The organism is Nonomuraea jabiensis (genome assembly GCF_014204795.1).
Classification (GTDB): domain Bacteria; phylum Actinomycetota; class Actinomycetes; order Streptosporangiales; family Streptosporangiaceae; genus Nonomuraea; species Nonomuraea jabiensis.
On the sequence record NZ_JACHMB010000001.1, the window covers coordinates 11622501 to 12083873 of the forward strand.

The window sequence follows — 461373 nt, forward strand, 5'->3', positions numbered from 1 at the left end:
CATCGAGCGCCAGGTCCTGACCCTCCCGGCGGCATGGCGGGACGGTCTCTTGGCGTCACAGCTCCAGGGTGGCGCGGGCGATCGCCTCGGCGCACCGGGCCAGCAGGCCGCGCAGTTGCTCGCGTTCCTCTGCGCTGAACTCACCCGCGATCGTTCGTTCGATGACCACAGCGCGCTCGTCCGCCGCATTCAGCGCCGAACGTCCGGCCTCGGTCAGCCGGGTCTCCAGGACGTTTCGATGCCATGGGTGCGGGGAGCGTTCGATGAGGCCGCGTTCCTCCAGGTTCTTGAGCACGACGGTCATGGCCTGGGGCGTCACCAGGCATGCTCGGGCCAGCGCCGCGCCCGAGATTCCGGGGTTGTCGGCCAGCGCGAACAGCGTCGCGTACTGGGGCACGGTCAGCCCCGCCGGCCGGACGGCGGCCTGCTTGGCCGCGATCAGCGCCTGCTCCGCACGCTTGATGTCCAGACCGAGGCGTTCGTCCGCAGGCATCCCCATACCAGAAATAGTACAACATTGATGGTTATCAAAGCTTTGATAACCTGGCGCGTGCATCTACGCTTCGGAGGAGAGACATGATCATTCCCGACAGCCACTTGGACCTGCTGAAGCGGCCGCTGTTCGCCCACCTGGCGACGATCGGGCCCGACGGTACGCCCAACGTGAACCCGGTCTGGACGATCTGGGACGGGGAGCACTTGCGCTTCACGACCACGATGGATCGATTCAAGTACCGGAATGTCCAGCAGCATCCGCAGGTAGCGGTCTCCATCAACGACCCTGAGCAGCCGTACCGCTATCTGGAGATCCGGGGCGTGGTCGAGCGGCTGGAGCCCGACCCTTCGGGCGACTTCTTCGACGTGCTGGCCAACCGCTACGGCCTGGAGTACGAGCGGCCGGTCGGGGATGCCGAGCGGCGGGTGGTGATTGTCATGAAGCCGACGCGCGTCACCCGGCAATGACCGCGCGCCGGCCCTGGCGAAGGCCCGGTCCCGGCACCGGCCCGGGTCGTCTGACCGGCCCCGTTGTGCCGCGGGGTGGGCTCGGTTCGGCGCGGCCCATGCGATCAGCGCCGGCGTCGAACGGCTCGTTCCACACCGAGCGGGCGCCGCTGTCCGACGGAGGCGGACCCTGAACGGGTCGGGGCGCTCTGGTCCCCGGCCGGATGGCGCGAGTCGCCGACCTGGTCAGAGTGCGTGGGCAAGCGCCACTGTCCGCGTTGCGCCGAGGGCGAGCTGCATCACGACGAGCGGCTGCGCGGAGATGGATCCGATGGCGAGCCGGTACGGCTGCAAGGCGCCGCGGACGCGGTCGGTCTGAAGGCGCGCGTCCCGGTCGCAGTGCTGCATAAGGGGCGAACGCGAATACTCCCGACCTTCCCCCGCGTATTCTGCCCCGGTGACCACTGCCGCCACGCTAGCTCCCCCCGCCCGTCCCGCCGAACGCCTCCGCACGTTCACCCCATGGTGGATGTCCTTGCTCGCCGGCATCGCGGCATTCACCGGTACGGGATCCGCCACCCTGAACGGCGACGAGCTGGCCACCATCAGCGCCGCTTCCCGTTCGCTGTCCGGGATGTGGGAGCTGGCCCGGCACATCGACGGTCATTTCCTCCCGTACTACCTGTTCATGCACCTCTGGGTAAAGGCAGGTACGGCGGAGTTGTGGCTGCGGCTGCCGTCGGCGGTGGGGATCGGGGTGGCTGCCTGGTTCCTGGTCGATCTGGGGCGGCGGCTGGACAGCACGCGAGCCGGGGTGATCGCGGCCGCCGTCTTCGCGATCCTGCCCTCGGTGTCCTACTTCGGGGCTTTTGCCAGGTCGTACGCGTTCGCGGCGGCGGCGGTGGCGTTCTCGTTCTGGGCGCTGCACCGGGCCATGGAGCGCTCCGAGGTCAGGCGGTGGGTGGTGTACGGGGTCGCGGTGGCCCTGGTGTGCTCCACCCACCTGTTCGCGGTGCTCGTGCTGCCCGCCCAGTTGCTGCTGGTACGGCGGGGCCGGGTGGTGCCGATGCTGTCGGCGATGGCCGTCGGGTGCGTGCCCGCCGCGGTGCTGGGGCTGGTGGGGTTCGGGGAGCGGCACGCGATCAGCTGGATCCCGCAGCGGGGGCCGGAGGTGTGGCTGAAGTTCCCGAAGATGGCGGCGGGGGCGACAGGGCTGGGCGTGATGTTGTTCGCCCTGGCGTTGGTCGGCGCGGTGGTGCTCTGGAGGGCCGCGGCCGACGAGGGCAGGGTGTGGGCGTTCGTGCTGGTCGGGTGGCTGGTGTTGCCGCCGGTGCTGCTGCTCGCCGTGTCGCAGCTCGTGACGCCTGTCTACGTGGACCGGTACCTGTTCGTGACCGCCCCCGCGCTGGCGCTGCTGGCGGGGCTCGCCGTGGCGGCCCTGCCCCGGTTCCAGGTGGTGGCGGCGGTCGTGGTGGTGCTGCTCGGGTGCGCGCTGTCCGTCCAGGAGCACGTCACGGTACGCGAGGAGAACGGCCGTTTCGAGAACATCCCGTGGGCGTTGCGCGTGATCAAGGCCGAGCCCGACGACGCGATCGTGTACGGCCAGAGCCAGCTCCGCACGGGCTTCGAGTACTACGCGGACTCCTTGATGCCGGTGGACGTGCTCAAGACCGGGGAAGAGCCCTCGCCCGACGGGTTCGGGTATCCGGAGCGGCCGGACGCGGCGGCCGCGCTGGACGGGCGTGACCGGGTTTGGGTGGTGTGGCGCGGGAGCAAGCAGTCGGGCCTCGACGGCGACGCGGTCCCGCGGGTGGCCGAGGTGGTGAAGGCGGGGTTCAAGCTGAGCCTGGCCAAGCACTCCGCCGAGCTGCCGGGGCTGACGGTGGCACTGTTCGTCCGCCGCTGACGCCCACCGGCGCCTGCTGACGCACCACGCGCCTTCCGCCGCTGACGCACCACACGGAAGCGGGCCCTCCCCCGGATGGGGCAAGGGCCCGCGGAGGTCAGCCGACCTCGACGCCGCCGATCGACTTCTTGCCGCGCCGGAGCACCATGAAGCGTCCGTGCAGCAGGTCCTCGGAGCCGGGTACGTACGCCTCGTCGGTGATCTTGACGTTGTTGAGGTACGCCCCGCCCTCCTTCACCGCCCGCCTGGCCGCCGACTTCGACTCCACCAGGCCGCTGTCGGCCAGGAGGTCGACGAACGTCGTCCCGAGCGCGGGGACCGTGGCCTTCGGCACCTCGGCCAGCGCCGCCCCCAGCGTGGAGGCGGGCAGCTCCTCCAGCGCGCCCTGCCCGAACAGCGCCTTCGAGGCCGCCACGACCGCGTCGAGCTCCTGCTTGCCGTGGAGCAGCTCGGTGAGGTCCTCGGCGAGCGTCCGCTGCGCCTCGCGGGCGAAGGGGCGCTCGGCGACGGCCTTCTCCAGGGCCTCGATCTCCTCGCGGGTCCTGAAGGTGAAGACCTTGAGGTAGTGGATCACGTCACGGTCGTCGGAGTTGAGGAAGTACTGGTAGAACGCGTACGGCGAGGTCATCTCCGGGTCGAGCCAGAGGGCGCCGCCCGCCGTCTTGCCGAACTTGGTGCCGTCGGCCTTCGTGATCAACGGCAGGGTGAGCGCGTGGACGTGCCCGCCCTCGATGCGGCGGATGAGGTCGGCGCCCGCCGTGATGTTGCCCCACTGGTCGCTGCCGCCGATCTGCAGCGTGCAGTTGTGGCGGCGGAACAGCTCCAGGTAGTCGTTGGCCTGCAGGATCTGGTAGCTGAACTCGGTGTAGCTCAGCCCCTCCCCCTGCAGGCGCGCCGAGACGGCCTCCCTGGCGAGCATGCGGTTGACCGGGAAGTGCTTGCCGATGTCGCGCAGGAAGTCGATGGCGCTCAGCTCGCCGGTCCAGTCGAGGTTGCTGACCAGCTGGGCGGCGTTCGGCTGGACGTCGAAGTCGAGGAAGCGGCCGACCTGGCCGCGCAGGCGCTCCACCCACTCCGCGACGACCTCCGTGGCGTTGAGGGAGCGCTCGGTGTTGCGTCCGCTCGGGTCGCCGATCAGGCCGGTGGCGCCGCCGACCAGGCCGATCGGGCGGTGCCCGGCGAGCTGGAGGCGGCGCAGCGTGAGCAGCGGCACGAAGTGGCCGACGTGCAAGGAGGCGGCGGTGGGGTCAAAACCGGAATAGACCGTGATCGGGCCCTTGGCCATGGACGCGCGCAGGGCGTCGAGGTCGGTGGACTGAGCGATAAGCCCTCGCCACGCGAGGTCATCGAGAATGTCGGTCACGGTGCCGGCTTTCCGTAGAGACGTTGGACGTTGAGTAAGACAAGCGTGCCCGATCGTCCGGGACAACCGCCACTTGGATACGCTCTGTCTCCATGTGGAGGGTCCGTCGCGAGCTGGCCGTTTTCAAGATTTTAGGGGCTCTGGCGTGTGCTGGGCTCGCCGTCTACTGGTGGGTCGCCGGCGATGTCCGTGGGGTGATCCTGGCCGTGCCGGCGGCCGTGCTGGTAGGCGGGATGGGGGTGCGCGATCTGATCGCCCCCGTACGGCTGGCGGCCGATCAGAGTGGGATCACCGTGGTGCACGGGTTCGCGGGCAAGCGGCACGTGCCGTGGGAGGCGATCCGGGACATCAAGGTCGACGTGAGCAGGCGGTGGGGGCGGCGGAGCGAGATCCTGGAGATCGACACGGGCGACAACCTGCACATTTTCAGCCGTCACGACCTGGATGCCCCTCCCACCGAGGTGGCCGCGGCGTTGCGGCGGCGGGGCACGTGAGCGCGGTACGGCGACACGGTCGGGTCGCCGTCGATCCAGAACCGCCACGGCGTGTCCTTGGCGGTCGAGATGCCGGTACGCGGGCCTGACCTGATCGACGCCGCCTCCGCCGGGCGGCCCTCCAGCATGACCGCGGCTCCATGCGGAACGCCGGTCAGCCGCCGATCGGCCGCGTCGGCAACATCGGCTATGTCGGCCATCTCAGCTATGAAAGAGGCCCCCGCGATCGCGTCGAGGCCGTTGTGCTCGCGGAGCAGGCCGAGGGCGACGGCGAGCCTGGCCGGGCCGCGGGCGAGGTCCCGGTCGGGGATCACCCGGCCGCGCGGTGGTCCCGCTGCGGACGAGCCGTTGCCCGAGGCGCGTGAGGACGCAGAACCGGCCCCCGTGGTCGCGGGACCGGTGCCCGTGGTCGCGGGACCGGTGCCCGTGGTCGCGGGACCGGTGCCCGTGGAGGTGCGGCCGGTGCCCGTGGACATGCGCCGGGCGCGGGCCTCGTCGATGCCCGCCACCACCTCCCCCGCCCGCAGCAGCACGGCCGAGCCGAAGCCCTCGGGCAGGCACACCAGGTTCGCGCAGAAGTGCATGCCGTACGTGAAGTACACGTACAGGTGCCCCGGCGGGCCGAACATGACCGCGTTCCGCGGCGTCTTGCCCCGGTAGGTGTGCGCCGCCGGATCCTCACCGGGCCCGCCGTACGCCTCGACCTCGGTCAGGCGCACGGCGACGGGGCCGTGCACGAGCACGCGCCCGAGCAGGTCGGGCGCGACCTCGTGCGACGGCCGGTCGAAGAAACCCCGCGGCAGCGCGGCGGAGCTCAGCTCCCCGCTGCCCATGCCGCCTGCGCGTCGACCGCCTCCCGCAGGGCGGCGAGCTGGTCGCGGACGCGGTCGGGCGCGGTGCCGCCGTGGGCCTTGCGGGCGGCCAGGGCGCCGGGCACGTTGAGCACGTCGCGGACGTCGGGCGTCAGGTGCGTCGACACCTTGATCAGCTCCTCGTCCGTGAGGTCGCCGAGGTCCTTGTCGTTGACCTGGCACCACACCACCAGGTGGCCGACGGCCTCGTGGGCCTCGCGGAACGGGACCCCGCGGCGGACGAGCAGCTCGGCCAGGTCGGTGGCCAGCGCGAACCCGTCGGGCGCCGAGGCCTCCATGCGGGCGGTGTTGACCCGCATGGTCGCGACCAGCCCGGCCATCGCCGGCAGGACCAGGAGCAGCGTGTCGACCGCGTCGAAGACGGGCTCCTTGTCCTCCTGCAGGTCGCGGTTGTAGGTCAGCGGCAGGCCCTTGAGGGTGGTCAGCAGCGACATCAGGTTGCCGATGAGGCGCCCGGACTTGCCGCGGGCCAGCTCGGCGACGTCGGGGTTCTTCTTCTGGGGCATGATCGACGAGCCGGTGGAGTAGGCGTCGTCCATCTCGATCCAGCGGAACTCCTGCGAGGCCCACAGGACGATCTCCTCGCCCAGCCGCGACAGGTGCACGCCGATCATGGCCGCGTCGAACAGGAACTCCGCCGCGAAGTCGCGGTCGGCGACGGCGTCCATCGAGTTGGGCGCGGCGGCCGCGAAGCCGAGCTCCTCGGCCACGGCCTGCGGGTCGAGCGGCAGCGACGAGCCCGCCAGCGCGCCGGCGCCGAGCGGGGAGATCGCGGCGCGCTTGTCCCAGTCGATGAGCCGGTCGATGTCGCGGGCGAAGGCGTGCACGTGGGCCAGGAGCTGGTGGCCGAACGATACCGGCTGCGCGTGCTGCAGGTGCGTCATGCCGGGCGCGGCCGTCTCGGCGTGCGTGGCGGCCTGGGCCATGAGCGCCGTCTCCAGCTCGACCAGGCGGGACACGACCGTGCGGGCGTGATCGCGCAGGTAGAGGCGCAGGTCGGTGGCGATCTGGTCGTTGCGCGAACGGCCCGCGCGGAGCTTGCCGCCCAGCGAGCCGAGCCGCTCCAGCAGGCCGCGCTCCAGCGCCGTGTGCACGTCCTCGTCGGCGACCGTCGGCCGGAACTCGCCCTCCTTGCAGGCGCGCTCCAGGTCGTCGAGCGCGCCGATCATGCGCTCGAGCTCCTCGTCGCTCAGCAGCTCCGCCCTGTGCAGCACGCGGGCGTGCGCCCTGGACGCGGCCAGGTCGTACGGCACGAGCCGCCAGTCGAAGTGCACGCTCACCGACAGCCGGGCCAGCGCGTCGGACGGACCGCTCTCGAAGCGTCCGCCCCACAGCCGCATCGGCTTGCCATCACTCACCGTTATCTCCTTCGTGACCATTTCAATGGTCGCACCCGCTTCGGGACCCGTCTGCATCGTTCCTCGTTCTCTCGCCCCGAGCTGCTGTGCTCCGGCGCGACCATAGTGCACGTCAGCCGTTCTTGGCGTCCCGTGCGGCGGCGATCTTAGTGGGGAGGGAGAACAGCTGGACGAATCCTTTGGCCAGCGACTGGTCGAACGTGTCGCCGGTGTCGTAGGTGGCCAGCGAGAAATCGTACAGAGAATCCTCCGAGCGGCGGCCGGTGACAGTGGCCCGGCCGCCGTGCAACGTCATGCGGATGTCGCCGGAGACGTGCTGCTGCGCCTCGGCGATGAACGCGTCGAGGGCGCTCCTGAGTGGCGAGAACCACAGGCCGTCGTAGACGAGCTCGCCCCACCGCTGGTCCACGCCGCGCTTGAAGCGGGCCAGGTCGCGTTCGACGGTGACGTTCTCCAGCTCCATGTGCGCGGTGATGAGGGCGACGGCGCCGGGCGCCTCGTACACCTCGCGCGACTTGATGCCGACCAGGCGGTCCTCGACCAGGTCGATCCGGCCGACGCCCTGCGCGCCCGCGCGCCGGTTCAGCTCGTCGATGACCTGGTACGGCGTCAGCGCCCGCCCGTCGATCGCGACCGGGACGCCCTGCTCGAACGTGATGACGACCTCGTCGGCCTCGCGCGGCCCGGCCGGGTCACTGGTGTAGGAGTAGACGTCCTCGGTGGGGCCGTTCCAGATGTCCTCGAGGAAGCCGGTCTCGACGGCGCGGCCCCAGAGGTTCTGGTCGATGGAGAACGGGTTCTTCTTCGACGTCTCGATGGGCAGGCCCCTGGCCTCGGCGTACTCGATGGCCTTGTCGCGCGTCCAGGCGAAGTCGCGGGCGGGCGCGACAACCTTGAGGCCGGGGGCGAGGGCGGCCAGGCCGGCCTCGAAGCGGACCTGGTCGTTGCCCTTGCCGGTGCAGCCGTGCGAGACGACCGTGCCGCCGTACCGCCTGGCCGCCGCGACCAGGTGCTTGACGATCAGGGGCCGCGACAGCGAGGAGACCAGCGGGTAGCGGTCCATGTAGAGGGCGTTGGCCCGCAGCGCGGGCACGCAGAAGTCGGCGGCGAACTCCTCCTTGGCGTCCACCACGATCGACTCGACCGCGCCGCAGTCGACGGCCCGCCTCCGGATCGCCTCCATGTCCTCGCCGCCCTGGCCGAGGTCCACGGCGACGCAGACGACCTCGGCGTCCATCTTCTCGGCGAGGTACGGGATGGCGACCGAGGTGTCCAGGCCGCCGGAATATGCGAGAACTATCCGCTCGGGCATTACATCTCTCCGAATATCGAATTCAGCCGCGCCGGTCGGCCACTCTCAGCAGCGCGTCCGCGACGGCCTGGCCGCCTGTCGGGTCGCGGCTGATCACGAGGATCGTGTCGTCGCCCGCGACCGTGCCGAGGATCGACTCCCAGTCGGCGTGGTCGATGGCGGAGGCCAGGAACTGGGCCGCGCCCGGCGGGGTCCGTACGATGACCAGGTTGGCCGACGCCTCGGCGCCGACCAGCAGCTCCTCGGCGATGCGGTGCAGCCGCGCGGCCGGGCTCTCGCCGGTGCCCAGGCGGGTGAGCGGGATCCGGGCCCCGCCCTCGCCGGGCAGGGCGTAGACCAGGGAGCCGTCGTCGGCGCGCAGCTTGAGCGCGCCGAGCTCGTCGAGGTCACGCGAGAGCGTGGCCTGGGTGACCTCGACGCCGCTCTCGGCCAGCAGCTTGGCCAGCTCCGGCTGGGAGCGCACGGCCTGCCGCTGCAGCAGGTCGGTGATCTTCGCCTGCCGCGCCGCCTTGGTCATGGGGATCGTCATCGATGGGACACCAGCCAGTGGAGGAGTGCCTTCTGGGCGTGCAACCGGTTCTCCGCCTGGTCCCACACGACGCTCTGCGGACCCTCGAGGACCTCGGCGGTGATCTCGTAGTCGCGGTAGGCGGGCAGGCAGTGCAGCACGATCGCGTCGGGCGCGGCGTGCTGGAGCAGCTCGGAGTTGACCTGGTACGGCATGAGCGCGGCGACCCGCTCCTCCTTGCCGTCCTGGCCCATCGACACCCACGTGTCGGTCGCGATGACGTGCGCGCCCTGGGCGGCGGCCACCGGGTCGGACAGCGCGATCACCGAGCCGCCCGTCTTGGCGGCGATGGCGGCCGCCTGGTCGAGGATGACCGCGTCGGGCTGGTAGCCGGCCGGGGCCGCGATCCGCACGTGCATGCCGGCGGTGGCCCCGCCGAGCAGGTAGGAGTGGGCCATGTTGTTGGCGCCGTCGCCCAGGTAGGTGAGCGTGACGCCGGCGGTCCGGCCGAGCCTCTCCTGGACGGTCTGCAGGTCGGCCAGGATCTGGCAGGGGTGGAACTCGTCGGTGAGCGCGTTGACGACCGGCACCCGGGAGTGCGCGGCCATCTCGTCGATGAGCTCCTGCCCGGTGGTCCGCCACACGATGGCGGCGACCTGCCGGTCGAGCACCCGGGCGATGTCGGCGGTGGGCTCGCCGCGGCCCATGAGGACCGAGACGTTGTCCACGACCAGCGGCAGGCCGCCGAGCTCGCCGATGCCGGTGTGGAAGGAGACGCGCGTGCGGGCCGACGGCTTGTCGAACAGGACCGCGACCGTCTGCGGGCCCTCGAACGGGCGGTAGCCGAACCGGTCCTTCTTCATGGCCGCGGCGAGGTCGAGCACCTCCGCCTGCTCGGCGGGCGTGAGGTCGTCATCCCTCAGGAAGTGTCTGATTTGCGCCGAGTCCGCGCTGTGCCTGGTCACTTGGCCGCCTCCGAGAGGATCGCCGGGTAGGTGGCCAGGAACTTGTCGATCTCCTCCGCCGTGACCACCAGCGGCGGCGCGATGCGTACGGCGTCCGGCTGCAGGGCGTTGACCAGGAAGCCGGCGCTCTGGGCGGCGCTCTGGACCTCGGCCGAGCGGGGCTCGCTCAGCACGGTGGCCAGCCAGAGGCCGCGCCCGCGCACGCCCTTCAGCAGCGGGTGCCGGATCGACTCCAGGCCGGAGCGCAGCCGCGCGGAGGCCGACCTGACGTGGTCGAGGTCGACGTTGTCGAGCACGGCCAGGGCCGCGGCGCAGGCGACCGGGTTGCCGCCGAACGTGGAGCCGTGGTCGCCCTTGGCGAACAGCTTGCCCGCGTCGCCGAACCCGATGCACGCGCCGATCGGCAGCCCGCCGCCCAGTCCCTTGGCCAGGGTCAGGATGTCGGGCGTGACGCCGTCGGCCTGGTGCGCGAACCAGTGGCCGGTGCGGCCGATCGCCGACTGGATCTCGTCGGCGACCAGGAGGGCGCCCGTGGAGTCGCAGATCTCGCGGGCCGCCTCGAAGTAGCCCTCGGGCGGCGGCACGACGCCGGCCTCGCCCTGGGTGGGCTCCAGGAAGACCGCGATGCAGTCGCCGGTCACGGCCTCCTTGAGCGCGGTGGCGTCGCCGTACGGGACGAAGCGGACGTCGATCGGGAAGGGCCCGAACTGGTCGCGGATCGACGGCTTGCCGGTCAGCGACAGCGCGCCGATCGTGCGGCCGTGGAAGCCGTTCTCGGCGGCGACGAAGTAGGAGCGGCCCTCGCGCTTGCCGTACTTGACGGCGAGCTTGTAGGCGGCCTCGTTGGCCTCGGTGCCGGAGTTGGCGAAGAAGACCTTGCCCGGGGCGTTGAGCAGGGTGAGGAGCTTCTCGGCGAGCAGCACCTCGGGCTCGTGCAGGAACAGGTTGCTGGTGTGCGCGATCGTGGCGACCTGCTTGGAGACGGCTTCGACCAGGGCGGGGTGGGCGTGACCGAGCGAGCTGGTCGCGATGCCGCCGATGAAGTCGAGGTATTCGTTGCCGTCCACGTCCCAGACGCGAGTGCCCTCGCCTCGCGCCAGCGCCACCGGCGGGACGCCGTAGTTGGGCATGAAGGCAGTCTCGAACCTCTTATACAGGCTCATCAGGGCACCACCATCGTTCCGATTCCCTCATTGGTGAATATCTCCAGCAGCAGTGAGTGCGGCACGCGGCCGTCGAGCACGTGGGCCTGCGGGACGCCGCCCTGGACCGCGGCCAGGCAGGCCTCCATCTTGGGGACCATGCCGCTGGACAGCGTCGGTAGCAGCGTCTCGAGCTCGTCGGCGCCGAGCTGGTCGATCACGTCGGTGTCGTCGGGCCAGTTGGCGTACAGGCCCTCGACGTCGGTGAGGACGATCAGCTTCTGCGCCTCGAGCGCCACGGCCAGCGCGGCCGCGGCGGTGTCGGCGTTCACGTTGTAGACCTGCCCGTCGTCCCCGCGCGCCACGCTGGAGACGACCGGGATGCGGCCGTTGTCGATCAGGGCCCGCACCGCGCCCGGCTCGACCTTGATGATCTCGCCGACCTGGCCGATGTCGACGGGCTCGCCGTCCACGATCGCGTGCTTGCGCACGGCCGTGAACAGGTGGGCGTCCTCGCCGGACATGCCGACGGCGAACGGGCCGTGCCGGTTGACCAGGCCCACGATGTCGCGGTTGACCTGGCCGACCAGGACCATCCTGACGACCTCCATGGCCTCCGGCGTGGTGACCCGCAGCCCGGCGGTGAACGTCGACTCGATGCCCAGCTTGGCGAGGGCGCTGCTGATCTGCGGGCCGCCGCCGTGCACGACGACCGGGCGCAGGCCCGCGTGCTGCAGGAAGACGACGTCCTCGGCGAAGCCCGCTTTGAGCGACTCGTCGGTCATGGCGTTGCCGCCGTACTTGATGACGACGGTCGCGCCGTGGAAGCGGGTCAGCCAGGGCAGCGCCTCGATCAGCGACTCCGCCTTGGTCTGCGCGCTGACGGCCCTCACGAGGAGTACGCCGAGTTCTCGTGGACGTACTCGGCCGTCAGGTCCGTGGTGTGCACCGTCGCGGTGTGCGGTCCTGCCGACAGGTCGATCGTGATCGTCACGTCCCTCGGGCGCATGTCCACCTTGGAGCGGTCGTCGCCGACCGCGCCGCCGCGGCAGATCCAGATGCCGTTGATGGCCACGTTCAGGCGGTCGGCCTCGAACACCGCGTCGGTGGTGCCGACGGCGGCCAGGACGCGGCCCCAGTTGGGGTCCTCGCCGTGGATGGCGCACTTGAGCAGGTTGGAACGCGAGACCGCGCGGCCGACCTTGACGGCGTCGTCCTCGGAGTCGGCGCCGACGACCTCGATGGCGATGGCCTTGGAGGCGCCCTCGGCGTCGACCAGGAGCTGCCTGGCCAGGTCGGCGCAGACCTCGTGGACCTTCTGCTCGAACTCGGCCAGGTCCGGCTTGACGCCGGCGGCGCCGCTGGACAGCAGGAGCACGGTGTCGTTGGTGGACATGCAGCCGTCGGTGTCGAGGCGGTCGAACGTCCTGGCCGTGGCCCTGCGCAGCGCGGCGTCGAGCTCCTCACTGGTGAGGTCGGCGTCGGTGGTGATCACGCACAGCATCGTGGCCAGGGAGGGGGCGAGCATGCCCGCGCCCTTGGCCATGCCGCCGACCATGTATCCGCTGCCCCGCCGGAACGAGATCTTGGAGACGGTGTCCGTGGTACGGATGGCGTCGGCGGCGGCCAGGCCGCCGTCGCGGGAGAGCTGGGTGGCGGCGGTCTCGACGCCGGCCAGCAGCGCGTCCATCGGCAGCCGCTCGCCGATCAGGCCGGTGGAGCAGACGGCGACCTCGCCCGCGGAGTCCTGGAGCACCTCGGCCACCTTCTCGGCGGTGGCGTGGGTGTCCTGGAAGCCCTCGGGGCCGGTGCAGGCGTTGGCTCCGCCGGAGTTGAGCACGACCGCTCGCAGCCGCCCGCCGGCCAGGACCTGCTGCGACCACAGCACGGGGGCGGCCTTCACGCGGTTGGCGGTGAAGACACCGGCGGCGGCCCTGCTGGGCCCGTCGTTGACGACGAGGGCCAGGTCACGGGCGCCGCCGGACTTGATCCCGGCGGCGATGCCCGCGGCCCGAAAACCGAGTGGTGCAGTTACGCTCAAGGTGCGACTCCTGTCAGGGGAAGGCCGAGCTCTTCGGGGAGGCCAAGTGCGAGGTTCACGCTCTGGACGGCGCCTCCGGCCGTGCCCTTGGTGAGGTTGTCGATGGCGATGACGGCGACCACGCGGCCCGCGCGCTCGTCGAGCGTCACCTGCAGGGCGGCGGTGTTGGCGCCGTAGGTCATGGAGGTGGCCGGCCACGTGCCCTCGGGCAGGAGCTTGACGAACGGCTCGTCCTTCAGCGCGACCTCGTACGCCGTCCGCAGCGCCTCCTTGGTGAGGCCGGGCGCGGCCGGGGCGGTGCAGGTGGCGAGGATGCCGCGGCTCATGGGGGCCAGCGTCGGGGTGAACGAGACGCGGACCGGGGCGCCGGCGACGGCCGACAGGCCCTGCTCCATCTCGGGGGTGTGCCGGTGGACGCCACCCACGCCGTACGCGCTGACCGAGCCCATGACCTCGCTGCCGAGCAGGTTGGGCTTGAGCGACTTGCCGGCGCCGCTGGTGCCGCTGGCGGCCACCACGACCACGTCCGGCTCGGCCAGGCCCGCGGCGAACGCGGGCGACAGGGCCAGCAGGACGGAGGTCGGGTAGCAGCCGGGGACCGCGATGCGGGTGGCCGTCCGCAGGACCTCCCGCTGGCCGGGCAGCTCGGGCAGGCCGTAGGGCCAGGACCCGGCGTGCTCGCCGCCGTAGAACTCCTGCCAGGCGGCCGGGTCGGTGAGCCGGTGGTCGGCACCGCAGTCGACGACGATCGTCTCCGTGCCGAGCTGGGCGGCGACGGCGGCCGAGTGGCCGTGCGGCAGGGCGAGGAAGACGACGTCGTGCCCGGCCAGCGTGTCGGCGACGGTGTCCTCAATGATCCGGTCGGCCAGCTGCGGCAGGTGAGGCTGGTGAGCGCCGAGGCGGCTGCCCGCACTGGACGCCGCGGTGAGCGCGCCGATCTCGAACTCGGGGTGCCCTAGGAGGAGGCGGAGCAGCTCTCCTCCCGCGTAGCCGCTGGCACCCGCGACCGCTGCCCTCATTCAGCCCTCTCTCCTGCATATTCATGCATCCTTGCTCATGACCTTACCGTGAAAATAATGCACTCCACGGGATGGACATGCAAGCTGGAACCGTCCATATGTCCACATCGTGAGACGGTGAGTGTTCCCAGTGCGCTGCAGGTGAATGCCAAGCCGGGGCGGCGACGATGGGGCGCATGAGCGACTTCTTGCCCGATATGCAGTTCGTCACCCCTGGCGGGAGGGATCCGGGGCGGCTCGGCCGGATCGTCCTCGTGCTGCTCTGGCTGACGGTGTGCCTGGCGCCGGCGGCGTTCGCGATCGGCGATCTGGAGCTGGCCACAGGGCGGGCCGGCACGCCGGGGACGCTGCGGGTGGCCTCGTGCGAGGCGCTGGGCGAGGGCCGCTACGACTGCCAGGGGATCTTCACTCCGGACTCCGGCGGGAGCGCCGTGGCGGTGGACGCCTCGCCGGACTCCGAGGCGGGCGACGTGACGCAGGCCCAGCTCACGCCGGAAGGCGACCGCGCGGTACCGGCCGGGACGAAGGGGGTCTTGGCGGCCTTGACGCTGCCGGCGGTCGGGTTCGGGGGGCTGGGGTTCCTGCCGTACGTGATCATGTACTGGGCGGGCGCGCGCAGGGGGCGGCGGGCCGCCGTGGCCGGGGGGTTCCTGGTCACGGCGGCCGGAGCCGCGCTCATGGTGGTCGGGATGGTGGCTGCCTACTCCTGAGCGGTCAGCGCAGGAAGGCGGCGGCCACGCCCGCATCCACCGGGATGTGCAGGCCCGTGGTGTGGGTGAGGTCGTTGCCGGTGAGGGCGAAGACGGCGGCGGCCACGTGCTCGGGCAGGACCTCGCGCTTGAGCAGGGTCCGCTGGGCGTAGAACTCGCCGAGCTTCTCCTCCTCCACGCCGTAGACGGCCGCGCGGTTGGCGCCCCAGCCGGAGGCGAAGATGCCGGAGCCGCGTACCACGCCGTCGGGGTTGATCCCGTTGACGCGGATGCCGTGCGTGCCCAGCTCGGCCGCCAGCAGCCGGACCTGGTGCGCCTGGTCGGCCTTGGCCGCGCCGTAGGCGACGTTGTTCGGGCCGGCGAAGACGGCGTTCTTGGAGGAGATGTAGACGATGTCGCCGCCCAGCCCCTGGTCGATCAGGACCCGGGCCGTCTCGCGCGCCACCAGGAACGAGCCCCTGGCCATCACGTCGTGCTGCAGGTCCCAGTCGTCCAGGGTGGTCTCCAGCAGCCCGCGGGACAGTGACAGGCCGGCGTTGTTGACGACCAGGTCCACGCCGCCGAAGGCCAGCACGCCCGCGCGTACCGCCGCGGCGACCTGCTCCTCCGAGGTGACGTCCACGGCGACCGCCACCGCGACGTCGGACACCCGGTACGCGGCCGCGCCGATCTCGGCGGCGACCTTCTCCGCGGCGGCCACGTCGCGGTCGGCGACCACCACGCAGGCGCCCTCGGCGGCCAGGCGGCGGGCGGTGGCCGCGCCGATGCCCGAGCCGCCGCCGGTCACCAGCGCGACGCGGGTGGCCAGGGGCTTCGGCTTGGGCATGCGGCGGAGCTTGGCCTCCTCCAGCTCCCAGTACTCGATGCGGAACTTCTCCGACTCGGGGATGGGCGCGTACGTGGAGACGGACTCGGCCCCGCGCATGACGTTGATGGCGTTGACGTAGAACTCGCCGGCCACGCGGGCGGTCTGCTTGTCCTTGCCGAACGAGAACATGCCGACGCCCGGCACCAGCACGATCGCCGGGTCAGCGCCGCGCATGGGCGGCGAGTCCGGGGTGGCGTTGCGGTCGTAGTAGGCGGTGTAGTCGGCGCGGTAGGCGATGTGCAGCTCGCGCAGCCGCTCGACGGCCTGCTCCAGGGGCGCGTCCGGCGGCAGGTCGAGCACCAGCGGCGCGACCTTGGTCCGCAGGAAGTGGTCGGGGCAGGAGGTGCCCAGGGCCGCCAGGCGCGGGTGCTCGGCGCGGGAGACGAAGTCCAGCACCTCGGGCGTGTCGGTGTAGTGGCCGACGACGCGCAGGTCGGTGGAGGCCAGGCCGCGGATGTGCGGGAACAGCGCGGCGGCCCGCGCGTGCCGCTCGGCCTCCGGCAGCGTCTGGTAGATCTCCGAGCCGAACGGGTCGGGGCGGCCGTGCTCGGCCAGGTACGCCTCCGCGGTGCGGATGATCTCCAGCGAGCGGGACTCGCACTCCTGCGCCGTGGCGCCCCAGGCGGTGATGCCGTGGCCGCCGAGGATGCAGCCGATGGCCTGCGGGTTGGCCTCCTTGATGGCGGCGATGTCCAGGCCGAGCTGGAAGCCGGGCCGCCGCCACGGCACCCACACCACGCGGTCGCCGAAGACGCGCCTGGTCAGCTCCTCGCCGTCGGCCGCGGTCGCGATCGCGATCCCGGCGTCGGGGTGCAGGTGGTCGACGTGCGCGGCCTCGACCAGGCCGTGCATGGCGGTGTCGATCGACGGCGCGGCGCCGCCCTTGCCGTGCAGGCAGTAGTCGAACGCGGCGACCATCTCGTCCTCGCGCTCCACGCCCGGGTAGACGTTCACGAGCGCGCGCAGGCGGTCCAGGCGGAGCACGGCGAGCCCGGACTCCTTCAGCGTGCCCAGGTCGCCGCCCGAGCCCTTGACCCAGAGGAGTTCGACGTCCTCGCCGGTGACCGGGTCGGGCGCCGCGCCCTTGGCCGAGGTGTTGCCGCCCGCGTAGTTGGTGTTGCGCGGGTCGGCGCCCAGCCGGTGCGAGCGTTCCAGCAGTTCCTTAACGACTTCCATGGTTGGTCAGGCCCCCCAGCCGGCCTGGTTGCCGCCGACACGCTCGGCGGCGATCTTCTCGAAATATCCGGACTTGGCGTACGCGGTCATCGGGTCGGGCGCCAGCCCCGACTCCTCCCGCAACTCGGCGAGCAGCGGCCGCACGTCGGTGTTGTAGGCGTCCATGAACACGGCGTTCGCGCCCAGCACGTCGCCCTCGGACTGGGCGGCGGCCAGCGCCTCCCGGTCCACCAGCAGCGCCTTGGCGGTGGCCTCCTGGACGTTCATGACCGAGCGGATCTGGCCCGGGATCTTGGGCTCGATGTTGTGGCACTGGTCGAGCATGAACGCCACGCCGGCCTCGGCGTCGAGCCCGCCGCCGCGCACGACCTCGAACATGATGCGGAACAGCTGGAACGGGTCCGCCGCCCCCACCATCAGGTCGTCGTCGGCGTAGAAGCGCGAGTTGAAGTCGAACCCGCCGAGCTTTCCTTCACGCAGGAGGAAGGCGACGATGAACTCGATGTTGGTGCCCGGCGCGTGGTGGCCGGTGTCCACCACGACCTGCGCCTTGGGGCCGAGCTTGACGCAGTGGGCGTACGCGGTGCCCCAGTCGGGCACGTCGGTGGCGTAGAAGGCGGGCTCGAAGAGCTTGTACTCCAGCAGGAAGCGCTGGCCCTCGCCGAGCCGGTCGTAGACCTCGGCCAGGGACTCGGCCAGGCGGTCCTGGCGGGCCCTGATGTCGTCCTGGCCCGGGTAGTTGATGCCGTCCGAGAACCAGAGCTTGAGCGTGTCGGAGCCGGTGGCGTCCATGATGTCCACGCACTCGAGCAGGTGGTCGGTGGCCTTGCGGCGCACCCGCGCGGACGGGTTGGTGACGCTGCCGAGCATGTAGTCGTCGTCCTGGAAGACGTTGGAGTTGATGGCTCCGATGCCCACGCCCAGCTCGCGGGCGTGCCTGGCCAGGTCGGCGTAGTCGTCCACCTTGTCCCACGGGATGTGCAGGGCGACCGTGGGGGCGATCCCGGTGTAGGCGTGCACCTGGGCGGCGTCGGCGAGCTTCTCGTACGGGTCGCGCGGCACCCCCTTCTGCGCGAACACCTTGAACCGCGTACCGCTGTTGCCGTAGGCCCAGGACGGCGTCTCGATGTGCTGCGCCCGCAGCGCGGCCTTGATGTCAGTCATTACTCCCCGATCAATCCAGGTGGAACACTTCGTCCAGCGGGTGCATGCCCTCGTCGGGCCGCCCGTCGAGGCTCTCGAAGAACGGCGCCATCTCGGCCTGCCAGCGGGCGTTGACCTCGGTCTCGGCCATGGCCTTCCGGGCTGCCTCGAAGTCCTCGGTCTCCAGGTAGCCCACGAGGAGGCCGTCGTCCTTGAGGAAGAGCGAGTAGTTGTGCCAGCCGGTACGCGCGAGCGCCTCTCGCATCTCCGGCCAGACGTCTCGGTGGCGTTCGCGGTACTCCGCCAGCCGCTCTGGGCGGACTTTCAGCAGGAAGCAGACGCGTTGCACTGACACTCCCTTCAAAACGTTTTAATCCTTCGTGCAGGAAACTATGATTCCTGATGCTCGCTGTCAATGCGCTCCCACCCACCAGTCCCGAGGGGTGATCGCGCAGCTACACTGACACGTTTTAATCCGCCGGTGACGGCGGGGCGGGGGTGGTCAGGTGGGGAGCTTGTCGCCGACGAGGGCCAGGTTCTGGATGGCCGCCAGCCCGTACAGGGCCGTGGTGTTGGTGGAGACCCAGGCCGCCTCGTCCGTCGGGTTGAGAGTCGTCGTGACCTTCTCCGACTTCCACGGCAGGTCCGGCGCGTAGCCGTCCCCCGTGGCGAACTCCGTCCACGCCCGGGCGGCGAGGTCGTCGCGCCGGAGCCGGACCGCCGCGTACGCCGTGAGCCGGGAGTGCCCCTGCTTGAGGATGAGGTTGCCGAAGTTCGCGCCCGTCTCGGCGGCCTGCTCGGCCTTGGTGGCGTTGAACAGGCGGCAGTACTGGAGCCAGGCCCGCTCGAAGTCCGGCATGTCCACCAGGTCGATGAGCTCGGCGCAGATCTCGACCTGGCCGAACATGGCCGACAGGTGGGACACCGCGACCTTCTTGGGGGCCGGGGCGAACTCGCCGGTGCTGAGGTTGTAGAGGCCCTCCCCGGTGACGAAGCCGTTGGGCATGGCGGCGATGGTCCGCATGGTGGCCTTGAGCTTCTTCTCGGCCACCGGGTCCCCGCCGCGTTCCCACTCGGTCAGCCAGGCGGCGGCCAGGCCGCTCCAGTCGGTGCCCAGCCCGATCGCCAGGGCCGAGGGGTCCGGCGTGTACGGCTCCGTGCGGATCTTGCGCAGCGGGTCGATGGCCAGGAACGTCTTGTCGGAGTCCACCAGGGCCCGCATGAGGTCGCCGGTGCGCTCGTCGGCGGTCAGGAAGTAGAAGATGCGCCGGTAGACCGCGGTCGAGATGCGCTGCTGCTTGGCGCTGCACCCCCAGTGCTGCACGTTGTGCCGGCTGCCGAGCCCGGCCCAGGGCCCGAGGTGGTAGACGTCCACCTCGCCGGTGTGCCGGGTCATCGCCTCGGCGAAGCGGAAGACGTCGGCGCGCCCCGAGCGCAGGTAGGCGTACCAGAGCCACAGGTCGGGCGAGAGCTCCGAGTTGTCCCAGGCGTAACCGCCGACGTCGTAGCGCCAGACGTGCCGGTCCTCGTCGAAGGTGTGCATGATGTCGCCGTAGTCCCAGAAGCCGTACCAGTGCCGCTGCTCGACCTGCTTGCGGTAGTAGTCGAAGAGGAAGTCGAGGCGGTCCTCGATGGTCTTCCTGCCGGGCGTCGAGCGGTCGACGGGGCTGAACAGGCCGCCGAACACCTTGGCGGCGGCCAGGTGCGCGGGCGGCGCGACGATCAGGGGCGGCGTCCGGACGGCGTCGGCCATCGCCCCGAGCCGGGCGGCGTCCGGGGTGGCGGCCAGCGCCCAGAAGGTCAGCTCGCTCGTACGCGCGATCCCGAGCGGCGTGCCGAAGCCGGGCTCGTAGTCCTCGTACGTGATGTTGAGGCCCTCGATCTGCTCCGGGTAGGTGTCCTGGCCCATGCCGTCGTGGTAGAAGCGGGTGTCCATCGGCCCGGCCTCCGGCGACCAGAGCCAGACGGTGACCTCGGCCTCCTCCGAGGCGGCCCCGCGGATGTCGAGCTGGGTGGGGTGCCGCTGCCAGAAGTCCCGCAGGCCGAACGCGAACCCGCCGCTCGCCCCGCCCACGTACCCGAACCCGGAGGCCCGCCGGCCCTGGTCGACGGCGACCCAGCCGTACCCCTTCTTGGTGCGCTTCTTGAGCGTGAAGCCCTCGGAGGACAGCTGAGCGAGGCTGTAGTCGCCCCAGTCGGGGATGAGGTGGACGCGGCTGCTGACCCGCGTGTCCCAGGTGGCGATGTCCGGCAGCCGCTGCCCGGCCACCTGCGCCTTGCGCACGGCCGCGCCGGGGTCGCGGCGCAGGCCCGTGATGCCCTTGACGGCCTCGGTGAGCAGGCCGTGCCCGTCGCCCACGAACCGGATGTGCCGGTTGTACGGCTCGTCCCGCATCGGGACGCGGAAGCGCACGCCGAGCCCGGCGACGAAGTCGTGCTGCCCGTCGCGGTCGAACACGAACGTGTGCGTCATCCGCACGCTCTCCGCGCCCGCGTAGAAGTAGAGCCTGATCGTGAACGGCAGCCACGAGCGGCCCTTCTTGGAGGTGTGGCGGCCCTCGATCCGGACGACCGCCCGAACCGGGCCGGACTGCTCGACCTCCACCTTCGAGATGTCGCTCAGGTAGGAGTCGACCTCGACCGTGCGGTCGTCATCGTCGTCGATCTTGCCCTGGCGGAGGTTGACGAGCTGCCCCTTGCGGGCGATCTCGGTCTCACCGCGCCAGATCTGGCTGATCAGCTCGCTGCCGCTCTTGCGCACGCGGGCGCGGATCACGCCGGTGTCCACGTCCACGTACTGCTTCTCGTCCTTGACGGTGACCGGCTTGGCGGGCGCGGCGACTGTGGCCGCGACTGGGCCGGGCCGCAGCGTGTACGACTCGGCCACGGGCGTCCCTGGGCCGATCGCGTGGGCCGTCCACTTCAGCGACCCGTCCGGCCAGTACGCCAGCGGCCACGTCTGCACCGGCACGGCCGCGCCGTCGGCCGCGGTGAGCGCGAACGCCTGCTCCTTGGCCGAGCTCACCGGCACGGCGCCCTTCGGCCACGGGACGCCCCAGGTGGTGCCGGGCGCCTCGGCGGGCCTGCCCTCCAGCCAGCGCAGGGGGACGTCGGGGATCGCCGGCGCGGCGAGTGCGGGTGACTCCAGCGCCGAGGCCAGCGGGACGGCGGCTCCGGCGACGGCTAACCCCTTCAGGACGTCGCGGCGTGAGATCTGCTCGGACACAGGTACACCTCCAGGCGGGGAGGGGCGCGCTCGCACGCGCCCCTCAGGGGGGTTGGTCGGTGGTACTGAGGGAAGCGCTTTCCAGAGCCAAATGGCGGAACGCCCGAAGGCGCCCCGCCGTCAGGCGTAGATCACGTGGACGTCGCCCGCCGCCACGGTGACCGGGTCGCCGCCGGGCGGGATCACGACCGCGTCCTCGCCCGTGTGGTTGACGGCGAACAGGTAGGAGCGGCCGTCGGCGTGTGAGCGCCGTACGACCTCCACCCCGGCGGGGGCGGCGGCGACGGGCTCGACGCCCGCCTCCGCCACGACGGCGGCTATGACCTCGGCCAGGCCGTCGTCGTCGAGTCTGGTGGTGAGGTAGTGCGCGAACCCGTCGCCCCACTCGTTGCGGGTCCAGGCGGGCTCTCCGGTGGCGTAGGTGTCGAGGACCTTCGCGCCTGCGGCGTGCGCCACCTCGCTCCAGGCGGTCCCCGACGCGCCCGAGGCCAGCGCGATCGGCCCGTCGAGGGGGAAGAACTCCTCCACGCTCACGCCGAGCAGGTCGCGCCACGCCCCGGGGTAGCCGCCGAGCCGCACCCGGTCGTACTCGTCCACGATCCCGCTGTACGGGCCCACGAGCGCGACGCCGCCCCGCTCCACGAACCGCGCCAGGTTGGCCGCCCCCGCGTCGCTCACCAGGTAGAGCGCGGGCACCAGCACCAGGCGGTAGCCGGTCAGGTCGCCCTCGGGGTGGGCCAGGTCGCAGGTGACGCCGGCCCGCCAGAGCGCGGCGTGCCAGCGCTTGGCCTCCTCCACCGGGTCCATGTCCACGGACGGCTGGGCCGGGTGGTCCTGGGCCCACACGCTGGAGTGGTCGATGAGGATCGCGACGTCGGCGCTGACCGTGCTGCCCGCCACGTCGGCGAGCCGAGCCAGCTCGGCGCCGAGCGCGGTCACCTCCCGCCAGATCTTGGTGTTGGTGCCCGCGTGCGGCAGCATCGCCGAGTGCCACTTCTCGGCGCCGGCGCGGGAGGCTCGCCACTGGAAGTACATGATCCCGTCCGCGCCCCTGGCCAGGTGGGTCAGGGAGTTGCGGCGCAGCTCGCCGGGGGCCTTGGCGCGGTTGCGCGGCTGCCAGTTGACGGCGCTGGTCGAGTGCTCCATCAGCAGCCAGGGCCGGCCGCCGTTGAGCGAGCGGGCGTAGTCGGCGGCGAAGGCCAGGTCGATGTGCGGCTCCGCGCGGGCGCCGATCAGGTAGTGGTCGGTGGAGACCACGTCCATCTCGGCGGCGAAGGCCCAGCAGTCCATGTCCCAGTGCGCGCCGGCCATCAGGTTGGTGGTCGCGGGCACGCCCGGGGCGATCTTCCTGAGCAGGTCGCGCTCGGCGGTGTAGAGCTCGATGAGCGCGTCGGAGCTGAAGCGGCGGAAGTCGAGCTGCTGGCCGGGGTTGGGGAAGGTGGGGGTGGCGCGCGGCGGCAGGATCTGGGCCCAGTCGCTGTAGCGCTGGGACCAGAACGCGGTGCCCCACGCGTCGTTGAGCGCGTCGAGCGAGGCGTAGTGCGAGCGCAGCCAGGCGCGGAAGGCCGCCGCCGAGGTGTCGCAGAAGCAGCGCGCGTTGTGGCAGCCGTACTCGTTGTGTACGTGCCACAGGGCCAGCGCCTCGTGGTCCCGGTAGCGCGTGGCCAGCTGCTCGGCGATGCGCAGCGCCTTCTCGCGGTAGATCGGCGAGCTGGGGCAGAAGCCCTGCCTGCTGCCGTGGGTCAGCCGCCGCCCGTCGGCGTCCACCGGCAGCGCCTCCGGGTAGGCGTCCCCGAACCAGGGCGGCGGGGCGGCGGTCGGGGTGGCCAGGTTGGCCTTGATCCCGTTCGTGGCCAGCAGGTCCATCACGCGGTCGAACCAGCCGAAGTCGAACACTCCCTCGGCCGGCTCCAGCAGCGACCAGGAGAAGATGCCGACGCTGACCCGGTTGACGCCGGCCTCGCGCATCAGCGCGACGTCCTGCTCCCACGTCTCCTCGGGCCACTGCTCTGGATTCCAGTCCCCGCCGTAGGCGATGACGTCCGGCATGAAACCTGCCTTTCGCAAGTCTGTTAGCGCTCACAGCGTGTTACGTCAGCGTTTACGGGGGATTAAAACGTTCCTCAAGTGCGTCGCACAAGGCCCGGCCCGCCGTCCCGGGCGGGTTCCCGCTGATCAACAGGGGTGATTACGCAGGCAGGCACGCCGAATCCAGGCGTGACCCGTGATGCTGGTGTTACCTTAACGTTATGAGCAGCGAGGAATGCGGTCTCCGTGCGCGCGCCGATACAAACGTTTTACTCGACAGCCCGCACAACTCCGCCCACGCCAGAGCCGGAAACGCGGCTCTACCGGTGCCGCGACTGGCGCCCTAGTCGTTAGTACGTTTTAATTGGTCCCCATGGCCATGGTCAGCATCAAGGACGTCGCCGCACACGCCGGCGTCTCCCCGGGCACGGTCTCCAACGTACTGAACCGGCCCGGAAAAGTCGCGCCCGCCACCCGGGAGCGGGTGGAGGCGGCGATCAGTGAGCTGGGGTTCGTCCGGCACGGCTCGGCCTCGTCGCTGCGCGCCGGGCACAGCAGGACGATCGGCCTGAGCGTGATCGACATCGGCAACCCGTTCTTCACCGAGGTCGCGGCCGGGGTCGAGGACGTGGCCAGCGAGCTCGGCTACGCGGTGATCCTGGGCAACTCGGCGGGCTCGCAGGACAAGGAGGATCGCAACCTGCGGGTGCTGGCCGAGCACCGGGTGCGCGGCGTGCTGATCACCCCCTCCGGCGAGGACCCCGGCCGGCTCGACCGGCTGCGCGAGCGCGGCATCAGCGTCGTCCTGGTCGACCACCCGGCGCACCGGCCCGACCAGTGCGCGGTGGCCGTGGACGACGTCGCGGGCGGCCGGGCCGCGGTCACCCATCTGCTGGCCAAGGGCGCGCGCAGCGTCGCCTACGTGACGGGCCCGATGACGATCAGGCAGTGCGTGGAGCGCTGGGAGGGCGCCAAGGCCGCGATGCGGGCCGCCGGGCTCGACCCCGGCGACCTGAAGGTGACCGAGACCGCGACGATGACGGCCCGCGCGGGCGAGAAGGCCGCCGCCGACCTGATCGAGAGCGGCCTGCCCGAGGCCGTGTTCTGCGCCAACGACCTGCTCGCGCTCGGCGTGCTGCGCGCGCTGCTGCGGGCGGGCGTGCGGGTGCCGGAGGACGTGGCGCTGATGGGCTACGACGACATCGACTTCGCCGCCGCCTCCACCGTGTCGCTCAGCTCGATGCGGCAGCCGACCTACCAGCTCGGCCGGATCGCCACCGAGCTGCTGCTGGACGAGTGCGACAACCCGGAGACGCACGCGCACCAGCACATCATGTTCCAGCCCGAGCTCATCGCCAGGGAGTCCACACAATGAGCCGCCGTTTCGCCGCCGTCGACCTCGGGGCCTCCAGCGGCCGGGTGATGCTGGCCGACCTGTCCGACGGTCTGGAGCTGACCGAGGTCCGCCGCTTCCCCAACGAGCCGGTGACCGAGGCGGGTCGCCTCCAGTGGAACATCACCCGCCTCTACTCGGAGATCCTCGACGGCCTGCGTGACGCGGGCCCGGTGTCGTCCATCGGCGTGGACTCGTGGGCGGTCGACTACGGGCTGCTCGACGAGTCGTCCTCGCTGATGGGCAACCCGGTGCACTACCGCGACGACCGCACGCGCGGGGTGGCCGAGCGGGTGGCCGAGTCGGTCGGGGCGGAGACCCTGTACGAGGTGTCCGGGCTGCAGGTGCTGCCGTTCAACACGATCTACCAGCTGCTGGCCGACCGGCTCGACGGTGCCGTGACGATGCTGCTGATCCCCGACCTGATCGGCTACTGGCTCACCGGCGAGGTGGGCGCCGAGGTGACCAACGCCTCGACGACGGGGCTGCTCGACGTGCGCACCCGGTCGTGGGCGTTCCCCCTGATCGAGCGGCTCGGGCTGCCGGCCGGGCTCTTCCCGCCGCTGCGGCAGCCCGGCGAGGCGGTCGGAACGCTGCGCCGGCAGGTGGCCGACGTGGTCGGCTGGTCGGCGCCCGTCACGGCGGTCGGCTCGCACGACACGGCCTCGGCCGTGGCCGCCGTGCCCGCCGCCGGTCCCGCTTTCGCCTACATCTCGTGCGGCACGTGGTCGCTGGCCGGGGTGGAGCTGCCCGAGCCGGTCCTGACGCCCGAGAGCCGGGCCGCGAACTTCACCAACGAGGCCGGCATCGACGGCACCGTGCGCTACCTGCGCAACGTCATGGGGCTGTGGCTGCTGCAGGAGTGCCTGCGCGCCTGGCCGGGCTCCGACCTGCGCGAGCTGCTGAAGGCGGCGGCGGGCGAGCGGCCGTTCGCGGCCGTGGTCAACCCGGACGAGCCGGTGTTCCTGCCGCCGGGCGACATGCCGGCCAGGATCGCCGCCGAGTGCCGCCGCACGGGGCAGGAGCCTCCGTCGTCCCCGGCCGCGTACGTGCGGTGCGTGCTGGAGAGCCTGGCGCTCGGGCACCGGCTGGCCGTGCGGCAGGCGATGGAGCTGTCCGGGCGCGACGTCGAGGTCGTCCACCTGGTGGGCGGCGGGTCGCGCAACGAGCTGCTGTGCCAGCTCACCGCCGACGCCTGCGGGCTGCCGGTGGTGGCCGGGCCCGCGGAGGCGACCGCGCTCGGCAACGTGCTCGTGCAGGCGCGGTCGGCGGGGCTCGTCTCGGACCTGGCGGAGATGCGCTCGCTGGTCGCCGCCTCCCAGCCGCTGCGCCGCTACGAGCCCTCCGGCGATCCCCAGGTGTGGGACAAGGCCGCCGCGCGCCTCGCCTGACCCCCCTCCGACCTGCGGGTTTTCGCCTCCCGGGAGCAGGGCAGGAACCCGGCCAGGGGTTTCGGGGGGCGTCATGGACATGCGTTGGCCGCTGCTGCGGCAGCTGACCGGCGAGGACCGCAGCGGGCGGGGAGCGGCGGTGAAGTCGGCCAGGACGGCGGCGCTGCGCGCCCGCACGGCCACGGCCGACCGGGTGGTCAAGTCGATCTGCCCGTACTGCGCGGTGGGCTGCGCCCAGAACGTGTACGTACGGGATGACCGGGTCGTCCAGATCGAGGGCGACCCCGACTCCCCCATCAGCCGCGGCCGGCTGTGCCCCAAGGGCGCGGCCAGCCTCCAGCTCACCACGGCGTCCAACCGCCGGCACAAGGTCCTCTACCGCCCGCCGGGCGGGACCGACTGGCAGGAGCTCGACCTCGGCACGGCCATGGACATGGTGGCCGACCGGGTCATCGCCACCAGGCGCGAGACCTGGGAGTGGGAGCGGGACGGCAAGCGCACCGCGAGGACCCTGGGCATCGCCAGCCTGGGCGGCGCGACGCTGGACAACGAGGAGAACTACCTCATCAAGAAGCTGCTGACGGCGCTCGGCGTGGTGCAGATCGAGAACCAGGCCCGCGTCTGCCACAGCTCCAGCGTGGTCGGGCTCGGCACGTCGTTCGGCCGGGGCGGGGCCACCACGTTCATGCAGGACCTGCAGCACTCCGACTGCGTGATCATCCAGGGCTCCAACTTCGCCGAGGCGCACCCGGTCGGCTTCCAGTGGGTGATGGAGGCCAAGGCGCGCGGCGCGGTGATCATCCACGTCGATCCGCGCTTCACGCGCACGAGCGCGCTGGCCGACCTGCACGTGCCCATCCGCGCGGGCTCCGACGTGGCCTTCCTCGGCGGGATCATCAACCACGTGCTGGACAACGACCTGTACTTCCACGAGTACGTGGTCAACTACACCAACGCGGCCACCATCCTGCGGGAGGACTACCGCGACGCCGAGGACCTCGACGGCGTGTTCTCCGGCTTCGACCCCGAGACCCGCGTCTACGACGACGAGACCTGGCAGTACGAGGGGATCGAGGTCGCCCCGGCCTCCGGCCAGCGCGACAAGGACTACGAGCGGCGGGTGGGCAAGCTGCCGCCGGGCCGATCGGAGGTGTTCGGCGCCACCGGCATGCCGATGGCCGGGACGCCGCGGCGCGACGAGACGCTGCGCCACCCGCGCTGCGTCATGCAGGTGCTGCGCCGCCACTTCGCCCGCTACACCCCGGAGATGGTCGAGCGGGTGTGCGGGGTGCCGCGCGAGCTGTTCCTGCGGGTGTGCCGGCATCTGACGGACAACTCCGGCCCCGACAAGACGGCCGAGTTCGTCTACGCGGTGGGCTGGACGCAGCACAGCGACGGCTCGCAGTTCATCAGGGCGGCGAGCATCCTGCAGCTCCTGCTGGGCAACCTGGGCCGGCCCGGCGGCGGCATCCAGGCGCTGCGCGGGCACGCCAGCATCCAGGGCTCCAGCGACGTGCCGACGCTGTACAACCTGCTGCCGGGCTACATCCCGATGCCGCACGCGCACGAGGGCGAGGGCCTGCGCGAGTTCCTGCGGGCCGACGCGCCGCACCGGGGCTGCTGGGCGAACATGCCCGCCTACCTGATCAGCCTGCTCAAGGCGTGGTGGGGCGAGTCGGCCCGGCCGGACAACGACTTCAGGTTCGGCTACCTGCCCAGGCTGACCGGGTCGCACAGCACGTACGACACCGTGCTGGCGCAGCTCGACGGCGTCTGCAAGGGCTACTTCCTCCTCGGCGAGAACCCCGCGGTCGGCTCGGCCAACACCCGCATGCAGCGCCTGGGCATGGCGAAGCTCGACTGGCTGGTGGTCCGCGACTTCAACCTGATCGAGAGCGCCACCTGGTGGAAGGACGGCCCCGAGATCGAGACGGGCGAGCTGATCACCGAGGACATCGGCACCGAGGTGTTCTTCTTCCCCGCGGCCTCGCACACCGAGAAGAGCGGCAGCTTCACCAACACCAACCGGCTGCTCCAGTGGCACCACCAGGCGGTCGAGCCGGCCGGTGACGCGCGCAGCGATCTGTGGTTCATGTACCACCTGGGGCGGATCATCAGGGAGAAGCTGGCGGGCTCGGCCGACCCGATGGACGCGCCGGTGCTCGAGCTCACCTGGGACTACCCGCTCGAGGGCGAGCTGTCAGAGCCGTCCGCGGAGGCCGTACTGGCGGAGATCAACGGCTGGGGCCCCGATCGGCGGCCCTTGTCCGGGGCCGGCGAGCTCAAGGACGACGGCTCCACGGTGTGCGGCTGCTGGATCTACTGCGGCGTCTACGCCGGCGGCGTCAACCAGGCCGCCCGCCGCAAGCCGCACACCGAGCAGGACTGGATCGCCGCCGAGTGGGCGTGGGCCTGGCCGGCGAACCGGCGGATCCTCTACAACCGGGCCTCGGCCCGGCCGGACGGCAGCCCGTGGAGCGAGCGCAAGAAGCTCGTCTGGTGGGACGCGGACGCGGGCCGGTGGACCGGGTTCGACGTGCCGGACATCGACGAGGACAAGGACCCCGCGTTCCGGCCGCCGGAGGACGCCCAGGGCGTGGCGGCGCTGTCGGGGATCGACGCGTTCGTCATGCAGGCCGACGGGAAGGGCTGGCTGTTCGCCCCGTCCGGCGTGGTGGACGGGCCGCTGCCGACGCACTACGAGCCGCAGGACTCGCCCGTGGCCAACCCGCTCTACGGCCACCAGCGCAACCCGGCCCGCAAGCTCTACGCGCACGGGGACAACCGCTACCAGCCGAGCGGCGACGAGCCGGGGGCGTCGGTCTACCCGTACGTGGTGACGACGTACCGGCTGACGGAGCACTTCACGGCGGGCGGGATGAGCCGGCACACGCCGTACCTGGCGGAGCTGCAGCCGGAGATGTTCTGCGAGGTGTCGCCCGAGCTGGCCGCCGAGCGCGGGCTCGTGCACGGCGACTGGGCCACGATCGTCACGGCGCGCAACGCCATCGAGGCCAGGGTCATGGTCACCGACCGGATGCCGTCACTGCGCCTGGACGGGAAGGTGCTGCACCAGATCGGGCTGCCGTTCCACTACGGGCCCAACGGCCTGGCCAGGGGCGACGCGGCCAACGAGCTGTCGGCGATCTCGCTGGACCCCAACTCCCACATCCAGGAGGTCAAGGCCCTGGCGGCCGACATCCGGCCCGGGCGGCGGCCGCGCGGGCCGGAGCTGCCGGAGCTGGTCAGGTCCTACCAGCGGCGCGCGGGCGTCGGCGCCGGCACGGGGACGGAGGCGTGATGGGCCGCGTGGGGTTCTTCACCGACACCAGCATCTGCATCGGCTGCAAGGCGTGCGAGGTGGCCTGCAAGGAGTGGAACGCCGTCCCCGAGGACGGCCTGGCCTTCACCGGCATGTCCTACGACAACACCGTGAGCCTGGGCTCCGACACCTGGCGGCACGTCGCGTTCGTCGAGCAGCGCCGGCCGCTCGGCCACCAGGAGCCCGGGGTCGGCGACATGGACTTCCGCTGGCTGATGGCCTCCGACGTGTGCAAGCACTGCACGGAGGCGGCCTGCCTGGACGTGTGCCCGACGGGCTCGCTGTTCCGCACCGAGTTCGGCACGGTCGTGGTGCAGCAGGACGTCTGCAACGGGTGCGGCTACTGCGTGCCCGCCTGCCCGTTCGGGGTGATCGGCAAGAGCGAGAGCAGCGGCCTGGCCGCCAAGTGCACCATGTGCTACGACCGGCTGGGCGACGGGCAGGAGCCCGCGTGCGCCAAGACGTGCCCGACGGACTCGATCCAGTTCGGCGACCTCGACGAGCTGCGCGAGCGGGCCGAGCGCCGGCTCGACCAGGTGCGCGAGGCGGGGACGGCCTCCGCCCGCCTGTACGGGCACGACCCGGGCGACGGGGTGGGCGGCATGGGGGCGTTCTTCCTGCTGCTGGACGAGCCCGAGGTGTACGGCCTGCCGCCCGATCCCGTGGTGACCACGAGGGACCTGCCGTCGATGTGGCGGCACGCGGGGGTCGCGGCGCTCGCCCTGCTGGCGGGCGTGGCGGCGACGGCGCTGCCCATCTGGAGGAGGCGGGGATGACCAGTCAGACCGACGTGCGCCTGGACGGCTCTGCGGAGCTGCGCACCGAACGCGAGGCCACGCCGGGCTCGGCGGGCGACCGGCGCGAGCGGCGCAGGCCGCCGGAGGCGGGTTTCGACTCCTACTACGGCCGGCCGGTGCTCAACGAGCCGACGTGGCAGGAGCACGACATCGCCGGTTACCTCTTCCTGGGCGGCCTGGCGGGCGCGTCGTCCACGCTGGCGGCCGTCGCCGAGCTCACCGGCAGGCCGAGCCTGGCCAGGGTCGGCAGGGTGGCCGCGCTGTGCGCGCTGGGCGGCTCGTTCTACTCGCTGATCCACGACCTGGGGCGGCCCGAGCGGTTCATCAACATGCTGCGGGTGTTCAAGGTGACCTCGCCGATGAGCGTCGGCACGTGGATCCTCACGGCGTACGGCCCGCAGGCCGTGTGCGCCGGGGCCGCCGACCTGTCCGGGCGCCTGCCCGGGCTGGGCCGGGTCGCCACGGTCGGGGCGGGCCTGGCGGGTCCCGCGGTGGCCACCTACACCGCCGCGCTGATCTGCGACACCGCCGTGCCCGCCTGGCACGAGGGGTTCCGCGAGATGCCGTTCCTGTTCGCCGGCTCGGCCGCGTCGGCGGCGGGCGGGCTCGGGATGCTGGCCGCGCCGCTGTCGGAGGCGGGCCCGGCCCGGCGGGTGGCGATGCTGGGCGCGGCCGTCGAATGCGTGGCCGCCACCCGCATGGAGCGGCGGCTGGGGCCGCTGGCCGAGCCGCTCAAGCGCAGCCGGCTGCTGCGCGCGGGCGAGGCGCTGTCGCTGGCGGGCGCGCTGGCCGGGATCACCGTGGGCCGGCGCAGCAGGATCGCGGCCGTGGCGGCGGGCGCGGCCCTGCTCGCGGGCTCCGCCTGCACCCGGTTCGGGATCTTCCGCGCCGGGATGGAGTCCGCGAACGACCCCAAGTACACCGTCCAGTGGCAGCGGAGGAAGCTCTCATGAGCCGCAGAGTCAGCCGCGAAGTCATCGCCTACCTGCCGTTCTTCGGCATCGTCCTGGTCACCTGCGCGGCTTCCTGGCTGGCGGGCAGGACCGTTCCCGGCGGCCGGATCCGGGGACGTACGATCAGCAGATGACCGAAAAGACCGAAACCACGCCTGGATGGCTCGCACCCGACGAACTCGAGTCGGTGCGGGGCCAGTTGCCCATCCTCTACGTCGACGCCGTGCCGGTGCGGGTCGACGACACCGGCGTGGTCACCCGCGTCGGCCTGCTGCTGCGCATCGCGTCAGACGGCACGGTCAGCCGGGCGCTGGTCTCGGGACGGGTGCTGCACCACGAGCGGATCCGCGACGCCCTCCTGCGTCACCTGGAGAAGGACCTCGGCCCCGTGGCGCTCCCCCACATCCCCGCCTCCCCCCAGCCGTTCACCGTCGCCGAGTACTTCCCCACGCCCGGCGTCACCCCCTACCACGACCCCCGCCAGCACGCCGTGTCCCTGGCCTACATCGTCCCCGTGGCGGGCGACTGCCGGCCCCGCCAGGACGCCCTGGACCTGGAGTGGTTCACCCCGCAGGACGCCGCGTCGCCGGCGGTGCAGCAGGAGATGACCGGAGGGCAGGGCGTGCTGCTCAAGCAGGCCCTCGCCCACGTCGGCTGCCTGCCCTGATCAGACTGCTCTCCGGAAGGAGAGGGACCGGCCGCCCGCGTCGAACTCGGCGCGGGCGGTGATCGGCTTCCCGCTCCCGCCGGGGAGCGCGAAGCCGACCGAGATCGCCGTTCCCGGGTCCACGCGCGGCATCGTGCGGGCCCGCGCACGGTTCAGGCCCAGCGCGACGTCGCGCCAGGGCACCGACGAGCCGTTGTAGAGCGTCACCACGACCTGGCCCCCGGTGATCTCGGTCTTCAGCCCGTACGGGATCCGCGGGTCCGGGCCGATCGAGTCGTCCAGCTCGATCATCAGCTCGTCCACCAGCTTCACCCGCTCCGCCGCCAGGTCGCGGCGCTCCCCCGGGTCGGTGGCCAGGTCGTACAGCTCGACCCGGCCCTCCGGACCGGCGCCGGCGATGTGCGGCGCGAAGCGGACCAGCTTCCACCGGCCCCGGCGGATGGCCTGGGCCTTGCGGGGCCGGTTCCACACCAGGTGGTCGTGCTTGGGGGCGCCCGCGCCAGTCAGCAGGCCGCGGAAGGACAGGCCGTCCAGGTGCGCGGGCACCGGCACGCCGGCCAGGTCCGCGAGGGTCGGCAGCACGTCCCACGAGGCCACCGGCTGCTTCACCACGCGCGGGCGTAACGCGGGCGACCAGGCGATCAGCGGCACGCGGATGCCGCCCTCGTACACGTCGCGCTTGTCGCCGCGCCAGGGCCCGTTGGAGTCGAACAGCTCCGGCGTCACGCCCTTCTCGCTGTGCGGCCCGTTGTCGCTGGTGAACAGCACGAGCGTGCGTTCCGCGACCCCGGCCGCGCGTAACTCGCGCACCAGCGTGGCCACGTCGGCGTCGAGCCGGGCCACCTGCGCGGCGTGCCGCCGGTTGGGGCCGCTCCACGGCCGGTTCTCGTAGCGCCCGGCGTCGCCGGGGATGACGCTCGGCGAGTGCGGCAGGTTGGTGGGGTAGTAGAGCAGGAACGGGTCGTCGCCGCCGCGCCGGATGAACTCGATCGCCCGCTCGCGGAACAGGTCCGGCGCGTACTGCCTGCCGTCGAGGCGCACCTTGGCGCCGTTGTGCCACAGGTACTTGGGGAAGTACTGGTGGGCGTGGGCGTGGCCGATGTAGCCGAAGAACTCCTCGAAGCCGCGCTCGTTCGGGTGCGAGGGCTGGCCCGGCAGCTCGGGGCCGAAGCCCCACTTGCCGAAGCAGGCCGTGCGGTAGCCGGACAGGCGCAGCAGCTCGGCGAAGGTGAGGTCAGCGTCGGTCAGCGAGCGCTGGGGCCCGCCCTCCGGGTTCTCGCGTACGGTGCCGTGGCCCGCGTGCAGCCCGGTGAGCAGCGCGCAGCGCGACGGCGCGCAGAGCGGCGCCCCGGAGTAGGCGGTCTCGAAGCGCACGCCCTCGTCCGCCAGCCGGTCCAGGTTGGGGGTGCTGATCAGGCGCTGCCCCTGGCTGCCGATCTCGCCCCAGCCCAGGTCGTCGGCCAGGATGACGACGATGTTGGGCCGCGATGGAAGAGCCGAGGCCGCGAGAGCAGGTTCGGGCCCAAGAGTGGGCACAGCGAAGCCGGCGAGACTTCCGGCGAGCAGGGTACGGCGCGAGGGCCCGTCGATCACGATCGGCAACCTATCGGAGCCCAGGGCGAAGAGGAGACAAATCGCAGCTGAACTTCCGTCACCGGGTATAGCCCCACAGGCGGCAGATCTCGCGCAGCTCGTCGGGCACCTCGTCCGCCGACGGCAGCGGGCGGCCCGCGACGACGGTCCCGGTGCGGATCTTGTCGCGCCAGTCGCCGATGCCCTTGACGAAGCCGCCGTGGTCCTTCTGCCCGTAGGTGAGCATGACCGGCTCGAACTCCACGCCCAGGAACAGGCAGAGCCGCCGCAGCTCGCGCTCGGGGTCGGCGACCAGGTCCTCGTAGCGCAGGGTCAGCCCGTCGAGGTGGGTGCGGGCCTCCTCCAGGTACGTCATGTAGCTCAGCGTGCGCGGCACGGCCTCCTCCATGGGCCGCTTGTCCGGGTCGGCCTCGTGCCAGGACTGCACGATGGACATGGGGTGGCGCAGCAGGAAGACGAAGCGCGCGTCGGGCCAGCAGGTGGCGATGCGCCGCCAGACGAACACGTTGCTCGGCGTCTTCTCCGCCAGCACCGGCTTGCCGCTGCGGGTCAGCTCGCGGTGGAGCAGCCGGTCCCACACGAGGTGCTCGATGTCGCTGTGGGTGTGGCCGAGCGCCTCCATGGCCTGCCGCACGGGCTCGGTGCCGAGCCCGACCGTGAGCCGCCTGAAGTGCGTCTCGATGGGCGAATGCACCTGGGAGTGGCTGTTCAGCATGACCCGCAGGAGCGTGGAGCCCGACCGTACGGACGACAGCAGGAAGACCGGCTCGCGCAGCAGCCGGTCGTGCGCGGGATCGGCGGGCGGCCGCACCTCGTCGCCGGGCAGCCGCTGGAGCACCAGCGGCGGCGGTGGCGGGGGTTTCGGCGGCTGCTTCCGCGGCCGCCGCGTCAACGTGTATCCCGTCAGGCCCTCCAGCGTGGTGTTGGCCCGGTACCTCCAGCTCATGGCCCACCAAGGTAGAGACAGCCCGTGAACCCCAGGTGAATCCGGGCTGTGAACCTCACGCGCGCTTGTGGACGACCCGGTCGTGCACGACCGCGTACGTGTTGCGCAGCGCCGCCATCGACTCGTCGTAGGAGGCCTGCGCGACCCCGGTGAACAGGCAGTCCACCACCATGAGCTGGGCGATGCGGCTGCCCAGCGCGCCCGAGCGGAACTTCGTCTCCCGCGCGGCCGTCGTGAGCGTCACGTCGGCGGCCCTGGCCAGCGGCGAGTCGCGGAAGTTCGTGATGGCCACGGTGGAGGCGCCCGACTTGCGGGCGATCGACAGGAACTCGACCGTGTCCACGGTGGCGCCCGTGTGGGACACGGCGACCGCCACGCAGCCGGAGTCGAGCGTGGCCGCCGACGTCCAGGCCGAGTGGGAGTCGTGCCAGTTGATCGCCGTACGGCCGATGCGCGACAGCTTCTGCTGCAGGTCGAGCCCCACGAGGGAGCTCGCGCCCACGCCGAAGCTGTCGATACGCCGGGCCGCCAGCAGCAGCGACACGGCGGTGGCCAGCGCCTCCATGTCCAGCGAACGGGCCGTGTCGGCGATGGACAGCGTCTCGTTCATGGCCACCTTGGAGACGATGCCCTCCAGGCTGTCGTACCGGTCGATGTCGCCGGAGACCTCCGGCAGGCTCGACGTGGTCAGCTCCTCGCGCGCCACCGCCCTGGCCAGGTCGATCCTGAGGTCCTTGTAGTGGGCGTAGCCCATGCGCTGGTAGAAGCGCACCACCGAGGTCGTCGAGGTCGCGCAGCGGGCGGCCAGCTCGGCGATGGACAGGTTGGCCGCCCGGGCGGGATCGCCGACGAACTCCTCCGCGATCCGCCGCTCCGACGGCCGCAGCGCGGGCATGGCGGCCCGGATGCGGATCAGCACGGTCCCGTCGTCCTCGGCCATCCCCATCCATCCCCGCAACGGAAAGAAAAGTACCCCAGTGGTAGGGTCTGCGTAATTTTATGACCGACTCCCCCCAGGAGACCACATGCCCCGTGGCGCCATCCCCGCGGTAGGCATCGCCGCTGCGCTGTCCATCGCCCTCACCAGCTGCTCGTCGTCCTCGTCCCCATCCTCCGGGTCCGCCCCGGGCACCGGCGGCGCGGCCTCCGGCAAGACCCTCGTGGTCGGCGTGACCTCCGACCCGGACACGCTCTTCCCCTGGAAGGCCACCCAGTTCCAGGCCGTCAACGTGCTGCAGAACCTGTACGGGACGCTCACGGAGTTCGACAAGGACCTGAACGTGGTGCCCGGCCTGGCCGAGTCGTGGCAGACCTCGGACGACGGCAAGAAGCTCACGCTCAAGCTGAGACAGGGCGTGACGTTCGCCGACGGCAGCGCGTTCGACTCCCAGGACGCGAAGTCGTCGCTGGAGAAGATCATGGACGAGAAGACGGCGGCCGTGGCCAGGGCGTCGCTGTCGTCGGTGAAGTCGGTCGAGGCGCCCGACGCGGGCACCGTGGTGCTGGAGCTGACCGGGCCCGACGCCGCGCTGCCGGCCAACCTGGCCACGGTCAACATGGCGATGCTCTCCTCCGACGACACCGAGGAGAAGCTCAACACCACGCCGAACGGCACCGGGCCGTTCAAGCTGGGCAAGCGCGTGGCGAGCCAGTCGATCACGCTGGCCAGGAACGACGCGTACTGGGGCGGCGAGAAGCCGAAGGTGGCCGCGGTCGAGTTCCGGGTGATCCCCGACGAGTCGTCCATCGTCTCGGCCATGCAGTCGGGCAACGTGCAGCTCGCGGTCTTCAACGACCCGCTCGTCGCGCAGACGGCGCAGGGCGGCGGCACGCTCACGGTGACCAAGACGCCGCAGCTCAACTACCACGTGCTCCAGCTCAACGCGCAGCACGGCGACCTCAAGGACGTCAACGTGCGCCTGGCGATCCAGTGCGCCATCGACCGCAAGCAGGTGCTCGACACCGCCGCGCTCGGCGAGGGCGAGGTGACCGGGCCGATCACCGCGCCCGCGTTCAAATCGGACCCGAACAAGCGCCCCTGCCCGGCCCGCGACCTGGCCAAGGCCGCCGAGTATCTCGGCAAGGCAGGCAAGTCCGGCGGGGTGACCGTCAAGACCATCGTCTCCCAGGGCGAGTACGCGACCTCGGTCAACGAGGCCCAGAACCTCAAGGCCCAGCTCGCCGAGGCCAAGATCAACCTGGAGCTGGAGGTGCTGGAGTCGGGCGCGTTCGTGGACCGCTGGGTGGCCGCCGACTTCGACGCGGCCGTGGCGCTCAACGGCGGCCGCCCCGACCCGGACGGCTCCTACGGCCGCTACTTCACCAGCAAGGGCAACCTGAACAAGGTCGCCGGCTACAGCTCGCCCGAGCTGGACAAGCTGTTCGCCGAGGGCAAGGCGACGACCGACCAGGCCGCCCGCAAGGCGATCTACGAGCAGGTCTCGGCGAAGCTGGAGGAGAACGCCCCCTGGATCTGGCTGTTCTCCGGCTACACCTACACCGCCACGACCTCCGGCGTGCAGGGCTTCGTGCCGATGGCCAGCGGCTCGCTGCAGTACCTGCGGACCACCTCCGTCAGCTGATGAGACGCATGCGCAACCGCGTCATCAGCACGGTGGGGACCCTGTTCGGGGTGGCCGTGCTGGTGTTCGTCATGCTGCGGGCGATCCCCGGCGACCGGATCACGGCGGGGCTCGGCACCGAGGCCGCCGCGCTCACGCCCGCCCAGCGGCAGGCACTGGAGCAGTACTACGGGCTCGACCAGCCGCTGATCACGCAGTTCTTCTCATGGCTGGGCAACATGTTCACGGGGAACTTCGGCTACTCGGCCCGCCAGCAGCAGAGCGTGCTCGACCTGACCCTGCACTCGCTGCCGGTGACGTTCGAGCTGGCGGTGCTCTCGATCCTGCTGGCGCTGCTGATCGGGGTGCCGCTGGGCATGCTGGCGGCCTCCAGGGCCAACTCCCCCAGGGACACCCTCGGCCAGCTGGTGAGCCTGGCCGGGCTGTCGGTCCCGGCGTTCCTGCTGGCCACGACGCTGCTGTCGATCTTCGCGGCGTCGTTCGGGTTCAACCCCAACGGGCAGGGCTTCGCCATGCTCTTCGACGACCCGCTGCTCAACCTGCAGCAGATGCTGCTGCCGGCGCTGGTGCTCGGCTTCGGCATCGCGGCGCCGATCCTGCGCACCACCCGCACGGCGGTGCTGGAGGTGCGCTCGGACGACTTCGTCCGCACCGCCCGCGCCAAGGGCGTGCCGGAGCGGCGGCTGCAAGTGAAGCACGTGCTCGGCAACGCGCTCGTGCCGATCGTGACCATGACCGGGCTGCAGTTCGGCTACCTGCTCGGCGGCGCGGTCGTGGTGGAGCAGATCTTCTCGGTGCCGGGCGTCGGCCGGCAGGTGCTGCTGGGCATCCAGCAGAAGGAGTACGCGGTCGTGCAGAGCACGGTGCTGGTGATCGCGCTGGCGTTCGTGCTGGTCAACCTGCTGACGGACGTGCTCTACCGGGTCATCGACCCGAGGGTGAGGGCCTCGTGAGGAGGAGTCCCGCCCTGGTGGCGGGGTCGGTGATCCTGGTGCTGCTGGCGGTCGTGGCGGCGCTGTCGTTCGCCGGGCTGCTGCCGTACGACCCGGTCGCGCAGCACCCGCCCTCCCGGTTCGGGGCGCCGTCGGGCGCGCACCTGTTCGGCACCGACCAGTTCGGCCGGGACGTGTTCTCCCGGGTGGCGGCCGGGGTCGGCAACTCGGCGCTCATCGCGGTCGTCGCCGTGGCGTTCGCGACCGTGGCGGGCACGCTGGGCGGGCTCGTGTCCGGCTTCTACCGCGGCGTCGCCGACGGCGCGATCGGCGGGGTCACGAACGTGCTGTTCGCCTTCCCGCCGCTGCTGCTGGCGCTGTCGCTGGCGTCGGTGCTGGACCGCAACTGGTTCACGATCGCCGTGGCCATCGCCATCGTGTACGTGCCCATCTTCGTCCGCGTCACCCGGGGCCCGGTGCTGTCGCTCAGGGAGATCGAGTACGTCAAGGCGGCCGTCTCGACCGGCATGAGCCGCTGGCAGATCATGCTCCGGCACGTCCTGCCGAACATCACCTCGATCGTCATCGTCCAGGTGGCCCTGTCGCTGTCGTGGGCGGTGCTGACCGAGGCGTCGCTGAGCTTCCTGGGCCTGGGCACGCCGCCGCCCGCGCCGTCACTGGGCTCGATGATCTTCGAGGCGCGCAGCCTGGTCTTCGTGGCGCCGTGGACGCTGATCGCGCCGGGCGCGCTCGTCGTGCTGCTGGTCGTGGGACTCAACCTGCTCGGCGACGGCCTGCGTGACACTCTCGACCCGCGAGGAAGACGATGAGAATTCTTGGCATGATCTCCGGCACGTCGCACGACGGCATCGACGTGGCCGTGGTGGACTTCGAGCTCGTCGGCGGCCTGCTGGAAGGCCGGGTGGGTCACACGGCGAGCACGCCGTACCCGGCGGAGCTGCGGGCCCGGCTGGTCGCGGCGCTGCCGCCGGCCGGGACGACGCTGGCCGAGGTGTGCGTGCTCGACACGCTCATCGGGCAGAGCTTCGCCGAGGCCGCGGTGTCGGCGATCGCGCTGGGCGGGCCCGTGGACCTGATCGTCTCGCACGGGCAGACGGTGTTCCACTGGGTGGAGGGCACGCACGCGCTCGGCACGCTGCAGATCGGCCAGCCCGCGTGGATCGCCGAGCGGACCGGCGTCCCGGTGCTGTCGGACGTGCGCATCCGGGACATCACGGCGGGCGGGCACGGGGCGCCGCTGGTGTCGGTGCTGGACGGGCTGCTGCTGCGGGCCCACGAGGGCGGGGCGGCGGCGCTCAACCTGGGCGGCATCGCGAACATGACCGTGGTGCGCGGCGGCGAGCTGTACGCCTACGACATCGGACCCGCGAACGCGCTGATCGACGCGGTGGTCACGAGCCGGGGGCTGGACGAGCGGGGCTTCGACGCGGACGGGCGGATCGCGGCCTCGGGCCGGGTGGACGAGCGGCTGCTGGAGGCGCTGCTGGACGAGCCGTACTACGCGCTGGCGGCTCCCAAGAGCACCGGCAAGGAGCTGTTCCACCTCGGGTACGTGGAGGCCGCCCTGGCCCGGGCGGGACGCGCGCCCGGGAACGCCGACCTGGTGGCGACGCTCACCGAGCTGACCGTCCGGACGGTGGCCCGGGACGTGCGGGCCGCCGGGGTGGGCGCGCTGGTCGTCTCGGGCGGCGGCTGCCGCAACCCCGTGATCATGGACGGGCTGCGGGCCGCGCTGCCCGGCGTGGGCGTGGCGCCGTCCGACGACTACGGGGCCCCGTCCGACGACAAGGAGGCCATCGCGTTCGCGCTGATCGGCTGGCTGACCGCGCACGGCCTGCCCGGCACGGCGCCGGGAGGGACGGGCGCCCGGGAGGCCCGCATCCTCGGCACGCTGACGCCCGGCGCGGGGCCGCTCGCGCTGCCGGCGCCGGTCGCCGAGCCGCCGCGCTCGCTGGTGCTGACGCGATGAGCCGGCCGGAGGGTGACGAGCTGGCGAGCGCCCCCGTGGGGCTGATCATGGCCGCCCGGACGCCGTGGTTCGACCTCACCGAATGCGCCGGTCACCGGACCGTGCGCCGGCAGGACGGCGAACTCGTCGGCGACGCGCCGATGACCCTGGACACCTGCCACGACCTCGCCTCGGTCACGAAGGTCGTGGCCACCACGACGGCGCTCATCCGGCTGGTGTCCGACCGGCTGGTGGACCTGGACGCGCCGCTGAGCGCGTACCTTTCGCGCTCGTACGAGGCGATCACCGTGCGGGACCTGCTCCTGCACCGCGGCGGGCTGTGGGAGTGGTGGCCGCTCTACATCAAGCCGGAGGCCCCGCCCCCGCGTTACCGTCCGGGCCGCGCCCGCCACTACTCCGACCTCGGCTTCGTCCTGCTCGGCCAGATCGTCGAGACCGTCACCGGTCTGAGCCTGGACCGGGCCGTGACCGAGCTGGTCACCGAGCCGCTCGGCCTCGGCTCGACCGGGTACGGCCGCCCGGCGGGCCCCGAGGTGGCCATGAGCGCCCTGGACGACCGGATCGAGATGGCCATGCTCGACACCGGCCGGCCCTACCCCGTGCCGTACCGCAGCTCGGACTTCGCGCGCTGGCGGCGCGGGCCGGTACTCGGCGAGGTCGCCGACGGCAACGCCCACCACGTCTTCGGCGGGGTCGCCGGGCACGCCGGGCTCTTCTCGACGGTGCCGGACCTGCTCGCCTACGGCCTGGCGATGTCCCGGTACGAGGAGCACGACCGGCTGTGGCGGCCCGAGGTGGTCAGGGAGTTCTTCACCCCCGGTCCCGACGCGGGGCAGGCCCTGGGCTTCCGCACGTACGAGCTGCCCCTGTGGGACGAGACCGTCACCGTGCTCGGCCACCCCGGCTACGTCGGCTGCGCGGTCGGCTTCGTGCCCGGCCGCGACATCGCCCTGGCCCTGGCGAGCAACCGCCTGCTCGTCGAGGGCGACCCCACCCCCACCGACACGCTCTGGGCCGGGCTGCTCCAGGCCACCACGCAACGATCGAGGACCGCATGACCCCCCTCCTGGAGATCCGTGACCTCTCGGTCGCCTTCCGCACCCGCCGGCAGGACGTCACCGTCGTCAAGGGCGTCTCGATGGAGATCCTGCCGGGCCAGACCGTCGCGGTGGTCGGCGAGTCGGGCTCCGGCAAGTCCACCACGGCCGCCGCCGTCAACCGGCTGCTGCCGGACAACGGCCGCATCACCGGCGGCCGGATCCTGTTCGACGGCCGCGACCTGACCGGGCTGTCCGGACGCGAGATGACCGCGATCCGCGGCGCGGGCATCGGCCTGGTCCCCCAGGACCCCATGTCGAACCTCAACCCGCTCATGCGCGTCGGCGACCAGGTCGCCGAGGCGCTCGAGGTCCACGGCGTGGCCACCGGCAAGGCGGCCCGGGCCCGCGTGCTCGAACTGCTGGACCTCGTCGGCATCCCCGACCCGGCCCGCAGGATCGGGCAGTACCCGCACGAGTTCTCCGGCGGCATGCGCCAGCGCGCGCTGATCGCCATGGGGCTGGCCTGCCGGCCGAAGCTGCTCATCGCCGACGAGCCCACCTCCGCGCTGGACGTGACCGTGCAGCGGCGCATCCTCGACCAGCTCGAACAGCTCACCGCCGAGATGGGCACGGCCGTCCTGCTCATCACGCACGACCTGGCGCTGGCGGCGGAGCGGGCCGACGTGGTGGCCGTCATGCACGACGGCCGGATCGTCGAGACCGGGCGGGCGGCGGAGATCCTCGCCGAGCCCGCGCACGAGTACACCAGGCGGCTGCTGAACGCCGTGCCGAGCCTGTCGTCGGTGCGCGTAGCCGAACCTCCCCAGGAGAGCGAGGACCTGGTGGTGGTCGAGGGCCTGCGCAAGGTGTTCCCCATCAGGGGCACGGGCGAGGAGCTGACCGCGGTGGACGGCGTCTCCTTCCGCATCCCGAAGGGCCGTACCGTGTCGATCGTGGGCGAGTCGGGCTCGGGCAAGTCGACCACCGCGAACCTGCTGCTCGGCCTCGACGACCTCACCTCCGGCAGCATCCGCTTCGACGGCACGGACCTGGCGGCGCTCGGCAGGCGGGAGCTGTTCGCCTTCCGGCGGCGGGTCCAGCCAGTGTTCCAGAACCCGTACGCCTCGCTCGACCCCCGCTACCCGGTCGGCAAGTCGATCGCCGAGCCGCTGCGGGTGCACCGCGTCGGCACCGCGGCCGAGCGCCGCAAAGCCGCCGCCGAGCTGCTGGAGAAGGTGTCGCTGCCCGCGTCCATGGCCGACCGGCTGCCTCACGAGCTGTCCGGCGGGCAGCGCCAGCGCGTGGCCATCGCCCGGGCGCTGGCGCTCTCGCCCGAGCTGGTCGTGCTGGACGAGGCCGTCTCGGCGCTCGACGTGCTGGTGCAGGCGCAGATCCTGGAGCTGCTCGCCGGGCTGCAGCGCGAGCTCGGGCTGAGCTACCTGTTCATCAGCCACGACCTGGCCGTCGTACGGATGATCTCGCACGAGGTGCACGTCATGCGGGACGGGCGGATCGTGGAGAGCGGCACCGCCGAGGACGTCTTCGACCGCCCGGCCGCGGACTACACCCGCGAGCTGCTCGCGGCGATCCCCGGCAACAGGTAGGTTGGAAATCCGGACTCTCTCGGAGGTGGGCATGCCAAGGGAATGCTCGATCGCCAACGCGCTGGCGGTGGTCGGCGAGCGGTGGAGCCTGCTGGCCATGCGGGAGGTCCTCCTGGGCGTGCGCCGCTTCGACCAGATCGCCCGCAACACCGGCGCCAGCCGCGACATCCTCACCGCCAGGCTGCGCAAGCTGGAGGAGGCCGGGCTGCTGGAGCGCGAGCTGTACGAGTCGCACCCGCCGCGCTACGAGTACGTGCTGACCGAGACGGGGCAGGCGCTGCACGCGGTGCTGCTGTCGCTCATGGACTGGGGCGACCGGCACGTCACGAAGGGCGAGCCGCCCACGGTGTGGCGGCACAGCTGCGGCAAGCCGCTGGAGCCGCTCATGGTGTGCGCGCACTGCCGCGAGCCCGTGCACCCAGAGGACATGTCCGTTATCCGCGTACACCAGCCGCAGTAGGCCCTTCACCCGGCACAGTGGAGGGGTGAAGATCCTCCTGGTTCAGCCCCCTCACTGGTCTCCCGACGGCCACGCCAACTTCGACGCGATCGAAGAGCTCGTCACCGCGCGTTCGGGAGACGTGCTGCTCCTGCCCGAGCTGGCGGGCGCCGGCCTGCCCCGCGCCGAGTACCTGGCCAGGGTGCGCGACCTGGCCAAGGGGACGGGCATGGCGGTCGTCGGCGGGTCGCACTACGACGGCCCGGTCAACCGGGGCGCCGTGTTCGACGCCGCGGGCGAGCTGCTGATGGAGTACGACAAGGTCCACCCTTACGACGTCGAACTGCGTTCGGGAGTGGTCCCCGGCCGCCCGAGCGCGGGCTTCGAGTTACACGGCCGCCGCCTGCACGTCCTGCTCTGCGCCGACCTGTGGTACTCGGCCAGCCTGGCCGGGCGCGACGGCCTGGACGCGGTGCTGGTGCCGGCCTTCTCGATCACCCGCTGGGAGGGGCCCGCCCCGGCGCGCGAGCTGTGGCAGCACATGACCGTGGCGCGGGCGTACGAGTTCATGACGTACGTGGCGGTCAGCGACTGGCACCACGAGACCACCTACCACGGGCATCCCTGCGCGGGGGTCGCCGGGTTCGCCAACCCCTGCCCGCGGACCCGCGCGGGCTTCTTCACCGGCACGGGCGACGACCCGGTCTCGGCCCACGACCTGGACTTCGACCGCCTGGACGCCTTCCGGCGCGACCGCGCGGACCGTGGCTTCCGCTAGGGGTTTCCGATAGGGGCTTCCGGTAGGGCTGTCCCTACCACGGAATGGGCCGCGCGCAGGTTCGATCCGGCCCGGCCGCCGCTCGTAGCGTCGTGTCCATGACTACCCTCCAGCGCAGACTCGCCATCGACACCCGCTACACGCTGCTCGGGCTCCCCCTCTCGCTGGCCTCCTTCGGCGTCACGGTCGTCGGGGTCTCGGCCGGTCTGGGCGGCGCCGTCGCCTTCGTCGGCCTGCCCGTGCTCGCCGCGACCGCCGCCGCCTCCAGGCACCTGGCCGACCTCGAACGCGTCGCGCTCCCCGGCGTGCTCGGCCACCCCGTCGCCCGCCCGCCGTACGCGTCGGTGCCCGAGGGCGCCGGCTGGTTCCGCCGCATGATGAACCCGCTGGCCGGCGGGCAGGCGGTGATGGATCTGCTGCACGGGATCATCGCGTTCCCGTTCGCGCTGGCCTCCTTCGTGCTCACCGCCACGTGGTGGCTCGGGGCCGTCGCCGGCCTCACCTTCCCCATCTACGGCTGGGCCCTGGCCAGGAGCCCGGTGGTCGGCTACGGGCTGCCGGAGTGGCTCGCGTTCTACGGCGACCCCACGGCGTTCGTGATCGTCAACACCGTGGCCGGTGCCCTGTTCGCCCTGACCCTGGTGCCGGTGGCCCGGATGGCCGCCCTGCTCAAGGCGGGCATCGCGCAGACCATGCTCACCCGGGCCGCCTACCCGGAGCCCGCCGTCGCCCAGGAGCGGGCCTGGACCGCCGGCCGGTGACCGGCCTCAGCCAGGTCCGGGTGAGGGCGTGAGGGCGTCGGCGACCTGGCGGGTGACGCGCCGGCCAATGAGGGCCAGGAGCTTGCGCGGGCGGCGGGGCATCAGGTGGGCCATGCCCAGGTTGCCGCGGCCGGGCACCACGTACCCGCGGTCGCGGTCGAACGCCCGCAGGGCCGTGGCGACGACCAGCTCGGGGGTGGCGAGCCTGGCGCCGATGGCCGCCTGCCTGCTGCCGATCCTGTCGAAGAACGGGGTCTCGACCGGCCCCGGCGCGACCGCCAGCACCTTCACGCCGGTGCCGCGCAGCTCGCTCCAGAGCGCGAGGCTGAAGTTGAGCACGAACGTCTTGGACGAGGCGTAGGTCGCGAAGTACGGGGCGACGTTGAAGCCGGCCGTGGAGCCCACGTTCACCACGCCGCCGGAGCCCCGGGCGAGCATGCCCGGCAGGAACGCGTGCGTCAGCCCCACCAGCGCGACGACGTTGACCATGAGCTCCTCGTGCTCGCGCTCGGGCGCGATGCGCGCGAAGTGCCCGGCCGTGCCGAAGCCGGCGTTGTTGACGAGCAGCTCGACGGCGATCCCGCGGGCGGCCACCTCGTCGGCGACCCGCGTGGCCGCGTCAGGGGCGGACAGGTCCTGGACCAGCACCTCGGCCCGCACCCCGTGGGCCTGGCGGAGCGTGGCGGCGAGGGTTTCGAGCGCGGGGCCGGACCTGGCGACCAGCACCAGGTCGTGCCCTCGTGCGGCCAGTTGGCGCGCGAACTCGGCGCCGATCCCGGAGGAGGCTCCGGTGACAAGTGCGTAAGTCATGAGTTGGAAAGTAGCAGGTTCTAATAGAACTGCGCCATTTAGTCGCAGTTTTTGCCTGTAGCGTCTCCTCCATGGGAAGACTGCGGGCCGACGCCGAGCGCAGCATGCGCGCGATCATGGCGGCGGCGGAAGACGTGCTCAGCGCCAATCCGGTGGCCACGATGGAGCAGGTCGCCGAGGCTGCGGGGGTGGCCAGGGCCACCGTCCACCGCAGGTTCGCCAGCCGGGAGGCGCTGATCGAAGCCATGGAGGTGGCCGCGTGGCGGGAGATCCAGGACGCCGTGCACGCCGCCCGCCCGCACACCGCGCCCGCCCAGGTGGCGCTCCATCAGGCCACGGCCAACATCCTGCAGATCAAGCCCGGCTGGCGGTTCACGCTGGCCCGGCCCGTGCCGCTCAGCATTGAGGCGCAGGGGTTGCAGGCCGAGGTGATGGAGCTGTGCGAGGCGGTGTTCGGGAAGCTGCTGGGCCCCGGCGCCGACATCGTCTGGGCCCGGCAGGTCTATCTCGCGCTGCTGGGGGAGGCCGCGCACGGCTCTCCCCCAGGCTCCGATCCCGACGCGCTGGCCACGAGGGTGATCGACACCCTCCTGCACGGCGTTCAGCGCACCGCGTAGGCGCGGATCACCTCCTGCGACAGGGTGTTGCCGTTGACGTCGGAGGCCTTCAGCCGCAGCGAGACGAAGCCGGACGGCGAGCGGCCGAGCGTCGTCTCGTAACTCCGCTCGCCCCTGTCCCGCAGGCGGGCCGGCTTCCAGGTGGCGCCGTCGTCGTAGGACACCTCCAGCGAGACGTCCTTGACCGCGCTCTGCCGCGCGCCCTCCTGGTGGTAGAGCGACAGGCCGAGCCGGTGCGAGCCGGCCTGGTTCTTCAGGTCCACGGGCGCGTCGAACGAGGCCAGCAGCAGCGGGACCACCGTCGTCTCCGTGGTGTGCTCCGAGCCGAACGTCCACACCGCCCTCGTGCGGGTGGACAGCTTCGCCCACTCGGCCTCGTTGGCGAGGTCGTACTCGATCCGGTACGTGGCCTGCTCGGGCGGCAGCACGCCCGACCCCGCGGGCAGGTAGTTCGTCTGCAGCAGCAGCCTGTCGCCCTGGTAGAGCCGGAAGTCGCTCTTCAGGCCGTGCTCGAACATGCTGGTGTACCCGTCGCCGTAGTTGCGGTCGGCGTCCACGAAGCCCTGCATCGAGATGCGCAGCCGGTCGCCGTCCCGGCGCAGCGGGTTGCGCGGGTTGATGCCGGGCATCAGCGGCTGCTTGAACAGCGTCCGGCTGACCCGCTCCCCCACCTCATAGGGGCGGAACTCCAGCGACGACATCAGGATGCGCGGCGTGTCCGGGTGCGGCCACATGTTGTTGTAGGCGCGCTCCGGGCTGCCCGCCGACGAGCTCCACTTCAGCTCGGGGTCGGGGGTGACGTAGTCGGTGCGCGTGCGCGGCGTCTTGGCCAGCGGCAGGTTCGTGGAGATGGAGGAGGTGTCCCACGGCTCGAAGACGAACCTGGCCTCGTTCATCGTCACGTCGTCGGCCAGCTGGCTGTGGTAGCCGGTCTCGATCCTGGCCAGCGACCTCGACCTGACCACGTACGTGAGCGAGTCGCGCACCCGGCCCTTCTCGCGCAGGTAGAGGTCGTAGACGTACGGGCTGGCGACGATGCCCTTGGCCAGGATCGGCACGGGCAGGCGGCGCAGCCGCGCGACCAGCTTCAGCCCCTCCTCGTGCGTCAGCCGCACGGTCGGCACGGCGAGCTTGACCCTGTTGCCGCCGGTGGTGACGTCGGCGCCCGGCTGGTCACTGTAGACGGCGACCATCTTCGCCCCGGCCGCCGCGGCGGCGTTGGACTGGGTGGAGACGGGCACGCCGTCCGTGCGGCGGATGACGGCGAGCTTGCCGCGCAGGTCGCGGGCCTTGATCTCCTCGGCGCTGCCCCGCCCCGCGTCCACGGCCATGAGCAGCCGGGTGCCGTCCAGGCGCGGGTACTCGGTGGAGAAGTCGCTGAACTGGACCGGGTCGACGTACTGCGGCTCGAGGTCCAGGCCCGGCGTGGACAGCTCGATCTCGGGGGCCGCCAGCCGCCAGCGGGTGGCGACGGTGAAGGTGCCCTTGGTGACCTTCCTGGTGGGCTGGACGAACAGCCGCTCCTCGATCTGCCCGCCGGGCGAGATCGTGGTGCCGCCGCGCAGCGCGGTGCCCTGCTCGCCGGCGCGGTACCACATGAGGGCCCCGGCGGCGCCGGTGTTCCGCTTGGTCCGGTGGTCGGGCGTCTCGATCTTCACCTCGACCGCCTTGCGGGCGTCCAGCACGACCTCGGTGTTCTCCGTGATCTTCATTTCCGGGTCGCCGAGCAGGCTCTCGTTGAGCGGCTTGCCGCCGGCGGTGCTGTCCTGCGTGGCGGGCATGGTGAAGATGTGGCCGAGCACGGAGTAGGTGCCGGGCTTGACCAGCAGGCAGGTGCCGGTGCCGTACTTCTGGTCGGTGCAGGGCTGGGCGGGGTCGCCGGGGAGCAGGCGGCCGACCAGGGTGCCCTCGTCCAGGTTGAGGACGGTGAAACCGCCGCGGCCGGGGCGGCCGTCGCGGGCGATGCCGCGTACGCGCAGCTCGACGCGCTTGTCGTCGACGCTCGCGGTCAGCAGCGTGCGGACCGGGGCGCCGCCCGCGACGGCGGCCGTCAGCTCCTGGCGCACCAGCCCGCTCTTGGCCGCCCTGGCGGTGACCGTCACCTCGGCCTTGCCGCCGGCGGGCACGGTGAGCTCGGGCGGCTCTACGGTGAACGCGTCGCCGGCCGACAGGTCCAGCTCGGCGGGCGCCGGGCCGAGGTTGTGGTATCCCACGGTGAGGCTCTTCCGCTCGCCGGTGGTGAGCTTGCCGAAGCTCGCCGAGCCCGTCGAGGCCACGACCGAGCCCTTGAGCGCGGCGGCCACGTCGATGCGGCCCGCGCCCTGCTCGTCCACGGTGAGGTCCTGGCCGGGCCTGGCGGTGGCCATGAGCAGCGACTTCAGCTCGTTGCCGGCGATCCCCGGGCGGGCCTGGCGCAGCAGCGCCGCCGCGCCCGCGACGTGCGGGGTCGCCATCGAGGTGCCGGACAGCGTGAGGCTGCCGCCGCCCGCCTTGGCGGCGGTGATGTCCACGCCGGGGGCGGTGACGTCGGGCTTGACCGACAGGTCGGCCGTGATCGGGCCCCTGCTGGAGAACGGCGCCAGCGCGTCCCGCTTGTCCACCGCGCCGACGGTCAGCGCCTCGGGGGCGTCGCCCGGGGTGCCCACGCACCCGTCGCAGCCGTCGTTGCCGGCGGCCACCACGAACAGCGTGCCGTACTGCTTGCTGAGCCGCGTCACCGCGGCGGTGAGCGGGCCGCCCGGCTCGCGGTCGCCCAGGCTCATGTTGACGACCTCGGCGTGCTTCTCGCCGGCCGCCCACTCCATGCCGTCGATGATCCACGACAGCTGGCCGTAGCCGTCGGCGTCGAGCACGCGGCCGTTGAGCAGCCGCGCGCCGGGCGCCACGCCCTTGCCGACGCCGCCCGCGCCCGTGCCCGCGATGGTGCTGGCGACGTGGGTGCCGTGCCCGTGGGGGTCGCCGGTGACGCTCTGGCCGGTGAAGTCGCGCTGGTCCGCGACCTTGCCCGCGAGGTCGGCGTGCGCGGCGTCGACGCCGGTGTCGAGGACGGCCACGGTCGTGCCGGTGCCGTCGTACCCGGCCGCCCACGCCTCGGGGGCGCCGATCTGCGGCACGCTCTGCTCCAGGTCCGGCTTCACCTTGCGGTCGAGCCAGATCTTCCGCACGCTCGCCAGCGGGCCCGCCGCCCTGAGGCCCGGGGTGGCCAGCCTGGCCAGCTCGGCCCCGAACGCCGCGGCGTCCCGGGTGGCCACCGACACGCCCGCGCCGCCGATGCTCTCCAGCGTGCGGGCCTGCTTGACGGCGGGGATGGCGGCCTTGCGCGGCACCGTGGCGTTGCCCTCGTAGGTGAGGATGAGCGGGATGTCGCCTCCCGCGTAGCCCTGCTCGGCCAGCTCGGTCACGTTGAACAGCGCGCTGTCGAGCCGGTCGGGGACCAGGGCGGCGACGTCGTCGGGGACGACCGTCATGCCGGTGTCCGTCTCCAGCACCTGGAACGTCGGCACGGAACCGTCCGCCCGCGGCGCGGGGGTGACCGTGACCGCGCGGTGCTCGCCGTCCACGGCTCGCACCCGCACCTGGTCACCGGTGATCAGCGTGATCTCGCCGGGTGGGGCGCTCGTGAACGCCATCGGCGTGCCGGCCGCTTCGGTGCCGGCGTGCGCGCCGGGTGCCGAGAATAACGATGCGACCATGACCATGGAGACGGCCGCAACCCGCCCTCGCCCCATGGACGACCTCCAGAGAATCGGTAAGCACGAATACCGAATTACTAGTCATCCGGATGGGCGTTGTCTATGAGGCTGGTGTGGCCAGATCCCGACTTGTCAGGAATCCGCCACCTGGCTGGAGTGCGCCACCCGCCCGCCTTCATTGCCGGGCGCGATCACGTTGTTTAACGTTCTAAAGGCCGATCTGTCGCCTTTCCGTGGGGAGCCGCCTGACATGCATGATGACCGCAACCTGGTCGAGGCCCGCCTGCAGCGGGTGCTGGACGAGCGCATCCGCCCGGCCGTGTACCCCGAGTCCGTCCCGCTGGAGGTGGCGGTCTGGCACGCCCCGGGCGAGCCCGTACCGGTCGCGGAGGGGCTGGCGGCGACGCCCGAGCCCATCGCGCCCGGCGCCGCGTGGGGCGCTCCGTGGGGCACGAGCTGGTTCACGGTCACCGGCACGGTGCCCGCCGCGTGGGCGGGCAGGACCGTGGAGGCCATCCTGGACCTGGGCTTCAACGAGAACATGCCGGGCTTCCAGTGCGAGGGCCTGGTCTACCGCCCCGACGGCTCCCCGGTGAAGGGCCTCAACCCCCGCAACCAGTGGGTACGCATCGGCTCCCCCGTCGAGGGCGGCGAGCGGGTACGCCTGCACGTCGAGGCCGCCTCCAACCCCGTCATCCTCGGCAACCCGCCCTTCCAGCCGACGCACCTGGGCGACAAGGAGACCGCCGGCGGCGACCCGCTCTACCGGCTGGCCCGCATGGACCTGGCCGTCTTCGACGAGAGCGTGTGGCAGCTCGTGATGGACCTGGAGGTGCTGGGCGAGCTGATGCTGGAGCTGCCCGCCGACGGCACCCGCCGCTGGGAGCTGCTGCGGGCCCTGGAGCGGGCGCTGGACGCCGTCGATCTCCAGGACGTCAACGGCACGGCGGCCGCCGCCCGGGCCGAGCTGACCGGCGTGCTGTCGTCCCCGGCGGTGCCCTCGGCGCACCGGATCAGCGCCGTCGGCCACGCGCACATCGACTCGGCCTGGCTGTGGCCGCTGCGCGAGACCGTGCGCAAGGTGGCCCGCACCGCCTCGAACATGACCGCCCTGCTGGAGGACGAGCCGGACTTCGTGTTCGCGATGTCGCAGGCGCAGCAGTGGGCGTGGATCAAGGAGCACCGCCCCGAGGTGTGGGCGAAGGTGACCAAGGCGGTGGCCGCGGGCCGGTTCGTCCCGGCGGGCGGCATGTGGGTGGAGTCCGACACGAACATGCCCGGCTCCGAGGCGATGGCCCGGCAGTTCGTCCACGGCAAGCGGTTCTTCATCGACGAGTTCGGCATCGACAACGAGGAGGTGTGGCTGCCGGACACGTTCGGGTTCGCGGCGGGGCTGCCGCAGATCATCAAGGCGGCCGGGTCGAAGCGACTGCTCACGCAGAAGATCTCGTGGAGCCGGACGAACACGTTCCCGCACCACACGTTCCTGTGGGAGGGCATCGACGGGACGCGGATCTTCACGCACTTCCCGCCGGTGGACACCTACAACTGCTCGATGAGCGGCCACCAGCTGGCGCACGCGGCCCGCAACTTCAAGGACAAGGGCGTCGCGCGGCACTCGCTCGCGCCCACGGGCTGGGGCGACGGGGGCGGCGGCACGACGCGCGAGATGGTCGCCAAGGCGGCCAGGCTGCGCGACCTGGAGGGCTCGCCCGCCGTCACGTGGGAGCCGCCCGCCGACTTCTTCGCCAAGGCCGAGGCCGAATATCCCAACCCGCCGGTCTGGGTGGGCGAGCTCTACCTGGAGCTGCACCGCGCCACGCTCACCAGCCAGGCCAAGACCAAGCAGGGCAACCGGCGCAGCGAGTCCCTGCTGCGGGAGGCCGAGCTGTGGGCGGCCACCGCGGCCGTGCGCGCCGGGGCCCCGTACCCGTACGAGCGGCTCGACCGGATCTGGAAGACGGTGCTGCTGCACCAGTTCCACGACATCCTGCCGGGCTCGTCGATCGCGTGGGTGCACCGGGAGGCGCGCAGGACGTACGAGGCGGTGGCCGCGGAGCTGACCGAGATCATCGACACCGCGCAGCGCGCCCTGGCCGGCGACGGCGACCGCAGGGTGGTCTTCAACGGCGCCCCGCACACCCGCCACGGCGTGCCCGCGGGCGGCGCCCGGGCCGTCTCCGGCGCGCGGTGGACGGAGACGCGCGAGCGCGACGGCGGCGGTTTCGTCCTGCAGAACGACCTGCTCAGGGTGGAGATCGACCCCCGCGGCCTGGTCGTGTCCGCCTACGATCTGACGGCGGGCCGCGAGAGCGTCCCGCCCGGCCAGGCGGCGAACCTCCTCCAGCTCCACCCCGACTTCCCCAACATGTGGGACGCCTGGGACGTGGACGAGTTCTACCGCAACACGGTCACCGACCTCGTGGACGCCGACGAGGTGAGCCTCGACGGCGACGGGGTGCGCGTCCGGCGCTCGTTCGGGTCCTCCACGGTGACGCAGGTGCTCACGCTGGCCGGCGGCCGGCTCGACATCCTCACCGAGGTCGACTGGCACGAGACGGAGAAGTTCCTCAAGCTGGCGTTCCCGCTGGACGTGCGCGCCGACCGGTACGCCTCCGAGAGCCAGTACGGCCACACCTACCGCGCCACGCACACCAACACGAGCTGGGAGGCGGCCAAGTTCGAGGCGTGCAACCACCGCTTCGTGCACGTGGAGGAGCCGGGCTGGGGCGTCGCGCTGGTCAACGACTCGACGTACGGCCACGACGTCACCCGGGCCGTCCGGCCGGACTCGGGCACGACCACCACCGTGCGCGTCTCGCTGCTGCGGGCCCCGCGCTTCCCCGACCCGGAGACCGACCAGGGCGTGCACCGCTTCCGGCACGCGCTCGTGCCGGGCGCGACGATCGGCGACGCGGTGCGCGAGGGCCATTTCATCAACCTGCCCGAGCGCCTGGTGACCGGCGCGGCGGCGGAGGTGGAGCCGCTGGTCACGGTGGACGACGACGCCGTCGTGGTGACCGCCGTCAAGCTGGCCGACGACGGGAGCGGCGACGTGATCGTACGCTTCCACGAGTCGCGGGGCGGCCGCGCCCGCGCCACGCTGACGCCGGGCTTCCCCGTCGCCGAGGTCGTCGCGACCGACCTGCTGGAGCGCCCCACGGGCGCGCCGGGGCAGGGGCTGTCGGTGTCGCTGCGCCCGTTCGAGCTGGTCACGCTCCGGCTGAAGCGGGCCTAGTCGCTGAGGAGGGTGCCCAGGCGGGGCGCGTACGTGGCGTGGAAGACCAGTGAGGCCGCGCCGATCGCGGCGGCGTCGGCCGCGATCGGCGAGGTCTCCACGCGGACGGCGTGCAGCCGCCTGGCCAGCGGCCTGGTCGACACGGCCCGCGCGATGGCCGCGCGGTAGAGCTCCCCCACCTCCCCGAGCGCGGGCCCGCCGAGCACCAGCAGGTCGATGTCCAGCATGTTCACGACGCTCACGGCGGCGTCGGCCAGCCGCGCCGCCACGCGTTCGATCACCTGCCGCGCCCGGGGCTCCCCCTCGGCGGCGGCCGCGCAGACCGCCTTGTGGGAGGCGCGCCCGCCCATGGCGGCCTCGATGGCGCTCGGGCAGCAGACCGCCTCCACGCAGCCCCGGTTGCCGCAGTAGCACTCGGGCCCGTCGGGCTCGACCGTCATGTGCCCGAACTCGGCCGCGTTCAGCGACCGCCCCCGATACACCTGGTTATCCAGAAATATCCCGCCACCGATGCCTGTGCCCAGGTACAGGTAGGCGAAGCTCGGCGTGGTCCGCGCGATCCCGGCCCACCGCTCCCCGATCGCCGCGGCGGTGGCGTCGTTGTCCACGGTCACCGGGAACCGCGTGTGCTCGTGCAGCAGCGCCTTGATCGGCACCCGGTCCCATTCGGGCAGCCTGGGCGGCGAGACCATCACCCCGTCCCCGTCCAGCGGCCCCGGGCAGGCCAGCCCCACCCCGAGCACCTTGCCGTCCGCCACCCCCGCCTCCCGCAGGATCCGCCGCGCGGCCCTGGCCATCTGCCGGATCACCGCCTCGGGCTCCAGGCCGGGCCGTACGGGCAGGCGCAGCCGCTCGACCGGCCGCCCGGCCAGATCGGCCAGCACGCACGAGATCTCCCCCGGGTCGAAGTGCACCCCGATCGCGTAGCCGGCGGCCGGGTCCACGCGCAGGATCGTGCGCGGCTTGCCCCCGCTCGACGGCACGGACCCGTCCTCGACGACGAGCCCCTCCTCCAGCAGCCTGCGCACGATCACGGACACGGTCTGCGCCGTCAGCCGGGTGCGGTCGGCGATCTGCACCCGGCTGATGCCGTCGGACGCCTGGATCGCCTCCAGGACCACGGCCCGGTTGTAGCTCCCCACCTTGGGCAGGTTCGTGCCCAGTCGCATGTGAGCCATGTCACCACAGAGTGTTGACTTAGTAAATCAAAAAGATTTACGTTCTCCGCAAACCCAAGGAAACACGGGGAGCGCGTGATGAAACGTACGCTGGCCGGTTCTCTTCTCCTCCTCCTGACAGCCGTCGCCGGATGCGGCGGCGGCACCCCGCAGAACGCCTCAGGCGCCAAGGAACTCGAGGTCCTCTACAAGGTCGAGACGACGTGGCCGTACCTGGAGAAGATGCTGGGCGCCGCCAAGAAGCAGTACGAGTCCACCCACCCGGGCGTCACGATCAAGCTCACGGCCGTCCAGGGCAACAACGAGGCGTACTACACGAAGCTGGCGCTGCTCAACCGCTCCCCCGACTCGGCCCCGGACCTCTACTACCACGACACGTTCCAGGTCAACGCGGATGTCGCGGCCGGCAAGCTGGCCCCGCTCGACGACTACCTGGCCAAGTGGCCCGACTGGAGCGCCCAGTTCCCCGACTCGGTCAAGCAGGCCGCCAAGGGCGGCGACGGCAAGATCTACGGCGTGCCGATCAGCACGGACACGCGCGGCCTCTGGTACCACAAGGACGTCTTCGCCAAGGCCGGCCTGCCGGTCCCGTGGGAGCCGAAGACCTGGAACGACGTGCTGACGGCGGCCCGCACGATCAAGCAGAAGCTGCCCGGCGTCGTCCCGTTCAGCATGTACGCCACCAAGATCCACGGCGAGGCGTCGACCATGCAGGGCTTCGAGATGCTCCTGTACGGCACGCCGGGCGGCACCCTCTACGACGACGCCCAGAAGAAGTGGGTGGCCGGCGGCAAGAACTTCACCGACGCCCTGACCTTCGTCAACACCATCTTCCGGGAGGAACTGGGCCCGAAGCAGGCCGACGCCCACAACGCCAAGCTCGGCGACAAGGTGACCATGGAGTGGTTCCCCGCCGCCAAGCTCGGCATCTCCCTCGACGGGGCCTGGGCGAGCTCGGCCTGGCGGCCCACCGGCACCAAGCCGTGGCCCGAGTGGACGCAGAAGATCGGGTGGACGCCCATGCCGACGCAGAACGGCGAGGCGCCAGGCGCGGTCAGCATGTCGGGCGGCTGGGTCATGGCGATGAGCGCGTACACCAAGCACAAGCAGGAGGCGTTCGACTTCATCACGACGGCCACGAACAAGGAGAACTCGATGGCGTACTCGGTCGGCACGGGTGACCTGGCCGCCCGCAAGGACGTGGCCGCCGACCCGAAGTACAGCGCCGACAACCCGAGCGTCAAGTTCTGGACCGACCTGGCCTCCGTCACCCACTACCGGCCCGCGTACGAGGTGTACCCGAAGGTGTCCACCCAGGTCCAGGAGGCCATGGAGGCGGTCGTGACCGGCTCGCGGACCCCCGAGGAGGCCACCGCGGACTACGCCAAGGCCCTCCCGGCCGCGGTCGGCGGGCCCGACAAGGTCATGTCGCGATGACGATCGTCACCGCCCCGCCCCCGCCCGTGACGAGCCGCCCGGTACACGGCTCGTCACGGCGGGGCGCCATGCGCTGGCTCCTGCCGCTGGGCCCCGCTCTGGTCCTGCTCGCGCTCTTCCTGGCGGGGCCGATCCTGTGGAGCGTCTACATAGCCTTCACCAACGAGACGCTGACGGGCGCGGCCTCGGTTCACTCGCGGTTCGTCGGCCTGGCCAACTTCGTCAAGCTCTTCGGCGACCCGAACTTCCTGAACTCGTTCCTCCTGACGTTCGTCTTCGTCATCGGCTCGGCGGTCATCGGCCAGAACACCCTCGGCCTGATCATCGCCCTCCTCCAGCGCGGCCGCGGCCGGGTGACCCGCAGCGTCGTCAACGGCGTGGTGATCGCCGCCTGGGTGGTGCCGGAGGTCGTGGCCGCGGCCTGCTGGTTCTCGTTCCTGGCCGAGGAGGGCACGCTCAACAGGGTGCTGGGGATCTCCCAGGAGTGGCTCTACACGGCTCCCATGCTGGCGGTGATCCTGGCGAACATCTGGCGCGGCACGGCCTTCTCCATGCTCGTCTACTCGGCCGCGCTCTCGGAGGTGCCCGCCGACCTGGTGGAGGCCGCCGCCGTGGACGGCGCGGGACCCGGCCGCCGGCTCCTGCACATCACGCTGCCGCTGATCCGCCGCTCCATCATGGCCAACCTCATGCTGATCACGCTGCAGACCCTGGCCAGCTTCGGCCTCATCTACGCCCTGACGGGCGGCGGCCCGGGCACGGCCAGCCAGACGACGCCGCTGTACATGTACGAGCAGGCGTTCCGCTATTTCGAGATCGGCTACGGCTCGGCGATCGCGCTGGTCATGCTGGTGATGGGCGCGCTGTTCTCGCTGGTCTACCTGCGCCTGATCAAGGTGGAGGACGCATGACGAGGCTCGCCGCCCGCGCCGCCGCCCTGCTCTCCCTGGCGCTGATCACCCTGGCCTTCCTGGGCCCGTTCCTCTGGGTCCTGCTCGCCTCCGTCCAGCCCGAGGCGAGCCTGGCCGCCAAGCCGACGCCCTCCTTCTCCCTGGACAACTTCAAGGCCGTCCTGACCTGGGACACGATCATCCTGCCGCTGATCAACTCGATCGTCATCTCCGGCTCCACGGCGGTGCTGACGGTGCTGGTGGCGGGGCTGGCCGCCTACCCGCTGTCGCGCTACCAGCTCCGCTACCGCCGCCACTTCATGCTGAGCCTGCTGTTCACCACGGGCCTGCCGGTGACGGCGATCCTCGTGCCGGTCTACGCGATGTTCTTCCGCTTCAACCTGTACGGCTCCGTGCCGGCCATGGTGCTGTTCCTGACGGCGAGCTCGCTGCCGTTCTCGATCTGGATGATGAAGAACTTCATGGACGGCGTGCCGGTGAACCTGGAGGAGGCCGCCTGGGTGGACGGGGCCGGCTGGCTGCGCTCGCTGACGGCGGTGGTGGGCCCGCTGATGGCCCCCGGCATAGCCGTGGTGGCCATCTTCGTCTTCGTCGGCCAGTGGGGGAACTTCTTCGCCCCCTTCGTCCTGCTGGACACGCCGGAGAAGCAGCCGGCGGCGGTCACCATCTACACGTTCTTCTCCCAGTACGGGCAGGTGGCCTACGGCCAGCTGGCCGCCTTCTCGATCCTCTACACGGCGCCGGCGGTGGTCCTCTACGTGGCCGTCAACAAATATCTGGCCAGTTCCTTCAGCTTCGCCGGCTCGGTGAAGGGCTGACGGCGGCGGGCCGCGAGGCTTCACCAAGGCATCGCGTGGGGAAGGTCGACGCTTGACCTGCCCCACGTTAGCCTTACCTCTGTTCGCATGTACTCCACTACATGCGGCGGCCGTTTAGTCGATCATGGCTGTGGTAGCGCCGATCGCTATGACAACGGCGGCAAGTATCACGAGAAACCGTACGGTCCGGGGTGTTGACTTGATCGCATCCCGGACTATGCGTCCGAGCTCTTGCACGATCGTGGTCCCAAAGCCCGATGGATCGCACATCGCCGGTTTCACCTCCTCCCAAATCGGGCCCCTGACCTGCACCGTCCCTCCTTTCTCAATCTTGGTTCCACGGTGCATGAGGGTCTCCCAATCTGCAAGTAGGCTTCACGTGGGTCTCCGGTTGCGAAAGTAAATTTCAGTCCACACGCGCGCCACGACCTGCCGATCAGAGCACCGGCAGGTCGTGAAGGCCCAGGAGATCCGGGCTTATGCGCAGGTGTAGCCGGAGGGCGTCTGGGTGTTGCCGCTCGGCCGGCTGACCTGGTAACCGAAGGTGGTGCTGGCGTTCGGGGCCAGGTTGCCGTTGTAGGCGAGGTTCTTGGCGGTGACGGTCTGCCCGCTGACGGTGAGGGTGGCGTTCCACGAGCCGGTCAGCGTGTGCCCGGCGGGCAGGGTGAAGGTGACGGTCCAGCCGGTGATGGCGGAGGTCCCGGTGTTGGTGACGGTCACGGGCTGGACGACGTACCCGGTGGCCCACTGGGTCTGCACGGTCCCGGCGGCCGTGCAGCCACCGCCGCCGGGGCCGGCCGTGGTGGTGAAGGTGCCCAGGGCGGAGTTCGCCGAGACGTTCCCGGCTCCGTCACGGGCCCGGACGTACACCTGGTACTGGGTCGAGGGGCTGAGCCCGGTGAGCGAGATCGAGTTGGCGGTGGACTGGCCGAGGAGCTGGTCGGTCGCGCCCTGCTCGCGGTAGACGTCGTACCCGGCGAGCCCGCTCCCGCCGCTGTCGGTCGAGGCGGTCCAGGTGAGGGAGGCCGAGTTCGAGGTGACGTTGCCCGCCGAGGGCGTGCCGGGCGTGGTCGGCGGGGTCGGGTCGGTGGTCGTGCCGCCGGCCAGCGCGTCGTGCACGGCGGTGTACGACGGCTTCTGCTGGTAGTTCTCGTCGTAGATCAGGGCCGCGCCCTGGCCGGAGAACGTGTCGGGCACCCAGGAGTACTTGTCGGTGAAGCCCCAGATCGTCACGCCGGCGCAGGCGGTCACGGCCAGGCAGGCGTTGACGACGTTGCGGTAGTAGGTGGCCTGCGTGGCGTCCTTGGTGGCGTCCCTGGGCATCACCATGCGCACGTCCAGCTCGGTGATGCGGACCTGGACGCCGAGGGCGGCGAAGCGCTGGAGGTTCTGCTGGAAGTCGTTCGGGAAGCCGTACTGGATCGCGAGGTGCGTCTGGAAGCCGACGCAGTCGACGGGCACGCCCTGCTGGCGCAGCGAGGAGACCAGGTTGTAGATCGCGGTGCTCTTGGCGTTGATGCCCTCGGTGTTGTAGTCGTTGATGCACAGCCGGGCGTCGGGGTCGGCGGCGCGGGCCGCCCGGAAGGCGTCGGCGATGTAGCTCTGGCCCAGCGTGTTGTACCAGAACGACGTGCGCAGGTTGCCGCTGTCGTCGAAGACCTCGTTGACCACGTCCCAGGAGACCACGGTCGGGTTGCTGGCGTAGTGGCCGACGACCTGGCTGATGTGGTTCTGCATGGCGCTGCGCATGGCGGTGGCGCTCAGGCCCTGCACCCAGCCCGGGGTCTGGTTGTGCCAGACGAGCGTGTGGCCGTGGACCTGCTGGTTGTTCTGGGTGGCGAAGTTGACGATGGCGTCGGCGCCGGAGAAGTTGAACTGGCCCTGGCTGGGCTCGGTCGAGTCCCACTTCATCGCGTTCTCGGCGGTGACCTGGCTGAACTCGGTGGCGGCGAGGTTGCGGTAGGCGGTCTCGTTGGCGAGCGGGCTGGTCGCGAGCGCCGCCCCGATGAACTTGCCCTTCGCCGCCGCATGGGTGCGTAACGGCGCGGAGGCGTGGGCCGGGCCGGTCGGCAGGAGGAAGGCTGCGAGCATCCCCGCGAGGGCGAGGAGGACTCTGACGGGCGAGGACGAATGCACGGACATCTACCTCCGAAAGCTTTCGATCCCGGTGGATCGCATCGGAGACGGTATTGACATGGGAGATCAGGGTCAATGCCGACCTCGCGCGGTCACTAAACGAGCAGCTTGACGCTAGAAACTATCGGAGATTTTATGAAACTTTCACAAGCCTGGCCCCGAGCTGGGCGAGCTAGCGCAACGTACCTACCGGTCGGTACTGTGATTTATCCAGAATAATCGTCCACCAGCCGGGAGTTCTGCGTATGTCCCCTTCGCATGCCCAGGTCGTGGCCCAGCTCACCGGACCCGGTCAACTGTTCGAGATCGAGGAGATCGGCGACACCGGGATACGCACCTGGAAGCACGCGCCCACCCACTTCCGCGCGCTGCTGGAGATGAGCCGCTTCCACGGCGAGAAGGTCTTCCTCGTGTACGAGGACGAGCACATCACGTTCGAGGACCATTTCCGCCGCGCCGCCACCCTCGCCAACCGCCTGGTCGAGGAGTACGGGGTGCGCAAGGGCGACCGGGTGGGCGTGGCCATGCGCAACTACCCCGAATGGGTCGTCTCGCTGTCGGCGGCGCTGGCGGCGGGGGCCATCGCCGTACCGCTCAACGCCTGGTGGACCGAGGCCGAGCTGGCCTACGGCGTGCGGGACTCCGGGGCCAAGGTGCTGATCGCGGACGGCGAGCGCGCCGTCCGGCTCGCCGCGACCGGCGTCCCCCTGATCGTCGCCCGGGGGGAGGTCCCGGAGGGCGCGCGCGGCTTCGACGACGTGCTGGGCGAGGTCGCCGCCGACGTCACGCTCCCGGCCGTCGAGCTGGCCCCCGAGGACCCCGCCACGATCTTCTACACCTCCGGCACGACCGGCAGCCCCAAGGGGGCGCTGGGCAGCCACCGCAACCTGGGCCAGTCCCCCATGACCGTCGCCTTCGGCCTCATGCGGGCGGTGGCCATGGCGGGCAAGGACGTCGCGGCCGCGGCCGGCACCCGCCGGGTCACGCTGCTGACCGTCCCGCTGTTCCACGTCACGGGCTGCTTCTCCGCCCTGACCACCACGATGTTCGCCGGCGGCGGCCTCGTGCTCATGTACAAGTGGGACCCCGAGCAGGCCTTGCGCCTGATCGAGCGGGAACGCGTGACCGCCATGATCGGCGTGCCCACGAACGCCTGGCAGCTCATGTCCCACCCCGACTTCGGCAAGTACGACCTGTCGTCCCTGACCACCCTCGGGTACGGCGGCGCCCCCGCCCCGCCCAAGCTCCTGGAGCGCATCACCAGGAACCTCCCCAACCGCGCCCCCTCCAACGGCTACGGCATGACCGAGACGACCGCCCTGGCCATCGGCAACGGCGGCGCCGACTACCACGCCAAACCCGACAGCATCGGCCTGCCCTCGCCCGTCGTGGACGTGCGCGTGGTCGACCCCATGGGCACCGAACTGCCGCCCGGCGAGGTGGGCGAGCTGTGCGTCCGCGGCCCGAACGTCATCCTGGGCTACTGGAACAAGCCGGAGGCGACGGCGGAGACGTTCGTGCAGGGCTGGCTGCACACCGGCGACCTGGCCAAGATCGACGAAGAGGGCTTCGTCTACATCGTGGACCGGGCCAAGGACATGGTGATCAGGGGCGGCGAGAACGTCTACTGCGCCGAGGTGGAGGCGGCCCTGTTCGAGCACCCGGCGGTGGACGACGCGGCCGTGATCGGGGTGCCGCACGACGAGCTCGGGGAGGAGGTCGGCGCCGTCATCCGCCTGGCGCCCGGCACCACGGTCGCCACCGAGGACCTCCAGTCGTTCCTCAAGGACCGGATCGCCAAGTTCAAGATCCCGGCGCACATCTGGTTCCGGGAGGGCGAGCTGCCCCGCAACCCCGGCGGCAAGATCCTCAAGACCCACCTGCGCAGGGAGATCCTGGGCGCGTAACCCCCTTCCGGCCTCCCGGCGCGGCGCGCCCGGGAGGCCTTCGCATGCCGGGTGACCACCGTCACAATCGGCTCATCACCGCAGGTCGGACCGCCTACCGGCCGATCCCTTTACGTGGCGGGTAATCGCGCCCCCTACGTGGCGGCTGACATCTTTCAGGTGTCGCGAAAAACCGCCACCAAGGGAGCCGAGACATGAGCACCGCCCTGACCGTCACCGCCGACCGGATGAAGTTCCTGCGCCTCGCGCTGGCCGCCGACGCCGTCGTCACCGGCGGCAACGGGCTCGTCTACCTCGCCTTCGCCGGCCCCGTGAGCGACCTGCTCGGCCCCGGCGCGGGCCTGCTGCGCGGCATCGGCGCCTTCCTCCTGGTGTACGGCGCCGCCGTCGGCCTCCTCGCCACCCGCCGCGCCATCAGCCCGGCCGCCACCAGGGCCGTGATCGCCCTGAACATCGTCTGGACCCTCGGCAGCGTCGCCGCCGTCGTCACCGGCGCCGCCGACCTCACCACGATCGGCGCCATCTGGACCATCGCCCAGGCCCTGGTGGTCGGCGTGTTCGCCGAACTGCAGATCGTCGGCCTCCGCAAGACCCGCAACAACTGACCAACAGAAGGAATGACCATCATGAACCTCATCGAGCGCTACATCGCCGCCTGGAACGAGACCGACGCCGACGCCCGCGCCAAGGCCGTGGCCGAGCTGTGGACCGAGGACGGCACGTACACCGACCCGCTGGCCGACGTGAAGGGCCACGACGCGATCGCCGCGGTGATCGCGGGCGCCCAGGGCATGTTCCCCGGCCTGGTGTTCACGCCGGGCGAGGTGTACGACGCCCACCACCACATCGCCCGCTTCACCTGGCACCTCGGGCCGGAGGGCGGGGAGGCGGTGGCGGTCGGGTTCGACGTGGTGGAGCTGGCCGAAGACGGGCGGATCCGCACGGTGCTCGGCTTCCTCGACAAGGTCCCCACCGCCTGACCCACCACCCCTCCCCTGCAAGGCCCCCGCCTTTCCCGCGGGGGCCTTCCGCACCCCCGCCCACCCCACCCACCACCCCAGCCCGCCCAACCACCTAGCAACCCGTCAGTTCTCAACCCGACATCCCCGCCCCAGCCCTTCCCAGCCCGCCACCCACCAGCCCAGCTCCCTCCAGCCCAGCGCCCTCCGGCCCAGCGCCCTCCGGTTCGGGGCCCCTCCCCATTGGGCCCTCCCTCTTGCGGAGGCCTCCTACGGGGCCGTCCCGCTGGCCCCTTCCCCTCGTAGGGACCTCAGGCACGGCCGGCGGCAAACGGCCCCGAAAACGATTTGCCCCGCTCATCCCCCGACACGGAAAATTGACGCTCGTGCTGCCCACCGGACTGAAGCGCCTCCTGCGTCACTTCACCATCGACCTGAGCCCCCTGCGCGACTCCCGCGACTACCGCCTCCTGTTCGCCTCGGGCGTCATCACGATGTTCGGCACGTTCATCACCATGGTCGCGGTGCCGTACCAGATGAAGGAGCTGACCGACTCCTACGTGGCGGTCGGCCTGGTGAGCCTGGCGGAGTTCGTCCCGATGGTGGTGTGCGGCCTGTGGGGCGGCGCGATCGCCGACGCGCTCGACCGCCGCAAGATCATCGTCCTGAGCGAGCTGGGCCTCCTGGTCACCACGGGCGCGCTCACGATCAACGCGATGCTCCCCAACCCCCAGATCTGGGTCCTGTACGTGATGGGCGCCGTCTCCACCGGCATCTCCTGCCTGCAGCGTCCCAGCCTGGAAGCCGTGTTCCAGCAGGTGGTCAAGCACGAGCAGCAGGCCGCGGCGGCGGTCCTGTCGAGCATGCGCTGGAACTTCGGCGCCATCGTCGCCCCGGCGCTGGGCGGCCTGCTGGTGACCACCTTCGGCCCGGCGGCGGCGTACGGCGTCGACACCCTGAGCTTCGTGGTCTCGCTGGCACTGCTGTGGCGGATCAGATCACTGCCGCCGGCCGAGGACGCCGCCCCCGCGTCGCTGAAGTCGCTGGTCGAGGGCATGCGGTACGCGGTGGGCCGTCCCGACCTCGTGGGCACGTACCTGGTGGACATCGCGGCCATGGTGTTCGCGATGGCGACGTCGCTCTACCCGTTCCTGGCCGACGAGCTGCACTCCCCGCAGGCGCTCGGGCTGCTGTACTCGGCGGGGGCGGTGGGCGCGCTGGTCGCCTCGATCACCGGCAGCTGGGCGGCCCGCGTACAGCGCCAGGGCCTGGGCGTGATCGTCGCGGCCACTCTCTGGGGCGCGGCCGTGGCCGCGTCGGCGCTGGCCCCCAACGCGTGGGTGCTGTTCGTCTGCCTCGCCTTCGCGGGCGCCGCCGACATGGTCAGCGGCATCTTCCGCATGACGATGTGGAACCAGACGATCCCGCCGGAGCTGCGCGGGCGGCTGGCCGGGATCGAGCTGCTGTCGTACGCGTCCGGCCCGATGCTGGGCAACGCCCGCGCCAGCCTGATGGCCAACTTCGGCGGCACCCGCTTCTCCCTCGGCGCGGGCGGCCTGCTGTGCGTGGCCGCCGTGCTCGGCCTGGCCGCCGCACTGCCTTCGTTCCGTACGTACGACGCCAGGACCGACGATCACGCCCTGGCTGAGAAGGCCCGCAGGGAGGCCGCCGTCTAGGTCACCGGTTCTCCGCCTTGGCGAACACCCGCAGCGCCTCGGCGTCGGAGTGGACGTTCGTCACGTAGTCGGCCACCCACTCCTCGATCCCGCCGAACCCGCTCTCCCGCACCAGCCGCTCCCCCACCAGGGCGGCGTCGAGCGGGGACCGGCGCAGGGTCACGGCCCCGGTGTCGCCGTCCAGCAGCGCCCAGTGCGCCCCGCTCCGCCCGTACGGCATGCCGACCGACCCGGGGTTCACGACCAGCACCCGATCGGCCAGCCGTACGAAGGGCATGTGCGTGTTGCCCAGCACCACGGTGCCGGCGCTCTCCCCGGCCAGCACCTCGGCCCACCGCTCCAGCGAGCTGTCCACGAGGATCATCTCCTCGTCGCTGCGCGGCGTCGCGTGCACGAACAACGTGGTCCCCAGCCGCCCCAGCTCGACCACCTGCCGATCCGGCAACCCGGCCAGCAGCTCGACCTGATCGTCCCGCAGTTGCTCGGCCGCCCACTGCGACACGGGATAGGGGCTGGCCTTCCCCCGCACCGCCTCCACCAGCTCCCTGTCGGCGTTCCCGCTGACCCACAACGCCCGCTCCCCCAGCGAGACGAGCACGTCCAGCGTCTGCACCGGCATCGGCCCGGCGGCCACGTCCCCGGTCAGCACGATCACGTCGGCCCCGGCCACCTCCGGCTCGCCCAAGACGGCCTCGAGCGCGGGCAACACCCCATGGATATCGGACAACACAGCAATACGCATACGGCCACTCTCCCCCACCACGCCTGCCACCGTGGAGAGAGTTCGCGCCCGACGAACGCTCATGCTGAGTATGTGCGCATTCACAGGGCGTGAGCGCATTAGATTGGTAGCGTTGGACCATGACGGCCGAAGCGGTGATCCAAGAGATGACGCATCCCTCGCTGCCCGACTGGGTGTTTCCTCCGCCTGGAGGCTTCGTCGCCGAGGACCTCGATCACATTCCGGATTTGCCTGCGCACACAGAGTTGATTGATGGAAGCTTGGTCTTCGTGAGCCCCCAAGCCTCCTTCCACATGCGCGTCGTTTCGTTCCTTGAGAACGAAATTCGCCGTGCGGCTCCGCAAGGCCTTCTTGTACGTCGCGAGATGAGCGTCATCCTCAGCAAGCACCAGCGGCCCGAGCCGGATCTCTTCGTCATCCCTGCCAGTGCCGACCGTCCCAGACAGACGTTTTACCGCGGACAAGATCTCATACTCGCCATCGAGGTGGTCTCCCCAGAGTCCACGGTGCGCGACCGCAGCCGCAAGCCGACGCTCTATGCCGAGGCCGGAATTCCCCATTTCTGGCGCGTCGAAGACCACTCAGACAAAGCAGTCGTCTATGTCTACGAACTCGACCCCGCCACCGGCTCCTACACCGCCACCGGCATCCACCATGACCGACTGAAGCTCACTACTCCCTTCGACCTCGACATCGACCTCACCGGGATCGACAGGATCTGAGCCGCCTCAGCCCGCCTCGCGCCACCCCTCATAGCGCTCCACCAGTTCGTCCACCTTGGCCAGCGCCCCCTCGTCCAACCCCTCGACGACGACCAGCCACTGCGCGTCCTCGGCGTCGTCCTCCCCGGCCAGCGTCTCCCGCACCACCCGCGGCACCCCGAGCGCCGGGAACCACTCCCCGAGCGTCTCCGCCACCTCCTCGGCGTCATCCCGCTCGGCGAACACCAGCAACTGCCTCATGCGACGCATTCTGCCACGCATGTCCTCCCATACCACACGCACGCAAAGTCGTGGGGTGATAACTTTGCGTCATGACAGCGGAAGATGACGTCGAGGAGCTACCGTCCTGGGTCAGACCACCACCGGAAGGGTTCGTCTCCGAGGACCTCGACCGCCTGCCGGGCCTGCCCAACCACTCCGAGCTGATCGACGGCAGCCTGGTCTTCTTCGCCCCCCAGACCGCCATTCACTCGCTCGCCGTACACCTCTTCTGGGCCGGTCTTCACCGTTGGGTGCCGAAGGGCCTACAGGTAAGCAGCCGGATGACCATCATTCTCGACGAAGATCAGCGCCCGGAGCCCGACGCCGCGGTCATCCGCCTTGCCGGTGAAGATGACCCGGACCGGACCTTCTACTGGGGGAAGGACGTCGTGCTCGCCGTCGAGGTCGTCTCCCGCGACACCAGGTCCCGTGACAGGAAGCGCAAGCCGCTCCTCTACGCCGAGGCCGGGATCCCGCACTTCTGGCGTGCCGAGACCGAAACCGGCCGACTGGTCGTCCACGTCCACGAACTGGACCCCGCCACCGGTGCCTACATCCTCACCGGTGTCCATCAGGACAGGCTGAAGCTGACCGTCCCGTTCGATCTCGACATCGACCTCACCGACCTCCGATAAAGGCTGGCACGGCGTCCGCCGTACCAGCCCTCCGAAAGCGGCTCAGGAGCTACGGAGCTGAGCCCCCACGCGGTCGGTCGCCATGGCCACCGCCGCGTCGCGAGCCGCCGTGGTCTCCTCCACCGTCAGCGTCCGGTCCGCCGCGCGGAAGCGCATCGTGTACGCGAGCGACTTGTTCCCCTCGCCCACCTGCTCCCCCGCGTAGACGTCGAACAGCCGGATCGACTCCAGCAGCTCCCCGGCCCCGTCGCGCAGGGCGGCCTCCACGTCGGCCACCGGCGTGAAGTCGGGCACGATCAGCGCGACGTCCTGCGTGGCAACCGGGTAGGCCGACACCGGCGGCGTCTGGACCGGGCCCGGCATGGCGGGCTCCAGGCGCGACAGCTCCAGCTCCATGGCCGCCGTGCGCGGCGGCAGCCCGTACGCCTCGATGACGCGCGGGTGCAGCTCGCCGGCATGCCCCACCAGCGTGTCGCCCACGTAGAGGGCGGCGCACCGGCCGGGGTGCCAGGGCTCGTGCTGGTCGGCGCTGATGGACAGCTCCAGCCGCGCCTCGCCCGCGACCAGCCGCGCGGCCTGCACCGCGTCGGCCCACGAGGCGGCGCGACCGCTGCCCCACCAGCCGGACCGCTCGAACTCCCCGGCCAGCACCACCGCGACCCGCAGCGGCTGGTCGGGCAGCGCCGACTCGATCGAGGCCAGCTCCTCGGCGGTCGGCCGGCGCTCGACCCCGAGCACCGGCGCCAACTCGGGCGCGCCCTCGCGCGGCCGGTAGACCGGCCCCATCTCGAACAGCGCCACGTCCGAGAACCCGCGCCCGGCGTTGCGTACCAGGGTCTTGAGCAGACCCGGCAGCAGCGTCGTGCGCATCAGCGGCTCGTCCTCCGACAGCGGGTTGGCCAGCCGCATGGCGCGGCGGCGCGCGTCGTCGGCGGGCAGGAGCAGCCGGTCGAAGTCGTCGGGGCTGATGAACGGGTAGCTGAGCACCTCGACGTAGCCGCCCTCGGCCAGCGCCCGGCCGACCCGGCGGCGCAGCCGCTGGCCCTCGGTGAGCCCGGCCCCGGCGGGGGCGGAGGGCAGCAACGACGGCAGGCTCTCGTAGCCCTCCAGCCGGATGACCTCTTCGGCCAGGTCGTTGGGGTCGGTGAGGTCGGGCCGCCACGACGGCGGCGTCACCGTGATCATGTCGTCGCCGGTGACGGCCAGCTTGGCCGCCAGGGCGCCGCCGGTCACGACCCCGGTCGGGTCGACGCCGCCCCGCCGCACGGCCGGGTCGTCGCCGTCGACCACGACGCAGCCGACCTGCTGCAGCCGGGAGACGACGGTCTCCTTGGAGTAGGGGACGCCGGCCACGGTGCCCGGGTAGCTCGACGGGATCGCGATGCGCGCGGGCGACACCTCGACCTCGGCGTGCGTGACCCCGGGCTGGATGCTCGCGCCGCCCAGCTCGGCCAGCAGTTGCACGGCCCGCCACGAGGCGACGAGCGGCAGCTCCCGGTCGACGCCGCGTTCGAACCGCTTGGACGACTCCGACACCAGCCCGTGCCTGCGCGACTCGCGCGAGATGCCGGTCGCGGAGAAGTGGGCGGCCTCGATGACGATGTCGGTCGAGTCGTCGGAGATCTCGGTCTCCAGCCCGCCCATGGTGCCGGCCATGGAGATCGGCCCCGACTGGTCGGTGATCAGGATGTCGTCGGGGTCGAGCTCGCGTACGACGTGGTCGAGCGTCTCGAGCCGCTCGCCCGCGACGGCGCGGCGCACGACGATCTCGCCGCGCAGCTTGCCGCGGTCGAACGCGTGCAGCGGCTGCCCGAGCTCCAGCATCAGGTAGTTGGTGATGTCGACGGCCAGCGACACGGACCGCATGCCGGCGCGCGTGAGGCGTACCCGCATCCAGAGCGGGCTCTGGGCGGCGGGGTCGAAGCCGGTGACCTCGCGCAGCACGAACCTGTCGCACGCGGTCGGGTCGGCGATCGACGCCGGCCACGCCGTGCCGGTCTCGGCGGGCAGCTCGACGTCGGCGGGGTCGCGGAACGCCACCCCGAACGCGGTCGCCACCTCGCGGGCCACGCCTCTGATCGACAGGGCGTAGCCGATGTCGGGCGTGATCTCCAGCTCGATCACGTCGTCGCGCAGGCCGAGCAGCTCGACCACGTCGGTGCCGATCGGGGTGTCGGCCGGCAGCACCATGATGCCGCCGTGATCCTCGCTCAGCCCGAGCTCGCGCTCGGAGCAGATCATGCCCTCCGACATGCGCCCGTACGTCTTGCGTGCCCCGACCTCGAACCCGCCGGGCAGCACGCCGCCGGGCAGCACGACGGGCACGCGGTCGCCGGCGACGAAGTTGGTGGCGCCGCAGATGATCTCGCGCGGCGCCGCCTCACCGGTCTCGACCTTGCAGTGCCGGATGGGCTTCTTGAAGCCGGTCAGCTCCTCGAATTCGAGCACCTCGCCGACGACGACGTTCTTGACGTCGTGGCCGTGGGAGGTGATCGACTCGAGCTTGAGCCCGGCGGCCGTGAGCTTGTCGGCCACCTCGTGGGCGGTGACCGCCGGGAGATCGACATACTCCCGCAGCCAGGAAAGCGGGACCTTCATCAGATCTCCATTCCGAACGGGAGCGTGAAGCGCACGTCTCCCTCGACCATGTCACGCATGTCCTCGGCGTTGTGGCGGAACATCAGCGTCCGCTCGATGCCCATGCCGAACGCGAACCCGGAGTACCGCGCCGGATCGACCCCGCAGGCGATGAGCACGCGCGGGTTGACCATGCCGCAGCCGCCCCACTCGATCCAGCCCTCCGACTTGCAGGTGCGGCAGGGCGGGTTGCCGGGGATGGCCGAGCTGCCGCGGCAGACGAAGCACTTGAGGTCCATCTCGGCGGACGGCTCGGTGAACGGGAAGTAGTTGGGCCGGAAGCGGGTCGTGATGCCCTTGCCGAACATCACCTCCGCGAACCGGTCGAGCGTGCCCTTGAGGTGGGCCATCGTCAGGCCCTCGTCCACGGCCAGCCCCTCGGTCTGGTGGAAGACCGGGGTGTGGGTGGCGTCGAGCTCGTCGGTGCGGAACGTCTTGCCCGGCGAGATCACGTAGACCGGCAGCTCGCGCTGGAGCAGCGCGCGGATCTGCACCGGCGAGGTCTGCGTGCGCAGCACCATGCCGGAGTCGGTGGACCCGACGAAGAACGTGTCGTGGTCCGAGCGGGCCGGGTGGTCCTTGGCGATGTTGAGCGCGTCGAAGTTGAACCATTCGCCTTCGAGCTCGGGGCCCTCGGCCACTTCGTAGCCCATGGCGACGAACGCGTCGGCGATGCGCTCCTGCAGCGTGGTCAGCGGGTGGCGGGCGCCGCGCGGCCGCCGGTCCCACGGCAGGGAGACGTCGACGGTCTCCTCGACGAGCACCCGCGCGTCGCGCTCGGCCTCGAGCTCGGCCTGGCGGGCGGCGAGCGCTTCGTTGATCGCCTTACGGGCGGTGCCGACGCGCTTGCCGGCCTCGGCGCGGGCGGCGGGCGGCAGGGCGCCGATCTCGCGGTTGGCCAGGGCGATGGGCGAGCGGTCGCCCGCGTGCGCCAGCCTGGCCTGCTTGAGTGCGTCGAGGCTGTCGGCCGCCTTGATCGCCGCGATGGCGTCGGCCTCCATGCGGGACACCTCGTCGGCATGCAACGGTGTCACCTCGACGGGGTCGTAGTCAGACAAGAGTGAGCTCCGTATCCAGGGCTTGAGCGGAAAAGAGTCTAGTGGGGCCCGCCCACCGGGGCCGACTCGATCGCTAAGGGGTGGCGAAGTCGGGCGTGCCGGTGGGCACGGTAAATCGGAACTCCGCCCCGCCCTCGGGCGCCCGCTGCACGGTGATCGTGCCACCGTGCGCCTCGACCAGGCCCTTGACGATGAAGAGGCCGAGCCCGGTGCCACCGCGCCGGCGGCTGTTGCCGCCTCGCCAGAACTGCCTGAAGACGCGCGGAGCCAGCTCGGGCTCGATGCCCTCGCCCTCGTCGCGCACCGACACGGCAACTCCCCATCCGACGGACTCGATCTCGATTGTCACAGTGCCGCGCCCGTGGCGCAGCGCGTTTTCCACCAGGTTACCCAGGATCTGGTCGATCTTGTCCTGGTCGAGCCACATTTCCGGCAGGTCGTCGCCGACGATCAGGCGAAAACGCCCCTCGCTCTCGCCCGCCGCGACCCGGCCCGCGATGAGCCTGCGCACCCTGGCGGAGATGTCGACGACCTGGCGGCGCACCTCCAGCCGCCCCGACTCGATGCGCGAGACGTCGAGCAGCTCGGTGATGAGCCTGGTGACGCGGTCGGCGTCGTTGTTGACGGTCTCGAGCATGACGCGCTTCTGCTCGTCGGTGAAGCGCTCCCACTTGGCCAGCATGGTGGCGGTGAAGCCCTTGACGCTGGTCAGCGGCGAGCGCAGCTCGTGGGCCACGGTGGAGACCAGGTCGGCGCGGCTGCGCTCCAGCCGGGCGCGGGCGCCGCCGTCGCGCAGGGTGATCGTGACGCGCTCGACCTCGCCGCCGCGCTCCGGCTCGCGTACGAGCCTGGCCGCGACGTACAGCTCCTGGCCGCCGGGCAGGTGCAGCGGCCGCTCGGGCACCCTGCTCCTGATGCGCAGCCCGCCCTCGGGGTCGAGCGCCTTCCACCAGTCGCGCCCGTCGTGGTCGCGGAAGGGGAACACGTCGCTCATGTGCCTGCCGACCGCGCGCTCCATGGAGACGCCGGTGAGCCGGGCGGCGGCCCGGTTGACGGCCAGCACGCAGCCGTCACGGTCGGCCACGATGAGGCCGTCGGGAAGGTCGTCGATGGCTATCGTGCACGCGGCGGCCACTACTCGCCCGTCGGTGTCTGCGCCGTGCACGACCTCGCCCCCTCCGCCTACAACGCCGACAATAGCGGGTTTCCCGCCGCCTAGGGCACTCGCTGAGCCCTAGCCGAGGAGTAAAGGCATACCGCCGCGGCGGTGGCCAGGTTCAGGCTTTCCGCCCGTCCGTAGATGGGCACCCTGACCACGTCGTCGGCCTCAGCCAGTACGTCCTCCGGCAGTCCCCAGGCTTCGTTGCCGAAGATCCACGCGGTGGGTCCGCTGAGATCAACATCGTCGAGCGTGTGCTTGCCCGCGCCGTCGGCCGCCAGCACGCGCAGGCCCCGCTCCTTGAGTTGACGCACGGCGGCGCTCACCGGTGCACCGATGACGACGGGCAGATGGAACAGACTGCCGACGCTGGCGCGTACGCACTTGCCGTTGTACGGGTCGACGGAGGCGTCGGTGAAGACCACCGCGTCGGCTCCGGCGGCGTCGGCCGCCCGCATGACGGTGCCGGCGTTGCCCGGGTCGCGCACGTGGGCGAGCACGGCGACCAGGCGCGGCTGCTCCGCCAGCGCCTCGTCCAGGGGCACGTGCACGAGCGTGCAGACGGCCACCAGCCCCTGCGGGGTCACGGTCTGGGACAGCTCCGACATGACCTCGCCGCTGGCCCGGTGGACGGGCACGCCCTTCAGGCGGGCCTCGGTGATCAGCTCGGGGTGGCGCAGCTCGGCGTCGGCGGTGCTGAACAGCTCCAGCGTCACGCCGTCGAGCTTGAGCGCCTCGCGCACCGCCTGCGGCCCCTCGGCCAGGAACCTGCGGTCCTGTTCCCTGAAGGCCCGCTTGGTGAGCCGCCTGGCCGCCTTCACCCGCGGCGACTTCACGTTGGTCAGCTCGGACCCGGCCATGCTCTCTCCCTGTCCCACACGGCGACACCAGTCACGGCGACGTCTCACACAGCGGCGTTCCTCACGGGAACGTCCCACCTGGCAACGCCGCTCGGCGGCGACGCCTCACACCTAGCTACGCCAACACAGCAACAAAGGGCCCACCGTCATCGGTGGGCCCTCGATGAAGACGATCGCCTCAGCTCGCGGCTTTTCAGCTCGCGGCCGGAGCGTTCACGTTCGCCGGAAGCGCCTTCTTGGCGGCCTCGACGAGCGTGGCGAAGGTCTGGCTGTCGTTGACCGCGAGGTCGGCCAGGATCTTGCGGTCGACCTCGACGCCGGCCAGGCGCAGCCCCTGGATCAGGCGGTTGTAGGTCATGCCGTTCTGGCGGGCGGCGGCGTTGATCCGCTGGATCCACAGACGGCGGAAGGTGCCCTTGCGGTCCTTGCGGTCCCGGTAGGCGTACGTCATCGAGTGGAGCATCTGCTCCTTGGCCTTGCGGTACAGACGCGACCGCTGGCCACGGTAACCGCTCGCCCTCTCGAGGACGACCCTGCGCTTCTTCTTGGCGTTGAGCGCCCGCTTCACGCGTGCCATGTTTCTTCTCCCCGGGGAATCGCGCTACTTAGCGAGCAGCTTCTTGATCTTCTTGGAATCGGCGTCGGAAAGGACGACCTCGTTCTTGAGACGGCGCGTCAGCGTGGACGACTTCCACTCGTTGTAGTGCGCGCGGTTGGCACGGCGACGCTTGATCTTGCCGGTGCCGGTCAGCCGGAACCGCTTCTTCGCACCGCTGTGCGTCTTCATCTTCGGCATGTCGCCGTCTCTCCTCGTTTCGGTCGTGCCACGGGCCGGGCCGGTGCTGGGCCGACCCGGTCGCGGCGTCTTCGTCTGCTGATGGCTGAATCGGGGCGCTCTGTAAGGCTAACCCCAACCGCGGGTCATCCTTCCTGTGGGGAAGTGTCCTCGCTGCCACGCTGTGCCTTGGCTGCGGCCTTTTCGGCCTTGGCTTCGGCCTTCTTCTTGTGCGGACCGATCACCATGATCATGTTACGGCCGTCCTGCTTGGCGTGGGACTCCACGAAACCGAGCTCCTGGACGTCGTCCGCGAGCCGCTGCAGGAGCCGGAAACCCAACTCCGGCCGGGACTGCTCGCGACCACGGAACATGATCGTGACTTTGACCTTGTCTCCCGCCTTGAGGAACCGCACCACGTGACCCTTCTTGGTCTCGTAGTCGTGCGGGTCGATCTTCGGCCGGAGCTTGATCTCCTTGATGATCGTGTGCGCCTGATTCTTGCGCGCCTCGCGCGCCTTCATCGCGGACTCGTACTTGAACTTGCCGTAGTCCATGAGCTTGCACACGGGCGGTCGAGCCGTGGCCGCGACCTCGACGAGGTCGAGGTCGGCCTCCTGGGCGAGCTTCAGGGCGTCGTGAATCGAGACGATGCCTACCTGCTCGCCGTTCGGGCCCACGAGGCGAACCTCGGGAACTCGGATACGCTCGTTGATGCGGGGCTCAGTGCTGATGGGGCCTCCTAGGTTTGCGATCCCTACGTGCTCGTCGTACCGGGGCTCCTCGCCAACGCGAAAAGCCCCGCACGTCGCGCATGCGGGGCCACTGAGCTCTTGGCTTTCGTGGCCTGTGAGCTCCCCGGAGTAGTCCGGCGTGATCCTGGACCCGGCCACCTTTCCGGCGACTCAGGTGGGAGGGAGACCTCCGCTTGCGCGTCCAGCAATGGCATGCCGGACCGATCAGAGAGCTACATTACCACAACGTCCAGACTCCCTCGAATCATCCCTGCTGGCCCGCCCCCCGACACTAGACTTCTGTCTAGTCTAGACAGAAAGGGGTCGAATGACCGCGATCCAGACAGAAGTGACCAGATGGCAGCTGCAGGAGGCCAAGCAGCACTTCAGTGAAGTCGTCAGGAAGGCTCACGACGAGGGGCCGCAGATCGTCACGAAGCACGGCAAGGACGTGGTGGTGATCCTCGACATGGAGGAATACCGCCGGCTCAAGGGCAAGCAGCCGGACTTCAAGGAGTTCCTGCTCAGCGAGCCGGACTGGCCCGACGATCTGGAGTTCGAACGCGACAAGAGTCTTCCGCGAGAAGTGGACCTCGGCTGATGAGCGTCGGTTACATCCTCGACACCAACGTCATCTCGGAGGTGCGCAAGCCACATGGCAACTCCCAGGTGAAGGAATGGGTTGACGCATCTCTGGGGCCCACTCTCTACCTCAGCGTCCTGTCCATCGGCGAGATCCGCTGGGGGATTGAGCAGCGTCGAAAGACCGATCCCCAGCAGGCGCTGGTGCTCGAAAAGTGGCTCGCCCGGCTCTTCCAGTCCTTCGGGGATCGGATCATCCCGATCACCACCGATGTCACCGAGGAATGGGGGCGCATGCGCTGCGTGCGCCCGCTCCCCTTCTCCGATGCATTGATCGCGGCCACGGCCAAGGTTCACGGCTGGAGCGTGGTCACGCGGAACGTGAAGGACTTCACGGACACCGGCGTGACTGTGATCAACCCGTTCGAGATGACCGCCTAGCGAGCTCCGCCTCGCCGGCCGCGCGCATGGCCTCCACCGGCACATCCGTCCGGCCCGTCATCAGCTCCACCTGCCGCACCGCCTGGTGCAGCAGCATCGCGAACCCCCCGACCACGGTGCCGCCCGCAGCCCGGACGGCCGCCGCCGCGCTGGTCGGCCAGGGCGAGTAGACCACGTCGAAGAGCGCGGGCACCCGCGCCAGCCGGTCGGCGAACGCGTCCGCCGCCCCGCCCGGCAGCGTCGAGACCACCAGATCCACCCGCGTGCAGGCGTCGAGCTTGTCGAACGTCTCCACCGCCAGCGCCACGCCCAGCCGCTCGGCCACCTCCACTGTCTCCCCCGCCCGCGCGGGGTCGCGCACCAGCAGCGTCGCCGAGAACAGCCCGAGGTTACGCAGCGCCGCCAGCGCCGAGGCCGCCGTGGCCCCACCGCCCAGCACGGTCGCCGAGCCCGGCGCGGGCACGCCCGCCTCGGCCAGCGCCTGCTCGATGCCGTAGACGTCGGTGTTGTGGCCGTGCCGGCGCCCGTCGCGGAAGACCACGGTGTTCGCCCCGCCGACCTCGACGGCCAGGTCGGACACGGTGTCGAGCAGGGGGAGCACGGCCCGCTTGAGCGGCATGGTCAGCGACAGCCCCGCCCACGGGTCTTCACCACCCGGGGTCTGGCCGCGCACGGGCGTCAGCTCGCCCAGCAGCGCGGGCAGCCGCGCCTCATCGCACTCGAACGCCTCGTAGCTCCACCCGTCGAGCCCCATCGCCTGGTACGCGGCCCGGTGCAGGTAAGGCGAGAGCGAATGACCGATGGGCGACCCCATCACCGCAGCCCGCATCCACACTCCTTCCGAACATGACGACCCTATCGCCCCGCCGCCCACGCTTCGCCGCTCGGACGGCCCAGGGGGCGCGCGTCACGGCGGGTCGTCCCATCACCGGAGAAGCGTCCCCTGGACGGGGGGCGACGCACGTCGGCGGGAGGTGCCCACCGTGCGCAGCCGTAAAGGATGGGTTTCTCCGGCACAGACCCGCCACCCACCGCACGGCGACCCGCCAGGAACGGGCATCCCCGCACAGAACCGCCACCCACCGCACGGCCGCCCACCGCGAACGGGCGTCCCCACACAGGCTCCGCCAGCCGCCGCGCAGCAGCCCGCCCAAAGTAGCGGGCACAGCCTCCGCCACCCGCCGTGCGGCGGCGCGCCCGGCGGGTGGCGCCACCGGCCATACGGCGCGCGCTCATCACGTCCGGCAGAATCAGCCCAAAAGGACGCCCGCCCACCATCGGGGTGGGCGGGCGGGTGGTGCGCCGGGTCGCCGGTCAGCCGCCGTTCCTGCGGTATTCGGCCAGCAGCGCCTGGCGTTCGGCCTCCGTGGTGGCGAACTTGGTGACGTTGCTCTTGGGGTCGGTGGCGACGAAGTAGAGCCAGGGCCCCTTGGCGGGGTTCAGGGCGGCCTCGATCGCGTGGTCCCCGGGGTTCGTGATGGGCCCGGGGGGCAGGCCGAGGTGCAGGTACGTGTTGTACGGGCTCTTGGTCTTCGTCTCCGCGAACGAGGCGGCCGTGCCGTACTTGTTCAGCGCGTACATGACCGTGCTGTCCATCGCCAGCTTCATCTGCGGCTCGCGGTCCAGCCGGTTGTAGATGACCCGGGCGATCTTCGGCATGTCCTCCTGACGACCGGCCTCCGCCTGCACGATGCTGGCAATGATCATGATCTCGTGCGGCGTGTGGCCGAGCGCCTTGGCGTTGCCCTCGAGGTCCAGCTGCTCGGCCGTCTGGTTGTACCGCTTGACCATCGCCGCCAGGATCTGCGTCGGCGTGCTCTTGGGCTGGATCTCGTACGTGGCCGGGAAGGCATATCCCTCAAGCTTGCCCTTGGCGTATCTCGGCAGGTCGAGCTGGTCCACGTCCTTGGCCGCCGCAGCGAACTCCTTGATGGGCTTGCCGGTCTCCTCGGCCAGCGTCTTCAAGGTGTCGGACAGGCGCAGGCCCTCCTTGAGGGTCACCTTGGCGAGCAACCGGTTGTCCGGGATGAGCAGCGCCACCGCGCTCGCGGCCGACATCTTCTTGCGCAGCTTGTACGAGCCCGGCTGCAGCGAGCCGCTCCTGTTGGCGTTGCCGATCGCGTTGGTGAACGCCTTGGCGCTGGCCACGACCCCCTGCCGCTCCAGCTCCTGCGCCACGTCCGAGGCGCTCTGGCCGTCCTTGATCTCCACGATGACCTCGCCGGTGCCCTGACCGGTGTAGTCGTCGGGCACGAGCACGTCGTTGAGCCACATGTAGCCGTAGTAACCGCCGCCGCCGATGATGCCCGCCAGCACGACGAAGGCGAGCAGCGGCGCGATGAAGCCGCCGCGGTTGCGGCGCCGGCGCCGCCTGCGGTTGCGGCCACGACCGCGCCGGGTACGACCGCCGTCGTCCTCGGCGCCGAGGAGGGTGTTCAGATCGAGATCGTTCATAGGTGCGCTGGCCAATCTCCCGGTATGACCGGCCGGACGTCAAGCGAAACCGCCAAACCGGCTTGGGTCACCGAGCGGAACTGGGGGGTCCGCCGGACATGCTCCCACGACCAGCGGAGATCACTCTGGGTAGCCATGCTAAGGGATGGAAAGAGGGCGCATGTCCCACTTCGGGGCATTTGCGCCGGGACAGAGGGGGTCCCGTCGAACATCAACTCGTCCCGAGGTTCTTATTCAGCTCTTCCCGGTATCTCACGAACTCGCTCTCTTTGTTGGTGAATTTGGTGATTCTATGCGCCGGATCCGTCGTCACAAACCAGTGCCAATCGCCTTGGGCTGGGTTCAGGGCCGCTATCAGCGCCTTCTCCCCTGGATTCGCGATGGGCCCGGGCGGCAGCCCTTTGTGCAGGTAGGTGTTGTAAGGAGAGTCGACCTTGGTGTCACGTTCCGTAATCTTGAGACTCCGCCGGTTCTGCGCGTACAGGACGGTGCTGTCGATCTCCAGCGGGGTGTTCTTCTGGAGGCGGTTGTAGATCACTCTGGAGATCTTCGGGTAGTCCGCGTCGACGCCGCCCTCGGCCTGGATCATGCTGGCCACCGTGACGGCCTCCAGCGGCGTCAGGTGTTTGCGGGCCGCCTCCCGCTCCAGGCCGATCTGGCGGGCGGCCTGGTGGAAGCGCTCGACCATCGCCGCGAGCACGTCCACCGCCGTGTCTCCGGGCTCGATCTCGTACGTGGCGGGGAAGAGGAACCCCTCCAGCCCCTCCGCGTACGAGGGCAGGCCGACGAGAGCCTTGTCGACGCCCTGCAGCTCCTTGAGCGGCAGCCCGGCCAGTTTGGCGACGCGGGCCAGCACCTCGGACGTCCGCAGGCCCTCGGGGACGGTGACGCGCCGCACGACCCTGGACGAGGGCGCGAGCAGCAGGTCGAGCGCCGCCTTGGCGGCCATGCCCTTGCGCAGCCGGTAGTGCCCGGGGCGCAGCCGGTTGGTGACCGCGCGCTCCTCCGTCACCCGTACGAACGACTGCGCGCTCGCCACCACCCCTGCCTCGGCCAGCACGGAGCCGATGGCCTGCGCACTCGAGCCCGGCGCGATCCGCACCGTCACGGCGCCGCTGCCGGGGCCGTCGAAGTCGTCGGGGCTCAGGTACGGCTTGAGCACCGCGATCCCACCAGCCCCCAAGGCCACCAGGGCCACGATCAGCCCCGCGGAGACCATCCCGGCCTTACGTATGGCCCGCTGGCGAGACCCGCCCGCCCCTACGACCTCCGCCGCACCGAACGGACCGTGGGGATCCACCCCCACCGCACCGACCTCCGCCGTGCCAGCCCCAGCCGCACCAGCCTCAGCCGCACCGACCTCCGTGGCACCGGCCCCAGCCGTACCAGCCCCGGCCGCACCAGCCTCCGCCGCACCGGCTCCAGCCGCGCCAGCCCCGGCCGCACCGGTCCCCGCCGTGCCAGTCCCAGCCGCGCCAGCCTCCGCCGCACCGGCCTCCCCTGCTGCGTCAGGCTCAGGCCGTCGCTCCTGGTTCGGTTCGCGCTGCGTCGAGTCCTCCGGCCGGTTCTGCTCGGAGTCGTCGGAGAACGGGATCACGTCGTCGAGGTCGTCCTCGTCCTCAGGCCTGCCGTTCACGCGGCCACCCCGCCGTCAGCCGAGCGGACGGCCAGAACCCTCCCAGCCGCCCCGCCGTCAGCCACGCAGACGACCGGACCCCTCGCATCCGCACCCCGCTCGGACGTGCGCGCCGCCTGGGCGTGGGCGGCCCAGCGGTGGACCTGGGGCCACGCCGCGTCGACGCCCTGGGCATCGAGCTGCGCGCCGCCCATGCGTCCTGCCGCATACACCGCCCGCGCGGGCGCGACCCCCGTGTCGCGCGCGCTCATGAGGCAGGTCCGTCGGCCGCTGGGGGCGGTGCGACGGGCCTGCCTGGGGGTCTTTCGGTGGCGCGTTCGGAGTCGAGCGCGTCCTGCAGCAGCACGACGGCCGCGGCCTGGTCCACGACGCCGCGCTGCTTCTTCGCCTTCATGCCGCTGGCCCGCAGCCCGTGCGTCGCGGCGACCGTGGTCAGCCGCTCGTCGAACAGCCGCACGGGCGTCGGCGCGAGCCGGACCGCGAGAGCGGCGGCGAACTGGCGGGCCAGCCCCGCCGCCTGCCCCTCGCGTCCGGACAGCGAGGTGGGCAGCCCCACGATCACCTCGATCGCCTCGTGCTCCGCGACGATCGCGGCGATGCGGTCGAGGTCGCCCTTGCCTCGCCTGACGGTCTCGACCGGCGTGGCCAGCAGCCCGGAAGGGTCACTGCGGGCCACGCCGACGCGTACGGATCCGACGTCCACGCCGATCCGCGTGCCGAACCTCATATCAGCCGAGCTGATCCGCGACAGCCTGCTCGACCAGCCGCAGCGCGTCGCCGATCGCCTCCGGCCGTGTGCCGCCGCCCTGCGCGACGTCGTCCTTGCCGCCACCGCCACCCCCAAGAGCCTTGGCGGCGACGCCGACCAGCTGCCCGGCCTTGAGCCCGCGCTCGCGTCCCGCCTCGTTGACCGCGGCAACCACCACAGGTCGGTCGGAGGGGACGCCAGCGATCATGATGACCGCCGGCCGGTCCGCCGGGAACCTGCCACGCACATCCAGCGCGAGCTTACGCAGATCATCCGCACCGGTGCCATCAGGCGCGCGGTGTGTCACAACGGAGACTCCACGCAGGTCGCCCGCCTTGGCGGCAAGATCACCGGCCACCTGGAGCACCTGGGCGGAGCGGATCTTCTCCAGCTCCTTCTCCGCCGTGCGCAGCCGGGTGACGATGCCGTCGATGCGCTCGGGCAGCTCCTCGCGGCGCGCCTTGAGCTGCTCGGTGAGCTGTGCGACCAGCACGCTCTCGCGGGCCAGGAAGCGGAAGGCGTCGATGCCGACGAGCGCCTCGACGCGGCGCACGCCCGCGCCGACCGACTGCTCGCCCAGCACCTTGACCAGGCCGAGCTGGCCCGAGCTGTGCACGTGGGTGCCACCGCACAGCTCGCGCGAGTAGTCGCCGATCTCGACGACGCGGACCTCGTCACCGTACTTCTCGCCGAACATCGCCAGCGCGCCCATCGCCCTGGCCTCCGCCTGCGAGGTGTAGAAGGCGTTGACCTTGAGGTCGTTGATGAGCACGGCGTTGACCTCGTCCTCGACGTCACGCAGCACGCTGGCCGGGACCGCGCCCGCCGCGGTGAAGTCGAAGCGGAAGCGGCCGGGCGAGTTTTCCGAGCCGGCCTGGGCCGCCGTCTCGCCGAGCGCGTTCTTGAAGCCGCGGTGGACGAGGTGGGTGGCGCTGTGGCTGCGCGAGATCGCGCGGCGGCGCTCGAGGTCGATCTCCGCCTGCGCGTCGTCGCCGACCTTGAGCTCGCCGCTGCGGATCTTGCCCCGGTGCACGACCAGGCCCGCGAGCGGCGACTGCACGTCGACGATCTCGACCTCGCCGCCGCTGGTGCGGATCACGCCCTGGTCGGCGAGCTGGCCGCCGCCCTCGGCGTAGAACGGGGTGCGCCCGAGCACGACCTCCACGGTCGCGCCCGCACCGGCCGCCGGAACGGGCACGCCGTCGACGAGGATGCCGACCACGCTCGTGTCGGCCTCGGTCTGGTCGTAGCCGAGGAACTCGACCTTGCCCGCCTTCTCCAGCAGCTGCCCGAAGACGGAGATGTCGGCGTTGCCGGTCTTCTTCGCCGCGGCATCGGCCTTGGCCCGCTCCCGCTGCTCCTTCATGAGCCGGCGGAAGCCCTCCTCGTCGACCTTGAGCCCGTGCTCGGACGCCATCTCCAGCGTCAGGTCGATGGGGAAGCCGTAGGTGTCGTGGAGCTGGAACGCCTGGTCGCCGGAGAGCGTGGTGCCGGACTTGCGCTTGGTCTCCTCGACGGCCACGTCGAAGATCGCGGTGCCGGTGCGCAGCGTGCCCAGGAACGACGCCTCCTCGGCGTCGATGACCGCGTGGATCTGCGGCGCGTCGGCCTTGAGCTGGTCGTACTGCTCGCCCATGACGTTGATCGCGACGTCGGTCAGCTCGTGCATGTAGCGGTCGTCGCCGGAGCCGAGCAGGCGCAGGTTGCGTACGCTCCTGCGCAGGATGCGGCGCAGCACGTAGCCCCGGCCCTCGTTGCTGGGCAGCACGCCGTCGGCCACCAGCATGGTGCCGGTGCGGACGTGGTCGGCGATCACGCGCAGGCTCACGTCGGCCCGCGGGTCGCGCCCGTAGCGGGTCTTGGTGAGCTCGGCCGCCTTGTCGAGGATCTTGTACGTGGTGTCGATCTCGTAGATGTTGTCGACGCCCTGCAGGATCGCCGCCATGCGCTCGAGGCCCATGCCGGTGTCGATGTTCTTCGCCGGCAGCTCGCCCGCCACGTCGAAGTCGACCTTGGTGCGGACCTGGCTGAGCTGGTACTGCATGAAGACGAGGTTCCACACCTCGAGGTAGCGGTCCTCGTCGGCGACGGGGCCGCCCTCCTTGCCGTATTCGGCGCCGCGGTCGTAGTAGATCTCCGAGCAGGGGCCGCCGGGGCCGGGCACGCCCATGTGCCAGTAGTTGTCCTCCAGGCCGCGCCGCTGGATGCGGTGCTCGGGCAGGCCGACGCGGTTGCGCCAGATGTCGAAGGCCTCGTCGTCGTCCTGGTAGACCGTCGCCCAGAGCTTGTCCTCGGGGAAGCCGAAGCCGCCGTCGGACTCGGAGCGGGTGAGCAGCTCCCACGCGAACGGGATCACTTCGGCCTTGAAGTAGTCACCGATGGAGAAGTTGCCCAGCATCTGGAAGAACGTGGCGTGCCGCGTGGTCTTGCCGACCTCGTCGATGTCGGGGGTGCGCACGCACTTCTGCGCGGTGGCCAGCCGGGACGCCGGAGGCTTGCGCTGCCCCAGGAAGTACGGCTTGAACGGCACCATACCGGCATTGACCAGGAGAAGCGTGGGGTCCTCAGCGATCAGGCTGGCCGAGGGCACTACCTTGTGCCCACGCTCCTCGAAGAAGCGCAGGAAGCGGCGGGCGATCTCTGCCGACTCCATGTTGGCCATCCTTTGCGTTAGTTGTTGTCTTCAGCGTTGCCGAGCCCGAAGCGAGCCCGCAACTCGGTTTCGCGCTCCGCGGCCTCGCCGAGCGCGTCGGAAGTAAAGTCTCTCACCTGCCGGAGCATCCCCGCGGCGCTGTTGGCCGTCCTGCGGGCGACGTGGTCGGGGTGGAGCGCCTGCAGCCTGCGCATCACCCAGAAGGTGAGGAACGCGCCCAGCGACAGGTAGAACAGCCGCCTGATCATCGCGCCTGCCTCTGCTGCGTCCTCGCGACGGCCTTGCGGGGCCGGCGGGCCTCGATGGCTCGGCGGACGCCGTACGCGAGCGAGGACACCTTGATCAGCGGGCCGGTGAAGATGGTCTGCGTCACCGCGCTGAGCTTGGCCGCGTGGTCGCTGACCTGCTTGACGTCCTTGGTGATGGCCTCGACGGCGATCAGCTGCCTGTTGGTCTCGTTGACCGTGACGCTCATGTCGTCGAGCAGCGGCGTCAGGCGGTCGTTCAGGTCGGAGACCGCCTTGGTGGCCTCGGTGAGCAGCCTGGCCAGCTTGACGAGCACCATGGCGAGCACGCAGACCAGGACTATCCAGCCCGTGGCCGCGATCAGGCCGGCGACCTCTCCAGCGGTAAGCATGCGCTCATCTCCCTCGTACGCTGGGCTGGAACGGCAAGACCTTATCGCGTTCGAGTGACAACCTTGGTGAGGACGCCGACCTTGATCGTGCTGCCGCGTCGGCGTCCGGCGCTTCCATGACCGCCCGCGTGCCGCCCCGATCCCGTGCGCCACCAGCCGTCCCCGGCCCGGGCCGTCTCCCAACGCCCGCGCCCCCCAAACCTACGCCATCCCCCGCCCTGCCCTAACGCCCCTCCCCACCCCAGCACGTCCAGAGCCACCCCGGCCACGGGCCCCGACCCACCGACCGCACGAGTTGCCCCTGCCACCGCACCGCACGAGTTACGCCGCCCGCCACCACACCACGACCCGCCGACCCGGCGCCGGGAAGGCGACGTGCCGACCTCAGCGGCCCATGCCCCTCCCCACCGACGCCGCCTCCCCGCCGCGCACGTTGCGCCGAGCACCGCCGCACCACCGCCCGCCGACCCGGCGCCCGGAAGGGCTCAAGCCGGGTCTCGCAGACGCCAACCCGCCACACGCGCCATCACCCCACCGACCGCATTGCGCCGAGCACCGCCGCACCTCGACCCGCCGACCCGGCGCCGGAAGGCGAGCGCGCCGACGTCAGCGATCCCCGCCCCTCCCACCGGCGCCACCACCCGCCGCGCACGTTGCGCCGAACACCACCGCACCACGACCCGCCGACCCGGCGCCGGGAAGGCGACGTGCCGACCTCAGCGGCCCACGCCCCTCCCCACCGACGCCACCACCCCGCCGCGCGCATCGCGGCGAGCATCACCGCACCACGACCCGCCGAGCCACGACCCGCCGGCCCGGCGCCGGAAGACCTCAAGCCGCGCCCCTACGTCACCACCCGCCGCGCGCGTTGCGCCGGGACGCCACCGTAACCACAACCTGCCGGCCCCGGTGCGGCGGCGGGTGCGGGGGTGGGGTCAGGAGCCGCGGAGGAAGGCGCGGATCTTGGCCCAGCGGTCCGCGATCGGGGCCTCGGCGCCGTGGCGGGTCGGCTCGTAGTAGCGGCGCTCCCGCACCTGCTCAGGCGCGTACTCCTGCCGCACCAGCCCATGGTCGAAGTCGTGCGGGTACTTGTAGCCGTCCCCGTGCCCCAGCTTGGCCGCCCCGGCGTAGTGGGCGTCGCGGAGGTGGCCGGGGACCTGGCCGATGAGGCCGCGGCGGACGTCGCCGATGGCGGCCCCGATGGCCTTGACCACGGCGTTGGACTTGGGGGCCGTCGCGCAGTGGATGACCGCGTGCGCCAGGTTGATCTGCCCCTCCGGCAGCCCGATGAGCTGCACCGCCTGGGCCGCGGCCACCGCGGTCTGCAGGCAGGTCGGGTCGGCCATGCCGACGTCCTCGGAGGCGAAGATGACGATGCGGCGGGCGATGAAGCGGGGGTCCTCGCCGGCCTCGATCATGCGGGCCAGGTAGTGGAGGGCCGCGTCGGCGTCGGAGCCGCGCATCGACTTGATGAACGCGCTGATCACGTCGTAGTGCTGGTCGCCCTGCCGGTCATAGCGTACGGCCGCCTTGTCGACGGCCTTCTCCACCACCTCGATGGTGATGTCGTCGGCCAGCAGCGCGGCCGCCTCCAGGTACGTCAGCGACCTGCGCGCGTCGCCGCCCGCCAGGCGTACGAGATGCTCCAGCGCCTGGGGCGCGAGCGTGGCGCGCCCGCCGAGGCCGCGCGGGTCGGAGACGGCCCGCTCCAGCACGGCGCGGATGTCGTCCTCGGACAGGGACTCCAGGGTGAGCAGCAGCGAGCGCGACAGCAGCGGTGAGATGACCGAGAAGAACGGGTTTTCGGTGGTCGCGCCGATGAAGGTGACCCAGCGGTTCTCCACGGCGGGCAGCAGCGCGTCCTGCTGGGCCTTGTTGAAGCGGTGGACCTCGTCCACGAACAGCACCGTCTGCCGTCCGCTCATGCCGAGCTCGCGCCGCGCGTTGTCGATGGCGGCGCGTACGTCCTTGACGCCCGCCGACACGGCGGAGACCTCGACGAAGCGGCGTTTGGTGACGTTGGAGACGACGTAGGCGAGCGTGGTCTTGCCGGTGCCGGGCGGCCCCCACAGGAACAGCGACATGGGAGCCTCGCTCTCGACCAGGCGCCGCAGCGGGGTGCCCGGGCCGAGCAGGTGCCGCTGACCGATCACCTCGTCGAGCGTGCGCGGTCGCATCCGCACCGCGAGGGGCTGCGGGGTGGCCTCTTCGGCCGCGGAATCGAACAGGCTATCCACATCATGAGATTACACGCGCGGACTACGCTCCCCAGACCGCTCGCGCGCCCGAGTCCCCTGCGCGGAAGACGTAGTAGCCCGCCACCGCGGCCAGCACCAGCGTCAGCGCCGACAGGGTCAGCGACACGGCCCGGCCGAACCGGTCGCGGCCGACGGAGTCGCGCGCCGGGCTGGTGGCGTACGCGAGCAGCAGCGCGGCCACGGCCAGCCCCAGCACCGACAGCAGCAGCGGGTTGGCGAAGCTCTGGTGCGCGGTGATGCGGGACCCGAGCTCGCCGTCCGCCGTGGCGAAGCGGGCCGCCTTGAGGCTCTCACCGCTCTCCTTGGCCGCGAAGACCGCCACGGGAGAGGCCAGGGAGAGCAGCACCAGCGCCCACGCCACGTACGTACGCCAGCGCGGGACGATCGCATAGACGGCCGCCGTGGCCACCAGCAGCGGGGTCAGCACGACGGCGAAGTGAATGATCAGTGGATGCGCCGGCAGGCCGAGGATCTGGTCGAACATGAGGTGCTCCTTAGTTCTCATTTCAACTACGAATCTCAGCACCATATGGTTCGCGACCTCACATGTCGCCCTCTGCTGCTTTCGCCACTTACGTCCGGCACATATCGAAGGCCGGTAGCATGCGCGGAGTTGTTTGGTCATGCACGGGCAAAGATGAGAGGACATAGCGGTGAGCGGCGACGACCGCCAGAACGAGGAAGACCGCCAGAGCGAGCTGGCGCGGGAGCACAAGGAACGGCAGGCGAAGCGTGCCGCCGCCCAGAACGTCAAGTCACGGCGGAACACCTTCATCGGCGCGGGCGTGGCCGTCGTCGTAGTCGCGGGCGGCATCTTCGCCGCGACCACCCTGGTCAACAGGGAACCCAGCAAGGTCTCGGCGGAGAGCACCCCTTCGGCCTCCGCCTCCACCTCCGCCTCCACGGCGCCGTCGGCCACGCCGACGGCCAGGACCGGCCCGGTCACCTGCACTTACAAGCGGGAGACGGGGGTGCCGAACAAGTTCGTCGGCCTGCCGGGCAAGAAGCCCAACATGAAGCTGAAGAAGATGACGATCGTCACCAACCGCGGCAACGTCGTCATCGATCTGATGACCGACGCCGCGCCGTGCTCGGTCAACTCGCTCAGCTTCCTGGCGAAGAAGAAGTTCTACAACAACATGAAGTGCCACCGCCTGGTCACGCCCGACGTGTCCGGCGTGCACCTGCTGCAGTGCGGCGACCCGCTGGCCAAGGCCGACGGCAAGAACCCGACCGACGGCCAGGGCACCGCGGGGTACGTCTACGGCGACGAGAACACCGACATCGCCCTGTCGAAGGGCGTGGTGTTCATGACCCAGCCGGGTGAGGCGATGGGCCAGAACAACAGCCAGTTCGCCATCTCGCTGTCGGACGAGAACAGCCAGATCGGCTCGGGCTACAACGTGATCGGCGTGGTCAGCGAGGGCATGGACATGCTGCTGGGGCTGGCCACCAGCGGCAAGGACCTGATCGTCAACGAGGCCGACATCACCGGCGACGGCGGCACCACGGCGCCGAAGAACCCGGTGATCATCAAGACCATCTCCTTCAAGTAGGGGGACAGCGAGAAAACGGCGGGCACCGGCTCCGGTGCCCGCCGTTCTCACATGCCCGGCTAGACCTCGGCCTTGGGCTTGGCGTCGACGCCCGCCTCCTTGCGCTGCTCGGCCGTGATCGGCGTGGGCGCGCCCGTGAGCGGGTCGAAGCCGGAGGCCGTCTTCGGGAACGCGATCACGTCACGGATCGAGTCGCCCCCGGACAGCAGCATGCAGATGCGGTCCCAGCCGTAGGCGATGCCGCCGTGCGGCGGGGGCCCGTACTTGAACGCCTCCAGCAGGAAGCCGAACTTGCTCTCCGCCTCCTCCTTGGAGATGCCCAGCACGTCGAAGACGCGCTGCTGCATCTCGGCCCGGTGGATACGGATCGAGCCGCCGCCGATCTCCATGCCGTTGCAGACCATGTCGTACGCGTAGGCCAGCGCCTCGCCCGGGTGGTCCTGGAAGTTGTCGGCCCACTCCGGCTTCGGCCCGGTGAACGGGTGGTGCACGGCGGTCCAGCCGGTCTCGCGGCCCACCTCGTCGTACACGGGCTCGAACATGGGGGCGTCGACGACCCACAGGAACGCCCACGCCGACTCGTCGATCAGGCCGCAGCGGCGGCCGATCTCCAGGCGGGCCGCGCCGAGCAGGTCGCGCGAGGCGTGCTTCGGGCCGGCCGCGAAGAAGATCGCGTCGCCCGGCTCGGCGCCGACCTTGGCCGCGAGCCCGGAGAGCTCCTCCTCGGTGAGGTTCTTGGCGACCGGGCCGCCCAGCGTGCCGTCCTCCTGGACGAGCACGTAGGCCAGGCCCTTGGCGCCGCGGCTGCGCGCCCACTCCTGCCAGCCGTCGAGCTCCTTGCGCGTCTGCGAGGCGCCGCCCGGCATGACCACGGCGCCGACGTACTCGGCCTGGAAGACGCGGAAGGGCGTGCCGGCGAAGTAGCCGGTCATCTCGACCAGCTCCTGGCCGAAGCGCAGGTCCGGCTTGTCGGAGCCGTAACGGGCCATCGCGTCGGCGTACGTCATGCGCGGCAGCGGCGTCGGCAGCTCGTAGCCGGCGATCTCCTTCCACAGCCGGCCGATCAGCTTCTCGCCGACCTCGATGACGTCCTCCTGGTCCACGAAGGACATCTCGACGTCGATCTGCGTGAACTCCGGCTGCCGGTCGGCCCGCAGGTCCTCGTCGCGGTAGCACTTGGCGAGCTGGTAGTAGCGCTCGAGGCCGGCGACCTGGAGGAGCTGCTTGAACAGCTGGGGCGACTGGGGCAGGGCGTACCAGTTGCCGGGCTGCAGGCGCACCGGGACCAGGAAGTCGCGCGCGCCCTCGGGCGTGGAGCGGGTCAGGGTCGGCGTCTCGACGTAGACGAAGCCCAGCTCGTGCATCACCTCGTTGGCCAGGTAGGTGGCCTTGGAGCGGGTGCGCATGGCGTTGGCGACCTGCTGGCGGCGGATGTCGAGGTAGCGGTACTTGAGCCGGGCCTCCTCCGAGACCCCCACGTTGCCCTCGATCGGGAAGGGCAGCGGCGCGGACTCGCTCAGCACCTCGACCTGCTCGGCCACGACCTCGATCGCGCCGGTGGGCAGGTCGGGGTTCTCGTTGCCCTCGGGGCGGACCCTGACCTGGCCGACGACCTTCACGCAGTATTCGGCGCGCAGGTCGTGGGCGTGGTCCTCCTCGCGGAAGACCACCTGCGCCGAGCCGGAGGCGTCGCGCAGGTCGATGAAGACCACGCCGCCGTGGTCACGGCGGCGGGCCACCCATCCTGCGAGCGTCACCTGCTGCCCGGCGTGCTCCTCGCGGAGCGACCCGGCCTTGTGCGTGCGGATCACTGCAGTTTCCCTTTCAAAACGTCGACGACCTCGGCCAAGGGCACCTCGGTCTGCTCAGCGGTGGTCAGGTCCTTCACTTGCACGGCCTCGGCCGCCAGGTCACGCTCGCCCAGGATCAGCGCGAACCGGGCGCCGGAACGGTCGGCCCCCTTCATCGCGCCCTTGAGCCCCTTGCCGCCGAAGGACATGTCGGCGGCGACACCGGCCGCGCGCAGCCCGCTCACGAGCTTGAACATGGCCCGCGCCGCCTCGTCGCCCAGCGCCACACCGTACACCTCGCAGCGGGCCGGGGTGTCGAGCACGACGCCCTCCCGCTCCAAGGCGATGACGGTGCGGTCGAGCCCGAGACCGAAGCCGATGCCGGGCAGCGCCGGCCCGCCGATGGCCTCGGAGAGGCCGTCGTAGCGGCCGCCGCCGCCGATGCCGGACTGCGCGCCCAGCAGCGGGTGGTCGAACTCGAAGGTGGTGCGGGTGTAGTAGTCGAGCCCGCGCACCAGCCTGGGCGCGTCCTCCCACGGGATGTCCAGGTCGGCCAGGAGCTGCTTGACCCGGTCGTGGTAGGCCTTGCAGTCGGCGCAGAGGTGGTCGCCGATGAGCGGCGCGCCCTCCAGCTGGGCGCGCACCTCCGGGCGCTTGTCGTCGAGCACGCGCAACGGATTGATCTCGATGCGGGCCCTGGTGGCCTCGTCGAGGTCGAGCGCGCGCAGGAACTCCTGCAGCCGGGCCCGGTAGATCGGCCGGCACTCCTTGCAGCCGAGCGAGTTGAGCAGCAGCCGCACCTGGGTGAGGCCGAGCGCGGTGTACCACTGCCAGGCCAGCGCGATCGTCTCGGCGTCGACGGCCGGGTCCTCGCTGCCGATGGCCTCCAGGTCGAGCTGGTAGAACTGGCGGTAGCGGCCCTCCTGGGGCGCCTCCGCGCGGAACACCGGGCCGTCGGTCCAGACCTTCACCGGGAGCTGGCCGCGGTGCAGCCCGTACTCCAGGACCGCGCGCAGCACGCCGGCGGTGAACTCCGGGCGCAGCGTCAGCGACCGGCCGCCGCGGTCGGTGAAGGTGTACATCTCCTTGCTCACGACGTCGGTGGACTCGCCGACGCCACGCGCGAACAGCTGGGTGTCCTCGAAGACCGCGGTCTCCAGGTACGAGTATCCGGCCCGCCTGGCCGTCTCGGCGAAAACTCCGCGAATCGCGTAAAACGTCGAGGCCTGCGGTGGAACGTACTCTTTGACACCTTTAGGTGCTTGGAAGCTCATTAGATCCCTCGTGTGGGACCGGACTGCGGCGCCGCTTCCTTCACGTACGGGTTGGTAGCGCGCTCGCGGCCGATCGTCGTCTGTGGTCCGTGGCCCGGCAGAACGACCGTATCGTCAGGCAGCGTCAGGCACTTGGCAGCCAGGCTGCGCAAAATGGTCGCGTAGTCACCGCCGGGCAGGTCGGTGCGGCCGATGGAGCCGGCGAACAGCAGGTCGCCCGAGAACATGACCTGGTCATCGGGCAGCCGGAAGCTCACCGACCCCCTGGTATGGCCGGGCGTGTGGTCGACCACGAGCTCGAGGCCCGCCAGCTCCAGCACGGCCCCGTCGGACAGCTCGCGCACGTCGTCGGGCTCGCTCAGCGTCAGCCCGCCGAACAGCGAGGCGCTCGTGCCCGACCAGCCGGCGGCCGGGTCGCTCAGCAGGTGGCGGTCGTCGGGGTGGATCCACGCGGGGACGTCACGCGCGCCGCAGACCGGGGCGACCGACCAGACGTGGTCGAGGTGGCCGTGGGTGAGCAGGACGGCGACCGGCTTGAGCCGGTGCTCGCGCAGCAGCTCGTCGACGCCCTCGGTCGCGTCCTGACCTGGATCGACGATCACGCATTCCTCGCCGGCCGCGGGCGCGACAACGTAACAATTGGTCTGGAAGGCCCCTGCGGGGAAGCCGGCGATGAGCATCTGCCTCAGGTGATCTCGTCGAAAAGCCAATGGGAATGTAACCGAAGGGTACCGGTGCGGGTCGCCGGGCTGCGAATCATTACCCGTTGGCCGATACGATTCGCCCACCTCAGTTGATTGACTATGGGAGGCAAAGCGGTGGCCACGGGGAAGGACCGGCAGAGGCAGCTCGCTCGTGAGCACTACGAGCGGCAGATGCAGCGCCGGGTCGAACGCGAGCAGAAGGCCAAGCGCACGGCGATCATCGGCTCCTCGGTGGGCGTCGTGATCGTGATCGGCGGCATCGTCGCCGCCGTCGCGCTGCTCGGCGGCAACGGCGCAGGGACCGACGCGGCCTCCTCGCCCTCGGCGTCCGCGGCCGACACCGCCGCGCCCTCGGCCTCGGCCGCGGCGGGGCCCAAGCCGTACGACGCGGCGACGGGCACGTGCGACTACGTCAAGGACGCGGGCGGCGGGCAGGTCAAGGACGTCGGCATGCCGCCGGCCAAGGTGAAGACCACGCCGGCGACCAAGACGATGACGATCAAGACCAACCAGGGTGACATCGTCGTCGAGCTGAACAACGCCAAGGCGCCCTGCACGACCAACTCGCTGGAGTTCCTGGCGAAGAAGAAGTACTACGACGGCAGCAAGTGCCACCGGCTCGGCAGCGACAAGTTCCCGATGCTGCAGTGCGGCGACCCGACGGCCAAGGCCGACGGCAAGAGCCAGGACGGCACCGGCGGCCCCGGCTACGTCATGGCCGAGGAGAACCTCCAGGGCGCCCAGTACAAGCGCGGCGTGATGGCCATGGCCAAAACGCAGGCGCCGGGCAGCACCGGAAGCCAGTTCTTCCTCGTTTTCGGAGACATCGGGCTCACCCCGGATTACACGCCGGTGGGTACGATCACCAAGGGGCTCGACATCCTGGACAAGGTGAACAAAGCAGGCGTCATCGGGGACGCGGGCGACGGGACGGGGGCGCCGAAGGAAACCGTCGAAATCAAAGACGTGACAATCGCCAGCAAGGGCTGACGTAATACAAACTAGGGACGAAGTAGTCCCGAAGGGTCTGATGGAAAGTGCGGGAGGACACGGTGAGCACCGACCCGTGGGGCCGGGTAGACGACGACGGCACCGTCTACGTGCGTACGGCTGAGGGAGAGCGGGCCGTCGGCTCCTGGCAGGCCGGTGAACCCGAAGAGGCACTGGCCTACTTCCATCGCAAGTACGACGAGCTGGCCGGTCAGGTGCAGCTGCTGGAACAGCGCGTCAAGGGCACCGACCTGGCTCCTGCCCAGGCCGAGGCGAGCATCGTCAAGCTGCGTGAGGCCGTCGCCGACGCCCACGCCATCGGCGACCTCGACGCGCTGACGGCCCGGCTCGACGGCCTGACGGAGCTGGTCGCCCAGCGCCGCGAGGAGGTCAAGGCGGCCCGCGAGCACGCGCGCGCCGAGGCCAGGTCGGTCAAGGAGCGCATCGTCGCCGAGGCCGAGCGCATCGCGGACGAGACCACCCACTGGAAGTCGGGCGGCGAGCGGCTGCGCCAGCTCGTCGAGGAGTGGAAGGCCGCCGACCGCATCGACCGGGTCACCGAGGCCGCGCTGTGGAAGCGGCTCTCGGCGGCCCGTACGGCGTTCGCCAAGCGGCGCAAGGCGTACTTCGCGGGGCTCGACGAGCAGCGCGAGGGCGTTCGGGCGGCCAAGGAGCGCATCGTCGCCGAGGCCGAGGCGCTGGCCGACTCGACCGACTGGGGCCAGACCGCGGCGATCTACCGCGAGCTGATGCAGCAGTGGAAGAGCGCGGGCCGGGCCTCGCGCGAGGCCGAGGACGAGCTGTGGGCCCGCTTCAAGGGCGCGCAGGACCAGTTCTTCCAGGCCCGTTCCGCCGTCTTCGCCGAGCGCGACGCCTCGCTGGCCGCCAACGCCGAGGTCAAGGAGGAGCTGCTGGCCGAGGCCGAGAAGATCCTCCCGGTCACGGACGTACGCACGGCCCGCTCGGCGCTGCGGAGCATCCTGGAGCGCTGGGAGGCCGCCGGCCCGGTGCCGCGCGAGCAGCGCGACCGGCTCGAGGGCGGGCTGCGCAAGGTGGACGAGGCCGTACGCAGAGCCGAGGACGCCGAGTGGAAGCGGTCCAACCCGGAGGCCCGGGCCCGCGCGCAGAGCACGGTCGACCAGCTGCGCACTTCGATCGAGCAGCTGGAGAAGCGGCTGTCCAAGGCGCAGGCCGCCGGTCGCGCCAAGGACATCAAGGAGACCGAGGAGGCGCTGATCGCCCGGCGCTCGTGGCTGGAGGAGGCCGAGCGCACGCTCGCCGAGTTCAGCTGACCCCAGGGCAAAGGCCGGTGGAGGCTCCGTCGGGCCTCCACCGGGCCGCGCGACCGTGCGCGAGCGAGTGGCGGCGGTGCGTGAAATGGGGCGGCGGCGGAAGGGGCTGAGACCTAGGCTGGCGGGCATGGATCCCGTCAGCGCCGCACGTGCCCTCGTCGAGGAGATGTTCCCGGGGGCCCTGTACGCCTTCGTCGGCGGCAGCGCCCTCACCGAGCGCCGCACCAGCACCTCCGATCTCGACGTCGTCGTGGTGCTCGACGGCCTGCCCACCCCCTACCGCGAGTCGCTGCGGTGGCGTGAGTGGCCGGTGGAGCTGTTCGTGCACAGCGAGACGAGCCTGCGCGCCTACCTCGACAAGGACTTCGACCGGCGCCAGCCGAGCCTGGCCCGCATGTGCGCCGAGGGCGCGGTGCTCACCGACCGGACGAGCGGCCGGGCCAGTGACCTCCAGACGGCGCTGAGCGAGCGCCTGGCGGCCGGACCGGGCGGTCTGACCAGCTCACAGGCCGAACGGGCCAGATACGCCCTGTCGGACCTCCTGGACGACCTGTCGGGGGCCACGGACCCGGGCGAGCGGACGTTCATCCGGTGGCAGGTGGCGCAGGAGACCGCCAGGATGGCGCTCGGGCTGGGACGGAGGTGGCAGGGGAGCGGCAAGTGGCTGCTGCGCGAGCTGCGCGCCCACGACCCGGCGCTGGCGGAGGCGCTGCTCGGCGCCGTCGACGACTCGGCACGCCTGGCCGCCGTCGCCTCGGACGTCCTGGAACGCGCTGGAGGGCGCCTCTGGGAGGGTTACCGGGCCGAGGGTGACCCGTTCCACCAGCCGCTGCGTCACGTGCCCTCTGGGGAGCTCTCGGGCGAGACGGCTCAGAGCTCCGGCATGCGCCGGCTCGCGGCGATCAGCGGGGCCACCGCCGGGTCCGCCCGCCTCTGGATGGGCCAGACCCACGTCTCGCCCGCCACACGCTCCTCCGACCACCACCACGGGGCCTCGGAGACGGCCATCTACGTGGTCAGCGGCACGCCGTCGTTCGTGTTCCTGGAGGGCGGGCAGGAGGTGCGGCTGGACACCAAGCCCGGCGACTACGTCTTCGTGCCGCCGTACGTGCCGCACCGCGAGGAGAATCCGGACCCGTCGCAGGAGGCCGTGGTCGTCATCGCCCGCAGCACCCAGGAGGCCATCGTCGTCAACCTCCCCGACCTGCGCCCCCGCTGACCCACCGCCGGGGCCCGGCGCCCCGGAAGCGGTCAGTTGCCGGCGCCGCTGACGCGGTAGACGTCGAACACGCCCTGGATGCTGCGCACCGCCTTGAGCACGTGGCCCAGGTGCTTGGGATCGCCCATCTCGAAGGTGAACTTGCTGATCGCCACCCGGTCCCGGGACGTCGTGACCGACGCGCTCAGGATGTTGACGTGCTGGTCGGAGAGCGTACGCGTGACGTCGGACAGCAGGCGCGGCCGGTCCAGCGCCTCCACCTGGATCGCCACCAGGAACACGCTGTCGTCGCTGGGCGACCAGCTGACCTCGACCAGCCGGTCGGGCTGCTCCTTGAGCTGCTGCACGTTGGTGCAGTCGGCGCGGTGCACCGACACCCCGTGCCCCCGCGTGACGAACCCGACGATCTCGTCGCCGGGCACCGGGGTGCAGCACTTCGACAGGCGTACCCACACGTCGGCGTCGCCCGCCACGACCACCCCGGCGCCGCCGCCGCGCGGGCGGCCGCGCAGCCGGGTGGGCAGCGAGGTCTCGGCGATGTCCTCCTCGGCGCTGTCGACGCCGCCGATCGAGGCCACCAGCTTCTGCACGACGGCCTGCGCCGCGATGTGCCCCTCCCCCACGGCCGCGTAGAGCGCGGAGACGTCGGGGTAGCGCAGGTCGCGGGCGAGCGCCAGCAGCGCCTCGCCGGACATCAGCCGCTGTAGCGGCAGGCCCTGCTTGCGCATGGCCCGCCCGATGGCCTCCTTGCCCGCCTCGATCGCGGTCTCGCGGCGCTCCTTGGAGAACCACTGCCGGATCTTGTTGCGGGCGCGGCCCGACTTGACGAACTTGAGCCAGTCGCGCGACGGCCCGGCGTCCGGCGACTTGGAGGTGAAGATCTCGACCGTGTCGCCGTTGCCGAGCCGCGACTCCAGCGGCACCAGCCGCCCGTTGACCCGGGCGCCGATGCAGCGGTGGCCCACCTCGGTGTGCACCGCGTACGCGAAGTCGACCGGCGTGGCCCCCTCGGGCAGCGCGATGACCTGCCCCTTCGGGGTGAACACGTAGACCTCGGACACCGACAGGTCGAACCGCAGCGACTCCAGGAACTCGCCCGGGTCGGAGGTCTCCTTCTGCCAGTCGAGGAGCTGGCGCAGCCAGGCCATGTCGCTGCCCGGCTTGACCTTGCCGGTGGGGCCGGGGCTGCCGACCTCCTCCTTGTACTTCCAGTGCGCGGCCACGCCGTACTCGGCCCTGTGGTGCATCGCGTGGGTGCGGATCTGCAGCTCCACCGGCTTGCCCTCGGGACCGATCACCGTCGTGTGCAGCGACTGGTACATGTTGAACTTGGGCATCGCGATGTAGTCCTTGAACCGCCCCGGCACCGGGTTCCACCGGGCGTGGATGGTGCCCAGCGCGGCGTAGCAGTCGCGCACGCTGTCGACGAGGACGCGGATGCCCACCAGGTCGTAGATGTCGTCGAAGGCCACGTCGCGGGCGATCATCTTCTGGTAGACCGAGTAGTAGTGCTTCGGCCGGCCCTTGACGACGGCGCGGATCTTGGCCTCACGCAGGTCGCCGGAGACCTTCTCGATGACCTCCTGCAGGAACAGGTCGCGGCGCGGCGCCCGCTCCGACACCATGCGCGCGATCTCGTCGTAGCGCTTGGGGTAGAGCATGGCGAAGGCCAGGTCTTCCAGCTCCCACTTGATCGTGTTCATGCCCAGGCGGTGGGCCAGCGGGGCGAAGATCTCCAGCGTCTCGCGCGACTTCTGGTGGCGCTTGTGCTCGGGCAGGTAGCGCATGGTGCGCATGTTGTGGAGCCGGTCGGCGAGCTTGATGATCAGCACGCGGATGTCGCGCGACATCGCGACGACCATCTTGCGCACGGTCTCGGCCTGCGCGGCGTCGCCGAACTTCACCTTGTCCAGCTTGGTCACGCCGTCGACCAGGGACCCGATGGTGTCGCCGAAGTCGCCGCGCAGCTCGTCGAGGCTGTAGGCGGTGTCCTCCACCGTGTCGTGGAGCAGCGCGGCGCACAGGGTCTCGTCGTCGGTGCCGAGCTCGGCCAGGATCGTGGCCACGGCCAGCGGGTGGGTGATGTACGGGTCGCCGGACTTCCGCTTCTGGTCGCGGTGGTGGTAGGCGGCGACGTCGTACGCACGCTCGATCAGGCGCAGGTCGGCCTTGGGGTGGGTGGCGCGGACCGTGCGGAACAACGGCTCCAGCACCGGATTCATGGCCCCACCCCCAAACCGCCTTCGACGCACCGCTGGAACGCCGGACGCCTCGGCGTTGCCGGAGTCGGTTACGTCGGGCACGACCACATCACGGGGCACACAGACTCCTCACGCAATGGCTCCTCACGTTCGAGTCCAGATCCCCCAGTGTATCCAGGCGGCGAACCTGGGCCGTCGCGGGCCGGGCTCAGACGATCACGAGGGAGTGCAGGTCCACTCCCGTCAGCCGCTCACGTCCCTTGAGAAAGGCCAGTTCCATGAGCACGGCGATGCCGACGACCTCGGCGCCGGCCCTCTTCACCAGATCCACGGCCGCCCTCGCGGTGCCACCCGTGGCCAGCACGTCGTCGACCACGAGAACGCGGTCGCCGGGCGTGAAGGCGTCACGGTGGACCTCGATGGTCGCGGAGCCGTACTCCAGATCGTAGGACTCTTCGAGGGTTTCGGCGGGCAGTTTCCCCTTCTTCCGTACCGGTACGAAACCCGCCCCCGCCCGGTACGCCACCGGAGCCGCGAGGATGAACCCGCGCGCCTCGATGCCCACGATCTTGTCCACCTGGTGGAGCCCGGCCAGTTCGTCCACCACGGCCGCCATCGCGACGTGGTCGCCCAGCAGCGGGGTGATGTCCTTGAACATCACGCCCGGCTTGGGGTAGTCGGGCACGTCCCTGATCCTGTCCAGGATCAGGGTGCTCAGCTCGGTCATGACGTCTCCTCGCAAATCGTGCACCGGCGGTGTGCCGGGCTTCATGATGGTGCATCCGGCGCGCACGCAACGACGCCCCCGACCCCGTGAAGGGCGAGGGCGTCGTGGCGTGCGCGCGCTTGCTATCCCTTGGCTACGGCCGCGCTTTTGGAACCCTTCGGGCCCTTGCCGCTGCCCGTCGAGGCCAGCCTCCTGGCGATGGCCTGGTACTTCGGCTCCCGCTCCTTCAACGTCACCAGCAGCGGCGTGGCGACGCACAGGGAGGAGTACGTACCGACGATCATGCCGACGAACAGCGCCAGCGACAGGTCCTTCAGCGTGCCCGCGCCGAGCAGCGTGGTGCCGATGAACAGGATCGCCGCCACCGGCAGGATCGCGACCAGCGAGGTGTTCAGCGACCGGATCAGCGTGTGGTTGAGCGCGTTGTTGGCCGCCATCGAGTACGTCATCTTCGACGTGTGCCCCAGCTTGGCCGTGACCTCCTTGATCATGTCGAACACCACGACCGCGTCGTAGAGCGAGTAACCGAGGATGGTCAGGAAGCCCAGCAGCGTGGCCGGCGTGACCTCGAAGCCCGACCAGGCGTAGATGCCGGCCGTGATGACGAGGTCGTGGACGAGCGCGACGATCGCCGACAGGGCCATCTTCGGCTCGAACGCCATCGACAGGTACAGGATGATCGCCAGCATGAAGACGCCCAGGCCGATCCAGGCCTTCTGGGAGACCTCACCGCCCCAGGACGGGCCGATGGCCTGGACGCTGACCTGGCCGACCGGGGTGTTGAAGTCCTTGGCGATCTGGGACTGCACCTGCTCCCGGGTGTTCTCCGGCAGGCTCTCGGTGGTCACCCGCCAGCCGCCGGTGCCGGCCGACTGGACGATCGCCTGGTGCGCGCCCTCGTTGAGGACGGCCTCGCGGACCTGCTGGACGGTGGCCTGCTCGGACTTGAACGAGAAGACCGTGCCGCCTCTGAACTCCACGCCCAGGTTGAGCCCGTTGATCAGCAGACCCGCGATCGAGATGAACAGCAGAATGCCCGACAGGCTGTACCAGAGTCTCCACTTGCCGACGAAGTCGACATTGATCTCGCCGCGGTAGAGGCGACGCGCCAGTCCCATCTCAGGCCTCCTGCGGAGTGGTCGGGCGGCCGGACGAGCCGACCTCGCTCATGCGCTCGGCGTCGAGGCCGGACAGCGGGTGCCCCTTGGCGAAGAACTTCAGCCTCGCCAGCAGGGCGATGAACGGCTTCGTGAACAGGAACACCACCACGACGTCGATCAGCGTGGTCAGGCCCATCGCGAAGGCGAAACCGGCCACACCGCCCACCGCCAGGAAGTAGAGCACGATCGCGGCGATGAACATGACGGCGTCGGCGATCAGGATCGTGCGCCGGGCGCGGACCCAGGCCACCTCGACGGCCGCCCGGAGCGTCCGGTGGCCCTCCTTCATCTCGTCACGTATGCGTTCGAAGTAGACGATGAAGGAGTCGGCGGTGATGCCGATGGAGACCACGAGGCCGATGATGTGCGGCAGCGAGAGCCGGAAGTTGGCGTTGTGGCCGAGCACGACCACCGCCGTGTACGTCAGGATCGTGGCGACCACGAGGCTCAGCACCGCCACGATGCCGAGGCCGCGGTAGTAGAGCATCGAGTAGACCACGACGAGCACGAGGCCGATGAGGCCCGCGATCAGACCGCCCTGCAGCTGGTCCTGGCCCAGCGTCGAGGAGACCGTGTCGACCGAGCTGCGGTTGAACTTCAGCGGCAGCGCGCCGTACTTGAGCTGGTCGGCCAGCTGGGTGGCGCTGAGCTGGTCGAAGCCGCCGGTGATCTCGGCGCGGCCGCCGGGGATCGGGCTGATGATGTTGGGGGCGGTGATGACGACGCCGTCGAGCACCACCGCGACCTTGTTGCGCGGCTCCTGGGAGTTGTAGGCGGCCGTGGTGAGCTTGCTCCACTCGGCCGCGCCCTTGCTCTTGAAGTCGAGCTGGACGACCCACTCGACGGTGCCCTGGCGGACGCCCGCCGAGGCCGTGTCGATGTCGGTGCCGACGACCTTGGCGACGTCGAGGACGTACTTGTAGCTGCCGTCGGTCTCGCAGGCGGCGTACTGCTTCTTCGGGTCGTCCTGGACGCCCTGGCCGCGGTTGGCCGGGTCGGCGCAGTTGAGCTTGTTGAACTGGGCCAGCACCGCCGGGTCGATGCCCTGGGTGTTGACGCCCGCGTTGGGGTCCTGCGCGGGCGGCGTGCTGGGCTGGCCGGACGGGGCCGCCGTCGGGGTGGCCTTGGCGTTCTGGCCCTTGTTCTGCTGCTTCTGGGGGTTCTCCGTGGCGGCCGGCTGCCCCGTCCCCGACGCGGCGGGCGTCGGCGCGGTCAGCGCGGACGACAGCGCCTTGCCCGTCGGGGAGGTGCTGGGCGTGGAGACCGCGGGCGAGCCGGACTTGTCCGACCTGGGGGTGGTGGACTTGTCAGACTTGGGGGTGGCGGACTGGCTCGCCGAAGCCGACGGACTCGGCGTCGGCGCGTTGGTGGCCAGGTTCTGCGGAACCTGCGTGGCCTCCATGGCCAGCACCTGGCGGAAGCGCAGCTCCGCGGTGGTGGCGACCAGCTTGATGGCCTCGCTCTGTCCGACGCCCGGGATCGAGATGATGATGTTGCTGCCGGACTTGGCCACCTCCGCGTCGGAGATGCCGGTGCCGTTGACTCGATCGCGGATGATGTTGACCGCGCGGTCGAGAATCTCATCCGGCGGTGCCGCGTTGTTCTGCGTCACCGGGGACAGAGTCACCGTCGTGCCGCCGGCGAGGTCGAGACCCAGCTTGGGCGTGAACGCCTTCTGCAGGAACATCGTCCCGCCCAGGGCGAGGATGAGCGCCAGCAGCACCAGGAGCGTTCGCCCCGGTCGGCTGTGGCGGCTGGTCGGTCGGGCCACTGGTCGTCAGTTCTTTCAGATAGAGGTTTGTCGCAGAGCTTAGTCAGGACTGCTTGGTGCTGGAGTCCTGGTCATCGTTGCGATCCACGGTGGCCTCGGACTCCTTCTTGCCCTCCTCACCCGGTGCGGCCTCGTCATCGGAGGACTCGTCCGCCGCCGGAGCGTCCCCTGGCGTGACCACGCGGCCGATCGCGGCCTTCACCCAGCGGGTCTCGATCCCGGGCGCGATCTCGAGGATCACGTCCTCATTGTCCACCGCCACCACGGTGCCGAACAGTCCGGTCGTGGTCATGACCCGGGCGCCGGGAGCCAGGGAGTTCTGCATCTGGATCGCCTCTTGCTGCCGCTTGCGCTGAGGGCGGATCAGCAGGAAGTAGAACACCACTACCAGCAGAATCAGCGGCAGGATACTACCGAGTTGTCCCATGTCCATAAGGGGCGACCTTCCATTGTCGTACAAGAAGTTGACACCGGCCTCGCGCCGGAAATTCCGTGCGTTGCGTCGGGGCCGCGCCGCTCAGCCCGTCAGCCTACACAGCCAGCCAAGCCACGGAGTGTAGGCCGTTGTTGCGAAACGCGGCAACGAGGCAGCGTTTCGGCGCGCGGGGAAGTTCCCATTTTGAAACGGTTGCAACCGTTCTGTGATCAGCCGTCTGAGTCGAATACCGCCGCTCCGAACGCGTCGGGGGGCGGGGTCATCCCGAGATGGCTCCAGGCGGCCGCCGTCGCCACCCGGCCGCGCGGGGTCCTGGCCAGCAGGCCCTGGCGTACGAGGAACGGCTCGGCCACCACTTCGACGGTCTCCGGCTCCTCCCCCACGGCCACGGCCAGCGTGGACAGGCCGACCGGCCCGCCGCCGAACTTCTTCAGCAGCACGCCGAGCACCGCCCTGTCGAGCCGGTCGAGCCCTTCGGCGTCGACTTCGTACAGGTTGAGGGCCGCCGCCGCGATTTCCCTATTTATCACCCCGTCGGCCCTTACGTCCGCAAAATCGCGCACTCGCCGGAGCAGCCGGTTCGCGATGCGGGGCGTCCCCCGGGACCGCCTGGCGATCTCGTGCGCCCCGTCGGTGGGCAGGACCACGCCGAGCAGCTTGGCCGACCGATAGAGCACCTGCTCCAGCTCGGCGACCTCGTAGAAGTCCATGTGCGCGGTGAACCCGAACCGGTCGCGCAGCGGCGCGGGCAGCAGCCCGGCGCGGGTGGTGGCGCCGACGAGCGTGAAAGGCGCGATGTCGAGCGGGATGGCCGTGGCTCCCGGACCCTTGCCGACGACGATGTCGACCCTGAAGTCCTCCATGGCGAGATAGAGCATCTCTTCGGCGGGCCTGGCCATCCGGTGGATCTCGTCGATGAACAGCACCTCGCCCTCGGCGAGCGTGGACAGGATGGCGGCCAGATCGCCGGCCCGCTCCAGCGCGGGGCCGGAGGTGATCCTCAGGGGCGCGTTGAGCTCAGCGGCGATGATCATGGCCAGCGTCGTCTTGCCGAGCCCGGGCGAACCGCTCATGAGCACGTGGTCGGGCGGCCGCTGCCTGCGCAGGGCGCTCTCGAGCACCAGGGAGAGCTGCTCGCGCACCCGGCCCTGGCCGATGAACTCGCCGAGCCGCTTGGGCCGCAGCGCCGCCTCGATCTGCAGCTCGTCGCCCCCGGCATCGGACGACACCAGCTCCCGCTCAAACCCCACCGCCACACCCCCTCACACCAGCCGCGCCATCAACGTCACAACACACCTTCACACCGTCACCCACCGACCGCGACATCACCACGACGGCCACTCCGGGCGCCCAGGAGGAGCCCGCCGCGCCGCGACGGCGGGACGTGGTGCGGCGGAGACCGGCGCAACGCGGTCGGCGGTCGGCCGGGCCACGGTGCCGGGGCCACGACTCGCTCGTCACGGCGATCAGCCCGTGAGCCTTCACGACCGGCCATGACAGGCGGAAACCGGCGTCGGCGCGTGCGGTTACCTTGGCCCCGCCGTAAAAACCGGGTTTGAGAGCGGCGCGTACGGTCGCCTTCGCTTTGCCGTAAAAGCGGGGTTTGAGAGTGGCACCTACGGTCACCTTGGCACCGCCGTAGAAAGCAGAGGGGCGCGTGCGGTCACCTTGGTGCGAAAGAGGCGCGAAAGGGCAGGTCGGCGGGTCATCGGATGCTCAGGGATTGCAGGGCGGCCTTCAGGAGCGCGGCGACCTGGGGCCGGCGTCCGGCGGCGAGGTCGGCGTCGGCGACCGGCTCCACGGCGGCGACGGCCTCGTCGGCGTCCTTGCTGGAGTAGCCCAGCCCCACCAGCCCCGAGTGGACCTGATCGCGCCACGCCGCCACACGCCGCTCCCCGTTGAGCGCGGCGTTGACCGCCTCCTCCGGCGTGCCGAGCCGGTCCTTCAGCTCCAGCACGATCCGCTGCGCCCCCTTCTGCCCGATCCCCGGGACCTGCGTGAGCGCCTTGAGGTCGGCGCCGGCCACGGCGACGCGCAGCGCGTTGGGCGTGTGAACGGCGAGCATCGCCAGCGCCAGCTTGGGCCCGACCCCGCTGGCCGTCTGCAGCAGCTCGAACACGGCCCGCTCGTCGTCCGTGGCGAACCCGTAGAGGGTGAGCGACTCCTCCCGCACCACCAGCGACGTGGCCAGGCGCGTGTCCTCCCCGATCCGCAGCGTGGCAAGCGTGCCAGGGGTGCAGTGGGTGAGGATGCCGACGCCACCGACCTCGATCACGGCTCCGTCGGGAGCGATCGCGGTCACCTTGCCCGACACCGACGCGATCACAGCCCACCATCCTTCCACGCCGCCGGGGCCCGCACGCCACCGGCGAGGGCCACAGCCCGACATCCTCCCGCATGATCACGGACGACACGCCGCGGGCACGCGGGCCGGTGACGCGGCGTGCCGCCCCCAAAGCCGCGGAAGCCCTCGAAGCTCCGGAAGGAGATGGTCACGGCCTGTCCTTTCGGGTGGCCTTGGCCAGGGCGGCGGCGAGGCGGTGCTGGGCGCCGCCGCGCCACACGTGGCAGATCGCCAGGGCCAGCGCGTCGGCGGCGTCGGCGGGCTTGGGCATCTCGCTCAGGCGCAGCAGCCGGGTGACCATGGCGCCGATCTGCTTCTTGTCGGCGGTGCCGCTGCCGGTGATGGCGGCCTTGACCTCGGACGGCGTGTGCAGCGCCACGGGAAGCCCGCGCCGGGCCGCGCACAGCACGGCGATCCCGGCCGCCTGCGCGGTGCCCATGACGGTGCGTACGTTGTGCTGGCTGAAGACCCGCTCGACCGCCACCGCGTCGGGCCGTACGTCGTCGAGCCACTGCTCGATGCCGGCCTCGATGCCGATGAGCCGCGCGCCGAGCTCCTCGTCGGCTCCGGTGCGCACCACCCCGACGGCCACGAGTGTCAGCGGCGCGCCCGGACGCCCCTCGACAGCGCCCAGGCCGCACCGGGTCAGCCCCGGATCGACGCCCATCACCCGCACCGGCCCGCCCTCCCGTCGCCGAACACCTGTTCGGCACGAGACTTTACCCCGGCCGGGGCGCTCACGCACCGGTAATCGCCCCGCACTCCGGGGAAGGGCCTCGGATCAGAAGTAGTCCAGCATGTACGGCCGGGCGGCGAAGGCCGCGTCGAGCGCCTCGTCGTAGCGGTCGTCACCGGACATCAGCCCGCTCAACCGCAGCGTCGCCGTCGGCACCCCCGCATACAACGCCGAGAACCCGTTCACCGAGAGCTTGACCCCGGACTCCGCCACGGGCGTCACCGCACCGGACCCACCCGCGACCTCCAGCCGCCACGACCCACTACCGCCCAGCGGATCGTCCACCGTGACCACGGCCTCACAGCTCACGAATGCCGGATAGCCCCGCCGCTCGACCGCCGCGGCCACGTCCAGCACCCTGAACATCCACCGCGCCTGCCGCACCTCCTCACTCGACCGCTCCCGCAGCATCCACAACACCGGGTCGTCCGGAGCCACCGCGGCCACGACCTTGCGCGCGATCGACGACGCGCTGCCCACCAGCGACCACAACGCCCGGGCGGTCTCCCCCGAGCCGGCGACCAGGTTCTCCACCTGCATGTCGTCGCCCCGCCACCGGTAGACGACGAAACCGTCCTCGGCCAGGTAGAGGAAGTCGTCCTTGTTCTCCAGCCACAGGGACCAGGTGTCCTCGTCCCAGGAGATGGGGCCGCTGGCGCGGGTGGCCGAGTGGACGCGGTGCAGCAGGGAGACGACCTCTCCCGCGTCTTCCGGGCCCATCCTGCGCAGCTTGACCTGCCCGGACGGCCTGATCTGGCGCAGCGCCTCGGCCGGGAGCCGCACCTTGTACTGGCCTCCGGCGTGCTCGTAGCCGATCGACCGGTAGATCGGCGTGGTGGCCGGATAAAGCGCGGAGACCGCGTCGCCCAGCGAGGCGGCCCGCTCGACGACGGCCCGCATGATCAGGCTGCCGACGCCCCGGCCCCGGTCCTCGGGATTGACGGTGACGCCCGCGACGCCCGCCATCGGCTGCGGCCTGCCGTGCCACCACTGCGTGAACCGGCGCAGCCGTGCGGCCCCGGCGAGCCTGGAGCCGTCGAACGCCCCCAGGTAGCGGCCCTCACCGAGTGCCGGGAGCACCGCCCGGCGCCACTTCTCGTTGTCGCCGGGGGGCAGCGGCCCGAAAGAGCGCCTGCGCAGGTCAAGTACGTCGTCGAGGTCTTCAGCGATCAGGTTGCGAATCTCCACGAGGATCCAACCTATGGCGGGCCGGGCCGCCGGTCCACTTTGGGCGGCGGGGTGCCGCGCCTACGCGGTGGCGGTGCGCGCCCGCGAGCCGTTCGTCGTGATGGCGAGCCTGTCGAGGTAGAGCAGCTGGGCGGCCACGACGGCGATCAGCGCGACGGCGACGACGAGCAGCGGCGTGGCGGCGCCGACGTCGGGTTTCGCCGCGGAGAAGGAGCCGAGCTGGGCCATCTGCGCCACCGGGGCCGTGTACAACGTCGGCTTCTGGGCGACCAGCAGCGGCCAGAGCAGGTCCTGGGCGTTCACCAGGGCGACGGCCCCGGCGAGGATGCCCGCCATGGGGAGCGACGGGAGGAACACGCCGCCGAAGAAGTCCTTGTCGGTGCGCTCGGCCAGCCCCTTGCACAGGAGCGTGAGCACGAGCAGGGCCGGGACGCTGACGAGCAGGGGCGGGAAGAGGGCCAGGAAGGAGTCGATGAGGCCCATGTTGCGCATGTTCTGCCAGTTCGCGACGCCGAGAGGGCCCGTACCGACGAACAACCACGGCGCGAACACCAGCAGCAGCCACTCGCTCCCGCGCCCCAGCGGTCGCAGGCCGCCGATCCCGAGCGCGGCCAGGTAGGCGACGCCCACCGAGACGACCGCTCCGCCGATCGCCGGCACCCAGGTGTTCACCTGGGAACGGAGGGAGCCCGCCTCGGAGGCGGGCGAGGCGAGCACGCCGTCGATCCACGGCCAGGCGCACACGAGCGCGACGGCGAGGAAGACCACCAGCGCCACGATCCCGACGGCCATGCCGACGGCCCCGCCACCACGTCCGGCGGCCACAACCGGTCCCACCGGAGGAGCAGCCGCAGGGGCCGCCCCCGGCACACCCGGCCCCGCCCCCGGCGCGGTCGGTCCCGCCCCCGGCGCGGTCGGTCCCGCCGCAGGGGTCGTCGGCACTCCAGCGGGGGCCGTGGGTGGGGTCGGTACGGCGGCGCCCGGCTCCGGCGCGGTACGCGGCGTCAGCGTGACGCTCAGCCGCGAGGCCGCCACGACGACCGTCGCGACGATGCCCAGCACGCCGAGGATCACCCCCGTGAGGGTCGCAACGGACGCGCCAGGGCCGAACTCGGCCATCCGGAAGGCGGAGTCGTACTCCAGCCCCGCGAGCGTCTCTGTGGAGCGCTCAGGGCCTCCCCGGGTGAGCACGAGACCGAACGAGAATGTCTGGAGCCCCACCGCGACGGTGGCGATCGCCACGACCACCCCCACCACGAGCATCGCCGGCGCCACACCGCCGCGAGACGTCCCGGAAAAGTCCTCCGGTACGGAGCCGGCGCGCAGGGCGGGCAGGAACGCCATGACCGCCAGCGCGCACACCACCCCGAACGTGCCGGCCGCGACGATCAGCCGGAGCGTTCCAGGCGCGGTCGCGGGATCGCGCAGCCCTTCGGCCAGCCCCGCCAGGCCGGGCGCGTCCGGTGCCAGCCCGCGCATCCAGGCCGCCGCCACCCCGACCGGCGAGAACGTGACGATCGCCAGCGACAGCGCGATCCGCCCGGCCCGACGCGGCCACGTGCCCGCCCGGTCGAGCGCCACCGCCAGCAGCGGCGCCACCACCACGGCCACCAGCAACGGCATCGCGACCAGCGACAGCGTGAACCACACCGCCCGCCAGAACTCGCCGTCGCCCAGCAGCTTGCCGTAGTTGGCGAACCCCACGTACGTGCTCTCGCGCAGGACGCCGCCCCTCTGCAGGCTGAGCCAGATCGTCTGGGCCGTGGGCAGCACCAGCGAGATCAACGTGCCGAACAGCGCGGGCACGGCCAGCAGCCAGCCGAGCGCCGGAGAGGGAGCCTGTGGAGGGGTGGGGGAAGTCACGTCGCCCGACCCTACGCTGCCCCGCCCCTTCTCGCACCCGAAGAAAGCCCCGGAACCATCCCCGCACCCGAAGAAGGCCCGGTAAGGGCCGGGCGCGCATGAGTAAGGGCCCGGCGTAGCCGAGCCCTCTCATCGTCCGAGCTGCTAGTCCAGCGCCGCCAGCACGTCGTCCGGCACGTCGAAGTTGGCGAAGACGTTCTGGACGTCGTCGCTGTCCTCCAGCGCGTCGATGAGGCGGAACACCTTCTTGGCGCCCTCCTCGTCCAGCGGCACGCTCATCGTCGGCAGGAAGCTCGACTCGGCCGAGTCGTAGTCGATCCCGGAGTCCTGCAGCGCCTTGCGGACCGGCACCAGGTCACCCGCCTCGGAGACGACCTCGAACGACTCGCCCAGGTCGTTGACCTCCTCGGCGCCCGCGTCGAGGACGGCCATGAGCACGGTGTCCTCGTCGAGCCCGTTCTGCTTGGGCACGATCACGACGCCCTTGCGGTTGAACATGTAGGAGACGGACCCGGGGTCGGCCAGCGAGCCGCCGTTGCGGGTGAGCGCGACGCGGACCTCGGAGGCGGCGCGGTTGCGGTTGTCGGTGAGGCACTCGATGAGCACCGCGACGCCGCCGGGCGCGTAGCCCTCGTACATGATGGTCTGCCAGTCGGCGCCACCGGCTTCGAGGCCGCCGCCGCGCTTGCGGGCGCGCTCGATGTTGTCGTTGGGCACGGAGTTCTTCTTCGCCTTGAAGATGGCGTCGAAGAGGGTGGGGTTGGCGTCCGGGTCAGGGCCACCGGTCCGTGCCGCCACCTCGATGTTCTTGATGAGCTTCGCGAACAGCTTGCCGCGCTTGGCGTCGAGCGCGGCCTTCTTGTGCTTCGTCGTCGCCCATTTGGAGTGGCCGGACATTACCTAGAGCTCCCTCACCATGTCTACGAAGTAACGGTGCACGCGCGTGTCCCCGGTCAGCTCGGGGTGGAACGACGTCGCGAGCAGCGGTCCTTGACGGACCGCGACGATCCTATCCCCAGGCTCGCACCTGCCCAGCACTTCGACGTCACCGCCGATGGATTCGACCCAGGGCGCGCGGATGAACACCGCGTGCACCCGCTCCCCCGCGAAGTCCAGGTCGGACTCGAAGGAGTCGACCTGGCGGCCGAACGCGTTGCGCCTGACCACCATGTCGATGCCGCCGATCGTCTGCTGTCCGGCGACGCCGTCCTCGATCCTGTCGGCCAGCATGATCATGCCGGCGCAGGAGCCGTAGGCGGGCATGCCTTCCTTGATCCGCAGCCGCAGCGGCTCCAGCATGTCGAAGGTCTCGGCGAGCTTCCACATGGTGGTCGACTCCCCACCGGGGATGACCAGGCCGTCGACCGCGTCCAGCTCGGCCGGCCGGCGCACGGCGGTGGCCGACGCTCCTGCCTCCTGAAGCATGCGCGCATGCTCGCGCACGTCTCCTTGGAGAGCGAGTACACCGATCGTGGGCACAGTCGATCCTTCCGTCTGGGTGCGGGTTCCGATAATTCAACACCAGGATGGCCTGGGATCTTCCTAAAGGGCCAGTTTGACGTGGACGGGCTTGTGGTCGGACAGCGTCACGTCCCGCGCGACGCGGCAGCTCCGCACCGTGCCCTTGGGCGCGAACAGGTAATCGAGCTTTTTACCCTCCCTGGTCCACCGGCCGGTGCGCCGCGCGCCGCGCTGGTCGCATTCCTGGTACGCGCGGTAGAGCGGCGCGACGGCCCGGCGACCGGCGGCGCTGCCGTATCCGCTGTCCGGGGGCGCCACGTTGAGGTCTCCGCCGAGGACCGTCCGGTGTCCCGGCTCGGCCGCGATCTCGAGCAGCCGCCTGATCTGCCTGGTCCGGTAGGGGGCGCCGGGCCCGCGGTCGTCGTCGGCCCGGCCGGAGGACAGGTGGGTGCCGCAGGCGCGCACCTTCCTGGCGGGGACGGTGGCGCAGAGGACGGCGCGCGTGACGTACCAGGGCGGGGCGGGCAGCGGGTGGGCCTCGAAGGTGGCCCCGTCCTCGGCCGGGTCGCCCGCCACGGCGACCGCGATGCTCTGCGCGCCCCGCGGGCGGCCGAGGCGGTCGGGGTGGCAGGCGTACGGGGTGCCGTCGTTGGAGGTCAGGCCCCATGAGCCGACGGTCCAGTTCCGGCCGGTGCGCTGCTCGAGCCAGAGTTCGAGCGTGCCGGCCGCGCCCGTGCAGAACTCCTGCAGGAAGATCACGTCAGGAGGGCCGCTCTTGATCGCGTACCCGCCGATGCTCTGCGCCAGTTCGAGCGCCCCCGCGCGGTAGAGGGGGCACGCCGCGTTGGTGCCCGCGCAGACGTTCCAGGTCATCACGGACAGCTCGGCCCGTGAGGGCGCCGCGAGCAGGCCGGCCACGAGTAACAGGACAGGTCCCACCATGTCGGGAAATTATCAACCAGCGGGGGCCGCGGCATCCTGGAGCGTGTGGTCGGCGTCCACCCGGCTCAGGACGCGCAGGTGGTGGCGCCGGACGTAGAGGATGGCCATGCCGACGAGGCAACAGGCGGCGCCCAGCGCGTACGGCACGGCGACGCCGAGCTCCTCGCCCAGCTTGGTGGCGATGAACGGGGCCAGCGCGCCGCCCATCCAGCGCACGAAGTTGTAGCCCGCCGAGGCGACGGGCCTCGGCGCGTCGGAGACCTCCATGGCCGACTCGGTGAAGACGGTGTTGTTCAGGCCGATGGGGATGCCGGACAGCACGGTGAACAGGATGATCCCGGCGTGTCCGGACAGCGCGATGCCGATCTGGAACACCGCCAGCAGCGCCAGCGCCAGGTGCAGCACGTTCACCGAGCCGATCTTGCGCTGCAGCGGCGGCGCGCCGAACACCGAGGCCAGCGCCACGCAGACGCCCCACCCGAAGAAGACGGCGCCGATGCCGTAGGCGGACATGTGCAGGATGAACGGGGTGAAGGCCAGCACGGTGAAGAACGCGAAGTTGTAGAAGAGCGCGGTGAAGGCCGTGGTGGACAGGCCGCCGTGGGCGAGCGCCCTGATGGGGGCGGCGAGGCTGGTCCTGGCCGCGGGCTTGGGGGTGGCCCTGAGCAGGGTGGCGATCAGTACGAAGCCGGCGGCCATGAGGGTGGCGGTGCCGAAGAAGGGGGCCCGCCAGTTCCAGTCGCCGAGCAGGGCGCCCACCAGCGGGCCGGCGGAGATGCCCAGGCCGAGCGCGGCCTCGTACAGGATGATCGCCGCCTCCGCGCCGCCGCTGGCCGCGCCCACGATGACGGCCAGCGCGGTGGCCACGAACAGCGCGTTGCCCAGGCCCCAGCCCGCGCGGAAGCCGACGAGCTCGCCGACGCTGGTGGAGGTGCCGGCGAGCGCGGCGAAGACGATGACGAGCGCGAGGCCGGCCAGCAGCGTCCGCTTGCCGCCGATGCGGCTGGAGACCCAGCCGGTGAGCAGCATCGCCACCGCCGTCACCAGGAAGTAGCTGGTGAACAGCAGCGACACCTGGCTGGGCGTGGCCTTCAGACCTTGGGCGATGGAGGGGAGGATGGGGTCGACGAGACCGATGCCCATGAAGGCCACGACCGCGGCGAACGCGGTGGCCCAGACGGACACGGGCTGGCGAAGGATTCCGCCACCGGACTGCATGATGCTCCTTTACCTGGGGTTACGTCCGAGCTTGGCCAGGACGGGCAGCGCGGCCGCCAGCGTGGCGCGCTCGTCGTCGGTGAGGGCGGCCAGCTCCTGGCTGAGGTGGGCGATCCTGGCCCGCCGGACGGCGAGCAGCCGGTCGCGGCCCTCGCCGGTCAGCTCGACCGTCCTGACGCGGGCGTCGGCCGGATCGGAGCCGCGCGCCACCAGGCCGGCGTCCTCCAGGCGGTTGATCTGCACGGTCATCGTGGGCAGCTGCACGGCGTGCTCCTCGGCCAGCTCGGTCATGCGGCGCGGGCCGGGTTCGAGCGAGCCGAGCACGGCGTACTGCTGGCTGGTGACGGGTTGGCCGGCGACGGTGCGCCTGAGCAGGAGGACCAGGTGGCGCAGCACCGTGGAGACCTGCTCGGCCAGGCGGGTGGGGTCGTCCCTCATGCTTAGCCCAACTAACTTAGTGTGGCTAATATTCCGGTCAAGAAAAAGCGGCACCCCGGAACCGGGGTGCCGCTCGCCGGAGCGATCGTCAGGGACGCTCGGTCTCCAGGCGGACCGTCTCCTCCACGGTCAGCTGCTGCTGGGCGCGCAGCGTCGGGTCCAGCGGCCGCAGGTACGTCTGCTGCACCCCCGGCACCCGGTCCTCCACGACGAACGTGGCCCGCGTGTAGACCTCGGCCCCCGGGGTCTGCACCTTCGGCACCACCCGGAAGTCCGCGGTCAGCTGGTCCCGCTCGATCTTCGTCAGCACGTAACCGCGCTGGTTGTTGTAGAACTTCAGGTGCGGGTTGATCGCCAGGAACGGGTGCGTGGACGGGTCGGAGTCCGCGCCGTCGCCGCCCGTCGAGATCGAGGTGGCCACCAGCTCGGAGCCCACCGACGGCCCGGTCGGGTCGTCGTAGTCCAGCTTGAGGTCGCTGGCCCAGTGGGCGTGCACGTCACCGGTCAGCACGACGGCGTTGCGCACCTTGGCGTCCACCCAGCCCTGGGTGATGCGCTGCCGGGAGGCGACGTAGCCGTCCCAGGCGTCCTGGCTGGTGATCTTGGCGGGGCCGGCGTTGTTGTCGCGCTGGGCGAAGAAGACCTGCTGGCCGATGATGTCCCACTGCGCGCGGGAGTGGTGGAAGCCGTCCAGCAGCCAGGACTCCTGCTCGTTCCCCGTGATCGAGCGCGCCGGGTCCACGGCGGCCGGGCAGTCGCGGTAGCCGTCGCCGCAGCCCTGGTCGTCGCGGTACTGGCGGGTGTCGAGCATGTGGAACATGGCCATCCGGCCCCACCGGATCCGCCGGTAGAGCTGCATGTCGATGCCGCGCGGGATGGAGGTGCGGCGCAGCGGCATGTTCTCGTAGTAGGCGCGGAAGGCGGCCTCGCGCCTGGCCAGGAAGTTCGGCTGGGGGACCTCGGGCTTCTCGGGGATCTCGTCGGCCCAGTTGTTGTCGACCTCGTGGTCGTCCCACACCACCAGCCACGGCGCGGCCGCGTGCGCGGCCTGCAGGTCGGGGTCGGCCTTGTACTGGGCGTGGCGCTGGCGGTAGTTGGCCAGCGTCTCGGTCTCGGGGCCCTCGTGGTCGCGGACGTTGCCGCCGGGGATGGTGTAGGTGTCCTTGGTGTACTCGTACTGGTAGTCGCCCAGGTGCAGGACGAGGTCCGGGTTGTCCTCGGCCAGCCGGCGGTACGAGGTGAAGTAGCCGTGCTCGTACTGGGCGCACGAGACGAACGCCATGGCCAGCGAGCTGCCGTACGAGAGCGGGTGCGGCGCGGTGCGGGCACGCCCGACCGGCGAGACGTACTTGCCGACGCGGAAGCGGTACCAGTACTCGCGGTCGGAGCTCAGCCGGTCCACCTCGACGTGCACGCTGTGGCCCCACTCGGGCGTGGCCACGCTCACACCGGAGCGGACGACGCGGCGGCAGCGCTCGTCGGCGTACACCTGCCACTGCACCGGGAACGGCCGCTGCGGCATGCCGCCGAACCCGTCCTCGGCCAGCGGCTCCTGGGCGAGCCTGGTCCACAGGACGAAGCCCTCGTGGTCGGGGTCGCCGGAGGCGACGCCGAGCGTGAAGGGGTCGGTACGCAGCTCGCGCGAGGCCGCCTCGACAGCGGGATCGGTGCCCGGATCAGCGCCAGGATCGGCGAGGGCGGCGGTCGCGGGGATGGTCACGGCGGCGCCCGCCGCTAACCCTGTGACCAGAAAGTGCCGGCGGTTCAGCTTGGACACGAGACGCTCCTGTGACGATCAAGGGTGAGGGGGACGCCAGGTAGCTTTACTGAAGATCATGACTACATGGTGAACGCCACACAACACCGAAAAGGCGACATCCTTCGCGGATGCCGCCTTTTCTGGCGATTTTCATCGTCACGCTGTGGTGTGCCCCCGCCTGCCGTACGTGATCATGTCACACGGGCGGGCCGGACGACCTGCAGCGACGCGCCGCCTACCAGCCGCGCTCGGCCAGGCGGTGCGGCTGCGGGATCTCGTCGACGTTGATGCCGACCATGGCCTCGCCCAGGCCGCGCGAGACCTTGGCGATGACGTCGGGGTCGTCGTAGAAGGTCGTGGCCTTGACGATGGCCGCGGCGCGCTTGGCCGGGTCGCCCGACTTGAAGATGCCCGAGCCCACGAACACGCCCTCGGCCCCGAGCTGCATCATCATCGCGGCGTCGGCCGGGGTGGCGATGCCGCCCGCGGTGAACAGCACGACCGGCAGCTTGCCGGTCTTGGCGACCTCGACGACCAGCTCGTACGGGGCCTGCAGCTCCTTGGCCGCGACGTAGAGCTCGTCCTCGGGCAGCGAGGTGAGGCGCTTGATCTCGGCGCGGATCGTGCGCATGTGGGTGACGGCGTTGGACACGTCGCCGGTGCCGGCCTCGCCCTTGGAGCGGATCATGGCCGCGCCCTCGGTGATGCGGCGCATGGCCTCGCCCAGGTTGGTGGCCCCGCACACGAACGGCACGGTGAACTGCCACTTGTCGATGTGGTTGGCGTAGTCGGCCGGGGTCAGCACCTCCGACTCGTCCACGTAGTCGACGCCGAGCGCCTGCAGGACCCTGGCCTCGACGAAGTGGCCGATGCGGGCCTTGGCCATCACGGGGATCGACACGGCGCTGATGATGCCGTCGATCATGTCGGGGTCGCTCATCCTGGACACCCCGCCCTGGGCGCGGATGTCGGCGGGCACGCGCTCGAGGGCCATGACGGCCACCGCGCCGGCGTCTTCGGCGATCTTGGCCTGCTCGGGGGTGACGACGTCCATGATGACGCCGCCCTTGAGCATCTCGGCCATGCCGCGCTTGACACGGGCGGTTCCGGTGACGGGGGTGCTTTCAGGCGTGCTGGTCGACACGGTCATCCTCACGGCTCTCACGGCTATCAGTAAGTTATCAACCCCATGGTAGGTCCTGATGGACCCCTCCCCCGACATGCCAAGATGTCAGGATTTATCGCCATACTTGGACATAAAGGCGCTAGGGGATGACGGGTTTGCGGCTGGCGAGCGCCACCCAGACCTGGCCGGGCGCGAAGTTCATCGGCTCGCCGCTCTCCGTGGTGAACGTCGTACCGGTGTCCTCGGATTCCCGCTCCCAGTTCGCCTTGTACGCCTTGCCGTCGCGCAGCACGATCGCCTTGCCCTTGCCCGTGGTGTGCACGAGCGGCGTGTAGCTCTGGTTCTTGTCGTGGAACTCCGAGCGCTCGGTCTTGGTGTACTGGATGACGATCGTGGGCGCGCCGAGCTGGCCGCCCTCGGCCGCCATGTCCTTCTTGCCGTCCTGCCAGATCAGCCACTGCTCCTTCTCCGCCGACCAGGCGAAGGTGAAGCGCGCCGCGGGCCACTTGACGGTGTACGACTTCTTGTCCACGCCGCCCTCCGCCGGGGCCTCGCCGAAGGTGAAGCCGATGTCCTTGGCCTTGCTCGCCTTGGGGGCCTTGGCCAGGAGGTCCTTGGTGTTGGCGAAGAGGTTGTACGGGGCGAAGCGGCCCGGCTGGCGGAAGTATGCGCCGGGGTTGCGCGTGTCGCCGACGTCGAACAGCGACGCCTTGGCCACGAACGGCAGCATCTTGGTCTGCACGCCCGAGTAGGCGAAGGCCGGCTTGCCGAACTGCGGCGTGATGTGCAGGTCGGAGATGCGGGCGCTGCGGACGGGGCCAACCTTCGCCGGCAGCTTGGAGGAGAAGATCGCCATGAGCCGGGTCAGGCCCGCCTCGACCTGCTCGATGTAGACGATGTCCGCGCTCTTGAGCCCGAGCTGCGGCTTGCCCGCCGCGGTGTTCTCGATCTTCACCGCGAGCACCGGCTTCAGGCCGTCATACGGCTTGCCGGTGAACGGGTGACCCTCGGGCGCCTCGGTGGGCTCCTCGCTGGGCGCCGCCGTGGCGGCCTGGGGCGCCTTACCCGGGGCGGGCTCCTCCGAGGAGGAGCAGGCCGCGACGGGCAGCAGCACCGCCGCGCCGGCCAGTGTGACCGTGATCATCCGGGGTAGCCGCACGTGAACACTCCTCGCTTCAGCCCGAAAACCGGATGAAGCTTACTGGCTTCCCCAAATTAGGTCATTCGGTTGCCATAGCCGCAGGCGGATTGTCATCAATTTCGAAGAATTCTGGATATTCGGTATGCCCCGCCAGGCGGAGGGTTCTGGCCAGCCAGCGCCGCTGCGCCGTCCGCGTGACCGCAACCGCATTGTTGTAGAAGCGGCGCGAGTAGACGACCTTGGCCACCGCCGTGTCGAGCTCGTCCAGCAGGTCGCCGCCCCCGGGCGACTCCGCCAGCTTCTCCCTGAAGCGCTCCTGGTCCACGACCGCGCGCAGGGTGCGCGACAGGTCGCTCTCGGCGTGCTCGCGCTCCTCCGGCCCCGCCGTCCTGGCCTCGTGCGCCGCGGCGGCCAGCACCAGGGAGGTCGCGGGGTCGAGCAGGCGCGAGCCGGCCAGCTCCAGCACCACCGCCCTGCGCCGCATCAGCGCGGCGTCCAGCGACTCCTGGGCCAGCTCCAGCCGGATGTGCAGGCGGTCGAGCCGGCCCGCGCGCCAGGAGATGTAGACGGCCGTGAGCACGACGACGATGCCCACGACCAGCACGATGATGGTGGATGTCACAGATCTTCCTCCACGCGCCCCGCCCCGCTCGTGGCGACCGTCTCGTAGACGCGTACGACGTCCCGCGCGACCGTCGACCAGTCGTACTTCCGCACCGCCACCAGCGCCTCGGCGGCCAGCTTGGCCCGCCGCTCGGGGGCGTCGAGCAGCGCGGCGGCCTCGCGCGCCAGCGAGCCGGCGTCGCCGTTGGCGAACAGCGCGCCCGCCTGCCCCTCGCCCAGCACCCTGCGGAAGGCCGGGATGTCGCTGGCCAGCACCGTCGCGCCGGAGGCCATGGCCTCGGCCAGCACGATGCCGAAGCTCTCCCCGCGCGTGTTGGGCGCGCAGAACACGTCGACCGAGTGGTAGGCGCGGATCTTGTCGGCCTCGCTCACCATGCCCAGCACGGTCACCCGGTCGTGGAACTCCTTCGGCACCCGCTCGTAGACGTCCTTGGCGTCGCCGGGGCCGGCCAGGAGCAGCTTCAGGCCGGGCCGCTCGGCCGCGAGGGTCCTGAACGCGTCGAGCAGGATCGGCAGGCCCTTGCGCTCCTCGTCCATCCGGCCGAGGAAGCCGATCGTGGCGCCGTCGGGCCCCCAGCCGTCGAGCGGCTCGGCCTCGGTGTAGCGGGAGACGGTGACGCCGTTGGGGATCAGCACGGCGTCGCCGCCGAACTGCTCGACCAGGCTCTTCCGGGCCGCGTCGGAGACCGCGATGCGGCCCATCAGCTTCTCCAGCGCGCTGCGCAGCAACGGCTCGGCCACCGCGATGGCCCGCGAGCGCGTGAACGACGCGTGGAACGTGGCCACGATCGGCCCCCTGGCCGCCCAGCAGGCCAGCACGCCCAGGCTCGGGATCAGCGGCTCGTGGATGTGCAGGACGTCGAACCCGCCCGTACGCACCCAGCGCCGCACCCGCGCGGCCGACAGGAAGCCGAACGACATCCTGGCCACCGACCCGTTGTAGGGCACCGGCACCGCCCGGCCCGCGCCCGTCACGTACGGGGGCAGCTCGTCGTCGTCGGCCGCCGGCGCGATCACCGACACGTCGTGCCCCTGCGCGATCAGCGCCTGGGCCAGGTCGTCGATGTGCTGCTTGACCCCGCCCGGCATGTCCCAGGAGTAGGGGCAGACGATGCCGATCCTCATCGCGCGAGGTCTTCCAGCCAGAGCCGCTGCAACATGTGCCAGTCCTCCGGGTGCTCGGAGATGCCCTTCTCGAACACGTCGGTCAGCCCCTGCGCCACCGCCGCGACCTTCTCCTGCCGGGTGCCCTCGGCCGGGACCGGGACCTCCTCGTGGATGTGGATGCCCCAGTCGTCGCCCACGTTGTAGACGATGGCCGGCAGCAGCGCGGCCCCCGTCTGCACGGCCAGCAGCGGCGGCCCGGCGGGGACCTTGGTGGTCGCGCCGAAGAAGCGCACCTCGACGCCGCCCTTGGTCAGGTCGCGCTCGGCGGGCAGGCACACGACGCCGCCCTTGCGCACGCGGGTGGCCAGCGTGCCGAAGTTGTGCCCGTCGCCGCCGGTCAGCGGCAGCACCTCCATGCCGAGCCCCTCGCGGAAGGCCACGTACCGGCGGAACAGCGACTCCGGCTTGAGCCGCTCGGCCACGGTCGTGAACGGGTGGCCCACGCCGACCAGCCACGCCCCCGCCTGGTCCCAGTTGCCCATGTGGGGCAGCGCCAGCACCACGCCCCGCCCGGCCGCCACGTTGGAGTGGACGTGCTCGGCCCCGATGACGTGGCTGCGCCGCACGATCTCCTCGACGCTCATCGACGGCAGCCGGAAGATCTCGTGGAAGTAGCGGAAGTACGAGCGCATGCCGGCCCTGCTGAGCTCGCGCAGCTCGCGGCTGCCCGCGTCGAGCCCGGTCACCCTGGCCAGGTTGGACTCCAGGCGGCGCACGGACTTGCCCCGCCTGCTCCAGACCCGGTCGGCCAGGAAGCGGAAGACCGCGGCCGTCGGGCGCTCGGGCAGCAGCGGCACGAGCTTCCAGCCCGCCGCGAACCCCGCGGCCACGACCCGATCGCCGAAGGACGTCTTGTCGCTCATCTCTCCCTCGTCTGCCGGTGGACGGCCACCACGCGTTGCCCCACGGTGACCACGCTGGCCGCGGCGAGCAGCCACATGCCCGCAGGAAGAATGTACGGAACGCCGAGCCCGGCGAAACAGGTCGCGACGAGCGCGACGACCAGCCGCTCGGGCCGCTCGGCCAGCCCCACGTCGGCCGTGAGCCCGAGCCCCTCCGCCCTGGCCTTGGCGTACGACACCAGGGAGCCCGCGATCAGGCACACCAGCGTCACGGCCGCCATGAGCGTGTCGTGCCTGGAGATGAAGTAGAGGATCAGGCCGGCGAAGATGGCCGCGTCGGCCACCCGGTCGAACGTCGAGTCGAGGAACGCGCCCCAGGTGGAGCCGCCCTTTCCGCCGAGCCGCGCCACCACGCCGTCGAGCAGGTCGAACAGCACGAAGACGGTGATCACGAGAGCGCCCCAGGTCAGCTGACCCAGGGGGAAGAAGAGCAGGGCGGACACGACCGTGCCGAGGGTGCCGATCGCCGTGACGGCGTTCGGGCCGATCCCGCGGCCGACGAGGGCCCTGCCCAGCGGGGTGAGTATCCGGGTCATGGCCGGGCGCAGGAGTTTGAGCATCGCGGTCCGATCGTAGGCCATGGAACGCCTGACAACTTTCTTTGCCCCACCCCCCTTGTGATATCCGCCACAGGGGTATTTGGTGAACACACCGCGTCCATGCGGTTTCCAGACACCCTCCGCTGGGGCGCGGTCGTTGGAACATCCGGCGACGTGGGAGGCTGTTGTGGCAGAGAAGAACACCGGTGGCACTGCGGGAGCCGCGGGCAGGGCACCCACGGCCGACAGGGCGGATGCGATACGCAATGTCGTGCTGGTCGGCCACTCAGGAGCGGGTAAGACGACCCTCGTCGAGCAGCTGCTGGCCGCGACCGGCACCGTCCAGCGCGCCGGCCGCGTGGAGGACGGCAACACGGTCAGCGACTTCGACGAGGTGGAGGTCCGTCAGCAGCGCTCGGTCAACCTCGCCGTGGCACCGCTGGTGCACAACGGTATCAAGATCAACCTTCTGGACACCCCCGGTTACGCCGATTTCGTGGGCGACCTGCGCGCGGGGCTGCGCGCGGCGGACGCCGCGCTGTTCGTGGTCTCCGCCTCCGAGGGGATCGACGGGCTCACCCAGATGTTGTGGGAGGAGTGCGCCCAGGTCGGCATGCCGCGGGCGGTGGTGATCACCAAGATCGACCACCAGCGGGCCGACTTCGACGAGGTCCTCACGACGTGCCAGGACGTCTTCGGCGACGGCGTCGCGCCCCTTTACCTGCCCGTCATCACCAACGGCCACGTCAACGGCCTGATCGGGCTGCTGTCACAGAAGTTCTACAACTACGCCACGGGCACCCGCACGGAGAAGGAGCCCGGTGCGGACTACGCGGCGCAGATCGAGGAGCGCCGCGGCGAGCTGATCGAGGGCATCATCCAGGAGAGCGAAGACGAATCGCTCATGGAGCGCTATCTCGAAGGCGAGCCCATCGACACCAAGATCCTGGTGGAGGACCTGGAGAAGGCCGTCGCCCGCGGCAGCTTCTACCCGGTGCTGTGCAGCGGGCTCGGCGTCGGCGCGCAGGAGATCCTCGAGATCATGACCCAGGGCTTCCCGTCGCCCCTCGAACACCCGCTGCCCGAGATCACCGACCTGTCCGGCAAGCCGGTCAAGGGCATCGCCTGCGACCCCGACGGCCCGCTCGTGGCCGAGGTCGTCAAGACCACCAGCGACCCGTACGTGGGCCGCATCAGCCTCGTACGCGTCTTCTCGGGCACCCTGCGCCCCGACATGACCGTGCACGTGTCCGGGCACGGCCTGGCCGACCGCGGGCACGAGGACCACGACGTGGACGAGCGCATCGGCACCCTGACCTGCCCGCTGGGCAAGCAGCAGCGCCCGGCGGCCAAGGGCGTCGCGGGCGACATCGTCGCGGTGGCCAAGCTGTCGCGGGCCGAGACCGGCGACACGCTGTCGGAGGTCGACCAGCCGCTCCTGATGACCGCCTGGGCCATGCCCGACCCGCTCCTGCCGGTGGCGATCAGGGCCAAGTCGAAGGCCGACGAGGACAAGCTGTCGCAGGCCCTGGCCCGGCTGGTGGCCGAGGACCCGACGCTGCGGCTGGAGAACAACGCCGAGACCCGGCAGCTCGTCCTGTGGTGCATGGGCGAGGCGCACACCGACGTGCTGCTCGACCGCCTGTCCAAGCGCCACGGCGTCGAGGTGGAGCGGGTCGAGCTGCGGGTGCCGCTGCGCGAGACGTTCGGCGGCAAGTGCCAGGCGATGGGCCGCAACGTCAAGCAGACCGGCGGCCACGGCCAGTACGCGATCTGCCACCTCGAGGTCGAGCCGCTGCCGTCCGGCGGCGGGTTCGAGTTCGTGGACAAGATCGTGGGCGGCGTGGTGCCGCGGCAGTTCATCCCGTCGGTGGAGAAGGGCGTGCGGGCCCAGATGGAGCGGGGCGTCGTGGCCGGCTACCCGATGGTGGACGTGCGCGTCACCCTGTACGACGGCAAGGCGCACTCGGTCGACTCCTCCGACATGGCCTTCCAGATCGCCGGCCAGCTCGCGCTGAAGGAGGCCGCGGCGAAGGTGCCGACGCTGCTGCTGGAGCCGGTGGACGAGCTGTCGGTGCTGGTCGCCGACGACTACGTGGGGTCGGTGATGTCCGACCTGTCGTCGCGGCGCGGGCGGGTGCTCGGCACGGAGCCCGTCGGCACGGGACGTACGCTGGTCAAGGCCGAGGTACCGGAGCTGGAGATCACCCGGTACGCCATCGACCTGAGGTCCATGTCACACGGCACCGGGACGTTCCAGCGGTCCTTCCTGCGCTACGAGCCCCTTCCGCCGAACCTCGCGAGCAAGGTGGCCGCCACCACGGACTGAGCTCTGGACGAGCCGGGAGGGCCTTGCTCCCTCCCGGCCCAGCGGTTTACTTTTGTCACAGAAGTATCACGAGTCGATTTCTTTTTTTCGTACCGAGCATGCCGGAGCAACTGCCACACTGGGTGGCATTATGCGAACTGGACGCCCACTCCTAGCCGCTGCCGCTCTCGCGGTCGTCACCACCTCCGCCGCCTACGTCTTCGGCCCCGGAGCCGGAGAGAGCCCAGCAGCGACCAAGAAGAAGGCGGCCGTCGCCGCCGCGCCCGACGCACCCGCCGCGGCCTGCAAGGCCGACGCCCGCTATCCCAAGCGTGAGCTGCGCGGGGTGTGGATCGCCACCACCCAGAACATCGACTGGCCCTCCAAGGCCGGGCTCTCGCCCGACCGGCAGCGGGCCGAGTACGTGAAGATCCTCGACGGCGCCGCCAAGCGCAACCTCAACGCCGTCTTCGTCCAGGTCCGCCCGGCCTCCGACGCGCTGTACAAGTCGTCGCTGGAGCCCTGGACCCAGTATCTGACGGGCACGGCCGGCAAGGACCCCGGCTGGGATCCGCTGCCGTTCCTCATCGACGAGGCCCACAAGCGCGGCATGGAGTTCCACGCCTGGTTCAACCCGTACCGCGCCTCCTACGGCGACAGCGCCGCCAAGCTGCCGGCCGGCCATCCGGCTCGCAAACACCCCGACTGGACGATCAAGTACGGCGGCCGCCTCTACTACAACCCCGGCCTGCCCGCCGTCCGCGACCACGTGACCAAGGTCATCACGGACGTGGTGTCCCGTTACGACATCGACGGGGTGCACTTCGACGACTACTTCTACCCGTATCCGGCGGCGGGGCAGAAGTTCGACGACGGGGCGGCGTTCGCGAAGTACGGCGACGGCAAGAAGCTCGCCGCCTGGCGGCGCGACAACGTCAACACGCTCGTCGCCCAGGTGGACAAGGCCGTCCACGACACCAAGGGGTACGTCAAGTTCGGGATCAGCCCCTTCGGCATCTGGCGCAACAAGTCGAACGACCCGACCGGCTCGGACACTTCGGGCATGTCCGCGTACGACTCGATTTATGCGGATGCGCGCGCCTGGATCAAGGCGGGCACCGTCGACTACGTGCTCCCGCAGCTCTACTGGCCGCGCGGCCACAAGCTGGCCGACTACAACACGCTGGCGGCCTGGTGGTCCGACGAGGTCAAGGGCACGGACGTGCAGCTGTACATCGGCCAGGGGCTCTACCGGGTGGGCGCCAAGGACGACCGGGCCTGGACCAAGCCGGGCGAGCTGGCCGCCGAGGTGGGCGTCAACCGGGACCACAAGCAGGTGAAGGGCGAGGTCTACTTCAGCGCCAAGAACCTGCTGGCCAACCCGCTCGGGTCCGTGGACCGCGTCGCCAAGAACCACTACGCCCGCCCCGCGCTGCTGCCCTTGATCAAGGAACTCGGCGGCTCCGCCCCTCCCGCCCCCGCCGGCCTCAAGGCCACCGGCACCCAGCTGTCCTGGAAGCCGTCCGAGGGGGCGCGGGCGTACGCGGTGTACCAGGTGCCGAAGTCCGGCAAGGACTGCCACGGGACTGACGCCCGCAACCTGCTCGCCGTCGTGACGAGCCCGTCGTTCGCGGCCGCGCCGGACGGGACCTACGCGATCACGGCCGTGGACCGCCTCGGCCACGAAAGCAAGCCCACCAGGATCAAGACCCCCGCCCCCTAAGGCCCCCCGCTCCACCGGGCCCGCCTCACGCGGCGCGGCCCGGCACCACACCGGGCCCGGCATCACGCGGTCCACATCACACCGCGCCCGGCGCCACATCGGGCCCGGCACCACGCGGCGCCCGCACCACACCCAGGCCCCCATCACATCGCGCGGGCATCAAATCGAAAGCGCCGCCCCACGGCCCACAGCACACCAGGCCACACACCCGGGCCCGCGCCACGTTGGGAGCGCGCCACACCGGATGCTCGCCAGGCCCAAGGAGGTGCCACGCCGAATGTGCGCCATGCCGGGGAGGTGTCACGCCGGGGGTGCCACGCCGATGCGCGACGTGCCGCTGGGGACGCCCACAAACACCGCCCCTCCGGCACCACCCCAACTGCGCCGCAACGGCGAAACGCCCTACGGCGGAGTCCGGCGCAACGCGTACGGCGCCCAGCCGCCCCACCACAACCGCCCAGAACACCGAACAAAACCAACGCACGTGATACACGCAGCCCATGAGAGGGTAGTCGGGTCCGGTGGCGCCGGAACATGACCTTGCTCTACCGTGCCACGGAACCATTCGATCACGGAAGGTCATCGGGATGAGGCGCGCGCTAGTCGTGCTGGCCGTGCTGGTCGGGCAGGCCCTGCTCGGCCAGGGACTGTTCACCGGCCCGGCCCAGGCCACGAAAGACGCGAGCGCGGGCCGAGTCGCGCTCATCGGCGTGTCCGGCCTGCACTGGAACGACATCACCCAGGCGGACTCCCCCAACCTGTGGGAGCTGGCCAGGTCCAGCGCGATCGGCTCGCTGTCCGTACGTACCGTCGGCGGCGTGACCTGCCCCTACGACGGCTGGCTGACCGTGTCGGCGGGCACCAGGTCGGCGGCCGGGTACAGCTGCGGCGCGCCCCCCATGCCCGAGCAGCAGGGCGCGGGCGCCGTCATCCCCGACTACCGCTACCTCACCGACGTGGCCGGGCAGCGCAACGCGGGCACGCTGGGCGAGTCGCTCAAGGCCGCCGGGCAGTGCTCGATCGCCATCGGCCCCGGCGCCGCGCTGGGCCTGGCCGACCGGCAGGGCGCGGTCCAGCAGTACCGCTCCTCCCCGCTCCAGGTCCGCACGCCCGACCTCGAACGGTGCCGGATGATCGCCATGGACGTGGACGACCTCGTCCGCCCCTACTTGACCAGCGGCAAGCTGCCCAAGGTGCCCGACCAGCTCAGCGCCGCCGAGCGGCGTGACGCGCTGCGACTGGCCGACGCCAAGGCGGGCGCGCTGCTGTCGATCCTGCCCGCCGACACGACGGTGCTGCTCGCGGGCCTGTCCGACCACGGCTCCGTACCCCACCTGCGGGTGGCCGCGCTGCGCGAGCCCGGCGCGCAGGGCCACCTGCTCGGCGCGGCCTCCACCCGCCGCGAGGACATCTCGATCCTGCCCGACCTGACCTCCACCATCCTGACCAAGCTCGGGGTGCCGGTCCCGAGCACCGTGGTGGGTGTCCCGCTGCAGGTCGGCGGGCTGGGCGCGACGTTCGAACGGCTCCAGCGGGCCGACGCGACCGCGCAGGCCGTCCGCTCGATCAAGGGCATCTACTTCACGGTCGTGGCCGTGCTGCAGGTGCTGTTCTACGCAGTCGCGTTCCTGCTGCTGCGCCGCCGCAAGGGCCTGGCACCGGTACGTTTCGCGGCCGTCGCGCTCGCCGCCCTGCCCGTCTCCAGCTACCTGGTCAACCTGCTGCCCTGGTCGAGCCTGCCGCAGCTGGTGGCCGGGGTGCTCGGGTGGGCGGCGGTCGTCACGGCGGTGGCGTTCGCGGGGCCGTGGCGGCGCCGGCCGCTGGGCCCGCTGGCGGTGGTGGCCGGCATCACCGCGCTCACGCTGGCGGGCGACCTGCTGACCGGTACGACGTTGCAGCTCAACAGCATCATGGGTTACAGCGCGGACGTCGGGGCCCGCTACTACGGCCTGGGGAACATCCCGTTCGCGCTCCTGGCCACCGGCACCCTGCTGGCCACCACGGTGATCGCGCACCGGTGGCCGGGCAAGGTGGGGCTGGCCGCGATCGTGGTGCTGGGGACGTTCGCGATGGTGCTCGGCGGTTCCGGGATGGGCAGCGACTTCGGCGGCGTGATCGCGTTCGTGCCGGGCATCGCGGTGACCGCGCTGCTGCTGGCGGGCAAGCGGGTCTCGCTGGTGAAGCTGGGCGCGTTCCTGGTGGCCGGCGGGTTGATCGTGATGACGTTCGCCTGGCTCAACTACCTGAAGCCGCCGGACGAGCAGACGCACCTGGGCCGGTTCGTGGGGCAGGTGCTGAGCGGGGAGGCGTTCGACGTCATCCTGCGCAAGCTGCAGGCCATGCTGGCCACCCTCCTCAGCCCCAACCTCATGCCGATCGTGATCGCGGCCGCCGCGTTCCTCATCTACGCCATCCTGCGGCCCGAGCAGGCGTCGGCCGGGGTGGTGCCGGCCGCGTTCGAGCACTCCCCCGCGCTGCGCGCCGGGCTGATCGGCACGCTCGTGAGCGGCGTGGTCGGGATGCTCGTCAACGACTCGGGCGCGGCCGTGCTGTCCATGGCCCTGGCGCTGGCCGTACCCCTGCTGCTGGCCACCGGCATCGGCGCGCTGCGACGCGACCGCGAGCCGGTCGGCGGGCCTGCGTCGTCGGACTTAGCGATCGCGACGAAGTAGCGCCCTCCCGGTCGCGGCCCCGCCGGAGTAACACCCTCGGACGCGGCCCTGGCGAAGTGACGCCCTCGGACACGGCCCCACCCGAGTAACCCCCTCGGACGCGGCGCCGCCGGTGAGACGCCGCCCCGCAAGCCGGCACGCGGCTGAACGGCGCCGCCTCCCGGGGGCGTCCTGCGGGCGTGGGGGCCCTGCCTGGGGCGGCTTGGCCCCGGCGGGTCGGTCGGTGGGTCAGTCCCAGGCGTCGGCGAGCAGCTGGCGGGTGTCGCGGAGCAGTTGCGGCAGGACCTTGGTCTGGGCCACGACCGGCATGAAGTTCGTGTCGCCACCCCACCTGGGCACCACGTGCTGGTGCAGGTGGGCGGCGATGCCGGCGCCGGCCACGTGGCCGAGGTTCATGCCGACGTTGAACCCCTGCGCCCCGCTGGCCTTGCGCAGCGCGCGCAGCGACTTCTGCGTGAACTCCCCCAGCTCGACCAGCTCGGCAGGCACCAGCTCGTCGTAGTCGGACACGTGCCGGTAGGGGACCACCATCAGGTGGCCGGAGTTGTACGGGTACAGGTTGAGCACGGCGTAGACCGTCTCGCCCCGGGCGACGATCAGGCCGTCCTCGTCGCTCATCTTGGGGATCGCGTCGAACGGGCACCCGTCATCGGGGCCGGTGCCCGTCGGTTTGTTCTCGCCCTTGATGTAGGCCATGCGATGCGGGGTCCACAGACGCTGGAAGTTGTCGGGGGACCCTGCCCCTGCCTGATCGTGCATACCTAGCAGCATAGGACCACGGACAAACGGCCCGCTCGTCCGGCACAATGCCAAGCATCGCCTACAGGAGGCCGCGATGAGTGACGCTTTAGCCGAGCACGACTTAGCCGAGCACGACTCCCTGCCGACCGTCCACTCCACCCCTTCCGCCGACACCTCCGACCCGGCCACGGGCCCCGCTCCCGACCCGGTCGAAGACGTGAGCTCAGCGCCCACCGGCCTGCCGCCCTCGGAGGCGCCTTCCTTCGGCGCCGTCGTCAAGGGCCGGATCAAGGTCGCCGACGAGGTGGTCGAGAAGGTCGCCGCCCTGGCGGCCCTCGAGGTGACCGGGGTCGCCGACCTGGGCGGCGATCTGGCGCGGGCCTTCGAGTCCGTACGCGACCGCATCGGCATCGGCTCCCGGCGCGCCAACCAGGGGGTCAGCGCGCAGATCCAGGACCGTACGGTGGCCGTGAGCGTGACCATCGTGGTGGAGTACGGGCACGTGGTGATGGAGGTCGCCTCCGAGGTCAAGACGAACGTGGCCAGGAACGTCAGCCACATGCTCGGGATGCGGGTCGCGGAGGTCAACGTGACGGTCGACGACGTCCGCCTGCCAGGCGAGCCCCGCCGTCCCCACCACGACACCTCCGACGACGACGGCGACGGCCTCGGGGCCCGGGTTTGACGTAGCGCAGGGCTCGTGGAGGCGTAGAACTCCACAGGCCGGCAGCGAACGCACGCCCGCCACGGGGCCGGCTCATGGACGGGAGCGCGGCGTGCGGGGATCGGCCCGTTCCTCCAGGCGGCCGCCACCTGGCGGGCTGATGGTCATGACGGTGCTGAGGGTGTCCAGGTGGAGGCGGTGTCGTCGGACGCCCGGTCCGCCCCTACAGCTCCAGCCGGACGCCGTAGTCGGTCAGCCAGACGTTCAGGTCCAGGGCCAGCTCCAGGCCGTACCGGGTCATCGTGGTGGTCACCTTCTCGGGCGGGGCCGTGACGGCCTCACGGACGACGTCCGGGTCGAGCAGCGGCAGCACCGGGGCCTCCTTGTCGCTGGCGACCTCCCGCAGCGCCGCGCGGAGCGCCTGCTCGTAGCCCACGTCCTGGGTCACCGGGTACGGGGCCTTGACGCGGCGCAGGATCGGCTCGGGCAGCAGGTCGGCCCCGGCCGCACGCAGCAAGCTCTTCTCCCTGCCGTCGAACGTCTTCATGGACCAGGGGGTGTTGAAGACGTACTCGACCAGGCGGTGGTCGCAGAACGGCACCCGCACCTCCAGCCCGACGGCCATGCTCATCCGGTCCTTGCGGTCGAGCAGGAAGGGCAGGAAGCGGGTGAGGTGCAGGTAGCAGATCTCGCGCATGCGCCGCTCGCGCTCGTCCTGCCCGTCCAGGTGGGGCACCTCGCCCAGCGCCGTACGGTAGCCGTCGGCCGTGTAGGCGTCCATGTCGAGCCGCCGTCTCAGCGACTTGTCCAGGATGTCGGTCGGCTGCTGCTCGCGCATCACCATGGCCAGCCACGGGAAGGTGTCGGCCTGGACCGCCTGTGGCAGGTGGAACCAGGCGTACCCGCCGAACACCTCGTCGGCGGACTCACCCGACAGCGCCACCGTGGAGTGCTCGCGGATCGCGCGGAACAGCATGTAGAGCGATGAGTTCATGTCGCCGACGAAGTGGGGCACGTCCCAGGCACGCACGACGGCGGCGCGCAGCCCCGGATCGGCCAGCTCGTCCGGCCCGAGGACGATGTCGGTGTGGTCGGAGCCGACGTACGCGGCCAGCATCCGCACGAACGGCGCGTCCGGGTCGCCGCGCAGCTCGTCGGCCTGGAAGTTCTCCGCGTAACCCGCGTAGTCCACGGCGAACGAGCGGATCCGCCCGTGCTTGCTGGCCAGCGCGGTGACGATGCTGGAGTCGAGGCCGCCGGACAGCAGGCTGCAGAGCGGGACATCGGAGACGAGCTGCCTGCTGACGATGTCTTCGAGCAGCTCGCGCACCGTGCGTACGGTGGTGTCGAGGTCGTCGGTGTGCTCGCGGGCGTCCAGCGCCCAGTAGCGGCGCAGCAGGGTGCCCTGTCTGCTGACGCGCAGCAGGTGGCCCGGAGGCAGCTCGTACATGCCCTTGTAGACCGGCCGTTGCCGGAGGCTCGCCAGGCTGAGGAGCTGGCGCAGGCCCTCGAGGTCCACCACGGGCGGGGCCAGCGGATTGGCCAGGATCGCCTTGGGCTCGGAGCCGAACAGCACGCCGTTGGGGAGGGGGTAGTAGTAGAGGGGCTTGATGCCCATGCGGTCGCGGATCAGGAGGAGTTCCTGGGTGCGCTCGTCCCAGAGAGCGAAGGCGTACATGCCGTTGAGCCGGTCGGCGACGGCCTCACCCCACTCCAGGTAGCCGCGCAGCACGACCTCGGTGTCGCTCCTGGTACGGAAACGGTGGCCCTTGGCGGCCAGCTCGGCGCGCAGCTCACCGAAGTTGTAGACCTCGCCGCTGTAGGTGATGACGGCCGACCCCTCGGCCGTCATGGGCATGTGGCCGCCTTCGATGTCGATGACGGCGAGCCTGCGGTTGCCGAGCGCGGCGTGCCGGCCGAGGTGGAGGCCCTGATCGTCGGGGCCCCGGCAGCTCATGGTCTCGGTCATGGCGACGGCGGTGGCGCGCTCGCCGGTCAGGTCACGGTCGAAGTCCACCCATCCGGCAATGCCGCACATGCGCGGGTCCTCTCAGACGATGTCCTGGTGTTCCCTGGCGTCGTTCTGACAGCTTGCCTAACGCTCTCGCAACATAACCGCGCAGAGCTGATCGGTCCATAGGCGTCTTTCCCCAGCGCGCTCTCGGCTTTGCCGACTGGGCGGCTCGGCCGGGCGGCGCGTCCGGGCAACGATCCGCGAGCGATCGGATGCCCGCCCTGGGCCGTTTCGAGCGGGACGGTGCGCGGAGCCCCCAGCCACGTAGGGCGCTTAGGGTGTGGGCCATGACCGATCAGCTTGAGCCCATGCCCGACGACTGGCAGCGCGCCCTCGCCATCGTGGCCCACCCCGACGACCTCGAGTACGGCTGTGCCGCCGCCATCGCCACCTGGACCGACCAGGGCCGCGAGGTCGCGTACCTGATCGTCTCCAGGGGCGAGGCGGGCATCGACACGCTTGCCCCGGCCGAGGCGGGGGCGGTGCGGGAGCGGGAGGAGCGGGCCAGCGCGGCCGTCGTGGGGGTGACGAGCGTGGAGTTCCTCGACCACGCCGACGGGGTGATCGAGTACGGCACCGCGCTCAGGAAGGACATCGCCGCCGCCATCCGCAGGCACCGCCCCGAGCTGGTGATCACGCTGAACCCGGACGACACCTGGGGCGGAACGTACTGGAACACTCCCGACCACCGGGCCGTGGGCCGCGCCGTCCTGGACGCCGCCGGGGACGCGGGAAATAGGTGGATATTTCCGGATACGGAGGCAGAGCCCTGGAACGGCGTCCGCTGGGTCGCCGTCGCGGGCAGCGACTCCCCCACCCACGCCGTGGACGTCACCGACGGCCTGGAGCGCGGCGTGCGCTCGCTCGTCGAGCACCGCGCCTACATCGAGGCGCTCACCGACCAGGACCCCGAGTCGTACGCCCGCGACCTCATCGAAGGCTTCGCCCACCAGGTGGCCGAGCGCTTCGGCGGCCGCCCCGCCGTCACCTTCCGCCTGTTCCGCCGTTGATCCCCAGGCCGGAAGCCGGACGACTGATCCCCGGGCCGGAAGCCGGACGACGAAGAACGGCGGAGCCGTAGAGCTCCGCCGTTCTCGTCATCGCATCAGACCTGGACGCGCCGCTCCACGGCGTTGACGATCTCCGCCACGGCCTCCTCGATCGGGACGCCGTTCTTCTGCTCGCCGTTGCGGTAGCGGAACGACACCGCGCCGTTGGCGATGTCGTCGTCACCGGCCAGCAGCATGAAGGGCACCTTGGCCTTCTGCGCGTTGCGGATCTTCTTCTGCATCCGGTCGTCGGAGGCGTCGACCTCGATCCGGATGCCGCGCTCGCGCAGCTTCTTGGCGACGTCCTGCAGGTAGGGCACGTGCGCGTCGGCGATCGGGATGCCCGTCACCTGCACCGGCGAGAGCCAGGGCGGGAAGGCGCCCGCGTAGTGCTCGGTGAGCACGCCGAGGAAGCGCTCGACGGAGCCGAACAGCGCCCGGTGGATCATGACCGGCGTCTGCCGGCTGCCGTCGGCCGCCTGGTATTCGAGGCCGAAGCGCTTGGGCTGGTTGAGGTCGAGCTGGATGGTGGACAGCTGCCAGGTGCGCCCGATCGCGTCCTTGGCCTGCACGGAGATCTTCGGGCCGTAGAAGGCCGCGCCGCCCGGGTCGTCGGCCAGCTCCAGCCCCGACTCGGTGGCCACCTGCCGCAGCGCCTCGGTCGCCTCGTCCCACTCGGCGAGCTCGCCGATGAACTTGTCGGACTCGTCGCGGGTCGACAGCTCCAGGTAGAAGTCGGACAGGCCGAAGTCGCGCAGCACGCTGAGCACGAACCTCAGCAGCGACTTGATCTCATCGGCCATCTGCTCCCGGGTGGTGTAGATGTGCGCGTCGTCCTGCGTCATGCCGCGCACCCGGGTCAGGCCGTGGACCACGCCCGACTTCTCGTAGCGGTAGACCGAGCCGAACTCGCACAGCCGCAGCGGCAGCTCGCGGTAGGACCGCCCGCGCGCCCTGAAGATCAGGTTGTGCATCGGGCAGTTCATCGGCTTGACCCGGTATTCGATGCCCTCCAGCTCGAACGCCGGGAACATGTCGTCGGCATACCACGGCAGGTGCCCCGAGGTCTCGAACAGCGACGACTTGGTGATGTGCGGCGTGTTGACGAACTCGTAGCCCGCCTCCGCCTGCCGCCGGCGCATGTAGTCTTCCATCTCCTTGCGGATGATCCCGCCCTTGGGATGGAAGATCGGCAGGCCGCTGCCCAGCTCCGGCGGGAAGCTGAACAGGTCGAGCTCGACCCCCAGCTTGCGGTGGTCGCGCTTCTCGGCCTCCTCCAGCAGCTTGAGGTAGTCGTCCTGCTTCTCGCGGGACTCCCAGGCGGTGCCGTAGATGCGCTGGAGCTGCGGGTTCTTCTCGCTGCCGCGCCAGTAGGCGCCGCCCGAGCGCATGAGCTTGAACGCCGGGATCGACCGGGTGGACGGCACGTGCGGGCCGCGGCACAGGTCCTTCCACTGCAGCTCGCCGGTCTTGGGGTCGAGGTTGTCGTAGATGGTGAGCTGCCCGGCCCCGACCTCCACGGACTCCTCGTCGGCGGCGCCGCCCTTGAGCCCGATCAACTCCAGCTTGTACGGCTCCGCCGCCAGCTCCTCGCGCGCCTCGTCGTCGGAGACGGGCCGGCGGGAGAACAGCTGCCCCTGCTTGACGATCTCCCGCATGCGCTTCTCGATGCGCTTGAGATCGTCGGGGTGGAACGCCTGGGCGACGTCGAAGTCGTAGTAGAACCCGTTGTCCACGGGCGGCCCGATGCCCAGCTTGGCCTCGGGGAACAGCTCCTGCACCGCCTGCGCCATGACGTGGGCGGTGGAGTGGCGGACGATGGCCCGGCCGTCCTCGCTGGAGATCTCGACCGGCTCGACCGCGTCACCCTCGGACAGCGGGTGCGCCAGGTCACGGAGCTCGCCGTTGACCCGGGCCGCGATGACCGAGCGGCCGTCGGCCTCGAGGGCCTGCCCGGCCGTCGTGCCGGCCGCGACCACACGCTCGGCTCCGGCGAGGGTGATGCGTAGCTCGGCTGACACGGTGACTCCCTTGGATCGCGCCCCGGCGCTCGACACCGGAGCTGCTTCGATGGTGAACACCGATGCTATCGCGGTCGAAACCCCAGGTTTGTCAGCTCCTGCCGGGTCCCGTGGAACACGTTGCTGTCGAGCGGGCTGTGGACGTACTGATGGACGGCCCAGTCCCGCCAGGGCGGCGGCACCACGGGCTCGCCGCGCGGCTTGTCGGGGGCGGCGATCCATAACGGGTACTCGCCCAGGCCGGCGCAGTGTCCGCCCCGCGCGAACGCCTGGAAGGTGTGGACGAACGGCCGTACTCCGCCGTACCGCTCGACGTGGTGGCACCAGCGGCGCGCGTGGCGGGCGACCTGTTCGGGGCGCAGGCCGTCATCGGTCTCCAGGTCGAGGGCCACCAGGTCGCCGGCGCGTAACCCGCCCGCCGCGTCGATCGCGGCCAGGAAGTGGCGCGCCTGCCCGATCGGGTCGCCCCCGGGCCTGGCGCAGTGGTACGCGCCGCGGACGATCCGGCTCTCGCGCATGCCGGTCCAGTTGCGTTCGAACAGCTTGTCGGTGACGTCGCCGCCCTCGGTGGCCCTGGCGAACGCGAAGATCACCCCTGCCTCCGCATGGCCGGGCCAGTCGACGGGCCCCTGCCAGTCGGACACATCAACGCCGTGCAGCAAGCGATCTTCACCCCGCCGGAGAAATATGGAGATGTCTTGGGTCAGCCCTTCGCCGCGCCGATCAGCAGCGCCCGCGTGCGTTCCCTGCTCGCGAACACCGAGCCCACGAAGTCGGTCACGCCGGCTTCCCGCAGTACGTCGAGCTTGGCCAGCACCGCGTCCTCGTCGCCCACGATGGCGACGTCTCCCGGGGTGGCCGCGCCTTCCCTGTCGAGCATCGCACGATATGAGGGGAGCTGTCCGTAGACAGCGAAGATCTCGTTCGCGCGGGCGACGGCGCCGGCGGGGTCGTCGGTGACGCAGATCGGCAGCGCGCAGACGATCCTCGGCGCCTCGCGGCCCGCCTCGGCGGCGGCCGCGGTGATGGTGGGCGCCACGTGCTGGGCGACCGTCTTGGGGCCCGTCATCCACAGGACGGTGCCGTCGGCCACGGTGCCGGCCAGCTTGAGCATGCGCGGGCCGAGCGCGGCCATGAGCACCGGGAAGCCGCCGCCGGGCGTGGTGAGCCGGAGGTCGGCCTTGAGCGTCTCACCCTCGTACTTGACGTGCTCGCCCCGGCTGAGCGGGAGCAGGATGTCCAGGTATTCGGTCATGTGCCGGTACGGGCGCTCGAAGCTGTAGCCGTACATGCCCTCGATGACCATCTGGTGCGACAGGCCGATGCCGAGCGCCAGGCGCCCGCCGAGAGCGGCGTTGGCGGTCATGGCCTGCTGGGCCAGCACGGCCGGGTGGCGCGGGTAGGTCGGGACGACGGCGGTGCCGAGCTCGATGCCGGGCACCTGGCCCCCGGCGGCGGCCAGGGCGGTGAGGGCGTCGAGGCCGAAGATGTTGGAGAGCCAGGCCGAGGTGAAGCCGTCCTGCGCCGCCTGGGCGATCTGGGTGCGCAACCCTCCGATCGGGTCGTCTCCCTTGGGCTCTGTCAGGTAGTAGCCGAATCGCATAGGAACAGAACTCCGTTCTGGTAATCGACGGAACTGTACCTTCCCACACCCGGCCGGGCCCATCCGCCGGCCGGAGGCGGATTTGTAAAGTGGCCTACATGACGCACGAACGCGCAGGACAGCCAGCCCAGCCCGCCGACCTCGTGGCCGTCGAAAGGCTGGTGACCTCCTATTACGCGCTGCATCCCGATCCCGGGGACCCGGGGCAGCGGGTGGCGTTCGGCACGTCGGGGCACCGGGGGTCGTCGCTGAAGACCGCGTTCAACGAGGACCACATCCTGGCCACCACGCAGGCCATCTGCGAATACCGGCGGATGCAGGGCACCGACGGGCCGCTGTTCCTCGGCGTCGACACGCACGCGCTGTCGGAGCCCGCGCGGGTGTCCGCGCTGGAGGTCCTGGTCGCCAACGGGGTCCAGGTGCTGATCGACTCCCGCGACGGCTACACGCCGACCCCGTCCGTCTCGCACGCCATCCTGCGGCACAACCGCGGCCGCACCGCCGGGTTCGCCGACGGCATCGTGATCACGCCGTCGCACAACCCGCCGAGCGACGGCGGGTTCAAGTACAACCCGCCGCACGGGGGGCCGGCCGACACCGACGCGACCACGTGGATCCAGGACCGTGCCAACCGGCTGCTGGCCGGGGGGCTGGAGGGCGTGCTGCGGGTGTCGTACACGAAGGCTCTGGAGGCGGCGGGACGTTACGACTTCCTCGGGATGTACGTGGACGACCTGCCGTCCGTGGTGGACCTGGACGCGATCCGGGCGGCCGGGGTGCGCATCGGGGCCGATCCGCTGGGCGGGGCGAGCGTGGCGTACTGGGGGGAGATCGCCGAGCGGCACCGGCTCGACCTGACCGTGGTCAATCCGCTGGTGGATCCGACGTGGCGGTTCATGACGCTGGACTGGGACGGGAAGATCCGGATGGACTGCTCGTCGCCGTACGCGATGGCCTCTCTCATCGCCAATCGCGATAAGTACGATATTTCCACCGGAAACGACGCGGACGCCGACCGGCACGGCGTCGTCACCCCCGACGGCGGCCTGCTGAACCCCAACCACTACCTCGCGGTCGCCATCTCCTACCTCTACACGCACCGCGACGGCTGGCCCGCGGCCGCCGGCGTGGGCAAGACGATGGTCAGCAGCGGGATCATCGACCGGGTCGTGGAGTCCATGGGGCGGCGGCTGTACGAGGTCCCTGTCGGGTTCAAGTGGTTCGTCCCGGGCCTGCTGGACGGCTCGCTGGGGTTCGGGGGCGAGGAGAGCGCGGGGGCGTCGTTCCTGCGGCGCGACGGGTCCGTCTGGTCCACGGACAAGGACGGGATCATCCTGGCGCTGCTGGCCTCCGAGATCCAGGCCGTCACCGGCAGGTCGCCGAGCGCGCACTACCGGGAGCTGGTCGAGCGGTTCGGGGAGCCCGCGTACGCCCGGGTCGACGCCCCCGCCACGCGCGAGGAGAAGGCGGTGCTCGGGAAGCTGTCGGCCGCGCAGGTGAAGGCGTCGTCGCTGGCGGGCGAGCCGATCACCACCGTCCAGACCGCGGCGCCCGGCAACGGGGCCGAGCTCGGCGGGGTGAAGGTCGCGACGGAGAACGCCTGGTTCGCGGCCCGGCCGTCGGGGACGGAGGACGTCTACAAGATCTACGCCGAGTCCTTCCGTGGCCCCGACCACCTGGCCAAGGTCCAGGAGGAGGCCCGCTCCCTGGTCTCCGACGCCCTCGGCTGACCACGCGGGCGGCGTCCGGGCCGAAGCAGGGGCCGCGCGGGTCAGCGGCCGGGGGCCAGCTCGGGCGCCGTGTCGGTGGTCATTCCGGTACGGCCGAGGTCGGCGCGGCGGCCGGCGGCCACCCCGTCCCGGTAGCCCGTGCCGCTCGTCCTGGGCACGCTCACCCGGATGTCCGGATAGTGAGCGGCCACCGCCCGTTCCACCTCGGCCCGGCGGTCGGCCAGGACGAGCGCGGCGCCCGTACTGGCCTGCTCGGCCTCTGACTCGGCCACGCACAGCAGCCGGTACACCTCATCCGTGAACCCCAGCAGCCACGACCGCCGGTAGGCCCGCACGGCGGTCACGCCGTCGGGCACCCGCACCCGCGCCAGCCCGCTCGCCATCTGCAGCAGCAACGACGTGGCCAGCAGATCGGCCCGTTCCAGATCCGCCGCGAACCCGAACACGTGCACCCGCTGCCCGCCCTCGCCGCGCCCGATGAGCAGGGGGCGGCAGCGCACGGCCTGCGCGACCAGGCTGACCAGCCGGGCCTTCTCCCTGGCCCAGGGGTTGGGCAGGGTGACGACCCGGTCGCCGGGCGTCTGCCGGGTGCCCGCCGGGGGGAGCGAGTCGATGCCGTGCTTGGCCATCAGCGCCGACGCGGCCGCCATGAACGTCGCCCGCTCGTGCTCGTTGTCGGTGCGTTCGGCCTTGGCCAGGAGTTTCCTGACGCGCTCGAGCGTGCGCTCCCGCAAGCGTGCTCCTCTAGGACTTGGTCAGCACCCGCCCGTCGTCCGCGATGGCGGGGAAGGCGCCCGTGTCGACGATGCCGTGCTGCTGGAACAGCGCCTCGATGAGGGCGTGCGCCTGCGGCTCGAGCTTCCACAGGGCACGATACTCGCGCGCCGTGGCCAGCGAGATGCCGATCTCCTGGGCGATGTCCACCGTACGCGGCACGATGCCCTTGGCGATCTGCCGGTCCCAGAACGCGCGGGCCTGGCGCATCAGCGCCGCCCGCTGGGCGGTGTCGACGACCTGCGGGGTGGTGTCGAGTACCTCGATGTCCTCGTCCTCCTCCTCGACGAGCTCGGCCAGCGCGGGCGGCAGCGCCGGACGGGCGGGCACCGGGCGCTGTTCGGGCTCGGGCTCCCACGGCACCCGGGGGTCGGCGTCGATGAGGGCGGTGGTGTTGTAGAGGGCGGCGATCTGGGCCAGCAGCGCCTCCTGGCGGGCCTGGTCGACGGCCAGCCCGGTGTGCTCGACGGCCTGGTCCATGGCCTTGTCGAGCTTGGCCAGCGCGGCGCGCATCTTGCGCTCGGAGGCCCCGCCGTCGCGCAGCGCCTTGGCCCGCTTGGCGGCCAGCGCGACCCTGGTCAGCCGGCGGTGGGCGTCGACCTCGCTCGCCGTACGGTCGCTGACCTCGGCCAGCCCGACCCGGACCAGCAGCCGCTCGGGCGTCAGCCGCCAGTTGATGCGGCCGGTGCCGCGGATGCGGTGCCGCTCGATGGCCATGCCGCGCTCCCAGAGCCAGGCGGCGACCAGCGGCGCGGCGAGCCTGAACACCGCCTCGGGGAGGCTGCGCGCGTCCATGCTGGACAGTACGGCGGTCAGGCAGGTCAGCGCCCACACGGCGATGCCGTCGATGCCGGCGGAGAAGTTCTCGCGCATGTTGCGGCGGGCCCGTACCGCGCTCGTGATGATCGCGACCTCGATGAACGCGAACAGCAGCAGCCGCAGCGGCCCGTCCAGGCCGAGCACGTCGCCGGAGAAGCGCCACATGCCCTGCGCGGACACGCCGGTGGCGATGGAGGCGGCGACGATGGTCAGCACGTCCTCGATGGGACGGGGGGCGACGTAGCGGGAGAACAACCAGGCGGTGGCCCGCCAGACGATCCTGAGCACCAGGAACGCCAGCGCCAGCCCCGCCAGGCTCAGCAACGCGATGACGGCGGTGGCGAGCGGCTTCTCGGTGACGAAGGCGGCTATTTCCTCAAATGTCGGCATCTGTCACTATCCGTGGGGGCTCAAACTCCGGCTCTATGCGACGAGATCATCGCAGAATGTCGCCATCTTGTACGCCAAACGCCATCTGCCGCCCCATTTTGCCCCTGTTTCACTGCAGTTCCGACGTCTCCCCCCAAGCCGCCTCCCCCGGGCCCGGCGTGTCGCCCCCCGCGGGTCACCCTCCGTATGGCGCGCTCCAACGACGAAACAGCACGCGGAACGTAACTACCCCCGCTTGGAACACCCCACGAACCGGCACCCGACCCGGGGCCGAAGGGACGGCGCGGCACGGGACGACGCGGCACGGGACGACGCGGCACGGGACGACGCGGCACGGGACGACGCGGCACGGGACGACGCGGCACGGGACGACGCGGCACGGGACGACGCGGCACGGGACGACGCGGCACGCGCGGCGCGACGCGGAGCGGCACGGGGCCGGGCGAGGCCGAGCCGGGCGGGCGGCACGGGACGACGCAAGGCCGGACGAGGCGGCGCGCGGCGGCCCGGGGCCGGGCGGGACGACGCAACGCGGGACGACGCGACCTGGGTCGGCGTGGGGTGGCGCGGGGCGGGACGCGGGCGGGGCGGCGCGGGGAGCCCCCTGATGGAGGCGTGGCCCCGTGGAGGCGGGAATCCCCCGTGAAGGCGAGGAGCCCCCGCGTAGGGGGAGAGCCCCGGCGGAGGCAGGGAGCCGGCGGTGGAGGTGGGGTGACGTTGGGGATAGAGGCGTGGAGTGGGGGTGGTCGTGGGGCGGGGGGCGGCGCACAATGGGCCGCGAGGAGGGGATTGTGAGCAAGCGATCACGCAGACGCCGCGCTCTTCCCAGCGGCGCACCCGCCTGGATGCCCGGATACGGCCCCGGCGAGCCGCACTGGCCCGGCGAGAGGGACTTCCCGTTCGACGACCCGTTGGAGGGTGGCGAAGGCGGGGTGCGCGAGCCGCGCAAACCCAAGCCCGCCCCGCCGGTGCTGTCGGCGGAGGCCCCGCTGCCCGAGCCGCTCCTGTACGCCCACGACCGGACCGAGCCGCCGCCCGGTGAGGTGACCGGGGTTCTGGCTGGTCAGGAAGTGTAGGACGGTCCCGTGAGGGAGGCGGTGGGGCCGCGAGGGGGAGGGGAAATTCGTCCTTTCGGAGGGCAACATCCGCCGCTCCGGATGGGACCATCTATGGAGGGATTTATCCCAAGATGGCGTGATGTATCCCAGCAGGACGGATATCGATGTCAGACAATGAGTTCCCCCTCGTCCAGTTCATGCGCGAAGGCTTCGACCCCGTGGGCGAGCTCGGACGGATCCGGGCCGAGCATCCGGTCTTCCCCATGGAGATCCCCGGCAGCCAGACCGTCTACCTCGTCTCCCGCTGGGAGGACGTACGCAGCGTCCTGAGCGACCACGAACGCTTCAGCAACGACTTCGCCGGGGTGATCGGCCTGGGCTCCAACCAGGAGGACCCGGGCGGCCTGGGGTTCCGCGACCCGCCCGAGCACACGCGGCTGCGCAAGTACCTGACGCCCGAGTTCACCATGCACCGCCTGCGCAGGCTGGAGCCGCGCATCGAGGCGATGGTCGAGGAGCACCTGGACCGCATCGAGGCCAAGGGCTCCCCCGTGGACCTGGTGGAGGAGTTCGCGCTGCCGATCCCGTCGCTGGTGGTGTGCGAGCTGCTGGGCGTCCCGTACGAGGAACGCGCCGACTTCGTGAAGATCAGCAAGGACCGGTTCGACTTCACGGCCGGGCCGGAGGCGTCGCTGCAGGCGATCAACGACGCCATGGCCTACCTGACCGACCTGGTCGCCCGGGAGCGGCAGAACCCCGGCGAGGGGCTGCTCGGCCAGCTGCTGCGCGAGCACGGTGACGAGCTCGACGACCGTACGCTCGCCAGCATGGCCGACGGGCTGCTGACCGGCGGGCACGACACCAGCACCAGCATGCTCGCCCTGGGCACCCTGTGGCTGCTGCAGAACCCCGAGCAGGCCGCCAAGGTCCGCGAGGTCGACGGCTACATCAACGACGTCGTCGAGGAGCTGCTGCGCTACATGACGGTCGTGCAGGTGGCCTTCCCCCGCTTCGCCCGCGACGACCTGGAGCTGCACGGCGTACAGATCAAGAAGGGCGAGATGGTGCTCTGCTCGCTCACTGGCGCCAACCGCGACCCCGCCCTGGGCGAGGACATGGACCAGGTACGGCCCGGCAGGCAGACGGCGGGCTCGCACATGGCGTTCGGCCACGGCATCCACCGCTGCATCGGCGCGCCGCTGGCGCAGATGGAGATGCGCATCGCCTTCCCGGCGCTGCTGCGCCGCTTCCCCGGGCTGCACGTGGCGGGCGAGGTGCCGTTCAGGGAACTCGCCATCGTGTACGGCGTCAAAGAGCTACCCGTCGCCTGGTAGAGCGGTTACGTTCGCAGTGTGAACGAGCCTGTCATCGATCTGACCACGATCAGCGCCGTCCTGTTCGACACCGACGGCGTGGTCACCGACACCGCTCGGGGGCACGCGGCCGCCTGGAAGCACGTCTTCGACGCGTTTCTGCGCGGCCGCTCGACACCGTTCGACATCCGGGACGACTATCTGCGCTACGTGGACGGCCGCCCGCGCCTCGACGGCATCCGTACCTTCCTGGAGGCGCGCGGCATCACGCTGCCCGAGGGTTCGCCCGACGACGAGCCCGGCGCGGCCACCGTGCACGGGCTCGGCCTGGCCAAGGACCAGATCTTCATGGCCCAGGTGGAGAAGTACGGGGTGGCCGCGTTCCCGTCCACGGTCTCGCTCCTGCACGAGCTGCGGCAGCGAGGTGCGCGTACGGCGGCCGTCTCGGCCAGCCTGCACGGTCGCAAGCTGGTCACGTCGGCCGGTGTGCTGCACCTGTTCGACCTGGTGGTGGACGGCAACGACGCGGCCCTGATGAACCTGCCCGGCAAGCCCGACCCCGCCCTCTTCCTGGAGGCGGCGCGCCGGCTGGCGCTGCCCGCCGTCAGGGCCGCGGTGGTGGACGCGGCGCTGCCCGGGGTGGAGGCGGGCGGGAAGGGCGGGTTCGGGCTGGTCGTCGCGGTGACCAGGGACGGGGCCGAGGCGGCGGAGCTGGGCGCGGCGGGGGCCGGGGTCGTGGTACCCGACCTGAGCGAGCTGGAGGTCCACGGCAGGGTCCCGCCCCCGACGGCGTGACCCGGGTCGGAGGAATCCCGCCCCGAGCGTGGGGCGGTGGGAGCGGCTCTACCCTTGACGGCGTGACCGTTCTCATCGACCCGCCCAACTGGCCCGGGCCTCGCGGCCTGATGTGGTCGCACCTGGTCAGCGACCGCTCGCTGGAGGAGCTGCACGACTTCGCCGCGCGGCTGGGGGTGCCGGAGCGGGCCTTCGACCGGGATCACTACGACGTCCCGGAGACCGTGCACGCCCGGGCGGTGGAGCTGGGGGCCGAGGCGGTCACCTCGCGCGAGCTGCTCCTGCGGCTGATCGCCTCCGGCCTGCGCCGCCGAAAGCGCCGCTGACCGGGCTCCCAAGGCCCGTGCTGACCCGGCGCCCGCGACCCGGCGCGGACGCCGCCGGACGGGCGGCCCCTGCTACGACGCGCCGTGGCCCGACGTGAGCGACTTCAGCTCGCGCGTCATGTTCGACCGGGCCCGCTCTTCCCACAGCTCGCGGGCGCGTCCGGTCCGGTAGAGGCGCGGTACGGCCAGCAGGCGGCGCAGCACCTCGGCCCGTCCCGCCCTGAACAGGTCGTCGGGCACGTGGGCGTACTCCTGCCGGATCCGCCCCGCGTAGTCGTCGTAGCCGGGCAGCCCGAGCACGGCCAGGTCGGCGTCGCACAGGACGGCGCCGTCGCGGTCCCCGTCGGCCAGCGTGTCGTGGGCGGCGGTGAGGCGTACCAGCCGGGCCACCTCGGCGACCCGTGCGGCGGGCACCCCGCACCTGGGCAGCCGCGACTGCGCGAGCTGGGCACTGCGCTCCTCGTCCAGGCCCGGCCGCCCGTCGTAGACGGCGTCGTGGAACCAGGCGGCCAGGCGCACGGCGGTCAGGTCGTCCGCCGCGGCCGCGAGCTGCGCGACCCCGGCGAGCACGGCGGCCAGGTGGTCGCGGGTGTGGTAGCGGCGGTGCGGCTCGGACCAGCGGGCGATCAGCTCCGCCCCCGTGGCCAGGGACGCGGCCGAGTCGCCCATGAGCACCACCCACTCCCGCCCCAGCACCGCCGGGTCCCCAGCCGGGGTCGTCGAGTCGTCGATCACGGCCTCACCGTACCTTTTGGTAACGTCCAAGACATCGACGGGAACGCGAAGGACCCTCGGCGCCTGCCCCGTTGGCGGGAGCTGCGTGCCGTCCTGCCCGGGCGCCCGCGGCTGTCCAGGGCCCAGCGGGTGGCCGACGCCGCCGACATCGAAGATCTCCGGCTGCTGGCCAGGAGACGCGCCCCGCACATGGTGTTCGACTACGTGGACGGCGCCGCCGAGGGCGAGCTGTCGATGGCCAGGGCGGTGGAGGCGTTCCGGCGGGTGGAGTTCAGCCCGCGGATCCTGCGCGACGTGTCACAGGCCCCGACCGCGGTCGAGATCCTGGGCAGGCGGATCGCGATGCCGGTCGTGCTCGGCCCCACCGGGTTCACCCGGATGATGCACCGCGAGGGCGAGCGGGCCGTGGCCCGGGCGGCCGAGCGCGCGGGCGTCCCGTACACGCTGTCCACCATGGGCACCACGACGGCCGCCGGCGTGGCCGCCGCCGCGCCCGGCGGGTGGAACTGGTTCCAGCTGTACGTGGTCCGCGACCGCGCGCGCAACCTGGACACGCTCGCCCTGGCCCGCGAGGCGGGCATGGACGTGCTGGTCGTGACCGTAGACGTGCCGGTGGCGGGGGCGCGGCTGCGCGACGTGCGGCACGGCCTGACGGTCCCGCCGTCCCTGCGCTGGCGCAGCGCGCTGCAGACGCTGCGGCACCCGGCGTGGTGGTTCGACTTCCTCACCAGCGAGCCGCTGCGGTTCGCCACCGTCGACGGCGCCCCCGACGATCTGCCCGGGCTCACGAACCTGATGTTCGACCCCTCCGTGACCATGGCCGACCTGGAGTGGATCCGCTCGGCGTGGCAGGGGCGGCTGCTGGTCAAGGGCGTGCAGCGGGTGGACGACGCCAAGGACCTGGCCGCCGTCGGGGTGGACGGCCTGGTGGTGTCCAACCACGGCGGGCGGCAGCTCGACCGCGCCGCCACGCCGCTGGAGCTGCTGCCGCAGGTGGTGGCCGCCGTGGGGGATCGCACGGAGGTGTTCCTGGACGGAGGCGTCCGCAACGGGGCCGACGTCGCCGCCGCGGTCGCGCTCGGCGCGCGGGCCTGCTTCATCGGCCGGGCCTACCTGTACGGGCTGATGGCGGGCGGCGAGGCCGGGGTGCGGCGGGCGCTGGACCTGCTGCGCGCGGAGCTCGTTCGCACGCTCCAGCTGCTCGGCGCCGGCGGGATCGACGGGCTCACCCCCGACATGGTGCGTCTCAGGGCCGGCACCGGCATCTAACCAATGCCCGGCATTTATTGACAGAACGGACACGTATTTCGCCGCCGCGGTCGCCTCTCTGGTCCTGCACACGGGGACGACGTTCCCACCGGAAAGGAGATCGGAATGGCAACCGGAGAATTCCAGGTGATGAAAGTACCGGCCGAGCAACTCGCCGGCGTTCTCCATGGCCAGGTTGTCGATCCCGGCGCGCAACCCACGAACGTCGTGCACCGTAACGAGGGCTGGACCGTGGACGTGAGCTGGGAGGTCGCCGGCGAGCTCGTCGACTGGCTGGCGGGCCGCTGGAACTTGGAGATCATCGCCGACCTGCTGGGCGGCGGTGAGACCAGGCACCCCTCACCCCCTGTCGAGCTGACCTTCACGCCTGGCTCGGGCAGATACACCGCCTCGGTCCCGATGCGGGGTCAGCTCTCCCCCGGCACCTATGACCTGGTGGTCAACCTCACCACCACGACCGCCGCCGGCACCGCGGGGGCGCTCGGCGGGTTCGTGGTGATCAGCAAGATCGTGGTCAAGGAATGAGGCCGCCGCCCCGGGCGGCCCGCCCGGGGCGGCCGTGGACGGAGCCGTCATGTCGCTGGTGCTCAACCCCGTGTGGTGGGATCAAGGCCGGCCGGGTCCCGTGGCGATGGGCGCGCTGATCGCCACCGACCGCCTGCTGTCCTACGTGACGAACGAGGAGACGGTCTTCACCCTGGCCCGCGCCGACATCCGGGCGAGCTGGCGGCCCCTGCGCGTCGACCTCACGGGCGCCGGGCGCCGCTTCCGGCTGCGCTTCCTGCCGCCGGGGGCCCTGATGCGGCCGACCGGCGTCCTGCAAGCCCGCCGTAAGTCACGCGCCCTACGCTCCTGGCTGGCGGCCACGGGGGAAAGACCGGCCGCCTGACGTATCTGACGCCGCTGGAGACGCTCTTATCTCCTCGAGGCGAACTAACGGGAGACCCCATGTCCGACACTCCGATGACCGCGGACGACGTGCTGCGCATCGCCGCTTACAAGGACCGGAGCCCGGCACTCGAAGCGATGGTCATCGCCTACAGCTACCACCGCGTCGCCGGGGACCTCGCCCAGCACCTGGGCAAGGACGCGAACAACTGGTACTGCTACGCCACCTGGACCTCCAAGGCCATCGGAGAGAGCCTCGACCTCAGCCCCGACTCTCCGTTCATCCTGGACTTCGGCCAGAAGATGCGGGTGCCCCACCGGTTCAGGAGGGTGTTCAGGGCGGTCCTGCTCACCCTGCTCGGGCCCAGCTACCAGCTGGGGCTCGCGCTCGCCAACCGGGCCATCTTCCTGGAGACCGCCAGCCTCGCGGTCAACCTGTGGAACGACTCGCCCGACCGGTTCCTCAAGGTCAGCCCGGAGTCGGATCTGACGCCGAACCCGCCGGCGTTCCTGACGGACCTGCTGGCCGAGGCCGACCCCCGCTACCTGAAGGACGCCGCGCAGCTCCTGGTCGAGGCCAGGCAGACCGCCGACCCCGAGGCCCGCGCCGAGCTGATGTTCGGCGCCTGCGTGGCGCTGTCCGCCTACGAGCAGGCGCGCGCCCAGAAGGCCCTCGAACTGGTGCTCTACCGGCCGGTCCGGTGGCTGACGCGGGTGTCGTGGCGCTCGCTGCGCTCGCTGGTGACCCGGCGGCGCTTCCCCAGGTTCCGCCTGTACGCCGCGCGGCACGAGGACCAGCCGTGGCTGACGCGCTGGCTGGAGGGGAAGTGGTCCTCCCTCTACACCCGCCACCTGTTCGCCGTGCGGACGCCGCTCAGCGACATCAAGGTGGGCCGGCCGCTCACCGCGCCGGAGGGCGTGGACATGGAGCGGGTCTGGGCGCCGATCCAGAACGAGAAGGTCCGCAAGCTGGCCGAGGAGTTCATCACGGCCGACCGGGAGGCGTCCACGGCCGGCGTGGCCGACTGGGTGTCCTACCGCGACCGCATGCGCTTCATCGTCAGCTATTTCCGTGTCTACCAGCGCGTGAGCGCCCTCTACGACGTGCCCTTCGCCAAGGACGTCGCTGACGGCCTCGCCCTGGAGATGGAGCGCGGGCTGGTGCCGCAGGCCGTCAACATGATGCTCACCCGGGGCGGCCGCAAGGTCTACGAGTATCCGGCGGAGAGCGACCCGGACGCGTTCGAGATGGCGCACTTCGACTTCGAGCCGTTCCTGGAGGCGATCCAGCTCGACCCGTCGGCGACGTGAGTCAGTCGAGGAAGTCCCTGGTGATCTCGCGGGCCTGCAGGAGCCCGCGGAGCTTCGCGAACGTGCGGGCTCGGGTGGGCCCGATGCTCCCGACCGGCCTGCCCAGCCTGCGCGCCACGTCCACGTAGTGCGGCTCGGAGGTTTCCGTGAGCGCTCTGAACAGGACCCGCTGCGCTGCCGGCAGCTCCTCGACCAGCGCGTCGAGCGTGCCGGCCAGCCAGATCCTGGCCAGCTCCCTGTCCACGTCGTCCGTGCTGCCCAGCGTGTCGAGGTCGGGGGTGCAGATCTCCTTTGTCCGCTTGGTGAGCTTCAGGCACTCGCGGAAGGCGATGGTGGCCAGCCAGCCCGCCATGCGCTGGCCGTCCGCCACGCTCCTGAGGTTCTGCCAGGCCAGCAGCCAGGTCGTCTGGAGCACGTCCTGGGCGTCCTCGTGGCTGAGCCTGAACCGGCGGATGCGGGCCTTGAGCATGGGGCTGAACTCCTCGATCAGCCGCTCCCACGCCATGGCGTCGCCGTCCTGGGCCGCCGATACGAGGGTGGCGGTATCGGGTCGTTCGATGGTGTCCACGTACATGTCGATCTCCCTGCCGGACCGGGCACTCGGGGGGTCGCCATCACCGCCCGGCATCCCAACGGTGCGCCGAGTGATCGTCGGGGGCTGTCTCGCGCGTGACAGTCACGATGTGTTCCTCATCACAATCGGGACATCCAGGACGGTCGGCTGTTCGTGCCCGCGATGCGGCCTAAAGTTCTTGCATGAGCGGGTTCCCGAGCGATGTCCAGCCGGTGGCGTCCGTGCTGGCGGAGATCCCGCTGTTCCGCGTACTCGGAGAGAGCGGCATCGAGAACACGGCGCGGGCCGGGATCGCGAGGCGTTACCGGGCCGGGCAGATCATCATCCACCAGGGGGATCCGGGAGAGTCCCTCTACGTGGTGCTGGACGGCCTGGTGAAGGTGGTGTTCACGACCGAGCACGGCGACGAGATCGTGCTCAACATGCTGGGCCGCGGCGACACCTTCGGCGAGCTGGCGCTGCTGGACAACTCACCGCGCTCGGCCTCGATCGTGACGGTGCGCCCCGCCTGGGTGTTCGCGCTGCCCAGGGCACGGCTCCTGGAGCTGATGCGGGAGCATCCGGGGCTGGCCGACGAGTTCCTGCGCATGCTCGGCCACATGGTGCGCAGGCTCACCGACCAGGCCGCCGACCTGGCCTTCCTCGACCTGGGCGGGCGGCTGGCCAAGCTGCTGCTGCAACTGGCCGACAAGCACGGCCAGGACCACGGGGTGGTGGATCTGCCCGGGTTGACCCAGTCCGACCTCGCCGCGCTCATCGGCGCGTCGCGGCCGGCGGTCAACCGGGCGCTGCAGTCCCTCGTGGCGAGAAACCTCATCGCCGTCAAAGGCCGGGCGATCACGCTGCTGGACGTCGCCGCCCTGCGGAAACGGGGCGGCCTCTGACCGAAATCTGGAGTACGGGGTAGATGAACGTTCACGAACGCTGGCCGGAGGAGAGATTCCGCCAGCTGCGACAGCAGGCCGACCCGGACATCGACAAGGTCGTGGCCGGATACCTGGACGACCAGCCCGCCGGAAGCGGGCCCCTGGAGCTGCTGAAGGCGGTGATCCAGGAGCTGGCGGCGGCCAAGCGGGAGGCCAGGGCGCCGTCCGGCGAACCGCCCGCCTCCGCGATCTTCGAGGCCATCGACTTCGCCGCGGACCTGCCCGAGTGGGGCGACGACCGCGAGCTGCTGGCCAAGGGGCAGGCCGTCTTCGCCGACTACGGGCTCTACCAGTCGGCCGCGCTCTTCTGCAAGTGCCTGCCCATGGCGTACGTGGAGGTGTCCAGCGCCAAGGTGCTGGCCGGCGTGTCCCGGCTGGCCACGCACAGCCTCACCCGCCGGGTGGCCGAGACCGGGCAGATGCTGGTCGACGTGATGGGCCTGAAGGCCACCAACAGCCTGGAGCCCGGCCGCCCCGGGCACACCACGGCGCTCGGCCTGCGGATCCTGCACTCCTTCGTCCGCGCCCTGGTCAACGAGCGTTTCGCTGATCACTGGGACACCGAGCGGTTCGGCCCTCCGGTCAACCAGGAGCTCCTGCTTGCCACCATCTTCGACTTCTCTGTGGTGACATGGGAGGCTCTGGAGAGTATGGGCGTGACGCTCTCCACGGAGCAGCGTGCGGCCCACCTCTACACGTGGAGCGTGTTCGGCCATCTCATGGGCGTGGAGGCCTGCCGTGACCGGCCTCTCACGCTCGAGGACGTCGAGCCGGTCAGCGAGCGCCTGGGCCGCCTGTACGAGTCCAGCGACGAGGGCCGCCGGCTGATGGCCAGGCTGCTGGAGGAGATGGAGGAGTTCATGCACCTGGGGTGGCGCAAGCTGCCGCGCAGCCTGGTGCACTGGGTCTTCCGCGACGCCAGGTACGGCGCCGACCGGGTGCCCGAGCTGCTGGGCGTGCCCAAGCCCGCCTGGTGGTTCACCGCGCTGTTCGCGGCCGGCCGGGCGGCGAACCGGCACGCGGCGCTGGCCGGGCCGGTGGACGGCGTCGTCCGCTGGCTGGTGCGCAGGCTCGGGCGGCAGATCGTGGTCGCCCTGATCGACCGCCACTCCGACGGGCAGGCGGCCTTCCGGATCCCCGAGGACCTGGCCGGCGCCTGGCGGATCAGGCAGTCGCGCCCCGCCGTGAAGACGCGCGAGCTGCGCCGCACGGTCCGCCAGAAGGTACGCGCGCCCGCGCGGCGGCTGAAGGAGCGGCCCACATGACCGCTCCGCACCCGCCCGGCACGCTGACCACGGCGACCATCCTGTTCACCGACGTGGTCAGCTCCACCGCCATGCGCATCAGGCTGGGCGAGGAACGCGCCAACGTGGTCTTCCGCCGCCTCTACCAGCTGCTGCGCTCCGTGGTGACGGCCAGCGGCTCGACGTTCACCAAGAGCCTGGGCGACGGGCTGATGGCCGTCTTCGACTCGGCCACGGCGGGGCTCGACGCGGTCATCGCGGTGCAGCAGGCGGTGGCCGACGAGAACGAGCGCGCCCCCGACAAGATCTCCATCAGGGCCGCGCTCGCCGCCGGCGACGTGTGCTGGGGCCACGACGACGTCAGCGGGCTGCCGACCGTCGAGGCGGCCCGGCTGGTCGCCATCGCGGAGGGCGGCCAGGTGCTCTGCACCGACCTGGTGCGGCGGCTGGCGCAGGGGCGCAGCCGGCACGAGTTCAAGGACCTGGGGCGGCTGCCGGGCAAGGGGCTGCGCGAGCCGCTGCACACGTACGAGCTGCACTGGCAGAGCGCCGACCACCACCAGGTCGCCGGGCTGGCCCCCTGGCTGGAGGACGGGCACGTGCTGCCGTTCGTCGGCCGGGAGGAGCAGCTGCGGGTGCTGGACGGGGAGCTGGCGGCGGCCGAGTTCGGCAGCGGGCTGGTGATCCTGCAGGGCGACTCGGGCGTCGGCAAGACCCGGCTGGCCTCGGAGGTGGCCAGGCGGGCGCTCAAGCGGCAGTTCACGGTGCTGGCCGGGCGGTGCACGGATCCGGCGCGGCGGGCGTACGAGCCGATCGCCGGGGCGGTGGAGCGGCTGGCCCGCACCTCGCCCGCGCTGCTGCTGCGCGCCGGGGTCGACCAGCAGTGCGGCCAGCTCGTCCGCCTGGCGCCCTCGCTGGCCGCTCCCCCGCTGTCGCTGGAGGTGCCGCCGGCCACCGAGCCCGTGTCCGAGCGCTACCACCTGATGGCGGCGGCCCGCACGCTGATCGAGCGCCTGACCACCGTACGGCCGGTGCTGCTGGTGATCGACGACCTGCAGTGGGCGACGCTGGAGTCGCTGCAGATGCTCAACGCCCTCATGTGGGACGCCGAGGCCCTGCCGCTGCTGGTCCTGGCCACCTCGCGGCCCCTGCTCGTCGACTCGACGGCCGAGTCGGCCCTGCCGGAGCTGCACAAGCTGACGGCCGACAGCCGCACGATCGAGGTGCCCTCCTTCGGGCTGGACGAGGTCTCCCACGCGCTGGCGGAGGTGCGCGGCGGCGGCGACTCCGAGCTGCTGCACCGGATCACCGGCGGCAACGCGTTCCTGGTCAGCGAGGTGGTCAGGGAGCTGGCCGCGGGCAAGGAGCTCGACGGCCTGACCGTGCCCGACTCGGTGACGAGGATGGTCATGGCCCGGGTCTCGCAGCTCCACCCGGACGCCAGGGACCTGGTCAACCTGCTGGCCGTCGGCGAGCGCATGGAGTCGGCCGAGCTGCGGGCGGGGCTGGGGCTCGACGAGGCCCGGTTCGTGGCCGCGGTGGAGGAGGCCATGGGCGCCGGCCTGGTGACCATGTCGGACGGCGGGTCCTGCCGGTTCTCCCACGAGCTGACCAGGACCGCCCTCTACGCCAAGCTGTCGGCGCCGCGGGCGGGGCTGCTGCACGGCAAGGTCGCCGACGCGCTGTGCCAGACGGACCCGCGCGCCATGGAGACCCGGCCGTACGTCGTGGCCACCCACCTGCTGGCCGCCGCCGGGCACGGCCGCGACCCGGCGCGGGTCAGCGCGGCGGCGGACGCGGCCGTGCACGCGGCGCAGTACGCGCTGGCCGGGCTGGCGCACCGCGAGGCGGTCACCTGGTACCAGCGGGTGCTCGACCTGCTGGCGGACTTCCCCGGCGCCACGCTGGAGCGGCGCGCGGAGCTGCTGGTGGAGTGCGGCCGGGCCATGTGGCTGGCCGGCGACCCCGACGCCAGGCAGACCCTCGTGCGGGCGGCCGACCTGGCCAGGCAGTGCGAGCGCTCCGACCTGATCGTGATCGCGGCGCTGGGCGGCGACCGCGGCTTCTCCACCATCTCGGCGGCGCCCGACCAGCAGCGCATCGCCCTGCTGACCGAGGCGCGCAAGCTGGTCGACTCCACCGACCTGAGCACCCGGGCGCTGCTGGCGGCCCAGCTCGCCTCCGAGCTCATCTGGGCGCCCGACGGCGAGCGGCGCTTCGCGCTGAGCGACGAGGCCGTGGCGCTGGCCCGCAAGTCGGGCGATCCGCGCACGCTCGCCAGCGTGCTGGGGCAGCGCAGCCTGACGATCATCCCCGCCGACCCGCTGCACCAGCGCCACCGCGACGGCGACGAGATGTTGGAGGCGGCCCGCCGCACGGGGGACGACCTGGCGCTGTTCCACGCGTACGTGCAGCGCACTCCCCCGGTGCTCGACGGCGGCGACGTGACCAGGGCCGCGATGCTGCTCGGCGAGGCCGACGAGCTGGCGCACCGGCTGGCCCAGCCGCACCTCAACTGGCTGATCGGCTACTCCAGGGCCGGCCTGACGCTGATGCAGGGCGACCTGGCGCAGGCCGAGTCGGAGGCGCAGGCGGCCCTGCGGCTCGGCTCGGAGATCGGCCGCCGCCTGGAGGCCGTGGCCATCTACTCGTCGCAGATCGCCGAGATCCGGCGGCTGCAGGGGCGGCTGTGGGAGCTGCGCGACCGGTACCGCCGGGCCGCCCAGGCGCCGCGTGTGGATCCGGTGCACGCGATCCTGCGGTATCTGTGCGAGATGGCCGACGAGGAGGCCGCGCCGCTGCTCGATCGCATCCTCGCCGACGGCGGCGCCACGCCGCCGCGCAACATGGCCCACCGGCCCGCCCTGGACAACCTCGCCGTGGCCGCCTCCCGCCTGGGGCGGGCGGAGCTGGCCGAGCAGCTGTACGGCGCGCTGGCCTCCGACGGGCAGACGTTCGGCCACGGCGCGGTGGCCCACCACTGCGGACACCACTACCTGGCGCACCTGTCCGTCGCGGTGGGTTTGCCGCATCGGGCGGCCGAGCACTTCGAGGCCGCGGCCGAGATGCACGAGCGGCGGGGGGTGCCGCTCATGCTGGCGGAGTCGCTGCTCGACTGGGCCGACCTGCTGGACGGGGGCGAGGTGAGCGGCCCGAAGCCGGCCGACCTGCGCAAGTGGGCCGCCTCGCTGCTGCCCGGCCGCGGCGCCGTCCTGCTGGAGCGGCGCCTGCGCTGACCGCGCCCGCCGGGATCAGCGCAGGTAGGAGGCGCCGTTGAGGTCGAGCACGGCGCCGCTGGCCCATTCGGCGGCCGGGGAGGCCAGGTAGACGACGGCTGCCGCGATCTCCTCCGGCCGCGCCACCCGCCCGAACGGGCTCTGCGCCCGGATCGCGTCCCCTCCGGGCCCCGTCAGGTACTCGGTCGTCATGTCCGTCTCGACGAACCCGGGCGCCACCGCCGCCACCGCGATCCCGCGCGGGGCGAGCGCGACGGCCAGCGACTGGCCCAGCGCGTTCAGCCCGGCCTTGCTCGCCCCGTAGGCGGGGCTGTCCGGCTCGCCGCGGAACGCGCCGCGCGAGGAGACGTTGATCACGCGGCCGCCGGCGGTCATGTGCTGGACGGCGCACCAGATGACGTTGGCCGTACCCACCAGGTTGATGTCGAGCGTGCGCCGCCAGGCGCTCTGCCACTCCTCGTACGACAGCTCCGCGAGGGGATGGTGGAAGTAGGTGGCGGCGTTGTTGACCAGCACCTCGATCCCGCCCAGCGCGCCAGCCGCCGCGTCCACCAGGTGGCGCACCGCCTCGGGGTCGGCCAGGTCGCCCCGCACGATCGTGTGCCCCTGGCCGGGCAGCTCCGCCAGCAGGTCCTGGGCCTCCTTCGCGGAGTCCCGGTGATGGATCGCGACCCGGTCGCCCTGCGCGGCGAAGGCCGCCGCGACCGCCCGTCCGATACCTCTCGACGCACCTGTGACAAGAACTCCACGCCCGCTCATGTGGCCGCACGCTAGCAGGTGGCCGCTCAGAGGCGGCGTTCGGGTTCGCGGGCCGGTGGCGTCCACGCGGGCGGCGTGACGGCCGGGCCTGCGGGCAGGCTGACGGTGAAGGTGGCGCCGGCGCCCGGGCGGCCGTCCGCGGTGATGGTGCCGTGGTGGCCCTCCACCACCTCCCGTACGAGCGCCAGCCCCAGCCCGAAGCCTCCCCCCACGAACCGGGTGAAGAGGCGTTCGGTCTCCGTCGGGTCGAAGCCCACCCCGTCGTCACGCACGGTCAGCCGGACCAGGTCGCGGTCCCGGGACAGCGTCACCCGGATGTGGCCGCCCGCCCGCGTGTGGCCCAGGGCGTTGTCCAGGAGGGCCGAGAGCACGCGGCGCAGCGCGGACTCCACGCCGCGCACCACGTGATCGCCCGGCCCCTCGCACCGGACCTCGATCGTGACCCCCTTGGCGTCCGCGCGGGCGCCCTCGGCCACGGCCAGCTCGGAGGCCAGCACGGCGAGGTCGACGGGCCCGAACGGGCGGCGCAACTGCTGGAGCTGGGCCGACTGGAGCAGGTCCTCGACCACCTCGCCCAGCTGCCTGGAGCCGGTCACGAGCTGGTCCACCTCGTCGATGAGCAGGATCGGGTCCGTGCCGCCCCGCAGCCGGCGGGACAGGAGCTGGGCGCGGGTGTGCAGGCGGGTCAGCGGGCTGCGCAGTTCGTGGCTGACGTCGGCGGCGAAGCGGCGCTGGCGCGCCAGGGCCTCGCCGAGCGGGGCGATGGCGCGGCGGGAGATGACCTGGCCCACGAGCAGCGCGGCCAGCAGGCCGCCGAGCTCCGCGCCGCCGAGCGTGCGCAGCAGCCGCTGCCGTTCGGCGTCCTGGTAGCGCAGGTCCAGTGCCGCCTGGAAGGTGTCGTCGCCGCGCCGCTGGGTGCGGATGAGGTACGCGTGCCCGTCCACCCGGACCTCCTCGACCCTGGGCGGCTGCCCGGTGGCGACCCGGTCCATGGGCGCGCGGAACGGGAGCGCCCGCGGCGCGCCCGGGGAGCTCTCCACGGTGCCGTCGGGCCGCAGCGCGTAGAGCCAGACGCAGGGAGGAGGGTGGGCGATGGGGGCGCGCTGCACGGCCGCTGTCAGGTCGCGCCGGGCGGCGTCGGCCTGCTGGTGCACCATGACGCAGTAGACCAGCACCCCGGTCAGGGCCAGCAGCAGCGAGATCACACCGGCCACCTGCGCGGTGAGGCGCCGGCGGGCCCGCTTCAGCAGCCGCCGCTCCAGCTCCGGTCCCGGCTCCGCCGGGCTCATAACTCACCCAGGCGGTAGCCCACGCCCCGCACGGTGTACACGACCCCCGAGCCCAGCTTGTTGCGCAGGTAGTAGACGTACGTGTCCACGATCGATTCCTTCTTGGCGCCGTCGAAGACCCGCTGCCGGAGCGACGTGCGGGTGTGCACCTGCCGCGGGCGCGCCGCCAGGGCGCTGAGCAGCCGGCACTCCTGCCCCGACAGCTCGACCTGCTCGCCGCTCGGCAGCCGGACGACGTGCGACTCGGAGTCCAGCCAGCCCGCGCCGAGCGGCAGCAGCGTGGCCTGGTCCAGGTTCCTGCGGTGCAGCGCCCGCACCCTGGCCAGCAGCTCGTCGATCTCGAACGGTTTGACCAGGTAGTCCTCCGCGCCCGCGTCCAGCCCGGTGACCCGGTCGGCGACCGAGCCGAAGGCGGTCAGCACCAGCACAGGGGTGGTGACCGCCTGCCGTCGCAGCCGCCGTATGAGGTCGATGCCGTCGATCGCCGGCAGGCCGCGATCGATGATCAGCACGTCGTACGAGCGGCTCAGCCCAAGATGCAGCCCGCGCTGCCCCTCCAGAGCCAGTTCGACCGTGTACCCCTCTTCGGTGAACAGGTCGACGAGCATGCGCCCCAGTTCGCGGTCATCCTCGATGACCAGCAGCCGACGGGCTGTACCCGGTGTTCCAGCCACCAGACCACGGTTACACCACGCCCAGGAGGATTTCCAGATCCACTCGGGCATTTGTTGATCGAGAACCGGGCGTACCCCGGCCGACCTGCGCGATCACGATGGATTGGACCTGACCAGCTCCGAAACTTCCGCAACCTTGGCCCGGGTCTCGAGGCGCTCGGGCAGCGCCAGCTTGTAGAGGGGCAGCGCGCCGGCCGTGGTGAGTATGGCCACGAGCACCAGCATCGCGAAGAGCTCCTGGTTGATCATGCCCTGGGCCAGGCCGATGTTGATGAAGATGAGGATCATCAGGCCGCGGGCGTTCATGAGCGCCCCCACCGCGTACGACTCCCGCAGACCGAACCCCATCCCCCGCATCGCCAGCGCGCACCCGAAGTACTTGCCGGCGAACCCGGCGAGCAGGATCAGCCCGAACGCCAGCAGCATGGCGCCGCCCGCGATGCCCCCGAGGTGGGTGTTCAGCCCCGAGAAGGTGAAGAACGTGGGCAGCAGCAGCGTCGAGACGATCTCCATCATCCGGCCGTGCAGCGCCTCGCGGAACTTGGGGTCGCGGGGCATGGCCAGGCCGGCGAGGAATCCGCCGAAGACCGAGTAGACGCCGATCCAGTCCGTCAGCCAGCCGGCCGTCAGCGGCACGAGGACGACGACGTACATGCCGGTGGCGCCGAGGCGGCCGGTGCGGGCGACGTTCGCGCCCATGGGGCGCAGCAGGGGCGCCACCACCTTGAGCATCACGACGGCGAACACCGCGGTCAGGCCGATGGTGGGCAGCGCCCCGGCGGGGCCGGTGCCGAGGTGCATGGCCGACAGGACGGCCAGGATGCACCAGGCCAGGGCGTCGTCGATGGAGGCGGCGATGAGGGTGAGCCGGCCGACCGGGGTGTTCTCCAGGCCCCGCTCGTACAGGATCCTGGCCAGCATGGGGAAGGCGGTCAGCGAGAGCGCCCCGCCGACGAACAGGGCGAACTGGAAGGGGCTGACGTCCGGCACCGAGAGCAGGTCGTACAGCAGGAGGCCCGCGCCGAAGCCGAGCAGCAGCGAGGGGACGATCCCCGAGACGGCCAGCGCGGAGGCCTTGCGGACCTCGCCGGGCGTGCGCCCGTTGTGGTCGAGCCCCGCCCCGACCAGGAACATGTAGAGCGTCAGGCCGATGGTGCTCAGCACGTACAGGACGGGCCTGACGTCCTTGGGGAACAGGGCCGCCTGCGCGTCGGGGAAGAGCCAGCCGAAGAACGTCGGCCCGAGGAGCACGCCGGCGACCATCTCGCCGAGCACGCGCGGCTGCATCACCATTTGCGCCAGCCGGCCGCAGATCGCCGCGACGATCAGGATCACGACGAGGGCGGGCAGGACCTTGAGTATGAGGGCGAGGTTCGGATCGGGAGGCGTGACGTGGGCCAGTACGGTCATGTTCGGTTCTCCGCTGGGTGATCGAAGTGGGTCTCGCAGAGCCGTTGCCGGCGGGCGTCCCAGACCATGTACGTGCCGAGGACGAGTTGCACGAGGCTGCGCCAGACGTCCTCCCAGCGGTCGCGGACCCGCATGAGGACGAGCGCGGCGCGGGGCGGGGACGCGTGCGGCGGGGTGAGCAGGCACGGCCCCCGGTTGGGCAGGGACCGGGTGTGGGCGGCCGAGGAGTGCAGGGAGTGGCGGTGCAGGATCTCCCGCGCCGCGACCCGCATCGCGATCGGCGCCAGCCGCCAGGCCGGGCAGGGCCGGTTGGCGGCGACGCCGAACGGGATGTGGTTGAGCTCCCTGGCGGGCCGGTCGAAGCGGCCCGGGTCGAAACGGTCCGGGTCGGCGAACCCGGCGCGGTGGAACTCGGGATAGTTGAAGCAGAGCACCGACCCGGCCGGGATCGCGGTGCTCCCGCCGAGCGGGATCTCGCCCGTGGTGATGCGGTGGGCGATGCCGAAGAGCGGGTAGAGCCGCAGCGTCTCGGAGATCACCTGGTCGAGGTAGCGGTCGTCCCCCGTACGGGCCCGCTCCTGCACCTCCGGGTGCTGCGCCAGGACCATCAGCAGGTGGGCCGTGGCCTCCGACAGCTGGACGACGGCGGTGTTGAAGAAGGCGCCCTGGAGGTAGAACGCCTGCTCCTGGGGTGACAGGCCGGCGGGGAGCGGGATGCGCACGCGTGACAGGCGGCCGAGCAGGTAGCGGGTCAGGCGGTGGCGGCGTTCCATGTGCCGCAGGCCGGTGCACTTGAGCGAGGTGACCACGTCGTTCGCGTTGCCCACGATCAGGTCGCGGGCCTCCCGCGGGCACGGCTCGGCGAACACCAGCTCGTAGGAGAACTCCGCCCACAGCGGCATCATCAGGTCGCGCAGCCGTACCAGCCCCCGCGCGCCCGCCAGCGTGCGGGCGGCGCAGCGGCGCGTGAGCTCCTCGGCCTCGCCGCGCGGCACGGCGAGCAGCCCGCGCGTCGCCTTGGCCACCGCGTCGTACCGCTCGCCCGCCTCCAGGTGCTCCTGGTGCATCTCGGGGCCTGGTGACAGCCAGTACCAGAACAGGTCCGACAGCGCCGCGCCCCTGCTGCGCCCGTTGGCGGCCGGGTGCGAGTAGACCTCCCTGAAGCGGTCGACGCCCACGAGGTCGCCGGGGACGGGGATGCCCTCGTCCCCGTTGATCCGGTTGAAGACGCGTACGCGCAGCGCCACGACCCTCGCGGGCAGCCACCACGGCAGGCTCGCCACGACCAGGGCCAGGGCCAGCGCCAGGATGATCAGCATGTCCGCCGCACCATGCCCGGGTCGAGGTCGCCGATCGACGCGCAGCCGCACAGCGTGAGCGCGTGCTCGACCTCCGCGCGCAGCCGGCCGAGCACGCGGGACGCCCCGCGCTCGCCGTCCGCGGCCAGCCCCCAGATCACCGGGCGGCCGACGGCGACCGCCGCGGCGCCGAGCGCCAGCGCCTTCAGCACGTCCGTGCCGCGCCGGATCCCGCCGTCCAGCAGCACGGGCACGGCCCCTCCGACGGCCGCGGCGATGTCCGGCAGCAGGTCGATCGAGGCGGGAACGGTGTCGAGCTGCCGCCCGCCGTGGTTCGAGACCATGATCGCCGAGACGTCGTGGTCGAGCGCGATCCGGGCGTCGCCGGGATGCGTGACGCCCTTGACCACGATCGGCAGCGCGGTCATCTCCCGGAGCCGGTCGAGGTGCTCCCACGACAGCTCGGGCGACATGAGGATGGGGCGCACCCGGTCGCCGTCGCGCAGGTTCTCGCAGCACAGGCCCTCGGGCAGGTCGTGGAAGCCGTTGCGCAGGTCCCGCTCGCGCCGGCCGAGCACGGGCGAGTCCACGGTGACGACCAGCGCCCTGCAGCCGGCCGCCTCGGCGCGGCGCACGACGGTCTCGGTGAAGGCCAGGTCCGGCTGCACGTACAGCTGGAACCAGAGCTCGGCGCCGGGCGCGGCGGCCGCCACCTCCTCGATCGCGACGGTGGCGGCCATGCTCACGATCATGATCGTCTCGGCGGCGGCGGCCGCGCGGGCGGTGGCCCGCTCGCCCTCCGGGTCGGCGAGGCGGTGGAACGCGGTCGGCGCCACCAGCACGGGCATGGCGGCGCGGCTGCCGAGCAGGGTCAGGCCGGTCTCCAGCTTGGCCGCGCCGCGCAGCACCCTGGGCAGCAGGCCGATCCGGGCGAACGCGGCCTCGTTCGCGCGCACGGTGACCTCGTCACCGGCCCCGCCGGCGAAGTAGTCGTAGTGCGCGGGGTCGAGGCGGGCGCGGGCCTCGGCCTCGAACTCGCGCAGGCTCCACCGCTCCATCAGACCGGTACGGACGTCAGCCGCGCGGCGAAGAAGGCCCGGAGGGGCTCGACGTGGATCTCCTTGGAGGTCCACTCGTTCTCGAGGTTCTCGGTGATGTGGTGGGCGACCGGGGGCCGGCCGGGCACGTGGTGGCGGACGACGGGGTGGAGGTAGTGGCCCTCGTGCGCCCGGGCCGAGTCGCTCTGGCGGATCCGGCCCACCTCGATGTCGAAGGGGTCGACCTGGTCATGATCGGGCCCGTAGTCCAGGGTGATCGCGAAGTGGCCGCGGTCGCCGATCGGCGGGCCCTGCAGGTCGTACGGCACCTCCTCCAGGTAGCGGGCGGTGTCCCCGTCGGGCACGATGACGTCGGCCAGCAGCCCGAACTGCTGCCACAGCGCCGAGGTGCGGTTGACCCGTTCGATGACCGCCGCCGCGAGCGCCCCCGGCTCGGCGGGCAGCACCCTGGCGGGCCAGGGGACGCCGTGGTGGCGGGACTCCAGGACGCGGTGCAGCGCGCGCACGCCGTACCGGAAGCCGTGGATGAAGCCGCTGGTGCCGCGCTTGAAGTCGCGCGACTGGGTGATCGTGCCGGCGAAGTAGAGGTCCGGTACGTTGACGGACTCGTAAGCCGGGGTGAGCGACGGGAACCTGTCGTCGATCACCAGCTCGGGGCGGCAGTCGTCGCCGAAGATCGAGGCGTCGAAGCGGAAGCCGGTGCAGAGGATCACGCTGTCGTACGGGATGTCCTTGGTGACCTCGTCGACCCGAGCGAAGGAGACCGTCACCAGGTACGTGCCGTCCGCGTTCCGTTCGATCCGCTTGACGTCGCCGTCGAGGATCGCGTTCTGGGACTTGAGCTGGTACGTGTCCAGCAGGCCGTTGTTGACCGCCCGCAGGTGGCCGACGTAGTGGGTGCGCCAGGCCATGCGGACCGAGTGCGGGCCCGCCACGTGGATGGCCGCGGCGGTCTCCATCAGGTTGTCGGCCGTCTCGAAGGCCGAGTTGCCCTTGCCGATGACGAGCACGCGCTGGTTGACGTAGTCGGCCGGGTCGGTGGAGTGGGTGCCGTACAGGTCGGCCGTCTCGATGCCCGGGATGGGCGGGATGTTGGGCTTGGTGACGCCGGTCGCGACGATGACCGTCTTCGCCTCGTACGTGCGCCCTGTCTCGTCCGTCACCCGGAACGCGGGGCCCGGCCGGTCGACGCGGACCACCCGGGAGTCGTAGGCGACGCGCAGGCCGCGCTTGCCGGCGAAGTCGGCCAGGTAGCGGACCATGTCGTCGGCGTGCGGGAAGTACCGGTCGCTGTAGCGGGTGAACAGCAGGTCGGGGTCGTCGGACAGCAGCGAGTTCCAGTCCATCCGGAGGTTGAGCTCGGGGTCGTCCCATCCGGTGTACTTCTTGTTGATCGAGATCAGCTTGCGATGGCGCGGGTGGGTGCGGAAGAACTGGCCCGGCGCGGGGCCCGCCTCGAGGATCAGGTAGTCCCGCCCGTGCTCGTGCAGGAAAGACCCCAGTTGCAAACCCGCGGGGCCCGCGCCGATCACCAGGTGGTCCAGGGTCTTGTCCGGCACTGAAAGCCTCCGTCACAACGATGTGATTGAACGGACAACCTCAGTGTTGGCGGGCAATTCTCAGAATTTGCTCAGAGAGGGCGTGTTTGTCGGGGTTGTCGCTGGTGGCGAGGGGGACGGCGGGCACGAACGTGATCGTCCGGGGACGACGAACGCGTGCGCGGCCTCGCCCGCGCCTGGCCAGGGCGACCGTCATGGACGGCGTCTTCGGCGGCCGCATCGACGACCGCGACCACGTCCTCGACGGCCGCTCTCCGCGCTGACCGGGCCGCGCGCCCGGGGCCTGCTCAGCGGCTGAGCTCGGATGCGGCTCGGGCCGGCGTGGCGATGAGCTCGTCGGCGACCCACCGCGCGACCCCGGCGGGGTAGGGAGCCGACAGCCCGAGGACGATGTGCCGGAAGCCGGCGTCGATCGCCTCGCCGATGGCGTCCCGGGTGATGTCGGGCTGGTCGTAGGAGACCGGCAGGTGGATCGAGCGGATGATCGAGGCGGGGTCGCGGCCGAGCTCGGTGCAGTAGCGGTCCAGCAGCCGGCTGCGGCGGACGACGTCGTCGATGTCGCCGCCGGGGATGTTCCACAGGTCGGCGTGCTCGGCGGCCACGCGCAGCGTCGGGCCCGAGCGCCCGCCGATGAGGATGGGCGGGTGGGGGCGCTGGACGGGCTTGGGGTTGCAGAACGCCCCGGTGAGCTGGAGGTAGGTGCCGTCGAAGTCGAACGGTTCGGGCTCGGTCCACAGCCGCCGGATCACCGTGCACGCCTCGGCGAGGCTCCCCACGGCGTGCGCGGTGTCGTGGAAGGGCAGGCCGTGCGCTTCGTACTCGCGCCGGGCCGAGGGCCAGCTGGGCCGCGAGCCGACGCCGATGCCGAAGTCGAGCCGTCCGCCGGAGACGATGTCGACGGTCGCGGCGATCTTGGCCAGCAGCGCGGGCGGCCGGAAGCGGTTGCTGGTCACGAGCAGGCCGAGGCGCAGTCGATGGGTCTGCGCGGCGAGGGCCGAGAGCAGGGTCCAGCCTTCGTACGTCGTGCCGTTGGGGTCGCCGAAGATGGGCAGCAGGTGATCGAACAGCCACGCGTGCTCGATCTCCGGGATCGTGTCCGCCTCGCGCCAGACCCGCAGGAGGTCCTGGTAGTCGACCTGCGACGGGGCGGTCATGATCCCGAAGCGGGGCCGGGAAGTGTGCAACACGGGAAGCCTTTCTGAGATTAACCGGAACGCCGTTCCGAGATCAGCGGCGCCGCAGTGACGAGTCGAGCAAGGAGGGCGGGGTGTCGTACTTCTCGTCCGGGGCCAGGTCGAGACCGGGCGCGACGATCGCGTCGATGGCGTCGAGCACGTCGGCGGAGAGCACCGTGTCGGCGGCGGCGAGGTGCGAGCGCAGGTGGTCCAGCGTGCGCGGCCCGATGATGGCGCTGGTCACGCCGGGGTGCGCGGTCACGAAACCGAGCGCGAGCTGGATCATCGTGAGCCCGGCCGCGTCGGCGACCTTCGCCAGCCGCTCGACCGCGTCGAGCCTGGCGCGGTTGGACGGGATGGAGGTGTCGAAGCGCTGCGGCATGAACGCCGAGCGGTTGGTGGCGATCTCCCGGCCTTCCCGGATCGCGCCCGACAGCCAGCCCGAGGCCAGCGGGCTCCACACCAGCACGCCGAGTCCGTACTGCTCGGTCACGGGCAGTACATGGCTCTCGATCCCGCGCTGCAGGATCGAGTAGCTGGGCTGCTCGGTGACGTAACGGCTCAGGTGGTGCTCGCGGGCGGCCCACTGGGCCTGAACGATGCGGTAGGCGGGGAAGGTCGAGGAGCCGAAGTAGCGAATCTTCCCCGCGCGCTGCAGGTCGGTCAGGGCCGACAGCGTCTCCTCGTCGCCGGTCGTCGGGTCCCACCGGTGGATCTGGTAGAGATCGACGTGGTCGACGCCGAGGCGGCGCAGGCTATTGTCCAGCTCGGTGACCAGCCAGCGGCGCGAGCTGCCCCGATGGTTGCGCTCCTCCCCCATCGGCATGCCCGCCTTCGTGGCCAGCACGATGTCGTCGCGGCGGCCGGCGATGGCCTTGCCGACCAGCTCTTCCGACTCGCCGTCGCCGTACATGTCGGCGGTGTCGATGAGGTTGATCCCGGCTTCGAGGGCGGCGTCGACGATGGCGGTGGCCTCGTCCTGGGTGGTGCGCCCGATCCTGCCGAAGTTCATCGCGCCGAGCACGAGAGAGCTGACCTGCACACCGGTACGGCCCAAGGTGCGGTACTGCATGAGCGTATTTCCTCCACTGCGGGTGATGCGTGACTTGGTTGCCAGGCTCCGGCTCTGACATCATGAGCAAGAGGAACCTTGTTCCACTTACGATAGGGAACACGGTTCCGTTTTGGCAAGCTCTGGAGTGGAGGGAACGGCAGGGTGGACGACAGCGGCGAGGGCGCGAGGCGCGCGGCCCCGCGCAAGCGGGCCGACGCCCGGCGCAACGAGAGGACGCTGCTCGACGCCGCCGCGGCGGTCTTCGTGACCTCGGGCGTCGAAGCGCCGGTACGCGACATCGCGGCCAGGGCGGGAGTCGGGGTGGCCACGATCTACCGCCACTTCCCGACGCGGTCGGAGCTCATCATCGCCGTCTACCGGCACCAGGTCGAAGCCTGCGCCGAGGCCGCTCCGACCCTGCTGGCGAGCGGCGTCACCCCGCACGCCGCGCTGGGGCGATGGATCAACCTGTTCGTCGACTTCCTGGTCACCAAGCACGGGCTGGCCGCCGTGCTGCGGTCCGACGACACCGGCTTCGACACGCTGCACGCGTACTTCCTCGACCGGCTCGTACCCGCCTGCGCCCAGCTGCTCGAAGCCGCGGCCGCCGCCGGCGAGATCCGTTCCGACGTGGATGCCTATGAGCTCATGCGCGGCGTCGGGAACCTCTGCATCGGCGCGGACAACGATCCCCGCTACGACGCCCGCCGGCTGGTCGAATTCCTCATCGCAGGACTGCGCCTGCCACGCCACTAGGTTCCTCTACGTCGACCTTCCCGCCTCGCATGCGGCAGTTGCTCCCCGCACTCGTTGCCCATCGGCCGAGCCGGGTCGACCGCGGCCTGAACCAGGCTCTACTGGAGCGTCACGCAGAGCTACTTGCGGCTGGGGACTCGCACCCGAGGCACTATTGAACGGCCGGCAGCAGCCGGACCGCCGGCGGAAGCGGCTCGCGGACGGGGTCGGCACGGAACGACTGGATCATCAGCGCTGCGAACCGGCGCGACGCCGCCGCTCGCCGCGCGGGTGACTCGGCGCGGATCCCCTCGTTCGCCATCATCGCCAGGATGAAGTCCTCCAGGACGAAGTCCGCCCGCAGGCCGCCCGCCGCCTTCGCACGCCGGACGAGCTGGACCAGCAGCCGGATCGTACGGTCGCGGTCAGCGGTGAAGTACGGCAGCCGCGAGGTGAACGCGCCAGACAGACCCCGGTCGAGCGCGTGCACCTCCATCAGCTTCTCGATCACCAGGCAGAACCCGCGCCACGGGTCGGCCTGCGCCAGACCTTCCTCGACGACCGCCGAGCACATGGCCATCGGCTCGGCGAAGACCTCGCTGAGCAACGCTTCCTTGGTGGGGAAGTGCCGGTAGACGGTGGCCGGGCCCACTTGCGCGCGCCGGGCGATCTCCCGGATCGGCACATCGAGGCCCTCGGCGGCGAAGGTCGCGCGGGCGACCGCGAGGATGCGCGCGCGGTTGTCACGGGCGTCCGAGCGCAGTTTCTGACTCACTTCAGCCGTCACCGCTCTCACTTTAGTCAAACGGACGGGGTGTTCCGTTACGGTGCGGCACATGAGAGCTGTTCAGTTTTCGGAGTATGGCCCGGCCGGCGTGGTGCATGTCGCCGAGGTCGAGGAGCCGCATGCCGGGCCGGGGACGATCCGCATCGCGGTGCGGGCGTCCGGATTGTCGACGGGAGAGACGTCCATCCGTTCAGGGAAGATGCGTGACGTGGTGCCTGTGACGTTCCCGTACCGGACCGGGTTCGACGCCGCCGGCGTGGTGGACGAGGTCGGCGACGGCGTCACGGGCGTCAGGGTCGGCGAGGAGGTGTTCGGCATGACCGCGACGACCGCGCGCGGCGCCAACGCCGATCACGCGGTCCTGGTCGCCTGGGCGCCGAAACCGGCCGTGTGGAGCTGGGAGGAGGCCGGCGGCGCCGCAGGCAGCGTCGAGACGGCCACCCGTGTGCTCGACCGGCTCGCGGTCGGCGCCGGGCACACCGTGCTGGTGCAGGGCGCGGCCGGCGGGGTGGGCACGGTCGCCGTGCAGTTCGCGGTCGCCCGTGGCGCCACCGTCATCGGCACGGCCGGGGAGCACAACCACGACTTCTTGCGCTCGCTGGGCTGCGAGCCGACGACGTACGGGGCGGGCCTGGTCGAACGGGTCCGCGCGCTGGCATCGGGCGGGGTGGACGCGGTGTTCGACTGCGCAGGTGGGGCGCTGCCCGACCTGATCGCCATCACCGGGAACCCGGCGCGCGTGGTGACGATCGCCCCCGACCTCACCGCGGCGGCCCTCGGCGTGCACCTGTCGCACGGCGCGCCGACCGGCGACACAGCGGCGGCCGTTGGAGCCGCCGACCCGCTGGCGGTGCACGGCCTCGGCATCGCGGTCGAGCTCGCCGGGCAGGGCCGGCTGCGGGTGCCGGTCGCGGCGGCGTTCCCGCTCACTGAGGTGGCTGCAGCGCACGAGCTGAGCGAGACCCGCCACTCTCGCGGGAAGATCGTGCTGGTGAACTGACCGGCCTTGCACGCCGTTGGAGTACGGAACGCGTCCAGCCGCAGGTTCGATCCGATGCCAATGAGGTCTTCGTTCTCATCAACGGCACAGCGCGCAATCTAGGCTCCTGGCCACACCCCCTGTCCCGTTGGAGGCCTCCATGTCCGGGCCTGATCAACTGATCGCCACGTCGCGGGCCAGGCTGGCGCGGGCCCGCTTCTGGACGCAGATGCTGATCCTGCTCGTACGCCCCGAATCCTCCGACCGCGGGCATGAAAGCGATGCACCCCCTCACGAACTGAACGACCGTCACACGCACGCCCGGAACAAGATACGGCGGCGCGGCGTGGTCTGGCTCGCCTACGGGTTCTCGGCGCGGAACCTGCTCAGGCTGCTGGCGCCCGCCTTGCTGGTGCTCCTGCCGATCGGCCTGCTCGCGGTGCCGGTGCTGTTCGTGCTCGTGGACGGGTCGGCGGCGGTGGTCAACGGCGACTTCGAGCTGGTCGGCAGGCCTGAGCCGCCGCTGCTGGAGTGGGCGGCGGCCGTGCTGGTCGTCTCGGTGGCCGGGCAGGCGGTGGCGCTGCCCGCGACGGTGGTGCTCGCCGCCGGGCTGCTGGTCGGCAAGAACGTCTCCATCTCCGGCGCGCTGCGGGCCGCGGCCCGGCGCTGGCCCGCGATGGCGGTGCTCGTCCTGGTCGGCGTGGTGGCGTGCACGGCGGCCCTGGCGGCCGGGCTCGGCGTTCTCGGGTGGACCGGGGCGCAGGGCCTGGCTTACGCGGTGATGGCGGTCCTGGCCCTGTTCGCGATGCCGTGCCTGCTGGCCGTGGCGTCCGTGGCTCTGGAGGGCCGGCCCGCGAAGGATGCTCTCGCGCGCGCCTACCGGCTGACGGCCGGCGCCTCGGGGGCGACCGCGTTCACGCTGGCCTTCGGCGTCGTGCTCCTCCCCGTACTGGCCGAGCAGGCGGCGAACTGGGCCGTGTCCGGGCTGCCCATCGCGCCGGCCGTGGCGGGCTACGTCATGGCACTGGTCGCCGTGCCGTTCCAGGCGGCGGTGATCGCCCGGCTGTTCCTGCACCGCCTGGTCATCAAGGGGACGATCGCCGAGTTCAAGGAGATCGTCGCCGGCCTGCCCGAGAGCGCGCCGCGCCCGGCCAGGCTCATGCCGGTGCTCGCGGGGCTCCTGCTGCCCGGCCTGCTGTACGGGGGCGCGGTGCTGGTCAACCCGCTCGGCTGGCCGGAGGTCTCGGAGGCGGCCGTCACGCGGACCTGGCCGCGCGACCCGGACGCCGAGGTGTTCGAGGAGGACGGGCGTTCCAAGCCGGAGCTCGGCGCGTCGCACCTGCAAGCCCTGTACGCGGGCCGGGGCGGACGCATGGTCATGCTCGTGGACGACTTCGACCCGGCGAAGCTGCTGACCTGCATGGACAGCACCTGCGCTCAAACCCGGCTCACCTGGCCCGAGCCAGTCGGCGCCGTCCCCGGGTACACAGCGGCCGGCGCCCGGCTGGCGGACGGCCGTCTCGTCGTCTCGACCTGGGCGGAGGAGGGCGCGGACGAAGACGGGACGGTAGTGGACGACGACAAATGGCGCGCCCGGCTCGGGCTCCTGCTCTGCGACGCGACAGCCTGCGTACCGGCCCCCGGCGGCCAGCCCATCACGGAGGTGACCTCGTCCAGGCAGGACAGGACGATCGCTCTCGCGGCACGGCCCGGCGGCGGCCTGCTGGTCGCCCAGTTCTACGAGCTCCCGTGGGGTGAGAGCGACCTCCCCGAGGAAGGGCTCTCGATCACCACCTGCGACGATCCGGCCTGCACCCGTCCGCACACGAAGGAGGTCGCCAAGCTTCCCGCCGACAAATACCGGGACGACAGCCGCGGCCTCATCGCGGGCGTGGGCCCCGACGACCGGCCCGTCGTGCTGCGGTTCGACCGCGAAACCGGCGCGGTCTTCGTGATCTCCTGCGACGACCCCGCCTGCGCCCGGACACGCACAGGGCGGCCCGCCCGAGGTTCGGCCTATTACTCCGACGGCCAAGCCGGCGCCGCCATGCTGGTCCGGGCCGACGGCCGGCCTCTGATCGCCTACCTGGACGTGAACGACGGCGCGATCAAGCTGCTCGACTGCCGCACCCGCGAGTGCTCGCAGGCCGGCACCACCACGCTCTCCGAACCCGGTCACAACACGGCGCCGGCGATGGTGCTGGACCGAGGCGGGCGAGTGCTGGTGGCCTACCAGGACCTCGACCGCGACCGGATCATCATCGCGACCTGCACGGGCACGGCCTGCGTACGAACCCCGGTCACGACGATCGCGCGCGGCGGCGGCCGCGGCCTGGCCATGGCGCTGGACGGCCGCGGCCGGCCGGTGATCGCCTGGACGGACTTCGGGGACTGGCACGACTGGGACCTGGTCGTCACCACCGCACTCAATCTCCCCCCGGATCAGGGAAGGCGGAATCCTCCGTGACCTTGCCACACCCCCCTGAACTGTTCGCCGCGCCGAGACCGGTCAGGCTGGCGCGGGCCTGCCTCTGGGTGCAGGCGCTGATCCTCCTCGTGCCGCTGATGACGCTGGTCCAGTACGTGCGGTGGGGGTCCGGGGAGCTCACCGGCCCCGTCCTCGTCGTGCTGGTCGTACAGTCGGCGGCGATCCTCGGGCTGTCCACCCTGTCCGTCATGATCACGAGTCGGCGCGACTGGGTGCGGCTGTCCGCGATCTGGCTCCAGGCACTGGTCGCGCTCCGCAACGTGAGCGCCATGTTCGACGACGGCGCGTTCTTCTGGGGCGCCCTGGGGCTTCTGGTGGCGAGCGTGGGAGCGACACAACTGCTCACCGAGCCCGCCCAAGCATGGTTCCACCTGCGAGGGCGGGAGAGACCATGAGCCGGCTGAGCGCTGAGGGGCCCGCCGTCCAGGACGACCGCCGTACCGACGCCTGGGGCGAGCTGCGGCGCGACGGTGTGATCTGGCTGGCCTACGCGTTCGCGGCCCGGCACCTGATCGGGCTGGTCGTGCCCGGCCTGCTGGTGTTCCTGCCGCTCGGCTTGATCGCCGTATCGGCGCTGGTCGTGGTCGTGAACGTGGACGGGCCGGCGGCGGTGGTCAACGGCGGGTTCGAGCTCATCGGTACGCCCGGCACGCCGTTGCTGGTGTGGTCGGCGGCGGTGCTGGTCGCCTCGGTGGCCGGACAGATGGTGGTGCTGCCCGCGACGGTGGTGCTCGCCGCCGGACGGCTGGCGGGCGAGAACGTCTCCCTCTCCGGCGCGATGCGGGCCGCGGCCCGGCGCTGGCCCGCCATGCTGGCGCTGGTCCTGGTCGGCGCGGTCGTGATCGGGGCGGACACGGCCGCCGGTTTCGGCCTCCTCGCGTGGAACGGGGCGCAGGTCCCGGCTTTCGCCGTGATGGCATTACTGCTCCTGTTCTCGCTACCGTGCCTGCTGGCCGTGCCGGGCGTGGTCCTGAAGAGGCGGTCCGCGAGGAGCGCGCTCGCCCTCGCCTACCGGCTGACGTCCGGCGCCCCCTGGGCGACCGCGTTCACGCTGGCCTTCGGCGTCGTGATCTTTCCCGTGCTGGCCCAGCAGGCGGTGAACGTGGCGACGTCCGGGACACCCATCGTGCGGATCGGGGCGAGCTGGGTTCTGGCACTGGTCGTAGTGCCGTTGCAGGCGACCGTGATCGCGCGCCTGTTCCTGCACCGCCTGGCCGCCAGAGGGATGACCACCGAGTTCAAGGAGATCGTCGAGAGCCTGCCGGCGGGCACGCCGCGCCCCGCCAGGCCCGTGCCGGTGCTCGCGGCGCTCCTCCTGCCGACCCTGCTGTACGTCGCCGCCGTGCTGGTCAACCCGCTGGGCTGGCTGGAGGTCTCCGAGACGGTCGTCACGGACGGCGTGTCACGCGCTCCGAGCCCGGACGCGGACGAGCGCTCGGAGCCCACGCTCGACTGGTCGGACCTGCGAGCCCTGTACGCCGGGCAGGACGGGCACCTGGTCATGGTCCTGGACGACTCACGCGAGGCGAAGCTGCTGACCTGCGCGGACAGCACCTGCACCCGCAGCCGGCTCGCCTGGGCCGAACCGCCCGCCGTCGACGGCGAGCAGAGAGCGGCCAGCGCCCGGCTGGCGGACGGCCGCGTCGCCATGACGACATGGGCGGTGGCCGAGCACTACCGATGGGTGTACGACGAGAACTGGCGCGCCCGGCTCGGGCTCCTGCTCTGCGACGCGACGGCCTGCGTACCGGCCCCCGGCGGCAGGACCCTCGCGGAGGTGACGTGGAGCGGCCGGAACAAGGTGGTCGCCCTGGCGGCGCGGCCGGGCGGCGGCCTCCTGATGGCCCAGCTCCACGGGCTGTCGAAGAAGGAGAACGACGCCGACAAGGAGGTGCTGTCGCTCACCGCCTGCGACGATCCGGCCTGCGCCCGTCCACGCACGAGGGAGGTCGCCAAGGTGCCCGTCAACACGTACACGGGCGGCGGGCGCGACCTCATCGCCGGCGTGGACCCGCAGGACCGCCCCGTCGTGCTCCGCCTGGATCACGACAGCGGCGCCATCCACGTGGTCTCCTGCGACGACCCCGCGTGCGCGCGGGCGCACGTGGAGCAGCCCGTCGGGGATGATTCGTCCGGTTACCCGCTCGACCGCCGCAGCCGGCCCCGCGCCGCCATGGCCATCCGCGCCGACGGCCGCCCGCTGATCGCCTACCGGGACATGGCCGACGGCGCGATCAAGCTGCTCGACTGCCGCACCCGCGCATGCGCGCAGGCCGACACGGCCACGCCGGCCGCGGCCGGTGAGCGCCACGCGGGACTGGCGATGGTGCTGGACCGGGCCGGGCGAGCCCTGGTCGCCTTCCAGAACCTCGACCGCCAACAGATCGTCATCGCCACCTGCACGGGGACGCGCTGCACCCGGACCCCCGTCACGACGATCCAGCGTAAAGGCGGCTACGGTCTGGCCATGGCGCTGGACGGCCGCGGCCGGCCGGTGCTCGCCTGGGTGGACTTCGGGGGCGGGGACGACTGGGACCTGGTCGTCACCACGCCACTCACCCTCCGATGACGCAAGGAGCCGGCGACCTCTGAGATAGATCCAGGCTTCCCGGGGTAGCGGACGACTGCCGCACCATCAGACGGGAGTCGCACATGAGCACCATGGTAGGGAACTGGAAAATGGCGATCACCGACGGATGCATGCCCGGCGACCAGCTCAGCCTGCTCAACGTCAGCTCCGCCAGCGCCCACGTCGAGCTCACGTTCTGCACGGAGGGCGGGCAGCCGTTGGGACCGTTCCGCTTGACCATTCCCCCGCAGCGCACGCAGTCTCCGATCCTGGAGGACCTGGTCGGTTCCGACCTCCCGTCCCCGAGCCTGCCGTATTCCGTCGTGGTGGTGTCGGACGCCCCAGTGCTCGTACAACCTCACCCTGCCGGCCAGAACGCGCCGAAGGTGCGGCCGTCGGCGGCCTGACCGTCATCGTCCATCATGATCGCGGGCGGCCTGGCGACGACGTTCGAGCTCCTCGTCCGGGACCGCGGCCACCGTTGCCTGCAGTTCGTCCCACAGATCCGAGGCCCCCAAGACGACCGCGCTCGGCTCCAGGAACCCCTCGGCCGACGGCGAGCGGGTGGTCAGCGCATCGAGCATCGAGACCGTGGCCCGGGAGCCCGCCACCCGCGCGCCCAGCTCGTCAGCCCGGTATTCGGCACGCTGCGACGAGCGGCGCAGCAGCAGCTCCAACGCGAAGATGAGTGCCCGTACGGGAAGAGCCGCCAGCGCCAGCAGGGCCTGCGCGAAGAGATCGGCCAGACCGTCGTCCTCATGCCAGTCGAACCTCGCCACTCCACGAAGCTCCCTGAGGGCGGGCCTGTTCACCGCCGTCCGACTATGAGGGCCGACAGTATTTCGCTTTGCCGTCCTCGATCCCTCTTCCCCATCCCAGCATGTAGCCATCGCTGTAGCCGACTCCGTAAGCACCCGATGGCCATTGCGGCCAGCCCACGGTGTCCTCACAGTGCTTCAAAGCCTGCGCCTGTCCTTCCCGGTACCCCTCGGAGATCCCCTTGCTGTAGCCCTCCTGGTACGGCGAGGGAGAAGGAGGGGCTGCTGCGGTCGCTGGAGCGACGTGCATCTCCATGGGAGGGCCGGCTGCGGCCTGTGTCGCAGTGGACGTGGCGAGAGTCGCGAAGAACGCTACTCCGAGGATGATCGAGCGCCGTTTGTTCTGCATGGATGTCTCCTCTTCTCGGGATCAGAGACATGTGCGTTCCACCCCATCGTTACCGGGGCCCCCGTCGCCGCGCCGTGACACTGGCGTGATGTCGATGACCACGCATCGTGCAGCAGATCAATCCGCCCTTCGCAGTCCCGCCACTTCCCCAGCCCTGTGATGCGTAGAGGCTTGCGTGGGGCAAGGCCGAGCTTGGACGCGCGGTCTGGCCGAGACCCAACGCTTGGAACTCTGAGATCTTCAAGGTGTGCTTGCACGCCGCGCACTTCGTGACGTGATCTCGGGTGGAGGGCTCGTCGAGGTCAAGGAGGTTCACGTCTCCACCGTGGTGTCGTCGCGCTCCGCCTTGATCCGCTTCTCGGCGACCTCGTTGACTGGTGTTCCTGGCCCTGTTGTGATGCCGCGAGCATGGCAGCAGCCGGCGCAGCGGGGCGTGAAGAAGCGGGAGAACATGCCTGCGTAGGTGAGGGCCAAGTTGGCGTCCAGTCGGGATGGTCCAACGAAGACTTGATATGACGCACGGTGTGCCGCAGTGTCCAGAGCCAGCATTCCCCGAAAATCGTCTTCGTCTTGACGATCCGTGATAACACCCGCCGCTCGTCGTCACTACGCACGTAAGAGCGCGCTGACTCGACCTCCCCGCCTGGAACGCCACGTGCGTAGTGACGGTCGCATCACCCACGAGCCTCATGTTTCTTGCCGCACCCTGGAACTTCGCAGACATCCCGGAAACCGCGGATCTCCACAGGTCCGGGGCCTCGTGTCAGGCGCCAACGCGTGTAGTCGCGCCACCTACTCGGCGACTGGCGGCGGTTTTGGGTGACGCGTGGAACCTCCGGGCCGGAGCTGACCATGATGACGGGCAGCTCGGGTAAGCCGATGAGTTGAGGTCACCTTGAACGTGCCGATGTCGGAGACGGCGTCGTGCGTCTGCCAGTGCGGGCCCTGCCGGTGCCAGGCGTTGAGGACGCCATCGACGTCCAGCCGGATCAGCGGGCGGAGGTCTTCAGGCATCGGTCTTCTCTTCAGGTAGGGGCGGCAGGGGGAAACCAGGACCGCCAGTGGGATTACCTTCATCCGCAGCCGAGAACGCCGTCCTCATGACTGCGGTTGCCGCTCTCCAGCGTGAGGTGGCGCCACGAGAAGAGGAGCTCGACCATGCCCAAGTACCTGCTGCAATCCACCTACACCACAGAAGGCTTGCGCGGGCTGCTGCGAGACGGCGGCACCGCACGTCGGCAAGCGGTCGAGCGCCTGGCGGAAAGCGTTGGCGGGCGAGTCGAGCAGATGTATTTCGCGTTCGGAGAGACGGACACGTTCGTGATCATGGATCTGCCGAGCAATGCGGCCGAAGCTGCTTTGGGCCTCGCAGTGTCGGCGTCCGGGGCTGTGCGGACAAACACGATCGTCCTGCTGACACCGGAGGAGATCGATGAGGCCACGCGGATGGAGGTGGCATACCGGGCTCCCGGCGCGTGACAGCAGAGCGATCGCTGGCGCGGTCCGCTCATCGCTCCAAGAGCGGGAGCCGGTCACGAGGACCCGGAACGGGCGGGCTTCTGCCGGGATAGGGTTCGGCTCTCGGTCTGCGCAAATCGCGGCGCATGCTGGAACTGCCCAGGCTGGCGGCGCAAGCCCTCCGGCAACACCACGCCCGCCAAGCCGCCCACAAGCTCAAGGCCGGCGAGGCATGACAAGATCACAACCTGGTGTTCTGCACGAGCGTCGGCACCCAGCTCGACGCGTCAAACGTGCGACGGGCATTCCGCAAGATCACCAAGGAAGCGGGGATCGGATCCGCCTGGACGCCCCGCGAGCTGCGTCACTCGTTCGTCTCCATCATGAGCGACCAGGGCGTACCCATCGAGACCATCGCCGATCCCGTCGGGAACGCGGGCACCAGCGTCACGAAAGCGGTCTACCGGCTGCAGCTCAGGCCGGTGATCACCAAAGGTGCCCACACGATGAACATCATCTTGGGCGACAGCCGACACGGGTAGAGAGTCCGAGTGAGATGGCTCCCCGATTGGCTCCCATCGACTTCCAGACACGAAAAATGGGGCTCCGGATCTCTCCGAAACCCCGTCTCACCTGCATCTTCGTGGTGGGCGATACTGGGATCGAACCAGTGACCTCTTCGGTGTGAACGAAGCGCTCTCCCGCTGAGCTAATCGCCCGCCCTGCCGGTCCCTCGCGGTGCCGACGGGGAAAACCATACCGCACTCTGGCACCTGCTGGCGAAGCGAAGCGATCGGGCGGTGGATGCAGGGTGGAGGCGAGGTGGTTCGCAGGTGGCTGTGCGGTTGCTCTGGGGTTGCTGAGGGGAGGATCGGGGGAGGTTCCGGGGTGAGGACGACGGGGCGGTGGGAGGGATTCAGGTGAAACGCGGCGGTTGCCCACCGGCGGGGTGGGTCGGTGGCATACCATCGTCCTGTTCCGTTAGGCACCGATCGCGATCTTTTGGTGAGAAACGTTCATGGTCGGGGTGGCGGGACAGGCTCCACAACGCGCAAAACCCTCGTAAATACGACCCGATTTGATCACGTTTAGCCTGGTAGATGCCTAAATGTCCAGCTGTGATGTGCGTTACAGAAGGCCCCTGGAGCGGAATCTTTCCTACAGGTTTCTTCGTTCCGCGTCATAGCTCAGGACGAAGTCCGTCAGAGCAGTGAAAGCCCCGAAGAGGGGACCTACGACAAAAAGGTTTGGCTGACGATGCACAGCACCACCGTCTCCGCCGAGCTTGGCCTTCGGCTTGTGGTCCCCGACCGTACTACCGTCCCCCTGCTCGCCGGACTGAGTTACACAGCCGACGATCCTTACGCCATACGCATGGCCTTCCACGTGGGGAATGACGAGCCGGTCGAGTGGATCTTTGCTCGCGAACTGCTCACTGTGGGCATCGTGAGGCGTGTCGGCGACGGCGACGTGCAGGTGTGGCCCGCGCGTGCCGATGGCGAGCGCACGCTGCACATCAGCCTCACGTCCCCGTTCGGGCAGGCGCTCTTCGAGGTGCCGCTGGCCCCGCTCACGGAGTTTCTCCACCGTACGTACGAGAAGGTCCCCGCGGGCCGTGAGACGGACTACATGGACCTCGACGCCGAGCTGACCAATATGCTCTGGCCCTCCTGACCCGCTAGCCCCGTTTTCCGCATGTGAGCGATCTTCAGCGGAGGTCTCGTGGATCGATGTCGAGGAGGTCCAGGAGATGGAGTTGAAGATCGGTGGGTTGCGGGATGGTCGGGGGTGACTGCCCGATGCCCGGGATCAGCCGGATGCCGGCCAGCGCGTCCAGGACGAGCTTGCCGGTGGGAACGGCGGGCCTGCCGGCGTACAACCCGTCGACCTTGGTCGCTCCGCGGGCGGCCAGTGCGAGGCGGACTTGGCGTTCGATCAGGCAGAAGATGAGCAGGGCCAGGCAGATGACGGTGATCAGCGCGTTGATGCGGCGGTTGTTCTTGAGGTACAGGTTGGTGACGGCCAGCGGGCCTTTGAACGCCTGGTAGCGGCGCTCGACGGCTTCCTGGCCTTTGTAGTGGCGCAGCACTTGTTCGGTATCGGCCTGACGTGGGTCGAGGTTGGTCAGCAAGGCGTACCAGCCGTCGGTGGCGGCTTCAGCGTCCAGGGCGTGGGCGTCGAAGTGCCAGGCGAGGGTGGGCTTGCCGGTGAGCCGGTCGGTGCCGGTCTCAGCGGTCAGGTAGGCGCTCACCCGGCGGGCGCGGCCGATCGCGGTGATCCGGTCGGTGACCGCCTGCTCGTCGGGATAGTGGCGGCTGCCCAGGCCGCGTTCCAGCCGGACCAGATCTTCGCGAGCCCGATCCAGCTTCTTGGCCCGGGCGCTGGCGGCCGCCTGGGCGCGGGCCGAGGAATGCACGAAGATGCGCCGCAGCCTCAGCACCGGGTCGTTCTTGCGCGGCCCGGCCAGCGTCATGGTGTCTTCGTGCACGTGCCAGACGCCGCGCCGGTCGGCGCTCTTGCCGGCGTCGCGGGCGGCGATGTAATCCACCGGCCGGGCCGTGGCCAGATCGAGGCCGGCCAGCGTCTGGGCGCTGATGAACATCTTGGAGGCGGGGGCGATGAAACCCACCTCATCGGCGATCATCGCGGCCAGGTTGGCGTAAGAGATCAGCTTGGAATCGCCGACCATGAGGACCTGCTGCGGGCCGGCCAGCCGTTGCAGGGCCTGCATAGCGCCGATGACCTGGGCCACTTCCCCTGCGGCGCCGTCGTAGGCACGGTGAAAGACCGGGATCGCGCCGTCGGAGCTGACGGCGATCCCGCTTTGGATCTGCTTCAGATCCGGCCGCCGGTCCTTGGGATGACCGAACCTGGGTCGTGCGAAGCCGGACTCGGCATCGTCGTAGTCGCCGTGCAGCGAGATCGAGGTCATGTCCCAGTGCAAGCGGGTCACGTCGATACCGAACGCCTCGATCGCGGCCAGCCCGACCGATCCGACGAGCTGATCCAGATGCGGGGCGATGGCATCCAGAGCACGCCCGATCCGGTCATCGTTCAGCAACTCGGGCTCGACGCCGAACGCCTCACCCACCGCCCACTGCCTGGCCCATGCCTGGACGTGCACCAGCGGAGCGGGCGAGGTCAGCCGGTTGGCCACCAGCACCTCGATCACCTGGCCATGAGTCAGCTCTGCGGTATCGCGTACGGGGCAGGCCGCATCCACCAGCTCCCGGATCCGCAGCCGGGAGCAGAACCCTGCCACCACCGGTAACGCTCCCAGTATCTTCTCGACACTGGCCCGACCCCACTCCGCGCGCTGTCTCACCAGCCAGGTCATACCGCGACAACGATCACCACAGCAACCCAGCGATCTTCAAACAACCTCACATGCGGAAAACGGGGCTAGCCAGGCAGCGTTTCCAGGACTTTGCGCATGCGGGCGATCTCGATGCTCTGACCCGAGTACACGTCCTTCGCCATCAGCCGCATGCGCTGGTCCCGGCCGGTGGCCAGCTCCTCCCCCGCCATCTTGACCGCTCCCTCGTGGTGCCTGGTCATCAGCTGCAGGAACATGCGGTCGAAGGCCGCCCCCTTGCTCGCGCGCAGCGCGTTCAGCTCCTCGGGCGTCGCCATGCCGTACCCTGCCGCCTGGGTGTGCGTGTGACCGTCCGGGGCGGAGCGGCCGAGCTCGGCCAGCCAGCTCGTCATGGCCTTGATCTCCGGGGTCTGGGCGGCGGTGATCTGGCGGGCGAACGCGCGGATGGTCTCCGTGGTCGTACGGTCGTTCACCAGTGAGGTCATCTCCAGGGCCTGGCGGTGGTGGGGGATCATGGCCTCGGCGAAGCGCACGTCCGAGGCCACCGTCGGCCTGGGCGTCTGCCCGACCCGCTCCCCCGGCGTCGCGGTACGGCCCGGCGCCCCGGGACTCCCCGGCACGAGCACCGGCGCCCCCGTGCCCACGGGGGAAGGACCGGCGGGCTCCTGAGAGCAGGCGGCAAGGACGATTGTGGTCACAACTGTGATGAAGACCGCACGCGGGCGCGTACCCACTGACATAGCTTCCATAGTGAACTACGAGACAAAGGGGAATGCGCGTTGATCTCTGCCAAGTTGCGCGGAGCGTTGTTGTGTACGGTGCTGCTGTTAACCTCGGCCTGCGCCGCGGGACAGACGGCGTCCGGGGCCTCGACGCCCGACACCTCCACGCAGAAGACCAGCGCTCCAGCCGGCAAACCGTCCTCCACCAGTGACGTGATGACGAGCGACAACGTCAAACTCGTCGCCCAGATGCCCCGGCCCGCCCCGCTGAACGGCCGGGACGACATCAACACCGACCTGGCGTTCCAGGGTGACTACGCGTTCGTGGGAAACTTCGGCGGGTTCGCGATCTACGACATCAGCAACCCGACCAAACCTCAGCTGGTGAGCACGGTGTCCTGCCCGGCCCAGCAGAATGACGTCTCCGTCTACGGCGACCTGCTCATCCTGTCGATCGACGAGCCGCGCGACGGCGAGGGGTGCGACTCGAGCGAGGGCAGCCGGGACTGGGAGGGGCTGCGCATCTTCGACATCAGCGACAAGAAGAGCCCCAAGTATCTGAGCGCGGTCAGGACCGACTGCGGCTCGCACACGCACACGATGGTCCCCGCCGGGGAAACGCTCTACGTGTACGTCTCCTCGCCCGGCCCCGAGCCCGAGTCGAAGACCTGCCCCCCGCCCCACGAGCTCATCCAGATCGTAGAGATCCCGACCAAGTCGCCTCAGTCCGCAAAAATCGTGGCGAAGCCGGATATCTTCCCTGAGCGGCAGCACTCCGAGCTCGCCTCCGGCTGCCACGACATCACCGCGTACCCCGAGAAGAAGCTGGCCGCGGCCGCCTGCTTCGGCGACGGCGTGCTCCTCGACATCTCCGACCCGGTCCATCCGAAGGTGCTCCAGCAGATCACCGACACGGAGAACTTCCAGATCTGGCACTCGGCGACGTTCAACAACGATGCCACGAAGGTCGTGTTCAGCGACGAGCTGGGCGGCGGCGGCCAGGCCACGTGCGACAAGAACACGCCGCGCACGAAGGGCGCGGACGCCGTGTACGACATCGTGGGCGGCAAGCTGGAGCGGCGCGGATACTTCAAGATCCCCCGGGATCAGCAGGAGAACGAGAACTGCGTGGCCCACAACGGCTCCCTGATCCCGGTGCCGGGCAAGGACATCATGGTGCAGTCGTGGTACCAGGGCGGGGTGTCGATCTGGGACTTCACCGACTCGGTCAACCCGAAGGAGATCGGCTACTTCGAACGTGGGCCGTTCCCGGGTGGCGGCATCGCCGGGTCGTGGTCGGCGTACTACTACAACGGGTACATCTACTCCAGCGACATCATGGCGGGGCTGGACGTCCTGGAGATCAACGACCCTCTCACTGATCCGGCCAAGAAGGTCAAGATGGACGACTTCAACGTCCAGACCCAGAAGTCGTACTGAGTCGGGGGGCTGCGTAGTCGGCCGCTCCCCCGGGCGCCGTCCCTCGCGGGCTGTCCCTCTTGTCCGCGCTGAGGCCCCGTCTGGGGCACCGTCTGGGGCACCGTCATCCCGTGACGATGCCCGCCGGGTGAGGGCAATGGCCTGGTCGGTGGGCGTCGAGTGAGGGTGGCGGGCCGGTCGGTCGCCGCCGGGTCAGGGTGGCGGGCCGGTCGGTCGCCGCCGGGTCAGGGTGGCGGGCCGGTCGGTCGCCGCCGGGTCAGGGTGGCGGGCCGGTCGGTCGCCGCCGCATGAGGGCGGTTGGGCGATCGGCGCCAGGTGAGGGGAGCGGGTCGGTCGGTCCGTCGCCGCGTGCGGGTGGCCAGCCGGTCCGTCGCCGCCAGGGTGGGGCAGCGGGGCAGTCGGGGCGCGCCCGGGTGTGGGTGGTGGGGCGCGGGTGGGAGTTGTGTGATCAAGGCGGAACAGCAAAAGCCCCAGTCCCGGCAGGTGCCGTGGGCTGGGGCTTTGGAGCATGGTGGACGATACTGGGATTGAACCAGTGACCTCTTCCGTGTCAGGGAAGCGCTCTCCCGCTGAGCTAATCGTCCTTGTGAGGTGGCGACGGGATTTGAACCCGTGTGGACGGCTTTGCAGGCCGCTGCCTCGCCTCTCGGCCACGCCACCGAGCCGGAAGCTCCGAGCGGAAGACGGGATTCGAACCCGCGACCCTCACCTTGGCAAGGTGATGCTCTACCACTGAGCCACTTCCGCATCCGCCCCCGTCTAACCGGGGCGACGAGAGAACTCTAGCGAATCCTGGCCGAGTACCCAAACTGGATTACGCTCGCCCAGGTCACGTGTGACCCCCGTTAACGGTGATGCGCTGGCCGGTGACGAACGCGCCACCCTCCGAGGCGAGGAACGAGACGGCCGCCGCGATGTCGTCCGGCGTGCCCATACGCCCCAGGGGCACCTCCGCGAGGTAGCCGCTCTCGTCGAGGCCCGCGTGCCGCTCCACCGGGATCCAGCCGGGGGCGACGACATTGACCGTGATGCCGTGCGGGCCCAGTTCGCGGGCCCAGACCTCGGTCATGGCGTGCTGGGCGCTCTTTGCCGCGGTATAGGCGGACATGCTGGGCAGTTTGCGGTCCACCACGTCCGAACCGATCTGGATGACGCGTCCACCGCCGTGTTCCTTCATGCCCGGCAGTGCCGCCTGCACCAGCAGTGTCGGGCTCTTGACGAAGAACTCGAGCTGGTCGAGCTGCGCCTGCCAGGTGAGGTCCTCCAGGGCGATCAACGGCTGCGGGCCGGTCGCGTTGACCACCAGGACGTGGACCGGGCCGAGGCGTTCGGTGACGCCCGTGACCAGCGCCGACACGTCGGGCTCGTGCGTGACGTCGGCGGGGAACGCCTCCGCGGTGCCGCCCGCGGCCCGGATCTCGTCCACCACCCTCGTGGCGCCGGCGGCGTTCCGGTTGTAGTTGACGGCGACGGCCAGGCCGTCGGCGGCCAGCCTGCGCGCGATCACGGCACCCAGGCCGCGCGACGCGCCGGTCACGAGAGCAACTGCTGTCATGAGATCCGACTCTAGCGACGGGCTGGGCTCTGGCGACCAGCTCGTCGAGCACCCCGGGCAAGGGCCTCGCGACGCGAAGTCGAGCGCCCCGGGCAAAGACCCCGCGACGCGAACGCCACCGGCCCAGACTGGGAGGCCCTGAGCACGGGCCCGGACTGGGAGGCCCTGAGCGCGGTGAGCGCCGTAGGCCGGTTAGCGGCCTTGCGGGCCGCCGGACACGCCCGCCGGGTACGGCGTCTCCGTCTCCAGGCGGTAGTCCCGGCCGGAAACGGCGCGGTTGTCCTCGATGACGCGCTCGGACGGCGGCCGCTCCCCGCCCGCCAGCGCCTGCCGCATCCTCCGGAACCGTTCGTGCTCCTCCAGCACGTACCCGGTGCCCAGCGTCGTGCGGTCGGCCTGGGTGGCGAGCAGGTCGCGGAGGTAGCCCTTGTTCGGCTCGAACGTCATCGGCGGCGGGCACGCCTGCGCCAGCACCTGGTCGGGATCGCGCCCGTCAAACCGCCTGAACAGCTCGGCCGCCAGCCGCAGATGCTCCAGCTCCATGTTGAGATGCAGCTCCCAGAGGCCCTTCACCCGGGCCTCCGACTCGGTCTCCAGGAACGAGTAGTACAGGTAGCACTCGTTGTACTCGTGGTTGAGCAGCCGCTCCCACCAGCTCTCGCCCGCGTCCGCCAGGGACTCGTAGTGGGTGAGGTGCCCCTCCTCGACCAGCCCGATCTCCTGGTAGAGCCGGCGGGCCGCGGGCTCCAGGCACATGGGGCCGGCGGTCATGGAGAAGTTCATGATCTGCTGCTCGACCGCCATGACGGTGAGCGCGTGCAGCCGCGACAGCGGCTCCGTCTTTCGCCGGTCGTACGGTTCGCGCACGTTGTCCACCGGGTCCCGGTGCTGCAGGTGCGTCGGCCGCCCCGGCATCACCTCGGTCACCCGGCCCACGATCTTCTCGGTCGCGCGGTGCTCGATCAGCTCGTACAGGTTCGCGTACCGGTAGAGGTGGTCGAGGTGCTCCAGGAGGCCGAACTGGTAGGCCTGCTTCAGGTACTCGTCCGGCTCCATCCGCGCCGCCCACGCCGTCAGGTCCACCGCCGCCTGCTCGTAGGCGATCGTGGTCTCCAGCACCGACGACAGCCCCGGCAGCAGCCAGTTGACCGCTTTCTGCTGCTGGGCCTCGATGTAGCGCACCCGCGCCAGTTGCTGCCTGATCCCGGTGTCGGGGCAGTGGCGGGCGAGCTGGTGGCTGAAGAAGATCGCCTCCGTCTCAATCCCGTTCATGGTGATGATGCGGGACCGCGTGTAGGGGTCGGTGTGGTCGGGGTCGATCGGCGTGACGTTCAGCTCGTTCCAGTGGCGGAGCTGGTCGTCCAGCGGGATACCCCGCTCCTGCAGTGGGTCGAAGGCCATGTCGCTGCGCTTACCCGGGGCTAAATGCGGCAACCTCCGCTTTCGGTCCTCTGACGGCCCGCGTTCGGTAAGGGGGCGCGTGCCTGCCGGAGGCCCGGGTAGGGCGCGGGCGTGGGTGAACAAGATGTCATCGATTTGCTGGTGATCCAGCACAGCCAGATCAGGGACCTGTTCGACGAGGTGGAGCAGGCGCCGCCGGACAAGGTGGAGGAGGCCTTCGACCGCCTCACCCGGATGCTGTCCGTGCACGAGACCGCCGAGGAGGAGATCGTCCATCCGTACGCGCGCAGGAAGCTCGACAACGGGCAGGGCGTCGTGGGCGATCGCCTGACCGAGGAGAACCGGGCCAAACAGCTCCTCCTCGCCCTCCACAAGGGCGGGGTGGACCATCCGCAGTTCTGGGAGCGGCTCGGCGAGCTGCGCCTGGCCGTGACCGCGCACGCCCGCAGCGAGGAACGGTACGAGTTCGTCAAGCTGCGCGCGAACACCTCCGTGGTCGAGCGGCGGGCCATGGCCGCGGCGGTGCGGGCGGCCGAGAGCCTCGCCCCGCTGCGCCCGCACCCCGGCACGGAGAGCGCCACCAAGAACGTGCTGATGGGCACCCCGATCGCGCTGATGGAGCGGGCGCGGGAGCTGATCCGCAAGGCGCTCGGCAGGCGCGGCTGACCCTTCGGCGTGTGTCGAAATGTCGCCGTACTAGCGTCGTACGCATGGAGTACATCGCTCGTGACGCCGACATAGCGCCCGTCGCCGCGCTCATCGCGGACCCGACCAGGGCGGCCATGCTGACCGCCCTCCTCGACGGGCGGGCCCTGGCGGCGGGAGAGCTGGCCAGGGTGGCCGGGGTCAGCGCCGCCACCGCGAGCGCCCACCTGTCCAGGCTGCTCGACGGGCGGCTGGTCGACGTCGTACGCCAGGGCCGCCACCGCTACTACCGCCTGGCCGGGCACGACGTGGCCGAGGTGCTGGAGGTGCTGGCCAGGGTCAGCGCCCGCCCGCCCGTACGGTCCCTGCGCCAGTCCAGGCAGGCCAGGATGCTGGAGGAGGCCCGCACCTGCTACGACCACCTCGCGGGACGGGCCGGGGTGGGGCTGCTCGACCGGCTCACCGAGGGCGGCTACTACGCGGCGCAGGACCTGACCGAGGCGGGCGAGCGGCTGCTGGCCGGCATCGGCGTGGACGTGGACGGCGCGCGCAGGTCGCGCAGGCGGTTCGCGCCCGAGTGCCTGGACTGGACCGAGCGCAGGTCGCATCTGGGCGGGGCGCTGGGGGCCGCGATCACCGAGGTGCTGTTCGAACGGGACTGGTACCGGCGCGGCAAGGTACCCAGGGCGGTGCTCCTCACCGACGAGGGCAGGGAGGGGCTGGCCGCATTGTTCCCGAGTAAGGAGCTAACATCGGTTACGCCGGTTACCTAGCGAGCAGCGAGAGAGACGCCCCATGCGCGACAACGAGGTCGTGAACGTCGGACCCGAGCCCCTGACCTTCGACGACGTCATCCGGGTGGCCCGCCACGGCGCCCCCGTACAGCTCACCGAGGACGCCCTGGCCGCCATCTCGGCGGCCCGACAGCGGGTGGACGAGCTGGCCGAGAGCCCGACGCCCGCGTACGGCATCTCGACGGGCTTCGGAGCCCTGGCCACCCGCCACATCGACCCGGCCCTGCGGGCCCAGCTCCAGCGCTCGCTGGTGCGCTCCCACGCGGCGGGCAGCGGCCCCGAGGTCGAGACCGAGGTCGTACGCGCGCTCATGCTGCTGCGCCTGCACACGCTCGCCACCGGCCACACCGGCATCAGGCCCACCACGGCCAAGACCCTGGCCGCGCTGATCAGCGCGGGCATCACGCCGGTCGTGCACGAGTTCGGCAGCCTCGGCTGCTCGGGCGACCTCGCGCCGCTGGCGCACGTCGCGCTCACGCTGATGGGCGAGGGCGTCGTACGCGACGGCTCCGGGAACCTCCAGCCGGCCGGCGAGGCGCTCAAGCAGGCCCAGATCGACCCCGTCGAGCTGGCCGCCAAGGAGGGCCTGGCGCTCATCAACGGCACGGACGGCATGCTCGGCATGCTCATCCTGGCCATCCACGACCTCACGGCGCTCGTCAGGACCGCCGACGTCAGCGCCGCAATGAGCGTGGAGGCGCTGCTGGGCACCGACCGGGTGTTCATGCCGGAGCTGCAGGCGCTCAGGCCGCACCCCGGCCAGGCCCTGTCCGCCGCCAACATGACCAAGGTCCTGCGCGACTCCGGCATCATGGCCAGCCACCGCGACCCGGAGTCCTGCACCCGCGTCCAGGACGCCTACTCGCTGCGCTGCGCCCCCCAGGTCGCCGGGGCCGCCCGCGACACGATCGCGCACGCCGCCACCGTGGCCGGGTGGGAGCTGGCCAGCGCCGTCGACAACCCCGCCGTGCTGGCCGACGGCCGCGTCGAGTCCAACGGCAACTTCCACGGCGCGCCGATCGCGTACGTCCTGGACTTCCTGGCCGTGGTGGCCGCCGACCTGGCCTCGATGTCGGAACGGCGTACCGACCGGTTCCTGGACGTGGCCCGCAACCACGGCCTGCCGGCGTTCCTGGCCCACGACCCCGGCGTGGACTCGGGCCACATGATCGCCCAGTACACCCAGGCGGCCATCGTCTCCGAGCTCAAGCGCCTGGCCGTGCCCGCCAGCGTGGACTCCATCCCCAGCTCGGCCATGCAGGAGGACCACGTGTCCATGGGCTGGTCGGCGGCGCGCAAGCTGCGCAGGTCGGTGGACGGGCTCTCCCGCGTGCTGGCGATCGAGGTGCTCACCGCCGCCCGCGCGCTCGACCTGCGCGCCCCCCTGGAGCCCGCGCCCGCGACCGCGGCCGTGGTCAGGGCACTGCGCGAGACCGTGCCCGCCCCCGGCCCGGACCGGTTCCTGGCGCCGGAGATCGAGTCCGCCGTACGCCTGGTCGCCGAGGGCGGCGTGGTGGCGGCGGCCGAGTCGGTCACCGGTCCCCTTTCATGAGCAGGGCCTAGCCGGGGAGCGCGACGATCAGGTCCACCTCCAGCAGCAGCCCCGGCCGGAACAGCCTGGACACCTCCACGGTGGTGCTGGCCGGGGGCGTGCCGGTGATGTACTTCGCGCGGACCCGTCCGTATTCGAGGAGCTGGTCCATGTCCGTCACGTACGTCCGGATGAACGCGATGTCCTCGAACGTCGCCCCCTGGTCGGCGAGGATGCGTGAGATGACCTGGAAGATGTGCTCGGACTGGGCGGCCATGGATCCTTCGCCGACGATGTTCCCCTGCTCGTCGAAGGCGGCCTGGCCGGAGACGTAGAGCATGTCGCCGACGCGTACGGCGTGCGAGTAACGGCCGTTCGTGGCGGGGATCGTCGACAGGTTCAGCGGCACCGCGCGGTGGGCGGCGCCCCCGTCAGCGTGCCCGGCGACGTGCTCGGCGATCGCCGTCAGGTCGCGCTCCCCCAGCCCGGCCGCCCGCGCCTCCTGCAGCCTGGCCCGGGCGGCGCCGGCCATGGTGGCGCCCTCCCAGGCGCCCAGCTCCAGGTCCTTGGCCGCGTGCCCCAGCGAGTAGCGGGTCTCGGCGGACGGCACGCGCAGCCGCTCCGCGAGCGTGCCCAGCGGGGTGCCCGACAGCACGTCGGCCAGCGCGCCACGGTCCACGCCGTGCGCCTCGCCGTACGCGAACGTCTCCGCCAGCAGCACCTGGGCGGGCACGATCGCGCTCATGACGGCGATCTTCATGGCCGCGCCCGCGCCCAGCGGCCCCAGCTCCCGCACCGACCCGAACACCGACAGCACCTCGCGGCAGCCCGACACGTCACCGCCGGCCAGCACGGTCAGCGTGCCGTCGGCGGCGGGGCCCACGCTGCCCAGCACCGGCGCGTCCACCAGGCCCACCTCGGCCGGCAGCAGCGCGCGCAGCTCGCGCACCGCCTCCGGGCCGATCGTGGACATCTCCACCACCGTGGCGCCGGGCCGCAGCCCCGGCAGCGCCGCCGTCAGCACCTCCCGCACCGCGGCCGGGTCGCTGAGCATGGTGATGACCAGCTCGGCCCCGTCCACGGCCGCCGCCGCGGTCACGCCGCTGCCGCGCCGCCACGTCGTCACCTTGTGACCGGCCTGGATCAGCCGCCGGGCCATGGGGACGCCCATGCGTCCCTGTCCGAGAAAAGCAATCATGTGCCACAGTCAACCGGCGCGCGAGGTATTCCACCACCGACTAGATTGCATACCAGCCATGCGAGATCTGAATGCCTTGGACCCGGGAGCGCTGCGGCTGTTCCACGAGGTCGCCGCGAGCGGTTCGTTCACGGCCGCCGCCGAGCTGCTCGGCTACACCCAGTCGGCGGTCTCCCGCCGCGTCGCCGCGCTGGAGCGCGCCACCGGCGGGCCGCTCTTCGAGCGCCTGCCGCGCGGCGTGCGCCTGACCCCGGCGGGACAGGTGCTGCACCGGCACGCCGTGGCCGTGCTCGACCGGCTCGAACGCGCGGGCGAGGAGCTGGCCGCCATCCACACCGGCCGGGGCGGGACGCTCCGGGTGGGCGCGTTCGCCACGGCCAACGTGGACCTGGTGCCTGGCACGCTCAAACGGTTCGCCGAGCGGCGGCCCGACGTCGAGCTGCGGCTGATCGAGGGGCTGACCTCGCGGCTGATGGACCGGCTGCGCGGGGGCGCCCTGGACGTGGCCGTGATCAGCGACTATCCGGCGGGCCTGTCCGCGGAGGGCGTCCGTACGGTGCCGCTGCGCGAGGACCGGCTGCTGGTCGCGCTGCCCGGCGGCCACCGGCTGGCCGCCGAGGCCGACGTGGACCTGCGGGACCTGGCCGGGGAGACGTGGATCGAGGCCGCCCCGCGGGGCCAGCCGACCCTGCTGGTGACCGCGTGCGCGGCGGCCGGGTTCACGCCGCGCAGCGGGCTGCGGGTGGCCGAGTGGACGGGCAAGTTCGGGTTCGTGGCCGCGGGGCTCGGGGTGACGCTGGTGCCGGAGCTGGCGGCGCGGGCCGTACCGCGGGATCTGGTGCTGCGGCCGCTGCGGGGGCTGGCGCCGGCGCGGAAGGTGTACGCGGCCCTGCCGGAGGCGCCGCTGCCGGCCGCGCTGGAGCTCGTCGAAATGCTGGGAGAATGGACAATGTGTACGACGGTTTCGCCCACTTAGGCCACATGTACGCGACCGGGTTGCGTGACGTGACCTCCGACCTGGCCGCGCTCGACGGCGAGGGCTGGTGGGCTGTCGTCGTCGACTACGAGGGCAAGGTGACGTGCGCCCGGTTCGACCGGGTGCGCGAGTCCCCCCTGCCCGCCCCCGCCCGCCCCTGGCACGGGCCCCGGCCCGACCAGTGGCGCAGCTCGCTCGACCAGGCCGCCTACGAGCGGGGCGTACGCGCCATCCGCGGCTACATCGAGCAGGGCGAGGTCTACCAGGCGAACCTCTGCCGGATCCTGACGGCCCCCGTCCCGGCCGACGCCGACCCGCTCGCCCTGGCCGCCCGGCTGGCCGCGGGCAACCCCGCGCCGTACGCGGCCGTCATCCGGGTGCCCGGTCTGAGCGTGGTGTCCGCATCGCCCGAGCTCTACCTGTCGCGTGACGGCGACGTGGTGGAGTCCAGGCCCATCAAGGGCACCGGCGCGACCGCGGACGACCTCCTCGAGAAGGACTACGCCGAGAACGTCATGATCGTCGACCTCGTCCGCAACGACCTCGGCCGGGTCGCGGCCGTCGGCTCGGTCGAGGTGCCGTCGCTCTGCGCCGTCGAGGAGCACCCCGGGCTCGTCCATCTCGTCTCCACCGTCCGGGCCAGACTGGCGCCGGGGGCGGGCTGGCCCGAGCTCTTCGCCGCGACTTTCCCGCCCGGATCTGTCACGGGCGCTCCCAAGTCGTCGGCTCTGCGCATCATCAACGAGCTCGAACCCACACCCCGGGGGCCGTACTGTGGGGCTGTGGGCTGGGTCGACGCCGACCGCCGCCGGGCGGCGCTGGCCGTGGGCATCAGAACATTCTGGATCTCGCCGCTGGCGCACGGCAGAGGCGAGCTCCGATTCGGCACGGGAGCGGGCATCACCTGGGGCAGCGACCCCGGGCGCGAATGGCTCGAGACCGAGCTCAAAGCAGCCAGGCTCATCGCACTGGCATCCACAGGAGGAACTACATGAACATCCCTGTCTGGGTCAACGGCGAGCTGATCGACCCCGCGCAGGCCACCGTCTCGGTGTTCGACCACGGACTCATGGTCGGCGACGGCGTCTTCGAGACCATCAAGATCGTGAACGGCCGGTCGTTCGCGCTCACCCGCCACCTCGACCGGCTCACGCTCTCCGCCCAGCGCATGGACCTGCCCGAGCCCGACGTCGACGCCATCGCCGACGGCATCGGCAAGCTCCTGGCCGTCGCGCCCGCGTGGCAGCTCGGCCGCATCCGCGTCACCTACACCAGCGGTCCCGGCCCCCTCGGCTCCGACCGCGGCGACCAGGGCACCACCTCCGTCGTCATCGTGGACGAGCAGAAGCCGTTCCCGGCCACCGCCAACGTCACCGTCGTCCCCTGGCCCCGCAACGAGCGCGGCGCCCTGTCCGGGGTCAAGAGCACCTCGTACGGCGACAACGCCAAGGCCCTGCTGTACGCCAAGAAGCGCGGGGGCGGCGAGGCCATCTTCGGCAACCTGGCGGGCAACCTCTGCGAGGGCACCGGCTCCAACATCTTCATCGTCCGCGACGGCCGCCTGCTCACCCCCACCCTCGAGGCCGGCTGCCTGGCCGGGGTGACCAGGGCGCTGGTGCTCGAATGGTGCGGCGGGGAGGAGACCGACGTGCCGCTGTCGGCGCTGTACGAGGCCGAGGAGGCGTTCCTCACCTCGACGACCCGCGACCTCCAGCCGATCAGGCTCGTCGACGACACCGAGCTGCCGGTCGCTCCCGGCCCGATCACCACCAAGGCCATGCGGATCTTCGCCGAGCGTTCCGCCGCCGACCTCAACCCGTAGGCCGCGCGGGGCGGGGGCGCCGGTGGACGACCGGCTCCTTCTGCTCGCCCGGGAACACCATGACCAGCAGCTCCACGGCGCCGTCCGGCGGGTCCAGGACCTGGTAGACCTGCTCGCGCCCGCGCAGGTGCACCCGGACCCGGTAATGCCCGGGGCCGGCCGCCGTGAGTCCCTGGACGTCGCGGCCGCCGCCGTCGGAGAGGGTCAGCGAGCCCTTCGGGCTCTCGTAGCCCACCTCGACCACCTCCGTCCAGCCTCTGGTCTCCAGCGGCGGCCGCCTGGTGTAGGACTCGACGGTCACGCAGGCGTACCCGATCTCGTCGGCCGCCCAGATGGCCAGCGCGCCCGGCTCGCTCCCGACCAGGTCCTCGACCAGGTCGGGAGTGCGGCCCTCGTAGCCGTCTTCCCAGCCCTGGACGATCCAGAACGTGGTGGACATCGTGGCGCGCCGCTGGCGTACCGGCTTGATCTTGGGGCGGTGGGTCGGGTGGCGGGCGCAGGCCCGCTCCTTCCCGGCGACGTACGCGGCCCTCTCCCCCTGCCCCTGCTTCTCCTCCACCGCCTGCCGGCTCGCCACGGAGGGGCAGAGCGAGGCCAGCGCCGGCAGCAGGGACGCATGGGGCGCGTCCCGTACGGCGGGCGCGCCGATGTCGCCGCCGTGCCGATCGGCCAGGCCGCACAGGTGGTGCCCCTGGGCCAGGACGATCCGGTCGGACGTCTCGTTCCACTCCTCGATGCCCTCGCCGGGGAAGAAGCCGTAGCCGCGGACCCGGCACAGGAACTCCTTCTCGTCCTTGCGCAGCCCCTCGACCGTGCCGCCGCCGAATCCGGCGCAGTCGAGCTCGCTGTCGGCGCTCACCTTGCCCGGGGGGACGGACCCGACCGCGACCAGGAGGGTCGCCGTCACCGTCAGGACCACGGCCGCCGTACGGGCGAGGCGGCCCCGCCGGACGAACGCGCGCCGGTGCGGGCGTACCGCGAGCAGGACCAGGATGGGGGGCGCCAGTACGTAGAGGTCCATGAATCCAGCGGAGCTCCACGGGTCCGTGCATCGCGGGTCGAGGGCGTACATGAGGAGCTGCAGGAGGCTCGGGAGGAGCAGAGCGGTGGCCGCGGAGCGGGCGACGATCCGGCCGAGCCGGTCACGGCCCTTGCGGAGGCTCGCGTACCAGCCCGCGAAGGCGAGGACGATCATCGGGGCGCCGCCGTACGAGTAGGGCGGCAGGCCCCGCAGTGCGCTGTCCCAGAAGCGGACGTACAGGTCGATCCGGCACCCGTACACGGTCACGAGCCCGTACAGACCGGGGGCGTCCTCGGGTTCGGACAGGAGCGCGTCGATCCGGAACAGGACGCTGGGCAGCACCGCGAGCAGCAACGCCGACACCCAGAGGGCCGATGATCGTCGGGACACGACAGCGAACACTAAGTCATGAAATAGCCCCCATGCGAGGCGGTCCGCTCAATTGTCGGTGAGGGTGGACATACTGCCCGAGTGATTGACGAGACGCAGCGCCGGTATGCCGATTTCCTGCAGCGCAACCCGTATCTCACGCAGGCCACCTGCTGGACCGTCGTGCAGCCGATCGCCTCCCCCTTAACCATCGAGGCCGTCGTCGAACGACTCGGTGGACGGGCTGAAGACCTGGAGCCCGAGCCCGATGACGATGTGGACGAAGCCGACTACGAAGGGGTTTTCTATATCAGCCAGGACGACGCGTCGTTCATCCTTTACGAAAGCAACGGCTACCAGGGCATCCGTCCGGAGGTGTTGCGGCGGCTGAGTGACGGAGCCCGCGTGCTGAGCCTTTTCTGGAACGTCAACGGGACCACCAGGCTGATGTACGCCGCTTACGGCACGATTGTCACCGCGCTGGACCCGATGTTTCCCGGTGAGCGATGGGGTGAGACGCCGCACGCGCTCGACGCGGAGCTCGCGGTCCTGGAGGCGGCGGCCGGAGGTGGCCGCTGGCAGGCGGCCGCGATGGCCGTCGTCGAAGCCGTCACCGGGGTGAGACTCGATCTGCCTGACGCGAGCGCGCCTCGGCTGCTGCTGGAGGAGACCATCCCGGATGACCCGCCAACGCCTACGTCGCGGTAACCGGGCGAACCGCTGGCCCGGGAGGCGCTCGACCGGCGGCGGTGATGCGAGGCGAGCGGCGGCCGGCCGGGCTGCTGCGCCCGCCGAGTGATCTGGTCAACGAGCGCGTACAGCGCGACGATCACCCCATGGACACGCAGGAGATCGCCGATCGACTCGAAATCACCGGACTGCTGGCCCGCTACACCCGCGCCATCGACTCCGGCCAGTGGGACCTGCTCGACCAGGTGTTCAGCCCGGACGCGGTGATCGACTACCGCGCCACCGGCGGCATCAGGGGCACGCGGGACGAGGTCAAGGCCTGGCTCGCCGAGGTGCTGCCGCACTGGCCGGGGCGGCTGCACCTCATCGGGGCCCCGACCATCGACTTCCGGGACGGCGAGGCGGTCGTGAGCGCCCCCTTCACCGACACCCTCGCCCCCACCAGGGACATGGTCACCGCGGACACCGAGGGCTTCCTGCACGGCGGCGGCTGGTACCACCATCGGCTGCGGCGCACCTCCGGCGGGTGGCGCAGCGTGGAGCTGGTGGAGGAGCAGGCCTGGCGCACCGCCCGGTAAGGCAGCCACTCCCGTCAGCTAAAGGCCATGGAGGCGTAGCAGGTTCTCCCCCAGGATCTTGCGTTTGGCCTGGTCGGTGAGCTGCGGGTAGCCGTAGCCGTCGCACAGGTCCTGGGGGATCCGGAAGTCCCTGAACGCCCTCAGCGCCCACTGCGGGTGGAAGATGGGCGCCTCCGAGCCGTAGACGATCTTGTCTTCGCCGCACCAGAAGAGCAGCTTGCCGATGATCTCGGCGAACATCCTGGGCGCCCGGACGATGAAGTTGATTGTGGCGGCCAGGCTGGCGTACAGGTTGGGGTAGCGGATGAGCTGCCAGCAGGTCTCGTCCAGGAACGGCAGGCCGACGTGGAAGATGACGAAGTTGATGTCGGGGAAGTTCGCGGCGGCGCCGTCCATGTCCCATGTCTGCGTGTGCTCGATCGGCTGCGGGCCCAGCGGCACGCCCTTGTGCACGCCGATCAGGTTGACGCCCAGGTCGCGGGCCTTCTCGAAGATCGGGTAGGCCACCCGGGGGTCGTCCATGCGCCACGGGTACGGCGTGCCGTAGTCGTAGCGGACGTTGTACAGCTTGAACGCCTTGGCGTTGAACTCCCCCACCTGGCGCTCCATCAGGTCGAGCGCCCTGCGGCCCTCCAGCGGATTGACCGTGCCCCAGAAGATCGTGCGCTCCGGGTCGCGGGCGGCCAGCTCGGCGCACTCCTGCCAGGGCGACAGGCCGTCGTGGTAGAGGTCGGTGAGCGGGAGCGGCATCGCCACCAGCATGTCCGTGTCGGACTCCGCATAGACCATGCGGTGGATGTCGTCGATCGTCCACCGGCGCAGGAACTCCTCGGGCGGCAGCTTGGTCTCGCCGTCTGGGGTGAGCGTGGCGTGGAAGGCGTACAGGTGGTTGGAGAACATCCGGCCCGCGTCGCCGTAGGCGTTCCCGGCCTCGAAGTTGAAGACGTGGGCCACGCTGTCGAACACGAAGAAGTCGTCGATCATCGAAGCTCCCTGCGGATGTAGTCCTCCTTGTCGGGCACCTGCGCGGGGGCGGGCAGGAAGCGCAGCAGGCGGGCCGCCCTCGGGGAGAGCCGGTCCACCGTCCACGCCTCGTCCCAGACGACCTCCACCTCGGCCTCGCGCACGCCGGGCTGCTCCTGGATGCGGTCGCGGACCTCCGTGATCACCCGGGCGGCGAACGGGCACCAGCCCGAGGTCAGCAGCAGCTCCACCCTGGCCCGGCCGCCGGCCGTCTCGACCGACCTCACCAGGCCCATCTCCACGACCGAGATGCCTTTCTCCCGGCAGCACGGGTCATAGACCTCAGACAGCGCCTGCCTAGCCCAATGCGGTATTTCCGACATTTCCTCATCATCGGACCGGTGTCCGGACCTGAACAGATGGCATGACAGGTCGAGACCCGTACCCGTCACGGCGGCCGACGGCTGCAAGCTCGGTCCTTCACGTAAGGGCGGAGAAGCCGGCGCGGCGGCATGCTGTATGGATGACCGGGGAAGAACCCAGCGATCTGATCCGCAGCGTCTCACGCGCGCTCCGCGTGCTGGAAGAGGTCTCGCGTGCCGACCGGCCGCTGTCGGTCAAGGTCATCGCCCGCCGATGCGGCCTGAACCTGTCCACCTCGTACCACCTCGTCCGGACCCTGTGCTACGAGGGCTACCTGCACCGGCTGCCCGACGGCGACTACCTGCCGGGCTCGCAGGTGGCCGAGCGGTTCCACGAGATGCTGGAGTCGTTCGAGCGGCCGCCGCGCGCCTCGGAGGTGCTGCGGCACCTGGCCGACGCCTCCGGCCACACCGCCTACCTGGCCCAGCTCGCCGACGGGCGGCTGATGGTGGTGGAGGTGGCGGAGGGGCCGCGCTCGCCGTGGCTGGAGGACCTGCAGGCGGGCCTGGAGACGGCGCCGCACGCCACCGCGCTCGGCAAGGCGCTGCTGCTGTCCCTCCCGCCCCATGTCCGGCGCGGCGTGCTCACCGGGCACGGCATGCGCCGCTTCACCTCCGTGACCCCTTCCAGCGTGGAGGAGCTGGAGGAGGAGCTGGCGGGGTTACGGCCCGGGCAGGTGGTGGAGGAGCACGGGCAGTTCAGGGAGGACGTGGCGTGTGCGGGCGCGGTCGTGCCCGGGACGCAGTGGGCGATCGGCATCTCGGCCCGCGGCCTGACCGTCCCGACGCCCGCCGCCGCCCACCTGGCCCTCGCGGTCCGGGACCTGGCGGGCCCATAATCCGTTGCCCTCGGGTGCGGCTCTTCGCCAGTCTGGGCGGCATGAACGTGCCCTACCGGCAGATCCGTGCCGCCTACACCGGGGAGTCGATCACCGTCTACCAGGCTTACGACGCCGCCATCGCCGGGCCCGCCGTGGCGGCGCAGCGGTTCGTGGCGCCGTTCAAGCGCGAGCGGATGACGTGGATCAAGCCGTCGTTCCTGTGGATGATGTACCGGTGCGGGTGGGCGACCAAGCCCGGCCAGGAGCGGGTGCTGGCCGTCTCGCTGTCACGGGAGGGGTTCGAGTGGGCGCTGGCGCACTCGTGCCTGAGCCATGACGACCGCCGTCCCGGCTGGGCGGACCGCGTGCGGCGCAGCCCGGTGCGGATCCAGTGGGATCCCGAGCGCGGGCTGCGGCACCAGGCGCTGCCGTACCGGTCGATCCAGATCGGGCTGTCCGGCGAGGCCGTGCGGCGCTACGTCGACGAGTGGACGCTGGCGATCACCGACATCACCGACCGCGTGCGGGAGGTGCGTGCGGCGGTCACGGCGCGGGCGGACGCGAGCGGGCTGCTGCCCGTGGAGCGGCCCTATCCCCTGACTGAGGAGATCCGGGAGACAATCGGGGCATGAGGGTGATCCTGTTCGGGGCGACCGGGATGGTCGGGCGCGGGGTGCTGAGGGAATGCCTGCTCGACGACCGGGTGGACGCCGTGCTCACCGTCGGGCGCGCCCCGACGGGGGTCGTCCACGGCAAGCTGCGCGAGATCACCCACCGCGACCTGCTCGACCTCGCCCCGATCGAGGCCGAGCTGGCCGGCTACGACGCCTGCTTCTTCTGCCTCGGGGTCTCCTCGGCGGGCATGAGCGAGCAGGACTACCGGCGGATCACCTACGACGTCACCCTGTCCGCCGGCCGGACGCTCGCCCGGCTCAACCCCGGCTCGACGTTCGTGTACGTGTCCGGCGCCGGCACCGACGCCCAAGGGCGCTCGATGTGGGCCAGGGTGAAGGGCGCGACCGAGAACGCGCTGCTGGAGCTGCCGTTCGAGGCCTACATGTTCCGGCCCGGCTACATCCAGCCGATGCACGGCATCACGTCGCGGACCCGGGTCTACCGGCTGGCGTACGTGGTGACGCGGCCCCTCTATCCGATCCTGCGGCGGCTGTTCGCGTCGGCGGTCACCACGACGGAGCGCATCGGCCGGGCCATGATCGCGGTCGCCGAGCGCGGCGCGCCCAAGCGCGTCCTCGGCCCGTCCGACATCAACGCGCTGGCCGCCTAGCCGGTCAGCACACCATGGTGGAATAACTGAGCGGGGCTGTGCGCTACCGTATCCGTCAAAGATTCAACAGTCATGGATGGTGACTAAAGTGCAGTTCGGAATCTTCAGTGTGGGCGACGTCACCACTGACCCCACCACGGGCAGGACGCCGACGGAGCACGAGCGGATCAAGGCGATGGTGGCGATCGCGCTCAAGGCCGAGGAGGTCGGGCTCGACGTGTTCGCGACCGGCGAGCACCACAACCCGCCCTTCGTGCCGTCCTCGCCGACCACCATGCTGGGCTACATCGCGGCCAAGACGGAGCGCCTGATCCTGTCCACCGCCACCACGTTGATCACGACCAACGACCCCGTGAAGATCGCCGAGGACTTCGCCATGCTGCAGCACCTGGCGGACGGCCGGGTGGACCTCATGCTGGGCCGGGGCAACACCGGGCCCGTCTACCCGTGGTTCGGGCAGGACATCAGGCAGGGCATCCCGCTCGCCGTCGAGAACTACTCCCTGCTGCACAAGCTCTGGCACGAGGACGTCGTGGACTGGGAGGGGCGCTTCCGCACCCCGCTGCAGGGCTTCACCTCGACGCCGCGCCCGCTGGACGGGGTGCCGCCGTTCGTGTGGCACGGCTCGATCCGCAGCCCCGAGATCGCCGAGCAGGCCGCCTACTACGGCGACGGCTTCTTCGCCAACAACATCTTCTGGCCGAAGGAGCACTTCATGCGCCTGATCCACCTCTACCGGCAGCGCTACGCGCACTACGGCCACGGCACGGCGGAGCAGGCCGTCGTGGGCCTGGGCGGCCAGGTGTTCATGCGCAAGAACTCGCAGGACGCGGTGCGCGAGTTCCGCCCGTACTTCGACGTCGCCCCCGTGTACGGCCACGGGCCGTCGCTGGAGGAGTTCATGGCGGAGACGCCGCTCACCGTGGGCAGCCCGCAGCAGGTCATCGACAGGACCCTCGAGTTCAGGGACTACTTCGGCGACTACCAGCGCCAGTTGTTCCTGATGGACCACGCGGGCCTGCCGCTGAAGACCGTGCTGGAGCAGCTCGACATTCTCGGCGAGGAGGTCGTGCCGGTGCTGCGCAAGGAGTTCGCCAAGGACCGTCCCGCCGAGGTGCCGGACGGCCCCACCCACGCGGCCCGCGTCCCGGCCGTCACCGCCTGACCACCGGAAAGGAGATCGACCAGATGAAGCTCGCCGTCGTCACCGCGGGGCTGACCCAGCCCTCCTCCAGCCGCCTGCTCGCCGACCGCCTGGCGGAGGCCGTCACGCGGCAGGCGCAGGCCGAGGTACGCGTGATCGAGCTGCGCGACCTCGCCGTGGACATCGCGAACAACTTCGTGACCGGCTTCCCCAACGCCCGGCTGCGCGAGGCGATCGAGGCGGTGACGGAGGCCGACGGGCTCATCGCGGTCACGCCGATCTTCAGCGGCTCGTACAGCGGCCTGTTCAAGTCGTTCTTCGACGTGATCGACAACGGGGCGCTGGCGGGCAAGCCCGTGCTGATCGCCGCCACCGGCGGCACGGCCCGGCACTCGCTGGCGCTGGAGCACGCGCTGCGCCCGCTCTTCGCCTACCTGCGCGCCGTCGTCGTCCCCACCGCCGTGTACGCGGCCTCGGAGGACTGGGGCGGCGCGGCCGACGCCTTCACCGACGGTCTCGGTCCGCGCATCGCCCGCGCCGCCGAGGAACTGGCCGACCTGCTGCTGCACCGCAGGCCCAGGGCCCAGGCCAAGGAGGAGGCCGAGGAGGAGGTCGTCCCGTTCGAGCAGCAGCTGGCCGCGCTGCGGCCGTTGGGTTAGTTTTCACAACATGAGCCCCGTGGGTTGACTTATCGGAGTATGGTTCGTTAGGAAGCTTTCCTAACCTCCATCTCCTCCAGGGGCTCATGTGCTGACCGCCACACTCCTGACCCTCTCCCTCGCCGTCACCGGCACCGGCCCGGCCGACCTCGACGATCCGCACAAGAAGGACATCGCCATGCAGCTGGTGTCCAGCGCGGAGAACTCCTCGCTCGACTGGAAGGCCCAGTACGGCTACATCGAGGACATCGACGACGACCGCGGCTACACGGCGGGGATCATCGGCTTCTGCTCGGGCACCGGCGACATGCTGGAGTTAGTCGAGCTCTACACCGAGCGCAAGCCCGGCAACGTCCTCGCCAAATACCTCCCGGCCCTGCGCAAGGTGAACGGCACCGCCTCCCACAAGGGCCTCGACCCGAACTTCACCAAGGACTGGAAGACCGCCGCCAAGGACACCGCCTTCCAGCAGGCCCAGAACGACGAGCGCGACCGCGTGTACTTCAACCCGGCGGTCAACCAGGCCAAGCAGGACGGGCTGCGCGCGCTCGGCCAGTTCGTCTACTACGACGCCATGGTCATGCACGGGCCGGGCAGCGACAAGCTGAGCTTCGGCGGCATCAGGAAGTCGGCCCTGGTCAAGGCCAAGCCGCCCGCGCAGGGCGGGAACGAGGTGACGTACCTGAACGCGTTCCTGGACGCCAGGAAGGCGGCGATGAAGGCGGAGGAGGCGCACGAGGACACCTCGCGCGTGGACACGATGCAGCGCGTCTTCCTCAAGAACGGCAACCTCGACCTGAACCCGCCGCTGACCTGGAAGGTCTACGGCGACAGCTACACGATCAAGAAGTAGGGCCCCGGACGGGCAGGCCGGCCCCTGCCCGTCCAGGGATGGTCAGCGCTTGACGGCGACCACCGAGTACGGCGTGTCGGGGGCCGGGGTCGTCGTGAAGCGGGCGTTGGGCAGGTAGAGGCGCTTGCCGGAGGCGGCGACCGTCGTCGGGACGTCGAAGCGCGGATCGGTCAGCCGTTTCACGACTTTTCCGGATGCGCCGTCGCGCGTCAGGCTGACGACGGCGATCGCGTTCAGGCGGTTCTGCACCGCGTACAGGGTCCGCCCCTCCAGCAGCAGGCCGTCGCCGTTGACGAGCGACTCGCCGCCCAGGTCCACCTCCGTGGTGACGCCGGAGGACGGGTCGACCTCGAACAGCTTGCCGGTGTTCGACTGGACGATCAGCAGCGACTCCCGGTCGGGGCTGGGGGCGATGCCGTTGGCGTTGTTGCCGGTCGTGTACTGGATGGCGCCGGACAGCGGGATCTTGACGGCCTCGCCGGGCAGCGCGCCGCCGCGCCCGAGCTCCAGCTTGTACAGGACGGGGTTGCGGGAGTCGGTGAAGTACGCGGCATGCCCGGTGAGGATGACGTCGTTGACGAACGCGGGGTCGGTGGTCAGCTTGTACGACTTGACGACCTCGCCGGTCCGCAGGTCGATCACGCGGGCGTCGCCGCCGGTGCCTCCGGCCACGAACAGCCGCCCGCGCCCGTCGGTCTTGAGCCCGAGCGAGGGCGTTCCCGGGCCCTTGCTGATGACGGACCCCTCGCCGGTCCGCAGGTCGGCCCGGTAGATGTCGCCGCTCGCCCGGGAGCCGAAGTAGGCGTACGGGCCCGGCCCGGTCGCGATGCCCTCCGGCTGGAACCCGTCCGGCAGCGCGAACGTGTCGGGCTTCCCGGTGGCCTGCGCGGGCACGCCGCTGAGCAGGACCACGACGAGGGTGCTGAGTGCGGTCTTCAGGATCGCGGATCTCATGCGGCCCACGATGCCCGTGCCCGCCGCCCGGGCAAAGCCCTGAGGGCGGCCTTCACAGGGATCTTTCAGCAACCGGGCACGGTTCGGGAAGGCGACCTGCACGCCGTGGGATCGCGCGGTAGGTTGGGACACAAGCGAACAAACGGGGTTTAGACATGTCAAACGGTGCCCGTCATGTTCTGGGAGTGGTCGCGGGGCTGCTCCTCCCTCCGATCATCGCCGCGAGCCTCTGGTACGGCATCGGCGACCACCTGCTCAGGTTCCAGTCGGCGTTCGAGCCGTCCTGGGTCGGCCTGTCCGCGATCGTGGCGTCGGGGATCGCGTTCGCGTTCCTGGCCGGCTCGCGGCTGTCGCCGATCGCCTCGCTGCTGGGCGGCCTGGCGTTCACCGCGCTCGGCGTCCTTCCCATCGTGGAGCTGCGGGGCGTGCGCGTGCTGCCCGATCACTGGCTGCCGAATGTCATGGAGCAGGGGTTCCTGACGGTGGCGGACTCGGGGGTGCTGCTGTTCCTGGGGGTGGCGCTGGTGGTCGTCTCGCTGTTCCCGTCGCGGTGGCGGTCCTCGGGGAAGCAGGCCGTCTATCCGTCCGCGTACGACCCGGCGCCCTCGTACCTGCCGCCGTACAGCGGACCGGAGGACGCCACGCGGCCGATGCATCGGGAATGAGGCAGGCACGGCCTGGCAGAATGCCGCCATGCGCGACTCAAAGATCGTCGACTTCCTGACCGAGCTGGCCGACAGGGTGCCCGCGCCCGGCGGCGGCGCCACGGCCGCCCTGCACGCGGCCCAGGGCGCCGCGCTGCTCGGCATGGTCGCCCGCTACACGACCGGGGAGAAGTACGCCGGCCAGGCCGAGACCGTCGTCGGCGTGATCGGGGAGACCGACACCCTGCGGGTCCGCGCGCTGCGGCTGGCCGAGGCGGACGCGGCGGCGTTCACCGCGGTCACGAACGCGTACCGGCTGCCCAAGGGCGAGGAGCGCAGCGCCGCCATCGCCCGGGCGCTGGCCGGCGCCGCCGAGCCGCCCGCCAGGGTGGTCGAGACCGCCACGCGGGTGATCGAGCTGTGCGAGGTGCTGCTGCCGATCTGCAACCGCAACGTCGTCACCGACGTCGCGGCCGCCGCGGAGGCCGCCCGCGCCGCGCTCACCACCGCCCGGATCAACGTCGAGGTCAACCTGTCGGGCATCAAGGACGAGCGGGTACGCGAGGAGCTGAACGCCCGTGTCCACGGTGTGGACGCGGCCGTGGCCAGGGCAGACTGGGTGACCGCCGAGGTACGCGAGGAGATCAACCCGTGAGAACCCTGACCGGGAAAGAGCTGGCCGCCGCCATCAGGGCCCAGACCGGGGCCGAGGCCGCGGCGGGCCCGCAGCCGCGGCTGGCCGTGGTGGTGGCGACGGACGACGAGGCGAGCCTGTGGTACGTCAGGTCGATCGCCAAGGCGGCGGCCGGCGTGGGCATCGCCTGCGACATCGTCGATCTCGGGCCCGAGGCCGCGCCCGAGCGGATCGGCGAGACGCTGGCCAAGCTCAGCGCCGACGCCAACGTCCACGGCCTCATGCTGCAGACCCCGCTGCCCGCAGGCGCCTCCGCGCAGCGGCTGGCCGCGGCCATCGACCCGCGCAAGGACGTCGACGGCGCCAACCCGCTCTCGCTGGGCCGGCTCGCCGCCGGGCTGCCCGCGTTCCCGCCCGCCACGGCGGCGGCCGTGATGGCGCTGCTCGACCACTACGAGGTGGAGCTGGAGGGGCGGCGGGCGGTGGTCGTCGGGCGTTCGACCGTGGTGGGCAAGCCGCTGGCCCACCTGCTGCTCGACCGGCACGCCACGGTGACCGTCTGCCACTCGCGCACCCGGGACCTGGCCTCCGTCACCTCCGCCGCCGAGGTGCTGGTCGCGGCCGTGGGCCGCGCCGGGCTGATCGGCGCCGGGCACGTGGCGCCCGGCGCGGTGGTGATCGACGTCGGCACCAACCCCACCGACGACGGCGGGCTGGTCGGCGACGTGGACTTTGACGCGGTGTCGCAGGTCGCGGGCGCGCTCACGCCGGTGCCGGGCGGGGTCGGCCCGGTGACGACCGCGCTGCTACTGCGCCACACGGCCAGGGCGGCGAACCTCCCGTGAACGAGCAGATCCTGATCGTCCAGAACAGCAGGAGCGGCGGCCCCAGCCGGGTGGGCGGCTGGCTGGAGAAGGCCGGGCTGAAGCTCGACGTCGTGCTCGCCCACGAGGGAGCCCCGCTGCCCGCGCGCCTCGACCACGCGGCCATGATCATGCTCGGCGGCGGCTACCTGCCCGGCGAGGACGACCGCGCGCCGTGGCTGGCCGGCGCCCGGCGGCTGGCGGGGCAGGCGCTGGAGGAGGGCGTGCCCTTCTTCGGCATCTGCCTGGGCGGGCAGCTGCTCGCGGAGGTCGCGGGCGGCGAGGTGACCGGCGACACCGGTGCGCCGGAGAACGGCAGCCTCCCGCTCACGATCCGTCCCGAGGCCGCGGACGACCCGCTGTTCCACGGGCTGCCGGAGGTGGTGCCCGCTATCGAGCACCACAAGGACGCGATCACCCGGCTGCCGGGCGACGCCGTCTGGCTCGCGGAGACGGGCGCCTGCCCCTACCAGGCGTTCCGGGTGGGCGAGCGGGCCTGGGGCGTGCAGTTCCATCCCGAGGTGCTGCCGGCGCGCATCCGCGAGTGGTCGCCGGACGGGTTCGACCCCGAGGAGGTGTACGCGCGGGCGCTGGCGGACGAGCCGATCTCCACCCCGGTCTGGCACCGGGTCACCACCCGCTTCGCCGCGCTCGCCACCGCGTTCACCACCGGGGCGGGCGGCTCGGTCAGCGCGCGTACGAGTCCCAGCCGAGCTTGACCGCCACCGCCAGCCCGCAGGCGGCGGCCAGGTAGCGCAGGCTGTTGCCCGGCAGCCGGCGCGCGATCCGGGGCCCGATCCACCCCCCGAGCAGAAACCCGGCCGCCAGCGGCGCCGCCGCGGCCCAGTCCACCGGCCCGAACAGCGCGAACCCGAGCGCCGCCACCGCGTTCGCCAGCCCCGACATCACGTTCTTCATGGCGTTCAGCTTGGCGGCCGGGTGGTCGAACATGAGGGCCAGCACGGCGAACACCATCAGCCCTCCGGCCGCGCCGAAGTACCCCGTGTAGATCGTCACGGCGAACAGCGCCACCCGCCCCAGCACGCCGTGCTCGCCGTGCGCCCGCACCGACGGCGGCCTGACCAGCAGCAGCGAGGCCATCGCGATCAGCCAGGGCGCGATCAGCTCGAACGTCCTGGCCGGGGTGACCAGCAGCAGCAGCGCGCCGGTCGCGCCGCCGACCGCGGCCACGGGGCCGAGTCTGAGCACCCGGGCGCCCTCCCCGGCCAGCTCCGGCCGCGATCCGGCGGCGGCGCCGATGCCGGTGAAGACGAGGGCGACGGTGTTGGTGACGTTCGCGGTGAGCGGGGGCAGGCCGAACGCCAGGAGCGCCGGGTAGGAGACGATCGAGGCGAGGCTGACGACCGTGCTCACCACTCCGGCCGCCACCCCGACTCCCAGCAGGCCGAGCGTTTCTCCGACGATCACCCGGTTATGTTAGTTGTTGTCCGTTTTATCCCCTGGAGGCGGGGTCTTCCACGAGTGCTCGGGCGGTGGCCTGCCAGATCGGGGTGGCGGGATTGATGACGTCGAAGTGGTCGCCGGGCATCTCGAGGTAGGTCACCTCGTCGCCGGCCTGCTCGGCCGCGCGTGCGTAGCGGCGGCTGAAGTCGACCAGGTCCAGGTCGTCGGCGGCGCCCTGGACGACGAGCTGGCGTACCCGGAGCGGGAGGCGGAGCAGCGGCGAGGCGTCCGCGTACGGCGGCTCCACCCGGCCTTCGGGCGCGCGCCCGCCGAGGGCGGCGCCGACGGCGCCGGTCCCGACCCACCGGCGGTCGCCTTCCACGAGATCGAGCACTCCAGCGAGCGACACCGCCATCACCACCCGCACCCCACCCCCCGCACCGTCCTCACCCGCCGCCGCTCGGGCGCCGCTGGCCGGGTACGCCCCACCGGCCGCCACTCGGGCACCGCCGGCCGGCCACACCTCACCGGCCGCCGCTTGGGCGCCGCCGGCTGCGGACGCCCCACCGGCCGCCGCTCGGGCACCGCCGGCTGGGAACGCCCCACCGGCCGCCGCGTCCGCGACCGCGCGGAGGGCGAGTTGGGCGCCTGCCGAGTGGCCGACGACGGCCACCCGAGTGAGATCCAGAGCCGCCGTCCCGTCGGCGCCCGGCGAGAGCGCGCCCGGGGGCAGCGCGTCCGGGGGCAGCGCATCCGGGCGCAGCGCATCCGGGGGCAGCGCGTCCGAAGGGAGCGCGTCCGAAGGGAGCGCGTCCGAAGGGAGCGCCGTCGCGAGGGCGGCCAGTCCCGCCGCCACGTCGGCCGTCGTCGCGTCCCAGCCGTGCAGGTCCGGCCGCCGGTACTCGAGGTTCCACACCGCGAGCCCGCGCCCGGCCAGGTCCGCGCAGAGCGGCCCCATGATGTCGGCCGCCCAGATCGACCGCCAGTACCCGCCATGGACCAGCATCACCACGGGCGGCTGCTCGGCGTCCGGAAGGTACAGCTCGCCCCACTGCTCCGGCAGCGGCCCGTACGCGATCCGCCGCGACGGATGCCGTACCCGGTGCACGGCATGGCGGATCCCCCAGCCCAGCCCGCCGATGCCGCGCCCGTGCAGGTGGGCGGCGCCCTTCCCGGCCGTCACCCCGTCGGCGCGCTCGATGTCCACCCAGACCACCGCTCCGAGGTCCCGCCCGATCAGCGAGCGCACCTCGGCCGAGGGCCCCGGCAGCACGACCGCGCAGCCCGCGCCCTCCCGTGCGGACAGCAGCGAGAGGACGTCAGAGGCGTCGCGGGCGTGGACGAGCGTCCCGGAGACCGCTGCAGCGGCGAACTCGCGGGCCGCGATCTCCTCCAGCAACCCCGCGTCGGCCACCAGGCCGGGGCCGACGACCACCAGCACCTCGATCATGAGCCCGACCCTACGCGTAATAGCTTAGGCCGGGTGCAGGTACAGCAGCTTCACCCATGGCCCACCACCACCGCCGAGGCCGAGGCCGTCCAGGACCGGCTCCGCGGACGCGTCGAGCTCACCGGTCCCGTCGACTTCGCCCTGGTCGCGGGCCTGGACGTGCACTATCACGGCGAGGACGCCCTCACGGCCGCCGTGGTCGTCCTCGACGCCGGCACGATGGCGACGGTGGAGGAGGTGACGGTGCGCGGCCGGGTGGCGTTCCCGTACGTGCCGGGGCTGTTCGCCTTCCGGGAGCTGCCCGCCCTGGTGGAGGCGCTCGAACGGCTCACGGTGACGCCCGACCTGCTGGTCTGCGACGGGTACGGGCTGGCGCACCCGCGCGGCTTCGGCCTGGCCTGCCACCTGGGCGTGCTGACCGGCCTGCCCGCGCTCGGCGTGGGCAAGACGCCCTTCGTCGGCACGCACGAGCCGCCGGGGCCGGAGCGGGGCGACTGGGCGCCGATCGTCCACGAGGGCGCCGTCGTCGGCCGCGCGCTGCGCACACAGCGCGAGATCAAGCCGGTGTACGTCTCCCAGGGCCACCGCATCTCCCTGGACACGGTCACCGACCAGGTCCTGCGCCTGGCCCCGCGCTACCGCCTCCCCGACCCGATCCGCCGCGCCGACCACCTGGCCCGCCACCCCGACTGACGCCCGCCCCGACCACCCGGCCAGCCAACCCGGCTGACGCCCGCGCCGACCACCCGGCCAGCCACCCCCACAGACGCCCGCGCCGACCACCCGGCCCGCTACCCCGGCTGATGCCCTCGCCGACCACCAGGGCCGCCACCCCGGCTGACCTCGGCCCTCACTGCGGGCGCCAGGCCCAGACGAGGAGCCAGACGCTGAGCCCGAAGAGGGTCATCCCGAGCGGCACGTGCACCGCCAGCACCCCCGAACCGCCCAGGGCGGACTGGAGGAAGCCGAGCAGCAGCACCGCCAGTCCGACCAGCGCGGGCCAGCCCGGGCCCCGGCCGGGCCGCCACAGCAGGACTGCCGCGACGAGCTGCAGCAGCCCCAGCACGTGCACGGCCAGCGCCCCCATGCCGTGCGAGCCCGCCCCTCCCCCGCTCATCAGCTGCCCGGCCGTCACGGCCTGCGCCAGGACGGACAGCGTGTTGAGGACGACCACGGCCTTGAACGCGGTCACGTACCCGTTCCCCTTGGCGACCTGGGTTACCACTGGATCTCTCCTTCGACCTCGGCTGCGGTCTCCAGGATCGTGGCGGGCCCACCGGCGGGCATCCGCCGCTCGTCGTCATCCCCGATACGCCGCCGGGCGTACGGCTCAGGCGCCCGAATAGGCCACCGGGGGGAGCACGGCCTGGGCGTCGGCACCGCCGAACCAGAGCCCGATCATGAACGCGGCCGTCGCCTCCAGCAGCACAGCCCGGTCGAGCCCGCCGCCGTCCACCGGGGTGCAGCCGAGGTCGGCGACCAGCGTACGCACCGCGGCCAGGGCGGCCGGGTCGTCACCGCACAGCGGCACCGCCAGCGGCCTGCCGTCGAACACCGGCGGCGTCAGCCGCCACACGTCCACGTGGCACAGGTTGAACGCCTTCACCACGTGCCCTCCCGTGAGGTCGCGGATCAGCGGGGCGATGGGGTGGGCGGGGTCGTACGGGCCCTCGGCGTTGGCCACGTCGATGAGCGGCTTGTCGCGCAGCGCCGCGCCGGCGGACTCCAGCACGCCGGTCAGCCCCGCCTGCCTGACGGCCACCATCACAACCTCCCCGAACGCCGCCGCCTCCGCCCAACTCCCGGCCCGCACACCCACCACCTCAGTCCGCGCACCCGCCACCTGACCGTCCGCACCGACCACGCCGACCGGCGCGCCCACCACCTCGGCCGCCGCCGCGCCGGCCGCGACGCCCCGGGCGCCCGCCACCTCCGCCGCCGTGCCCGCCACGCCGGCCCGCGCGTCCGCCACGCCGGCCCGCGCGTCCGCCACGCCGGCCCGCGTGTCCGTCACGCCGGTCTGCGTGCCCGCCGGCTCGGTCCGTGTGCGGGCCGCCTCGGCCGTCATGGCTGCGGCCCGGGTCGCGGTCGCGGCGGCGTCCCTGCCGCTGATCATCACCTCGTGCCCCGCCCTGGCCCACTGCGTGCCCAGGGCGTCCGCCATGCCGCCCGCCCCCAGGATCCCGATACGCATGTTCGTCCTCCGTCGCATGAACTGGTAAGTAGGAAGACTGTAAAAAGCCCGTCACACACCATTTGGTGCCTAACGGAGGCCTCGTTGGGGTTCATCGCCGACTGCCAGGCCCGGCTGGCCTTCGACCTGCTGGCCAACACCTGGAACGCGGTCGTCCTGTGGGCGCTGCGCCACGGCCCGCGGCGGCCGGGGCGGCTGCGCGCGGAGATCGGCGGCATCAGCACCAAGGTCCTCACCGAGACGCTGCGCCGCCTGGAGTTCAACGGCCTGGTCGCGCGCCGCACGTACGCGGAGGCCCCGCCCCGCGTCGAGTACGAGCTGACCGACCTCGGCCGCACGCTCCTCGGCCCGATCGAGGCGTTCGGGGCGTGGGCGCACGACCATGCCGACGAGGTCATGGCCGCGCAGGACCGCTGGGATTCGTGAGAGCATTCTAATATACGGAGCGTTACTGGATCACTACCTAGGGTAGCTAGACGACGGTTGTTCGTTACCGTCTCCCAGGAGGTTCCATGCGTTTCTCCCCCCGCAGGATCGCCGCCGTCGCGGCCGTCGCCGGTGGCCTGGCCCTGCTCTCCGCCCCGGCGTCCTACGCCGTGGTGGATCCCCTCACCCTGGTCCCCTGCCTGGCCGAGGCCGGCGCCGGCGCCACGACACTGATCGACCCGACCGCCCCGGCCGTGCCGGCCGAGGTGCCGGCCGTGAGCTGCTTCCAACCCTGACCGGCTCAGCCTGGGCACGTCCCCGGCCGATCCGGTGATCCGGGCGGGCGGCGCGGCAGAGCCGGCCGCGCCGCCCGCCGCGGTGGCCGATCAGTTCCCCCCACAGCGCAAGCCCAGTCCATCCGATAGCGCAGAGCAGCTAGGAGATCCTTTGAAGGTCCGCGTCCTGACCGCCGTCGCCGCACTCGCGCTGGCGGGCGCCCTACCCTCCATCGCTTTCGACAAGCTCACCACCGACCCGCCCATCGTGCGCGTCGAGACCTGGGTCCAGCACGTCAACGTCTTCACGTCCTAGTGCGGCTCGCGCAGGTGCCCGTGGCCGACACCCCACCGGAGTCCCGGACCATGTCCGGATATGTCGGCTACTTCATGTTCCTCAGCCGGTGGATCCAGGCGCCGCTCTACCTGGGGCTGATCCTCGCCCAGATCGTCTACACGTGGCGGTTCATGCTGGAGCTGCTCCATCTGATCGAGCTCGGGTTCGGCGGCTCGCCACCGGAGACCACCGTCATGCTGATCGTCCTCGGCCTCGTGGACGTGGTCATGGTCTCCAACCTGCTCATCATGGTCATCATCGGCGGCTACGAGACGTTCGTCTCCCGGATTCGCATCGATGGGCACCCCGACCAGCCCCAATGGCTTTCCCACGTCAACGCCAACGTGCTGAAGGTCAAGCTGGCCATGGCGATCATCGGCATCTCGTCCGTCCACCTCCTGCAGATCTTCATCAACGCGTCCAGACCCACCATCACCGACAGGGAGCTGCTGTGGAAAACGCTGATCCACCTGACCTTCGTGGTCTCGGCCCTGGCGCTGGCGCTGATCGACCGCATCATGGCGGGCGCGCGGCGCGAGGCCGAGACGAACGGCGGCGAGCGGCAGTCGACCCGGCAGCAGGAACGGGTCGCCGCCTAGCCCGGAGCGCTCCGATGCGGCGGCCGGCCGTCATCGTGACGATCGCGGTGTTCGCCTGCTCGCTCGCGGGCGCCGCGCACGCCGAGGGCGAGGCCGCCGGGCCGAGCGGTCCACCGCCCCTGATCGGCAACGTGACCGTCTTCAACGACGAGATCATCGAGCCGGTGTCGCTGCCCGTGAGCACCTGCGGGTCGCTGCTCCCGCTGCTCGGCAAGTCGCCCACCACCTGCCAGGGCGCCTCCCGGGTGTCGGACGACGACGCCTGACGCGGTACGTGCCCGCCTGCGGGGGCGGGCGGGCACGTACCGCGGGGCGAGAGCGGGCACGTCGGCCGCAGCGGGCGGGCACGCACCACGGGGCGGGCGGGCACGTCGGCGGGCCGGCAGCGGTCCTCAGCCGTACAGCTCCTCCAGCACCGCGGCCACGCCGTCCTCGTCGTTGGACAGCGTGCGCCGCTCGATCGCCGCCAGCACCAGGTGGTGCGCGTTGGCCATGGCGTATCCGGCGCCCGCGTAGGCGAGCACGGGCAGGTCGTTCGGCATGTCGCCGAAGGCCACCACCTCGCCGGGCGCGATCCCCCGCTCCCGGCACAGCATGTCGAGCGTGCTCGCCTTCGTCACCCCGGGAGCGCTGATCTCCAGGAGCCCGGTCACGCCGGAGTGCGTGACCTCGGCCAGCCCCTCGATCCCCGCCATGACGGCCGCGACCATCTCGTCCGCCGTGCTGGTGTGCGACTGGGCGAGCAGCTTGACGATGGGGTCGTCGCCGTCGAAGACGGAGCTCACCTCGCGGTAGTAGGCCAGGTCCTCCACGATGCGCCTGGTGTAGGCGGCCTCGGCGAGCAGGCCCCGGCCCGTTTCGACGGCCAGGCCGACTCCGGGCAGGGCCGCGGCCAGGGCCTTCGCGACCCTGTCGGCCGCCGTCCGGTCCAGGAGCCGGCTGGTGAGGATCTCGTCGGTGGCCAGGTCGTACACGATCGCGCCGTTGCTGCAGATCGCGACGCCCGTGACGCCCGCCTGATCGGCGATCGCGCGGACGCCGCGCGGCGCCCTGGCCGTGACGAAGACGATCTCGGCTCCGGCCGCGCGGGCGGTCCGAAGGGCCTCGATGGTGCGGGGGGTGATGGCGCGTGAGGAGTTGAGAAGGGTTCCGTCGAGGTCGGTGGCCACGAGGCGGGGGAGGAAGCCGGGGTTCACGGTGCCGATTATGCCGATCTTTCAGCTCCGCATCTCGGGCGGGAGCCGCCCGGCCGCGTTCGACAGCTCCAGGCCGAGGAGTTGCCCGGCGTCGCCGAAATCGAGAACGACATCCGCCACTTCAACCTGACTTACCACCTCTTCTGGCGCTATTTCGTGCTTCATCGCGATATAGGCGATATCTCGGATCTTGTCCACGCTCACGTACACCGTCTGCGGCCGCTGCCCGGACGGCGCCTCCTCCCAGCTCAGCAGCCCCTCCTTGGCCTCGTGCGAGCCCGCCAGCGCGGCCCGGACCATGGCCAGGGCCAGCTCGACCGCCTCCAGCGAGTCGACCCCGGTGACCTTCCGCTCGTGCTCCCACCCGTCGAGCCCGTCGATCCGGTACGGGCACGACCAGTCCCCCGTCGGCTCCTCGTAAGGCACGCCGACCGTCACGGTGACATCACGCGGCGGATCGGTACGCAGCACCAGCACCCGATGGGCGATCTCGTACATGTAGCCTGATCTACCCCATGAAAGACACTTGAAGGCCCGATCCCATACCGTCGCCGAAGTAAGCGTTTCTGGCTACGGCCGCCGCAAGCTAGGCTGCCTACGGTCGTAAGGGGGCCCAAGAGATGAACGAGTCATTCGGGACGCGCCTTCGAGCCAGGCTCGACGAGTGCGGGCCGCTCTGTGTGGGCATCGATCCGAGCCCGGCGCTGCTGCACGCCTGGGGGCTCGACGACTCGCCCGCCGGTCTGGAACGCTTCAGCCGCACGGTCGTCGAGACCGTCGGCGACGTGGCGGCCCTGGTCAAGCCGCAGTCCGCCTTCTACGAGCGCTGGGGCAGCCGCGGCATCGCGGTGCTGGAACGCACCATCGCCGACCTGCGCGAGGCCGGGACGCTGGTGATCCTCGACGTCAAGCGGGGTGACATCGACAGCACGATGGCCGCCTACGCCGAGGCCTACCTCGACCGGGGCAGCCCGCTGGCCGCCGACGCCGTGACGCTGAGCCCGTATCTCGGGTTCGGGTCGCTGGAGGGCGCGATCCAATCGGCCATGGCCAACGACGCCGGCGTCTTCGTGCTGGCCCGCACCTCCAACCCGGAGGCGGCCCCGCTGCAGCGGCTCGTGGCCGACCAGGTGCTCGCCGGGGTCGCCGCGGCGAACGCCGGGCACGAGCCGCTGGGGCCCATCGGGGTCGTGATGGGGGCCACGCTGCCCGAGCTGGAGCACTCGCTGGACGACCTCAACGGCCCCATCCTCGCGCCGGGGCTGGGCGCCCAGGGAGCCTCTCCCGCCGACGTGGCGCGGCTGTTCGCCTCCGTACGGCACGCCGTCGTGCCCTCGGTCTCGCGGGCGGTCCTGGCCGACCCCAAGCGGCTGCGCTCGCATACCCTCTACTTCCGCGACGAGTGCGCGGCCCACCTGGACGCGAAGATCGCCACCCAGGCGTGAGCCGCGCCCGCCGGTGATCAGGCCGGCGCGGCGGCCAGCACCCGGTTGACGGCGGCCAGCACGGCGTGCGCCGAGGCGGTCAGGACCGAGGTGTCCTGGGCCGCCCCCCAGCTGGTGACGCCGCCGACGCGGGCCTCCACGTAGGCGATGGCGCGGCTGCCCCGGCCCGGGTCCAGGGCGTGCTCGGCGAAGTGGAGGATGTCCACGTCGATCCCGTCGTCGCCGAGCGCGGCGGTCAGCGCGGACAGTGGCCCGTTGCCGGTGCCGCGCAGCCGGCGTCCCGACCGCAGCGTGCCCGCGAACTCGTGCACGCCCGGCGCCGTCTCCCTCGTGCTCCACTCGGCCAGCGCGCCGCTCTCCCCCGGCGCCAGGTAGGTGGCGTGGAAGAGCTCCCACAGCTGCTCGGCCGTGATCTCCTCGCCGCTGCCGTCGGTGGCGCGCTGCACGACCGAGGAGAAGTCGATCTGCAGGCGGCGGGGCAGCTCCAGGCCGTAGCGGGTGCGCAGGAGGTAGGCGATGCCGCCCTTGCCCGACTGGCTGTTGACCCGGATGACCGCCTGGTAGCCGCGGCCCACGTCGGCGGGGTCGATGGGCAGGTACGGCACCTCCCACGGCGCCTGCTCCGGCGGCACGCCCAGCTCGGCGGCCCGCTTGGCGTGGTGGGCCAGGCCCTTGCCGATGGCGTCCTGGTGGGTGCCGGAGAAGGCGGTGTAGACCAGGTCGCCCGCGTACGGGTGGCGGTCGGGCACGGGGAGCCGGTTGCAGTGCTCCACGACCCGGCGGATCTCGTCGATGTCGGACAGGTCGAGCATGGGGTCCACACCCTGGGAGTGCAGGTTGAGCGCGAGGGTGACCAGGTCCACGTTGCCGGTCCGCTCGCCGTTGCCGAACAGGCAGCCCTCCACCCGCTGGGCGCCGGCCAGCACGGCCAGCTCGGCGCAGGCCACGCCGGTGCCGCGGTCGTTGTGCGGGTGCACCGAGAGGATCACCGCGTCCCTGCGGTCGAGGTGGCGGTGCATGTACTCGATCTGGTCGGCGTACACGTTGGGGGTGGCCACCTCGACCGTCGCGGGCAGGTTGTGGATCACCGGGCGGTCCGGCGCGGCGTCCCACAGGGCCGTCAGGTCGTTGCAGACCTCCAGCACGTAGTCGGGCTCGGTGAGGTTGAACACCTCCGGCGAGAACTGGAAGCGCACGTCGAGGCCGTCCGCGAGCCGGGCGATGTGCCCGGCGGCGTCCATGATCAGGGCGCGCAGCTCGCGCCTGTCGTGGCCGAGCACCACGTCCCGCCAGGTGGGGGCGGTGGCGGTGTAGAGGTGCACGACCGCGCGGGGCAGCCCCTCGATGGCGGCGAACGTGCGCTCGATCAGGTCCCGCCTGGCGGCCGTGAACACGACCACGGTCACGTCCTCCGGCACGACGCCGGGCTCGGCCAGGTGACGGACGAAGTCGAAGTCGAGCCGGCTGGAGGAGGGGTAACCGACCTCGATCTCCTTGAACCCCATGCCCGCCAGCAGGTCGAACATCCGGCGCTTGCGTGCCGGGTCCATCGGCTCGGCCAGCGCCTGGTTGCCGTCGCGCAGGTCCACGGGCACCCAGAGCGGGGCCCGCGTGATGCGCGCGGACGGCCAGTCGCGCTCGGCGAGCGGCACCTCGACGCGCTCGTGGGCGGGCTTGTAGCGGTGGTAGGGCATGGTGCTGGGACGTTGACGGTTCCAGGCGTACACGGAGGGCGTCATGACGGCTACACTAAACACAACACAGGTCCTCAGACAACCTGAGAGGTGCGTTCGATGCCGCTCGGCTCCCTCCGCCCCAGCCCGCTCGTCGAGCAGGCCACCCAGCACCTGCGCGAGCAGATCACGCAGGGCGAGTGGCCCGTGGGCACCCGCCTGCCCGGCGAGAACGCCCTGGCCAAGACGCTGGGAGTGGGGCGTTCGACGGTCCGGGAGGCGCTGCGCGCGCTGGCGGGGGCGGGGCTGGTGCAGGCCCGGCAGGGCTCGGGCGTGTTCGTGATCGCCACGGAGATCGCCACTGTGATTTCCGAGGACTGGCCCGCCCGGCTGCGCCGGGCCGCCATCACCGACGTCTACGAGGTGCGCATGATGGTCGAGACGCAGGCCGCCCGGATGGCCGCGCAGCGGCGCACCGAGGAGGACGTCGCGGCGCTGGAGGAGGCGCTGGCGGCGCGGGAGCGGGCGGCGGCGCAGGACGACGCCGCGTTCGTGGACGCCGACATCGCCCTGCACGCGGCGGTCGTCGCGGCGGCCGGCAACCCGGTGCTGACCGACCTGTTCGCCGAGTTCGCGCCGGCATTGCGCGAAGGGCTGATCGGCCTGGTGGAGGTGCTCGGGCTGCGCTCGCACGACCGCAACCCCGGGCACGACACGCACGCGGACCTGGTGGCCGCCGTCCGGGACGGCGACGGGGACGCGGCGGCCGCGATCCTGCAGGCGGAGCTGGAGCGGACGCTCGCCCACCTGCACGGCGCATAGCCCCGCGCTGCTGCCGGGCCTCCTGGCCGGAGTACGGCCCGAGGCACCCGTCAGGCTGTTCTGGACACCGGAGAAAAAATCTTCGGAAGGGATGTGAAGAACGCGCGAACGGCTCCGACCCAGTCATGAGCACAACGCGAAGGAGCACGCCATGAGCAAGCTCATCTACTGGGTCCACACCTCCGTCGACGGCCACATCGAGGGCCCGAACGGGGAGTTCGACTGGCCGGCGATGGGGCCGGAGCTGTCGGCGTACGGGGACGAGGTCCACGCCCGCGTCGGCACCTTCCTGTACGGGCGCGTCGTCTGGGAGATGATGTCCAGCTACTGGCCCCACGCGGAGTCGATCTCGGACGACCCGCACGACCTCAAGTTCGCCCCCGTCTGGCGCAGCACCCCGAAGGTCGTCTTCTCCACCACGCTGAAGGAGGCGGGCTGGGACGCCCGGATCGTCTCCGGCGACCTCGCCAAGGAGGTCGCCGAGCTGAAGAGCCAGCCCGGCGAGGACCTCCTGCTGAACGGTGGCTCACGGCTGGCCGGGGCGCTCACCGAGCTGGGGCTGATCGACGAGTACCACATCATCGTGCACCCGGTCGTCCTCGGCGGCGGCCTGCCGCTGTTCCCGCCGCTGGCACAGCGGACCGGCCTGCGCCTGGTGGAGACGCGGACGTTCGACGCCGGGGTGGCGCTGCTGCGCTACGAGCGGGCCGATAGCTAAGGCAGGGCGGCCTCGATCTCGTGGCGGGTCGGCATGGACGTGCTGGCCCCCTCCCGCTGCACCGACAGCGCCGCCGCCGTGGACGCGAAGCCCAGCGCGTCGGCCACGCTCATCCCCTCCGATCTGGCCACGGCGAACGCGCCCACGAAGGTGTCGCCGGCCGCGGTCGTGTCCACGGCCTCCACCTTCACCGCGGGCACCCGCAGCCGCTCCCCCGAGCGCGACCCGTACAGCGCGCCCTCGGAGCCCAGCGTGATCAGCGCCTCCTCGACCCGCTCCAGCAGCGCGTCGAGCGCGGCCTCCGCGCCGGCGGCGCCGGTGATGGCGGCGGCCTCGTGCTCGTTCGGGACGATCGTGGTGACCGCGTCGAGGAGCTCGTCGGGCAGCGGCCGGGCGGGGGCCGGGGTGAGGTAGACGGGCACGCCGGAGACCTGGGCGGCCTGGGCGGCGGCCACGACGGCCTCCATGGGCAGTTCGAGCTGGAGCAGCAGCGCGTCCGAGCGGGCGATGGCGGCCAGGTCCTCGCCCGAGGGGCCGGCGATGGTGCCGTTCGCGCCGGGGACGACGATGATCGAGTTGCCGCCCTCGTCGTCCACCACGATGTGCGCGATGCCGCTGGGCCCGGGCACCTCGCGCAGGCCGCGTACGTCGATCCCGGCCTGCGCCAGCGTGGCGCGCATCTCCGCGCCGAACCCGTCGTCGCCCACCGCCCCGAGGAAGGCCACGTGCGCGCCCGCGCGGGCGGCGGCGATGGCCTGGTTGGCCCCCTTGCCGCCGGGCACGGTGCGGAACCGGTGCCCGGTGACCGTCTCGCCGCGCTTGGGGGCTTCGGCGACGTAGGCGACGAGGTCCATGTTGGCGCTGCCGAAAACCGAGATCATGGCTTCATCATCTCCTGTGTGCGGGCGGCCAGCGCGGCCAGCCCCACCCCGTCGTACCCGGTCAGGCTGCTGGCCAGGCTGTCACGCATCCGCCAGCGGTCCGGCACGCCGCCGTTCAGCGCGCCCGCGACGGACCCGGCCGTGGCCCCGGCGGAGTCGGTGTCCCAGCCGCCGGCCACCGCTCCGGCGATCGTGGCGGTGAAGTCGCCCCGGCCGTGGATCAGCGTGGCCGCGACGAGGGCGGCGTTGTTGGTGGTGTGCACCCAGTGCAGGTCGTCGTGGCGTTCGTGCAGGAGGTCGACGACCCGCTCGAAGTCGTCCTCGCGGGCGGCGTCCGCGGCGGCCAGGCGTACCGCCTCGTGCAGGCGCGAGCGCTCCGGCACCACCGACAGGCCCGCCCGTACGACCTCCTCGGGCGAGGTGGCGACCAGGGCGGCCGCGCACATGGCGGCCACGAACATCGCCCCGTAGATCCCGTTCGCGGTGTGGGTCAGGCGGGCGTCGCGCCAGGCGTGCTCCGCCGCCGTGGCGGGGTCGCCCGGGTTGCTCCAGCCGTACACGTCGGCCCTGATCAGGGCGCCGATCCACTCCCTGAACGGGTTGCGGCGGGTGGCCGTGGCGGGCGGCTCGACGCCGTCCAGGAGGTTGCGGTACGCGACCCGTTCGGCGGTGAACGTGCGGCCGGCGGGGAGCTCGTCCAGCCACAGCTTGGCCACGTCGTCGGTGGTGAAGCCGCGCCCGTGGCGCTCCAGGACGGACAGGGCCAGCAGCGGGTAGTTGAGGTCGTCGTCCTCGGGGATGCCGTCGATGTTCTCGGCCAGGGAGTTGACGGCGCTGCGCCGGTTCCACGGCCAGCGGCGGGCGACGTCGTCCGGGAGTCCCTCGGCGGTGAACCAGCCGCGGATGGGCCAGTTGCCGGTGGCCTCGGCGATCTGCCTGATGCCTTCGCGCGGGATCTTCTCCACGGGCTTGCCGAGCACGCACCCGGCCGCCCGCCCCTGCCACGCGCCCAGCACCCGCGCCGGATCCACGGCCGCTCTCTCTGCCGATCTCGCGGCTGGGCCCGGCCAGGACGGGCAGGCGGCGATGATGCCGTCCAGGTCCGAGGGCTCCGGCAGCGGGGAGGGGACGGCGGCCAGCTCGTCCAGCAGTTCCCCGGCCAGGTCCCGCAGCCGGGCCGCGCCCGGCTCGGAGGCCCCGGCGCGCGGGGGCGCGTCGTGGCCGCCCGCCCCGTGCCAGCGGGCCGCGATCTTCCGCACGCGCTCCGCGTCGGGGCCGGAGGCCCGGCCGTCCTCGGCGGCCTGGCGGAGTTCGTGCCCGATCAGGTCCTCCGGCTGGACCCAGGTGAGGCGGATCACCGGCGGTCGAGGTCGGCGAAGGCGGCCTCGTGGGCGCGGCGCCGTACCAGGTCGTCGGCGTGTACCCGGCGCGCGACCTCCGCGATGGCGAGCCCGGGGGCCACCAGGTCCGTGCGGCTGGCCGCCCCCACCTGCGAGACCCACTCCGGCGGCACCGCGGACAGCCCCCCGAGGGCGCCCGCGATGGCCCCGCCCATGGACGCGATCGAGTCGGCGTCGCGCCCGTAGTTGACGCCGCCCAGCACGGTCTCGCGGTAGTCGCCCTTGGCGATCACCAGGAACCCGAGCGCCAGCGGCAGCTCCTCGATGCTGTGCACCCGGCTCGGCCGCCGGGCTCCCAGCCCCTGGTCGCGGTAGGTGTCGGCGACCGTGTCGTAGGGCCGCATGGCGGCGCGCAGCGTCTCGAACGACCCGTCCCAGTGCCCCAGCCCGGCGGCGGCCTCGCAGACGGACTCGATGGCGGCCCTCGTGCCGTCCTTGGCCAGGCGCAGGCAGGCCGCGATCACGGAGTCCGCGGTGGCGCCCGGTCGCATGGCCTCGGCCACGGCGGCGGCCATCACCCCGGCGGCCTCCCGGCCGTAGCTGGACTGGTGGGCGCCGGCCAGGTCGACGGCCTCGGCGTAGGCGGCGTCGGGGTCGGCGGCGTTCACGATGCCGACGGGGGCGACGTACATGGCGGCGCCGCAGTTGACGATGTTGCCGACGCCGGCCTCGCGCGGGTCCACGTGCCCGTAGTGGAGCCTGGCCACGATCCACTTCTCGGCCAGGAAGATCCGCTGCAGCGGCAGCGCCTCGGCCTCCAGCTCGGGGATCCAGCGCCGCTCGCCCATCAGCTCGGGCACCAGGTGCTCGGCCATCGAGTACGCGGTCAGGTGCCCGCCGGCCTTCTCGTACACGCGGATCAGGGCGTGCGTCATCAACGTGTCGTCGGTGATGTGGCCGTCGCCCTTGTGGTACGGGGCGATGGGGCGGGCGTTGCGCCAGTCGTCGTTGAACGGCGGCACGATGCCCTCGACGCGGCCCCCGTACCTCTCGACGATCTGCTCGGGGGTCCAGCCCTCGGTCGCGCCGCCCAGCGCGTCACCGACCGCCGCCCCCGCCACGCAGCCAGTGGCCCTGTCCTCAAGCGGCGTCATGCGATTCCCTCCGATAGTTCGATCAAATCCCTGCCCGCCATATCGGGCAGGCAACAACCGGCCAGCGTGCGGGCCGAGGCGATCCACCCCTCCGGGATCGCCTCCAGCCCGCGGCACGCTCCCGCGAGCGCGCCGGTCAGCGCGGGCGCCGAGTCGGCCAGCGCGGCCAGGCAGGCGGCCGCGGGCACCGCCCGTACGAGGTCGCCGGCCGCCGCCTCGGCCAGCGCCAGCGCCACTGGCACGGTCTGCGCGGCGCCGACGCCGTAGCTGTAGACGTGGTCGAGCAGCGCGGCGTCCAGGGCGGGCACGGCCGCGAACGGGTCGCCCGCCTTGCGCGTGACGGCCAGTGCCGCGCGGGCGTTGTGGCCGATGGCGGTGTCCTCGGGCAGGACGGCCAGCGCCGCCTCCACCGCCCCGGCCACCGAGCCCGACCGCACGGCCTCGGCCACGGCGGCGGCCATGGCCAGGGCGCCCAGGACGCCGTCATAGGCGTTCGTCACCTGGGCGTCCTGCGTGGGGTCCCGCCCCAGCACGCCGAACGCCACGGCCCTGACGGCGGCGGCGTCGTCGAAGTGGTGCGGGTTGTCGTGCCCGGACGCGGGCGGCTCGACGCCCTTGGCGAGGTTGTCGAGCGCGGTGGCCACCGAGATCCGTGCCCTGACGCCCTCCCGGGGCAGCTCCCTGAACGCCTCGGCTCTCGGCCGGTCGATGGTGAGCACCGTCCAGGCCAGCCATTCGGCGTCGTCGGACGGGCCTACGGCCAGCGGGGCCGTGGGCTGGTTGAGCGCGAACGGGACCGGCAGCGTGGTGACCTCGTGCTCCTCCGCGAAGGTGTCCAGCTCTCTGTGCAGGCGTCTGCTCCAGGGGGCGTGCAGGGCCGCCCGGTGCCTGGCCGCCGGCCATCCGGCGGCGTCACCGACGGCGAGCCCGGCGAAGGCCCCCCTGATTCTGTCCCCCGACATCGTGATCTACAGTCCTCCCGCCAGTTCGTCGGCGACGTCCAGTACGTGTCTTCCGGCCACGACGGGCAGGCATTTGCCCGTCACGGGTCCGATCCTGGCCGCCCACCGCTCGGGCACGCCGCCCTCGCCGCGCATGGCTCCGGCGATCGCGCCGGCTATGGCGCCGATCGTGTCGGCGTCCCGGCCCAGGCTCACCCCGAACGTCACGGACGCCTCGACGTCGCCGTCTCCGGCCAGCACGGCCGCCAGCGCCAGCGCCACGGCCTCGGGGGCGATGTCGGTCCAGGGGTAGTGCCTGACGACCACGGCCTCGTGCAACGCCTCAACGAGCGCGATCTCGTCGGCCGGGTCCATGATCGGGCTCGTGGCCGGCAGGGTCGCGCAGGCCCGGACGACGTTGCGGGCGGTCCACGAGTCGGCGGGGATCACCGACAGCGCCGCCCGTACGACGTCCTGTGGCGAGGCCCCGCCCATCGCGGCGGCCACGGCACCGGCGACCGCGCGGCCGCCCAGGATGCCCTCGCCGGACCCGCTGACCAGCCCGTCCTGCTCCACCAGCCGGGCCGCCTCCGCGGGATCGCCAGGGCAGAACACCCCGTACGGCGCCGCCCGCATCGCGAGCCCGTCCGACCAGCCGTGCGAGTGCGCCAGCCCGGTCAGCGGCGGCTCCAGCCCGCGGCGAAGCGCTTCGACGGTGCCCAGCTCGGAGAACCCGGCTCCGCGCATGGGCCCGGTGACCCGTGGGATGATCTCCTGCCGGTACGCCCGCGCCACGTCGGCGGAGGTCAGCGCGTGCCCGTGCCGCACCAGGAGGGAGGCGGCGAAGATGGCGTACTCCGTGTCGTCGGTGCCGCCGCCCTCGATCTCCGTGAGCCGGCCCCACCGCCGCCGGATCTCCGACGGCGGCAGGTTCTCGGCCGGGGCCCCGAGGGCGTCGCCGGCCGCGAGGCCGAGGAGACACCCACGGGCTTTATCCCGATAAGTCACCGCTGGTACCGCTCCAACACCTTGTTGCCGTCCTCGACCAGCTTCGAGGCCGCCTGGTCGATGGTGATCTTATTGGCGAAGTACTCCTGCAGGGTCGGCGTGGCGACCTTGCTCTTCCACTCGTCGAACCCGTTCACCTTGAGGAACGGCGCCACGACGAGGTTCTTGGCGGAGGCGGTGGCCACGTCCCAGCCGTTCTCCTTGGTGGTCATCGCCGGGTCGGCGGCGGCCGTCTGCGAGGTCGGCAGGAGCCAGTCGCCCTTGGCGAGCTTGGCCTGGTTCGCGCCGTTCAGGAAGAAGGCGATGAACTTCATGGCCTCGTCCGGGTGCTTGCTGTCCTGCGCGATCGACAGCGTCTGCGAGACCGCGCCCTGCTGGGCGCTCGTGCCCTTCGGCGCGGGGAGCGTGACCCACTCGAAGCCCTCCGGCGCCTGCTCGGCGACCTGCTGGCGCAGGTAGACGCCGGCGGGCAGCAGCGCGAACTTGCCCTTGTAGAAGGCCGGCAGCGGGTCCGCGGTGCCCTGGCCGAGCGCGGCCGGGTCGGCGGACTTGTCCTTGTAGAGCTGGTCGTGGATGCGCTGGAGCACCTCGCGCTCCTCGGGGCCGACCTTGACCGTGGTCTTGCCGTCGGCCGTCTGGAAGAACGTGCCGCCGAAGTTGAGCGCCAGGTTGAGCGTCTTGTTGACCGGCGACTTCATCGGCCAGGCCACGCCGAAGTTGCCGTCCTTGGTCATCTTCTTCGCCGCGGCCGAGAACTCGTCCCACGTCCAGGGGTTGTCGGGCGTCGGGACGCGCGCGCCGGAGGCGTCGAGCAGCTTCTTGTTGGCGATGATGACCTGCGACTCCTGCAGGAACGGCACGCCGTACACGCCCTGCTGGCCCTTGCCGTCGTCGAAGGTGACGGTGTCCCAGGCGGGCTGCGGGATGTCGCTCTTGAGCTCGGCGGGCAGCTTGTCCTTCAGGTCGAGCAGGTAGCCGTCGGAGGCGAAGCCGGCCAGGGCGGGCGAGTCGTTGTGGATGACGTCCGGCGCCGTGCCGCCGGCGAACTGGGTGACGAGCTGGTCGTTGACGTTGTCCCAGCTGCCCTGGACGTAGGTGACCTGGATGTTGGGGTTGGCCTTGTTCCACTCGTCCACGAGCTGCTTGTTCGCGGCGACGGATTCCTTCTGCCACGCCAGGCTGAGAAAATTGATCTTGACCGGCTCGTTGGGGGCGGACGACGACTGACCGCCGCCGCCTCCACTGCCGCACGCGGCGGCGAGCGCGAGGACCGCCGCAGCCGCCAGAGCGGACTTGATTCGCATGTGAGCCTCCTAGCCCTTCACGGCGCCGGCCATCAGGCCGGACTTCAGTCGCCGCTGAATGATTGCGAAGAAGATCAGGCTCGGGATCGTCGCCATGAGCGACGCCGCGGCCAGCGGGCCGAGCCTGGCCACTCCCTCAGGACCGGTGAACCGCACCAGAGTGAGCGGGAGCGTCATGACATCGGGGTTCTGCAGGATCACGAGCGCGAACATGAACTCGTTCCACGACGAGATGAACGAGAACAGCAGCGTGGCCACCACGCCGGGCGCCAGCAGCGGCGCGACCACGCTCACGATCGAGCGCAGCCGGGTCGCGCCGTCCACGGCCGCGGCCTCCTCCAGCTCGCGCGGCACCGCGCGCACGTACCCCTGCAGCATCCACAGCGCGAACGGCAGCGTGAACGTCACGTGCACGACCACCAGGCCCGGCAGCGTGTTCACCAGGTCCAGATCGCGCAGGATCATGAAGAGCGGGATGATGATCAGGATGAACGGGAACACCTGGCTGACCAGCACCCACCCGATGGCGATCCGGTTGAGCAGGCTGCGGTAGCGGGCCATCGCGTAGGAGGCGGGCAGCGAGATCAGCACCGTGATCACGCTGCTGAACAGCGCCACGACCAGGCTGCGCAGCCCCGCGCCCACCAGGTCCTGCTCGCCGAACGCGTCGGCGAAGTTGGCCAGCGTCGGGTCGCGCGGGATCCACGTGGGGTCGGCCAGGGCCATCTCCCGCGGCGTCTTCAGCGCCGTCGACAGCAGCCAGGCCAGCGGGAACGCCAGGAAGACGATGTACGCGACCAGCGCCACGTACTGCGACAGGCGCCTCATCACTTGGCCTCCCTCATCTGGCGTCCCAGGTAGAGCGCGAGCACGGCCAGCACGACGATCGCCATCGCCAGGCCCAGCATCGAGGCGTAACCGGCCATCCGGTACCTGAACGCCTCCTCGTACGCGAACAGCATCGGCAGCCGCGTCTGCCCGCCCGGCCCGCCCTGCGTGAGCACGTAGACCAGGCCGAACTGGTTGATGTTCCACACGAAGTCGAGCGAGGTGATCGCCACGATCACCGGCCTGAGCTGCGGCAGCGTGATGTTCCAGAACCGCCGCCAGCGGGTGGCGCCGTCCACCTCGCCCGCCTCGTAGAGCTCCTTGGGGATGCCCTGCAGGCCCGCCAGCAGGACCACCGTGGTCTGCGGCATGCCGGTCCAGATGCCGACCACGATGATCGCCGGCAGCGCGAGCGAGAAGTCGGCCAGCCAGTTGATGTCCGTGCCCAGCAGGTCGTTCAGGATGCCCGCGTCGGGGTGGTAGACGAGCTTCCACATCAGGCCGATGACCACCGGCGGCATCGCCCACGGCACCACCGCCAGCACCCGGGCCACGCCCCGGAACCGCAGGTTCTCGTTGAGCAGCAGCGCCAGGCCGAGCGCGGCCAGGAACTGCAGCACGGTCACGGAGACGCCCCAGATCGCGCCGATCTTGAACGAGGACCAGAACTCGTCGTCGGTCAGCAGCCGGCCGAAGTTCTCCAGGCCGACGAAGCTCGTCTCGTGGTTGCGGGTGTTGCGGGCGTCGGTGAACGCCAGGCCGATGCCGTACAGCAGCGGGCCCACGCTGAACAGCGCCACCGGCACCAGGGCGGGCAGCATGAGCAGCCACATCTCGCGCGTCTGGCGCGAGACCCTGCGGCGCTTGGCCCGCCGCGGCCCGCGCGGCGGCGCCGGTCTCGTCACGGTCGCCGTCATGCCTTCCCTCCTTCGTCCGTACGCTGCCCGTAGCCGGCACCCGGCCCACCGGGCCCGACCGGCTCCCCGGCGGTGGAGGCGCGGATCACGAGCTCGGGCGGCACGGTGACCCGCCTCGGCTCGCGATCGCCTCCCTGCAGCCGTTCCAGCAGCAGCTCGGCGGCGGCCTTGCCGCGCTCGGCCGACCCCAGCGAGACGCTGGTCAGCGACGGCCAGGAGGCGGCCGCCAGATCGGTGTCGTCCATGCCGACCACCGCCACGTCCTGCGGCACCCGCCGCCCCGCCGCGCGCAGCACGTCGAGCGCGCCGAGCGCGATCAGGTCGTTCGCGCACATCAGCGCGTCCACGTCGGGAACCCTGGCGAGCAGCTCCGCCACCGCACGGCCCCCTTCCGCGCGGTAGAAGTCGCCGATCTGCACGAGGTTCTCGTCGTAGGGCAGGCCGAGGTCCTGGAGCGCCTCCCGGTACGCGGCCCCGCGGGCGGCGCCGGGGACGGTGTCCAGCGGGCCGTTGACCATGGCGATCCGGCGGCGGCCGAGCGCGTACAGGTGATCGATCGCCAGCCTGACGCCGGTCCGCGAGTCGGCCCGTACGTTGTCCACGCGGGTGCCGTCGGGCACCTGGCCGATGATCACGACGGGGGTGCGGGCGGCGGCCAGCATCTGCAGGTGCGCCTCGGTGACCCGCAGCGGGCTCATGATCAGCCCGTCCACGTACCGCTCACCCAGGCTGTGCAGCACGTCGATCTCGTCGGCCACGACGGCGTCGGTGGAGTGCAGCACGAGCCGGTATCCGGCGGCCTTCAGCACGGGCTGGATCTGGCGGAGCATGGCCAGGTAGGCGGGGTTGCCGACGTCGGCCATGGCGAAGGCGACCTGGTGGGTGCGGCGCGACTTGAGCGACCTGGCCACGGCGTTGCGCACGTAGCCGAGCTCGTCGGCGGCGGCCATCACCTTGCGCACGGTCTCCTGCCTGGTCGGCAGGCCGTTCAGCACCCGCGAGACGGAGGCGATCGAGACACCGGCACGCTCGGCGATCGTGTTGATCGTGGGTCCGTCGGCCAAGGCTGTCCTTCCATGTCCTGTAAACGTTTACGATCTAGGTGCTGTAAACGTTTACGGTGTGTGGGACATGAAATATGCGCGTAACTTGCAGGTCAAGTCACGATCGCATAACGCCAGCTCAGAGCCACTTTCAGCAGTCTCCCACGCTCCCACCCCGCCGCGGTCCGTGCGCGGCGGGGGTGGGGGTTCAGTCGCGGGCCGGGGTGAGGTCAGGGTCGGGGGTCGAGGTGGGCAGGCGGGTCAGGGTGCGGATGGCGGGGGTGCCGCTGAGGGCGACGACGGCGGCCATGACCGCGGGGATGATCAGGGCGACCGGCAGCGACGAGGCCTCGGCCACGTAGCCCAGGACGGCGGGCCCGAGGAGGAGGCCGCTGTAGCCGAAGGCGGTCACCATGGCGAGGGCGCGGCCGACACGGCCCCCGGCGGCCCCGACCGCGCTGAAGAGGACCGGGACCACCGTGGCCAGCCCGACGCCCGCCAGCGCCCAGCCGGTCCAGGCGCAGACGATCTGGAGCGCGCCTCCCACCGCGGGCGAGACCAGGACCAGGAGGTAGCCGGCCGTGGCGAACCCGCCCGCGAGCTGGATGGTGCGCACCGAGCCGAGCCGGGCCCGGATGGGGTCGCCGAGCAGGCGGACGGTGGTCATGGCCACCGAGAAGATCGTGTACGCGAGCGGCGCCATGGCCGGATCCGTCTCCAGCACCCACCGGGCGTGCAGGGCGGCCCAGTCGATGGCGGCGCCCTCGCTCAGGTGCCCGGCGAAGGCGGCCAGGCCGAGCAGGGCGATAAGGCCCCAGCCCAGCGACGAGCCGGAGGAGGCGCCGGTCTCCGACGCGGTGGTGTGGGCGGGCGGGTCGGGGAGCAGGAGGCGGGCCGCCGGCACGTACAGGAGGGGTACGACCAGCGCCGCCACGATGAGCAGCCACTGCGCGTCCACGCCGGTCTGCAGCGCGAGCGAGGTGAGCCCGCCGCCGGCCGCCCCGCCCAGGCTCCACGTGCCGTGGAAGGCCGAGATGATAGGGCGGCCGTAGCGGCGTTCGACCTCGACGGAGTGGGCGTTCATGGCGACCTCGGTCACCCCGAGCCCGATCCCGAACAGCACCGCGAGCACCACCAGGGCCCAGTACGAGGACGCGAGGGCGGGGCCGAGCAGGACCAGCCCCGAAAAGGGCCCGGCGAACCAGCACACCCGGCGGCTGGACCACCGGTCCACCAGCGGCCCCGCCACCAGCATCGACACCAGGGCGCCACCCGAGATCAGCAGCAGGACGCTGCCCAGCCTGGCGGGGCCGAGATCGAGCCGGTCGTTCAGGGACGGGAGCCCGGCGGCCCACAGGCCCATCACGAACCCGGCGAGGAAGAAGAATCCGAACACTCCGGCACGAGCACGTCTGGCGTCAACGAGCATTTTGTTCACGGCTAGAGCATAAACTGTGGTCCGTGATCGGTGCTACGACGAGTGGCGAGCTTCGCGCGCACAACCGGGTCCGGCTGCTGCGCGCCGTACACGACTGCGGGGCCACCCGCACCAGGTCGCAGCTGACCCGCGACCTGCGCCTGGCGCGAGGGACGGCGTCGGTGCTGGTGGCCGGGCTCGCCGAGGACGAACTGCTGCACGAGGAGCCCGCCCGGGAGCACGCCCGGGGACGCCCGACGCAGGTGCCGGGGCCGCATCCGCGCGGCCCGCTCGCCCTGGCCGTCGACGTACGGGAGGACGCCTGGGAGCTGGCGGCCTGCGAGCTCGGCGGCCGGACCGAGACGCTTGACCTGCGCCCGCACGACGGCACTCCCGAGGGTGTCCTGAGGCCCCTGGGCGAGGCCGTCGCCGCTCACCGGCGCCGCCTCGGGCACCGGGTGGTGGGCCTCGGGGTCGCCTTCGCGGGTCCGGTCCGGCACGGCGGCCTGGTGGACATCGCCCACCTGGGCTGGCGGTCGGTCGACGTCCCCCGCCTGCTCGGCCCGGACGTCCCGGCCCTCGTCGTGGGCAACGACACCGCGTTCGCGGCGCTGGCCGAGGCGCGCAGGGGGCGGCTGCAGGGCGTCCGGGTGGGCGTGCACCTGCACGTGGACTTCGACCTCGGCGGCGTGCTCGTCGTGGACGGCCGGCCGCTGGGCGGGGCGAGCGGCACGGGGGCCGAGTTCGGCCACATGCCGCTGACCGGCGGCGACCGCCCCTGCCCGTGCGGCGCGATCGGCTGCTGGAGCATGGACGTCGGCGCGAACGCCCTGCTCCGCCACGTCGGCCTCGCCTACGGCGGCGGTAGGGGGCGCGCGCAGGCCGAGCGGGTGCTGGCCGCCAGCGAGGAGGCGGTCGCGGCCAACGCCAGAGCCCTCGGACGCGGCATCGCGGCACTCGTCAACGCCCACGACCCCGAGGTCGTGACCCTCTCGGGGCACGGCGTGGAGCTGCGCGAGCGCGCCGGGAAGGCGCTCCTCGCGGCCTGCGAGCCCCGCCTCATGGCCATCCGCCGCGACCACCCGCCCAGGATCGAGGGCTCGGCGCTGGGCTGGCGCGGGGCGCTGGTGGGGGGGATGGAGTCGGTCTTCGACGCCTTCCTGACGCCGGAGTGTGTTGAAATGTGGCGGGAAAACCGGCCTGACCAGGGTCGCGACACGCCCGAGCGGCAGAATGTGATGAATTCCACGCTGAAGGGGTGAAGCCGCTCCGGCCCGCTCCCCCTTCCCGAGCCATGCTAGCGATCTTGCCGTGCCCGGCCAAGGGCGGTACGCATGGGAGGAAGACCAATCATGACCCGAGCGATCCGAGGGAAGCACGCGTGAATCTCGAGCTCGCGCTCCGCATGACCGAGGCCGCCGTCAGGCGGGCGATCCGCGAGGGCGCGGTGATCTCCGTGGCGGTCGTCGACGAGGGCGGACATCTGGTGTCTTTCCAGCGTATGGAGGGTGCGGAGATCGCGGGGCCGGGTCTGGCGCAGGGCAAGGCGTACACCTCGGTGGCCCTGCGCAGACCCACCGCGGAGCTGGCCGTGCGGACGGCTCCGGGAGGTGACCTGTACGGCCTGCCCAGGGAGGATTACGTCTGCGTCGGAGGCGGCATCCCGCTCTGGGCGGACTACGGTGGGGGAGCACGCGTGGTCGGCGGCATAGGCGTCAGCGGAGGCGCGATCACGCAGGACGTGGTGTGCGCGGAAGCGGCCGCGGAGGTCTGGCGGACACGTTGAGCGGCGCTTTTCGCAACACGAACCGCTGGTATCCGCCATGATTAGCCACTGCACCACGGGTAACAGAATCCCGAACGTAAACTCCCCGAGGAGAGAACTGAGATGGCACTTCCCACTCTCACCCCCGAGCAGCGTCAGGCGGCTCTGGCCAAGGCCGCCGAGGCGCGTGCGGCCCGCACCGCCCTGCTCGCCAAGGTCAAGGCCGGCGAGCTGACGTTCGCCCAGCTGCTCGAGCGCGACGACGACATCGCGAAGAAGATCAAGGTGTCGCAGGCCCTGCGCGCCGTCAAGGGCGTCGGCCCGGCCAAGGCCACCGCGCTGATGGAGGAGGCGGGCGTCGACGAGAAGCGTCGCCTCGGCGGCCTGGGCGCCCAGCAGCGCAAGAAGCTGGTCGACGCGCTCGGCTGATCCCCCGAGCGGCCAGGTCCGCGCGCGACGCCGCGCGGACCGGCCATCACCCCTCGACCACCCCTCACCCCCCTCGCGGGGAGGATCAGGAACGCAGGTAGGTCAGGACGGCGAGCACCCGGCGATGCTGGTCGCTGTCCTCCGCGTAGAGGCCGAGCTTGTTGAAGATGCTCCTGATGTGCTTCTCCACGGCCCCGTCACTGATCACGAGCTGCCGTCCGATGGCCGGATTGGACTTCCCCTCGGCCATCAGCCCGAGCACCTCACGTTCCCGCGGCGTCAGCTGCGCCAGCGGGTCGTCCTTACGTCTGCGCACCATCAACTGGGACACCACCTGCGGATCGAACACCGTCCCGCCCGCGGCTACCCGCCGCAGGCCCTCCAGGAACTCGTCCACGTCGACGACCCGGTCCTTGAGCAGGTAACCCACCGCGCCCCTGGCGTCGGCGAGCAGGTCGTCGGCGTAGGAGACCTCGACGTACTGCGAGAGGATCAGCACGGGCGCCCCGGGCACCCTGCGCCGCGCCTCCACGGCCGCCCTGAGCCCTTCGTCGGTGAACGACGGCGGCATGCGCACGTCGACCACCGACACGTCCGGCCTGTGCTCGGCGACCGCCCGCACGAGGGCGTCGCCGTCACCGACGGTCGCGACCACCTCGCAGCCGAACTCCTCCAGCAACCTGACCAGGCCCTCCCTGATCAGAACCGCGTCATCGGCCACGACTACCCGCACGGCACCTCCGCCACGATCACTGTCGGCCCGCCGTCCGGCGACTGCACGCTCAGCTCCCCGTCGACGGCGCGGAGCCGGTCGGCCAGCCCGGCGAGACCGTGTCCCTTGGCGACGTGTGCGCCGCCGACCCCATCATCCCCGATCGTGAGCATGAGGATGTCGCCGATGCGGACCAGCTGGATCGCGCAGCTGGTGGCGCGGCTGTGTTTGGCCACGTTGGTGAGGGTCTCGGCGCAGACGAAGTAGAGGGCGTTCTCCACCGCGGCCTGGTAGCGCTCGGCGGTCTGCACGTCGAGGTCGACGGGGACCGTGCAGCGCCCGGCCAGGGCGGCCAGCGCGGGCGCGAGCCCGCGGTCGGACAGGATCGGCGGCGCGATGCCGCGCGAGAGCGCGCGCAGCTCGTCGAGCGTCTCGCGGGTGGCGGAGATGGCGGACTTGATCGTGGCCTGCGCGGCTTCGGGGTCCTTGGCCAGCTGCCGCTGTGCCCTGGACAACTCCATGGCCAGCGAGACCAGCCGCTGCTGCGGCCCGTCGTGGATGTCGCGCTCCAGCTTGCGCAGCGCGTTGGCCTCGGCGGAGACGGCGGCGGCGCGGCCCTGGGCCAGGTCGTCGATGCGCTCCTGCAGCTCGGCCACGCCGGTCAGCAGGGCCCGGCCGAGCCCGGCGCGCACCAGCGCGGAGCCGCGCACGACGAACGGCATGATCAGCGCGAAGACCAGGCCGAGGGAGACGTAGAAGATCGAGTTGACGCCGTAGCCGTCGCCCAGGCCGAGCAGCTCGGGCAGCTCCACGTTGCCGGGGATGCGCGAGGTGATGATGCCGTACACCGGATAGGTCAGGCCCACCAGCGGGAGCGCCCAGAACACCACGGTGAGCACGAACGACAGGATGGCGAACGGCAGGTTGATGATGCCGTGCAGCAGGTCGAGCCAGGACTGCCCGCTGGTCAGCGGGTTGACGATGCGGCGGAAGCGGCCCGCCCCGGGCGGCGCGGGCTTGTAGCGGGGCCGTACGGGCGGGCGGTCCAGCACGTCGGCCAGCCAGCCCCGCTCCGCGTCGGCGAAGCCCCGGGCGGCCATCAGCGTTCCGGCCAGCAGCGGCACGCCCAGCCACACGATCGCCGTGCCCAGGCCGGCCGCGAAGCCGGCGAGCATGATCACGAAGCCGATGACGGCCGTGGGGAAGCCGACGAGCGTGTAGCGGGTGTCGAGAAGGACACGCCTCATCCGGGAGCGCATGGAATCACCGTATGGCGTGGCGGCTCCGGGCACGAGCGGGTGTACGGGTGTCCGGGGGTAGGGCCAGCCCTACCCGGGAGGGTCACGTGATCTGGACCGCAAGACGGTGGCGAGCGGCAATGTGCGCGAACGCCCCCGACGGGAGCCTTGATCCCATCTCCTCCGTGCGAATCGAGGCAACCCATGACCGTCCTGCTGGACCGCCCCACCGCCGCGCCCGCGGCGCCATCCCGCGCGGGCACCCGCACGGCGGCGCGGGACCCGTTCATCGACCTGCTGCGCGTCTTCGGCATGGCGCTCATCGTGTTCCAGCACTGGACGATCCCGGTGCTGACCTATGACGGCGGCCGGCTGACCACGGGGAACGCGCTGTCGACGCCCGGCGTGTGGGTGGTGACGTGGATCAGCCAGGTCATGCCGCTGGTGTTCTTCGCGGGCGGCGCGGCGAACGCGATCAGCTACGCCCGGGCGGACAAGGGCGCGCAGCGGTGGCTGGCCACGCGGCTGCGCCGGCTGGCCTGGCCGCTGCTGCCGCTGGCGGCGGTGTGGATCCCGCTCCCCCACGTGCTGCTCATGCTGGGGGTGCCGCAGCAGCCGCTGGAGACGGGCGCGCGGCTGACCGGCCAGCTCCTGTGGTTCCTGGCCGTCTACCTGATCGCCGTCACGGTCACCCCGTACGTGCTGCGCCTGCACGAGCGGTACGGCCTGCGCGTCCCCGCGGCGCTGGCGGCCGGGGCGGTGCTGACGGACGTGGTGCGCTTCTCGACCGGGTTCGAGGCGCTGGGCTACCTGAACGTCGTGTTCGTCTGGCTGGCGGTGCACCAGGTCGGCTTCTTCTACGCCGAGGGCCGGCTGCGGCGCCCGTGGGCGCTGGCGATCGGCGGGTACGGGGCCGCGGCCCTGCTGGTGGCCTTCGGCCCCTACCCGGGCAGCATGATCGGCCTGCCGGGCGCCGAGGTGTCGAACATGGCCCCGCCCACCCTCGCCATGCTGGCCGTCGGGATCGGCCAGATCGGCCTGGTCACCCTGCTGCGGCCGTGGCTGCTCCGGCTGCGCACCGGCCGCCTGCTGGCCTGGGCCGGCCCCCGGATCATGACCGTGTACCTCTGGCACATGCCGGCCCTGTTCGCGGTGACCGGCGTGGTGGTGGTCCTGCTGGGGATCGACACGCCGCGGCCCGGGAGCGCGTTCTGGCTGGCCGGGTGGCCGCTCTGGTTCGGGCTGCTGTGCCTGGTCATGTGGCCGCTGCTGAAGGGGTTCCACCGGTTCGAGACGCCGCCCGCGCTGCCGTACGGGAAGGGCGGATGGGCCGGCACGCTCGCCTCGGTCGCGCTGATCGGCGGCGGGGTGCTGGCCCTGACGGTGGGCGGGTTCGCCCCCGGCGGCGGGCCGTTCCTGGCGGTGCTCGCCCTGCTCGGCGGGCTGCTGCTGACGGCGCCGCGGGCACGGGCGTGAGGGCACGGGTGAGGGTCGCGAAACACCGCCGTCACACGCCGTTGCGCAGAATGTGAGCCATGACGAGTATCCGCGCCCTTGCCGAAGCCGACCTGCCCGCCGTCGCCGACATCTACGCCCATTACGTGACCGGCGGCGTGGCCACCTTCGACGAGACGCCGCTCGGCGTCGACCAGTGGCGGGCCAAGGCGGACGGCATCGCGGGCGCGGGGCTGCCGTTCCTGGTGGCCGAGGTGGACGGCGCGGTCGCCGGGTACGCCTACGTCTCCCAGTACCGCCCCAAGCCGGCCTACCGGCACACGGTCGAGGACACGATCTACCTGGCGCCCGGCCACACCGGACGGGGGCTCGGGAAGCTGCTCCTCGCCGAGCTGATCAAGGCGACCGGCCAGACCGCCGCCCGCCAGATGATCGCAGTGATCGCCGACTCGGGCGACCCGGCGTCGGCCCGGCTGCACAAGGCGTTCGGGTTCGAGGAGGTGGGACGGCTGCGGGCGGTCGGATTCAAGCACGGACGCTGGATCGACACCGTGCTGCTTCAGCTCGAATTGCGATAAGAGGCCCCGGCCGGTTCGACCACCCGGCAAACTTCGGCAGGATAGAGAGCGTGAGCCTACTCGTTGACCGCCTGCCCGAAGACATCGACGCCACCCCGGACGCGATCTTCGACGCGTTCGTCCAGTGGAACTCCGAGCGGGGGCTCACTCTCTATCCCGCTCAGGAGGAGGCGCTCATCGAGGTCGTCTCCGGCAGCAACCTGATCCTGGCCACCCCGACCGGCTCGGGCAAGTCGCTGGTGGCCGCGGGTGCCCACTTCACGGCGCTGACGCGCGACCAGCGCACCTTCTACACCGCGCCGATCAAGGCGCTGGTGTCGGAGAAGTTCTTCGACCTGTGCGCGATCTTCGGCACCGAGAACGTCGGCATGATGACCGGCGACGCCAGCGTCAACCCGGGCGCGCCGATCATCTGCTGCACGGCCGAGATCCTGGCCAACGTGGCCCTGCGCGACGGCGCCGGGGCCGACATCGGCCAGGTCGTCATGGACGAGTTCCACTTCTACGCCGAGCCCGACCGCGGGTGGGCGTGGCAGGTGCCGATCCTGGAGCTGCCCAACGTGCAGTTCATCCTCATGTCGGCCACGCTCGGCGACGTGTCGATGTTCGAGCGCGACCTGACCAGGCGCACCGGCCGGCCGACGTCCGTGGTCAAGCACGCCGAGCGCCCGGTGCCGCTGGTCTACTCCTACCGGATGACGCCCCTGCACGAGACGCTGGAGGAGATGCTCAAGACCGGGCAGGCGCCGGTCTACGTGGTGCACTTCACGCAGGCGGCGGCGATGGAGCGGGCGCAGGCCCTGATGTCCATCAACATGGCGACGAAGGCCGAGAAGGAGGCCATCGCCGCGATGATCGGGGGCTTCCGGTTCACCACGCGCTTCGGGCGGGCGCTGTCCCGGCTGGTGCGTCACGGCATCGGCGTGCACCACGCGGGGATGCTGCCGAAATACCGGCGCCTGGTGGAGCGGCTGGCCCAGGCGGGGCTGCTGAAGGTCATCTGCGGCACCGACACCCTCGGCGTCGGCGTCAACGTGCCGATCAGGACGGTGCTGTTCACGGCGCTGTCCAAGTACGACGGCAACAAGGTGCGGCGGCTGCGCGCCCGCGAGTTCCACCAGATCGCGGGCCGGGCGGGCCGGGCCGGGTTCGACACCATCGGCTACGTCGCCTGCCAGGCCCCCGAGCACGACATCGAGAACGCCAAGGCGCTCGCCAAGATCGGCGACGACCCCAAGCGGCGGCGCGGCTACGCGCGCAAGAAGCCGCCGGAGGGGTTCGTGGGCTGGAGCGAGGAGACGTTCCAGAAGCTCCAGGAGGCCGAGCCGGAGCCGCTCAACTCCCGATTCAAGGTCAGCAACGCGATGCTGCTGGCGGTCATCAACCGGCCGGGCGACTGCTTCCAGGCGATGAAGCACCTGCTGACCGACAACCACGAGGACCGCAAGTGGCAGCGGCGGCACATCAGCCAGGCCATCGCGATCTACCGGTCGCTGCTGGCCGGGGGCATCGTGGAGCAGTTCGCCGAACCCGACGAGCAGGGCCGGCGGGCCAGGCTGACGATCGACCTGCAGGAGGACTTCGCGCTCAACCAGGCGCTGTCCACGTTCGCGCTGGCCGCGTTCGACCTGCTCGACCGCGAGTCTCCGTCGTACGCGCTGGACATCGTCTCGATCGTGGAGTCGATCCTCGACGACCCGCGGCAGATCCTGTCGGCGCAGCTGAAGAAGGCGCGCGGCGAGGCGGTCGCGCAGATGAAGGCCGACGGCATCGAGTACGAAGAGCGCATGGAGCAGCTGGCCGAGGTCATGTACCCGATGCCGCTGGAGGACCTGCTGCTCGGGGCCTACGAGACCTACCGGCGCGGGCATCCGTGGGTGGGCGACTACACGGTCAGCCCCAAGTCCGTCATCCGCGACATGTTCGAGCGGGCGATGACGTTCGGCGAGTACATCCAGTTCTACGAGCTGGCCAGGTCCGAGGGCACGGTGCTGCGCTACCTGGCCGACGCCTACCGGACGCTGTCGCGTACGGTGCCCGAGCACCTCAAGACCGATGATCTGGTCGATCTGATCGAGTGGCTCGGCGAGCTGGTCCGCCAGGTCGACTCCTCGCTGATCGACGAGTGGGAGAAGCTCACCAACCCGGCCGAGGCGCTGGAGCAGAAGGACCAGCTGGAGGCCAAGGTGCGCCCGGTCACGGCCAACCCGCGGGCCTTCCGCGTGCTGGTGCGCAACGCGATGTTCCGGCTGGTCGAGCTGTGCGCCATCGAGAAGGAGGAGGAGCTGGAGGAGCTGGCTCCCGACGTCGACTGGGGCGCGGCGCTGGACGCGTACTACGCAGACCACGAGGAGATCTTCACCGACGCCGACGCGCGCGGGCCCGCGCTGCTGCGGATCGAGGAGGAGAGCGGGCTCTGGAAGGTCCGGCAGACGATCAAGGATCCGGCCGGCGACGGTGACTGGGGCATCGACGCCCAGGTGGATCTGGCGGCCTCCGACGAGGAGGGCCGCGCGGTCCTGCACGTTACGGGCCTCACCAGGCTCTGAAGCTGCGCTGGGGCTGCCCCCGAAGCCCAATGCAGCCCCAGAAAATGACAAGCCGTGTGCCGGAACGGACTGGCAAGGGCGCCCCGGCACACGCCTGTCGATTAAGTGTCCTCGGTGGAACGTCGGGGTCGTGTCATGACAATGTCCCAAGATCGAGACATTTCCCGCAATCAGCAATCGGCTATGGTGCAGACCTTGGCGAGCATGCGCTTGGTGTCCCTGGTCTGCTGCTTGAAGTCGGCCTTGGCGGGCTTGCCCCACTCGCCGGCCACGGTGTAGACGATCAGGGCGTTCCCGCGGCGGGTCACGATGGCCCGCTCGCCGCCGACGGCGGCCTTCTTGCCCTGGTAGGCCTGGCCGGTGACCTTCAGCGCCTCGTCGCCGAGGTCGACCGCGACGGCGGAGTAGCGGTAGCCGGGCCTGGAGCAGGCGCGTACGGCGGCGCCCAGGTCGCGCAGGGCCTTGCCCGCGGCCTCGGCCGCGACGTAGAGGATCACCTGCTCGGACTTGGAGTAGTCGGGCACCGCGGTGTAGGTGAGCGTCCTGGCCTGGGCGCGGCCCGACTGGGCGAGGCTGCCGTTCTGGCACGGGTTGACGACCAGGGCGGCGGACCTCTTGCCGCTGGCCGTCCAGCTCGTCTCGGGGTTGTCGTCCTTGGTGGCGGCGGCCTTCTCGTACAGCAGGAAGTTGTTCGGGATGGCGAGCGAGACCGCGACTAACAGCGCTGGGATCATGCGACAAAATGGTAGGGGTGAACGACGAAGACCTCAGGCGCGTGCTCGGGCTGCTCTCCCAGGACGACACGTTACGGACCTTCGCCTCCCTGGTGCTGGGCGAGAGCGACGGCCTGTCCCCCAAGGCGCTGCGCAAGCTGGCCGGCGGCGGCCTGGCGGCGTGTGACGAGAGCGGCAAGTGGCGGGCCGTGCCCGAGCGGTTCAGGGAGCTGCTGCGGGCGCGGGCCGAGCCGGCGCAGGCGCTGAGCGCCGATGAGCGGGTGTTGCGCACGTTCCTGGTGGACGGGCGGCTGACGACCATGGGGATGCGCCGCGACAAGCGGCTCGTGGTGCTGCGCTACATCGCCACGCTGTTCGAGCCGGGCGTGCGCTACCCGGAGAAGGACGTCAACGTGACGCTGCGGGCCTTCCACGACGACTACGCGGCGCTGCGCCGCTACCTGGTGGACGAGGGGCTGCTGTCCAGGGAGGGCAACGTCTACTGGCGCAGCGGCGGACACGTGGAGGTCTAGCGGCGCAGGTTGCTGGTCCAGGCGTCCAGCTTGGCCTGCCAGCGCTCCGGGTCCTCGGGCCGCCCCGGCACGCCGGGCCGGGTCTGCCAGGGCAGCGGCCCCTCCTCGTGCCGGTACTCCACGCCGAGAGCCGCCAGCCGGGGCAGGTGCGCCGCCAGCCGCGTGCGGAAGTCGGCCAGGTCGCGCTCGGCAGAGCTCCACACCGTCTCGGAGAAGGCCGCGAGCCGGGGGAAGGCCATGTAGTCCGCGTGCCGGGTGGAGTCGATCAGCTCCGTCCACAGGCAGCACTGCGCGCCCAGCACGCGGGCGGCCGCCGGCTCGCCGCGCAGGTCGGCGGGCACGGGCTCGAAGGCGTAGACGTCCTCCAGCGCCAGCACCGTCCCGAACGGGACCGGCTCCTCCTCCCCCGGCGCCTGCCGGTAGTCCAGGTAGAGGCTCGTGTTCGAGCAGTTGATCACGTCGTGGCCCCTCCTGGCGGCGGTCACCGCGCCCAGCTCGCCGCGCCAGGACGCGACCACCGCGCCGGGCGCGAGACCGCCCTCCAGGATCTCGTCCCAGCCGACGAGCCTGCGGCCGCGCGCCGTCAGGTAGGCGTCGAACTGGTGGATGAACCAGCTCTGCAGCTCCTCCTCGTCCCGCAGCCCCAGCTCGGCGATGCGCCGCTGCGCCGCCGGGCTGGCCCGCCACTGGTCCTTGCGGCACTCGTCGCCGCCCAGCACGATGTACGGGCTGGGGAACAGCTCCAGCACCTCGTCCAGCACGTCCTGGAAGAACTTGATCGTGCTGTCCTCGACGTTGACCACGTTGTGGCCGACGCCCCAGGTCGTGCGCACCTCCAGGGGAGCGTCCAGGTTGCCCAGCTCCGGGTAGGCGGCGATGGCGGCCTGGGTGTGGCCGGGCAGGTCGATCTCGGGGACCACCGTCACGTGCCGCGCGGCCGCGTAGGCGACGATCTCCCGCAGGTCGTCCTGGGTGTAGTAGCCGCCGTGCGGGCGGCCGTCCATGGGGCCGTTCCAGCCGGTCTGGCTCTCCTTGCGCCAGGAGCCGGCCTCGGTCAGCCTCGGGTAGCGGCGGATCTCGACCCGCCAGCCCTGGTCGTCGGTGAGGTGCAGGTGCAGGACGTTCAGCTTGTGCAGGGCCAGCAGGTCGATGAAGCGGAGCACGTCCCGCTTGACCATGAAGTGCCGGGCGACGTCGAGGAGGGCCCCGCGCCAGCCGAACCTGGGCGCGTCCTCGACGTACGCGCCGGGCACCTCGAAGGGGCCGCCCCCGGCCTTCCTGAGAGCGGCGGGCGGCAGCAGCTGCCTGAACGTCTGCGCCCCGTAGAACGCCCCGGCGGGGCCGCCCGCGACGATCTCCACCGTGGCGCCGACGGTCAGCCGGTACGCCTCCGGCGGCAGGTCGCCGAGCGCCAGGGTGATCGTTCCCGAGCCCCCCGGCAGCAGCTCGCCACCGGTGACGGGGGCGAGTTCGCCGCGCAGCCAGGCGGCCACCCCGCCGAGCGCCGGATCGGCGGCGAGCGAGGTCTCGCGGTCGAGAACGAACGCCCCTGGCCTGGGCTCGTGCTTGACGGGCTTGGGAACGATCAACAACGGTATGTCCTTCCTAATAGGAAACCTGCACATCTCATGGCCGCCCCGCCGTCCTGCCCGGTTGCGGCCGTAGCGGCCGTTCGTGGCAGATTTCCTATTAGTTACAGGTGACGGTGGCTTCGGCGAAGTCGGCGTGGTCGGAGGTCGCGTTGTCGCCTCCGTTGGTCGCGACCAGCCGGACATATCTGGCGCCCTCGACGGACGCGGTGACCTTGCGGGCGGGCATCGAGCCGGTGAGCACGCCCGAGTGGGCGACCCGGCCGCCGTCGGCCCAGACCTCGAAGTCGGCCGAGCCCGCCGCGCCGACCTCGTCGTCGATCCCGGCCTGGAACTCGACGGTCGAGCAGCGCCCGGCGAGGTAGTACTCGATCTCGGCGGGCGCGTGGGCGCCGAGGCCCTTGGCGTAGGTGACGCCCTCGATGGTGATCGGCTTGCCGTCTCCGGCCGCCTTGTCACCGTTGCTGGTGTCCTTCTCGACCGGGCCGAAGTAGTTCTTGGCGCTGGTCCAGGCCACGTCGCTGAGGAAGGTCCGCCCCCGGCCCGGCGCCGTGGCGACCGTCACGACGGCCACGGCGCTCCGCGCGCCCTGGGTGAAGGTGAGCTCGTAGTTGCCCGGCGTCGCGCCGGCGGGCGGGGTGACCGCCCACTTCACGGTGAGCGTCTGGCCGCCGTCGAGCCGGCTCGCCCTGGTGGTCGTGCGCGCGGCGACCTGCCACCCGTCCGGTACGCGGGCCGCGACCTCGACGTCGCGCAGCCGCGCGGTGGCCCCGGTGTTCGTGACCCGGGTGACGATCTCGCCGGCCTTGCCCGGCTCCAGCACCGAGGGCCGGTCGTCGCCGAGGAAGGCGGGCGGGTCGGCCTCGAACGTCACCAGCGGCGGCGCCTGCTCGCGGCTCTCGCTCACCCGGTAGAGCAGGGCGCCGTGCGCGGGGACCTGGGCCGAGAGCGCGCCCGTGGAGGAGGCGACCGCGCCGCTCCACAGCTCCTCGACGCGGTAGCGCGAGCCGCCGAGCCGGGTCGCGATGGTGGCCGCCCGGTCGCTCTCGTTGAACAGCGCCACGGCCCGGTCGCCGTTGGCCAGCGGCTTGGACAGCACGTGGTACCAGCCGTCGGTCTTGACGAACGTGCCGTGGACGCCCAGCGAGTCCTGGTTCACGGCGACGACCTTGGGGTTGGCCACGACCGAGGGCGGCGCGGCGGCCGGGTCGGCCTGCAGGATCAGCGGCGCGGCGCCGACGGCCCAGAGGGTGAACTGGGTGCGGTACTCGGCCTCGGTCATCCCGCCGCGCCCGGCCTGGATCAGGTCGGGGTCTGCCCAGCTGCCCGGGCCCGCGTACTCGGCCCTGAGCTGGTTGGTCTCCCAGACGTCCACCATCGAGGCGTAGGTGTCGGGGATGGGGCGGTTGTAGACGTTCGTCCGCCAGGTGGTGGCGCCCGCGCCCTTGCCCCAGAGCCACGGCACGGTGCTGCCGTCCTCGTTGTTCATGGCGAACACGACGCCCGCGCCGAGGGCCTGGCGCATGCGCGGGTAGAGGACCTGGGCGATCTGCTGCACGTTCTGGCCGGGGAAGTCGGCGGCGGGGATGTTGCACCAGTCGTACTTGACGTAGTCGACGCCCCAGCCCTTGAGCTGCTCGGCGTCGGCGGCCTCGCTCCTGTACGAGCCGGGGCCGCCGCCGGAGCACGCCTTGGTGCCCGCCGACAGGCTGAGCCCCAGCTTCATGCCCTTGCCGTGGACGTAGTCGGCCAGGGCCGCGACGCCGCCGGGGAAGCGGGTGGCGTCCGGGGCGAGGGCGCCGCCCGCGCGGTGCGTGGCCAGCCAGCAGTCGTCGATGATGACGTACCGGTAGCCGAGCGGGACGAGGGGCACGAGGGCGTCGGCGGCCTTGCGGACCGACGACTCCGAGACCGAGCAGCCGAGGGAGCGGCTGCTCCAGCCCATCGGCGGGCCGGCCGCCGCGTCGGCGGCGCCGGCTAAGGGGACGAAGGGCATGGCGAGGAGGGCCGCCGCCGCGGCGGCCGTGAGGATGCGCATGGGAGTCCTGTCAGGCGGGGTTGAGTCTGGCGGCGCCCGGCTCGATGACGAAGGAGCCGGAGGTGTAGGCGGGGGCGTACGGCTCGGTGACGCGTGACAGCGACCGGAAGTCGACCTTCATCTCCTGCTGCGTGAGCTTGGTGCGCACGTAGCCCCGGCGGCCGTTGAAGAACTTCACGTGCGGGTTCTCGTCGAGCAGCACCTGCGTGTTGGGGTATTCGTCCAGGCCGTTGCCCGCGCTCGTCACCGAGGTGGTCACCAGCTCGACGGCCACGGACTTCGACTCCGGGTCCTGGTAGTCGCGCTTGACCTCGCCGGCCCAGTGGCTGTGCACGTCGCCGGTGAGCACGACGGCGTTGCGCTTGTAGGTGTCGATGGCGGCCGTCAGGCGGTTGCGGGAGGCGACGTAGCCGTCCCAGCCCTCGTTCGAGTAGCCCTTGCCCTCGCCGTTCGTCCAGTCCATCTCCATGAGGAAGACCTGCTGGCCGAGCAGGTCCCAGGTGGCGCGCGAGCCCTTCAGCTCGCCGTCCAGCCAGCTCTCCTGGTCGCGGCCCAGGATCGTGCGGTTCGGCTCCAGGCGGTCGAGGCAGTCGGGGCCGACGGTGCCGCTCTTGCCGGTGCACGCGTACAGGTCGCGGTACTGGCGGGTGTCGAGCAGGTGCAGGTTGGCCACCGCGCCCCAGCGGATGCTGCGGTAGAGCTTGAGCGCCGAGCCGTTGGGCTTCTGGGCGCGGCGCAGCGGCATGTTCTCGTAGTACGCCTGGAAGGCGGCGGCCCGGCGGGCGAGGAACGGCGGGTCGGGCTGCTCGGGCACGTCGCCGGCCCAGGCGTTCTCGATGTCGTGGTCGTCCCAGACCACGACCCAGGGGGCGATGGCGTGGGCCAGCTGCGACTCGGGGTCGGCCTTGTGCTGGGCGTGGCGTAACCGGTATCCGGCCAGGTCGAAGCACTCGCCGCCGGCCTGGTCGCGGACCGGGTACTTGTAGTCGCCGTACTCGTAGATGTAGTCGCCGAGGAAGGCGATCAGGTCGGGCTGGTCCTCGGCCATCCTGCGGTACGGCGTGAACCAGCCCACCTGGTAGTCGGCGCAGGAGGTGAACGACAGGTTCAGCGCCCGGCTGCGGGTGCCGGGGGCGGGAGCGGTGAGGGTGCGGCCGACGGGGCTGAGCTCGCCCTCGGCCTTGAAGCGGTAGAAGTACTCGGCGCCCGGTTGGAGGCCGTCGAGCTCGACGTGCACGCTGTGGGCCGCGTCGGTCCGGGCGACCTCGACGCCGCGCCGTACGACGTGCCGGAAGTTCTCGTCCTTGGCGAGCTGCCACTGGACCGGCACGGGGCGGTCCGGCATGCCGCCGAGGCCGTCGAGGGCGACCGGGTTCATGGCGAGCCGTGTCCACAGGACCACGCCGCCGGGCGTGGGCTCGCCGGAGGCGACGCCGAGCTGGAAGGGGTCGGAGAGAGGGGCGCGCCGGACGGCCGCGCGCACGGGTTCGGCACCCAGTGCGGCGGAAATGCCCAGGCTCGCGCCCCCGGCGAACAGAGAACGCCGGGTGATCATGGGGATCCTTACTTGACGGTGGCGTTGCCTTCGGCCACGGCCTGGTCGGCGGCGGCCTTGGGGGTGAGCTTGCCGAGGTACATCTCGTTGAAGATCTGGTTGAGCTTGGTCTCGAAGCCGGTGAAGCCGGTGGTGATCGGCAGCGGGAAGGTCGAGCCCTGGGCCTCCTGCTCGAAGGGCGTGACGTCGATCTTCTTGGCCTTCCAGTAGTCGACGTAGCCCTGGCTGAGGCCGTTGAGCGCGGGGAAGACGTAGCCGCCGTCGGCCATCATCTTCTGCGGCTCCTGGGTGCCGAGGTATTCGGCCAGCTTCATGGCCTCCTTGGGGTGCTTGCTCTTGGCGTAGACGGCCTCGGCCAGGCCGTTCAGGTTGACCGAGCGGCCCTGCGGCCCCTCGGGCATGGCCGCGACGCCCATCTCGAACGTGGCCTCCGGCGCCACGAACGGCAGCAGCGCGTTGTTGGCGGGGAACATCGCGACCTTGCCCGCCTTGAACATGTCGGTGACCTTGCCGGTGGGCGGGTTCGTCTGGGTGGCGGGCGGGGCGACGTGGTGCTTGTTGATCAGGTCCACGCCGAACTGCAGCGCCTCGACCGACGCCGGGTCGTTGAAGGCGTACTTGCCGAAGGGCTTGTCGACGAGCTTGCCGCCGTTGGAACTGACCCAGTTCATCCACTGCGTCTGGTAGTGGTTCCAGGAGGCGAAGCCGTACGTCTTGACCTTGGCGGGGTCGAAGCCCGCCTCGCCGGGGTGCTTGCCGGCCTCGTCCACGGTGAGCTTGCGCGCGGTGTCGAGCAGGGTGCCGGTGCCGTCCTTGGCCCAGGTCAGCTTGTCGGGCATCTCGACGCCGGCCTGCTTGAACAGGTCCTTGTTGTAGAGCAGGCCGACGATGCCCCAGTCCTTCGGGACGCCGTAGAGCTTGTTCTCGTAGGTGAAGGAGCCGACGACGGTCTGGTGGTACTTCGAGGCGTCCACCTGGACCGGCGACAGGACGCCCTTGGTGACGTACTCGGGGAACTGGGTGGGGGTCATCCAGAACACGTCCGGCGCGGTGCCCGCGACGGCGTCGGCTGTGAGCTTCGTCCAGTACTGGTCGTACGGCAGCAGCTCGATGTTGACGTGGATGCCGGGGTTGGCCTTCTCGAAGGCGGCCATGACCTTCTCGTAGCCGACCTTCTGCTGGTCGTCCCAGAGCCGGTACGTCAACGTGACCTGATCGGACTCGCCGCCGCCGCCCGAGCCCGAGCCGCAGGCGGTGAGGGCGAGCAGGGCGGCGCCGAGCAGCGCCCAGCGAATCGGGGGGTTGTGCGACATTCGCTGACCTCTTCTTACTTGAGACCTGTGAGGACCACGGATCTGACGATGTGCTTCTGGAAGAAGATGAAGATGGCCACCATCGGCACCAGCGCGATCAGGCTGCCGGCCATCATGAGGTTGTAGTCGACGCCGATGCCCTGCTTGAGCGTGGCGATGGCCACCGTGATGACCTTGGTGTCGTCGCCGCTCGTGATGATCAGCGGCCAGAGGAAGCTGTTCCAGGACGAGATCACGGTGATGATCGCCAGCGTGCCGAGCGCCGGGCGGCAGAGCGGGAGCATGACGCGCACCAGGATCGTCAGCGGGCCCGCCCCGTCGATCCGCGCCGCCTCCTCCAGGCCGGCGGGCAGCGTCTTGAAGAACTGCCGCATCAGGAAGATCCCGTACGGGGTGCCGAGCACGTACGGGGCGAGCAGGCCGTACCAGGTGTTGACCAGGTCCAGCTGCCGCATGATCAGGAACAGCGGGATCATGGTGACGGCGCTGGGCACCATCATCGTGGCCACGAACAGCCAGAACAGCGCGTCCCTGCCCCGGAACCGGAGCCGGGCGAACGCGTACGCCGCGAACGTGGTGAACACCAGCTGCCCGGCCGTCAGCAGCGCCGTCATCACGGCCGTGTTGAGCAGGTAGCGGGGGAAGTCGCCGGCCAGCATCTTCGCCAGGTTGTCCGTGGTCGGCGGCAGCCCCGGTAGCCACGGGGCCGTCCCGCTGAGCTGCCCCTGCGTCTTGAACGCGGTCAGGACCACGAGCAGGTACGGGAAGACGGAGACGAACGCACCGATGGCGAGCACGGCGTACAGGAGAATTCGCTTGGCCATGGTCTCTCAGCTCAGGTCGTAGGTGGTGCGCTTGCCGAAGAACCTGACCTGCACCATCGTCACCAGGAAGATGATCAGGAAGAGCAGCGTCGACAGCGTGGCCGCGTAGCCGAAGTCGAACTCCTTGAACGCGGTCTGGTAGATGCGGAAGTTCAGCACCTCGGTGGTGTGGCTGGGGCCGCCGTCCGTCATCGCGAACACCGTGTCGAACACCTGGAAGGCGCCGATCAGGTTGGTCACGCTGACGAAGAACATCGTGGGGTTGAGCAGCGGCAGCGTGACCCGCCAGAACCGCTGGGCCGGGGTCGCGCCGTCGGTCTCGGCCGCGTCGTGCAGCTCCTTCGGGATGCCCTGCAGGCCGGCCAGGAAGAACAGCATGTTGTAGCCGGTGTACTGCCAGATGCTGACCAGCGCGACGGCGGGCAGCGCCCACGCGGGGTCGGACAGCCAGTCGGGGCCGGTGACGCCGACCAGCGCGAGCGCGCTGTTGATGGCGCCGTCGCGGGGGTCGAAGATCCAGTTCCAGATCAGGGCGAGGACGATGGGCGTGGCCATCCAGGGGACCACGAAGAGCGAGCGGTAGAACCTGACGCCCTTGATGCGCTGGTTGAGCAGCATGGCGAGGGTCAGGGCGAGCACGGTCTGGAGCGGGATGCACAGCAGGACGTACGCGACCGTCACCCCGAGCGAGTGCCACGCCTGCCCGTCCCCCGCCAGGCGGCGGTAGTTGTCCAGCCCGACGAACTCGGGGGAGGAGAGCAGCTCCCAGTCGAAGAGGCTGAGGACGAGCACGATGAGCATCGGCAGCAGGAGGAACGCGATCACCCCGAAGAGGCTGGGGCCGACGAAGAGGTAGGCGTGCCAGCCGCTCCCCCGCCTCTTGACCACCTTGACGTCCGCCATCAGGCTTGCCCGCGCGGTGTGGCTGGTCACGACGGGTCCGTGGCCGTCGGGACCATGAGGCGCCGGGTCGTCTCCAGGCCCCAGTCGTCCAGCGCCGCGATCGGGTCGCTCGACCCGCGCAGGCCGCCCGTGCCGGCGATGTGCGCGGCCCACTCCTCCCGCGCCTCCACCTCGGGGCGCAGGATGATGCAGTCGGGGTCGTTCACCCACCAGCGGGCGTGCAGGAACTCGCGGGCCGCGCCCGTGAGCCGGGCGCCGAGCTGGGACGGCTGGCTGATGTCGCCGGACTTGGGGTGCAGGGTCGGCGCGATGTCCGGGCTGACCCGCATGACGTCGACCAGGCCGATGCTGGGCAGCATGGGCGCGCCGCACCCGTGCAGGGTGGCGTCCGCGCCCGCGCCCCGGCGGATCAGCTCCAGGCCCCGCCGGTAGGCGGCGATCGGGTCGAGGTCCTCGTGCCGCCCGCCCGCGAGGGCTCCCGCGTAGACGAAGTCGAGCTTGAAGTGGCTGATGCCCATGGCGCTGAACGTGCGGAAGACGTCGACGAGATGCTCGGCCGCCTCCGGGTGGGTGACGTCGAGCACGGCCAGGTCCTGGTCCCACATGCGGCCGGCGTACGCGTCCCGGACCAGCCAGTCGGGGTGCTCGCGGAAGATCCGGCTGCGGTGGCCGACGAGGAACGGCGCGGTCCAGATCCCGGCCCGCCGCCCGGCGCCCGTGACGGCGTCCACGGCCCGCGCGAGCGAGCCGAACTCCGGCCGCCCCTCCAGCCAGTCGCCGATCTCGGCCTCGTAGCCGTCGTCGATGAGGAACATGTCGGCGCCCAGGCCGAGGCGTTCGGAGCGCTGGAGGTTGTCGATGACGTCGGCGTCGGTGACCTTGTCCCAGTAGCCGTACCAGGTGCACCACATGGGCGGGACGGCGGGGAACGTCCGCTTGTCCGTCATGGTGTCCGCCCAGTCGCGCAGGGCCTGGTCCAGGCCGCCTTCGGCGCGGTGGTGGCGTACCGGGCCGTCGGCGGAGATCACCAGGCGGCCGCCCTCTTCACGCGCCCTGATCGAGGGCACCTGGAGGGGGCTCGGCGCGGACCAGAGCTCGACGGAGCCGTCGCCCGGCTCGACGGCCAGCAGCCCCTCGCCCTGGAACACCCCCGGGGGGATGGGGGTCTCTGGGCGGTAGGCGAGGATCTGGATGGTCTCGTCGGCGGGCCGGGGCGGGGCGTCCGTCAGGCGGTACGCGCCGGTGGGGCTCCACGACTGCCAGCCGTGCTCGAACACCCGCGCCTCGCCAGGGCCGCACCTGATCTCGCCGATGTCTTCGAACGACATCCTCAATCCTCTCGACTTACGAAGGAGCGCTTCATTAGTAGCACCGGCACTCCGGCGGGGTCAATGACGGATTTCTGTCGCCCACGGCAGATGGAGGGGGCGCATACAGCCGTCGATCGCTGGCATAATCTCTGGTTACAGAGGAGACCTACTTAAGGACGGCGATGGCGGACGTTCGCGGCGGCGACCTGTCCCGGCTGCGGCAGCTCAACTCGCTGACGGCCATCCGGGAGCTGCGCAGGGCGGGGCCGCTCACCCTGTCGGCGCTCGCCGGGCGCACCGGCCTGTCCCGGCCGTCCATGAAGGAGGTCACCGACGAGCTCATGGGCCTGGGCTGGGTGGAGGAGGTGCCGCCGAGCCCCGGCACGATGGGCCGGCCGGCCCGCCGCTACCGCTTCCGGGCCGACAGCGGCTACCTGGTCGGGGTGGACATAGGGGGTCACAACATCCGCGCAGCCCTGTCCGACCTGGACGGCGAGATCCTCGCCGAGACCCGGCAGCCGGTGCTGCCCGACGACCCGATCGAGGAGCGCCTGGCGGCGATCGACCGCGCCGTCTCCGGCTGCCTGGCGCTCAGCCGCACGTCGGTCTCCGACCTGTGGATGATCTCGGTCGGCACTGTCGGCGTGATCGACGTGGAGGGGCGCGTCATCTACTCGGCCGCCGTGCCCGCCTGGCGCGACCTCGACCTCGCGGGCAAGCTGCGCGAGATGTTCCCCTGCCAGATCCTCATCGAGAACGACAGCCGCCTGGCCGCCATGGCCGAGACCCGGCGCGGGGTGGCCAAGGGCGCCAGGGACGTGGTGTTCCTGCACGTCGGGCGGCGCATGGGAGCCGGGTTGATCATCGGCGGGAAGGTGCACAGAGGTTTCGGGGCGGCGGCCGGGGAGATCTCCATGCTGCCCGAGGCCCGCTGGTTCGACCCCGCCGAGCACCTCAACACCTGCCCGTCCCTGCCCGAGGGCACGCCGCCCGAGGACGCGGCCGGGTGGACGCTGGCCGCCGCCCGCAACGGTGACCCGGTGGCGCTCGCCGCCGTCGAGCGGTACGTGGACGACCTCGCGGTGGGCACGGCCGCGATGGTGCTCATCCTGGACCCGCAGATGGTGGTGCTGGGCGGCGGCTTCTCCCGCTCCTCCGACGTGCTGCTGGGGCGGCTGCGGGAGCGGCTGGAGCGTACGTGCATGCGGATGCCGGAGGTGCGGGCGTCCGCGCTGGGGGACGAGTGCGTGGTGGTGGGGGCCATCGACTACGCGGTCGACCACCTCGACGACCAGCTCTTCACCCCCGACAAGGGCCCCCTCCCGGTCACCCGCTGACCCGGGTCAGGAAGGCGGGCGGAAGGAGGCCGCCTCGGCCTCCTGCCCGCTTGTCGCCGGACGTCGCGCGGTGTTTGGATGGGGTTCATGGCCCTCGACGAGCTGCGCGACCTCCTCCTCCGCCATGCTCGCCCCGACCTCGGGACCTCCATCGACGATGTCCTGATCTTCAAGGCCGAGCGCCCCCAGCCCCCGACCCCGACGACCTACGGCAAGGTGCTGGCGGTCGTCGCTCAGGGCACGAAACGGTTCGCGCTGGGCGAGCAGCTCTACGAGTACCGGGAGGGGCAGTATCTCGTCGCCTCGGTCGACCTGCCGGTGACCGCCCATTTCGCGAAGGCCAGCCCGGGACGACCCGGGCTCGGGGTCGGGCTGACCCTGCATCCGGCGGCCATCGCGGAGGTGTTGCTGCAGGCGGCGCCGGGCGACCTGCCGGAGCTCGACGACGACGCGCCGCCCGCCCTGACGATCAGCACCGCCTCCGCCGAGCTCCTCGACGCCGTCGTCCGCCTGCTGCGCCTGCTCGACCGGCCCAGCGACATCGCCGTCCTCGCGCCGCTCGTCAAACGGGAGATCCTCTGGCGGCTGATCACCAGCGATCAGGGCGCGATCGTGCGCCAGTTCGGGCTTCCCGACAGCAGCCTGAGCCATGTCGCCCGCGCGGTCCAGTGGATCCGCGACCACTACGCGCAGCCTTTCAGCGTCGAGGACGTGGCCAGGCTCGCGGGGATGAGCGCCTCCGCCTTCTACCGCAATTTCCGTGCCGCCACCGCGATGAGCCCGATCCAGTTCCAGAAGCAGATCCGCCTCCAGCAGGCGCGGCTCCAGCTCGCCGCGGCCCCGGGTGACATCGCCGCCGTCAGCCGTCGCGTCGGTTACGACAGCCCGTCGCAGTTCAGCCGCGAATACCGCCGCCAGTTCGGTGCGCCGCCGAGCCAGGACGCCAAGCTCCTCACTCCAGCACGCGGTCGAGGCGGATCGGCAGGGATCTCTGTCTGACCCCGGTGGCGTGCCAGACGGCGTTCGCGATCGCGGCGGCCGTACCGACGTTGCCGATCTCGCCGACGCCCTTGACACCCATGGGGATGCCGGGCTCGTAGTCGGGGACGAAATCGGCTTCGATGTCGGGCACGTCGGCATGCGCGGCGATGTGGTAGCCGGCGAAGTCCGCGTTGACGTGCCGGCCGGAAACCGGATCGCGAAGGCCCTCTTCGTGCAACGCCATGGAGAGCCCGCCGATCATGCCGCCGATGACCTGGCTGCGGGCCATGAGCGGGCTGACCACCCGGCCGGCGGCGAACATCCCGAGCAACCGGCGCACGCGCACCTCGCCGGTCACCGGGTCGACGGTCACTTCGGCGAAGACGGCGCTGTAGGCATGCCGTTCACGGGACGGGAGGTCGCCGAGCGACCGGGTGGTGTCGGCCGTGACCGTCCCGCCGTACCCCTGGCCGCGCAGCTTCTCCGCGGCCTCGGTGATCGCCCAGGCCCAGGACGTGGTCCCCCGGGATCCGCCCGCGCTCCAGACGGGACCGAGGCGGCTGTCGGAGATCCTGAGCCGGATCCGCTCCGTGCCGACCTTCAGCGCGTCGGCGGCGATCGCGGTCAGCGCGGTGCGCGCGCCGGTGCCGAGGTCGGTGGCGCCGATGGCCACCGTGAAGGTCCCGTCCGTCTCGGCGGTGATCGTGGCCGACGAGGGGAAGGCCCCGGCGCTGAAGGACGAGGCGGCCAGCCCGGTGCCGACCAGCAGAGCTCCCTCCCGCCGCAGGCGCGGCCGGTGATCACGCGTGTCCCAGCCGAACCTGCGGGCGCCTTCGCGCAGGCACGCGACCAGGTTGCGGCTGCTGAACGGCAGGCCGGACACAGGACCGGCCACCGGCTCGTTGCGTAGCCGCAGCTCGAGCGGATCCATGCCCAGCCGCTCCGCCAGCTCGTCCATGGCCGATTCGAGAGCGAACGACCCGGGCGCGGCGCCCGGTCCCCTCATCGAGTACGGCGGCAGGATGTCGAGCGGGACCGCCGTGAGCCGGGTACGGATGGCGCGCGCCGCGTAGAGCGTCTTGGTGAGCTCTGTGCAGCCCTCGATGTACTCCGCCAACGTCGAGATCTCGAAGGCCGGCTCGTGCCAGATCGCCCGCAGGCGGCCGTCGGCATCGGCGCCGATCCGGATCAGCTGATCGGTCGCCGGCCGCATCGCGGTCGCCAGGAACACCTGGGCGCGGGTGAGCGTGACCCGCACGGGCCGGCCGAACAGCCGCCCGGCCATCGCGGCCAGGATCAGCTGCGGACCGCAGAGTCCCTTGGACCCGAAGCCGCCGCCGACGTGCTCGGTGCGGATGCGCACCTGATCCGGGCTCAACGAGAACAGTGTGGCAAGGGTGACGGCCACGGTGAACGGCCCCTGGTTGGAGTCGATCGCCTCCAGCCGCTCTCCCTCCCACCACGCGGTCGCCGAGTGCGGCTCCATGGCGCTGCAGTGCTCCTCGGGCGTACGGTAGCGCTCCTCGATCACCACCGGGGACGCGGCGAGCTCCGCCTCCACGTCGCCGACGTTCACGGGCTCGTCGAAGAGCGTCACCGCCGGACGGCCCGCCGGGTGATCGGCGGTGAAGCCGGTGTCGTGCGGCTCCTCGTCGTAGGTCACCGGCAGCGCCTCGGCTGCCGCCCGGGCCAGCTCGGGCGTCTCGGCGACGACGAGCGCGACGGGCCGTCCGGCGAAGGGGATCACCTCGTCCTGCAGCAGCTGCAGCTGGCCGTCCGGGCCGAAGAAGCCGCCCGCCTTCGGGTTGAGGCGAGGCGCGTTCCTGTGGTCGATCACGCCCAGCACGCCGGGCATGTCCTGAACGGCGGAGACGTCGATGTCGCGGACGCGGCCGCGGGACACGGTGGCCAGGACGACCGCGCCGAAGGCCAGCCCTGGTACGGGCACGTCGGCGGCGTAGCGGGCGGCGCCGGTGACCTTGTCCCGGCCCTCGATCCGGGGCTGCGCGACCCCTACTGCGTTCATGGCCGGAGCTCCTTCAGCACGGTCTCGATGAGATTGCCGGCCAGCCTCACCTTGTAGGCGTTGCCGGGCAGCGGTTCGGCGGCGGCCAGTTCGGCATCGGCGGCGGCCCGGAACGCCTCAGGCGTGAGGGGGGCCTCCAGCAGGAAAGCCTCGGCGGTCCGGGCGCGCCAGGGCCGCGAGGCGACCCCGCCGAGAGCGATCCGTACCGAACCTGCGTCCAGGTCGAGCCCCGCCGCGACGGAAACGGTGGCGAAGGCGTAGGACGCGCGCTCGCGGACCTTCCGGTAGCGCGATCTCGGGGACACCGCGCTGCCCGGCAGGGCCACCGCGGTGATCAACGCGCCCGGCGGCAGCGCCGTCTCGCGGTGCGGGGTGTCCCCGACGGGCGGGTAGAAGTCCGCCAGCGGGATCTCGCCGGGGCCGTCGAGCGTCTCGTAGCGCACGACGGCGTCGAACGCCAGCATCGCCACCGCCATGTCGGAGGGATGGGTGGCCACGCAGCTGGGGGTCCAGCCGAGGATGGCGTGGTTGTGGTGCTCCCCGGCGATCGCGGGACACCCGGTGCCGGGGACCCGCTTGTTGCACATCTGCGTGGCGAAGTAGGCGCACCGGGTCCGCTGCAGCAGGTTGCCGCCCACCGTGGCCATGTTGCGCAGCTGGCCGGACGCGCCCGCCAGCACCGCCTGGCTCAGCGCCGGGTAGCGCCGCCGTACCTCGGGGTGGGCGGCGAGGTCGCTGTTGGTCGTCGTGGCGCCGATGACGAGCCCGCCGTCCGGCGCCTCGCTGACGCCGGCGAGCGGCAGCCGCCGTACGTCGACCAGCCTCGTGGGAGCCTCCACCCCCTCCTTCATCAGATCGACGAGGTTGGTGCCGCCGCCCAGGTACCGGCCGCCGCCGTCGGCTGCGATCAGCGCGTCACGGACGTCCGTCGGGCGCTCGTAGGCGAACTCCTTCATCCCGCGATCTCCTCCTGGGCCGCCGTCTCGAGCACGGCGCGCACGATCGACGGGTAAGCGCCGCAGCGGCACAGGTTGCCGCTCATCCGCTCGCGCACCTCCGCCGCGTCCAGCACCGGCGCCGGGCCGTCCGGGGACACGTCGGCACTGGCCGCGCTGGGCCAGCCCGCGGCGTGCTCGGCCAGCATCCCGACGGCCGAGCAGAGCTGCCCGGACGTGCAATATCCGCACTGGAAGCCGTCGAGCCTGATGAACGCCCGCTGAAGCGGCAGCAGTTCGCCGTCACCGGCCAGCCCCTCGACGGTCGTGATCTCCTCGCCCTCGGCGGCCACCGCCAACGTCAGGCAGGACACCACCCGCCTGCCGTCGAGGAGCACGGTGCACGCGCCGCACTGGCCGTGGTCGCAGCCCTTCTTGGGTCCGGTGTGGCCGACGTCCTCGCGCAACGCGTCCAGCAGCGTCGTGCGATTGTCGACGCTCAACCGGTGCGGCGCGCCGTTGACCTGCAGCGATATCACGCTGCGGTGGTGGTTTGTCATCGTCCTTCCTTTCTCTCGGCTACGTAATCAGTCCTGCGGCCGGCGGACGATCCCCAAAGCTCGCGCGTCCTTGCCCATTCCTGCTCGGGTGGCGGATTCTCTCGACGGCGACGTGTCCGTGGAACATCGCCATGACATCGCCATGACCATCCCGCCCCGCAGCAGACGGTCGTCGGCCGGCATGATCGACCTCTAATCGAAGGCCAGGGACCGCGTGTGCGTGTACGCGAACGTGGTGAACGCGCCGTGCGGGGCGAGCGCGCCGGTGAGGGCGTCGAGCAGGTCGTACTGCCGGCTCGGGGTGAACGCCGCCTAGGGCAGCCCGCTCACGATCACGTCCGCGCGGTGGTGGCCGCGCTCCGCCAGCACTTCGCGAAGATCCCGGGCGTCGGCCACGGCGACGTCGACGGCAGTTCCGTCAATGCCAGCGGATTGCCCTGTGCCAGGTCGAGCAGCCGTCTCCGGACCCGCACCGGATCGCGACCATCGAGCAAGCCGTCCCGCCGTGGGTCAGGAGGGCGGGCGGCGGCGGGCGCGGTAGTCGCGGGGTGGCATGCCGTACTCGCGGCTGAAGGCCCGGCTGAAGTGGAACGGGCTGACGAAGCCGGACGCCGCCGCCACCTGCCCCACGTCCAGGTCGGTCACCTCCAGCAGGCTCGCGGCGTGCCGTACCCTCGCCTCGCGGACGGCCCGCATCGGGCTGCGCCCGGTCTCGGCGGCGAACAGGTGGGCGAAGCGGGACGGCGAGAGCGCGACGGCCCGCGCGAGCGAGGCGACCGAGTGCGCCGCGCCGGGCTCGGCGGCGATGAGCGCGAGCGCCCGGCGTACCCGCTCGTCGCCCTCGTCCGGCCGCCGCACCCCCTCCGGCCGGGCGGAGGCCGTGGCCAGGACGATCGCCTCCTCGACGGCCCCCAGCACCAGCTCACGCACCGGCCCCGCCAGGACGACGGCGGGCACCCGCGCCGCGGCCGGAGCCGCCACGGGACGGTACGCGTCGGGCAGGGGCGCGCCCGGCACCCACCGGGCGTCCTGGAGCGCGCGCTCGAACGCCAGCCCCATCCGCCCGCGCACGCCCACCGGCACGTCCCCGACCAGATGGCACCCGTCGCCCCGGGCGAACGGCCCCAGCCAGGCCGTCCACGAGGGCCGGGGCTGGAAGTGCACCCACCAGAACCGCCACCGCTCCGCCCCCGGCAGCACCCGGTAGTACTGCGGCACCCCGGACCCGAGCACCGCCAGGTCCCCCGCCCGGACCTCGAACGACGCCCCGCCCTGCGCCACGAACCCCGCCCCCGCCTCCGTCCACAGCAGCAGCCAGCTCGGCGACCCGGCGGGACGGCGCGTGGCGTACCCGGGCGCATTGTCGTAGTGGCCGACGATCGTCAGCTCGGCAGCAGGAACAGACAGGTCCTCAGCGGTCACAGGCATACCGTTCCACGATCCCGGTCTCTAGCGTGGGAACCATGAGGCTCAATGACTTCCACGATCAGGGGTTCTTGCTGGTGCCCGGTCTCCTCGCCCCCGAAGAGGTGGCCGAGCTGCGCGACGAGTTCATGGCGCTGCACGCCAAGGGGCCCATCCCGGGTCACTTCGCCCCGCAGCCGCAGGAGCCCGGCCGGCCGTACGACATCCTGCGTGACTACCCGCGGATCATGCACCCTCATCAGGTGAACGACCTGGCCCTGCGGTACCTGCTCGACACGCGCATCGCCGCGATTCTCCGCGACCTCCTGGGCGAGGAGCCGATAGCAGCCCAGAGCATGTTCTACTTCAAGCCGCCGGGCGCCAGGGGCCAGGCGCTGCACCAGGACAACTTCTACCTCCGGGTCGAGCCGGGCACGTGCGTGGCCGCATGGGTGGCGCTCGACAAGGTCGACCGGGCCAACGGCGGCCTGGAGGTCGTGCCGGGGACGCACCTCATGGACCTGTTCTGCCCGGAGGAGGCGGACCAGGACAGCTCCTTCACCAGGGAGTACGTGCCGCCGCCGCCCGGCCTGGCGAAGGTGCCGGTGGACATGGAGCCCGGGGACGTGCTGTTCTTCAACGGCAGCCTGGTGCACGGCTCGGAGCCGAACAGCACGGCCGACCGCTTCAGGCGCAGCTTCATCTGCCATTACGTGGGGCGCTCGGCCGAGCGGATCGCCGAGTACTACCCGACCCTCACGATGTCGGGCGAACCCGTCCGGCTGGAGGCGTCCGTGGGCGGCGGCCCCTGCGGCACCGAGATCACCGGCCCGCACTGACCGCTGGAGACGTTCGTGGGCGGCCCCCGCGGCACCGGGATCATCAGCCCGCACTGACCGGTGCACCCGTGGAAGAGGTCAACCGCCGGAGATGTCGGACTCGGCGTCACCGTCGGGGATCACGCAGTCCCAGGGGTCGTCCAGCCACCCGTCCGGCAGCAGCACCTTGGCCCGCTCCCCCGACTTCCCCCGAGGCGTGTCCGTGTTCGGCGGCCACGGCTGGTCGTGCTCCAGCTTCGCCAGCCCCTCGCGCAGCCCGTCGAGCGACTCGGCCGTGGCCAGCTCCCGCCGCAGCTCGCTCCCGACCGTGAACCCCTTCAAATACCACCCGACGTGCTTGCGGAAGTCGGCGACCGCGTAGCGCTCGATGTCGAAGCACTCGGTCAGCCCCTCGGCGTGCCTGGCCATCACCTCGGCGACCTCGCCGAGCGTCGGCCGGGCCCGCTCGGGGCTGCCGTTGAACGCGTTCTCCAGATCCCTGAACAGCCACGGCCGTCCCAGGCAGCCCCGCCCGACCACCACGCCGTCGCACCCGGTGCGCGCCACCATGCGCAGGGCGTCGTCGGCGCACCAGATGTCGCCGTTGCCCAGCACGGGGATCTCCGGCACGGCCTCCTTCAGGCGGGCGATGGCCTCCCAGTCGGCCACGCCCCCGTAATGCTGCTTGGCCGTACGGGCGTGCAGCGCGATCGCCGCGACGCCCTCCTCGGCCGCGATCCGCCCCGCGTCGAGATACGTCAGGTGATCGTCGTCGATGCCCTTGCGCATCTTCATCGTGACGGGCAACGACCCCGCGTTGGCCACCGCCTGCCGCAGGATCCGCCGCAGCAGATTCCTCTTGTACGGCAGCGCGGACCCGCCCCCGCGCCGGGTCACCTTGGGCACGGGGCAGCCGAAGTTGAGGTCGATGTGGTCGGCCAGGTCCTCCTCGGCGATCATCTTGACCGCCCGCCCCACGACGTCGGGATCCACGCCGTACAGCTGGATGCTCCTGGGCCGCTCCGACTCCGCGAACCTGATCATCCGCAGCGTCTTCGGATTGCGCTCGACCAGCCCGCGCGTCGTGATCATCTCGCAGACGAACAGGCCCGCGCCCTGCTCCCTGCACAGCACCCGGAACGGCGCGTTCGTGATGCCCGCCATCGGCGCCAGCACCACGGGCGGCCAAACCCCAATCGGCCCAATCTTCACTCCCACAGTTGTAGCGCAGGTCAGGCCGTAACCGGTATTCGCGAAACGGGACCATCGGCTGGGTTGCCGCCCGCGCATCGTTCACACGTTCTACCCGGGCAGGCCAAAATCTGGTAATCTCATGGTCACTCAGGGTGAGATTGGCATGGGACATGCCGGTGTGGCAGTGCGATCAGACTCTTGTTCGCCGCCTGTGATGCGCGGCTGCGGTGCGCCGCATCCCTGACAGGCCTGCGCCGGCCGGACCGGCACCTCGACGCCTTCATCGCCTTTGACAGGGTCGAAGGGGCTGCGCGCAGCGCGTCGGCGCGTGCTGAGGCCCGGTGTCGCGTGCCGATGGGTGCTGCCGATGTCATGAGAGCGGGGGAGCCGGTGAAGCGGATGCCACCACTGGCCGCGGGCCAGACGTGCCGCACGGCGGGTGCTCACGTGGTGCTGCGCGGAGGCGTGGAAGACAAGACCGGCGAGGCGGTGTCCCCAGGTGCGCTGGCAATGCGTGTGGGCTGGTGTGCGGAGTTGGTGTCCGGTATGGCTGCGAGGCTGCTTGCTGAACATTGGAATGGCGCCGATGTCGCATTGCTGGCGGGCGGGGTTGATGCGAGTGGGCGACGCCTACCGTCGAAAGCCTGGATGGCGCTGCGCCGTCTGGGCTGGACGACCAGCGCCCCCGCGGAGGTAACGGTCAACGACCGGATCGTGCGCATGGCCCAGGAGCAGGCCGGGCGCCTGCTGCGCGGTGCGCAGTGGAGGGCCGAGCTTACAGCCGCTGTGGTGACGACGTGGCCCACCGATGCGCGCAGACGTACGACTGAGGAGTGGGAGCGGGTACGCGCCCCACTCCCCGGCGGCCGGCACCTGCCTTCCAGCGTCGTCAAGGCCCGCACCCGGCAGATCGCCAAGTTCGTCCGGGCCAACGGACGTCTGCCAATGGATGTGTTCGAGCTCGAAGACGTGCCCCGGGCGGCGCGGATGTTGCTGCTGAGCGCCTGCGACCGTCAGCAGGCCCGCATTGAACGCAGCGAAAGCACCCCACAACGGGCGGTGCTCCGACTGCAGTTGCCCACCCGGCCCGACCCGTGCTCGTATGCAGATTGGACGTGGGTGACCTGCCCTATCACCTTGCCTCCCACGGTCCCTGCCTCGGCGGTCCTGCACCTGCCCACCCTCCGCCTCGTGGGCGGCCGACTGCAGGCCGATATGGCCTACACCCACGCCGTTCCCGCGACCAGACCCACGGGTCACACGATCGCGCTCGGCGTGGACTGGGGGCTGAACACGCTGCTCAGCGCGGGCTCAATCCGGCTACACCACGACGGCCGGATCACGGCACTCGGAGCGGGCGCCCAGTTCCGGGCCGCTGGCGTCCTGGCGAAACAACACCGGCTGCGCCGCCTGTCCGAGCACCTGCAGGCCAAGGCCGACCACTACCAGCGGCTCATCGCCGGAGACGCCCAGCACGAGCTGACCGGTAAGCATGCCGTGCTGCGCGGCGAGGTCCGGCACCTGTCCGAGCGCCGGTCGAATCTCAACGATGCCCTGGCTTGGGCGGCCGCCCGCTGGGCCGTCGATCAGGCCATCGCCGCCTGCGCAAGCGTGATCTATCTGGAAGACCTGCGCTCGCTGGAAGCCAGGGGGATGGGCCGAACCCTCAACACGCGCCTGTCGCAGCAGGTGCGCGGCCGGATCGCCGGCCACATCCAGCACCTGGCCGCCGAGATCGGCATCGCGGTGGTCACCGTCCCGGCGCGCAACACCTCCAAGCACTGCCCACACTGCCTGACTGTGCTGCGGCACCGCAAAGCACCCGACAAGCCCACGATCACGGGCTGGAAATGGGCGGTCTGCCCCAACCCTCCATGCGGCTGGCAGGGCGACCGCGACCAGGGCGCCTGGCGGCGGATCGCCGCTCGCGGTCTGGCCCACCAGGCCAAGACCACCACAGAGCGGGCAAGCGGCACCATGGTCATCCGCTCCGTGACAGACGCTCTCGAAGCGCAGGCGGTCATCACCCCACCCCCTGCGAAGACTCTCCGAAGTGATCGGTCGAAGACCGGCCCCACCCAGCACCGCAGTTCACGCCCCGCGCCCAGGCGACGCAGGGCACCCTCCCCAGCACGACCCCCAGGTCCTGCTGGCCAGCGTCCGGAGGGACCCGCACCAACGGACCGGCACCGGCTGCCCCGCGCAGCCCACCGGCACCAGGACGGGACAACGATCAGCACTCCCACCCGTCGGCACCAGCCCCGCGGGGCAGCCTTAGGCGCAGGCTTCCACCTGCACGCCCACGCCTCCCCGCCCAGGTGGGAAACGATCCCAGCCGAGTATGCCTGACGCAGGATCGCTAAGCTGATCAGAGACGCTGTTATTCGCATCTTGAGCGGAGAGAGGACGGATGCTTCTTCGCGTACGGGTGGCGCTGCCCGACAAGCCGGGTTCGCTCGCGCAGGTGACCAAGGTCCTGGGGGCGTCGGGGGCCGACATCACGCAGGTCACCGTGCTCGACCGGGGCGCCGGCCAGGCCGTCGACGACATCACGGTCTTCTGCGCGGAGAGCACGCCCAGGCAGTCGCTGGTCAAGAGCCTGGAGACGGTGGAGGGCGTGGCGGTCGAGGGCATCTGGACCACGCGGGAGGCCCCGGGCACGTACCCTGAGCTGGAGATCCTCAAGTACATCACCACGGCGGGCGACCGCGCCCTCACCACGCTCGTCGACTCCCTCCCGGTCCTCTTCAGCGCCGACTGGGCTGCCACGACGGCCGACCGGCGCGTCGTCTACGCCAGCTGGCGCGCCCCGAAAGACCTGATCGTCCCGGAGGAGACGCCGTCCCGTCCCACGGCCCTCACCCTGGAGGAAGGGCTGCACGTCATCCACGCCCCGCTGCCGCCCCTGGCCCTCTCCCTCCTCCTGGCCCGCTCGGAGGGCCCCGCCTTCCACCGCATCGAGGTCCACCGGCTCACCCGCATCCTGGAGATCTTCCTCAGCCTGCCCGCGACGGAGCGGAGCGTGGCACGACAGCTCCGCAAATAGGCGCACTCCGCCGCTACGCGTAACCATCCGGTCGGCGAAGGCGCTAGAGTTGTGCAGGCAGCAACGCGGAAGTGGCTCAGTGGTAGAGCATCACCTTGCCAAGGTGAGGGTCGCGGGTTCGAATCCCGTCTTCCGCTCGGAGTGATTTGACTCGGTGGCGTGGCCGAGAGGCGAGGCAGCGGCCTGCAAAGCCGTCCACACGGGTTCAAATCCCGTCGCCACCTCACGAGGACGATTAGCTCAGCGGGAGAGCGCTTCCCTGACACGGAAGAGGTCACTGGTTCAATCCCAGTATCGTCCACCACCAGGAGAGCCCCAGGTCGCCACAGGCGCCTGGGGCTCTTTCGTCGTCAGGAGTCACGAAGCCGGATGTGACGGCCCTGCCAGCGCGCCCGCAACCACCGGTCGTGGCTGGCGATCACCATCGCGCCGGGTCCCGGGGCGCCCATCGCCTCCTCCAGCTCGTCGGAGAGGCGGGGCGAGAGGTGATTGGTGGGCTCGTCGAGCAGGAGCAGCTCCGGCGGGTCCGCCACCAGCAGCGCCAGGGCGAGCCGCCGGCGCTGGCCCACGGACAGCTCGCCCACCCGCAGGTCCACGTCCCGGCGGCCGAGCAGGCCGAGGGAGCGCAGGGGCACGGACTCGGCGCGCTCCGCTCCCAGCGCCAGCTCGTACGTCTCCCGCACCGTGCGGTCCGGCCGCTCGAACACGGTGTCCTGGGCCAGCAGCCCGACGGTCAGGCCGGGCCGCCGCCGCACCACGCCCTCCGCGTCGAGCCGGCCGGCCAGCACCGCCAGGAGGGTCGATTTGCCCGCCCCGTTCGGGCCGGTGACCAGCAGGCGCTCCCCGGGCGACACGTCGAGCCGGTCGATCGCGAGCCGTCCCGGCACCCGCACGCCCCGCAACGACAGCAGGGGCACGTCGGGTGCGGCGTCATCCGCCGCGCGGGTGGCCAGGGCCTCGGTCTCGATCCCGCCCGCCACAGGGGTGGCCGGGGCGGGGGCGGCGTCCTCGGGCGCGCGGGTGGTCAGGGCGGGGGCGGCGGCGTCCGGCGCGCCGGTGGTCAGGGCGGGGGCGTGGAAGCGCAGGGGTGGCGGTGGGGCGGGTACCTGGTCGCGTTCCAGCTCGGCCAGCCGCCGGGCGGCGTTGCGGACCCTGCGCGAGATCTGGCTCTGCACGCGCCCACCGCGGTGCCCGTACCCCATCTTCTCGTTGTCGCGCCGCAGCCCGTCCAGCGCCACCCGCCGCGCCGTCACCGCGACGGCCCGGCGCAGCTCGCCCAGCTCGGCCTGCTCCGCCGCGTGCCGCTGCTCCCAGCGCTCCCGTTCGGCCCGCTTCTCGGCCAGGTACGCGCCGTACCCGCCCCCGTACCGCACGGGCCCGTCCACCGCGGGGTCGAGGTCGATCAGGTCCGTACAGACCGCGTCCAGGAACGCCCGGTCGTGGCTGGCCACGACCACGACCCCGGCCATGCCGCACAGCTGCTCCTCCACGAACACCGCGGCGGAGTCGTCCAGGTGGTTGGTGGGCTCGTCGAGCAGCAGCGCGGCGGGCCGCCTGATGAGCAGCGCCGCCAGGGCCAGCCGCCCGCGCTGCCCGCCCGACAGCGACGCGAGCGTGCGGGAACGCGGCACGCCGCCCAGGCCGAGCCGGTCGAGGACGATCTCCGCGCGCCGGTCGGCGTCCCAGGACTCGCGCTGTTGCGCCTGGTCGAGCCGGGCCCCGTACGCTTCGAGCAGAGCGGCGTCGTCCGGGGCGCCGGCGAGCGCCCGGGTGAGCCGGTCGAGCTCGGCCAGGTCCGCGCGTGACTCGCGCAGGGCGTCGTCGAGCACGTCGGCGACCGTGGCCTCGCCGTCGAACGGCAGCTCCTGGTGCAGGAAGCCGAGGTCGGCGGGGCGGACGACGGTGCCGGAGTCGGGCTGGTCCACCCCCGCCAGCAGCCGCAGCAGGGTGGACTTGCCCGCGCCGTTCTCGCCGATCAGCCCGATGCGGCGGCCGGGGGCGGCGGTGAGGGTGACGCCGTCGAGCACGCGCCGCGTGCCCAGCGTCCGTACGAGGTCGCGGGCGAGCAGCGCGTCACTCACCGGCGGGCCCTCCGGTCTCCAGCAGCCGGCCGCCGGACAGCTCCAGCCAGCGCTCCACCCCGATCTCCGCCAGGAACCGCTCGTCGTGGCTGACCACCACGAACGCCCCCTCGTACGAGCCGAGCGCGCTTTCCAGCTGCCCCACGCTGACCAGGTCGAGGTTGTTGGTGGGCTCGTCGAGCAGTACGAGCTGGGGAGCGGGTTCGGCGCAGAGCACGCAGGCCAGCGTGGCGCGCAGCCGTTCGCCGCCCGACAGCACGCCCACGGGCAGGTGCGCGCGGGCGCCCCGGAACAGGAAGCGGGCGAGCAGGTTCATCCGCTCCGCCTCCGGCATGCGGGGGGCGAACGCGGCCAAACTCTCGGCCACGGTGCGCTCGTCGTCGAGCAGGTCGAGCCGCTGCGACAGGTAGGCGACCCGCCCGTCGGCCCGCCTGGTCGTGCCGCCGTCGGGCTCCAGATCGCCGCTGATCAGGCGTAGCAGGGTCGACTTGCCCGCGCCGTTGGGGCCGGTCAGCGCGATGCGTTCGGGTCCGCGGACCGTCAGGTCGATGCCCGGCTCGGCGAACAGGCCGCGGGCCCGCAGCTGCTCGCCGTGGAACACCGTGCGCCCGGCGGGCACGTTCGTACCCGGCAGCTCCAGCGTGATCTTCTGGTCGTCGCGCAGCGCCCGCCCGGCCTCGTCGAGCCTGGCCTTGGCGTCGCTGACGCGGGCGGCGTGCATCTGGCCCGCCCGCCCGGCCGACTCCTGGGCGCCGCGCTTCATGTTCCCGGCGAAGATGCGCGGCAGCCCGGCGCTCTTGAGGTTGCGGGCGGCGTTGCTCGCCCGGCGGTCGGCGCGCTCGCGGGCCTGCTGCATCTCCCGCTTCTCGCGCTTGAGCTCCTGCTCGGCGCTGCGCACGTTCCGCTCGGCGGCCTCCCGCTCGGCGCGTACGGCCTCCTCGTACGCGGTGAAGTCGCCGCCGTAAAAGCGGACCTCGCCCCGGTCGAGCTCGGCGATGCGGTCCATGCGGTCGAGCAGGGCGCGGTCGTGGCTGACCACGAGCAGGCAGCCGTTCCAATCGCCGAGCACGTCGTAGAGCCTGCGGCGGGCGGCGAGGTCGAGGTTGTTCGTCGGCTCGTCGAGCAGCAAGACGTCGGGCCGCTTGAGCAGCTGCGCGGCCAGGCCGAGCGAGACGACCTGGCCGCCGCTCAACGTCCGCAGCGTGCGGTCGAACGCCAGGTCGCCGAGCCCGAGCCGGTCGAGCTGGGCGCGGGTGCGCTCCTCGATGTCCCAGTCGTTGCCGATCGTGGTGAAGTGCTCCTCACTGGCGTCGCCCGACTCGATGGCGTCCAGCGCGGCGATCACCGGAGCGATGCCGAGGACCTCGGCCACGGTCAGGTCGCCGGTGAGGGGCAGGCTCTGCGGCAGGTATCCGAGCAGCCCGCTGACGGACACGCTCCCGCCGGCGGGCCGGTACTCGCCGGCGATCAGCTTGAGCAGCGTGCTCTTGCCCGCGCCGTTGGGGGCGACGAGGCCCGTACGGCCGCCGCCCACGGTGAAGGACAGGTCGCTGAAGACGGGCGTGTCGTCAGGCCAGGAGAAGGACAGGCTGGAGCAGATGATGAACGCGTCGGACATTGCGAGAAGACCTCGTGAGAGAACGCGGGCGCGCCGAAGCCGCCCGGCTAAGGGGACAGGGGTTCGGGAACGACGACGAGGGCCACGCCGGCGGCGGTCATGTGCGCCTGCCGGGGCCGGTCAACCTCCGGTATCACCCGGAGATGTCGTCGTCACCTGCCACGTCTGGTCTCCTAGCCTCTGATCACGAGCGTTTCACACCATAGCACCCGCCGCGCACCGGCTGTCCCATGCCCCTCTTCGCCCGGGTCCGGGCCACGGCTTCCGCGACCGCGCCGCGGTTGCCGTCCGCCCAGCCGACGTGCTGGACGAGGCGCTCGATGCGCCAGGCGTCCGGGGTGCGGAGCATGTGGTTGGTGTACGACCCGCGCAGCAGGTAGAAGTCCGAGCGAGGAGATCGCCGAGCTGGACGCCCAGCTCGCTCCGCTCGTGGCTGCGGTGGCTTCCGGCCTGATCGCCCAGCGGGGCATCGGCGTCGAAACCGCCACCCAGCTGCTCAGCACCACCGGGGACAACCCCGACCGGCTGCACCACGAGGCCGCCTTTCGCCCACCTGTGCGCAGTCGCCCCCATCCCAGCCTCCAGCGGCCAGACCCGCCGCTTCCGGCTCAACCGGGCCGGCGACCGCGACGCCAACCGCGCCCGCACATGATCGCCATCAACCGCCTGGCCCACGACGAACACACCCGCTCCTGCGCCACCCGCCGCACCGGCGAAGGCCTGTCGAAGAAAGACATCCTGCGCTGCCTCAAGCGCTACATCGCCCGCGACGTCTACCGCATCCTCATCCGCGGCAACGAACCCGCCACCAAACCCACTACCAACTGTTTACAAGGGACTTCGAGGCTGTCCACGAGTGTCCACCGCCGTCACGGACGCCTGCTCATGCCCCCTTCTGGAGCGTTCCCACTCCAGAAGCATCCAGGGTCGTCCAGACCCGTTGGTAGCATCCGCGTTAGCAAGATCAATAGTCTCGGCGCTGCACCGTCAGAGAACGCCTCAAAGCAAGGTCTCTGGCCGAAGTACCTCGCTGCGCAAGATGCGATGGATCTCGCCAACATCGGCATTATGGTTTGTCTGACGTCGCAGTTCCTTGCGTACGGCGTCGGTCACCACGTCGGACAGGAGTACCTGGGCCAGGGACTTCGGCGACGTCGCGGCGCGAGCCCTCCACAGGTCATCGATCAGGCGGCGCTTGAACGCCTCCTTGGTCAAGTAGAAGAGCGCGTCCGTCTTGACGCTCAAGCCGGCGTCACTGAGCAGGTCAACTTCAAGGGCCAGGTCGATGACCACGGGGAGGCCAGCGGTCATGTGATATGCCTGCCACACTTGGCCGTTGGACAGGACCATCCACTCAACGCCCTCGTTCACGGCGTACATCTGCACCTGCCGCAGGTGTTTGACGTTGAGCTTCTGACTGCATCGTTTCACCTCGATGAAGGCGATCAGCTGCTTGTCGATGCGGATGCCGTAGTCAGCGAACTCCCCCTTGACCTGGTACTCCGTAGTGAGATCGTCATATTTGTCGTAGCCGAGTCCTGCACACAGGAAGTCGGTAATGAGCAGACGCGTGTCCCCTTCATTAGCATCACGCGCTATAAGATCGGTTAGCGGCTTAGAGTAGCGCCGTATCGCTGCTCGAACGCGGTCCCGCGCATCAGCCTCCCACTTCGGAACTGCCCGCGCTCCCGCCGGCTTCCTCGTTGGGGAGCTTACGACTTCCTTGGAGACCTCAGCCTGCTCGTTACCGATGATCGCCTGTGCGGCCTGCTCGCTCATAGGATCCACCTGCGCATCTAGTAGGGACAAGGCAGGTTAGACCCATTTGAAAGATCAACACATTATGTCATTGGGATCGATACGAAAACGACTCCGCAGTACCACTCTGAGTACATGAGCCAAACCACATATATGGCACAAACTTCCTCGAAGACCAATCCACTGACTAGCAGGGCGCGGATTTCAAACGATCGGACGTCGAACCCAAATAGGGGAATGTGACCGTCCGCTTTTCAGGCGGACCGATCACCCTGCTCGACTGATCGCCACCCTGGTCATAGGCGCGTGGAAGGTGGCTGGGATGCGTCGGTGTGTGGGGACGTTGCTGTCAGCCCTGCTGTCACCTCGGCCAGAGATATCCGATGGCAAGGCCCGACGAAGGAGGGCCGCGGCAGCCGATCGCCCCAGCGCTCTACGGAGAGGTCCGAAGTCGGCGATCGTCATGGCCTCCACTGCGAACACTTCATTACAGTGAAGCGGAGGGCCACGGTCGAGGGCCAGCGCTGCTGCTCAACCGTGCGACGCCATACGCGACAATCCGGCTGCATGAAGCGGCGTTGCTGTGCTTCCCTGCTGTACAGCTGACCACAGCAACCCGCGTATCCGGTGGCAAGCCGACCCGGAGCGCAGGGCCGCCAGGCCCGAGCACCGGAAGCGGCGCGGCAGCATAGGCGTCCGACCCTTCAGGGAACCTACTGTCCCGACACCGGCATCCCTTTATTCTAATTCATGAGACCAATGGCCTTGCCGTAGTTATTAAGCTTGCCGAGTACATAGTTCGCGATTGTTGCTCGGCCCGTCCTCGTTCTCCACATAAATTCGAGACGAATAGGAGCCCCCTCTTTGATGCAGTATATATCACTAAAGAAGGAGAGGTCCGCCCCCAAAGGATGTTCGATCTTGAATTGCTCCACCAATCCGGCAGCAACAAGAGCGCGCCCAACAGCCTCATTTAGGAGGCCGTCGCTTGTGCGTGAGATCTCCGCTAGCTTTACGAAAGCGTCCTTAGTGTTTTGACCCGGCTTAGGGCCACGCTTTCGAGTTCGAAGGGGCATACCCTGCAGCAGGGTACCCAAATCACTTTCTTGAATTCTACGGACCGCCGAGGAATCTGCGCTTATCTGCATCCCTTGGCCTTGCATTGCGGCATGGAGACTGGAAGTGCCGAAGGTGCGAGCTATTGCGTTTATACAGACCATGTCGAGATGAACAATACGAGCATCAAGCACAGTGCCAAGGATGCCCAGCATTTCCGGATGCTGCTTAAGCTCGTTGACTATGTTCGCTCCAGTGGAATTAACCAGCCTATCGATATCGGCGTAGGCTTGCCCCCCTCGCGTCAGTGCGGCAACGTCACCTTCGGGCTCATTTCCGGCCACAACTACCGTCCAAAGCCGGTATCGCTCTTTCACGAGTAGCCGCCGAACCCGATCCCCTGCTTGCACCGACGCTTTGCGGATACGAGCAAGGTAGCTGCCAATGGTTTCACTCTCGCCGACCAGTTTTTCCGCATGCTCAAGCGATACACCGAGCGCATCAAGAGACGCGCCATCATTTAAAGTCGCGACGGTTTGCTGAGCGATTCTCACATAATCAGCTTTGGCTGGACCTTCGAACATTGTTATAGGACCAGTCAGGCCAAAGAGAGCTTCTCCTCCGAGATTGTTGCCCAGCTCTTTCAGAAGGCTAGTAAGGTCATCCGTATTCGTAGGCCATACAACAAGAGACGTACAACCGGCCTCAGATCGAATGAACTGATTCACGGCATGCATCGTCGCTTCGATCTCTTGTCGCGAAACTTGCCCCAGCGCCTCACGACCTTCTAGAACTACGATTCGAGGATGAGACACCGGTCCCAATGGAATGCCGGAAGCAAGACCCTGGCTTTGGGAGATCCTTTGTGTCTCTACATCAACTCGGAAGAATGACACCGTATCCAAGAAGGTCGACTTACCTGCGCCCGTTTGACCGCGCAAGATCATGAAGGATCCTCGGTCAGCCGCATGCATGTCCATAAATCGTTCGTCGATTACGGCGAGCATCGATTCCACCGGAACCACGATCGCCCCCAGAGTGCCTGCGTCTAGATCGCGCAGCCGCTCAAAGCGATCTGGAATCCTGAGTTCACCAACTTCCATGCACGCATTCTGCCACCGCTGCATACCAGACTAGGCCCGAACGTGAGGTCACTCACTGTCGACTAGGGCCTCGCGCCACCGATGCGCATAGGTCACGTGAGTACGTGCTGAACAGAGAACCGGGTGTGTGTAGCGCGCTTGATGTTGCGGCGGGGTGGCCGGGCGGGACCGGCCCGGAGAGGCCGCACGCCCGCCCGGACCGCCCGGCCGCCCGCCGCCCAGCGGGTGGCGGCTTGAACCCGTAGAGAAAGTTCTCATCCGCAAACGCATGGCTCCAAATGATCTTGATGTATCCAGGCGGAAGTCCTTGCGGTAGACGTCCGTTCCCATCTCCAGCCGGAGGGATAAGTTCGCTCACGCGCGTGGCTACCGTACGCACCCTTCAAGTAGAGCCTGCCACGTGGCATACCCCTCTCGCGTGCTCATGCGGTGGGTCTCGAAGGCCTTTCTGGAGTTCGACTTGGTACGCCTAAGGAACGCTTGGCCGCCGCTGGCGCACAGCTCGTAAATGACGCCATCGCAGTGGCAGGTCCAGAGGAGTGTCCTGCGCCGTGACTCTTTGCGGGCAGTGAGCCATACGAGCCGTGTGCAGTTCGGTTGCGGCTCGGGTAGGTGGGGAGACAGGCAGTCGTTCATGCGGCTTGGCCGGCGGGGGCGAGCGAGATGAGGGCCCAGACGGTGCGGCCGACTTCGTCTCCATGGACGCCCCAACGCATGGTCAGGGTCTCCACCAGGTGGAGGCCGCGTCCGCTCTGGTCGTCGTTTTCGGCTTGGCGCAGATGTGGGGCGGTGGGGCCGCCTTCGTCGAGGACGGCGAGGATCAGCAGAGTGCTGCCCGCGTGGAGGGTGACGCCGAATCGGCCACCGGGAAGTCCACTTCGGGTGTGGCGGATGGCGTTGGTGGCCAGCTCGGACACGACCAGTTGGGCGATGTCGGTCTCGGGGCGGTCGCCCAGGTAGCTCATGACGAACTGGCGTGCCTCGCGGACCTGGGGTCTGGTGCCGGGAAAGTTGCGACACCACCGGTGGATCTCTTTGAGGCTGTTCAGCGTTGGGGACATCGCGGTTTCCTCGCGTTCGTGCAGGTCAAAGCACTGCCAATCGCTATCAGTACTTAAAGTACTAGTGCTATACTCCAAGTACAAGCGACTTGATGTACTTGCGCCGCACAATAAGTACTGGTCGAGTAAAGACATCGAGATCCCAGACCGTGACGGCGAGCCAGGAGGGCGTACATGTTCGGACTAATGGTTCGATTCACCTGCAAGGACGAGGACAGCGCTGCGGCGTTCGACATCCTCGTCGGTGAGACAATCGAGGCGATCCGCCAGCACGAGCCGGGAACGATCGTGTACGCCTCGCACCAGGTGGATGGCGAGCCGCTCCAGCGGATCTTCTATGAGCTGTACCGGGACCGGGACGCCTTCGACGCCCACGAGCAGACCGAGCACACCAGGCGTTTCCTGGCGGCCCGGGAGGAGCTGTTGGCCTCGGTTGAGGTCGACTGGCTGAGACTGCAGAGCGGGAAGGGCACGACGTCGTGAGCATGGAGTATCAGCGGGCGCTCGGACGGCGTATCGCCCAGGAGCGCAAGCGGCGTGGCCTGTCGCAGGCCGAGCTGGCACGGCTGGTGGATCGGTCGGTGGCGTGGATCTCGCAGGTGGAGCGGGGCGTGCGCAAGGTCGATCGCATGTCCGTGCTGGAGAAGGTTGCCGAGACGCTGGATGTGCCGCTGTCGGAGCTGGCCGCCGAAGCGCCTGTGGTCGCCGCCACCAATGAGGAAATGCCAGGCACGGCCGGGTTGCGGCTGGTGTTGTCCGGCGCCCATTCGCTGCAGGCCATGTTGCACGCCACGCCGGTGCCTGCCACCGATCAGCTCAAGCCGCGGGTGGATCACGCGTGGGAGCTGGCGCACGAGAGCCGCTACGTCGAACTGACGGAGCTGTTGCGCGGGCTCGTGCCGACCCTGGAGAGCGCGGTGCGGTCCGCACCCGCAGAGCGACAGGCCGAGTTGTTCGAGCTGCTGGCGGTGACGTATCAGGCGTGTTCGGCGTCGCTGGCCAAGCTGGGCGAACCGGAGGCGGCGTGGATCGCGGCCGATCGGGCGATCAGTGCGGCCGAGCGGGCAGGCAATCCGTTGATGATGGCGGCCGGGGCGTTCCGGCTGGGCTTCGTCTTCTTGGGGGCGCGGCACTTCGATCAGGTGGAGGAGACGGCGCGCACGGCCGCTGAGGCGCTGTGGTTCCTGACCGATCAGGGCAACGTGGAGGCGATGTCGCTGTGGGGTGGGCTCACCTTGCAGCGAGCGGTGGCGGCCTCGCGGCTGAATCAGGCCGACGTGGCGTACGGGCACCTGTCGCGGGCCCGTGAGATGGCGGCACGGGTTGGCGAGGGGCGCAACGACTACAACACCGAGTTCGGGCCGGCCAACGTAGCGCTGCATGAGGTGGCCGTGGCGGTGGAGGTGGGCGACGCCGGACATGCGCTGCGGGTTGGTGCCGCGGTGGACGCCTCGACGCTGTCGTCGGAACGGCGGGCGCGGCTGGCGGTGGATCTCGCGCGAGCACATGCGCAGCGTCGTCAGGTGGATGAGGCGATGGCTCAGTTGTTGGAGGCCGAGAGCATCACGCCTGAGCAGGTCCGTAACCATCGGGTCGTGCGGCAGCTCGTGTCCGACCTGCTGTCGATGCAGGATCCGACGTCGTCTGAGCTGCGGGAACTGGCCGATCGAGTGGGTGCGTAGAAAAAGCGTCCTGGGCGCGGGCACGAAGTGGTGCACGGTCGTGCCCCAAGGCGTGGGGATCTCGGGACGAGCTTCGAGCAGGTCGGCCAGGGCGCGGAGTCCAGCGATGAACGCGGGCCGTGAGTGGGTGGTGGACATCGAGGGCGTTCCTTTCACTGGCTATGGGCGGGCTGCAGGATGTGAAGGAGGTCGGCAGCGAGTTGGTCGGACACGCCCAGGCGGGTGCGGATGAGGTCTGAGGTGATCGGGCTGCCGTGCTTGGCGTGGCGCTCGTCGGCGACGCGGCGGGCGTAGGCCACGAGGGCCGGATCGGGCGTGTCCCTCGACCCCGGCACGGTCAAGGTCCTCAAGGCTCACCGCGCCCGCCAGGACGAGGAACGCCTCCGGCTCGGCGAGTCCTGGAAGGGCTGCGGCGCGTACGTCTTCACCACCGGCTGGGGAGATCCCCTCGTCCCAGACACGCCCAGCTCGCTGATGCCCAAGCTCATCGAGACCCACAACAAGCAGAACCCGAGAGCCCAACTCCCCCACGCCCGCCTGCACGATCTCCGCCACATCCACGCCACGGCCCTGCTCCTGGCCGGCGTCCCCGTCCACGTCGTCGCGGCCCGTCTCGGCCACGCCGACCCGGCGATCACCCTGCGCGTCTACGCCCACGTCATCCACGAACAGGCCGCAACGGCGGCCGACGTCTTCGCCAAGGCCGTGAACGGCTGACGGAGGCGGTCACCGTGTTAGCAAGGCCGTTAGCAAGATCGCAACATTGTCCTGACAAACATGAAGCCCCTGAACGGGAAATACCAGTTCAGGGGCTTCATCTTGCAGAGCCGACGAGGGGGATCGAACCCATGACCTTCTGTTGACAAAATAGGAGCATCCCGGTAACCACGCAACGGGTGGACGCCCGGCGAGCGGAGCGAGCGGGGTTTTCGGGTGGGCTCCAGCAGGCCCACCGCGTAACCAGGCAACGGGTGGGCGCCCGGCGAGCGGAGCGAGCGGGGGGTTTCGGGGGATCGAAAGGGGGCGGAGCCCCCTTGGGAGGCGCTGTCTGGAATTCGGAGCGCGAAGCGCCCCCTCGTGGAAGGCCGTGCTTTTCGGGAGGCGGGCCGGGCGGTGATAATGGTCCGCGCGTTCGGGGTCGGCGGCTGTTAGCGTTATCGGCGAGGGGGTGAGCCTCCGTGAGATCCAGGGACGGCAGGCCTGCGGTGCTCATGGACGTCGCCATGCTCGCCGGAGTTTCGGCCATGACCGTGTCGCGCGTGCTCAACGCGCCGGATCGGGTGCGGGCCGAGACCAGGGCGCGCGTGCTCGCCGCCGTGCAGGAGCTCGACTACCGGCCCAACCAGGCCGCGCGCCAGCTCGTCACCGGGCGGTCCGGCGTGCTCGGGGTGGTGAGCATCGACACCACCCTGTACGGGCCCGCCTCCACGCTCTACTGCATCGAGCAGGCCGCCAGGAACGCCGGGTTCAACGTGAGCATCGCCAGCCTGCCCTCGCTCACCCGCAGGTCGATGGAGGAGGGCGTCGAGCGGCTGCGCGACCAGGCCGTGGACGGGGTGATCATCGTCGCGCCGCACGAGTCGGCCGCCGACGGGCTGCGGCACCTGCCGGCCGAGATGCCCGTGGTCGCGGTCGACGCCGGCGACGACATCCCCGTGCCCGTGGCCAAGGTGGACCAGCGTACGGGCGCCGCCAGAGCCACCCGGCACCTGCTCAGCCTCGGCCATCACACGGTGTGGCACGTGGCGGGGCCGGCCGACTGGCTCGACGCGAACGGGCGCATCGAGGGGTGGCGGGGCGTGCTGGAGTCCGCCGACCGGCCGGTGCCCGAGGTGCTGCGTGGCGACTGGAGCTCACGCTCCGGCTACCAGCTCGGGCAGGAGCTGGCCCGGGATCCCGAGGTCACCGCCGTGTTCGCGGCCAACGACCAGATGGCGCTCGGCGTGCTGCGCGCCCTGCGTGAGGCGGGGCGGCGGGTGCCGGAGGACGTGAGCGTGACCGGGTTCGACGACATCCCCGAGTCGGCCTACTTCTGGCCGCCGCTGACGACCGTACGCCAGGACTTCGGCGAGGTGGGCAGGCACGCCTTCCACCTGCTGCTGGACCGGATGGCGGGGGCGTCGGTCGACGCGCGGCGGCTGGTCGAGCCGGAGCTGGTCGTGCGGGAGAGCACCGCCCCGGCCCCGGAGGAGTAGAGCCGGTGAGGGGCCGAGCGTGGGCGGTCTGTCCTGGGTGGGGTTATGGGCGGGCCAGGCGGATCACGTTCCAGGAGACCGGCGGCAGGAGCACGCGGGCCGGGTCCTGCTCCACGTCCGGTTTGGCCCGGGGCGCGATCCGGTCCGGGTCGTCGGCCGTGTTGCGGGCGTAGACGTCCGCGTCCGTCAGGGTCGTGGCCTCGACGATGCGGGCGCCGCCGAGCGCCCGGGTGTCGATCTCCAGGGAGAGCGGCCCGTCGGTCGAGCGGTTGACGGCGAACAGCGTCGTGCCCTCCTCCGAGTGCGTGGCCACCGCGTGCAGCAGCGGCACCTCGCCGAACTGCGCCGTCTCGTACGAGGGCGACACCGGCTCCACCCGCAGCACGTCACCGGCCGCGAGCCGGGACGCCTGCGCGAACGGGTGGAAGGTGGTCTGGCGCCACGCCCGCCCGCCGGGCTCGGTCACGATGGGCGCGATGACGTTGACGAGCTGGGCCAGCGACGCGGCCGTGACCCGGTCGCTGTTGCGCAGCAGGGTGATCAGCAGGCCGCCGAAGGCGACGGCGTCGGCCAGGTGGTAGTGGTCCTCCAGCAGGCGCGGCGCGACCGGCCAGTCGGCGGGCGGCGCGGCGTTCTGGAAGCGCGACAGGTACCAGACGTTCCACTCGTCGAAGGAGATGTCGATCCGCTTGCGCGACTTCAGCCGGGCGCCGACGGAGTCGGCGGTGGCCACGACGGAGCGGATGAAGTACTCCATGTCGGTCGAGCAGGCCAGGAAGCTGCCCAGGTCGCCGTCCTTCTCCTCGTAGTACGCGTGGCAGGAGATGTAGTCGACCACATCGTACGCCTCCTCCAGCACCGTGGCCTCCCACGCGCCGAAGGTGGGCATGCTGGAGCTGGAGCTGCCGCAGGCGACCAGCTCCAGGGACGGGTCCACCATGCGCATGGCGCGGGCGGTCTCGGCGGCCAGCCGGCCGTACTCGTGGGCGGTCTTGTGCCCGGTCTGCCAGGGGCCGTCCATCTCGTTGCCCAGGCACCACATCCTGATCCCGTGCGGCTCCTTGGAGCCGTTGGCGATGCGCTGGTCGGACAGCGCGGTGCCGGACGGGTGGTTGCAGTACTCCAGCAGGTCGAGGGCCGCCTCGATGCCGCGGGTGCCGAGGTTGAGGGCCATCATGGGCTCGGCGCCGGCCTTACGGCACCAGCGGACGAACTCGTCCACGCCGACCTCGTTCGTCTCGGTGCTGTGCCAGGCCAGGTCCAGCCGGCGCGGGCGCTGGTCGACGGGGCCGACGCCGTCCTCCCAGCGGTAGCCGGAGACGAAGTTGCCGCCCGGGTAGCGGACCGTGGACACCCCCAGCTCCCTGGTCAGGTCCAGCACGTCGCCGCGGAAGCCGTCCTCGTCGGCCGACGGGTGGCCCGGCTCGTAGATGCCGGTGTAGACGCAGCGCCCGAGGTGTTCGACGAACGTGCCGAAGGTGCGCCGCCGGACCGGGGCGACCTTGAACGCGGGATCGAGCGTGAGTTTGGCCTGGTGCACGGAGAGATCTCCTGGTTTCGCGGGCGTTACGTGATCCGCATTGTTAGCGATAACAAGGAGGCCGGTCAAGAGGTGCGCGCCCAGGTGGGACTGGTGGAGGAGGGGGGTTGACACGCACCTTGTTACCGCTAACACTCGGGTAACCCCAACGAAACAAACGGCCCCCGACCTCAGCGGAAAGCGACAGCTCGCAGGAAGAGGCCACCGTGCAAGATCCCCCTCCCATCTCCCGCCGCCTGCTCCTCGGAGGCAGCCTCGCGCTCGCCGGCGCCGCCGCCACCGGATGCGCCATCCCCGTCGGGCTCGGCTCGTCCCAGACCCGCGTCAAGTACTGGCACTTCCTCGGCGCCAGTGACGGGATCATCATGAACAAGATGGTCCAGGCGTTCGCCAAGGACAACCCGGACATCTTCGTCGAGGAGAACGTGCTCTCCTGGGGAGAGCCGTACTACACGAAGATCGCGATGGCCGGCTCCGGCGGCCGCTCCCCCGACCTGGCCACCTTCCACCTGGCCCGGCTGGCCGGGATCGGCGCGGGGCAGATCCTCGACCCCATCAACGTGAAGCTGCTGGAGGAGGCCGGCCTGCGGGCCGCCGACTTCAGCCCGCCCATCTGGGAGCGTGCCCACCTCGACGGGGTGCTGTATGCAATCCCGTTCGACGCCCACCCGATGGTGCAGTACTACAACACCGACATCTGCGGGAAGGCCGGGCTGCTCGGCCCCGACGGAAAGCTCAAGCCCACGACGGGCGTGGACGAGCTGGTCGCGGCGCTCAACAAGGCCAAGGAGGTGATGGGCGGCAAGCCCCCGCTGGCCTACGACGCGCTCGGCATCGGCACCGTGGGCCCCTGGCGCGTGTGGTACTCGCTCTACCCGCAGAGCGGCGGCACGCTGCTGTCGGACGACGGCACCAAGATCGCCATCGACGACGCCAAGGCGCTCGAGGTGCTGCGGTTCATGCGCCGGCTCGGGGAGGAGGGGCTGTGCGACCGCCGCACCGACTACGGGGCTTCGGTGGCCAACTTCACCAACGGCCAGGCCGCGTTCCTGTGGAACGGCGACTGGGAGACCACCGGGCTCAAGGAGCGCAAGACGCCGTTCAGCATGACCCGGTTCCCCAACGTGTTCGGCTCGGGGGCGGCGCAGGCCGACTGCCACTCGTTCGTGCTGCCGCACCAGCGCAACCGCGATCCCGAGGTGGAGCGGGCCACGTACCGGTTCATCGCCTACCTGGTCAAGAACAGCGCGGACTGGGCGGTCGCCGGGCACGTGCCCGCCTACCTGCCGGCGCTGGAGGAGCCCGAGTACCTGGCCCTCCAGCCGCAGTCGGAGTACCGCTCCGTCATCACGGACGTCGCGCTCGACCCGCAGGTGTGGTTCACCGGGTCGGCGTCGCGGCTGTGGCTCGAGTTCGGGCAGGCGTTCTCACCGGTGATCACCGGGGACCGCACGCCGGAGGAGGGCCTGGCCACGGCCAAGGCGGCGCTCGACCGGCTGCTGTCCGCCCCGAACCCCTTCCCCGCCGAGGAGCGCCAATGACCGGGCTCGTCGAGGTCATCAACGAGGAGGGCGCATGACCACCACCGTCGCGGCCCCCGCCACCGCCGCCCCCGTCGCCCCCGTCGCGAAGGTCCGGCGCGGCTGGACGCAGCACGGGCTGCTGTTCGTGGCGCCGTTCCTGCTGATCTACCTCGCCTTCCTGGTCTGGCCGACAGTGCTCGGCTTCCGGATGAGCCTGTCGAGCGTGAACATCGCGGGCGGCAACAACCACCTGGTCGGGTTCGCCAACTACGCCGAGGCGTTCGCCGACCCGCGCATGTGGCGCTCGCTGTGGAACACGCTGGTGTTCACCGTGCTGAGCACGGTCCCGCTGGTGCTGCTCGGCCTCGGGTTCGCGCTGCTGGTGCACCATCTGCGGTTCGTGCAGTGGCTGTGGCGGCTGTCGTTCTTCGGGCCGTTCCTGCTGCCGTCCGCCGTCGTGTCGCTGCTGTGGCTGCAGATGATCTACCCGCCCGACTACGGCCTGATCAACGGCACGCTCGGCACCAAGACCCTGTGGCTGGCCGACCCGTCGGTCGCCATGTGGTCGATGGTGCTGACCACGGTCTGGTGGACGGTCGGCTTCAACTTCCTGCTCTACCTGGCCGCGCTGCAGTCGATCCCGCAGCACCTGTACGAGGCCGCCGCCATCGACGGCGCCTCCTCCTGGGACAAGCTGCGTTCGATCACCCTGCCGCTGCTCGGCCGCACGACCGCGCTCATCGTGGTGCTGCAGCTGCTGGCGTCGCTGAAGGTGTTCGACCAGATCTACCTGATGACCGCCGGCGGGCCGCAGGACTCCACCAGGCCGATCATCGAGTACGCCTACGACGTCGGCTTCACCGGCTACCGCACCGGCTACGCCTCGGCCGTCTCGTACATCCTGTTCGTCCTGATCGTCATCGTCTCCCTGGCGCAGCTGCGGCTGTTCCGCAAGCGGGCGGAGGTCTCGTCATGACCAAGCGGTTCAGCTTCAGCCAGCTCGTCCTGCTGGTGGTCGCCCTGGCTCTGGCGGCCGTCTGGCTCGCGCCCATCGCCTGGGCGATCGCCACCTCGCTCAAGCCGGAGACCGAGACCACGAAGGTCCCGCTGCAGTGGTTCGGCAGCGAGATCACGCTGGACTCCTACCGGCTGGTCCTGGGCACCGGCGGCATCGTCAAGTGGGCGATCAACTCGACCGTCACCACGGTGATCGTCACGTTCCTGACCGTGCTGTTCTCGGCGATGGCGGCCTACGGGTTCGCGCGCACGCAGTTCAGGGGGCAGCGGGCGCTGCTGGCGCTGGTCCTGGCCGGGATCATGGTGCCGCCGCACGTGCTGATCGCGCCGCTGTTCGCGGAGATGGTGGCGCTCGGGCTGGTCGACACCTGGTGGGCGATCATCCTGCCGCAGGTGGCGGCGCCGCTGATCGTGTACGTGCTGTTCAAGTTCTTCCAGGACGTGCCGCCGGAACTGGAGCAGGCGGCCTTCGTGGACGGGGCCGGGCGGTGGCGGGTGTTCTTCACGATCGTGCTGCCGCTGTCGCGTCCGGTGCTGGCCGCCGTGTCGATCTTCACGTTCATCACGACCTGGAACAACTTCCTCTGGCCGTTCCTGGTCTCCACCGACCCGAACACGATGACGCTGCCCGTCGGGCTGGCCAACGTGGTGCAGGGGACGTTCGGGCTGCGGTACGCGCAGATCATGGCCTCGGTCGTGCTGGCCGGGCTGCCGCTGCTGGTGGTGTTCGTGCTCTTCCAGCGGCAGATCGTCCGCGGCGTCGCCCATACGGGCCTGGCCGGTCAGTGATCCCGCAGGTGCTCCCGCAGGGCGTCCCGGTCGTCCGGGACACCGTGGGCGCGCAGGACCTCCTGGAGGTTGATCCAGCTCCACGCGTCGTCGCTCAGCTCGGCGATGGCCGTGAGGGCGGCCCGCCGTAGCTCCGGCGCGTCCTCGACGGTCTCCAGGAGGTCGCCCGCGATCGGGAAGGCGTCCATGGGCTTGGCGGCCGCCAGGCGGGCGATGAGTGCCCGGGCTCTGGCGGGCGCCTCCCCGGGCAGGCGTCGCTTGCTGACGCGGGCGGCCAGCGTGGCCAGGTCGCCCTCGGCGTACGGGAGCGGGGTGTCGCCGGTGGCGGTGAGCAGCCTGACGACGGCGTCGCGGGCCCGCGGGGGCGCGTCCTCGCCGTGCAGGTTGACCAGCGCCAGCGCGGCGGCGTCGCGTACGAGGCCGTCGGCGTGGCCGAGTCCGGTCTCGATCGCCCCAGTCGGCCAGGGCAGCAGGGAGAGCGCGAACATCGCCGTCGCGACCGTGACCGGGTCGGCGTCGGCCTCGGCGAGGCCGGCGAGCGCGGGCCCGGCGGTCTCCGCCTCCTCCGGGAACCAGCTCACGAGGTACGCCGCGGCCGTCCTGACGTGCGGATCCGCGTCGGCCAGGAGGGCGATCGGCAGGTGCTCCCTGACGGCGTCGTAGGAGGCCAGCATGGCGGCGTCGAACATGCGCTCCAGCTTGTGGTCGTACGTCCGGCGGACGTAGGCCCGGTCCCTGCGGACGGCGTCGTTCGGCGCCTCGTCGACCCACTGCTCGAGGTGGGCGTCGGCCTCCTCCTTGCTCCTGGACTGCACGCCCGCGCTCTCCTCGCGCCAGCGCGCGATGCCGACGCCTTCCGGCAGGTGGCTCTCCTCGTAGCCGAGGGCCAGGGAGGCGAGCAGATAGAGGATCAGCTCGCGGTCGGGCGTGGCCGGGTCGGCGGCCAGGCGGGCCAGGAACGGCACCGCGTGCGGGGTGGCCGGGAAGCGGGTGCCCTGGTGGAAGATGTTGGCGTAGAGCGCCGACATGGCTTTCTGGCGCTCGTCCTCGTCGGCGGACGCGAGCGCCCGGATCTGGCCGGGCACGTCCGTGGCCCGTCCGTAGGCGTGTTTCAGCTTGCCCCAGGAAACGCGATCGAGATCGTCCACCCGCGCGAGCGTATCGGCAGATATGGGATTTTGTCCGCCGTTTACCGTTGCCAGGGAATTGCCAGGAACGATGGGTAGTCTGCCTCGGCATGAACTGGCAGCGCAAAATGAACAAAGCGCTGGTCAGGTTCACCGGATTCCAGATCGAACGTGTAGGAAAAGCGGCTCCTCCCCAGCCCGTTCCCGAGATCAGACCGCCCGCGGATCCGGCGACCGACCGGCTGCTCGACTCCCCCGTGTTCCTCCTGTCCCCCGTGCGATCCGGTTCGACGCTCCTGCGCGCGATTCTGAACGCCCACTCCGCCCTGCACGCCCCTCATGAGCTGCACGTACGCCGCCTGCGCGTGCAGTTCGACACGAACCTGGCGGCCAAGGCGATGGCGGCCCTCGGCCACAACCAGGCCGATCTGGAGCATCTGCTGTGGGACCGCGTCCTGCACCGGGAGCTGGTACGCAGCGGCAAACGGTTCATCGTGGACAAGACCCCCGCGAACGCCTTCGCCTACCAGCGCATCGCCGCCTGCTGGCCCGACGCGCGCTTCGTCTTCCTGCTCCGCCACCCCGCCTCGATCGCCGCGTCCTGGCACGAGGCCAGCCCCGACAAGCGCACGCCCGAGGAGGCCGCGCTGGACGCGCTGCGGTACATGAAGGCCGTGCAGCGGGCCAGGTCAGCCCTGCCGGGCCTGACCGTCAGGTACGAGGAGCTGAGCGCCGATCCGGAGAAGGCGACCCGCGAGATCTGCGAGTTCCTGGACCTGGAGTGGGAGCCGGAAATGCTCTCCTACGGGCAGCAGACCGTCCTGGAGAAGGGCCTCGGCGACTGGCGCGACAAGATCCGCTCCGGCGCCGTGCAGCCCGCGCGGGAGCTCCCCTCCGCGGACCAGGTCCCGGACGTGCTGAAACCCATGTGCCGGACCTGGGGGTACCTCACGTGAAGATCCGCTATCTCATGCTGCACGCGTACGGCATGGGCGGCACCATCCGCACCGTCGTCAACCAGGCCAACGCGATGGCCGCCGCGGGCCACGACGTCGAGCTGGTCAGCCTGGTGCGGCGGCGCGACACCCCCCAGTTCGCGCTCGACCCGCGGATCGGGATCACCACGCTGGTGGACCAGCGCGGCGGCAGGGTGCCGGACTCGTTCGGGCGCAGGGCCTGGCGCAGGGTACGCGGCAAGATCGTGCCGAGGGGCGAGTTCGCGGCCGACTACTTCACCGAGCGGGTGGAGTGGGCGGCGATGGAGTATGTCGCCAACCTGCGCGGCGGCATCCTCGTGACCACCAGGCCCGCCCTGAACCTGATCGCCGCCCGCCGCGCCGCCAAGGACGTCGTCAAGGTCGCCCAGGAGCACATGAACCTGTCGGCGTACCCCGACACCATCCGCAGGGAGATCGCCCGCCACTACGGCCGGTTCGACGCGGTCACCGTGCTGACGCGCACCAATCGTCTCGAGTACCAGCGCCTGCTGCCCTCGACCCCCATCGTGCAGATCCCGAACGCGGTCCATCAGACCGACCCGGAACGTTCCCGGCAGGTCAATCCCGTCGTGGTCGCGGCCGGTCGGCTGGTGCCGCAGAAGGGGTTCGACCTGCTCATCCCGGCCTTCGCGCAGGTGGTGCGGGAGCATCCGGAATGGCGGTTGCGCATCTTCGGCACGGGGCCGCGCAAGACCCAGCTGCAGGGGCTCATCGACGGGTTCGGGCTGGGCGAGCACGTGTCGCTGGCCGGGCGCACCGACCGGCTGGACAAGGAGCTGGCGGAGTCCTCCGTGTACGCGCTGAGCTCCCGGTTCGAGGGCCTGCCGATGGTGATGATCGAGGCCATGACACACGCGCTGCCCGTGGTCGCCTTCGACTGCCCGACCGGGCCCCGGGACGTGCTGACGGACGGGGTGGACGGCGTGCTCGTGCCGCCCCGGGACGTGGACGCCCTCGCCGCCGCGCTGAGCCGGGTCATGGGTGACCGGGAGCTGCGGGTGCGGATGGGAAAGGCGGCGTACCAAGCGTCGCGTGCTTACGCGCCTGAATTGGTGATGCCAATGTGGGAGGATTTGTTCTCGGAGTTGCTGGCGGGTGAGCGCGTGGCCGACAACTTCTGGACTTCCGGAAAAAGATTTACCTGACCGATTCCTTCGGCGTAGCCGAGCTTTCCGCGCCCTTTGTCACGAAATGTCGCCCATTTCGGCAAAAGCAGCTCAAAGGGCGCGGCAATCTGGAGCGATGCGTATCCGGAAAGCCCACCTGACCGCTGCGGCAGGTGCCCTTGCCCTGGTCACGGGGCTCACCGCACCCGCGCACGCCACCACTCCCACCGCTGTCCCCGCCGCTGTACCCGTCCACGCCGTCCAGCAGGACGCGCCCGCGGTGTACGGCAGCGCCGCCTACCTGATGGACGCCTCCTCCGGCAAGGAGCTGTTCAGCAAGAACGCCGACGACCGCCTCCCGATCGCCAGCGTCACCAAGCTGATGACCGCGTACGTCGTCCTGAAGACCGCCAAGCCCACCGACGTGGTGCAGATCAAGCGGGAGGACGTCCAGTACGCGGAGGACGGCGGCGGCACCACCGCCGACCTGCGGCCCGGCGACCGCCTCACCGTCGGCGAGCTCCTGTACGGCCTCATGCTCCCCTCCGGCGCGGACGCCGCCCACGCGCTCGCCCGCACCTACGGCCCCGGCGTCGGCGGCTTCGTCACCAAGATGAACGCGACGGCGCGCGAGCTGGGCATGAACGACACCGAGTACGTCAACGCCGACGGCCTGCCCAAGCGCGGCGGCGACGGCTACTCCACCGCCCGCGACCAGAGCGTGCTGGCGGCCAAGGCCGTGCAGGTGCCGCTGATCAAGCAGGTGGCCGGGACCCGGTACCACTCGCTGGACGCCACCTCCGAGCACCGCTCCTACAGCTGGCGCAACACCAACAAGCTGCTCGGGACGCCCGGCGCGATCGGGCTGAAGACCGGGTTCACGCGGGCGGCCGGGTTCACGCTGGCGTTCGCGGGCGAGAAGCGCGGCCACACGATCGTGGGCGTGCTGCTCGGCGAGTCGGTCTCCAGCCGCCGCTTCGACACGGCGGAGGCGCTGCTGTCCTGGGGTGCGGCCCGCGAGTCCGCCTGACCCCAGAGCCGGGCGGACACCATGGACGGTGTTGATCCTTTGGACTAGTTTGCCCGACATGAAGCTTCGAATCGCGTTGAGTGCGCTGTCAGCGGCCGCCGCCGTACTCGCCGCCCCGGTCCCCGCCCACGCCGGCACGCCCAAGCTCGGCTGGGAGCTCAAGGAGACCGGGGTGACCGCGCGCCTGCGCGGCCTGTCGCCCGTCAGCCGGGACGTGGTGTGGGCCTCGGGCTCGGGCGGCACCGTGCTGAGGACCGTCGACGGCGGGCGAAGCTGGCAGAACGTCTCCCCGCCCGACACCTCCGCGCTCCAGTTCCGCGACATCGAGGCGTTCGACGAGCGCAGGGCCGTGGCGCTGTCGATCGGCGAGGGCACGGACTCGCGCGTCTACCGTACGGAGGACGGCGGGCGCACGTGGACGGAGGCGTTCAGGAACGACGAGCCCCGGGCGTTCTACGACTGCCTGGCCTTCTTCGACCAGCGGCACGGGCTGGCCATGAGCGACCCGGTGGACGGCAGGTTCCGGATCCTGGCCACGGACGACGGCGGGCGGAGCTGGCGGGTGCTGCCGGCCGACGGGATGCCGCAGGCGCTGCCGGGCGAGGCGGGGTTCGCGGCGAGCGGCCAGTGCCTGGTCACCGCGGGCGGCCGGGACGCCTGGCTGGCCACCGGCGGGGCGGAGCGGTCACGGGTGTTCCACTCGGGCGACCGCGGGCGTACCTGGACGGTCTCCGACACCCCGATCCCCGCGGGCGACCCGGCGCGCGGCGTCTTCGGCCTGGCCTTCCGCGACCGCCACCACGGCCTCGCGGTCGGCGGCGACTACCGACCCGAGCAGCCCTCCCCCAGCGCCGCCGCCCTCACCCGGGACGGCGCCACCACCTGGCAACCCGCCACCACCCCGCCGCCCGCCTACCGCTCCGGCGTGGCGTGGCTCCCGCACCTGCCGTTCGCCGCGGTCGCGGTGGGTCCTTCGGGCAGCGACGTGACCTGGTCGGGCGGGCGCACCTGGGAGACCTTCGACAACGGATCCTTCGACACGGTGTCCTGCACCCGCGACCTGTCCTGCTGGGCCTCCGGTGAACAGGGCCGCCTCGCCCGGCTGACCCTCCGATGACCGCGTAGCGGGCCCGGGCCTCCGGCGAACAGGGCAGCCGGGCTGACTCTCCGATGACCGCGTGGCGGGCGTCAGCGGACGCCGCGGGGGCGGAACTGGATGCTGATGCGTGGCCCCGCCGGGCGGGAGGTCTTCGGGATGGCGTGCTCCCACGTGCGCTGGCAACTCCCGCCCATCACGATCAGATCCCCGTGCCCCAGATCCCGCCGGATGGACGGCCCGCCGCCACGGGGCCGGAGCAGGAGCGGGCGGGGGTCGCCGACCGAGACGATCGCCACCATGGTGTCCTCGGTGCTCCCCCGCCCGATCGTGTCACCGTGCCAGGCCACGCTGTCGCGGCCGTCGCGGTAGAAGCAGAGCCCCGCCGTACGGAACGGCTCCCCCAGTTCCTCCGCGTAATGATCGTTGAGGGCCCGGCGGCAGTCCTCGAGCACCGGATCCGGCAGGGTCTCGTCCTCGTCGTAGAACTTCAGCAGCCGCGGCACGTCCACCACCCGGTCGTACATGCGCCGCCGCTCCGCCCGCCACGGCACCGTCCCGGCCAGCCGCTCGAACAGCGTGTCGGCGCCCGTGACCCAGCCCGGCCGCAGGTCGATCCAGGCGCCGTGGTCGAGGGGTGTCCTGCGGACCGTGGCGCCGAGCGGCCCGACCCCGAGCTCCTCGTCGAGGCCGAGCAGAGAGGCTTGGAACGAGGCTGTCATACGGCCAAGTGTATGCCTTTGTTCAAACACGCATTCGACTGGGGTGTCGGCTCGCCTTTGCCGGTGGGTCGTGCGAGGCTGGCAGAGGCTGGCAATCGCCGGATACGAGTGGCATCGCCCTCAGCCCGCACCGCGAGGTGAAGAGGCCACCCATCGCTTCGTCACACGAAGGAGCAGGCCATGCTCACCACCGACTACCTACCGGGCGCCCCCTGCTGGATCGAGGTCAACATTCCGGACGCGGAGGCGGCGAACACCTTCTACACGGGGCTGTTCGGCTGGGAGTCCGTCACGCTGGGCCCCGAGTACATGCAGTATCGCTTCTGCCAGGTCGACGGCAGGACGGTCGCCGGGATCAGCGAGGTGACGCAGGACGGCTGGACCCCGGCGTGGCTGACGTACTTCCAGGCGCCCGACGTCGACGTGATCGCCAAGACGATCGAGCAGGCGGGCGGCACGGCGCTCTTCCCGCCGAGCGACGTCGAGGGCCAGGGTCGCATGGCGGTCTTCGCCGACCCCACGGGGGCCGCGTTCGCGGTGTGGCAGCCGGGCCGGACGAAGGGGCTCGGCATGGTCACCGAACCCGGCTCGCTCGGCTGGATCGAGCTCCACACCCCCGACCCCGCCGCCATCCGGCCCTTCTACCAGTCGGTCTTCGGCTGGCGCGTCGAGGACCTGCCGATGGGCGACCGGTCCTACCCCGTCATCTCGCCCGCCGACGGCGACGAGTCCTCGGCGATGGCCGGGATCGTCCAGCTCCAGCCCGGTGACAGCCCGCACTGGCTGCCGTACTTCGAGGTGCCCGACTGCGACGCCACGGCGGCCCTGGCGCAGCAGCTCGGCGGCACGCTGCGGGCTCCGGCGACGGACGTGGAGGGAGTCGGCCGCATGGCCTTCCTCGCCGACCCCTTCGGCGCCCGCTTCGCGGTCATCACCAGCTCGGCCTGACCTCCGGCGAGCGACGCCACAGGCCCGGGCCCCACGGAACGCGGGCCGGGCCGGCCCCGCTCGATCGTCCTGTAACGTCTCCATCGTGTTATACCGTTACATGGCGGGCGCGGTGGCCGCGCGCACCGGAGACGAGATGTCCGGGCCCGCGCTCCTGGTCGCCGGGCTGGCCGTCACCGGCTCTCCCCTGACGGCGTCCTGGCTGCTGGCCGGGCTGACCGTCTCGGCCGCGGCCGGAGGGCCGCTGCTCGGGGTGCTGCTCGACCGGGCGCGGCGGCCGGGGCGGCTGCTCGCGTGCTGCCTCCTCAGCTACGCGAGCGGGCTCCTGCTGGTCCTGTACGGGCTGGGCCGGGTGCCGGACGCGGCCCTGATCGGCGTGGCGGTCGTGGCTGGGCTGCTGGGGCCCGCGCTGACCGGCGGCTGGACGGCGCAGCTGCCCCGGGTGGCCGGTCCCGAACGCCTGAGCAGGGCCAACACGCTCGACTCCATGAGCTACAACGTGGCCGGGCTGGCCGGTCCCGCCGTGGTGGGGGTGGTGGCGAGCGCGGGCGGCGGGACCATGACGGTGCTGGTGTGCGCCGGGCTGCTCGCCGCCGCGCTGCCGGCCACCTGGAGCCTGCCTCCCGTACGGTTTCACCCGGCCGCACCCGCTCACCCCACCGCGCCCGGCTCGCCCGCCGAGGGCGGCGCGGCCGGGCGCGGGCGGGCGGTTCGGGCGGAGCTGGTCGAGGGGTTCGCCGTCATCTGGCGGAACGCGCCGCTGCGGCGGGCGACGGCCGGGTCCGCGCTCTCGTGCTGCGGCCTGGCCATGCTGGTCGTGTCCGCGCCCGTCCTCGGCGCCGAGCTCACCGGCGAGAGCGGCCACGGTGCGCTGCTGCTGGCCGTCACCGCGGCGTCCGGGCTGGCCGCGAACGCGGTGCTCGCCGCGTGGGGCCGGGTGCGGCGGTGGGACCGCGTCCTGATCTGGGGGACGGCGGTGCTCGGCGCGGGGATGGCGCTGGCGGCCGGGGCCGGGGCGTTCTGGGCGGCGGTGCTCGCCGCGGCGGTGGCGGGAGCGGGCGAGGGGCCGCAGCTCACCGCGTTGTTCTCGGTACGGCACCGCGAGGCGCCGGCCCGCCTGCGCAGCCAGGTGTTCACCACGGGGGCCAGCCTCAAGATCACCTCGTTCGCGATCGGGTTGGCGCTGGCCGGACCGCTGGCGGCGTACTCGGCGAGTTCGGCCCTGGTGGCGGGGGCCGTGCTGCAGGCCGCCGCCGTGGCCGTGCTCACGGCCGGGCGCCGCGCCCCGGCGCGGGCGCCGCGCTCAGCCCGGGGTGGGCGGTGAGGTGCGGGTACGGTGGGCGGCGACGCGTTCGCGGGTGGCGCAGCGGGTGCTGCAGTAGCGTCGCGGGCTGCCGCCCCCGAGGTCCAGGTACGGCCGCCCGCACCCCCGCGCGGCGCACAGCCCGCCGGGAACGCGCTGGTGGTCGGCCAGCAGCACCGCCAGCGCCATCGCCGACGACGCCAGGAACCACTCCGCCCACGGCACGTCGTCCCCGCTGTCGACGTGTACGTGCCAGCTCGTCGTGCCCCCGTGGCTGGTGAGTCTGGGCGCCCGGGCCGATCCGGCGAGCATCCGGTTGAGCAGGTCGGCCGCCTCGCCGACGGTGGCCGCGCCCAGGACCTCGCGCAGCCGCGCCGCCGCCGCCCGCATCGCCGTCACGTCGGCCTCGCCGAGGTCGAGGTCCCCGGTCTCCCCGTGGTCGCGCAGGACCCGCGACACCGACTCGGCGGACGGCGGTTCGTGCAGCAGCGCCACGCACAGGTCGACGGCCCTGGCGGCCATCGCCTTGGTCGAGTGAACCTCCACCTCGAGAAGGTTATGCCAGTGCGGGCCCGGCGAGTCCCCGTCGCCTCCCCGGGCCCCGCGCCGCCTCAGCCGCCGCACGCCGCGAAGACGAACATGCCCTTCAGCATCCGGTACCGGTCCCGGACCTTGACCGCGCCCGTCTCGGTGTCGATCTGGACGATGGTCATCTTGTTGCCGCTCTCCAGGTACTGGACCAGGTGGACGGTCACCTGGGTGTCCCCGGTCCAGTCGACCATGTCGATGTCCCCGGCCGGCAGCGTGAGCTTCTTACGGCCGACGACCTGGTCGCTCTGCATGTCGTACAGGACGAGCTGCGGCTTGCTGCCCGCCACCACGGACGCGACCGTGCGGCCGTCGGCGGACAGCGCCTGCGGCGAGTTGGACGAGATGACCTGCGGCGGCGTGCCGCGCACGAGCTGCTCGCCCGCGTCGCTGTAGACGGCCAGGTCGGTGACGCCCTCGTCGCCGTCGGCGCTGGTGAGGACCTCGTCCCCGTCGCCGCTGAAGCCCAGCACGATCATGTTGCCCGGCACGGAGCCGAGCCGGGCGCCGGTGGCGGTGTCGAACACGCGCGTGCTCTGGACCTTCTCGCCGGAGATGACGGCGGCCAGCCGGGCGCCGTCGTCGGACAGGCGCAGGGTGATGTTGCTCTGGTCCACCCGGGGCAGCGCGTCCTTGGCGAACAGCTTGACGCCGCCCCCGAGCGTGCGCACGGCCAGCTTGCCGGTCTTGGTGAGGTACGCGACCCGCTGGCCGTTGCCGCTGACCGCGATGGGCGCCGAGGCGTACACGAGCTTCTTGCCCTTCACGTCGAGGGCGACCGTCTGGGCGTCGTGCAGCACGCTCTGGCTGCCGTCGTGCATGACCAGCCGCCAGTCGCCGCACGGCTTGGCGTCCCCGTCCTTGCCGCAGCTCTTGATGGCGGCGTACCGGACGCTGTCGTGCCCGTGATGTGCCTGCGCGTGTGCCCGGGCGTGTGCCTGCGGCTCCGCGTACGCGACGCCCCCCGGCACCGCGACCACGGCGGCCGCGAGGACCGCGAAGATCTTGGCCTTCATGTCGTTCACTCCCCCGCCTTCACATGGGCGTACCTGGTCTTGCTGATCGTGTATCGGCCGGTCTGCTTGACCGCCCCGGAGCCGGGATCGACGGTGAGCTCCCGTATCACCGCCGTCTCCCCGACGTCACCGCTCTCCACCGTGGCGTGGAGCAGGCCGTCCGGGCCCCACCAGGCGAGGTCCGGCGGCACGCCGGGCGTGAGCGGCAGGTCCGCGCCGCCGGACAGCTGTCCGGTCGCCACGTCGTAGGTGCGCACCCTCGGCCGCTTCTTCGTGTCGGCGTTGCCCGCGGTGAACACGGCCACCGTCCGGCCGTCGGGGGCCAGGGCGAGCGTGGGGGCGTTCGCGACGAGCTGGGGCGGTGTCGCCTTGATCGAGCCGCCGCCGAGCCGGTGCGCGATCAGGCGGAGCGTGTTGTCGCTGAGGTAGCGCTTGGTCAGCACCTCGTCGCCGTCGCCGCTGAACCCGGCCATGCTCTCCCCGAGGGGCAGCGTCGTGATCTTGCCGGTCCCGACCGTGATCACCTTGGCGGGCAGGCGGGCGGGCTCGTCACCGTAGTCGACCACGACCGTGTCGCCCTTGGGCGACAGGTAGACGCCGACGTCGGAGGTGCCGACGCCCTTGGGCACCGCCGCCTTGGGCAGCGTCCGGGCCGGGCCGCCCGCGACCGGCTGGACGACCAGGCGGTGGTCGCTCTTGCGCTCGTACGCCATCACGCGGCCGTCGGCGCTGATGGCGAACGTGTTGGTGTCGTGGACCTCGTTGCCCTTGGCGTCGATCTGGGACGTGGCCGCGCGGGGCACGGCGACCTTCCGGCCGTCCCGCATGATCAGCTGCCAGTGACCGCAGGGGTAGTCGAGGTCGTCCTTCTTGTGGGTGCAGGTCTTGACCCAGGCGGCGCGGGCCTCCGGGGTCCCTGACTGGGCGTGGGCGGCGCCGGGCGCGAGCCCCAGTCCGCCGATGACCGCCGACGCCAGCAGGGCCGCGGTCGCTGAGGGGTGCCTCATCGGTGTGATCCTTTCGTTCACACCGTTAGACACGCACTTGACGTGCGCGGTTGGTCACAGATCGGCCACGGCCGGCCCTCACGCCCTCCCCGGGTCCAGGGGGCGGCGGCCCGCGAAGCCGAGCTCCGTACGGTGGTACCAGGCGAGCTCCCGCTCGCCCTCGATCCAGCACAGCCGCACCGACACCCCGTCGATCACGGCGGGGAAGTCGACGAGCACCGGCGCGATGCCCTTGACCTCGATCCCCTGCTCGTTCCACCCGCTGAGGATCTCCTCGATGCGGGCCTGCAGCCCCTTGATCTCGGGCAGGCCGCCGAGCGGGGAGCTCCCCGAGCTCCGCCGGTCGAAGTCGATCTCGGTCAGGTCCGCCCGGGCGGCGATCACCTCGCGGGCGTCGCGCATGACGGCGGGGAGCAGCTCTCGGGCCTGGTCAACGGTGAAGATCCGGTCCATGCCACAGACGTTACGGCGTGTACGCCTCGATGAGCAGCCGTTCGGCGTGGTCGAGATAGTCGTCGAGGTACGCGGCGGCCTTCTCGGCCCGCCCCGACTCCAGGAGCCCGAGCAGGGTCCGGTTGCGGTCGACGAACGGCTCGTGGAAGGCCCGCGGGTTCTCCATCACGTGGAAGACCAGCCGCAGCTCGGCCAGGAGCTGGCGCATGGTCTCGTCGATCCTGGGGCTCTCGTTCAGCGAGACGAGCGCCTGGTGGAAGCGGATGTTGGCGGTGCCGACGCCCTGCCAGTCGTCCTGCTCGGCGGCGCGCTCGGCGTCGAGCACGGCCTCCTTGATCACGGCCAGCGCCTCGGGAGCCGGGCCGCGCCGCACGGCCGCCCCTTCGAGCACGCGGCGCACCCGGTAGAGGTCGGCGACGTCCTCGGCGGACGGGAGGCGGACGAACACGCCCCTGTTGAGCCGGTGGTCGAGCAGCCGCTCGTGGCCGAGGAGCCGGAACGCCTCGCGCAGCGTGTTGCGCGACACGCCGAGTCCCTCCGAGATCGACTCCTCCGACAGCCGCTGCCCCGGACGGAAGAAGCCCTCGCTGATGCGGTCGCGCAGGATGTCGGCCACCCGCTCCGCGGTGCTGCTGCGGCCCAGCCGGGGGCGGTCCTGGGACAGATCGGCAACCACGTTATCCACAATTGACAGCGAATCATGGAGCAAACCTCTTGTCGAATTGTTCAACGATTCTTATGTTGAAGAGGACCCCCTAGACGAACAAGGAGCGATCGAATGACAGGCTCCGCGCAACAGACCCGGCGGGTGATCCTCGCCAGCCTGATCGGAACGTCGCTGGAGTGGTACGACTTCTTCCTCTACACCACGGCCGCGACCCTGGTCTTCCCCAAGCTGTTCTTCCCCGCTCTCGACCCGTTCAACGCGACGCTGGCCTCGCTGACCACGAACGCCGTGGCGTTCGTCGCCCGGCCGCTCGGCGGCATCGTGTTCGGCCACTTCGGCGACCGGGCGGGGCGCAAGACCGTGCTGGTGGTGACGCTCCTGGTGATGGGCGTCTCGACGTTCCTCATCGGCGTGCTGCCCGGCTACGCGAGCGTCGGTGTGCTGGCGCCGATCCTGCTGGCGCTGCTCCGGTTCGTGCAGGGCCTGGGGCTCGGCGGCGAGTGGGGCGGCGCGGTGATCATGTCGCTGGAGCACGGCGACGGGCGGCGACGGGGCTTCAACGCGAGCTGGCCGCAGGTCGGCGTGCCCGCCGGATACGTGCTGGCCACGGGGCTGCTCACGCTCCTGTCGTTCACGCTGTCGGACGCGGCGTTCCTGTCGTGGGGCTGGCGGGTGCCGTTCCTGCTGTCGGGCGTGCTGGTGTTCGTGGGCCTGTGGGTGCGGCTGCGAGTCAGCGAGTCGCCGCTGTTCGCGCAGGTCGAGGAGCAGGGCGCCAAGGCGGAGATGCCGCTGCTGGAGGTGCTGCGTACGCACCCGCGGGCCCTGCTGTCCGCCTTCACCGCGCGGATCGGGGTGGACGTGGCCTTCTACACGTTCACCGCGTACATCATCGTCTACCTCACCACGGTGCTGAAGCTGCCGCGTTCGTACGCGCTCAACGCGGTGCTGATCGGGTCGGCGCTGCAGCTCGCGCTGATCCCGCTGGCCGGCGCGCTGTCGGACCGGTTCGGGCGGCGGCCGGTCTACTTCGCGGGCGTGGTGGGCGCGGCGGTGTGGGTGTTCGCGTTCTTCCCGCTGCTCGACAGCAGGTCGTTCCCGCTGATCGCGCTGGCCGCCGTGGTCGCGCTGGTCACCCACGCCGCCATGTACGGGCCGCAGGCGGCCTTCATCGCCGAGCTGTTCAGCACGCGGCTGCGCTACAGCGGCGCCTCCATGGGCTACCAGGTGGCCGGCATCGTCGGCGGCGCCCTGGCCCCGATCATCGCCCTCAGCCTGTTCGACGCGTACAAGACCACGGTCGCGGTGTCGATCTACGTGGTGGCCGCGCTGGCGGTCACCGCCCTGGGCCTGGCCATCGCCCCGGAGACCCGCGATCTCGACCTGGCCGCGCAGCCCGACCCCAAGGCCAAGGCTTCCCTCCCCGGCCAGGTGGGACCGTTCGCCTGAGCCGTGAACGCCGCGAGAAGCCGCGGGCGGCGGCTGCCAACGCCGCCCGCGCGGAAGGGGTACTGATGAGAATCGCCCTGATCATCGTCGCCGCGCTCATCGCCGTCCCCCTGCTCATCGGGGGCGTGGGGGGCCTGGAGAGCACCGGCGGCGGCGAGGTGGCCGTCGTCCGCGACGGCGGCCCGCTCGACGACAACCGGGTACGCCAGGTGATCAACCCCGGCTCCGGCCTGACCTGGACCGGCCTGTGGTCGTCCACGCACCTCTACCCGGCGCAGCAGCGCTTCTACACGATCACCGCCGACCCCAAGCGGGCCACGACGCTCGGCGTGGACGTGGTGACGGTGCCCAGCAGCGACGGGGTGAACCTCGGCATCGAAGGCACCCTCTACTTCACGCTCAACCTGGACCATCAGGCGCTGAAGACGTTCGACGACAAGTACGGCACCCGCACCTTCCGCGCCCAGGACGACCGCTCGCTCTATGCGTGGGACGGCGACGAGGGCTGGTCGGCGTTCTTCGGCCAGGCGGTCCGCCCCGTGATCGACAACGCGCTGCGCGGCCAGATCGGCGCCATGCGCTGCGCCGAGCTCGTGCCGTCCTGCTCGCTGCTGGAGAGCTCCACGCTCAAGCCGCAGGACAGCAACGCCAACATCGTCAAGGTGCAGAACGCGGTCGACGCCTCGCTGGCCCGCGACCTGCCGGCCACGCTCGGCGGCGACTTCCTCACCGGGCTGCGCTTCACGCTGGCCAAGGTGACGCTGCCGGGCGAGGTGCAGCAGGCCGTGGACCGCTCGCTGGCCGCCTCGGCGGCCGTCTCCGAGGCGCAGGCGAAGGTCGCCCAGGCCAGGGCGGAGGCGGACGCGAACCGGGCCAGGCAGGACGGTTACGACAAGTGCCCGGCGTGCGCGGAGATCGAGAAGCTCAAGTCGCTGCCGCAGGGCATCACGGTGTACGCCCCCGGAAATCCCCAGTCGGTCGTGGTTCCGTCGCGGTAGTCAAGGCATGGTTGACTGGTTTTGCGGCGCAGCGTCTTGGTTGTGACGGAATCGCCACCTATTCACAGAACAACCTCCACTTAATAGGCATAAACTGCGCGGCTGTGAGCCTGCCTGTACGTGAACGTTCCCCCCGGCCGGGCGGCGGTCGCCACCGCCGTCCCGTGCCCACGTCCCTGCCGCCGGACGCCCCCATGCTCGTGCTCGCCACCCCCGGTGCGGCGGCCGGCGTGGCCGAAGAGATCGCGGCCGTGGTACGCGTCGACCACCCGCAGATCGAGGTGCGGCTGACGAGCGTCACCGACCTGGCGGACTCCCTGCCCTCCGGCCGCGACGCCGTCATCGTTCCCCTGCTCACCTGGGACGATCCGGTCGTCCTGGCTGAGATCGGCAAGGCGGTCGCGGCCAGCGGCAGCAGCGCCGCCGTCACCGAGGCGCTCGGCCCGCACCCACTGCTGGCCGAGGCCCTGCACATCAGGCTCGCCGAGCGCGGCCTGGCCAGGGCCGACCGCGTACGGCTGCTGAACGTCTCCAGCCCCGTGGACGCCGTCATCATGGCCACGGTCGGCGGGGAGCGCGCGGTGCACGCCGTGCAGGCCACGGCGGTGCTCCTGGCCTCCAGGCTCACGCTGCCGGTCGTCTCGGCCTCGCTCGACAGCGAGCCGGGCATCGCGATGGCGGCCCAGCGCCTGCACGCGGCGGGCGCCGAGCGCCTGGCCATCGCGCCCTGCATGATCGGCCACGAAGCCCCCGCCGGGATCGTCGAGCAGGCCGCCGCCTCGATCAATGCCGGGCACGCGGAACCACTCGGCGCGCACAGCGCCGTCGCCGAGCTTGTCGCACGGGCTTACGGGAGTCAACTCGCCACTTGACAAGGGCTTGTAGAGATCACGGGACTCGCGTTACCGTCGGCAAATGCGGCGGGTGGCGTACGACGGCGAACGGCTCGGCCTCCGTGACATCACGGAGGCCGACGTGCCCGCGCTGCACGCCGTCTACGGCGACGCCGCGGCCACCCAGCACATGCCGTTCGCGCCCCGCAGCCTGGCCGAGGTGGCCGGGCTCGTCGCCCAGGCCGTGGAGGCGGCCGCGGCCGAGCCACGCCTGCTCTACGTGCTGGCCGTGATCGACACGGCCCGCCGCGACGTGATCGGGGTGGCCCGCCTGCGCATCGAGGCCGACCACCCGCACAGCGCCGAGATCGGCTTCGGCCTCCACCCCGACCAGTGGGGACGCGGGGTCGGCACGGACCTCGTGCGCCTGCTGCTGTCGTTCGGGTTCAAGCAGCTCGGGCTGCACCGCCTCTGGGGCGCCCGCTCCCCGGCGAACTTACCCGCCCAGCTCGCGATGCTGACCGCCGGGATGGTCGAGGAAGGCCGCATCCGGCACCACGTGCACACGCCGAACGGGTGGCGCGACTCGATCGTCCACTCGGCGTTACAGGACGAGTGGACCGAACGCTAGACCACCACGGGGAGTGGCGTGACCCGGGATTGTCGGTCGCGGGTCCTACGATGAGCCTCCTCACGGAGGGATAGTCCAATGCTCGACGCGCTGATCGTGCCCCTGTTCGTCACCACGGACCTGCCGCCCGAGTCGGAGCTGGCCGAGTTCGGGGAGCTGCTCGCCGAGACGGCACGCGAGCTCCGCCACGAGGGCGACCACTACGAGGCGTTCCTCGCGGGCAAGGTGTTCTGGCTGGACCGTCCCGTGCTGCCCGAGCAGCGGCCGGCGGCCGAGGCGGAGCTGCGCTTCGCGGGCATGCTGGGCTACCTCGCCGCCTCCGGCCCCGGCCACACCACGCGTGACGTGGTCTGCGACGTACGCCGGGCAATCGGCGAGGCCGTCACCGGCCGCTACGGCGACGTGGGGGTCGTCCCGGCCGTGTTCGCGATCCGCGACCAGGACGTCCGCGAGCGCACCCCCGATTCCGCCCTCTACTTCGACACCCGCGACGCCATCCCCGACCTGGTGACCGCGACCCGGACCTACCTCTAGCCAGGCGGACGGGCCGCCGCCGCTGGGCGAGCCGACGACGGAGAGGTCCTCCCATGGCCGTGCTCGGCGACTGAGCCGGCTTTACGCGACCAGCAGGCAGTCGAGCAGGAGAGCGGCGATACGCCCCGGCCGTTCGGGGTCGGCGCGCTGCCGCTCGGCGGTGATCGCCGCGAGGACGACGGGCGGCACGTCCTCGGCGTCCACGTCCGCCCGGACGGTGCCGGCCCGCCTCCTGGGCCCGCGCCGGCAGCTCGGCGAACGCGCGGCGCAGGTCCAGCGCGAGTCGCTGGGTGAGCTCCGGCAGATCGACGTCCGCCCTGGCGAGCGCGTCGGCGAGGTCCTGCTTGGCGCGGGCGTCGCCGATCAGTCCGAGCAGGAACGGGAAGAACGCCGACCCGCCCTGATCCGCCTGGCGGGCCTGCTCGGCGAGCCCGCGGAGGCGGTCGGCTGTCATCTTTCCCCCTCGCGTTCTGCTACGACCCCCACCGTACGGGCCGGCTCGCCGTCCGCGTCAGGAGGGCAGGCCCACCAGGACATACGAGGCCCACAGGTCGGGCTCGGCGGGGCCGTAGAGGTCGCGCAGCTCCAGTACGGCCTCCCGCACCGCCTGTGCCGGATCCATGCCGGAGCGCAGCCTGGTGTGGACGTCGCGCATCAGGGCCCTGGTGACCTCGCCGGAGACCGGCCAGAGCGGGAGGAGCACGGACCTGGCGCCCGCGTGCAGGAACGCGTAGGCGAGGGCGGCCGCGTCGTGACCATCGCCCGGCGTGGGGCCGCGTTCGTGGGAGCCGAGGACGACGAGCCGGGCGTTCACGGCCATGCTCATCAGCCGGCGGCCGGTCAGGAGGCCGTCGGCGAGCCCGATGCCCGAGCCGAACGGGTCGTCCGGGTCGAACACGCCCGGACACGACAGCTGCACCACGTCCCAGGTGCCGGGGAGCCGGGCCGCGGTGGCGGCCGGGCCGGTATGGGGCGGGACACCCAGCAGGGCGCCGGCGTCCCGCGCCGCCGCTTCCAGCACACCCCGAACCTCGGGCCCCGCCTCGCCTTCGGGCACGGCCCGCGCCTGTGACTCGCTCCCGGGCACGACCCGGGGCTCTGGCTCGCTCCCGGGCACGACCCGGGACTCTGGCACGCTTCCGGGCGCGGCCCGAGGCTCTGGCACGACGGTGCTTCCCCATGCGGGGCCGGTCCCGGGTTCGGGTGTGGCCTGGCGTTCGGGGTTCGGGGTATACCCGAGCACCAGTGACCGGGTGCCCGTCGCGGGGCCCCGCCGGGTGAGGCGGGTCAGGGTGGCGACGGAGGGGGCGTAGGTCACGGGGGCGCGGTCGAGGAGGGAGCGGCCGTTCGGGGCCAGCGCGTGGAGCGGGACCCGGTGCAGCTCGGCGTGCGGGACCAGGTAGAGATGGTCCAGGTCGTCGCCGAGCGCGTCGAGGGCGTCCGACAGCAGGAGATCGGCCAGGCGCCGCCAGACGGCCGCGCGGTGGCGGCGCGCCTCGATGTCCAGCAGCCCGGGGCGGCGGCCGACCGTGGTGGCGGTGAAGTCGGCCAGCAGGTCGTGGCCGACGGTGGTGGGGATGGCGCGCGGCTCCGACCAGCCGGTGCGGTGGGCGAGCACCGTCACGCTCTCCTCACCGACGTGGAAGCCGACCACGGCGATCCTGCTGCCGGGCCGGCCTTCGGGGGTGACGAGGGCGTCAAGGTGGAGCTGGTCGAGCGGCGGGTGCCGGTGCAGGGCGACGTAGTCGGGGGCGAGGGGTTCCATGCGGCGCCACAGCTCCTCCACCTCGGCCTCGGCGGTGCGGGCGCGTCGGAGGAGCGTCGCCGCCTCGGCCGGGTCCCGGGTGTTCCGGGCGGCTGACCTGAGCGTCTGCATGGTGTCGAGTCCGCGCCGCTCCGCCGCCACGAGCTCGGCGGGCACGCCGTCGGGCAGGGGCCAGCGCCGATGGCTGAGGTCAGCGGCGGTGGGCCGGTCCTCGATCGTCCAGGGCCAGGGCTCGTCGCCCGGACGCGCCGGCTCGGCCCAGCGCTCGCCGCCCCTCCCTTCCGACCTGAACCCGCGGTCACCTCCATCCCCAACGGTCCCGGACCAGCGGTCATCCCTATCCCCCGCCGTCCCGGACCAGCGGTCACCCCCATCCCCCACCGTCCCGGACCAGCGGGCATCGCCACCCCTCTCTGGGCCCGGCCAGTGGTGGTGGCCGAGGTGGGTGGTCAGGGTGTGGGACTTGGCGTGCTCCACGTGCCGCCAGGCGGCCAGGCCGCGGCCCAGGCGTACCGCGAGGCGGATCGCGCGGTCGCGGCCGGAAGTGTGGCCCAGGGCGCAGGCCCGTTCGGCGTCGGCGAGCGCGCTCGGCAGGTCGCCCAGTTCCTCGGCGGCGACGGAGCGGTTGTGCAGGGCGATCCCCAGCTCCAGCTCGTGCCCAAGTTCCTCCAGCAGCCCGATCGCCTCCGACAGGTGCCGGTGGGCCCGAGCGTACGAGGTGGTGGTCACGTACAGCGTGCCGAGCCGGCCGAGGGCGAGCGCCTCCCCCGGCCGATATCCGATCTCCTGGGCCAGGGCCGCGGCCTCCGCCAGGTCGACCTCGGCGCGGGAGGAGTCCTCGAGGCGGGCGAGCAGGATGAGCGCCAGGACCACGCCGCGGGTCCGGCCGCGGGCGTGTTCGATGTCCAGGGCCCTTTCGGCGAAGATCCTGGCCTGATCCGTCGAGTTCCGCAGCGCGCACACCAGGCTCAGGTCGGCGTAGCTGTCGGCGAGGTGCGTCCGGGAGCCCGCCTCCTCCACGATCGCGATGGACTGCCGGTAAAGGGCCTCGGCCTCCGCCAGCTCGCCCAGCTTGAGGTGGAGTGCGCCCCGCCCGGCCAGCAGCGGGGCCCGCAGCGCGCGCCAGACCTGCGAGGACAGCACTTCGAGCCCCTCGTCGAAGGCGTGTGCGGCCTCTGCCCAGCGGGCCTGGTCGGCGCGGACGCGACCGAGCAGGTCGAGCGCCTGGACGAGGTCCGCGGGGAGCGCGGCGTCGGAGTCGCGGGCCAGGGCGACCGCCTCGGTGAGGTGGTCGGCTGCCTCGTCCAGGCGGCCCAGGTCACGGGCCGCCGCGCCGAGGTTGCGCAGGTGGTCGATCACGAGGGCATCGCGCAGCTCGTGGCCTCGGGCGGCGTACGCGTGGGCGGCCTCCGGGTCCCCCAGTGCCCGGCAGAACGAGGAGAGCTTGACCAGCAGGAACGAGTGGTAGTCGGAGGTGGGCGGGCGGCCGTTGACGGGGTTCGCGGCGAGCGTCTGCTCGGCGAGGGCGCGGGCGGTCTCCAGGTCGCCGGCGGCCTCCGCCTCCTCGATGCGGAGCCAGGTCTCCAGCCGCTCTGCGCGGTCGCCGTCCGCCGCTCTGATCGCCTGGTTCAGGGTCGCGTGGCCGCGGGTCGCCTCGCCGAGCGTGAGCTGGATGCGGGCCAGCCGCGACAGCAACTCCGCGTCCAGGCCCCCGCCCATGACCGCGATGAGCTCAAACGCTCCGGCAGCCTGCGCCGAGTCGCCGAGCCCCGCCGCCGAGCCGGCGCGCCCGCCGCGGTCATCCGGCTGTCCCGAGCCCGTGGGGTTCGCCGACTCGCCGGGCGACGCCGAGCCGCCGGGCGACGCCGAGCCGCCGGGCGACGCTGGGTCGGGGGACGTCGCCGGGTGGAGGGGCGCAGGCCGGTCGAAGGGCGCGCGCGGGTCGAGGGATGCCGGCGGGCCCAGGGTTGCAGGCCGGTCCAAAGACGCCCGCCGGTCAAGAGGCGCGGGGCGGTCAGGAGGCGTGGGTGGTGGGGTGAGGGTGGAGAGGCCGGCTTCGAGGGCGGCTCGGGCACGGCGGAACTCGCCGCGTTCCTCCAGCGCGAAGCCGAGCTTGATCGAGGTGAGCGCCGCCAGCCGGGGCTGCCCACCGGCGCGGAACCCCGCCACCGCCAGCTCCAGCGCCTCCACCTGCGCGTCCAGGTCCCCGGTACGGGCCGCCAGCGCGGCCAGCCGGTCGCGGACGACGGCCTCCTTGAGCGGGTCCCCGGCGGACAGCCCCAGGGCAGAGCTCAGCCGTTCCGCCGCCTCGTCCCACGAGCCGAGCCGCAGGTCCACCGCCACCCGCCCCAGCACGGCCACGAGGACGGCCCCCACGTCACCCTCGGCGGCGGCCAGCTCCAGCGCCCGCTCCAGGTCGGCCAGCGCGTCGTCGTAGCGGTCGAGGGCGGTCAGGCAGGAGGCCCGCATGGTCAGCGCGGACGCCTCCTTGACCGGGACACGCAGCCTGGCGAACGCCTCCGCCGCCGCCCCGAACTCCTCCAGCGCCCGCCCCGGCTCCCCCTCCGCGTACGAGAGCGCGCCCAGGTTGTAGCGCGCCGAGGCGGCCCCGTCGTAGTGGCCGAGCGACTCGTACTCGCGCTCGGCCAGCCCGAAGGCCGTCCTGGCGCCGTCGGCGTCGCCACGGGCCCGGCGGCGGCCCGCGATGCGGTACCACTCGTCGGCGGGCTCGCGCCGTTCCCCCCGGCGCCGCACGATCTCCACCAGCCGGGTCTCGCAGGCGGCGGCCTGCCCGGGATGGCCGCGCTCCACCAGCAGGACGGCGTGCGCGTCGAGCGCCCGGCACGCGTCCTCCCACGCCCCGGCCGCCTCCAGCTCGATGGCGCAGGCGGCCATGCGTTCCGCGGCCGCGGTGAGGTCGTCCTGGTCGACGGCCGCCCGGGCGGCGTGGACGAGCGCCATGGCGGCCGGCACCGTCTCGCCCAGCTCCCGATAGAGCTCACGGGCCTGTACCGCGCAGGCCACGGCGCCGTCCGGGTCGCCGGCCGCCAGGAACGCCTCCGCCGCGTGCCCCTGCTGGGCCGCCTCCTCCGCCGCCAGCCCGGCGCTCTCGCACAGGGCGATGGCGCGGTGGTGGTGTTCGAGGGCGCGGACCGGGTCGCCGGCCGCGAGCAGGACGACGCCCATGCTGCCGAGCTGGAGCGCCTCGGCCCGGACCTCGCCCAGCGAGCCGTAGCCGGCCGCCGACCGCGCGAACGACTCCAGCGCCGCCCCCAGCTCGCCCAGCTCCTGGTACGCGCGCCCCTGCTCGGCCAGCGCGTACGCCATCCGAGCCGGCGCCCCGGAGCCGAACGCCTCCGCCGCGCGCCCCAGCACGGCGCAGGCCACCCGCCGCCGCCCGAGCGAGGCCAGCCGCAGCCCGGTCTCCAGCAGGAATTCGCCGGGCGATTCGGCCTGCCGCTCGGCGTAACGCAGCAGCTCGACCGTGACCTCGTCGTCCCGCGCGGCCAGCGCCAGCTCGGTCGCGGCCCCGGCGAGCCGCTCGTCCGGCGGCGGCGTCCCGTCGAGGGCCGCGCCGAGCTGCGACAGCAGCTCGGGGTCCCCTTCCCGGGCGAGTTCGAGCACCTCCCCCAGGTCCCCGGGGTCGCCCTGCGTCGAGAAGCGCGCCAGCAGCGCCCCGCACAGCACCCGCTGCGCGGGCGCCGGGTCCTGGGCGGACTTCACGGCCAGCTCCAGACCCTGGCGCGCGGACGCCACCGCCTCGTTCAGGTCCTCCACCCGTCCCGAGTGCGCGGCCCGCCAGCGCAGCACCTCCGAGACGAGCCCGTACGCCTCCGCCCGCGGCGACAGCCGCTCACCGGCCGCCAGGGCCTCCCGTAACGCGGCGATCGCCTCGTCGGCGCGCCCGTCGTCGAGGTCCAGCTTGAGCGCCTGGCCGAGCAGCATCAGGACCCTGGCCCTGGCCGGGTCCCGCTCCCCGTGGGCCGCGAGCGCGGCACGCGCGGCCGCGATCGGCTCGGCGGGGTCGCCGCCGGTCACGACGGCCCGCCTGAGCAGCGCGTTCGCCAGGTTGGCGAGCAGCCTGGCGCGGTCGGGGTGCCCGCGCGGCGCCTGGCCGGCCGCCTCGCGCATGACCTCGACGGCGGTCTCCAGGTCGCCGGAGTCGCCGGTGACGCCGTACCGATTCCAGCGGCGGTCTCCCAGCAGCCCGAGCCGCACGACGGGGTCGGTGCCGAGCCCGCGCGCCGTCTCGCCGGGCGTCATGTGCAGGGCCTCCAGCATCTCCGTCCCGGCCTCGAGCGAGCGCTCGTCCCCCGTGACGACGAACCACTCGACCAGCCCGGCCGCGTACGGCGCCAGCACGCCGGGATGGGCCCACTTCTCGTGCCAGAAGTCCAGCGCGCACTGCCCGACCCTGATGAACGCCAGCAGGTCGCGGTCGGCGTACGACCCGGCCGCACGCGTCCAGGTGAGCTCGACCAGCGCCAGCAGCGCTTGCGACCGTTCCTGGCCGGCCGGCGGCGCCTGCGCGGCCGTCACGTACGCCGTGGCCAGCTCCTCGTCGCCGAACGCCGCCAGCCCGAGCGCCGTGCCCAGCTCGTCCACGTGCGCCGGCTCGGCCAGCGCCGCCCTGAACAGCACGTGTACGGCGTCGTCGACGACCTCCAGCTCCCCCGTCGCCCCGAACAGCCGCAGCAGCCCCTCCCCCAGCAGCGCCAGCGCGCCGGGCGCCCAGGCGGGCCCGGGCGAGCGCGCCGACTGCCGCAGCAGCAGCTCGCCGAGCCGGTCGGCCACCTCCGGCGTGGGCCGCGCCATGGCCCGCCGCACGAGGGCGTGGATCAGCAGCCCCACGTGCGGGTACGCCTCCGGGTCCACGTGCTGGAACACCTCTTCGACGAGCCCCGCCCACGTGCCGGCCGAGTCGCCGGGGGGCACGTTCGAGCCGCGCAGCCGCTCCGGGAGCCGCGCCGGATCGACCACGGCCACGGCGGCGAAGTACGTGCCCGCCACCGCCGCGTCCTGCGCGAACCGCTGGTCCAGCCGGTAGCGGGCCAGGTGGAGCATGCCGATCAGGCGCCAGGTGACCGCGTCGGTCCGGTCGCCGGCGCACGCCCGCATCGCCTGCTCGGCCTCGACCAGCGCCGCGGGATCCCAGATCAGGTCGGGATCCGCGGCCTGCTCGAACCGCTCGATGCGGGCGGCCAGCGCCCGAGCCGGTTCGGTCATGGGCACAGGCTCTCACCGGCGTGCGCGCCCGTACAGAACCGTGCCGTTGACCTCCACATCGCCCCGTACGGTATCGCTCTTTACGGTGTCAGCTCGACAAAGGACACGCCCGGCATGGGCAGCTCGAATTCGAGGGTGACCGTGCTCCCGGCGGCCGTGGCCGCGGGGGTCAGCTCGTCCAGCGTGTTGGCGGCGCGGAGCTTGTCCCACTGCTCGTCCGCCGGCCAGTCGCCGCCGCCCATCGCCTCCCAGGCCGCCTGCACGTTGGAGTGGTCGCGGTCGATGCGGTGGTGGGTGACCGTGTACTCCCCGTCGGCGAGCCCGTCGACGGTCAGGGACACCGTACGGGTGAGCTCGGGGGCGCCGTCGGCCTGGGCGTGGTTGAGGGTGCCGTTCCAGACCAGCACGCCGACCCTGCCGTCCGCGTGCCGGGCCGCCCACGCCTCGACGCCCGCCACGTCGCCGTCGAGGGTGGCGGCCAGCTCCGCGTCGCCCAGCCGGGAGGCCAGCGTGAGCGCGTGGAAGCGGGGCTTGCGCAGGTTGCCGACCGTCAGCAGGCCGAACCCGCCGTGGAACAGCCGCGGCGGCCGGCCCAGCTCCTCGAAGTGGTCGGAGGCCACCCAGTGCGACAGCGCGGCGATCCGGCCGGCCGCCGACTTCATGCCGTGCAGCAGGAACGCCGCCCCGAACGGCCCGTCGCCGATGCCGTGGAAGTGGGTGGGCGTGGGCCCCCATTCGGTCCACCAGACGGGGACGTCCACGCCGTACCTGGCCAGGACGGGACGCCAGTCGAGCGGCGCGTTGCCGTAGGTGTGGGTGGACAGGAAGTCGAGCGCCGCGCCCGACTCCTCGACGTGGGCGAGCAGCTCCTCCACCCAGCCGTCGGCCGCCGAGGCGGGACCGCCGACGCGCAGGTCCGGGTGGACGTTCTTCACGGCGGCGGCGCTGACGTCGTAGAGCAGGAAGTACTCCTCGGGCGTGCCGGTCCAGAAGACGGCCAGGTTCGGCTCGTTCCAGACCTCGAAGGCCCAGTGGTCGATCAGCTCGTGGATCCCGTACCGCTCGGCCAGGTGCTCGACGAGCGCCCTGACCAGATCGCTCCACGCCTCGAAGTCCTTCGGCGGCGAGACGATCGCGTCGTAGCCGAAGACGGTCCTGGAGGGGTCGGAGGCCAGGTCGCGCGGCATGTAGCCGAGCTCCACGATCGGCCGCAGCCCCAGCGCCACGACCTTGTCGTAGACCTCGTCCACGCGGCTGAAGTCGTAGACCGCCCGGCCGTCGACCTCGCGGTACACGCCCAGGTCGTCGCAGAGGATGGCGTGCGCCCTGACCGTCTGGACGCCGAGCTCGTCGCGCATGACGCGCAGCGCCTCGGCCAGCTCCTCGCCGATGGGCCGGCCGCCGCTCTCGTCGGTGCTCAGCAGGTGCGACAGGTGCTCCGACCCCACCATGTACGCCCACGGGCGCGGCAGCTCGCGGGTCACCTGTCCCGCGTCCACGCGGATCGACAGCCCGGCCGGCCCTTCGAGCGGGGCTGCCTGCACGGGCTCGGAGAACGGCCCGGCGTGGTCCGCGGCGGCGACGGCGGCCACCTGGTAGGACGCCGCCCCGTGACCGGTGTCCACGAACCGGCAGGACGGGACGGCCGGCACGTCCACGTCCGGCGGCGTGGCCGGCGCCCCGTCCCGGTGCACCACGTAGCCGATGGCCCCGGGCACGGCGTCCCAGGTCAGCGTCACCTGGCCCGCTCCCGGGACCGCCGACAGGCCCGTCGGAGCAGCCGGCTCGGGCCGGGAGGCCGGGGTGATCGCGCCGGACTCCTGGCCGATGCGCTCCTGCCAGTCGCGGTGGGCAGCCATGTTCATGAAGTGACGTTCCATTCCTCGATTTCCATGACCGGGCGTAGCTTGGCCTCCACGCCCGAGCCCGCGAAGTAGCGGTGCAGGTCGCCGCCGGTGAGCACGTTGCCCAGGGCGGCCATCACCATGCCCTGGTCGAGTGCCAGGTACCACTTGGACACGGCCCCCGAGCGGACCGCGACGGCGTCGTAGAAGCCGCCGGGGCCGTAGGCGTCGAAGTTCCGGCGGAGCTTGTCCAGGTTGTCGATGGCCGCGTCCTTCGCGTACGGCAGCGCCAGGAAGCTGGCGTGCGGCGTCACGACGCCGTCGCCGTAGGACGCGGGCTCCGGCTTGGCCGGGCGGCAGCCCTCGTAGCCGGGATCCGTGCTGGTGCGCTCGCGGTCTGAGGTGTAGCCGGGCTCGTCCATGCCGAGCGCGTCCACGCCGTACTCGCGGTAGCCGCCGTGCGGGTCGTTGGACGGCGAGAAGCCCCAGTAGCCGTACTTGGCCTCGTTCAGGCCGTGCTCGATCTGGGCGCGGACGAACACCGGGTGGTTGCGGCCCCAGCTCTTGGGCGCCCATTTCGCCTCGGGGACCACGAGGTCCGGCATGAGGGCCTCGAACATGGAGCCGCCCCAGTTGGGAACGTAGCGCATGCCGCGGTAGGCGTACGTGCCCTCCCAGACGTTCACGCCCAGGTACTTCTTCCACGAGCCGACCGGCTTCTGCTCCTGCCAGCCGAAGTCGCAGCCGTTGTCGGGGAAGGTGCGGTACGGGCCGAAGTAGCTCTCGCGCGGGAGCTGGCCGAGCGCGATGCCCACGTACTGGCCGATGCGGGTCTCGGCGGGCGCGCCGTAGTGGTGGCAGGTCGAGTAGACGGTCGTGCCGGTGCCGGCGTAGTCGCTCTCGACGTAGCAGCCGTCGGGCGGCTCGGGCCAGAAGCCCCCACGGATCAGCCCGGTGCCCGCGTCGGGGCGGGCGGCGGGGTCGTAGTAGGAGGCGAAGTTCATGGAGGTCAGCAGACGGTTGGCGCGGGCGGCGTACTGCGGGGTCGCGTTGCGGACCATCATGAGGGCCGCGGCCAGCCAGCCGTTGTCCACGCTGGAGGCGAACAGGCGCACGGGATCGCCGGTCTCCGGCCAGGTGCGGATCAGCTGGAGGGTGCCGGGATCGTACCAGTTGTAGAACTGGCCAGTGGGCGTGTTCCGCTCCAGTCTCTCCAGCGCCCGCATCACCCTGCCGATCCTGGCGGCCGCGTCCCCGCCGCTGATCAGGCGCAGGTCGCGGGCGGCGAGGGTGCTCCACAGGTACGTGCCGATGTTGGTGGGCGAGGTGACCTTCGCCCTGGTCGCGAGGTCGCCGGTCACCTTGTCGGCGGGCAGGCCGGTGGCCGGCTCCACCATGGCGGCCATCGACCGCCAGGTGTCCTTGGCGTAGCGGAGCAGGGTGGCGTTCGCGGAGGCGTCGGCGGGGGCGGCCGGCGCGATCAGGGCCAGCGTCAACACGCCGGACAGAACTGTCTTGCGCATGGGGGGCTCCTCTACTTGAGGCCGGTGGTGGCGATGCCCTGGATGAAGAAGCGCTGCAGGAAGACGAACAGGAACAGGATCGGCGCGATCACCACGACCGACCCGGCGACCAGCAGGTTGTAGTGGGTGGCCTCGTGCCCGTTCAGGATGTTGAGCGCGACCGGGAGGGTGTACATGTCCTCGCTCTGCGCGACCACGGCCGGCCACAGGAAGTTGTTCCACGAGCCGAGGAACGTGATCAGCCCCAGCGTGGCCAGCGGCGGCCCGCACAGCGGCAGGATGATCGTGAAGAAGATCCGGAACTCTCCCGCGCCGTCCACCCTGGCCGCGTGGATCAGCTCGTCCGGCAGGTCGGCGATGAACTGCCGCATCATGAAGACGCCGAGCGGCGTCACCACGGTGGGCAGGATGATCCCGAGGAACGTGTTGACCATGCCGAGCTTCGCGATCAGCACGAACTGCGGCACCATGAGCACGATGGCCGGGATGGCGAGCTGCACCAGCACCAGGCCGAAGGCGAGGTTCTTGCCGCGGAAGGACAGCTTGGCGAAGGCGTACCCGACCATGGAGCAGAACAGCAGGTTGGTGGCGACCAGCACGAGCGCGATGAGCATGCTGTTGGCGAAGGCGTTGCCGATGTTCACCCGCTGGAACAGCTCGGCGAAGTTGTCCAGCGTGAACGTCTCCGGCCAGAACGTCGGCGGGTCGCGCCTGATCTCCCGCTCCGGCTTGACCGAGCTGAGCGCCGTCCACAGGAACGGCCCGGCGACCAGCGCCAGCCCCAGGCTCAGCCCCAGGTAGACGACCGCGCGCTGGCGGCGGGTCCGGCTCATCTGCGCCTCCCGAGCCTCAGCTGCAGTACGGCCAGCGCCACGATCACCACGAACAGCACGGAGGAGGCGGCCCCCGCGTAGCCGTAGTTGCCCACCCCGAACTGGTTGAAGATGGCCAGCGAGGCCGACAGCGTGGAGTCGAGCGGGCCTCCCCTGGTCATGACCAGCGGCTCCTCCAGGAACTGCATGAAGCCGACCGAGCTGTAGACGGTGCAGAACAGCAGCACGGGCCGGAGCGAGGGCACGGTGACCGCGCGGAAGCGGGCCCAGCGCCCGGCGCCGTCCACCTCGGCGGCCTCGTACAGCTCCTTCGGGATGCTCTGCAGCGCGGCCAGCAGCACGACCATGTTGAAGCCGAAGCTGCGCCAGGCCGTCATCACGATGATCGACGGCAGGGCCGTGGACGTGCTCTGCAGCCAGTTGGGGCCCTGGACGCCCACCAGCTCCAGCAGCCGGTTGACCAGCCCGGCCTCCGGCTCCAGCAGGAACTTCCAGGCCACGGCGATGCCGATGATGCTGGTGATGTTCGGCAGGTAGTAGCCGAGCCGGAAGAACGCGGCCGGCAGCCGGGCGATCCCCGAGTTGAGCAGCACGGCCGCGGCCAGCCCGAGCCCGATGGTCAGCGGCAGCGCGGTGAGCACGAAGACCACGGTGTTGAGCGCCGCCTTGCGCATGGCGCCGTCGTTCATGAGCCGCAGGTAGTTGTCGACCCCGACCACGTTCACGGCGAGGGGGTCGCTCACGTCGGTGCTGCGCATGTCGGTGAAGCTCATGCCGATGCCGACCAGCAGCGGGCCCAGGTAGAAGACGCCGAACAGCACCACGAACGGCAGGATGAAGATCCACCCGATGCCGGCCTGGCGTAACGTGCCCCTGAGCCTGATCGGCGCCACCCGGCCGGCGGGGACGGCCACGCTCATGGGCCCTCCCGCGTCGGCCCGCCCCACCCGCTCACAGGCCGGTGCCGATCGTGTCGGCCTGCGACTGGATCGCCTTGAGCGTCTGCTCGGGCGTCTGGGCGCCCCGGGCCAGCTTCTCCAGCTCGGTCTCCAGCACCCTGGCCACCTGCTCCCACGTCGGGAACGGCGGCGGCGTCTTGGCGTCCTTGAGCTGCTCGCCGAAGACCGCGAGCTGCTTGTCGGCGGTCAGCTCCGGCTCCTGCCAGGCCTTGATGACCGCCGGCAGCGCCTTCACCGTCGTGTACCACTTGGCCTGGACCTTCGGCTCGCTCAGCCACTGGATGAACTTCCAGGCCGCGTCGCGGTTCTTGGCCTTCTTGAACACCACCATGTCGGAGCCGCCGAGGAAGCTGGTCGCCGAGACCGGCCCCTTGGGGTAGGGCGCGACGTCGAACTTGTCCTTGAAGCCGGGGCCGCCGTCGTTGTTCAGCACGCCGACCATCCACGGGCCGGAGAAGAAGCCGCCGACCTCGCCCTTGATGAAGCTCTGCGGGAAGGCGCCCTCCGGGGTGTTGTTGGGGGCGAGCTTCTGGGTGAACAGCGACGCGTACTGCTTGAGCGCCGTGAGCGCCTCGGGGGTGTCGAACGTGTATTTCCCGTCCTTGACGATCTCGCCGCCGGCCTGCCAGATGAGCGGCAGCACCTCCTGCCAGGAGGCGCCCTGCGTGTAGCTCTGGTTGAAGCCGTTCTTCGCCTCGCCCTTCTCCTTGAGCGCCCTGGCGAACGCGGTGAACTCCTCCCACGTCCTCGGCGGCTCGACGCCGGCCTTCTTCGCCTGGTCGGTGCGGTAGTAGAGGACGCGGGTCTCGACGTACCAGGGCACCCCGTACGCCGTGCCGTTGACGTCGACCGTCTGCCAGGCGCCGGGGAAGAACACGGACTTGTCGACCAGGTTGCCGGGGGTCGGCTCCAGCGCGCCGGTCTTGGCCAGCTCGCCGGACCAGGTGGAGCCGACCATGCTCACGTCGGGCGTGGCGCTGCCCGCGATGGCCGCGGTGATCTTGTCGTGCGCCACGTCCCAGCCGATCGCCGTGACGTTGACCTTCACGCCCGGGTTGGCGGCCTCGAAGTCCTTGACGAACCCGCCGAGCGCCTTGCCCTCCTCGCCCATCGCCCAGACCGTGACCTCCCCCGTGATCTTGCCGGTCGTGACGTTCTGTGCCTGCTCAGGAGTTCTGTCTGCGGTGCGGCCGCAGCCGGTGGCCAGGATCGCGAGGGCCAGCACGCCTCCCGCGGCGCGCCGGGTGGTGGTGTTCACGGACTACCTCCTGGGGGTTGGTCACCGCGGCCGGAACGGATCTCCGGCTCTGCGGTCAGGATTCGGTGACGTCTCGGGGTGGTGGCCGCAGCTGGAGCGGATCACCAGCTCGGTGGGCAGGCTCTGGTGGCGGGGCAGGTGGCGGGCGCCGGTGATCAGCTCGTCGAGCGCGCGGGCGGCGCGGGCGCCGAGCTCGCGCATGGGCTGGCGTACGGTGGTCAGCGCCGGGCGGGCGTGGCGGGCGGCCATGATGTCGTCCCAGCCGGTCACGGCCAGGTCGCCGGGCACGCTCAGGCCCAGCTCCTCGGCGGCCAGCAGCGCGCCCAGCGCCACCTCGTCGTCGGAGCAGATGATCGCCTCGGGCCTGCGCCTGCCTTTGAGCAGGCCTCTGGCGGCCTCGAAGCCGCACTCGACCGTGTAGTGGCGGGTGTCCACGGCCTCGATCGCGCCGCCGAGCACCGCCCGCACGCCCTGCCAGCGCTCGTCCACGTCGTCCTGGCTGGCCATGGGGGCGCCGAGGAAGGCGAAGCGCTCGTAGCCGTGCCCGGCCAGGTGCTCGGCCAGCGCTCCGGCCGAGGCCCGGTTCTCGCTGCGCAGCGTGTCGGCGCCGGTCAGCGGGTCGCGCGAGATGAACACCAGCCGCATGCGGAGCAGCACCAGCTCGGCCACCAGCGGCTCGGGGACGGTGTGACCGAAGATCAGCATGCCGTCCACCCGCCCGGCGAGGTCCTTGACCAGGTCGTTGACCCGGCTGCGCCCCTTGGTGGACAGGATGACGACCGAGCGCCCCAGCTCGGAGGCGACCTCCTCGTAGCCGAGCAGGACCTCCGTGTAGTAGGGGCCCGCGAGGTCGGGGAAGACGATGCCGTTGGCGGCGTGGCGGCCCTCGGCCAGGCTCACCCCGAGGTGGCTGGGCGTGAAGTTGAGCTCCTCGACCGCCTTGAGCACCTTCTCGCGCGTCCTGGCCGCGACCGGGCCGGTGCCGCGCAGCGCCCGGGACACGGTCGCGATCGACACGCCGGCCCGCTGGGCCACCTCGTAGATGGTCACGTCCATCGAGCGTCTCCCTGTCATGTAAGCGCTTTCACTTCTTGGACTGTAAGCGCTTACACACATGCATCCTGCCAGGGTTGTTAACTTCTCGTACAGACCCCGGCGAGTAACGGTGAGGTCACGCCGTTGGGGGGTAGTCGGGGATCATGCTCTACGGCAAGGAACACGTACAGCGTTATCAGGAGACCGACGGCGAGGAGGGACACGACTGGAACAACACGACAGTCCTCCTCCTCACCACGAAGGGCCGCAAGTCCGGACGGTCCTACACGACACCACTCATCTACCAGAAGCACGGCGACGACCACGTGGTCGTCGCGTCCAAGGGCGGGGATCCCGACCACCCCGAGTGGTACAAGAACATCCTGGCCAACCCCGAGGTGGAGGCGCAGGTCAAGGGCGACAAGTTCACGGCCCGGGCCCGTACGGCCTCGAAGGAGGAGAAGCCGGAGCTCTGGGCGCTGATGGCCCGCACCTGGCCGGACTACGACGAATACCAGAAGAAGACCGACCGCGAGATCCCGGTCGTCGTGCTCGAACGCGTCAAATGACGGGCGCCCCGCCGCACCCGGCCGGGGCGCGACGGGGCTTCCATCACGTCATCTGAGCTGGTAGGCCCTGATGACGGTCTCGGTGAAGCCGTTGCCGCCGGTGTCGGCGGCGTTGACGCGCAGCGAGGCGAACCCGCCGCGCGCGCCGACCGGGTGCCACGTCTGCGCGGCCCACGTGCCCTTGCCCGCCGGGTGCACCAGCGTGGGCAGCCAGGTGCGGCCGTCGTCGTAGGAGATCTCCACCGTGAGCTTGCGCAGCGGCAGGTCGGGCGAGCCGTCCTGGCGCTGGACGCTCAGCGGGATGCTCATGTGGCCCACCGCCGCCCGGTTGCGGTCGTCCAGCTCGGGGGCGATCTTGACGGTCAGCAGCGGCAGCACCTGGCGCCTGCCCGGCTCGGCCGACTTCGACCTGAACCGCCACTCGGCGCTGACCCTGGTGGAGACCCTGGTCTGTTTGGCCTCGCGGTCGGCGGTCATGGCCAGCCGGTATTCGCTCGCCTTCGCCTCGGCGGGCACGTCGACCGAGCCCGGCAGGTAGTCGGCGGCGTAGATCTGCTTGCCGTCGCGGTAGAGCCTGGCCTGCGGGGCGGTGTAGTCACCGTAGGAGACCCGGTCCGGCGTGCTGTCCTCGAACAGCCCGGCCGAGAACTGCATCGCGTTCTCCTGGCGCCAGTTGTAGTCGCCGTCGGGGTTGAGCGCGGCCGCGAAGACGCCGGCGTTCCAGCGGTCGGTGGTCTTCTGGCCAGCCCGGTAGGAGGTGGTGTCGCCGAAGAAGAACTGGTCGACGTCGTCCCAGCCGTCCGGCGGCGTCTGGTACTGGATGAAGGACGGGTACCAGCCGGTGTCGGCGGGCGTGTAGTACTCGGTCCTGCGGAACGGCAGCGAGAAGCGCGACACCTGGCCGTAGGGCATCCAGGCCAGCTCCTTCCCGTACAGCACCGGCAGGGCGAAGCGCTCGCCGAACTTGGCGTCCTGCTGCGTGGCGTACGTGGAGGTGACCTCGGCGAGGTCGCGGCGGCGCGGCTGGTAGCCGGGGTCGGCGGGGATGCGCGGCTCGGCCTTCATCAGGTGGTAGAAGTACGGGCTGTCGTCGTAGCTGCCGTCGGCCTTCGGCCTGGCCCACTGCGTCCACCGGTAGAAGGCGAAGTTCTTGCTCACGGTGCGGGCCGTCGGGATGGCCTTGATGCCCTCGACGCGCTCCGCGCCCCACATGCCGGCCAGGTCGACGTCCACGCCCATGGCCTGCACGCCCTCGGCGAGCTGGAGCATGCCGAGCATGCCGACGGCCAGCCGCGCGGTGGGCTCCTCCGTACGGACGGTCACCGGGCGCGCCTTGCGGGCCTCGGCGGCGACGGTGCGGTCGGCGTCGAGCGTGAACTCCGGGTCGGCGGCCATCACCATGGTGCCGTCGCTGTCCATCATGAGGCTGACGACGGTGTAGCGGTGGCCCTTCTGCAGCCTGAGGTCCAGCGTGCCGCCGGCGATGTCGTAGTTGCGCTGCTCCTTGGCCTCGAGGTCGATCACTCCGGCGAACGCGGCCTGCGCGGGCCGCCCGTCGGTGCCGGTGAAGGTCAGCTTGAGCGTGCGCTTCTCCGGCTCGACCCGCATGCCGATGCCGGTGCGGACGGTGACGCCGGCGTTCCTGGCGATGACCGTGCCGCTGAACGTGCCGGTCGGACCGGGCTGGGCGGTCACCTTGACCTGGGCGGTGCCGTGCGCGGGCACCTCCACGGCCGGGGCGCCGAGCTTGAACGGCGTCACCGTCGCGCCCTCGCCGTCCTTGGCGATCACGCTGAGGTCCAGCCGGACGGCGGCGTCGCCGTCGTTGCGGTAGGTGAGCGTCTGCTCCCTGGGCGCGGGGCCGGGCAGCTCGATCTCGCCCAGGTCCAGGGTGGCGGGCTCGGCCGTGACCTGCTGGGTGACGGCGCGGGCGACGTCCACCCGGCCGGAGCCCTGGACGTAGGCGCCCAGCTCGTCGCCGGGCGCGGTGGAGGCCATGAGCGCCGCCTTGATCCGCTCGGCCTTCCAGTCGGGGTGCTGCCCGGCGATGATCGCGGCGGCCCCGGCCACGTGCGGGGTGGCCATGGAGGTGCCGCTCAGCGAGGTGTACGAGTCGTCGACCGGGGAGCCCAGGCCCGTGCCCGCGGCCCGCGCGGCGACGATCTCCACGCCCGGCGCGATCAGGTCGGGCTTGACCGCGGCGTCGCCCACGCGCGGGCCCGTGCTGCTGAACTGGGCGACCGTGTCGTCGTCGCGGTAGGAGGCGCCGACGGAGAGCGCGCGGTCCGCGGTGCTCGGGGAGCTCACCGTCTGGGGGCCGGCGTTGCCGGAGGCGATGACGAACAGCGTGCCGTACTTCTCCGACAGGCTGTTGACGGCCTGCTCCACCGGGTCCACGCCGACGGAGTCGGGCTCGCCGAGGCTGAGGTTGGCGACGCGGGCGCCGTTCTCGGCCGCCCAGGTCATGGCCTCGATGATGGCCGAGTCGGGACAGTCGCCGCTCTGCACGCAGACCTTGCCGATCAGCAGCTTGGCGCCGGGGGCGACGCCCTTGTACCTGCCGCCCGAGGCGGCGCCGGAGCCGGCGACGGTGGCGGCGACGTGGGTGCCGTGGCCGTTGAGGTCGCGGACGTCGGGCTCGTCGGTGAAGTTCTGGGCCTTGGTGACCAGGCCCTGGAGGTCGGGGTGAGCGGCGTCGTACCCGGTGTCGAGGACCGCGACGGGCACGTCCTTGCCGGTGTGGCCGGCCGCCCAGGCCTGGGGCGCGCCGATGTGCGGGACGCTGACGTCGAGGGAGAGCCTGGCCTTGCCGTCCAGCCAGATCTTCTCGGGCGCGGCCGCGGCCGTCCTGGCCTGCCCGGTCAGGGCCTTCCACAGCGTGCCCGCGCCGGTGCGGGGCTCTCGCTGCGCGACGCCGTTGATCGCGGGCAGCGTCCGCCCGCCCGCGGCGCGCAGCGTGGCGGCGGCGGTCTGGTCCGGGTACGTCGTGATCAGCGGGAGCGCCGGGCTGGCGGCGTCGTCGTAGCCGAGCGCGGCGAGCCGGGTGACGTTGAACAGCCGGGGGTCGAGCCGGCCGGCGGCCAGCAGGGGCATCGCGTCCGTGGGGACGATGCTGAGCCCGTCCTTGCCCCGGCGGTGCACGAACGTGACCTTCTCCCTGCCGGGGCCGGGCTTGACGTCGAGCTGGGTCTGCCGGTCGGGCAGCTCGCGGAGGGTGACCTTGTCGCCGGTGATGAGGGTGATCGTCTTGGGCGGTCCGGACGGCTTTTCCGGCTGGGCCGAGCCCGGGGTCGCCTTGGCGGAGGGGGCGGGAGTGGGGGCCGCCTGGGCCGGCGCGGCGGCGGCGATCAGGGCCGTTACCACGACGCCCAGAAGGGCGGTTCTCTGAAGCACATCCCGATTTCTAATTGTCAGTGAAATTTGGTGACAAGGTGGTTGATGTGGCCTATTGCGGCAACTGCCGGAATTGGCCAAGATCGTGGGCATGCTTGAGGAGGGCCGGGCGCTGGAGGTCGTGGGCATCAGCGCCTTCGACGAGCGGGTCTACCGCGGGGTGCTGACCAGCCCCGGCATCACCGTGCAGGAGCTCGTCAGGCGCAGCGGCGAGAGCGCGGGACGCATCCAGTCGTCCCTGAGCCGGCTGCGCGCCAAGGGACTGGTCAGCCGCCTGTGGGGCCGCTCGCCCCGCTGGACGGCCACGAACCCGGGGGCCGCGATCCGCTCGCTCGTGCGCGGCATGCAGGGCGAGCTCGACCGGCTCACCGACACCGCCGACGAGCTGGAGGCCACCTTCCGCACCGTCGGCCAGGGCGCGGAAGAGGGCGGCCAGCTGGAGGTCCTGGCCGGGCCCGAGGAGCAGGCCCGGTGGTACGTACGGTTGCAGCAGGAGGCCAAGGAGGAGGTGCTGACCTTCGACCGGCCGCCGTACGTGCTGGACTACCACAACCCGCTCCAGACCGGCCTGCTCCGCAGCGGCGTCCGCTACCGGACCATCTACGTGCCGGAGGCCTTCGACCACGCGGGGGCGCTCGACGAGGTGGGCAGCCTGATCAAGGCCGGAGAGGAGGCGCGGGTCCTGCCGGAGCTGCCGTTCAAGATGGCGATCGTCGATCGGTGGCGGGCGGTGATGCCGCTGCAGATGGATCCGCCGTTGACGCGGGGCGTGCTGATCACGGGGTCGACCATGGTGATGGCGTTGGTGGAGCTGTTCGAGCGGATGTGGCGGGAGGCGCTGCCGGTACGGCCGGAGCTGTGGCGGGAGCTCGGTGATCCGTCGTCTCCGGAGCCGGAGACGACGGATCCCGGACCACCGGCGCCGGACCTCGACCCCGAGACTGGCCCGCTCAGCCCTGCGGCCGGGTCACCCGGCACCACGGCCGGCGCCCTCAGCCCTCCGGCTGGCGCCCTCAACCCTCCGGCCAGGTCGCCCGGCTCTCCGGCTGACGCCCTCAACCCTGCGGCCGGTGCCCTCAACCCTCCGGCCACTGCCCTCAGCCCTCCGGCTAATGCCCTCGGCCTGGAGGACCGCAGGCTCCTGGCGTTGCTCGCGGCCGGGCTCAAGGACGACGCCATCGCCCGCCAGCTCGGCACCAGCCCCCGCACCCTCCGCCGCCGGCTGCGTCACCTCCTGGACGAGCTCAACGCCGAGACCCGCTTCCAAGCCGGCGCCCAGGCCAGCCGCCGCGGCCTGGTGTGAGTGCCCGCTCGCACGTGGGCCTCAGGGCCGCAGGGTCGCGTACAGGTCCATGGTGCGGTGGGCGATGCGTTCCCAGGAGAAGTGCTCGACGGCCCTGGCCCGCCCCGCCACCCCGAGCGCCCTGGCCCGCGCCGGGTCCCGCAGCAGCGCGTTGACGCGCTCGGCGAGGTCGGCGGCGAAGCGGTCGGGGTCGTACGGCGTGCCGTCGGGCCCCTGGGAGATCGGGACGAGCAGGCCCGTCTCCCCGTCGGCCACCACCTCGGGGATGCCGCCGGTGGCCGTCGCCACCACGGCGGTCTCGCAGGCCATCGCCTCCAGGTTCACGATCCCCATGGGCTCGTACACCGACGGGCACACGAACACCGTCGCGTGCGTCAGCAGCTGGATGACCTCGGGCTTGGGCAGCATCTCCTGGATCCAGAACACCCCGTCCCGGTCGAGGCCGCGCACCAGCTCGGTGACCTCCGCCGCGATCTCCGGCGTGTCCGGCGCGCCCGCGCACAGCACGAGCTGGGCGTCCCGGTCGAAGGACCGCGCCGCGCGCAGGAGGTGGACCAGGCCCTTCTGCCGGGTGATGCGGCCCACGAAGACGACGTACGGGCGGCGCGGGTCCACCCCGTGCTTCTCCAGCACGTCGAGGTCGTGGTCGGGGGCGTACTCGGCGGTGTCGATGCCGTTGTGGATGACGCTGACCCGCTCCGGCGGGATCTCGGGGTAGGCCGACAGTACGTCGCGGCGCATCCCCTCCGACACCGCGATGACCGCGTCCGCGCTCGCCAGGGCGGTGCGCTCGGCCCACGACGAGATCGTGTAGCCGCCGCCGAGCTGCTCGGCCTTCCACGGCCGCAGCGGTTCGAGGCTGTGCGTGGTGATCACGTGCGGGATGCCGTGCAGCATCTTCGCGACATGCCCGGCGAAGTTCGCGTACCAAGTGTGCGAGTGGACGACGTCCGCGCCCTCGCACGCGGCGGCCATCTCCAGGTCCACGCCGAGCACCTGCAGCGCGGCGTTGGCGGCCGCCAGCCCCTGGGGCACCCGGTAGGCCGAGACGCCGGGCTCGGTGCGGTCGGCTCCGAAGCAGCGCACGCGTACGTCGGCCAGCTTCCGCAGCTCCCTGGCCAGGTATTCCATGTGCACCCCGGCCCCGCCGTACACCTCGGGCGGGTACTCCCGGCTGAGCAGATCAACACGCATGAGACGACCTTATGGCGGGCCCCGCCCGGCGGGCCACCACAAGCAGCGAGTTTCGCGCTCGGGCTCAACCTGAGCGGCTCGGCGAGCTCCCGACGTGCATTGCACAACAAATCTGGACACGAAGGGAGGTCTCCATGCCGGGATTCGTCGATAGATCGGCCATTTGAGGGTAGCGTCCTGGGCATGAGGTCCCGGAGGGTGCTTGCGGTCGTGCTGGCAGGTGGAGAGGGCAAGAGGCTCATGCCGCTCACGGCGGATCGGGCGAAACCGGCGGTGCCGTTCGGGGGGATATACAGGCTCGTCGATTTCGTCCTGTCCAACCTGGCGAACGGCGGCTTCCTGAAGATCGTCGTACTGACCCAGTACAAGAACCACAGTCTTGACCGGCACGTCTCGCGAACCTGGCGGCTGTCGGCGATGCTCGGCAACTACGTGACGCCCGTGCCCGCGCAGCAGCGACTCGGCCCGCGGTGGTTCTCGGGGTCCGCGGACGCGCTCTTCCAGAACCTGAACCTGATCTATGACGAGATGCCCGAGCACGTGATCGTGTTCGGGGCCGACCACATCTACCGGATGGATCCGCGGCAGATGGTCGAGCAGCACGAGGACTCGGGCGCCGACGTCACGGTGGCGGCGATCAGGCAGCCGCTGTCGCTGGCCGACCAGTTCGGCGTGATCGAGACCGATCCGCAGGGGCGCAGGATCGTGGCGTTCAGGGAGAAGCCGAAGGACGCGGTGGGGCTGGCGGACTCCCCCGACGAGGTGTACGCGTCGATGGGCAACTACGTGTTCAAGACCCAGTCGATGATCGACGCGCTGCGGGAGGACGCGCTCGACCCGACCAGCAAGCACGACCTGGGCGGCAACATCATCCCGATGCTCGTCAAGTCGGGCGGGGCCGACGTCTACGACTTCAAGAACAACATCGTCCCGGGCTCCAACGAGCGCGACCGCGGCTACTGGCGCGACGTGGGGACGCTCGACGCGTACTACGAGGCCCACATGGACCTCATCTCGGCGCATCCCGTCTTCAACCTCTACAACGACAAGTGGCCGATCTTCACCGGCCACGATCCGCTGCCCCCGGCCAAGTTCGTGCACAACGACGGGGACCGGGTCGGGCGGGCCATCGACTCGCTGGTGTCGCCCGGCGTGATCGTCTCCGGCGGCACGGCGATCCGGTCGATCCTGTCACCCAAGGTCGTGCTCCACTCGCACTCGCTGGTGGAGGACTCCGTACTGATGGAGAACGTCAAGGTCGGGCGGGGGGCGGTCATCCGCAAGGCGATCATCGACAAGAACGTCGTGATCCCCGACGGCGCCAGGATCGGTTTCGACCTCGAGTACGACCGCACCCGGTTCGCCCTGACCCGGGGAGGGGTTGTGGTGATCGGCAAGAACGAGATCGTAGACCGCTGACCCAGCGACCGGAGCCCAAGCCCAGCCACGCATCCGAGCCGGCTCCACACGCCCAAAGCCAGCCCACGCGCGCTGAGGGGCCTCGCACGCCAAGAGCCAGCCCACGCGCCCCGAGCCGGCTCCACGCACCCAGAGCCAGCCCACGCGCGTTGAGCGGCCTCGCACGCCCAGAGCCGGCCCACGCGCCCCCGAGCTGGCCCAACGCACCGCGAGCCGACCTAGGAGGGGCGCACCTCGGTGGACGCGGTCTTCATCGCGATCGCCGTCACCGGCCTGCTCCTCATCGGCCTACGCCCCCTGGCCTAGGAGGCGCGCCGAGCTGACCCATGCACCGCGAGCCGATCCAGGCGCGGCACCAACCCATGCGCCGAGAGCCGACACACGCATGCCGAGCTGGCCCGTGCCCGCCAGTCGGCCAGCCGCCCGTGGCGACCTGCGACCTGCGGCCTGCGGCCTGCGGCCTGCGCCGGCCAGCCGTACACGCCCGCCCGGCGCTGGCCGGCCGCACACGCCCAAGCAGCCCACATCCTCAGCCGGCCCGTATCCTCGGCCAGCCCACAACCTGAGCCCACCCGCCGCCCGAGCAGCCAGCCCACGCACGCCCACTCAGCCCGGGCAGCAGCCTTGGCAGTCGCCTAACCGGCCCGCAGTCTGAGCAACCGGTCCACGTACGTCCTGGCGTGCTCCGGACCGATCGGCCGATTGAAGAAGATCGCGTGGTAGTAGATCGGGGCCAGGACCACCTCAATGAGCTCCAACAGCCCGGGCGGGTCCTCACCACGCTCCCGCGCCCGCGCCAACATGACCTCGAGCTGCACAGCCCGCTCCGCCATGAACGTCTGGTAGTCCTCACTGCGCGTGCTGACCTGGGCCGCCCGCACGTACAGGTGGCCCAGCGGACCCGCCACGTCGGCCGCCGCCTGCATCGCGTACGCCTCCAAGTCACCACGCAGCGACCCCGTGTCAGGCACCGGCGAGCCTTTCGCGAGCTGCTCGGTCACCGCGTCATCCACCAGCGCGGGCAGCGTCCCCCACCGACGGTAGATCGTCGCCTGGTGAACACCCGATCGCTCGGCAACCCGGGCGATGCTCAGCGTGTCCCAGTCCTCCTCGCGCAACAGGTCGATGACCGCGTCATGGACGGCCGCACGGACCTTCGCGCTGCGACCGCCGGGCCGCCGTGCGGGTTGCATGCCCCCACCTTAACGCGAGGCCTCTTGCATTAGGAGCTTCCATCATGTTTACCTTGAAGCGAAATTCTTCGCGTTAAGGGGGCGGACGGGCACCTCGACCGACGCTCCGACGAAGGGAGCCGTACATGAACCGTTCTCTGATCAAGGTCGCCCTGTGGGACGTCCTGCCGCCGGTCGCCGCGTACTACGCCTTACGCGCCCTCGGCGTGAGCGAGCACTTCGCCCTGCTGGGCGCCTCCCTGACAGGCTTCGCGCGCACCGCCCACGTCGGGATCCGCGAACGCAGACTGGACGGCTTCGCCGCCTTCATGTGCCTGATCTTCGGCCTCGGGCTCGCACTCGCCTTCCTCACCGGCGACGAACGCTTCATGCTCGCCGTCAAGTCCGTCACCACCGGCGTGATGGCGGTCGTACTGGTGGCCACCTGTGTGGCGCGCCACCCGGCGGCGTACGGGATGGCCAAGCGCTTCGGCGCCGACGACGCGGCCACCGCGGCCCGTTGGGACGTGCTCTACCAGGCGGATCCGAAGTTCCGGCGCGTGTACATGGTCATGACGCTCACCTGGGCCGCCGCCCTGGTGACCGAGTCGGTCGTGCGGATCCCGCTGATCTACCTGCTCCCGGTGGACATCATGGCGGGCCTGTCGTCGGCCCTGCTGATCGGCACGCTGACGCTGGTGGCGATATGGAGCGCCTGGTACGGCCGCCGCGGCGAACAAGCCGCCACAGCCCACCATCAGGCCACGTGACCTCACCCTCCACCCGCCCACACGACCCGTCCTCGCGCCCGTTGACCCCCGCCTGCACCGACCCTTCCTCGCGCCCGTTGACCCCCGCCTGCACCGACCCTTCCTCGCGCCCGTTGACCCCCCACCCGCACGGCCCTTCCTCGCGCCCGTTGACCCCCCACCCGCACGGCCCTTCCTCGCGCCCGTTGACCCCCGCCTGCACCGACCCTTCCTCGCGCCCGTTGACCCCCGCCTGCACCGACCCTTCCTCGCGCCCGTTGACCCCCCACCCGCACGGCCCTTCCTCGCGCCCGTTGACCTTCCACCCGCCCGCACACCAACCTCCGCCCAGGCACACAGCCGTCCCCCGCTCGCACACCGTCCACGCAGGCACACAAGACTCCCCACCCGCCCGCACACTCCTCCGCATAGGCGCACAAGACTCCGGACCCGCCCGCATGCCACCTTCGCCCAGCGTGCACACGACCCTCCACCCGCCCGTACGCCACCCTCCGCCCAGGCACACGTGACCTTTCCGCCCAGGCGCACCAGGGGTCAGAAGGCATAGCGTCCCGAATCGACTTCGCCCGACCGCACAGGGTCAGCCCGGGAGGGCCCGGACGACATAGCGCCCAATCGCGCTTCCCTGGAGCACACCGAGGGCCAGGAGGCGTCACGAGCGATTGCGAAAGCAAGCCCTTCCCAGTGCCACACAGGCGTCGGAGGACATAGCACCTGACGACACTTCGCCCGACTGCGCAAAGGGCGGAATACGTCATGACCGGCTGCGCGACCAGAACCTTTCGCCCGGCCACCCAAGCGTCGGAGGACAGGGGGTCCGAATTCACTTACCCAAACCACATAGAGGCCGGAAGACGTCACGACCAACTGCGCAAGCAGAACCCTCCATCCGGGCTGCACAAGCGTCGGAGGACAGGGCATCCGAGTTCACTACCCAAACTACAGAGGCCGGAAGACGTCACGACCAACCGCGCGAGGAGCATCCTTCGCCGGGACACTCAAGCGTCGGAGGGCACGCCATCTGAATGCACTTGCCCAACCCGTACAGGGGATTGAAAGGCGCCACGACCGGCAGCGCGAGCAGCGCCCTTTGCCTGGCCGTGCAGGGGGGAGGGGTGTCGCGTCCGGCTGCGTGAGCCGTCGCGCGAACAAGTGTGAGGAGGGGCGCACATTCCCGTTAAGCGCCGGGTGCGAATATCGGCCACCCGGCTACGGAGATCGATTTACAGGGGTGGGAATGTGCGGCTGGGTGGGGTCCCGGGGCGCGCCGCGACGCGTCCCCGGGAGCCCGAATCAGACTGTCCGTCAGTAGCGAGCGCCCCAAGGCCAGTAGTAGCCCCAGTCACCGTTCCAAGGCCACCAACCGTGGGCGGTGTCCCACTTGTAGGGCCACTCCCAGTGGTGGTGGTGCTTGTGGCTGTCGTCGTCGTTGTCGTCGTGCCTCTTGCCGTGCTTCTTCTCGTGCCGGTCGTCGTCGTAGGAGTCGTACTTCTTCTCGTCGCTGTCCGAGTCGTACTTCTCGTCCTCGTCCGAGTCGTACTTCTTCTCGTCGTCGTAGGCGTCGTACTTCTCGTCGTCGTAGTCGTACTTCTTCTTCTCGAACCCGTCGTTGCGCTTCTTGTCGTAACGGGCGGAGTCGTACTCCTGCTGGTCGTAGTCCTTCTCGGACTCGTCGTAGTCGTATGACTTCTCCGACTCGTCGTAGTCGTAGGACTTCTCGTCGTGCTTCTTGTCGGACTTCTTCTCGTCCCGGTCGTACGAGTCGTAGTCCTTCTCGTCCCGGTCGTAGGAGTCGTAGTCCTTCTCGTACTGATCGGCGTCGTACTTCTTCTCGTCCCGGTCGTAGGAGTCGTAGTCCTTCTCGTACCGGTCGGCGTCGTACTTCTTCTCGTCCCGGTCGTAGGAGTCGTAGTCCTTCTCGTACCGGTCGGCGTCGTAGTTCTTCTTGTCGTAGTCGGCGTAGTCGTACTTCTTGTCGTCGAACTTCTTGTCGGACCAGTCGGCGTCGTAGGAGTCGTAAGACTTCTCGGAGTCGTAGGACTTGTCAGACTCGTCGTAGTCGTAGGACTTCTCGTCGTGCTTCTTCTTGTCGAAGTCCTTCTCGTCCCGGTCGTAGTCCTTCTCGTACCGGTCGTAGTCGTCCTTCTTCTCGTCGCTCTCGTAGGAGTCATCCTTGTCGTAGGATTCCTCCTTCCCGTACGAGTCGTAGTCCTTCTTCTCCTGGTCGTACGAGTCGTAGTCCTTCTCGTCCCGGCCGTAGTCCTTCTCGTACCGGTCGTAGTCGTCCTTCTTCTCGTCGCTCTCGTAGGAGTCATCCTTGTCGTAGGATTCCTCCTTCCCGTACGAGTCGTAGTCCTTCTTCTCCTGGTCGTACGAGTCGTAGTCCTTCTCGTCCCGGCCGTAGTCTTCCTGCTGCTTCTCGTCCTTGTGCTTACGGTACGAGCCGTCGTACTTGTCACAGGCGCCCGCATCGCGGCGACCGGCGTACACGCCCGTCTTGTCGATCCTCAGCGTGCTCCAGACATCGGACACGCAAAGGCCGCCCTGGGCAGCACTGGCCGGGCCGGCCAGCCCGACAAGCGCGGCAGCGACGATCAACGCACCACCGGCTCCGGCTGCTATGAAGTTACCTTTCATGATCTCCCCCCGTTATCACGAAGTGACTTTGTCACTCTAAGTAGTTATCACCGTAACGCGGCGTAACGGCACGCCCGGAACCTCTCGTCACTTTGTCGACCTCCTCAACCAAGATCGCTCGGGTATGTCCTCAGCTGACGACACATGCGGCCAGTTGGGAGTTGATGTCGATCTTGGGAAGATCGTTCCCAAGGGTGATAGCTCTTGGTTATGGCCGCAGGTCTTGGACTTGTGGGGCTCGGGCGCCACATCATCGCCACCATGACGACGCGACTTCTGGGCGTGCGGGGGACGGTGGTGGCGACGTCACTCGCCGCCTGCGCGCTACTGGCGATCGCCTGCGGGACCCCCGCCACCGCCCCCGCCGCCCCCTCCGCCGCCGCTCCCTCCACCGCCGGCCTCGCGCCTGACCCCACTACTGCTGCTCCCAGCACCTGCCTCACGACCGCCCCCGCCACCAGCCCCACCACCGACCGACCCACCTCACCCAGCAGCGCCTCCGACCGATCAACCTCGCCGCGGCTCACCACCGACCGATCCGCCTCGCCAGGCCCCGCCGTCAGTGGCTCCGCATCGCCGGGCCTCGCTAACTGCCCTGCGGCCAGCCCCGCGACCAACTCGGAGGCTGGCCCTGCCACCAACTCGGAGGCTGGCCCTGCCACCAACTCGGAGGCTGGCCCTGCCACCAGCTCGGAGGCCAGTCCCGCGACCAGCTCGGAGGCCAGTCCCACGACCAGCTCGGAGACCGGCCCTGCCACCGGCGCCGCCGCGAGCCCCTCTGCCAGCGTGGCCGCGTCGTCGAGCGCTGCCGCTGATGTGCAGGCGGGTGTGGCGCGGGAGGTGCGGGCCTACGTCGACGCCGTGAACGCCCGCGATCTGGACGCCCTGGTTGCCGCCTTCGGCCCGGACGGCGTGGTCATCGACGTCACTCGTCCCATACGCGGGCACGACGCCATTCGCGAGTGGGCGCGCGCAGAGGTGATCGGCGGCACCCTGAAGGTGGTCTCCATAGCCGAGCGGCGGTCCAACGGGCAGAAGCTGCTGGTCCACTGGGCCCCCGCGGGATCCGGGGGGTGGCGGGCGTACTACGACTTCACGGTCTCCGGTGGACGCATCGTCCGGGCCGATCTGCAGTACGCCTGATCTCGGGCGCACAGACTTCGACCCCGGCGCTCCGAGGTCAGGCCTCACGTCTCAGGCCCAGCCCCCTGGTCTCAGGACCCACGGCTGCGGCGAGGTCTAACGGGTTCACGCTCCGGTACGTCATGGGCCATTACCGCGACAAGGGCTACGGCATGGGTTACCGCGTCGCTCAAGACGCTGGTGGATGCCCGGCAGTGCGGCACCGTCATCGCCGTCGGCGGCGGTGCCGGTGGCCACGTCCGTGATCAGGCGGGGCGCGTCCGCCTCGCAGGTCTCGGTTACGTGCAGGGTGTAGCCGACCCAGCCCTGCCCGCGCTTGACCCCGTAGCGGGCCTGCAGGTCGTGCGGGCTGGCCGTGCGCTGTGCCCCTGGCGGCAACTCTGCGCCTTCGCGGGCATGCACGCCGCGCTCGTCGCGCAGGTACTGCTCATCCCCGCAGCGGCGCAGCGCCGCCAGGGCGCAGATCAGGGGCAGCCATGCCGGCGCCTTCGCATCCTCGATCTTCTCCAGCAGGAAGAAGCCGTCCTCGCCCACCTGCCTCAGCCATTGCTCGCGATCGGCACCGGGCAGTTGTCCGTGCCAGGAGTCGATCCGCTCCCCGTAGCGGCGCAGCCACTGCTCCTCCTGCCCAGCCAGCACCTCCTCCCAGCCAGGACGGGTGCGCGGCGGCCAGGGCCTCCAGCGCCGTGCGCAGCACCTCGCCGACGAACTCCATCCGGTTGAGCAGCCGCACATCGGCCAAGACCTTGGTGGAATCCGTCCGCTGCCGTCCGCGTGGGCGCAGCAGCCCGCGAGCGGCGGCCGCCTCCAGCACCGCCTCGAAGATCTTCTCCTCCAGGCCGTGCTCGGCCAGCCGGGCGCGGAAGTCGCTGAGCACGCTGTGGTCGATCCCCGGGTCTGTCAGCTCCAGCCCCAAGAGGTATTTCCAGTCCATCCGGGCTCGCACCGCCTCGGCCGCCTGCCTGTCAGAGAGGTTGTCGGCGTACTGCAACACCGACACCGCCGCCAGCGCGCCCGGCGAGATGGCCGGGCGCCCGTCGGCTGGGAACGCCTCGGCGAACCGTTCGCCGGAGAACACCTCGCCCAGCGCATCACGCAGCCACACCGTCAGGGTGCCCTTTGGGGAAGGCCGCCGCGACCACCCGGGTCGTCAGCTCGGGCACCTGTCGCCCACGTCGCTTCTCCAGCATCGATCTCGTCTTCCTCGCCCGTGCGCCGCCTTTCACCATCAGTGTCGATTTGATAGCTCAATGAACACAATGGTGGTAATGAGAGATCCCCAACGGGGTCGTAAACGCCCGGGGTTCCACGCCAGATCCTGCTGAACAGCAAGCTGCCGCGCCCGGCCCGCCCGCGCCCGTGGCACTACGTCATCCTCGTGCTCAACTTCCTGTTCTTCGGCTTCTTCTTCGTCAACTTCATCGCCGACTTCATCGGGGATCCACTGGTGACGTTCTGACGAGGAAGACGTCGCCGTTGCCCGGCGCGTCGCCGCCCTTGGGGGCGCCGTAGGTCAGGCCGGTGATCGCCACCTCGCCCGACGGGGTGGCGGTCGCGTACAGGTTGGGCTCGGCGAAGGCGTCCACGCCGTCGTCCCTGGCGGTGCCGAGCTGGGCCGCGGCGCGCTGCCGGCCCTTGCTGTCCAGGCGCAGCGTCAGAACGTCGGCGCCGCCCGCCTGTACGCCCACCCGGCCCCGGGTGTAGCCGGCGACCTCGACCTCGCCGCCCGCGAGCGGGACCACGGCGGCGCCGGCCTCGGCAAGAGGGGTGGTGAGGGTGTGCTGCCAGCGCTGCTTGCCCTGGCTGGTGTAGGCGGCGGTGTACGCGTCCCCGCCGACGCCGCCCGTGGCCACGACCAGGCCCGTCGTGGTGACGGCCACCGCGTTCAGCCGGTCGCTCGCGGTGCCGCCCGCCGTGGCGACCCACTTCCTGGTGCCGTCCGCCGTGAACGCGGCCAGCCATCCACCGGGCGTGGCCGTGCCCGCCCCAGTGGTCGCCCCAGAGCCCGGCCCATTGGTCGGCCCCGCAGTCGGCCCCGCAGTCGGCCCCGCAGTCGGCAGGGCGGTTGGCAGAGCGGCACTGGCGCTGCCGGTGACGTAGACGTTCGAGGCGTCCGCGGCGACGCCATAAGCCTTGTCCTCGCCCACACCGCCGTACTGACGGATCCAGGCCACCTCGCCCCCCGCGCTGAGGCGAGCGAGAATGGCGTCCTTGTCGCCGGCGTTCGCGCCGTCCAGCGCGCCCTTGGTGTAGCCCACGACGTACGCGCCGCCATCGGGCGCGGCGGTCAGGCCGTAGAGGCGGTCGGCCACGCCCGGCACGCCGAACTGCGTGATCCAGCGGACGGCCCCGCCCGCGTCGAGGCTGACCACGAACGCGTCGTCCGTGGCGTTGCCCGCGTGCCGCCCGTCCAGGTCGCCCTTGGTGTAGCCGGCCGCCAGCACGCCGCCGTCCGGCAGGGCCGCCACGCCGTACAACCGCTCGTCGGCCGCGGTGCCGAGCTGCCTGGTCCAGCCGCCGACGCGGGTGAGGACCGCGTTGCCGCCGGCCGCGTACCCGATGGTCAGGGAGCCGTCCGCGTGGGCCGCCACTCCCCCGGCCCAGTCGGGGCCGGCCGTTCCGTACAGCGGGGCGGGCAGGCCGGTCGGCGGCGTGACGCTGAGGCCCGGGCCGAGCTCGGCCATGGCCTGCTCGAAGGCGGGCTCCCACACCGTCCAGTCGTGGCCGCCGTCCAGGACGCGCAGCTGCGCGGAGAGCGCGGACGAGCGCCGGGCGGCGTTGTAGAGGGCGGCGGACTCGAAGTCCAGGTCGTGGCGGGCGTCGGCGGGGTCCGGGTTGGCGTACTCGTCGTCGCCGACCGCCACGAACAGCCGCACCGGCAGATCGGGGTCCAGCTTCGGCAGCAGGGCGGGGTAGTTGAGCTCCCGGTAGACCTCGTCGGAGAACTTCTCGCCGTCCTTGCCGAACGCCCCGTAGTCGCGGGCGGAGGAGTCGGACGGCGGCAGCGGCGTGTAGACGGCCGGGCTGAGCACGGCGGCGGCGCTGAACAGGTCCTGGTGCGCGAGCGCGAACCGCAGCGCGCCCGCGCCGCCCATCGAGTACCCGCCGACCAGGCGGGCCTCCCTGATGGGCGCCGTACGGTACGTCGCGTCCACGTACGCCACCAGGTCCCTGGTCAGGGCCGTCTCGATGGGCCTGCCCGGCAGGTCGGCGCCGGTGTAGCGGGAGTCGGCGTACCAGCCGCCGCGCTCACTCCAGGGGGCGTCCGGCATGACGGCGATGACGGGCGGGATGCGCTTGGTCCGGATCATGTCGTCAAGCAGGGTCTTGACCCGGGTCCACGCCTGCATGGTGTCGCCCCGCCCGTGGAGCAGATAGAGCACGGGGTGGCGGTCGGTGCCGCGGTCGTAGCCGGCGGGCAGGTAGACGTTGAAGGCGATGTTCTCGCCCAGGGCCTGCGACGGGGCGGAGCCGGTGGCCAGCGTGCCGCCCGTCCGTACCTCCGTCTCGCCCGGAGCGGCCAGGAAGGTCAGTGACGCCAGGACGGCGAGCACGGCGAGCCAGCGGGGTTTGCGCATCGACCGCTCCCGTAAACGTTTACAGTACGCACCTTGCGGTGTTTCGGGAGAGTTTCGTGGGGAAGGTGTGGCCGTGTCAACCGCCTACCGGCGGGGGCGCGCCGGGCGGGTGACCCGGCGCGCCCCCGGCTCAGCGGCGGAACACCTCCAGCAGCTCCTCCGCGCGCTGCGTGCGGGCGATCCACACCTCGCGCCCGCGCCGCTCCCTGGTGATCAGCTGGGCGGCGCTCAACCGGTCGCAGTGGTACGTGATGCTGCTGGGCGCGACCTGCATGCCGGCCGCCAGCATGCTCATGGTCATGGGCTGCCCGATCGCGGTGAGCAGGGCCGCGCGCACCGGCCCGACCAGCGCCGACAAGTCGTCGAGCGCCGGCGCGACGGGCCGTTGCCACAGCGTCTCCGCTCCGGGCACCGGGTACGCGATCCAGACGGCCTCGTCGTGGTCCAGGCTGACGATGACCGCGTCCTTGCCCGCCAGCATCGGCACCAGGACGATCCTGCGGTCGCCCAGCTCGAACGTGCTCGACTCCACGTCGGCGATGAGCAGCCCGCGCTCGCCGTACATGATGCGGCTGTTGAGGGCGCCGAGCAGCAGCTCGGGGCCACCGCGGACGGTGGCGACGCCGACCCGCCGGACCTCCCTGTCCAGCAGGGCGCGGGCCCGTCTCCATACCGGCTCGGTGGTGTTCCAGACGGCGCCGAGGGCGGCGGCGTAACCGTGCAGCCAGCCGGCGGGCCGCTCGGCCGCCGAGCGCCAGTGCGCGGGCAGCGCCCCCTGGCCGAACGCCTGCTCCAGATCCTTGATCAGGTTGTCGGGCGGGAGGTCGCGCAGGGCGCCGATCTGGGCCTGCACGGAGATGTCCCCGCCGATGGGGGTACGCGGCACGATGCTGTCGGGGACCACCGAGTAGCCGGGGGCGGCGAGTGGGCGTACCGCCTGGTGCCCCTGCGGGCTGACCCGCGAGCTGATCGCCTTGCGCCAGAGCTCCGGAAGGCCGCGGCGGCGGCCCGCGAGGGCGTCGGCGATCATGGCGAGCGCGGTCAGGTGGGGGGAGATCGAGATGGACAGCTGCGGCGCGGAGGTGATGCGCAGTTCGCTCCACACAGTGGTGCTGATTACGACGGCTCCTTCAGATCGAACTCGATCGGGTAACGATCTTCAACCTAGTGCCGGTGCTTTCGTCCCACTTAAAGCCTGGTTGCACGGTTACGATCACGGAGCGCTTCGCCTCAAGCACCCACCGCGGCCTGCGGCAACCGGGAGCGCCGGTCGCCGCAGGAGCCGCTAACGGGTCACCAGTCGCCGCCCTCCTCCTCGTCCCCCTCGAAGATCTCCTCGACGATCTCGCCCGCGACGAGGCCACCCACGACGCCCGCGGCGCCGGCGGCGGCCACCGTGCCCCAGCCCGGACCGCCGCGGTGCTCGTCGTAGTGCCCGCCGTGGTGCCCGCCGTGATGCCCGCCGTGGTGATGCGGGTCGTAGTGGCCGCCGTGGTGCGGGTCGTAGTGCCCGCCGTGGTGGGCCGGCCCGTAGTGGGACAGGCCGTCCAGCCAGCGGCCCAGCTCCCCCGTCCAGTCGGTACGCAGCGCGTCGTCGTGGCTGACGTGGAAGCGGCCGATGGCGTCGCTCGACGAGAAGCGGCCGGTACGCTTGTCCGCCTCCAGCACCACCTCGAGCCCCGCCGGGTCAGCCACGAACGTCACCTCGACCTCGCCCACCTGGCCGGCGTAGTGGCCGGTCGGGTAGAACTCGATCTCCTGGTAGAACGGCAGCTGCTGGTGCACCCCGTACAGGTGACCGGCCTCCAGGTCGGCAGACCTGAACCCGAACCCGAGCCCCAGGAACGCCTCCAGGATGCGCAGCTGCGACGGCAGCGGCTCGATCGCGATCATGTCGAGGTCGCCCTTGTCGACGGCCTTGGCGATGGCCAGTTCCGTACGCACGCCGACCGCCATCCCTGTCAGCGGCTGCCCGCCGATCTCGCTGATCGGCGCCTCCCACGGCACCGGCAGCTCGAACCCGATGACGCGGTCCTCCCCCTTGCGCAGCGTGAACGGCCCGGAGACCCGCGAGCTGGCGAACTCGCCGAGCCCGCCGTGCTCACTGTCGCCGTGCTCGATCTCGACCCTTGCCACCAGGCCGAGGGTGACGTGCTCGATCTCGGCGTCGAAGTCGCCGCCCTTGAGCCGTACCTCCCCTCGCAGCGTGCCGCCCGGCTGGGTCCGCGGGGTGGACAGCACGGTGTCCACCGAGGGCGCGCCGACGCCGAACGCTCCGAGCATCCGTTTGAAGACCACGGCTCTGTTCTCCCTGTTGAAGATCGGGTTGGGTTGTCTGCCGCTGGCCACAACGATCAACGCCGTCCCCCGAGTTCCGGAGCCCGGTTTCCCCGGACGCTTTGCCCCGCTTTACACCGAAGCCGCCCATCCAGCCGCCGAGATCAGCGCCGTCTGGTCGCGCAGGGAGCCGAGCATGGAGACGAGCAGCGGGTCGCCGCACCCGGCCCGCCGAGGGCGGACATCACTCACCTGGCCGATGTCACACTCCGGTCGCCGGCCACCTCTCAGGAGGCATGACACAGAACACGATCCTGGTGACCGGCGCGACCGGCGCCATCGGGCGCCCCCTCGTCGAGCTGCTCCTCGCCGAAGGCGCCAAGGTCCGCGCCGTCAGCCGCGCCCCGCACGGCGCGCGCCTGCCCGCCGGGGCGGAGGTCGTCGAGGGCGACCCGGCCAGGCCGGCCACGCTGGCCCGGCACCTGGACGGCGTCACCGCCGTCTTCCTGCACCCGCGCGCCATCGGCGACGCGGCCGGCGAGCTGCTCGCCCTGGCCAGGGAGCGCGGCGCGACGCGCGTGGCCGCCCTGTCGGCGATGAACATCGACGACCCGCTCGACCAGCAGCCCTCCCGCTACCGCGGCGACCGGAACAAGGAGGCCGAGACCGCCGCCGCCGGCAGCGGGCTGAGCTGGACCAGCCTGCGGGCCGGATCGTTCGCGTCCAACGCGGTCAACGCCTGGGGCGCCCAGATCCGCGCCGGCGACACCGTCCGGTACGTGTACGCGTCGTTCCAGGAGGCGCCGCTCGACGACCGGGACCTGGTCGAGGTGGCCGCCCGCGCGCTGCTCACCGGCGACCTGGCCGGGCGCCGGGTCGAGCTGACCGGACCGCGGTCACTGACCCACGAGGAGATGGTGCGGGTCATCGGCGAGGCGATCGGCCGGCCGCTGCGCTTCCAGGAGGTCCCGCCGGAGGCGGCCGAGCGGGCCATGGTCGGGAACGGCCTGCCTCAGCCGTTCGTACGGGCCCTCATGGACAGGTACGCCAGGGGCGGCTCCCGGCCCCACCCTGTCACGGAGGAGGTGACGAAGATCCTCGGCCGCCCCGCGCGGACGTACGCCGAGTGGGCGCAGGACCACGCGCGTCTTTTCCTGGATAACGATTAGCTGTGAACCCCGCTCCCGATGTGCCCCTTTTTGGCCACCCATGGAACGCTACAGACGGTATACCAGTGGCGAGGATCAGGTGAGTATCGGGTGGCATCGACTAGCGGGGGATCGATCTTGCGGAGGCTCGGCAGAGCGGGCGTCTTAGCGGCCGCGATGGCGCTGGCCATGACCGGCTGCTCCGCCGCCGGGCCCGCGGAGCAGGGGACCACGGGCGCCCAGCAGGAGCAGCAGCAGTCTCCCGCCGCGTCCCAGCCGCCGCCCGAGGCGCCGCCGAAGGTGGACGACGGCTGGCCGCGCTGGGGCTTCACGCACACGGGCGTCAGCGCGAACAACATCACCCCCCAGTTCGAACGCGACGTCGCCGGACGGCTCTCACAGACCCCGATGCTGCAGAACCAGCACATCATGGGGTTCGGGGCGCTCAACCCCGAGCCCTACCCGGGGCAGTACTTCTGGGAGGATCTCGACAGCCGGATCAACCTGATGAGGGAGTCCGGCGGCGTCCCCGTCGTCACGCTCTGCTGCGCCCCCGACTGGATGAAGGGCGGCCCGCAGGGCCCCACGGAGGAGTCGGCCTGGGCGGAGCACCTGGAGGACGCCCCCTACCCCGAGCACTTCGACGACTTCGCCAAGCTGGCGGCGGCCGTGGCCACGCGGTACAAGGACGTCCAGTACTTCATGGTCTGGAACGAGTTCAAGGGTTTCTGGCGCGACCACTCCAAGCCCGCCGACTACAAGGGCTACACCGAGCTGTACAACAAGGTGTACGACGCGGTCAAGCAGGCCCGGCCCGACGCCAAGGTCGGCGGCCCGTACCTCGGCTTCGACAGCAACAAGGGCGGCGACTCGGAGCTGCGCGGCGACTGGGGGGTCGTCAACCAGAACGTCCTGGACGCCTTCACCTACTGGTTCGAGAACAAGAAGGGCGCCGACTTCGTCGTGGTGGACGGCGCCTCGCCCACCGACGCGCACGAGCTGCTGCCCGACGAGTTCGGGGCGCTGGCGAAGTTCGGCGCGGTCACCAAGTGGCTGCGGGACAAGGTCGGCGACCTGCCGGTCTGGTGGTCGGAGTGGTATTTCGTGCCCGAGGACGGCACCACCTGGCCCGAGAACAAGCGGCTGGCGGTGCAGGCCGCCTCGATGATCGAGTTCGCGCGGAGCGGCGCCGCCACGGCCCTGTACTGGAACCCGCAGACCAAGGACCGCGACTGCCGGCCGTGCCTGTGGGACCCGCGCAGCGGCGCCGAGACGGACACCGGCCGGCTGCTGGCGAACTTCGTCAAGTGGTTCCCCGCCGGGGCCGAGCTGGACCAGGTCACCTCGTCGGACTCCAAGGTCAGGGTGCTGGCGCAGCCGGAGCAGCTGCTGCTGGTCAACACCGCCGACTCCGGCGTGACCACGACCGTGGACGGCAAGGAGTACGCGCTCAAGGCGTACGAGATCAAGTGGACCGGCCGCTGAGGGGTCGCGACCCTGGGGTGACGGCTTTCAGGAACCGCCCTGCCCGCGCAGCAGGGCGAGGGCGGCCTGCTTGGCCGTGGCGGCGGCGTCGCGCTCGCCGTGGTGGTCGGCCAGCACGGTGGCGCCCTCCACCAGCATGAGCAGCTGCCGGCCCAGGACCTCCGGCTGCCGGGCGCCGGCCCGGCGGGCGATGCCGGTCAGCAGGTCGAGATGGCGGTCGAGGTGCCGGGCGGCGACGGCGCGCGGGACCCCCTCGTGCCACTGGGCGGAGGCGTTGACGATCGCGCAGCCGCGGAAGGCCGGCTCGGCGTACCAGCCGGCCAGCGCGTCGAAGACCGCGGCGAGCTGGGCGGCCGGGTCGTCGCCGGCCGCCTGCGCGGCCTCGCGCAGCCAGCGTACGACGTGGTCGCTGCGGGCCTCGAGCACGGCCTGGACCAGCCCGTCCTTGGAGCCGAAGTGCCGGTAGAGGGTCTCCTTGGACGCGCCGACGGTCGCGCACAGCTCGGCCACGCCGATGCCGTCGAGGCCGCGCTCGTACAGCAGGCCGGTGGCGGCGCGCAGGATGGTCGCCCGGGTCTGGACGGGGTCGAGGGACGCGCCTTTGGGTACGGGCATGCGTCAGATGGTACCGGCCGGTTCCAAGTCTCTGCTAAGTTTCCCGTCGAAACGACCGGTTCGATGATCTACGGAGACCCCGGGTGACCGACGTGTACGACCCTCCCGCCAGCACGCCCGCCGTCACGTTCGAGAGCGGCGGCCACCGGCTGCTCGGCGTGCTCCACCTCCCGGCCGGGCCCGGACCCCATCCGATCGTGGTGCTGCTGCACGGGTTCCCGGGCAACGAGCGCAACTTCGACCTGGCCCAGGCGCTGCGCCGGGCCGGCTACGCGGCGCTCGTCTTCCACTACCGGGGCTCGTGGGGCGTCGGCGGCTCCTGGTCGTGGCGCCACGTGCTGGAGGACGCGGCCCGCGTGGTGGAGTCGGTACGCCTGGACGCCCGGCTGGATCCCGAGCGGCTGGGCGTGGTGGGGCACAGCCTGGGCGGGTTCGCGGCGTTGATGACGGCCGCCGCCGATCCGGCGGTCCGCGCGGTCGCCTCGGTGTCGGCGTTCGACCTGAGCGCGGGCGCGGCGGCCTGCCTCGCGGACCCGGCGGCGCGGGAGGGATTCCTGCGGGACTGGGAGGGCGAGCTGCTGCCGCTCCAGGGCACCAGCGCCGCGGCGCTGGTGGCCGAGATGGAGGCGGCGGGGCAGGAGTGGAGCCTGGCCGCGCTCGCGCCGCGCCTGGCCGACCGGCCCGTGCTGCTCGTCGGCACGGGACGCGACCCCGTCACGCCCGCGCACACGCACCACGATCCGCTGGTCCGGGCCTACGAGGCGCACCCGGTGCCACGGCTGGAGCACCACCTCTTCCCCACCGACCACGCCCTGTCCGACCACCGGCTGACCCTGGCCCGCACGGTCATGGACTTCCTGGACCGCACGCTCCGCCCCTGATGCCCTATGGTGAGGTTTCGGAAAAGATCTATACTTTTGTCCGAAACTTCTCCCGCCATCCTCCCTCACCCCTCAGGAGGGCATCACCGTGGCAAGCAAGACGAAGACCCGGGTCGGACTGGTCGCCGGCGGGCTGGGCGCATATTGGCCGCAGTTCCCCGACCTGCTCCCCCAGCTCCAGCGATCGGCCGACCGGGTCTCCGAACGGATGCGGGAGCTGGACGCCGAGATCGTGGACGTCGGGTTCATCTCCGACGCCCAGGAGGGCGCGGTCGCGGCCGAGAAACTGCGGGCCGCGGACTGCGACCTCATCGTCGGGTTCCTCACCACGTACATGACGGCCACCATGCTCGTGCCCATCGCGCAGCGCAGCGGCGCGCCCGTGCTGCTGATCAACCTGCAGCCGACCGAGTCGATGGACCACGCCACGTTCGACACCGGCCAGTGGCTCGCCTACTGCGGCGCCTGCCCGCTGCCCGAGATGGCCAACGCCTTCCAGCGGTGCGGCATCCCGTTCCGGTCGGTGTCGGGCTACCTGGAGGACGAGCGCGCCTGGGCCCGCATCACCAGCTGGGTGCGGGCCGCCGGGGCCCGCGCGGCCCTGCGCCACGGCCGCCACGGCCTGATGGGGCACCTCTATCCCGGCATGCTGGACGTCTCCACCGACCTCACGCTCGTCTCGGCCAACTTCGGCGGGCACGTCGAGGTGCTGGAGTTCGACGACCTGCGGGTACGCGTGGAGAAGGTCACCGACTCCGAGGTCGCCGCCAAGCGCGCCGAGACCGAGAAGATCTTCGAGCTGGCCGACAGCGTCAACGACACCGACCTCGAGTGGGCCTGCCGCGTCTCCGTCGGCCTGGACCGGCTGGTGGAGGACTTCTCGCTGGACAGCCTGGCGTACTATCACCGCGGCCTGGACGGGGAGACGCACGAGCGGCTGGGGGCCGGGATGATCCTGGGCGCGTCCCTGCTCACCGCGCGCGGCATCCCGGCGGCCGGCGAGTACGAGCTGCGCACCAGCCTGGCCATGCTGATCATGGACCGGATGGGCGCGGGCGGGTCGTTCACCGAGCTCCAGGCGCTGGACTTCCACCGGGGCCACGTCGAGATGGGGCACGACGGCCCCGCCCACCTGGCCATCAGCGCCCGCAGGCCGCTGCTGCGCGGGCTCGGCGTGTACCACGGGAAGCGGGGATGGGGCGTTTCCGTGGAGTTCGACGTCAAGCACGGGCCGGTGACGGCGTTCGGGATCATCCAGCGCCGCGACGGCCGCTTCGCCCTGGTGGCCTCGGAGGGCGAGACCGTGGACGGGCCGCACCTGCAGATCGGGAACACGACGTCCCGCGTGGACTTCGGCCGCGACCCCGGCGAGTGGACCGACGACTGGAGCGCGACCGGCATGTCCCACCACTGGGCCCTCGGCACCGGCCACCGCGGCGCCGAGCTCAAGGCCCTGGCCCACCTGCTGGAGGTGGAGTACATCCAGATATGACCCCTGGACGCCCCTGCCGGGCCGCCGGAGGGTCCGGCAAGGGCGGCCGGAGGGCCCGGCAAGGGCGGCCGGAGGGCCCGGCAAGGGCGTTCGAGGGATTACTTTTGCCTCCGCTTGTCGATCGATCAACGGGCCGCATGCCGCTGCGGATCTAGGGTCGCGTCCATGGGCTCTCCAGAAGGCGGCGAGCGGGAGTTGATCCTGCGGACGGCCACCAGGCTGTTCGCCGCGCTCAGCTACGACGGCACCTCCACCGAGCAGATCGCGGAGGCCGCCGGGCTGGACACGGCAGCCCTCAGCGCGCATTTCCCCACCAAACGGGTGCTCTACCTCATGGTCATGGAGGAGGCGCACCGGGTGCTGGCCGAGGTCATCGCGGCCAGGGCCGACGAGCTGCGCGACACCCCGCCCGAGCGGCGGCCGGAGGCGCTGCACCGGTTCGTCGACGGGTACATCGACCTGTGCGCCGACCATCCGGAGGTGCCCGCGCTGTGGATGCACCGCTGGCTGTCCGACGCCAGCGACATCGACCTGGAGCCGCTCAACGCCCAGCCGCTGGCCCAGCGCGCCATCGACAGCATCGACGCGATCGCCAAGCCCGCGGACGCCGACGCGCAGTTCATCGCGTACACGATGATCTGGTGCATCCACGGGTTCACGCTGAGCGGCGTGCTCGACGGGACGGGGCAGCGCCGCTCCGCCGACGATCCCCGCACGTTGCGGCGCTTCCGCGCGCACATGCACCAGCTGCTCGACCGGGCGCTCAGGCTGTCCGAGTGATCACCGCTGCCCTTCAAGAATCTCCGAACGGCGTCCCCGCTTCATGACGAACATTTCGCAAACACGTCAAGCGAGATCTTCCTCGGCGCCTCTCCGCTAGATCTACGCCCTAGCGCACCGTAAGCAATCTGCGACCTACATGCGTATATCCTGCCCATATGCGAGGTTTCAGACAATTCGGGCGCTCGCACCTCGTGAGCGAGACGGGCTGAGGCGGTGCAAGGGAACGGCGCCCCGGCGACCGGTTCGTCACTCCTGGACGAGCTGCTGGTCGAAGCCGTCGTCAGCACACGGGCGCACATAGGCTGCCTCTACCTCCTGGACGAGGACGGCGACGTCCTGAAGATGGACAGCCAGCTCGGGCTTCCCCCCATGATCGCCAAGGCGTGGGCCAGGGTCAGGACGAACGACCGGGCGCCGATCGCCACGTCGGTGTCCGAGCGGCGGCTGGTCTGGGTCCCCGACAGGGAGGGCCTGGCGCGCGAGTTCCCGTCGGCGGCGCTGTCCTTGCCGTACGACTTCGCCTCCGCCGCGCACCCCCTCATCTCCGACGGCACCATCTGGGGCGGCTTCGTGCTGTTGTGGCCGGCGGGGCGGGTGAGCCGGCTGACCCAGCGCCAGCTCGACCGGATGGAGGACATCGGCGGCCAGCTGGCCGAGGTGCTCCAGGAGGCCGCCGAGCAGGGGCAGCCGATCAGGCCGGTGCCGCGGCCCCGCATGCTGGACCCGAAGCGCAAGGCCGACCCGCGGCCCGACCTGATCGCGCTCGACTGCCTCAACCGGCTGCCCGAGGGCTACGGCTCGCTGGACGTGAACGGGCGCGTGACCCTCCTCAGCGCCCCGGCCGCCGACCTGCTGCTCAGCTCCGCGTCCGAGCTGCTCGGCAAACGCCTGGGCGAGGCGCTGCCGTGGATCAACGCCCCCGCGTACGAGGACGCCTACCGCGCCGCGGTCGTCGGCCGCCAGGTCACCCACTTCACGGTACGCAACCCCGCCGGGCGCCAGCTGTCGTTCCGGTTCTTCCCCGGCCTGTCCGGGATCACCGTGCGCATCACGCCGGCCGTCGGCGCCCGCGGCCCGGGCCACCTGGCGACCGGCGCCGAGCGGTCGGTCCCGAACGTCGCGCTGCACGAGATCCTGCACCTGGCGACCAAGCTCTCGCGGGCGGTGACCGCGCAGGAGGTGGTCGACCTGGTGGCCGACCACGTCATGCCCGTCTACAACGTCCAGGCCCTGGCCATCCTGACCTCGAAGGGCGGCCGGCTGCGCGTGGACGCCTCGCGCGGCTACAGCCCGCAGGCCATCCAGGAGTTCGACGGCCGTCCCGTGATCCCGCCGGACCCTGCCGACCACTCCTTCGACGCCTGCCAGCCGACGTTCTTCTCCACGTGGGACGAGCTGCGCAAGACCTACCCGGGCGCGGTCCGCTCGGACGACATGTCCGCCTGGGCCTTCCTGCCGCTGGTCATCTCGGGTCATCCGATCGGCACGTGCGTCCTCGCCTACAACCGGCCGCACCAGTTCAGTTCGAGCGAGCGGGCCACGCTGACGGCGCTCGCGGGGCTGATCGCGCAGGCGTACGAGCGGGCCCGGCTGTACGACGTCAAGCACCAGCTCGCCCAGTGCCTGCAGAAGAGCCTGCTGCCGCGCAGGCTGCCCGAGATCTCGGGCCTCGAACTGGCCGCCCACTACCTGCCCGCCACCCCGGGCATGGACATCGGCGGCGACTTCTACGACCTCATCCGCCTGAGCGACACCATGGCCGCGGCGGTCATCGGCGACGTGCAGGGCCACGACGTGACCGCGGCCGCCCTCATGGGCCAGGTGCGCACCGCCATCCACGCCCACGCCACCTCCGGGGCCAGCCCGGGCGAGGTGCTCGCGCGTACCAACCGGCTGCTCAGCGAGCTGTCCCCCGACCGGTTCACCAGTTGCCTGTACGTCCACATCGACCTGCGCAAGCGCATCGCCTGCCTGGCCAGCGCGGGGCACCTGCCGCCGCTGTTCGGCCGGCCCGGGTGGCGTACCGAGGCCATCGACTCCTCCCCCGGGCTGCTGCTCGGTGTGGACCCCGACTCCGAGTACGCCACCACGGAGGTGCCGATGCCGCCCGGCTCCGTGCTGGCCCTCTACACCGACGGCCTCATCGAGGAGCCGGGCCGCAGCATCGGCGAGGCCATCGACGACCTGGCCGAGCGCTTCATGCCCTCGTCCGGCCAGCCCCTGCACGACCTGGCCGAGTCGCTCATCAAGCAGGCCACGGCCGAGCAGCGCATGGACGACATCGCGGTGCTCCTGTGCAGGACGTGAAGCGCCGGTCAGGGCTCGCGCACCGCGCGCCCCATCCGGGACAGCGCCTCGCGCAGGATGGCCGGTGAGGTGGCGAAGTTGAGCCGCACGCAGCTGGCCCCGCCGGAGCCGAACACGTGCCCCGAGCTCACGGCGACGCGGGCGCGGTCGAGGAACAGCTTCGCCGGTCCGGCGACGTCGCTGACGACGCCGAGCTCGTCGCTCCGCTCGTCATCGTGCAGGCCGAGCCAGGTGCAGTCGAGCCAGGCGAGGTAGGTGCCCTCGGGCGGCCGGTAGCGCGCCTCGGGGAGGTGTTCCGCGATCAGCCGGCCCAGCAGGGCGCGATTCGCGTCGAGGCCGCCCACCAGCTCGTCGAGCCAGGTTCCGCCCTCGCGGAAGGCCGCCGTGTGCGCGATGACGCCCAGGTGGCTGGGGCCGTGGCTGACCTCCTCGGGCATGCGCCGCAGGTCGCCGGCGGCTTCGGCGCCCGCGATGACCAGGCCGGCCTTGAGCCCGGCGAGGTTCCAGGCTTTGGAGGCGGAGGTCAGCGCGAAGCCGTTCTCGGAACCTTCGACGTCGAGGAACGGGACGAAGGTGGCTCCGGGCAGCACGAGCGGGGCGTGGATCTCGTCGGAGATCACCCGGACGCCGTGCTTCCGGGCGAGCCGGGCGATCGCCTGCAGCTCGTCGCGGGTGTGGACGACGCCGGTCGGGTTGTGCGGGTTGCTCATGAGGAACGCCGCGCGACGGCCTCGGCTCCGCGCGCGTACGAACGCCTCTTCCAGGGTGCCGAGATCGACCCGCAGATCCGGGCCGAGCCGCGCCTCGACGATCTTCCTCGCGTCGTGCGTGACGAACGCGTAGAAGGGCGGATAGACCGGCGAGCACACGACGACCGCGTCCCCGGGGCCGGTGATCAGGCGCAGGACCTCGACGATGCCCATCATGACGTCGGGCACGACGGCCGTGTGCTCGACGCGCAGGCCGTCCCACCGCCACCGCTCGCGGGCGAACCCGGCGAGCGCCTCGGCGTAGGCGGTCCCGTACGGGTATCCGGTGTCGCCGAGGTCGATCGCTCCGTGCAGCGCCTCGGCGACGGGACGGGCCAGCGGCACGTCCATCTCCGCCACCCAGAGCGGGAGCACGTCATCGGGGTGCGCCCGCCACTTCATGCTCGTGCGCTCGCGTAGCCGTTCGAGCGGCAGCCGCACGAGAGGATCGGCCCGCCGGCTCTCCGGGACCTCGGAACCCGCCCTGTCGCCGTGATGGTCATGCACGCGTGACCCTCTTCCGCTCGCTGGTCACGCAAGGTTAGGCGAGTGCCGGCGGCCCCGGCCAGGGGCTCGTGTCGAAGGCGGCCCGATCCCGTCGTGGCGGCGGCCTCTACGGTTCGAACCTGACCCGTCCGACGACGGACGGCGTGGCCCGGCTGACCATCACCTCCCCGCGCTCCACGGCGGTCTCCCGCACCCCGAACCGGGCCCCGAGGCTCTCCTGGACCCCGGTCACCGCGCTCTCGGCGCGGGAGGCCGCCTCCGCGTCCCCGAACATCGTGATCGTCATCACGGTCCCCCCGCCGGTGTCGACGGCGGTGTAGAGGACCGACCCCACCTGCTCGGGGACGCGGTCGGCGAACTCCCGGTCCACGTACTTCACCATCTCGGTGATCGCGCTCGCGTCCGCGCTGTAGTGCCTGACTATCGCATACATGCGGATCACGTTATATCCCCACACGGGGACTTTCAAGTCCTCAAGTAAGGACTTAAACCACGGCCCCCGAGACCTTCCGGCGCTTGACGGGCGGCCCCGGAGGCGGCGTGCGGTCGTAGCGGGCCAGCCAGACGGCCAGCGGCCCGGCCACGAAGGCGGACGACAGCGTGCCCGTCACGATCCCGGTCACCAGCGCCAGCGCGAAGTCCCGCAGGGAGTCCCCGCCGAAGGCCATGAGCGCGAGCAGGATGAACAGCGCGCCGAGTCCGGTGTTGACCGTGCGCGGCATGGTCTGCAGGATGGCCGAGTTCACCGCCGTGACGAACGGGAGGCGCGACGACCACAGCTCGCGTACCCGGTCGAAGACCACGACCTTGTCGTTGACCGAGTAGCCGACGATGGTCAGCATCGCGGCCAGGAAGATCCCGTCGACCGGCTTGCCGAGCCACGCGAACATGCCCGCCACCACGGTCACGTCCACCAGCAGCGCCAGCACCGCCGCCGCGCCGAACGTCCACCTGAACCTGACCGCCAGGTAGGCCAGCTGCATGGACACGGCCACGCCGAGCGCGACGAGGGCGTTGCGGCGCAGCTCCTGGCCCAGGCTCGGGCCGACGAACTCCTCGCTGCGCTTGGTCACCTCCCCCGCCTGCCGCTCCAGCTCCTGCTCGATCCTGGCCACGTCGTCCAGGCCGAGCCCCCCGGCGCGTACGGTGACGCCGTCGCCGCTCGCCTGCACGACCGCCGAGGGGAACCCGGCCCGCGAGACGGCCTGCCCCGCCACGTCGGCCGACAGGGGCTTCGCGGTGGCGAACTCCACGAGCCGCCCGCCGGTGAACTCCACGCCGAAGTTCAGCCCGCGGGCGAGCAGCCCGCCGACGGCCACCGCCACCAGCGTGCCCGCGACCGCCAGCCACAGCCTCCTGGCCTTCATGAGCTGCGGGTTCCGGCGCGTCAGCCAGGTCCGTACGGCCCCCGGCGAGCCCAGGCCCGACAGGCGCGGCCCGACCCGGCCGATGACGGCGTGGGCGAGCACGCGGGTGATGAGCATGGCCGAGACCAGCGAGGCCAGCACGCCGACGGCCAGCGTCACGCCGAACCCCTTGACCGGCCCCGAGGCCAGCCAGAACAGCAGGCCGGCGGCGATGAGGGTGGTGACGTTGGAGTCGGCGATGGCGCTCCAGGCGTTCCTGAAGCCCCGATCCAGGGCCGCCTTCAGGCCGCGGCGCCCCTGGCCGTACTCCTCCCTGGCCCGCTCGAAGACCAGCACGTTGGCGTCGATGGCCATGCCGATCGCCAGCACGAACCCGGCCAGCCCGGGAAGCGTGAACGTCGCCCCCATCGCCACCAGCGCCGCGTAGGAGATCAGGCCGTAGCAGGCGAGCGCGAGCGTCGAGAGCAGCCCGGACATCCGGTAGACCGCGACGATGAAGGCGGCCGTCAGGATCAGCCCGGCGATCGCCGCCTTGGCGCTCGCGTCGATGGCCGCCGCGCCGAGCGTCGGGCCGACCGTACGCTGCTCGACCATGGTGAGCGGCACGGGCAGCGCGCCGCCCTTGATCAGCACGGCCAGGTCGCGGGCCTCGCCGTGGGTGAACGAGCCCGTGATGTCCGCGCTCCCGCCCGGGATGCCGGTACGGCAGGGGACCGACGGGTCGAGCGGCGGCGAGGAGATGACCTCGTCGTCGAGCACGATCGCGATCCGGCGCTTGGGATCGCCCACCGGCGCGCACGCCGCCGCGCCGCTCATCCGCTGCCAGGCGCCGGCGTCGCGGAAGTCGATGCTCACCCACCAGCCGGGGCCGCGCTGGGGGTCGCTCTGCTCGACGGCGTCGGCGATCCCGTCGCCGGTGATGGCGGCGGGCCCGAGCCGCAGCCGCCCGCCGTTCTCGTCACGCACGTCGCCCTCGTCACCCAGGACGGGGTGGAAGGCGAGCTGCGCGGTACGGCCGATGACCTCGGCCGCCTGCCGCGGGTCGAGCACGCCGGGCAGCTCGACGATGATCCGCCGCTCGCCGGAGCGGACCAGGGTGGGATCGACCACGCCGAGCGCGTCCGCCCGCTGGCGGAGCACGTCGAGGGCGCGGTCGGTGGCGGCCGAGTCGGCCTTGACGGTGGCCGAGTCCCTCGTCTCGAAGACGAGCTGGGTGCCACCGCGTAGATCCAGGCCCAGGCGTGGGGCGCTGACCAGGGCCAGGATCAGGGAAATCACGATGACGGCAAGGGCCGTCACCGCACGCCAAACAGGCGCACGGAGCATGAAAGCCTCCACAGGCTCAGATGTGCGGAAAGGGGATCTTCAGCACTCTGTGGAGGGAGGCCCCCGAGCCGGGGCCGCCGCCGGTCGGCGGTCGGCGGGGACGCCGGCGACCGGGCTGGCGACCACGGCCGCCCAGCCCCGCCGCGGCCGCGGCAGGACCGACGGCAGCACGGCCGGCCCCGCGGGCCCGGCGGTGCCGAGCAGGCCGTGCCGGGCCTGGCCCACGGCCTCCCGGTACGGCTCCCGCTGGAGCCCGGGGTGCTCCTGGACCCTCGCGTGCACCGCCACGGCGTGCGGGGCGACCTGGGCCTGGGCGGAGGCCGGCAGGAACCACGACAGGAGAAGGAGCAGCGCGGCAGGCAGCCTGGTGCGCATGTCGCCTCCTTCTCCTCGAGCCTCAACTTAGCCCAGGAAGGAGGCCGGCCGTGGCACGGCGGACCAACACGATATAGTCGCCTAAACCTACACATTTAGTGCGTATTACTCAGGAGTTATGGTGACCAGCAAGTTCGCCGGCGTCGTGGCCGCACTCGCCCTCGCCCTCGCCGCGTGCGGCTCCGGCCCGGGGAACGAGACCGGCGGCGCGGGCGCGAGCGGCGCACCGGCCACGCCCGACGCCGGAGCCGTGATCGAGATCGGATCCCTGTACGAGCCGCAGAACCTCGACAACACGGCGGGCGGCGGCCAGGGCGTGACCGAGGCGTTCAACGGCAACGTCTACGAGGGCCTGTTCAGGCTCACCGACGACGGCAAGGTCGAGCCGCTGCTGGCCGAGAGCCACGAGGTCTCCCCCGACGGCCTCACCTACACGTTCAAGCTGCGCAAGGGCGTGACGTTCCACTCGGGCAAGGCGCTGACCTCGGCCGACGTGAAGGCCAGCATCGAAAGGGTCATCGCCGACGGCTCCCAGTCGGCCCGCAAGAGCAGCCTCAAGGCGGTCAAGTCGGTCGAGGCCCCCGACGACGCCACCGTCGTGGTCAAGCTGTCGAGCCGGTCGATCTCCCTCGTGTACAACCTCTCGTACGTGTGGATCGTGAACTCCGCCGCCCAAGACCTGGCCACGGGCGAGGACGGCACGGGGCCGTACAAGCTGGGGGCCTGGAAGCGCGGCTCCACGCTCAGCCTGGAGCGCTTCCCCGGCTACTGGGGCGCCCGGCCCGCCAACAACGGCGTGGTCTTCCACTACTTCACCGACGCCGCCGCGCTCAACAACGCGCTGCTGACGAATGCCGTGGACGTCGTCACCAGCGAGCAGAGCCCCGACGCCCTGGCGCAGTTCGCCGGCAACCCGGACTACAAGGTCAGCGAGGGCCACTCCACGACCAAGCTGCTGCTCGCCTTCAACGACCGCAAGGCCCCGTTCGACAAGCCGCTCGTGCGCAAGGCCGTCTCCTCGGCGATCGACGACGCCAAGCTGCTGGAGTCCGTCTGGGCCGGTCACGGCAGCGTGATCGGCTCGATGGTGCCGCCCACCGACCCGTGGTACGAGGACCTGACCAAGGTGAACCCGTACGACGTCGAGCTGGCCAAGCGGCAGCTCGCCGAGGCCGGCTACCCCAAGGGCTTCCGCTTCACCCTCGACACGCCCAACTACGACCCGCACCCGACGGCCGCCACGTTCATCAAGAGCGAGCTGGCCAAGGTGGGCATCACGGTCGACGTCAACGTCATCACCGCCGACCAGTGGTACTCGAAGGTGTACAAGGACCGCGACTTCGCCGCCACGCTGCAGGAGCACGTCAACGACCGCGACGTGGTCTGGTACGGCGACCCGGACTTCTACTGGGGCTACGACAACAAGCAGGTCACCCGGTGGATCGAGGAGGCCGAGCAGGCCCGCACCGAGCAGGAGCAGACCGAGCTGCTGAAGAAGGCCAACCGGCAGATCGCCGAGGACGCCGCGAGCGACTGGATCTACCTCTACCCGCAGATCGTCGTGGCCTCCTCGAAGCTGTCCGGCTACCCGGTCAACGGCCTGAACTCGCAGTTCTACGCTTACGGGATCAAGAAGGGCTGATGGCTCGTTACCTGCTGCGCCGCACGGCGTTCCTGCTCGGGTCGCTGCTGCTGGCTGCCTCGGCGCTGTTCGTGCTGCTGCGGCTGCTGCCCGGCGACCCCGCGAACGCGCTGCTGCCGGTCGGCGCCACGCCCGAGCAGATCGCGGCGGCGCGCCGGCAGATCGGCTCGGACCTGCCGCTGCCGGAGCAGTTCGGGGCGTGGCTGGGCGGGCTGGCCCGGCTGGATCTGGGGACGTCGCTGGTCAGCAGGCTGCCGGTCGGCGCGGAGATCGCCGAGCGGCTGGTGGTCACGGTCCCGTTGACGCTGCTGGCGTTCGCGCTGGCGGTGGTGGTGGCGCTGCCGGTGGGGTTCCTGGCGGCGTGGCGGGCCGAGCGCTGGTACGGGCCGCTGCTGAACGGGCTGGCCCAGTTGGGCATCGCGGTGCCGGTGTTCTGGATCGGGATGCTGCTGGTGACGGTCTTCGCGCTGCGGCTGCGGGTGCTGCCGGCGGGCGGGTTCCCGCGTGACGACTGGGCCGATCCGGCGCGGGCGCTGACGTCGCTGGCGCTGCCCGTCGTGACGATCGCGGTCGTCATGTCGGCCTCGCTCATCCGGTACGTCCGCGCGGCCACGGTGGACGTGCTGGGCAGCGACTACCTGCGGACCGCGCGGGCCCTGGGCTCGTCGTTCGGGGGCGCGATGTGGCGGCACGGGCTGCGCAACGCGTCCGTGCCGGTCATCGCGATCCTCGGCATCGAGCTGGCCACGACGTTCCTGGGGGCGGTGGTGGTGGAGAGCGTGTTCGCGCTGCCCGGGCTCGGGACGCTGCTGGTCGAGGGCATCGCGGAGCACGACTATCCGGTCATCCAGGGCGTGCTGGCGGTCAGCACGTTCGCGGTGCTGGTGATCGGGTTCGCCGCCGACGTCGTGCAGCGGCTGGTCGATCCGCGCCTGCGCGCGCACGTGAGCGGGGGGCGGCCATGAGCGGCGTCACCAGCCCGGTGCGCGGGCGGCGCTCGCTCGTGATCGGATGCGTGCTGGTGGGGGCGATCCTCGCGGTCGCCGTCGTGTCGCTGCTCTGGCTGCCGTACGATCCGTCGGACACCTCCGGCGGGCGCCTGTCGCCGCCGGGCGCAGCGCACCTGCTGGGCACCGACAAGCTGGGCCGTGACCTGCTCACCCAGCTCATGGTGGGCGCCCGCATCGCGCTGACCGTGGGAGCCGGGTCCGTGCTGCTGGGCGGCGTGCTGGGCGTGGCCGCCGGGCTGGTCGCCGGGTTCGCGAGCCGATGGCTGGACGACGTGCTGTCGGCCGGGCTCGACATCCTCATCGCCTTCCCGACGCTGCTGCTGGCCATGGTGGGGGCGGCGGTGCGCGAGGCGTCGCTCGGGTCGGCCGTGCTGGCGATCGGCCTGGCCATGTCCGCCGTCGTGGCGCGGCTGACGAGGGTGCTGGTCAAGCGGGTGCTCGCGCAGGACTACATCACGGCCTCCCGTACGTCCGGCGCCTCGTGGCCACGGGTGATCGTCGAGCACGTGCTGCCGAACATCTGGCCGACCCTGCTCGTCAACCTGGCACTCCAGCTCGGCCTGGCCGTGCTGGCCGAGGCGTCGCTGTCGTACCTGGGGCTGGGCCCGCCCCCGCCGAACGCCTCGTGGGGCCGCCTCCTGCAGGAGGCCCAGGCCACCGTGCTGACCGCGCCGACCGGGGCCGTCGCGCCCGGCGTGCTGCTCGTCGTCCTCGTGGTCGGCGTGAACCTGCTCGCCGACGGCCTGCGCGACAGGAGGGCCCGATGACGCCGCTGGAAGTCGAGGACCTGTCGGTACGGCGGGCGGACGGGCACGAGCTGCTGCGCGCCCTGTCGTTCACGCTCGCGCCCGGCGAGCGGCTGGGCCTGGTCGGCGAGTCGGGCTCGGGCAAGTCGCTGACCGCGCTGGCCGTCATGGGCCTGCTGCCCGCGGGCATGACCGCGCACGGCAGCGTGCTGCTGGGCGGGACGCAGGTCGTCGGGGCCCCGTCCCGGCGGCTGGACAGCGTGCGCGGGCGCGCCGCGAGCGTCGTCTTCCAGGAGCCGCTGGCCGCGCTCGACCCGCTGATGCGGGTGGGCCGGCAGGTGGCCGGGCCAATCCGGCGGCGGCGCGGCCTGCGCGGCCGTCCCCTGCGCGCCGCCGTCATGGCGGCGCTGTCGGAGGTACGGCTGCCGGAGCGGGTCGCCTCGGCCTACCCGCACGAGATCTCCGGCGGCCAGCGGCAGCGGGTGGCCATCGCGATGGCGCTGGCCTGCGAGCCGGACCTGCTGATCGCCGACGAGCCGACCACGGCGCTGGACGTGACCGTGCAGGCGGAGGTGCTGGCGCTGCTGGACCGGCTGGTGGCGGGGCGGGGCATGGCCCTGCTGCTCATCGGGCACGACCTGGCCGTCGTCGCGGACGTGGCCGACCGGGTCGTGGTGCTCAAGGACGGCTCCATGGTGGAGTCGGGAAGGACACGTGACATCGTGCGCGAGCCGCGCCACGCGTACACGCGCTCGCTGGTGGACAGCGCCTGGGCGCTGGAGGCCGAGCTGGACCGGCTGGCCCCATGAGCGTTCCCGTGCTGGCGGCCCACGACGTGGGGTTCGCGTACCGGGGCGGGACGCCCGTGCTCGAAGGCGTGTCGGTCGCCGTGACGGCGGGGCGCAACCTGGCGCTGGTCGGCGAGTCCGGAGCGGGCAAGACGACCCTGCTGCGGCTGCTGCTCGGGCTGGCCAGGCCGACCTCCGGGCAGGTCCGCTTCGAGGGCGCCGAGCTGTCACCGCGGGACCGGTCGTTCAGGCGCGCCGTCCAGCCGGTGTTCCAGGATCCGTACTCGTCGCTGGACCCGCGCCAGCGGGTGGACAGGATCGTCTCCGAGCCGCTGCGCGCCATGGGCCTGCTCGCCCCCGGGTCCCGGGCGGCCCGGCGGCGGGAGGCGGCCGAGCGGGTGGCCGAGGCGCTGGAGTCGGTCGGGCTGCCCGCGGACGCGGCGCGCCGATACCCGCACGAGTTCTCCGGCGGCCAGCGGCAGCGCCTGGCGATCGCCAGGGCCGTGGTGTGCGGGCCGCGCGTCCTGCTCGCCGACGAGCCGGTCAGCGCGCTCGACGTGTCGACCAGGGTGCGGGTGGTCGAGCTGCTGGCCGAGCTGGGCGAGAGCCGGGGGCTGACCGTGGTGGTGGTCTCGCACGATCTGAGCGTGGTCGCCGCGCTCTGCCGGGAGACGGCCGTCATCGAACGCGGCCGCGTCGTGGAGCAGGGGCCGACGGCGAGCGTGCTCGGCTCGCCCGAGCACCCGTACACGCGGCGGCTCATCGAGAGCGTGCCACGCCTCAGCCGCGCCGCCCGGCTGCACCGCCCGGCCCCCTGACGGACGGTGGCGGCGGCGGCCGATCAGCGCAGCTGGATGCCGACCAGGCAGGTGTCGTCGTCGGTGTCGGAGTTGCTGTGGGTGAGCAGGTGGTCGAGGCGGTGCTCCAGCGTGGACGTGTGCCACGTCGCCGTCCGCAGGAGTTGCTCCTGCGAGTGGTGCAGGTCGCGGTCACGCCGCTCGATCAGCCCGTCGGTGTACATGAGGATGATGTCGTCCTGCTCGAGCTGGACCCGCCCCTCGGCGTAGTCGGCGTCGGACACGGCGCCGAGCAGGATCCCGCCGATCAGGTCCAGCTCCGCCGCCTCGTCGCGCCTGATGAGGATGGGGGGCAGGTGCCCGGCCCTGGCCCAGCGCAGGACGCGGGTCTCCGGGTCGTAGAGCGCGCAGATGGCGGTGGCCGTGACGTTCTCGGTGAGGTGGTGGGCGACCAGGTTGAGCCAGCCCAGCATCTGGCTGGGGCTTGCGCCGGTGGCCGCCAGGCCGCGCAGCGCGTTGCGCAGGACGACCATGCCGGTGGCCGCCTCGATCCCGTGGCCGGCGACGTCGCCCACCGACAGCAGGATCTGCTTCGACGGCAGGATCGCGGCGTCGTACCAGTCGCCGCCGACCAGGTGCTCGTGCTCGGCCGGCCGGTAGCGGACGGCGATGTTGAGGTCGAAGGCCTCCATCGGCCCCCGGGTGGGCGGCATGATGGCCCGCTGCAGTTGCAGGGCCAGCCGGTTGCGCTCGGCGGCCTGCTGCTCGCTGTGGGCAAGCTGGTCGCGGGTGGCGGCGAGCGCCACCTCCGTCCAGTGCTGGGAGGAGATGTCCTGGAACGCGCCCCTGATGGCCAGCAGCTTTCCGTCGGGGGCGAGGACAGGGTCGGCGACCACGCGGATGTGCCGGGCGATGCCGTCCGGCCGCTGCAGCCGGAACGTGGTGGAGTCCGGCAGGCGGTGGTGCAGGAGCTTGCGCAGGAATCGGCCGATGGCATCGGCGTCGTCGGGGTGGGCGGAGTCGGCGAGCCGCTCCAGCGGGATGGGCGGCTGGCTCGGTTCCAGCCCGTGAAGGGTGTAGAGCTGCCTGCTCCAGGTGATCTCCCGGGTGAGCATGTTCTCCTCGAACGCGCCGATGCGGCCCAGGCGCTGGGCGTGCTGCAGCAGGCTGGCCAGGCGCGCCGACTCGTCCTGCAGCCGCCAGATCAGCAGCACGCGCTCGCCGTGCCGGGTGACGCTGACGGTGGCGATGTTGTCCAGCGGGACCTGGTCCACCAACGCCGTGATCGTCATCTGGTCGGCGATGAACGGCTCGCCGGTCGCGTGCACCCGTTCGATCACCGAGAACAGCCCGCCCTCGTCGGCGGCCAGCGGGTACGCCTCCAGCATGAGCGCGCCGCTGACGGCGCCGGCCGGGCGGCCGGCCGGATCGACGAAGCGGGGGTTGAGGTGGCTGATGCGGAAGTCGGCGAGATGGCCGTCACCGTCCAGATGCGGGGTCAACACCAGGGCGGCGTCCGGCAGCGCGTCGGCCAGATCGGCCAGCTCGCCCGGGCCATGCGGGGTGCCAGGGTCGGCGGGCAGGTCGAGGGTGTGCGCGCACAGGTCGGCCAGGGCCTCGATCTGCTTGACCACCTGCGGCGGCTGCGGCTCCAGCGGAGCCGGCCAGCCGATCTCCAGCACGCCCAGGATGCGCCCGCCCGTTCCCGCCGGCACGGCCACCCGCCCCCCGTCGGGCGCCTCGCGCATCCCGATCGAGGGCAGGCCGAGCTCGCTGAGCGCCCGGGTCCACACCGATTCCCGCTCGATCAGCGCCCGCTGCGCGGGAGTGGCGACACTCGGCGGGACGTAGTGCCACCGCCGGGCCTCCGTCGCGCTGAACCCGGCATGGCCCACCAGCGTGAGGGAGGCGTCGGATCCCGCGGCCCAGATGGCCACACCCGTGGCCCCCAGCGGCGCCAGAGCGTGCTCCAGCAACGACTGGGCCACGGCCTGGGACTCGGTGGCCGTCAGCACGCCGATCTCGGCCGAGCGCAGCCGGACGGCCACATCGGTGACCTCGCGCGGGCCCCGTCCCGGACGCGTCGCGTCCAGGAATTCACGCGCGGTCTGGCTGATGCGATCGCGGGCCGCCTGGTTGATGATGTCGGCGGCCAGTTCGAGCTGGGTCAGATCCGCCTGCTCGGCCAGAGTGGCGAGCTGCTGCGCGGCGGCGGTGGGGCCGCACTGCAGCCGCTCGATCAGGATGCCCTTGGCCACCTCGATCAGGGCACGCCCCTCGGCGGCGCGCTGGGCACGCCGGATCTCCTCACGCAGTCGGTCGACGGTGGCCGCCAACCGCCCCACGTTCGTGACGGCGCCGGCCGTCGCGCGACCGTCCCCTGAGAGGGCGGCCCGGGAGAGGGCGGCGGTCGGCTGCTGATGGCTTTGCAATTTCGCCTGCTCCTTGCGGTGACCTGCGACCTTCGTGAGCGTCAGACGTTGAGCCAGTGTCGGATCTGCTCGATGAGGCGTCCGGTGTCGACGGGCTTGGTGACGTAGTCACTGGCCCCGGCCGCGATGCTCTTCTCCTTGTCGCCCGGCATGGCCTTGGCCGTGACCGCGATGATCGGCAGGGCGGCGTACTGCGGCATGGCCCGGATCGCGCTTGTGGCGGCATAACCATCCATCTCCGGCATCATCACATCCATCAGGACGATATCGATATCGGGGTTGGCGATCAGGGTGTCGATGCCCAGCCGGCCGTTCTCGGCGTGCAGGACCGCCATGCCGTGGCTTTCCAGCATGCTGGTCAGCGCGAACAGGTTCCGGGTGTCGTCGTCGACCACCAGGACCGTCCGGCCCGCCAGCGGGCTGTCGCTCTCGACCGCCGCGGGCGCCGGCACCGGCTCGCGCCGGATCAGCGGCGGCACGTCCCCGGCCTGATTGGCGGTGAGGTGCAGGGCGATGCGCTCGCGCAGCTCGTCCAGGCTGGACAGCTGTTCGAGAGGCCGGTCCGGGGAGTGCGAGGGCAGGCGCGTCTCCTGCTGGGTGGTGCGCCAGCTGCTGTAGGCCAGGACGGGCACCCCGGCCAGGGCCGGGTCGCTCTCCATGGTCTCCAGCAGCTGGTAGGCCGCCCCCTCGGGCAGGTCGAGGTCGAGCACGATGCAGTGGAAGGGCTGGTCGGCGAGCGCGGCGGCCGCCTCCTGCACCCCCGCCGTGGTGATGAGCTCGATCGTCTCGTCCCACCTTCCCGACAGCTCCGTCACGACCGTCTCGGTGACCAGGGACAGCAGCCCGCGGGGCCGCTGCTCGATCACCAGGAGGCGGCGGTGCTGCGGAGACGGCGCCGCCGGCGGGCCGGCTTCCGCGGGCTCGTCCTGTCCGGGCTCCTGGGTCTCGGCGGAGGGCTTCGCGGCGACGGCGTGCTCCTCGAAATCCGGGTGGGCGATCGGCAGGTACAGGGTGAAGGTGCTGCCCTGGCCGGGCGCGCTCTGCGCGGTGATCGCGCCACCGAGCAGGTGGGCGATCTCGCGGCTGATCGACAGGCCCAGCCCGGTGCCGCCGTACTTGCGGCTGGTGGTGCCGTCGGCCTGCTGGAACGCCCCGAAGATCATTTCCAGCTGGTGCTCGTTGATGCCGATGCCGGTGTCGATGACCCGGAAGGCGAGCGCCGCGCCGTGGGCGCGCACGGTGGCGGGGAGCTCGCTGTGGCCGGCCGGCTCGATGCGCAGCTCGACGCCGCCGGTCTCGGTGAACTTGACCGCGTTCGACAGCAGGTTGGCCAGCACCTGGCGGAAGCGCGCGTCGTCGGTCAGCACCTCCACCGGGATGCCGGGCGCGGCGACGATCTGGAAGTCCAGGCTCTTCTGGCTGGTCATCGGCCGGAAGGTGGCCTCGACGTAGTCGATCAGCCGGCGCAGGGACACCCGCTCGGGGTTGACGTCCATCTTGCCCGCCTCGACCTTGGACAGGTCGAGGATGTCGTTGATGAGCTGCAGCAGGTCCGAGCCGGCCGAGTGGATGATCTCGGCGTACTCGACCTGCTTCGGGCTGAGGTTGCGCGTGTGGTTCTGGGCCAGCAACTGGGCCAGGATGAGCAGGGAGTTGAGCGGGGTGCGCAGCTCGTGGCTCATGTTGGCCAGGAACTCGCTCTTGTACTTGGAGGCCAGCGACAGCTGGTGGGCCCGCTCCTCCAGCTCCTGGCGGGCCTGCTCGATCTGCAGGTTCTTGGCCTCGATGTCCTGGTTCTGGCTGGCCAGCAGCCGCGCCTTCTCCTCCAGCTCGGCGTTGGAGCGCTGCAGCTCGTCCTGCTGGAGCTGGAGCTGGGTGGATCGGGCCTGCAACTCGGCGGTCAGGCGCTGGGACTCGGCCAGCAGCTCGTCGGTGCGGGCGTTGGCCACGATGGTGTTGAGATTGACGCCGATCGTCTCGGTGAGCTGCTCCAGGTAGGACCGGTGGACCGGGGTGAACGCGTGCACCGAGGCCAGCTCGATGACGCCGAGCACCTGCTCCTCGAAGATGACGGGCAGCACGACCAGGGCACTGGGCGGCGCCTCGCCGAGACCGGAGGAGATCTTGACGTATCCGGGCGGGAGATCGGTGAGGGCGATGCTCTTGCGCGTACTGGCGACCTGGCCGACCAGCCCCTCACCCAGCCTGAACCGGGTGGGACGATCGGCCTCGGCGGAGTAGCCGCAGGCGCTGATCAGCCGCAGCTCCTCGCCGTCGGCCAGGAAGAAGGCGCCGTACTGGGCGGACACCAGCGGCGTGAGCTCGTTCATGACCAGCTCGGCCACCGTGGCCAGGTCGCGGTGGCCCTGCATGAGCCCCGACATGCGGGCCAGGTTGGACTTGAGCCAGTCCTGCTCCTCGTTGGCCCGGGTGGTCTCGCGCAGCGACCCCACCATCGAGTTGATGTTGTCCTTCAGGTCCGCCAGCTCGCCCTCGGCGTCCACGGTGATCGATCTGGTCAGATCGCCCGAGGTCACCGCGCTGGTCACCGCCGCGATGGCGCGCACCTGCCGGGTCAGGTTGCCGGCCAGCTCGTTGACGTTCTCCGTCAACCGCTTCCACGTGCCCGACACGCCCTCCACCTCGGCCTGACCGCCGAGCCGTCCCTCGCTGCCCACCTCGCGGGCCACCCGCGTCACCTCGGCGGCGAACGACGACAGCTGGTCCACCATCGTGTTGATCGTGGTCTTCAGCTCCAGGATCTCCCCGCGCGCGTCCACGTCGATCTTGCGGGTCAGGTCGCCGCGCGCCACCGCCGTGGTGACCTGGGCGATGCTGCGCACCTGGTTGGTCAGGTTGTCGGCCATGGAGTTGACGCTGTCGGTGAGGTCCTTCCACGTGCCGGCCACGTTGGGCACCCGCGCCTGGCCGCCCAGCTGGCCCTCGGTGCCCACCTCGCGGGCCACCCGCGTCACCTCGTCGGCGAACGCGCTCAGCGTGTCCACCATCGTGTTGATCGTCTGTGCCAGGGCGGCCACCTCGCCCTTGGCCTCCACGGTGATCTTCTGCGACAGGTCGCCCTTGGCCACGGCCGTGGCCACCTGGGCGATGCTGCGTACCTGGCTGGTCAGGTTGGAGGCCATCACGTTGACGTTGTCGGTGAGGTCCTTCCAGGTGCCCGACACGCCCCGCACCGTGGCCTGGCCGCCCAGATTGCCCTCGGTGCCGACCTCGCGGGCGACCCGCGTCACCTCGTCGGCGAACGACGACAGCTGGTCGACCATCGTGTTGATGGTCTCCTTCAGCTCCAGGATCTCCCCGCGGGCGTCCACCCGGATCTTCTGCGACAGGTCGCCCTTGGCCACGGCCGTGGTCACCTCGGCGATGTTGCGCACCTGGGCGGTGAGGTTGTCGGCCATCACGTTGACCGACTCGGTCAGCGCCTTCCAGGTGCCCGAGACGCCCTTGACGTCGGCCTGGCCGCCCAGCCGCCCGTCGGTGCCGACCTCGCGGGCCACCCGCGTCACCTCGTCGGCGAACGACGACAGCTGGTCCACCATCGTGTTGAGGGTGTTCTTCAGCTCCAGGATCTCGCCCCGCGCCGACACGGTGATCTTCTGCGACAGGTCGCCGCGCGCCACCGCCGTGGCCACCTGGGCGATGCTGCGGACCTGGTCGGTGAGGTTGCCGGCCATGAAGTTGACCGAGTCGGTCAGATCCCGCCAGGTGCCGGCCACGCCCTTGACGTCGGCCTGACCGCCGAGCTCGCCCTCGGTGCCCACCTCACGGGCCACCCGCGTCACCTCGTCGGCGAACGACGACAGCTGGTCCACCATCGTGTTGACGGTGTTCTTCAGCTCCAGGATCTCGCCCCTGGCGTCCACGGTGATCTTCTGCGTCAGGTCACCCTTGGCCACGGCGGTGGTCACCTGGGCGATGCTGCGTACCTGGTCGGTCAGGTTGCCCGCCATGGCGTTGACGGACTCCGTCAGATCCCGCCAGGTGCCCGAGACGCCCTTGACCTCGGCCTGGCCACCCAGCCGCCCGTCGGTGCCCACCTCGCGGGCCACCCGCGTCACCTCGGAGGTGACCAGGGCCAGCTGGTCGACCATGCCGTTGAAGACGGAGGCGATCTCGCCGAACAGGCCGTCGGCGTCGTCGGGCAGCCTCGTCCCGAAGTTTCCGTCCTTGATCGCCGTCAGGCCGGCGAGCAGTTGCCGCAGCTCCGGCTCCTCCACCTCGGCTCCGGGAGCGCCGGCCGAACGTGACCCCTCGATGGTCGAGCCACTCATGTCCACCTCACTGTTCTGCCTCACGGTCAAGCCCGGTGCGATGCTGCAACTCTTCACGAGGCGATCACCACGCCCCGATCGACGCTTACATGACCGAAGAGTGGAGCGTTGTTGCCAGGATCTTGCAAGTGAGATTACTGGATTTGGGGGTGGCTTGTGATCCCAGGTCGTGCCACGAAGGTGGGTCGCCGGCCGGCCGCTGCCGCCCGCAGGCCGTGCTCACGGAACGGGCTGCGTGCGGAGACCGAGCTCGATCAGCGCCTGGGCGATCTCGACGGCCACGCCGGGGTCCCCGGCGAGCTCGCCTCGCGGGCGGCGGAGCCGCCGCGTTCGCCTCCGCCACCGACAGAGCGCCGCCAGGTAGATCACCCTCTCCGGGGCCGGCGGGCGGCCAGCTCGACTCGGGCGAACAGGGCGGCCAGCACGGCCAGCACGGCCGATGGGGCCAGGAGCCACAGCCAGCGCTGAGCCCACCAGCCGACGGTTGGCTCAGCAAGCAGGGTGCCACCCAGCCCTTCATAGGCCCACAGCACCACCAGGTACGCGGTCATGTGCCAGAGAAAGATGGTCAACGCGACCACGTTGAGGGCCACCACCGGCTTCCAGGCGGACGGTCGGCGTAGCAGGCGCTCGGCGGCCGGCGTGACCAGGGCCAGCAGCCCGAGTTGAAAGACGGCCAGGGCAGCGATGGTGGCGTTGGTCGGGAAGATGTTGGATTCGGCGCCGGCGGTGGACACCATCGAGAGGGGGTAACCCGCTCCTGCTGTCAGCCCGACCAGCCCGGCCAGCCCGGCCCCGACAACCGCCAGACGCTGCGCCAGCGGGCGCCACCCCAGCTCCCAGGTGCGCCAGGCGTAGCCGAGTTGGTGGCAGAACAGCCACACCAGGGCGGCGGTCACCCAGACCACCCAGGCCAGGCCGGCACCGCGGTGCGCCACGCTGCCGAGGGCGATCAGCAGCACGAGCGCTACCAGGACCCTGGCTCCGTAGCGGGCGTTCAGGCTCGCGGTGATCGGCACTGCGGCGATCAGCAGGCCGTACACACCCAGGAACCACAGCGGCGTCAGATAGCCGGGGAACCACTCCCACATCCATCGGTGCGGGCCGGGTAGGGCCGCCGCGATCAGCTCGCCGGCGAGCCAGAGCAGGGCCCAGACGGCAGTCGGCCAGAGCAGCCGGCGCAGCCGGCCTCGGACGAACTGGCCGGCGGTCGTCCCGCGCGCCTGAGCCCGCTGCCAGCCGACCAGGTTGGCGTACCCACCGACCAGAAAGAACACCGGCATGATCTGCAGCACCCAGGTGGCCAGCCGGCCACCGGGCACGGCATGGATCGGGTTGGGCATGGCCAGGCTGCCGTCGGCGCTGCGGTGGGTGACCGACAACGTCCAGTGCCAGAGGGTGACGACCAGGATGCACAGCGCGCGGGCGGCGTCGACCACCCGGTCGCGGGACGCCGGCGTGGCCGCCACCAGCCGGTCCAGTGTCGACCCCGCGCCCGCGACGCGGCGGGTCTGCCGGTCCTGGCGTCTGGTGCTCAGCGGTACAGCTCCTCGATGTCGGCCGCGAAGTCCTTGTGGACCAAGGCACGCTTGACCTTCAGGGTCGGGGTCAGATATCCGTTCTCTTCGGTCAGGTCGACCGGAAGGATCCGGAACCTGCGGATCGACTCGGCCCGGCTCACCGCCGTGTTGGCCTCGTCCACGGCCGTCTGCAGCCTGGCCAGCAGGTCCGGATCGTCGCGAAGCTCGGCCGGGCCGGCCTGCTCGGGCCTGCCGGCGGCCCGCTTCCATGACGACAGCGCCTCGGCGTCCAGGGTGATCAGCGCGGCGGTGTACGGCCGCCGGTCGCCGACGACCACCGCCTGGCTGATGAGCGGGTGGGTGCGCAGGCGGTCCTCGAGCGCCTCCGGGGCGAGGTTCTTGCCTCCGGCGGTGACGATGATCTCCTTCTTGCGGCCCGAGATCGTCAGGAACCCGTCCTCGTCCAGGGCGCCGAGGTCGCCGGTGCGCAGCCAGCCGTCGGCGGTCTGGCTCTCCCTGGTCGTCTGCTCGTTGCGCCAGTAGCCCTGGAACAGGATCGGGCCCTTGATCAGGATCTCGCCGTCGTCGGCGATGCGGATCTCGACACCGGGGAGGGGCGGCCCCACCGTGCCGATCTTCAGCGCGTGGGGCAGGTTCACGGTCGCGGCGGCAGTGGTCTCGGTCATCCCGTAGCCTTCCAGCACGGTGATGCCGATTCCTCGGAGGAAGTGGCCCAGCCGTACGCCCAGCGGCGCTCCGCCGGAGATGGCGTACCGGACCCGGCCGCCGAGCGCGGCCCGCAGCCGCCGGTACACCAGCCGGTCGGACAGGCGGTGTGCCAGGCGCAAGAGCCGGCCTGGCCGCCCATCGTCCAGCGCCTGGCTGTAGGCCACGGCGGTCCGGTCGGCCCAGTCGAAGATCCTCCCCTTGCCCTCGGCCTGGGCCCGCTGCTGAGCACCGTTGTAGACCCGCTCGAAGACCCTGGGCACCGCCAGCAGGAACGACGGTCGCAGGGCGGCCAGGTCCTCGGTCAGCCTGGCCTGGTCGGCGCTGTGCGCCAGGCAGATACCCCGCTCCACGCAGGCCACCTGGATCACCCGCGCGAATACGTGCGCCAGCGGGAGGAACAGCAGGGTCGAGGCGCCCTGGCCGAAGATCCGCTCCAGGCTGTCGATCGCGATGCGAGCCTCGTACAGCAGGTTGCCGTGACTCAGCATGCAGCCCTTCGGGCGGCCGGTGGTGCCGGAGGTGTAGATGATCGTCGCCAGGTCGTCGGCCGACACCGCCCGGCGGCGCTCGCGCAGCTGAGCGTCGTCCACGTCCAGCCCGCCCTCGCGGAGACGGTCCAGCCCGCCGCCGTCGATCTGCCACACCCGCAGCGGCCCGGGCAGGCCCTCGGCCACGCTCTCGACCAGGCGGCGATGCGTCTCGCTCTCGACCACCGCCGCGACCGGGCCGGCGTCCTCCAGCACCCAGCGGACCTGCTCGGCCGAGGAGGTCTCGTAGATCGGGACCGGCAGCGCCGCCACCGTCCACAGGGCATAGTCCACCAGCGTCCACTCGTAGCTGGTGGCGGCCAGCAGCGCGACCCGATCGCCGGGCCGGATCCCGGCGGCGAGGAAGCCGGCCGCCAGGCCGCGGACGTCGGCCGCGAACTGCCTGGCCGTCACCGGACGCCAGCTGCCGGCCGACCGGCGCTGGAACAGGACCATGTCACCGTTCACCCGGTCGTCGGCGAACACCACGTCGGCGAGCTGGGCATCGGGGGCAACCGTTATCGGGGCCGGGACCGCATAGACACGCATCGTCCATCTCCCTGTGCGGAAGCGGAAAGGGCCAACCAGGCGGCGTCGGCGGGCTGCGGCACCGGGCGCCGCATGTACGGCGGCGAGAAGCCGCCAATTAGCCTGATTCCCCAGGTCACCAGGCACACACCTGACACGTCCCCACCGGGAGGACGAGCGACAAGTAGAATGACAGCATGCCCAGGACCTGGGGAATCGCCTGATCAGAACCCCTGGGAACAACGTGAGCGCCGACATCCTGCTGGATGGAGACTCTCGTGGCAACCACCAAAACCGAGCGCCGGGCCGTCACCGCGGACCTGGTGAACCGGCTCGCCCATCCCACCGACGCTGACGTCGCCGCTGTCGACGCGTGGTGGCGCGCCAACAACTACCTGACCGTCGGCCAGATCTACCTGATGGCCAACCCGCTGCTGCGCGAGCCGCTGGCCGGCGAGCACATCAAGCCGCGGCTCCTGGGGCACTGGGGCACCAGCCCTGGCCTGGCGCTGGTGTACGCGCACGCGTCCCGGCTGATCCGGCACACCGGGCAGCAGATGATCTACCTGGCCGGTCCCGGGCACGGCGGCCCGACGCTGGTCGGGGCCGGCTACCTGGAGGGCACCTACACCGAGATCTACCCGCACATCACCATGGACGAGGAGGGGCTGCTGCGGCTGTTCCGTCAGTTCTCCGCACCCGGTGGAATACCCAGCCACGCGTCGGTGCCGACCCCGGGCTCGATCCACGAGGGCGGCGAGCTCGGCTACGTGCTGCTGCACGCCTTCGGAGCGGTGATGGACAACCCGGATCTCATCGCACTGGCGGTGGTCGGTGACGGGGAGGCGGAGACGGGTCCGCTGGAGGGGTCGTGGAACGGGATCTCCTTCCTGAACCCTGTCCGCGACGGCGCGGTTCTGCCGGTTCTCCATGTGAACGGCGCGAAGATCGCCGGGCCGACCCTGCTGGCCCGCAAGGACCGGGACGAGGTCCGGTCCTTGCTGACCGGGCACGGGTATGACGTGATCGAGGTTGAGGGTGACGACCTGCCCGGCATGCACCACCGGTTCGCCGACGCGCTGACGCGGGCGTGGACGTCGATCAAGGCGATCCAGGCGGAGGCCCGCGGCGGCGACTGGGACGGCACCCGGCCCCGGTGGCCGATGATCGTGCTGCGGACGCCGAAGGGCTGGACCGGACCGGACGTGGTGGATGGAGTGCAGGTGTCGGGCACGTGGCGCTCTCACCAGGTGCCGCTGGCCGGAATTAAGGGCGACAAGGAGCACCTGCGGATCCTTGAGGACTGGATGCGCTCCTACCGGCCCGAGGATCTCTTCGACGACCACGGCGCGCCCGAGGCGCTGGCGTTGTCGATCAACCCCGAGGGAGAGCTGCGGATGAGCGGCAACCCGCACGCCAACGGGGGCCTGCTCACCGTCGACCTGGACCTGCCCGACTTCCGCGACTACGCGGTGCCGGTGGAGGCGCCGGGCCGGGACCGGCTCGAGTCGACCCGCAAGCTCGGCGAGCTCATGCGCGACACCTACGAACGCAACCCGGACCGGTTCCGGCTCTTCTGTCCCGACGAGACCAACAGCAACCGGCTCGGGGCGGTGTTCGAGGTGTCCGACCGGGCGTTCGCGGAGCGCGTGACCGAGGAGGATGTCGCGATATCGCGGGACGGCCGGGTGATGGAGGTGCTCTCGGAGCATGCCTGCCACGGCTGGCTCGAGGGGTACACGCTGACCGGCCGGCACGGCTGGTTCGCCACCTACGAGGCGTTCGCCATGGTGTCGGTCTCGCAGACCGTGCAGCATGCGAAGTGGCTGCAGGAGGCGCACGATCTGGCGTGGCGGGTGCCGGTGCCGAGCCTGAACATCCTGCTGACCTCGACCGCCTGGCGCCAGGACCACAACGGGTTCAGCCACCAGGGGCCCGGACTGATCCAGAACGTGATCACCCACCGCGGCACGATCAGCCGGGTCTACCTGCCGCCGGACGCGAACACGCTGCTGTCGGTGGCCGACCACTGCATGCGGTCGCGGTCGCGCGTGAACCTCGTCGTCATCGACAAGCAGCCGCAGCTGCAGTGGCTGCCCATGGACGAGGCGGTGGCCCACTGCGCCCGGGGTGCCGGGGTGTGGCCGTGGGCAGGCACCGAGGACGGGCGGTCGGACCCCGACATCGTGCTCGCGTGCGCCGGGGACGTGGTCACCATGGAGACCGTCGCGGCGGCGAACATCCTGCGCGAGCGCCTGCCGCACTTCGCCACCAGAGTGGTCAACGTGGTCAACCTGATGACGTTGCCATCACGCGCGGTCCACCCGAACGGCATGGACGACCTCCTGTTCCGGGAGCTGTTCACCGACCGCGTCGACGTGCTGTTCGCCTTTCACGGCTACCCGGGCGCGATCCACCAGCTGGTGCACGGCCGGCCGGGCCCGGACAGGTTCCATGTGCGCGGGTTCGTCGAGGAGGGCACGACCACGACCCCGTTCGACATGGTGGTACGCAACCGGGCATCTCGGTACCACCTGGTGATCGACGCGCTGAACGCCGCGCGGCGGACCCCGGCCGGGGCGAGCGAGCTGAAGGCATGGTGCGAGCAGCAGCTCCTCCGCCACGAGCGGTACGTGGTCGAGCACCTGCAGGACATGCCGGAGGTGCGGGACTGGTCGCTGGGCGACTGGGCAGAGCGGGGCTGAGCACGGTGGGCCGGCCTCGCGGAATCGCGTTATGCGGCTTCACGGCGATCGTTGCTCGGCGCGTCCGCCATGGATCCTTTGCCCACATAAGCGATGGTCCTTGCTGGAGCCTCGCTTCCCCACCCGTGTCAGGGGAAGGCCAGACATCAGCCGTGTCGCCGGGGTGCTGGGGGCGACGCCGGCGGCGTTCGGGGGGTGATCATGGCAGAGCGTGTCGAAGGGACGATGAAGGCGTTCGTGATGAAGGAGATCGGACGCGTCGGCTTCATGGACAAGCCCGTGCCGCGGCCAGGCCCGTCGGACGCCATCGTACGGACGACCAGTGCCCTGATCTGCACGTCGGATTCCCACACGGTCAAGGGCGGCATCGGGCCCCGGGAGAACCTGACGCTCGGCCACGAGGGGGTCGGTGTGGTGCACGAGGTCGGAGACGAGGTACGGAACTTCCGCCCCGGCGATCGTGTTCTGGTCGGCGCGATCACCCCTGACTGGGGCGATCTCGCCTCTCAGAACGGTCATCCGTCACAATCCGGCGGGCCCCTCGGCGGGTTCAAGTTCGCCAATTCCAAGGACGGGGTCTTCGCCGAGTATTTCCACGTGAACGAGGCCGACGCCAACCTGGCGAAGATCCCCGACGGCGTCCCCGACGAGATGGCCGTCTACTGCGCCGACATGCTCTCGACCGGGTTCATGGGCGCGGAGAACGGCAACATCCCCCTCGGCGGGACGGTGGCCGTGCTCGCCCAGGGCCCGGTGGGCCTCATGGCCACCGCGGGCGCCAAACTGCGCGGCGCCGGCCTGGTCATCGGGGTCGAATCGGTGCCCAGTAGGCAGAAGCTCGCCCGCGACTACGGCGCCGACGAGATCGTCGACTTCACCACCGAGGACGTCGTCGAGCGCATCCTCGAGCTGACCCAGGGGCACGGCGTGGACACCGCCATCGAGGCCCTCGGCGCGGACGTCACCTTCCAGACCGCCATAAAGATCACTAAACCGGGCGGGACGGTGTCCAACACCGGCTATTACGGAGAGGGCGAGTTCGTGCGCATTCCCCGGATCGAGTGGGGCGTCGGGATGGCCGACAAGACGATCACGACCGGCCTGTGCCCGGGCGGCAGGCTGCGCATGGAGCGGCTGCTGCGCGTTCTGGAGAGCAAGCGGCTCGATCCCACGCACATGACCACCCACACGTTCCGCTTCGACGAGATGGAGCGCGCCTTCGAGGTCGCGGACAAGAAGCTCGACGACATGGTGAAAGTGCTGATCACCTTCTCGTGACGGAAGCTGATCATCATCCAGTAACGGACAGCGGCGACGTCCGCCTGCCAGGAGCACCCCCCTCTCCGACGGTGCACGTCGGCACGGAGGAGAAGGCCAGGCATGCTCGACCTCGATCCACCCTTTCGCCCGGTGCGCCGCCGGGAGGGCTATCTGGCGCTGGAGGACCTGGGCCTCATCGGCGACGGCACGACGGCGGCGCTGGTCGGCGTCGACGGTTCGATCCCGTGGCTGTGCCTGCCCCACTTCGACAGCGACCCGCTGCTGTGCGGCCTGCTGGACCATGAGCGCGGCGGCCACTTCACGTTGACCGTGGACGACCTGCGCGAGGCCCGGCAGTTCTACGAGCCGGACACCGCGGTGCTGGTGACCGAACTGCGCAGCTCGACCGGCCTGGTCCGGATCAGCGACGCGCTGGTTCTGCGTGCCGGCGCCGACCTCAGCGACGACGCGGGCGGCGGACGGGGCGAGCTGGTGCGGTCCGCGGTCGTCCAGGCCGGGACCGTGCGGCTGCGGGCGGAGTTGGAGCCGCGCGGCGGCGGGCAGGCGCGGGCCCTTTACGGCGGTCTGGAGGTGCGCGTCTCCTGGCGGCCCGACCTGCGGCTGCATCTGCGTTCCAACCGTCCGCTGACCGGCCTGCGCACCGCGCACGACCTTCAGGAGGGCGACCGCCTCGATCTGGTGCTGTCCTGGGGCCGCATCCACCGCCATCACCGGTTCGACCCGGAGGCGATGCTGCGGCAGACCGCCGAGGCCTGGCGGCGCTGGATGCGCAAGTGCAGCTACCGCGGACCGCAGGAAGCGCTGGTCCGGCGCTCGGTGATCACGCTGAAGCTGTGCGACGACTGGGGCAACGGCTCGCTGGTCGCGGCGCCCACCTCCTCATTGCCCGCGCCAATCGGCGGGGTGCGCAACTGGGACTACCGCTACACCTGGATCCGCGACGCCTCCTACGCCGTGTTCGCGCTGCGCCGCGTCGGCTTCGAGGAGGAGGCCGACGCCTTCCTCGGCTGGGTCCTGGACGCCTTCGAGCAGAGCGGCCATCCGCGCATCATGTACACCCTCGGCGGCCGCACCGTACCGGAAGAGATCCACGACGCCGGCCTGGAGGGTTACCGGCGCTCGGCGCCGGTGCGGTGGGGCAACGGCGCCGCCGACCAGCGCCAGCACGACGTCTACGGCGAGGTGCTGGACTGCGCCGACCAGTGGCTGCTCCCCGGCCGGGAGCTCCAGCCCGCGCTGTGGTCCGGTCTGGCGGAGCTGGCCGAGGCCGCCGCGCACACGTGGCGGCAGCCGGATCAGGGCATCTGGGAGGTCCGCAGCGCAGGCCGGGTCTTCACCTACTCGGCCGGCATGTGCCAGGTGGCCTTGGACCGGGCCGCTGCCATCGGCGAGCGGCTCGGCCTGTCCGGGCCGATCGCCACCTGGCGCGCCACCGCCGAAAAGCTCCGCCAACTCATCCTGGACCAGGCCTGGAACGAGGACAAGCAGTGCCTGAGCGAGCACCTCGACGGCGGCGGCGGCCTGGATGCCAGCCTGCTGGCGCTGCCGCTGCGCAAGGTCGTCCCGGCCGGCCACCCACGCATGACGGCCACCACCGCGGCCATCGCCGAACGCCTGTCGGCCGGTGACGGCCTGCTCTACCGCTACCTGCACCAGCAGTCGCCCGACGGGCTGCCCGGAGACGAGGGCGCTTTCCTGCTGTGCAGCTTCTGGCTGGTCGACAACCTGATCCTGCAGGGCCACCAGGACCGGGCCGAGGACCTGTATGCGTCGCTGTGCGCCCGCGCCAACCCGGTCGGGCTGATGCCCGAGCAGATCGACCCGTCCACGGGAGCATTCATGGGCAACTTCCCGCAGGCGTTCAGCCACATCGGGATCATCGCCAGCGGCGTCAACCTGGCACGAGCGAAAGCAGGTACCACGGCATGACCGACCGGCTCATCATCCTCGGCGCCACCGGCGACCTCAACGCCCGCTATCTGCTGCCGGCTCTGGCCGCCCTGCGCGCGGCCGGGCACCTCGCCGACCGGTTCGAACTCACGTGCGCCGACCGGCAGGACTGGACCGGCGAGGAGTTCCGCCGCTGGGCCTCCGCCCAGCTCGACCAGCACGCCCCGACAGAGCCCGGCGAGATCAGGAAGGCGATCGCCGACTCCGCCCGCTACCGGCAGGCGGACGCCACCGACGCCGCTGACATCGCCTCGCTCGTCGCCGGTGACGGACCGGTCGCCGTCTACCTCGCCCTGCCGCCGGCGATCTTCCCCGGCACGGTCGCCGCCCTGGACTCCGCGAACCTGCCGCCGGGCAGCCGGATCGTGCTGGAGAAGCCGTTCGGCGAAGACCTCGACAGCGCGGTGGAGCTGAACCGGCTGCTGACGGGGGTCGTGCCCGAGCAGGCGGTGTTCCGCGTCGACCACTTCCTGGCCATGACAACCGTCCAGAACGTGCTCGGCAGCCGGCTGGCCAACCGCGTCCTGGAGCCCATCTGGAACAGCGCGCACATCTCCGAGGTGGAGATCGTCTGGGACGAGACCCTCGCCCTGGAGGGCAGGGCGGGATACTACGACGGCGTCGGGGCGCTCAAGGACATGGTGCAGAACCACCTGCTCCAGGTGCTGTGCCTGGTGGCCATGGAACCGCCACTGAGCCTCGGCGAGCGCGACCTGCGCGACCGGAAGATCGACGTGCTGCGCTCGGTGCGCCCGCTCACCGACGACGACGTCGTACACCGCACCCGCCGCGCACGCTACCTGGCCGGCCGCGTCGGCGAACGCGACGTCCCCGCCTATGCCGAGGAGGACGGCGTGGACCCGCGACGCCGCACCGAGACCTTCGCCGAGGTGGAGCTGGAACTCGAAAGCTGGCGCTGGTCCGGCACGACCTTCCGGCTCCGCAGCGGCAAGGCGCTCGGCCATGACCGCAAAGAGGTCGCAGTACGCTTCCGGCCCGTACCGCACCTGCCCTTCGGCTTCAACGAGGAAGCCACGCCCAACGTGCTGCGCTTCGGGCTGGAGCCGGAGAGCATGACCCTGGCGCTGACCGGCATCGGCGCCGGCGCCCACGACCTCACCCCGCTCACCCTCGCCGCGCAGCCGCCGCCCCCCGAGCTGCCTGCCTACGGCCGGCTGCTGCTGGACGTGCTGCACGGCAACGCCGCCCTGTCCATCCGCGGCGACGAGGCCGAAGAGGCCTGGCGGGTCCTCGCACCGGTCATGTCGGCCTGGTCCAGGGACCTGGTGCCGCTTGCCGAATACCCGGCCGGATCGGACGGGCCTGCCTCGGTGGGGGGCAGCTGATGCCGTCGACGGAGCGCGCCACGGGCGGCCTGCGCAGCCAGGCCTGGTGGGACAACGCGGGCAATCCGGAGATGACGGCGCTGTATCTCGAACGCTATCTCAACTTCGGGCTGACCCCGGCCGAGCTCCAGTCCGGCCGGCCGATCATCGGCATCGCCCAGACGGGTAGCGACCTCGTTCCCTGCAACCGCCACCACCTCGACCTGGCCGGCCGGGTCAGGGACGGGGTCCGCGACGGCGGCGGCATACCGCTCGAGTTTCCCGTCCATCCGCTGCAGGAGACCGGTAAGCGCCCGACTGCGGCGCTGGATCGCAACCTCGCCTACCTCGGGCTGGTCGAGGTGCTCTACGGATATCCCCTCGACGGAGTCGTTCTGACGACAGGCTGTGACAAGACCACGCCCGCGTGCCTGGCCGCGGCGGCCACGGTGAACATCCCGGCGATCGTCCTGTCCGGAGGGCCGATGCTCAACGGCTATCACCAGGGCCAGCGGATGGCCGCGTCGGGCTCAGGTCTGGTGATCTGGCAGTCCAAGCGGCTGCTCGCCACCGGGGAGATCGACTACGACGAATTCATGGCGCGCGTGGCCGCTTCCGCGCCCAGCATCGGTCACTGCAACACGATGGGCACCGCGCTGTCGATGAACAGCCTGGCCGAGGCCCTGGGGATGTCCCTGCCGGGCTGCGCGGCGATCCCGGCCCCCTACCGCCGGCGAGCGCAGATGGCCTACGACACAGGCCGTCGCGCAGTGGATCTCGTACGCGAGGACCTCACCCCGCGCAAGATCATGACCTTGTCGGCCTTCGAGAACGCGATCGTGGTCGCCTCGGCCATCGCCGCCTCCACCAACGTGCCCATCCACATCAACGCCATCGCGCGGCACGTCGGGGTGCCGCTGACCATCCAGGACTGGCAACGCGTCGGAGCCGACATCCCGGTGCTGACGAACGTCGCCCCCGCCGGTGAGTTCCTCGGTGAGGACTTCTACCGCGCCGGCGGAGTGCCCGCCGTCATGCGGTCGCTGCTGGCTGCAGGGCGGCTGCACGGCGACGCCCTGACCGTCTCCGGCCGTACCGTGGCCGAGAACCTGGCCGATGCCCCGCCCGGCGACCCGACGGTCATCCGTCCCTTCGACGAGCCTTTCGCCGCGCGCGGCGGACTTCTCGTCATGACGGGCAACCTGTTCGCCTCCGCGGTCATGAAGACCTCGGTCCTCACCGACGACCTGCGCGCGGTGTCCGACTATCGCGCCATCGTCTTCGACGGGCCCGAGGACTACCACGCCCGCATCCAAGATCCCGAACTGGGCATAGACGAGAACTGCATCCTCGTCATCCGCTACACCGGGCCGATCGGCTATCCGGGATCGGCCGAGGTCGTGAACATGGAGACCCCCACCGCGCTGCTCCGGCGGGGCGTCACTACGTTGCCCACGCTCGGTGACGGCCGCCAGAGCGGCACCTCGGACGCACCGTCCATCCTCAACGCCAGCCCCGAGGCCGCGGCCGGCGGCAATCTCGCCATCCTGCGCACCGGCGACCTCATCCGTATCGACCTGGACAACGCGCGCGTCGACGTCCTGCTGCCGGATGAGGAGATCGCCGCGCGGTGGGCCCAGCACACACCGCCGGTATTCGACAACCAGACACCGTGGCAGGAGATCTACCGCTCCACGGTCGGGCAACTGGACAGCGGAGGCTGCTTGGAGCTCGCCCTGTCCTACCAGGACCTCGTACACACCAAGGGGATTCCCCGTGACTCGCACTGACGCCAGAGGCACCATCATGATCGCCGACTACGACTTCGGCGATGTGGACATCGAACGCGCGATCGTCGAGGGCGCCGGGTTCGAGCTGCTCGCCGCGCAGTGCAAGAGCGAGGACGAGGTGATCGAAAAGGGCCGGGACGTCGATGGCGTGCTGACCCAGTACGTTCGGGTCGGTTCCCGCGCCATCGACGCGTTCACCCGTTGCCGGGTGATCGCTCGCTACGGCACGGGCGTGGACATCGTCGACGTCGACGCCGCGACCCGGCGGGGCATCCAGGTCACGAACGCGCCGAACGAGTGGTGCGCCGAGGAGGTCGCCGACCACGCCGTCGCGCTCTGGCTGGCCGCCGCCCGCAAGATCTGCGCATACGACCGGGCGACCCGGCAGGGCGTATGGCAGTGGCAGAGCGGGGAGCCGATCTGGCGGCTGCGGGGACGGGTGTTCGGGCTGCTGTCCTTCGGCGCCATCGCACAGCTCATCGCCGAACGCGCCAGAGCGTTCGGCGTCGAGGTCTGGGCGCACGACCCGTTCCTCGACGACTCCGAGATCCGATCACGCCAGGTGCGGCCGGTGTCCTTCGACCAACTCGTGGAAGGCTCCGACTACCTCGTGATCCAGGCACCACTCACCCCCGAGACACACCACACCTTCGACCGTACGACGCTCCGCAGGATGAAGCCGACCGCCCTCCTCATCAACACCGGTCGCGGCCCGATCGTGGAAGATACGGCGATCTACCAGGCACTCACCGAGGGATGGATCGCCGGCGCAGCACTGGACGACCTCGAGGAGGAACCCGCGAAACAGCGCGACTGGCGCCCCCGAAACCCCCTGTTCACGCTGCCTGACGTGATCGTCACTCCCCACGCCGCCTACTACTCCGAGCAGGCCATCACAACCGTGCGGCGCATCGCCGCAGAAGAGGCCGTACGGGTCCTGACCGGACGACCGGCCCGTTACCCGGTCAACGAGGTGCCGACCGGTTCCCGTCCCTGAGCCAGGAAGCCAGCTCGTCGATCGCGTCAGGCGGCTCCGCCTGCCACTGAAGTCAGGCCGGCCCGGAGCGCCTCCGCGTTGGCCGCCAGGAAGTCCCCGAACGTCCTGGGTTCACGACCCGTCAGGTCCCTGACCGCGGTCGTCGTGGTGGCCAGCGAGCCGCTCGCCACCTTCCGGGAGAGCTCGGCCAGGTCCTCGGCGAACCGTGCGGGCAGCCCCTGATCGCGCGCCCAGGCGGCCAGCTCGTCCGGGGACAGCTCGGCAGGCTCGACGGTCCGGCCCAGCACGGCCGAGAGCTCCCGCGCGATCTCGGCGTGGGTGAGCGCCCGGGGACCCGTGAGCTCGTACGTCTCGCCGAGGCCGCCCGATCCGGTGAGCCCCGATCCGGTGAGCAGGGCGGCGGCGCAGGCGGCGATGTCATGGCAGTCGATGTACAACACCGGCGCGCCCCCGTAACCGTCGAGGAGCTTGCCCTCGGCGGTGAAGGGCGCCGTCCCGGTGATGAAGTTCTGCATGAATCCGCTGGGCCGCAGCATCGACCAGCCGAGCCCCGACGCCTTGAGGTACTCCTCGATCTCCCAGTGCGCTCCCTCGGCCAGTCGGCCGCCCCGGTGGGCGCCCCAGACCGACACCTTCACCACCCTCGACACCCCGGCGGCCCGCGCCGCGTCGATGGCCGCCTTCTGCTGGCGGACCATCGGCTGCTCGCCGTCCACCGGCTGGGCGCCGCCCGCGTTGAGGAAGAGCCGGTCGACGCCCGCCATGGCGGGAGCCAGCGAGCCGGGGTCGTCGAAGTCCCCGGTCACGACGTCACAGCCGAGGGCCCGCCCCTTGCCCTCGTCACGGACGAGCGCCTTGAACGCCACCCCCCTTTCCTGGAGAAGCCGCACGAGGTGCGTGCCGATGGATCCGGTGGCTCCGGTAACCAAGATCATGACAAGCCTTCCGCTAAGCTGAGGTAACCTCGACTAAGACTATATCGAGGCAGCCTCGAATTACCAGGGAAGCCCGCATGCCCACGACCCGACGGCCCCGCGCCGACGCCCGCCGCAACTACGAACGCCTGCTCGCCGAGGCCGACGCCGCCTTCAGGGAGCAGGGCGTGGAGTCCAGCCTGGAGGGCATCGCCCGGCGTGCCGGGGTGGCCATCGGCACGCTCTACGGCCACTTCCCCAGCCGCCGCGCCCTGATCGGCGCGCTGCTCAGGGACCGCAACGCGGCCCTGTTCGAGCTCGGTGACCGGCTCCTGGCCGGCCCGGCGCCGGACGCGCTCGCCGCCTGGGTCCGCGCGGCCACGGCGCACGCCGCCACCTACCGCGGCCTGGCCGCACTGATCGCCGGCGGCCTGGACGACGAGGCGTCGGAGCTGCACGCCTCCTGCGTGCGCATGGCCGAGATCGGGGAGCGGCTCGTCGCTCGGGGCCGCGAATCGGGCGCCCTGCGCGCCGACGCGAGCGGCGCGGACGTGACCGCCCTCACCTCCGCCGCCGCCTGGCTCCACGAGCAGGTGTCGCCCGCCGCCGCCGACCGCCACATCACCGTCACCCTGGACGGCCTCGCCGCCTCCCCCTGACTACCGGGCTCGGGTGGCCCCCTCCCCCTGACTACCGGGCTCGGGTGGCCCCGCCCGGTCTCACGGGTCGACCTGGTCGTGCTGGAGCACCTTGGGGCGCTCGGCGTCCTCGCCGCGCCGATTGGCGTACAGGCTGGTGAGCGTGACGGTGACCAGGACCCCGACGATGACGCCGAGCGAGGCGAGGGTGGGGATCTCGGGCACCCACGTCCAGATGCCGTGCGCCCAGTGCAGGACCAGCTTGACGCCGATGAAGGCCAGGATGACGGACAGGCCGTGGTTGAGGTGCCGCAGCTTGGCCAGCGCGTCCCGCAGCACGAAGTACAGCGCCCGCAGGCCCAGCAGCGCGAAGGCGTTGGTGGCGAAGACGAGGAACGGGTCCTCGGTCACCCCGTAGACGGCGGGCACCGAGTCGACGGCGAAGACGATGTCGGTGGCGAACACCGCCACGGTGGCCAGGGCCAGCGGGGTGATCGCCAGGCGGCCGTGCTCGCGCACCATCAGGCGGAAGCCACGGTAGTCGGGAGTGACCGGGACGAACCGGCGCAGCAGCCGCACGCTGCGCATGGAGGAGATGTCGACGTGCTGGTCCTCCCCCTTCAGCGCCTCCTTGAGCACCTTGACCGCGGTGACGATCAGGACCGCCCCGAACAGCAGGAACGCCCACGTGCCGCTCTGCAGCGCCGCCGCGCCCAGCGCGATGAAGATCACGCGCAGCACGAGCGCTCCGACAATGCCGTACAGCAGCACCCGCTGGGTCAGCTCGTTCGGCACGGCGAAGGCAGTCAGCAGCAGCATGAACACGAACAGGTTGTCGACCGACAACGACTTCTCGACCACGTACCCGGTGAAGAACTCCACCGCCACGCCGGTGCCGAAGGCACCCCACAGGTACGCGCCGAAGCCCAGCGGCAGCACCAGGTAGAACGCGGACCAAGCCAGGGCCTCGCGCATGTGGACCTCGTGCGGGCGCCGGGTCAGCAGGATGTCGATCACCAGCAGCAGGACCAGGGCGGCCACAGTGACCGCCCACAGGGTGACGGACGCGATGCTGCCCTGATCGGGCGCAGCCAGAAATGTCCCCAGGGACATGAAACCTCCTCGAACGTGCTCAGCCGTTCGAGGTCTCCTTCACCCGGGGGTAGCGGGCGGCCGTCCGGGGACGCATGGTACGTCCGTACTGACCGGATCGGCACTTGGGAAGTACTCCCCTCGCAGCCCCAGAGTAGGACATATCCCGCCAGGGAACCACTATGGCGTCCAGATCAGGTGATGGGGACGTCCTTGAACCGCCCGAGCCCCAGCAGGTCGAGGTCCGCCCTCTTCGCCGTCCACGGCACGTCGTCGAACTCCGCGACGAGGAGGAGGGACTTGGCCGGGCCGATGCTGTTGACCGAATCCCAGGTGGAGCAGATGCAGGTGCCGCCCTCCTCGATGTAGGGGCGGAGCGTCCGGGAAGCGCCGTTGTAGGTCAGGCCGATGCTCGCGAGATCGTACGAGTCCCGCCCCAGGATCGTGTACAGGTCCGCGTCCGCGCCGTCCTTGGCGTCGTTTCGCACGGTCAGCTCAAGCCGGAGGAATCCGTCCACGCGGTACAGGTTGTCGATCGTGACGTGGACGGGCACCCGCCGGCCGTCCAGGTTCCGCACGGAGGTGTCCTGCTGCGCGAGCGGGGGGACGCCGCCGTCGTACGCCGCCGGGGAGGTCGCGGTGACCGGGGAGGCTCCCCCGCCGGTGACGGCCGTCTCCCAGGGACGCCAGGCCGCGGCGACCGTGGCCCCGGTCACCAGGAGCGCGGCCGCGACCGCCACCGGGGCCTTCCAGCGGCCGGTCACCTTCCAGCGGGCGCTCGCCGGCGCGTCCCGGTGGCGCTCCCGCGAGGCGGCCCACGAGCTGCTCACCGTGCGGACCCCGGTGTCCACCGACACCGACTCCCGGCCGAGCAGGAGGTCGAGGAGCTGCTGCGCCGTGGGCCGCCGCGCCGGGTCCTTGTCCAGCGCCCGCTCCACCAGGGGCCTGAGCCGCTCGTCCAGGCCCGTCAGCTCGGGCGCGTAGTGCACCACCCTGAACAGCACCTCGGGCGCGCCGCCCGACCCGAACGGCGGCCGCCCGGTCGCCGCGTACGCCACGACGCCGCCCCAGGCGAACACGTCGCTCGCGGCCGTGATCCGCCCTTCGGTGGCCTGCTCCGGCGACATGTACGCGGGCGTCCCCACGATCCCGGTGGACCGGCTCGCGTCCGGCTCCACGAGCTGCGCGATGCCGAAGTCGATCACCCGCGGACCGACGGGGCTGAGCAGGATGTTCTGCGGCTTCAGATCGCGGTGCACGACCCCGGCCTGGTGGATGGCGGTGAGCGCGGTCGCCACGCCGACGGCCAGGGCCTCCAGGTCGGCCCCGGCCATCGGACCGCCCTTCTTGATGGCGGTGGCCAGGTCGGGGCCGTCCACGTACTCGGTGACGATGTACGCGCTCTCGCCGTCGATGCCCGCGTCCAGCACCGGCGCCGTGCAGAAGCGGGCCACGCTGCGCGCCGCCTCGACCTCCCTGGTGAACCGGCGGCGGAAGCCCGCGTCGTCGGCCGGTCCCTCGCGCAGCCTCTTCAGCGCGACGAGCCGGGATCCCTGGTCCCGGGCCAGGTAGACGACCCCCATACCGCCCTGGCCCAAGGGACGGAGGATGGTGTATGGGCCTATTTGCTGGGGTTCAGGGCTCACCTGATGATTGTGATCGTCGATGCATGACATTTGATAGCAGATCACTTGAAAGCCATCCGGGGAACCACGCAGCGTCCATGATTCAGGACAGGCCGTACACTTTCCTCTTGCCATGACGGGCGCTTTACGTGATGCTTTCAGATCTCTTGAGCGCACCGGCCGAAAGCTCCCAGAGTGCGGCGGCAACAGAGAGGTAGTTCAGTTCCGTGACCCACGGCCCATGGGCCCAGCAGCCCGCAGAACCATTGCTGTCGATGTCCGTAGAACCGCTGCTGACCAGGGACTACGACGCGGACCCCGCATTCGTCCACGAGCGCCTGCGCAAGAGGTACGGCCCGGTCGCCCCGGTCGACGTCCTCGGCGTGCCGGTCTGGTTCGTTCTCGGCTACGAGGAGGTGCTCCGCGTCCTGCAGAACTCGGGCGGCATCTGGACCAAGAACGTGGACAGATGGCGGATGAACGTCGAGGGCCGCATCCCCGCGGACTGGCCGCTGCTACCCGTCTTCCAGGTCAACAACTCGGCCTTCTCGGAGGGCACCGCGCAGCGCCGGTTGCGCAACGCGTGGACGCAGGCGCTGGCGCCGTTCCAGGACCACACCCAGCCGCAGGCCCAGCTGCTCGAACAGGCCGTCGCGCAGTACGCCGACGACCTCATCGGCGTGCTCGCCGAGGGCGGCCCCACGGGCTGGGCCGACCTGGCCGCCCAGTACGCCCGGCCGCTCCCGCTGATGGTCGCCAACCGCATGCTCGGCTTCTCCGCGGCACGCGGCGAAGAGGTCGTGATGGACATCTGGCGGCTGATCGACGGCGGGCCCGACGCGGCCGCGGCGTTCGAGCGGCTGTACGCGGCCATGACGGAGCTCGCGGTCACCAAGCGGGAGCGGCCCGGCGAGGACCTGCCCTCCTACATGATCGCGGCCTGCCCGGACCTCACGCTGGACGAGCTGGCCCGCGAGCTGCTCATGCTGCCCGGCCTGCTCGACTTCACCGCCAGCCTCGTCTGCAACGTCGTCGTCGAGGTCGTCTCCAACCGGGACGTGCGAGCGAGCCTGTCGGTGGGCGCGATCGACGAGACGGTCAACCGGGTCGCGCTGCTCAACCCGCCGATGGCCAACCTGACCTTCCGCTTCCCGAAGACCGACGTGAAGATGGGCAACTTCACGATCGCCGCCGGCGATCCGGTGATGCTCTCCGTCGCGGGCGCCCACGCCGACCCGCGCTTCGCCGGGGCACTCGACCACGAGGCCATCCGCAGCACCCGAGCGCACCTGGCGTGGGGGGCGGGGCCGCACAGCTGCCTGGGACACCGGCTGGCGACCCAGATGACGACGATCGCCGTACGCCGGCTCTTCAGCCGGCTCACCAAGATCAAGCTCGCGCTCCCGACCGACCAGTTGCCCTGGCGACCCTCCCCCTTCATGCGGGCCCTGCGGTCCCTGCCGGTCCAGTTCGAGCTGGCCGAGGGCTACGTGCCGGCGGGCGAGCGCGCCTCCGGCGGCGCCGACGCGCCCGCTGCGCAGCCGTCCGCGGCGGGAGAGGCCCAGGCCGGGCCGGAGTCGTCCCGGGCCGGCGGGCTGTGGGGCTTCCTGCGCGGCCTGCGCCTCAAGCGCTGACCGGCCGGGCCCGGCCCGGCTTGGTGTCAGGCCGGACCCGGCCCGGCTTGGCCCGGCTCGGCACCGGGCCGGACCTCGCTCGGCTTGGCGTCAGGCCGGGTCCTTGATCTCGCAGATCACGGTGCCGGCCGCGACCGTGGCCCCGACCTGGGCGGACATGCCGACGATGGTCCCGGCCTTGTGGGCGGTGAGCGGCTGCTCCATCTTCATGGCCTCCAGCACCACGATGGTGGCGCCGGCGGCCACGTCGTCGCCGTCGGCGGCCATCACCTTGACGATGGTGCCCTGCATCGGGCTGACCAGGGCGTTCCCACTGGCGGCGGCCTTGGCCGCGCCTCTCTTCTCGCGCCGGGGGGCGGCCTTGGCGGCACGCGGCTTCGCGGTGCCGGCGGGGAGCACGACCTCCAGCCGCTTGCCCGCCACCTCGACGGTGATCCGCTCGCGCTCGCCCTGCTCCGGGGCCTCGGCGGGCGTGCCGTCGTAGGGGGCGATGCGGTTGTCGAACTCGGTCTCGATCCACCGGGTGTGCACGGTGAAGGGCTCCGCGGTGAACGCCTCCTCCGCCACGACGGCCCGGTGGAACGGCAGCACGGTCGGCATCCCGTCGATCCCGAACTCCGCCAGCGCCCGGCGGGCACGCTGGAGGGCCTGCTCGCGGGTGACGCCGGTGACGACCAGCTTGGCGATCAGCGAGTCGAAGGAGCCGGGCACGGTCTCGCCCTGCTCGTACCCCGCGTCGAGGCGGACGCCGGGGCCGGAGGGGGCGCGCCAGCCGGTGATGGTGCCGGGGGCGGGCAGGAAGTTGCGTCCGGCGTCCTCGGCGTTGATCCGGAACTCGATCGAGTGGCCGCGCGGCTCGGGATCGTCGTAGCCGAGCTCCTCCCCCGCCGCGATGCGGAACATCTCGCGCACCAGGTCGATGCCGGTGACCTCCTCGGTGACCGGGTGCTCCACCTGCAGGCGGGTGTTGACCTCCAGGAACGAGATCGTGCCGTCCTGGCCGACGAGGAACTCGCAGGTCCCGGCGCCGACGTAGCCGGCTTCGCGCAGGATCGCCTTGGAGCTCCGGCGCAGCAGGGCCTCCTGCTCCGCGGTCAGGAACGGGGCGGGCGCCTCCTCCACGAGCTTCTGGTGGCGGCGCTGCAGCGAGCAGTCGCGGGTGGAGACCACGACCACGTTGCCGTACGCGTCGGCCAGGCACTGGGTCTCCACGTGCCGGGGCCGGTCCAGGTAGCGCTCCACGAAGCACTCGCCCCGGCCGAACGCGGTCACGGCCTCGCGTACGGCGCTGTCGTACAGGTCGGGGATCTCCTCGGCGGTGCGCGCCACCTTCAGCCCGCGCCCGCCGCCGCCGAACGCGGCCTTGATCGCGATGGGCAGGCCGTGCTCCGCCGCGAACGCCAGCACCTCCTCCACCCCGGACACCGGGTCCGGCGTCCCGGCCACCAGGGGCGCGCCGACCCTCTGGGCGATGTGCCGGGCCTGCACCTTGTCGCCGAGCGCGGTGATCGCCGCGGGCGGCGGCCCGATCCACACCAGCCCGGCGTCGACGACCGCCTGGGCGAAGCCGGCGTTCTCGGCCAGGAAGCCGTACCCGGGATGCACCGCGTCGGCGCCCGACCGCGCCGCCACCTCGATGATCTTCTCGATCGACAGGTACGTCTCCCCCGGCGTGGCGCCGCCCAGCGCGTACGCCTCGTCGGCCATCCGGACGAAGAGCGCGTCGCGGTCCTGGTCGGCGTAGACCGCCACGCAGGCGATGCCGGCGTCGCGGCAGGCCCGGACGATCCGGACGGCGATCTCGCCGCGGTTGGCGACGAGCACCTTGCGCAAGGTCGTGCTCACAGGGATCCTCCAAGACTCCAGCTCGACTCCCGCCATCCGCGGGGGCCGGTCACCAACGGGCGGCGCAGCACACGGCGGCGCGCGGGCGAGCTGCTGAGGCGCGGCTCGGGAACGTCGTCCTCTGCGAGAGCGCGCAGCGCCACGACCAGCGCCGCCAGCTCTTCCGGCGAAGGGTTGCCCTTGATCACGTTCATAGCGGGATGTTTCCGTGCTTCTTGGGCGGCAGGGCGTCGCGCTTGCCGCGCAGCAGCCGCAGCGCGCGGGTGACCTCGCGCCGGGTCTCGCTGGGCGCGATCACCGCGTCCACGTAGCCGCGCTCGGCCGCCAGGTAGGGGGTGGCGAGGGTGTCCTCGTACTCGCGTACCAGCTCGGCCCGGAGCGCGTCGGGGTCGTCGGCGGCGGCCAGCCGCTTGCGGTGCAGGATGTTGACCGCGCCCTGGGCGCCCATCACCGCGATCTGCGCGGTGGACCAGGCCAGGTTCACGTCCGCGCCTAGGTGCTTGGAGCCCATCACGTCGTACGCGCCGCCATACGCCTTGCGGGTGATCACCGTGACCAGCGGGACCGTGGCCTCGCCGTAGGCGTACAGCAGCTTGGCGCCGCGGCGGATGATGCCGTTCCACTCCTGCTCGGTGCCGGGCAGGAAGCCGGGCACGTCCACGAGCGTGAGCACCGGGATGCTGAACGCATCGCAGGTGCGGACGAACCGGGCGGCCTTCTCGGAGGCGTCGATGTCGAGCGTGCCGGCCAGGCGCATCGGCTGGTTGGCCACCACGCCCACCGACCGGCCCTCGACGCGCCCGAAGCCGACCACGATGTTGGGCGCGAACAGCGGCTGCACCTCCAGGAACTCGCCGTCGTCCAGCAGGGCCGCGATGACCTCGTGCATGTCGTACGGCTGGTTCGGCGAGTCCGGCACCAGCGCGTCCAGCGCCAGGTCGTCGGCGCAGAGCTCCAGGTCGGCCTCGAACTCGGGGTGCGGCGGTTCGTCCAGGTTGTTCTGCGGCAGGTAGGACAGCAGCGCCCGGGCGTAGTCGAGCGCGTCGTCCTCGTCGTGGGCCAGGTAGTGGGCGATACCGCTGCGGCTGTTGTGCACCCGGCCGCCGCCCAGCTCCTCGAACGTCACGTCCTCCCCCGTGACCGTCTTGATCACGTCGGGTCCCGTGACGAACATGTGGGACTTCTCGTCCACCATGATCGTGAAGTCGGTGAGGGCGGGCGAGTAGACGTGGCCGCCCGCGCACGCGCCCATGATGAGGGAGATCTGCGGGATCACGCCGGAGGCCCGGATGTTGCGGCGGAAGATCTCGCCGTAGAGGCCGAGCGAGACCACGCCCTCCTGGATGCGCGCCCCGGCGCCCTCGTTGATGCCGATGATCGGCACGCCGTTCTTCATGGCCAGGTCCATGACCTTGCAGATCTTCTGCCCGTACACCTCCCCCAGGCTGCCGCCGGACACCGTGAAGTCCTGCGAGAAGACGCACACCTGGCGGCCGTCGACGGTCCCGTAGCCGGTCACCACGCCGTCGCCGTACACGAGCGCGCCGCGGGCCAGCGCGTCCAGCTCGACGAAAGAGCCCGCGTCCAGCAGCCGCTCGATCCGCTCCCTGGCGGTCAGCCTGCCCTTGGCGTGCTGCTTGGCCGCCGCCCGGGCCTCGCCCACGTGGACTGCCTCGTCCAACCGCTCCTTGAGGCGGGCCAGGCTGCCCGCTGTGCCCTGCGCTGACATTCGCCACTCCGCCGATAAGACCCACCGATAAGACTCAGTTTCATATTGACGATACTCAGTTTCGCTCGCTTGGATACCCCTAACTTTCGAGACAATGACCACGTGCCGAAACCGCCCATCAGCCAGCGCCTCGCCGAAGCCGCCGTGGCGCTGTTCGACGAGCACGGCTACGACGAGACCACCGTCGACGACATCGCCGCGCGAGCAGGCGTGAGCCGCAGCACGTTCTTCCGCTACTACCGCTCCAAGGAAGACGCGATCTTCCCCGATCACGACACCCTGCTGGAGAGGATCGCCGCCCGGCTGCGGGCCTCGACCGCCGACACCGCGATCGTGGCCATCACCGACGCGGTGCGCATCGTGCTCGCCCACTACGTCGACGACGCCGAGGTGTCGCTGCGCCGATATCGCCTGGTCCGCCGCGTGCCGGCGCTACGCGACAGGGAGATCGCCAGCGTGGCCCGCTACCAGCGGCTGTTCCGCGAGTTCGTCGGCGAATGGCTGGGCGACTCCCCCGACGCCGGCCTGCGTGCCGAGCTCATGGCCGCCTCCGTCGTGGCCGCGCACAACCAGGTGCTGCGGGGATGGCTGCGCGCGGGCGGCACGTACGACCCCTCCGGCCCCCTCGACCACGCGCTCCGGTACGTGATCGCCACCTTCCGCCACCTGGAGCAGCCGCAGGACAGGGGCGGCCAGATCGTCGTGGCCACCTTCAGCCGCGCGGCCTCACCCCAGGACGTCATGGCCGCCATCCAGCAGCACCTGGAGCCGCCCACTTAGTTGAGGCAACCCCTGACGACCCCCTTTTTCCGGAGCGGGCTCAGCGGGCGAGGCCCGCGTCGCGGGCCCGGATGATGGCCTCGGTGCGGTCGGCCACGTGCAGCTTGGCGAAGATGTTGGAGACGTTGTTGCGCACGGTCTTGGGCGACAGGAACAGCTCCGAGGCGATCTGCGGATTCGACCGGCCGGCCGCGATCAGCGTGAGGATCTCCAGCTCGCGCGGCGTGAGCTGCGGGAACGCCGAGTCCTCGGTGGGCGGCGCGGTGAAGAACTCGGTCACCCGCCGGGCGATCGACGGCCCGAAGATGGCCTCACCGTGGGCGACGGCCTGAATGGCGCGGACGATCTCGGCCTGGTTCGCGCCCTTGAGCAGGTAGCCGCGGGCTCCGGCGCGCATCGCCGCGAACAGGGTGGCGTCCTGCTCCGACATGGTCAGCATGACAACTCCGATGTGCGGGCTGTCGGCGACGACCCGGCGGGTGGCCTCGATGCCGTCCAGCTCCGGCATGCTGACGTCCATGACCACGATGTCCGGCTGCAGGTCGGCGGCCAGCGCGACGGCCTCCCGGCCGTCCGCGGCGGTGCCCACGACGTCGATGCCGGGCAGGGAGGCCAGCAGCGCCGCCAGCCCGTCGCGGTAGACCGGATGGTCGTCGGCCAGCAGCACTCGGATCGTCTCATCGGACACCGGCCACCTCCGTGGTCTGTTCGAGGGGAAGTCGCGCGCGGACGAGCGTCCCGCCGCCGGGCGGGCAGGTCACCTGGCACTCCCCGCCGAGCTCGGCCGCCCGCTCGCGCAGGGACAACATACCGACCCCGGCCTCCACGTCGTGGCCGATGCCGCGGCCGTCGTCGCGTACCGTGATCTCCAGGGTCCGCCCGCGCACGCCGAGCACGATCTCGCAGTGCGTCGCCGCGGCGTGCCGCACCACGTTGGCCAGCGCCTCCGACACGATGCGGTACGCGGCCACCTCCACCGCCGCGGGCAGCGAGCCGAGCGCGTCGTCGCCGGTCACCACGATCTGCAGGCCGCCGGAGCGGACCCGGTCGGCCTGCTGCTCCACGGCCCGGAGCACGCCGAGCTCGTCGAGGGCCGGCGGGCGCAGGTCGTGCACCAGGCGGCGGACGTCGGCCAGCACGACGGAGACCTCGGCCGCGGTCTGCTCCAGGATGCGGTCGGACTCGGCGGGCGCGGTGGCGGCCAGGTTGCGGGCGGTCTCGATGCGCAGCGCGACGGCGCCCAGGCTGGGGCCGAGGCCGTCGTGCAGGTCGCGCCGGATCCGGCGGCGCTCCTCCTCGCGCGCCGTGACGAGCCTGGCGCGGATGCGCTGCAGGTCGGCGCTGAGCTCGCTGGCCCGCGCCGCCTGGGCGGCCTGCCGGACGAGGTCGCCGAGCAGCCGCTGGTCGCGCTCGGTCAGGTCGGCCCGGCACAGGACCAGCCGGCCCACGGCCTCGTCGCGGTAGGCGACCGGCAGCGACAGCTGCGGCCCCTGCGGGGATCCGTGCTCGACCACGGTACGCACGCCGCCCGGCCGCTCGATCTCCACCCGTACGTACGGCAGCCGGAACGCCTCGGACACCGTGTGGGCCAGCGCGGCGAGCTGCGCGTCGGGCTCGGTGGTGACCTCGAGCCGTTCGGCGAGCGTCGAGACCATCGCGTACGGGTCGTCGCGCGCCCCGCGCACCAGCCGCCGCGCCGCCCGCCACAACCACGTGCGCAGCGGCGCGTAGGCCACCGAGACGATCGCGATCGCGGCCAGCGCGGAGTCGCGCTCGCCCAGCACGCTGCCCGCGACGGTGAACACCGCCACGTCGATGGCCACCACCAGGACCGCGAGCATCCCGTACAGGAAGGTCGCCGGCAGCAGCCGGTCGATGTCGTAGAGGCGGTATTCGGTCACCGCGATCAGCACCGCGGCGGAGGTGAGCGCGATCCCGACGCACATGAGCACCGACGCCAACTGCTGCAGGGGCACCAGGAGCACGAACATGTCGGCCAGCGCGGCCCAGGTCAGCCAGCGGATCTGGGCGCGCCGCTCCGCGTCCGCCCGCCGGTAGCGGTGCACCATGACCGCGCAGGGGATGATCAGGCTCACCGCCGCCCCCGCCCGGGCGAGGGCGAGCAGGGCCGCCCACACCTCGTAGGGCAGCTCCAGGCTGATGGCGTCGAGGCCGAGCCGCATGATCTCCGGGGGCAGCGGGGCGTTCTCGAACCGCATCGTCGCGGACGCCGGCACGAAGATCCACACCAGCGGCAGGTAGCAGGCCAGCCCCAGGCCGGCGATCGACAGCCGGCGCCAGCCCCTGGCGGCGGGCAGCCGCCCGTCGGGGAAGAGCAGGATCAGCAGCGGCAGCCCGACCAGCAGCGCCGCGCCGAACCTGGCGTAGAACCAGTACGCCGGGGCGGCGCCGAAAGTCCCGGGCGCGGTGTAGATCGAGTACACCGACCAGGCGCCGGAGAAGCCGTTCAGCGCCCAGTGCACGCCCGACAGGGTCAGCACCCAGGCGACGGGATGCCGGGGCAGCCGCCGCAGCAGCAGCGCGCCGGGCACCGCCTGGGCCAGGCCCGACACCGCGGCCGGCCAGCTCACGGCTTCGAGGCCGGCGCCGGGCGGCAACGGGATCCGGGAATTGCGGACGTCCAGCAGCACCGTGCCGACCGTGAGCACGACCGCGAGCACCGCCGGGACCGCGGACAGGCGGCTGGCTTTTGTCACCTGAGCATTGTCGCCGGATTTGTGTCCCGTTGTCCCGGGACAGCCTGTCCCGGGACACGGCGGGGCGCCTCGGGACCGGATCAGGGACCGGCGGCTCTGCCTGCCCGGGACAGCAGGCCGACATCGTTGGGGGCATCGCAACAAACCGGAAGGAACCCCATGGACGCCCACATCACCAACGAGCCCGCCCGGGCCCGCACGGACACGCAAGTGCTCGACTCCTCCCCCTACACCGGCGCCGCTCCGGCGGTGAGCGAGCGCGCCGTCCGCCGCGCCGGGATCGGGCTGATGGCCGGCTCGCTGACGTGGGCGACGGCCATCTACATCCACGGCACGCAAGGCGTCGGCGTGGGCGAGCGGATCATCGACCTGACCGGGCTGGCGTTCCAGCTCGGCATCTTCTGCCTGCTCTGGGTGCAGATGAAGACGCGGGCGATCGGCACCTCGCGGGGCGCCGCGGTGGCGCTCAGGCTCGAGGCCGCGGTGCTCGGCCTCGCCAGCGTCTGGTCGCTGCTGCACGGCGTCCTGCCGGACGGCGTCAAGGACGCGACCTGGCTGGCCTTCCTCGACATCTGCTGGCCGCTGTCGATGCTGGGCATGGCCGCGATCAGCGTCAAGCTCGCCGCCACCGCGCGGTGGCGCGGCGTGCTGCGCTGGTGGCCGCTCATCGCGGAGAGCTGGGCGGTCGTGACCGTCCCCTGCTACCTGCTGGTCGGCGAGCAGCTGGCCCGCTGGGTCGGCGGCACCCACCTGGTCATCGGGTACGCCGCGCTCGGCCTGCTGATGGCCCTGCGGCCCGCGGCCACGCTCTTCTCCAGATCCGCCTGATCGAACTGGACGTGCTGTGGAATTTCGAGTTCTGGGACCTCTCGAGGTCCGTGCCGACGGCGGGGAGCCCGTCGGCCTGGGCGGGGCCCGCCCGCGCGCGGTGCTGGCCCGGCTCCTCATCGCGCGGGGGGCCGTGGTCTCCACCGACGCCCTGATCCATGACATGTACGGGGACACGCCGCCGCCCAGCGCGCTGTCGTCGCTGCACTCGTACGTGTCGAACCTGCGCCGGGCGATCGAGCCGGACCGCGGCCCGTGGGCCAAGCCCAAGGTGCTGATCGGCCGGCCACCCGGCTACCTGCTGGCCGCCGATGACGTGGACGCGGCGCGGTTCGAGGAGCTGGTGGGCCGGTCGGAGTTCCAGTCGCCGGGGGAGGCGCTGAGCTGCCTGGACGCCGCGTTCGGGCTGTGGCGGGGCACGCCCTACGGGGAGTTCGGGGACGAGAGCTGGGCCCTCACCGAGGTGAGCCGGCTGCGCGAGCTGCGGCTGGTCGCGCTCGAACGGCGCGCCCGGGCGCTGCTCGACCTGGGCCGCCCGCAGGCCGTGATCACGGACCTGGAGGCGGAGACGGCCGAGAACCCGCTGCGCGAGCGGCTGTGGTGCCTGCTCGCCCTGTCCCTGTACCGCACGGGGCGGCAGGCGGAGGCGCTGGCCGTACTGCGCCGCGCGGCCCGGCTGCTGGCCGACCAGCTCGGCCTCGACCCCGGCCCCGAGCTCCGCTCCCTCGAACAGGACATCCTCCGCCAGTCCGACTCCTTGGACCCGGCCACCGGCCCGGCCACCGGCTCTGCCACCGGCCCGACCTCCCTGGTCATGCCGCCCCGGCCCGGGACGGTGGCGCACGGCCGGGACGACCGGCTGGCCGAGCTGACGGCGCGCGGCCGGGACGACCGGCTCGCCGAGCTGATGGCGCTGCCCGAGCGGGCCGCCCGCACCGGCCTGCGGCTGGCGGTGGTGAGCGGCGAGGCGGGGATCGGCAAGACGTTCCTGCTGGAGGAGTTCGGCGAGCACTGCTCGGCCCGGCTCGGACAGCTCGTGCTCTGGGGGCGCTGCCACGACGCCGAAGGGCTGCCACCGCTGTGGCCGTGGGTCCAGGTGCTGCGGACGCTCGCACAGCACTGCCCGCCCGGCGACCGGCAGACCCTGGCCGGCCTGCTCGACGCAGACCACCCGACCGCCCCGCACCGCGACCCGCACCGCATGGCAGACCCACACCCCACAGCCGACCCACATCGCACAGCCGACCCGCACCGCATGGCCGACCCGCACCGCACGGCCGACGCGCACGCCGTCGCGCGGTGGCTGGCCGCAGCCTCACGCGTCCGGCCGCTGGTGATCATCCTGGACGACCTGCAGCGGGCCGACACCGCGTCGCTGGACCTGCTCAGGGACCTGGTCATGCGGCTGGACGGCGCCGCTGTCACGCTGGTCGCCGCGTTCCGCCCGGGTTTCGACGACCCGCTGACCCGGCTGGCCCGCTACGACCTGGTCCGCCTGCGCCTCCGCGGCCTGGCACCGGAGGCCATACGGTCCATGGCGGCCGGCATGGGGGTGCGGCTCGACGCCGAGGCCGCGGCACGGCTGGCCGACCGGACCGGCGGCAACCCCTTCTTCGTACGGGAATGCCTCCGGCTACGGGCCGACGGGCACGCCGCGGACGCCATCCCTGAGGCGGTCGCAGGGCTGGTGCGGTCGCAGCTCGAGGCTGAGGTCACGGACGTGCTGACGGTCGCGGCGGTGCTCGGCCGGGAGTTCGACCCGGCGATCGTGGCGCAGGTCGCAGGCCTCGAAGCGCCCGACCTGCTCGACCGCGCAACCCGCGCAGGCCTACTAGCCCTGGCCGACAACCCCAACCTGACGACCGGCACGCGACTCCCCGTCCCCAGCAACGCGCTCGACCTCGCGGCCGACACGAGACTGCCCGTCCCCAGCAACACACTCGACCTCGCCACCACCGCGGGACTCCCCGGCGCGCACGACACGCACCGCCGCGCGGCCAGCACGGGGCTGCCCGTCTCCGGCGACGCACTCGACCTCGCCGCCGCCGCAGAACTCTTCACCGCCGCCGACACGCTCGACCTCGCCACCGACGCAGGACTGCCCGGCGCGCACGACACGCACCGCCGGACGACCAGCACGGGGCTGCCCGTCTCCCGTGACGCGTATGGCCGGGCGGTGGGCGTGGGGGTGCCCGTCGTGGGTGAGGGCGCGTTTCGCGTGGAGCCGGCTGGGGGTGGGCGGCTGGTGTTCGTGCACGATTTGGTGCGGGAGGCGCTGGTCGGGAGCCTGCCGCCCCGGCGCAGGGCCGCCATCCATCGTGACCTGGCCGCCGCTCTGGCCACCCGCCCGTCCGCCGACGTGGCCGCCATCGCCTGCCACGCCGTTCAGGCGGGTTCGCACGACGAGGCCGTGCGCTGGGCCGTGGCCGCCGCGGAGCAGGCCGGACTGCGCCTGGCGTACGCGGAGGCGGCCAGGTGGTGGGGCTGCGCGGTGGCCGCCCACGACGCCTCGGGCGGCGACCCCGCCCAGCACGTTGAGCTGCTGCTCCACCACGTCCAGGCCCTGGAGGCGGCCGGCGACCGGGAGGCCGCCCGCCGCGCCGGAGCCGCCGCCCTCCGCGCCACCGACCGCGCCGACGCGGGCGCCGGGCTGGTGGTACGCGCTCTCACCGCGCTCGGCACGCCGTCCCTGTCGCTGCTGCGCAACCCATACCAGGCAGACCGACACCAGGGGGGCAAGCATCCAGCCGACCGGCACCCAACCAGCCATCACCCAGCCGACCGCCACCCAGCGGATCGGCACCAGGCGGACCGGCACAAGCTGGACGATCCTCGTCCGCTCACCCTCACCCGCACCCGTGACGACCGCCGTCTCACCGTCCCCCGGCCGCGGGCCCTCACCGGGCTGGCGGACCTCGCCGGCGAGTTGGACAACCTGGCCGAACACACCGGCAACCCCCAGGTCGAGCTGCTCGCCGGCATGGTGGACGCCTGCGGCCGGCTGGAGGCGTTCGACGTGGCCGGTGCCGACCGAGCCGCCGCCCGCTGCGACGCCCTCCTGGAGCTCCACCCACTGCCCTGGCCCCGCTTCCAGCACACCCTCTGGCAGGCCAACCGGCTCGCCCTCGACGGCCGCTTCGACGAGGCCGACCGCCTCTACGACGACGCCGACGAACAGGCCCGCCACCTCAACCTCTGGCACGCCCGACAGACCGTCGCCACCGGCCGTGTCGCGCTCGCCTACCACCGCGGCGCCATCGCCGACGCCGCGCCCCTCATCGCCGCCATCCGCGGCGTCCACCCCACCCTGCACCATGACGCCAGCACCCTGCACCTGTGCGCCCAGGGCCACCTCGACCACGCCCGGCGCCTCAACGGCGGCCCCCGGCCGGCCCCGCCCCGGGACTGGTCCTGGCTGACGGCCACCTGCCTGCGCGCCGCCGCCGTCGCCGCGCTCGGGCGTACCCACGAATGCCGGACCGCCTACACCGCCCTGCTCCCCTACAGCGGCCGCATCTCCGCCCTGTCAGCCGTGCTGTGCCTGGGCCCCGTCGACTGGTACCTCGCCCTGCTCGCCACCGCCACCGGACACCACGACGCCGCCACCACCCACCTCGCCACCCTCGAACAGCAGGCCGACGCCGCCGGCCTGCACTGGTGGCGCGACCGCGCCGCCGCCACCGGCGTCCGCGCGCCCCTCCAGGTCGCCACCAGGGCGTGAGACCGGCCGTCTCACGCCCTGGACAGGGGCTGGCTGAGCAGGCGGCGCCCCTCGTCCTGGAAGCCGCGCTTGCCGTAGAAGTCGAAGAGATGGCTCACGTCGTTGCCGTTGGGGGCGATCACGATCTCCAGAAGGGAGCAGCCCAGCTCCACGGCCCAGCTCCGGCTGTCCTCGATCAGCCGGTTGGCCTCGCCCCGCTTGCGGGCCTCCGGGACGACGTAGAGGTCCTCCAGCTCGGCGATCAGCCCGGACTCCAGCCCGAACGAGGTCGTGGTGATCGCGAACGCGATGATCCGGCCGTGCTCCTCGCTCACCGCGACCCGGGCCGCGGGCGAGGTGATCAAGGTGGTGAGGTTGGCCCTGAGGTCGCCTTCCGGCGTGGTGAAGCCGTCCTCCTCGTAGAAGGCGACGGCGAGGGCGAGCAGGGCGGGCAGATCGGCTTCACGGGCCGTACGGATCGACATGAGGGCCATGATCTCGGCCGGTCCGCCCTGTCTGCCAGCCGATTTCAGGGCTTCATCAGCCTGCGGGCGATCATCCGCAGGGCGAGGACCTCGTCGGCGCCCTCGAAGATGGACAGCACGCGCGCGTCCACGAACAGCCGCGAGATGCTGTACTCCTCCGCGTACCCGTAGCCGCCGTGCAACTGCTGGGCCTCCCTGGTGACCCATTCGGCCGCCCGGCAGGCGAGCTGCTTCACCTGCGCGGCCTCCAGCTGGCCGTCACCGGCCGTCACGGCCCGTGCCGCCGCGAACGTGAAGGCCCGGCACGCCGCGATCAGCACGGCCATCCTGGCGATCTTGGCGCGGGTCAGCTGGTGCTCCGCGAGCGGCCGGCCGAAGACCGACCGCTGCCGCGCGTAGTCCACGGCCAGCTCCAGGGCCGACTGCATGACCCCGACCGCCCTGGCGGCGGTCTGCAGCCGTGCGTTGGCGAACGCCTGCATCTGCAGGTAGAACCCGCGCCCGAGCCCGCCGTCCCCGCCGATCAGATCGGCCGCGGGGAGGCGCCAGCCGTCGAAGCGCACCTCGAACGAGTGCATGCCCCGATAGCCGAGCGTACGGATGGCGCGTCCCTCGACGGACCCGCCGCCCTCCTGGGTGAGGCGCCATTCGTGGCCGGTGAAAGAGGGTTTGTCCACCACGAAGAGCGAAAGGCCCCGATGCCCGGCTGGGTCGGTTCGGGCCAGGACGAGGAGGTAGTGGGCGCGGCCGGCGAAGGTGCACCAGGTCTTGACGCCGTTCAGCACCCATTCGTCGCCGTCGCGGGTCGCGCTCGTGGTGATCCGGGCGACGTCGGAGCCGAAGTCGGGCTCGGTGACCGCCACGGCGCACAGCCGCTCCCCCGAGGCGATCAGCGGCAGCCAGCGGCGTTTCTGCTCCTCGGTGCCGCCGCGGGCGATCGCGGTGGCGATGATCTCGGGGCGGGTGATGAGCGAGCCGGCGGCGCCCAGTGAAGCCCGGGACAGTTCCTCGGTCACGACCACCATGGCGGCCAGTTCGTCGCCCTCGGCGCCGCCGCCGTACTCGGCCGGGATCGACAGCCCGAAGCAGCCCATTTCGGCGAGCCCGTCGATGATGTCGGCGGGGATGTCCTCGTCGGCGCGGTGGATGCGGTCGGCGACGGGGGTGACGCGGTCGGCGGCGAACTCGCGGAAGGCGGCGCGGACCAGCTGCAGCTCGGCGGACAGGTGCCGGGGGCCGGCCTCGCGGGTGGCCAGCACGCGCTCGGCGACACGCTCCAGGAACGCCGGGTCGCGTCCCGCGGCGACGTGGGCGGCGACGCCGTCCAGGGCCGTCCGGTCCACGCCCCACAGGGCCTCCCGGCCGGTCAGGCGGCCGGCCAGATCGGCGGCGACATCGGCGGCATAGAGCAGCGCCAGGTCCGCCTCGTGGCCCGTCTCGTGCCCGGCGTCAGGGCCCGCCTCGTGGCCAGCATCGTGGCCCGCGTCGGGGCCGGTGTCGGGGCCGGTGTCGGGGCCGGTGTCGGGGGTCACGACGAGGTTGAGGAGTTCTCCGGCTGCTGCGACCGCCGCCGACATGGACGCCACGTCGTAGGCCACGGCCTGGTCCCGGTCCGCGGAGGCGACGTGGGCGGCGGCCCTGCCGACGACGTCCCGCAGCGCCTCCACGACGGCACGCGCACGGCCAGCCTCGGTCGGTTCACGCATGGCCAAAGCCTTCCCCGAACTCGATCGCCAACGTGCTGTGGGGCTCGTCGTCCTGGCCGAAGACACCGAGCGTGGCCGCGTCGATCCGCCGCAGCAGCGCCGGCCGGCCGCAGAACAGCGGCTTGCGGTTCCGGTGCCGCATGCGCGCCACGGGGGCGTCGTGCCCCTCCAGACGCAGGACCTCCGCCAGGGCGAGCGTCATCAGCGGCCCGTGCACCACCAGGCCGGGGTAGCCCTCGACGCGGGTGGCGTACGGCCAGTCGTAGTGGATGCGGTGCGGGTTGGACGTCGCCGCGCTGAACCGCATCAGCAGCGTCGGGTCCGTGGCGAACCGCCAGGCCCCCTCCCCCACCCGGGCGAAGGGCGCGCCGGCGGGCGCCAGGGCCGCCGCGGGCCCGGCCGGAGCGGCCTGTTCCGGGACCGCGCCGGCCTCCCGGTAGATGAGGTCCTGCCGCTCCTCGACGGCGAGCCGGTCGCGCTCGTCGTACAGCCGGATGGTGACGACCACGACGACCAGCCGGCCCGAGCGCCCCGCCTTCTCGGTGACCGACTCCACGCGCGCCTGGCGGCGTACCGTGCTCCCCACCACGAGCGGGGCGTGGAAGGCGACCTCGCCGCCCGCGAACATCCGCCGCGGCAGCTCCACCGGGGGCAGGAACGACCCGCGCGCCGGATGGCCGTCCGCGCCGAGCACGGACGAGACGGGCCAGCGGGCCAGGGCGAGCCAGTGCCACAGCGGCGGCAGCGCGTCTCCCGGGCCGACCGCGGGCGTGCCGTCGTCGAACAGCGCCGACAGCGCGGCGACCGGCCCCGGTTCCACGGTCTCCCGGGTGGTGAGGGTGTGCGGTTCCCAGCTCACGTGGACCTGCCCCGCGCCGTCCGGATGACGCCGTCGTTCCGCAGCGCCGCCAGCTCCGCCGCCGACAGGCCGAGCTCGGTGCGCAGCACCTCGTCGGTGTGCCCGCCGACCTCCGGCGACGCCTCAGGAGGCGCCTGCTCGCCGTTCATCACCAGCGGCGATCCCGGCGCCCAGTGCTCGCCGACGCCGGGCTGGGCGACCTTGCCCATCAGCGGGTTCCCGGGCAGCGTGGCGGCCAGCTCCGTGAAGCTCCGGTACGTCGACCACAGCACGCGGGTGGCCCGCAGCGCCTGTTCTGCTTCGGCGAGCGTACGGGTCTCGAACCAGCTCGCGAGCAGGTCGCCGAGCACCCTGCGGTGCCGGTAGCGCTCGGACTCGGCGCCGAAGTCCACGCCGAGGGCGGCGGCCAGCGCGGAGACCACGCCGGTGAGGCCGGTGGCGGCGAGGAGGTCGCGCCAGTGCCGGTCGGTGAGCGCCACGACCATCAGCCGTCCGCCGTCGGCGGTGGCGAAGTCCCGGCCGAAGGTGCCGTAGACGTGGTTGCCGACGCGCTCGCGCGAGGTGCCGTTCAGCTGCGCCTCGGCGAGGTAGCCGAGGCTTCCGGCGGCCGCCAGGGCGACGTCCTCCAGCGCCACCCGCACCTGCTGCCCCTCACCCGTGAGTACGCGGTGCCGCTCCGCGGCCAGCAGCCCGACCGCCAGGTAGAGGCCGGCGGCCAGGTCCCAGGCGGGCACCACGCCGTTCACCGGCTGCCCGGCGTCCTCCGGGCCGGTCAGCAGCGGGAACCCGGTGGCCGCCTGGACGGTGTAGTCCACCGCGGTCCCGCCGTCGCGGCGGCCGGTGAGCAGCACGTGGATCACGTCGGGGCGGCGCGCCCGCAGCGCCTCGTAGGTCAGCTCCGGGTGCCGGTCGGAGTTGCTGATCACGATTCCGCCGCGCCGTCCCCCGCTGAGGACCAGGTCGGCGACGAGCCGGCGCCCGTCCGCAGAGGAGAGGTCCACCTCGACGGCGCGTTTGCCCTTGTTGAGGCCCGACCAGTACAGGCTCGTCCCGCTCTCGGCCAGCGGCCAGCGAGTACGGTCGGGAGCGCCGCCGATCGGCTCGACCCTGATCACGTCGGCGCCCAGCTGCGCCAGCGTCATCCCGCTCAGCGGCGTGGCGACGTAGCTGGACAGCTCGACGATCCGGAGCCCGCTCAGCGGTCGCGCGGCATCCTTGGTCAACGGGTGGTCCCGATCACGCACGCGACCAACCTAACCGAACGGCTCACATCGGTCGCTCGCTAACATCCGTCGTCGGACAAACCTGAAAGGCACGGCATGAGCGAGCACCCCCTGTGGCCCACGACCGGCGAGGCGACCATCACCGCCTTCCCCGTACGGCGCGACGGCCCCGCCCCGGCCGTCTTGGTCCTTCCCGGCGGCGCCTACCACCACCTCGCCGACCACGAGGGCGCGCCGGTCGCGCGCTGGCTCAACTCGCTGGGCATCGCGGCGTTCGTCGTGCGCTACCGGATCGCACCGCACCGCCACCCGCTGCCCCTGCTCGACGCCGCCCGGGCGGTGCGCTGGGTGCGGCACCACGCCGACTCGACCGGCGTGGACCCGGCCCGCGTGGGGGTGCTCGGCTTCTCGGCGGGCGGCCACCTGGCCGGGCTGCTCGCCACCGAGGCGGGCTCCATGCTGCCGGAGGGCCCGCATGACGCCGTCGACCGGGCCGACCCCCGCCCCGGGCTCGCCGTGCTCTGCTATCCCGTCGCCGCGCTCACCGGGCCGGCCGCCCACCAGGGCTCGGCCGCCAACCTGCTCGGCCCGGACGCCCCCGAGTCCGTACGCGCCGAGCTGTCGCTCCCCGATCGGGTCGGCCCGGCCACGCCGCCCATGTTCCTGTGGCACACGGCCGACGACGAGGCGGTCCCCGTCGAGAACACCTTCCAGGTGGCCCGGGCGCTCGCCCGCCACCGGATCCCCCTGGAGGTGCACGTCTATCCCAGCGGCCGGCACGGGGTGGGGCTGGCCGAGGCCGACCCCGTCGTGGGCGACTGGACCGGCCGCTGCGCCGCCTTCCTGCGCGCCCGGGGCTGGTAAGGGCCCGGCCCCGGGACTCGGTCATTCCTCGCGACGGAGCTCCCGCGCCGAACGGTGATCGTGGTCGACACCGTTCGGGCAGGAGCTCCGTCTCTCCTTCGCCTAACCTGGCGTGGACGGCGGCCGGAGGATCTGCCAGAGACGCCAGATGATCATCGGCGTCTTCGAGGACGGACTGTCCGACGTGTACGGCTTGGAGGCCGGGCCGTGCCCGGTGCCCTGGTCAGCCATCTCATCGGCCATGCTCCGGGCGGTCCCTTGGTAGGAATTGGTGGGATGGACCCTCCCCAACTGCTCGTCGATCGAGCGTCTCTGCGCGTCGGTCAGCCCGCGCGACTGGCTCTGGCCGGTGTTCGGCGGTGTTCGCTGTGCCTTGGGCGGCGACTGCCGTTGAACCGCCCTGCGGCTGGTCGGACGGACGGCGGGCCGGTGCCTGACCGTGCTCCGAGGCCTGCTCGCACGCCTCGTCACCGCCCTGCGCGCAGCCGCGGCCCGTCGCCTGGCCGCCGCGGCTCGCCGCGCCGCCGCCGCCGCTCTTCGCCTGGCGGCCGCGGCGGCCGCCCGCTGCCTGGCCAGCGCGGCCTTCTTCCGCGCTGCTTGGGCCGCCCTCTTCTTGGCCGCTTCCGCGGCTCTCTTCCGCGCCGCCTCGGCCGCCTTCTTCTTGGCCGCTTCGGCGGCCCTCCGCTTGGCCGCTTCCAAGGCGCGCCTCCTGGCCGCTTCGGCGGCCCTACGCCGGGCCGCGGCGAGTGCCGCCCTCCTGGCCGCGGCCGCCGCCGCCCGCCGGGCCGCGGCCTGCGCCGCCCGCCGAGCCGCGATCCGCGCCGCGATCCTGAGCCCGATCCCCACGGCGATCCACACCCACTGGCCGTCGGGGTCGGCCATGGTGACGGGGCTGTTGCTGGCGTAGGCGTAGGCGTTGAGCTGCTGCGGATCGCTCTCGTCGATGATCGGGTCGACCGAGAGGAAGCGACCGTTCGCGGCGTCGTACTCTCGGGCGCCGAGGTGGACGAGCCCGGTGCTCGCGTCCTTGGTGCCGCCGACGAACCCGCGTTGTCCCGGCCACCAGGATGGTGGCGTCCCGCGGTCCTCGCCGAACGGGGTCTGCCTGCGGATGGCCACGTCTCCGGTGCCGGCGTTCACCATGGCCTGCGCGGTGCCCTGGTGGTCGTTGGCCAGGAAGTAGACCTGGTTGTCCGGCGTGCGGACCGCGATGGCCTCGCCGCCGATGGTGTAGTAGCGGGTCTGCTCGACGGCGTCCTTGGCGTAGTCGAGGCGCAGCTCCATGTCGTCGATGTAGAGGGTGGCGTCGGTGGCGGTCTTGCGGAGCAGGCGGTCGCCGTCGGCGTCGTAGACGAACGACGTCGTCTTGCCGGCCTCGCTCACCGACTCCAGGTTGCCTTCGGCGTCCCAGACCAGGCTCTGGTCGGAGTTTCCGACCTTGCGCCTGGTGGTGTTGCCCGCGACGTCGTACTCGAACAGGTCCGACCCGACGCTCTGCAGCGCGTGCGGCTGCTTGCCGCCGGCCGCCGGGTAGGTGGAGGTGCGCACCTGCTCGGCCGCGCCGCCCCAGGCGTGCTTGGTCTCCTTGATCCGGTTGCCGGTGAGGTCGTACTCGTAGCTGACCGCGTACGGGGCCACGCCGCCGATCTTGCCCCCGGTCGGGCCGGAGGCGCAGTCGTCGGTGGCGGTCCACGCCGCGGTCAGCCGGCGCAGGTAGTCGTGCTTGAAGCACTGCGTGTCCTGGCCCGCCTTGTCGGCGATCTTGGTGACGTTGCCGACCGCGTCGTAGCTGTAATTGAGGTCCAGATCGCTGGCGGCGGCACCTGCCCGGTCCAGCCGCATGCCGGTCAGCCTGCGGGTGCCCTCGTCATGGGTGTAGGTCAGCCAGGCCTTCTTGGCATCCTCACCCAGCTCGTACTGGAGGATCTCGCCCATCTTGGAGTAGCGGGTCGCGCTCACGTAGGCCGACAGGCCCGTGACCTTGGTCGGCTGGCTGAGCCCGTCGTAGCCGTACACGACCTGCTCCTCCGCCAGGCCGCCGCCCGCCGGGAAGCTGACCGACTGGACCTGGTCGTCGAGCGTGTAACGGGTGTTGAGCTGGTAGGAGCCGGCCAGCTTGCCCTCCCGTTCCGGGATGGTGATGGTCTGGCGCAGGCTGCGGTAGTCGGCGTCGATGGCGTTGATCTCGGCCTTGTACGCCTGCCCTCCCACGTACCGGATGCTCGCGTTGAGCTCTCCCTTGGCCAGCGCGTCGTACTTCCACTCGGCCAGCAGCGTGCCGGTGGCGGATCCTTCGCGCATCTCGGTCTTGCGACCCAGAACGTCGTAGCCGTACCACAGGGTCCTGCCACGCGCGTCGGTGGTGGTGACGACCTCGTCGGCGTCGTTGTACGTGGTGGTGGTGACGCCCTTGTCCGGGTCCTCCGTCCTGATCTCCCGGCCGCGCATGTCGTAGTGGTGGCGCCAGACGTTGCCCGCCGGGTCGGTCACCGTGGACAGGCGTCCGGCGGTGTCGTAGGTGTACTTGGTGGAGTCGTACTCGCCGGTCGGTGTCGCGCCCTTGTACTGGCGCAGCTCGATCAGCCGATCCTGCGCGTCACCGATCCGGGTCGTCGCCGTGCCGCCCTGCGGCGGTGTGACGTGGAGCCGGTCGCCCTCCTCCTTGGCCGTCACCCGGTACTTCTCCACGCCCTTCACCTTGAGGATCTCGGCGTTGGCCTCGCCCGTTCCGTCGAACAGCGACACGACCTGGTTGGGCACGTCGGCGTCGGACACCGCGAGCAGCTGGGTGGAAGGCGCGCCCGTGGCGAAGTAGCCGGTGTTGGCCTTGTACTCCTCGCCCTGCGAGTTGTGGAAGGTGTCGGTGATCGTGCGCCCATCACGGAGCGCGGGATCCGTCGTCTGGTCGTCCGCCGGCGCGGGTTCCTGGGTCTGGCGCTCGCGCATCAGGCCGTCGTACAGCTCGTAGCTGGTCGTGTAGCCGCCGTCCGCGCGCAACGTCTTGGTGGTGACGTAGCTGGGGCCGTCGGTGCGCATCGTGTAGGAGTACTCGGTGCTGGGCGACTGCCCGGCCTCCTTGCTCCGGTCGGCCTGCCAGACCTTGGTCAGCCGGCCGAGCGCGTCGTACTCCATGTCGACGCGGCGGTTGTTCGCGTCGATCTCGGCGACGGGCTCGCCCCACGCGGGTTCGAGCAGGGTGCGCTCGACGTGGCCGAGCTGGTTGGTCTCCGTGGTCTCCCGCGCCGGGGCGCCGGCGGCCGGGCTGTAGGTGGTGACGGACTTGGTGCCGACCGGGTCCGTCTCGCTGGTCTCGCGCCCGTAGACGTCGTACGTGCGGATGCTGCCGGTGATCGTCTGGCCGTCCGCCGAGACGAGCTCCTGGACCGTGGTCACATCGCCCTTGGTCGGCGCCTGGCCGTGCGCCTGGCCGTCGTACTGGACCTTCTCGTCCGAGATCACCTCGTCGGCGGCCAGCTTGGACACGGCGGTGCCGCAGCCGGCGGCGACCTTCTGAACCCTGCTGGGGTAGTCGAGCATCCAGGAGGTGTCGTTACGGGCGTAGGTGTAGCGGGTGCACTCGTCGTCGTCGCCGCTGGCCAGGTCGCCCTTCTCGTCCACCTGGAGGAGCAGGCCCTTGTCGTCGTACGCGCGCTCCTCGCCGGTACGCCGCCACTTGTCCCCGGGCAGCGCGGTGCGGGTGACCATGGACTTGGGCTGCACCACGTGGGCGGCCTTGGTGACGCCGCCCTGCGTGGACTCGGCGGTCTTGACGGACCAGGGCTCCTCGAGCGTCGCGCTCAGGATGGCCCCGCCGTCACCGTCGAAGAGGAGCTCCTCGCGCTCGAAGCCCGCGAACTGGTCGAGGTCGTCCAGCTTGACGCCCTCGGAGTCCGTGACCTGCGCGCTGCGCTTGGAGCCGTCGGCCTGCTTGTCGCCGTGCATGCCGCGGAAGTAGCGGAACTCCTTCAGCGTGCGCTTGCCGTCCTGCCCGTCGCCCTCGCGGACGCGGACCCGGCCGTAGCCGCGGTAGTCGGCCCAGGTGCGGTGCTCGGGCTTGACCAGGATGTTGTCGGCGTAGTGCCAGGCGGCACCGTCGAGGTACTCGTAGTCGGTGACCACGTTCGGCGAGCCTGCGACCCGGTCGACCTCGATCGTCTGGGTGACCAGGTACTTGTGGAACCAGTCGGTGACCTCGGCCTCGTTCGGCGGCGCCCAGCGCTGCGGGAAGCAGCGCCTGGTGTTCTTGTCGGCGGCGGGCACGTCGCCGGGCTTGCAGTCGGCGGCGGAGTAGTTGACCCGCAGCTCACCGCCGGACTCGTTGTTCACGGCCTGCACGCGCCACTTGACCAGCGGGGCGCGGCCCTCGTTGGCGTCCACCCGGTTGGGCAGCTGCACGCCGGTGAACGTGACCTTGGGCAGCGTGATCGTGCCGCCCACGTGACCGCTCTGCTGGATCGAGGCCAGCCACAGCGCCGGGCTCATGCCGTCACCCGAGGCCGGGAACTGGTGCGTCAGCGTCCAGGAGTCCACCGGGGTGTACTGGCCCGAGGCGTTGACGATCTGGGTGGTGACCTTGGCCAGGCGCTTGCGCGTGAAGAACGTCGGCGCCAGGCGGTCGGTGCACTTCACCCCGGCGTCGCAGATCTGGTCGAACGGGACATCCGGCCAGCTGCCGGCGGTCTCCTTCTTGAGCTGGTCGGCGGCGCAGGTGATGGTGCCGCCGGGCAGGCAGCGCTCGGCCACGTCGAAGACGACGCGGGCGGCCGGAGCTCTGGTGAACAGCTCGTTCTTCAGGTAGCCGTAGTCGATCCTGGTCAGGTACGCGCCGCGCACGTACTGCGTGCCCAGCTCCGGCTTCATGTTGCGGCCGTAGTGGTTGGTCTCCTGCGCGTACCAGTACGTGGTGGCGTTGCCGTGGGTGTCCACCTCGTAGTCGAGGTTCCACCGGTAGCCCTGCTGGCACCACGCGTTGGCCGGGGTGCTGTTGTAGCAGGGCTCGCCGCTGTTGTTGCCGAACACCGGCACCGTCTGCACCGACTTCGTCTCCGCCTTGCCGCTCGCCCAGCCGGGCAGCCGGTTCAGGCCGAAGGTGTACTGGGTGCCATCTGGGGTGGTGACCCGCCAGTACTCGCCGTTGTTGTCGCCGTTCGTGGCACCGGTCAGCGCCTCGATCCTGGTGCCGTCGTCCCGCTTGGGCCGCCACTGCTTCGTGCCGGCGTCCTTGACGAGCTCGACCGACGAGTCGCCCAGGGACATGGTGGCGTTGTCCTGGTCCCAGCACAGGTCGCCGGTCTTCTTGCCGTCGATCATGCAGGACTTGTAGCGGCGCTCGATGTAGCCGCCCGGGTTCAGCTCGAAGCCCTCACCCGCCCAGGACGCCTGGTTGTTGGTCGAGGCGGTGCGCCCGTCCACGCTCTGCGAGGAGTAGGCCAGCGACAAGCCTGGCTCCTCACCGCCCAGCGCCGGAGGCGTGCGCAGCTCATAGCCCCAGGTGAAGTCGCCCGACTGGGGGCCCACGCTCCAGTCGGACGAGGCCGCCAGAGAGGTGGCGGCATGGTCGCCCGACGGGCCGGACGCCGCCGCGGTCAGCGCGTACAGGCCGCCCGTCTCGACCTCGGCGCTCACCGTACCGCTCGTGACGTTGTTGTCGCTCTTCACCGGCTGCGGCTGAGCGCAGCCGGCCGCGCCGGTGAGCGCGCACTCCTCCAGCTTCACCATGCGCAGCCGGGAGCCGTAGTCACCGCCGTAGGCGTACCGGAAGCCGGAGTAGTCCACCTCGACGCGGGTCTTGACCGGCTTGGCCGCAGCCGCCGCTGCCGCCCCCTGCCCCGGCGTGACTCGCATCGCCAGGCCGAGCAGGTCGGTGGCGAGCAACTCGACATTGATCGGGGCGGTCGCCTGCGCCGTCTTGGCCGTCCCCGGCGCCAACTTCACCGGGAAGCCGGCCGCCAGGGTGCTCGCCCCGGTGCCGCCCAGCTCCGCCTTCTGCGGTTTGGGCCACGTGACGGCCGGCGCCGCCTTCCACGCCTGCTTGGCGGCGGGATCCGGCAGCGGCGGCTTGACCGGGACCGGCTTGCCCGTCACCGGCGCCTCTTTCTGCACGGCCGGCGCCGGGCGCGGGGCCGCGTAGGCGGGCATGGCGTACGCCATCTCGGCCAGCAGGACGATCGAGAGAACCGGGGCCAGCCTGCGTGGCCAGCGCGATTCGGGCTTGGCCTCTTGCGTCGCGAAACGATTCCACGACGTGTCCGGGCCATCCGGCTCTTGTGGGGTTCGTTGAAGGCCGTTCCATCGGGAATGGGGCAGGTCTAACTCACTCGGCAGATCCATCAACCATCTCCAGGGGGCTTACGGGGCGGTGGGCTGAGCGAGTTGTGCGGCGCTCAGCGTGTCATCGGAAGCGCAATAACCCGGCGGGGTCCTGAGCAGGGGTTACGCCCGGGACTTCAGGCACCCGGACATACCCGCGATCTTGGATCGATGATCGGATCGTCGCCTCCGGGAAGCCGTCGGTCCAGACTTTTGCGCCTTCTGCTCAAATTTTTTTCAGATCTACGAAATTTCGGAAAATTTCCGCCCGCCGGACCGGGCAGGGCCTACCCGCGCCAGATCCGCAGGTAGGCCTCGCGGTAGCCGCGCGGGTCCCAGGCCGTGGCGCCGTCGACGTTCGCCGCCGTGGTCAGGTGCACCGGCGACACGTACCCGCTCGGCGGGTGCCCGGCGAACGCGCGGTTGAGCTCGTCGACGATCTGGCTGCCCTGCGCGTTCAGCGGCTCCGGGACGGTCGCGTGCTGGAACTGCCGGGCGCGGATCCGCTCGAACGCCGAAGGGTCCCCGTCTCCGGCGCCGATGGAGTGGGGAGGACCCTCCCCGGGCCGGGCGGCGGCGCGCAGCGCGGGAGCGGCGTCGGCGAAGTAGACGTCGTTGATGGCCACCGAGTACGTCCACCGGTCCCCGAAGCGGGACAGCAGGGACGAGACCTCCTGCGGCGTGCGGGTGCCCGCGTCGGGGAGCGGGATGTTCTCGTAGGACAGGAGCCGGACTCCGGAGCAGGTCGCCAGGGTCTGCCTGATGAGGCGGGCCTTGTTCTCGGCGAACGGGATCGAGGAGTCGGTGAAGATCACCACGCCCGCCCGGCCGTTCGACCTGGCGATGACCCAGTACGCGCTGATCCGCGCGACGTCCTCCACCCGGCTGGTGACGTTGGTGAAGAGGCGGGGGTTCGCGCTGGGGCCCGGCGACTTGGTCGCGTGCCATCCCACGAGCTGGATCCCGGCCTCGTTGGCCTGCCTGACCTGCTGGGCCACGGACTCCGGGTCGAACCCGCCGATGACGATGCCCGACGGCCGGAGGGCGATCGCCTCGCCCAGGGCCACCCGGATCCCGGCGGGGGTGCCCTGGCCGTCGATCACGCGGAAGCTCCACCGTACGGACCGGGCGGCCTCCTGCACGGCGTCGGCGGTGCCGGCCACGCCGGGGTTGGTCATGGTCGAGGCGACGAAGACGATGCTCTTGCCGGGTACGGCGCGCGGCCCGCTCGTGGGGCCGCCCCAGGGCACGTCCGTCGCCTCGGCGCGGGCGACCGCCCGCCTGGCGGTGTGCACCACGCTGTGGCACCCCCCTGGCCCTCCGGGGCCGGGCGGCGGGGTGCCGAGCGAGCAGCCGCCGGCGACCAGGGCGAGCACCACGAGGCGGGCGAGCTTCATGGCAGGCTCCGGCCGGCGTGCGCCCGGCGCCGCGCGGACCAGCCGGCCAGCCCGACGGCGACGAGCAGGGTGGCGCCGTTGAACAGCGGGGTGACCCAGAAGTCCGCCCCGAGCTGGCTGATCCCCGACAGCCCGATGGCCAGGACCGCGATGGCGACGACCGTGCCCCAGGGGTTGGCCCGCCCGGGCTTGATCGTGGTGGAGCCGAGCAGCGCGGCCACGAACGCCGGCAGCAGGTAGTCCAGCCCGACGCTCGGGTTGCCGATCTGCTGCTGGGCCGCGAGGAGCACGCCCGCGAATCCGGTCACCAGGCCGGATCCGGCGAAGGCGAGGACGACGTACCGGCGGATCGGGATCCCGACCAGCTCCGCCGCCCGCGGGTTCGAGCCGATGACGTAGAGGTAGCGGCCCACGGGGAGCCGCTCCAGCACGAGCCACAGCACGGCGGCCAGGACGAGCACGTACAACGCGGGCGTCGGCAGGCCGAGGATTGTCGAGTCGTACAGGCCGGTGAGGCCCTCGGGCAGGCCCTGCGAGCCCGGGAAGATCCGGGCGCCGTGGGTCACCCAGCCCGTGACGGCGTACAGGATGCTGCCGGTGCCGAGGGTCGCGATGAACGAGTCGATGCGCGCGAGCTCCACCAGCAGGCCGTTGACCGCGCCGACCGCCAGCCCGCCGGCGAGCACGGCCAGGCAGGCGGCGGGCCAGGGCCAGCCGGCGTTCACGATCAGCAGCAGCGTCGTGACGTGCCACAGGCCCAGGCCGTAGCCGAGGGACAGGTCGAAGTTCCCGGTGACGACGGGGATCATCGCGCCCAGCGCCAGGACCGCGATGATCGAATACGCGGAGACGATCGCGGTCAGGTTGGCCATGGTCGGGAACGTGTCCGGCAGGACGAGCGCGAACACGGCGAACAGGATGACGGCCAGCGCGAGCAGCCCGTACCCGCCGATCAGCCGGCCGGCGGAGCGCCGTCTGCGGGGCGTGAGGTCGTCCGTCAGCAACGGCCCGTCCCAGGGGTGGCCGTGGCCGCCCGGGTGAGGGCGGCCACGGTGAGGGCGTCGCCGCCCAGCTCGGCCGCCACCGTTCCGCGCGCGAACACGAGCGCCCGGTCGCACAGGGTCGCGACCTCCTCGAAGTCGGCGGAGACCAGGAGCGCGGCGGCCCCGGCCGCCAGGGCCTCGTCGAGCAGCCGGTGGATCTCGGGTTTGGCGCCGACGTCGACGCCCGCCGTGGGCTCCTCCAGGATCAGGAGCCGGCGGCGGGCCCCGAGCCAGCGGCCGATCAGCACCTTCTGCTGGTTCCCGCCGGACAGGGCGGCGAACGGCGCCTCAGGGTCGGCCGGGCGGACGCGCAGGCGCTCGGCCAGCGCCGCCGTCTCGGCGCGCTCGCGGCGCGGGCTCAGCGGGCTCAGCGGCGATCGGCCGCGCGCGCCGGGGTTGGCCAGCAGGTTCTCCCGCACGCTCAGGTCGGCGGCGGCCCCTTCCTCCTGCCGGTTGCCGGACACGAAACCGACCCCGGCGCCGACGGCCGCCGCGACCGAGGCCGGCCGGTACGGGCTGCCGGCGAGCAGCACGCGGCCCGCCGGCATGGGCGACACGCCGGCCAGCGCGCGGCCGAGGTCCGCGTGCCCGGCTCCCGCGAACCCGACCAGGCCGAGCGCCTCGCCGGACCGCAGGTCGAACCCCACCGGCCCCGCCCGGCCGGCGCGCACGCCGGCCACGCTCAGCAGGACCGCTCCCGGCCGGCGGACCCGGCCCCGGTGGGCCCTTTCCTCTCGCCCCACGATCTCGCGCACCAGCTCGGCCGGGTCGCGGCCGGCGAGCGGCCCCTGGCTGACGAGGCGCCCGTCGCGCAGGACGGCGACCCGGTCGGCGATCCGGTAGACCTCGTCCAGCCGGTGGCTGACGTACAGGATTCCGTGGCCCCGGTCGCGGAGCGTGCGCAGGACGCCGAAGAGGCGTTCGCACTCGGCGGCGGACAGGGAGGCGGTCGGCTCGTCCAGCACGATGATCCGCGCGTGCGTGGCCAGCGCGCGGGCGATGGCGACCAGCGAGCGCTCCGCCCGCGCCAGGCCGGCGATCGGCTCGTCCGGGTCTAGGCGGGAGCCGACGATCCGGAGGGCGTCCGCGCAGCGGCGGCGTACCGCGCGCCAGGAGATGAGGCCGCCGCGCCGGGCGTAGCCCGTGCCGAGGGCGATGTTCTCCGCGACGGTCATCCACTCCACGAGGCCGAGGTCCTGATGGATGAACGCCATGCCGGCGGAGGCGGCCTGGCTGCCCAGGGGCCGGCCGGCCACGACGACCTCTCCCCCGTCGGCGTGATGGACGCCGGCCAGGATCTTGATCAGCGTCGACTTGCCCGCCCCGTTGGCGCCGAGCAGGGCCAGGACGTCGCCGCCGCGGAGGTCGAGATCCACTCCCCGCAGGGCGTGGATGCCGCCGAAGCGCTTGCGCAGCCCCCGGATCCGGACGAGCGGATCGGGGTCCGCCGCCGATCCCGGCCGGGGGCGCGGCTCACTCGCCATCGGGCCGGCGCGATTCCCACGCCTTGACGATCTGCGACCTGGAGGAGAAGTTCAGCTTGCGCAGGACGTTCTCGACGTGGCACTCCGCGGTGCGCTGGGCGATGACCAGCGTCTCGGCGATCTGCTTGTTGCTCAGGCCCTTCGCGACCAGGTCGGCGATCTCCCGCTCCCTGCGGGTCAGGATGGACGTGGCGTAGGACTCGGGCTGGGCACTCTCCGCGTGCCGCGCGGGCTTCTCGTCCAGCGCGTACGCGGCGGCCTGCTCGGGGGTGAGCTCCGCGCCGCGGTCGAAGGCCGCCTTGAACGCCCGTTCCGTGAGATGCCGCCGCAGGTCGGACTCGCACCGGTCGTGGGCGCCGACCAGGTGCCCGAGCCCGGGCAGCGACGTGCCGATCGACTGCCAGACCATGTGGGCGGCGCCCAGCATCCGGGCGGCCTGCTCGTACTGCTCGTCGTCGGCCAGGATCCAGGCCAGCCCCTCCAGGCACTGGGCCAGGCCGAGGTGGTCGTTGCAGCGCACCTTCAGCCGCATGGCGTCCCGCATCATGGTCACGGCCTCCCGCAGCGCGCCCTGGCGCCGCCGGTCGAGGGCCGCGACCCACAGCGCGTACGAGATCGACCATTCGGCGTTCGCGTGCTCGGCCGTCTCCAGCACCTCCTCGCAGAGCGCCGTGGACCGCGGGTCGTCCATGAGGACGGCGGTCATGGCCAGCTGGAAGAGGGCCACCCACGCGTGCCCCCGGTGACCGAGGGCGCGGCGGCGGGTCAGCGCCTCGTCCAGGAGCTCCATGGCCCGGGAGAAGTCACCGGCCAGCAACGCCGCGAACCCGGTGATGTGCAGCGCGCCGGCGAGCTGGGCCTCGTCCCCGAGCCGCTCCGCCAGCGCCTGGCACTCCTCCAGCAGCGGCTTGGCGGCCTGCGGGTCGCCCCGCAGCAGGATGAGCCAGGCGTCGACCCACAGGGCCTTGGCCCGCCCGGCGCCGGCGCCGGGCTCCTGTGCCAGCGCCCGTTCCAGCCAGTGGTGGCCCTCGCTCGGGGAGCTCCACGAAAGCCGGTGGCTCCACATCGCGGCGGCGATCTCGAGCGCGGCCCACGCCTCGCCCGGCTCGCCCAGGCAGAACTCCAGCGCGGAGCGCACGTTCCCCTGCTCCTGGATGAGGCGTCCGAGCCAGTCCATCTGGTGCTCGCCGAACCACTCGTCCTCCGACCGCGCGGCCAGCCAGCGGCACCAGTCGCGGTGGCGCAGCCGTACGGCCTGGTCCTGGCCGGAGGCCACGAGCCGCTTCCAGCCGTACTGGCGCAGCGTGTCGAGCATCTCGAAGCGCACCTCGGAGCTCTGCCCCCGGCGCTGCACGATCGACTTGTCCACCAGCTGGGTCAGCAGGTCCATGAGGCTTTCTGCGGCGATCCCGTCCGCCGAGCACACGTACTCGATCGCGTCCAGGCCGCAGCCGCCGGAGAAGACCGACAGCCGCTCCCACAGCGTCCGCTCCTCCTCGGAGCAGAGGTCGTAACTCCAGTCCACCAGCGCCCGGAGGGTCTTCTGGCGCGGCGGCGCGGTGGTGGGCCCGGTCGTCAGCAGCCGGAACCGGTCTTCGAGGCGCTCCAGGATCTGCTCCACGGACAGGACCAGCACCCTTACCGCCGCGAGCTCGATGGCCAGGGGGATGCCGTCCAGCCGCCGGCACAGCCGCGCCACCGCCGCGCTGTTGGCGTCGGTGACCCTGAACTCGTGCACGGCCGCGGCGGCCCGGTCCTCGAACAGGCGCACCGCCTCGTTCTCCAGGGCGCCGTCCATCGACATCTCGGCCGTGCCCGGCACGGTCAGCGGCGGGACCTCAAGGACCAGCTCCCCCGGGACGTGCAGCGCCTGCCGGCTGGTGGCCAGGACGCGCAGCTCGGGGGCCATCGCCAGCAGGTCACCGGCCAGCGCGGCGACCTGGGGCAGCAGGTGCTCGCAGTTGTCCAGCACCAGCAGCAGCCGCTTGTCGTGCAGGTATTCGGCGAGGGAGGCCGGGTCCTGCCGGGGGCATCGGACGGCGTCGGCGACGGTCTCGGTGAGCAGCGCGCCCGCCACCAGCGGGGCCAGGTCGACCAGCCAGACCCCGTCGCCGAACTCCCGTGACATCTCGGCGGCGATCCGCCGGGCCAGCCGCGTCTTGCCGACCCCGCCGACGCCGGTGAGCGTGAGGAGCCGGCCGGCGGTGAGCAGCCGCTTGCCCTCGGCGATCTCGTTCCTGCGACCGACGAAGCTCGTGAGCTCCAGTGGCAGATTCCCCGCACGCGACCGCGCCATCGCCCCCATAGCTTCCACAAACCTCGTCACCCGTGCGCGCCCTGAGCAGGCCTCGGCTTATTGCTACCCGTGGTGGGCAACGTCATGGCAGTGCGGACGCAAACCCTGTGCCAGCCGTGCGGGGGCCGGTCATGCCCGCCCCAAGCACCACGGAGAGTAACCACTTAGTAGACGCTCAACACTTCGCAGCGGGATGCCCTGGCATAATCGGGCAACCATGGGCATCCTGCACATCTTCGACATGGACGGCACCCTCCTGGCCGGAACCACCGCCAGTCTCGAGATCGCCCGCCACACCGGCACCACGCCGCGGCTCCTAGAGATGGAGGCCCGCTTCGCCGCCGGCGAGCTCGACACCCGGGGCTTCTCCGCCGCCCTTCCCGGCCTCTGGGCCGACCTCACCCCCCAGGTCGTGGCCGCCGCCTACGCCGCCGCCCCCTGGCTCGGCGGCATCGCCGAGGTCTGCGCCGACATCCGTGCCCGCGGCGAGCACTCCCTGGTCATCACCATGGCCCCGGACTTCTTCGCCCGCCACCTGCTGGAGCTGGGCTTCGACGAGGTCGCCGCCTCCACCTTCCCGCCCCTGCCCTTCACCGCGCCCCTGGACCCCGGCGGCGTCCTGACGCCCGCCGACAAGGTCCGCATCACCGACCGCACCCGCGCCCGGCTCGGACTCGGCCGCGACCAGTGCCTTGCCTACGGGGACTCGATGTCGGACGCGCCCCTGTTCCGCCACCTGCCGCACACCGTCGCCGTCAACGCCGACCACCACCTCGCCGACCTCGCCGCTCTGGACTACCGCGGCGACGACCTCACCGAGGCCTACCGCCTGGCCCGCACCCTGCTCCCCACCGCCACCCCGACGGCTTGCGGTCAGCGGCCGTCCAGCAGGTGGACCGCGTCGCCGTAGATCGCCGGGCTCCGGTCCACCTCCTCGACGAAGTCACGGGGGAAGCCGAGCTCGAACTCCACCGCCGACTCCAGCCGCCGTACCGCCTCCTCCGGCAGCGCCATCCCTGACGCCCCCAGGTTGTCCTTGAGCTGGTCCACGGTGCTCGCCCCGACGATCGGATGCACCCCGCGCCCGAGCACCCATGCCAGCGCCACCTGCGAGGCCGTGACGCCCAGCTCGCCGGCCACCTTGACGACCACGCGCGCCGCGGTCCGCTCCCGCTCGCTGAGGGAGTCGGGCGACACGCGGGAGGCCGGCGCGCCGGGCTCGTTGTACCTGCCCGACAGCACGCCGCGTTCGAGCGTCCCCCACGCCGTCACGCTCATCCCGTACGCCTGCGCCATCGGCAGCAGCTCCCGCTCCACGTCCCGGCGCAGCAGGCTGTACGGCACCTGCAACCCCGCGAACGGCGTCCACCCGCGCCACTCCGCCAGGGTGTTGGCCCGGCTGGCCAGCCAGGCCGGGGCGTCGGAGATGCCGGCGTAAAGGATCTTCCCGGCGCGCACGGCGTCGTCCAGCGCGCGCATCGTCTCCTCGATCGGGGTGTGCCGGTCCCAGACGTGCACCCAGAACAGGTCGACGTAGTCGGTACGCAGCCGGCGCAGGCTCTGCTCCAGCGACAGCACGAGGTTCTTGCGGTGGTTGCCGGCGGCGTTGGGGTCGGTGCGGTCGCGGCTGCCGGTGTACTTGGTGGCCAGGACGAAACGGTCACGGCGTCCTTGGAGCAGCTCGCCGACGACGTTCTCGCTCTCGCCGTACATGGAGGCCGTGTCGACGACGTTGCCGCCGGACTCGGCGTACAGGTCGAAGATGCGCCGCGCCTCCGGCGACACCTCGCGGTAGGTCATCGCGCCGAGGAACAGCTCGGAGACCCTGAGCCCGGTCCGGCCCAGCAGACGGTAACGCATGCACAGCACCTTTCAGCCACTCGGCCTCCCATGATCTACGACCCGGACACGAGCGTCGAATCCCGAAAAATCCGCCTACGCGGCGGAGGGCGCCTTATGAGGTCCGTATGGGCAGGCTGGTCAGGCCGTGCATGAGCAGCCCCGGACGCCAGGCCAGCCGCTCCTCGGGGACGGCGAGCCGCAGGCCGGGGAACCGCTCCAGCAGGTGGCGGAAGGCCACTGCGCCTTCGGTCCTGGCCAGCGGGGCGCCGAGGCAGTAGTGGATGCCGTGCCCGAACGCGACGTGCTGGCCCGGCGGCCGGGTGACATCGAGGCGATCGGCGTCGGCGAACTGCGCCGCGTCCCGGTTGGCCGACAGGAAGGACACCAGCACGAGCTGCCTCGCCGGGATCTGCGTGCCGCCGATGGTGACGGGCTCCTTGGTGAACCTGAGGGTGGACGTGCTGACCGGCCCGTCGTAACGGAGGAACTCCTCGACCGCCGCCGGCAGCAGGCCGGGGTCCGCGCGGAGCTTGGCGAGCTGGTCGGGGTGGCGCAGGAGCGCGAGCGCCCCGTTGCAGATCAGGTGCACGGTCGTCTCGTGGCCGGCGACCGTGAGCAGGAACGCGGTGTCGACGAGCTCCCGCGCGCTCAGCGCGCCCTCCTCGTCCTGGGCCTGCACCATGGCGCTGAGCAGGTCGCCGGCCGGCGCGGCCCGCCTGGCCTCGCAGAGCTCGGCGAGGTAGGTGGTGAACTCGGTGGCGGCCCGCACGACCACCTGCGGGTCCAGTACGGCGCCCTCGATGGTGGTGTTGGACCACTTGATGAGCTGCGGCCAGTCGTTCTCGGGGATGCCGAGCAGCTCCCCGATCACCATGGCGGGCAGGGGCACGGCGTAGTCGTGCAGCAGGTCGAACTCCGGGCCCACCTTGTCGAGGAGGCTCGCGCTGATCTGCTCGACACGGGGGCGCAACGCCTGGACGCGGCCCGCCGTGAACACCTTGCCCACCAGCCGCCGCAGGCGCGCGTGGTCGGGCGGGTCGACGAAGAGCATGTTGTGGGGCACCACGGCCTCGTAACCGCTGCTGTCGCCGCCCTCCAGCTCGTTCGACTTGATCATGTCCGGGTTGTTCGTGAAGTCCTTGCTGAGGCGGGGGTCGGTGCAGGCCGCCTTGACGTCCTCGTACCGGCTCACCACCCAGACCCGTACGCCCTGCGGGGTCGCGGTGCGATAGACCGGGCGTTCTTCGCGGAGCCGCGCGAATACGGAATGCGGGTCACGCAAATAGTCCTCATCGAACAATGTCTCGATCATCCTCGCCCCTTTCGCGCATGGAATGGCCGGCGTCCACCTTATGTTCATGATCGGCCCCATGCCATTTCCGTTTACCGGCCCCTGTTTTCGGACCGGCCGAAAACAGGCGACGACAGTGGTCCGTGGCATGATCTACACGGAACCGAGCGGGGGCTATCCACAAAAGGCATGACGATGACCGTCGAAAACCGTCGCAGGCGCGCCCGGATATACAGCGTCCTCGCCGTTGTAGCCGTGGCCGCGGCTTCCGTATATCTGAGTCACGGCACGGGCGAGGTGAGCCCGGAACCCGAACCGCGGACCGCGGTGGCGCCCGTGACCACGAGCGCCCCGGAGACCACGGCCCCGGAGACCGCGGCTCCGGAGACCATGGATTCGGAGCTGGTGGAGTCCTGCGAGGACGCCCCCGACGAGAAGAGCTGCGCGAAGGAGGAGGCGACGTACGAGCGCTGCGCGGCGTCCGGCTTCGCCGGCGGCAGGTGCCGCGGCAGCAGGGCCCTCGACCGCGACCAGCGGGCATTCGTGGCCGACTGCGACCGTGCCGAGGTGGACCCGCCCCCGTGCCCGAAGATCACGGAGTTCGTCGCGAACGCCTACCGGTACTGCCGGTTCCTGGGCAGGTCGACGCTCCGGTGCGACAGAGCCGCCAGGTACGCCGCCTGCATTCACCGGGGCGGCGGGTTAATCTGCACCTTTGCCGCGCCGGTCTACCGCGCCTGCCAGGCGCGGAGCGTCAACGGCGCGAAGATCCCTCGCCGCTTCTGCCTCGAAGGTGACGTTCAGTACCAGAGATGCAGACACGCGTACACCCTCGGCTCGGGCCGCGACTTCTGCCGGCCGGCGGCGGCCGTCTACATCGACTGCCGCCCGGGGGCGGGGGTCCAGGTGTGCGAGCAGGCGCAGGGCGACTACGCCAGGCGCACCATCGCCATCTTGCGCGAGCGGCGAGGGTGACAGGGTAGCGTCTGACAGGCAAAGTTGATCAAGAAGGGTGCCTGCCATTGGACGTGCAACACACCCCGCCGGGCATGTCGCAGAGCGAGCGTGTCCACCGGTACAGCGAGGTCGCCAGCGCGTTGGCGTTGCACAGTGACCGGCAGCTCGCCGAGTCGCTGGAGCAGGCGCAGGTCCTGGGCTCGGGGATCGGCGGCACCTCCGTACTGTTGACCGTCGACGGCGTGCCGGTCTTCGCCAAGCGAATCCCGCTGACCGACCTGGAGCGCCGCGCGGGCAACGTGATGTCCACCGCGAACCTGTTCGGGCTGCCTCCGTTCTGCCAGTACGGGATCGGTGGGCCGAGCTTCGGTGCGTGGCGTGAGCTCGCGGCCAACGTCATGACGACCAACTGGGTCCTGGCCGGGCGCAGTGCGGCCTTTCCGCTGCTGTATCACTGGCGGGTGCTGCCGGGGGCGCCGCCGCCCACCGATCAGCACGCCGACGTCGAGGCGGTCGTGCGGTACTGGGACGGATCGCCGGGGGTACGGGATCGTCTCCACGCCCTTGCCCGGGCCTCGGCCGGAATCGTGCTGTTTCAGGAGTTCATCCCGTACAACCTCCACGACTGGCTCGCCGCTCAGCTCACCGCCGGCCAGGACGCCGCGATAGCGGCGAGCGCCATGGTCGAGTCGTGCCTGCGCACCGACGTGGCCTTCATGAACGGTCAGGAGCTGATGCACTTCGACGGCCACTTCGGCAACATCCTCACCGACGGTGAACGCCTGTACATCGCCGACCTCGGACTGGCGACCTCCTCTCGGTTCGACCTGTCCACGCAGGAGATGGGATTCCTGGCGCGCAACCGTACGCACGACATCGGTTACGCGCTGATGCGGCTGGTCAACTGGCTCGTCACCCACATCTGCGGGGTGACGGTGCCGCCGGACGGCATACCGGTACAACGCAACGAGTACGTCCGCGCGTGCGCGGACGGCATGGATCCCGCCGGTGCCCCGCCGGCCGTAGCCGAAGTGATCCGCCGGTACGCGCCCGTGGCGGCGGCCGTGAACGACTTCTACTGGCACCTGTACGGCACCAGCAGGACCACGCCGTTCCCGAACGAGAAGATCGAACGGGCCATGAGCGCGATGGCATGATCCCCCGCCCGCAGCATCACCGTGGAGATGACGCGATGAGCGAAGTGATCTCTCGGGCGTCAGCCCGAGTCCTGCTGATCGACCCCGCCGGCCGGATCCTGCTCTACCGGGGCAGGTTCCTGCAGGTGGAGGGGCTCCGCTACGCCTGGTTCACGCCGGGAGGCGGCGTGGATCCCGGCGAGAGCGAGCAGCAGGCCGCCGCCAGGGAACTGCGGGAGGAACTCGGGCACATCGTGGCCCCGGAAGCGCTTGGCCCGGTGGTGGCGACGAGTGAGGGCCCGTGGTCGGAGGGCGGGCGGCGCTTCTTCTCCCGCGACTTCTACTTCCTGCTGCGCGTGGACGGGCTGGACGTGGACACCTCCGGCATGGACGAGGAGGAGCGGGCGGTGACCGACCGCTTCCACTGGTGGACCCAGGCCGAGCTGGCCGGGCCGCCGCCTGATGGGGAGGAGGTCGTGCCCCGGGAGCTCGGCCCGCTGGTGGCGCGGCTCGCGGCCGGGGATCTCCCGGCCTCGCCGATCGCGCTGCCGTGGCATCTACCGTCCTGATCGAAAGCGGCATCCCGACGCGGGCCGGCCTCGGTCCCGGCACCGTGGTCAGCGCACCGGACGCGCCGGCTTCGCGCCGTACCGTGATCCCGATCAGGGTCTGCCGGCACCAGGTACGGAAACGGCGAGGGTCAGGATCTGCCCGGTGCGAGGTCCGGTGGTCAGCCGCTGGAGGTTGTCCACGACGCCATCGGACTCGCGCCACTCGGCGGTCAGGACGAACAAGGTACGCCGGTCCGGACCGCCGAGCATCAACGCGAACGGTGCCTGCTCCTCCGCCAGTTCGATGCTTTCGAGGATCTTGCCGCCCTCGGCGACGCGGGCGATCGTGGACCCGCCGGTGGAGACCCATACCGCGCCTTCGGCGTCCAGGCAGATGCCGTCCGGGGCGACGCCGTCGGCGAAGATCCGCCGGTTGGACAGCCCGCCGTCCGCGTCGATGTCGAACGCGGTGAGCCGCCCGGCGAACGACTCGGAGATGATCAGCGTCCGGTCGTCGGGCGTGATGACCATGCCGTTGGGGAACTGGATGTCGTCGGCGACCTGGCGCAGTTCGCCGTCCGGGGTGACGAGCTTGATGTAGCCGGGCTCGGGCGCGCCGCCACCGGCGAAGTCGAAGTCCGCCCCGTTGATGTAGATGTTGCCGCGCCCGTCCACGACGATCTCGTTGCCGCCCTGTTCGGCGACGGTGACCGTCGACCCGTCCGGCTCTTGGCGGCGCAGCCTGTCCCCGGTCATCAGCAGCCTCCCGTCGGGCAGCCAGTCGATGGAGTATCCCATCGGCACCGGGCCCCGTACGGATGCGACCTCTGACGTGCCCTCAAGATCGACGGCCACGACTTCCCTGGCGATCCAGTTGCAGAACCACAGCCGGCCCTCGTGCCACCGCGGCGACTCAGGAATCCCCAGGCCCGTCAGCAGGACCTTCGGCTTGGACATGACGCCTCCTCTCTTCGCCCGGCTGCACCGACCGCAGCCCGGCTTTCCTGCCCTCTACACGAACAGCCGCCTCCCCGATCGACACGATGACCTCAGGCGCGCGAAGTTTCTTGACCATACTTCGTTGAAAGGAGTATGGTCACTTGCCGCATTCAAGATCACCTCTTGCTGGAGGAAGTTCATGAGCTTAGGCGGCATACTCGCGTCCGCGCTCCTCGCCAGTACGATCACCGTGGCACCCCCGCCGGACCGGCCCGCGACCAGCACGACAACCGGCGCGGCGACCGGCGCCGTCACCCTGATCACCGGCGACCGCGTCGTGGTCACCGGCGGAAACGTGCAGGTTGAGCCCGGGCCGGGCAGGCAGACGGGATTCGCCCGGCAGGTGATCGAGGGCCACCTGCATGTGATCCCGTTCGACGCCCGCCCCCTGCTCGCCCAGGGCGTCCTGGACCGGCGCCTGTTCGACGTGACGCAACTGCTGCAATGGCGGTACGGCGACGCCGACCGCCCCGACATCCCCATGATCACCCAGTCGGTGGACGTGCCGGGGACACGGCGGCTCGCCGGGCTCGGCATGTCCACGCTCCGGGTCTCGAAGAAGAACGCCGCCCAGACCTGGAAGGACCTGACCGGCGGCGGCGCCCGGGCGCTGGCCGCGGGCAAGGCCAAGCTCTGGCTGGACGGCCTGCGCCCCTGGACCCTCGACAAGAGCGTCAAGCAGATCGGCGCCACCGAAGCCTGGAAGCAGGGCATGACCGGCAAGGGCGTCACGGTCGCCGTGCTCGACTCCGGCTACGACCCCGATCACCCCGACCTCAAGGGCGTGGTCGCCCACGAACGGAACTTCTCCGACGAGCCAGACATCCGCGACAACCTCGGGCACGGCACTCACGTCGCCTCCATCGTGGCCGGAGCCGGCGAGCAGTACCGGGGAGTGGCGCCCGGCGCGCAACTCGCCATCGGCAAGATCGGCGGCCGCGCCGGCGCCTCGGACTCCGCGATCCTGGCGGGGATGGAGTGGGCCGCGACCGAGATCAAGGCCAAGGTCGTCAACCTCAGCCTGGGTGGCCCGGACACCCCGGAGCTCGACCCCATCGAGCAGGCGGTGAACACGCTGTCCGAGCGGACCGGCACGCTGTTCGTCATCGCCGCGGGGAACAGCGGCGGCCAGTTCCCGGTGTCCAGCCCCGCCAGCGCCGACGCCGCCCTGTCGGTCGGCGCGGTCGGCGACGACGACCAGATCGCCGGCTTCTCCAGCAAGGGACCCCGCGAGGGCGACCACGCGATCAAGCCGGACCTCACGGCCCCCGGCGTGGCCATCATGGCCGCCCAGGCGGGCGGTACGCACGTGGAGTACAGCGGCACCTCGATGGCCGCACCACACGTGGCCGGAGCCGCGGCGATCATGGCGCAGCGGCACCCCGGCTGGACCGGCCGGCAGCTCAAGGCCGCCCTCATGGGCAGCGCCACCCCCACGCCGGGCGCCAGGCCGTACGAGCAGGGCACTGGCCGGGTCGACCTCGTACGGGCCCTGGCCCAGCAGGTCGTGGCCGAGCCCGCCAACGTGTGGGCCGCCTTCCCCTGGGACGGCCAGGGCGAGCGCGTCTCCACCAAGACGATCACGTACACGAACTCCGGCGACGCCTCGGTCACCTTGGACCTCAGCACGCAGGGCGGCGAGGTGCTGAAGCTGTCCGCGCAGCGCCTCGAGGTGCCCGCCGGCGGCACGGCGTCGGTCACGCTGACCATCGACGCCACCGGCAAGGCCCCGGGCGACTACCCCGGCGTCGTCACCGCCACTTCGGGACAGGGCGAGATCCGTACCCTGGCCGGGGCGTACGTCGAACCGGAGTCGTACGACCTGACCATCTCCGCCGTCGGCCGGGAGGACGATGTTCCTTTCGTCTTCGCCCAGCTCTACGACCCCGAGACCGGCGCCGTCCGGACGCCGGTGTTCCAAGGCGGCACGGCCAGGATCCGGCTGCCGGAGGGACGGTGGAACCTGTACGCCGACATCGCCGAGTCCGGCTCGCTGACGATCACCCACGCCACCGTCCGGATCGATGACGGGGACCAGCAGATCACGCTGGACGCCCGCCAGGGCCGGCCGGCGAGCTTCACCGTCGACGACCCCGCGGCCACGCCCAGGAAGGTCGTCGACTTGGCCATGAGGTTCGGCAAGTGGTCGATCGCCTGGCGGGCCTTCGACCTCGACCCCACCCGCGAGGTCTACGCCGTCCCCACGCGCGAGGCCGGGCTGAGCTACCAGCTGAGGTCCGTCTGGGACTCCACGAGCGGCTCCCTCTATGACCTGGTCGACCACCGCACCGGCGGTCTCCCGGCGGACATGGGACAACGAGCCAGGCGTGCGGAGCTGGCGGAGGTGGAGGCGACGTTCCTCGCTTCCGGTGTCGCGGCGCAGGGGCGGCCGTACTTCACGCCCAGACTCGACGACGAGCTGGGCGGCGGCCTGTACGCGACGCTCCAGCGGGACGTGACGCTCCCCGGCACCGCGACCTACTACCGCACCCCCGGCCTCACCTGGGACAGCGCCTGGGTCACGAGCACGTCGCGGGTGTGGGACGCCGGCAAGGTCATCAAGCGCGGCCGCACCAAGGAGGTGTGGAACGCCGCCGTCACCGGCCCCTCGTTCGCGCAGCCGAACGGGACCCGCACGGGCGACGAGCTCTCCTTCGACGCCGGCCGCCTCTTCGCGGACGGCGTCGAGGGCCGGACCGGCGCGGACGACGCCGCCACCGGCACCGCGACCCTCACCCGTGACGGCCGGACCATCGCCGAGACCGCGCCGGCCGGCTGCCGGTCCAAGCCCTGCCTGCTCACCGCCGCGCTGCCGTCGGAGCAGGGCCGGTACACGCTCACCACCTCGATGCGCAGGCAGGTGCCGGACACGGCGCTGTCGTCGACCGTGGAGTCCGCCTGGACCTTCACGTCCGCGAACACGCCGGAGGCGCGACCGCTCCCGCTGTTCGCGGTCCGGTACGCCCCGAGCGGCCTCGACTCGTTCAACCGCGCCCGTCCCGGCACGGTGACCAGGGTGCCCGTCCGGGTGGAGCGCAACCCCGGCGCACCCCAGGCCAAGGTGAAGTCGCTCCGGCTGGAGATGTCCTCGGATGACGGTGCCAGCTGGCTCCCCCTGCCGAGCATCCCGACCGGCTCCGGGTGGACGGCCTCCGTGCCCAACCCGCGCACCGCTGGATTCGTCTCCCTGAGGGTCACGGCGACCGACACGTCGGGGACGACCGTCAAGCAGACGGTTATCCGCGCCTACTCCGTCAGCTGACGGGGCTGTGAGGGGCCCGGCGCTTGCCGGGCCCCTCACCTGACGCCGAAGCCCTGGCGGGTTGATCATCCCGATCAACGGCATCCGGCCGCTTGCGCCGTTCACCCGGCGCGACCTCCGATGTCCGCGAGCTCGACGCGCGCACGGCAGAGCGGCGATGATCGCGATGGCGAGCGTCCGTCGTGGAGAGGCGGCGGGCGATCCACCGATCCACGGACCAGCCGACGACGAGAGCCCATCGCGGCGAAGCGGCAGGCGACCCAGCGACCCACGAACCAACCAACGGCGAGCGCCCATCGCGCGAACCAACCGACTACGAGCGCCCATCGCGGCGAAGCGGCGGGCGATGCGGCGGCTCATGGACCGGTCGGTGCCGCGCCCGCGAACGCCTTGCTCAGGGGCCTGGTCCGGGCTGCTCGATGGTGGCCCGCAGGTTGCCGGTGCCGGTCTCGTCCAGGCGTCCGGAACGCCGCCGCCCGACATGCTGCTGAGCGAGCGAAACCCCTGCACCGGACACCGTCGCCCAGGCTCGAAACTGTCGGTCGCGACCGGCATGGTGGTGCCATGACCGAGACGCTCCCCTTCACCGTCCTCGCCGACGACACGGCCTACGCCGAGGCCGTCCAGCTCGCCGTCGACTCCGCCGCCGCCTACTACGCCGACGGCACCTCCGCGCTTGACGACGACGCCTACGACCGGTTGGTGCGGGGCATCCAGGCGTACGAGGAGGCGCACCCCGAGGCGGTGCTGCCGTCGTCGCCGACCGGCAAGGTGGCCGGTGGGGCCGTGGTGGGTGACGTGCCGCACACGGTGCCCATGCTGAGCTTGGACAACGTGTTCGGCGCCGAGCAGCTCGCCGACTGGGCGGCCGGGCTGGAGCGCCGGCTGGGCCGCCCGGTGACGGCGTGGAGCGTGGAGCCCAAGCTCGACGGGCTGGCGATCTCGGCCCGCTACCGGCACGGGCGGCTGGCGCAGCTGGTCACGCGGGGCGACGGCAGCGCGGGCGAGGACGTCTCGCACGCCATCGGCACCATCGTCGGGCTGCCCGACCGGCTGGCCGACCCGGTCACGGTGGAGCTGCGCGGCGAGGTCATGATGACCACGGCCCAGTTCGAGGCGGCCTGCGCCAAGCGGCAGGCGCACGACGGCACCACGTTCGCCAACCCGCGCAGCGCCGCCGCGGGCACGCTGCGCGCGCAGGACCGGCCGTACGTGTGCGAGCTGACCTTCTTCGGCTACGGCGTGGTGCCGCCGCCCGACGACCACTCCGAGCTGGCGGTGCGGCTGCGCGAGCTGCCGCACAGCCAGATCATGGACTGGGTGGCCGCGCAGGGCGTGCAGACCACCGCCGCCACGCCGGTCGCCGGGATCGTGGCCGACGCTCTCGAGCGCGTGCAGGAGCGGGTTGGGGAGATCGCGGCGGTCCGCGCCGAGCTGCCGTTCGGCATCGACGGCATCGTGATCAAGTGCGACCTGGCGGCCGACCAGGCCGAGGCCGGGTTCAGCTCCCGCGCGCCCCGCTGGGCCATCGCCTACAAGCTGCCCGCCACGGAGAAGATCACCAAACTGCTCGGCGTGGAGTGGAATGTCGGCCGCACCGGTGTCATCGCCCCGCGCGCCGTGCTGGAGCCCGTCGAGCTCGACGGCAGCATCGTCACCTACGCCACCTTGCACAACGTCGCCGACATCACGCGTCGCGGCCTCATGCTGGGCGACAGTGTGACCGTCTACAAGGCGGGCGACGTGATCCCGAGAGTCGAGGCGCCGGTCGTCCACCTGCGCACCGGCGACGAGCGGCCGATCGAGATCCCGCAGGTCTGCCCGTCGTGCGGGGACGCGATCGACAGCTCGCAGGAGCGGTGGCGGTGCGTGCGCGGGCGCGAGTGCCGCGCGATCGCCTCCATCATCTACGCCGTCGGCCGCGACCAGCTCGACATCGAGGGGCTGGCGGAAAACCGCGTCAAGCAGATGCTCGACGCCGGCCTCATCGCCGACTTCGCCGACCTGTTCTTCCTTACGCGCGAGCAGTTGCTCGGCCTGGAGCGCATGGGCGAGACCAGCACCGACAACCTGCTGGCCGCCATCGAGCAGGCGAAGACGAGGCCGCTGAGCAGGGTGTTCGCGGCGCTCGGCGTGCGCGGCACCGGCCGGTCCATGAGCCGCCGCATCGCCCGCCACTTCGCCACGATGGACGCCATCCGCACCGCCGACGCCGAGGCCATCCAGCAGGTGGACGGCATCGGCTCGGAGAAGGCGCCGGTCGTGGTGGCCGAGCTGATCGAGCTGGCCCCGCTCATCGACAAGCTCGTCCAGGCCGGGGTCAACATGACGGAGCCCGGCGCCACGCCGCCCGCCGAAGGCGAGGAGCCCAAGGTCGAGCTGCCGCTTGCGGCGATGTCGGTGGTCGTCACCGGCACGATGACCGGTCCGCTGGCGACGCTGTCGCGCAACGAGGTCAACGAACTGATCGAACGCGCGGGCGGCAAGGCGTCCTCCAGCGTGTCGGCCAAGACGTCACTGCTGGTGGCGGGCGAGAAGGCGGGCTCCAAGCGCGCCAAGGCCGAATCGCTCGGGATCCGCATCGTCACGCCGGAGGAGTTCGCCGGCCAGGTCCACGCCTTCCTGTGAGCCCCCTGCTCTGACGGCATGGCACGGCGCGGCGCCCACGACCGGCTGGATCCTCAACGAGCACACCGCACGCAGCCCGCTCGTCGGAGGCACCTGCCCTGCTTTGGTGATCTCGATGAGCCACGCCAGGCTCATGCCCTACCGGCACCTCCCCTGGCCGGCGCGCTCGGGGCGGCGTGGGGGTTGCCGGGCGCGGGTTGGCGGGAGGCGGCCGGATCGCGCAGCTCAGGGCACCGTGTGCCATAGCGCCACATGAACATGACGCAGTGAGTGGCGCCGCCCGCAACGGGGAGTTACCGGGTATGGATGGAACCATGATCTTTTTGAGTCGGACAATCCACGTGGCCGTGCTCACCTTCCTGGTCCTCCCGATCATCGCCATCCCGCCGGCGGCGGCCGACACCCGCAAGCAGCCGCAGGCCGAAGCCGGCGCCGCGCTCGCCCGCCGCATGTTGTCCGAGTTGAAGGTCGCCAGAGCGTTATCCATCCGCGGCTATACCCACCGGCGCTTCCTGCCCCGGTGGGCGCACCACAGGGGCAAGTGCGACACCCGGGAGACGGTGCTGGCCCGCGACGGGCGACGCGTGCGCAAGAACACCGCGTGCCACCCCGTCAAGGGCCGCTGGTACAGCCCGTACGACGGCAAGTGGCTGAAGAGCGAGAGGCATGTGGACGTCGACCACGTCGTGCCGCTGTCGTACGCCTGGCGTTCCGGCGCCAGCAGATGGAGCCAGGCACGCAGGCGCGCCTTCGCCAACGACCTCACCCGCCCCGAACTGATCGTCGTCAGCCACTCCGCCAACATCGCCAAGGGCGGACAGGGGCCGCAGAGCTGGCGTCCGGCGCGCCGCGCCTACTGGTGCCGCTACGCGACCTCATGGATCACCGTGAAGCACCACTACCGGCTCTTCGTGACCAGAAACGAGAAGAAGGCCCTGCTCAACATGCTCCGCACCTGCCGGGGACGCTGACAGATCCCCCATGCCCTGGCGGTTCGGGTCGGGTGGGGTGCACGGGCGTCGCGCTCGCCGAAAGCGGTCGAGGTGCCCTCGGCTTGAGGCGGAGCCGCGCCTGTTCAGAGGCTGGTCGTGCCGGCCGGACGTGCGCCGGTGGACAGAGACGCCGTGACCCGCGACACGGACCAGCCGCCCCCGGCATCAACCGATCGGTTGATGCCGGAATCCACCACCCCGCTCCCCGGCCGGGCGATCCCTCACCCTCGCCCCCGCGCGATTCTCAAGGCATGCCAACACACCGGGAGCCCGCCCTCCGCACCGCCGGACTCCGCAAAGCCTTCGGCGACCACGTGGCCGTCGACGACATCCACCTCACCGTCCCCGCCGGATCCTTCTACGGCCTGGTCGGCCCCAACGGCGCCGGCAAGACCACCACCCTGGCCATGGCCGTCGGCCTGCTCCGCCCCGACGCCGGCAGCGCCGAGATCTTCGGCGTGGACGTCTGGCGTGACACTGTTCAGGCCAAGGCACTGATCGGCGTGCTGCCCGACGGCAACGCCATGCCGGAACGGCTCACCGGCCGCGAGGTCCTCACCTACCTCGGCCTGCTGCGTGGCCTGCAGCCCGCCGTCGTCGCCGAGCGCGCCGACGAACTCCTCCAGATCCTCGAACTCGACTCCGCGGAGCGGACCCTGGTCATCGAATACTCCACCGGCATGCGCAAGAAGATCGGCCTGGCCGTCGCCCTCCTGCATGCGCCCCGCCTGCTCGTCCTGGACGAGCCTTTCGAGGCCGTCGACCCCGTCTCCGCAGCCACGATCAGGGCCATCCTGCGCAGGTTCGCCGGCAACGGCGGCTCAGTGATCATCTCCAGCCACGTCATGACCCTCGTCGAGCAGCTCTGTGACCATGTGGGCGTCATCTCCGACGGCCGCGTCGTAGCCGCCGGGCCGCTGGCCGACGTACGCGGCGCCGGAACCCTGGAGGACGCCTTCGTCGACCTCGTCGGCGCCCGTACCGGAGGAATGGAAGGGCTGGCATGGCTCACCTCCTGACCCCCGGCCCGGCCGCCCTGGCCCAGCACATGATCCGCATGCGGCTGGCACTCATGCGCAACTCCCTGCGCGGCGACAGCGCCTCCAACCTCTACATCGGCGTCTCGCTCGGGCTGATCCTCGCCTTCGCAACGATCGCCGTCGCCGTCCTGTGGCCCGCCTATCTGCCCCTCACCCTGGCCGTGTGGCTCTCCGGCTGGATCTTCGGCCCCATCTTCATCGGGGGCGGCAACGAGGCCCTGCGCCCCGAATACTTCTCCATGCTCCCGGCCGCGCCGGGCCGGATCGCGGCGGCACTGCTCGCCGGAGCCTTCGCGGGCCCCGCGCCCGCGGTCAATCTCATCGCCCTGCTGTCCCTGCCCGTGTACGGCTGGCGCTTCGGCCCGGTCGGGGTGCTCGTCGGACTGGCGGCAGCCGTCATCACGCTCATCACCATGGTGATGATCTCCCGCGTCATCGTGGCGCTCATCGGCCTGTTTCTCAGATCCCGTACCACCGCGGCCGCCGCAGGCATCGTCACCGGCACCGCCATCGCCCTGTGCAGCAACGGCTGGGCACCCGCCGTAGCCCTCGGCGGCGCTGACACCGCCGCCTGGTCCCGGGTTCTCGTCCGCGTCCTGCCCTCCGGATGGGGCGTGGCCGCCGTCGAAGCCCCCTGGCCCCTCGCCCTCGCCATCCTCGTCGCCAACGCCGGCGTGATCGCCCTCCTCCTGGCCGCCTGGGCCGGCCTGCTGTCGCGGCGCGTCGTCTCGGCCGCCCGCGGCGGTGTGCCGCCCCGCCGCGGCGCCCCCCGCCCCTTCCCCGCCACCAGCGGCGCCCGCGTCGCCGCCGCCAAGGAGCTGCGCGCCTGGTGGCGCGACCTCGTCCGCATCCAGCTCCTCGCCACCGCCTTCTCCTACGCCCTCGTCACCCCCCTCCTGCTTCTCACCATCGACAGCTGGATCATGATCCCCTTCACGGGACTCATCGCGATCGTGATGGCCGCCGCGTCCTCGGCCAACCTCTACGGCGCCGACGGGACCGCCCTATGGCTCACCCTCATGACCCCCGGCGCGGAACGCGCCGACGTACGCGGCCGCCAGCTGGCCTGGCTCCTCATCGTCGGCCCGGCCGCCGTCGTCCTCTCCCTGGCCGGTACCCTCGTCAGCGGCCAGACCTGGGCCTGGCCGTGGGTACTCGGCCTGCTCCCCGCCCTCCTCGGCGGCGGCGCCGGGATCATCGTCCTGCTCGCCGTCACCTCGCTCGTCCCCGGCACCGACCCCCACAAGCGCGGCGGCAACCCGCTCAGCACCGGCGCCGACGAAGCCGCCCAATCCGGCCTCGCCTGGCTCGTGCTCGTCGCGGTCCCCGCAACCGCCCTTCCCACGGCCGGCGCCATCCTCCTTCACCCCTGGGCCGGCATCGCCACCGGTGTGCTGACCGGCGCCCTCAGTGCCTGGGGACTCGGCAAGATCGCCTGTCGCCGACTCGAGAACCACGGGATCGATCTGCTCAACCTCATGAAGCACGGCCCGGCACCCCAGCCCGACAAGCCCACCACCGCGGACCTCCCCCTCCACCACCGCATCGGCGTCACGATCAGCTACACCATCGCCTGGCTTCCCCTGTTCCCCCAGGGACTCGTGCCCATGATCATGAAGATCTTCGGCGTCGAGAACCCCGGATGGTTCCTCGCCCTTCATCTCCCGCCGATCTGGCAGTGGCCCACCATCATCTTCATGATTGCCCTAGGGCTGCTCATGTACGGCTACGCCATCCTGATCCCCATGCGCCTAAGCTCGTCCTCGCCGGCCACCACCAGGTGAAACCCATCCGCACCCGAGAGGAGGGACACGCCCCGGATGAACGACCCCTTCCCGCCCTCCACCTGGGAACGACGCTTCGAGCGCGTCGTCGAGATCGTCCCCTACGTCACCCTCGCGGCTTCCCTCGCCATCAGCCTGGCCTCACCCGACCAACCCGAAGGCGGGATCCCCCGCACCCTCGCGTTCACCGCCCTGGCCCTCGCCTGGATTGTCGGTGCCCGCGTCCTCCTCCCCGCCGCCGTGCGCCGGCGGAGGATCGCCGTCACCATTCACTTCGCCGGCGTCCTGGCCACCGCCGCGCTGCTGACCTTCCACAACCCCATCTTCATCATCTACTGCATCTCCGGCTTCTTCCTCGCCGCCAACTTCGCTCCCTCCAAGTGGACCTTCGCCGCCGTCGCCGCCACCTCCGTCGTCCTGTACGGATCGACGCTCGATTGGTCGCAGGCCACCATCCAGCTCATCGCCTTCCACGTGGCGATCGTCGTGGTGCAGACCATCGCCATCGGCGGCGGCCAAATCGCCGGTATCAAGATCGAGGACCGGCAGCGCAAATACCGGAAAGCAGTCAGCGACCTTCAAACCGCCCTGGAGGAGAACGCCGACCTCCACGCCCAGCTCCTCACCCAAGCCCACCAGGCCGGCATCCTCGACGAACGCCAGCGCATGGCACGCGAGATCCACGACACCCTCGCCCAAGGCCTCACCGGCATCATCACCCAGCTACGCGCCGCCCAACGCGTCGAGGACTCCGGCACCCACCTCGAACTCGCGCTCGACCTGGCCCAGGACAGCCTCACCGAAGCCCGCCGCTCCGTCGCCGCCCTCCAGCCCCACCAACTGGAGGACGCCCACCTCCCCGAAGCCATGACCACGCTGGCCCGCAACTGGACCCAGACCACCGGCGTCGACCTCCACGTCGAAGTGACCGGCGACCGCGTCCCCCTCAGCCCCGCCATCGAGGTCACCCTCTTCCGCGTCGCCCAGGAAGCCCTCGCCAACGTCGCCAAACACGCGGGCGCCACCCGCGCCGGCCTCACCCTCTCCTACACCGGCACCGTCGTCCTCCTCGACATCCGCGATGACGGCACCGGCATCCACAACCTCAACAGCAGAGGATTCGGCCTCAGCAGCATGAGACAACGCCTACGCGGCGTCGGCGGCTCCCTCGAAATCGAGAGCACGCCCGGCGAGGGCACCGCCGTCAGCGCCACCGTCCCCGCGCTCCAAGGAAACCCCCGGTGATCCGCCTCCTCATCGTCGACGACCACCCCATCGTCCGCCACGGACTGCGGGCCGCCTTCGAGGCCGAACCCGACATCCACGTCGCCGGCGAAGCCACCAACGGCCGCGAAGGCATCGACCGCGCCGCCGCACTCCAGGTCGATGTCGTCCTCATGGACCTGCGCATGCCCGAAATGGACGGCGTCACGGCCATCACCGCCCTGCGCCAATCCCACCCCCACATCAAGACCCTCGTCCTGACCACCTTCGACGGCGACTCCGACGTCCTGCCCGCCATCGAAGCCGGCGCCACCGGCTACCTCCTCAAGGACGCCCCCACCGACGAACTCCTGCGCGCCGTCCGCGCCGCAGCCGCCGGCGAGCCGGTCCTGTCCCCCTCCGTCGTGGGCCGCCTGATGGGCCAGGTACGCAAACCGGTCAAGGCTGCCCTTACCGACCGCGAGCTCCAAGTCCTCGCCCTCGTCGCCGAAGGCGCCTCCAATCGCCAGGCAGCGGCCAAACTCTTCATCAGCGAGGCCAGCATCAAGACCCACCTGCTGCACATCTACGACAAACTCGACGTCCGCGACCGCGCCGCCGCCGTGGGCGAGGGGTATCGACGAGGTTTGCTCAGCTAGTCGACCAGCAGCCCGCCTTCACAGAGCTGCGCCGGCCGTACCTCGCTGGACCTTGCCGACAGGCCGAACTGGACGGCCTCCCCGCCGTGGTGACCGGCCGCCCGGAGGACCGCCCGGGGTGCCACGCGGGCGAGCGCCGAAAGCAGGACCACCGCGTACGGTCCCCTGACCAGGGCCTCGGCGAGCAGGCGCCGGGATGGGGCGGCGACCACCGGTGCGAGTGGCCGGGCGCCATGAGATTTGGTGCCCCAGCCAGCTCCCCGGGCTGGGGCATGTCGAGATTATGGCCTTAAGTCCGATTTGTATAGCTTTGGCGAGTAATTTTCCTTGACCGCCCTTGCAAGGACGTCCCGACGCCCCGCCGCGGCAGGTATGAATAGATCATGACCGCGCGTTATGACGGGCAGGCCGAGTGGTACGACGAGTACATCGGCTCCAACGCCCACGTCACCACGCAGGACATCGTCGAGCTCCTCGGCCCCGGCGAGGGGCCGTGCCTGGACGTGGGCTGCGGCACCGGCCTCTATCTCGACGCCATCCGCTCCACCGGCCGGACCGTCGCCGGCCTCGACCGCTCCGCCGACCAGTTGCGCCTGGCCCGCCGCCGGGACCCCGCTCCCCTCCTCCAGGGCGACGCCACGGCCCTGCCGTTCGCCGCGGGCACGTTCGGCACCGTCACCGCCATCTGGGTCTCGACCGACATCCCCGACTTCGCCGGGCTGCTGCGGGAGGCGGCCAGGGTCCTGCGGCCGGGCGGCCGGCTGCTGTTCTACGGGGTGCACCCGTGCTTCAACGGCCCCCACATCGAATCCCGCGAGGACGGTGCGGTGATCATCCATCCCACGTACCGGATCAAGGGGTGGCACAAGCGCTCGCCATGGTGGCGCCAGGGCGGGGTGCGGGACCGGGTCGGGATGAGCCACGTGCCGCTGGCCGACCTCATGAACGCCTTCGTCGACGGCGGGCTGGCCATCGAGCGCGTGTACGAACCGCAGGACCGGCCCGTCCCGTCCGTACTGGCCGTCAGGGCGTTCCGGCCGGTCTGAGGGCACTCGACACGTGCTCAATATGCGGTGTCAGGCGTGCTCGGGCGCCGGGAAGACGGCCACGAAGCGGGCGCCGGGTGAGTGGTCGGCGAGGCTGAGGGTGCCGTCGTGGGCCGTGGCGATGTCGCGGCACAGGGCCAGGCCGAGGCCGCTGCCGCCCTTGTCCTTGGCGCGGGCGGGGGCCAGGCGGGTGAAGCGTTCGAAGACGCGCTCCCTGTCCTGTGGCGGGATGCCGTCGCCGTCGTCGGTCACGGTGACGATCACCTTGTCGCCTTCCACCGAGACCTCCAGGTCGATCCGGGTGGCGGCGTGCCGGGTGGCGTTGTCGAGCAGGTTGGTCAGGAGCCGGTCGAGCTGCATGGGGGAGCCGTAGACGGGGGCCGAGGCGCACAGGTCGGGGAGGATGGGCACCCGGCCGCCCGTGCGGCGGCGGATCTGGTCCTCGGCGACGCGGACCAGGTCCACCACGCGGCGCTCGCTGACCGCGCCGGCGTCCAGCCGGGCCAGCATCAGCAGCTCGTCGATGATGCCGGTCAGGCGGTCGGCGGCGGCCAGCGCCTGCTCGCCGGTGGCTCTCCAGTCGGTCTCGTCGGGGTAGGCGCTGGCCACCTCCAGCTGGGCGCGCAGGGCCGAGATGGGGCTGCGCAGCTCGTGGGAGGCGTCGGCGACGAAGCGGCGCTGGGTCTCGACCGTGCGTTCGAGGCGGTCGAGCGTGTGGTTGGTGGTGGTGGCCAGGTCGGTGATCTCGTCGCCGGTGTCGGGCACGGGTACGCGCCTGCTGAGGTCCTGGCCGGTGATCTCGGCCATCTCGGCCCGTACGCGTTCGACCGGGCGCAGGGCGGCCCCGACCACGGCCCACGCGATGCCGGCCACGCTCAGCAGGATGAGCGGGATGCCGAGGAACATCAGGACTTCTACCCAATTGAGGGCCTTGTCCACGTCGGTCAGCGAGGCCGCCCCGTACACCGTGGTGACACCGATCGGCGAGTTCACCTTCAAGGCCATGACCAGGTAGTGGGCCTCGGGCTCGGTGAGATGGCGCGACAGCGTGAGCTCGGTCGTGTAGATCTTCTCGGGCTGGTCCGCCCGGAACCTCATCAAGGTCGGGATCTCGCTCACGCCGGGGCTGGTCGCGATCACGTTGCCACGGGCCGAGACCACCTGCAGGAGCTGGACCCGCGACGGCGTCTGCAGCACCGTGTGGAACTCTCCCGACTCCAGCTCGCCGGCCACCCGGCGGACGGCCAGCTCCAGCCTGGTCTGCACGGCCCCGCGCAGGTTGGCGGGCGCGGTGGCCAGCGTGATGGCGGCCGTGATGGTGAAGACGACCGCCGCCGCCAGGGTGGCGACCGTGGTCAGCCGCGCCCGGATCGAGCGTGGAAACAGCCGTTTCGCCATCTCATTCCGACCTCCCGGTATCACCACGAGTGACGCTCACCTGTGGCTCCCCTCAGCAACATGATGGCTGATCTGCGGATATACGGGTACCGGGTCGCCAGCTAATACTCTCCGTAGTCAACGGTGACCGGCCATCGTGCGTTCCCGCCAGGGCAGGAGGGCGCCGGTGCCGATGAGCAGGATCCCGGCCACCGCGATCGCGACGCGCGGACCCGTCAACCAGGCCAGCCCGCCCCACAGGGCCGTGGCGGCGGCGGTGACCGCGCGCCCGCTGATCGTCCAGGCGGTGAGGACGCGGGCCAGCGCGTCGTTCGGGGCGCTGCGCAACCGGTAGGTGACGTAGACGGGGTTGTAGACGCCCATGCAGAAGATCATCGCCAGCTCGACCCCGATCACGACGAGGAGCCCGCCCGTGCCGGGCCCCACGAAGGCGAGCCCGACGAGCCAGAGAGCCCTGGCCACGCCGAAGCCGAGCAGGATCCGGCGCCGCCCGAAACGCCGGACCAGCGGCGCGGACAACCGGGAACCCGCCAGGCCGCCCAGGCAGGGAATGCCGAAGCCGAGCCCGTACTCCAGGGGTGTGAAGTGCAGGTCGTTCAGCATCAGGTACGTCAGCAGCGGCGCGGTCGCCATGATGAGCGCGGAGACCAGCGCGGTGTTGGCGAACAGCAGGCGCAGCACGGGGTCCGTGGCGATGACGCGCCAGCCCTCGACGACCTCGGCCAGGCGCGACGCGCCGGCGCCGCGCACGGGAGGCGCGGGCTCGGGCGCGGAGATCGCGCGCAGGCCCAGCGCGGACAGCAGGTAGCTGGTGGCGTTCAGGACGGTCGTGACGACGGGTCCCAGCGTCCCGACGAGCGCGCCGCCCGCCGGCGGGCCGATCGCCGTCGAGATCCACATGGCGGTCTCGAACCGGCCGTTGGCCCGCATCAGGTGCCGCTCGGGGACGAGGGCTTTCAGATGCGCGCCGCTGGCCCCGACGAAGACGATGTCGGCCGCGGCGACCACCACGGCCACCACCAGCAGCTGTACGTAGCTCAGCACCCCCAGGCCATAGGCGACGGGCACGGTGAGCAGGACGAGGAAGCGCAGCAGGTCGGCACGGATCATCAGCGGCCGCTTGGGCCGGAACTCGACCCACGGCCCCAGCGGGACCGCGAGCAGGACGCCGGCCGCCCCGCCGGCCGCCGCGATCCAGGACACCTGGGTCGCGCTGACGTCGAGGGCGAGGATGGCGATCAGCGGAATCGCGTCCAGCGCCAGCATCGTGCCCAGGCTGCTGACCGCGAAGGCCCGCCACAACCACCCGAAATCCCGCCCCAGCCCGGCGTCTTCCGCCATTGCGCCCCCTTTGCCGGAGGCGATCCAACACCTGGAACCACCCGGGAAACAAACAACCGACGCGCTCGACGGACAACCGCTGGTTGTACGCTCTCCGCCCTTCAGGACGCCGGGGGCAGACCAATCAGCCGCTCAGCGCCTTCAGCGTGGCCACCCCGCCCGGATCGCGCTCCGTGCTCACCGGCACCAGGTGATGGCGGGCCACCGTCACCTGGGCGAACGTGGCCGCGCCCCGCACGGTCTCGGTGTCGCGCGCGGTGACCGGCGCCCCGCCGCAGCTCGCGCAGCCCAGCTCCACGTCCGTACGCCGGCCGCAGACGTCGTGCGCCAGCTCCGGCAGCCCGTGGCGGCGCGGCACCCACCTGCGCTCCCACGACCAGATCTCCACGAGCAGCGGCCACAGCGCGATCGCGCGATCGGTCAGGAGGTATTCGGTGCGGGTGCGGCCCTGTTCCCGGTAGGGCACCGGCCGCAGCAGGTCGCCGGCGACCAGTTCCTTGAGCCGGTTGGCCAGCACCGACTCCGACATGCCCAGCTCGTCCCGCCAGTCGGCGAAGCGCCGGACGTGCAGGAGGAAGGCCCGCTGCAGGATCAGCAGCGTCCACTGGTCGCCGATCGCCAGCAGCGCCTGGCCGATCGCGCTGGGCCGCTCCGTTCCCGTCACCCGCTTCGCTCCTCGCCGCCTGCCACTTCGGCTGTAAAAGCTATCCGAGCCGCGCTCGTCCGCGTGCGGTACGCACCTTGAGGTGCGCACTTCCCAGCGGAGAGCAGCTCTCCGTAGGTTGGGCGCAGCGAAAACCTGAGGAGGGAGTTCTCGATGCGCGCAGTCGTCATTCACGCTTTCGGCGGGCCCGAGGTGCTGGAGGTCGCGGAGGTGCCGGTGCCCGCGGTCCGGGAGCGGCAGGTCCGCGTCCGGGTCGAGGCGGCGACGGTCAATCCCGTCGATCTGGCCACCCGGTCCGGGGCGCTCAGCGAGGCGGGCCTGCTGCCGGCCCGGGACGTGATCGGCATCGGCTGGGACGTGGCCGGGACCGTGGACGAGGTGGGCCCGGGCGTGACCGGTGTCGTGCCGGGCGAGCGGGTGGTCGGCCTGAAGGACCGCCTCGACGTGCCGCTCGGCGCCCAGGCCGAGTACGTCGTCCTCGACGCGGACGCGGTCACCCGCGCGCCGTCGGGACATTCGCCGGTGGAGGCCGCGACGTTGCCGCTCAACGGGCTTACCGCGGTGCAGGCGCTCGACCGGCTGGAGCTGGCCGCCGGGCGGACGGTGCTGGTCACGGGCGCGACCGGGGCCGTGGGCGGGTTCGCCGTGCAGCTGGCCGCCGCGCGCGGGCTGCGGGTGGTCGCGGTGGCCGGCGCCGAGGACGAGGCGCTGGTGCGCGGGCTCGGCGCCGAGTGGTTCGTGCCGCGTACGGCGCGGCTGGGCGAGGCCGTACGCGCTCTCGTGCCGGGCGGCGTGGACGGGGCGCTGGACGCCGCGGTGACCGGGGCGGCGGCCCTGGACGCCGTCCGCTCGGGCGGCGTCTTCGCCGCGCTGGTCGCGGGCGGGGCGCCGCTGCCGTTGCGCGGGACCCAGGTGTTCAACCACTGGATCCGCGCCGACGGCGCCCGCCTCGCGGACCTGGTCGCGCTCGTCGAGGCGGGCTCCCTCACCCTGCGCGTGGCCGAGGTCCTGCCCCTGGAGGAGGTCGCCGCCGCCCACCGCCGCCTGGCCAAGGGCGGCCTGCGCGGCCGCCTGGTCCTCACCCCCTGATCGCCACCGGACGGGCGCTCAGGCGCGGGAGCGGCCCAGGGCGAGGGTGAGGGCGGCGGCGAGGGCGGCGATGAGGGCGTAGGCGACCGTGGTGACGTCGGTGCCGTGCTGCCAGCCGAGCGCTCCGATCGTGGTGGTCATGGCGGCCACACCCAGGGAGGAGCCGACGTAACGGGCGGTGTTGTTGGCGCCCGAGCCCATGCTCGCCCGCGCGATCGGCACGCTCTCGATGGCCAGATGGGTCAGCGAGGCGTTGATGAGCCCGCTGCCGACGCCGCCCACCACCAGGCCGGCGACGACCCGCGTCCAGGGGGCGGCGTCCGCGACCCCGAGCGTGAGCAGGGCTCCGGCGGCGGACAGGAGCAGGCCGAGCGCGAGGCGGACGCCCGAGTGGACGCGCAGGTGCCGGGCCAGCAGGGAGGCCAGGAACGACATGCCCGACCACAGCGAGAACAGCACGGCGCTGGTGAGCGGGGTGAGCGAGCGGGTCACCTGGAGCACGGTGGGCAGGTAGCTCATCATCCCGATGACGGCGATCCCCGTGACGAACGCGCCCGAGGTGGCCACCAGGAAGAGCGGGCGGCGCAGCAGGCCGAGGTCGATGAGGGGCTCGCGGCGGCGGTTCTCGATCAGCGTGAACGCGGCCAGCAGCACGACCGCGGCGGCGAACGACGCGTACACGACGGGCCGGTTCCAGCCCAGCCGGCCCTCGGTGACCCCGGTGAGCAGCGCGGCGGTGCCGAGCGCCAGCGTGACCGCGCCGGGCAGGTCGTGCGGGCGGCGGCGGTCGCTGCGCGACTCCGGCAGCACCCGGCCGGCCGCCACCGCCAGGACCGCGCCGGCGACGGCGATCAGGAGGTGCACGCCGCGCCAGCTCCAGGCGGCGGCGATCGAGCCGGACAGCAGCGGCCCCAGGGCGATGCCCAGCCCCAGCATCGCGCCGTAGCGGCCGGTCACCCGGACGCGGTCCGGGCCGCCCGGGTAGGCGTGCCCGAGCATGCCGAGGCTGCCCGCCAGCATGGCCGCGCTCGCCCCGCCCTGCACCAGCCTGGCCACGACGAACATCGCGGTGTTCGTGGAGAGCGCCGCCAGCAGGGCTCCGGCGGCCAGCGCCCAGGTGCCGGCGACGTAGGCGCGCCTGCGCCCGTGGTCGTCGGCGAGCCCGCCCGCGACCAGCAGGAGCGCGGACAGGCCGAGCGAGATCGAGTTCAGCATCCACGCGGGACCGGTGGGGCCCGCGCCGAGGTCGGCGGCGGCCTGGGACAGCGTGACCATCGGCACCGTGTAGGTGACCAATGCGAGCAGCGCGGCGGCGCAGGCCGCCAGGGCCACCGTGCCCGCCGCGTGCGGGGCGGTCGGGGCGGGAGCCGATCTGGTGAGTGTCACGGCGTCTCCTTGGTTCATTCATTGAACTGTGGAGGCACACGCTAACACGCCAAGGTTCAATGAATGAATTACCCTGGAGGTCATGGCGCTCGGCAAGAACTACGACGGCCAGGACTGCTCCCTCGCCCGCTCCCTGGAGCTGGTCGGCGAGCGCTGGACGATGCTCGTCATCCGCGACGCCCTCTACGGCGTGCGCCGCTACGGCGACTTCCTGGCCCACCTGGACATCCCGCGGGCCGTGCTGTCCCAGCGCCTCACCACGCTCGTGGACGCCGGGGTCCTGCGCCGCCGCCGCTACCAGGAGTCGCCGCCGCGCGAGGAGTACGTCCTGACCGAGATGGGGCAGGAGCTCTGGCCCGCCGTCCTCGTCCTTGGCAGCTGGGGCGAACGCCACCTGTCGACCAAGCCGCGGCGGATCTTCTGCCACGTGCCCTGCGACACCAGGATCGACGGTTACGGCATGTGCCCGGCCTGCGGCCTCCGCCCCGAGCTGGCCGAGATCGAGGTACGCCCCGGCCCCGGCGCCGACCTCTTCCGGGACGACCCCGTCAGCCGCGCCCTACGGCGCCCGCACCGCATGCTCGAGCCCCTGCCGCACACCGCCGCCGAGGCCACCTGAGTCGCCGAACGTGCGGGGGTGTGCGAAGCCGTGCCGTCCGCTCTGGTTGACGGTCAGGGCCTCATGCGGGCGGCAGCCACGTGCGCAGGGCGGTCACCAGCGTGACCGTGTCGGCGGGACCGGGGCCGGACGCCCACGCGACCGCTCCGTCCGGCCGGACGAGCGCCGCCGCCAGATCGTCGCGATCCGTCACGGTCGCCTCGACCACGTCCAGCGCCCCGCGCCACGGCCCCGCCACCTGCGCGACCTCCGGCTGCGACGGCGCGTGGACGAGCAGCGCCCGCCCGCTCCCGCACAACTCCGAGATCGTGCGGGTCTCCCCCGGACCGGTCACCAGCCGCAGGTCGGGGCAGGCGCGGCCGGTCAGCGGGTGCGTGGCCGGGTACGGGAAGGCGTACCGGGTGGCGAGCCCGTTCAGCATCCGGCCGAAGTAGCGGTTGACGTCCGGGAGGTCGAGCAGGTCCGACACGATGTCGCGCATGGCCGCCACGTGCTCCCCCGGCAGCGACAGGGCGGACTGGGCGCGCGTGTTGTGCAGGACGGCGGCGCCGACGGGATGGCGTTCCGCGGTGTAGGTGTCGAGCAGGCCCTCGGGGGCGCGCCCGGCGGCGGTGGCGGCGAGCTTCCAGCCCAGGTTGACGGCGTCCATGAGGCCGAGGTTGAGCCCCTGGCCGCCGTTCGGGGAGTGGACGTGGGCGGCGTCGCCGGCCAGCAGGACCCGGCCGATCCGGTACGTGGCCGCCTGGCGCGCGCCGTCGGTGAACCGCAGCGGGCCGCGCACCTGCGGGATCTCGACGTCCACGCCCGTCACCCGGAGCAGGCTCTGGCGCATCTCCTCGGCGGTCAGCGGCAGCCCGCGGTCCTCGGGGAACCCGTCGAACTCGATCGTGGCCACCATCCCGGGCGCCCGCATCAGCCTGCCCGTGGCGGTCCAGCCCGGCGCGGGGAGCCGGTCGAGGCCGGGGGCGTCGGTCAGGACCCGGCGTACGACGCTCGTGGGCTCGGTGCCGGGGAAGCCGAACCCGGCCAGCTTGCGCACCGTCGAGCGTCCCCCGTCGCAGCCGACCAGGTACGGCGCGGACAAACGCCGCTCCCCGGCCGGTCCGGCGACGGTGACGGTGACGCCGCGGTCGTCCTGGACCAGGGCGACCACCTCGCACTCTCGCATCACGACGTCTCCGGCGAGCGAGGTGAGGTGCTCGGCGAGGATCCGTTCGAGGTCCCGTTGCCAGATCAGCGCGCCGACCCGGTCCGGCTCCTCCTGCAGGGCAGGGTCGATCTTGAAGATCTGGGCGAAGTGCCCCTTCTCGCTGCCGTGGTCGCGCGCCTTGTCGGCAACCCCTTGCTCCCGGTACGCGTCCAGGGCCTCGCCCAGCCCCCGGCGGCGCAGCGCCTCGGCGGCCAGCGGGCCGATCCCGCGCGCCTTGGGCTCGGCGCTCGGCTCGGCGAGCCGTTCCAGCACCAGCGGCCTGGCTCCGGCGAGCCGTAACTCGGCGGCGAGCAGCAGCCCCACGGGCCCGGCCCCCACCACGATGACGTCGGCGTCCATCGTCGCTCCCTAAACTAGACTAGACCGTCTCGTCTCATAGACTAGCCCTCACCCAGAAAGGTGCGTACGAACCATGACCGAGCACGGCCCGCGACGCTCCCCGGCCAAGCGCCGCGCCATCCTCGACGCCGCGATCAAGGTCTTCACCGACCAGGGGTACGCCCGGACCAGCGTGGACGCCATCGCCGCGGTGGCGGGGGTGGGCAAGCAGACGGTGTACGGCCATTTCGGGGACAAGGAGCAGCTGTTCCTGGCCGCGATCCAGGAGGCCAGGTCGGCGGTGAGCGGCCCACTGGCTGGAGGCGGCGCTGCGGGCACGCCGGGCATCGCCTTGAGCGGCGATCCGCGCGAGGACCTCACCGCCCTCGGCGAGCGGATCCTCGACATCGCGCTCTCACCTCGCGTGTCGGCGCTGCACCGGCTGACCATCGCGGAGGTGGCCCACCATCCGCAGCTCCAGCGCACCTGGCGCGAGAGCTCGGCGTCGGCGGACGGCGCGGTGGTCGGCTACCTGCGCGACCGCGACGCCGACGGGCGGCTGCGGGTCCCGGACCCGGCCAGGGCGGCGCGCCAGTTCTCGCATCTGGTGATCACCGAGGGACGGGTCGAGACGGCGTACGGGATGCTGCCGCTGCGACCCGAACGGCGGCACGCCATCGCCGCCGACGCCGCCGACCTCATCGTCCGTGCCCACCGCCCCTGACACCGCACGATCGCCGCACGCGCCAGAATTCAGAAGGGCCGGAGATCACCCTTTAGGACGACCCTTTCCGGGGATTATTACGTTTGGTGATGCACCTTGAACAAAAAGCAAGAGATGCATCACATGACGGCGTGCCGACAAATATCCTGATTGCCAGGTGGGCGAGGGCTCGGGGTGTGTGGAGGGGCACGTTTGCGCATGACTAGAAAGCACCCTGGAAAAAAATGGTGAGATGTCCTATCTGTCGGTCTTGGGCATCAAGCGAACAATGTGGCCAATGTGGCTGGCGGATTCGCACGCCGCTCATTCTCGGACCGGCCACCCCCGACCTGCACCGGAATTTCCGTTCCCAACTGGAACGCGCCCAAGCCCGGCACGACATCCGCGCCGCGCTCCGGGCCGCGGGGGCTCCCGGCGAGGAGGACGGGCAACTGCTCCAGGAGTTGCTCGACCGTGCCGTCAGAGGCGCCTCGGCCTCCGAGGAGACGGTCGAGAGCTGCCGCACCCGGCTCCGCGGCGAGCGGGTGCCGCGCTGGCCGCTGAAGGACGTGTTGAGCCAGATGCTCGGCCACGTGATCAGGGGCGAGATCTCGGGGTTGCTGGTCGTCGGCCTGGGCGCGGACCGGGTGGCGGCTCGCAAGATCAAGGCGGGCAGGCACGGGACACCGCTGGAGGTGGACGGCCCGGACTGGAGCAGGACCTGGGAGGAGATCGGCACCGGCCTGCCGGCGGACCGTACGATCTGCCGGTTCGTCCTGGCCGGCGGCGTGGGCGACCAGCCCGACGGCGTGCTGGACGCCGCCTCCCACGCCGACGCCCTCTACGCCCAGCTGGCCAGCGCGTACGCCCTCACCAGCGGCCGGGTGGCGCTGGCCCTCGTGCTGGAGCGGCCGGGCTGGCCGCTGCTCGACCGGGTGGCGCGGGAGCTGGCCCGGCACCGGCAGCCGGTCGCCGCCCTCCATGGGGAGGACTTCGACAAGGCCGTCCAGCAGCTGATCGACCGGTCGCCGCTGCGCGAGCCGTACGCGCTGGTGCTGGGGCAGATCGACGCCGACGAGGGCACGGCCTCGCTGGTCACGCGGACGCTGTTCGAGGCCGGCACGGTGCCGGGCAAGGACGTGCAGAAGGCGCTGACCGTCCAGGCGCCGGAGGCGATCAGCGCCGGGGTGTGCCTGCCGGTGGTCAGGTTCACGTCGGGGTCGCCCGAGACCTGGGAGCTGGTGGGCAGCGGTTTGCTGCCGCTGGGGCCGGGAGAGAGCGCCGGGCTGTGGGCGGTGCTCGACGGCGTCGACCGGGTCCGCCTGGTCGGCCAGACCAAGGAGGTGCAGCCCGACCGCAGATCCTGGTCCGAGCTCTACACGTCGTTCTCCGTCTGGACGCGGCGCCGGCGGACCGTCGACCTGGTCTTCCTGCTGGAGCTGAACACCGCCGAGGACAGGATCTCCCTCGACCGGCGCGGCCTGGTCCGCGAGGTGATCACCAAGGCGAGCCGGGCACTGGCCGCACGCGACCTGCTGCGGGTCGGGCTGGTGGGCTACCGCGACCACGGCATCAGGCGGCTGTACCGCACCGAGCCCGTGGTCGACATCGTCCCGCTCGGCCGCCCCGACGAGGCCCGCGCCCGGCTCGACGACTGGGACAACGGCCCACCCCACCCCACGACGGCGGCGCTGTCGGACGCCCTGCACGCCGCGTCGGAGATCCCGTGGCGAGATGGCAGCGCCCGGTTCGTGCTCACCCTTGGAGACCGTATGCCCTGCGGCACGGATCAGTTCAGCAAGCTGACGCCGGAGATCTGCCCCGGCCGGCGTTCCTGGAAGCGCGGCCTCGAACAGGTCAAGCGGGACGGCGCGCGCTGCCTCGCGGTGGTGAGCCGGGAACGCCGGATCAAAGGGGACCGGTCGTGGGAGGCCATCGGCGAGAACGGCCGCTTCGACGCGGACAGGGTGACGGCCGACGACCTCCTGGAGGCCCTGGGGCTGGCGGGCGACTTCCCGTTCGCGCAGATCGCGGCCGGCGAGGAGGGGTCGCCGTGACCGAGACCCCGCAACCGCCCGTACGGCGCCTGCCCGACCGCCTGCCGGAACTCGAGACGGAGGCCGTGTCCCCCACCCGCCCGGCCGTGCTCCCGCCCGGCCCCGACGACGACGCCGACGTCCCGTTCGCCCCGCCCGCGGACGTGGCCAAGGGCATGCGGATCGGCCTGTGGGGAGCCAGCGCCAGCGGCAAGACGACCTTCGTCAACGCGCTGGCCCACGTCGCCAACAACACCACCGATTACGGCAGGTGGCGGGTCATGGGCATGGATGACGGCGAGCGGGCCTTCCTCACCGAGGGCAAGCAGCGCCTGATCAACGAGGGCGGCTTCCCGGAGGCCACCATCTCCGGCAGCGAGCTGCGCTTCGGCTTCGCGGGGCAGCGCCTGGACGGCACGGAGACCCATTTCGTGCTGCACGTCCAGGACCGGCCCGGCGGCGACTTCCACGACCGCAGCGCGGACATGGAGCAGGTGGCCTCCCAGCTCGCCCAGTGCCACGGTTTCGTGCTGCTCTTCGACCCGCTCCGGGAGCGGCGCGACTCCAACAGCGCCGACTACCTGTTCGGCATGCTGGAGTACATCACCACGCTGCTCGTCAAATCCGGAGAGACCAAGCTCTATCTGCCGTTCGAGGTCGCGGTCTGCGTGACGAAGTGGGATGACCCGGGCGTGTTCATGCCCGCCCGCGCGGCCGGCTGGGGCACCCAGGACAGGCCGGACGGCGCGCCGCGGGTAAAAGATCATGATGCGAGGGCCTATTTCACCTGGGCGTGCCGCTATTTCGGCGCCGACGTCGGGCAGCGCGTCGACCAGATCATCGAAAAGTATTTCGATCCGGCGCGCACCTGCTATTTCGTCTCCTCTTCCGTCGGTTTCCGGCGCTACGACGGCGAACGTTTCGACGCCCGGAAATTCGCCAATGTGCAGGGCAACCGGATCAGCCAGATCAATCCGATCAACGTCATCGAGCCCTTTCTGGAGCTCGAACGAAGGCTCCGGAGCAGACGATGAGCGGTCGGAGCGTACTCACGGAGTGGGCGGTGATGTCCAAGCCGCCCGGGGCGACGGAGGACTACCGGATCGTCGACTGCAGCCTCGGCCAGGACGATCACACGCGGTTCGAGCAGCTCATCAGGCTCGTCAACCCGGGCACCCCGCGCGGCCGCCGCGACGGGGCCCTGGACGCGCTGCCCTGGGTGACCTTCAGCGCCCCGGAGGCCAGCGGCGACGGGCGCCGCTGGTCGGCCGTCGCGGTGCGGGAATGGTCGGACGAGCTGGACGCCAGCGACCGGGCGATCATGCCGACCCGGTACTTCACCTTCCCCTATGAGGACGGCGCCGAGGTCGGCATCGGCTACCGCGACCTCTACGAGGCCGTCCTGCGTGCCCCGTCGCCGGGGCCGAGCGGCGAGCAGGTCAGGCTCGAACTGCCCTACCTCGGCAGCGTGCGGCAGACGGCCGAGCAGGTCGGGCTGCGGTGGTGCGCCGGGGTGGCCGCGCTGCTGCTCGAAGGGCCGGTCGTGCTGACCGACGCGCCCCCGCTGAGCCCGCTCGACCGGCTCGACTGCCTGGACGCCGTCGTCGCCTTCCTCCCGTACGGCATCCGGGCCTCGCTGACGGCGAGCACGTGGGCCGACAACATCGCGGACCACCGCATCCGGCTGATGTTCGGCAAGTGGGCGAGAACGCGGCAGCTGGAAGTGCGCTGGGGTGCGCCGCCGCCGTCCCCGGCCGACGAGGACGCGCAGGTCTACCTGCGATGGATCTCCACCATGCTGGAGTCCGCCCCGAACGACCTGCTCCACCGGCTGAGCGGGTTGCGCGAACCGCTGGAGTTCAACAGCCCTCAGCTGCGCCTCGCCCTGGAGAGGCTGCAGGACAGCAAGGCCCTGTCGGTGATCCACCGGCTCGACGACGGCGTCCCGGCGGAGGAGCAGCGGGCCGCGGTGCGCGACCCCTCCTTCGACCGGCTGACGCACGCGCAGCGGACCGAGCTGCTGCGGTGCCTGGTGGAGCGGGCCGCGCCCGAGGATCTCGCGGTACTGGACACGCACTGGCCGGCGGTCGAGCCGGTCGCGCTGGCGCTGGCGAGCCGGCGGCTCGCCGGACGGGATCCGCGCCTGGCCCGCGCCTACCTGAGGCTGGCGGACCAGCACGGCCGGCGTGACGACTGGCTGGCCGGCCTGCTCGACCAGCCCGCCGTGCCGGACGACGCCGCGGTCCCGCTGCTGGTGCCGGGCGGCCCGCCCGGGCGCCTGACCTGCGCGGCCCTGCTGGCCAGGCCTCTTGCCCTCTACCAGCTGATCACCCAGCTGGTGGCGGAGAACTCGGCGGAGGACCTGCGCGCGTGGGTGCGCTACTACACCGGGCGCGAGTTCGCCGAGACCTGCCCGATCTGGCTGCTGGCCTACGCCTCGGTGCTGCGCACCCCGCCCAAGCCTCCGCCGGAGCAGACGCTGACCAGCCTCCACGACGTCGGCGGCGACATGGCGCTCGTCATCCTGCTCCGGGCCGCGGCCGCCGCGTCCCGGGTGGAGGTGGTGCTCCAGCCCGCGCCGTACTCCCGCCTGCTCGGCCTCGCGGGGGGACCGGCCGTCCCCGCTCGGGTGGAGCTCGCCAAGCTGCTCTCCGACATCGTGCAGGCGCCGATCGAGGCGGGCGCCCTCCTCGACGTGCTCGCCGTCCTGGTCGGGACGGAGCCCCGCTGGGCGGTCACGGCGGAGGGCCAGGCCGTACGGCGGTACGCCGCAAGCTTCGCGAGGATCTGGGAGCAGCTCCCGGCGCGGCAGGTGCAGCTGGAGGTGGCCCGCCGGATCATCTCCCCGCTGGGCCACCGGCACCCCCTCCTGAACGAGCTGGCAAGGCGGGACAAGGCGCTGGCGGAGATCATCGACCGGCAGCGGGTCAACGCCAACCCGGCCGTGCGGTCCCTGCTGACGGCGGCGGAGAACGACACCCGGCCCCCGCAGCTGGCCCAGCTGTGGACGCTGGCGCTGGAGTCGGTGGGTGCGGCGTTCGACCCGGGGCCGCTGCTGGCGCACTGGCCGAGCTCCCGGGATCCGGGCGCCGTCCACGAGCTGCTCCGCTACCTGCAGCAGGAGTCGGCCCGTCGCGGCGTGCTCTCCGACGCCGGCTGCCGCAGGCTGGTGGAGGCCGTCGTGCACCATCCGGGTGTCCCCGATTACGCCGAATGGGTCCGCCGCAGGGTGCCGCGGGACATCGGCTACCTGCGTGCCGAGGTGGACCGCCTGGAGTGGCTGCTGGAGACCGCGAGCGCCAGGCGCGCCGGCGGCCGGCCGCGAGCCGCCCGGCCCAAGCTGCTCGGCGCGCTGCTGCGCTTCATGCGCGACCTGCTTTTCGGCCGTGGCGGCACGACAGATCGGGAGGACTCGTGAGGCTGGGTGTCGACGCGGGCTGGGCGTACGTGAAGGTGGCCGAGGTGAGCCCGGCCGGGCCCGCCCTGATCAGGCAACTGGGCGCCACCACGCGCTTCGAGGGCAGCCCCGAGCGCGTGGTCCTGGCGGTCGCGGAGGGCGCCAGGGAGCGCACGGTCGCCAACGCCCACCGCGCCGGATTCCGCGACTTCACCACCCTGAGCCTGCCCAGGGCGGTCCTGCTCCACCTCGGCGCCGAGCAGCGGATCGACCCCGGCCACCGGGTCCTGCTGTGCGACGTCGGCGCCGCCTGGATCGACCTCTACCTGTGCTTTTTCGGCCACTCCGTGATCTATGTCCTGGACAGCGAGCATCGGGCCTCCCTCGACCTCGGCGCCGCCGTCGACCGGTTACAGGGCGCGAACGTCACCGACCGGCGCTTCGACCGGCGGGACAAGGCGTCGGAGGCGCGGCTGCGCAAGCTGCTCGCCCATGTCGCACGCGACAAGGCGTGGGGCGACACCCGGGCCTACGGGACCTTGACGACCGCGCAGATGTACGAGCTCGTCCACCAGGTCGCCGACCTGGCCGCGCAGTCGGCCACGCTCATGCGGGACCGGCTGGGCGACTTCGGCGGCCGGCCCGGCGACGTTCTGATCCCGCTCGGCGGCGCGGGCACCTTCTCCCTCGTGCACGAGGCCCTTCGCGAGGCGCTCGGCCTGGACGAGCGGGCCATGCTCCTGCTGTCGCCCGACGAGGTCGTCAACGCCGCCGCGTACGGCGCGGCCAGGGTCGCGGCCGGCCAGGACGGGCGCGACCGCTACCCCTTACGACTGTCCCTCGCCGCCCACCGGTTCGAGGGCGCCGACGTGCTCGGCGAGTGGCTCGAACTGGCCGCCCCCGGCCGGCTCCGGCTGGGTGACGAGGCGGTCTACGCGCACGAGGGAAGCGGGCCGGTGCTGGTCGAGGACGGGCACCGCATCGTGGTCGCGGTGGGCGACGATCCCGCCGGCGGCCGGCACCTGACCTTCGATCACCGGATCAGCCGCGGCGAGTATCGCCTCGGCGTGCGCGTCGGCCACAGCGGGCACGGCGAACTCCTCTTCGCGCCCGCGAACGGCAAAGCCGCCCCGTTCTCCCTGCCTCTGGGCACCCTTCCGGCCTACACCGAATAGAGCGCCATGAACCCGTCAATCGCCCTGCAGAAGCTCTCCGGCATCGTCAAGGAACTCGGGTCCGGCGACGCCCCGCTGGCCCGGCTCAGGCTGCTGGAGTGCGCCTTCGAACTGGCCGAGGAGGCGGTCCGGAAGTGCCCCGACGAGCTGATCATCGACGCCGCCGCCATCTTGGACAAGGCCCTGGCCGAGAGCACGGCGTTCAAGAAGAGCGCGCTGGCCATGCTCGACCGAGGCGAGGTCGGAGCCACCAAGCGAGGCCAGATCGAGACGAAGCTCGACATCCTGGACGGCCTGGGTCAGGACGTCGCCCTGAGGCGCAACACGGACTACCTGATGAAGGAGAGCGATTCGTGAGGGCCCGAGCGATCCTGGCCGCCCTCGTGCTGGTGGCCTGGCCGACGTCCGCGCCCGCGGCGGCGGACCCGGAGCCCACGGCCCTCTACGACGCGCTCGACCTGAAGGAGCGTCCCGCCGACTACATCGTGCTGCTCGACACGTCCGGCACGATGAGCTCGCAGCAGACCGCCGTCAAGCAGCAGCTCAAGGGCCTGCTGAAAGCCAAGGGCAAGCAGGACAGCGTCACCCTCGTCCGCTTCGACAGGAGGCCCTACCACCGCAGCGCGCTGGAGACGGACGCGGACATCGACGGCCTGCCCACCCCGGTCGGCGAGTACACCGACATCGGCCGGGCCCTGGAGTGGGTGGTGCGCTACCTGCGCGAGCACCCGAGCCGGCTGGCCGCGGTCATGCTCGTCAGCGACGGCATACAGGAGCCGGCGCCAGGGAGCCCGTACGGCAGCGCGAACGGCCCCGCCTGGGACAGGTTACGCGACCAGGCCGCCGGGCTGAAGCCCCAGCCGCTGCTCTACACCTTCCCGTTCGGCGGAGCCGACGTCCGGCGCCACCAGGACGAGATCGTGGAGCGGGTCTTCCCGGCGAACGCGCAGATCCTGGACCCGCGGCAGAGCCAGGCCACCAAGGATCTGTCGATGGTCAAGGACGACTCGCTGCGCGCCGAGGCCAGGCGGCGGGTGGCCGCAGACCTCAAGCGGGGGGTCGCCGCCACCTGGAAACAGCCGGACGTGCGGCTGGACCTGGCCCGCGGCACCGGCTCGCTCACGCTCGACGTGCGGTCGCAGACCGAGGTGCTGCCGCTGGAGCTGCGCGCGGTCGAGGTCGAGGTCTCGGACGGCAAGGAGCGCGTGACGGGCCGCTCCGCCCTGCCGGCTCCGATCCGGATCGAGCCCGGCCGCACCGTGCCGGTGCCGATCGAGCTGTCGTGGGCCGAGCCCTCTGCCATCCGTGTCCAGCCGGTCGCCCTCGACCTGTCCCGGACCGTCCGGGTCCGCGCGACCGTCCAGACGCCGTGGGAGGGCGATCTCGGCCTGCTGGGCCTGAGCTACGGCAAGCAGCAGATCGGCACCGACGCGGCGCGCGTGACCGGCTCCTACCGGGGCGCCCCCTCCTGGTGGGCCGCCGCGGCCGCGGTCGTGCTCGTCGCGGCGCTGATCGTGCTGCTGCTGTGGTGGCGGCGGGCCCGGAGGCGGCGGCCGCCGAAGATGACCGGCGTGCTCTTGTCGGCGTACGTCAAGGACGCCGAGGACGCCTGGGACGAGCACACCCTCGGCCCCGTCCACCTCGGCGGGCGGCGCTCGGTCCGCACCGCCGAGCTGGCTCCCGAGCTGGACCTGCCCGGCGGCAGCGTCAAGGGAACCGTGGACGTGCGAGCGGCCGCGGACGGCATCACGATCACGTACGCGCCGGAGGGCCTGCCCGGCCGGAGCGACACCGCGACCTGCCCCCTCGGCCGCAGGGTCATGATCAACGGCGTCGAGTTCATCTACCGGACAACCAGTGAGGACTGAATGAGGACTTTCGAGAAGGTCGAGCTCAGCACGGGCGAGACGATCTGGGTGGCGGCCACCGTCGCGCCCGCCGACGCGCCCGCCGACCGGGAGCACGACGACGGGCCGCAGGACGTCTTCGGCGGCAGGGCGGTCAAGAAGCTCCAGGGGTTCGGGGAGACCCTGGGCGGCATCGTCAGCAGCGTGCACAAGTCCATGGCCGGGATCAGGCCGGACGAGGTGAGCCTGGAGTTCGGCCTGGAGGTCGGCTGCCAGGCCGGGGAATGGCTGGCCGGGCTCGCCGACGTCAGCACCAACGCCAGCGTCACCGTGACGTTGACCTGGAACCGCGCCGAGGAGGGCGAGCTTCCCGCGTGAGCCTCATGGCCCTCCTGGACCGATGCGCCGTCGCCGTCTGCGGCCACGACGGCGGCGAGTTGAAGGGAACCGGCTTCCTGGTCACGCCCCGGCACGTGCTCACGTGCGCGCACGTGCTGGGCGAGCTCGAAGCCACCTCCGAGGGGGCCAGGCTGGACCTCGTCCGGCCGGGCCGGCATGAGCCGCTGACCGGCACGGTGCGTCAGGTCCTGCCGCCGGTGAAGGGACCGGAGAAGATGTGGGCCATGCCCGACCTCGCCGTGGTGGAGATCGACGGCGATCCGGGCGGCAGGACGTGCGCCTGGATCGGCTTCGGCCAGCCCGACCTGGACGACCATCACCGGCTCGCGGCCTGCGCCGACAACTACCGCCCCGCGGAGTACGGCCGCGACCGCCTCAGGCTCACGCATCCGTCCTCCACCCTCGTGGACGACTTCGACGAGTACGAGCTGCGCATCAAGCTGGTGGAGGTCACCGGCGGCTGCTCCGGCGCTCCGGTGATCCACCTCAGGAGCGGTGCGGTCCGCGGCGTCATGAAGACCACGCGCCGCACCAACGACGACCTCGGCGGCCTGGCCGTGAGCCTCCTCCAGCTGGCGCGGCTGCGGCCCGAGCTCTACCAGAGCATCTGGCGGGAGAACATCCGCTTCCACGCCTCCACCCCGGCCTGGATCGGGGAGCGGGCGAACCTGCTGGGCAAGCGCGCGCGGGCCGAGGCCGACCTGCTCACCCTGCTGGCCGGGCAGCCGCCGCCGGACGATCCGGCCGGACTGCTCGCCCGGGCCAACCCGGAACGGGCCGAGCCGGACCTCGTACACGACTACTGGGACATCGCCCACCACGTGTTCGGCGACGATGCCGGGCGGGACCTGCATCCCGTGCTGGGGCTGATCAAGGAGCTGCTCCCGAGCTTCGGCCCCAGCGAACGGGACCGGCTCCTGGAATGCGGTGAGGTATGGGCGGAGATCGTCGGTCAGGAGCGGGCCTGGCGCATCGCGCTGCGGAGCACGGCGGCGGATCCGCCATCGGAGGGGGCGCCCGCCGTAGCCGTCCATGTCGGCCTCGACCTGCGGGCCCGCCAGGCCGGGGCGCCCCTCTACCGGTACGCGGTCGCCGAATCGGCCGCCCACCGCCCGCCCCGCAATCCCGTCCCACTGCGCCGGGGCGAGCTGGAGGAGGCGTTGAAGAGGGATCTCCTCGGCCCGCTGATCAGGCTCGGCCGCGCCATGGGCGAGCCCGAGGTCCACCTGAACCTCCCCGGCGAGCTGCTGGACCTCGGCGTGGAGGAGTGGACCGGCCTGGTGGAGCAGCAGAAGGACATGCCCCTGGGCACGCGCTTCCCGATCGTCGTCCGGGACCACACCTCGGGCAGGGGTTTCCGGAACTGGCGCGACATGCGCTGGGAGGCGCTGAAGGACGCGATGCCGCTCCCGCTGCACCAGATCGGCTGCCGGCACGAGCTGGTCGCCTATTCCGCCGTCCGGCGCGCGGGCTGGTTCTCGGTGCGGATCGAGGAGCGTGCCGGGTTCGTGCTCTCCTGCGGCTCGGAGGAGCTCCTCAGGTGCGCGATCGGGTTCGGCGTTCCGGTCGCGCTGTGGTGGCGCTCGCCCTGCCCGGGGCCGAGCCTCGGCGCCGAGCCGTGCCCCGGGGCGGTCAGGATGGCCCGCCTCGCCGAAGAGCTCGCGCACGTCCGCCTCGCGACGCTGCCGGAGAAGGTCAGAGAGCTGCGCGGCGAGGCCCAGATCGACGGGGCGGACCACTGCGGCGCCGGACTCGTCCTGCTTTTCGACGATCCTTTCACCGCGGATTATCTGCGTTTCGATTATGACGCTTTCCATTCCTCCTGATCCGCCTAGACTCGAAGCGAGGAGGCTGAATTGCAGTCGCCGGCCGATGGGTTCACATGGCCTGTTTACAGGGGCTCGGGCCGACCCCGCGTCTGCCATTCCTTCGGCCCGGTGCCGCCTTGGCGTGCTTTCTCGATGGAGAGCCCGCCCGACGATTCACCGGACGCCCCGGAGCTGACCGGTGTGGCCCTGCGGCGCGGGGAGACCTACCAGACGGCGGGCGCCGTCGGCCCGGACGGCCTGACCGACGAGGCCAGGATGGTCAACGCCGCGCTCGTCCTGCGCCGGCCGCTGCTGGTGACGGGGGATCCGGGCAGCGGCAAGTCGAGCCTCGCCTACCGCATCGCCTACGAGCTGGGCCTTGGGGCGGTGCTCCGCTGGCAGGTCACCAGCCGCTCCAAACTCGTCGACGGCCTGTACTCCTATGACGCGGTGGCCAGGCTGCACGACGCGCAGCTCGCCAAGAGGGGCCCGATGCCGCCGGTCGGCCACTACCTGCAGCTCGGGCCGCTGGGCACCGCTCTTTACCCGCACCGGCGACCGCGGGTCGCCCTCATCGACGAGATCGACAAGGGCGACTTCGACCTCCCCAACGACCTGCTCAACGCCCTCGACGAGGGAGAGTTCCCCATCAAGCAGCTGGTGCGGCCCATGACCGCCAAGGAGGAGACCGCTCAGGTCCTCACCGCGGAGAGGCAGCCCGTCCAGGTCCGCGGCGGGGTCGTGCGGTGCGCGAACTTCCCGGTCATCGTCATGACCAGCAACGGCGAACGGGAGTTCCCGCCCGCCTTCCTGCGCCGCTGCCTCCAGCTCCGGATCGAGCACCACCAGGACCGGGTTCACCTGGGCAAGGTCCTGCGGGCGCAGCTGCCCGGCGTGGCCGACGAGGCGGTGGAGGAAGGGATCGCGGAGTTCGTCAAGTCATCGCAGTCCGGACAGTTTCCCGTGGACCAGCTGCTGTCGGCGGTCTTCATGATCAAGGACGTCCGCGACCGCGAGCTCCGCGAGCAGCTGCTCAAGCTCGCGATGCAGCCGATCGACGGGCCACAGGAGCGGGAATGAGCCTCGACCGCTGGCTGGAGCTGCTCCGGGCGAGAGGCGTCGACCTCAGCGCCCGCGAACTGCTCGACGCGGCCTGGCTCGCCGCGCACATGACCCCCCGGAAAGAAGCCCGGCAGGCTGCCCCGGAGCCCCGGCCTCCGGGCGAGCCGCCGGCCAGGCCTGAACCCGGACCCGAACCGCCGCGGCGGCCGCCCGTGGCGGCGCCCGTACCGCCGCCGAAGATCCCGATCGCCGGCGGCCCGCCGCCCCGGCCGCTTCCCGTACCGGACCGGCACGAGCGCTCCTCGCGGGAGGATCCGGACGCCGCCGAGGCGGTGCCCATCGAGCTGTTCGCCTATCCGCGCGCGATCGAGCGCCCCAGGGAGTTCGTCCATGCCCTGCGCCCGTTCCGCAGATACGTCGACGCGGGCGAGGAGGTCGACGTGGACGAGGAGCGGACGGTCGAGCGGATCGCGCACGAGCGGATCTGGTCCCCCGTCCTGCGACCGGCCTCGGGCCGCTGGCTCGACGTGGCCTTCGTCGTGGACGTGAGCGTTTCGATGCGGGTCTGGCGCCCGCTGGCGAGGGAGCTGCACGACCTGCTCCTCCAGGTCCCCTTCCGCGACGTCCGCCTGTGGTACATGCACGGGGGCGGCGGGCGCGTCCGGATCAGCGCCTCGGCCACGCCGGGCGCGCAGTCGCACGATCCGGCCGCGCTGATCGACATGACAGGGCGGCGGCTGACGCTCGTGCTGACCGACGGCTGCGGGCCGAGGTGGCGTGACGGCACGGCCGGCGCCGCACTACGCAAATGGGCCGACGCCGGGCCGTCGGCGATCCTGCACCCCCTGCCGGAGGAGCTGTGGGACCGCACGGCCCTGGCCCCCGTTCCGGGGCTGCTGCACTCTCCGGTGCCCGCCCAGGCGAACCGCTCGCTGACATTCCAGGCGCTCTCCGGCGAGAAGCTGGAGGGCACGCCCGTCCCCGTCATCCGGCCGGAGGGTCCGTGGCTGGCGCCCTGGGCCAGGCTGGTGACCGGCTCGCTGGACCACGGGCTGATCTGCGCCGTGACCATGGCGGGCGGCACGCCTCCGGCCAAGAGCCCCAGGCCGTCCCGGCAGGACGCCGCCACGCGGGTGGCGGGCTTCCGCCAGGGCGCCTCCACGCACGCCTACCGCCTGGCCGGCTACCTGTCCTACACCGAGCCGCTCGACCTGGGCCTGATGTGGCTGGTGCAGCGCTCGATGTTCCGCGAGGCCGATCCGCTGCCGATGGCCGAGGTCCTGCTGAGCGGCCTGCTGCGGCGCCAGGGCGAGACGGAGACGTTCGCCTTCCAGCCCGGTGTGCGATCCGTCCTGCAGAGCGCGCTGCCCGCGGCGGAGGCGCGGCGGGTGCGGGCGGCGGTGTCCGCGGAGATCGGCCGCCGCACCGCGGGCATCGGGCGCAAGCAGCGCTTCTGGGCCATGGTGGCGCCCGGTTCCGGCGGCGAGCCGTGGACGCTGCGGGAGGCTTTCGCCGATCTGGAGAGCGCCGGGCTGCTGCCGCCGGGGATCGGCCCGGCTCAGCCGGGCCTTTCCGGCGCCGACGTCCCGGCGTTGCGCCGGCTCTGGGGCACGGCGCTGCGCGAGCGCCGGCCCGGAGATCCCCACCGGTACGGCACCGCGGTCTCCCTCGCCGTCGCCCTGCTGGCCCGCGCCCGCCAGCACGATGACCGCAAAGCGCTCGACGACTGCGTGGCCCTGCTGTCGCGCGCACGGGGCGAAGCCGAACTGGCCGGCCGGGACCGGCTCGACGTGATCGACGGCCACCTCGGCTGGGCGATGCTGACGCGCTTCCGGTGGGACCGCGACCCGCTGACGCTCAGCGAGGCCAAGGTGACCTTCCTCGGCGCCACCGAGGGGCAGGGGGCTCGCCCGCGAGACGTGTGCGGCCTGGCCCTGGCCGCCATCGAGAGCGCCCGGTGGACCGGCGGGGCCGCCGATCGCGAGCTGCTGCTGCGCTGCGAGACCGCCTTGCGGCCCCCTTCCCCGCGCGACCCGGCCCACCCCCTCATGGCGGGCACCCTGGCCAGGATCCTGCTCGCCGTGGACGGGAGCAGGCCCGAACGCGCGCTCGGCCTGCTCCGCCGGGCCGTCTCGCTCGCCCAGGACGACGACCCCGACGTGCTGGCCTGCCGGGCGGATCTGGGCGCTCACCTGCTGGCCGAGTTCCGCCGCGGCGGGCGCGTCGAGGCGCTGGCCGAGGCGGCCGAGCAGCTACGGCTGGCGCAGCGCTCCTGCGCCGCCGGCGAGCCGCTGCTCGCCTGGATCTGCGCAGGGCTGGGACGGGTCCATCTGGAGGAGTTCCGGCTGAAACGCACCTCCTCCTCCCTGGAGCAGGGGGAGGAGGCGCTGCGGCGGGCACTCGACCGGCTGGGCCGCCTGCCGCTGCCCCGCGATCACCGCCTGACCTGCGACGTCCTGAACGACCTGGGCGAGGTGCGGCTCGAACGGTTCGCGATCGAACGCCGGCCGGGCGTCGCCGACGACGCCCGCGTACTCCTGCTCAGGGCCCGTGACCGCGACGGCAGCCGGTCGGCGAGCATCGACGAGAGCCTGTCCCGGCTGCTCATCGCCCGGTACGAGAGCTTCCACGACGTTCACGACCTCTGGGGGGCGGCCGACCACCTCCAGCGGCTGGCCGAGTCCGACGCCGAGACGCCGGTGCGCCTGCGGGCGGCCCGGACGTGGGCGGGCTGCGAGGTGTCGGCCGGACGCTGGCACCGCGCCTCGGCCGCCTACGCCCAGGCCATCAACCTGTGCGGGAAGATCGGCCGGGCGGCCGACGAGGACCTGTCCACCCTGTGCAGCGAGGCCGCCGCCGTCGAGCTGGAACGGGGCGACGCCGCCGGCGCGCTGCGGCTGGCGCAGGCGGGACTGCGCCGGTTGGCGGACCACCGCGGGCCCGCCCTGCCCGGCCTGCCCGCGTCCGGGGGGCCGATGATCGTGATCAATGTCTGCGAGCGGCGCACCGACGCCCTGGTGCTCGACGAGAGCCGCATCGAGGTGCTGCACCTGGGCGGCGTCACCCTGGACGACGTCAGCAGGAACGCCCGCGACCTGCTCGCCGCCACGCGACAGCCCGACTGGCCCGACGACGGGCCGATCGCGGACACGCTGGCGTGGTTGTGGCAGCTCGTCGGCGAGCCCGTGCTGGCCCATCTCGGGTGGCTCGGCCGGGCTCCGGGGCAGCGACGACGGCGGTTGTGGTGGTCGGCGGCGGGCGCCCTGAGCTTCCTGCCCCTGCACGCGGCGAGCGACGGCGAACGGACGATGTTCGACCACGTCACCTCCTCCTATCTCGCCGACACGCGCGACGCGCTGCGCACCCCGGCCGCCAGGAGCGTGCGCACCGCGGACCTGTCGCGTACCGATCCCTACGAGCCGGCCCGGAGCAAGGTGCGTTTCGAGGGCACCTGGCACCAGGTGGCGGAGCTGGCGAGCTCGCCGGGCCGGCTCGCGGTGCTGCCGCGGCACGAGGTGATCTCCGGCGTGGGCGAGCCCGCGGACGGCGCGGCGCCGCTGCCGGCGCATCTGCTGGCGGCCTTCCGCGAGGTGGTGGCCGCCATGTGGCCGGTGCCGGAGGAGGTCCGCCTGGCGCTGCTGGACGTCAGCCGGCAGGCGGGCGAGCGCTCGACGGCCTGGCACGTGCACGACGTCGCCCTTGAGCTTCGCCGCCGCTTCCCGGCCCGGCCTCGTATCTGGGCCGCTCTCCGTCACTTCGGCGCCTGACCCGCCATTTCTCCCCTTAGGATTTGAATATGTCTGCTCCATAATCGATTTTCGGACCTACTTAATCAGATTTGTGTTGCGTCCATAACTGCGGCAGAAACTTCTGGTGGCCCCTCTCCGTTCTGCGGATAGGTAAAACGGCAACTGTGAGGAAATGTGCGCGTCACTCCATCCCTCAGGTCCCTTCTCGCCCTGGCCGTGACCGCTGCCGTGGTGCTGTTACCGACGGCCGCGAGCGCTTCGCAGCCCTCTGACGTCAAACCCGTCCGCGTCGTCGTCCTGGTCGACGAGTCCGGCAGCCTGTCCGGCCCCGACGTCGCCCGTGAACGTGCCGCCTCCCAGCTCATCGCCCTCAGCGAGCTCTCGCCGCAGTCCCAGGTGGCCGTGGTCGGCTTCGGCAGCTCCAACGGCCCCGGCCAGGCGGCCGTGGACATCGCCTGCCCGCTGACCGGCGTGCAGACGGCCCAGGACCGCGAGTCGCTGAGCCGGTGCGTGGACAAGCTGCGCCGCCGTAACAGCGACGAGGGCGGCGACACCGACCACGCCGCCGCCCTGGAGCAGGCGCTCGACATCATGAACACGCCCGACGACCAGCAGCGGGCGAAGATCGTGTTCCTGCTGACCGACGGCGTCCTCGACGTCAGGAACAGCCCGCAGTACGGCGCCGACGCCCAGGCGCGCAACCGCAACGCCCGCGCGCAGATCGACCGGAGCCTGCGGGACGCCGAGAAGGCGCGGGTGCAGATCTGGCCGCTGGGCTTCGGCTCGGCCGACAAGACGAGCCTCGACGCCTTCGCCGCGGGCGGCTGGCGGCAGCCCTGCGGCGACCAGGAGACGGCCACGCCCCGCGCGAGAGTGGTCGCCAGCTCGGCGGACGTGGAGCGATCCCTGCTCGAGGCGTTCGCCTACGCCCGGTGCGCGGGCATCGAGCAGTCGGTCACCGACTCCCTGGAGCCCAACGCCACCGTCGATCTCCAGGTCAACATCCCCGTCATCGCGACCGACGGCTCCATCGTGGTGGTCAAGCGCGACCGGCGCATCCGGGTGGCCTACTTCGACCCCGACGGCAACCAGGTGCCCAAGCAGGGCGAGCAGAACGACTCGACCTTCCAGGTCGCCGGCGAGGCCGGTCCGGTGGAGTCGCTGCGCATCCGCAACCCGCTGCCCGGCAAGTGGCGGGTCCAGCTGACGTCGCCGCCGGGCGTCAGCCGCCAGGACGTCAGCGCGACCGTCGTCTGGCAGGGCGCGCTGCGCGCCTCGATCTCCCTGAGCAACCCCCGGCCGCGGCCGGGCGAGCAGGTGGCCGTCCGGCTGCGCCTGCAGACCAGGACCGGCACGATCACCGACCCGGCGGCGCTGGAGGGCCTGCGCTTCACCGCCCGGATGTCCGGCGACGGCTTCCAGGAGCTCCCCGTCGACCTGCGCGACACCGGCGACGGCCCCGACCGCGCCCAGGGCGACGGCGAATACTCCGGCCAGGTCACCATTCCCGCCTCGGCCACCGGCGCCCTGTCCTTCCTGGGCAAGGTCACCGGCCCGGGCGTCGCCGGCGACGAGCGGCCGTACGCGACCCGCGTCGCCGGGCCCGCCGACCGGCTCCGCGCCCAGGTGCAGCTCGACGCGGCCACCGTCGAGCCGGGCGGGGAGGTCTCCGGCACCGTACGCGTGACCAACGACGCCGAGCCCGCCCAGCTCACGCTGCGGCTCGTCGACGTCCCCGGCACGGTCAGCCTGTCCGTCCAGCGCTTCCAGGCGGCGGCGGGCACCTCCGAGCACGGCCTCAAGCTGCGGATCGGCGCCGACGCGCCCAAGGGCCCGGTCGGCGGCTCGGTCCAGGTGCTCGACGCGACTGGGCAGGTGGTGGCCGAGGAGTTCGTCGACGTCGACGTGCAGCCGCCCACGCCGCTGTGGCAGCGGCTGCTCCAGGCCCTGCTGATCCTCCTGCTGATCCTGGCGGTGGCCCTGCCGCTGCTGCTGCTCAGGAGGCGCGCGCGGATGCGGGCGGCCGACCCGAGCGAGCTGACCTTCTACCTCTTCGAACGGCCCGGCGAGCCGTACGTCAGCAAGATGCAGGCGCCCCTCGGCGAGGGGCCCGAGTTCACCTTCGAGATCTCCGCCGGCCGCCTGGTGCGCACCTTCGGCACCGGCTACACGGCCCGCCGGGGCGGCGGCCAGACCGTCCTGGTCCGCGACCCGTCCGGACAGGAGCTGGAGCCGCTGCGCCCGGGACGCCCGATCCCGCTGCCCGGCGGCGTGTTCCTCGGCGTCGACGACGCCCGGGTCAAGGGCGCGGAACCCGCGTACGGCTCGCGGGAGCCGTACCAGAGCAGGACCCACAGACCGATGCCAGGCGACGACCTGTTGTGAGGGGCGCATGAGGATCTTCGATCCGATGATGTTCGTAGGGCTCGGCGGCACCGGCTGCCGGGTCGGCGTGGAGCTGGAGCGGCGGCTGCGGGACGAGCTGTGCGGTCCGGACGGCATGGACCTGATCAGAAACTTCAGCTGGCAGAACTACCAGCCCTACGAATTGCCCTCCTGCCTGCAGTTCGTCTATGTCGACCTCAACGAGGCCGAGCTGACCCGCACCCGGCGCCGGGTGGTGCCGACCGAGCGGGAGTTCCCGGCGGCCGGCCGGACCGCCCACCTGATCCACGACGTGGTGCCGAAGTTCGACTCCTACCCGGAGGTGGCCCGCAGCCTGCGGGCGACGTTGAGCGACCACGTCAAGGACTGGCTGCCGCCGCGCGAGCAGGAGCCGCTGGTCGCCCCGCTGATGCGCGGCGCCGGGCAGCTGCCCACGGTGGCCAGGGCGGCGCTGTTCGAGCGGATGCGGCACGGCCCGGGGCCGGTGGTGCAGGGCATCGACGACGCCATCGGCGCGATCAGCAACTCGGGCAGCGAGCTGGCCGCGCTGGGCGGCCGGCTGAGACGCAGCTGCGACGTCTTCGTGGCCTACTCGGTGGCGGGCGGCACCGGCAGCGGCATCTTCTACGACTACCTGCACCTGATCGGCGACGCCTTCGCCCGCAACCACATCAGGGCGCGGATCTACCCGCTGGTCGTCATGCCGTCGGCCTTCGCCGAGGGCAAGGGCGGCGGCCGCCGGGCCCGCCTGAACGCCGGCTCCAGCCTGCTGGACCTGTTCCGGCTGATCGACGACCAGAACGCGCCGCACGCCGGCACGCAGGTCGACGAGCAGGGCATCGCCGGCGAGCTGGGCGTGCGCTACCCGGGCAGGGGCGAGGTGCGGCTGGCCACCGGCACCGTGCAGACGGCGTTCCTGTTCACCATGCCGCCCGGCGTCGAGCGGGACGACCTGCACCGCTCGATCGCCTCCCTGATCGTCTCGCTGGCCGGCACCCAGCCGCGCGCCTCGGGCGACGGCGGCGGCATGGAGGACCGCGGCGAGTCGTCCTTCGCCGACGACTTCATCAACCGGGCCGTGGAACGCGAGGTGCCGGCGGCCTCCGGCATCGGCAACCGGGGCGTCTCGACGGCCTTCGTCTCCTCCATGACCGTCCCCGTGGAGGAGCTGGCCGACCTGGTCAGCTCCCGGCTGCTGGCCCGCGCGGTGACGCAGCTCGAAGCCGTGCCGCCGGGCGCCGCCGAGAGCAACGTCGAGGAGATCCGGCGCATGTTCACCACCACCAACCTCGAGCCGCTCAACACCCGCGAGCCGCTGCCGCTGCCGGACGTGCGCCCCGCCACCGGCGCGGCCGAGATCCAGAAGTCGCTGGCCAACCGGATGCGGGCGATGGAGGACAACCTGGCCTCGCTCGAACGGCAGCTCAACCGGGTCGTGCCGGCCCTCGCCCAGGAGATGGACGTGCGCCGCGGCGCGCTCGAAGCGCTCGGCCAGGTCGACCCGTTCCGGCTGCGGCGGGTGGTGGTCGGCCTGCCCGGCGACGTGCACGAGGCCGACCGGCTGGGCTTCGCCGGGCTCCTGGACCACCGCCGGGCGCAGCCGCGCAAGCCGTACGACAACATGACCGAGGCCCCGCCGCAGCCGCGGCCGATGCGGGACCGGCTGCTGCGCAAGGCGCAGTGGACCGACCCCGAGGTGCAGGCCTCGATCGCCGACCAGGACACCTGGTACCTGTGGCGCAGCCAGGCGCTCTGGCACCGGGCGTGGGCCGACCAGATGCCCCGCTGGGAGCCGCGCCGCAAGCAGCTCATCCGCGAGGTGCGCGAGTTCACGCAGGTCTTCGTCGAGCATGCCGAGGCCGACGCCGAGCGTTTCGCGCGCCGGGCCGGCGAGCTCTACGAGACCCGCGTGGGCGTCTACCACCTGCTGCCGCCCGCGGGCGCGGAGTCCTTCTACGACGCGGTCGTCCGCCGCTTCGTCGACGTCTTCGTCTCCCGGCAGCTGCTGCGCCCCACCGACGGGGAGGCCGCCGTGGCCAACGCGCTGATCGGCCCGGACGGCTGGCGGCACGCCTACGACCTGGCCTGGCGCACGGGCAAGCCGGCCGACGCGCTCACCTGGGTGCGCGACCGGCTCAAGCTGGAGGTCAAGAAGCTCTTCAAGGACCAGGACGAGGCCGCCGCGCTGGGCGAGCAGCCGCTGCTGCCCTCGCTGGCCGACATCCTCGCCCAGGCCGCCGCGGGCGGCGGCGACGACCCGCACGTGCGGCAGTTCCAGCTCAAGCTGGCCGACCTGGTGCCGGGCGGCTTCACCCCCGACGGCACCGGCGATCTGAAGGTGCTGGTCTCCTATCCGGCGCCGGCCAAGGACCCGGCCCTCGAACGGTTCCTCAAGGACCGGATCGACCTGCCGGGCGTGCCCGACTTCCGCAACATCGACGCCGACTCGGTGACCGTGGTGCAGCTGCGTACCTCGATGAGCGTCACCCAGGTCCGCGAGCTGCGCGAAGTGCTGCACAGCTGGGCCGACGCCCTGCGCGACGAGCGGCCGCAGGACCACCTGAAGTGGCGCCAGCGGCTCGGCTACGACTTCGGCTACCTGGCCACGACCGAGGAGCACCGGGTCCGGATCCTGCACCGGCTGCTCTGCCTGCTGTGGAACGGCCGCGTCAGCGTGGTGGAGGGCGAGCCGAGCTCGCCGGCGCGGATCCGGATCGACGTCGAGGGCGGCTCGATGACGCTCCCCCTGACCGGGTACGGCAAGGCGTCGTCGTGGCCGAGCATGCTGCGGGCCTACGAGCAGTGGGTGATCGGCGGCGACGAGGAGTTCCGCAGCCTGGTCAGCGAGCAGCTGATGAACGCCACCCCGAAGGGCCTGGCGGGCGCCCCCAGCGTGCCGGACCCGCTCTACCACCTCGTCACCGGCATGTCCGCCGACCAGCTCGGCCTGCTGGAGATCATGGTGCCCAAGCTGCCGTCGGGCGCGCGCAACCGGGCCGACCAGCTGATCGCCTTCTGGGCGCACACCCTGCCCGCCGCCCTGGACCTGCCGTTCGAGCGGGTCGCCGAGGCGGTCGCCTACAACCTGCGCGACCTGGACGCGCTCCTCGGGGAGTGAGCATGGTCGTCGTGCTCGACCTGCGCAAGGGTGAGCTGGAGCGGCTCGGCGCCCAGGTCCTGGTGGTGGCCGACACCGAACGCCTGGCCGGCGCCCAGCGGGTGCTCCAGGACGTCTTCAGCTCGCGCCTGGTCAGGTCGGTGCTCGTCCTGGCGGTGGGACCCGACCTGCGCCTGCCGCCCGTCCTGGACGGGGAGAGCCGCAGGGTGCTCTGGGTGAGCGACCCCCGCGGCATCCTGTGGAACGCCGACACCGGCGAGGCCGCCCACGGGCCCGGGGTGAGCGCGGAGGCCATCCTGATCGACCTGCTCACCCAGCCGGAGGTCTTCGACGAGGTGGTCAACAGCCTGGGCGACATCCCGTACGGCACCGCCTCGCCCGGCTGGCGCATCGTGGCCGGCCGGATCGACCCCGAGGTGCTCGGCCAGGCCTTCCGCGAGGTGGCCGAGCGCTTCGACGGGCCCGTCCAGCAGGACACGGCCACCTTCAGCTCGCCGCTGGCCACGGCGCTCCCCGTGCTCAGCGGCACCGTCGACCTGCCCGCCGACCTCCTCGACGCGCTCATCCCCGAGGGCCCGCTGGACCGGCTCCACCGCGACGCCGCCGAGCGGATCGACCAGGCGGTCCGCGCCCTGGACGACCTCGGCTACCTGCACAACGCCCGCGCCCGGGCCGCGGTCGTCGACAAGGTGATCGCCGCCGGGCGGGCGCTCGCCAAGTTCCGCGACACGGTCGCGCGGCTCTTCGAGGAGATCGACCACACCGACGACAACGCCGCCGAGCAGCTGGCCGCGCACGGGATCAGGTTCGCCGTCCCCGCCGACATGAGCCACGCCCGGATCGTCGGCGAGCTGCGCGCCGACCTGGAGGCGGCCCTGGCCGAGCGCAAGAGCGTGCCGCGGATGGTCTCGCGCTTGCGCCTGCTGGCCGACCACAGCGCGCCCATCGGCAGCCGCGCCTTCGTCGGCGACGTCTGGCGGGCCTGCCCGGACGAGCTGCTCAACGCGCTGCACGCGCCCGCCGAGTTCCCGGCCACGTTCCTGGCCCGCTTCGTCTTCTGGCGGCGCTCGCGGGCGTGGTGGCGCGAGCAGCTCTCGCTCGGACCGGCCAGGACCGCCCTCGACGACCTGCGCTCGATGCTCGAACGGGTCGCGGCCAGCGAGTGGATGCTCGGCCAGGCCCGCATGCACACCTCCGACGCCTCCCGCACGCTGGCGGCGGCGCTGAACGAGATCTGCGCGCAGGTGTCCTGGACGCTGACCGACTGGAGCAAGGCCGAGACCGGCCAGGCCGCCGCCAGCCCGGCGCTCGACGAGGAGGTCACCGTACGGCTGCGCGACCGCGGCGGCCAGCTGCGCGAGGTCATCACCGGCGACCTCGTCGACGCGGTCACGAGCTGGCTGGAGCCCGCCTGGACCTCCCTCGAACAGGGCGCCTACCGGGACGCCCAGGTGGGGCTGGACCGCCGGATCGACGAGACGCTGCGGCAGTACCGCTACCACCTGACTCACCGGGGCGTCCAGGAACGTCCCGACTTCGGCACCGGCGACACGGGCCGCCAGGAGCTCGTCGACGCGGTCTGGCGGCAGTCCCAGCAGGTCGTGCGCGCGCTGCGGGCCCAGGCCACCGGCCAGATGCTGCAACTGTGCGGCGACCGCGACCTGGCCATGCTGCTGCGGCAGGCGTACGCGGTGCGCTTCGCGCCCAGGGCCGTGCGCGGGCAGGGCAACCCGCCCGACGTCGTGTGGACCCGGTCAGGACAGTACGCCGGCACCCTGCGCCTGGTGCCGCTGCGCCCCGGGACGGTCGAGGAGAACTGGAGCGAGGATGGAACCTGAGCCGCTGACCTTCTTCACTCCCGACGGCGACCGCGTGACCTGGGAGGTGGAGGCGGATCCTGCCCACGACCCCTTCGAGCGCCGGCTGACCCTCGTCGTCCAGGGCACCAAGATCGTGCAGCGGCGGGTGCCCCGTGCGGAGGGGCGCGACCGCGACCACCTCTACGAGCTGCTGGAGAACGAGGCCAGGATGGGCGCCAGGCTGCTCACCCGGCTGCGCCGGGCCTACCCCGTCGAGCTGCCCCGCCTGATGGGCTACAGCCTGGACGAGGAGGAGCCGTTCGTGCTGCTGTCCGACCACCGGGGCGAGCCGGTCAGCCGCTTCGCCGGCGCGCTGCTGATCGCCGAGCAGCGGGCCCTGCAGGCGAGCCTCTTCCGCGCCGTGCGCATCCTGTCGGCCTGCGACATCGTCCACCGGCGCATCGACCCGGGCACCGTGCGCTGGGACGGCACCGCCGTACAGCTCACCGACCTCAGCCACGCCACGCTGGCCGGCAGCCGCCGGCTGCGGCTGGGCGAGGCCCCCTACGCCGCGCCGGAGCAGCGCGCGGGCACCGGCCGGGCCTGCACCGCCGACGACCTCTGGAGCGCCGGCATGGTGATCTACCGCACGGTCACCGGCCGCGACGTCGCCGACCGCCCCGACCTCACCGCCGCCCCCGCGCTGCAGCCCATCCACGACGTCTTTTCCGGGCAGCCGCCGTCGGCGCTGGAGGTGCTCGACCGGCTGCGCGAGCCGGACCCGATGCGGTCCATCCCCGCCGACCAGGACCTCCGGCTCGAAGAGGGCCGCCTCGCCTTCGACCGGGCCCACGAAGCCAAACGGGAGACGGAGGCGGAGCAGCCCGCGCCCGTCACCCGGATCGAGCAGGCGCCGCGGGAGCAGCCGCGCAAGTGGTGGTCCCGCTGGCTCCCGCTGGCCGTGCTGGTCTGCCTCTTCCTGGTCGTCTGGATGGTGATCCGGTGATCCTGTGCCCGATCTGCCTGCACGAGTTCGCCTGGAGCGAGGACGAGCTCTACGAACGCACCCCCGCGGGCCACTACCAGCGGCTCTCCCTGGAGCACGCGAGCGGCGCCCGCCGCGAGGACCTGCTGCGCGCCGCCCACGTCCGCTGCCCGGCGCCGGTGGCGGACCCGAGCCTCGAACACCACCTGCCCTACACCTACGTACGGCACGGCCGCCCGCTGGTGATCGGGCTGGTCGGCGGGCCGGAGACGGGCAAGACCCACCTGCTGGCCTCGATGATCGGCGCCATCGAGCAGGGCGGCCTGCGGCCGTACGGGCTGACCGCGGACGCGGTGGACATCGAGCGGCACGCCGAGTACGTCAACACGTACGTGCACCCGCTGATGGTGGAGCGGACCGCGCTCTCGCGCACCACCCACCGGGCCACCGCCGAGCCGGCCGACGCGCTGCTCGTCAACGACGGCCGGCACACCACCGCGGTGGCGTTCTTCGACATCGCCGGCGAGCTGCTGCGCAGCTCCACCCACGAGGCGACCAGGTTCGTGCCGGCCGTCGGCGGGCTGCTCTTCGTGATCGACGCCGCCACCAGGTCGGCCAGGATGGGCGACGAGTCCTTCCGCGCCGTGCTCGACCGGCTGCCCAAGAGCGGCGGGCGGCTGGACATCCCCGCCGTCATCGCGGTCACCAAGAGCGACTCGGTGCGCTTCGAGGCGCCGGTGGACACCTGGCTGTACGACGAGCCCGACCGGCTGGACCAGATGGACGTCCTGCGGGAGAGCCGTGACGTCTACGCCTTCCTGCACCGGCGCGGCGCGCAGGCGTGGCTCAGCCCTTACGACAAATGCCGCAAGTGCACCCTGCATTTCGTCTCGGCGACGGGCGCCGCCCCGACCGACGGGCGCTTCCCCAGGGGCGTGCGGCCGCGACGCGTCCTGGCGCCCCTCATCTCGCTCCTCGCGATGACCGGTGTCCTGCGCGGCTATCCGGAGGTGGGGATCTGATGGGGCGTTACTCCAGCGTCGACTGGATCCTGTTCGAGTGGGACGAGCGCCGCACCGGCCTCGGCCCCGTGCGCTCCTCCCTGGAGGACACCCGGGGCTGGTACCACCAGCTCGGCCCCTGGCTCGACCCCGGCCCCGCGCCCGGGGTCAGCATCTGCCGGCTCATGGTGGACGGTCGCGTGGTGGTGCTCTCGCGCACGCGCACCGGCGGCTCGGACAGCAGGCGGACCATCCGGGTGCAGGCGTACCTGGGCGGCTCGGCCGCCAACGCCTCGGCGATGCCGAACGTCCGCCAGGCGCTCGCGCTCGCGCCCGGCTGGAGCTCGTTGCTGCCCGCCGATCCGGAGCCGCTCGACCTGGCCGTGCTGCTGCGCCCCTACGCCGACGCCGGCGCGGCACTCGACCGGCGGGCCCGCGCCGAGGCGGCGACGCTCGCGCCCATCGTCTCCGAAGCGCTGCGCGGGAACCGGGAGCCGCTGTCGGTGGCGGCCCAGGGAGAGGCCGTCGTGCAGCTGTGGGGGCTGGTGGACATCCTGGACCTCGTGCTCGGGCGCTATCCGGAGACGTTCTCCACCTACGAGAGCGACGACCTCAAGCAGGGGGCCGAGGTCATCTTCCTGCAGCAGTGGCCGGGGCCGTCCTCGCGGGCCGCGCACCGGCGGCGCGTGGATCTGCGGGCGCCCGACCAGAGCGACCTGTACGGCGAGATCGCGGCCATGGTCGTCCAGGCGTACGCGGGCGGGCAGCTGCCGGGACTGGTCAAGCGGCTGCGGATCGCCGACGGGATGGCGCTGGAGGAGCGGGTCGAGCTGCTCGGGGCCGCCCTGCGCGAGCCGCCGAAGCCCGTACCGGCCGAGCCCCGCGCTCCTCGCCCTCCCGCACCTGCCGAACCCGCGCCCGCCGCTCCGGAGGGACCGCCTCCACGGCCGGCCCCTCCCCCGCCGGCATCCGGCCCCCGGATACGCGTGCCCGCGGCACGGCCCGCGCCCGTGACGCACGAGAAGCCGCCGCCCGCCCCGCCACCCGCCTCGCCGCCGGCCCGCCCCGAGGCGCAGCCCGTCGCGGTGCGCGACGCCTTCGACTACTTCCTGGCGGAGCTGGCGGAGGCGACCAGCGCCGGCGCGGCCCGGAGCATCCTGAGAGACGTCCACGCCTGGGCGCGGACGCGCCCGCCGGCCGACGTACGCTCCCGGCTGCACGCCCTGGTGCCCGAGCTGGAGCGGCTGCTGCCCGACGACGAGGTCAACCCGATCCTGCGCGACCTGCTGGACCCGGACGCCTCCGCCGAGGCCGTCAGGTCCGCCTGGCTCGATCCCCGCTGGCTCGTCCTGGCCGCGGTGCTGCTGGTCGTGCTCGTCCTCCAGGTCGTGACGACGGTCCTGCGCTGACCACCGGTCAACCGGCCAGCCGGTTCAGGAGGGCGGCCAGGGCTTCGCGGTCGTTGACGCCGGTCTTGTCGTAGACGGCGTACAGGGTGTTGGCCACGGTCCGGACGGACACGACGAGCCGCGCGGCGATCTCGCGGTTGGTCAGCCCCTGCGCGGCCAGCACCGCGATCTCGCGCTGCCTCGGCGTCAGGCTGGGCACGTCGAGGTCCACCAGCGCGAGCGTACGGCCGCCCTGGCAGCGCTGCGCGAGCCGCCAGGCCCGGGTCTGCGCCGCCCGCGCCCCGCGTACCAGCCCGGACCCGCGGTAGCGGGCCACCGCCTGCGCCGCCGCCTCGGCCGCGTACAGCAGCAGGCCGAGCCGCTCGAAGCCCTCCGAGACCGCGTCGAGCTCCGCGCCGTCGCGGGCGGCGGCGTGCCGCGCGAACAGCGCCACCAGCGGGCCGTCCATGTCGAGCGCGGCCAGCCGCGCGGACACCAGGTCGGCGCGGCCCAGCCGGACGACGTCGTGCAGCAGGAACGGCACGTCGCACGGCAGCGCCCCCTCGGCGGTCTCCAGGCAGAGCTCCACGGCCCCGGCCGCGTCGCCGCGACCGGCCAGGGTCCACGCCCGGGCCAGGCGCAGCGGCACCACGCCGGACGGGCCGATCGGCGTCCCCGTCGCCTCCGCCCGCTCCAGCGCCTGCTCGGCCGCGGCCGGCTCGCCGAGCAGCGCGTACGCGTGCGCCAGCTCGCCCAGGCACAACCCCGCCTGCACACTGCGGCCGGGCAGCCGCGCGGCGGTGTCGCGGGCCCAGGACAGGGCGTCGGCCATCCGGCCGCGCAGCCGCAGCACGCGGGCCTTCAACGATCCGAACTCCAGGAGCGCCCGCGTCCAGGTGCCGAACTGACCGTCCAGGCCGTATCCCTCGTCGGCGAGCCGCTCGGCGGCGTCAAGATCACCCAGCAACAGCGCGGCGTGCGCGGCGTTCCCGGTCAACGTGGCGGCCAGGCTCCGCATGCCGTCCGGTTCCCGCACGAGCCCGGCCCGGATCTCCGCCGCACGGGCCAGGCATTCCGCGGCGCGGCCCTGCGCCGCGGAGACGGCCACCTCGGCCACGGCCAGCATGCGTGCGCCGTGCGAGCCGAGCGGGCCCATGTCCCTGCAGCGCGCCAGCAGCTCTTCGGCGGTGGCGATCTCGCCGGCGAGGACGGCCAGCACGGCCCGCATGATGAACGTGCCCTGGCGCGCTCCGACGTCACCGGCGCGCCGGGTCGTCTCCTCCAGGACAGCCGCCGCCCGTGCGACGTCCCCGAGCCCGACGGCCAAGGTCAGCGCCCACTGCACGCCGAGGTCGGTCCTGGCCCTCTCGGTCATGTCCGCCTCCCACGCGATGGCGGACACCTCGTCGGCCTCGGCGTACCGGTCGGAATAGGACAGCACCGTGGCCAGCGCGGAGAGCGCGGGCGCCCCGCCGCCGGCGTCCACGGCCGCGCGCCCGAGCCGAACGGCCAGTTCCAGGTCCCGGACGACCCTGGCGCGCTCGCAGCCGGCCAGCAGCAGCCCCGGATCGCCGGGCAGGCCGCCGTCCAGCCGCCAGACCGCCACCCTGAGCACGTCCTCGCGCCGCCGCAGCCCGGCCTCCGAGACCGCCTGCGCCAGCCGGCGCACCATCGTGCGGGCGCGCAGCACGCCGCAGCCGTCCCTGATGACCTCGCCGTACAGCGGGTGCGCGAGCCGCACCTGGAGCCGCCGGCCGTCCTGCTGCACCGTGACGAGCTGCCGGTCCTCCAGGTGCTGGACGGCGTCGAGCGACCCGAGGGCGGCCAGCAGGTCCGCGCCGAGCGGCTCGCCGTACGCCAGCAGCTCCAGCGCCTCCCGCTCCCGGGCGGTCACCTCGCCGATGCGGCCCGCGATGGTCTCGCGCAGCGTGGGCGTGATCGTCAGCGGCCCGCTCCACCGCCACACGCCCCCGTCGGCGGCGAGCATCCCGGACAGCACGAGTTCGCGCAGGTAGAGGGCGTTGCCCTGGCTGACGCGCCACAGCCGGGCCACGGTCGCCGACTCCACCCGCCCGCCCAGCGCGGCCTCCAGCACGGCCGCCGTCTCCTCCAGGGAGAACGGCTCCAGCTCCAGCCGCGGCACCAGGCCGTCCTTCCACAGCGCGAGCACCGCGTCCGGCACGGGCGTGCGGCTGCGCAGCGTCGCGATCACCCGCGTGCCGTCCCGCGTCACCAGGTGGTGGACGAGCGCGGCCGAGACCGGATCGAGCAGGTGGGCGTCGTCCACCACCAGCACCGGCACGCGCAGCGCGGCGGCCGCCCAGCCCAGCGGGTTGCCGGCGGGCGGCGTGGCCGGGAGCAGCGGGGCGAAGGCTCCCAGCGGGACCTCCGCGGCGGCCGCCGTGGCCCGCGCCCAGGCGACCCCGTCGAGACCGTGCACCGCCTGCGCCGCCAGCCGGCTCTTGCCCGTGCCCGGCGGACCGGCCACGACCACGCCCCTGGAGGCGGACCTGATCTCCGCCAGCTGCGCCGCACGCCCGATGAACGGCCAGGAGCCTGCCACGGCGAAAGCGTATTTGAGTAGGCCATGCTCATGCGAGCGCATTGTCCCCACCATCATGCTTGGCCCATGACCATGGCGCCCACCACCGGCCTGACGGACCTCGTACGCGAGAGCCTCGGCGACCCCCTCGCCGAGATCGCGGACCAGCACGTCGATCTCCTCGCCCCCGCCTCCGGGGCGCTGTCGACGGCCTCGCTCCACCGTGTGCGCGGCACCACCACCGGCGGCGCGGCCTGGTCGTTCTTCGTCAAGGCGATCCACGCGGTCAAGCACTCGCCCGCGTACGCGGGCATCCCCGAGCCGCTGCGGGCCGCCGCGGTCGCGGAGTTCCCCTGGCGGGCCGACGCGGACGTCTACCTGGCCCGCCCCCGGCTCCCCGGCGGGCTGCGGCTGCCCCGGCTGTACCGGCTGGACGACCTGGGCGACGACCGGCTCGTCATGTGGCTGGAGGACGTGCGGGTCGCGCCCGCCGCGTGGGACCTGGACCGTTACCGCGCCGCCGCCCGCCGGCTCGGCGACCTGGCCGCCGCCCGGCCCGTCGCGGGCCGTACGTCCGCGCCGCGCGAGCCGCTCAACCGCAGCCTGCGCTACTACTGCGCGGGCCCGGTCGCCAACCTGTTCCTGCCCGCGCTGCGCGACCCGGCGACGTGGCGGCACCCGCTGGTCGCCGCCAACGCCGACCCCCTGCTGCAGGCCGACCTGCTGGCCCTGGCCGACCGCATCGACCCGCTGCTGGACGCGCTGGACCGCCTCCCCCACACCCTCGTCCACGGCGACGCCAGCCCCTCGAACCTGCTGATCCCCGCCGACGGCTCGGCCGAGTTCGTGGCCATCGACTGGAGCTGGCCACACCCGGCGGCCGTCGGCTTCGACCTCGGCCAGCTCCTCGCCGGCCGCGCCCACACCGGCGAACTCGACCCCGCCGACCTGCCCGCCGTCCACGAGGCGATCGAGGCCGCGTACACCGCCGCCGTGGCCGGCCTCGCCGACCCCGCCGAGGTCTCCTTCGGCTACGCCGCCAACCTCGTGCTGCGCAGCGCCTGGACCGCGATCCCGTTCGAACGCCTGGGCCAGGCGCCTACCCCGGAGCTGCACGACCTGTTCCGCAAGCGGGCCCGGCTCGCCCGGTTCGTCGTCGACCTGGGACGCTCCCTGCTCCCTTAGACGCTCCCTTATGCGCAGGCGGGCGGGTGAGAACCTGATCCGGCCCATCGGCATCCAGCAGATCCACCGCTACGCGGCCCGGCGGTCGGCACCCAGGCGGCCGGCGACATCGCGGCGGAGACGTTCCTGATCGCCTTCCGCCGGCGCGCGTCCTACGACCTCTCGCACCTGCTCTGGGCCGCGCTGTTCCGCGCGTTGCCGATGGTCCCAGGGGTGTCGGTCAAGCAGGACGCCGTGGACGCGGCCGGCCACCACGGGATCGCGCTGGTCCACACCGGCCCTTGGGAGCGCTTCGAGCTCATCCTGAGCCCGCAGGACTACCGCTTCCTGGGGACGTACGGTGAGACCGTCGCCGACCGTACCTTCACTGCCGGACAGCGGCTCGAGGTCAAGGCGGGCACCCCCGTCGTGTGGAGCGCGCGCCTGGCGGCCGGGATCGTCGACAGGCCGGGCGAGCGGCCATAGCGGCTTCCCGCGCGGCGGCCCTGCAGCGTTGGGCCGCCGCTGTCGTCACGGCGAAAGGATCGCGCTCGCGCCGCGCAGCAGCTCGTCACGGAGTTCGCCGTCCGGGACGTCCGGAAGATGGCTGATCGGGTCGGTGGCCGCGGCGAACGCCTGGGCGGCCCGCACGCGGCGGCGCCAGTCCGGATCGGGGCCGGCCAGCAGCTCGACGGCCCGGCTGGTGATGCCCACCACGCGCGACATGACCTCCGTGGTCTCGTCGCCGTAGACGGAGGCGTCGCGGAGCAGCAGCACCATGGTCTCGCGATGGCCGAGCATGACGTCGACGCAGCCGCCGAGCACGCGCTGGCGCACCTCGGCGAGGGTGGGCGCGGTGGCGGCGTCCCGGATCGCCGCCTCCAGCCGGTCGATCGGGGGCCGCACCAGGCAGTCGAGTATCTCGCCCTTGCTGCGGAAGTGGTGGTAGAGGGAGGGCTTGCTGATGCCGACCCGTTCGGCGACGTCCCGCATGCTGGCCGCCCGGTAGGTCTGCGCGGTGAACAGCTCCCGCGCCGCCTCGATGATGCGCTGCCGGGTGCCGGAGGTTTCGTTCGGTGCCAATCGTTGTCCCTCTCTCGGTTCCGTGCAGCATACCCCGGCTGCCAACCGTCCGGTCGGTAGGCTACGATCGGTAGGTCAGCTCCGAACGCGGCGAGGTGGACCTGCAGGCCCCGTGGCCCGCTACTGGCCCGAGTTCGCCCGCAACGGCAAGGGCGAGATCACCGTACGGACCCTGCTCAGCCACCGCGCCGGCCTGCCCACCCTGGACACCCACCCCATCACCTGGGAAGACCTGCGCGACTGGACCCCCATCACCGACGCGCTCGCCGCCGCCCCCGAATGGCCCCCGGGCACCGCGCACGGCTACCACGGCGTCAGCATCGGCCACCTCGCCGGGGAGATCGTCCGCCGCGTCTCCGGGCTCACACTGAGCGAATTCCTCGAACGCGAGATCACCGGCCCCCTCGGACTCGACTGCTACGTCCGCGTCCCCGCCAGCGCCATGCCACGCATGGCCACCATGGTCGTCCCCGACGCCGAGACCATGCGGCTCGGCATGGAGGTCCCCGAACTCGCCGACTTCACCAAAGCGCCCAACGACCCCGCCACCCTGTCCTTCCGCGCCTTCTACGGCAGCGTCGCCATCGGCTGGGACAGCACCGGCGATCCCCGTACGTACCAGGTGGAGAGCCCCTCCATGGACGGCGTCGCCTCCGCCCACTCCCTGGCCCGCTACTTCGCCGCCCTGATCGGCGAGGTCGACGGCATCCGCCTGCTCGGACCCGAACTCGTCGACCGGATCCGCACCCCGCAGGCCGACGGGACCGACCAGACCCTGCGGGTGCACACCGCCCGGGGCCTCGCCTTCGGCTACGTCCCCAACCGCGGCTCCGAACTGCTGGAAGGCGGCGACTTCCGCGTCCGCTCCCTGGTCGAGGCGCTGTACGCCGCCCTGGACGACGTTCGATGACCGAGCCGGGCGGCCGGCCGGAACCCGACCGCCCCGCTCTTGTCCTGAAAAGACCTACCGGAAGCTGGATCGCTCCCTCAGTGGGCCGCCTCGTACTGCTCCACGACAGTGGCGGCGATGCGGCCACGCTCGCTCACCGGCAGCCCCTGAGCCTTCGCCCACCGCCTGATCTCAGTGGACTTCTCACGGGTGACGGCCCGCGAAGTGCCGGCGCCACCGCGCCGGCCACGAACACCACGCTCGGCGCGGACCGCGCGAGCCTTGGTGATAAAGGGAGCGAGAGCCTTCTCCAGCTTCTCCCGGTTGGAGCCCGACAGGTCGATCTCGTAGCTGGTGCCGTCGAGAGCGAACCTTGTGGTCCCCTCGGCGTCACTGCCGTCGATGTCATCGACAAAGGACTCAACAATGCGCTTCGCCATGATGCTGCTCCGATTACGTTATGGTTGCAGGTACTGTAGCTCCCTTCAGCAGATCACGCACCTCCTTGCGGCGCCGTGCTGACACAATCGAACTTCACGATCGCGTCTCGCACTACAACGCCTTTCGCCGTTGTGACGCGGTTTTCGCGCTTCTCGTGCCCGGCATTCATCGACGGCGCCCCGGCCCATGGCCGGGCAGGGAACATACCAGGACCCGACCTGCGCGAGGCTCGCCCAAAGACCTGCACGAGATCCCTTCTGCCCTTCTCACCAGTGATAAGCCATCAACAACCGGCGACATCCCGGGCACCGCGAACCCGCGGCCGCCGCCCCGCCTCCTCTCGCGCACAGGGCGACCCCGCGAGCGCGAGACGCCCTTGCCCCGGACCGCCCGCACCGGCGCCGATCCGCCGCCCCGGGTCCGCTCCCAGCAACCTAGTCGCAAGTGCGTCCGTCCCGCGGTCAATAGCTATGAATCCGCTATGTTGAAGTTCGATTCAAAGGTTTGCCGGGCCATATCAGGTATTGGCCAAGAACCGCAACTCGATCCTGGCGCACCGTAGTGACGTTTACCAGATTCGCATGCGCCGACTCAGCCGGATCGGCCCTTTACAAAGTAGATTTCCAGCGGTTTCGGGTCCGCCGCGCCTCCGCACCGGCACCGTGGCCGTTGCGTCGGAAGCGGCGGACCCCGGCGCCGGGGAGGCTCCGTACGCTCTTCCGTTCCGAACAGGCCTACTCTCGAAGTATGGGAGGGAGGCCATTATGGTTACCGAGATCATCCTGGGTTTCCTCGCGGCCATCGCCATATTGACCAGGTTCGGGGGCTTCAGGATCATCAATCAGGTCGAGCGCGGCATCGTGTTCCGCTTCGGCCGGGCGCAGAAGGAGATCCGCCGGCCGGGAGTCACCTTTCTCATCCCGGTGGTGGACCGGTTGAAGAAGGTGAACGTACAGATCGTCACGATGCCGGTGCCCACGCAGGAGGGCATCACCCGCGACAACGTGTCGGTCCAGGTCGACGCCGTCGCCTACTTCCGGGTGCAGGACCCGCTGCGGGCGGCCGTCGAGGTGCAGAACTACCTGTTCGCGGTGGAGCAGGTGGCGCAGACGTCGCTGCGCTCCATCATCGGCAAGAGCGAGCTGGACGACCTGCTGTCCAACCGCGAGGAGCTGAACAAGGGCCTCGCGCTCATGATCGACAGCCCGGCGCTCGGCTGGGGCATCCACATCGACCGCGTGGAGATCAAGGACGTCACGCTTCCCGAGTCCATGAAGCGCTCTGTGGCCCGCCAGGCCGAGGCGGAGCGGGAGCGCCGCGCCCGCGTGATCACCGCGGACGGGGAGTTCCAGGCCGCCCGGAAGCTGGCCGACGCCTCCGCGATCATGGCCCACACGCCGAGCGCCCTGCAGTTGCGGCTCCTGCAGACGGTCGTCGAGGTGGCTGCCGAGAAGACGTCCACGCTGGTGATGCCGCTGCCGGTGGAGGTGCTGCGATTCTTCGACCGCGGCGGCGCGCAGGGCTCCCCCGCGCGGGAGGAGTCGGAGGAGCCGGGCCCGGCCGAGAAGGGCGCGCCACCTCCGCAGCTGACGGCGCCGGATGAGCTCACCAAGATCCTCGGCCTGCACGAATCGGCGAACCGCCCCGATTCCTGACCCCAGCACAACCAACAACCAAACCCACACCCGCCATCCGCCCGCAACCGCCGGGCAGGCACCGCGGGGTCGCAACCGCCGACCCACCACCGCCGCGCAGGCACCGCCGCGCAGGCACCGCCGCGCAGGCACCGCCGCGCAGGCACCGCCGGATCGCGACAGGCCGGATCCATCGGGCCAGCACCGCCAGACCGCGACCATCGGACCGGCACCGTCAGGTCGCCAGGCCACCACCGCCTGCTCGGCCGCCCGTCGCCGCCATCCGGCCGCCGCCACGCCAGGCCAGCACCCCCAGGCCAGCAGGCCTGGTCGGCAGCCCGCCGCCGCCTCACCGCCGCCGCCCTGTTGCCTCCCCACCAGCACCAGCAGTATCGGAGAGGTGCAGGGCGAGTCCCGGGCGGTGTTGCCGGTCCCGCCTCGCGGGCGGGTCGAAGCCCGGGGAGCGGGAGAAGCAGGCGGGTCAGGCGGCGCGGATGGCGAGGCCCGGGTAGTCGAGGACGAGGCCGGACCCGTCGTAGAGCAGGTGGCAGGCGACGTCGAAGACCGGCGCCGCGTAGGCGTAGCGCTGCCGCCCCTCCTCGTCGGCCAGCCGGGCATAGTGCTGCTCCAGCCGCTCGACGGCCAGATCCGCGGCCCGGACGAAGGCCGCCGGAGCGGGCGAGGCGGCGCCCACGTCGAGGCGCATCCGGTGCACGGGGAACGCGTTGGTCAGGGCCGACGACTCCAGGTCGACGTCGAGGCAGCCGTCCAGCCAGGACGCCGGCGCGCCGTCCACGCGCCAGCGGCCCGCGCCGTCGCTCTCCAGGAGGATCTGGCGCCTGCCCTCGGCGGAACGGCTCGCGAGCCGGGCCGAGCGGGTGGCCCAGCTCGCGTCGAGCTCGATGACGTAGTCAACGACCCAGGTGCGGCCGTCCTCGACCGCGGTCGTGCACCCCTCGACGCGGAGCCCGTCCGGCAGCGGCCGGAAGTAGACCACCTCGAAGCCGGTGCGGGCGGCGAGATGCCGCCAGGCCGCGGTGCCGGGCGGTGGCGTGAAGGTCGTCATGGGCGGATCATGTCATCGCCCACCGACAGAACCCGCCAACAGAACCCATCGACAGAACCCGCCGACAGAACCCACCGGCAGAAGCGGCCTCAGCCGGCGGACAGGCGGCGGAGGGTCTGCTCGGCCGCGCGGGTCATCTCGGCGGGCACCCCGAGGACGTCCAGGTAGGCGCCGGTGTCGCGCATCTCCATGGCCCGCCGTACGGCATGCGTACGGGTACCCGTCAGGAACCGGTCGATGACGGCCTGGCCGTCACCCGCGAGCTGCTTGGCGATCTCGACCCGGATCCAGTCCTCGTCGCCCGCCGCCCGCCCCGCCGCGACGGCCTCGCAGACCACCGAGGCCAGCCCCTTCATGAACACGCTGCGCAGCAGCTTGCGGCCCATGGCCGCCCCCGGAGGCCCGTCCAGGACCTCCACGGAGACCTCGCGCGGGCCGCCGAGCGGGCGGACGAGCCGGGCGATCGCGTCCGCTCCCGGCCCGCTGGCCAGCAGCGGGACCAGGTGCCGGTGCAACGGCACAGGGCCCAGGATGGCCACGTCGGCGAAGTCGGCGCGCTCGCCGACCATCCGGCCGAGCCGCTCCATGACCTCCGGGGAGGCCGAGGTGAAGTCGGCGTAGCAGGCGCCCGGCGCCAGGTGGGGCAGGCACTGCTCGGCCACCGAGGGAGCCGCGGCGGCCCCGGTCAGGACGAGCACGTACGCGGCCTGCTCGACGGCCTCCGGAAGGGTCGCCGTCCTGGTGACGCCTTCGGGGGTGGGGGTGTCGCCGGGGTCGTACCCGAGCACTTCGTGCCCGGCGGCGGCGAGCGCGGCGGCATAGACGCCACCCGCCTCGCCCAGTCCGATGACGGCGCAACGCATGATCAATCTTTTCAGTCCTCTGGAATGTGCAGCATGGCTAAAGGTCGCGTGCCCGGCCGAGTGCGGCGGCGGCGCGGCGCAGCTCCGGCACCCAGCCGAGCATCTCGCTCTCGGGGTGGCGCTCGGCGGGGCCGACGATGCCCACCGACGCCATGGAGTGGCCGTCCGGGGCCGGCACGGGCGCGCTGATGCCCGAGCTCCCGAGCACGCGTTCGTTCACGGAGAAGTGGTAGCCGCGTTCCCTGATCTGCTCCAGCTCGGCCCGCAGGTCCGCCTCGCTGACCGGCCTGCCGCCGGCGGTGCCCAGGTCGCGGACCGCGGCGATCAGGGCGTCGAGCTCGTCGTCCGGCATGGCCGCCGCGAGCACCTTGCCGGCGCCCAGGTGCAGCGGCAGCCGGCGGCCGATGGGCAGCTGGTAGCGCAGCGGGTCGGCGCCGTCGACGCGAGCGATCACGATGCGTTCCAGGCCCGACCTGATGTGCAGCGTCGTGGTCAGGCCGGTGGTGGCGGCCAGCTCCTGGAGCACGGGGGTGGCCGCGCGGCTGAGGCCGTCGGTGACGAGGAAGCCGTGGGCGATGGCGAGGCTGGCCGGGCCGAGGTGGTAGGCCTGCTGCCCGGCGACCACGAACCCGCGCCGCTGCAGCACCCCGAGCAGGCGCAGCGTCGTGGCCGGGGACAGCCCGGCCCGCCGCGCGACCTCCGACAGCCGCAGCGGCTTGTCGCTGCGCTCCAGCACCTCGATCACGTCGAACGCGCGCTCGACCGAGCGCATGGACGGCTGCGGCTGTCCGGCGGTCATCGGCGGAACCCTTTCTCGCACGCGGATGAACCTGTCGTCACGCGGATTCAAGGATGGCAGCCCGTTTGCCCTCCTCGGTCACGAAGACGGCCTCCGCGGCCTGCGCGACCCGCTCGGCGTCGGCGAGCGGGACGACGACCACGCCGTCGGCGTCGCCGAGGATCAGGTCGCCCGGCGCGATGGCGACGCCGCCGACCGCGACGGTGCGGCCGAGGTGGCCGGGCCCGTTCTTGTACGGCCCCGCGGGCGTCACCGCGCGGGCGAAGACGGGCATGCCCATCTCGCCGAGCCCGCCGGCGTCCCTGACGGCCCCGTCGATGACGAACCCGGCCACGCCCTTGTTCTTGGCACGCTGCCCGATCAGCTCGCCGATCAGCGCCCTGGACTCGTCGCCGCCGCCGTTGACCACGATGACGTCGCCGGGTTCGACGACGTCGAGCGCCTGGTGGATGAGCGCGTTGTCACCCGATCGGGTCCAGATGGTGAAGGCGCGCCCGGCCACGCGGGCGCCCGGCCAGATGGGGCGGATGCGGGAGTCGAGGACGCCGAGGCGGTCCATGGCGTCGCCGATGTTGGCGGTGGGCAGGGCGGCCAGCCGGGCCAGCGCGTCCTGGGAGGTCTCGCTCATTGAGGGCGCCTTTCAGCTCTTGGTGTTGCGGACGAGGGGGAGGGCCTGCTTGACCGTGGTCTCCTGGTCGGCCCAGTACGTGCTGTAGTCCTGGCCGGACTTGTAGGCGGTGGCCAGGCCGAGGTCCTTCATCTTGGCGACGACCGCCGGGTCCTCGATCGCCTTCTTCAGGGCGCCTTCGAGCTTGACGCGGACCGGGTCGGGCAGCCCGGCGGGCGCCGAGTAGCCGCGGGCCGTCGCCGCCTCGACCTGGTAGCCCTGCTCGGCGAAGGTGGGCGCGTCGGGCAGGAACGGGCTCCGCTCGGCCGACATGACGCCGAGCACCTGGATCTTGCCCTGGGCGACGAGGTCCTTGACGTCGCTCACGTTGCCGACGTACGCCTCGACGTGCTTGCCGAGGAAGGCGGCGATGGCCGACGCCGCGCCCTCCGAGAAGTGCACGGGGGCGAACTCGGCCCCGGTCTTCTGCTGGATGTCGGCCAGGGCGAAGTGCTCGCCCGTCTGCACCCCGGTCGTGGTCGCGGTGACGCTCTTCGGCTTGGCCTTGACCGCCTCGATCAGGGCTTTCAGATCCTTGTACGGGCTGCCGGGCGCGACCCCGACCAGCATCGGGTCGAGCACCTGCATGCCCAGCGGCTGGAAGCTCTGCCGGGTGTAGGTGGCGCCCCGGCTCGGGTCGAGGGGCGAGACGACGACGGACGGCGATCCGGTGGCGCCGATGGTGTAGCCGTCGGGCTTGGCCCTGGTGAGCGCGGTGTAGCCGATCTGGCCCCCGGCGCCCGGCTTGTTGAGCACTTCGACGTTCGTACCCAGCTCCTTCTCCAGGACGGGCGCGACCACGCGGGCCGCCGCGTCGACGGCCGCCCCGGGTGCGAACGAGACGATCAGCGTGACCGGCTTGCCCTTGCGCGGCCAGGCGCCCGCCGTGCTTGACTGCGGGCCGCCGGACTGCTGGGCGCCGCACGCGGCGAGCGCCGTCGCCACGGCCACGGCCGTGACTGCGATCTTGACTTTCACGATGGCTCCTTCTCGGGGGGTGGTGGCCTCAGGCCTCGGGGTCCTCGGCCAGGACGGCGGGTTTGCGCAGCCCCGCCGGCCGGCCCAGCAGCCGGCCCAGTAGCCGGCTCAGCAGCGGGCTCGCGGCGATGGCGAGCGCGATCACCAGCAGGACGACGCAGATCGGACGGGTCAGGAAGACGGTGAGGTCGCCTTGCGACAGCTCCAGCGACTCGCGCAGGGAACGCTCCATGAGGGGGCCGAGCACGAGGGTGAGCACCAGGGGCGCCAGGGGGATGTCCAGGCGGCGCAGCACGAGGCCGAGCAGCCCGAAGGCGACCATGACGAACACGTCGAAGACGGAGAAGTTGATCGTGTACGCGCCCACGACCATGAACGTGAGGATCAGCGCGGTCAGCACCGGGTACGGGATGCGCAGGATCGACGTCCACACCCGGACCAGCGGCACGTTGAGCACCAGCAGGATGACGTTGCCGACGAACAGGCTGGCGATGATCCCCCACGCGACGTCGGCGTGCTCGGCGAACAGGGTCGGGCCCGGCGTCAGCCCCTGCTGCAGGAACGCGCCCATGAGCACGGCGATCGTCGGGGAGGCCGGGATGCCGAGGGTGAACAGGGGCACGAGGGCGCCGTTCGCGTGCGCGTTGTTGGCCGTTTCCGGCCCCGCGACGCCCTCCACCGCGCCCGACCCCAGCTCGGCGCGGTGCCTGCTGAACCTGCGCTCCGCGCCGTAGGCGAGCAGCGAGGAGACCGAGCCGGTCATCCCGGGGACGAGCCCGAGCGCGAACCCGATCCCGGTGCCCCTGGCGATCGCCGGCGCGCTGCGCCGCAGGTCGGCCCGGCCCGGCAGGAGCGCCCGCAGGCCGGGGGCCGCCGCCTGGGCGGTGCCGCCTTTGGCCGACGCGAGGATCTCCGACAGGCCGAAGAGCCCGATGATGACGGCGACGAAGCTGATGCCGTCGAGCAGGCGTTCGCTGCCGAAGGTGAACCTCGGCGCCCCGGCCACCGGGTCGATGCCGACCATCGAGATCATCAGGCCGAGCACGCCGGAGATGAGCGCCTTGGTCATCGAGCGGCCGGCGAGCGCGACGAGCAGGGAGATGCCGAGCACCATGAGCGCGAAGAACTCCGGCGGCCCGATCCGCAGGCCCAGGTCGCCGAGCGGCTTGGCGGCGACGACGAGGCCGACGGTGGCGACGGTGCCGCCGACGAATGAGCCGAGCGCCGCGATGGTGAGCGCCACTCCCGCGCGGCCCTGCTTGGTCATGGCGTAGCCGTCGATCGTGGTGATCGCGGAGGCGGCCTCTCCCGGGGTGTTGAGCAGGACGCTGGTGATGGTGCCGCCGTACTGGGTGCCGTAGAAGATGGCGGCCAGCATGATGATGGCGCTGGTCGGGTCCAGGTTGAGGGTGAGCGGGATGAGCAGCGCCACCCCGGCGACGGGCCCGATGCCCGGCAGCACCCCGATCAGGGTGCCGAGCAGGCAGCCGATGAACGCGTACAGGAGGTTCTGCGGGGACAGGGCCGTGGCGAGCCCGCCGAGCAGGTCGGCCAGGACGTGCATCACAGCCCCCA

At 71.5% G+C, this 461373-nt stretch carries 390 protein-coding genes, 7 tRNA genes and 2 pseudogenes (1 of these 399 cut by a window edge); 188 read left to right on the forward strand and 211 right to left on the reverse strand.

The genetic code is table 11. The annotated features are described in order from the left end of the window. Window positions 1–55 precede the first annotated feature (55 nt). On the reverse strand, window positions 56–499 hold the full coding sequence (locus HD596_RS53100; RefSeq protein ID WP_221520022.1) for a MarR family winged helix-turn-helix transcriptional regulator: 444 nt from the start codon (window positions 497–499) through the stop codon (window positions 56–58). A gap of 77 nt (window positions 500–576) precedes the next feature. On the opposite strand from HD596_RS53100, the gene HD596_RS53105 reads away from it, so the two are divergent. Continuing rightward, a complete protein-coding gene (locus HD596_RS53105; RefSeq protein ID WP_185077031.1) occupies window positions 577–963 on the forward strand; it encodes a PPOX class F420-dependent oxidoreductase in 387 nt (128 codons plus the stop codon). Between the two features lie 225 nt (window positions 964–1188). Here the strand turns inward: HD596_RS53105 and HD596_RS53110 are convergent, their stop codons facing one another. Then, window positions 1189–1416, reverse strand: coding sequence for a hypothetical protein (locus tag HD596_RS53110; protein WP_185077032.1), 228 nt, complete (start codon window positions 1414–1416; stop codon window positions 1189–1191). Between the two features lie 55 nt (window positions 1417–1471). Here HD596_RS53110 and HD596_RS53115 point away from each other — a divergent pair, with 55 nt between their 5' ends. Next, on the forward strand, window positions 1472–2848 hold the full coding sequence (locus HD596_RS53115) for a glycosyltransferase family 39 protein (RefSeq protein WP_185077033.1): 1377 nt from the start codon (window positions 1472–1474) through the stop codon (window positions 2846–2848). 97 nt (window positions 2849–2945) lie between these two features. Here HD596_RS53115 and tyrS read toward each other — a convergent pair whose 3' ends face one another. Then, the gene (tyrS, locus tag HD596_RS53120) at window positions 2946–4211 is read right to left on the reverse strand and encodes a tyrosine--tRNA ligase (RefSeq protein WP_185077034.1); all 1266 of its coding nucleotides are present in this window, start codon (window positions 4209–4211) and stop codon (window positions 2946–2948) included. 92 nt (window positions 4212–4303) lie between these two features. Here tyrS and HD596_RS53125 point away from each other — a divergent pair, with 92 nt between their 5' ends. Beyond that, the gene (locus HD596_RS53125) at window positions 4304–4705 is read left to right on the forward strand and encodes a PH domain-containing protein (RefSeq protein ID WP_185077035.1); all 402 of its coding nucleotides are present in this window, start codon (window positions 4304–4306) and stop codon (window positions 4703–4705) included. Here HD596_RS53125 and HD596_RS53130 read toward each other — a convergent pair. The 9 genes from HD596_RS53130 to argC form a co-directional block, all read right to left on the reverse strand. Then, window positions 4645–5538: a DNA-3-methyladenine glycosylase gene (locus HD596_RS53130; RefSeq protein WP_185077036.1), complete on the reverse strand. Its 894-nt coding sequence runs from the start codon at window positions 5536–5538 to the stop codon at window positions 4645–4647. The two genes, HD596_RS53125 and HD596_RS53130, sit on opposite strands and share 61 nt — an antisense overlap. Continuing rightward, a complete protein-coding gene (gene argH / locus HD596_RS53135; RefSeq protein ID WP_185077037.1) occupies window positions 5520–6956 on the reverse strand; it encodes an argininosuccinate lyase in 1437 nt (478 codons plus the stop codon). Before argH ends, HD596_RS53130 begins: the two co-directional genes overlap by 19 nt. 91 nt (window positions 6957–7047) lie before the next feature. Further along, complete coding sequence (locus HD596_RS53140; protein WP_185077038.1) at window positions 7048–8247, reverse strand: argininosuccinate synthase; 1200 nt, start codon at window positions 8245–8247, stop codon at window positions 7048–7050. A 22-nt stretch (window positions 8248–8269) separates the two neighbouring features. Continuing rightward, window positions 8270–8776 carry an arginine repressor gene (locus HD596_RS53145; RefSeq protein ID WP_185077039.1) on the reverse strand — a complete coding sequence of 169 codons (507 nt, stop codon included), beginning with the start codon at window positions 8774–8776 and terminating at the stop codon, window positions 8270–8272. After that, window positions 8773–9720 (reverse strand): ornithine carbamoyltransferase, encoded by a 948-nt coding sequence (argF, locus tag HD596_RS53150; protein ID WP_313046937.1) that lies wholly within the window; start codon window positions 9718–9720, stop codon window positions 8773–8775. The genes HD596_RS53145 and argF overlap by 4 nt, the downstream gene beginning before the upstream one ends. After that, on the reverse strand, window positions 9717–10883 hold the full coding sequence (locus HD596_RS53155; RefSeq protein ID WP_185077040.1) for an acetylornithine transaminase: 1167 nt from the start codon (window positions 10881–10883) through the stop codon (window positions 9717–9719). Before HD596_RS53155 ends, argF begins: the two co-directional genes overlap by 4 nt. Next, a complete protein-coding gene (gene argB, locus HD596_RS53160) occupies window positions 10883–11755 on the reverse strand; it encodes an acetylglutamate kinase (RefSeq protein WP_185077041.1) in 873 nt (290 codons plus the stop codon). Before argB ends, HD596_RS53155 begins: the two co-directional genes overlap by 1 nt. Further along, window positions 11752–12903 (reverse strand): bifunctional glutamate N-acetyltransferase/amino-acid acetyltransferase ArgJ, encoded by a 1152-nt coding sequence (argJ, locus tag HD596_RS53165; protein ID WP_185077042.1) that lies wholly within the window; start codon window positions 12901–12903, stop codon window positions 11752–11754. The genes argB and argJ overlap by 4 nt, the downstream gene beginning before the upstream one ends. Continuing rightward, entirely contained in the window at window positions 12900–13922 is a 1023-nt protein-coding gene (argC, locus tag HD596_RS53170) for an N-acetyl-gamma-glutamyl-phosphate reductase (protein ID WP_185077043.1), read from the reverse strand. Before argC ends, argJ begins: the two co-directional genes overlap by 4 nt. Before the next feature lie 176 nt (window positions 13923–14098). Here argC and HD596_RS53175 point away from each other — a divergent pair, with 176 nt between their 5' ends. Then, window positions 14099–14632: a hypothetical protein gene (locus tag HD596_RS53175; RefSeq protein WP_246555463.1), complete on the forward strand. Its 534-nt coding sequence runs from the start codon at window positions 14099–14101 to the stop codon at window positions 14630–14632. A gap of 4 nt (window positions 14633–14636) precedes the next feature. Here the strand turns inward: HD596_RS53175 and HD596_RS53180 are convergent, their stop codons facing one another. From HD596_RS53180 to HD596_RS53200, 5 genes are all read right to left on the reverse strand, one after another. Further along, window positions 14637–16676 carry a bifunctional aldolase/short-chain dehydrogenase gene (locus HD596_RS53180; RefSeq protein ID WP_185077044.1) on the reverse strand — a complete coding sequence of 680 codons (2040 nt, stop codon included), beginning with the start codon at window positions 16674–16676 and terminating at the stop codon, window positions 14637–14639. Window positions 16677–16682: 6 nt separating this feature from the next. Continuing rightward, window positions 16683–17840: an L-rhamnose isomerase gene (gene rhaI / locus HD596_RS53185; protein WP_185077045.1), complete on the reverse strand. Its 1158-nt coding sequence runs from the start codon at window positions 17838–17840 to the stop codon at window positions 16683–16685. A gap of 10 nt (window positions 17841–17850) precedes the next feature. Beyond that, window positions 17851–18168 (reverse strand): L-rhamnose mutarotase, encoded by a 318-nt coding sequence (locus HD596_RS53190; protein ID WP_185077046.1) that lies wholly within the window; start codon window positions 18166–18168, stop codon window positions 17851–17853. A gap of 153 nt (window positions 18169–18321) precedes the next feature. Beyond that, window positions 18322–21045, reverse strand: a complete 2724-nt coding sequence (locus HD596_RS53195; protein WP_185077047.1) for an exo-rhamnogalacturonan lyase family protein — start codon at window positions 21043–21045, stop codon at window positions 18322–18324. A gap of 120 nt (window positions 21046–21165) precedes the next feature. After that, complete coding sequence (locus tag HD596_RS53200; protein WP_185077048.1) at window positions 21166–23094, reverse strand: beta-galactosidase; 1929 nt, start codon at window positions 23092–23094, stop codon at window positions 21166–21168. A 352-nt stretch (window positions 23095–23446) separates the two neighbouring features. Here HD596_RS53200 and HD596_RS53205 point away from each other — a divergent pair, with 352 nt between their 5' ends. The 7 genes from HD596_RS53205 to HD596_RS53235 all read left to right on the forward strand — a co-directional run bounded on the left by HD596_RS53205 (window position 23447) and on the right by HD596_RS53235 (window position 31596). After that, window positions 23447–24448, forward strand: a complete 1002-nt coding sequence (locus HD596_RS53205) for a LacI family DNA-binding transcriptional regulator (RefSeq protein ID WP_185077049.1) — start codon at window positions 23447–23449, stop codon at window positions 24446–24448. Beyond that, complete coding sequence (locus tag HD596_RS53210) at window positions 24445–25857, forward strand: rhamnulokinase (protein WP_185077050.1); 1413 nt, start codon at window positions 24445–24447, stop codon at window positions 25855–25857. The genes HD596_RS53205 and HD596_RS53210 overlap by 4 nt, the downstream gene beginning before the upstream one ends. 73 nt (window positions 25858–25930) lie before the next feature. Then, window positions 25931–29158 carry a formate dehydrogenase gene (fdh, locus tag HD596_RS53215; protein WP_185077051.1) on the forward strand — a complete coding sequence of 1076 codons (3228 nt, stop codon included), beginning with the start codon at window positions 25931–25933 and terminating at the stop codon, window positions 29156–29158. After that, window positions 29158–29955 (forward strand): 4Fe-4S dicluster domain-containing protein, encoded by a 798-nt coding sequence (locus tag HD596_RS53220; protein WP_185077052.1) that lies wholly within the window; start codon window positions 29158–29160, stop codon window positions 29953–29955. Before fdh ends, HD596_RS53220 begins: the two co-directional genes overlap by 1 nt. Beyond that, a complete protein-coding gene (gene nrfD / locus HD596_RS53225) occupies window positions 29952–30929 on the forward strand; it encodes an NrfD/PsrC family molybdoenzyme membrane anchor subunit (protein ID WP_185077053.1) in 978 nt (325 codons plus the stop codon). The genes HD596_RS53220 and nrfD overlap by 4 nt, the downstream gene beginning before the upstream one ends. After that, window positions 30926–31063, forward strand: coding sequence for a hypothetical protein (locus HD596_RS53230; protein ID WP_185077054.1), 138 nt, complete (start codon window positions 30926–30928; stop codon window positions 31061–31063). The genes nrfD and HD596_RS53230 overlap by 4 nt, the downstream gene beginning before the upstream one ends. Next, window positions 31060–31596, forward strand: coding sequence for an NUDIX hydrolase family protein (locus HD596_RS53235; RefSeq protein WP_185077055.1), 537 nt, complete (start codon window positions 31060–31062; stop codon window positions 31594–31596). Before HD596_RS53230 ends, HD596_RS53235 begins: the two co-directional genes overlap by 4 nt. Here HD596_RS53235 and HD596_RS53240 read toward each other — a convergent pair whose 3' ends face one another. Genes HD596_RS53240 through HD596_RS53250 form a run of 3 tightly spaced genes read right to left on the reverse strand, consistent with a single transcriptional unit; the run spans window position 31597 to window position 35075 of the window. Beyond that, window positions 31597–33189: an arylsulfatase gene (locus HD596_RS53240; protein ID WP_185077056.1), complete on the reverse strand. Its 1593-nt coding sequence runs from the start codon at window positions 33187–33189 to the stop codon at window positions 31597–31599. A 58-nt stretch (window positions 33190–33247) separates the two neighbouring features. Next, window positions 33248–34135 carry a sulfotransferase family protein gene (locus tag HD596_RS53245; RefSeq protein WP_185077057.1) on the reverse strand — a complete coding sequence of 296 codons (888 nt, stop codon included), beginning with the start codon at window positions 34133–34135 and terminating at the stop codon, window positions 33248–33250. A 55-nt stretch (window positions 34136–34190) separates the two neighbouring features. Beyond that, window positions 34191–35075: a MurR/RpiR family transcriptional regulator gene (locus HD596_RS53250; protein ID WP_185077058.1), complete on the reverse strand. Its 885-nt coding sequence runs from the start codon at window positions 35073–35075 to the stop codon at window positions 34191–34193. Between the two features lie 85 nt (window positions 35076–35160). On the opposite strand from HD596_RS53250, the gene HD596_RS53255 reads away from it, so the two are divergent. The 9 genes from HD596_RS53255 (at window position 35161) to HD596_RS53295 (ending at window position 44261) form a co-directional block, all read left to right on the forward strand. Continuing rightward, window positions 35161–36717 (forward strand): ABC transporter substrate-binding protein, encoded by a 1557-nt coding sequence (locus HD596_RS53255; protein ID WP_185077059.1) that lies wholly within the window; start codon window positions 35161–35163, stop codon window positions 36715–36717. Continuing rightward, a complete protein-coding gene (locus HD596_RS53260) occupies window positions 36717–37670 on the forward strand; it encodes an ABC transporter permease (RefSeq protein WP_185077060.1) in 954 nt (317 codons plus the stop codon). Before HD596_RS53255 ends, HD596_RS53260 begins: the two co-directional genes overlap by 1 nt. After that, entirely contained in the window at window positions 37667–38479 is an 813-nt protein-coding gene (locus HD596_RS53265; protein ID WP_185077061.1) for an ABC transporter permease, read from the forward strand. Before HD596_RS53260 ends, HD596_RS53265 begins: the two co-directional genes overlap by 4 nt. Window positions 38480–38490: 11 nt before the next feature. Continuing rightward, a complete protein-coding gene (locus HD596_RS53270) occupies window positions 38491–39639 on the forward strand; it encodes an anhydro-N-acetylmuramic acid kinase (RefSeq protein ID WP_246555465.1) in 1149 nt (382 codons plus the stop codon). After that, the gene (locus HD596_RS53275; RefSeq protein ID WP_185077063.1) at window positions 39636–40697 is read left to right on the forward strand and encodes a serine hydrolase domain-containing protein; all 1062 of its coding nucleotides are present in this window, start codon (window positions 39636–39638) and stop codon (window positions 40695–40697) included. Before HD596_RS53270 ends, HD596_RS53275 begins: the two co-directional genes overlap by 4 nt. Beyond that, window positions 40694–42283, forward strand: a complete 1590-nt coding sequence (locus HD596_RS53280) for an ABC transporter ATP-binding protein (protein WP_185077064.1) — start codon at window positions 40694–40696, stop codon at window positions 42281–42283. Before HD596_RS53275 ends, HD596_RS53280 begins: the two co-directional genes overlap by 4 nt. A 31-nt stretch (window positions 42284–42314) precedes the next feature. Next, window positions 42315–42743 (forward strand): winged helix-turn-helix transcriptional regulator, encoded by a 429-nt coding sequence (locus HD596_RS53285; protein ID WP_185077065.1) that lies wholly within the window; start codon window positions 42315–42317, stop codon window positions 42741–42743. Window positions 42744–42768: 25 nt separating this feature from the next. Next, window positions 42769–43500 carry a carbon-nitrogen hydrolase family protein gene (locus HD596_RS53290; protein WP_185077066.1) on the forward strand — a complete coding sequence of 244 codons (732 nt, stop codon included), beginning with the start codon at window positions 42769–42771 and terminating at the stop codon, window positions 43498–43500. 98 nt (window positions 43501–43598) lie between these two features. Beyond that, complete coding sequence (locus HD596_RS53295) at window positions 43599–44261, forward strand: sensor domain-containing protein (RefSeq protein ID WP_185077067.1); 663 nt, start codon at window positions 43599–43601, stop codon at window positions 44259–44261. 6 nt (window positions 44262–44267) lie between these two features. Here HD596_RS53295 and HD596_RS53300 read toward each other — a convergent pair whose 3' ends face one another. Beyond that, window positions 44268–45071 (reverse strand): SDR family NAD(P)-dependent oxidoreductase, encoded by an 804-nt coding sequence (locus tag HD596_RS53300; RefSeq protein WP_185077068.1) that lies wholly within the window; start codon window positions 45069–45071, stop codon window positions 44268–44270. Between the two features lie 71 nt (window positions 45072–45142). On the opposite strand from HD596_RS53300, the gene HD596_RS53305 reads away from it, so the two are divergent. Continuing rightward, window positions 45143–45688 carry a TetR/AcrR family transcriptional regulator gene (locus HD596_RS53305; protein ID WP_185077069.1) on the forward strand — a complete coding sequence of 182 codons (546 nt, stop codon included), beginning with the start codon at window positions 45143–45145 and terminating at the stop codon, window positions 45686–45688. Here HD596_RS53305 and HD596_RS53310 read toward each other — a convergent pair. Further along, entirely contained in the window at window positions 45673–49380 is a 3708-nt protein-coding gene (locus tag HD596_RS53310; protein ID WP_246555466.1) for a S8 family peptidase, read from the reverse strand. The two genes, HD596_RS53305 and HD596_RS53310, sit on opposite strands and share 16 nt — an antisense overlap. 250 nt (window positions 49381–49630) lie before the next feature. On the opposite strand from HD596_RS53310, the gene HD596_RS53315 reads away from it, so the two are divergent. Further along, the gene (locus tag HD596_RS53315) at window positions 49631–52618 is read left to right on the forward strand and encodes an alpha-mannosidase (RefSeq protein WP_185077071.1); all 2988 of its coding nucleotides are present in this window, start codon (window positions 49631–49633) and stop codon (window positions 52616–52618) included. Here HD596_RS53315 and HD596_RS53320 read toward each other — a convergent pair. Further along, on the reverse strand, window positions 52615–53787 hold the full coding sequence (locus HD596_RS53320) for an ROK family transcriptional regulator (RefSeq protein ID WP_185077072.1): 1173 nt from the start codon (window positions 53785–53787) through the stop codon (window positions 52615–52617). The genes HD596_RS53315 and HD596_RS53320 overlap by 4 nt on opposite strands. A gap of 87 nt (window positions 53788–53874) precedes the next feature. Here HD596_RS53320 and HD596_RS53325 point away from each other — a divergent pair, with 87 nt between their 5' ends. From HD596_RS53325 to HD596_RS53335, 3 genes are read left to right on the forward strand one after another with little or no spacing between them, the layout of a single operon-like run. Further along, window positions 53875–55233 (forward strand): extracellular solute-binding protein, encoded by a 1359-nt coding sequence (locus HD596_RS53325; RefSeq protein ID WP_185077073.1) that lies wholly within the window; start codon window positions 53875–53877, stop codon window positions 55231–55233. Next, a complete protein-coding gene (locus tag HD596_RS53330) occupies window positions 55230–56144 on the forward strand; it encodes a carbohydrate ABC transporter permease (RefSeq protein ID WP_185077074.1) in 915 nt (304 codons plus the stop codon). Before HD596_RS53325 ends, HD596_RS53330 begins: the two co-directional genes overlap by 4 nt. Continuing rightward, window positions 56141–56962, forward strand: coding sequence for a carbohydrate ABC transporter permease (locus HD596_RS53335; RefSeq protein ID WP_185077075.1), 822 nt, complete (start codon window positions 56141–56143; stop codon window positions 56960–56962). The genes HD596_RS53330 and HD596_RS53335 overlap by 4 nt, the downstream gene beginning before the upstream one ends. Window positions 56963–57439: 477 nt before the next feature. Here HD596_RS53335 and HD596_RS53340 read toward each other — a convergent pair whose 3' ends face one another. Further along, window positions 57440–59104 (reverse strand): endo-1,4-beta-xylanase, encoded by a 1665-nt coding sequence (locus HD596_RS53340; protein ID WP_185077076.1) that lies wholly within the window; start codon window positions 59102–59104, stop codon window positions 57440–57442. Between the two features lie 239 nt (window positions 59105–59343). Between HD596_RS53340 and HD596_RS53345 the strand changes: the two genes are divergently transcribed. From HD596_RS53345 to HD596_RS53360, 4 genes are all read left to right on the forward strand, one after another. Next, the gene (locus tag HD596_RS53345) at window positions 59344–61005 is read left to right on the forward strand and encodes a class I adenylate-forming enzyme family protein (protein ID WP_185077077.1); all 1662 of its coding nucleotides are present in this window, start codon (window positions 59344–59346) and stop codon (window positions 61003–61005) included. A 194-nt stretch (window positions 61006–61199) separates the two neighbouring features. Next, a complete protein-coding gene (locus HD596_RS53350; RefSeq protein ID WP_185077078.1) occupies window positions 61200–61610 on the forward strand; it encodes a hypothetical protein in 411 nt (136 codons plus the stop codon). A 21-nt stretch (window positions 61611–61631) separates the two neighbouring features. Further along, entirely contained in the window at window positions 61632–61985 is a 354-nt protein-coding gene (locus HD596_RS53355; protein WP_246555467.1) for a nuclear transport factor 2 family protein, read from the forward strand. 365 nt (window positions 61986–62350) lie between these two features. After that, complete coding sequence (locus HD596_RS53360; RefSeq protein WP_313046959.1) at window positions 62351–63640, forward strand: MFS transporter; 1290 nt, start codon at window positions 62351–62353, stop codon at window positions 63638–63640. Between the two features lies 1 nt (window position 63641). Here the strand turns inward: HD596_RS53360 and HD596_RS53365 are convergent, their stop codons facing one another. After that, entirely contained in the window at window positions 63642–64481 is an 840-nt protein-coding gene (locus HD596_RS53365; RefSeq protein WP_446685868.1) for a metallophosphoesterase family protein, read from the reverse strand. Window positions 64482–64501: 20 nt separating this feature from the next. Here HD596_RS53365 and HD596_RS53370 point away from each other — a divergent pair, with 20 nt between their 5' ends. Further along, window positions 64502–65104 (forward strand): Uma2 family endonuclease, encoded by a 603-nt coding sequence (locus tag HD596_RS53370; RefSeq protein WP_221520026.1) that lies wholly within the window; start codon window positions 64502–64504, stop codon window positions 65102–65104. Between the two features lie 6 nt (window positions 65105–65110). Here the strand turns inward: HD596_RS53370 and HD596_RS53375 are convergent, their stop codons facing one another. Further along, on the reverse strand, window positions 65111–65344 hold the full coding sequence (locus tag HD596_RS53375; protein WP_185077081.1) for a hypothetical protein: 234 nt from the start codon (window positions 65342–65344) through the stop codon (window positions 65111–65113). 71 nt (window positions 65345–65415) lie between these two features. Between HD596_RS53375 and HD596_RS53380 the strand changes: the two genes are divergently transcribed. After that, complete coding sequence (locus tag HD596_RS53380; RefSeq protein ID WP_185077082.1) at window positions 65416–66000, forward strand: Uma2 family endonuclease; 585 nt, start codon at window positions 65416–65418, stop codon at window positions 65998–66000. A gap of 42 nt (window positions 66001–66042) precedes the next feature. Here HD596_RS53380 and HD596_RS53385 read toward each other — a convergent pair whose 3' ends face one another. From HD596_RS53385 to infC, 7 genes are all read right to left on the reverse strand, one after another. After that, entirely contained in the window at window positions 66043–68598 is a 2556-nt protein-coding gene (locus HD596_RS53385) for a phenylalanine--tRNA ligase subunit beta (protein ID WP_185077083.1), read from the reverse strand. Further along, on the reverse strand, window positions 68598–69638 hold the full coding sequence (gene pheS, locus HD596_RS53390; protein ID WP_246558401.1) for a phenylalanine--tRNA ligase subunit alpha: 1041 nt from the start codon (window positions 69636–69638) through the stop codon (window positions 68598–68600). Before pheS ends, HD596_RS53385 begins: the two co-directional genes overlap by 1 nt. A 130-nt stretch (window positions 69639–69768) precedes the next feature. Further along, the gene (locus HD596_RS53395; protein WP_185077085.1) at window positions 69769–70860 is read right to left on the reverse strand and encodes a sensor histidine kinase; all 1092 of its coding nucleotides are present in this window, start codon (window positions 70858–70860) and stop codon (window positions 69769–69771) included. A 50-nt stretch (window positions 70861–70910) separates the two neighbouring features. Next, the gene (locus tag HD596_RS53400) at window positions 70911–71714 is read right to left on the reverse strand and encodes a TrmH family RNA methyltransferase (protein WP_185077086.1); all 804 of its coding nucleotides are present in this window, start codon (window positions 71712–71714) and stop codon (window positions 70911–70913) included. Window positions 71715–71907: 193 nt separating this feature from the next. Then, window positions 71908–72291, reverse strand: coding sequence for a 50S ribosomal protein L20 (gene rplT / locus HD596_RS53405; protein ID WP_185077087.1), 384 nt, complete (start codon window positions 72289–72291; stop codon window positions 71908–71910). A 24-nt stretch (window positions 72292–72315) separates the two neighbouring features. Beyond that, window positions 72316–72510 carry a 50S ribosomal protein L35 gene (gene rpmI, locus HD596_RS53410; RefSeq protein WP_043622108.1) on the reverse strand — a complete coding sequence of 65 codons (195 nt, stop codon included), beginning with the start codon at window positions 72508–72510 and terminating at the stop codon, window positions 72316–72318. Window positions 72511–72635: 125 nt separating this feature from the next. Next, window positions 72636–73244 carry a translation initiation factor IF-3 gene (gene infC / locus HD596_RS53415; protein WP_185079296.1) on the reverse strand — a complete coding sequence of 203 codons (609 nt, stop codon included), beginning with the start codon at window positions 73242–73244 and terminating at the stop codon, window positions 72636–72638. 328 nt (window positions 73245–73572) lie between these two features. Here infC and HD596_RS53420 point away from each other — a divergent pair, with 328 nt between their 5' ends. Further along, window positions 73573–73824, forward strand: a complete 252-nt coding sequence (locus tag HD596_RS53420) for a type II toxin-antitoxin system Phd/YefM family antitoxin (protein WP_313046964.1) — start codon at window positions 73573–73575, stop codon at window positions 73822–73824. Continuing rightward, entirely contained in the window at window positions 73824–74246 is a 423-nt protein-coding gene (locus tag HD596_RS53425; protein ID WP_185077089.1) for a type II toxin-antitoxin system VapC family toxin, read from the forward strand. The genes HD596_RS53420 and HD596_RS53425 overlap by 1 nt, the downstream gene beginning before the upstream one ends. Here HD596_RS53425 and HD596_RS53430 read toward each other — a convergent pair. The 9 genes from HD596_RS53430 to HD596_RS53470 form a co-directional block, all read right to left on the reverse strand. Continuing rightward, window positions 74221–75075 (reverse strand): shikimate dehydrogenase, encoded by an 855-nt coding sequence (locus tag HD596_RS53430; protein ID WP_185077090.1) that lies wholly within the window; start codon window positions 75073–75075, stop codon window positions 74221–74223. The genes HD596_RS53425 and HD596_RS53430 overlap by 26 nt on opposite strands. A gap of 485 nt (window positions 75076–75560) precedes the next feature. Beyond that, window positions 75561–76700 carry an endolytic transglycosylase MltG gene (gene mltG, locus HD596_RS53435; RefSeq protein ID WP_185077091.1) on the reverse strand — a complete coding sequence of 380 codons (1140 nt, stop codon included), beginning with the start codon at window positions 76698–76700 and terminating at the stop codon, window positions 75561–75563. A gap of 211 nt (window positions 76701–76911) precedes the next feature. Next, entirely contained in the window at window positions 76912–78006 is a 1095-nt protein-coding gene (gene mltG / locus HD596_RS53440) for an endolytic transglycosylase MltG (RefSeq protein ID WP_313046966.1), read from the reverse strand. Window positions 78007–78583: 577 nt separating this feature from the next. Beyond that, window positions 78584–79063: a Holliday junction resolvase RuvX gene (ruvX, locus tag HD596_RS53445; protein ID WP_185077092.1), complete on the reverse strand. Its 480-nt coding sequence runs from the start codon at window positions 79061–79063 to the stop codon at window positions 78584–78586. Window position 79064: 1 nt separating this feature from the next. Then, window positions 79065–81737: an alanine--tRNA ligase gene (gene alaS / locus HD596_RS53450; RefSeq protein ID WP_185077093.1), complete on the reverse strand. Its 2673-nt coding sequence runs from the start codon at window positions 81735–81737 to the stop codon at window positions 79065–79067. A 17-nt stretch (window positions 81738–81754) separates the two neighbouring features. Continuing rightward, entirely contained in the window at window positions 81755–81985 is a 231-nt protein-coding gene (locus tag HD596_RS53455; protein WP_185077094.1) for a hypothetical protein, read from the reverse strand. Beyond that, a complete protein-coding gene (locus HD596_RS53460) occupies window positions 81982–82374 on the reverse strand; it encodes a DUF948 domain-containing protein (protein WP_185077095.1) in 393 nt (130 codons plus the stop codon). Before HD596_RS53460 ends, HD596_RS53455 begins: the two co-directional genes overlap by 4 nt. A 935-nt stretch (window positions 82375–83309) precedes the next feature. Further along, a complete protein-coding gene (locus tag HD596_RS53465; protein WP_246558403.1) occupies window positions 83310–84551 on the reverse strand; it encodes a replication-associated recombination protein A in 1242 nt (413 codons plus the stop codon). Between the two features lie 82 nt (window positions 84552–84633). Then, a complete protein-coding gene (locus HD596_RS53470) occupies window positions 84634–85116 on the reverse strand; it encodes a DUF2231 domain-containing protein (protein WP_185077097.1) in 483 nt (160 codons plus the stop codon). Between the two features lie 169 nt (window positions 85117–85285). On the opposite strand from HD596_RS53470, the gene HD596_RS53475 reads away from it, so the two are divergent. Next, complete coding sequence (locus HD596_RS53475; protein ID WP_185077098.1) at window positions 85286–86188, forward strand: peptidylprolyl isomerase; 903 nt, start codon at window positions 85286–85288, stop codon at window positions 86186–86188. A gap of 59 nt (window positions 86189–86247) precedes the next feature. On the opposite strand, the gene aspS is transcribed toward HD596_RS53475, so the two are convergent. The 3 genes from aspS to HD596_RS53490 are packed head-to-tail and all read right to left on the reverse strand — an operon-like array spanning window position 86248 to window position 89932. Beyond that, the gene (gene aspS, locus HD596_RS53480; RefSeq protein WP_185077099.1) at window positions 86248–87999 is read right to left on the reverse strand and encodes an aspartate--tRNA ligase; all 1752 of its coding nucleotides are present in this window, start codon (window positions 87997–87999) and stop codon (window positions 86248–86250) included. Further along, window positions 87996–89252 (reverse strand): histidine--tRNA ligase, encoded by a 1257-nt coding sequence (gene hisS / locus HD596_RS53485; RefSeq protein WP_185077100.1) that lies wholly within the window; start codon window positions 89250–89252, stop codon window positions 87996–87998. The genes aspS and hisS overlap by 4 nt, the downstream gene beginning before the upstream one ends. Then, window positions 89252–89932, reverse strand: coding sequence for an MBL fold metallo-hydrolase (locus HD596_RS53490; protein ID WP_185077101.1), 681 nt, complete (start codon window positions 89930–89932; stop codon window positions 89252–89254). Before HD596_RS53490 ends, hisS begins: the two co-directional genes overlap by 1 nt. A gap of 138 nt (window positions 89933–90070) precedes the next feature. On the opposite strand from HD596_RS53490, the gene HD596_RS53495 reads away from it, so the two are divergent. The 3 genes from HD596_RS53495 (at window position 90071) to HD596_RS63210 (ending at window position 93457) form a co-directional block, all read left to right on the forward strand. Next, the gene (locus HD596_RS53495) at window positions 90071–90946 is read left to right on the forward strand and encodes a peptidylprolyl isomerase (RefSeq protein ID WP_313046972.1); all 876 of its coding nucleotides are present in this window, start codon (window positions 90071–90073) and stop codon (window positions 90944–90946) included. A gap of 62 nt (window positions 90947–91008) precedes the next feature. After that, window positions 91009–92238 carry a DUF349 domain-containing protein gene (locus HD596_RS53500; RefSeq protein ID WP_185077103.1) on the forward strand — a complete coding sequence of 410 codons (1230 nt, stop codon included), beginning with the start codon at window positions 91009–91011 and terminating at the stop codon, window positions 92236–92238. Window positions 92239–92365: 127 nt separating this feature from the next. Beyond that, a complete protein-coding gene (locus HD596_RS63210; protein ID WP_246555468.1) occupies window positions 92366–93457 on the forward strand; it encodes a cupin domain-containing protein in 1092 nt (363 codons plus the stop codon). A 32-nt stretch (window positions 93458–93489) separates the two neighbouring features. Here HD596_RS63210 and HD596_RS53510 read toward each other — a convergent pair whose 3' ends face one another. The 22 genes from HD596_RS53510 to pgsA form a co-directional block, all read right to left on the reverse strand. Further along, window positions 93490–95679 carry a RelA/SpoT family protein gene (locus tag HD596_RS53510; RefSeq protein WP_185077104.1) on the reverse strand — a complete coding sequence of 730 codons (2190 nt, stop codon included), beginning with the start codon at window positions 95677–95679 and terminating at the stop codon, window positions 93490–93492. Window positions 95680–95866: 187 nt separating this feature from the next. Beyond that, window positions 95867–96385 carry an adenine phosphoribosyltransferase gene (locus HD596_RS53515; protein WP_185077105.1) on the reverse strand — a complete coding sequence of 173 codons (519 nt, stop codon included), beginning with the start codon at window positions 96383–96385 and terminating at the stop codon, window positions 95867–95869. Window positions 96386–96507: 122 nt separating this feature from the next. Then, the gene (secF, locus tag HD596_RS53520) at window positions 96508–97503 is read right to left on the reverse strand and encodes a protein translocase subunit SecF (protein ID WP_185077106.1); all 996 of its coding nucleotides are present in this window, start codon (window positions 97501–97503) and stop codon (window positions 96508–96510) included. 1 nt (window position 97504) lies between these two features. Continuing rightward, window positions 97505–99316, reverse strand: coding sequence for a protein translocase subunit SecD (secD, locus tag HD596_RS53525; protein ID WP_313046977.1), 1812 nt, complete (start codon window positions 99314–99316; stop codon window positions 97505–97507). 43 nt (window positions 99317–99359) lie between these two features. Beyond that, window positions 99360–99749 carry a preprotein translocase subunit YajC gene (gene yajC, locus HD596_RS53530; protein ID WP_185077107.1) on the reverse strand — a complete coding sequence of 130 codons (390 nt, stop codon included), beginning with the start codon at window positions 99747–99749 and terminating at the stop codon, window positions 99360–99362. 212 nt (window positions 99750–99961) lie between these two features. Further along, window positions 99962–101002, reverse strand: a complete 1041-nt coding sequence (gene ruvB / locus HD596_RS53535; protein ID WP_185077108.1) for a Holliday junction branch migration DNA helicase RuvB — start codon at window positions 101000–101002, stop codon at window positions 99962–99964. 455 nt (window positions 101003–101457) lie between these two features. Continuing rightward, window positions 101458–102078: a Holliday junction branch migration protein RuvA gene (gene ruvA / locus HD596_RS53540; RefSeq protein ID WP_185077109.1), complete on the reverse strand. Its 621-nt coding sequence runs from the start codon at window positions 102076–102078 to the stop codon at window positions 101458–101460. A 166-nt stretch (window positions 102079–102244) separates the two neighbouring features. Continuing rightward, window positions 102245–102772: a crossover junction endodeoxyribonuclease RuvC gene (gene ruvC, locus HD596_RS53545; RefSeq protein WP_185077110.1), complete on the reverse strand. Its 528-nt coding sequence runs from the start codon at window positions 102770–102772 to the stop codon at window positions 102245–102247. A gap of 105 nt (window positions 102773–102877) precedes the next feature. Continuing rightward, window positions 102878–104020 (reverse strand): GNAT family N-acetyltransferase, encoded by a 1143-nt coding sequence (locus tag HD596_RS53550; protein WP_313046982.1) that lies wholly within the window; start codon window positions 104018–104020, stop codon window positions 102878–102880. Between the two features lie 60 nt (window positions 104021–104080). After that, window positions 104081–105883: a carbohydrate ABC transporter permease gene (locus HD596_RS53555; protein WP_185077111.1), complete on the reverse strand. Its 1803-nt coding sequence runs from the start codon at window positions 105881–105883 to the stop codon at window positions 104081–104083. Between the two features lie 144 nt (window positions 105884–106027). Then, window positions 106028–106780: a YebC/PmpR family DNA-binding transcriptional regulator gene (locus HD596_RS53560; protein WP_185077112.1), complete on the reverse strand. Its 753-nt coding sequence runs from the start codon at window positions 106778–106780 to the stop codon at window positions 106028–106030. A 3-nt stretch (window positions 106781–106783) separates the two neighbouring features. Then, complete coding sequence (gene pdxT / locus HD596_RS53565; protein ID WP_185077113.1) at window positions 106784–107362, reverse strand: pyridoxal 5'-phosphate synthase glutaminase subunit PdxT; 579 nt, start codon at window positions 107360–107362, stop codon at window positions 106784–106786. A 63-nt stretch (window positions 107363–107425) separates the two neighbouring features. Beyond that, the gene (locus tag HD596_RS53570) at window positions 107426–108286 is read right to left on the reverse strand and encodes an endonuclease/exonuclease/phosphatase family protein (RefSeq protein WP_185077114.1); all 861 of its coding nucleotides are present in this window, start codon (window positions 108284–108286) and stop codon (window positions 107426–107428) included. Window positions 108287–108298: 12 nt separating this feature from the next. Beyond that, on the reverse strand, window positions 108299–109504 hold the full coding sequence (locus tag HD596_RS53575) for an MFS transporter (protein ID WP_185077115.1): 1206 nt from the start codon (window positions 109502–109504) through the stop codon (window positions 108299–108301). 9 nt (window positions 109505–109513) lie between these two features. Then, window positions 109514–109942 carry a MarR family winged helix-turn-helix transcriptional regulator gene (locus HD596_RS53580; protein ID WP_185077116.1) on the reverse strand — a complete coding sequence of 143 codons (429 nt, stop codon included), beginning with the start codon at window positions 109940–109942 and terminating at the stop codon, window positions 109514–109516. 88 nt (window positions 109943–110030) lie between these two features. Further along, window positions 110031–111719 (reverse strand): alkaline phosphatase D family protein, encoded by a 1689-nt coding sequence (locus tag HD596_RS53585; protein ID WP_185077117.1) that lies wholly within the window; start codon window positions 111717–111719, stop codon window positions 110031–110033. 217 nt (window positions 111720–111936) lie between these two features. Further along, window positions 111937–112851, reverse strand: a complete 915-nt coding sequence (pdxS, locus tag HD596_RS53590) for a pyridoxal 5'-phosphate synthase lyase subunit PdxS (RefSeq protein WP_148436737.1) — start codon at window positions 112849–112851, stop codon at window positions 111937–111939. Between the two features lie 115 nt (window positions 112852–112966). After that, window positions 112967–113986 (reverse strand): DUF3048 domain-containing protein, encoded by a 1020-nt coding sequence (locus HD596_RS53595; protein ID WP_313046988.1) that lies wholly within the window; start codon window positions 113984–113986, stop codon window positions 112967–112969. 61 nt (window positions 113987–114047) lie between these two features. Beyond that, a complete protein-coding gene (locus tag HD596_RS53600) occupies window positions 114048–114590 on the reverse strand; it encodes a hypothetical protein (protein WP_185077118.1) in 543 nt (180 codons plus the stop codon). Next, window positions 114587–115717: a glycosyltransferase family 4 protein gene (locus HD596_RS53605; protein WP_185077119.1), complete on the reverse strand. Its 1131-nt coding sequence runs from the start codon at window positions 115715–115717 to the stop codon at window positions 114587–114589. The genes HD596_RS53600 and HD596_RS53605 overlap by 4 nt, the downstream gene beginning before the upstream one ends. Next, a complete protein-coding gene (locus HD596_RS53610; RefSeq protein ID WP_185077120.1) occupies window positions 115714–116622 on the reverse strand; it encodes a phosphatidylinositol mannoside acyltransferase in 909 nt (302 codons plus the stop codon). The genes HD596_RS53605 and HD596_RS53610 overlap by 4 nt, the downstream gene beginning before the upstream one ends. Further along, the gene (gene pgsA / locus HD596_RS53615) at window positions 116619–117242 is read right to left on the reverse strand and encodes a phosphatidylinositol phosphate synthase (protein ID WP_246555469.1); all 624 of its coding nucleotides are present in this window, start codon (window positions 117240–117242) and stop codon (window positions 116619–116621) included. The genes HD596_RS53610 and pgsA overlap by 4 nt, the downstream gene beginning before the upstream one ends. Before the next feature lie 145 nt (window positions 117243–117387). Between pgsA and HD596_RS53620 the strand changes: the two genes are divergently transcribed. The 3 genes from HD596_RS53620 (at window position 117388) to HD596_RS53630 (ending at window position 123903) form a co-directional block, all read left to right on the forward strand. Beyond that, on the forward strand, window positions 117388–119529 hold the full coding sequence (locus HD596_RS53620; RefSeq protein ID WP_185077121.1) for an elongation factor G-like protein EF-G2: 2142 nt from the start codon (window positions 117388–117390) through the stop codon (window positions 119527–119529). 130 nt (window positions 119530–119659) lie between these two features. Then, a complete protein-coding gene (locus HD596_RS53625) occupies window positions 119660–121231 on the forward strand; it encodes a glycoside hydrolase family 10-like protein (protein ID WP_185077122.1) in 1572 nt (523 codons plus the stop codon). A 587-nt stretch (window positions 121232–121818) separates the two neighbouring features. Beyond that, window positions 121819–123903: a hypothetical protein gene (locus tag HD596_RS53630; RefSeq protein ID WP_185077123.1), complete on the forward strand. Its 2085-nt coding sequence runs from the start codon at window positions 121819–121821 to the stop codon at window positions 123901–123903. Between the two features lie 228 nt (window positions 123904–124131). Here HD596_RS53630 and HD596_RS53635 read toward each other — a convergent pair whose 3' ends face one another. Then, entirely contained in the window at window positions 124132–124662 is a 531-nt protein-coding gene (locus HD596_RS53635; RefSeq protein ID WP_246555470.1) for an HIT family protein, read from the reverse strand. 76 nt (window positions 124663–124738) lie between these two features. On the opposite strand from HD596_RS53635, the gene HD596_RS53640 reads away from it, so the two are divergent. Further along, complete coding sequence (locus HD596_RS53640; protein WP_185077125.1) at window positions 124739–125329, forward strand: Asp23/Gls24 family envelope stress response protein; 591 nt, start codon at window positions 124739–124741, stop codon at window positions 125327–125329. A 202-nt stretch (window positions 125330–125531) separates the two neighbouring features. On the opposite strand, the gene asnB is transcribed toward HD596_RS53640, so the two are convergent. Beyond that, window positions 125532–127346 (reverse strand): asparagine synthase (glutamine-hydrolyzing), encoded by a 1815-nt coding sequence (asnB, locus tag HD596_RS53645; RefSeq protein WP_185077126.1) that lies wholly within the window; start codon window positions 127344–127346, stop codon window positions 125532–125534. 263 nt (window positions 127347–127609) lie between these two features. Here asnB and HD596_RS53650 point away from each other — a divergent pair, with 263 nt between their 5' ends. Next, window positions 127610–128332, forward strand: coding sequence for a PIG-L deacetylase family protein (locus HD596_RS53650; protein WP_185077127.1), 723 nt, complete (start codon window positions 127610–127612; stop codon window positions 128330–128332). A 95-nt stretch (window positions 128333–128427) separates the two neighbouring features. Here HD596_RS53650 and thrS read toward each other — a convergent pair whose 3' ends face one another. The 3 genes from thrS to HD596_RS53665 all read right to left on the reverse strand — a co-directional run bounded on the left by thrS (window position 128428) and on the right by HD596_RS53665 (window position 131995). After that, complete coding sequence (gene thrS, locus HD596_RS53655) at window positions 128428–130392, reverse strand: threonine--tRNA ligase (RefSeq protein WP_376776128.1); 1965 nt, start codon at window positions 130390–130392, stop codon at window positions 128428–128430. 65 nt (window positions 130393–130457) lie between these two features. Further along, the gene (locus tag HD596_RS53660; protein WP_185077128.1) at window positions 130458–131036 is read right to left on the reverse strand and encodes a glycoside hydrolase family 25 protein; all 579 of its coding nucleotides are present in this window, start codon (window positions 131034–131036) and stop codon (window positions 130458–130460) included. Window positions 131037–131095: 59 nt separating this feature from the next. Further along, a complete protein-coding gene (locus HD596_RS53665) occupies window positions 131096–131995 on the reverse strand; it encodes a TIGR03564 family F420-dependent LLM class oxidoreductase (protein ID WP_185077129.1) in 900 nt (299 codons plus the stop codon). 98 nt (window positions 131996–132093) lie between these two features. Between HD596_RS53665 and pgm the strand changes: the two genes are divergently transcribed. Then, window positions 132094–133725: a phosphoglucomutase (alpha-D-glucose-1,6-bisphosphate-dependent) gene (gene pgm, locus HD596_RS53670; protein ID WP_185077130.1), complete on the forward strand. Its 1632-nt coding sequence runs from the start codon at window positions 132094–132096 to the stop codon at window positions 133723–133725. A 41-nt stretch (window positions 133726–133766) separates the two neighbouring features. Here pgm and HD596_RS53675 read toward each other — a convergent pair whose 3' ends face one another. Both HD596_RS53675 and HD596_RS53680 read right to left on the reverse strand, forming a co-directional pair. Then, window positions 133767–134459, reverse strand: a complete 693-nt coding sequence (locus HD596_RS53675) for a DUF2786 domain-containing protein (protein ID WP_185077131.1) — start codon at window positions 134457–134459, stop codon at window positions 133767–133769. Window positions 134460–134469: 10 nt separating this feature from the next. Continuing rightward, a complete protein-coding gene (locus HD596_RS53680; protein WP_185077132.1) occupies window positions 134470–135708 on the reverse strand; it encodes a hypothetical protein in 1239 nt (412 codons plus the stop codon). A gap of 791 nt (window positions 135709–136499) precedes the next feature. Between HD596_RS53680 and HD596_RS53685 the strand changes: the two genes are divergently transcribed. From HD596_RS53685 to HD596_RS53700, 4 genes are all read left to right on the forward strand, one after another. Beyond that, on the forward strand, window positions 136500–136784 hold the full coding sequence (locus HD596_RS53685) for a hypothetical protein (RefSeq protein WP_185077133.1): 285 nt from the start codon (window positions 136500–136502) through the stop codon (window positions 136782–136784). A 146-nt stretch (window positions 136785–136930) separates the two neighbouring features. Further along, complete coding sequence (locus tag HD596_RS53690) at window positions 136931–138100, forward strand: cytochrome P450 (RefSeq protein WP_185077134.1); 1170 nt, start codon at window positions 136931–136933, stop codon at window positions 138098–138100. An 18-nt stretch (window positions 138101–138118) separates the two neighbouring features. After that, window positions 138119–138874 (forward strand): HAD family hydrolase, encoded by a 756-nt coding sequence (locus tag HD596_RS53695; RefSeq protein WP_185077135.1) that lies wholly within the window; start codon window positions 138119–138121, stop codon window positions 138872–138874. 62 nt (window positions 138875–138936) lie between these two features. Beyond that, window positions 138937–139200 carry a DUF4031 domain-containing protein gene (locus HD596_RS53700; protein WP_185077136.1) on the forward strand — a complete coding sequence of 88 codons (264 nt, stop codon included), beginning with the start codon at window positions 138937–138939 and terminating at the stop codon, window positions 139198–139200. A 72-nt stretch (window positions 139201–139272) separates the two neighbouring features. On the opposite strand, the gene HD596_RS53705 is transcribed toward HD596_RS53700, so the two are convergent. Further along, the gene (locus tag HD596_RS53705) at window positions 139273–139869 is read right to left on the reverse strand and encodes an HD domain-containing protein (RefSeq protein WP_185077137.1); all 597 of its coding nucleotides are present in this window, start codon (window positions 139867–139869) and stop codon (window positions 139273–139275) included. A gap of 195 nt (window positions 139870–140064) precedes the next feature. Here HD596_RS53705 and HD596_RS53710 point away from each other — a divergent pair, with 195 nt between their 5' ends. The 4 genes from HD596_RS53710 to HD596_RS53725 all read left to right on the forward strand — a co-directional run bounded on the left by HD596_RS53710 (window position 140065) and on the right by HD596_RS53725 (window position 143403). Further along, a complete protein-coding gene (locus HD596_RS53710; protein WP_313047002.1) occupies window positions 140065–141204 on the forward strand; it encodes an alpha-hydroxy acid oxidase in 1140 nt (379 codons plus the stop codon). Between the two features lie 105 nt (window positions 141205–141309). After that, the gene (locus HD596_RS53715) at window positions 141310–141729 is read left to right on the forward strand and encodes a hypothetical protein (protein ID WP_185077138.1); all 420 of its coding nucleotides are present in this window, start codon (window positions 141310–141312) and stop codon (window positions 141727–141729) included. A gap of 49 nt (window positions 141730–141778) precedes the next feature. After that, on the forward strand, window positions 141779–142093 hold the full coding sequence (locus HD596_RS53720) for a hypothetical protein (RefSeq protein WP_185077139.1): 315 nt from the start codon (window positions 141779–141781) through the stop codon (window positions 142091–142093). Window positions 142094–142152: 59 nt separating this feature from the next. Continuing rightward, entirely contained in the window at window positions 142153–143403 is a 1251-nt protein-coding gene (locus tag HD596_RS53725; RefSeq protein ID WP_185077140.1) for a hypothetical protein, read from the forward strand. 1 nt (window position 143404) lies between these two features. On the opposite strand, the gene HD596_RS53730 is transcribed toward HD596_RS53725, so the two are convergent. After that, the gene (locus HD596_RS53730) at window positions 143405–143977 is read right to left on the reverse strand and encodes an RNA polymerase sigma factor (RefSeq protein WP_185077141.1); all 573 of its coding nucleotides are present in this window, start codon (window positions 143975–143977) and stop codon (window positions 143405–143407) included. A 182-nt stretch (window positions 143978–144159) separates the two neighbouring features. On the opposite strand from HD596_RS53730, the gene HD596_RS53735 reads away from it, so the two are divergent. Genes HD596_RS53735 through HD596_RS53745 form a run of 3 tightly spaced genes read left to right on the forward strand, consistent with a single transcriptional unit; the run spans window position 144160 to window position 149383 of the window. Next, window positions 144160–144861: a Crp/Fnr family transcriptional regulator gene (locus HD596_RS53735; protein ID WP_185077142.1), complete on the forward strand. Its 702-nt coding sequence runs from the start codon at window positions 144160–144162 to the stop codon at window positions 144859–144861. Between the two features lie 23 nt (window positions 144862–144884). Beyond that, entirely contained in the window at window positions 144885–146168 is a 1284-nt protein-coding gene (locus tag HD596_RS53740) for an oxygenase MpaB family protein (protein ID WP_185077143.1), read from the forward strand. Then, entirely contained in the window at window positions 146165–149383 is a 3219-nt protein-coding gene (locus tag HD596_RS53745) for an ATP-binding protein (protein ID WP_185077144.1), read from the forward strand. The genes HD596_RS53740 and HD596_RS53745 overlap by 4 nt, the downstream gene beginning before the upstream one ends. A gap of 15 nt (window positions 149384–149398) precedes the next feature. Here the strand turns inward: HD596_RS53745 and HD596_RS53750 are convergent, their stop codons facing one another. The 7 genes from HD596_RS53750 to HD596_RS53780 form a co-directional block, all read right to left on the reverse strand. Then, the gene (locus HD596_RS53750) at window positions 149399–150142 is read right to left on the reverse strand and encodes an SDR family NAD(P)-dependent oxidoreductase (RefSeq protein WP_185077145.1); all 744 of its coding nucleotides are present in this window, start codon (window positions 150140–150142) and stop codon (window positions 149399–149401) included. 26 nt (window positions 150143–150168) lie between these two features. Continuing rightward, a complete protein-coding gene (locus HD596_RS53755; RefSeq protein ID WP_185077146.1) occupies window positions 150169–151431 on the reverse strand; it encodes a sensor histidine kinase in 1263 nt (420 codons plus the stop codon). Continuing rightward, window positions 151428–152105 (reverse strand): response regulator transcription factor, encoded by a 678-nt coding sequence (locus tag HD596_RS53760; protein WP_221520030.1) that lies wholly within the window; start codon window positions 152103–152105, stop codon window positions 151428–151430. Before HD596_RS53760 ends, HD596_RS53755 begins: the two co-directional genes overlap by 4 nt. 93 nt (window positions 152106–152198) lie before the next feature. Continuing rightward, window positions 152199–153515 (reverse strand): cation:proton antiporter, encoded by a 1317-nt coding sequence (locus HD596_RS53765; RefSeq protein ID WP_185077147.1) that lies wholly within the window; start codon window positions 153513–153515, stop codon window positions 152199–152201. After that, window positions 153512–154834, reverse strand: a complete 1323-nt coding sequence (locus tag HD596_RS53770; RefSeq protein WP_185077148.1) for a cytochrome P450 — start codon at window positions 154832–154834, stop codon at window positions 153512–153514. The genes HD596_RS53765 and HD596_RS53770 overlap by 4 nt, the downstream gene beginning before the upstream one ends. Then, window positions 154828–155871, reverse strand: a complete 1044-nt coding sequence (locus HD596_RS53775) for an alpha-hydroxy acid oxidase (protein WP_185077149.1) — start codon at window positions 155869–155871, stop codon at window positions 154828–154830. The genes HD596_RS53770 and HD596_RS53775 overlap by 7 nt, the downstream gene beginning before the upstream one ends. Then, on the reverse strand, window positions 155871–157430 hold the full coding sequence (locus HD596_RS53780) for an NAD(P)-binding domain-containing protein (RefSeq protein ID WP_221520031.1): 1560 nt from the start codon (window positions 157428–157430) through the stop codon (window positions 155871–155873). The genes HD596_RS53775 and HD596_RS53780 overlap by 1 nt, the downstream gene beginning before the upstream one ends. A 104-nt stretch (window positions 157431–157534) precedes the next feature. Here HD596_RS53780 and HD596_RS53785 point away from each other — a divergent pair, with 104 nt between their 5' ends. Further along, a complete protein-coding gene (locus tag HD596_RS53785; RefSeq protein ID WP_185077150.1) occupies window positions 157535–157693 on the forward strand; it encodes a hypothetical protein in 159 nt (52 codons plus the stop codon). Window positions 157694–157717: 24 nt separating this feature from the next. Here HD596_RS53785 and HD596_RS53790 read toward each other — a convergent pair whose 3' ends face one another. Together HD596_RS53790 and HD596_RS53795 are read right to left on the reverse strand one after the other, a co-directional pair. Further along, a complete protein-coding gene (locus HD596_RS53790) occupies window positions 157718–158584 on the reverse strand; it encodes an LLM class flavin-dependent oxidoreductase (protein ID WP_185077151.1) in 867 nt (288 codons plus the stop codon). Between the two features lie 73 nt (window positions 158585–158657). Then, a complete protein-coding gene (locus HD596_RS53795; protein ID WP_185077152.1) occupies window positions 158658–159677 on the reverse strand; it encodes an aldo/keto reductase in 1020 nt (339 codons plus the stop codon). Window positions 159678–159821: 144 nt separating this feature from the next. Between HD596_RS53795 and HD596_RS53800 the strand changes: the two genes are divergently transcribed. Continuing rightward, window positions 159822–160415, forward strand: a complete 594-nt coding sequence (locus HD596_RS53800; RefSeq protein WP_185077153.1) for a TetR/AcrR family transcriptional regulator — start codon at window positions 159822–159824, stop codon at window positions 160413–160415. A 151-nt stretch (window positions 160416–160566) separates the two neighbouring features. On the opposite strand, the gene HD596_RS53805 is transcribed toward HD596_RS53800, so the two are convergent. Continuing rightward, window positions 160567–161181 (reverse strand): TetR/AcrR family transcriptional regulator, encoded by a 615-nt coding sequence (locus HD596_RS53805; RefSeq protein WP_313047015.1) that lies wholly within the window; start codon window positions 161179–161181, stop codon window positions 160567–160569. Window positions 161182–161230: 49 nt separating this feature from the next. Between HD596_RS53805 and HD596_RS53810 the strand changes: the two genes are divergently transcribed. The 5 genes from HD596_RS53810 (at window position 161231) to HD596_RS53830 (ending at window position 167624) form a co-directional block, all read left to right on the forward strand. After that, on the forward strand, window positions 161231–162181 hold the full coding sequence (locus tag HD596_RS53810) for an NADP-dependent oxidoreductase (RefSeq protein WP_185077155.1): 951 nt from the start codon (window positions 161231–161233) through the stop codon (window positions 162179–162181). Window positions 162182–162320: 139 nt separating this feature from the next. Further along, window positions 162321–164627 (forward strand): hypothetical protein, encoded by a 2307-nt coding sequence (locus tag HD596_RS53815; protein WP_185077156.1) that lies wholly within the window; start codon window positions 162321–162323, stop codon window positions 164625–164627. Continuing rightward, complete coding sequence (locus HD596_RS53820) at window positions 164624–165043, forward strand: hypothetical protein (protein ID WP_185077157.1); 420 nt, start codon at window positions 164624–164626, stop codon at window positions 165041–165043. Before HD596_RS53815 ends, HD596_RS53820 begins: the two co-directional genes overlap by 4 nt. Next, complete coding sequence (locus HD596_RS53825) at window positions 165040–167217, forward strand: hypothetical protein (protein WP_185077158.1); 2178 nt, start codon at window positions 165040–165042, stop codon at window positions 167215–167217. Before HD596_RS53820 ends, HD596_RS53825 begins: the two co-directional genes overlap by 4 nt. Window positions 167218–167300: 83 nt before the next feature. Further along, complete coding sequence (locus tag HD596_RS53830) at window positions 167301–167624, forward strand: sensory rhodopsin transducer (protein ID WP_185077159.1); 324 nt, start codon at window positions 167301–167303, stop codon at window positions 167622–167624. Window positions 167625–167627: 3 nt separating this feature from the next. Here HD596_RS53830 and HD596_RS53835 read toward each other — a convergent pair whose 3' ends face one another. Beyond that, window positions 167628–167996, reverse strand: coding sequence for a M48 family metalloprotease (locus HD596_RS53835; protein ID WP_185077160.1), 369 nt, complete (start codon window positions 167994–167996; stop codon window positions 167628–167630). Between the two features lie 700 nt (window positions 167997–168696). Further along, complete coding sequence (locus HD596_RS53840) at window positions 168697–168858, reverse strand: hypothetical protein (protein ID WP_185077161.1); 162 nt, start codon at window positions 168856–168858, stop codon at window positions 168697–168699. Window positions 168859–169542: 684 nt separating this feature from the next. Between HD596_RS53840 and HD596_RS53845 the strand changes: the two genes are divergently transcribed. Both HD596_RS53845 and HD596_RS53850 read left to right on the forward strand, forming a co-directional pair. Beyond that, window positions 169543–169863 carry a GYD domain-containing protein gene (locus tag HD596_RS53845; RefSeq protein ID WP_185077162.1) on the forward strand — a complete coding sequence of 107 codons (321 nt, stop codon included), beginning with the start codon at window positions 169543–169545 and terminating at the stop codon, window positions 169861–169863. Between the two features lie 230 nt (window positions 169864–170093). Then, window positions 170094–170384 (forward strand): tyrosine-type recombinase/integrase, encoded by a 291-nt coding sequence (locus tag HD596_RS53850; RefSeq protein WP_313047021.1) that lies wholly within the window; start codon window positions 170094–170096, stop codon window positions 170382–170384. Window positions 170385–170486: 102 nt separating this feature from the next. Here HD596_RS53850 and HD596_RS53855 read toward each other — a convergent pair. After that, a tRNA-Val gene (locus HD596_RS53855) sits at window positions 170487–170561 on the reverse strand. 538 nt (window positions 170562–171099) lie between these two features. Between HD596_RS53855 and HD596_RS53860 the strand changes: the two genes are divergently transcribed. After that, window positions 171100–171516 carry an SsgA family sporulation/cell division regulator gene (locus tag HD596_RS53860; RefSeq protein WP_185077163.1) on the forward strand — a complete coding sequence of 139 codons (417 nt, stop codon included), beginning with the start codon at window positions 171100–171102 and terminating at the stop codon, window positions 171514–171516. Between the two features lie 34 nt (window positions 171517–171550). Here the strand turns inward: HD596_RS53860 and HD596_RS63215 are convergent, their stop codons facing one another. Both HD596_RS63215 and HD596_RS53870 read right to left on the reverse strand, forming a co-directional pair. Further along, window positions 171551–173179: an IS1634 family transposase gene (locus HD596_RS63215; protein WP_185077164.1), complete on the reverse strand. Its 1629-nt coding sequence runs from the start codon at window positions 173177–173179 to the stop codon at window positions 171551–171553. Window positions 173180–173244: 65 nt separating this feature from the next. After that, window positions 173245–173856, reverse strand: coding sequence for a DUF305 domain-containing protein (locus HD596_RS53870; protein ID WP_313047023.1), 612 nt, complete (start codon window positions 173854–173856; stop codon window positions 173245–173247). 120 nt (window positions 173857–173976) lie between these two features. Between HD596_RS53870 and HD596_RS53875 the strand changes: the two genes are divergently transcribed. After that, window positions 173977–175320, forward strand: a complete 1344-nt coding sequence (locus HD596_RS53875; RefSeq protein ID WP_313047024.1) for an LVIVD repeat-containing protein — start codon at window positions 173977–173979, stop codon at window positions 175318–175320. A 509-nt stretch (window positions 175321–175829) separates the two neighbouring features. Here HD596_RS53875 and HD596_RS53880 read toward each other — a convergent pair. From HD596_RS53880 to HD596_RS53900, 5 genes are all read right to left on the reverse strand, one after another. Further along, a tRNA-Val gene (locus HD596_RS53880) sits at window positions 175830–175904 on the reverse strand. A gap of 5 nt (window positions 175905–175909) precedes the next feature. Next, window positions 175910–175980, reverse strand: a tRNA-Cys gene (locus tag HD596_RS53885). 15 nt (window positions 175981–175995) lie between these two features. Then, window positions 175996–176067, reverse strand: a tRNA-Gly gene (locus HD596_RS53890). 82 nt (window positions 176068–176149) lie between these two features. Further along, window positions 176150–176875: an SDR family NAD(P)-dependent oxidoreductase gene (locus tag HD596_RS53895; protein ID WP_185077167.1), complete on the reverse strand. Its 726-nt coding sequence runs from the start codon at window positions 176873–176875 to the stop codon at window positions 176150–176152. Window positions 176876–177067: 192 nt separating this feature from the next. Next, window positions 177068–178276, reverse strand: a complete 1209-nt coding sequence (locus HD596_RS53900; RefSeq protein ID WP_185077168.1) for a hypothetical protein — start codon at window positions 178274–178276, stop codon at window positions 177068–177070. Window positions 178277–178387: 111 nt separating this feature from the next. On the opposite strand from HD596_RS53900, the gene HD596_RS53905 reads away from it, so the two are divergent. From HD596_RS53905 to hutH, 3 genes are read left to right on the forward strand one after another with little or no spacing between them, the layout of a single operon-like run. Then, complete coding sequence (locus tag HD596_RS53905; protein WP_185077169.1) at window positions 178388–178942, forward strand: hemerythrin domain-containing protein; 555 nt, start codon at window positions 178388–178390, stop codon at window positions 178940–178942. A 44-nt stretch (window positions 178943–178986) separates the two neighbouring features. Next, window positions 178987–179694, forward strand: a complete 708-nt coding sequence (locus HD596_RS53910; RefSeq protein ID WP_185077170.1) for an ArsR/SmtB family transcription factor — start codon at window positions 178987–178989, stop codon at window positions 179692–179694. 22 nt (window positions 179695–179716) lie between these two features. After that, entirely contained in the window at window positions 179717–181267 is a 1551-nt protein-coding gene (gene hutH, locus HD596_RS53915; RefSeq protein WP_185077171.1) for a histidine ammonia-lyase, read from the forward strand. 7 nt (window positions 181268–181274) lie between these two features. On the opposite strand, the gene HD596_RS53920 is transcribed toward hutH, so the two are convergent. Next, on the reverse strand, window positions 181275–182444 hold the full coding sequence (locus tag HD596_RS53920) for a Rid family hydrolase (protein WP_185077172.1): 1170 nt from the start codon (window positions 182442–182444) through the stop codon (window positions 181275–181277). A 58-nt stretch (window positions 182445–182502) separates the two neighbouring features. Between HD596_RS53920 and HD596_RS53925 the strand changes: the two genes are divergently transcribed. The 3 genes from HD596_RS53925 to HD596_RS53935 are packed head-to-tail and all read left to right on the forward strand — an operon-like array spanning window position 182503 to window position 185242. Next, complete coding sequence (locus tag HD596_RS53925; protein ID WP_185077173.1) at window positions 182503–183420, forward strand: LysR family transcriptional regulator; 918 nt, start codon at window positions 182503–182505, stop codon at window positions 183418–183420. Next, on the forward strand, window positions 183387–184415 hold the full coding sequence (locus tag HD596_RS53930; protein WP_185077174.1) for a chorismate-binding protein: 1029 nt from the start codon (window positions 183387–183389) through the stop codon (window positions 184413–184415). The genes HD596_RS53925 and HD596_RS53930 overlap by 34 nt, the downstream gene beginning before the upstream one ends. Next, window positions 184412–185242 (forward strand): aminotransferase class IV, encoded by an 831-nt coding sequence (locus HD596_RS53935; protein ID WP_221520032.1) that lies wholly within the window; start codon window positions 184412–184414, stop codon window positions 185240–185242. Before HD596_RS53930 ends, HD596_RS53935 begins: the two co-directional genes overlap by 4 nt. On the opposite strand, the gene HD596_RS53940 is transcribed toward HD596_RS53935, so the two are convergent. Then, the gene (locus HD596_RS53940) at window positions 185232–186653 is read right to left on the reverse strand and encodes a hypothetical protein (RefSeq protein ID WP_185077175.1); all 1422 of its coding nucleotides are present in this window, start codon (window positions 186651–186653) and stop codon (window positions 185232–185234) included. The genes HD596_RS53935 and HD596_RS53940 overlap by 11 nt on opposite strands. Before the next feature lie 81 nt (window positions 186654–186734). On the opposite strand from HD596_RS53940, the gene HD596_RS53945 reads away from it, so the two are divergent. Together HD596_RS53945 and HD596_RS53950 are read left to right on the forward strand one after the other, a co-directional pair. Further along, window positions 186735–187340, forward strand: coding sequence for a DUF6461 domain-containing protein (locus tag HD596_RS53945; protein ID WP_185077176.1), 606 nt, complete (start codon window positions 186735–186737; stop codon window positions 187338–187340). Between the two features lie 44 nt (window positions 187341–187384). Then, complete coding sequence (locus tag HD596_RS53950; RefSeq protein ID WP_221520033.1) at window positions 187385–187900, forward strand: nuclear transport factor 2 family protein; 516 nt, start codon at window positions 187385–187387, stop codon at window positions 187898–187900. Between the two features lie 18 nt (window positions 187901–187918). Here HD596_RS53950 and HD596_RS53955 read toward each other — a convergent pair whose 3' ends face one another. Together HD596_RS53955 and HD596_RS53960 are read right to left on the reverse strand one after the other, a co-directional pair. Next, entirely contained in the window at window positions 187919–188884 is a 966-nt protein-coding gene (locus HD596_RS53955; protein ID WP_185077177.1) for an amidohydrolase family protein, read from the reverse strand. Then, window positions 188881–189246, reverse strand: coding sequence for a metal-sulfur cluster assembly factor (locus HD596_RS53960; RefSeq protein ID WP_185077178.1), 366 nt, complete (start codon window positions 189244–189246; stop codon window positions 188881–188883). The genes HD596_RS53955 and HD596_RS53960 overlap by 4 nt, the downstream gene beginning before the upstream one ends. 140 nt (window positions 189247–189386) lie before the next feature. On the opposite strand from HD596_RS53960, the gene HD596_RS53965 reads away from it, so the two are divergent. The 6 genes from HD596_RS53965 to HD596_RS53990 all read left to right on the forward strand — a co-directional run bounded on the left by HD596_RS53965 (window position 189387) and on the right by HD596_RS53990 (window position 194047). Beyond that, window positions 189387–190124 carry an IclR family transcriptional regulator gene (locus tag HD596_RS53965; RefSeq protein WP_185077179.1) on the forward strand — a complete coding sequence of 246 codons (738 nt, stop codon included), beginning with the start codon at window positions 189387–189389 and terminating at the stop codon, window positions 190122–190124. A 41-nt stretch (window positions 190125–190165) separates the two neighbouring features. After that, the gene (locus HD596_RS53970; RefSeq protein ID WP_185077180.1) at window positions 190166–190738 is read left to right on the forward strand and encodes a DUF4291 domain-containing protein; all 573 of its coding nucleotides are present in this window, start codon (window positions 190166–190168) and stop codon (window positions 190736–190738) included. After that, a complete protein-coding gene (locus HD596_RS53975) occupies window positions 190735–191391 on the forward strand; it encodes a Rossmann-fold NAD(P)-binding domain-containing protein (RefSeq protein WP_185077181.1) in 657 nt (218 codons plus the stop codon). The genes HD596_RS53970 and HD596_RS53975 overlap by 4 nt, the downstream gene beginning before the upstream one ends. A gap of 88 nt (window positions 191392–191479) precedes the next feature. Next, window positions 191480–192556, forward strand: coding sequence for an LLM class flavin-dependent oxidoreductase (locus HD596_RS53980; RefSeq protein WP_185077182.1), 1077 nt, complete (start codon window positions 191480–191482; stop codon window positions 192554–192556). 23 nt (window positions 192557–192579) lie between these two features. Then, on the forward strand, window positions 192580–193194 hold the full coding sequence (locus HD596_RS53985) for an FMN reductase (RefSeq protein ID WP_185077183.1): 615 nt from the start codon (window positions 192580–192582) through the stop codon (window positions 193192–193194). A gap of 88 nt (window positions 193195–193282) precedes the next feature. Continuing rightward, the gene (locus tag HD596_RS53990) at window positions 193283–194047 is read left to right on the forward strand and encodes a chitosanase (RefSeq protein ID WP_313047036.1); all 765 of its coding nucleotides are present in this window, start codon (window positions 193283–193285) and stop codon (window positions 194045–194047) included. A 42-nt stretch (window positions 194048–194089) separates the two neighbouring features. On the opposite strand, the gene HD596_RS53995 is transcribed toward HD596_RS53990, so the two are convergent. Beyond that, window positions 194090–195001 carry an NHL repeat-containing protein gene (locus HD596_RS53995; RefSeq protein ID WP_185077184.1) on the reverse strand — a complete coding sequence of 304 codons (912 nt, stop codon included), beginning with the start codon at window positions 194999–195001 and terminating at the stop codon, window positions 194090–194092. 155 nt (window positions 195002–195156) lie between these two features. Here HD596_RS53995 and HD596_RS54000 point away from each other — a divergent pair, with 155 nt between their 5' ends. Genes HD596_RS54000 through HD596_RS54015 form a run of 4 tightly spaced genes read left to right on the forward strand, consistent with a single transcriptional unit; the run spans window position 195157 to window position 197861 of the window. Continuing rightward, window positions 195157–195666: a hypothetical protein gene (locus tag HD596_RS54000; protein ID WP_185077185.1), complete on the forward strand. Its 510-nt coding sequence runs from the start codon at window positions 195157–195159 to the stop codon at window positions 195664–195666. 28 nt (window positions 195667–195694) lie between these two features. Next, a complete protein-coding gene (locus tag HD596_RS54005) occupies window positions 195695–196300 on the forward strand; it encodes a cyclodeaminase/cyclohydrolase family protein (protein ID WP_185077186.1) in 606 nt (201 codons plus the stop codon). Further along, the gene (locus HD596_RS54010; RefSeq protein WP_185077187.1) at window positions 196297–197124 is read left to right on the forward strand and encodes a bifunctional 5,10-methylenetetrahydrofolate dehydrogenase/5,10-methenyltetrahydrofolate cyclohydrolase; all 828 of its coding nucleotides are present in this window, start codon (window positions 196297–196299) and stop codon (window positions 197122–197124) included. Before HD596_RS54005 ends, HD596_RS54010 begins: the two co-directional genes overlap by 4 nt. Further along, on the forward strand, window positions 197121–197861 hold the full coding sequence (locus HD596_RS54015) for a type 1 glutamine amidotransferase (protein WP_313047039.1): 741 nt from the start codon (window positions 197121–197123) through the stop codon (window positions 197859–197861). The genes HD596_RS54010 and HD596_RS54015 overlap by 4 nt, the downstream gene beginning before the upstream one ends. Here the strand turns inward: HD596_RS54015 and HD596_RS54020 are convergent. Further along, entirely contained in the window at window positions 197830–198570 is a 741-nt protein-coding gene (locus HD596_RS54020; protein WP_313047041.1) for a sulfite exporter TauE/SafE family protein, read from the reverse strand. The genes HD596_RS54015 and HD596_RS54020 overlap by 32 nt on opposite strands. A 25-nt stretch (window positions 198571–198595) precedes the next feature. Next, window positions 198596–199996: an alpha/beta hydrolase family protein gene (locus HD596_RS54025; RefSeq protein ID WP_185077188.1), complete on the reverse strand. Its 1401-nt coding sequence runs from the start codon at window positions 199994–199996 to the stop codon at window positions 198596–198598. A gap of 33 nt (window positions 199997–200029) precedes the next feature. Here HD596_RS54025 and HD596_RS54030 point away from each other — a divergent pair, with 33 nt between their 5' ends. Next, the gene (locus tag HD596_RS54030; protein ID WP_185077189.1) at window positions 200030–200689 is read left to right on the forward strand and encodes an endonuclease V; all 660 of its coding nucleotides are present in this window, start codon (window positions 200030–200032) and stop codon (window positions 200687–200689) included. Between the two features lie 157 nt (window positions 200690–200846). On the opposite strand, the gene HD596_RS54035 is transcribed toward HD596_RS54030, so the two are convergent. Together HD596_RS54035 and HD596_RS63220 are read right to left on the reverse strand one after the other, a co-directional pair. After that, window positions 200847–201221, reverse strand: a complete 375-nt coding sequence (locus tag HD596_RS54035) for a hypothetical protein (protein WP_185077190.1) — start codon at window positions 201219–201221, stop codon at window positions 200847–200849. A gap of 105 nt (window positions 201222–201326) precedes the next feature. Continuing rightward, on the reverse strand, window positions 201327–202190 hold the full coding sequence (locus tag HD596_RS63220) for an NADPH-dependent F420 reductase (protein ID WP_246555472.1): 864 nt from the start codon (window positions 202188–202190) through the stop codon (window positions 201327–201329). A gap of 84 nt (window positions 202191–202274) precedes the next feature. Here HD596_RS63220 and HD596_RS54050 point away from each other — a divergent pair, with 84 nt between their 5' ends. The 5 genes from HD596_RS54050 (at window position 202275) to HD596_RS54070 (ending at window position 204093) form a co-directional block, all read left to right on the forward strand. Beyond that, the gene (locus tag HD596_RS54050; RefSeq protein WP_221520035.1) at window positions 202275–202616 is read left to right on the forward strand and encodes a winged helix-turn-helix transcriptional regulator; all 342 of its coding nucleotides are present in this window, start codon (window positions 202275–202277) and stop codon (window positions 202614–202616) included. An 86-nt stretch (window positions 202617–202702) separates the two neighbouring features. Continuing rightward, window positions 202703–202912 carry a hypothetical protein gene (locus HD596_RS54055; protein ID WP_185077191.1) on the forward strand — a complete coding sequence of 70 codons (210 nt, stop codon included), beginning with the start codon at window positions 202703–202705 and terminating at the stop codon, window positions 202910–202912. Between the two features lie 151 nt (window positions 202913–203063). Continuing rightward, complete coding sequence (locus HD596_RS54060; RefSeq protein ID WP_185077192.1) at window positions 203064–203207, forward strand: hypothetical protein; 144 nt, start codon at window positions 203064–203066, stop codon at window positions 203205–203207. A 20-nt stretch (window positions 203208–203227) separates the two neighbouring features. After that, entirely contained in the window at window positions 203228–203827 is a 600-nt protein-coding gene (locus HD596_RS54065) for a TIGR00645 family protein (RefSeq protein ID WP_313047047.1), read from the forward strand. A 14-nt stretch (window positions 203828–203841) separates the two neighbouring features. After that, window positions 203842–204093 carry a hypothetical protein gene (locus HD596_RS54070; RefSeq protein ID WP_185077193.1) on the forward strand — a complete coding sequence of 84 codons (252 nt, stop codon included), beginning with the start codon at window positions 203842–203844 and terminating at the stop codon, window positions 204091–204093. A 126-nt stretch (window positions 204094–204219) separates the two neighbouring features. Here HD596_RS54070 and HD596_RS54075 read toward each other — a convergent pair whose 3' ends face one another. After that, entirely contained in the window at window positions 204220–205023 is an 804-nt protein-coding gene (locus HD596_RS54075) for a Cof-type HAD-IIB family hydrolase (protein ID WP_185077194.1), read from the reverse strand. Window positions 205024–205044: 21 nt separating this feature from the next. After that, window positions 205045–205521, reverse strand: coding sequence for a DUF2283 domain-containing protein (locus tag HD596_RS54080; protein ID WP_185077195.1), 477 nt, complete (start codon window positions 205519–205521; stop codon window positions 205045–205047). A 122-nt stretch (window positions 205522–205643) separates the two neighbouring features. Between HD596_RS54080 and pyrF the strand changes: the two genes are divergently transcribed. After that, on the forward strand, window positions 205644–206468 hold the full coding sequence (gene pyrF / locus HD596_RS54085) for an orotidine-5'-phosphate decarboxylase (RefSeq protein WP_185077196.1): 825 nt from the start codon (window positions 205644–205646) through the stop codon (window positions 206466–206468). A 17-nt stretch (window positions 206469–206485) separates the two neighbouring features. On the opposite strand, the gene HD596_RS54090 is transcribed toward pyrF, so the two are convergent. After that, window positions 206486–208207, reverse strand: a complete 1722-nt coding sequence (locus tag HD596_RS54090) for a 2-isopropylmalate synthase (RefSeq protein WP_246555473.1) — start codon at window positions 208205–208207, stop codon at window positions 206486–206488. Between the two features lie 54 nt (window positions 208208–208261). Here HD596_RS54090 and HD596_RS54095 point away from each other — a divergent pair, with 54 nt between their 5' ends. After that, window positions 208262–208963, forward strand: coding sequence for a FadR/GntR family transcriptional regulator (locus HD596_RS54095; protein WP_185077197.1), 702 nt, complete (start codon window positions 208262–208264; stop codon window positions 208961–208963). Window positions 208964–209114: 151 nt separating this feature from the next. Continuing rightward, window positions 209115–209681: a dihydrofolate reductase family protein gene (locus tag HD596_RS54100; RefSeq protein WP_185077198.1), complete on the forward strand. Its 567-nt coding sequence runs from the start codon at window positions 209115–209117 to the stop codon at window positions 209679–209681. Here HD596_RS54100 and rbsK read toward each other — a convergent pair. From rbsK to HD596_RS54150, 10 genes are all read right to left on the reverse strand, one after another. Continuing rightward, on the reverse strand, window positions 209678–210562 hold the full coding sequence (rbsK, locus tag HD596_RS54105) for a ribokinase (protein WP_185077199.1): 885 nt from the start codon (window positions 210560–210562) through the stop codon (window positions 209678–209680). The two genes, HD596_RS54100 and rbsK, sit on opposite strands and share 4 nt — an antisense overlap. Continuing rightward, window positions 210559–211920 carry an ADP-ribosylglycohydrolase family protein gene (locus HD596_RS54110; protein WP_185077200.1) on the reverse strand — a complete coding sequence of 454 codons (1362 nt, stop codon included), beginning with the start codon at window positions 211918–211920 and terminating at the stop codon, window positions 210559–210561. Before HD596_RS54110 ends, rbsK begins: the two co-directional genes overlap by 4 nt. Beyond that, on the reverse strand, window positions 211917–213056 hold the full coding sequence (locus tag HD596_RS54115; protein ID WP_185077201.1) for an ADP-ribosylglycohydrolase family protein: 1140 nt from the start codon (window positions 213054–213056) through the stop codon (window positions 211917–211919). Before HD596_RS54115 ends, HD596_RS54110 begins: the two co-directional genes overlap by 4 nt. Beyond that, entirely contained in the window at window positions 213053–214018 is a 966-nt protein-coding gene (locus HD596_RS54120) for an ADP-ribosylglycohydrolase family protein (protein ID WP_221520036.1), read from the reverse strand. Before HD596_RS54120 ends, HD596_RS54115 begins: the two co-directional genes overlap by 4 nt. Window positions 214019–214024: 6 nt before the next feature. Then, entirely contained in the window at window positions 214025–215005 is a 981-nt protein-coding gene (locus tag HD596_RS54125) for an ADP-ribosylglycohydrolase family protein (RefSeq protein WP_185077202.1), read from the reverse strand. Beyond that, window positions 215002–216309 (reverse strand): ABC transporter substrate-binding protein, encoded by a 1308-nt coding sequence (locus HD596_RS54130; RefSeq protein ID WP_185077203.1) that lies wholly within the window; start codon window positions 216307–216309, stop codon window positions 215002–215004. Before HD596_RS54130 ends, HD596_RS54125 begins: the two co-directional genes overlap by 4 nt. Window positions 216310–216318: 9 nt before the next feature. Beyond that, entirely contained in the window at window positions 216319–217137 is an 819-nt protein-coding gene (locus HD596_RS54135) for a carbohydrate ABC transporter permease (protein ID WP_185077204.1), read from the reverse strand. Continuing rightward, complete coding sequence (locus HD596_RS54140) at window positions 217137–218054, reverse strand: carbohydrate ABC transporter permease (protein WP_185077205.1); 918 nt, start codon at window positions 218052–218054, stop codon at window positions 217137–217139. The genes HD596_RS54135 and HD596_RS54140 overlap by 1 nt, the downstream gene beginning before the upstream one ends. Continuing rightward, the gene (locus HD596_RS54145; RefSeq protein WP_185077206.1) at window positions 218051–219118 is read right to left on the reverse strand and encodes a LacI family DNA-binding transcriptional regulator; all 1068 of its coding nucleotides are present in this window, start codon (window positions 219116–219118) and stop codon (window positions 218051–218053) included. Before HD596_RS54145 ends, HD596_RS54140 begins: the two co-directional genes overlap by 4 nt. Window positions 219119–219305: 187 nt before the next feature. After that, on the reverse strand, window positions 219306–220526 hold the full coding sequence (locus tag HD596_RS54150) for an MFS transporter (protein WP_185079318.1): 1221 nt from the start codon (window positions 220524–220526) through the stop codon (window positions 219306–219308). A 32-nt stretch (window positions 220527–220558) separates the two neighbouring features. On the opposite strand from HD596_RS54150, the gene HD596_RS54155 reads away from it, so the two are divergent. The 3 genes from HD596_RS54155 to mihF all read left to right on the forward strand — a co-directional run bounded on the left by HD596_RS54155 (window position 220559) and on the right by mihF (window position 222708). Continuing rightward, on the forward strand, window positions 220559–221776 hold the full coding sequence (locus HD596_RS54155) for an ROK family protein (protein WP_185077207.1): 1218 nt from the start codon (window positions 220559–220561) through the stop codon (window positions 221774–221776). A gap of 119 nt (window positions 221777–221895) precedes the next feature. After that, entirely contained in the window at window positions 221896–222300 is a 405-nt protein-coding gene (locus tag HD596_RS54160; RefSeq protein WP_185077208.1) for a GlcG/HbpS family heme-binding protein, read from the forward strand. A 102-nt stretch (window positions 222301–222402) separates the two neighbouring features. Next, the gene (gene mihF / locus HD596_RS54165; protein ID WP_043641121.1) at window positions 222403–222708 is read left to right on the forward strand and encodes an integration host factor, actinobacterial type; all 306 of its coding nucleotides are present in this window, start codon (window positions 222403–222405) and stop codon (window positions 222706–222708) included. 85 nt (window positions 222709–222793) lie between these two features. On the opposite strand, the gene HD596_RS54170 is transcribed toward mihF, so the two are convergent. Together HD596_RS54170 and HD596_RS54175 are read right to left on the reverse strand one after the other, a co-directional pair. Then, on the reverse strand, window positions 222794–223441 hold the full coding sequence (locus tag HD596_RS54170; RefSeq protein ID WP_185077209.1) for a response regulator transcription factor: 648 nt from the start codon (window positions 223439–223441) through the stop codon (window positions 222794–222796). Further along, a complete protein-coding gene (locus HD596_RS54175) occupies window positions 223432–224667 on the reverse strand; it encodes a sensor histidine kinase (RefSeq protein WP_246555474.1) in 1236 nt (411 codons plus the stop codon). The genes HD596_RS54170 and HD596_RS54175 overlap by 10 nt, the downstream gene beginning before the upstream one ends. A gap of 195 nt (window positions 224668–224862) precedes the next feature. Between HD596_RS54175 and HD596_RS54180 the strand changes: the two genes are divergently transcribed. The 3 genes from HD596_RS54180 to HD596_RS54190 are packed head-to-tail and all read left to right on the forward strand — an operon-like array spanning window position 224863 to window position 229240. Beyond that, window positions 224863–226134: an acyltransferase family protein gene (locus HD596_RS54180; RefSeq protein WP_185077211.1), complete on the forward strand. Its 1272-nt coding sequence runs from the start codon at window positions 224863–224865 to the stop codon at window positions 226132–226134. 59 nt (window positions 226135–226193) lie between these two features. Next, the gene (locus HD596_RS54185) at window positions 226194–226691 is read left to right on the forward strand and encodes a GNAT family N-acetyltransferase (protein ID WP_185077212.1); all 498 of its coding nucleotides are present in this window, start codon (window positions 226194–226196) and stop codon (window positions 226689–226691) included. 41 nt (window positions 226692–226732) lie between these two features. Continuing rightward, a complete protein-coding gene (locus HD596_RS54190; protein WP_185079319.1) occupies window positions 226733–229240 on the forward strand; it encodes a DEAD/DEAH box helicase in 2508 nt (835 codons plus the stop codon). 170 nt (window positions 229241–229410) lie between these two features. Here the strand turns inward: HD596_RS54190 and HD596_RS54195 are convergent, their stop codons facing one another. Next, window positions 229411–229974: a hypothetical protein gene (locus tag HD596_RS54195; protein ID WP_185077213.1), complete on the reverse strand. Its 564-nt coding sequence runs from the start codon at window positions 229972–229974 to the stop codon at window positions 229411–229413. Window positions 229975–229982: 8 nt separating this feature from the next. Between HD596_RS54195 and HD596_RS54200 the strand changes: the two genes are divergently transcribed. After that, on the forward strand, window positions 229983–230486 hold the full coding sequence (locus HD596_RS54200; RefSeq protein ID WP_221520038.1) for a DUF2087 domain-containing protein: 504 nt from the start codon (window positions 229983–229985) through the stop codon (window positions 230484–230486). Here HD596_RS54200 and HD596_RS54205 read toward each other — a convergent pair. The 7 genes from HD596_RS54205 to HD596_RS54235 form a co-directional block, all read right to left on the reverse strand. After that, window positions 230483–232111 carry a beta-N-acetylhexosaminidase gene (locus tag HD596_RS54205; protein WP_185077215.1) on the reverse strand — a complete coding sequence of 543 codons (1629 nt, stop codon included), beginning with the start codon at window positions 232109–232111 and terminating at the stop codon, window positions 230483–230485. The genes HD596_RS54200 and HD596_RS54205 overlap by 4 nt on opposite strands. A gap of 64 nt (window positions 232112–232175) precedes the next feature. After that, complete coding sequence (locus tag HD596_RS54210) at window positions 232176–234113, reverse strand: NPCBM/NEW2 domain-containing protein (RefSeq protein WP_185077216.1); 1938 nt, start codon at window positions 234111–234113, stop codon at window positions 232176–232178. A gap of 10 nt (window positions 234114–234123) precedes the next feature. Beyond that, on the reverse strand, window positions 234124–235668 hold the full coding sequence (locus HD596_RS54215; protein WP_185077217.1) for an alkaline phosphatase D family protein: 1545 nt from the start codon (window positions 235666–235668) through the stop codon (window positions 234124–234126). An 8-nt stretch (window positions 235669–235676) separates the two neighbouring features. Then, entirely contained in the window at window positions 235677–236981 is a 1305-nt protein-coding gene (locus HD596_RS54220) for an ABC transporter substrate-binding protein (protein ID WP_185077218.1), read from the reverse strand. A gap of 14 nt (window positions 236982–236995) precedes the next feature. After that, window positions 236996–237805 carry a carbohydrate ABC transporter permease gene (locus HD596_RS54225; RefSeq protein WP_185077219.1) on the reverse strand — a complete coding sequence of 270 codons (810 nt, stop codon included), beginning with the start codon at window positions 237803–237805 and terminating at the stop codon, window positions 236996–236998. A 6-nt stretch (window positions 237806–237811) separates the two neighbouring features. Then, window positions 237812–238738 carry a carbohydrate ABC transporter permease gene (locus HD596_RS54230; RefSeq protein ID WP_221520039.1) on the reverse strand — a complete coding sequence of 309 codons (927 nt, stop codon included), beginning with the start codon at window positions 238736–238738 and terminating at the stop codon, window positions 237812–237814. After that, window positions 238735–240036, reverse strand: a complete 1302-nt coding sequence (locus tag HD596_RS54235; protein WP_185077220.1) for a glycoside hydrolase family 36 protein — start codon at window positions 240034–240036, stop codon at window positions 238735–238737. Before HD596_RS54235 ends, HD596_RS54230 begins: the two co-directional genes overlap by 4 nt. 164 nt (window positions 240037–240200) lie before the next feature. Here HD596_RS54235 and HD596_RS54240 point away from each other — a divergent pair, with 164 nt between their 5' ends. Together HD596_RS54240 and HD596_RS54245 are read left to right on the forward strand one after the other, a co-directional pair. Further along, a complete protein-coding gene (locus HD596_RS54240) occupies window positions 240201–241355 on the forward strand; it encodes an ROK family transcriptional regulator (protein WP_185077221.1) in 1155 nt (384 codons plus the stop codon). A 78-nt stretch (window positions 241356–241433) separates the two neighbouring features. Next, window positions 241434–242354: an AraC family transcriptional regulator gene (locus tag HD596_RS54245; protein ID WP_246555476.1), complete on the forward strand. Its 921-nt coding sequence runs from the start codon at window positions 241434–241436 to the stop codon at window positions 242352–242354. On the opposite strand, the gene HD596_RS54250 is transcribed toward HD596_RS54245, so the two are convergent. The 4 genes from HD596_RS54250 to HD596_RS54265 form a co-directional block, all read right to left on the reverse strand. After that, the gene (locus HD596_RS54250) at window positions 242308–244362 is read right to left on the reverse strand and encodes a xanthine dehydrogenase family protein molybdopterin-binding subunit (RefSeq protein ID WP_185077222.1); all 2055 of its coding nucleotides are present in this window, start codon (window positions 244360–244362) and stop codon (window positions 242308–242310) included. The genes HD596_RS54245 and HD596_RS54250 overlap by 47 nt on opposite strands. Then, on the reverse strand, window positions 244359–245318 hold the full coding sequence (locus HD596_RS54255) for an FAD binding domain-containing protein (RefSeq protein ID WP_185077223.1): 960 nt from the start codon (window positions 245316–245318) through the stop codon (window positions 244359–244361). Before HD596_RS54255 ends, HD596_RS54250 begins: the two co-directional genes overlap by 4 nt. Next, entirely contained in the window at window positions 245315–245857 is a 543-nt protein-coding gene (locus HD596_RS54260; protein ID WP_185077224.1) for a (2Fe-2S)-binding protein, read from the reverse strand. The genes HD596_RS54255 and HD596_RS54260 overlap by 4 nt, the downstream gene beginning before the upstream one ends. 510 nt (window positions 245858–246367) lie before the next feature. Continuing rightward, complete coding sequence (locus HD596_RS54265; RefSeq protein WP_185077225.1) at window positions 246368–247285, reverse strand: helix-turn-helix domain-containing protein; 918 nt, start codon at window positions 247283–247285, stop codon at window positions 246368–246370. A 35-nt stretch (window positions 247286–247320) separates the two neighbouring features. On the opposite strand from HD596_RS54265, the gene HD596_RS54270 reads away from it, so the two are divergent. Further along, on the forward strand, window positions 247321–248100 hold the full coding sequence (locus HD596_RS54270; RefSeq protein ID WP_185077226.1) for a phytanoyl-CoA dioxygenase family protein: 780 nt from the start codon (window positions 247321–247323) through the stop codon (window positions 248098–248100). A gap of 78 nt (window positions 248101–248178) precedes the next feature. Here the strand turns inward: HD596_RS54270 and dusB are convergent, their stop codons facing one another. Further along, the gene (gene dusB / locus HD596_RS54275) at window positions 248179–249297 is read right to left on the reverse strand and encodes a tRNA dihydrouridine synthase DusB (protein ID WP_313047069.1); all 1119 of its coding nucleotides are present in this window, start codon (window positions 249295–249297) and stop codon (window positions 248179–248181) included. Between the two features lie 441 nt (window positions 249298–249738). On the opposite strand from dusB, the gene HD596_RS54280 reads away from it, so the two are divergent. The 5 genes from HD596_RS54280 (at window position 249739) to HD596_RS54300 (ending at window position 252623) form a co-directional block, all read left to right on the forward strand. Continuing rightward, window positions 249739–251622, forward strand: a complete 1884-nt coding sequence (locus tag HD596_RS54280) for a zinc ribbon domain-containing protein (protein ID WP_313047071.1) — start codon at window positions 249739–249741, stop codon at window positions 251620–251622. A 61-nt stretch (window positions 251623–251683) separates the two neighbouring features. After that, window positions 251684–252319, forward strand: a complete 636-nt coding sequence (locus tag HD596_RS54285; protein ID WP_185077227.1) for an ACT domain-containing protein — start codon at window positions 251684–251686, stop codon at window positions 252317–252319. Window positions 252320–252384: 65 nt separating this feature from the next. Then, window positions 252385–252456: transfer RNA gene (locus tag HD596_RS54290), tRNA-Gly, on the forward strand. Window positions 252457–252472: 16 nt separating this feature from the next. Continuing rightward, window positions 252473–252543, forward strand: a tRNA-Cys gene (locus HD596_RS54295). 5 nt (window positions 252544–252548) lie between these two features. Further along, window positions 252549–252623 (forward strand) — tRNA-Val (locus HD596_RS54300). A gap of 46 nt (window positions 252624–252669) precedes the next feature. On the opposite strand, the gene HD596_RS54305 is transcribed toward HD596_RS54300, so the two are convergent. From HD596_RS54305 to HD596_RS54330, 6 genes are all read right to left on the reverse strand, one after another. Continuing rightward, the gene (locus tag HD596_RS54305) at window positions 252670–254400 is read right to left on the reverse strand and encodes an ABC-F family ATP-binding cassette domain-containing protein (RefSeq protein WP_185077228.1); all 1731 of its coding nucleotides are present in this window, start codon (window positions 254398–254400) and stop codon (window positions 252670–252672) included. After that, window positions 254393–256018, reverse strand: a complete 1626-nt coding sequence (locus HD596_RS54310) for an ABC-F family ATP-binding cassette domain-containing protein (protein WP_185077229.1) — start codon at window positions 256016–256018, stop codon at window positions 254393–254395. The genes HD596_RS54305 and HD596_RS54310 overlap by 8 nt, the downstream gene beginning before the upstream one ends. Window positions 256019–256202: 184 nt before the next feature. After that, complete coding sequence (locus HD596_RS61065) at window positions 256203–256367, reverse strand: hypothetical protein (RefSeq protein WP_221520041.1); 165 nt, start codon at window positions 256365–256367, stop codon at window positions 256203–256205. A gap of 650 nt (window positions 256368–257017) precedes the next feature. Next, complete coding sequence (locus tag HD596_RS54320) at window positions 257018–257797, reverse strand: type I restriction enzyme HsdR N-terminal domain-containing protein (RefSeq protein WP_185077230.1); 780 nt, start codon at window positions 257795–257797, stop codon at window positions 257018–257020. 722 nt (window positions 257798–258519) lie between these two features. Further along, the gene (locus HD596_RS54325; RefSeq protein ID WP_185077231.1) at window positions 258520–259935 is read right to left on the reverse strand and encodes a hypothetical protein; all 1416 of its coding nucleotides are present in this window, start codon (window positions 259933–259935) and stop codon (window positions 258520–258522) included. A 632-nt stretch (window positions 259936–260567) separates the two neighbouring features. Beyond that, on the reverse strand, window positions 260568–260996 hold the full coding sequence (locus HD596_RS54330; protein ID WP_185077232.1) for an ATP-binding protein: 429 nt from the start codon (window positions 260994–260996) through the stop codon (window positions 260568–260570). 186 nt (window positions 260997–261182) lie between these two features. On the opposite strand from HD596_RS54330, the gene HD596_RS54335 reads away from it, so the two are divergent. Continuing rightward, complete coding sequence (locus HD596_RS54335; protein WP_246555477.1) at window positions 261183–261479, forward strand: putative quinol monooxygenase; 297 nt, start codon at window positions 261183–261185, stop codon at window positions 261477–261479. Between the two features lie 2 nt (window positions 261480–261481). Next, window positions 261482–262678 carry a helix-turn-helix domain-containing protein gene (locus HD596_RS54340; RefSeq protein WP_221520042.1) on the forward strand — a complete coding sequence of 399 codons (1197 nt, stop codon included), beginning with the start codon at window positions 261482–261484 and terminating at the stop codon, window positions 262676–262678. Window positions 262679–262830: 152 nt separating this feature from the next. Here HD596_RS54340 and HD596_RS54345 read toward each other — a convergent pair whose 3' ends face one another. After that, a complete protein-coding gene (locus tag HD596_RS54345; RefSeq protein ID WP_185077235.1) occupies window positions 262831–263013 on the reverse strand; it encodes a hypothetical protein in 183 nt (60 codons plus the stop codon). Between HD596_RS54345 and HD596_RS63225 the strand changes: the two genes are divergently transcribed. Continuing rightward, on the forward strand, window positions 262994–263395 hold the full coding sequence (locus tag HD596_RS63225) for a tyrosine-type recombinase/integrase (protein WP_185077236.1): 402 nt from the start codon (window positions 262994–262996) through the stop codon (window positions 263393–263395). The genes HD596_RS54345 and HD596_RS63225 overlap by 20 nt on opposite strands. Window positions 263396–263889: 494 nt before the next feature. After that, window positions 263890–264873: a LacI family DNA-binding transcriptional regulator gene (locus HD596_RS54355; RefSeq protein ID WP_185079324.1), complete on the forward strand. Its 984-nt coding sequence runs from the start codon at window positions 263890–263892 to the stop codon at window positions 264871–264873. A gap of 43 nt (window positions 264874–264916) precedes the next feature. Here HD596_RS54355 and arfA read toward each other — a convergent pair whose 3' ends face one another. Continuing rightward, entirely contained in the window at window positions 264917–266413 is a 1497-nt protein-coding gene (arfA, locus tag HD596_RS54360) for an arabinosylfuranosidase ArfA (protein WP_185077237.1), read from the reverse strand. A 206-nt stretch (window positions 266414–266619) separates the two neighbouring features. On the opposite strand from arfA, the gene HD596_RS54365 reads away from it, so the two are divergent. The 3 genes from HD596_RS54365 to HD596_RS54375 are packed head-to-tail and all read left to right on the forward strand — an operon-like array spanning window position 266620 to window position 269742. Further along, window positions 266620–267954: an extracellular solute-binding protein gene (locus tag HD596_RS54365; protein ID WP_185077238.1), complete on the forward strand. Its 1335-nt coding sequence runs from the start codon at window positions 266620–266622 to the stop codon at window positions 267952–267954. 34 nt (window positions 267955–267988) lie between these two features. Then, window positions 267989–268912, forward strand: coding sequence for a carbohydrate ABC transporter permease (locus HD596_RS54370; protein ID WP_185077239.1), 924 nt, complete (start codon window positions 267989–267991; stop codon window positions 268910–268912). Then, entirely contained in the window at window positions 268909–269742 is an 834-nt protein-coding gene (locus HD596_RS54375) for a carbohydrate ABC transporter permease (RefSeq protein ID WP_185077240.1), read from the forward strand. Before HD596_RS54370 ends, HD596_RS54375 begins: the two co-directional genes overlap by 4 nt. Here HD596_RS54375 and HD596_RS54380 read toward each other — a convergent pair. Beyond that, the gene (locus tag HD596_RS54380) at window positions 269736–270890 is read right to left on the reverse strand and encodes a hypothetical protein (RefSeq protein WP_185077241.1); all 1155 of its coding nucleotides are present in this window, start codon (window positions 270888–270890) and stop codon (window positions 269736–269738) included. The genes HD596_RS54375 and HD596_RS54380 overlap by 7 nt on opposite strands. A gap of 89 nt (window positions 270891–270979) precedes the next feature. Between HD596_RS54380 and HD596_RS54385 the strand changes: the two genes are divergently transcribed. The 4 genes from HD596_RS54385 (at window position 270980) to HD596_RS54400 (ending at window position 275120) form a co-directional block, all read left to right on the forward strand. Continuing rightward, window positions 270980–271825: a sulfotransferase family protein gene (locus tag HD596_RS54385; protein ID WP_185077242.1), complete on the forward strand. Its 846-nt coding sequence runs from the start codon at window positions 270980–270982 to the stop codon at window positions 271823–271825. Beyond that, a complete protein-coding gene (locus HD596_RS54390; protein WP_185077243.1) occupies window positions 271822–273012 on the forward strand; it encodes a glycosyltransferase family 4 protein in 1191 nt (396 codons plus the stop codon). Before HD596_RS54385 ends, HD596_RS54390 begins: the two co-directional genes overlap by 4 nt. A 97-nt stretch (window positions 273013–273109) precedes the next feature. Beyond that, on the forward strand, window positions 273110–274003 hold the full coding sequence (locus HD596_RS54395; protein ID WP_185077244.1) for a D-alanyl-D-alanine carboxypeptidase family protein: 894 nt from the start codon (window positions 273110–273112) through the stop codon (window positions 274001–274003). Between the two features lie 58 nt (window positions 274004–274061). Beyond that, on the forward strand, window positions 274062–275120 hold the full coding sequence (locus HD596_RS54400) for a WD40/YVTN/BNR-like repeat-containing protein (protein WP_185077245.1): 1059 nt from the start codon (window positions 274062–274064) through the stop codon (window positions 275118–275120). A 71-nt stretch (window positions 275121–275191) separates the two neighbouring features. Here HD596_RS54400 and HD596_RS54405 read toward each other — a convergent pair whose 3' ends face one another. Further along, window positions 275192–275821 (reverse strand): alpha-ketoglutarate-dependent dioxygenase AlkB, encoded by a 630-nt coding sequence (locus HD596_RS54405; RefSeq protein WP_185077246.1) that lies wholly within the window; start codon window positions 275819–275821, stop codon window positions 275192–275194. A 180-nt stretch (window positions 275822–276001) separates the two neighbouring features. Between HD596_RS54405 and HD596_RS54410 the strand changes: the two genes are divergently transcribed. Both HD596_RS54410 and HD596_RS54415 read left to right on the forward strand, forming a co-directional pair. Next, entirely contained in the window at window positions 276002–276769 is a 768-nt protein-coding gene (locus HD596_RS54410; protein WP_185077247.1) for a VOC family protein, read from the forward strand. 85 nt (window positions 276770–276854) lie between these two features. Next, window positions 276855–278093, forward strand: coding sequence for an MFS transporter (locus HD596_RS54415; protein ID WP_313047084.1), 1239 nt, complete (start codon window positions 276855–276857; stop codon window positions 278091–278093). Here the strand turns inward: HD596_RS54415 and HD596_RS54420 are convergent. The 5 genes from HD596_RS54420 to HD596_RS54440 form a co-directional block, all read right to left on the reverse strand. Then, window positions 278073–278618: a CGNR zinc finger domain-containing protein gene (locus HD596_RS54420; protein WP_313047085.1), complete on the reverse strand. Its 546-nt coding sequence runs from the start codon at window positions 278616–278618 to the stop codon at window positions 278073–278075. The two genes, HD596_RS54415 and HD596_RS54420, sit on opposite strands and share 21 nt — an antisense overlap. A 65-nt stretch (window positions 278619–278683) precedes the next feature. Beyond that, window positions 278684–279685, reverse strand: coding sequence for a WD40 repeat domain-containing protein (locus HD596_RS54425; RefSeq protein WP_221520043.1), 1002 nt, complete (start codon window positions 279683–279685; stop codon window positions 278684–278686). Next, window positions 279682–280683, reverse strand: coding sequence for a WD40 repeat domain-containing protein (locus HD596_RS54430; RefSeq protein WP_185077249.1), 1002 nt, complete (start codon window positions 280681–280683; stop codon window positions 279682–279684). Before HD596_RS54430 ends, HD596_RS54425 begins: the two co-directional genes overlap by 4 nt. Before the next feature lie 78 nt (window positions 280684–280761). Next, window positions 280762–281136 (reverse strand): DUF2203 domain-containing protein, encoded by a 375-nt coding sequence (locus tag HD596_RS54435; RefSeq protein WP_185077250.1) that lies wholly within the window; start codon window positions 281134–281136, stop codon window positions 280762–280764. Between the two features lie 10 nt (window positions 281137–281146). Further along, on the reverse strand, window positions 281147–281812 hold the full coding sequence (locus HD596_RS54440; RefSeq protein WP_313047089.1) for a GntR family transcriptional regulator: 666 nt from the start codon (window positions 281810–281812) through the stop codon (window positions 281147–281149). A gap of 102 nt (window positions 281813–281914) precedes the next feature. On the opposite strand from HD596_RS54440, the gene HD596_RS54445 reads away from it, so the two are divergent. The 5 genes from HD596_RS54445 (at window position 281915) to HD596_RS54465 (ending at window position 286245) form a co-directional block, all read left to right on the forward strand. Then, complete coding sequence (locus tag HD596_RS54445) at window positions 281915–283249, forward strand: MFS transporter (RefSeq protein WP_185077251.1); 1335 nt, start codon at window positions 281915–281917, stop codon at window positions 283247–283249. 65 nt (window positions 283250–283314) lie between these two features. Further along, window positions 283315–284247, forward strand: coding sequence for an SPFH domain-containing protein (locus HD596_RS54450; RefSeq protein WP_185077252.1), 933 nt, complete (start codon window positions 283315–283317; stop codon window positions 284245–284247). 164 nt (window positions 284248–284411) lie between these two features. Then, window positions 284412–285119: a sirohydrochlorin chelatase gene (locus tag HD596_RS54455; RefSeq protein ID WP_313047090.1), complete on the forward strand. Its 708-nt coding sequence runs from the start codon at window positions 284412–284414 to the stop codon at window positions 285117–285119. 43 nt (window positions 285120–285162) lie between these two features. Next, a complete protein-coding gene (locus tag HD596_RS54460; protein ID WP_185077253.1) occupies window positions 285163–285711 on the forward strand; it encodes a GNAT family N-acetyltransferase in 549 nt (182 codons plus the stop codon). 78 nt (window positions 285712–285789) lie between these two features. Next, entirely contained in the window at window positions 285790–286245 is a 456-nt protein-coding gene (locus HD596_RS54465; protein ID WP_185077254.1) for a hypothetical protein, read from the forward strand. 81 nt (window positions 286246–286326) lie between these two features. Here the strand turns inward: HD596_RS54465 and HD596_RS64430 are convergent, their stop codons facing one another. From HD596_RS64430 to HD596_RS54500, 9 genes and pseudogenes are all read right to left on the reverse strand, one after another. Continuing rightward, a complete protein-coding gene (locus HD596_RS64430) occupies window positions 286327–286449 on the reverse strand; it encodes a hypothetical protein (RefSeq protein ID WP_281398357.1) in 123 nt (40 codons plus the stop codon). A 19-nt stretch (window positions 286450–286468) separates the two neighbouring features. Then, window positions 286469–286699 (reverse strand): annotated as a pseudogene (locus HD596_RS66070) (SbtR family transcriptional regulator); the annotation flags it as partial. A gap of 57 nt (window positions 286700–286756) precedes the next feature. Beyond that, window positions 286757–293236 (reverse strand): CHAT domain-containing protein, encoded by a 6480-nt coding sequence (locus tag HD596_RS54470; RefSeq protein ID WP_185077255.1) that lies wholly within the window; start codon window positions 293234–293236, stop codon window positions 286757–286759. A gap of 80 nt (window positions 293237–293316) precedes the next feature. Continuing rightward, window positions 293317–295101, reverse strand: coding sequence for a GH39 family glycosyl hydrolase (locus HD596_RS54475; protein ID WP_221520044.1), 1785 nt, complete (start codon window positions 295099–295101; stop codon window positions 293317–293319). Further along, the gene (locus HD596_RS54480) at window positions 295098–296603 is read right to left on the reverse strand and encodes a glucoamylase family protein (RefSeq protein WP_185077257.1); all 1506 of its coding nucleotides are present in this window, start codon (window positions 296601–296603) and stop codon (window positions 295098–295100) included. Before HD596_RS54480 ends, HD596_RS54475 begins: the two co-directional genes overlap by 4 nt. A gap of 11 nt (window positions 296604–296614) precedes the next feature. After that, a complete protein-coding gene (locus HD596_RS54485) occupies window positions 296615–297436 on the reverse strand; it encodes a carbohydrate ABC transporter permease (RefSeq protein ID WP_185077258.1) in 822 nt (273 codons plus the stop codon). Further along, window positions 297433–298356, reverse strand: coding sequence for a carbohydrate ABC transporter permease (locus HD596_RS54490; RefSeq protein WP_185077259.1), 924 nt, complete (start codon window positions 298354–298356; stop codon window positions 297433–297435). The genes HD596_RS54485 and HD596_RS54490 overlap by 4 nt, the downstream gene beginning before the upstream one ends. Window positions 298357–298387: 31 nt before the next feature. Continuing rightward, complete coding sequence (locus HD596_RS54495; protein WP_185077260.1) at window positions 298388–299653, reverse strand: sugar ABC transporter substrate-binding protein; 1266 nt, start codon at window positions 299651–299653, stop codon at window positions 298388–298390. Window positions 299654–299674: 21 nt separating this feature from the next. Continuing rightward, window positions 299675–300709, reverse strand: coding sequence for a LacI family DNA-binding transcriptional regulator (locus HD596_RS54500; RefSeq protein WP_185077261.1), 1035 nt, complete (start codon window positions 300707–300709; stop codon window positions 299675–299677). A gap of 143 nt (window positions 300710–300852) precedes the next feature. On the opposite strand from HD596_RS54500, the gene HD596_RS54505 reads away from it, so the two are divergent. Continuing rightward, window positions 300853–301257: a nitroreductase family deazaflavin-dependent oxidoreductase gene (locus HD596_RS54505; protein ID WP_185077262.1), complete on the forward strand. Its 405-nt coding sequence runs from the start codon at window positions 300853–300855 to the stop codon at window positions 301255–301257. A 48-nt stretch (window positions 301258–301305) separates the two neighbouring features. Here the strand turns inward: HD596_RS54505 and HD596_RS54510 are convergent, their stop codons facing one another. Continuing rightward, window positions 301306–304650 (reverse strand): S8 family serine peptidase, encoded by a 3345-nt coding sequence (locus HD596_RS54510; protein WP_185077263.1) that lies wholly within the window; start codon window positions 304648–304650, stop codon window positions 301306–301308. Between the two features lie 91 nt (window positions 304651–304741). On the opposite strand from HD596_RS54510, the gene HD596_RS54515 reads away from it, so the two are divergent. Further along, entirely contained in the window at window positions 304742–305953 is a 1212-nt protein-coding gene (locus HD596_RS54515; RefSeq protein ID WP_185077264.1) for a TrmB family transcriptional regulator, read from the forward strand. 21 nt (window positions 305954–305974) lie between these two features. Here HD596_RS54515 and glgA read toward each other — a convergent pair whose 3' ends face one another. Next, entirely contained in the window at window positions 305975–307147 is a 1173-nt protein-coding gene (gene glgA, locus HD596_RS54520; RefSeq protein WP_185077265.1) for a glycogen synthase, read from the reverse strand. 183 nt (window positions 307148–307330) lie between these two features. On the opposite strand from glgA, the gene glgC reads away from it, so the two are divergent. Beyond that, entirely contained in the window at window positions 307331–308566 is a 1236-nt protein-coding gene (gene glgC, locus HD596_RS54525; protein WP_185077266.1) for a glucose-1-phosphate adenylyltransferase, read from the forward strand. A 635-nt stretch (window positions 308567–309201) separates the two neighbouring features. Here the strand turns inward: glgC and HD596_RS54530 are convergent. Next, a complete protein-coding gene (locus HD596_RS54530; protein WP_185077267.1) occupies window positions 309202–309759 on the reverse strand; it encodes a TetR/AcrR family transcriptional regulator in 558 nt (185 codons plus the stop codon). Between the two features lie 125 nt (window positions 309760–309884). Between HD596_RS54530 and HD596_RS54535 the strand changes: the two genes are divergently transcribed. Next, window positions 309885–310508 (forward strand): VC0807 family protein, encoded by a 624-nt coding sequence (locus HD596_RS54535; RefSeq protein ID WP_185077268.1) that lies wholly within the window; start codon window positions 309885–309887, stop codon window positions 310506–310508. A gap of 1305 nt (window positions 310509–311813) precedes the next feature. Here the strand turns inward: HD596_RS54535 and HD596_RS54540 are convergent. Then, window positions 311814–313040 carry a midas domain-containing protein gene (locus HD596_RS54540; protein ID WP_185079480.1) on the reverse strand — a complete coding sequence of 409 codons (1227 nt, stop codon included), beginning with the start codon at window positions 313038–313040 and terminating at the stop codon, window positions 311814–311816. A 366-nt stretch (window positions 313041–313406) separates the two neighbouring features. Between HD596_RS54540 and HD596_RS64435 the strand changes: the two genes are divergently transcribed. Next, entirely contained in the window at window positions 313407–314288 is an 882-nt protein-coding gene (locus HD596_RS64435; RefSeq protein WP_185077269.1) for a nuclear transport factor 2 family protein, read from the forward strand. A gap of 120 nt (window positions 314289–314408) precedes the next feature. Here the strand turns inward: HD596_RS64435 and HD596_RS54550 are convergent, their stop codons facing one another. The 5 genes and pseudogenes from HD596_RS54550 to HD596_RS54570 form a co-directional block, all read right to left on the reverse strand. Then, the gene (locus tag HD596_RS54550; protein ID WP_246555478.1) at window positions 314409–314927 is read right to left on the reverse strand and encodes a hypothetical protein; all 519 of its coding nucleotides are present in this window, start codon (window positions 314925–314927) and stop codon (window positions 314409–314411) included. Window positions 314928–315153: 226 nt separating this feature from the next. Next, window positions 315154–315393: pseudogene (locus tag HD596_RS66075) on the reverse strand (transposase); the annotation flags it as partial. Between the two features lie 325 nt (window positions 315394–315718). Further along, window positions 315719–317866 (reverse strand): alpha/beta hydrolase-fold protein, encoded by a 2148-nt coding sequence (locus tag HD596_RS54560; RefSeq protein WP_185077272.1) that lies wholly within the window; start codon window positions 317864–317866, stop codon window positions 315719–315721. A gap of 130 nt (window positions 317867–317996) precedes the next feature. After that, window positions 317997–318971, reverse strand: a complete 975-nt coding sequence (locus tag HD596_RS65380; protein WP_185077273.1) for an ArsR/SmtB family transcription factor — start codon at window positions 318969–318971, stop codon at window positions 317997–317999. Window positions 318972–319159: 188 nt separating this feature from the next. Then, entirely contained in the window at window positions 319160–320164 is a 1005-nt protein-coding gene (locus tag HD596_RS54570; protein WP_185077274.1) for a sporulation protein, read from the reverse strand. 275 nt (window positions 320165–320439) lie between these two features. On the opposite strand from HD596_RS54570, the gene HD596_RS54575 reads away from it, so the two are divergent. Beyond that, entirely contained in the window at window positions 320440–321312 is an 873-nt protein-coding gene (locus tag HD596_RS54575) for an NAD(P)H-binding protein (RefSeq protein WP_185077275.1), read from the forward strand. A 117-nt stretch (window positions 321313–321429) separates the two neighbouring features. Further along, window positions 321430–322776, forward strand: a complete 1347-nt coding sequence (locus HD596_RS54580; protein WP_185077276.1) for a glycoside hydrolase family protein — start codon at window positions 321430–321432, stop codon at window positions 322774–322776. Window positions 322777–322803: 27 nt separating this feature from the next. On the opposite strand, the gene HD596_RS54585 is transcribed toward HD596_RS54580, so the two are convergent. Next, the gene (locus HD596_RS54585; RefSeq protein ID WP_185077277.1) at window positions 322804–323391 is read right to left on the reverse strand and encodes a TetR/AcrR family transcriptional regulator; all 588 of its coding nucleotides are present in this window, start codon (window positions 323389–323391) and stop codon (window positions 322804–322806) included. An 83-nt stretch (window positions 323392–323474) separates the two neighbouring features. Here HD596_RS54585 and HD596_RS54590 point away from each other — a divergent pair, with 83 nt between their 5' ends. The 4 genes from HD596_RS54590 to HD596_RS54605 all read left to right on the forward strand — a co-directional run bounded on the left by HD596_RS54590 (window position 323475) and on the right by HD596_RS54605 (window position 328854). After that, window positions 323475–324272: an alpha/beta hydrolase family protein gene (locus HD596_RS54590; RefSeq protein ID WP_185077278.1), complete on the forward strand. Its 798-nt coding sequence runs from the start codon at window positions 323475–323477 to the stop codon at window positions 324270–324272. Window positions 324273–324360: 88 nt separating this feature from the next. Next, entirely contained in the window at window positions 324361–325764 is a 1404-nt protein-coding gene (locus tag HD596_RS54595; protein WP_313047107.1) for an L-fucose/L-arabinose isomerase family protein, read from the forward strand. Between the two features lie 165 nt (window positions 325765–325929). Then, window positions 325930–326544, forward strand: a complete 615-nt coding sequence (locus HD596_RS54600; RefSeq protein ID WP_185077279.1) for a TetR/AcrR family transcriptional regulator — start codon at window positions 325930–325932, stop codon at window positions 326542–326544. A 216-nt stretch (window positions 326545–326760) separates the two neighbouring features. Then, window positions 326761–328854: a SpoIIE family protein phosphatase gene (locus tag HD596_RS54605; protein ID WP_185077280.1), complete on the forward strand. Its 2094-nt coding sequence runs from the start codon at window positions 326761–326763 to the stop codon at window positions 328852–328854. Window positions 328855–328862: 8 nt separating this feature from the next. On the opposite strand, the gene HD596_RS54610 is transcribed toward HD596_RS54605, so the two are convergent. The 4 genes from HD596_RS54610 to HD596_RS54625 form a co-directional block, all read right to left on the reverse strand. Continuing rightward, window positions 328863–330110, reverse strand: coding sequence for a MalY/PatB family protein (locus tag HD596_RS54610; RefSeq protein WP_313047111.1), 1248 nt, complete (start codon window positions 330108–330110; stop codon window positions 328863–328865). A gap of 106 nt (window positions 330111–330216) precedes the next feature. After that, a complete protein-coding gene (locus tag HD596_RS54615) occupies window positions 330217–330543 on the reverse strand; it encodes a hypothetical protein (protein ID WP_185077281.1) in 327 nt (108 codons plus the stop codon). Window positions 330544–330595: 52 nt separating this feature from the next. Beyond that, window positions 330596–332803, reverse strand: coding sequence for a protein translocase subunit SecD (gene secD / locus HD596_RS54620; protein ID WP_185077282.1), 2208 nt, complete (start codon window positions 332801–332803; stop codon window positions 330596–330598). Between the two features lie 39 nt (window positions 332804–332842). Further along, entirely contained in the window at window positions 332843–333178 is a 336-nt protein-coding gene (locus HD596_RS54625; RefSeq protein WP_185077283.1) for a hypothetical protein, read from the reverse strand. Window positions 333179–333296: 118 nt separating this feature from the next. On the opposite strand from HD596_RS54625, the gene HD596_RS54630 reads away from it, so the two are divergent. The 5 genes from HD596_RS54630 to HD596_RS54650 are packed head-to-tail and all read left to right on the forward strand — an operon-like array spanning window position 333297 to window position 338182. Then, window positions 333297–334820, forward strand: a complete 1524-nt coding sequence (locus tag HD596_RS54630) for an ABC transporter substrate-binding protein (protein WP_185077284.1) — start codon at window positions 333297–333299, stop codon at window positions 334818–334820. Continuing rightward, the gene (locus HD596_RS54635; protein ID WP_185077285.1) at window positions 334820–335785 is read left to right on the forward strand and encodes an ABC transporter permease; all 966 of its coding nucleotides are present in this window, start codon (window positions 334820–334822) and stop codon (window positions 335783–335785) included. The genes HD596_RS54630 and HD596_RS54635 overlap by 1 nt, the downstream gene beginning before the upstream one ends. Continuing rightward, window positions 335782–336597 carry an ABC transporter permease gene (locus tag HD596_RS54640; RefSeq protein ID WP_185077286.1) on the forward strand — a complete coding sequence of 272 codons (816 nt, stop codon included), beginning with the start codon at window positions 335782–335784 and terminating at the stop codon, window positions 336595–336597. The genes HD596_RS54635 and HD596_RS54640 overlap by 4 nt, the downstream gene beginning before the upstream one ends. Beyond that, window positions 336594–337385, forward strand: coding sequence for an ATP-binding cassette domain-containing protein (locus HD596_RS54645; RefSeq protein ID WP_185077287.1), 792 nt, complete (start codon window positions 336594–336596; stop codon window positions 337383–337385). Before HD596_RS54640 ends, HD596_RS54645 begins: the two co-directional genes overlap by 4 nt. Continuing rightward, entirely contained in the window at window positions 337382–338182 is an 801-nt protein-coding gene (locus HD596_RS54650; protein ID WP_185077288.1) for an ABC transporter ATP-binding protein, read from the forward strand. The genes HD596_RS54645 and HD596_RS54650 overlap by 4 nt, the downstream gene beginning before the upstream one ends. A 23-nt stretch (window positions 338183–338205) precedes the next feature. Here HD596_RS54650 and HD596_RS54655 read toward each other — a convergent pair whose 3' ends face one another. From HD596_RS54655 to HD596_RS54670, 4 genes are all read right to left on the reverse strand, one after another. Then, on the reverse strand, window positions 338206–340593 hold the full coding sequence (locus HD596_RS54655; RefSeq protein WP_185077289.1) for a PP2C family protein-serine/threonine phosphatase: 2388 nt from the start codon (window positions 340591–340593) through the stop codon (window positions 338206–338208). 41 nt (window positions 340594–340634) lie between these two features. After that, window positions 340635–344885, reverse strand: coding sequence for a HAMP domain-containing protein (locus HD596_RS54660; protein WP_185077290.1), 4251 nt, complete (start codon window positions 344883–344885; stop codon window positions 340635–340637). Between the two features lie 365 nt (window positions 344886–345250). Continuing rightward, a complete protein-coding gene (locus HD596_RS54665; protein WP_313047118.1) occupies window positions 345251–346354 on the reverse strand; it encodes an acyltransferase family protein in 1104 nt (367 codons plus the stop codon). A 65-nt stretch (window positions 346355–346419) separates the two neighbouring features. Next, window positions 346420–348210: an AMP-dependent synthetase/ligase gene (locus HD596_RS54670; protein ID WP_185077292.1), complete on the reverse strand. Its 1791-nt coding sequence runs from the start codon at window positions 348208–348210 to the stop codon at window positions 346420–346422. A 299-nt stretch (window positions 348211–348509) separates the two neighbouring features. On the opposite strand from HD596_RS54670, the gene HD596_RS54675 reads away from it, so the two are divergent. The 6 genes from HD596_RS54675 to HD596_RS54700 all read left to right on the forward strand — a co-directional run bounded on the left by HD596_RS54675 (window position 348510) and on the right by HD596_RS54700 (window position 358237). Continuing rightward, the gene (locus tag HD596_RS54675) at window positions 348510–350894 is read left to right on the forward strand and encodes a phosphoketolase family protein (RefSeq protein ID WP_246558430.1); all 2385 of its coding nucleotides are present in this window, start codon (window positions 348510–348512) and stop codon (window positions 350892–350894) included. Between the two features lie 201 nt (window positions 350895–351095). After that, on the forward strand, window positions 351096–352172 hold the full coding sequence (locus HD596_RS54680; RefSeq protein ID WP_246555479.1) for an NAD(P)-dependent alcohol dehydrogenase: 1077 nt from the start codon (window positions 351096–351098) through the stop codon (window positions 352170–352172). Window positions 352173–352274: 102 nt separating this feature from the next. Then, window positions 352275–354104 (forward strand): glycoside hydrolase family 15 protein, encoded by a 1830-nt coding sequence (locus HD596_RS54685; RefSeq protein ID WP_185077294.1) that lies wholly within the window; start codon window positions 352275–352277, stop codon window positions 354102–354104. Beyond that, on the forward strand, window positions 354101–355471 hold the full coding sequence (locus tag HD596_RS54690; protein ID WP_185077296.1) for a glucose-6-phosphate dehydrogenase: 1371 nt from the start codon (window positions 354101–354103) through the stop codon (window positions 355469–355471). The genes HD596_RS54685 and HD596_RS54690 overlap by 4 nt, the downstream gene beginning before the upstream one ends. Then, window positions 355471–357240 (forward strand): IlvD/Edd family dehydratase, encoded by a 1770-nt coding sequence (locus HD596_RS54695; RefSeq protein ID WP_185077297.1) that lies wholly within the window; start codon window positions 355471–355473, stop codon window positions 357238–357240. Before HD596_RS54690 ends, HD596_RS54695 begins: the two co-directional genes overlap by 1 nt. Next, entirely contained in the window at window positions 357227–358237 is a 1011-nt protein-coding gene (locus tag HD596_RS54700; protein ID WP_185077298.1) for a C-terminal binding protein, read from the forward strand. Before HD596_RS54695 ends, HD596_RS54700 begins: the two co-directional genes overlap by 14 nt. Window positions 358238–358263: 26 nt before the next feature. On the opposite strand, the gene HD596_RS54705 is transcribed toward HD596_RS54700, so the two are convergent. Then, window positions 358264–359172 carry an NAD(P)H-binding protein gene (locus tag HD596_RS54705; protein ID WP_185077299.1) on the reverse strand — a complete coding sequence of 303 codons (909 nt, stop codon included), beginning with the start codon at window positions 359170–359172 and terminating at the stop codon, window positions 358264–358266. Window positions 359173–359249: 77 nt separating this feature from the next. On the opposite strand from HD596_RS54705, the gene HD596_RS54710 reads away from it, so the two are divergent. Continuing rightward, a complete protein-coding gene (locus HD596_RS54710; RefSeq protein WP_185077300.1) occupies window positions 359250–359810 on the forward strand; it encodes a TetR/AcrR family transcriptional regulator in 561 nt (186 codons plus the stop codon). A gap of 60 nt (window positions 359811–359870) precedes the next feature. Here HD596_RS54710 and HD596_RS54715 read toward each other — a convergent pair whose 3' ends face one another. Next, the gene (locus HD596_RS54715) at window positions 359871–360902 is read right to left on the reverse strand and encodes a TerC/Alx family metal homeostasis membrane protein (protein ID WP_185077301.1); all 1032 of its coding nucleotides are present in this window, start codon (window positions 360900–360902) and stop codon (window positions 359871–359873) included. Between the two features lie 173 nt (window positions 360903–361075). Further along, window positions 361076–362641: a serine/threonine-protein kinase gene (locus HD596_RS64445; protein WP_313047127.1), complete on the reverse strand. Its 1566-nt coding sequence runs from the start codon at window positions 362639–362641 to the stop codon at window positions 361076–361078. 140 nt (window positions 362642–362781) lie between these two features. Between HD596_RS64445 and HD596_RS54725 the strand changes: the two genes are divergently transcribed. Beyond that, on the forward strand, window positions 362782–364140 hold the full coding sequence (locus HD596_RS54725; protein ID WP_185077303.1) for a cytochrome P450: 1359 nt from the start codon (window positions 362782–362784) through the stop codon (window positions 364138–364140). A gap of 90 nt (window positions 364141–364230) precedes the next feature. On the opposite strand, the gene HD596_RS54730 is transcribed toward HD596_RS54725, so the two are convergent. The 3 genes from HD596_RS54730 to HD596_RS54740 are packed head-to-tail and all read right to left on the reverse strand — an operon-like array spanning window position 364231 to window position 367714. After that, complete coding sequence (locus tag HD596_RS54730; protein WP_185079333.1) at window positions 364231–365973, reverse strand: acetyl/propionyl/methylcrotonyl-CoA carboxylase subunit alpha; 1743 nt, start codon at window positions 365971–365973, stop codon at window positions 364231–364233. A gap of 8 nt (window positions 365974–365981) precedes the next feature. After that, window positions 365982–366179 (reverse strand): acyl-CoA carboxylase subunit epsilon, encoded by a 198-nt coding sequence (locus HD596_RS54735; protein WP_185077304.1) that lies wholly within the window; start codon window positions 366177–366179, stop codon window positions 365982–365984. Continuing rightward, the gene (locus HD596_RS54740; protein WP_185077306.1) at window positions 366176–367714 is read right to left on the reverse strand and encodes an acyl-CoA carboxylase subunit beta; all 1539 of its coding nucleotides are present in this window, start codon (window positions 367712–367714) and stop codon (window positions 366176–366178) included. Before HD596_RS54740 ends, HD596_RS54735 begins: the two co-directional genes overlap by 4 nt. A gap of 102 nt (window positions 367715–367816) precedes the next feature. On the opposite strand from HD596_RS54740, the gene HD596_RS54745 reads away from it, so the two are divergent. Beyond that, the gene (locus tag HD596_RS54745; protein ID WP_185077307.1) at window positions 367817–368494 is read left to right on the forward strand and encodes a TetR family transcriptional regulator; all 678 of its coding nucleotides are present in this window, start codon (window positions 367817–367819) and stop codon (window positions 368492–368494) included. Between the two features lie 40 nt (window positions 368495–368534). Here HD596_RS54745 and HD596_RS54750 read toward each other — a convergent pair whose 3' ends face one another. After that, window positions 368535–369182: a response regulator gene (locus HD596_RS54750; RefSeq protein WP_185077309.1), complete on the reverse strand. Its 648-nt coding sequence runs from the start codon at window positions 369180–369182 to the stop codon at window positions 368535–368537. Further along, window positions 369172–371211 (reverse strand): sensor histidine kinase, encoded by a 2040-nt coding sequence (locus HD596_RS65385; protein ID WP_185077310.1) that lies wholly within the window; start codon window positions 371209–371211, stop codon window positions 369172–369174. Before HD596_RS65385 ends, HD596_RS54750 begins: the two co-directional genes overlap by 11 nt. A gap of 159 nt (window positions 371212–371370) precedes the next feature. Between HD596_RS65385 and HD596_RS54760 the strand changes: the two genes are divergently transcribed. Both HD596_RS54760 and HD596_RS54765 read left to right on the forward strand, forming a co-directional pair. After that, entirely contained in the window at window positions 371371–372039 is a 669-nt protein-coding gene (locus HD596_RS54760; RefSeq protein WP_185077311.1) for a hypothetical protein, read from the forward strand. A 16-nt stretch (window positions 372040–372055) separates the two neighbouring features. Then, window positions 372056–375760, forward strand: a complete 3705-nt coding sequence (locus HD596_RS54765; RefSeq protein ID WP_185077312.1) for an ATP-binding protein — start codon at window positions 372056–372058, stop codon at window positions 375758–375760. 11 nt (window positions 375761–375771) lie between these two features. On the opposite strand, the gene HD596_RS54770 is transcribed toward HD596_RS54765, so the two are convergent. From HD596_RS54770 to HD596_RS54785, 4 genes are read right to left on the reverse strand one after another with little or no spacing between them, the layout of a single operon-like run. Next, window positions 375772–376224, reverse strand: coding sequence for a GNAT family N-acetyltransferase (locus HD596_RS54770; RefSeq protein ID WP_221520047.1), 453 nt, complete (start codon window positions 376222–376224; stop codon window positions 375772–375774). 44 nt (window positions 376225–376268) lie between these two features. Continuing rightward, a complete protein-coding gene (locus HD596_RS54775; protein ID WP_221520048.1) occupies window positions 376269–377930 on the reverse strand; it encodes an acyl-CoA dehydrogenase family protein in 1662 nt (553 codons plus the stop codon). Then, window positions 377923–378789 (reverse strand): HTD2 family dehydratase, encoded by an 867-nt coding sequence (locus HD596_RS54780; protein WP_185077314.1) that lies wholly within the window; start codon window positions 378787–378789, stop codon window positions 377923–377925. The genes HD596_RS54775 and HD596_RS54780 overlap by 8 nt, the downstream gene beginning before the upstream one ends. After that, entirely contained in the window at window positions 378786–380033 is a 1248-nt protein-coding gene (locus HD596_RS54785; protein ID WP_313047133.1) for a CoA transferase, read from the reverse strand. Before HD596_RS54785 ends, HD596_RS54780 begins: the two co-directional genes overlap by 4 nt. A gap of 75 nt (window positions 380034–380108) precedes the next feature. Between HD596_RS54785 and HD596_RS54790 the strand changes: the two genes are divergently transcribed. Further along, window positions 380109–380876, forward strand: a complete 768-nt coding sequence (locus tag HD596_RS54790) for an alpha/beta hydrolase (protein ID WP_185077315.1) — start codon at window positions 380109–380111, stop codon at window positions 380874–380876. A 102-nt stretch (window positions 380877–380978) separates the two neighbouring features. On the opposite strand, the gene HD596_RS54795 is transcribed toward HD596_RS54790, so the two are convergent. From HD596_RS54795 to HD596_RS54815, 5 genes are all read right to left on the reverse strand, one after another. Then, window positions 380979–387026: an RHS repeat-associated core domain-containing protein gene (locus HD596_RS54795; protein WP_185077316.1), complete on the reverse strand. Its 6048-nt coding sequence runs from the start codon at window positions 387024–387026 to the stop codon at window positions 380979–380981. A gap of 446 nt (window positions 387027–387472) precedes the next feature. Next, window positions 387473–388582 carry a substrate-binding domain-containing protein gene (locus HD596_RS54800; protein WP_185077317.1) on the reverse strand — a complete coding sequence of 370 codons (1110 nt, stop codon included), beginning with the start codon at window positions 388580–388582 and terminating at the stop codon, window positions 387473–387475. Beyond that, on the reverse strand, window positions 388579–389586 hold the full coding sequence (locus HD596_RS54805) for an ABC transporter permease (RefSeq protein WP_221520049.1): 1008 nt from the start codon (window positions 389584–389586) through the stop codon (window positions 388579–388581). The genes HD596_RS54800 and HD596_RS54805 overlap by 4 nt, the downstream gene beginning before the upstream one ends. Further along, a complete protein-coding gene (locus HD596_RS54810; protein WP_185077318.1) occupies window positions 389580–391109 on the reverse strand; it encodes a sugar ABC transporter ATP-binding protein in 1530 nt (509 codons plus the stop codon). The genes HD596_RS54805 and HD596_RS54810 overlap by 7 nt, the downstream gene beginning before the upstream one ends. Further along, on the reverse strand, window positions 391099–393405 hold the full coding sequence (locus HD596_RS54815; RefSeq protein WP_185077319.1) for a LuxR C-terminal-related transcriptional regulator: 2307 nt from the start codon (window positions 393403–393405) through the stop codon (window positions 391099–391101). Before HD596_RS54815 ends, HD596_RS54810 begins: the two co-directional genes overlap by 11 nt. 217 nt (window positions 393406–393622) lie before the next feature. On the opposite strand from HD596_RS54815, the gene HD596_RS54820 reads away from it, so the two are divergent. Next, window positions 393623–394315 carry an HAD family hydrolase gene (locus HD596_RS54820; RefSeq protein WP_185077320.1) on the forward strand — a complete coding sequence of 231 codons (693 nt, stop codon included), beginning with the start codon at window positions 393623–393625 and terminating at the stop codon, window positions 394313–394315. On the opposite strand, the gene HD596_RS54825 is transcribed toward HD596_RS54820, so the two are convergent. Beyond that, window positions 394279–395265, reverse strand: coding sequence for an aldo/keto reductase (locus HD596_RS54825; protein WP_185077321.1), 987 nt, complete (start codon window positions 395263–395265; stop codon window positions 394279–394281). The two genes, HD596_RS54820 and HD596_RS54825, sit on opposite strands and share 37 nt — an antisense overlap. Window positions 395266–395359: 94 nt before the next feature. Beyond that, window positions 395360–396559 (reverse strand): cytochrome P450 family protein, encoded by a 1200-nt coding sequence (locus HD596_RS54830; RefSeq protein WP_185077322.1) that lies wholly within the window; start codon window positions 396557–396559, stop codon window positions 395360–395362. A 315-nt stretch (window positions 396560–396874) separates the two neighbouring features. On the opposite strand from HD596_RS54830, the gene HD596_RS54835 reads away from it, so the two are divergent. From HD596_RS54835 to HD596_RS54845, 3 genes are read left to right on the forward strand one after another with little or no spacing between them, the layout of a single operon-like run. Beyond that, window positions 396875–397513, forward strand: a complete 639-nt coding sequence (locus HD596_RS54835) for a hypothetical protein (RefSeq protein WP_185077323.1) — start codon at window positions 396875–396877, stop codon at window positions 397511–397513. Window positions 397514–397566: 53 nt separating this feature from the next. Further along, entirely contained in the window at window positions 397567–398652 is a 1086-nt protein-coding gene (locus HD596_RS54840) for a serine/threonine protein phosphatase (protein ID WP_313047694.1), read from the forward strand. A gap of 35 nt (window positions 398653–398687) precedes the next feature. Next, window positions 398688–399200, forward strand: coding sequence for an NUDIX hydrolase (locus HD596_RS54845; protein ID WP_185077324.1), 513 nt, complete (start codon window positions 398688–398690; stop codon window positions 399198–399200). 93 nt (window positions 399201–399293) lie between these two features. Here HD596_RS54845 and HD596_RS54850 read toward each other — a convergent pair whose 3' ends face one another. Continuing rightward, window positions 399294–400139: an SMP-30/gluconolactonase/LRE family protein gene (locus HD596_RS54850; protein ID WP_185077325.1), complete on the reverse strand. Its 846-nt coding sequence runs from the start codon at window positions 400137–400139 to the stop codon at window positions 399294–399296. A 181-nt stretch (window positions 400140–400320) separates the two neighbouring features. On the opposite strand from HD596_RS54850, the gene HD596_RS54855 reads away from it, so the two are divergent. The 7 genes from HD596_RS54855 to HD596_RS54885 all read left to right on the forward strand — a co-directional run bounded on the left by HD596_RS54855 (window position 400321) and on the right by HD596_RS54885 (window position 411749). Further along, window positions 400321–403443 (forward strand): S8 family peptidase, encoded by a 3123-nt coding sequence (locus tag HD596_RS54855; RefSeq protein WP_185077326.1) that lies wholly within the window; start codon window positions 400321–400323, stop codon window positions 403441–403443. A gap of 564 nt (window positions 403444–404007) precedes the next feature. Beyond that, window positions 404008–406071, forward strand: a complete 2064-nt coding sequence (gene ligA / locus HD596_RS54860) for an NAD-dependent DNA ligase LigA (RefSeq protein WP_185077327.1) — start codon at window positions 404008–404010, stop codon at window positions 406069–406071. A gap of 314 nt (window positions 406072–406385) precedes the next feature. Next, window positions 406386–407042: an HNH endonuclease family protein gene (locus tag HD596_RS54865; RefSeq protein ID WP_185077328.1), complete on the forward strand. Its 657-nt coding sequence runs from the start codon at window positions 406386–406388 to the stop codon at window positions 407040–407042. 272 nt (window positions 407043–407314) lie between these two features. Next, entirely contained in the window at window positions 407315–408082 is a 768-nt protein-coding gene (locus HD596_RS54870) for an ABC transporter ATP-binding protein (RefSeq protein WP_185077329.1), read from the forward strand. Continuing rightward, the gene (locus HD596_RS54875) at window positions 408067–409887 is read left to right on the forward strand and encodes a hypothetical protein (protein WP_185077330.1); all 1821 of its coding nucleotides are present in this window, start codon (window positions 408067–408069) and stop codon (window positions 409885–409887) included. Before HD596_RS54870 ends, HD596_RS54875 begins: the two co-directional genes overlap by 16 nt. A gap of 36 nt (window positions 409888–409923) precedes the next feature. Next, window positions 409924–411132, forward strand: coding sequence for a sensor histidine kinase (locus HD596_RS54880; protein ID WP_185077331.1), 1209 nt, complete (start codon window positions 409924–409926; stop codon window positions 411130–411132). Beyond that, window positions 411129–411749: a response regulator gene (locus HD596_RS54885; protein ID WP_185077332.1), complete on the forward strand. Its 621-nt coding sequence runs from the start codon at window positions 411129–411131 to the stop codon at window positions 411747–411749. The genes HD596_RS54880 and HD596_RS54885 overlap by 4 nt, the downstream gene beginning before the upstream one ends. Here HD596_RS54885 and HD596_RS54890 read toward each other — a convergent pair. Further along, window positions 411746–411961 (reverse strand): hypothetical protein, encoded by a 216-nt coding sequence (locus tag HD596_RS54890; protein ID WP_185077333.1) that lies wholly within the window; start codon window positions 411959–411961, stop codon window positions 411746–411748. The two genes, HD596_RS54885 and HD596_RS54890, sit on opposite strands and share 4 nt — an antisense overlap. Window positions 411962–412132: 171 nt before the next feature. Between HD596_RS54890 and HD596_RS54895 the strand changes: the two genes are divergently transcribed. Continuing rightward, window positions 412133–412795, forward strand: coding sequence for a class I SAM-dependent methyltransferase (locus tag HD596_RS54895; RefSeq protein WP_185077334.1), 663 nt, complete (start codon window positions 412133–412135; stop codon window positions 412793–412795). A gap of 30 nt (window positions 412796–412825) precedes the next feature. Here the strand turns inward: HD596_RS54895 and HD596_RS54900 are convergent, their stop codons facing one another. The 3 genes from HD596_RS54900 to HD596_RS54910 all read right to left on the reverse strand — a co-directional run bounded on the left by HD596_RS54900 (window position 412826) and on the right by HD596_RS54910 (window position 416198). Further along, on the reverse strand, window positions 412826–414193 hold the full coding sequence (locus HD596_RS54900) for a sensor histidine kinase (protein WP_185077335.1): 1368 nt from the start codon (window positions 414191–414193) through the stop codon (window positions 412826–412828). Between the two features lie 117 nt (window positions 414194–414310). Then, window positions 414311–415534: an MFS transporter gene (locus tag HD596_RS54905; protein WP_185077336.1), complete on the reverse strand. Its 1224-nt coding sequence runs from the start codon at window positions 415532–415534 to the stop codon at window positions 414311–414313. Between the two features lie 124 nt (window positions 415535–415658). After that, entirely contained in the window at window positions 415659–416198 is a 540-nt protein-coding gene (locus tag HD596_RS54910) for a winged helix-turn-helix transcriptional regulator (RefSeq protein WP_185077337.1), read from the reverse strand. A 153-nt stretch (window positions 416199–416351) separates the two neighbouring features. On the opposite strand from HD596_RS54910, the gene HD596_RS54915 reads away from it, so the two are divergent. Then, window positions 416352–417287, forward strand: a complete 936-nt coding sequence (locus HD596_RS54915; protein ID WP_185077338.1) for an NADP-dependent oxidoreductase — start codon at window positions 416352–416354, stop codon at window positions 417285–417287. 18 nt (window positions 417288–417305) lie between these two features. Here HD596_RS54915 and HD596_RS54920 read toward each other — a convergent pair whose 3' ends face one another. After that, the gene (locus HD596_RS54920) at window positions 417306–418673 is read right to left on the reverse strand and encodes an MFS transporter (RefSeq protein ID WP_221520050.1); all 1368 of its coding nucleotides are present in this window, start codon (window positions 418671–418673) and stop codon (window positions 417306–417308) included. An 82-nt stretch (window positions 418674–418755) separates the two neighbouring features. On the opposite strand from HD596_RS54920, the gene HD596_RS54925 reads away from it, so the two are divergent. Further along, window positions 418756–419292: a winged helix-turn-helix transcriptional regulator gene (locus HD596_RS54925; RefSeq protein ID WP_185077340.1), complete on the forward strand. Its 537-nt coding sequence runs from the start codon at window positions 418756–418758 to the stop codon at window positions 419290–419292. A gap of 61 nt (window positions 419293–419353) precedes the next feature. On the opposite strand, the gene HD596_RS54930 is transcribed toward HD596_RS54925, so the two are convergent. Next, window positions 419354–420841 (reverse strand): FAD-dependent monooxygenase, encoded by a 1488-nt coding sequence (locus tag HD596_RS54930; RefSeq protein ID WP_185077341.1) that lies wholly within the window; start codon window positions 420839–420841, stop codon window positions 419354–419356. A 73-nt stretch (window positions 420842–420914) separates the two neighbouring features. On the opposite strand from HD596_RS54930, the gene HD596_RS54935 reads away from it, so the two are divergent. The 17 genes from HD596_RS54935 (at window position 420915) to HD596_RS55015 (ending at window position 447693) form a co-directional block, all read left to right on the forward strand. After that, complete coding sequence (locus HD596_RS54935; RefSeq protein WP_185077342.1) at window positions 420915–421544, forward strand: TetR/AcrR family transcriptional regulator; 630 nt, start codon at window positions 420915–420917, stop codon at window positions 421542–421544. 443 nt (window positions 421545–421987) lie between these two features. After that, window positions 421988–423580, forward strand: a complete 1593-nt coding sequence (locus HD596_RS54940) for a hypothetical protein (RefSeq protein ID WP_185077343.1) — start codon at window positions 421988–421990, stop codon at window positions 423578–423580. After that, window positions 423577–424593: a P-loop NTPase family protein gene (locus HD596_RS54945; RefSeq protein ID WP_185077344.1), complete on the forward strand. Its 1017-nt coding sequence runs from the start codon at window positions 423577–423579 to the stop codon at window positions 424591–424593. The genes HD596_RS54940 and HD596_RS54945 overlap by 4 nt, the downstream gene beginning before the upstream one ends. Beyond that, the gene (locus HD596_RS54950; RefSeq protein WP_185077345.1) at window positions 424590–426977 is read left to right on the forward strand and encodes a hypothetical protein; all 2388 of its coding nucleotides are present in this window, start codon (window positions 424590–424592) and stop codon (window positions 426975–426977) included. The genes HD596_RS54945 and HD596_RS54950 overlap by 4 nt, the downstream gene beginning before the upstream one ends. After that, window positions 426974–428131: an acetate and sugar kinases/Hsc70/actin family protein gene (locus HD596_RS54955; RefSeq protein ID WP_185077346.1), complete on the forward strand. Its 1158-nt coding sequence runs from the start codon at window positions 426974–426976 to the stop codon at window positions 428129–428131. Before HD596_RS54950 ends, HD596_RS54955 begins: the two co-directional genes overlap by 4 nt. A 6-nt stretch (window positions 428132–428137) precedes the next feature. Continuing rightward, on the forward strand, window positions 428138–428488 hold the full coding sequence (locus HD596_RS54960) for a hypothetical protein (protein ID WP_185077347.1): 351 nt from the start codon (window positions 428138–428140) through the stop codon (window positions 428486–428488). Further along, on the forward strand, window positions 428485–429999 hold the full coding sequence (locus HD596_RS54965; protein ID WP_185077348.1) for a vWA domain-containing protein: 1515 nt from the start codon (window positions 428485–428487) through the stop codon (window positions 429997–429999). Before HD596_RS54960 ends, HD596_RS54965 begins: the two co-directional genes overlap by 4 nt. Next, a complete protein-coding gene (locus HD596_RS54970; protein ID WP_185077349.1) occupies window positions 430000–430356 on the forward strand; it encodes a CU044_2847 family protein in 357 nt (118 codons plus the stop codon). Window positions 430357–430361: 5 nt separating this feature from the next. Then, window positions 430362–432203 carry a VMAP-C domain-containing protein gene (locus HD596_RS54975; RefSeq protein ID WP_246558438.1) on the forward strand — a complete coding sequence of 614 codons (1842 nt, stop codon included), beginning with the start codon at window positions 430362–430364 and terminating at the stop codon, window positions 432201–432203. Window positions 432204–432338: 135 nt separating this feature from the next. Continuing rightward, window positions 432339–433265 carry an AAA family ATPase gene (locus HD596_RS54980; protein ID WP_185077351.1) on the forward strand — a complete coding sequence of 309 codons (927 nt, stop codon included), beginning with the start codon at window positions 432339–432341 and terminating at the stop codon, window positions 433263–433265. Beyond that, on the forward strand, window positions 433262–437014 hold the full coding sequence (locus HD596_RS54985) for an SAV_2336 N-terminal domain-related protein (protein ID WP_185077352.1): 3753 nt from the start codon (window positions 433262–433264) through the stop codon (window positions 437012–437014). Before HD596_RS54980 ends, HD596_RS54985 begins: the two co-directional genes overlap by 4 nt. 198 nt (window positions 437015–437212) lie before the next feature. Beyond that, window positions 437213–439381, forward strand: coding sequence for a vWA domain-containing protein (locus HD596_RS54990; protein ID WP_185077353.1), 2169 nt, complete (start codon window positions 437213–437215; stop codon window positions 439379–439381). A 25-nt stretch (window positions 439382–439406) separates the two neighbouring features. After that, complete coding sequence (locus HD596_RS54995; RefSeq protein WP_221520051.1) at window positions 439407–442499, forward strand: tubulin-like doman-containing protein; 3093 nt, start codon at window positions 439407–439409, stop codon at window positions 442497–442499. A 2-nt stretch (window positions 442500–442501) separates the two neighbouring features. After that, entirely contained in the window at window positions 442502–444337 is a 1836-nt protein-coding gene (locus HD596_RS55000; RefSeq protein WP_185077355.1) for a hypothetical protein, read from the forward strand. Continuing rightward, window positions 444327–445304 (forward strand): protein kinase family protein, encoded by a 978-nt coding sequence (locus HD596_RS55005; RefSeq protein ID WP_185077356.1) that lies wholly within the window; start codon window positions 444327–444329, stop codon window positions 445302–445304. The genes HD596_RS55000 and HD596_RS55005 overlap by 11 nt, the downstream gene beginning before the upstream one ends. Then, window positions 445301–446305: a hypothetical protein gene (locus tag HD596_RS55010; protein ID WP_185077357.1), complete on the forward strand. Its 1005-nt coding sequence runs from the start codon at window positions 445301–445303 to the stop codon at window positions 446303–446305. Before HD596_RS55005 ends, HD596_RS55010 begins: the two co-directional genes overlap by 4 nt. Then, window positions 446305–447693 (forward strand): hypothetical protein, encoded by a 1389-nt coding sequence (locus HD596_RS55015; RefSeq protein ID WP_185077358.1) that lies wholly within the window; start codon window positions 446305–446307, stop codon window positions 447691–447693. The genes HD596_RS55010 and HD596_RS55015 overlap by 1 nt, the downstream gene beginning before the upstream one ends. A gap of 7 nt (window positions 447694–447700) precedes the next feature. On the opposite strand, the gene HD596_RS65390 is transcribed toward HD596_RS55015, so the two are convergent. After that, on the reverse strand, window positions 447701–450235 hold the full coding sequence (locus HD596_RS65390) for a LuxR C-terminal-related transcriptional regulator (RefSeq protein WP_185077359.1): 2535 nt from the start codon (window positions 450233–450235) through the stop codon (window positions 447701–447703). Window positions 450236–450301: 66 nt separating this feature from the next. On the opposite strand from HD596_RS65390, the gene HD596_RS55025 reads away from it, so the two are divergent. Both HD596_RS55025 and HD596_RS55030 read left to right on the forward strand, forming a co-directional pair. Continuing rightward, the gene (locus tag HD596_RS55025; RefSeq protein ID WP_185077360.1) at window positions 450302–451399 is read left to right on the forward strand and encodes a phosphotransferase; all 1098 of its coding nucleotides are present in this window, start codon (window positions 450302–450304) and stop codon (window positions 451397–451399) included. Between the two features lie 213 nt (window positions 451400–451612). Then, window positions 451613–451864, forward strand: a complete 252-nt coding sequence (locus HD596_RS55030; protein ID WP_185077361.1) for a hypothetical protein — start codon at window positions 451613–451615, stop codon at window positions 451862–451864. 45 nt (window positions 451865–451909) lie between these two features. On the opposite strand, the gene HD596_RS55035 is transcribed toward HD596_RS55030, so the two are convergent. Next, window positions 451910–452461, reverse strand: a complete 552-nt coding sequence (locus HD596_RS55035; protein WP_185077362.1) for a TetR/AcrR family transcriptional regulator — start codon at window positions 452459–452461, stop codon at window positions 451910–451912. A 112-nt stretch (window positions 452462–452573) separates the two neighbouring features. Here HD596_RS55035 and HD596_RS55040 point away from each other — a divergent pair, with 112 nt between their 5' ends. Further along, window positions 452574–453371, forward strand: a complete 798-nt coding sequence (locus tag HD596_RS55040; RefSeq protein WP_185077363.1) for a serine hydrolase domain-containing protein — start codon at window positions 452574–452576, stop codon at window positions 453369–453371. 77 nt (window positions 453372–453448) lie between these two features. Here the strand turns inward: HD596_RS55040 and HD596_RS55045 are convergent, their stop codons facing one another. Then, the gene (locus HD596_RS55045; protein ID WP_185077364.1) at window positions 453449–453790 is read right to left on the reverse strand and encodes a histone-like nucleoid-structuring protein Lsr2; all 342 of its coding nucleotides are present in this window, start codon (window positions 453788–453790) and stop codon (window positions 453449–453451) included. A 765-nt stretch (window positions 453791–454555) separates the two neighbouring features. Here HD596_RS55045 and HD596_RS55050 point away from each other — a divergent pair. Continuing rightward, complete coding sequence (locus tag HD596_RS55050) at window positions 454556–455446, forward strand: SPFH domain-containing protein (protein WP_185077365.1); 891 nt, start codon at window positions 454556–454558, stop codon at window positions 455444–455446. Between the two features lie 460 nt (window positions 455447–455906). On the opposite strand, the gene HD596_RS55055 is transcribed toward HD596_RS55050, so the two are convergent. The 7 genes from HD596_RS55055 to HD596_RS55085 form a co-directional block, all read right to left on the reverse strand. Beyond that, entirely contained in the window at window positions 455907–456491 is a 585-nt protein-coding gene (locus tag HD596_RS55055; RefSeq protein WP_185077366.1) for a putative glycolipid-binding domain-containing protein, read from the reverse strand. 89 nt (window positions 456492–456580) lie between these two features. Then, window positions 456581–457354, reverse strand: coding sequence for an NAD(P)-dependent oxidoreductase (locus HD596_RS55060; protein WP_221520052.1), 774 nt, complete (start codon window positions 457352–457354; stop codon window positions 456581–456583). Window positions 457355–457391: 37 nt separating this feature from the next. After that, window positions 457392–458153 carry an IclR family transcriptional regulator gene (locus HD596_RS64450; RefSeq protein ID WP_281398359.1) on the reverse strand — a complete coding sequence of 254 codons (762 nt, stop codon included), beginning with the start codon at window positions 458151–458153 and terminating at the stop codon, window positions 457392–457394. Between the two features lie 37 nt (window positions 458154–458190). Beyond that, on the reverse strand, window positions 458191–458781 hold the full coding sequence (locus HD596_RS55070; protein WP_185077367.1) for an RraA family protein: 591 nt from the start codon (window positions 458779–458781) through the stop codon (window positions 458191–458193). A gap of 12 nt (window positions 458782–458793) precedes the next feature. Next, window positions 458794–459798, reverse strand: coding sequence for a tripartite tricarboxylate transporter substrate binding protein (locus HD596_RS55075; protein WP_185077368.1), 1005 nt, complete (start codon window positions 459796–459798; stop codon window positions 458794–458796). Between the two features lie 28 nt (window positions 459799–459826). Next, complete coding sequence (locus HD596_RS55080; protein ID WP_185077369.1) at window positions 459827–461362, reverse strand: tripartite tricarboxylate transporter permease; 1536 nt, start codon at window positions 461360–461362, stop codon at window positions 459827–459829. Then, window positions 461362–461373: the end of a tripartite tricarboxylate transporter TctB family protein gene (locus HD596_RS55085; protein ID WP_185077370.1), read on the reverse strand. 558 nt of this gene lie beyond the right edge of the window; the window shows 12 of its 570 coding nt (coding positions 559–570); its start codon lies beyond the right edge, outside the window; its stop codon occupies window positions 461362–461364. The genes HD596_RS55080 and HD596_RS55085 overlap by 1 nt, the downstream gene beginning before the upstream one ends.

Excerpts from the sequence above, each read along its gene's own strand:
- HD596_RS53100 (WP_221520022.1), bottom strand. The coding sequence starts at position 499 with ATGGGGATGCCTGCGGACGAACGCCTCGGTCTGGACATCAAGCGTGCG.
- HD596_RS53105 (WP_185077031.1), top strand. The coding sequence starts at position 577 with ATGATCATTCCCGACAGCCACTTGGACCTGCTGAAGCGGCCGCTGTTC.
- HD596_RS53115 (WP_185077033.1), top strand. The coding sequence starts at position 1,472 with ATGTCCTTGCTCGCCGGCATCGCGGCATTCACCGGTACGGGATCCGCC.
- HD596_RS53125 (WP_185077035.1), top strand. The coding sequence starts at position 4,304 with ATGTGGAGGGTCCGTCGCGAGCTGGCCGTTTTCAAGATTTTAGGGGCT.
- HD596_RS53130 (WP_185077036.1), bottom strand. The coding sequence starts at position 5,538 with ATGGGCAGCGGGGAGCTGAGCTCCGCCGCGCTGCCGCGGGGTTTCTTC.
- argH (WP_185077037.1), bottom strand. The coding sequence starts at position 6,956 with ATGGTCACGAAGGAGATAACGGTGAGTGATGGCAAGCCGATGCGGCTG.
- HD596_RS53140 (WP_185077038.1), bottom strand. The coding sequence starts at position 8,247 with ATGCCCGAGCGGATAGTTCTCGCATATTCCGGCGGCCTGGACACCTCG.
- HD596_RS53145 (WP_185077039.1), bottom strand. The coding sequence starts at position 8,776 with ATGACGATCCCCATGACCAAGGCGGCGCGGCAGGCGAAGATCACCGAC.
- HD596_RS53155 (WP_185077040.1), bottom strand. The coding sequence starts at position 10,883 with ATGAGCCTGTATAAGAGGTTCGAGACTGCCTTCATGCCCAACTACGGC.
- argC (WP_185077043.1), bottom strand. The coding sequence starts at position 13,922 with ATGAGGGCAGCGGTCGCGGGTGCCAGCGGCTACGCGGGAGGAGAGCTG.
- HD596_RS53175 (WP_246555463.1), top strand. The coding sequence starts at position 14,099 with ATGAGCGACTTCTTGCCCGATATGCAGTTCGTCACCCCTGGCGGGAGG.
- HD596_RS53180 (WP_185077044.1), bottom strand. The coding sequence starts at position 16,676 with ATGGAAGTCGTTAAGGAACTGCTGGAACGCTCGCACCGGCTGGGCGCC.
- rhaI (WP_185077045.1), bottom strand. The coding sequence starts at position 17,840 with ATGACTGACATCAAGGCCGCGCTGCGGGCGCAGCACATCGAGACGCCG.
- HD596_RS53200 (WP_185077048.1), bottom strand. The coding sequence starts at position 23,094 with ATGCCGGACGTCATCGCCTACGGCGGGGACTGGAATCCAGAGCAGTGG.
- HD596_RS53205 (WP_185077049.1), top strand. The coding sequence starts at position 23,447 with ATGGCCATGGTCAGCATCAAGGACGTCGCCGCACACGCCGGCGTCTCC.
- HD596_RS53210 (WP_185077050.1), top strand. The coding sequence starts at position 24,445 with ATGAGCCGCCGTTTCGCCGCCGTCGACCTCGGGGCCTCCAGCGGCCGG.
- fdh (WP_185077051.1), top strand. The coding sequence starts at position 25,931 with ATGGACATGCGTTGGCCGCTGCTGCGGCAGCTGACCGGCGAGGACCGC.
- HD596_RS53220 (WP_185077052.1), top strand. The coding sequence starts at position 29,158 with ATGGGCCGCGTGGGGTTCTTCACCGACACCAGCATCTGCATCGGCTGC.
- nrfD (WP_185077053.1), top strand. The coding sequence starts at position 29,952 with ATGACCAGTCAGACCGACGTGCGCCTGGACGGCTCTGCGGAGCTGCGC.
- HD596_RS53230 (WP_185077054.1), top strand. The coding sequence starts at position 30,926 with ATGAGCCGCAGAGTCAGCCGCGAAGTCATCGCCTACCTGCCGTTCTTC.
- HD596_RS53235 (WP_185077055.1), top strand. The coding sequence starts at position 31,060 with ATGACCGAAAAGACCGAAACCACGCCTGGATGGCTCGCACCCGACGAA.
- HD596_RS53245 (WP_185077057.1), bottom strand. The coding sequence starts at position 34,135 with ATGAGCTGGAGGTACCGGGCCAACACCACGCTGGAGGGCCTGACGGGA.
- HD596_RS53250 (WP_185077058.1), bottom strand. The coding sequence starts at position 35,075 with ATGGCCGAGGACGACGGGACCGTGCTGATCCGCATCCGGGCCGCCATG.
- HD596_RS53255 (WP_185077059.1), top strand. The coding sequence starts at position 35,161 with ATGCCCCGTGGCGCCATCCCCGCGGTAGGCATCGCCGCTGCGCTGTCC.
- HD596_RS53260 (WP_185077060.1), top strand. The coding sequence starts at position 36,717 with ATGAGACGCATGCGCAACCGCGTCATCAGCACGGTGGGGACCCTGTTC.
- HD596_RS53270 (WP_246555465.1), top strand. The coding sequence starts at position 38,491 with ATGATCTCCGGCACGTCGCACGACGGCATCGACGTGGCCGTGGTGGAC.
- HD596_RS53275 (WP_185077063.1), top strand. The coding sequence starts at position 39,636 with ATGAGCCGGCCGGAGGGTGACGAGCTGGCGAGCGCCCCCGTGGGGCTG.
- HD596_RS53280 (WP_185077064.1), top strand. The coding sequence starts at position 40,694 with ATGACCCCCCTCCTGGAGATCCGTGACCTCTCGGTCGCCTTCCGCACC.
- HD596_RS53285 (WP_185077065.1), top strand. The coding sequence starts at position 42,315 with ATGCCAAGGGAATGCTCGATCGCCAACGCGCTGGCGGTGGTCGGCGAG.
- HD596_RS53295 (WP_185077067.1), top strand. The coding sequence starts at position 43,599 with ATGACTACCCTCCAGCGCAGACTCGCCATCGACACCCGCTACACGCTG.
- HD596_RS53300 (WP_185077068.1), bottom strand. The coding sequence starts at position 45,071 with ATGACTTACGCACTTGTCACCGGAGCCTCCTCCGGGATCGGCGCCGAG.
- HD596_RS53305 (WP_185077069.1), top strand. The coding sequence starts at position 45,143 with ATGGGAAGACTGCGGGCCGACGCCGAGCGCAGCATGCGCGCGATCATG.
- HD596_RS53310 (WP_246555466.1), bottom strand. The coding sequence starts at position 49,380 with ATGGTCGCATCGTTATTCTCGGCACCCGGCGCGCACGCCGGCACCGAA.
- HD596_RS53315 (WP_185077071.1), top strand. The coding sequence starts at position 49,631 with ATGCATGATGACCGCAACCTGGTCGAGGCCCGCCTGCAGCGGGTGCTG.
- HD596_RS53320 (WP_185077072.1), bottom strand. The coding sequence starts at position 53,787 with ATGCGACTGGGCACGAACCTGCCCAAGGTGGGGAGCTACAACCGGGCC.
- HD596_RS53325 (WP_185077073.1), top strand. The coding sequence starts at position 53,875 with ATGAAACGTACGCTGGCCGGTTCTCTTCTCCTCCTCCTGACAGCCGTC.
- HD596_RS53330 (WP_185077074.1), top strand. The coding sequence starts at position 55,230 with ATGACGATCGTCACCGCCCCGCCCCCGCCCGTGACGAGCCGCCCGGTA.
- HD596_RS53335 (WP_185077075.1), top strand. The coding sequence starts at position 56,141 with ATGACGAGGCTCGCCGCCCGCGCCGCCGCCCTGCTCTCCCTGGCGCTG.
- HD596_RS53340 (WP_185077076.1), bottom strand. The coding sequence starts at position 59,104 with ATGTCCGTGCATTCGTCCTCGCCCGTCAGAGTCCTCCTCGCCCTCGCG.
- HD596_RS53345 (WP_185077077.1), top strand. The coding sequence starts at position 59,344 with ATGTCCCCTTCGCATGCCCAGGTCGTGGCCCAGCTCACCGGACCCGGT.
- HD596_RS53350 (WP_185077078.1), top strand. The coding sequence starts at position 61,200 with ATGAGCACCGCCCTGACCGTCACCGCCGACCGGATGAAGTTCCTGCGC.
- HD596_RS53355 (WP_246555467.1), top strand. The coding sequence starts at position 61,632 with ATGAACCTCATCGAGCGCTACATCGCCGCCTGGAACGAGACCGACGCC.
- HD596_RS53365 (WP_446685868.1), bottom strand. The coding sequence starts at position 64,481 with ATGCGCTCACGCCCTGTGAATGCGCACATACTCAGCATGAGCGTTCGT.
- HD596_RS53370 (WP_221520026.1), top strand. The coding sequence starts at position 64,502 with ATGACGGCCGAAGCGGTGATCCAAGAGATGACGCATCCCTCGCTGCCC.
- HD596_RS53375 (WP_185077081.1), bottom strand. The coding sequence starts at position 65,344 with ATGAGGCAGTTGCTGGTGTTCGCCGAGCGGGATGACGCCGAGGAGGTG.
- HD596_RS53380 (WP_185077082.1), top strand. The coding sequence starts at position 65,416 with ATGACAGCGGAAGATGACGTCGAGGAGCTACCGTCCTGGGTCAGACCA.
- HD596_RS53385 (WP_185077083.1), bottom strand. The coding sequence starts at position 68,598 with ATGAAGGTCCCGCTTTCCTGGCTGCGGGAGTATGTCGATCTCCCGGCG.
- pheS (WP_246558401.1), bottom strand. The coding sequence starts at position 69,638 with ATGGAGGCCGACGCCATCGCGGCGATCAAGGCGGCCGACAGCCTCGAC.
- HD596_RS53400 (WP_185077086.1), bottom strand. The coding sequence starts at position 71,714 with ATGGCCGGGTCCGAGCTGACCAACGTGAAGTCGCCGCGGGTGAAGGCG.
- rplT (WP_185077087.1), bottom strand. The coding sequence starts at position 72,291 with ATGGCACGCGTGAAGCGGGCGCTCAACGCCAAGAAGAAGCGCAGGGTC.
- rpmI (WP_043622108.1), bottom strand. The coding sequence starts at position 72,510 with ATGCCGAAGATGAAGACGCACAGCGGTGCGAAGAAGCGGTTCCGGCTG.
- HD596_RS53425 (WP_185077089.1), top strand. The coding sequence starts at position 73,824 with ATGAGCGTCGGTTACATCCTCGACACCAACGTCATCTCGGAGGTGCGC.
- HD596_RS53430 (WP_185077090.1), bottom strand. The coding sequence starts at position 75,075 with ATGCGGGCTGCGGTGATGGGGTCGCCCATCGGTCATTCGCTCTCGCCT.
- mltG (WP_185077091.1), bottom strand. The coding sequence starts at position 76,700 with ATGAACGATCTCGATCTGAACACCCTCCTCGGCGCCGAGGACGACGGC.
- ruvX (WP_185077092.1), bottom strand. The coding sequence starts at position 79,063 with ATGAGGTTCGGCACGCGGATCGGCGTGGACGTCGGATCCGTACGCGTC.
- alaS (WP_185077093.1), bottom strand. The coding sequence starts at position 81,737 with ATGGAGTCGGCAGAGATCGCCCGCCGCTTCCTGCGCTTCTTCGAGGAG.
- HD596_RS53455 (WP_185077094.1), bottom strand. The coding sequence starts at position 81,985 with ATGATCAGGCGGCTGTTCTACCTGTCGCTGGGCGCGTTCCTCACCTTC.
- HD596_RS53460 (WP_185077095.1), bottom strand. The coding sequence starts at position 82,374 with ATGCTTACCGCTGGAGAGGTCGCCGGCCTGATCGCGGCCACGGGCTGG.
- HD596_RS53465 (WP_246558403.1), bottom strand. The coding sequence starts at position 84,551 with ATGCGACCGCGCACGCTCGACGAGGTGATCGGTCAGCGGCACCTGCTC.
- HD596_RS53470 (WP_185077097.1), bottom strand. The coding sequence starts at position 85,116 with ATGTTCGACCAGATCCTCGGCCTGCCGGCGCATCCACTGATCATTCAC.
- hisS (WP_185077100.1), bottom strand. The coding sequence starts at position 89,252 with ATGAGCTTCCAAGCACCTAAAGGTGTCAAAGAGTACGTTCCACCGCAG.
- HD596_RS53490 (WP_185077101.1), bottom strand. The coding sequence starts at position 89,932 with ATGCTCATCGCCGGCTTCCCCGCAGGGGCCTTCCAGACCAATTGTTAC.
- HD596_RS63210 (WP_246555468.1), top strand. The coding sequence starts at position 92,366 with ATGGATCCCGTCAGCGCCGCACGTGCCCTCGTCGAGGAGATGTTCCCG.
- HD596_RS53510 (WP_185077104.1), bottom strand. The coding sequence starts at position 95,679 with ATGAATCCGGTGCTGGAGCCGTTGTTCCGCACGGTCCGCGCCACCCAC.
- HD596_RS53515 (WP_185077105.1), bottom strand. The coding sequence starts at position 96,385 with ATGACCGAGCTGAGCACCCTGATCCTGGACAGGATCAGGGACGTGCCC.
- secF (WP_185077106.1), bottom strand. The coding sequence starts at position 97,503 with ATGGGACTGGCGCGTCGCCTCTACCGCGGCGAGATCAATGTCGACTTC.
- yajC (WP_185077107.1), bottom strand. The coding sequence starts at position 99,749 with ATGGACATGGGACAACTCGGTAGTATCCTGCCGCTGATTCTGCTGGTA.
- HD596_RS53560 (WP_185077112.1), bottom strand. The coding sequence starts at position 106,780 with ATGTCCGGCCACTCCAAATGGGCGACGACGAAGCACAAGAAGGCCGCG.
- HD596_RS53570 (WP_185077114.1), bottom strand. The coding sequence starts at position 108,286 with ATGGTGGGACCTGTCCTGTTACTCGTGGCCGGCCTGCTCGCGGCGCCC.
- HD596_RS53575 (WP_185077115.1), bottom strand. The coding sequence starts at position 109,504 with ATGCAGTCCGGTGGCGGAATCCTTCGCCAGCCCGTGTCCGTCTGGGCC.
- HD596_RS53580 (WP_185077116.1), bottom strand. The coding sequence starts at position 109,942 with ATGAGGGACGACCCCACCCGCCTGGCCGAGCAGGTCTCCACGGTGCTG.
- pdxS (WP_148436737.1), bottom strand. The coding sequence starts at position 112,851 with ATGACCGTGTCGACCAGCACGCCTGAAAGCACCCCCGTCACCGGAACC.
- HD596_RS53605 (WP_185077119.1), bottom strand. The coding sequence starts at position 115,717 with ATGAGGATCGGCATCGTCTGCCCCTACTCCTGGGACATGCCGGGCGGG.
- HD596_RS53610 (WP_185077120.1), bottom strand. The coding sequence starts at position 116,622 with ATGAGCGACAAGACGTCCTTCGGCGATCGGGTCGTGGCCGCGGGGTTC.
- pgsA (WP_246555469.1), bottom strand. The coding sequence starts at position 117,242 with ATGGCCTACGATCGGACCGCGATGCTCAAACTCCTGCGCCCGGCCATG.
- HD596_RS53625 (WP_185077122.1), top strand. The coding sequence starts at position 119,660 with ATGCGAACTGGACGCCCACTCCTAGCCGCTGCCGCTCTCGCGGTCGTC.
- HD596_RS53630 (WP_185077123.1), top strand. The coding sequence starts at position 121,819 with ATGAGGCGCGCGCTAGTCGTGCTGGCCGTGCTGGTCGGGCAGGCCCTG.
- HD596_RS53635 (WP_246555470.1), bottom strand. The coding sequence starts at position 124,662 with ATGCACGATCAGGCAGGGGCAGGGTCCCCCGACAACTTCCAGCGTCTG.
- HD596_RS53640 (WP_185077125.1), top strand. The coding sequence starts at position 124,739 with ATGAGTGACGCTTTAGCCGAGCACGACTTAGCCGAGCACGACTCCCTG.
- asnB (WP_185077126.1), bottom strand. The coding sequence starts at position 127,346 with ATGTGCGGCATTGCCGGATGGGTGGACTTCGACCGTGACCTGACCGGC.
- HD596_RS53650 (WP_185077127.1), top strand. The coding sequence starts at position 127,610 with ATGACCGATCAGCTTGAGCCCATGCCCGACGACTGGCAGCGCGCCCTC.
- HD596_RS53665 (WP_185077129.1), bottom strand. The coding sequence starts at position 131,995 with ATGCGATTCGGCTACTACCTGACAGAGCCCAAGGGAGACGACCCGATC.
- pgm (WP_185077130.1), top strand. The coding sequence starts at position 132,094 with ATGACGCACGAACGCGCAGGACAGCCAGCCCAGCCCGCCGACCTCGTG.
- HD596_RS53680 (WP_185077132.1), bottom strand. The coding sequence starts at position 135,708 with ATGCCGACATTTGAGGAAATAGCCGCCTTCGTCACCGAGAAGCCGCTC.
- HD596_RS53690 (WP_185077134.1), top strand. The coding sequence starts at position 136,931 with ATGTCAGACAATGAGTTCCCCCTCGTCCAGTTCATGCGCGAAGGCTTC.
- HD596_RS53705 (WP_185077137.1), bottom strand. The coding sequence starts at position 139,869 with ATGGGCGACTCGGCCGCGTCCCTGGCCACGGGGGCGGAGCTGATCGCC.
- HD596_RS53715 (WP_185077138.1), top strand. The coding sequence starts at position 141,310 with ATGGCAACCGGAGAATTCCAGGTGATGAAAGTACCGGCCGAGCAACTC.
- HD596_RS53720 (WP_185077139.1), top strand. The coding sequence starts at position 141,779 with ATGTCGCTGGTGCTCAACCCCGTGTGGTGGGATCAAGGCCGGCCGGGT.
- HD596_RS53725 (WP_185077140.1), top strand. The coding sequence starts at position 142,153 with ATGTCCGACACTCCGATGACCGCGGACGACGTGCTGCGCATCGCCGCT.
- HD596_RS53730 (WP_185077141.1), bottom strand. The coding sequence starts at position 143,977 with ATGTACGTGGACACCATCGAACGACCCGATACCGCCACCCTCGTATCG.
- HD596_RS53735 (WP_185077142.1), top strand. The coding sequence starts at position 144,160 with ATGAGCGGGTTCCCGAGCGATGTCCAGCCGGTGGCGTCCGTGCTGGCG.
- HD596_RS53740 (WP_185077143.1), top strand. The coding sequence starts at position 144,885 with ATGAACGTTCACGAACGCTGGCCGGAGGAGAGATTCCGCCAGCTGCGA.
- HD596_RS53745 (WP_185077144.1), top strand. The coding sequence starts at position 146,165 with ATGACCGCTCCGCACCCGCCCGGCACGCTGACCACGGCGACCATCCTG.
- HD596_RS53750 (WP_185077145.1), bottom strand. The coding sequence starts at position 150,142 with ATGAGCGGGCGTGGAGTTCTTGTCACAGGTGCGTCGAGAGGTATCGGA.
- HD596_RS53755 (WP_185077146.1), bottom strand. The coding sequence starts at position 151,431 with ATGAGCCCGGCGGAGCCGGGACCGGAGCTGGAGCGGCGGCTGCTGAAG.
- HD596_RS53765 (WP_185077147.1), bottom strand. The coding sequence starts at position 153,515 with ATGACCGTACTGGCCCACGTCACGCCTCCCGATCCGAACCTCGCCCTC.
- HD596_RS53770 (WP_185077148.1), bottom strand. The coding sequence starts at position 154,834 with ATGCTGATCATCCTGGCGCTGGCCCTGGCCCTGGTCGTGGCGAGCCTG.
- HD596_RS53775 (WP_185077149.1), bottom strand. The coding sequence starts at position 155,871 with ATGGAGCGGTGGAGCCTGCGCGAGTTCGAGGCCGAGGCCCGCGCCCGC.
- HD596_RS53790 (WP_185077151.1), bottom strand. The coding sequence starts at position 158,584 with ATGACCGCCCCGTCGCAGGTCGACTACCAGGACCTCCTGCGGGTCTGG.
- HD596_RS53795 (WP_185077152.1), bottom strand. The coding sequence starts at position 159,677 with ATGCAGTACCGCACCTTGGGCCGTACCGGTGTGCAGGTCAGCTCTCTC.
- HD596_RS53810 (WP_185077155.1), top strand. The coding sequence starts at position 161,231 with ATGAGAGCTGTTCAGTTTTCGGAGTATGGCCCGGCCGGCGTGGTGCAT.
- HD596_RS53815 (WP_185077156.1), top strand. The coding sequence starts at position 162,321 with ATGTCCGGGCCTGATCAACTGATCGCCACGTCGCGGGCCAGGCTGGCG.
- HD596_RS53825 (WP_185077158.1), top strand. The coding sequence starts at position 165,040 with ATGAGCCGGCTGAGCGCTGAGGGGCCCGCCGTCCAGGACGACCGCCGT.
- HD596_RS53830 (WP_185077159.1), top strand. The coding sequence starts at position 167,301 with ATGAGCACCATGGTAGGGAACTGGAAAATGGCGATCACCGACGGATGC.
- HD596_RS53845 (WP_185077162.1), top strand. The coding sequence starts at position 169,543 with ATGCCCAAGTACCTGCTGCAATCCACCTACACCACAGAAGGCTTGCGC.
- HD596_RS53860 (WP_185077163.1), top strand. The coding sequence starts at position 171,100 with ATGCACAGCACCACCGTCTCCGCCGAGCTTGGCCTTCGGCTTGTGGTC.
- HD596_RS63215 (WP_185077164.1), bottom strand. The coding sequence starts at position 173,179 with ATGACCTGGCTGGTGAGACAGCGCGCGGAGTGGGGTCGGGCCAGTGTC.
- HD596_RS53895 (WP_185077167.1), bottom strand. The coding sequence starts at position 176,875 with ATGACAGCAGTTGCTCTCGTGACCGGCGCGTCGCGCGGCCTGGGTGCC.
- HD596_RS53900 (WP_185077168.1), bottom strand. The coding sequence starts at position 178,276 with ATGGCCTTCGACCCACTGCAGGAGCGGGGTATCCCGCTGGACGACCAG.
- HD596_RS53910 (WP_185077170.1), top strand. The coding sequence starts at position 178,987 with ATGGAGTACATCGCTCGTGACGCCGACATAGCGCCCGTCGCCGCGCTC.
- hutH (WP_185077171.1), top strand. The coding sequence starts at position 179,717 with ATGCGCGACAACGAGGTCGTGAACGTCGGACCCGAGCCCCTGACCTTC.
- HD596_RS53920 (WP_185077172.1), bottom strand. The coding sequence starts at position 182,444 with ATGATTGCTTTTCTCGGACAGGGACGCATGGGCGTCCCCATGGCCCGG.
- HD596_RS53925 (WP_185077173.1), top strand. The coding sequence starts at position 182,503 with ATGCGAGATCTGAATGCCTTGGACCCGGGAGCGCTGCGGCTGTTCCAC.
- HD596_RS53930 (WP_185077174.1), top strand. The coding sequence starts at position 183,387 with ATGGACAATGTGTACGACGGTTTCGCCCACTTAGGCCACATGTACGCG.
- HD596_RS53935 (WP_221520032.1), top strand. The coding sequence starts at position 184,412 with ATGAACATCCCTGTCTGGGTCAACGGCGAGCTGATCGACCCCGCGCAG.
- HD596_RS53950 (WP_221520033.1), top strand. The coding sequence starts at position 187,385 with ATGCGAGGCGAGCGGCGGCCGGCCGGGCTGCTGCGCCCGCCGAGTGAT.
- HD596_RS53955 (WP_185077177.1), bottom strand. The coding sequence starts at position 188,884 with ATGATCGACGACTTCTTCGTGTTCGACAGCGTGGCCCACGTCTTCAAC.
- HD596_RS53960 (WP_185077178.1), bottom strand. The coding sequence starts at position 189,246 with ATGTCGGAAATACCGCATTGGGCTAGGCAGGCGCTGTCTGAGGTCTAT.
- HD596_RS53965 (WP_185077179.1), top strand. The coding sequence starts at position 189,387 with ATGACCGGGGAAGAACCCAGCGATCTGATCCGCAGCGTCTCACGCGCG.
- HD596_RS53970 (WP_185077180.1), top strand. The coding sequence starts at position 190,166 with ATGAACGTGCCCTACCGGCAGATCCGTGCCGCCTACACCGGGGAGTCG.
- HD596_RS53975 (WP_185077181.1), top strand. The coding sequence starts at position 190,735 with ATGAGGGTGATCCTGTTCGGGGCGACCGGGATGGTCGGGCGCGGGGTG.
- HD596_RS53985 (WP_185077183.1), top strand. The coding sequence starts at position 192,580 with ATGAAGCTCGCCGTCGTCACCGCGGGGCTGACCCAGCCCTCCTCCAGC.
- HD596_RS53995 (WP_185077184.1), bottom strand. The coding sequence starts at position 195,001 with ATGAGATCCGCGATCCTGAAGACCGCACTCAGCACCCTCGTCGTGGTC.
- HD596_RS54000 (WP_185077185.1), top strand. The coding sequence starts at position 195,157 with ATGTCAAACGGTGCCCGTCATGTTCTGGGAGTGGTCGCGGGGCTGCTC.
- HD596_RS54005 (WP_185077186.1), top strand. The coding sequence starts at position 195,695 with ATGCGCGACTCAAAGATCGTCGACTTCCTGACCGAGCTGGCCGACAGG.
- HD596_RS54025 (WP_185077188.1), bottom strand. The coding sequence starts at position 199,996 with ATGATCGAGGTGCTGGTGGTCGTCGGCCCCGGCCTGGTGGCCGACGCG.
- HD596_RS63220 (WP_246555472.1), bottom strand. The coding sequence starts at position 202,190 with ATGCGTATCGGGATCCTGGGGGCGGGCGGCATGGCGGACGCCCTGGGC.
- HD596_RS54055 (WP_185077191.1), top strand. The coding sequence starts at position 202,703 with ATGCGTTTCTCCCCCCGCAGGATCGCCGCCGTCGCGGCCGTCGCCGGT.
- HD596_RS54070 (WP_185077193.1), top strand. The coding sequence starts at position 203,842 with ATGCGGCGGCCGGCCGTCATCGTGACGATCGCGGTGTTCGCCTGCTCG.
- HD596_RS54080 (WP_185077195.1), bottom strand. The coding sequence starts at position 205,521 with ATGTACGAGATCGCCCATCGGGTGCTGGTGCTGCGTACCGATCCGCCG.
- pyrF (WP_185077196.1), top strand. The coding sequence starts at position 205,644 with ATGAACGAGTCATTCGGGACGCGCCTTCGAGCCAGGCTCGACGAGTGC.
- HD596_RS54090 (WP_246555473.1), bottom strand. The coding sequence starts at position 208,207 with ATGACGCCCTCCGTGTACGCCTGGAACCGTCAACGTCCCAGCACCATG.
- HD596_RS54095 (WP_185077197.1), top strand. The coding sequence starts at position 208,262 with ATGCCGCTCGGCTCCCTCCGCCCCAGCCCGCTCGTCGAGCAGGCCACC.
- HD596_RS54100 (WP_185077198.1), top strand. The coding sequence starts at position 209,115 with ATGAGCAAGCTCATCTACTGGGTCCACACCTCCGTCGACGGCCACATC.
- rbsK (WP_185077199.1), bottom strand. The coding sequence starts at position 210,562 with ATGATCTCGGTTTTCGGCAGCGCCAACATGGACCTCGTCGCCTACGTC.
- HD596_RS54115 (WP_185077201.1), bottom strand. The coding sequence starts at position 213,056 with ATGACGCCGCTTGAGGACAGGGCCACTGGCTGCGTGGCGGGGGCGGCG.
- HD596_RS54120 (WP_221520036.1), bottom strand. The coding sequence starts at position 214,018 with ATGTCGGGGGACAGAATCAGGGGGGCCTTCGCCGGGCTCGCCGTCGGT.
- HD596_RS54130 (WP_185077203.1), bottom strand. The coding sequence starts at position 216,309 with ATGCGAATCAAGTCCGCTCTGGCGGCTGCGGCGGTCCTCGCGCTCGCC.
- HD596_RS54135 (WP_185077204.1), bottom strand. The coding sequence starts at position 217,137 with ATGAGGCGCCTGTCGCAGTACGTGGCGCTGGTCGCGTACATCGTCTTC.
- HD596_RS54140 (WP_185077205.1), bottom strand. The coding sequence starts at position 218,054 with ATGACGGCGACCGTGACGAGACCGGCGCCGCCGCGCGGGCCGCGGCGG.
- HD596_RS54150 (WP_185079318.1), bottom strand. The coding sequence starts at position 220,526 with ATGCTCGTTGACGCCAGACGTGCTCGTGCCGGAGTGTTCGGATTCTTC.
- mihF (WP_043641121.1), top strand. The coding sequence starts at position 222,403 with ATGGCACTTCCCACTCTCACCCCCGAGCAGCGTCAGGCGGCTCTGGCC.
- HD596_RS54175 (WP_246555474.1), bottom strand. The coding sequence starts at position 224,667 with ATGAGGCGTGTCCTTCTCGACACCCGCTACACGCTCGTCGGCTTCCCC.
- HD596_RS54180 (WP_185077211.1), top strand. The coding sequence starts at position 224,863 with ATGACCGTCCTGCTGGACCGCCCCACCGCCGCGCCCGCGGCGCCATCC.
- HD596_RS54185 (WP_185077212.1), top strand. The coding sequence starts at position 226,194 with ATGACGAGTATCCGCGCCCTTGCCGAAGCCGACCTGCCCGCCGTCGCC.
- HD596_RS54195 (WP_185077213.1), bottom strand. The coding sequence starts at position 229,974 with ATGATCCCAGCGCTGTTAGTCGCGGTCTCGCTCGCCATCCCGAACAAC.
- HD596_RS54200 (WP_221520038.1), top strand. The coding sequence starts at position 229,983 with ATGGTAGGGGTGAACGACGAAGACCTCAGGCGCGTGCTCGGGCTGCTC.
- HD596_RS54205 (WP_185077215.1), bottom strand. The coding sequence starts at position 232,111 with ATGTGCAGGTTTCCTATTAGGAAGGACATACCGTTGTTGATCGTTCCC.
- HD596_RS54210 (WP_185077216.1), bottom strand. The coding sequence starts at position 234,113 with ATGCGCATCCTCACGGCCGCCGCGGCGGCGGCCCTCCTCGCCATGCCC.
- HD596_RS54215 (WP_185077217.1), bottom strand. The coding sequence starts at position 235,668 with ATGATCACCCGGCGTTCTCTGTTCGCCGGGGGCGCGAGCCTGGGCATT.
- HD596_RS54220 (WP_185077218.1), bottom strand. The coding sequence starts at position 236,981 with ATGTCGCACAACCCCCCGATTCGCTGGGCGCTGCTCGGCGCCGCCCTG.
- HD596_RS54225 (WP_185077219.1), bottom strand. The coding sequence starts at position 237,805 with ATGGCCAAGCGAATTCTCCTGTACGCCGTGCTCGCCATCGGTGCGTTC.
- HD596_RS54235 (WP_185077220.1), bottom strand. The coding sequence starts at position 240,036 with ATGTCGTTCGAAGACATCGGCGAGATCAGGTGCGGCCCTGGCGAGGCG.
- HD596_RS54240 (WP_185077221.1), top strand. The coding sequence starts at position 240,201 with ATGGCGGACGTTCGCGGCGGCGACCTGTCCCGGCTGCGGCAGCTCAAC.
- HD596_RS54245 (WP_246555476.1), top strand. The coding sequence starts at position 241,434 with ATGGGGTTCATGGCCCTCGACGAGCTGCGCGACCTCCTCCTCCGCCAT.
- HD596_RS54250 (WP_185077222.1), bottom strand. The coding sequence starts at position 244,362 with ATGAACGCAGTAGGGGTCGCGCAGCCCCGGATCGAGGGCCGGGACAAG.
- HD596_RS54255 (WP_185077223.1), bottom strand. The coding sequence starts at position 245,318 with ATGAAGGAGTTCGCCTACGAGCGCCCGACGGACGTCCGTGACGCGCTG.
- HD596_RS54260 (WP_185077224.1), bottom strand. The coding sequence starts at position 245,857 with ATGACAAACCACCACCGCAGCGTGATATCGCTGCAGGTCAACGGCGCG.
- HD596_RS54265 (WP_185077225.1), bottom strand. The coding sequence starts at position 247,285 with ATGCCTGTGACCGCTGAGGACCTGTCTGTTCCTGCTGCCGAGCTGACG.
- HD596_RS54270 (WP_185077226.1), top strand. The coding sequence starts at position 247,321 with ATGAGGCTCAATGACTTCCACGATCAGGGGTTCTTGCTGGTGCCCGGT.
- HD596_RS54285 (WP_185077227.1), top strand. The coding sequence starts at position 251,684 with ATGCTTCTTCGCGTACGGGTGGCGCTGCCCGACAAGCCGGGTTCGCTC.
- HD596_RS54310 (WP_185077229.1), bottom strand. The coding sequence starts at position 256,018 with ATGTCCGACGCGTTCATCATCTGCTCCAGCCTGTCCTTCTCCTGGCCT.
- HD596_RS61065 (WP_221520041.1), bottom strand. The coding sequence starts at position 256,367 with ATGCTCCGCACCCCGGACGCCTGGCGCATCGAGCGCCTCGTCCAGCAC.
- HD596_RS54320 (WP_185077230.1), bottom strand. The coding sequence starts at position 257,797 with ATGAGCGAGCAGGCCGCACAGGCGATCATCGGTAACGAGCAGGCTGAG.
- HD596_RS54325 (WP_185077231.1), bottom strand. The coding sequence starts at position 259,935 with ATGGAAGTTGGTGAACTCAGGATTCCAGATCGCTTTGAGCGGCTGCGC.
- HD596_RS54330 (WP_185077232.1), bottom strand. The coding sequence starts at position 260,996 with ATGTCCCCAACGCTGAACAGCCTCAAAGAGATCCACCGGTGGTGTCGC.
- HD596_RS54335 (WP_246555477.1), top strand. The coding sequence starts at position 261,183 with ATGGTTCGATTCACCTGCAAGGACGAGGACAGCGCTGCGGCGTTCGAC.
- HD596_RS54340 (WP_221520042.1), top strand. The coding sequence starts at position 261,482 with ATGGAGTATCAGCGGGCGCTCGGACGGCGTATCGCCCAGGAGCGCAAG.
- HD596_RS54355 (WP_185079324.1), top strand. The coding sequence starts at position 263,890 with ATGGACGTCGCCATGCTCGCCGGAGTTTCGGCCATGACCGTGTCGCGC.
- HD596_RS54370 (WP_185077239.1), top strand. The coding sequence starts at position 267,989 with ATGACCACCACCGTCGCGGCCCCCGCCACCGCCGCCCCCGTCGCCCCC.
- HD596_RS54375 (WP_185077240.1), top strand. The coding sequence starts at position 268,909 with ATGACCAAGCGGTTCAGCTTCAGCCAGCTCGTCCTGCTGGTGGTCGCC.
- HD596_RS54385 (WP_185077242.1), top strand. The coding sequence starts at position 270,980 with ATGAACTGGCAGCGCAAAATGAACAAAGCGCTGGTCAGGTTCACCGGA.
- HD596_RS54395 (WP_185077244.1), top strand. The coding sequence starts at position 273,110 with ATGCGTATCCGGAAAGCCCACCTGACCGCTGCGGCAGGTGCCCTTGCC.
- HD596_RS54400 (WP_185077245.1), top strand. The coding sequence starts at position 274,062 with ATGAAGCTTCGAATCGCGTTGAGTGCGCTGTCAGCGGCCGCCGCCGTA.
- HD596_RS54405 (WP_185077246.1), bottom strand. The coding sequence starts at position 275,821 with ATGACAGCCTCGTTCCAAGCCTCTCTGCTCGGCCTCGACGAGGAGCTC.
- HD596_RS54410 (WP_185077247.1), top strand. The coding sequence starts at position 276,002 with ATGCTCACCACCGACTACCTACCGGGCGCCCCCTGCTGGATCGAGGTC.
- HD596_RS54430 (WP_185077249.1), bottom strand. The coding sequence starts at position 280,683 with ATGAGGCACCCCTCAGCGACCGCGGCCCTGCTGGCGTCGGCGGTCATC.
- HD596_RS54435 (WP_185077250.1), bottom strand. The coding sequence starts at position 281,136 with ATGGACCGGATCTTCACCGTTGACCAGGCCCGAGAGCTGCTCCCCGCC.
- HD596_RS54445 (WP_185077251.1), top strand. The coding sequence starts at position 281,915 with ATGACAGGCTCCGCGCAACAGACCCGGCGGGTGATCCTCGCCAGCCTG.
- HD596_RS54450 (WP_185077252.1), top strand. The coding sequence starts at position 283,315 with ATGAGAATCGCCCTGATCATCGTCGCCGCGCTCATCGCCGTCCCCCTG.
- HD596_RS54460 (WP_185077253.1), top strand. The coding sequence starts at position 285,163 with ATGCGGCGGGTGGCGTACGACGGCGAACGGCTCGGCCTCCGTGACATC.
- HD596_RS54465 (WP_185077254.1), top strand. The coding sequence starts at position 285,790 with ATGCTCGACGCGCTGATCGTGCCCCTGTTCGTCACCACGGACCTGCCG.
- HD596_RS54470 (WP_185077255.1), bottom strand. The coding sequence starts at position 293,236 with ATGACCGAACCGGCTCGGGCGCTGGCCGCCCGCATCGAGCGGTTCGAG.
- HD596_RS54475 (WP_221520044.1), bottom strand. The coding sequence starts at position 295,101 with ATGAACATGGCTGCCCACCGCGACTGGCAGGAGCGCATCGGCCAGGAG.
- HD596_RS54480 (WP_185077257.1), bottom strand. The coding sequence starts at position 296,603 with ATGCGCAAGACAGTTCTGTCCGGCGTGTTGACGCTGGCCCTGATCGCG.
- HD596_RS54485 (WP_185077258.1), bottom strand. The coding sequence starts at position 297,436 with ATGAGCCGGACCCGCCGCCAGCGCGCGGTCGTCTACCTGGGGCTGAGC.
- HD596_RS54490 (WP_185077259.1), bottom strand. The coding sequence starts at position 298,356 with ATGAGCGTGGCCGTCCCCGCCGGCCGGGTGGCGCCGATCAGGCTCAGG.
- HD596_RS54500 (WP_185077261.1), bottom strand. The coding sequence starts at position 300,709 with ATGGACGTGACCATCTACGAGGTGGCCCAGCGGGCCGGCGTGTCGATC.
- HD596_RS54505 (WP_185077262.1), top strand. The coding sequence starts at position 300,853 with ATGCTCTACGGCAAGGAACACGTACAGCGTTATCAGGAGACCGACGGC.
- HD596_RS54515 (WP_185077264.1), top strand. The coding sequence starts at position 304,742 with ATGCTTGAGGAGGGCCGGGCGCTGGAGGTCGTGGGCATCAGCGCCTTC.
- glgA (WP_185077265.1), bottom strand. The coding sequence starts at position 307,147 with ATGCGTGTTGATCTGCTCAGCCGGGAGTACCCGCCCGAGGTGTACGGC.
- glgC (WP_185077266.1), top strand. The coding sequence starts at position 307,331 with ATGAGGTCCCGGAGGGTGCTTGCGGTCGTGCTGGCAGGTGGAGAGGGC.
- HD596_RS54530 (WP_185077267.1), bottom strand. The coding sequence starts at position 309,759 with ATGCAACCCGCACGGCGGCCCGGCGGTCGCAGCGCGAAGGTCCGTGCG.
- HD596_RS54535 (WP_185077268.1), top strand. The coding sequence starts at position 309,885 with ATGAACCGTTCTCTGATCAAGGTCGCCCTGTGGGACGTCCTGCCGCCG.
- HD596_RS64435 (WP_185077269.1), top strand. The coding sequence starts at position 313,407 with ATGACGACGCGACTTCTGGGCGTGCGGGGGACGGTGGTGGCGACGTCA.
- HD596_RS54560 (WP_185077272.1), bottom strand. The coding sequence starts at position 317,866 with ATGCGCAAACCCCGCTGGCTCGCCGTGCTCGCCGTCCTGGCGTCACTG.
- HD596_RS54575 (WP_185077275.1), top strand. The coding sequence starts at position 320,440 with ATGACACAGAACACGATCCTGGTGACCGGCGCGACCGGCGCCATCGGG.
- HD596_RS54585 (WP_185077277.1), bottom strand. The coding sequence starts at position 323,391 with ATGCCCGTACCCAAAGGCGCGTCCCTCGACCCCGTCCAGACCCGGGCG.
- HD596_RS54600 (WP_185077279.1), top strand. The coding sequence starts at position 325,930 with ATGGGCTCTCCAGAAGGCGGCGAGCGGGAGTTGATCCTGCGGACGGCC.
- HD596_RS54615 (WP_185077281.1), bottom strand. The coding sequence starts at position 330,543 with ATGTATGCGATAGTCAGGCACTACAGCGCGGACGCGAGCGCGATCACC.
- secD (WP_185077282.1), bottom strand. The coding sequence starts at position 332,803 with ATGCTCCGTGCGCCTGTTTGGCGTGCGGTGACGGCCCTTGCCGTCATC.
- HD596_RS54625 (WP_185077283.1), bottom strand. The coding sequence starts at position 333,178 with ATGCGCACCAGGCTGCCTGCCGCGCTGCTCCTTCTCCTGTCGTGGTTC.
- HD596_RS54630 (WP_185077284.1), top strand. The coding sequence starts at position 333,297 with ATGGTGACCAGCAAGTTCGCCGGCGTCGTGGCCGCACTCGCCCTCGCC.
- HD596_RS54635 (WP_185077285.1), top strand. The coding sequence starts at position 334,820 with ATGGCTCGTTACCTGCTGCGCCGCACGGCGTTCCTGCTCGGGTCGCTG.
- HD596_RS54640 (WP_185077286.1), top strand. The coding sequence starts at position 335,782 with ATGAGCGGCGTCACCAGCCCGGTGCGCGGGCGGCGCTCGCTCGTGATC.
- HD596_RS54645 (WP_185077287.1), top strand. The coding sequence starts at position 336,594 with ATGACGCCGCTGGAAGTCGAGGACCTGTCGGTACGGCGGGCGGACGGG.
- HD596_RS54650 (WP_185077288.1), top strand. The coding sequence starts at position 337,382 with ATGAGCGTTCCCGTGCTGGCGGCCCACGACGTGGGGTTCGCGTACCGG.
- HD596_RS54660 (WP_185077290.1), bottom strand. The coding sequence starts at position 344,885 with ATGAGTGGCTCGACCATCGAGGGGTCACGTTCGGCCGGCGCTCCCGGA.
- HD596_RS54670 (WP_185077292.1), bottom strand. The coding sequence starts at position 348,210 with ATGCGTGTCTATGCGGTCCCGGCCCCGATAACGGTTGCCCCCGATGCC.
- HD596_RS54680 (WP_246555479.1), top strand. The coding sequence starts at position 351,096 with ATGGCAGAGCGTGTCGAAGGGACGATGAAGGCGTTCGTGATGAAGGAG.
- HD596_RS54685 (WP_185077294.1), top strand. The coding sequence starts at position 352,275 with ATGCTCGACCTCGATCCACCCTTTCGCCCGGTGCGCCGCCGGGAGGGC.
- HD596_RS54690 (WP_185077296.1), top strand. The coding sequence starts at position 354,101 with ATGACCGACCGGCTCATCATCCTCGGCGCCACCGGCGACCTCAACGCC.
- HD596_RS54695 (WP_185077297.1), top strand. The coding sequence starts at position 355,471 with ATGCCGTCGACGGAGCGCGCCACGGGCGGCCTGCGCAGCCAGGCCTGG.
- HD596_RS54705 (WP_185077299.1), bottom strand. The coding sequence starts at position 359,172 with ATGATCTTGGTTACCGGAGCCACCGGATCCATCGGCACGCACCTCGTG.
- HD596_RS54710 (WP_185077300.1), top strand. The coding sequence starts at position 359,250 with ATGCCCACGACCCGACGGCCCCGCGCCGACGCCCGCCGCAACTACGAA.
- HD596_RS54715 (WP_185077301.1), bottom strand. The coding sequence starts at position 360,902 with ATGTCCCTGGGGACATTTCTGGCTGCGCCCGATCAGGGCAGCATCGCG.
- HD596_RS64445 (WP_313047127.1), bottom strand. The coding sequence starts at position 362,641 with ATGGCAAGAGGAAAGTGTACGGCCTGTCCTGAATCATGGACGCTGCGT.
- HD596_RS54725 (WP_185077303.1), top strand. The coding sequence starts at position 362,782 with ATGTCCGTAGAACCGCTGCTGACCAGGGACTACGACGCGGACCCCGCA.
- HD596_RS54735 (WP_185077304.1), bottom strand. The coding sequence starts at position 366,179 with ATGAACGTGATCAAGGGCAACCCTTCGCCGGAAGAGCTGGCGGCGCTG.
- HD596_RS54740 (WP_185077306.1), bottom strand. The coding sequence starts at position 367,714 with ATGTCAGCGCAGGGCACAGCGGGCAGCCTGGCCCGCCTCAAGGAGCGG.
- HD596_RS54760 (WP_185077311.1), top strand. The coding sequence starts at position 371,371 with ATGGACGCCCACATCACCAACGAGCCCGCCCGGGCCCGCACGGACACG.
- HD596_RS54770 (WP_221520047.1), bottom strand. The coding sequence starts at position 376,224 with ATGTCGATCCGTACGGCCCGTGAAGCCGATCTGCCCGCCCTGCTCGCC.
- HD596_RS54775 (WP_221520048.1), bottom strand. The coding sequence starts at position 377,930 with ATGCGTGAACCGACCGAGGCTGGCCGTGCGCGTGCCGTCGTGGAGGCG.
- HD596_RS54790 (WP_185077315.1), top strand. The coding sequence starts at position 380,109 with ATGAGCGAGCACCCCCTGTGGCCCACGACCGGCGAGGCGACCATCACC.
- HD596_RS54795 (WP_185077316.1), bottom strand. The coding sequence starts at position 387,026 with ATGGCGTACGCCATGCCCGCCTACGCGGCCCCGCGCCCGGCGCCGGCC.
- HD596_RS54800 (WP_185077317.1), bottom strand. The coding sequence starts at position 388,582 with ATGAAGCTCGCCCGCCTCGTGGTGCTCGCCCTGGTCGCCGGCGGCTGC.
- HD596_RS54810 (WP_185077318.1), bottom strand. The coding sequence starts at position 391,109 with ATGGCGAGTGAGCCGCGCCCCCGGCCGGGATCGGCGGCGGACCCCGAT.
- HD596_RS54815 (WP_185077319.1), bottom strand. The coding sequence starts at position 393,405 with ATGGCGCGGTCGCGTGCGGGGAATCTGCCACTGGAGCTCACGAGCTTC.
- HD596_RS54820 (WP_185077320.1), top strand. The coding sequence starts at position 393,623 with ATGGGCATCCTGCACATCTTCGACATGGACGGCACCCTCCTGGCCGGA.
- HD596_RS54825 (WP_185077321.1), bottom strand. The coding sequence starts at position 395,265 with ATGCGTTACCGTCTGCTGGGCCGGACCGGGCTCAGGGTCTCCGAGCTG.
- HD596_RS54830 (WP_185077322.1), bottom strand. The coding sequence starts at position 396,559 with ATGATCGAGACATTGTTCGATGAGGACTATTTGCGTGACCCGCATTCC.
- HD596_RS54845 (WP_185077324.1), top strand. The coding sequence starts at position 398,688 with ATGAGCGAAGTGATCTCTCGGGCGTCAGCCCGAGTCCTGCTGATCGAC.
- HD596_RS54850 (WP_185077325.1), bottom strand. The coding sequence starts at position 400,139 with ATGTCCAAGCCGAAGGTCCTGCTGACGGGCCTGGGGATTCCTGAGTCG.
- HD596_RS54855 (WP_185077326.1), top strand. The coding sequence starts at position 400,321 with ATGAGCTTAGGCGGCATACTCGCGTCCGCGCTCCTCGCCAGTACGATC.
- ligA (WP_185077327.1), top strand. The coding sequence starts at position 404,008 with ATGACCGAGACGCTCCCCTTCACCGTCCTCGCCGACGACACGGCCTAC.
- HD596_RS54865 (WP_185077328.1), top strand. The coding sequence starts at position 406,386 with ATGATCTTTTTGAGTCGGACAATCCACGTGGCCGTGCTCACCTTCCTG.
- HD596_RS54870 (WP_185077329.1), top strand. The coding sequence starts at position 407,315 with ATGCCAACACACCGGGAGCCCGCCCTCCGCACCGCCGGACTCCGCAAA.
- HD596_RS54875 (WP_185077330.1), top strand. The coding sequence starts at position 408,067 with ATGGCTCACCTCCTGACCCCCGGCCCGGCCGCCCTGGCCCAGCACATG.
- HD596_RS54880 (WP_185077331.1), top strand. The coding sequence starts at position 409,924 with ATGAACGACCCCTTCCCGCCCTCCACCTGGGAACGACGCTTCGAGCGC.
- HD596_RS54895 (WP_185077334.1), top strand. The coding sequence starts at position 412,133 with ATGACCGCGCGTTATGACGGGCAGGCCGAGTGGTACGACGAGTACATC.
- HD596_RS54900 (WP_185077335.1), bottom strand. The coding sequence starts at position 414,193 with ATGGCGAAACGGCTGTTTCCACGCTCGATCCGGGCGCGGCTGACCACG.
- HD596_RS54905 (WP_185077336.1), bottom strand. The coding sequence starts at position 415,534 with ATGGCGGAAGACGCCGGGCTGGGGCGGGATTTCGGGTGGTTGTGGCGG.
- HD596_RS54915 (WP_185077338.1), top strand. The coding sequence starts at position 416,352 with ATGCGCGCAGTCGTCATTCACGCTTTCGGCGGGCCCGAGGTGCTGGAG.
- HD596_RS54925 (WP_185077340.1), top strand. The coding sequence starts at position 418,756 with ATGGCGCTCGGCAAGAACTACGACGGCCAGGACTGCTCCCTCGCCCGC.
- HD596_RS54930 (WP_185077341.1), bottom strand. The coding sequence starts at position 420,841 with ATGGACGCCGACGTCATCGTGGTGGGGGCCGGGCCCGTGGGGCTGCTG.
- HD596_RS54935 (WP_185077342.1), top strand. The coding sequence starts at position 420,915 with ATGACCGAGCACGGCCCGCGACGCTCCCCGGCCAAGCGCCGCGCCATC.
- HD596_RS54950 (WP_185077345.1), top strand. The coding sequence starts at position 424,590 with ATGAGCGGTCGGAGCGTACTCACGGAGTGGGCGGTGATGTCCAAGCCG.
- HD596_RS54960 (WP_185077347.1), top strand. The coding sequence starts at position 428,138 with ATGAACCCGTCAATCGCCCTGCAGAAGCTCTCCGGCATCGTCAAGGAA.
- HD596_RS54970 (WP_185077349.1), top strand. The coding sequence starts at position 430,000 with ATGAGGACTTTCGAGAAGGTCGAGCTCAGCACGGGCGAGACGATCTGG.
- HD596_RS54975 (WP_246558438.1), top strand. The coding sequence starts at position 430,362 with ATGGCCCTCCTGGACCGATGCGCCGTCGCCGTCTGCGGCCACGACGGC.
- HD596_RS54980 (WP_185077351.1), top strand. The coding sequence starts at position 432,339 with ATGGAGAGCCCGCCCGACGATTCACCGGACGCCCCGGAGCTGACCGGT.
- HD596_RS54985 (WP_185077352.1), top strand. The coding sequence starts at position 433,262 with ATGAGCCTCGACCGCTGGCTGGAGCTGCTCCGGGCGAGAGGCGTCGAC.
- HD596_RS54995 (WP_221520051.1), top strand. The coding sequence starts at position 439,407 with ATGATGTTCGTAGGGCTCGGCGGCACCGGCTGCCGGGTCGGCGTGGAG.
- HD596_RS55000 (WP_185077355.1), top strand. The coding sequence starts at position 442,502 with ATGGTCGTCGTGCTCGACCTGCGCAAGGGTGAGCTGGAGCGGCTCGGC.
- HD596_RS55005 (WP_185077356.1), top strand. The coding sequence starts at position 444,327 with ATGGAACCTGAGCCGCTGACCTTCTTCACTCCCGACGGCGACCGCGTG.
- HD596_RS55015 (WP_185077358.1), top strand. The coding sequence starts at position 446,305 with ATGGGGCGTTACTCCAGCGTCGACTGGATCCTGTTCGAGTGGGACGAG.
- HD596_RS55025 (WP_185077360.1), top strand. The coding sequence starts at position 450,302 with ATGACCATGGCGCCCACCACCGGCCTGACGGACCTCGTACGCGAGAGC.
- HD596_RS55045 (WP_185077364.1), bottom strand. The coding sequence starts at position 453,790 with ATGGCGAAGCGCATTGTTGAGTCCTTTGTCGATGACATCGACGGCAGT.
- HD596_RS55050 (WP_185077365.1), top strand. The coding sequence starts at position 454,556 with ATGGTTACCGAGATCATCCTGGGTTTCCTCGCGGCCATCGCCATATTG.
- HD596_RS55055 (WP_185077366.1), bottom strand. The coding sequence starts at position 456,491 with ATGACGACCTTCACGCCACCGCCCGGCACCGCGGCCTGGCGGCATCTC.
- HD596_RS55060 (WP_221520052.1), bottom strand. The coding sequence starts at position 457,354 with ATGCGTTGCGCCGTCATCGGACTGGGCGAGGCGGGTGGCGTCTATGCC.
- HD596_RS64450 (WP_281398359.1), bottom strand. The coding sequence starts at position 458,153 with ATGACCGCCGGACAGCCGCAGCCGTCCATGCGCTCGGTCGAGCGCGCG.
- HD596_RS55070 (WP_185077367.1), bottom strand. The coding sequence starts at position 458,781 with ATGAGCGAGACCTCCCAGGACGCGCTGGCCCGGCTGGCCGCCCTGCCC.
- HD596_RS55080 (WP_185077369.1), bottom strand. The coding sequence starts at position 461,362 with ATGCACGTCCTGGCCGACCTGCTCGGCGGGCTCGCCACGGCCCTGTCC.